The 461,373-nt window shown below is 70.1% G+C and carries 380 protein-coding genes and 22 pseudogenes (2 of these 402 running past the window's edge); 191 read left to right on the plus strand and 211 right to left on the minus strand.

Features of this window, described 5'->3' with window-relative positions; translation table 11 throughout:
* The 11 genes from RMN56_RS27740 to RMN56_RS27790 all read right to left on the minus strand — a co-directional run.
* Positions 1 to 752 carry the 5' portion of a sulfatase family protein gene (locus RMN56_RS27740; protein WP_313720604.1) on the minus strand. It extends 745 nt beyond the left edge of the window, so the window shows 752 of its 1,497 coding nt (coding positions 1-752); the start codon lies at positions 750 to 752; the stop codon falls past the left edge of the window.
* Positions 749 to 2,392, minus strand: coding sequence for a glycoside hydrolase family protein (locus RMN56_RS27745; protein ID WP_313720605.1), 1,644 nt, complete (start codon positions 2,390 to 2,392; stop codon positions 749 to 751). Before RMN56_RS27745 ends, RMN56_RS27740 begins: the two co-directional genes overlap by 4 nt.
* A gap of 31 nt (positions 2,393 to 2,423) precedes the next feature.
* Positions 2,424 to 3,821, minus strand: a complete 1,398-nt coding sequence (locus tag RMN56_RS27750; RefSeq protein ID WP_313720606.1) for a sulfatase family protein — start codon at positions 3,819 to 3,821, stop codon at positions 2,424 to 2,426.
* Positions 3,818 to 4,708 carry a carbohydrate ABC transporter permease gene (locus tag RMN56_RS27755; protein WP_313720607.1) on the minus strand — a complete coding sequence of 297 codons (891 nt, stop codon included), beginning with the start codon at positions 4,706 to 4,708 and terminating at the stop codon, positions 3,818 to 3,820. The genes RMN56_RS27750 and RMN56_RS27755 overlap by 4 nt, the downstream gene beginning before the upstream one ends.
* Positions 4,705 to 5,604: a carbohydrate ABC transporter permease gene (locus tag RMN56_RS27760; protein WP_313720608.1), complete on the minus strand. Its 900-nt coding sequence runs from the start codon at positions 5,602 to 5,604 to the stop codon at positions 4,705 to 4,707. The genes RMN56_RS27755 and RMN56_RS27760 overlap by 4 nt, the downstream gene beginning before the upstream one ends.
* Positions 5,601 to 7,004, minus strand: coding sequence for an ABC transporter substrate-binding protein (locus tag RMN56_RS27765; RefSeq protein WP_313720609.1), 1,404 nt, complete (start codon positions 7,002 to 7,004; stop codon positions 5,601 to 5,603). Before RMN56_RS27765 ends, RMN56_RS27760 begins: the two co-directional genes overlap by 4 nt.
* Positions 7,001 to 9,064 carry an ADP-ribosylglycohydrolase family protein gene (locus RMN56_RS27770; protein WP_313720610.1) on the minus strand — a complete coding sequence of 688 codons (2,064 nt, stop codon included), beginning with the start codon at positions 9,062 to 9,064 and terminating at the stop codon, positions 7,001 to 7,003. Before RMN56_RS27770 ends, RMN56_RS27765 begins: the two co-directional genes overlap by 4 nt.
* Positions 9,064 to 9,453: a D-ribose pyranase gene (gene rbsD / locus RMN56_RS27775; protein ID WP_313720611.1), complete on the minus strand. Its 390-nt coding sequence runs from the start codon at positions 9,451 to 9,453 to the stop codon at positions 9,064 to 9,066. The genes RMN56_RS27770 and rbsD overlap by 1 nt, the downstream gene beginning before the upstream one ends.
* Positions 9,446 to 10,384 carry a ribokinase gene (locus tag RMN56_RS27780; RefSeq protein WP_313720613.1) on the minus strand — a complete coding sequence of 313 codons (939 nt, stop codon included), beginning with the start codon at positions 10,382 to 10,384 and terminating at the stop codon, positions 9,446 to 9,448. The genes rbsD and RMN56_RS27780 overlap by 8 nt, the downstream gene beginning before the upstream one ends.
* A complete protein-coding gene (locus tag RMN56_RS27785; protein WP_313720615.1) occupies positions 10,381 to 11,421 on the minus strand; it encodes a LacI family DNA-binding transcriptional regulator in 1,041 nt (346 codons plus the stop codon). The genes RMN56_RS27780 and RMN56_RS27785 overlap by 4 nt, the downstream gene beginning before the upstream one ends.
* A 145-nt stretch (positions 11,422 to 11,566) precedes the next feature.
* Entirely contained in the window at positions 11,567 to 12,562 is a 996-nt protein-coding gene (locus RMN56_RS27790) for a helix-turn-helix transcriptional regulator (RefSeq protein WP_313720616.1), read from the minus strand.
* Between the two features lie 90 nt (positions 12,563 to 12,652).
* On the opposite strand from RMN56_RS27790, the gene RMN56_RS27795 reads away from it, so the two are divergent.
* Both RMN56_RS27795 and RMN56_RS27800 read left to right on the plus strand, forming a co-directional pair.
* Positions 12,653 to 13,171 (plus strand): VOC family protein, encoded by a 519-nt coding sequence (locus RMN56_RS27795; protein ID WP_313720617.1) that lies wholly within the window; start codon positions 12,653 to 12,655, stop codon positions 13,169 to 13,171.
* A gap of 107 nt (positions 13,172 to 13,278) precedes the next feature.
* Positions 13,279 to 13,749, plus strand: coding sequence for a nitroreductase family deazaflavin-dependent oxidoreductase (locus RMN56_RS27800; RefSeq protein WP_313720618.1), 471 nt, complete (start codon positions 13,279 to 13,281; stop codon positions 13,747 to 13,749).
* A gap of 162 nt (positions 13,750 to 13,911) precedes the next feature.
* Here RMN56_RS27800 and RMN56_RS27805 read toward each other — a convergent pair whose 3' ends face one another.
* On the minus strand, positions 13,912 to 17,142 hold the full coding sequence (locus RMN56_RS27805; RefSeq protein WP_313720619.1) for a S8 family peptidase: 3,231 nt from the start codon (positions 17,140 to 17,142) through the stop codon (positions 13,912 to 13,914).
* Between the two features lie 178 nt (positions 17,143 to 17,320).
* Between RMN56_RS27805 and RMN56_RS27810 the strand changes: the two genes are divergently transcribed.
* Complete coding sequence (locus tag RMN56_RS27810) at positions 17,321 to 17,821, plus strand: SigE family RNA polymerase sigma factor (RefSeq protein ID WP_313720620.1); 501 nt, start codon at positions 17,321 to 17,323, stop codon at positions 17,819 to 17,821.
* Positions 17,814 to 18,500 carry a hypothetical protein gene (locus RMN56_RS27815; RefSeq protein ID WP_313720621.1) on the plus strand — a complete coding sequence of 229 codons (687 nt, stop codon included), beginning with the start codon at positions 17,814 to 17,816 and terminating at the stop codon, positions 18,498 to 18,500. The genes RMN56_RS27810 and RMN56_RS27815 overlap by 8 nt, the downstream gene beginning before the upstream one ends.
* A 10-nt stretch (positions 18,501 to 18,510) precedes the next feature.
* Here the strand turns inward: RMN56_RS27815 and RMN56_RS27820 are convergent, their stop codons facing one another.
* Positions 18,511 to 19,200 carry a response regulator gene (locus RMN56_RS27820; RefSeq protein ID WP_313720622.1) on the minus strand — a complete coding sequence of 230 codons (690 nt, stop codon included), beginning with the start codon at positions 19,198 to 19,200 and terminating at the stop codon, positions 18,511 to 18,513.
* A complete protein-coding gene (locus tag RMN56_RS27825; protein WP_313720623.1) occupies positions 19,197 to 20,432 on the minus strand; it encodes a sensor histidine kinase in 1,236 nt (411 codons plus the stop codon). Before RMN56_RS27825 ends, RMN56_RS27820 begins: the two co-directional genes overlap by 4 nt.
* A 316-nt stretch (positions 20,433 to 20,748) precedes the next feature.
* Between RMN56_RS27825 and RMN56_RS27830 the strand changes: the two genes are divergently transcribed.
* From RMN56_RS27830 to RMN56_RS27875, 10 genes are all read left to right on the plus strand, one after another.
* Positions 20,749 to 21,222: a hypothetical protein gene (locus RMN56_RS27830; RefSeq protein WP_313720624.1), complete on the plus strand. Its 474-nt coding sequence runs from the start codon at positions 20,749 to 20,751 to the stop codon at positions 21,220 to 21,222.
* Between the two features lie 77 nt (positions 21,223 to 21,299).
* On the plus strand, positions 21,300 to 21,914 hold the full coding sequence (locus RMN56_RS27835) for a hypothetical protein (RefSeq protein ID WP_313720625.1): 615 nt from the start codon (positions 21,300 to 21,302) through the stop codon (positions 21,912 to 21,914).
* Positions 21,915 to 22,049: 135 nt separating this feature from the next.
* Positions 22,050 to 22,379 carry a YciI family protein gene (locus tag RMN56_RS27840; RefSeq protein ID WP_313720626.1) on the plus strand — a complete coding sequence of 110 codons (330 nt, stop codon included), beginning with the start codon at positions 22,050 to 22,052 and terminating at the stop codon, positions 22,377 to 22,379.
* The gene (locus RMN56_RS27845; protein WP_313720627.1) at positions 22,379 to 23,599 is read left to right on the plus strand and encodes an RNA polymerase sigma factor; all 1,221 of its coding nucleotides are present in this window, start codon (positions 22,379 to 22,381) and stop codon (positions 23,597 to 23,599) included. Before RMN56_RS27840 ends, RMN56_RS27845 begins: the two co-directional genes overlap by 1 nt.
* 68 nt (positions 23,600 to 23,667) lie before the next feature.
* On the plus strand, positions 23,668 to 24,513 hold the full coding sequence (locus tag RMN56_RS27850) for an MOSC domain-containing protein (protein WP_313720628.1): 846 nt from the start codon (positions 23,668 to 23,670) through the stop codon (positions 24,511 to 24,513).
* Positions 24,514 to 24,641: 128 nt separating this feature from the next.
* Positions 24,642 to 25,586 (plus strand): sugar phosphate isomerase/epimerase family protein, encoded by a 945-nt coding sequence (locus tag RMN56_RS27855; protein ID WP_313720629.1) that lies wholly within the window; start codon positions 24,642 to 24,644, stop codon positions 25,584 to 25,586.
* Between the two features lie 156 nt (positions 25,587 to 25,742).
* Positions 25,743 to 26,210, plus strand: a complete 468-nt coding sequence (locus RMN56_RS27860; protein WP_313720630.1) for an MmcQ/YjbR family DNA-binding protein — start codon at positions 25,743 to 25,745, stop codon at positions 26,208 to 26,210.
* 5 nt (positions 26,211 to 26,215) lie between these two features.
* Positions 26,216 to 27,304 carry an FAD-dependent oxidoreductase gene (locus RMN56_RS27865; RefSeq protein ID WP_313720631.1) on the plus strand — a complete coding sequence of 363 codons (1,089 nt, stop codon included), beginning with the start codon at positions 26,216 to 26,218 and terminating at the stop codon, positions 27,302 to 27,304.
* Complete coding sequence (locus RMN56_RS27870) at positions 27,229 to 27,618, plus strand: oxidoreductase dimerization domain-containing protein (protein ID WP_313720632.1); 390 nt, start codon at positions 27,229 to 27,231, stop codon at positions 27,616 to 27,618. The genes RMN56_RS27865 and RMN56_RS27870 overlap by 76 nt, the downstream gene beginning before the upstream one ends.
* A gap of 112 nt (positions 27,619 to 27,730) precedes the next feature.
* Positions 27,731 to 28,603 carry a class I SAM-dependent methyltransferase gene (locus RMN56_RS27875; protein WP_313720633.1) on the plus strand — a complete coding sequence of 291 codons (873 nt, stop codon included), beginning with the start codon at positions 27,731 to 27,733 and terminating at the stop codon, positions 28,601 to 28,603.
* Between the two features lie 39 nt (positions 28,604 to 28,642).
* Here the strand turns inward: RMN56_RS27875 and RMN56_RS27880 are convergent, their stop codons facing one another.
* Entirely contained in the window at positions 28,643 to 29,743 is a 1,101-nt protein-coding gene (locus RMN56_RS27880) for a DNA glycosylase AlkZ-like family protein (RefSeq protein ID WP_313720634.1), read from the minus strand.
* Between the two features lie 71 nt (positions 29,744 to 29,814).
* Between RMN56_RS27880 and RMN56_RS27885 the strand changes: the two genes are divergently transcribed.
* On the plus strand, positions 29,815 to 30,153 hold the full coding sequence (locus RMN56_RS27885; protein ID WP_313720635.1) for an ArsR/SmtB family transcription factor: 339 nt from the start codon (positions 29,815 to 29,817) through the stop codon (positions 30,151 to 30,153).
* Positions 30,150 to 30,629 (plus strand): SRPBCC family protein, encoded by a 480-nt coding sequence (locus RMN56_RS27890; RefSeq protein WP_313720636.1) that lies wholly within the window; start codon positions 30,150 to 30,152, stop codon positions 30,627 to 30,629. Before RMN56_RS27885 ends, RMN56_RS27890 begins: the two co-directional genes overlap by 4 nt.
* 64 nt (positions 30,630 to 30,693) lie before the next feature.
* On the opposite strand, the gene RMN56_RS27895 is transcribed toward RMN56_RS27890, so the two are convergent.
* The 7 genes from RMN56_RS27895 to sigJ all read right to left on the minus strand — a co-directional run bounded on the left by RMN56_RS27895 (position 30,694) and on the right by sigJ (position 37,239).
* On the minus strand, positions 30,694 to 31,488 hold the full coding sequence (locus RMN56_RS27895) for a S1 family peptidase (RefSeq protein ID WP_313720637.1): 795 nt from the start codon (positions 31,486 to 31,488) through the stop codon (positions 30,694 to 30,696).
* A 128-nt stretch (positions 31,489 to 31,616) separates the two neighbouring features.
* The gene (locus tag RMN56_RS27900) at positions 31,617 to 32,519 is read right to left on the minus strand and encodes a GNAT family N-acetyltransferase (RefSeq protein WP_313720638.1); all 903 of its coding nucleotides are present in this window, start codon (positions 32,517 to 32,519) and stop codon (positions 31,617 to 31,619) included.
* A gap of 14 nt (positions 32,520 to 32,533) precedes the next feature.
* Positions 32,534 to 33,328 (minus strand): class I SAM-dependent methyltransferase, encoded by a 795-nt coding sequence (locus tag RMN56_RS27905; RefSeq protein WP_313720639.1) that lies wholly within the window; start codon positions 33,326 to 33,328, stop codon positions 32,534 to 32,536.
* 64 nt (positions 33,329 to 33,392) lie between these two features.
* A complete protein-coding gene (locus tag RMN56_RS27910; RefSeq protein WP_313720641.1) occupies positions 33,393 to 33,740 on the minus strand; it encodes a hypothetical protein in 348 nt (115 codons plus the stop codon).
* 191 nt (positions 33,741 to 33,931) lie between these two features.
* A complete protein-coding gene (locus RMN56_RS27915; RefSeq protein ID WP_313720642.1) occupies positions 33,932 to 35,392 on the minus strand; it encodes a multicopper oxidase family protein in 1,461 nt (486 codons plus the stop codon).
* Positions 35,393 to 35,477: 85 nt separating this feature from the next.
* Positions 35,478 to 36,242: a hypothetical protein gene (locus tag RMN56_RS27920; protein WP_313720644.1), complete on the minus strand. Its 765-nt coding sequence runs from the start codon at positions 36,240 to 36,242 to the stop codon at positions 35,478 to 35,480.
* A gap of 61 nt (positions 36,243 to 36,303) precedes the next feature.
* Complete coding sequence (gene sigJ / locus RMN56_RS27925; protein WP_313720646.1) at positions 36,304 to 37,239, minus strand: RNA polymerase sigma factor SigJ; 936 nt, start codon at positions 37,237 to 37,239, stop codon at positions 36,304 to 36,306.
* Between the two features lie 142 nt (positions 37,240 to 37,381).
* Between sigJ and wrbA the strand changes: the two genes are divergently transcribed.
* Entirely contained in the window at positions 37,382 to 37,993 is a 612-nt protein-coding gene (gene wrbA / locus RMN56_RS27930; RefSeq protein ID WP_376787339.1) for an NAD(P)H:quinone oxidoreductase, read from the plus strand.
* 79 nt (positions 37,994 to 38,072) lie between these two features.
* On the opposite strand, the gene RMN56_RS27935 is transcribed toward wrbA, so the two are convergent.
* The 4 genes from RMN56_RS27935 to RMN56_RS27950 all read right to left on the minus strand — a co-directional run bounded on the left by RMN56_RS27935 (position 38,073) and on the right by RMN56_RS27950 (position 41,323).
* Positions 38,073 to 39,545 carry a M1 family metallopeptidase gene (locus RMN56_RS27935; protein ID WP_313720650.1) on the minus strand — a complete coding sequence of 491 codons (1,473 nt, stop codon included), beginning with the start codon at positions 39,543 to 39,545 and terminating at the stop codon, positions 38,073 to 38,075.
* Between the two features lie 104 nt (positions 39,546 to 39,649).
* On the minus strand, positions 39,650 to 40,084 hold the full coding sequence (locus RMN56_RS27940; RefSeq protein ID WP_313720651.1) for a ChaB family protein: 435 nt from the start codon (positions 40,082 to 40,084) through the stop codon (positions 39,650 to 39,652).
* A gap of 24 nt (positions 40,085 to 40,108) precedes the next feature.
* A complete protein-coding gene (locus RMN56_RS27945) occupies positions 40,109 to 40,552 on the minus strand; it encodes a phage holin family protein (RefSeq protein WP_313720652.1) in 444 nt (147 codons plus the stop codon).
* A 111-nt stretch (positions 40,553 to 40,663) separates the two neighbouring features.
* Positions 40,664 to 41,323: a helix-turn-helix transcriptional regulator gene (locus RMN56_RS27950; protein ID WP_313720653.1), complete on the minus strand. Its 660-nt coding sequence runs from the start codon at positions 41,321 to 41,323 to the stop codon at positions 40,664 to 40,666.
* Positions 41,324 to 41,438: 115 nt separating this feature from the next.
* Between RMN56_RS27950 and RMN56_RS27955 the strand changes: the two genes are divergently transcribed.
* The 4 genes from RMN56_RS27955 to RMN56_RS27970 are packed head-to-tail and all read left to right on the plus strand — an operon-like array spanning position 41,439 to position 44,205.
* Positions 41,439 to 41,948, plus strand: a complete 510-nt coding sequence (locus RMN56_RS27955) for a DUF2231 domain-containing protein (protein ID WP_313720654.1) — start codon at positions 41,439 to 41,441, stop codon at positions 41,946 to 41,948.
* On the plus strand, positions 41,948 to 42,343 hold the full coding sequence (locus RMN56_RS27960) for a hypothetical protein (RefSeq protein ID WP_313720656.1): 396 nt from the start codon (positions 41,948 to 41,950) through the stop codon (positions 42,341 to 42,343). The genes RMN56_RS27955 and RMN56_RS27960 overlap by 1 nt, the downstream gene beginning before the upstream one ends.
* A gap of 1 nt (position 42,344) precedes the next feature.
* Positions 42,345 to 42,941, plus strand: coding sequence for a GTP cyclohydrolase I FolE (gene folE / locus RMN56_RS27965; RefSeq protein WP_313720657.1), 597 nt, complete (start codon positions 42,345 to 42,347; stop codon positions 42,939 to 42,941).
* Between the two features lie 28 nt (positions 42,942 to 42,969).
* Positions 42,970 to 44,205 (plus strand): NAD(P)/FAD-dependent oxidoreductase, encoded by a 1,236-nt coding sequence (locus tag RMN56_RS27970; protein WP_313720659.1) that lies wholly within the window; start codon positions 42,970 to 42,972, stop codon positions 44,203 to 44,205.
* Between the two features lie 60 nt (positions 44,206 to 44,265).
* Here RMN56_RS27970 and RMN56_RS27975 read toward each other — a convergent pair whose 3' ends face one another.
* Positions 44,266 to 45,621: a glycoside hydrolase family protein gene (locus RMN56_RS27975; protein WP_313720660.1), complete on the minus strand. Its 1,356-nt coding sequence runs from the start codon at positions 45,619 to 45,621 to the stop codon at positions 44,266 to 44,268.
* A 375-nt stretch (positions 45,622 to 45,996) separates the two neighbouring features.
* Between RMN56_RS27975 and RMN56_RS27980 the strand changes: the two genes are divergently transcribed.
* From RMN56_RS27980 to RMN56_RS28015, 8 genes are read left to right on the plus strand one after another with little or no spacing between them, the layout of a single operon-like run.
* On the plus strand, positions 45,997 to 47,043 hold the full coding sequence (locus tag RMN56_RS27980; RefSeq protein ID WP_313720662.1) for a LacI family DNA-binding transcriptional regulator: 1,047 nt from the start codon (positions 45,997 to 45,999) through the stop codon (positions 47,041 to 47,043).
* 39 nt (positions 47,044 to 47,082) lie between these two features.
* Positions 47,083 to 48,678, plus strand: coding sequence for an FAD-dependent oxidoreductase (locus tag RMN56_RS27985; protein ID WP_313720663.1), 1,596 nt, complete (start codon positions 47,083 to 47,085; stop codon positions 48,676 to 48,678).
* A 27-nt stretch (positions 48,679 to 48,705) separates the two neighbouring features.
* Positions 48,706 to 49,989 carry an ABC transporter substrate-binding protein gene (locus RMN56_RS27990; protein WP_313720664.1) on the plus strand — a complete coding sequence of 428 codons (1,284 nt, stop codon included), beginning with the start codon at positions 48,706 to 48,708 and terminating at the stop codon, positions 49,987 to 49,989.
* Positions 49,990 to 50,000: 11 nt separating this feature from the next.
* Positions 50,001 to 50,948, plus strand: a complete 948-nt coding sequence (locus RMN56_RS27995; RefSeq protein WP_313720665.1) for a carbohydrate ABC transporter permease — start codon at positions 50,001 to 50,003, stop codon at positions 50,946 to 50,948.
* On the plus strand, positions 50,938 to 51,780 hold the full coding sequence (locus RMN56_RS28000; protein ID WP_151462263.1) for a carbohydrate ABC transporter permease: 843 nt from the start codon (positions 50,938 to 50,940) through the stop codon (positions 51,778 to 51,780). Before RMN56_RS27995 ends, RMN56_RS28000 begins: the two co-directional genes overlap by 11 nt.
* Positions 51,777 to 52,691: an ROK family protein gene (locus tag RMN56_RS28005; protein ID WP_313720667.1), complete on the plus strand. Its 915-nt coding sequence runs from the start codon at positions 51,777 to 51,779 to the stop codon at positions 52,689 to 52,691. Before RMN56_RS28000 ends, RMN56_RS28005 begins: the two co-directional genes overlap by 4 nt.
* Positions 52,688 to 53,395 (plus strand): N-acetylmannosamine-6-phosphate 2-epimerase, encoded by a 708-nt coding sequence (locus RMN56_RS28010; protein WP_313720668.1) that lies wholly within the window; start codon positions 52,688 to 52,690, stop codon positions 53,393 to 53,395. Before RMN56_RS28005 ends, RMN56_RS28010 begins: the two co-directional genes overlap by 4 nt.
* A 2-nt stretch (positions 53,396 to 53,397) precedes the next feature.
* Positions 53,398 to 55,038: a DUF4127 family protein gene (locus RMN56_RS28015; protein ID WP_313720669.1), complete on the plus strand. Its 1,641-nt coding sequence runs from the start codon at positions 53,398 to 53,400 to the stop codon at positions 55,036 to 55,038.
* Positions 55,039 to 55,113: 75 nt separating this feature from the next.
* Here RMN56_RS28015 and RMN56_RS28020 read toward each other — a convergent pair whose 3' ends face one another.
* Together RMN56_RS28020 and RMN56_RS28025 are read right to left on the minus strand one after the other, a co-directional pair.
* The gene (locus RMN56_RS28020) at positions 55,114 to 56,034 is read right to left on the minus strand and encodes an ion transporter (RefSeq protein WP_313720670.1); all 921 of its coding nucleotides are present in this window, start codon (positions 56,032 to 56,034) and stop codon (positions 55,114 to 55,116) included.
* A gap of 206 nt (positions 56,035 to 56,240) precedes the next feature.
* Positions 56,241 to 56,534, minus strand: coding sequence for a DUF1330 domain-containing protein (locus RMN56_RS28025; RefSeq protein ID WP_313720671.1), 294 nt, complete (start codon positions 56,532 to 56,534; stop codon positions 56,241 to 56,243).
* 222 nt (positions 56,535 to 56,756) lie between these two features.
* On the opposite strand from RMN56_RS28025, the gene RMN56_RS28030 reads away from it, so the two are divergent.
* Complete coding sequence (locus RMN56_RS28030) at positions 56,757 to 58,334, plus strand: GH25 family lysozyme (protein WP_313720672.1); 1,578 nt, start codon at positions 56,757 to 56,759, stop codon at positions 58,332 to 58,334.
* Positions 58,335 to 58,498: 164 nt separating this feature from the next.
* On the opposite strand, the gene RMN56_RS28035 is transcribed toward RMN56_RS28030, so the two are convergent.
* Positions 58,499 to 59,989: a CoA-acylating methylmalonate-semialdehyde dehydrogenase gene (locus RMN56_RS28035; RefSeq protein WP_313720673.1), complete on the minus strand. Its 1,491-nt coding sequence runs from the start codon at positions 59,987 to 59,989 to the stop codon at positions 58,499 to 58,501.
* A complete protein-coding gene (locus RMN56_RS28040) occupies positions 59,986 to 61,290 on the minus strand; it encodes an aspartate aminotransferase family protein (protein WP_313720675.1) in 1,305 nt (434 codons plus the stop codon). Before RMN56_RS28040 ends, RMN56_RS28035 begins: the two co-directional genes overlap by 4 nt.
* Before the next feature lie 130 nt (positions 61,291 to 61,420).
* Between RMN56_RS28040 and RMN56_RS28045 the strand changes: the two genes are divergently transcribed.
* The 5 genes from RMN56_RS28045 to RMN56_RS28065 all read left to right on the plus strand — a co-directional run bounded on the left by RMN56_RS28045 (position 61,421) and on the right by RMN56_RS28065 (position 68,053).
* On the plus strand, positions 61,421 to 63,022 hold the full coding sequence (locus tag RMN56_RS28045) for a PucR family transcriptional regulator (protein ID WP_262283994.1): 1,602 nt from the start codon (positions 61,421 to 61,423) through the stop codon (positions 63,020 to 63,022).
* Positions 63,023 to 63,248: 226 nt separating this feature from the next.
* Positions 63,249 to 64,808 carry an NCS1 family nucleobase:cation symporter-1 gene (locus tag RMN56_RS28050; RefSeq protein WP_313720677.1) on the plus strand — a complete coding sequence of 520 codons (1,560 nt, stop codon included), beginning with the start codon at positions 63,249 to 63,251 and terminating at the stop codon, positions 64,806 to 64,808.
* Positions 64,805 to 65,647, plus strand: coding sequence for a nitrilase-related carbon-nitrogen hydrolase (locus tag RMN56_RS28055; RefSeq protein ID WP_151460647.1), 843 nt, complete (start codon positions 64,805 to 64,807; stop codon positions 65,645 to 65,647). The genes RMN56_RS28050 and RMN56_RS28055 overlap by 4 nt, the downstream gene beginning before the upstream one ends.
* On the plus strand, positions 65,644 to 67,047 hold the full coding sequence (gene hydA / locus RMN56_RS28060; RefSeq protein ID WP_313720679.1) for a dihydropyrimidinase: 1,404 nt from the start codon (positions 65,644 to 65,646) through the stop codon (positions 67,045 to 67,047). Before RMN56_RS28055 ends, hydA begins: the two co-directional genes overlap by 4 nt.
* 13 nt (positions 67,048 to 67,060) lie before the next feature.
* Positions 67,061 to 68,053 carry a TIGR03842 family LLM class F420-dependent oxidoreductase gene (locus RMN56_RS28065; protein WP_313720680.1) on the plus strand — a complete coding sequence of 331 codons (993 nt, stop codon included), beginning with the start codon at positions 67,061 to 67,063 and terminating at the stop codon, positions 68,051 to 68,053.
* 183 nt (positions 68,054 to 68,236) lie between these two features.
* On the opposite strand, the gene RMN56_RS28070 is transcribed toward RMN56_RS28065, so the two are convergent.
* Positions 68,237 to 72,424, minus strand: coding sequence for a carboxypeptidase regulatory-like domain-containing protein (locus RMN56_RS28070; protein ID WP_313720682.1), 4,188 nt, complete (start codon positions 72,422 to 72,424; stop codon positions 68,237 to 68,239).
* 263 nt (positions 72,425 to 72,687) lie between these two features.
* On the opposite strand from RMN56_RS28070, the gene RMN56_RS28075 reads away from it, so the two are divergent.
* Complete coding sequence (locus tag RMN56_RS28075; RefSeq protein WP_313720684.1) at positions 72,688 to 73,686, plus strand: helix-turn-helix domain-containing protein; 999 nt, start codon at positions 72,688 to 72,690, stop codon at positions 73,684 to 73,686.
* Positions 73,687 to 73,762: 76 nt separating this feature from the next.
* On the opposite strand, the gene RMN56_RS28080 is transcribed toward RMN56_RS28075, so the two are convergent.
* The 5 genes from RMN56_RS28080 to RMN56_RS28100 all read right to left on the minus strand — a co-directional run bounded on the left by RMN56_RS28080 (position 73,763) and on the right by RMN56_RS28100 (position 80,414).
* Positions 73,763 to 74,500, minus strand: coding sequence for a copper homeostasis protein CutC (locus tag RMN56_RS28080; RefSeq protein ID WP_313720686.1), 738 nt, complete (start codon positions 74,498 to 74,500; stop codon positions 73,763 to 73,765).
* Positions 74,497 to 76,641, minus strand: a complete 2,145-nt coding sequence (locus RMN56_RS28085) for an ABC transporter ATP-binding protein (RefSeq protein WP_313720688.1) — start codon at positions 76,639 to 76,641, stop codon at positions 74,497 to 74,499. The genes RMN56_RS28080 and RMN56_RS28085 overlap by 4 nt, the downstream gene beginning before the upstream one ends.
* A gap of 13 nt (positions 76,642 to 76,654) precedes the next feature.
* Positions 76,655 to 77,575, minus strand: coding sequence for an ABC transporter permease (locus RMN56_RS28090; RefSeq protein WP_313720690.1), 921 nt, complete (start codon positions 77,573 to 77,575; stop codon positions 76,655 to 76,657).
* Complete coding sequence (locus tag RMN56_RS28095; RefSeq protein ID WP_151460687.1) at positions 77,572 to 78,531, minus strand: ABC transporter permease; 960 nt, start codon at positions 78,529 to 78,531, stop codon at positions 77,572 to 77,574. The genes RMN56_RS28090 and RMN56_RS28095 overlap by 4 nt, the downstream gene beginning before the upstream one ends.
* Before the next feature lie 77 nt (positions 78,532 to 78,608).
* A complete protein-coding gene (locus RMN56_RS28100) occupies positions 78,609 to 80,414 on the minus strand; it encodes a peptide ABC transporter substrate-binding protein (RefSeq protein WP_313720692.1) in 1,806 nt (601 codons plus the stop codon).
* A gap of 288 nt (positions 80,415 to 80,702) precedes the next feature.
* Between RMN56_RS28100 and RMN56_RS28105 the strand changes: the two genes are divergently transcribed.
* The 5 genes from RMN56_RS28105 to RMN56_RS32780 all read left to right on the plus strand — a co-directional run bounded on the left by RMN56_RS28105 (position 80,703) and on the right by RMN56_RS32780 (position 85,634).
* On the plus strand, positions 80,703 to 81,848 hold the full coding sequence (locus RMN56_RS28105; RefSeq protein ID WP_313720694.1) for an ROK family transcriptional regulator: 1,146 nt from the start codon (positions 80,703 to 80,705) through the stop codon (positions 81,846 to 81,848).
* A 12-nt stretch (positions 81,849 to 81,860) separates the two neighbouring features.
* Entirely contained in the window at positions 81,861 to 83,330 is a 1,470-nt protein-coding gene (locus tag RMN56_RS28110; protein WP_313720696.1) for a M81 family metallopeptidase, read from the plus strand.
* Positions 83,331 to 83,334: 4 nt separating this feature from the next.
* Positions 83,335 to 84,306: an ROK family protein gene (locus RMN56_RS28115; RefSeq protein ID WP_313720698.1), complete on the plus strand. Its 972-nt coding sequence runs from the start codon at positions 83,335 to 83,337 to the stop codon at positions 84,304 to 84,306.
* Positions 84,303 to 85,355, plus strand: coding sequence for a P1 family peptidase (locus tag RMN56_RS28120; protein WP_313720699.1), 1,053 nt, complete (start codon positions 84,303 to 84,305; stop codon positions 85,353 to 85,355). The genes RMN56_RS28115 and RMN56_RS28120 overlap by 4 nt, the downstream gene beginning before the upstream one ends.
* 114 nt (positions 85,356 to 85,469) lie before the next feature.
* Entirely contained in the window at positions 85,470 to 85,634 is a 165-nt protein-coding gene (locus tag RMN56_RS32780; protein ID WP_376787241.1) for a DUF6924 domain-containing protein, read from the plus strand.
* Between the two features lie 87 nt (positions 85,635 to 85,721).
* Here the strand turns inward: RMN56_RS32780 and RMN56_RS28125 are convergent, their stop codons facing one another.
* Entirely contained in the window at positions 85,722 to 86,396 is a 675-nt protein-coding gene (locus RMN56_RS28125; protein ID WP_313720701.1) for a cytidylate kinase family protein, read from the minus strand.
* Between the two features lie 144 nt (positions 86,397 to 86,540).
* Between RMN56_RS28125 and RMN56_RS28130 the strand changes: the two genes are divergently transcribed.
* The 3 genes from RMN56_RS28130 to RMN56_RS28140 all read left to right on the plus strand — a co-directional run bounded on the left by RMN56_RS28130 (position 86,541) and on the right by RMN56_RS28140 (position 88,982).
* Positions 86,541 to 87,086 (plus strand): GNAT family N-acetyltransferase, encoded by a 546-nt coding sequence (locus RMN56_RS28130; protein ID WP_313720703.1) that lies wholly within the window; start codon positions 86,541 to 86,543, stop codon positions 87,084 to 87,086.
* A gap of 91 nt (positions 87,087 to 87,177) precedes the next feature.
* Positions 87,178 to 88,158, plus strand: a complete 981-nt coding sequence (locus RMN56_RS28135) for an ATP-binding cassette domain-containing protein (protein WP_313720705.1) — start codon at positions 87,178 to 87,180, stop codon at positions 88,156 to 88,158.
* Positions 88,155 to 88,982: an ABC transporter permease gene (locus RMN56_RS28140; RefSeq protein WP_313720707.1), complete on the plus strand. Its 828-nt coding sequence runs from the start codon at positions 88,155 to 88,157 to the stop codon at positions 88,980 to 88,982. Before RMN56_RS28135 ends, RMN56_RS28140 begins: the two co-directional genes overlap by 4 nt.
* 2 nt (positions 88,983 to 88,984) lie before the next feature.
* On the opposite strand, the gene RMN56_RS28145 is transcribed toward RMN56_RS28140, so the two are convergent.
* Positions 88,985 to 92,164: an ATP-binding protein gene (locus RMN56_RS28145; protein WP_313720709.1), complete on the minus strand. Its 3,180-nt coding sequence runs from the start codon at positions 92,162 to 92,164 to the stop codon at positions 88,985 to 88,987.
* A gap of 49 nt (positions 92,165 to 92,213) precedes the next feature.
* On the opposite strand from RMN56_RS28145, the gene RMN56_RS28150 reads away from it, so the two are divergent.
* From RMN56_RS28150 to RMN56_RS28160, 3 genes are all read left to right on the plus strand, one after another.
* Entirely contained in the window at positions 92,214 to 92,705 is a 492-nt protein-coding gene (locus RMN56_RS28150) for a DUF6817 domain-containing protein (protein ID WP_313720711.1), read from the plus strand.
* Positions 92,706 to 92,760: 55 nt separating this feature from the next.
* Positions 92,761 to 93,165: a pantetheine-phosphate adenylyltransferase gene (gene coaD / locus RMN56_RS28155; protein ID WP_313720712.1), complete on the plus strand. Its 405-nt coding sequence runs from the start codon at positions 92,761 to 92,763 to the stop codon at positions 93,163 to 93,165.
* Between the two features lie 215 nt (positions 93,166 to 93,380).
* Positions 93,381 to 93,803, plus strand: coding sequence for a DUF1062 domain-containing protein (locus RMN56_RS28160; RefSeq protein WP_313720714.1), 423 nt, complete (start codon positions 93,381 to 93,383; stop codon positions 93,801 to 93,803).
* Positions 93,804 to 93,930: 127 nt separating this feature from the next.
* Here RMN56_RS28160 and RMN56_RS28165 read toward each other — a convergent pair whose 3' ends face one another.
* Positions 93,931 to 94,779: a DUF4253 domain-containing protein gene (locus RMN56_RS28165; RefSeq protein ID WP_313720716.1), complete on the minus strand. Its 849-nt coding sequence runs from the start codon at positions 94,777 to 94,779 to the stop codon at positions 93,931 to 93,933.
* Positions 94,780 to 95,091: 312 nt separating this feature from the next.
* Between RMN56_RS28165 and RMN56_RS28170 the strand changes: the two genes are divergently transcribed.
* The gene (locus tag RMN56_RS28170; RefSeq protein WP_313720718.1) at positions 95,092 to 96,096 is read left to right on the plus strand and encodes a helix-turn-helix transcriptional regulator; all 1,005 of its coding nucleotides are present in this window, start codon (positions 95,092 to 95,094) and stop codon (positions 96,094 to 96,096) included.
* Positions 96,097 to 96,227: 131 nt separating this feature from the next.
* Here the strand turns inward: RMN56_RS28170 and RMN56_RS28175 are convergent, their stop codons facing one another.
* A complete protein-coding gene (locus RMN56_RS28175; RefSeq protein WP_313720720.1) occupies positions 96,228 to 99,176 on the minus strand; it encodes a M4 family metallopeptidase in 2,949 nt (982 codons plus the stop codon).
* Positions 99,177 to 99,438: 262 nt separating this feature from the next.
* Positions 99,439 to 100,023, minus strand: coding sequence for a methyltransferase family protein (locus RMN56_RS28180; RefSeq protein ID WP_313720722.1), 585 nt, complete (start codon positions 100,021 to 100,023; stop codon positions 99,439 to 99,441).
* 152 nt (positions 100,024 to 100,175) lie between these two features.
* On the opposite strand from RMN56_RS28180, the gene RMN56_RS28185 reads away from it, so the two are divergent.
* Together RMN56_RS28185 and RMN56_RS28190 are read left to right on the plus strand one after the other, a co-directional pair.
* Positions 100,176 to 100,409 (plus strand): DUF1737 domain-containing protein, encoded by a 234-nt coding sequence (locus RMN56_RS28185; RefSeq protein ID WP_313720724.1) that lies wholly within the window; start codon positions 100,176 to 100,178, stop codon positions 100,407 to 100,409.
* A 36-nt stretch (positions 100,410 to 100,445) separates the two neighbouring features.
* On the plus strand, positions 100,446 to 100,628 hold the full coding sequence (locus RMN56_RS28190) for a hypothetical protein (RefSeq protein WP_313720726.1): 183 nt from the start codon (positions 100,446 to 100,448) through the stop codon (positions 100,626 to 100,628).
* Positions 100,629 to 100,631: 3 nt separating this feature from the next.
* Here RMN56_RS28190 and RMN56_RS28195 read toward each other — a convergent pair whose 3' ends face one another.
* The 4 genes from RMN56_RS28195 to RMN56_RS28210 form a co-directional block, all read right to left on the minus strand.
* Complete coding sequence (locus RMN56_RS28195; RefSeq protein ID WP_313720728.1) at positions 100,632 to 103,064, minus strand: ATP-binding protein; 2,433 nt, start codon at positions 103,062 to 103,064, stop codon at positions 100,632 to 100,634.
* An 88-nt stretch (positions 103,065 to 103,152) separates the two neighbouring features.
* Positions 103,153 to 106,179, minus strand: coding sequence for a S8 family serine peptidase (locus RMN56_RS28200; RefSeq protein ID WP_313720730.1), 3,027 nt, complete (start codon positions 106,177 to 106,179; stop codon positions 103,153 to 103,155).
* Between the two features lie 320 nt (positions 106,180 to 106,499).
* The gene (locus RMN56_RS28205; protein ID WP_313720732.1) at positions 106,500 to 107,123 is read right to left on the minus strand and encodes an RraA family protein; all 624 of its coding nucleotides are present in this window, start codon (positions 107,121 to 107,123) and stop codon (positions 106,500 to 106,502) included.
* A gap of 81 nt (positions 107,124 to 107,204) precedes the next feature.
* Positions 107,205 to 108,419: an MFS transporter gene (locus tag RMN56_RS28210; RefSeq protein ID WP_313720734.1), complete on the minus strand. Its 1,215-nt coding sequence runs from the start codon at positions 108,417 to 108,419 to the stop codon at positions 107,205 to 107,207.
* Positions 108,420 to 108,597: 178 nt separating this feature from the next.
* Between RMN56_RS28210 and RMN56_RS28215 the strand changes: the two genes are divergently transcribed.
* A complete protein-coding gene (locus RMN56_RS28215; protein ID WP_313720736.1) occupies positions 108,598 to 109,188 on the plus strand; it encodes a DinB family protein in 591 nt (196 codons plus the stop codon).
* A gap of 23 nt (positions 109,189 to 109,211) precedes the next feature.
* Here the strand turns inward: RMN56_RS28215 and RMN56_RS28220 are convergent, their stop codons facing one another.
* The 5 genes from RMN56_RS28220 to RMN56_RS28240 form a co-directional block, all read right to left on the minus strand.
* Entirely contained in the window at positions 109,212 to 110,105 is an 894-nt protein-coding gene (locus RMN56_RS28220) for a hypothetical protein (protein ID WP_313720737.1), read from the minus strand.
* The gene (locus tag RMN56_RS28225) at positions 110,105 to 110,419 is read right to left on the minus strand and encodes a PadR family transcriptional regulator (RefSeq protein WP_313720739.1); all 315 of its coding nucleotides are present in this window, start codon (positions 110,417 to 110,419) and stop codon (positions 110,105 to 110,107) included. The genes RMN56_RS28220 and RMN56_RS28225 overlap by 1 nt, the downstream gene beginning before the upstream one ends.
* 65 nt (positions 110,420 to 110,484) lie before the next feature.
* Positions 110,485 to 110,763 (minus strand): DUF2277 domain-containing protein, encoded by a 279-nt coding sequence (locus RMN56_RS28230; RefSeq protein WP_313720741.1) that lies wholly within the window; start codon positions 110,761 to 110,763, stop codon positions 110,485 to 110,487.
* Positions 110,764 to 110,915: 152 nt separating this feature from the next.
* On the minus strand, positions 110,916 to 112,055 hold the full coding sequence (locus RMN56_RS28235) for a low temperature requirement protein A (protein WP_313720743.1): 1,140 nt from the start codon (positions 112,053 to 112,055) through the stop codon (positions 110,916 to 110,918).
* A gap of 244 nt (positions 112,056 to 112,299) precedes the next feature.
* A complete protein-coding gene (locus RMN56_RS28240; protein ID WP_313720745.1) occupies positions 112,300 to 112,425 on the minus strand; it encodes a hypothetical protein in 126 nt (41 codons plus the stop codon).
* Positions 112,426 to 112,670: 245 nt separating this feature from the next.
* Here RMN56_RS28240 and RMN56_RS28245 point away from each other — a divergent pair, with 245 nt between their 5' ends.
* The 5 genes and pseudogenes from RMN56_RS28245 to coaD (RMN56_RS28265) all read left to right on the plus strand — a co-directional run bounded on the left by RMN56_RS28245 (position 112,671) and on the right by coaD (RMN56_RS28265) (position 116,423).
* Positions 112,671 to 113,405 carry an AraC family transcriptional regulator gene (locus RMN56_RS28245; protein ID WP_313720747.1) on the plus strand — a complete coding sequence of 245 codons (735 nt, stop codon included), beginning with the start codon at positions 112,671 to 112,673 and terminating at the stop codon, positions 113,403 to 113,405.
* 66 nt (positions 113,406 to 113,471) lie between these two features.
* Positions 113,472 to 114,055, plus strand: a pseudogene (locus RMN56_RS28250) (dihydrofolate reductase family protein).
* Positions 114,056 to 114,302: 247 nt separating this feature from the next.
* A complete protein-coding gene (locus RMN56_RS28255; protein ID WP_313720749.1) occupies positions 114,303 to 115,166 on the plus strand; it encodes a hypothetical protein in 864 nt (287 codons plus the stop codon).
* A gap of 163 nt (positions 115,167 to 115,329) precedes the next feature.
* Positions 115,330 to 115,809: an NUDIX domain-containing protein gene (locus RMN56_RS28260; protein ID WP_313720751.1), complete on the plus strand. Its 480-nt coding sequence runs from the start codon at positions 115,330 to 115,332 to the stop codon at positions 115,807 to 115,809.
* A gap of 89 nt (positions 115,810 to 115,898) precedes the next feature.
* Complete coding sequence (gene coaD / locus RMN56_RS28265) at positions 115,899 to 116,423, plus strand: pantetheine-phosphate adenylyltransferase (RefSeq protein WP_313720753.1); 525 nt, start codon at positions 115,899 to 115,901, stop codon at positions 116,421 to 116,423.
* A 157-nt stretch (positions 116,424 to 116,580) separates the two neighbouring features.
* Here coaD (RMN56_RS28265) and RMN56_RS28270 read toward each other — a convergent pair whose 3' ends face one another.
* The 10 genes from RMN56_RS28270 to RMN56_RS28315 form a co-directional block, all read right to left on the minus strand.
* Complete coding sequence (locus tag RMN56_RS28270; protein ID WP_313720755.1) at positions 116,581 to 117,348, minus strand: SDR family NAD(P)-dependent oxidoreductase; 768 nt, start codon at positions 117,346 to 117,348, stop codon at positions 116,581 to 116,583.
* Positions 117,349 to 117,424: 76 nt separating this feature from the next.
* On the minus strand, positions 117,425 to 118,873 hold the full coding sequence (locus RMN56_RS28275; RefSeq protein WP_313720757.1) for an aldehyde dehydrogenase family protein: 1,449 nt from the start codon (positions 118,871 to 118,873) through the stop codon (positions 117,425 to 117,427).
* Entirely contained in the window at positions 118,870 to 119,928 is a 1,059-nt protein-coding gene (locus tag RMN56_RS28280; RefSeq protein WP_313720759.1) for a P1 family peptidase, read from the minus strand. The genes RMN56_RS28275 and RMN56_RS28280 overlap by 4 nt, the downstream gene beginning before the upstream one ends.
* Positions 119,925 to 121,154, minus strand: a complete 1,230-nt coding sequence (locus tag RMN56_RS28285; protein WP_313720760.1) for a M20 family metallopeptidase — start codon at positions 121,152 to 121,154, stop codon at positions 119,925 to 119,927. Before RMN56_RS28285 ends, RMN56_RS28280 begins: the two co-directional genes overlap by 4 nt.
* The gene (locus RMN56_RS28290) at positions 121,151 to 122,065 is read right to left on the minus strand and encodes an ATP-binding cassette domain-containing protein (protein ID WP_313720762.1); all 915 of its coding nucleotides are present in this window, start codon (positions 122,063 to 122,065) and stop codon (positions 121,151 to 121,153) included. The genes RMN56_RS28285 and RMN56_RS28290 overlap by 4 nt, the downstream gene beginning before the upstream one ends.
* Positions 122,062 to 123,066, minus strand: coding sequence for an ABC transporter ATP-binding protein (locus tag RMN56_RS28295; protein WP_313720764.1), 1,005 nt, complete (start codon positions 123,064 to 123,066; stop codon positions 122,062 to 122,064). Before RMN56_RS28295 ends, RMN56_RS28290 begins: the two co-directional genes overlap by 4 nt.
* Positions 123,063 to 123,932 carry an ABC transporter permease gene (locus tag RMN56_RS28300; RefSeq protein WP_313720766.1) on the minus strand — a complete coding sequence of 290 codons (870 nt, stop codon included), beginning with the start codon at positions 123,930 to 123,932 and terminating at the stop codon, positions 123,063 to 123,065. The genes RMN56_RS28295 and RMN56_RS28300 overlap by 4 nt, the downstream gene beginning before the upstream one ends.
* Complete coding sequence (locus RMN56_RS28305) at positions 123,929 to 124,876, minus strand: ABC transporter permease (protein ID WP_313720768.1); 948 nt, start codon at positions 124,874 to 124,876, stop codon at positions 123,929 to 123,931. Before RMN56_RS28305 ends, RMN56_RS28300 begins: the two co-directional genes overlap by 4 nt.
* Before the next feature lie 4 nt (positions 124,877 to 124,880).
* Positions 124,881 to 126,392: an ABC transporter substrate-binding protein gene (locus tag RMN56_RS28310; RefSeq protein ID WP_313720770.1), complete on the minus strand. Its 1,512-nt coding sequence runs from the start codon at positions 126,390 to 126,392 to the stop codon at positions 124,881 to 124,883.
* A 68-nt stretch (positions 126,393 to 126,460) separates the two neighbouring features.
* The gene (locus RMN56_RS28315) at positions 126,461 to 127,513 is read right to left on the minus strand and encodes an isocitrate/isopropylmalate dehydrogenase family protein (RefSeq protein ID WP_313720772.1); all 1,053 of its coding nucleotides are present in this window, start codon (positions 127,511 to 127,513) and stop codon (positions 126,461 to 126,463) included.
* 205 nt (positions 127,514 to 127,718) lie between these two features.
* Here RMN56_RS28315 and RMN56_RS28320 point away from each other — a divergent pair, with 205 nt between their 5' ends.
* From RMN56_RS28320 to RMN56_RS28330, 3 genes are all read left to right on the plus strand, one after another.
* A complete protein-coding gene (locus RMN56_RS28320) occupies positions 127,719 to 129,155 on the plus strand; it encodes a P1 family peptidase (protein ID WP_313720774.1) in 1,437 nt (478 codons plus the stop codon).
* 244 nt (positions 129,156 to 129,399) lie between these two features.
* The gene (locus RMN56_RS28325; RefSeq protein ID WP_313720776.1) at positions 129,400 to 130,098 is read left to right on the plus strand and encodes a FadR/GntR family transcriptional regulator; all 699 of its coding nucleotides are present in this window, start codon (positions 129,400 to 129,402) and stop codon (positions 130,096 to 130,098) included.
* Positions 130,099 to 130,246: 148 nt separating this feature from the next.
* Positions 130,247 to 131,671 (plus strand): M1 family metallopeptidase, encoded by a 1,425-nt coding sequence (locus RMN56_RS28330; protein WP_313720778.1) that lies wholly within the window; start codon positions 130,247 to 130,249, stop codon positions 131,669 to 131,671.
* 375 nt (positions 131,672 to 132,046) lie between these two features.
* On the opposite strand, the gene RMN56_RS28335 is transcribed toward RMN56_RS28330, so the two are convergent.
* From RMN56_RS28335 to RMN56_RS28345, 3 genes are all read right to left on the minus strand, one after another.
* Positions 132,047 to 133,564: a HEAT repeat domain-containing protein gene (locus RMN56_RS28335; RefSeq protein WP_313720780.1), complete on the minus strand. Its 1,518-nt coding sequence runs from the start codon at positions 133,562 to 133,564 to the stop codon at positions 132,047 to 132,049.
* A 222-nt stretch (positions 133,565 to 133,786) separates the two neighbouring features.
* Positions 133,787 to 134,308 carry a hypothetical protein gene (locus RMN56_RS28340; RefSeq protein WP_313720781.1) on the minus strand — a complete coding sequence of 174 codons (522 nt, stop codon included), beginning with the start codon at positions 134,306 to 134,308 and terminating at the stop codon, positions 133,787 to 133,789.
* Between the two features lie 376 nt (positions 134,309 to 134,684).
* On the minus strand, positions 134,685 to 135,599 hold the full coding sequence (locus RMN56_RS28345; protein WP_313720783.1) for an alpha/beta hydrolase: 915 nt from the start codon (positions 135,597 to 135,599) through the stop codon (positions 134,685 to 134,687).
* 85 nt (positions 135,600 to 135,684) lie between these two features.
* On the opposite strand from RMN56_RS28345, the gene RMN56_RS28350 reads away from it, so the two are divergent.
* Positions 135,685 to 136,440 carry a PIG-L deacetylase family protein gene (locus RMN56_RS28350; protein ID WP_313720785.1) on the plus strand — a complete coding sequence of 252 codons (756 nt, stop codon included), beginning with the start codon at positions 135,685 to 135,687 and terminating at the stop codon, positions 136,438 to 136,440.
* Between the two features lie 43 nt (positions 136,441 to 136,483).
* Here the strand turns inward: RMN56_RS28350 and RMN56_RS28355 are convergent, their stop codons facing one another.
* The 6 genes from RMN56_RS28355 to msrA all read right to left on the minus strand — a co-directional run bounded on the left by RMN56_RS28355 (position 136,484) and on the right by msrA (position 143,070).
* On the minus strand, positions 136,484 to 136,870 hold the full coding sequence (locus tag RMN56_RS28355) for an MmcQ/YjbR family DNA-binding protein (RefSeq protein WP_313720787.1): 387 nt from the start codon (positions 136,868 to 136,870) through the stop codon (positions 136,484 to 136,486).
* 286 nt (positions 136,871 to 137,156) lie between these two features.
* Entirely contained in the window at positions 137,157 to 138,095 is a 939-nt protein-coding gene (locus RMN56_RS28360; protein ID WP_313720789.1) for a hypothetical protein, read from the minus strand.
* Between the two features lie 158 nt (positions 138,096 to 138,253).
* Positions 138,254 to 140,410: a Na+/H+ antiporter NhaA gene (gene nhaA, locus RMN56_RS28365; RefSeq protein ID WP_376787340.1), complete on the minus strand. Its 2,157-nt coding sequence runs from the start codon at positions 140,408 to 140,410 to the stop codon at positions 138,254 to 138,256.
* Between the two features lie 288 nt (positions 140,411 to 140,698).
* Positions 140,699 to 141,127, minus strand: coding sequence for an OsmC family protein (locus RMN56_RS28370; RefSeq protein ID WP_313720793.1), 429 nt, complete (start codon positions 141,125 to 141,127; stop codon positions 140,699 to 140,701).
* 490 nt (positions 141,128 to 141,617) lie between these two features.
* Entirely contained in the window at positions 141,618 to 142,274 is a 657-nt protein-coding gene (locus RMN56_RS28375) for a TetR/AcrR family transcriptional regulator (protein WP_313720795.1), read from the minus strand.
* A gap of 289 nt (positions 142,275 to 142,563) precedes the next feature.
* Positions 142,564 to 143,070 carry a peptide-methionine (S)-S-oxide reductase MsrA gene (gene msrA / locus RMN56_RS28380; protein ID WP_091261996.1) on the minus strand — a complete coding sequence of 169 codons (507 nt, stop codon included), beginning with the start codon at positions 143,068 to 143,070 and terminating at the stop codon, positions 142,564 to 142,566.
* A gap of 528 nt (positions 143,071 to 143,598) precedes the next feature.
* Here msrA and RMN56_RS28385 point away from each other — a divergent pair.
* The 4 genes from RMN56_RS28385 (at position 143,599) to RMN56_RS28400 (ending at position 147,655) form a co-directional block, all read left to right on the plus strand.
* Entirely contained in the window at positions 143,599 to 144,516 is a 918-nt protein-coding gene (locus RMN56_RS28385; protein WP_313720802.1) for an NADP-dependent oxidoreductase, read from the plus strand.
* A gap of 97 nt (positions 144,517 to 144,613) precedes the next feature.
* Positions 144,614 to 145,093, plus strand: a complete 480-nt coding sequence (locus RMN56_RS28390; RefSeq protein WP_313720804.1) for a GNAT family N-acetyltransferase — start codon at positions 144,614 to 144,616, stop codon at positions 145,091 to 145,093.
* 470 nt (positions 145,094 to 145,563) lie between these two features.
* Positions 145,564 to 146,802, plus strand: a complete 1,239-nt coding sequence (locus tag RMN56_RS28395) for an MFS transporter (protein ID WP_313720806.1) — start codon at positions 145,564 to 145,566, stop codon at positions 146,800 to 146,802.
* Positions 146,803 to 147,250: 448 nt separating this feature from the next.
* Entirely contained in the window at positions 147,251 to 147,655 is a 405-nt protein-coding gene (locus RMN56_RS28400) for a GNAT family N-acetyltransferase (protein WP_313720808.1), read from the plus strand.
* 264 nt (positions 147,656 to 147,919) lie between these two features.
* Here RMN56_RS28400 and RMN56_RS28405 read toward each other — a convergent pair whose 3' ends face one another.
* From RMN56_RS28405 to RMN56_RS28415, 3 genes are all read right to left on the minus strand, one after another.
* Positions 147,920 to 148,195 (minus strand): DUF417 family protein, encoded by a 276-nt coding sequence (locus RMN56_RS28405; RefSeq protein ID WP_313720810.1) that lies wholly within the window; start codon positions 148,193 to 148,195, stop codon positions 147,920 to 147,922.
* 84 nt (positions 148,196 to 148,279) lie between these two features.
* On the minus strand, positions 148,280 to 148,984 hold the full coding sequence (locus RMN56_RS28410) for a DUF4396 domain-containing protein (protein ID WP_313720812.1): 705 nt from the start codon (positions 148,982 to 148,984) through the stop codon (positions 148,280 to 148,282).
* A 271-nt stretch (positions 148,985 to 149,255) separates the two neighbouring features.
* Positions 149,256 to 149,501, minus strand: coding sequence for a hypothetical protein (locus tag RMN56_RS28415; RefSeq protein ID WP_313720814.1), 246 nt, complete (start codon positions 149,499 to 149,501; stop codon positions 149,256 to 149,258).
* 461 nt (positions 149,502 to 149,962) lie between these two features.
* On the opposite strand from RMN56_RS28415, the gene RMN56_RS28420 reads away from it, so the two are divergent.
* A complete protein-coding gene (locus RMN56_RS28420) occupies positions 149,963 to 150,409 on the plus strand; it encodes a CBS domain-containing protein (RefSeq protein ID WP_313720816.1) in 447 nt (148 codons plus the stop codon).
* Complete coding sequence (locus RMN56_RS28425) at positions 150,406 to 151,704, plus strand: ArsB/NhaD family transporter (protein ID WP_313720818.1); 1,299 nt, start codon at positions 150,406 to 150,408, stop codon at positions 151,702 to 151,704. Before RMN56_RS28420 ends, RMN56_RS28425 begins: the two co-directional genes overlap by 4 nt.
* Here the strand turns inward: RMN56_RS28425 and RMN56_RS28430 are convergent.
* Entirely contained in the window at positions 151,686 to 152,987 is a 1,302-nt protein-coding gene (locus RMN56_RS28430) for a cation:proton antiporter (protein WP_313724880.1), read from the minus strand. The two genes, RMN56_RS28425 and RMN56_RS28430, sit on opposite strands and share 19 nt — an antisense overlap.
* Positions 152,988 to 153,544: 557 nt before the next feature.
* Between RMN56_RS28430 and RMN56_RS28435 the strand changes: the two genes are divergently transcribed.
* Together RMN56_RS28435 and RMN56_RS28440 are read left to right on the plus strand one after the other, a co-directional pair.
* Entirely contained in the window at positions 153,545 to 154,363 is an 819-nt protein-coding gene (locus RMN56_RS28435) for an ABC transporter ATP-binding protein (RefSeq protein WP_313720820.1), read from the plus strand.
* Positions 154,364 to 154,461: 98 nt separating this feature from the next.
* Positions 154,462 to 155,964 (plus strand): efflux permease Rv1217c-related protein, encoded by a 1,503-nt coding sequence (locus RMN56_RS28440; RefSeq protein ID WP_313720822.1) that lies wholly within the window; start codon positions 154,462 to 154,464, stop codon positions 155,962 to 155,964.
* Between the two features lie 229 nt (positions 155,965 to 156,193).
* Here the strand turns inward: RMN56_RS28440 and RMN56_RS28445 are convergent, their stop codons facing one another.
* On the minus strand, positions 156,194 to 156,868 hold the full coding sequence (locus tag RMN56_RS28445) for a hypothetical protein (RefSeq protein WP_313720824.1): 675 nt from the start codon (positions 156,866 to 156,868) through the stop codon (positions 156,194 to 156,196).
* Between the two features lie 279 nt (positions 156,869 to 157,147).
* Positions 157,148 to 157,615 (minus strand): DUF417 family protein, encoded by a 468-nt coding sequence (locus RMN56_RS28450; RefSeq protein ID WP_313720826.1) that lies wholly within the window; start codon positions 157,613 to 157,615, stop codon positions 157,148 to 157,150.
* Positions 157,616 to 158,353: 738 nt separating this feature from the next.
* Here RMN56_RS28450 and RMN56_RS28455 point away from each other — a divergent pair.
* Positions 158,354 to 159,271 (plus strand): NADP-dependent oxidoreductase, encoded by a 918-nt coding sequence (locus tag RMN56_RS28455; protein WP_313724881.1) that lies wholly within the window; start codon positions 158,354 to 158,356, stop codon positions 159,269 to 159,271.
* Positions 159,272 to 159,695: 424 nt separating this feature from the next.
* Here RMN56_RS28455 and RMN56_RS28460 read toward each other — a convergent pair whose 3' ends face one another.
* From RMN56_RS28460 to RMN56_RS28470, 3 genes are read right to left on the minus strand one after another with little or no spacing between them, the layout of a single operon-like run.
* Positions 159,696 to 159,986: a DUF6510 family protein gene (locus tag RMN56_RS28460; RefSeq protein WP_313720828.1), complete on the minus strand. Its 291-nt coding sequence runs from the start codon at positions 159,984 to 159,986 to the stop codon at positions 159,696 to 159,698.
* A gap of 2 nt (positions 159,987 to 159,988) precedes the next feature.
* Complete coding sequence (locus RMN56_RS28465) at positions 159,989 to 160,729, minus strand: FAD-binding oxidoreductase (protein ID WP_313720830.1); 741 nt, start codon at positions 160,727 to 160,729, stop codon at positions 159,989 to 159,991.
* Complete coding sequence (locus RMN56_RS28470) at positions 160,699 to 161,295, minus strand: sulfite oxidase-like oxidoreductase (protein ID WP_313720832.1); 597 nt, start codon at positions 161,293 to 161,295, stop codon at positions 160,699 to 160,701. Before RMN56_RS28470 ends, RMN56_RS28465 begins: the two co-directional genes overlap by 31 nt.
* Positions 161,296 to 162,035: 740 nt before the next feature.
* On the opposite strand from RMN56_RS28470, the pseudogene RMN56_RS28475 reads away from it, so the two are divergent.
* Positions 162,036 to 162,198, plus strand: a pseudogene (locus RMN56_RS28475) (DDE-type integrase/transposase/recombinase); the annotation flags it as partial.
* A gap of 113 nt (positions 162,199 to 162,311) precedes the next feature.
* A complete protein-coding gene (locus tag RMN56_RS28480; RefSeq protein ID WP_313720834.1) occupies positions 162,312 to 163,244 on the plus strand; it encodes a ferritin-like domain-containing protein in 933 nt (310 codons plus the stop codon).
* Positions 163,245 to 163,848: 604 nt separating this feature from the next.
* Here RMN56_RS28480 and RMN56_RS28485 read toward each other — a convergent pair.
* Together RMN56_RS28485 and RMN56_RS28490 are read right to left on the minus strand one after the other, a co-directional pair.
* The gene (locus RMN56_RS28485) at positions 163,849 to 169,122 is read right to left on the minus strand and encodes a PxKF domain-containing protein (protein WP_313720836.1); all 5,274 of its coding nucleotides are present in this window, start codon (positions 169,120 to 169,122) and stop codon (positions 163,849 to 163,851) included.
* Between the two features lie 288 nt (positions 169,123 to 169,410).
* The gene (locus RMN56_RS28490; RefSeq protein ID WP_313720838.1) at positions 169,411 to 170,442 is read right to left on the minus strand and encodes a LacI family DNA-binding transcriptional regulator; all 1,032 of its coding nucleotides are present in this window, start codon (positions 170,440 to 170,442) and stop codon (positions 169,411 to 169,413) included.
* Between the two features lie 497 nt (positions 170,443 to 170,939).
* On the opposite strand from RMN56_RS28490, the gene RMN56_RS28495 reads away from it, so the two are divergent.
* From RMN56_RS28495 to RMN56_RS28515, 5 genes are all read left to right on the plus strand, one after another.
* Positions 170,940 to 172,058 (plus strand): ABC transporter substrate-binding protein, encoded by a 1,119-nt coding sequence (locus RMN56_RS28495; protein ID WP_313720840.1) that lies wholly within the window; start codon positions 170,940 to 170,942, stop codon positions 172,056 to 172,058.
* A gap of 218 nt (positions 172,059 to 172,276) precedes the next feature.
* A complete protein-coding gene (locus RMN56_RS28500) occupies positions 172,277 to 173,089 on the plus strand; it encodes a carbohydrate ABC transporter permease (protein WP_313720842.1) in 813 nt (270 codons plus the stop codon).
* 136 nt (positions 173,090 to 173,225) lie between these two features.
* On the plus strand, positions 173,226 to 174,068 hold the full coding sequence (locus tag RMN56_RS28505; RefSeq protein WP_313720844.1) for a carbohydrate ABC transporter permease: 843 nt from the start codon (positions 173,226 to 173,228) through the stop codon (positions 174,066 to 174,068).
* Between the two features lie 8 nt (positions 174,069 to 174,076).
* On the plus strand, positions 174,077 to 176,074 hold the full coding sequence (locus RMN56_RS28510; protein ID WP_313720846.1) for a glycoside hydrolase family 127 protein: 1,998 nt from the start codon (positions 174,077 to 174,079) through the stop codon (positions 176,072 to 176,074).
* A 17-nt stretch (positions 176,075 to 176,091) separates the two neighbouring features.
* Positions 176,092 to 179,811 (plus strand): OmpL47-type beta-barrel domain-containing protein, encoded by a 3,720-nt coding sequence (locus tag RMN56_RS28515; protein WP_313720848.1) that lies wholly within the window; start codon positions 176,092 to 176,094, stop codon positions 179,809 to 179,811.
* Between the two features lie 71 nt (positions 179,812 to 179,882).
* On the opposite strand, the gene RMN56_RS28520 is transcribed toward RMN56_RS28515, so the two are convergent.
* Positions 179,883 to 182,792: a beta-L-arabinofuranosidase domain-containing protein gene (locus RMN56_RS28520; RefSeq protein WP_313720850.1), complete on the minus strand. Its 2,910-nt coding sequence runs from the start codon at positions 182,790 to 182,792 to the stop codon at positions 179,883 to 179,885.
* A gap of 110 nt (positions 182,793 to 182,902) precedes the next feature.
* On the minus strand, positions 182,903 to 186,001 hold the full coding sequence (locus RMN56_RS28525) for a beta-L-arabinofuranosidase domain-containing protein (protein WP_313720852.1): 3,099 nt from the start codon (positions 185,999 to 186,001) through the stop codon (positions 182,903 to 182,905).
* A 447-nt stretch (positions 186,002 to 186,448) separates the two neighbouring features.
* Here RMN56_RS28525 and RMN56_RS28530 point away from each other — a divergent pair, with 447 nt between their 5' ends.
* Positions 186,449 to 187,597 carry a cytochrome P450 family protein gene (locus tag RMN56_RS28530; RefSeq protein WP_313720854.1) on the plus strand — a complete coding sequence of 383 codons (1,149 nt, stop codon included), beginning with the start codon at positions 186,449 to 186,451 and terminating at the stop codon, positions 187,595 to 187,597.
* A 174-nt stretch (positions 187,598 to 187,771) separates the two neighbouring features.
* Here RMN56_RS28530 and RMN56_RS28535 read toward each other — a convergent pair whose 3' ends face one another.
* The 7 genes from RMN56_RS28535 to RMN56_RS28565 form a co-directional block, all read right to left on the minus strand.
* The gene (locus RMN56_RS28535) at positions 187,772 to 188,491 is read right to left on the minus strand and encodes a GntR family transcriptional regulator (RefSeq protein ID WP_313720856.1); all 720 of its coding nucleotides are present in this window, start codon (positions 188,489 to 188,491) and stop codon (positions 187,772 to 187,774) included.
* Positions 188,488 to 189,498 carry a proline racemase family protein gene (locus tag RMN56_RS28540; RefSeq protein WP_313720858.1) on the minus strand — a complete coding sequence of 337 codons (1,011 nt, stop codon included), beginning with the start codon at positions 189,496 to 189,498 and terminating at the stop codon, positions 188,488 to 188,490. The genes RMN56_RS28535 and RMN56_RS28540 overlap by 4 nt, the downstream gene beginning before the upstream one ends.
* Positions 189,499 to 189,502: 4 nt before the next feature.
* A complete protein-coding gene (locus RMN56_RS28545) occupies positions 189,503 to 190,231 on the minus strand; it encodes an ABC transporter ATP-binding protein (RefSeq protein WP_313720860.1) in 729 nt (242 codons plus the stop codon).
* Positions 190,224 to 191,042, minus strand: coding sequence for an ABC transporter ATP-binding protein (locus RMN56_RS28550; protein ID WP_313720862.1), 819 nt, complete (start codon positions 191,040 to 191,042; stop codon positions 190,224 to 190,226). The genes RMN56_RS28545 and RMN56_RS28550 overlap by 8 nt, the downstream gene beginning before the upstream one ends.
* Positions 191,039 to 192,076 carry a branched-chain amino acid ABC transporter permease gene (locus tag RMN56_RS28555; protein WP_313720864.1) on the minus strand — a complete coding sequence of 346 codons (1,038 nt, stop codon included), beginning with the start codon at positions 192,074 to 192,076 and terminating at the stop codon, positions 191,039 to 191,041. The genes RMN56_RS28550 and RMN56_RS28555 overlap by 4 nt, the downstream gene beginning before the upstream one ends.
* Positions 192,076 to 192,969 (minus strand): branched-chain amino acid ABC transporter permease, encoded by an 894-nt coding sequence (locus tag RMN56_RS28560; RefSeq protein ID WP_313720866.1) that lies wholly within the window; start codon positions 192,967 to 192,969, stop codon positions 192,076 to 192,078. The genes RMN56_RS28555 and RMN56_RS28560 overlap by 1 nt, the downstream gene beginning before the upstream one ends.
* Positions 192,970 to 193,032: 63 nt before the next feature.
* A complete protein-coding gene (locus tag RMN56_RS28565) occupies positions 193,033 to 194,208 on the minus strand; it encodes a branched-chain amino acid ABC transporter substrate-binding protein (RefSeq protein WP_313720868.1) in 1,176 nt (391 codons plus the stop codon).
* A gap of 204 nt (positions 194,209 to 194,412) precedes the next feature.
* Here RMN56_RS28565 and RMN56_RS28570 point away from each other — a divergent pair, with 204 nt between their 5' ends.
* Genes RMN56_RS28570 through RMN56_RS28610 form a run of 9 tightly spaced genes read left to right on the plus strand, consistent with a single transcriptional unit; the run spans position 194,413 to position 203,224 of the window.
* Positions 194,413 to 195,321 (plus strand): dihydrodipicolinate synthase family protein, encoded by a 909-nt coding sequence (locus RMN56_RS28570; RefSeq protein WP_313720870.1) that lies wholly within the window; start codon positions 194,413 to 194,415, stop codon positions 195,319 to 195,321.
* Positions 195,322 to 195,324: 3 nt separating this feature from the next.
* Entirely contained in the window at positions 195,325 to 196,329 is a 1,005-nt protein-coding gene (locus RMN56_RS28575; RefSeq protein WP_313720872.1) for a proline racemase family protein, read from the plus strand.
* A 46-nt stretch (positions 196,330 to 196,375) separates the two neighbouring features.
* Positions 196,376 to 197,749 (plus strand): aldehyde dehydrogenase family protein, encoded by a 1,374-nt coding sequence (locus RMN56_RS28580; RefSeq protein WP_313720874.1) that lies wholly within the window; start codon positions 196,376 to 196,378, stop codon positions 197,747 to 197,749.
* A complete protein-coding gene (locus RMN56_RS28585; RefSeq protein WP_313720876.1) occupies positions 197,749 to 199,035 on the plus strand; it encodes an aconitase X in 1,287 nt (428 codons plus the stop codon). The genes RMN56_RS28580 and RMN56_RS28585 overlap by 1 nt, the downstream gene beginning before the upstream one ends.
* Positions 199,036 to 199,039: 4 nt before the next feature.
* On the plus strand, positions 199,040 to 199,468 hold the full coding sequence (locus RMN56_RS28590; protein WP_313720878.1) for an aconitase X swivel domain-containing protein: 429 nt from the start codon (positions 199,040 to 199,042) through the stop codon (positions 199,466 to 199,468).
* On the plus strand, positions 199,465 to 200,400 hold the full coding sequence (locus RMN56_RS28595; protein WP_313720880.1) for an ornithine cyclodeaminase family protein: 936 nt from the start codon (positions 199,465 to 199,467) through the stop codon (positions 200,398 to 200,400). Before RMN56_RS28590 ends, RMN56_RS28595 begins: the two co-directional genes overlap by 4 nt.
* The gene (locus tag RMN56_RS28600) at positions 200,393 to 201,544 is read left to right on the plus strand and encodes an NAD(P)/FAD-dependent oxidoreductase (RefSeq protein ID WP_313720882.1); all 1,152 of its coding nucleotides are present in this window, start codon (positions 200,393 to 200,395) and stop codon (positions 201,542 to 201,544) included. The genes RMN56_RS28595 and RMN56_RS28600 overlap by 8 nt, the downstream gene beginning before the upstream one ends.
* Complete coding sequence (locus tag RMN56_RS28605; protein ID WP_313720884.1) at positions 201,541 to 201,816, plus strand: (2Fe-2S)-binding protein; 276 nt, start codon at positions 201,541 to 201,543, stop codon at positions 201,814 to 201,816. Before RMN56_RS28600 ends, RMN56_RS28605 begins: the two co-directional genes overlap by 4 nt.
* Entirely contained in the window at positions 201,800 to 203,224 is a 1,425-nt protein-coding gene (locus RMN56_RS28610) for an FAD-dependent oxidoreductase (protein ID WP_313720886.1), read from the plus strand. Before RMN56_RS28605 ends, RMN56_RS28610 begins: the two co-directional genes overlap by 17 nt.
* 155 nt (positions 203,225 to 203,379) lie before the next feature.
* Here the strand turns inward: RMN56_RS28610 and RMN56_RS28615 are convergent, their stop codons facing one another.
* A complete protein-coding gene (locus RMN56_RS28615; protein ID WP_313720888.1) occupies positions 203,380 to 204,096 on the minus strand; it encodes a YoaK family protein in 717 nt (238 codons plus the stop codon).
* 70 nt (positions 204,097 to 204,166) lie between these two features.
* On the opposite strand from RMN56_RS28615, the gene RMN56_RS28620 reads away from it, so the two are divergent.
* Positions 204,167 to 204,847 (plus strand): GntR family transcriptional regulator, encoded by a 681-nt coding sequence (locus tag RMN56_RS28620; RefSeq protein WP_313720890.1) that lies wholly within the window; start codon positions 204,167 to 204,169, stop codon positions 204,845 to 204,847.
* Between the two features lie 4 nt (positions 204,848 to 204,851).
* Here the strand turns inward: RMN56_RS28620 and RMN56_RS28625 are convergent, their stop codons facing one another.
* From RMN56_RS28625 to RMN56_RS28660, 8 genes are all read right to left on the minus strand, one after another.
* Entirely contained in the window at positions 204,852 to 206,639 is a 1,788-nt protein-coding gene (locus tag RMN56_RS28625; RefSeq protein ID WP_313720892.1) for a gamma-glutamyltransferase family protein, read from the minus strand.
* Positions 206,636 to 207,640, minus strand: coding sequence for an ABC transporter ATP-binding protein (locus RMN56_RS28630; protein WP_313720894.1), 1,005 nt, complete (start codon positions 207,638 to 207,640; stop codon positions 206,636 to 206,638). Before RMN56_RS28630 ends, RMN56_RS28625 begins: the two co-directional genes overlap by 4 nt.
* Entirely contained in the window at positions 207,637 to 208,689 is a 1,053-nt protein-coding gene (locus RMN56_RS28635) for an ABC transporter ATP-binding protein (protein WP_313720896.1), read from the minus strand. The genes RMN56_RS28630 and RMN56_RS28635 overlap by 4 nt, the downstream gene beginning before the upstream one ends.
* Positions 208,686 to 209,573, minus strand: coding sequence for an ABC transporter permease (locus tag RMN56_RS28640; protein WP_313720898.1), 888 nt, complete (start codon positions 209,571 to 209,573; stop codon positions 208,686 to 208,688). The genes RMN56_RS28635 and RMN56_RS28640 overlap by 4 nt, the downstream gene beginning before the upstream one ends.
* Positions 209,570 to 210,526, minus strand: coding sequence for an ABC transporter permease (locus RMN56_RS28645; protein ID WP_313720900.1), 957 nt, complete (start codon positions 210,524 to 210,526; stop codon positions 209,570 to 209,572). The genes RMN56_RS28640 and RMN56_RS28645 overlap by 4 nt, the downstream gene beginning before the upstream one ends.
* A gap of 8 nt (positions 210,527 to 210,534) precedes the next feature.
* On the minus strand, positions 210,535 to 212,106 hold the full coding sequence (locus RMN56_RS28650; RefSeq protein WP_313720902.1) for an ABC transporter substrate-binding protein: 1,572 nt from the start codon (positions 212,104 to 212,106) through the stop codon (positions 210,535 to 210,537).
* 445 nt (positions 212,107 to 212,551) lie between these two features.
* Positions 212,552 to 213,331, minus strand: a complete 780-nt coding sequence (locus RMN56_RS28655) for an endonuclease/exonuclease/phosphatase family protein (protein WP_313720904.1) — start codon at positions 213,329 to 213,331, stop codon at positions 212,552 to 212,554.
* A 106-nt stretch (positions 213,332 to 213,437) separates the two neighbouring features.
* Positions 213,438 to 215,276: a glycoside hydrolase family 3 protein gene (locus RMN56_RS28660; protein WP_313720906.1), complete on the minus strand. Its 1,839-nt coding sequence runs from the start codon at positions 215,274 to 215,276 to the stop codon at positions 213,438 to 213,440.
* Between the two features lie 444 nt (positions 215,277 to 215,720).
* Here RMN56_RS28660 and RMN56_RS28665 point away from each other — a divergent pair, with 444 nt between their 5' ends.
* The gene (locus RMN56_RS28665; RefSeq protein ID WP_313720908.1) at positions 215,721 to 216,206 is read left to right on the plus strand and encodes a hypothetical protein; all 486 of its coding nucleotides are present in this window, start codon (positions 215,721 to 215,723) and stop codon (positions 216,204 to 216,206) included.
* A 63-nt stretch (positions 216,207 to 216,269) separates the two neighbouring features.
* On the opposite strand, the gene RMN56_RS28670 is transcribed toward RMN56_RS28665, so the two are convergent.
* The 3 genes from RMN56_RS28670 to RMN56_RS28680 form a co-directional block, all read right to left on the minus strand.
* On the minus strand, positions 216,270 to 217,100 hold the full coding sequence (locus tag RMN56_RS28670; RefSeq protein ID WP_313720909.1) for a hypothetical protein: 831 nt from the start codon (positions 217,098 to 217,100) through the stop codon (positions 216,270 to 216,272).
* Positions 217,101 to 217,720: 620 nt separating this feature from the next.
* Positions 217,721 to 218,134, minus strand: coding sequence for a DUF2267 domain-containing protein (locus RMN56_RS28675; RefSeq protein ID WP_313720911.1), 414 nt, complete (start codon positions 218,132 to 218,134; stop codon positions 217,721 to 217,723).
* 265 nt (positions 218,135 to 218,399) lie between these two features.
* Positions 218,400 to 218,567 (minus strand): SDR family NAD(P)-dependent oxidoreductase, encoded by a 168-nt coding sequence (locus RMN56_RS28680; RefSeq protein ID WP_313720913.1) that lies wholly within the window; start codon positions 218,565 to 218,567, stop codon positions 218,400 to 218,402.
* A gap of 241 nt (positions 218,568 to 218,808) precedes the next feature.
* Between RMN56_RS28680 and RMN56_RS28685 the strand changes: the two genes are divergently transcribed.
* Positions 218,809 to 222,540, plus strand: a complete 3,732-nt coding sequence (locus RMN56_RS28685; RefSeq protein ID WP_313720914.1) for a S8 family serine peptidase — start codon at positions 218,809 to 218,811, stop codon at positions 222,538 to 222,540.
* A 144-nt stretch (positions 222,541 to 222,684) separates the two neighbouring features.
* Here the strand turns inward: RMN56_RS28685 and RMN56_RS28690 are convergent, their stop codons facing one another.
* Both RMN56_RS28690 and RMN56_RS28695 read right to left on the minus strand, forming a co-directional pair.
* Positions 222,685 to 222,813, minus strand: a complete 129-nt coding sequence (locus tag RMN56_RS28690) for a hypothetical protein (RefSeq protein WP_313720915.1) — start codon at positions 222,811 to 222,813, stop codon at positions 222,685 to 222,687.
* A 424-nt stretch (positions 222,814 to 223,237) separates the two neighbouring features.
* Positions 223,238 to 223,972: a hypothetical protein gene (locus RMN56_RS28695; protein WP_313720916.1), complete on the minus strand. Its 735-nt coding sequence runs from the start codon at positions 223,970 to 223,972 to the stop codon at positions 223,238 to 223,240.
* Positions 223,973 to 224,113: 141 nt separating this feature from the next.
* On the opposite strand from RMN56_RS28695, the gene RMN56_RS28700 reads away from it, so the two are divergent.
* Both RMN56_RS28700 and RMN56_RS28705 read left to right on the plus strand, forming a co-directional pair.
* Positions 224,114 to 225,268, plus strand: a complete 1,155-nt coding sequence (locus tag RMN56_RS28700; RefSeq protein WP_313720917.1) for a sensor histidine kinase — start codon at positions 224,114 to 224,116, stop codon at positions 225,266 to 225,268.
* Positions 225,265 to 225,921: a response regulator transcription factor gene (locus tag RMN56_RS28705; RefSeq protein WP_313720919.1), complete on the plus strand. Its 657-nt coding sequence runs from the start codon at positions 225,265 to 225,267 to the stop codon at positions 225,919 to 225,921. The genes RMN56_RS28700 and RMN56_RS28705 overlap by 4 nt, the downstream gene beginning before the upstream one ends.
* Before the next feature lie 767 nt (positions 225,922 to 226,688).
* On the opposite strand, the gene RMN56_RS28710 is transcribed toward RMN56_RS28705, so the two are convergent.
* On the minus strand, positions 226,689 to 227,618 hold the full coding sequence (locus RMN56_RS28710; RefSeq protein WP_313720921.1) for an SDR family NAD(P)-dependent oxidoreductase: 930 nt from the start codon (positions 227,616 to 227,618) through the stop codon (positions 226,689 to 226,691).
* 86 nt (positions 227,619 to 227,704) lie between these two features.
* Here RMN56_RS28710 and RMN56_RS28715 point away from each other — a divergent pair.
* Positions 227,705 to 227,834: pseudogene (locus RMN56_RS28715) on the plus strand (transposase); the annotation flags it as partial.
* Positions 227,835 to 228,000: 166 nt separating this feature from the next.
* Here the strand turns inward: RMN56_RS28715 and RMN56_RS28720 are convergent.
* Positions 228,001 to 228,864, minus strand: coding sequence for an aminoglycoside phosphotransferase family protein (locus RMN56_RS28720; RefSeq protein ID WP_313720923.1), 864 nt, complete (start codon positions 228,862 to 228,864; stop codon positions 228,001 to 228,003).
* 225 nt (positions 228,865 to 229,089) lie between these two features.
* Between RMN56_RS28720 and RMN56_RS28725 the strand changes: the two are divergent.
* Positions 229,090 to 229,260 (plus strand): annotated as a pseudogene (locus RMN56_RS28725) (IS701 family transposase); the annotation flags it as partial.
* Between the two features lie 419 nt (positions 229,261 to 229,679).
* Positions 229,680 to 230,840, plus strand: a complete 1,161-nt coding sequence (locus RMN56_RS28730; protein WP_313720925.1) for an endo-1,4-beta-xylanase — start codon at positions 229,680 to 229,682, stop codon at positions 230,838 to 230,840.
* 122 nt (positions 230,841 to 230,962) lie between these two features.
* Here RMN56_RS28730 and RMN56_RS28735 read toward each other — a convergent pair whose 3' ends face one another.
* Positions 230,963 to 232,111: an amidohydrolase family protein gene (locus RMN56_RS28735; RefSeq protein WP_313720927.1), complete on the minus strand. Its 1,149-nt coding sequence runs from the start codon at positions 232,109 to 232,111 to the stop codon at positions 230,963 to 230,965.
* A gap of 105 nt (positions 232,112 to 232,216) precedes the next feature.
* On the opposite strand from RMN56_RS28735, the gene RMN56_RS28740 reads away from it, so the two are divergent.
* Positions 232,217 to 232,567, plus strand: a complete 351-nt coding sequence (locus RMN56_RS28740; RefSeq protein WP_313720928.1) for a Rieske (2Fe-2S) protein — start codon at positions 232,217 to 232,219, stop codon at positions 232,565 to 232,567.
* An 18-nt stretch (positions 232,568 to 232,585) separates the two neighbouring features.
* Here the strand turns inward: RMN56_RS28740 and RMN56_RS28745 are convergent, their stop codons facing one another.
* The 7 genes from RMN56_RS28745 to RMN56_RS28775 all read right to left on the minus strand — a co-directional run bounded on the left by RMN56_RS28745 (position 232,586) and on the right by RMN56_RS28775 (position 240,187).
* Positions 232,586 to 233,614 (minus strand): Gfo/Idh/MocA family protein, encoded by a 1,029-nt coding sequence (locus RMN56_RS28745; protein ID WP_313720930.1) that lies wholly within the window; start codon positions 233,612 to 233,614, stop codon positions 232,586 to 232,588.
* Entirely contained in the window at positions 233,614 to 234,612 is a 999-nt protein-coding gene (locus RMN56_RS28750) for a Gfo/Idh/MocA family protein (protein WP_313720931.1), read from the minus strand. The genes RMN56_RS28745 and RMN56_RS28750 overlap by 1 nt, the downstream gene beginning before the upstream one ends.
* A complete protein-coding gene (locus RMN56_RS28755; protein WP_313720933.1) occupies positions 234,609 to 235,820 on the minus strand; it encodes a hypothetical protein in 1,212 nt (403 codons plus the stop codon). The genes RMN56_RS28750 and RMN56_RS28755 overlap by 4 nt, the downstream gene beginning before the upstream one ends.
* Before the next feature lie 2 nt (positions 235,821 to 235,822).
* Positions 235,823 to 236,809, minus strand: a complete 987-nt coding sequence (locus tag RMN56_RS28760; protein WP_313720935.1) for a carbohydrate ABC transporter permease — start codon at positions 236,807 to 236,809, stop codon at positions 235,823 to 235,825.
* A complete protein-coding gene (locus tag RMN56_RS28765) occupies positions 236,806 to 237,804 on the minus strand; it encodes a carbohydrate ABC transporter permease (RefSeq protein ID WP_313720937.1) in 999 nt (332 codons plus the stop codon). Before RMN56_RS28765 ends, RMN56_RS28760 begins: the two co-directional genes overlap by 4 nt.
* Positions 237,805 to 237,879: 75 nt before the next feature.
* Positions 237,880 to 239,199 carry an ABC transporter substrate-binding protein gene (locus tag RMN56_RS28770; protein WP_313720939.1) on the minus strand — a complete coding sequence of 440 codons (1,320 nt, stop codon included), beginning with the start codon at positions 239,197 to 239,199 and terminating at the stop codon, positions 237,880 to 237,882.
* Entirely contained in the window at positions 239,183 to 240,187 is a 1,005-nt protein-coding gene (locus RMN56_RS28775) for a helix-turn-helix transcriptional regulator (RefSeq protein WP_313720941.1), read from the minus strand. Before RMN56_RS28775 ends, RMN56_RS28770 begins: the two co-directional genes overlap by 17 nt.
* A 50-nt stretch (positions 240,188 to 240,237) precedes the next feature.
* Here RMN56_RS28775 and RMN56_RS28780 point away from each other — a divergent pair, with 50 nt between their 5' ends.
* A complete protein-coding gene (locus tag RMN56_RS28780; protein ID WP_313720944.1) occupies positions 240,238 to 241,260 on the plus strand; it encodes a LacI family DNA-binding transcriptional regulator in 1,023 nt (340 codons plus the stop codon).
* 17 nt (positions 241,261 to 241,277) lie between these two features.
* Here RMN56_RS28780 and RMN56_RS28785 read toward each other — a convergent pair whose 3' ends face one another.
* The 10 genes and pseudogenes from RMN56_RS28785 to RMN56_RS28830 form a co-directional block, all read right to left on the minus strand.
* Positions 241,278 to 242,231 (minus strand): zinc-binding dehydrogenase, encoded by a 954-nt coding sequence (locus tag RMN56_RS28785; protein ID WP_313720946.1) that lies wholly within the window; start codon positions 242,229 to 242,231, stop codon positions 241,278 to 241,280.
* Entirely contained in the window at positions 242,228 to 244,303 is a 2,076-nt protein-coding gene (locus tag RMN56_RS28790) for a type 1 glutamine amidotransferase family protein (protein WP_313720948.1), read from the minus strand. The genes RMN56_RS28785 and RMN56_RS28790 overlap by 4 nt, the downstream gene beginning before the upstream one ends.
* A 25-nt stretch (positions 244,304 to 244,328) precedes the next feature.
* Entirely contained in the window at positions 244,329 to 245,246 is a 918-nt protein-coding gene (locus RMN56_RS28795) for a sugar phosphate isomerase/epimerase family protein (protein WP_313720950.1), read from the minus strand.
* A gap of 10 nt (positions 245,247 to 245,256) precedes the next feature.
* A complete protein-coding gene (locus tag RMN56_RS28800; RefSeq protein ID WP_313720952.1) occupies positions 245,257 to 246,015 on the minus strand; it encodes a phytanoyl-CoA dioxygenase family protein in 759 nt (252 codons plus the stop codon).
* 145 nt (positions 246,016 to 246,160) lie between these two features.
* Positions 246,161 to 247,234 (minus strand): Gfo/Idh/MocA family protein, encoded by a 1,074-nt coding sequence (locus RMN56_RS28805; protein ID WP_313720954.1) that lies wholly within the window; start codon positions 247,232 to 247,234, stop codon positions 246,161 to 246,163.
* A gap of 138 nt (positions 247,235 to 247,372) precedes the next feature.
* Complete coding sequence (locus RMN56_RS28810; protein WP_313720956.1) at positions 247,373 to 248,560, minus strand: Gfo/Idh/MocA family protein; 1,188 nt, start codon at positions 248,558 to 248,560, stop codon at positions 247,373 to 247,375.
* Positions 248,561 to 248,645: 85 nt separating this feature from the next.
* A pseudogene (locus RMN56_RS28815) lies at positions 248,646 to 248,965 on the minus strand (ABC transporter ATP-binding protein); the annotation flags it as partial.
* 218 nt (positions 248,966 to 249,183) lie between these two features.
* Positions 249,184 to 250,086, minus strand: coding sequence for a nucleoside hydrolase (locus RMN56_RS28820; protein WP_313720958.1), 903 nt, complete (start codon positions 250,084 to 250,086; stop codon positions 249,184 to 249,186).
* Positions 250,071 to 250,739 (minus strand): ThuA domain-containing protein, encoded by a 669-nt coding sequence (locus RMN56_RS28825; RefSeq protein WP_313720960.1) that lies wholly within the window; start codon positions 250,737 to 250,739, stop codon positions 250,071 to 250,073. Before RMN56_RS28825 ends, RMN56_RS28820 begins: the two co-directional genes overlap by 16 nt.
* Before the next feature lie 564 nt (positions 250,740 to 251,303).
* Positions 251,304 to 251,603: pseudogene (locus RMN56_RS28830) on the minus strand (cation transporter); the annotation flags it as partial.
* Positions 251,604 to 251,696: 93 nt separating this feature from the next.
* On the opposite strand from RMN56_RS28830, the gene RMN56_RS28835 reads away from it, so the two are divergent.
* The 3 genes and pseudogenes from RMN56_RS28835 to RMN56_RS32885 all read left to right on the plus strand — a co-directional run.
* Complete coding sequence (locus RMN56_RS28835) at positions 251,697 to 252,272, plus strand: hypothetical protein (protein WP_313720962.1); 576 nt, start codon at positions 251,697 to 251,699, stop codon at positions 252,270 to 252,272.
* A 259-nt stretch (positions 252,273 to 252,531) separates the two neighbouring features.
* Entirely contained in the window at positions 252,532 to 252,978 is a 447-nt protein-coding gene (locus tag RMN56_RS28840; protein ID WP_313720964.1) for an Rv0361 family membrane protein, read from the plus strand.
* Positions 252,979 to 253,089: 111 nt separating this feature from the next.
* Positions 253,090 to 253,369, plus strand: a pseudogene (locus RMN56_RS32885) (ATP-binding protein); the annotation flags it as partial.
* A 34-nt stretch (positions 253,370 to 253,403) separates the two neighbouring features.
* Here RMN56_RS32885 and RMN56_RS28845 read toward each other — a convergent pair.
* Together RMN56_RS28845 and RMN56_RS28850 are read right to left on the minus strand one after the other, a co-directional pair.
* Positions 253,404 to 253,652, minus strand: coding sequence for a carbohydrate kinase family protein (locus tag RMN56_RS28845; protein ID WP_313720966.1), 249 nt, complete (start codon positions 253,650 to 253,652; stop codon positions 253,404 to 253,406).
* A gap of 202 nt (positions 253,653 to 253,854) precedes the next feature.
* Positions 253,855 to 254,442: a TetR/AcrR family transcriptional regulator gene (locus tag RMN56_RS28850; protein ID WP_313724882.1), complete on the minus strand. Its 588-nt coding sequence runs from the start codon at positions 254,440 to 254,442 to the stop codon at positions 253,855 to 253,857.
* Positions 254,443 to 254,606: 164 nt separating this feature from the next.
* Between RMN56_RS28850 and RMN56_RS28855 the strand changes: the two genes are divergently transcribed.
* From RMN56_RS28855 to RMN56_RS28870, 4 genes are all read left to right on the plus strand, one after another.
* Complete coding sequence (locus tag RMN56_RS28855; RefSeq protein ID WP_313720968.1) at positions 254,607 to 255,518, plus strand: alpha/beta hydrolase family protein; 912 nt, start codon at positions 254,607 to 254,609, stop codon at positions 255,516 to 255,518.
* Positions 255,519 to 256,197: 679 nt separating this feature from the next.
* Complete coding sequence (locus RMN56_RS28860) at positions 256,198 to 258,675, plus strand: M14 family metallopeptidase (protein ID WP_313720970.1); 2,478 nt, start codon at positions 256,198 to 256,200, stop codon at positions 258,673 to 258,675.
* A 578-nt stretch (positions 258,676 to 259,253) separates the two neighbouring features.
* Complete coding sequence (locus RMN56_RS28865; protein WP_313720972.1) at positions 259,254 to 259,625, plus strand: ArsR/SmtB family transcription factor; 372 nt, start codon at positions 259,254 to 259,256, stop codon at positions 259,623 to 259,625.
* A gap of 250 nt (positions 259,626 to 259,875) precedes the next feature.
* Positions 259,876 to 260,646 carry a DUF4253 domain-containing protein gene (locus tag RMN56_RS28870; protein ID WP_313720974.1) on the plus strand — a complete coding sequence of 257 codons (771 nt, stop codon included), beginning with the start codon at positions 259,876 to 259,878 and terminating at the stop codon, positions 260,644 to 260,646.
* A 254-nt stretch (positions 260,647 to 260,900) separates the two neighbouring features.
* On the opposite strand, the gene RMN56_RS28875 is transcribed toward RMN56_RS28870, so the two are convergent.
* The 6 genes and pseudogenes from RMN56_RS28875 to RMN56_RS32785 form a co-directional block, all read right to left on the minus strand.
* Entirely contained in the window at positions 260,901 to 261,032 is a 132-nt protein-coding gene (locus RMN56_RS28875; RefSeq protein WP_279627475.1) for a hypothetical protein, read from the minus strand.
* A gap of 359 nt (positions 261,033 to 261,391) precedes the next feature.
* The gene (locus RMN56_RS28880) at positions 261,392 to 261,652 is read right to left on the minus strand and encodes a hypothetical protein (RefSeq protein WP_313720979.1); all 261 of its coding nucleotides are present in this window, start codon (positions 261,650 to 261,652) and stop codon (positions 261,392 to 261,394) included.
* Positions 261,653 to 262,022: 370 nt separating this feature from the next.
* Positions 262,023 to 262,634, minus strand: a pseudogene (locus tag RMN56_RS28885) (DUF8817 family protein); the annotation flags it as partial.
* An 18-nt stretch (positions 262,635 to 262,652) separates the two neighbouring features.
* The gene (locus RMN56_RS32920) at positions 262,653 to 262,763 is read right to left on the minus strand and encodes a DUF8817 family protein (RefSeq protein WP_512699740.1); all 111 of its coding nucleotides are present in this window, start codon (positions 262,761 to 262,763) and stop codon (positions 262,653 to 262,655) included.
* 318 nt (positions 262,764 to 263,081) lie between these two features.
* Positions 263,082 to 263,888 (minus strand): DUF4396 domain-containing protein, encoded by an 807-nt coding sequence (locus RMN56_RS28890; protein ID WP_313724883.1) that lies wholly within the window; start codon positions 263,886 to 263,888, stop codon positions 263,082 to 263,084.
* 58 nt (positions 263,889 to 263,946) lie between these two features.
* Positions 263,947 to 264,147 (minus strand): annotated as a pseudogene (locus tag RMN56_RS32785) (Scr1 family TA system antitoxin-like transcriptional regulator); the annotation flags it as partial.
* A gap of 633 nt (positions 264,148 to 264,780) precedes the next feature.
* Between RMN56_RS32785 and RMN56_RS28895 the strand changes: the two are divergent.
* A pseudogene (locus RMN56_RS28895) lies at positions 264,781 to 265,065 on the plus strand (helix-turn-helix domain-containing protein); the annotation flags it as partial.
* A 186-nt stretch (positions 265,066 to 265,251) separates the two neighbouring features.
* On the opposite strand, the gene RMN56_RS28900 reads toward RMN56_RS28895, so the two are convergent.
* The 6 genes and pseudogenes from RMN56_RS28900 to RMN56_RS32790 form a co-directional block, all read right to left on the minus strand.
* Entirely contained in the window at positions 265,252 to 266,793 is a 1,542-nt protein-coding gene (locus tag RMN56_RS28900; protein WP_313720983.1) for a glucoamylase family protein, read from the minus strand.
* Between the two features lie 29 nt (positions 266,794 to 266,822).
* On the minus strand, positions 266,823 to 267,671 hold the full coding sequence (locus RMN56_RS28905) for a carbohydrate ABC transporter permease (RefSeq protein WP_313720985.1): 849 nt from the start codon (positions 267,669 to 267,671) through the stop codon (positions 266,823 to 266,825).
* A 2-nt stretch (positions 267,672 to 267,673) separates the two neighbouring features.
* Entirely contained in the window at positions 267,674 to 268,636 is a 963-nt protein-coding gene (locus RMN56_RS28910; RefSeq protein ID WP_313720987.1) for a carbohydrate ABC transporter permease, read from the minus strand.
* Between the two features lies 1 nt (position 268,637).
* Positions 268,638 to 269,876, minus strand: coding sequence for a sugar ABC transporter substrate-binding protein (locus RMN56_RS28915; protein WP_313720989.1), 1,239 nt, complete (start codon positions 269,874 to 269,876; stop codon positions 268,638 to 268,640).
* Between the two features lie 73 nt (positions 269,877 to 269,949).
* Positions 269,950 to 270,261 (minus strand): annotated as a pseudogene (locus RMN56_RS28920) (substrate-binding domain-containing protein); the annotation flags it as partial.
* Positions 270,262 to 270,337: 76 nt separating this feature from the next.
* Positions 270,338 to 270,478 (minus strand): annotated as a pseudogene (locus RMN56_RS32790) (LacI family DNA-binding transcriptional regulator); the annotation flags it as partial.
* Between the two features lie 659 nt (positions 270,479 to 271,137).
* Here RMN56_RS32790 and RMN56_RS28925 point away from each other — a divergent pair.
* Positions 271,138 to 272,598: an SDR family NAD(P)-dependent oxidoreductase gene (locus RMN56_RS28925; protein WP_313724884.1), complete on the plus strand. Its 1,461-nt coding sequence runs from the start codon at positions 271,138 to 271,140 to the stop codon at positions 272,596 to 272,598.
* A 94-nt stretch (positions 272,599 to 272,692) separates the two neighbouring features.
* Positions 272,693 to 272,935, plus strand: a pseudogene (locus RMN56_RS28930) (hypothetical protein); the annotation flags it as partial.
* A 184-nt stretch (positions 272,936 to 273,119) separates the two neighbouring features.
* Here the strand turns inward: RMN56_RS28930 and RMN56_RS28935 are convergent.
* Positions 273,120 to 273,581, minus strand: a complete 462-nt coding sequence (locus RMN56_RS28935) for a DoxX family protein (RefSeq protein WP_313720991.1) — start codon at positions 273,579 to 273,581, stop codon at positions 273,120 to 273,122.
* A 237-nt stretch (positions 273,582 to 273,818) separates the two neighbouring features.
* On the opposite strand from RMN56_RS28935, the gene RMN56_RS28940 reads away from it, so the two are divergent.
* Positions 273,819 to 274,469: a TetR/AcrR family transcriptional regulator gene (locus RMN56_RS28940; RefSeq protein ID WP_313720993.1), complete on the plus strand. Its 651-nt coding sequence runs from the start codon at positions 273,819 to 273,821 to the stop codon at positions 274,467 to 274,469.
* Positions 274,470 to 274,513: 44 nt separating this feature from the next.
* Here RMN56_RS28940 and RMN56_RS28945 read toward each other — a convergent pair whose 3' ends face one another.
* Positions 274,514 to 275,536, minus strand: a complete 1,023-nt coding sequence (locus tag RMN56_RS28945; protein WP_313720995.1) for an IS110 family RNA-guided transposase — start codon at positions 275,534 to 275,536, stop codon at positions 274,514 to 274,516.
* Positions 275,537 to 276,143: 607 nt separating this feature from the next.
* Between RMN56_RS28945 and RMN56_RS28950 the strand changes: the two genes are divergently transcribed.
* A complete protein-coding gene (locus RMN56_RS28950; RefSeq protein ID WP_313720997.1) occupies positions 276,144 to 276,626 on the plus strand; it encodes a carboxymuconolactone decarboxylase family protein in 483 nt (160 codons plus the stop codon).
* A 557-nt stretch (positions 276,627 to 277,183) separates the two neighbouring features.
* On the opposite strand, the gene RMN56_RS28955 is transcribed toward RMN56_RS28950, so the two are convergent.
* Entirely contained in the window at positions 277,184 to 278,113 is a 930-nt protein-coding gene (locus RMN56_RS28955; protein ID WP_313720999.1) for a hypothetical protein, read from the minus strand.
* 236 nt (positions 278,114 to 278,349) lie between these two features.
* On the opposite strand from RMN56_RS28955, the gene RMN56_RS28960 reads away from it, so the two are divergent.
* Positions 278,350 to 278,640, plus strand: a complete 291-nt coding sequence (locus RMN56_RS28960) for a CGNR zinc finger domain-containing protein (RefSeq protein ID WP_313721001.1) — start codon at positions 278,350 to 278,352, stop codon at positions 278,638 to 278,640.
* 143 nt (positions 278,641 to 278,783) lie between these two features.
* Positions 278,784 to 279,050, plus strand: a pseudogene (locus RMN56_RS28965) (ISAzo13 family transposase); the annotation flags it as partial.
* Between the two features lie 13 nt (positions 279,051 to 279,063).
* On the opposite strand, the pseudogene RMN56_RS28970 reads toward RMN56_RS28965, so the two are convergent.
* Positions 279,064 to 279,342: pseudogene (locus tag RMN56_RS28970) on the minus strand (leucine zipper domain-containing protein); the annotation flags it as partial.
* A 183-nt stretch (positions 279,343 to 279,525) separates the two neighbouring features.
* A complete protein-coding gene (locus tag RMN56_RS28975) occupies positions 279,526 to 280,098 on the minus strand; it encodes a hypothetical protein (RefSeq protein ID WP_313721003.1) in 573 nt (190 codons plus the stop codon).
* Positions 280,099 to 280,622: 524 nt separating this feature from the next.
* On the opposite strand from RMN56_RS28975, the gene RMN56_RS28980 reads away from it, so the two are divergent.
* The 9 genes and pseudogenes from RMN56_RS28980 (at position 280,623) to RMN56_RS29020 (ending at position 292,284) form a co-directional block, all read left to right on the plus strand.
* A complete protein-coding gene (locus RMN56_RS28980; RefSeq protein WP_313721005.1) occupies positions 280,623 to 280,964 on the plus strand; it encodes an ArsR/SmtB family transcription factor in 342 nt (113 codons plus the stop codon).
* Positions 280,965 to 281,551: 587 nt separating this feature from the next.
* Positions 281,552 to 282,745, plus strand: a complete 1,194-nt coding sequence (locus RMN56_RS28985) for a PP2C family protein-serine/threonine phosphatase (protein ID WP_313721007.1) — start codon at positions 281,552 to 281,554, stop codon at positions 282,743 to 282,745.
* Between the two features lie 737 nt (positions 282,746 to 283,482).
* A complete protein-coding gene (locus RMN56_RS28990; protein ID WP_313721009.1) occupies positions 283,483 to 285,459 on the plus strand; it encodes a SpoIIE family protein phosphatase in 1,977 nt (658 codons plus the stop codon).
* 1,407 nt (positions 285,460 to 286,866) lie between these two features.
* Positions 286,867 to 287,070, plus strand: a complete 204-nt coding sequence (locus RMN56_RS28995; protein WP_107078210.1) for a cold-shock protein — start codon at positions 286,867 to 286,869, stop codon at positions 287,068 to 287,070.
* Positions 287,071 to 287,219: 149 nt separating this feature from the next.
* A pseudogene (locus tag RMN56_RS29000) lies at positions 287,220 to 287,904 on the plus strand (class I SAM-dependent methyltransferase).
* 278 nt (positions 287,905 to 288,182) lie between these two features.
* Positions 288,183 to 288,353, plus strand: a complete 171-nt coding sequence (locus RMN56_RS29005) for a hypothetical protein (RefSeq protein WP_313721015.1) — start codon at positions 288,183 to 288,185, stop codon at positions 288,351 to 288,353.
* 944 nt (positions 288,354 to 289,297) lie between these two features.
* Positions 289,298 to 290,329, plus strand: coding sequence for a glycoside hydrolase family 3 N-terminal domain-containing protein (locus RMN56_RS29010; RefSeq protein ID WP_313721016.1), 1,032 nt, complete (start codon positions 289,298 to 289,300; stop codon positions 290,327 to 290,329).
* Positions 290,330 to 290,643: 314 nt separating this feature from the next.
* Positions 290,644 to 291,786, plus strand: a complete 1,143-nt coding sequence (locus RMN56_RS29015) for a peptidoglycan recognition protein family protein (protein WP_313721018.1) — start codon at positions 290,644 to 290,646, stop codon at positions 291,784 to 291,786.
* A gap of 339 nt (positions 291,787 to 292,125) precedes the next feature.
* Positions 292,126 to 292,284, plus strand: coding sequence for a hypothetical protein (locus RMN56_RS29020; protein ID WP_313721020.1), 159 nt, complete (start codon positions 292,126 to 292,128; stop codon positions 292,282 to 292,284).
* A gap of 91 nt (positions 292,285 to 292,375) precedes the next feature.
* Here the strand turns inward: RMN56_RS29020 and RMN56_RS29025 are convergent, their stop codons facing one another.
* The 5 genes from RMN56_RS29025 to RMN56_RS29045 all read right to left on the minus strand — a co-directional run bounded on the left by RMN56_RS29025 (position 292,376) and on the right by RMN56_RS29045 (position 297,379).
* On the minus strand, positions 292,376 to 292,849 hold the full coding sequence (locus RMN56_RS29025) for a GNAT family N-acetyltransferase (RefSeq protein ID WP_313721022.1): 474 nt from the start codon (positions 292,847 to 292,849) through the stop codon (positions 292,376 to 292,378).
* Between the two features lie 256 nt (positions 292,850 to 293,105).
* Positions 293,106 to 293,747: a hypothetical protein gene (locus tag RMN56_RS29030; protein WP_313721023.1), complete on the minus strand. Its 642-nt coding sequence runs from the start codon at positions 293,745 to 293,747 to the stop codon at positions 293,106 to 293,108.
* 540 nt (positions 293,748 to 294,287) lie between these two features.
* On the minus strand, positions 294,288 to 296,051 hold the full coding sequence (locus tag RMN56_RS29035) for an ABC transporter permease (RefSeq protein WP_313721024.1): 1,764 nt from the start codon (positions 296,049 to 296,051) through the stop codon (positions 294,288 to 294,290).
* A 1-nt stretch (position 296,052) separates the two neighbouring features.
* On the minus strand, positions 296,053 to 296,763 hold the full coding sequence (locus RMN56_RS29040; protein WP_313721025.1) for an ABC transporter ATP-binding protein: 711 nt from the start codon (positions 296,761 to 296,763) through the stop codon (positions 296,053 to 296,055).
* 76 nt (positions 296,764 to 296,839) lie between these two features.
* Positions 296,840 to 297,379 (minus strand): PadR family transcriptional regulator, encoded by a 540-nt coding sequence (locus RMN56_RS29045; protein ID WP_313721027.1) that lies wholly within the window; start codon positions 297,377 to 297,379, stop codon positions 296,840 to 296,842.
* Between the two features lie 993 nt (positions 297,380 to 298,372).
* On the opposite strand from RMN56_RS29045, the gene RMN56_RS29050 reads away from it, so the two are divergent.
* The 3 genes from RMN56_RS29050 (at position 298,373) to RMN56_RS29060 (ending at position 300,682) form a co-directional block, all read left to right on the plus strand.
* A complete protein-coding gene (locus RMN56_RS29050; protein WP_313721029.1) occupies positions 298,373 to 299,080 on the plus strand; it encodes a DUF4389 domain-containing protein in 708 nt (235 codons plus the stop codon).
* 109 nt (positions 299,081 to 299,189) lie between these two features.
* On the plus strand, positions 299,190 to 299,936 hold the full coding sequence (locus RMN56_RS29055) for an NAD(P)-dependent oxidoreductase (protein WP_313721030.1): 747 nt from the start codon (positions 299,190 to 299,192) through the stop codon (positions 299,934 to 299,936).
* A gap of 26 nt (positions 299,937 to 299,962) precedes the next feature.
* A complete protein-coding gene (locus tag RMN56_RS29060; RefSeq protein ID WP_313721031.1) occupies positions 299,963 to 300,682 on the plus strand; it encodes a DUF4386 domain-containing protein in 720 nt (239 codons plus the stop codon).
* Positions 300,683 to 300,828: 146 nt separating this feature from the next.
* Here the strand turns inward: RMN56_RS29060 and RMN56_RS29065 are convergent, their stop codons facing one another.
* Positions 300,829 to 301,248 carry a barstar family protein gene (locus tag RMN56_RS29065; protein WP_313721032.1) on the minus strand — a complete coding sequence of 140 codons (420 nt, stop codon included), beginning with the start codon at positions 301,246 to 301,248 and terminating at the stop codon, positions 300,829 to 300,831.
* Between the two features lie 689 nt (positions 301,249 to 301,937).
* Here RMN56_RS29065 and RMN56_RS29070 point away from each other — a divergent pair.
* Positions 301,938 to 303,152 (plus strand): low temperature requirement protein A, encoded by a 1,215-nt coding sequence (locus RMN56_RS29070; protein ID WP_313721033.1) that lies wholly within the window; start codon positions 301,938 to 301,940, stop codon positions 303,150 to 303,152.
* Positions 303,153 to 303,444: 292 nt separating this feature from the next.
* Here RMN56_RS29070 and RMN56_RS29075 read toward each other — a convergent pair whose 3' ends face one another.
* The 3 genes from RMN56_RS29075 to RMN56_RS29085 all read right to left on the minus strand — a co-directional run bounded on the left by RMN56_RS29075 (position 303,445) and on the right by RMN56_RS29085 (position 306,898).
* Positions 303,445 to 304,488 carry a hypothetical protein gene (locus RMN56_RS29075; RefSeq protein WP_313721034.1) on the minus strand — a complete coding sequence of 348 codons (1,044 nt, stop codon included), beginning with the start codon at positions 304,486 to 304,488 and terminating at the stop codon, positions 303,445 to 303,447.
* 231 nt (positions 304,489 to 304,719) lie between these two features.
* A complete protein-coding gene (locus RMN56_RS29080) occupies positions 304,720 to 305,679 on the minus strand; it encodes a sigma-70 family RNA polymerase sigma factor (protein ID WP_313721035.1) in 960 nt (319 codons plus the stop codon).
* Between the two features lie 10 nt (positions 305,680 to 305,689).
* Positions 305,690 to 306,898: an NAD(P)/FAD-dependent oxidoreductase gene (locus RMN56_RS29085; RefSeq protein WP_313724885.1), complete on the minus strand. Its 1,209-nt coding sequence runs from the start codon at positions 306,896 to 306,898 to the stop codon at positions 305,690 to 305,692.
* 168 nt (positions 306,899 to 307,066) lie between these two features.
* On the opposite strand from RMN56_RS29085, the gene RMN56_RS32890 reads away from it, so the two are divergent.
* Positions 307,067 to 307,309, plus strand: coding sequence for a helix-turn-helix domain-containing protein (locus RMN56_RS32890; protein ID WP_446685809.1), 243 nt, complete (start codon positions 307,067 to 307,069; stop codon positions 307,307 to 307,309).
* 221 nt (positions 307,310 to 307,530) lie between these two features.
* Complete coding sequence (locus RMN56_RS29095) at positions 307,531 to 308,691, plus strand: IS110 family RNA-guided transposase (protein WP_313721036.1); 1,161 nt, start codon at positions 307,531 to 307,533, stop codon at positions 308,689 to 308,691.
* A gap of 950 nt (positions 308,692 to 309,641) precedes the next feature.
* Here RMN56_RS29095 and RMN56_RS29100 read toward each other — a convergent pair.
* From RMN56_RS29100 to RMN56_RS29110, 3 genes are all read right to left on the minus strand, one after another.
* Positions 309,642 to 309,992 carry an STAS domain-containing protein gene (locus RMN56_RS29100; RefSeq protein WP_313721037.1) on the minus strand — a complete coding sequence of 117 codons (351 nt, stop codon included), beginning with the start codon at positions 309,990 to 309,992 and terminating at the stop codon, positions 309,642 to 309,644.
* Entirely contained in the window at positions 309,992 to 310,444 is a 453-nt protein-coding gene (locus RMN56_RS29105; RefSeq protein ID WP_313721039.1) for an ATP-binding protein, read from the minus strand. The genes RMN56_RS29100 and RMN56_RS29105 overlap by 1 nt, the downstream gene beginning before the upstream one ends.
* A gap of 527 nt (positions 310,445 to 310,971) precedes the next feature.
* Positions 310,972 to 311,250 (minus strand): hypothetical protein, encoded by a 279-nt coding sequence (locus RMN56_RS29110; RefSeq protein WP_313721040.1) that lies wholly within the window; start codon positions 311,248 to 311,250, stop codon positions 310,972 to 310,974.
* Between the two features lie 624 nt (positions 311,251 to 311,874).
* Between RMN56_RS29110 and RMN56_RS29115 the strand changes: the two genes are divergently transcribed.
* From RMN56_RS29115 to RMN56_RS29125, 4 genes and pseudogenes are all read left to right on the plus strand, one after another.
* Positions 311,875 to 312,543, plus strand: a complete 669-nt coding sequence (locus RMN56_RS29115; RefSeq protein WP_313721041.1) for an MmpS family transport accessory protein — start codon at positions 311,875 to 311,877, stop codon at positions 312,541 to 312,543.
* A gap of 108 nt (positions 312,544 to 312,651) precedes the next feature.
* A complete protein-coding gene (locus RMN56_RS32925) occupies positions 312,652 to 312,930 on the plus strand; it encodes a hypothetical protein (protein ID WP_512699746.1) in 279 nt (92 codons plus the stop codon).
* A gap of 250 nt (positions 312,931 to 313,180) precedes the next feature.
* Positions 313,181 to 313,627, plus strand: a pseudogene (locus RMN56_RS32800) (hypothetical protein); the annotation flags it as partial.
* A 67-nt stretch (positions 313,628 to 313,694) separates the two neighbouring features.
* A complete protein-coding gene (locus RMN56_RS29125) occupies positions 313,695 to 314,687 on the plus strand; it encodes a DUF1152 domain-containing protein (RefSeq protein WP_313724886.1) in 993 nt (330 codons plus the stop codon).
* Between the two features lie 121 nt (positions 314,688 to 314,808).
* On the opposite strand, the gene RMN56_RS29130 is transcribed toward RMN56_RS29125, so the two are convergent.
* From RMN56_RS29130 to RMN56_RS29150, 5 genes are all read right to left on the minus strand, one after another.
* The gene (locus RMN56_RS29130) at positions 314,809 to 315,513 is read right to left on the minus strand and encodes a VanZ family protein (RefSeq protein ID WP_313721043.1); all 705 of its coding nucleotides are present in this window, start codon (positions 315,511 to 315,513) and stop codon (positions 314,809 to 314,811) included.
* A 149-nt stretch (positions 315,514 to 315,662) separates the two neighbouring features.
* Positions 315,663 to 315,998 carry a YnfA family protein gene (locus RMN56_RS29135; RefSeq protein WP_313721044.1) on the minus strand — a complete coding sequence of 112 codons (336 nt, stop codon included), beginning with the start codon at positions 315,996 to 315,998 and terminating at the stop codon, positions 315,663 to 315,665.
* Between the two features lie 19 nt (positions 315,999 to 316,017).
* Positions 316,018 to 316,257 carry a hypothetical protein gene (locus RMN56_RS29140; RefSeq protein WP_313721045.1) on the minus strand — a complete coding sequence of 80 codons (240 nt, stop codon included), beginning with the start codon at positions 316,255 to 316,257 and terminating at the stop codon, positions 316,018 to 316,020.
* A gap of 28 nt (positions 316,258 to 316,285) precedes the next feature.
* Positions 316,286 to 316,735, minus strand: coding sequence for a MerR family transcriptional regulator (locus RMN56_RS29145; protein WP_313721046.1), 450 nt, complete (start codon positions 316,733 to 316,735; stop codon positions 316,286 to 316,288).
* Positions 316,732 to 317,088: a hypothetical protein gene (locus tag RMN56_RS29150; RefSeq protein WP_313721047.1), complete on the minus strand. Its 357-nt coding sequence runs from the start codon at positions 317,086 to 317,088 to the stop codon at positions 316,732 to 316,734. The genes RMN56_RS29145 and RMN56_RS29150 overlap by 4 nt, the downstream gene beginning before the upstream one ends.
* Before the next feature lie 659 nt (positions 317,089 to 317,747).
* Here RMN56_RS29150 and RMN56_RS29155 point away from each other — a divergent pair.
* Positions 317,748 to 318,677 carry a gamma-glutamylcyclotransferase family protein gene (locus tag RMN56_RS29155; RefSeq protein WP_313721048.1) on the plus strand — a complete coding sequence of 310 codons (930 nt, stop codon included), beginning with the start codon at positions 317,748 to 317,750 and terminating at the stop codon, positions 318,675 to 318,677.
* 450 nt (positions 318,678 to 319,127) lie between these two features.
* Here the strand turns inward: RMN56_RS29155 and RMN56_RS29160 are convergent, their stop codons facing one another.
* The 12 genes and pseudogenes from RMN56_RS29160 to RMN56_RS29210 form a co-directional block, all read right to left on the minus strand.
* The gene (locus tag RMN56_RS29160; protein ID WP_313721049.1) at positions 319,128 to 320,570 is read right to left on the minus strand and encodes a hypothetical protein; all 1,443 of its coding nucleotides are present in this window, start codon (positions 320,568 to 320,570) and stop codon (positions 319,128 to 319,130) included.
* Positions 320,560 to 322,185 carry a TerB family tellurite resistance protein gene (locus RMN56_RS29165; protein ID WP_313721050.1) on the minus strand — a complete coding sequence of 542 codons (1,626 nt, stop codon included), beginning with the start codon at positions 322,183 to 322,185 and terminating at the stop codon, positions 320,560 to 320,562. Before RMN56_RS29165 ends, RMN56_RS29160 begins: the two co-directional genes overlap by 11 nt.
* A gap of 144 nt (positions 322,186 to 322,329) precedes the next feature.
* Positions 322,330 to 323,616: a hypothetical protein gene (locus RMN56_RS29170; protein WP_313721051.1), complete on the minus strand. Its 1,287-nt coding sequence runs from the start codon at positions 323,614 to 323,616 to the stop codon at positions 322,330 to 322,332.
* 109 nt (positions 323,617 to 323,725) lie between these two features.
* Positions 323,726 to 324,137 (minus strand): annotated as a pseudogene (locus tag RMN56_RS32805) (transposase); the annotation flags it as partial.
* Positions 324,095 to 324,553: a transposase gene (locus tag RMN56_RS32810; protein WP_376787242.1), complete on the minus strand. Its 459-nt coding sequence runs from the start codon at positions 324,551 to 324,553 to the stop codon at positions 324,095 to 324,097. The gene RMN56_RS32810 and the pseudogene RMN56_RS32805, both read right to left, overlap by 43 nt.
* 73 nt (positions 324,554 to 324,626) lie before the next feature.
* On the minus strand, positions 324,627 to 326,144 hold the full coding sequence (locus RMN56_RS29180) for a CBS domain-containing anti-phage protein (protein ID WP_512699747.1): 1,518 nt from the start codon (positions 326,142 to 326,144) through the stop codon (positions 324,627 to 324,629).
* A 307-nt stretch (positions 326,145 to 326,451) separates the two neighbouring features.
* On the minus strand, positions 326,452 to 328,062 hold the full coding sequence (locus tag RMN56_RS29185) for a serine/threonine-protein kinase (protein ID WP_313721053.1): 1,611 nt from the start codon (positions 328,060 to 328,062) through the stop codon (positions 326,452 to 326,454).
* A 45-nt stretch (positions 328,063 to 328,107) separates the two neighbouring features.
* Positions 328,108 to 328,857: a hypothetical protein gene (locus RMN56_RS29190; protein WP_313721054.1), complete on the minus strand. Its 750-nt coding sequence runs from the start codon at positions 328,855 to 328,857 to the stop codon at positions 328,108 to 328,110.
* Positions 328,858 to 328,925: 68 nt separating this feature from the next.
* Entirely contained in the window at positions 328,926 to 331,982 is a 3,057-nt protein-coding gene (locus tag RMN56_RS29195) for a type I restriction endonuclease subunit R (RefSeq protein ID WP_313721055.1), read from the minus strand.
* Positions 331,979 to 333,211: a restriction endonuclease subunit S gene (locus RMN56_RS29200; protein WP_313721056.1), complete on the minus strand. Its 1,233-nt coding sequence runs from the start codon at positions 333,209 to 333,211 to the stop codon at positions 331,979 to 331,981. Before RMN56_RS29200 ends, RMN56_RS29195 begins: the two co-directional genes overlap by 4 nt.
* The gene (locus tag RMN56_RS29205; protein ID WP_313721058.1) at positions 333,208 to 335,169 is read right to left on the minus strand and encodes a type I restriction-modification system subunit M; all 1,962 of its coding nucleotides are present in this window, start codon (positions 335,167 to 335,169) and stop codon (positions 333,208 to 333,210) included. Before RMN56_RS29205 ends, RMN56_RS29200 begins: the two co-directional genes overlap by 4 nt.
* Positions 335,170 to 335,262: 93 nt before the next feature.
* Positions 335,263 to 337,224: an N-6 DNA methylase gene (locus RMN56_RS29210; RefSeq protein ID WP_313721059.1), complete on the minus strand. Its 1,962-nt coding sequence runs from the start codon at positions 337,222 to 337,224 to the stop codon at positions 335,263 to 335,265.
* 99 nt (positions 337,225 to 337,323) lie between these two features.
* Between RMN56_RS29210 and RMN56_RS29215 the strand changes: the two genes are divergently transcribed.
* The 12 genes from RMN56_RS29215 to RMN56_RS29270 all read left to right on the plus strand — a co-directional run bounded on the left by RMN56_RS29215 (position 337,324) and on the right by RMN56_RS29270 (position 346,058).
* Positions 337,324 to 337,857: a DUF4352 domain-containing protein gene (locus RMN56_RS29215; protein WP_313721060.1), complete on the plus strand. Its 534-nt coding sequence runs from the start codon at positions 337,324 to 337,326 to the stop codon at positions 337,855 to 337,857.
* 82 nt (positions 337,858 to 337,939) lie between these two features.
* Positions 337,940 to 338,836, plus strand: coding sequence for a hypothetical protein (locus RMN56_RS29220; RefSeq protein ID WP_313721061.1), 897 nt, complete (start codon positions 337,940 to 337,942; stop codon positions 338,834 to 338,836).
* 108 nt (positions 338,837 to 338,944) lie between these two features.
* Positions 338,945 to 339,763: a ribonuclease HI gene (locus RMN56_RS29225; RefSeq protein ID WP_313721062.1), complete on the plus strand. Its 819-nt coding sequence runs from the start codon at positions 338,945 to 338,947 to the stop codon at positions 339,761 to 339,763.
* A gap of 406 nt (positions 339,764 to 340,169) precedes the next feature.
* A complete protein-coding gene (locus RMN56_RS29230; RefSeq protein ID WP_313721064.1) occupies positions 340,170 to 342,656 on the plus strand; it encodes an AAA family ATPase in 2,487 nt (828 codons plus the stop codon).
* Entirely contained in the window at positions 342,653 to 343,057 is a 405-nt protein-coding gene (locus RMN56_RS29235) for a hypothetical protein (protein ID WP_313721065.1), read from the plus strand. Before RMN56_RS29230 ends, RMN56_RS29235 begins: the two co-directional genes overlap by 4 nt.
* Positions 343,054 to 343,491 carry a DUF4190 domain-containing protein gene (locus RMN56_RS29240; protein WP_313721066.1) on the plus strand — a complete coding sequence of 146 codons (438 nt, stop codon included), beginning with the start codon at positions 343,054 to 343,056 and terminating at the stop codon, positions 343,489 to 343,491. Before RMN56_RS29235 ends, RMN56_RS29240 begins: the two co-directional genes overlap by 4 nt.
* Positions 343,492 to 343,604: 113 nt before the next feature.
* Positions 343,605 to 344,096, plus strand: a complete 492-nt coding sequence (locus RMN56_RS29245; RefSeq protein ID WP_313721067.1) for a hypothetical protein — start codon at positions 343,605 to 343,607, stop codon at positions 344,094 to 344,096.
* 73 nt (positions 344,097 to 344,169) lie between these two features.
* The gene (locus tag RMN56_RS29250; protein WP_313721068.1) at positions 344,170 to 344,418 is read left to right on the plus strand and encodes a hypothetical protein; all 249 of its coding nucleotides are present in this window, start codon (positions 344,170 to 344,172) and stop codon (positions 344,416 to 344,418) included.
* 14 nt (positions 344,419 to 344,432) lie between these two features.
* Complete coding sequence (locus RMN56_RS29255; protein WP_313721069.1) at positions 344,433 to 344,612, plus strand: hypothetical protein; 180 nt, start codon at positions 344,433 to 344,435, stop codon at positions 344,610 to 344,612.
* 124 nt (positions 344,613 to 344,736) lie between these two features.
* Positions 344,737 to 344,925, plus strand: coding sequence for a hypothetical protein (locus RMN56_RS29260; RefSeq protein WP_313721070.1), 189 nt, complete (start codon positions 344,737 to 344,739; stop codon positions 344,923 to 344,925).
* Between the two features lie 348 nt (positions 344,926 to 345,273).
* Positions 345,274 to 345,489, plus strand: a complete 216-nt coding sequence (locus RMN56_RS29265) for a hypothetical protein (RefSeq protein WP_313721071.1) — start codon at positions 345,274 to 345,276, stop codon at positions 345,487 to 345,489.
* Positions 345,486 to 346,058 (plus strand): DUF4352 domain-containing protein, encoded by a 573-nt coding sequence (locus tag RMN56_RS29270; RefSeq protein ID WP_313721072.1) that lies wholly within the window; start codon positions 345,486 to 345,488, stop codon positions 346,056 to 346,058. Before RMN56_RS29265 ends, RMN56_RS29270 begins: the two co-directional genes overlap by 4 nt.
* 319 nt (positions 346,059 to 346,377) lie before the next feature.
* Here RMN56_RS29270 and RMN56_RS29275 read toward each other — a convergent pair whose 3' ends face one another.
* Complete coding sequence (locus tag RMN56_RS29275) at positions 346,378 to 346,515, minus strand: hypothetical protein (protein ID WP_313724918.1); 138 nt, start codon at positions 346,513 to 346,515, stop codon at positions 346,378 to 346,380.
* Positions 346,516 to 346,522: 7 nt separating this feature from the next.
* On the opposite strand from RMN56_RS29275, the pseudogene RMN56_RS29280 reads away from it, so the two are divergent.
* Together RMN56_RS29280 and RMN56_RS29285 are read left to right on the plus strand one after the other, a co-directional pair.
* Positions 346,523 to 346,694, plus strand: a pseudogene (locus RMN56_RS29280) (TetR/AcrR family transcriptional regulator); the annotation flags it as partial.
* Positions 346,695 to 346,900: 206 nt separating this feature from the next.
* Positions 346,901 to 347,464: a histidine phosphatase family protein gene (locus tag RMN56_RS29285; RefSeq protein WP_313721073.1), complete on the plus strand. Its 564-nt coding sequence runs from the start codon at positions 346,901 to 346,903 to the stop codon at positions 347,462 to 347,464.
* Here RMN56_RS29285 and RMN56_RS29290 read toward each other — a convergent pair.
* Genes RMN56_RS29290 through RMN56_RS29300 form a run of 3 tightly spaced genes read right to left on the minus strand, consistent with a single transcriptional unit; the run spans position 347,461 to position 350,511 of the window.
* Positions 347,461 to 347,805, minus strand: coding sequence for a hypothetical protein (locus tag RMN56_RS29290; RefSeq protein WP_313721074.1), 345 nt, complete (start codon positions 347,803 to 347,805; stop codon positions 347,461 to 347,463). The genes RMN56_RS29285 and RMN56_RS29290 overlap by 4 nt on opposite strands.
* Positions 347,777 to 348,472: a response regulator transcription factor gene (locus RMN56_RS29295; protein ID WP_313721075.1), complete on the minus strand. Its 696-nt coding sequence runs from the start codon at positions 348,470 to 348,472 to the stop codon at positions 347,777 to 347,779. The genes RMN56_RS29290 and RMN56_RS29295 overlap by 29 nt, the downstream gene beginning before the upstream one ends.
* On the minus strand, positions 348,469 to 350,511 hold the full coding sequence (locus tag RMN56_RS29300; RefSeq protein ID WP_313721076.1) for a histidine kinase: 2,043 nt from the start codon (positions 350,509 to 350,511) through the stop codon (positions 348,469 to 348,471). Before RMN56_RS29300 ends, RMN56_RS29295 begins: the two co-directional genes overlap by 4 nt.
* 171 nt (positions 350,512 to 350,682) lie before the next feature.
* On the opposite strand from RMN56_RS29300, the gene RMN56_RS29305 reads away from it, so the two are divergent.
* Positions 350,683 to 351,183, plus strand: a complete 501-nt coding sequence (locus tag RMN56_RS29305) for a hypothetical protein (RefSeq protein WP_313721077.1) — start codon at positions 350,683 to 350,685, stop codon at positions 351,181 to 351,183.
* 38 nt (positions 351,184 to 351,221) lie between these two features.
* Here the strand turns inward: RMN56_RS29305 and RMN56_RS29310 are convergent, their stop codons facing one another.
* A complete protein-coding gene (locus RMN56_RS29310) occupies positions 351,222 to 351,476 on the minus strand; it encodes a hypothetical protein (RefSeq protein WP_313721078.1) in 255 nt (84 codons plus the stop codon).
* A gap of 1,064 nt (positions 351,477 to 352,540) precedes the next feature.
* Between RMN56_RS29310 and RMN56_RS29315 the strand changes: the two genes are divergently transcribed.
* The gene (locus tag RMN56_RS29315; protein WP_313721079.1) at positions 352,541 to 353,377 is read left to right on the plus strand and encodes a DUF4352 domain-containing protein; all 837 of its coding nucleotides are present in this window, start codon (positions 352,541 to 352,543) and stop codon (positions 353,375 to 353,377) included.
* Positions 353,378 to 353,448: 71 nt separating this feature from the next.
* Here the strand turns inward: RMN56_RS29315 and RMN56_RS29320 are convergent, their stop codons facing one another.
* From RMN56_RS29320 to RMN56_RS29335, 4 genes are all read right to left on the minus strand, one after another.
* Positions 353,449 to 354,954 carry a serine/threonine-protein kinase gene (locus RMN56_RS29320; protein ID WP_313721080.1) on the minus strand — a complete coding sequence of 502 codons (1,506 nt, stop codon included), beginning with the start codon at positions 354,952 to 354,954 and terminating at the stop codon, positions 353,449 to 353,451.
* Positions 354,955 to 355,374: 420 nt separating this feature from the next.
* The gene (locus RMN56_RS29325; protein ID WP_313721082.1) at positions 355,375 to 356,001 is read right to left on the minus strand and encodes a response regulator; all 627 of its coding nucleotides are present in this window, start codon (positions 355,999 to 356,001) and stop codon (positions 355,375 to 355,377) included.
* A complete protein-coding gene (locus tag RMN56_RS29330) occupies positions 355,998 to 358,013 on the minus strand; it encodes a sensor histidine kinase (protein WP_313721084.1) in 2,016 nt (671 codons plus the stop codon). Before RMN56_RS29330 ends, RMN56_RS29325 begins: the two co-directional genes overlap by 4 nt.
* 145 nt (positions 358,014 to 358,158) lie before the next feature.
* Complete coding sequence (locus tag RMN56_RS29335; RefSeq protein ID WP_313721086.1) at positions 358,159 to 358,683, minus strand: hypothetical protein; 525 nt, start codon at positions 358,681 to 358,683, stop codon at positions 358,159 to 358,161.
* A 148-nt stretch (positions 358,684 to 358,831) separates the two neighbouring features.
* Between RMN56_RS29335 and RMN56_RS29340 the strand changes: the two genes are divergently transcribed.
* Both RMN56_RS29340 and RMN56_RS29345 read left to right on the plus strand, forming a co-directional pair.
* The gene (locus RMN56_RS29340; protein WP_313721087.1) at positions 358,832 to 359,005 is read left to right on the plus strand and encodes a hypothetical protein; all 174 of its coding nucleotides are present in this window, start codon (positions 358,832 to 358,834) and stop codon (positions 359,003 to 359,005) included.
* Positions 359,006 to 359,890: 885 nt separating this feature from the next.
* The gene (locus RMN56_RS29345) at positions 359,891 to 360,157 is read left to right on the plus strand and encodes a hypothetical protein (protein WP_313721088.1); all 267 of its coding nucleotides are present in this window, start codon (positions 359,891 to 359,893) and stop codon (positions 360,155 to 360,157) included.
* A gap of 88 nt (positions 360,158 to 360,245) precedes the next feature.
* Here the strand turns inward: RMN56_RS29345 and RMN56_RS29350 are convergent, their stop codons facing one another.
* Positions 360,246 to 361,274, minus strand: a complete 1,029-nt coding sequence (locus RMN56_RS29350; protein WP_313721089.1) for a sigma-70 family RNA polymerase sigma factor — start codon at positions 361,272 to 361,274, stop codon at positions 360,246 to 360,248.
* A gap of 341 nt (positions 361,275 to 361,615) precedes the next feature.
* Between RMN56_RS29350 and RMN56_RS29355 the strand changes: the two genes are divergently transcribed.
* The 3 genes from RMN56_RS29355 to RMN56_RS29365 all read left to right on the plus strand — a co-directional run bounded on the left by RMN56_RS29355 (position 361,616) and on the right by RMN56_RS29365 (position 364,312).
* Entirely contained in the window at positions 361,616 to 362,020 is a 405-nt protein-coding gene (locus RMN56_RS29355; protein WP_313721090.1) for an SgcJ/EcaC family oxidoreductase, read from the plus strand.
* Between the two features lie 35 nt (positions 362,021 to 362,055).
* Positions 362,056 to 362,796, plus strand: a complete 741-nt coding sequence (locus tag RMN56_RS29360; protein WP_313721091.1) for an SDR family oxidoreductase — start codon at positions 362,056 to 362,058, stop codon at positions 362,794 to 362,796.
* Between the two features lie 73 nt (positions 362,797 to 362,869).
* Positions 362,870 to 364,312, plus strand: a complete 1,443-nt coding sequence (locus RMN56_RS29365; protein ID WP_313721092.1) for an MFS transporter — start codon at positions 362,870 to 362,872, stop codon at positions 364,310 to 364,312.
* Between the two features lie 355 nt (positions 364,313 to 364,667).
* Here the strand turns inward: RMN56_RS29365 and RMN56_RS29370 are convergent, their stop codons facing one another.
* Positions 364,668 to 367,004, minus strand: a complete 2,337-nt coding sequence (locus tag RMN56_RS29370) for an SGNH/GDSL hydrolase family protein (RefSeq protein ID WP_313721093.1) — start codon at positions 367,002 to 367,004, stop codon at positions 364,668 to 364,670.
* A gap of 413 nt (positions 367,005 to 367,417) precedes the next feature.
* Between RMN56_RS29370 and RMN56_RS29375 the strand changes: the two genes are divergently transcribed.
* A complete protein-coding gene (locus tag RMN56_RS29375) occupies positions 367,418 to 369,280 on the plus strand; it encodes an exo-alpha-sialidase (RefSeq protein ID WP_313721094.1) in 1,863 nt (620 codons plus the stop codon).
* A 588-nt stretch (positions 369,281 to 369,868) separates the two neighbouring features.
* Positions 369,869 to 370,570, plus strand: coding sequence for a FadR/GntR family transcriptional regulator (locus tag RMN56_RS29380; protein ID WP_313721095.1), 702 nt, complete (start codon positions 369,869 to 369,871; stop codon positions 370,568 to 370,570).
* Positions 370,571 to 370,641: 71 nt separating this feature from the next.
* On the opposite strand, the gene RMN56_RS29385 is transcribed toward RMN56_RS29380, so the two are convergent.
* Positions 370,642 to 371,436 (minus strand): FadR/GntR family transcriptional regulator, encoded by a 795-nt coding sequence (locus RMN56_RS29385; RefSeq protein ID WP_313721096.1) that lies wholly within the window; start codon positions 371,434 to 371,436, stop codon positions 370,642 to 370,644.
* A 136-nt stretch (positions 371,437 to 371,572) separates the two neighbouring features.
* Here RMN56_RS29385 and RMN56_RS29390 point away from each other — a divergent pair, with 136 nt between their 5' ends.
* From RMN56_RS29390 to RMN56_RS29415, 6 genes are all read left to right on the plus strand, one after another.
* Entirely contained in the window at positions 371,573 to 373,192 is a 1,620-nt protein-coding gene (locus RMN56_RS29390; protein WP_313721097.1) for an ABC transporter substrate-binding protein, read from the plus strand.
* A gap of 72 nt (positions 373,193 to 373,264) precedes the next feature.
* Complete coding sequence (locus RMN56_RS29395) at positions 373,265 to 374,224, plus strand: ABC transporter permease (protein WP_313721098.1); 960 nt, start codon at positions 373,265 to 373,267, stop codon at positions 374,222 to 374,224.
* Positions 374,224 to 376,215 carry a dipeptide/oligopeptide/nickel ABC transporter permease/ATP-binding protein gene (locus RMN56_RS29400; protein ID WP_313721099.1) on the plus strand — a complete coding sequence of 664 codons (1,992 nt, stop codon included), beginning with the start codon at positions 374,224 to 374,226 and terminating at the stop codon, positions 376,213 to 376,215. The genes RMN56_RS29395 and RMN56_RS29400 overlap by 1 nt, the downstream gene beginning before the upstream one ends.
* A complete protein-coding gene (locus RMN56_RS29405) occupies positions 376,212 to 377,255 on the plus strand; it encodes an oligopeptide/dipeptide ABC transporter ATP-binding protein (protein WP_313721100.1) in 1,044 nt (347 codons plus the stop codon). Before RMN56_RS29400 ends, RMN56_RS29405 begins: the two co-directional genes overlap by 4 nt.
* Entirely contained in the window at positions 377,246 to 378,166 is a 921-nt protein-coding gene (locus RMN56_RS29410) for a dihydrodipicolinate synthase family protein (RefSeq protein WP_313721101.1), read from the plus strand. The genes RMN56_RS29405 and RMN56_RS29410 overlap by 10 nt, the downstream gene beginning before the upstream one ends.
* A 125-nt stretch (positions 378,167 to 378,291) precedes the next feature.
* The gene (locus RMN56_RS29415; protein ID WP_313721102.1) at positions 378,292 to 379,167 is read left to right on the plus strand and encodes a dihydrodipicolinate synthase family protein; all 876 of its coding nucleotides are present in this window, start codon (positions 378,292 to 378,294) and stop codon (positions 379,165 to 379,167) included.
* On the opposite strand, the gene RMN56_RS29420 is transcribed toward RMN56_RS29415, so the two are convergent.
* From RMN56_RS29420 to RMN56_RS29435, 4 genes are all read right to left on the minus strand, one after another.
* Complete coding sequence (locus RMN56_RS29420; protein ID WP_313721103.1) at positions 379,083 to 380,156, minus strand: acetylxylan esterase; 1,074 nt, start codon at positions 380,154 to 380,156, stop codon at positions 379,083 to 379,085. The genes RMN56_RS29415 and RMN56_RS29420 overlap by 85 nt on opposite strands.
* A 135-nt stretch (positions 380,157 to 380,291) precedes the next feature.
* Positions 380,292 to 381,710, minus strand: a complete 1,419-nt coding sequence (locus RMN56_RS29425; RefSeq protein ID WP_313721104.1) for an RNA-guided endonuclease TnpB family protein — start codon at positions 381,708 to 381,710, stop codon at positions 380,292 to 380,294.
* Positions 381,707 to 382,324, minus strand: a complete 618-nt coding sequence (locus RMN56_RS29430; protein WP_313721105.1) for an IS607 family transposase — start codon at positions 382,322 to 382,324, stop codon at positions 381,707 to 381,709. Before RMN56_RS29430 ends, RMN56_RS29425 begins: the two co-directional genes overlap by 4 nt.
* Positions 382,325 to 382,394: 70 nt before the next feature.
* Complete coding sequence (locus RMN56_RS29435; protein ID WP_313721106.1) at positions 382,395 to 384,326, minus strand: exo-alpha-sialidase; 1,932 nt, start codon at positions 384,324 to 384,326, stop codon at positions 382,395 to 382,397.
* A 261-nt stretch (positions 384,327 to 384,587) separates the two neighbouring features.
* On the opposite strand from RMN56_RS29435, the gene RMN56_RS29440 reads away from it, so the two are divergent.
* Together RMN56_RS29440 and RMN56_RS29445 are read left to right on the plus strand one after the other, a co-directional pair.
* Positions 384,588 to 386,579, plus strand: a complete 1,992-nt coding sequence (locus RMN56_RS29440; protein WP_313721107.1) for a beta-galactosidase — start codon at positions 384,588 to 384,590, stop codon at positions 386,577 to 386,579.
* A complete protein-coding gene (locus RMN56_RS29445) occupies positions 386,576 to 387,343 on the plus strand; it encodes an SDR family NAD(P)-dependent oxidoreductase (protein ID WP_313721108.1) in 768 nt (255 codons plus the stop codon). The genes RMN56_RS29440 and RMN56_RS29445 overlap by 4 nt, the downstream gene beginning before the upstream one ends.
* Positions 387,344 to 387,435: 92 nt before the next feature.
* Here the strand turns inward: RMN56_RS29445 and RMN56_RS29450 are convergent, their stop codons facing one another.
* Complete coding sequence (locus RMN56_RS29450) at positions 387,436 to 388,671, minus strand: sialidase family protein (RefSeq protein ID WP_313721109.1); 1,236 nt, start codon at positions 388,669 to 388,671, stop codon at positions 387,436 to 387,438.
* Positions 388,672 to 390,007: 1,336 nt separating this feature from the next.
* On the opposite strand from RMN56_RS29450, the gene RMN56_RS29455 reads away from it, so the two are divergent.
* From RMN56_RS29455 to RMN56_RS29465, 3 genes are read left to right on the plus strand one after another with little or no spacing between them, the layout of a single operon-like run.
* Entirely contained in the window at positions 390,008 to 390,883 is an 876-nt protein-coding gene (locus tag RMN56_RS29455) for an RNA polymerase sigma-70 factor (protein WP_313721110.1), read from the plus strand.
* Between the two features lie 47 nt (positions 390,884 to 390,930).
* The gene (locus tag RMN56_RS29460) at positions 390,931 to 392,307 is read left to right on the plus strand and encodes an NAD(P)/FAD-dependent oxidoreductase (protein WP_313721111.1); all 1,377 of its coding nucleotides are present in this window, start codon (positions 390,931 to 390,933) and stop codon (positions 392,305 to 392,307) included.
* A complete protein-coding gene (locus tag RMN56_RS29465; protein ID WP_313721112.1) occupies positions 392,291 to 392,647 on the plus strand; it encodes a sigma-70 family RNA polymerase sigma factor family protein in 357 nt (118 codons plus the stop codon). The genes RMN56_RS29460 and RMN56_RS29465 overlap by 17 nt, the downstream gene beginning before the upstream one ends.
* A 298-nt stretch (positions 392,648 to 392,945) precedes the next feature.
* Here RMN56_RS29465 and RMN56_RS29470 read toward each other — a convergent pair whose 3' ends face one another.
* The 3 genes from RMN56_RS29470 to RMN56_RS29480 form a co-directional block, all read right to left on the minus strand.
* The gene (locus RMN56_RS29470; protein ID WP_313721113.1) at positions 392,946 to 393,923 is read right to left on the minus strand and encodes a VOC family protein; all 978 of its coding nucleotides are present in this window, start codon (positions 393,921 to 393,923) and stop codon (positions 392,946 to 392,948) included.
* A gap of 97 nt (positions 393,924 to 394,020) precedes the next feature.
* Positions 394,021 to 394,779: an SDR family oxidoreductase gene (locus tag RMN56_RS29475; protein ID WP_313721114.1), complete on the minus strand. Its 759-nt coding sequence runs from the start codon at positions 394,777 to 394,779 to the stop codon at positions 394,021 to 394,023.
* A gap of 239 nt (positions 394,780 to 395,018) precedes the next feature.
* Positions 395,019 to 396,107: a ferritin-like domain-containing protein gene (locus RMN56_RS29480; RefSeq protein WP_313721115.1), complete on the minus strand. Its 1,089-nt coding sequence runs from the start codon at positions 396,105 to 396,107 to the stop codon at positions 395,019 to 395,021.
* Positions 396,108 to 396,427: 320 nt separating this feature from the next.
* On the opposite strand from RMN56_RS29480, the gene RMN56_RS29485 reads away from it, so the two are divergent.
* A complete protein-coding gene (locus RMN56_RS29485; protein WP_313721116.1) occupies positions 396,428 to 396,589 on the plus strand; it encodes a hypothetical protein in 162 nt (53 codons plus the stop codon).
* Here RMN56_RS29485 and RMN56_RS29490 read toward each other — a convergent pair.
* A complete protein-coding gene (locus RMN56_RS29490; protein ID WP_376787341.1) occupies positions 396,586 to 397,320 on the minus strand; it encodes an SDR family oxidoreductase in 735 nt (244 codons plus the stop codon). The genes RMN56_RS29485 and RMN56_RS29490 overlap by 4 nt on opposite strands.
* 96 nt (positions 397,321 to 397,416) lie before the next feature.
* A complete protein-coding gene (locus tag RMN56_RS29495; protein ID WP_313721118.1) occupies positions 397,417 to 398,790 on the minus strand; it encodes a peroxidase family protein in 1,374 nt (457 codons plus the stop codon).
* A 597-nt stretch (positions 398,791 to 399,387) separates the two neighbouring features.
* On the opposite strand from RMN56_RS29495, the gene RMN56_RS29500 reads away from it, so the two are divergent.
* Positions 399,388 to 399,999 carry a TMEM175 family protein gene (locus RMN56_RS29500; protein WP_313721119.1) on the plus strand — a complete coding sequence of 204 codons (612 nt, stop codon included), beginning with the start codon at positions 399,388 to 399,390 and terminating at the stop codon, positions 399,997 to 399,999.
* A 364-nt stretch (positions 400,000 to 400,363) separates the two neighbouring features.
* On the opposite strand, the gene RMN56_RS29505 is transcribed toward RMN56_RS29500, so the two are convergent.
* Complete coding sequence (locus RMN56_RS29505; protein WP_313721120.1) at positions 400,364 to 401,293, minus strand: NADP-dependent oxidoreductase; 930 nt, start codon at positions 401,291 to 401,293, stop codon at positions 400,364 to 400,366.
* A 50-nt stretch (positions 401,294 to 401,343) separates the two neighbouring features.
* On the opposite strand from RMN56_RS29505, the gene RMN56_RS29510 reads away from it, so the two are divergent.
* A complete protein-coding gene (locus tag RMN56_RS29510) occupies positions 401,344 to 401,988 on the plus strand; it encodes a TetR/AcrR family transcriptional regulator (protein WP_313721121.1) in 645 nt (214 codons plus the stop codon).
* A gap of 149 nt (positions 401,989 to 402,137) precedes the next feature.
* Positions 402,138 to 402,275 (plus strand): annotated as a pseudogene (locus tag RMN56_RS32895) (IS701 family transposase); the annotation flags it as partial.
* A 140-nt stretch (positions 402,276 to 402,415) separates the two neighbouring features.
* On the opposite strand, the pseudogene RMN56_RS29520 reads toward RMN56_RS32895, so the two are convergent.
* Positions 402,416 to 402,620, minus strand: a pseudogene (locus RMN56_RS29520) (ATP-binding protein); the annotation flags it as partial.
* Between the two features lie 89 nt (positions 402,621 to 402,709).
* Between RMN56_RS29520 and RMN56_RS29525 the strand changes: the two are divergent.
* Together RMN56_RS29525 and RMN56_RS29530 are read left to right on the plus strand one after the other, a co-directional pair.
* A complete protein-coding gene (locus RMN56_RS29525; protein ID WP_313721122.1) occupies positions 402,710 to 404,503 on the plus strand; it encodes a thiamine pyrophosphate-requiring protein in 1,794 nt (597 codons plus the stop codon).
* Between the two features lie 87 nt (positions 404,504 to 404,590).
* Positions 404,591 to 405,100, plus strand: a complete 510-nt coding sequence (locus RMN56_RS29530; protein ID WP_313721123.1) for an HPP family protein — start codon at positions 404,591 to 404,593, stop codon at positions 405,098 to 405,100.
* Positions 405,101 to 405,189: 89 nt separating this feature from the next.
* On the opposite strand, the gene RMN56_RS29535 is transcribed toward RMN56_RS29530, so the two are convergent.
* Complete coding sequence (locus RMN56_RS29535) at positions 405,190 to 405,636, minus strand: hypothetical protein (RefSeq protein ID WP_313721124.1); 447 nt, start codon at positions 405,634 to 405,636, stop codon at positions 405,190 to 405,192.
* A gap of 329 nt (positions 405,637 to 405,965) precedes the next feature.
* Here RMN56_RS29535 and RMN56_RS29540 point away from each other — a divergent pair, with 329 nt between their 5' ends.
* From RMN56_RS29540 to RMN56_RS29550, 3 genes are all read left to right on the plus strand, one after another.
* Complete coding sequence (locus RMN56_RS29540) at positions 405,966 to 406,682, plus strand: GAF and ANTAR domain-containing protein (RefSeq protein ID WP_313721125.1); 717 nt, start codon at positions 405,966 to 405,968, stop codon at positions 406,680 to 406,682.
* A 120-nt stretch (positions 406,683 to 406,802) separates the two neighbouring features.
* Entirely contained in the window at positions 406,803 to 407,036 is a 234-nt protein-coding gene (locus RMN56_RS29545) for an LLM class oxidoreductase (protein WP_313721126.1), read from the plus strand.
* A gap of 203 nt (positions 407,037 to 407,239) precedes the next feature.
* Positions 407,240 to 407,647: a four-helix bundle copper-binding protein gene (locus RMN56_RS29550; RefSeq protein WP_313721127.1), complete on the plus strand. Its 408-nt coding sequence runs from the start codon at positions 407,240 to 407,242 to the stop codon at positions 407,645 to 407,647.
* A 335-nt stretch (positions 407,648 to 407,982) separates the two neighbouring features.
* Here the strand turns inward: RMN56_RS29550 and RMN56_RS29555 are convergent, their stop codons facing one another.
* A complete protein-coding gene (locus RMN56_RS29555) occupies positions 407,983 to 408,756 on the minus strand; it encodes a matrixin family metalloprotease (protein WP_313721128.1) in 774 nt (257 codons plus the stop codon).
* A 569-nt stretch (positions 408,757 to 409,325) separates the two neighbouring features.
* Positions 409,326 to 410,072 carry an MBL fold metallo-hydrolase gene (locus RMN56_RS29560; RefSeq protein WP_313721129.1) on the minus strand — a complete coding sequence of 249 codons (747 nt, stop codon included), beginning with the start codon at positions 410,070 to 410,072 and terminating at the stop codon, positions 409,326 to 409,328.
* Positions 410,073 to 410,314: 242 nt separating this feature from the next.
* Here RMN56_RS29560 and RMN56_RS29565 point away from each other — a divergent pair, with 242 nt between their 5' ends.
* The 3 genes from RMN56_RS29565 to RMN56_RS29575 all read left to right on the plus strand — a co-directional run bounded on the left by RMN56_RS29565 (position 410,315) and on the right by RMN56_RS29575 (position 413,435).
* A complete protein-coding gene (locus RMN56_RS29565) occupies positions 410,315 to 410,590 on the plus strand; it encodes a hypothetical protein (RefSeq protein WP_313721130.1) in 276 nt (91 codons plus the stop codon).
* Between the two features lie 182 nt (positions 410,591 to 410,772).
* On the plus strand, positions 410,773 to 411,717 hold the full coding sequence (locus RMN56_RS29570) for a hypothetical protein (RefSeq protein WP_313721131.1): 945 nt from the start codon (positions 410,773 to 410,775) through the stop codon (positions 411,715 to 411,717).
* A gap of 533 nt (positions 411,718 to 412,250) precedes the next feature.
* A complete protein-coding gene (locus RMN56_RS29575; protein ID WP_313721132.1) occupies positions 412,251 to 413,435 on the plus strand; it encodes a low temperature requirement protein A in 1,185 nt (394 codons plus the stop codon).
* A gap of 2 nt (positions 413,436 to 413,437) precedes the next feature.
* Here the strand turns inward: RMN56_RS29575 and RMN56_RS29580 are convergent, their stop codons facing one another.
* Entirely contained in the window at positions 413,438 to 414,622 is a 1,185-nt protein-coding gene (locus RMN56_RS29580) for a low temperature requirement protein A (RefSeq protein WP_313721133.1), read from the minus strand.
* A gap of 893 nt (positions 414,623 to 415,515) precedes the next feature.
* On the opposite strand from RMN56_RS29580, the gene RMN56_RS29585 reads away from it, so the two are divergent.
* Together RMN56_RS29585 and RMN56_RS29590 are read left to right on the plus strand one after the other, a co-directional pair.
* Positions 415,516 to 416,991 (plus strand): tetratricopeptide repeat protein, encoded by a 1,476-nt coding sequence (locus RMN56_RS29585; RefSeq protein WP_313721134.1) that lies wholly within the window; start codon positions 415,516 to 415,518, stop codon positions 416,989 to 416,991.
* Between the two features lie 260 nt (positions 416,992 to 417,251).
* The gene (locus RMN56_RS29590; protein WP_313721135.1) at positions 417,252 to 417,506 is read left to right on the plus strand and encodes a hypothetical protein; all 255 of its coding nucleotides are present in this window, start codon (positions 417,252 to 417,254) and stop codon (positions 417,504 to 417,506) included.
* A gap of 348 nt (positions 417,507 to 417,854) precedes the next feature.
* Here the strand turns inward: RMN56_RS29590 and RMN56_RS29595 are convergent, their stop codons facing one another.
* Together RMN56_RS29595 and RMN56_RS29600 are read right to left on the minus strand one after the other, a co-directional pair.
* Positions 417,855 to 418,688 carry an alpha/beta fold hydrolase gene (locus RMN56_RS29595; protein WP_313721137.1) on the minus strand — a complete coding sequence of 278 codons (834 nt, stop codon included), beginning with the start codon at positions 418,686 to 418,688 and terminating at the stop codon, positions 417,855 to 417,857.
* Between the two features lie 171 nt (positions 418,689 to 418,859).
* On the minus strand, positions 418,860 to 419,864 hold the full coding sequence (locus RMN56_RS29600) for an NADP-dependent oxidoreductase (RefSeq protein ID WP_313721139.1): 1,005 nt from the start codon (positions 419,862 to 419,864) through the stop codon (positions 418,860 to 418,862).
* A 141-nt stretch (positions 419,865 to 420,005) separates the two neighbouring features.
* Here RMN56_RS29600 and RMN56_RS29605 point away from each other — a divergent pair, with 141 nt between their 5' ends.
* On the plus strand, positions 420,006 to 420,491 hold the full coding sequence (locus RMN56_RS29605) for a winged helix-turn-helix transcriptional regulator (RefSeq protein WP_313721141.1): 486 nt from the start codon (positions 420,006 to 420,008) through the stop codon (positions 420,489 to 420,491).
* Between the two features lie 335 nt (positions 420,492 to 420,826).
* A complete protein-coding gene (locus RMN56_RS29610) occupies positions 420,827 to 421,393 on the plus strand; it encodes a TMEM175 family protein (protein ID WP_313721142.1) in 567 nt (188 codons plus the stop codon).
* 95 nt (positions 421,394 to 421,488) lie between these two features.
* On the opposite strand, the gene RMN56_RS29615 is transcribed toward RMN56_RS29610, so the two are convergent.
* Positions 421,489 to 421,980 (minus strand): hypothetical protein, encoded by a 492-nt coding sequence (locus RMN56_RS29615; protein ID WP_313721143.1) that lies wholly within the window; start codon positions 421,978 to 421,980, stop codon positions 421,489 to 421,491.
* 398 nt (positions 421,981 to 422,378) lie between these two features.
* On the opposite strand from RMN56_RS29615, the gene RMN56_RS29620 reads away from it, so the two are divergent.
* From RMN56_RS29620 to RMN56_RS29630, 3 genes are read left to right on the plus strand one after another with little or no spacing between them, the layout of a single operon-like run.
* Positions 422,379 to 424,235, plus strand: coding sequence for a GH39 family glycosyl hydrolase (locus RMN56_RS29620; protein ID WP_313721144.1), 1,857 nt, complete (start codon positions 422,379 to 422,381; stop codon positions 424,233 to 424,235).
* Positions 424,236 to 424,237: 2 nt separating this feature from the next.
* A complete protein-coding gene (locus tag RMN56_RS29625) occupies positions 424,238 to 426,028 on the plus strand; it encodes a GH39 family glycosyl hydrolase (protein ID WP_313721145.1) in 1,791 nt (596 codons plus the stop codon).
* Positions 426,025 to 427,566 (plus strand): alpha-amylase family glycosyl hydrolase, encoded by a 1,542-nt coding sequence (locus RMN56_RS29630; protein WP_446685810.1) that lies wholly within the window; start codon positions 426,025 to 426,027, stop codon positions 427,564 to 427,566. The genes RMN56_RS29625 and RMN56_RS29630 overlap by 4 nt, the downstream gene beginning before the upstream one ends.
* 114 nt (positions 427,567 to 427,680) lie before the next feature.
* On the opposite strand, the gene RMN56_RS29635 is transcribed toward RMN56_RS29630, so the two are convergent.
* The 5 genes from RMN56_RS29635 to RMN56_RS29655 all read right to left on the minus strand — a co-directional run bounded on the left by RMN56_RS29635 (position 427,681) and on the right by RMN56_RS29655 (position 434,276).
* The gene (locus RMN56_RS29635; protein WP_313721146.1) at positions 427,681 to 429,561 is read right to left on the minus strand and encodes an ABC transporter ATP-binding protein; all 1,881 of its coding nucleotides are present in this window, start codon (positions 429,559 to 429,561) and stop codon (positions 427,681 to 427,683) included.
* Position 429,562: 1 nt separating this feature from the next.
* Entirely contained in the window at positions 429,563 to 430,492 is a 930-nt protein-coding gene (locus RMN56_RS29640; RefSeq protein WP_204940936.1) for an ABC transporter permease, read from the minus strand.
* A 22-nt stretch (positions 430,493 to 430,514) separates the two neighbouring features.
* Positions 430,515 to 431,510: an ABC transporter permease gene (locus tag RMN56_RS29645; RefSeq protein ID WP_204940937.1), complete on the minus strand. Its 996-nt coding sequence runs from the start codon at positions 431,508 to 431,510 to the stop codon at positions 430,515 to 430,517.
* A gap of 64 nt (positions 431,511 to 431,574) precedes the next feature.
* Positions 431,575 to 433,248: an ABC transporter substrate-binding protein gene (locus RMN56_RS29650; protein WP_313721147.1), complete on the minus strand. Its 1,674-nt coding sequence runs from the start codon at positions 433,246 to 433,248 to the stop codon at positions 431,575 to 431,577.
* On the minus strand, positions 433,245 to 434,276 hold the full coding sequence (locus RMN56_RS29655; RefSeq protein WP_313721148.1) for a LacI family DNA-binding transcriptional regulator: 1,032 nt from the start codon (positions 434,274 to 434,276) through the stop codon (positions 433,245 to 433,247). Before RMN56_RS29655 ends, RMN56_RS29650 begins: the two co-directional genes overlap by 4 nt.
* 118 nt (positions 434,277 to 434,394) lie before the next feature.
* Between RMN56_RS29655 and RMN56_RS29660 the strand changes: the two genes are divergently transcribed.
* The 8 genes from RMN56_RS29660 to RMN56_RS29695 all read left to right on the plus strand — a co-directional run bounded on the left by RMN56_RS29660 (position 434,395) and on the right by RMN56_RS29695 (position 458,580).
* Positions 434,395 to 436,803 (plus strand): beta-galactosidase, encoded by a 2,409-nt coding sequence (locus tag RMN56_RS29660; protein WP_313721149.1) that lies wholly within the window; start codon positions 434,395 to 434,397, stop codon positions 436,801 to 436,803.
* A 145-nt stretch (positions 436,804 to 436,948) separates the two neighbouring features.
* Complete coding sequence (locus RMN56_RS29665; protein WP_313721150.1) at positions 436,949 to 439,432, plus strand: ATP-binding protein; 2,484 nt, start codon at positions 436,949 to 436,951, stop codon at positions 439,430 to 439,432.
* Between the two features lie 110 nt (positions 439,433 to 439,542).
* On the plus strand, positions 439,543 to 447,564 hold the full coding sequence (locus RMN56_RS29670; RefSeq protein ID WP_313721152.1) for a non-ribosomal peptide synthetase: 8,022 nt from the start codon (positions 439,543 to 439,545) through the stop codon (positions 447,562 to 447,564).
* Positions 447,561 to 454,595 (plus strand): non-ribosomal peptide synthetase/MFS transporter, encoded by a 7,035-nt coding sequence (locus tag RMN56_RS29675; protein ID WP_313721154.1) that lies wholly within the window; start codon positions 447,561 to 447,563, stop codon positions 454,593 to 454,595. The genes RMN56_RS29670 and RMN56_RS29675 overlap by 4 nt, the downstream gene beginning before the upstream one ends.
* 5 nt (positions 454,596 to 454,600) lie before the next feature.
* Positions 454,601 to 455,569 carry a threonine ammonia-lyase gene (locus RMN56_RS29680; protein ID WP_313724888.1) on the plus strand — a complete coding sequence of 323 codons (969 nt, stop codon included), beginning with the start codon at positions 454,601 to 454,603 and terminating at the stop codon, positions 455,567 to 455,569.
* On the plus strand, positions 455,566 to 456,567 hold the full coding sequence (gene sbnA / locus RMN56_RS29685) for a 2,3-diaminopropionate biosynthesis protein SbnA (RefSeq protein ID WP_313721155.1): 1,002 nt from the start codon (positions 455,566 to 455,568) through the stop codon (positions 456,565 to 456,567). Before RMN56_RS29680 ends, sbnA begins: the two co-directional genes overlap by 4 nt.
* A 10-nt stretch (positions 456,568 to 456,577) precedes the next feature.
* Complete coding sequence (locus tag RMN56_RS29690; protein WP_313721156.1) at positions 456,578 to 457,516, plus strand: ornithine carbamoyltransferase; 939 nt, start codon at positions 456,578 to 456,580, stop codon at positions 457,514 to 457,516.
* Positions 457,513 to 458,580 carry an ornithine cyclodeaminase gene (locus RMN56_RS29695; RefSeq protein ID WP_313721157.1) on the plus strand — a complete coding sequence of 356 codons (1,068 nt, stop codon included), beginning with the start codon at positions 457,513 to 457,515 and terminating at the stop codon, positions 458,578 to 458,580. Before RMN56_RS29690 ends, RMN56_RS29695 begins: the two co-directional genes overlap by 4 nt.
* 312 nt (positions 458,581 to 458,892) lie before the next feature.
* On the opposite strand, the pseudogene RMN56_RS29700 reads toward RMN56_RS29695, so the two are convergent.
* From RMN56_RS29700 to RMN56_RS29710, 3 genes and pseudogenes are all read right to left on the minus strand, one after another.
* A pseudogene (locus tag RMN56_RS29700) lies at positions 458,893 to 459,171 on the minus strand (transposase family protein); the annotation flags it as partial.
* Positions 459,172 to 460,196: 1,025 nt separating this feature from the next.
* A complete protein-coding gene (locus tag RMN56_RS29705) occupies positions 460,197 to 460,649 on the minus strand; it encodes a hypothetical protein (protein WP_313721159.1) in 453 nt (150 codons plus the stop codon).
* Positions 460,650 to 461,150: 501 nt separating this feature from the next.
* Positions 461,151 to 461,373, minus strand: partial view of a polyketide cyclase gene (locus RMN56_RS29710; protein WP_313721161.1) — the final stretch only. The gene runs 275 nt beyond the window's last position; only the last 223 of its 498 coding nucleotides appear in the window; the start codon falls outside the window, past its right edge; the stop codon is at positions 461,151 to 461,153.

A 461,373-nucleotide genomic window follows, 5' to 3' on the forward strand; every position in this document is an offset into this window, starting at 1 on the left:
GACCGCCCGCGCACCTCCTCGGGCGGGACGACCGGACGGTGCGGCGCCGAGGGCGTCACGAAGCAGAGGAACGGTTGGTCGGTCGGCACCGAGCGGATCCACCGCACCGCCTCCGCGGCGAAGCGGACGTCGACCTCGTCCTCGCGGAAATCGGGCACCTGAAGGCCGGGGCGCTGCTCGGTGAGGTACTCACCCTTCTCCCGGTCCGGGACGCCGAGGGTGCGGTCCTGATCGATGAACGCGTACGGCGGCATGTCCAGCGACCCGGCGATGCCGAAGAAGCGGTCGAAGCCCAGGGCGGTCGGGCCACCGGTGACCGGGGCGGTGTAGTCGATGTCCCGGCCGAAGTCCGTCTCGACGTCGTCGTGCAGCCGCGCTCCGGGGGCGAACGCGTCCCGGACCGTGCCGTCGGTGTGTCGCCAGCCGAGCCCGAGGTGCCACTTCCCGAACGCGCCGGTGGCGTAGCCGGCGTCGCGCAGCACCGACGCGAGGGTGGGCCGGGTCGGCTCGATCAGCGCGGGTCCGTGACCCATCAGCACGAAGTTCTTCAGCGGTCCACGCCAGGCGTAGCGGCCGGTCATCAGTGCGTAACGGCTCGGCGTGCACACCGCCGAGGCGGAGTGGGCGTCGGTCGCGCGCACGCCGCGGGCGGCCAGGGCGTCGATGTGCGGGGTGGGGATCTTCGAGCCGTAGCAGCCCAGGTCACCCCAGCCCATGTCGTCGGCGAGGACGACGACGATGTTGGGTCTCATGTGCGGCAGCTCCCGTCGGTGCTGCGGTAGATCCGTACCGCGTTGGTGGTCGCCGGGTCGACGGTGAAGTTGCCGGCCTGGACGTTGTTGAAGCAGACGCCGTTGGCGTACACGTTCTGGAAGTTGATGTTGCGCATCTTGTGCGTGCTGTCGAAGCCCTGCACGACGTTCGGTTTCTGGTACGTCGTGTACGCGTGGATGTTGCGGAAGATGACCTGGTCGATCTCCCCGTGACCGCGGGCCGGGTCGTACCATTTGTTGTTCTCGATGGTCAGGTAGAACAGCCGCCAGGTGGCGTTCTCGATCCGGATGTCGTCGAAGAGGTACCGGGAGAGGGTGCCGCTGCCGGCGTGCAGCGACCGGAAGATCCCGGACTTCTCGATCTGGTAGTGCTCGGCGTGGATGACGTCGTTGTCGTAGACGTGGAACGTCTGGCTGTTCTCGTGGATGTTCCAGCTGATCATGAACGGCGCGCCGTTCTCCAGCTGCCAGATCGTGTTGCCGCGGGCGGTCGTGTCCCCCCAGAACAGCTTGATCGAATCGTCGTTCGACTTGACGAAGTTGTTCTCCAGCAGGCTCTTGTTGCCGCCGACCATGCCGTCGGTGCTGTACCACCAGGACATCGTCTTGACGTTGTGGATGGTGGTGTACCGCGCCAGCGCGCGCACGTTGAACCGGGGCGCGTCGACAAAGGTCACACCCTCGACGAGCACGTTCGACGAGGCCTGGTCGGCGATGTCGATCATGCCGGGTTGGTTCTTGTTGAGCTCCTGGCTGCCGGTGTCCATGAACAGCCCGGAGATGATGCCGCGGCCCTTGATGGTGACGTTCGAGACCGGCCCGGTGGCGATGAACCCGCCGGAGACGAACGCGCCGCCGGCGACGTAGATGGTCTGCCCGGAGGTGATCGGCTGCCCGGCACCGATCGTGTGCACGCCGGGCCCGAAGTAGCGCACGTTCGGGTCACCGGGGGACGGGACGTCGACCTCGGGCGGGTTGGCGAAGACCAGCATCGGGTGCGGCACCGGGTTGTGGATCTCCGGCTCGAACTCGACCGAGAGGTTGCCCGGCCGGGCGAGGGTGAACGTGCAGGTGCTGCCGCTGAAGCCGGTCACGACGGCCGCCGAGTAGGGGCGGACCAGACAGCCGGTCGCGCCCGGCCTCGCCCGGGTCACCCGCACGGTCACCGCGCCGGAGAACGAGAAGGACGTCCATGACGTGTCCAGCTCCCGGTTGGTGTCGGTCTTGCGCGCGAGGGACTTGTAGACGAACGACGGCACCGGGCCGCCCGCCTGCTCCACGGTGACCGAGTACTGGTCGGAGGCCGGGATCCCGGCCGGCCCCGGATAGGTGGTCAGCTGGTCGGGCGTGCCCGGCGCCGGGTAGATGTCGCCGTAGGGCAGGGTCGCCCGGTGCGCCGCGATCTCGTCGACGGTGGCCGCCGTCGAGGCGGTGATGCTGTTGGCGATGTCGTCGACGACCGGCACGTCACCGCTGATCTGGGTGATCGTGCCGCCGAAGTCGTACTGCTTGCCGGTGTAGGGGGCGCCGTCGGCGTGCGCCGCACCCGCCGGAACGAGCGCGAGCGCGACGGCGGCGGCGGCGGCGGCGGCGGCGAGGATGGGGAGGCCGCGTGGCATTGGGGGTACCCGCTTCCTGGTCGTCGGGGCGTCAGCCGAAGCGCCGCTGGAACTTGGCTTCCGGGTCCCACTCGTTGAGGCCGGGCGCGCCGAACGCGGGGGCGAGCACGTAGTGGTCGTAGGCTTCGACCAGGCGGTCGCGGAGCAGGGCGTGGTGGCGGGTCACCTCGGCCGCGTGCGTCGGGTCGTCGACCAGGTTGGTCATCTCGTAGGGATCGTTCTCCAGGTCGAAGAACTGCCACGGCCGCCCGCCGTGCGCGTCCCCGAGGACCGTGTACTTGTACCGCCGGGTCCGGATCCCGCGCCAGGTCTCGTCGTGGAAGGGCAGGCCGGGCCGCATCTCCGCGACGAACTCGAGCAGCACGCCCTCCCGCTGCACGCCATCGGACTCCCCCCGCACGACGGGACTCAGGTCGAGCCCGGGTTTGGGCCCGGCGGGCGTCACGCCGGCGAGCCCGAGCAGAGTGGGAAACAGGTCCTCGGTGCAGACCGGATCGGCCACCGTGGCGGCGACGGCGGGACCGCCCGAGACGATCAGCGGGACCCCCAGGGACTCCTCCCACGGCCGCTGCTTGGCCAGAAGACCGTGCGACCCGAGCAGCTCGCCGTGGTCGGCGGTGAGCGCGATGACGGTGTTGTCGAGCTGACCGTTCTCCCGCAGCGCCGCGACCAGCCGGCCGATGTTGTCGTCGAGGTTCTCGATCATCGCGTAGTAGACGCGGAGGTCGTCGATCAGGTCGCGGCCGTGCGGTCCGCGCTTGTTGTACTGCTTGCCCAGCTCGACGTTGTCCCGCAGCACGATCTCCCGGTCCCGCCAGCGCTCCAGATACGACTCGGGCGCGGTGAAGATCGGGTGCGGCGGCTCGACCGAGAGCACCGTCGCGAACGGCCCGTCGACCTGGCCGTGGTGCGCGATGGCCAGGTCGAAGAGGCCGTCGGTCTGGAAGCCGTCGATCTTGTGCGGGTTCGGGTCGTCCTCGTTCCAGTAGTACGTGTCCCACGGGTCGTTGCAGATGTCGAACCCGGCGAACCGCTGGAACCGTCCCTGGAACGGCCGCGGCACCGGCGTGCGGGACGCCTTCACCACGTTGTGCCCCGGGTAGTGCCCGAAGTTGCCGTAGAGATGCCACTTCCCGAACAGCGCCGTCGCGTACCCGGCCTCGTTCAGTTCGTCGGCCAGCGTCCGCTCCGCCGGCGACATCCGCCACTCGATGGACGGGATGAAGCGCGTGTGGGCGTACTCGCCCGTCATCAGCGAGAACCGGTAGGGAACGCAGACCGGATAGGTCGACGAGGCGGCGTCGAACCGGGTGCCGGCGGCGGCGAGCGCGTCGATGTGCGGCGTGTTCACGTTCGGGTCCCCGTAACAGCCCAACGCCTGGCGCCGCAGCTGGTCGGCGATGATCAGGATGATGTTGGGACGGCTCACTTGATACCTCCGGAGGTCAGGCCGCTCACGAACTTGCGCTGCAGCACCAGGAACAGGAGCACCACGGGCCCGAGCATGAAGATCGCCGCGGCGCTGGTCAGGCCCCAGTCGGTGGAGTACTGGTCCTGGAAGGCGAGGAAGCTCGTCGAGACGGGCCGCAGCTCGGGCGTGTGGATGAAGGTGATCGCCCAGAAGAACTCGTTCCACGACCAGAGCGCGACGATCAGCGCCACGGTGAGGAAGCCCGGCCAGGCCAGCGGCAGCACCACCCGCCAGGCGATCTGCAGGCTCGACGCGCCGTCGAGCCGGGCCGCCTCGGTGAAGTCCTTCGGGATCTTCAGAAGGAACGACCGCAACAGCAGCGTCGCGAACGGCGCGTCGGTCGCCCAGTAGATGACGATCAACCCGAACAGGTTGTCGGTCAGGTGCAACTGCGTCCAGAGGAAGAACAACGGCACCAGGAACAGCTGTACGGGCAGCGCGCTGCCCAGGAACAGGTAGGCGACGACCGCCCCGCCACCGGGCACCCGCAGCTGGCTCAGGGCGAAGGAGGCCAGCCCGGCGACGAGGCAGGTGCCCAGCACCGAGCCCAGACAGATGATCAGGCTGTTGCGCATCGTCGTGGCGAAGTCGCCGCGGGTCCAGGCGTCGACGAAGTTGTCGAGGCTGAACGAGGTCGGCGGCGCGAGCGGGTTGGAGCCGATCTCCGCGTTGTTCTTGAACGCGTTGAACAGCACGGCGACGAGCGGCCCGATCGCGAACAGCGCGAGGACGATCAGCACCAGGTAGTGCGTACCCCCGCTGAGCCGCACGCGACGGCGGCCGCGCCCCGACCCGGTCGGGGCGACTCCGGCGGGCGCCGGTCGGTCGACGGTGGTGGCGGTCATTCGTCCTCCCATCCCTTCTTCCGCATCCACTGGTAGACGGCGAGGATCACCGCGGTCACCAGCGTCATCGACAGGCCCAGCGCGGCCGCGTAGCCGGCGGAGTACTCGTTGAACGCCTGCTTGTACATGAGCGTCGAGACGACCTCGCTGGACCCGGCCGGCCCGCCCTGGGTCATGATGAAGATGTAGTCGAACGCCTTCAGCGACCAGATCACCGTCATCAGCACGATGAACACCATCGTCGGCCGGATGCCGGGCAGCGTGACGTTCCGGTACTGCTGCCAGCGGCTGGCGCCGTCCACCTTGGCCGCGTCGTAGAGCGCCGGATCGACGCCCTGCATCGCGGACAGGAAGATGACCGCGAGGAAGCCCCACCAGTGCCAGTCCACGACGAAGTTGACGGACAGCAGCGAGGTGCTGGTGTCACCCAGCCACGACTGGTCGACGCCGAACTGGTGGGCGATGCCGCTGGTCGGCGACAGCAGCATCTTCCACACCGCCGCGTTGACCACGCTGGCCACCACGTACGGGATGAAGTAGAGCGCCCGGAACAGCATCTGGAACCGTCTGACCTGGCTGAGCAGGTAGGCGCCGAGCAGGCCCATCGCCATCGGCACGGTCAGGAACAGCACGAACCAGACGAGGTTGTGCAGCAGCGCCTGGTGGACCTTTGCGTCGCCGAAGGCCGTGACGTAGTTGTCGAGGCCGATGAAGGTGGCCGGTCCGAGCCCGGACCAGTCCGTGAACGAGTAGTAGACGGTGGCCACGGACGGTCCGAGCACGACGAGCAGGTTGAGCACCAGCAGCGGCGCGAGGAAGGCCCAGCCGACCACCGCCGCGCGCCACCGCGCGCGGCGGGCGCCGGACGCGGTCGGCGGCGCGGCGGTGGCGGTCACTTTCCGGACCCCTTGGCGGGCAACTGCGGGAGGTTGCCGTTGGCCTTCTCCTCCGTGAACATCTGGTCGAGCTGCTTGCAGTAGGCGGCCGGCGTCAGCTTGCCGGTCAGCACCTGCTCCAGGCCCTCGTAGACGAACACGTCGGTCTTCGGCGGCCACCAGGTCCAGGTGACGAAGCCGTACTGGCCGCTGGCGACCGCCTTGTTGAGCGAGGTGAGCACCCGACCGGCGCGCGGATCGATGCTCGACGGGATGTCGCCGTCGGCGAAGTCGATCGGGATGTTGTACGTCGACGGGACCTCGGCCATCCGCTTGAGCGCGGCGGTCCGGTCACCGTAGTACCAGTTGAGGTACTCGGCGGCGGCGTCCTTGTTCTTGCTCGCCTCGTTGATCGCCAGCGAGCCGCCGATACCCATCTCGAACAGCGGATACTTCACCTCGGGCCGCAGCGCGGGCACCGGCATCCAGTCCCAGTCGTTCTCGTTCTTTGCCTTCGCCCCGAAGTACTGGCCGACCTGGCTCATGAACCAGTTGCCCTGCGGGACCATCGCCACCTTGCCCTTGCCGAAGTTGGCGCCGATCTCCTGGGACGGGACGGAGAAGTACTTCTCCACGCTGCCGCCGATCCAGCCCTTGTCGAAGTAGCTCTTGATCAGCGCGACCGCGTCGACGAACACCGGATCGGTGAACTTGATCTCGCCGGAGAGCGCCTGTCGTAGCGCGTCCGGGCCGGAGTAGTGGTTCCAGAAGACCGTCATCAGCCACTCGCCGGCGGCCTTCCAGTCGACGTTCGACGAGCCGAACGGGACGATGCCCTGGCCTGCGGCCTCGGTGGCGAGCGCCTCCAGCGACGCCCGGTCGGTCGGCTGCTGCCAGCCCTTCTGCGCGAACAGCGTCTTGTTGAAGTAGAGCAGCATGGTGTCGACGCGCATCGGCAGCGCGTAGAGCTTGCCGTCGGTGGTGAACGCCTCGACCGCCCAGCTGGACAGCTTGTCCTTCCAGGCGAACTTCTCGGCGTACGGGGTCAGGTCGGCCAGCACGTGAGCCTTGCTCCACGCGATGGTCTGCGTGGCGCTCGGCCCTCGCACGATGTCCGGGCCGGAGCGCGACTGCAACGCGGTCTGCACCAGGCGGCGCAGGTCCTCGCCCTTGTAGAAGGTGGTGTTCAGGTCGATCTTCGGCTTGGCCTTCTCGAAGACCGCGGCCACGTTGTCGGTGAAGTACTTCTGGTTGGCGTCGCCCTGGATGTCCAGCCACAGGTCGACCTTGCCGGTGCCGTTGCCGGCGCCGCCGCCACTGTCACCGCTGCAGCCGGAGAGCAGCAGGCTGGGGGTGGTGATACCGAGGGCGGTCAGGCCCGCACCGGCGAGGAACCGCCGGCGACTCAGCGAAGCGGTCACGATGTCTCCTCAACGGGAATGGGGGTGATGCGGACGGACTGCGTGGCGGTGCGCCCCTGTGTGACGAGGAGCGCGACGCCGCCGCAGGTGAGCTCGTCGTCGTCGAGGTCGAACAGCACCTCGTCGTCGACGCTGGCGGTGAGGCGGGTGCCGGCCGCGCGGATGGCGAGCCGGTAGGTGGCCCCGTACTCCCAGGGGAAGTCGCGGCTGGCGAGAACGGTGTCGTGGCGGACCAGCTCGGCCCGGTCGCGGCCGGCGAGCCGCAGCGCGTAGTAACGGGTCTGGCCCTGGACCCGCACGGCGAGGCCGACGGCCTCGGCCAGGTGGGGCGTGACATCGGCGTGGACCTGGTAGTCGCGCCAGCCGCGTTCGCCCTGGACGAGCAGGCCGGTGCCCCGGTTCTGCACGATCCGGAACGGCTCCGGCCAGTGCGGATCCCAGCGGTCGACGGTCTTCACCCAGGCTCGCCGCCACATCGCGTCGGCCGGGGTGCCGTGCCCGGTCCCGGCGGTGGCGGGGCGGGTCAGCGTGAGCGTCGGCGTACCGTCCCAGGTCAGCGACTCCACCTCCACCGCGCCGGTGGCGCGGAGGCCGACGTAGGTGATCGGCTGGCCGCCGAGATCCGGCACCGTCCAGCGGATTTCATCGCCGGCCGCGGCCGGCCCCTCGACCCACTTCAGCGTGTCACCGTCGTCGGCGTAGTGCGCGACGACCGGGCGGACCTCGACGCCCGTGGCGGCGCGCAGCCGAGCGTGGATGGTCTGTCCGCTGTAGAGGGTGGGGCTGGCGATCAGGCCGTAGATCGGCATGGCGCGCGCTTCCGGCGGGATGAACGTCGGCGTCGCGACGGTGGTGGCGGGGGTGGTCGGTTCGACGGCCAGCCGCCCGCCCGGGTTGTGCACCCGAGCCGCGCCGGACAGGACGGTGAATCCCTGCACGCTGCCCGGGAGCGAGAAGTGGAACCGGGCCCCGTTCTTCGTCAGGTCGCGCTCCGGCTGCCCGGCCCAGGCCCGGCCGTGGCGGGCGAGCGTGAGCGCCTCCCGGGCCACGTCGGTGACCGTCGACCCGCCGTCGGTGCTGGGCAGGTACATCCGGTCGGCGACCGGCCCGCGGTAGTCCGGCCCGGCGCCGTCGATACCGGCGAGGCCGCCGAACACGCCACAGATCGCCCCGACGTCGCCCGCGTTGGAGTCGGTGTCCCAGCCGGAGGTGTTGACCACCGTCATGGCGGGCAGGAACGCGCCGCCGCTGCGGGCCACCGCGTGGATCACGGTGGCGTGGTTGGGCACCACGTGACAGTTGCCGCCGTAGCTCTCGTAGCCGTAGCGGGCGTCGATCCGGGCCCGCGTGGTCTTCCAGTCGGCGTCGGCGGCGGTCCACTCCCGCACGTCGGCGATGACCCGGTGGATCAGGCTGTCCTTCGGGATCAGCGCGACCGCGGTGTCGAGGAGACGCTCCATGTCGGTCTCGGTGAACGCGCCGGCGACCAGGGCGGCCACCACCCGGGCGGCGTGGATCGACTCACCGTCGTGGCTCACCCGGGCGGCCCGCTCGGCCAGGTCGGCGGCCGCCTCCGGGTCGCCGGGACGGGTCATCGCGAAGCCCTCGACGAAGATCTGCGCGCCGACCTGCTCGGCCACGACCACGCCGTTGCGGGCGATCGACCCGCTGTCCGGCGCGCGGACCCCGTCCTTGAGATGCAGGTACGCCGTGTGCTCGGTGGAGTTGCCCACCCCGCCCCACCACAGCACCGACTGCCCCTCGGCGATTTCGTTGAGCCACGTCTCCCCGATCTGGGCCGATGTCGGCTCGGTGCCGTGGTCGCGCAGCGCCCGGGGAAACATGAAGGTGCCGCTGATGTCGTCGTCGGTGACCACCAGGAGGTGGTTCTTCAGGGCGAGGTCGATGCGGTGGTTCACGTAGCCGGTGATGTCGCCCAGCTCGGCCTGGATCCGCTCGAAACGCCAGCCCTCGAAGGGCCGGCCGAGGTAGACCGCGATCACCTTGCCGAGCACGCCGGCGTAGACGCGCTCCTCGTAGTCGCTCGGGAAGTGGGTCATCAGAAGGGAACCCCCGCTCGCAGGATGACGTTGGCGAACGGCGTCGCCTCGCCGGTACGGATGACGGCGCACGCGCTGCGGCAGGCCGCCTTGAGGACGTCGTGGCTCGTGGTCTTCAGCGGGATGCCGGCGAGACCGGTGTGCAGCCCGGCGAGGATGTGGGCGTCGGTCAGCTCCTCGGCGATGGTCGCCTCCTCGACGACCAGTTCGGCGGTGACGGCGGCGAGCACCGGCAGGAAGGTCGGGACGCCGCGGGTGACGCCGAGGTGGACGATCTCGACGCCGGGCGGGACCGGCAGACCGGCGTCGGCGATGACGATGGTGTCGGTGTGGCCCATCCCGACGACCAGAGCGGCGATCCGGGGGTGCCAGAGGCCGGTGTCACGCATGGCTGGCCTCCGGGTGCGTGGCGCGGAATCGGTCCAGGTCGGCTCTCGTGGGCAGCGCGGACTGGGCACCCATCCGGGTGGTCGCCAGCGCTCCTGCCGCACAGCCGCGGTGTACCGCCTCGGCGAGGCTCTGACCGTCGGCCAGTGACGCGGCGAGCGCGCCGACGAAGCTGTCGCCCGCGCCGGTCGTGTCGACCGCGTCGACCGGGAAGGCCGGGTGGGCGGTGACGCCCGCCGCGTCGGCGTGCACCGCGCCGCGCTCCCCCAGCGTGATGACGCAGGCGGCCGGGCCGTGCGTGCGCAGACCGGCGGCGAGGGCGGCCCAGTCCGTGGCCGGGACACCGGCCAGCCGCAGCGCCTCGCCCTCGTTGACCACCAGGACGTCGACGTGGCGTAGCAGGGTGGCCATCGTGGGCGGAACCAGGTCGGGCAGCGGCGCGGCGTTGAGCACCACCCGGGCGCCCGCGTCACGGGCGTGCCGGGCGGCGGCAAGGCAGGTCGCGAGCGGGATCTCGAGCTGCAGCACGAGCACCGCGTCGGGGCCGAGCGTGGCCGGCAGGGCGGCCAGCGCGTCGCCGGTCAGCCGGGCGTTCGCCCCAGGGGCGACGACGATGCTGTTCTCACCGGCCGTGTCGACGACGATGAGCGCCACGCCGGTCGCGACGCCGGCCACCGTGGTCAGATGGTCGGGCGGCAACCCCTCGGCGGTGAGCGCGGCGCGGACGTCGGCGCCGAACCGGTCGTCGCCGACCGCGGCGAAGAACAGTGTGTCGGCGCCCAGCCGGCGGGCCGCGACGGCCTGGTTGGAGCCCTTGCCGCCGGGGCGGGCGGCGACGTCGTCGCCGAGCACCGTCTCGCCCGGCGCGGGCAGGTGCGGCACGGCGACCCCGAGGTCGAGGTTGGCGCTGCCGACGACCACGACGCGGCTCATGACCCTTCTCCCTCGCTCGGCGCGTCACCGCCGGGCGGATCCGGGCACCCGCACGAGCCGCGCCGGATCAGCGCGACCGGCAGGACGTCGGTCGGGCTGGTCGTGCCCGCGTGCTGGGCGAGCAGATGGGACAGCGCGGCCCGGCCGATCGCGGCGAACGGCTGCGCCATGGTGGTCAGCGCGGGGGTCGAGTAGGCGGCACCGGGGATACCGTCGAACGAGGCGACCGCGATGTCGTCCGGGCAGCGCCGGCCGGTCTCGCTGATCGCACGGAGCACCCCGACGGCCTGCTCGTCGCTGGCCACGAAGATGGCGTCCGGCGGCTCGGGCCGGGACAGCAGGTCGCGGGCGGCCCGGTAGCCGGCGCGCCGGCCGAACTCGGACTGCACCACCGACATCGCACGGCGGGTGACGCCCTCATCGGAGAGGGCGTCGCGCCAGCCGCTGACCCGGTCGTGGGCCGGCATGACGTCTTCCGGCCCGCCGATGCAGGCGATGCGGCGGCGGCCGTGCTCGATCAGGTGCCGGGTGGCCAGGTAGGCCCCGCCCCGGTTGTCGACCAGCACGCCGGGGGCGCTGGCGCCGGGCACCTGGCGGTCGAGCGAGACCCAGGGGGTGCGCGCGCGCTGCAAATCGGGGAGGAACCCGGCCGACCCGTGCGCCGGGACGATGAACAGCCCGTCGACCTGCCGGGCGAGGAAGGTGCGTACGTAGGTCGTCTGCCGCTCGTCGTTCTCCGCGGCGTTGCCGATCAGGAGCGTGTAGCCCTTCGCGAACGACTCCTCCTCGATCGCGCGAGCCAGCGCGGCGAAGTAGGGGTTGGCGTTGTCGGGGATGACCAGGCCGAGGGTCATCGTGCGGCTCATCCGCAGCGACCGGGCGATGCCGTTGGGACGGTAGCCGAGCTGCTCGACCGCGGCGAGCACCTTTGCCCGGGTCTGTGCCGACACGGGGCGCGGCCCGCCATTGAGGACGTAGCTCACCACCGCCGGCGAGGTGCCCGCGAGGCGGGCCACGTCCGTCCGTCGAACCGTCACGCCGACCTCCGGTCAACACGAGTTGCGCTCGATGTGTCGCAAATCATGTGACGAGCGTGTTCAGGTAGGCAACACGTGTTGAACAGCCGTGATCCGACCGAGACCTGTGACGGCCCGGCTCCCCTGCGTTCCCCACACGGCGCCCTTACCGCGGCGAGCCCCGGGATCCCCGCGTGGCCGAACGAGGTGTCGAACCCGCCGTGGCGGCCTGGAACAGCGCGGCCGTCGACCGGAGGTGGTCGACCAGCTCCGGCGGGCCGTCGACGTCGAACGGCTGCCCGATCGACGCCAACCGGAGCGCGTGCCATTCGAGGGTGTCCGGCGGCGCGAGCCACCGGCAGGTGCCGTCCGGCTGGTCGGTCAGGGTGCCCGGCGGCGGCCCACCCAGGCGGTCCACCACCTGGGCGGCCGGCGCGTGGATCACGACGTCGGCCGGGTACGTCGGGGCCATCCGCATGGTCCGCTCGGCCACGAAGGCGGCGACGTCTCCCCCGGGTACGTCCCTCGTGGCCGCCCGGGCACCGGTCGCGGCCACCGCCGTGACCCGGTCCAGCCGGAAGGTCCGCCAGTCGTCGCGGTCGAGGTCGAAGGCGAGCAGGTACCAGCGCCGCCCCGCCGTCACCAGGGCGCGCGGCTCGACATGCCGGCCCTCGTCGCGGTACCGGAACCGCAGCCGTTCGTGGTTGGCGATCGTCGCGGCGGCGACGACCAGCACGTCGGGGTCCACCGCCTCCCCGGCGAGTGAGAACGGGTGGGCCACGGTGGAGGCGGTCAGCGTGTCGACCCGGCGCCGCAGCCGGGCCGGCAGGACCTGGAGCAGCTTGCCCATCGCCCGCACCGCCGCCTCGTCCACCCCGGTCACCGGCTGCGCCGCCGCCGTGCGCAGCCCGATGGCCACGGCGACCGCCTCGTCGTCCTCGAGCAGCAGCGGCGGCATCGCCGCGCCGGCGGTCAACCGGTACCCGCCCATCCCGCCCTGCTCGGCGTGCACCGGATAGCCCAGCTCGCGTAGCCGGTCGATGTCGCGCCGCACGGTGCGGCCGGACACCCCGAGCCGCCCGGCCAGTTCGCTCCCCGACCACAGCCGAGGGGTCTGCAACAGCGACAGCAGGGAGAGCAGGCGGGCACGCGCGTCGGACATGCCTGCCATTGTGCCGCTCGACTAGGACGGAAACTGACCTATACGCGATCTACGGTGGGCGCAGTTCGCTTCGACACGAGGAGATTCGCCATGAGCAGCACCGCACCCGCCGGCTATACGACCGCCGCGCCGTGGATCGTCACCCCGGACACCGGGCAGTTGCTGGACTTCGTCACCGCCGTCTTCGGCGGGGTCGAGCTCGGCCGGGTACGGCTGGAGGACGGGACCATCGGCCACGCCGAGATCCGCGTCGGCGACACGGTCCTGCTCGCCTTCGACCAGCAACCGGACTGGCCGGCCATGCCGTCGCTGCTGCGGGTCTTCGTCGCCGACGCCGACGCCGCCACCGAGCGCGCGGTCGCCGCCGGAGCCCGTGTGGTCACCGCACCGGCCACCCACGCCTTCGGCCAGCGGGGCGGCCGGGTGCGCGACCCGTTCGGCAACATCTGGTGGATCAGCGCCGTGGTCGAGGACGTCGCACCCGAGGTGGGGATGCGGCGGCTCGCCGAACCCCGGTACGCCGAGGCGATGCGCGACGCGCAGGAGACCCTGGACCGGGAGCTGAGCGGCCGCACGGACAGCGTCGTCAGCCGCCCGCTGATCGGCTGACGCCACACGGGCGCGGTGGACGACCGGCCACCCGGCGCCACCGGTCCGCCCGGTACCGCGGGCGGCGTCCTGTTCGTACCATCGCCGTGTCGGCGTTGGAGGTCGTCATGTCGGTCGAGGATCGGGCCGGGAAGCCGAAGCTTCCGCCGCGGTGGTTCATCCGGCTGGCCTGGTCGGTGCACCGGGGTCTGTACCGGGCCTTCCGGGGGCGGGTCCTCTGGCGGCCCCGCGCCGACCGCTGGGGCACCCTGCGGCTGTCCACGACCGGGCGCCGCACCGGTCAGCAGCGCAGCGTCATCGTCGCGTACCTGGAGGACGGGCCGAACCTGTTCACGCTGGCGATGAACGGCTGGGGTGCGGGCGAGCCCGCCTGGTGGCTCAACCTGCAGGCGCATCCGGACGCGGCTGTCGACCTGGTCGGCGGGCGGCGGCTCGTCCGTGGGCGCGCCGCGACGGGCGACGAGCGGTCGCGGCTGTGGGCCCGCTGGCGCGAGATCGAGGCCAACCTCGACGCGCAGGCGGCGCTGCGGTCGTCCGAGACCGCCGTGGTGGTCCTGGAACCCCGCCCCGCCGGGTAGGGGTCGCCGAGCTCGACAACGCCCCGGGGCCGGCGGGGTCAGTCGAACTGGACGATCAGCTCGGCGACCCGGCCGCCGCTGTAGCGGAGCGATGCGGCTGATCGGCGGAGGCACGGTCCGGGGCGGCGCCTTCACGGCCGCCGCCCCGGACCCGGACGGGAGTCAGGCGATCCGGTAGGCCCGCTGGATCGTCTGGGTCACCGTGTTGCCGGCGGTGTCGGTGGCCGTCAGGCGCAGCGAGACGAAGCCGGGCCGCCGCGGGTGCCGGACGAGGGCGACACCCCGGTGCACCGGCAACGCGACCCACGTCCGCCCGTCGTCGAACGAGGCCGAGACGCCGAGCGTCCGGTTGGCCGCGGCCGTGGAGCCGGCCAGCCGGTCCAGCGCCACGGGCAGGGCCATGGTCGTGCCGGCCCGGGCCGTGTTCGTGTCGTCGAGGGCGGGCATCGGCCGGGCTGTCGTGAGGGGCAGCCGCTCCGGCTTGACGGTGTGGGCCGAGGTGAAGGTCCACGCCACGGAGACCGACGTCGACAGGGTGTCCGGCGCGCCGCGGGTGACCGTCGCCTCCAGGCGGTAGGTGGCCTTGCCGGGGGGCACCGGGAAGTCCGCGTACAGGCCGTCCGCGGTGGCGATCTCCGTCCCGTCGCGGGACAGCCGGAGGTGGACCGCCAGGTCGTCGCGGCTGGCGGGGCGGCCGGTCGCGTCGCCGAACAGGGGCGGCGACGCGACCGAGATGGTGTCGCCGTCGCGGCCGGCGTACGCCAGCGGCGCCAAGGCCGGGGCGCGGCCCACCGTGGGCCCGAAGGGGGCGGCGTTCCAGGTCTGGGTGTACGTCCTGCCCGCCGCGAAGGTGGACTCCTGCGTGGTGAGGTTGTCGCCCTCGACGAACGTGGACGTCCAGACGATGCCGCCGTCGGTGTTGTAGTACTCGGTGGCGTGGAAGGGCAGGTCGAACGACGTGTTCGAACCGATTGGCCCGGCGCCGCCGGGGGACGCCGCGCGGTGGAACCGGACGGCGGTCGCCGTGCTGGACTGGCTCCGGTAGGTCGCCTGCACGGTGGCGAGGTCCTTCGGCGACAGCTTCCGGGCGAGGCCGGTGAACATGTCGCCCTGGCGGACGTACGCGAGGTCGTACGTGTAGGGGCTGTTCCGGAAGCTGCGGTCGGGGCCGGGGCGGGCGAGCCCGACGCCCAGCGTCGCGGTGAACTCGGGGGCCGCGACGGCGGGGCCGATCCGGCCGAAGAAGACCTCCCCGAACGACACCCCGCTGAGCTGGACCCCCGGGTAGCGCAAGCCGTCGTCCCAGTTCGCGCTCACGTTGATCGAGAGCGGTGCGGCGTCCGGCTGCGGCACGGTCAGCGAGACCGGCCGCGCCGTGCGGGCGTCGAGCGCCTCGGTGACCGGGCCGCGCACGTCGAGGACCGGCTGGACGAGCAGGGTCGACGCATCGCCCTCGTGGATGGTGCTGTACAGCGCGTACCGGCCCTTGGGCAGCCGCAGGACACCGCCGCCCGGTTGCCCGTCCAGGCTGCTGAACTCGCCCGTGGCCAGGTTGGCCGCCACGGTGGTGTACTCGGTGGCCGGTCGGCCGTCGCGCCCGGTCTGGTCGAGCCGGACGTCGTAGCTCTCGATCTCCCGGTTGAGCGCGAACGGCGTGCGTACCCGCAGGTCCCCGGCGCCGGTGGCGAGCAGCGCGCCCTGGTAGACGCCGTCCGCGGCGTCCACCCGGGTGTCCACGGCGATCGTCGCCTCGGCGCGGCCGCCGGCCGGCACCACCAGGGTTGCCGGGCTGACGGTGACCATCCCGGCCGGCGCCGAGGCGATGCTCAGCGCCAGGGTGACCGGCGCGGTGCCCGTGTTGCGGTAGCCGACGACCTGCGTGAACGGGGTGTCGTCGGCGTGGGGCCAGCGCTGGACCGGGAAGTCGATGGCGCCGACCTCCGCGGCGACGGGCTGGGCGACCGCACGGCCGATGTCCACCCGGCCGACGCCCACCTCGTAGAGGGTGTTCTCGGCGGCCGGCTGGGCCGAGTCCATGAGGGCGGCCTTGAGCTGCGGTCCGGACCAGTCGGGATGCTGTCCGGCGAGGATCGCGGCGGAACCGGCCACGTGCGGAGTCGCCATCGAGGTGCCCGACATGGAGGCGTAGTCACCGCCGGGGGCTGCCGCCACGATGTCCACGCCCGGCGCGCTGATCTCCGGCTTGATGTGGTTGTCGCCGATGCGGGGACCCTTGCTGGAGAAGTACGCCCGCTGGTCGTCGGCGTCGACGGCGGCGACCGCGAGGGCGTCGTCCGCGGTGGCCGGCGAGGAGACCGACTTCGGCTTCCCCTCATTGCCGGCGGCGACCACGAAGAGCGTGCCGTACCGGGTACTCAGGTCCTGGACCGCGGTCTCCAGCGGGTCGAGACCGGGTGTGTCGGTGCCGCCCACGCTCAGGTTGACGACCCGGGCCTTGGGCGCGGCCCACTGCATGGCCGTGATGATGTCCGAATCCTGGCAGTCGTAGGTGGCGCAGACCTTGCCGACGAGCAGCTTCGCGCCCGGGGCCACGCCGCGGGACCTGCCGCCGGAGGCGGCTCCGCTGCCGACGATGGTCGAGGCCACGTGGGTGCCGTGACCCACGTTGTCGGCGGGATCGTTGCCGCCGGTGAAGTCCCGGACCTCCGCGAGGTGTCCGGCGAAGTCGGGGTGGCTGGCGTCGATTCCGGTGTCCAGGACCCCGACGGTGACGCCGGTGCCGTCGAAGCCGGCCTGCCAGGCCGCGGGCGCACCGATGTGCGGCACGCTGTGCTCCAGGGACACCCGGCGCTTGCCGTCCAGCCAGACGTGGGTCACCCCGGCGGCGAGCGTCCGTTCCGACGGCGTGCCGCGGGTGAGTGACGACCAGAGCGTGACCCGGTCGTCGATGTCCGCACGCACGGCGAGCGCGTGGGCGGCGGGCAGGTCGGCCCGCACCCGCCCGGCACCCGCGACGGCGGCGGACCGCGCCTGCGCCGCGGCGTTCTCCGGGTACGCGACCAGCAGCGGCAGTTCCGGCGTCCGGTCGTCGTAGCCGAACTCGCCGAGCGTGGTGAGGTCGAACAGCCGCCGGTCGAGTCGACCGTCGTGCAGCAGCGGCACCGCGTCCACCGGGATGACGTACTGGTGGCCCCCTTCCCGGGTGCTCACGAACCGCATGCCCGTCCGCCCCGGCGCCCGCTGGATGTCGGGGCGGCCGTCCGCGCCCAGCGACACCCGGTCCCCGGTGATCAGGGTGAAGGAGCCGGCCGTGCCCGAGGCCGTGGGCGCGGGCCGCTCCTGCGCGTCCGCGGAGGGGGCCGTCAGGCCCGCCACCGCCAGCGCGGTCGCGAGCACCCCGGCTGTCAGGGCCCGTCGTTGCCGTCGTCGCACATCGTCCTCTCCGCCACGGGCCTCTCCCGGGACGGCACGATGACGCCTGGTCGGGCCGACGGGTTGATCAGCTGGGCTGTGACTGTGGTCACAATCTCGGCCCGTGCGGCGCAACCCGGCAACGCTCCCCTGTTGCATGCCGCGGGTGACCACGGTACGAGGCTCGGGCGCAGGCCAGATGGGTGATGCCGAAGAGTTCGACGCCCTCTACGCGGCCTGCGCGGGACGGATCGTCGGTCACGTCTACATGCTGACCGGCAACCGCGGGGAGGCGGAGGACGCCGTCGCCGAGGCCTTCATGCGGGCCTGGCAGCGCTGGCGGACCGTGCGGGAGGCGGACAGCCCGGAGGCCTGGGTCCGCCGGGTCGCCTCCCGGATCGCGGTGAGCAGCTGGCGCAAGACCTTCAACCGCGTCCGCGCGCACCGCCGGGCCGCGGTCGAGCAGATCGTGCCCGGACTGAACGAGGACCACGTCGCCCTGCTGCAGGCGCTGCGGCGGCTGAGCGCCAACCAGCGCCGCGCCCTGGTGCTCTACCACCTGAACGATCTCAGCGTCGCCGAGGTGGCCGCCGAGATGCGGGCGCCCGTCGGAACCGTCAAGACATACCTCGCCCGAGGCCGGAGAGCGATGGCGGAATTGCTGACCGAGACGCACCCCGAGGAGACCCACCATGGCTGATCCTCGCGACGACCTCAAGGCGATCGCCGACGGGATCCGGCGCGTCACGACGCTACCGCCGGCAGAGACCCTGCGCCGTCGCAGCGACCGGCGGCGGCGCCGCGCCGCGGTCGCCGGGGCGGCGATGACCGTACTGGTGGTGGCCGCCGGCACCGCCCTGCTGCAGGCCCGGGACCACGTCGAGACACCGGACGAGGCTGCCGGCCCGGTGGGCCGGGCACCGGCGTCGGTCGTGCCGTCCGGGAGCGCCTCGACGGAACAGGAGATCCTCGCCGGCCAGCGGCAGACCCTGATCGTGGTGCCCGGCATGGGCGGGGCCGCACTCGCCGTCGACCGGGACGGCGACCGGGTCCGGGCCACCACCCAGCAGGGCATCGACGCCCGGGCCGTGTGGGTGCTGCGCCCCGCGGGCGACAAGTTCCAGATCATGCTGGCCACACCGGGTGCCGCCGGCCGGGTCTGCATGACCGTCGTGCACGACGCCGCGCCGGGTAGCGTCCGCTCCCGGGAGTGCGACCCCGCAGAGCAGGCGCAGCTCTTCAGGATCGAGAAGGTTCCCGACGGGACCTACTCGCTCTTCCAGGGCCGGCGCTACGTCCAGACCGTCGACGGCACCAACGCCCTGGTCCCCGACCTGCCCGAGGGCCTGACCACCACCTACGAGTTCGTCGCGCGCTGACCGGCACGCCTCATCCGGGGAGCGGGACCGGGCCGGCGCCGGGGTTGACGAGGCCGGACTCGTACGCGAGGACGACCAGCTGAACGCGGTCGCGGGCGTCCAGCTTCGACAGCAGGTTGCTGACGTGGGTCTTCGCCGTTGCCCGGCTGATGTGGAGGACGTGCGCCAGCTCGGCGTTGGACCGGCCGGCCGCGACCTGCACGAGCACCTCGCGTTCCCGCTGCGTGAGCCCGGCCAGCGCGGCCGGCGCCGGCCGCCGGGGCGGGACGGCGCTCCGGACGAATTCGGTGATCAACCGGCGGGTGAGGGTGGGCGTCAGCAGCGCCTCCCCGGTGGCCACCACCTTGATCGCCTCGAGGAGATGCTCGGGCGGGGTGTCCTTGAGGACGAAGCCGCTGGCTCCCGCGCGCAGCGCCTCGAACACGTACTCGTCGCGGTCGAAGGTGGTCACGACGAGCACCCGCGTGGTGGGCGCCGCATCGTCGTGCGCGATGCGCCGGGTGGCTTCCAGGCCGTCCATGGTGGGCATGCGGATGTCGATGAGCACCACGTCGGGCCGCAGGGCGTGCACCATCCGGATGGCCTGCGCACCGTCGGCGGCCTCGCCCACCACGGCCAGGTCGGGGTCGGAGTCGACCAGGGCCCGGAAACCGGCCCGGATGAGAGCCTCGTCGTCCACCACCAGCACCCGGACGCTCATCGGTCCGCTCCACGCTCGGGCTCCCCGGACACCGGGAACCGCACGGACACGTGGAAACCACCCTCGCGGCGCGGCCCCGTCTCGGCCGTGCCGCCGAACAGCGCCGCGCGCTCCCGGATGCCGACCAGGCCCCATCCCGGTTCCCCGGCCTGCCGGCCCCGGCCGTCCCGGGATCCGTCGTCGGTGACCTCGGCCAGCAGCACCTCGTCGGCGTACGAGACGACCACCCGGGCGCGGGTGCGGCCCGCGTGTTTGACGACGTTGGTCAGGGCCTCCTGGACGATCCGGTAGACGGTCAGCTCCAGCGCCGCCGGCAGGCCGGGTGGCAGCTCGCTCCGCTCCAGCGTCACCTCGACCCCCGAGGAGGTCACCTCGGCCACCAGCGCGGGGAGGTCGGCCAGCGTGGGCGCCGGGGCGGTGTGGCCTTCACCGCGGACCGCGCCGAGCAGCCGGCGCACCTCGCCGAGAGCCGTGCGGCTGACCGTCTCGATCTCGGCCAGGGCCGTGCGGGCCTCGTCCGGGCGGGTGTCGAACAGCAGGCGCCCGACGCCCGAGCGTACGGCGATGACGCTGAGATTGTGCGAGATCACGTCGTGGACCTCCCGGGAGACCCGGACCCGCTCCTCGGCGATGGCGAGCCGGGTGCGCTCGGCCAGCTCCCGGCGTTGCCAGACGGCCATCTCGGTGCGGAAGGCGCGGCGGGTCCGAACCGTGTCGCCCACCAGCCAACCGACCGCCGCCGCGACCACGTGGACGGCGTTCTCCTGACCGCCGTGCAGCCAGGTCGCCACCCACGCCGAGCAGAAGGTCGTGGCGACCACGACCGCCAGGGCTCCGACCGAGACCCGTCGGCTCATCCGGTCCGCCACGGTGTACATGGCCAGGCCCACGGCGGGCCCGGCGTTGCTGCCGAACGGGGTGTACCCGATGCCGAGGAGGCTGGCGGCCACCGCGCACGCCACCGTGATCGCGAGGACCGGCACCGGCCGCTGTCGCCGGAAGGCCAGCGGAAGGGAGGCGCCCGCTCCCAGGGCCAGGATCGCCAGCGGTGGATCGTCGCTGAGGCGGGAGCCGAGCAGCTCCGGCCCGGTCAGGCCCACCAGGAGCGCCACCGCGACGACGGTGTCGACACGTTGCCAGGCCCCCGGCCCGACTCCGCGAAGCAGCAGCGCGACCCTCCCGCTCGGCGGCAGCGCCACCGTCGGCGCGTCCCTGAGGTCGCTGTGGCTCATGCCGCGACGGTACCTGCGCGGGGCGCGCCGGCCATCGATCGTCGGGCCGGGTCACGCCTCCGCCTCCAGGCGTAGGCGGGCCATCCCGTCGGGCGCTCGACCGATCCCGTTTTCCGGGCTCGCCGCCGATGATCCGCGACCGGCACCGCCACGAGCATGGTGGTTGTCCGGTGGAGGCGTCAGCGCCGCCCTCGCAACGTGACCTGTCGAGTCGGGAGATCCCATGTGGCCAGCCAGCACCACCACGTTGCCGCACCACCCACCCTCGGACGAGGGCGGTCGGACGGGGAGGGACCGGCGCGGCAGGACCGCCGCCGTGCTGGGCTACCAGGCGTACGCCGTCGCGGCGTTGCCCGTGACCGTCCTCGGCCTCGTCTGCGGGCCGTTCGGCGCCGCCGCGGTCACGGGCCGGATCCCGCGCGAGCTGGCGAGGCGGCTGCTCCGCGTCCAGGTCGGCGCAGCGCGCGGGGCGGACGCCCGGGTGCCCCTGCGGTACCGCCTGGCCGCGCTGCCCTTCGAGATCGTGTCCTTCGCGCTGCTGGCCCCGGCGTGGGCCGTCTTCATCGCCCGCGGAGTGCTCTATCCGATCTTCGGCGCGGATCATCTCGCGCAGTCGTGGGGCGGGCCGAGTCTGCCCGGCGCGTGGCTCGCCCATTTCCTCCAGGGGCCACCGCTGCTGCTGGTCATCACCGTCGTCCTGTGGCCGGTCCGGAAACGACAGGTCCGCGCCGCCGCCAGACACCTCTCCGGAGAGGCGTCTCACGACCGCCGCCGCTCGGCACGGGACTGAGACCGTCGCCGATGCCTGCCAGACTCCACACCGAAGCGGTGTGCCGGGTGGCACCGGGTCGCGGAGGAGGCAGCGTGATGTTTCGCCGATCGGAGCGACCGGACGTCGCCGCGCTCAGGGCGAGATTCCTCGCCAACCGGGAGAAGGTCAGGTCGTGGATCGGCGCTTGGGACTGCCCCGAGGTCGAGTGGCCGGAATTCGCCGAGATCCCGCTCCCCTGGGTGGTGCGGCGGGCGGATGAGCGGATGTGGCTGGAGCGGCACGCCCCGTTCCTGGACGAGTACGGGTGGATACTGGAGGCCCGGCCGGTGGCGCAGGGCATCAGCCAGGTCGCCGCGCACTGGCAGTTCGGCGAGGGACACCGGTTCGACCGCCTGGACATCGAATTCCGGAGCGTCGCCGACCCGCCGTACCTGGCGGAGAAGCTCGCCCTGGCAGCGCACGCGGCCGACCTGTCGGGCTGGCGGGAGGAAGACCTGCCGGGTGTGTACGCCTGGCTCTTCGAGGGGATCGACAGCCGCCCGATGGGTGAGATGGTGCGCGGGCAGCAGCGGAGCGGGTTCATCCTGTTCCAGCTCACCCGTTGGCCGCACAGCAGGACCGAGATCAACGTGCGTCTGCGGATGACCCTGACCGACACGGCCATGGATGGCACTCCGTTGACCAGCACGGGCGAGACGCCTCCGGCGTGACACCGGAGACCACCCGTGCGCAGCCGGGGTCCGGCAGGATTCTCGGCGAAGAGTGTCGGATCGAGGCGGCGGCGTTCGTAGCAGGGGTGTGAGGCGCCCCGACGGGCGGACGCAGGACGACAGGAGATGACCCCGATGGCGCAGTACCTGATTTCCGTGCTCCACGACACGACCGACCTCGCCACCGCGGAGGAGATGGCCGCGATCGACGCCTTCAACACGCAGCTCCAGGCCGACGGCCACTGGGTCTTCGCCGGCGGGCTCGCGGCGCCCGGCACGGCCACCGTCGTCGACGGCCGGCACGCGGAGCCGGTCTTCACCGACGGGCCCTATGTGGAGTCGAAGGAACACGTCATCGGTTTCTGGATCATCGACGCCCCCCACCTCGACCTGGCGCTCCGGCTCGCCGCCCTGGGATCCAGGCACTGCAACCGGCGGGTCGAGCTCCGGCCGTTCCTGGGTTGATGAGCGACGTCGGCGAGCTGATCACCCGGGTCCATCGCGCGGAGTGGGCCCGGCTGGTCGCGTCCCTGGCCGGACGCTTCGGTGACCTCGACATCGCCGAGGAGATGGCCGCCGAGGCGTTCGCGACCGCCGTCGAGCGCTGGCCGGTCGACGGGGTCCCGCCGGTTCCGGGCGCGTGGCTCACCACCACCGCGCATCGCAAGGCCATCGACCGGCTCCGGCGCGAGGTCAGGCGCGAGGAGAAGCACAGGGAGGCGCTGATGCTGTCCGCCGCCGCCGAGCCGCTCGGCGCCATCGACGACGATCGGCTCCGCCTCGTCTTCACCTGCTGCCATCCCGCTCTCGCCATGGAGGTACGGATCGCGCTGACCCTGCGGATGGTCGGCGGGCTCACCGTGCCCGAGATTGCCCGCGCGTTCCTGGTCCAGGAGACCGCCATGAGCCGGCGGATCACCCGCGCGAAGGCGAAGATCAAGGCGGCGAGGATCCCCTACGGCGTGCCGTTGCGTGAGGACCTCCCGGCCCGGGTCACCGGGGTGCTCGCCGTCCTCTACCTGATCTTCAACGAGGGCTACCTGGCCTCGGACCCCGGGAAGGAGGCGGTCCGCGCCGACCTGACCGCCGAGGCGATCCGGCTGACCCGACTCGTCCGTGCCCTCATGCCGGCGGACGGCGAGGTCGCCGGCCTCCTGGCGCTGATGCTCCTCACGGAGGCCCGGCGGGCCGCTCGGGTGTCGGCGAGCGGTGAGCTCGTCACCCTCGCCGAACAGGACCGCGGCGCCTGGGACCGCGAGCTGATCGCCGAGGGCCACGCCCTGGTCCGCGCGCGCCTCGCCTCCGGCCAGGCGCCGGGGCGCTACCAGATCCTCGCCGCGATCAACGCCGTCCACACCGACGCCCGCGACGTCCGCGACACCGACTGGTCGCAGGTCGTCGCGCTCTACAACCGGTTGGTCCGCCTCGACCCCTCGCCGATCGTGCGGCTCAACCGGGCGATCGCGGTCGCGGAGCTCGACGGCCCGGAGGTCGCCCTGGCGGAGGTGGACGGTCTGCCGCTGGAGGGCTACCACGCCTTCCACGCCACCCGGGCGGACCTCCTGCGCCGGCTGGGCCGCAGCGAGGAGTCGCGGGCCGCGTACGACCGGGCCATCGGGCTGGCCGGCAACACCGCCGAGACGGCGTACCTCGTCCGTCGCCGCGACCAGCTGGCCGGGGCCTGAATCGCCGATCCGATGAGCGGGACGGTTGGCCGTAGCGGCCTGACGCCGCGTCGTGCCATCCTGGCCGGATGCGGGTCGCCTCGCTTCACACGTACCCCGTGAAGGGGTGCCGCCGGATGGACCGCGACACGGCGCGGGTCGAGCCGTGGGGCCTGGACGGCGACCGGCGCTGGCTGATCGTGGACGAGCACGGGGTCGGCCTGACCCAGCGCGAGCACCGGGAACTGGTGACGGTGCGGGCGGTGTCCCGGCCGGGTGGGCTGATCCTGGACGCGCCGGGGCTGTCCCCGCTCGAGCTGGCCGAACCGGTCGGCGGCGAGGCGATCCGGGTCCGGGTGTTCCGGGGGCGGCCACCCGCGCCGGCGCGCGCCGCCGGCCCCGCGGCGGACGACTGGCTCCACCGGCTGCTGGGGCGCGCCGCCCGGCTGGTCTGGCTCGGCGACCCCACCGGCAACCGCGTTCCCTGGCCGGTTCCGGCCGGGTCCGGCGCCGAGCTGAGCTTCGCCGACGGCACCCCGCTGCTGCTGGCCAACGCCGCGTCGCTGGACGCGTTCAACGGCTGGCTGCTGGAGTCGGGCAGCCCCGAGGGTCCGCTGCCGATGAGCCGGTTCCGTCCCAACCTGGTGGTCAGCGGCGCCGCGCCGTGGGCCGAGGCCGGGTGGGTGGGCCGGCGGATCAGGATCGGCGGGGCGGTGTTCCACGGCGTCAACGAGTGTGACCGCTGTCTGGTGGCGACGATCGACCAGGAGACCGGGGAGCGGGGGCGGGAGCCGCTCCCGATGCTCGCCGCCCGGCGGAACGTCGGCCAGAAGCTTCTCTTCGGGCTGCAGATGGTGGTGCGGGCCGAACCGGGCGGGTCCTCCCGCGACGGTCGTACGGTCAGCGTCGGTGACGCCGTCGAGGTGCTGGACTGACCCGAACCACTTTCGTCGCGCCGGGACGAAAGTATCGCCGCCGTCAATGAAAGCTATGGACATTCCCATGTCCCTTTTGTAGCGTCGGCCACGTACACGATGCGCGTAACCCTCGAGAAGGAGACGCCATGTGTTACGGACACGATGGGATGGCCGCACTGCGGCGCTCCGTCGACCGGCGCAGCCTGCTGCGCGGCTCGCTGGCCGCCCTCGCCGGCATCGGGCTCGCGTCGTCCGGCGTCGGCGCGACGGCCGCGACGGCCACCGGTCACCAGACCGGGCGGCGCCACGTGCCGCCGGGCCTGATCAGCATCCAGCTGTGGACGGTGCGCGACGCCCTGTCGGGCCCGCCCGGCTACGACGCCACCCTCGCCCACCTCGCCCGGATCGGGTACCCGCGCGTGGAGCTGGCGCTCGGCTACTTCGGCCACACCGCCGCCCAGCTGCGCCGGTTCCTCGACGGCATCGGCATCCGGGCCAGCTCGAGCCACGACGGGCTCAGCGCCAGTCCCGCCGAGCTGGAGCAGAAGATCGAGAACGCGGTCACCCTGGGGCAGCAGTTCCTGGTGGTGCCGTACCTGTACTCCGAGAACGCGGACGACTGGAAGCGTTGGGCCGAGCAGATGAACGTGGAGGCCGCCGCGGCGCGGGCGGCCGGCCTGCGCTACGGCTACCACAACCACGCCCACGAGTTCACCATCGACCTGGGCAACGGCCGGCGCCCCTGGGACGTGCTGACCGGGGAACTCGACCCCCGGCTCGTCCATCTGGAGGTCGACCTCTACTGGGCGGTCACCGGCGGCATCACCTCCGGCGACGGGGTCGCCGACCCCGAGGGCTTCACGCTCGACGTCATCCGCTCGGCGCCGCAGCGCGTCCTGCAGTTCCACGTCAAGGACCGCGACGGGTCCACCGGCGACATGGCCGACCTGGGCGCCGGGACCATCGACTTCGCCCGGGTCTTCCGGGAGCACTCGGTGCTGGAGTACATCGTCGAGAACGACACGCCGGACGTGACGCCGCAGCAGACCGCCGAGGTCGGTTACCGCTACCTGCGCAGGCTGCGGTTCTGACCCACCAGGTGCCGCCGGACACCGGGGCCGACGTCCGGTTCGACAGGAGCCCGCCGATCGTCGGCCCCGGTGTCCGGCACCCACCGTCCGCGCCGGCGACCCGTCGGGCACGGCGATCGCGCGGAACTGTCGGAGGGGCGGCGTAGCGTCCCGCACGTGACCGATCGCGGCGACGTCCCACCCGAGATCCTCGATCGGCTCCGGCCCGTCTGTCTCGGCCTGCCCGAGACCTACGAGGAACCGGCGTGGGTGGGCACCCGGTGGCGGATCCGCAAGCGGACCTTCGCCCACGTGCTCACCGTCGACTCCGACCACCAGGCCGCCCGCGCCGGCGCCGGCGACGAGCCCGTCTGCGTGCTCACGTTCCGCTCCCCCGGCGACGAGATCGCCGGGCTGCTCGCCGGCGGGCTCCCGTTCTACAAGCCCGACTGGGGCGCCGACGTCGTCGGCATGGTGCTCGACGACGGGACCGACTGGGACGAGGTCGGCGACCTGCTCACCGAGAGCTACTGCGTCCTGGCCCCGAAGAAGCTGGCCGCGCTGGTCGACCGGCCGGCCGAGCCGTCGGGCCCGGGACAGCCGTCGAGCAGCCCTGGCGCGGGCCGGCACATGCTGCCAGGCTGACGACTGTGTACGACTACGACCTGCTGGTGCTGGGCTCCGGACCGAGCGGTCAGAAGGCCGCGATCGCCGCGGCCAAGCTGGGCCGGCGGGTCGGCATCGTGGACCGCCGCGACATGATCGGCGGAGTGTGCATCAACACCGGCACCGTCCCGTCGAAGACGCTGCGCGAGGCCGTCCTCTACCTCACGGGCCTGAGCCAGCGCGACCTCTACGGCAGCAGCTACCGGGTCAAGGACGAGATCACGGTCAGCGACCTGGCCGCCCAGACCCAGCACGTGATCAGCCGGCAGACGGATGTCATCCGCAACCAGTTGGCCCGCAACCGGGTCGCGATGATCACCGGCACGGGCCGGTTCGCCGACGCGCACGCGGTCTGGGTCGACGGCGGCTCCGGCCGGGAGTCCCGGGTCACCTTCGACAAGATCGTCATCGCCGCCGGCACCCGGCCGGCCCGCCCGGACAGCGTCGACTTCGACGACCGGACCATCGTGGACTCCGACGGGGTCATCAACCTCCAGGCCGTACCCCGCAGCATGGTCGTGGTCGGCGCCGGCGTGATCGGCATGGAGTACGCGTCCCTGTTCGCCGCGCTCGGCACCAAGGTGACCGTCGTGGAGCGCCGCGACCGGATGCTCGACTTCTGCGACGAGGAGATCGTCGAGTCGCTCAAGTACCACCTGCGGGACCTGTCCGTGACGTTCCGCTTCGGCGAGGAGGTCGCCGCGGTGGAGAAGCACCGGACCGCTGCGCTGTGCGTCCTGAAGAGCGGCAAGAAGATCGTCGCCGACACGGTCATGTACTCGGCCGGCCGCCAGGGCCAGACCGACGACCTGGCGCTGGGGGCGGCCGGGCTGGCGGCGGACCACCGGGGCCGGATCCAGGTCGACGCGACCTACCGCACGGCGGTCGACAACATCTACGCGGTCGGCGACGTCAGGGTTTCCCGGCGCTGGCGTCCACCTCGATGGAGCAGGGTCGGCTGGCCGCGCAGCACGCCTGCGGCGAGCCGGTGCGCGCCATGCCCGAGCTGCAACCGATCGGCATCTACACGATCCCGGAGATCAGCTTCGTTGGGCGGACCGAGGAGGAGCTGACCGACAGCTCGACCCCGTTCGAGGTGGGCATCGCCCGCTACCGCGAGCTGGCCCGCGGCCAGATCGTGGGCGACTCGTACGGCATGTTGAAGCTGCTCGTCTCGCCCGAGGACGGGCGGCTGCTCGGCGTGCACGTGTTCGGCACCGGGGCCACCGAGATCGTCCACGTCGGGCAGGCGGTGATGGGCTGCGGGGGCACCGTCGACTACCTGGTGGACGCGGTGTTCAACTACCCGACGCTGGCCGAGGCGTACAAGGTGGCGGCCCTGGACGCCGCCAACAAGATCCGCAACATCACCCGGATCGACGGCTGACGGTGCCGCAGGGACGGACGGCCGCGCCCGTGACAAATGTCAGCGGCGGCGGGCCGTGCCGGACGTTACCGTCGGCCGCGGAGCCGACCTCTTCGCGCGAGAGAAGGACCCGATGTCGAGAACGCCCCGGGCGAGCCGCACGGCGGTGCTGGTGTGCCAGGGTCGCGCCGCGGCGGACGGGCTCGTCGCTCCCGGCCGCTTCGCGGATCCGACCGCCCTGCCCCTGCTGCGTCCCGACGAGCGGGAGACGGTCCAGTGGGTCCGCGCCGGTGCCCCACCCCAGGCGTGGCAGCAGCGGCTCGACTACGAGACGGTACGCGCCACCGCCGAGCTGATGGCGCCCCGCACGATCGCCATCGACGACGCGATCCGCGCTCACCGGTCTCCGCAGCTGGTGGTCCTCGGCGCCGGACTGGACGGCCGCGCCTGGCGGATGCCGGAACTCGCCGGGGTGACGGTCTTCGAGGTCGACCAGCCGGCCACCCAGCAGGACAAGCGCGAACGCGCCGCGGGCCTGCCCGGCCCGCCGCCCACGTTCGTCCCGGTGGACTTTGGCCGCGACCGGCTGGCCGGGACCCTGGCGGCGCACGGGCACCGGGCCGACGTCGCCACGACGTGGCTCTGGGAGGGCGTCGTGCCGTACCTGACGACAGCAGAGGTGGCCGCCACGGTCGCCGAACTCGCCGCCTGTTCCGCCCCGGGCAGTCGCCTGGTCGTCAACTATCAGAGCCCCGCCGTCTCGGCCGTCCTGGGCCGGGTGGTCGCTCGGCTGCTGACGGCCTCCACCGGCCGGTCGAGCGTCTGGGCGAACGAGCCGTGGCGCTCCACCTGGACGCCCGCCGCCATGTCCGCCCTGCTCACCCGGCACGGCTACCGCGTCACCCGAGAGGAGAGCCTGCTCGACACGGCGCGGACGCTCGCCCTGCCGGTGTCCCGTGCCAGGTCGCTCCGCCACAGCCGGGTGCTGGTCGCCGACCGGGTCTGACCGCCGGCGCGTCGACCCGGACGTCCCGGGGAGCAGGGGTCAGGACGCCAGGGCCAGGGTCAGGCCGAGCCAGTCCGCCAGGTCCTCGATCTCGTGCCGCACCGCGGTCGTCATGGCCCTGGTGAACGGGACGTCCTCGTGGATCGCGTCCACCCGGAGCACGCCGGCCCGGCGGTCGGCGGTGGCGTCGAGCTTGCCGACCAGCCGGTCCCCGTACAGGATCGGCAGCGCCCAGTAGCCCCAGCGGCGCTTGGCGGCCGGCTTGTACATCTCCAGCTGGTAGTCGTACTCGAACAGCTCGGTCAGCCGCCGGCGGTCGTAGACGAGCCGGTCCAGCGGGGACAGCAACGCGGCGCGGCCGGTGAACGTCTGGTCCAACAGCTCGGGGTCGACCCGCCACTGGCCCTTCACGCCCTCGACCACCGCGGGCTCGCCGGCCGCCCCCACGTCGTTGGGCTCCCCCGGGCTCTCCGGAGCCCGGGCGCGCGCGATGCCGAGCGCGCGCAGCCGCCGCTCGCCCCGGATCCGCCGCGCCTCCTCGTAGGGCACCACCTCGTCGGGGTAGACCCGTTCGGCGAGGTCCCACAGCCGGTCGGCGCCGCGCCGGCCGGCGGCCGCGACCTCGCCCCGCTGGACCAGAAAGTCGATCATCTTGCGGACGTTGCGGTCGTTGGTCCAGCCGCTGGAACGCCAGGGGACGTCGCAGGTGTCCGGCAGCTCGCGCGCCGGCAGCGGGCCGTCGGCGCGGAGCCTCGCGAGGATGTCCAGCCGGCAGCCCCGGTTGGCGTCCACCCAGTCCCGCAGGCCCTCCTGCCAGTCGCGCAGCGGCGGACGGCCGGGCCACTCGGCCATCTCCGCCCGGTAGAGCGCGAGGTCCTCCGGTGGGCGGATCATGCCGTGCAGCTCCAGCAGGGTCTGCTCGTCGAGGGCGTCACGCAGCTGCGCCGGAGCGTACGAGGAGCCGAGGCGGCTCCACAGGACCAGGTCGGCGCTGGGCGCCACGGCGGACGTCGGGTCGTTCTGCAGCAGCGTCAGCCGGCGGACCACGTCGACCATCCCGCTGGGGCGGTCCGCGGTCAGCAGCTGGGCGCGCACCGCGAGGCGGCGCGCGTCGCCGCGGGACAACTCGTGCACGGTCACCAGCCGAGCCTAGAAGGCCGGTACGACCGTCACCGTTGACATGTGACCATCTGGTCACCTATTCTCGTCTCGTGAGCGACGACGACGATCTGGTGTTCAAGGCGCTCGCCGACCCGACCCGACGCGCCCTGCTCGACCGCCTCTTCGTCCGCGACGGCCAGACGTTGACGGAGCTGGAGTCGGAGCTGGCGATGACCCGCTTCGGTGTCATGAAGCACCTGCGCCTGCTGGAGGACGCCGGTCTCGTGGTCACCCGACGGCAGGGCCGGGAGAAGTTGCACTTCCTCAACCCGGTGCCGATCCGGCTGATCCACGACCGGTGGATCGACAAGTACACCGCGCACCACACCGCGACACTGCTCGAACTCAAGGCGGAACTCGAACGCGACAACCCGAAGGAGAAGCCATGACCACCACGACGGCCGGGACGACCAAGGTCTACCGGGTCTACATCAAGGCCACCCCGCAGGCGATCTGGGACGCGATCACCAAGCCGGAGTGGACCCGGCAGTACGGCTACCAGGGCCTCGCCGAATACGACCTGCGGCCGGGCGGCCGGTACCGGGCCCTGGCCATCCCTGAGCACCGGGAGGCCGGCATGCCCGAGGTGCCCGTGGAGGGCGAGGTGATCGAGGTGGACCCGCCGGTCCGGCTGGTGCAGACCTGGCGGCCGACCTGGCTGGACGAGCCGGCCACCAGGTTGACCTACGAGATCGCGGAGCGCGGCAACGGCGTCACCTCGCTGACCGTGACGCACGAGCTGGGCGACGCGCCGCAGACCATGGCGCAGGTCAACGGCGAGGTCGAGAGCGCCGGTGGCGGCTGGGCCGAGATCCTCAGCGACCTGAAGACGCTGCTGGAGACGGGCAAGCCGCTCTACGCCTGACCCGAGCCCGCACGCGAGGGCGGCCCGGCGCACGACCAGCCGGGCCGCCCGTCAGGTCGTGCGGTCAGCCGCCGAGGCTCGCCGCGGCCGAGGCGATGGCCGAGGAGAAGTAGCTCACCTGGGTGTAGACGCCCGGGTAGTTGGGACGGGCGCAGCCGTTGCCCCAGCTGACGATGCCCACCTGGATCCAGGCATTCGAGGCGTCGCGACGGAACATCGGCCCGCCCGAGTCACCCTGGCAGGTGTCCACGCCGCCGCTGGCGTACCCGGCGCAGATCTCCTCGGCGGGGATGAGGTCGCCGCCGTAGTTGGCGTTGCAGGTGGCGTCGCTGACGAACGGCACGGTGGCCTTGAGCAGGTACCGCTGCTGCCCACCGCCCTCGGTCGCCGCGCCCCAGCCGGCGACGGTGAACGTGCCGTTGTCGTAGGCCGTGGTGTTGGCGATCTTCAGGGTGCTCAGCCCGCTGACCGGGGTGGCCAGGCGGATCAGCGCCCAGTCCTTGCCGCTGCCGTTGTAGCCGGGGGCCCGGTAGACGTAGTTCGAGCGCACGGTGATCCGGCTGGACGACTGGAGGTCGACCACGCCCAGGGTCGCCGTGATGCTGGTGTTGGTGCCCGTACGCCCGACGCAGTGCGCGGCGGTGAGCACCAGGCGGGGGCTGTACAGCGCGCCGCCGCAGCCCATCGAGAGCCGCACCATGAACGGAAATTCGCCCTGTGCCGCGCGGGTGCCGCCGACGACGTTCGGCGTGATCGGCGTGGGATCGGCGACGGCGGGTGCGGCGAGCGTGAGGCTGCCCGCGGTCACCGCGGCCAACGCGGCGGCCAACAGGCCGGTGAGGGTGCGCCAGCGAACCATGAATTCCTCCGCATCAGGACCGGCGCGCCTCGTGGGCACACCTGATTCGAGAATGCGGACATCATATTGAAATCAATGGATTTATTGGCCATACTCTTCGGGTCGTACCGCGCCGGTATGAGCGCCCGTCACGTCACGGGCGCCAGGGCCTTCTCGAACCAGTGGTGCGCGTAGGGCTCGTCGTTGTACGGCGCGACCTCCCGGTAGCCGGCCGAGCGGTACAGGGCGATCGCCTCGGTCAGGTTGCGGTTGGTGTCCAGCCGGACGGCGGTCCAGCCGCGCTCGGCGGCGTACCGCTCCAACTGCTCCAGCAGGCGCCGCCCGACGCCGAGCCCCCGGACGCCGTCGGCCACCCAGACGCGCTTGATCTCCGCGGGCGCGTCCGCGTGGAGCTTCACCGCGCCGCAGCCGACGGGCTCGCCGTTGAGCGTGGCGAGCAGGAACACGCCGGCGGGTGGGATGAGCTCCTCGTCGCGGACCGGCTTGCTCCGGGCCGGGTCGAATCCGTCGTCGAAGCGCTGCGCGACCTCGTGGGCGTAGGCCCGCACGCAGGCGCGGGCCTGGGGATCTCCCGGTGGGCACGGCTCGACGACCACCATGGAGCCGACGAGCAGCCGCTCCACCTCGGCCATCGCCGCGACCAGGCGCTCGCGGCGCTGGTCGCTGAGCGGTTCGAGGATGGACCGGGCCAGCTCGTCGGACCGCTCGTCCAGCTCGACCCACTCCGACCGCCCGGCCTCGGTGAGGACGGCGACACGCACCCGAGCGTCGCCGCCGGCCCGGCCCGCCGGGCCGACGCGCACGAGCCCGTCACCCTCCAGGGTGCGCAGGAGCCGGCTGAGGTACCCGGAGTCCAGACCGAGCCGGGCCCGCAACGCCGCGACCTCGGCGCCGTCGGGGCCGATCTCCCACAGCAGCCGCGCCTGCGCGAGGGGCCGGTCGCGGGACATGTACTGATCGTCGAGCGCGCCCACCCGTTGGGTGACCGTCCGGTTGAACCGCCGCACGGTGGCGATGAGCTCCGAGTTCATATTCCTGACTTTAGTCAGGCTTTATCGCCGCCCGCCAGCGCCCGCGCCCGGCCGGTCAGGTGGAACACACGGCTGAGCTGCCGGTACGGGTCCCGGACGCTCGCTTCGAACTCGACGGCGGCCACGGCCGCCACATCCGTACCGTCGGCCGGCAGGTCCAGCCAGTCCGAGAACAGCCAGACGCCGTACCAGTCCTCCGGGTCCACCCCGCCCTGCCGCAGGAGGTCGGACAGGCCCTCGACGGTGTCGGCACGGGTGTCGACGCCGAGCACCCCGACCTCGCCCGCGGCGTCGAACGCGGCCAGGGCGTCGGCCCAGCGGTGGTCGAGGGCCGGACGGACGGCCAGCGTGCGGGCGTTGAGCGCCATGACCGAGACGACACCTCCGGGTGCCGTGCAGCGGCACAGCGCGGAGACCAGCGGCTCGGGTCGTTCGAGGTACATCAGCACGCCGTGGCAGAGCACCGCGCTGAACCGCTGCCCACCGGTCGCCGCCTCGGCCTGCTCGCCGGGCGCCTCGACCAGCCGGACCCGCCGCCGGACGTCGTCCGGCTCGTCCCTGAGCCGCTGCTCGGCCTTGGCGAGCATGGCCGGCGACGGGTCCAGGACGGTCACGTCGTACCCGAGTCGGGCCAGCGGCAACGACTGGTGGGCCGCGCCCCCGCCGACGTCGAGGACGCTCGCCGGCGGTTCGGGAAGGTGCCGCAGCAGCTGGGCGTGGAGGACGTACGTCCGCACCCGCCCCTTGACCGAGGCGTACGCACCTTCCACGAACGGGTTCGCCAACGCGGCCCAGGCGTCCGACGGCATACCGGGATTGTGGCACCCGGGCGTGGGTGTCGCGGGAACGACGGCCGAGGCGGTGTCCCGTCGCCTACATCCAGATGTACTCCTCAGCGATGGCGCCGTCGCGCCATTTTGCTACCGTCACCATCCGGCTGCCGTCTTCCAGTTCACCCACCACGCAGGTCCAGTCTCCCGACCCGAACCCGATGGGGTGCGACTTGATCTGGACCGGACTGCCGCCGGTGCTCTGGGCGAACGCTTTCATGGCATCGATGTGTTCCTGAACGCCATGAGTCTTCGGCTGCCCCTTCAGGTCCACGAGTACGTCGTCGGTGTGGTGGTGGGCGAACACGCCGTTCCAGTCCGCCGGGTTCCACCCCTTGAAGTCGAGTTCGTCCATGCTCTTCAGGTTGCGGGTGACCTGGTCGTCGGTCATGACACGATCCCCTTTCCAAGATCTGTCGGCGGCGCCCTCCCCAGGCAAGCCTAGGGAGACTTGCCTGGTTCATCAGGCAAACAAGGACCGGCACGTCGGCCGTGGGCTGACTGTGCGGCTGGCCCGTTGCCGCCAACCGGCGGGGTGAGTCGCCGACGCCGTAGCGTTGTCCCCTGGCGGCCGACGACGGCTCAGCCATGATGATGGTGGCGCGGCAGTATGCGGCGCACCGACGCTTCGGTCCCGGGCTCCACGATCACAAACTGGCCCATCATGCCCTCGTCCTCGTGCCGGAGAATGTGGCAGTGGTACATGTAGGGCGTTCTCGGGTCGGTGTGGTGCCCGAACTGCACGGCGAGCCGCACCGTCGACTTGGCGGGAATGAAGACCGTGTCCTTCGGGCCCTGCAGGTATGCCGGCGGCGGCCTCCCGTCGACGTCCAGGATGCGGAATGCCACCTCGTGGATGTGAAAGTTGTGGGCGTAGACGGTGTTCTGGACCTGCCAGATCTCGGTCGCTCCCGCCGGAACCACCTCGTCGATCCGGGTCATCTCCATCTCACGCCCGTTGATCTCGTCGCTGCCGCTCAGCCGGAACCTACGCTCGCGAGCGCCGGCCGGTGCCTCGACGCGCGGGCTCGCGGACAGCCGCCGCGGCACCGACGGCCCTGGCCTGAGCTGGTCCGCCGCGACGAACTTCACCAGGTCGTAGTCCCCTCCGTCGATGCCGTTGTCGCCGGCGACGCTGCGCAGCACGACCTGGTCGCGCGGGGCGAACTCGACCAGAACCTCCAGCCGCTCCCCCGGGCTCAACTGCACGCGGTCAACCGTGGCCGGCACCGCCAACAGGCCGGCGTCGGTGCCGATGACGTGGAACCGTCGCCGGTCGACGAACTCGACGTTGTACATCCGCGCGTTGGAGCCATTCAGGATGCGCAGCCGCACCAGCGTCGTGGTCACCTCGAAGAACGGGTCGTAGACCCCGTTGACCAGGATCTGGTCGCCGATGAGGCCCCATGTCGGCTTGGGATCCTCCTGCAGCGCGCCGTTCGCGTCGAGGATCTTGTCCTGGAGGATGAGCGGGATGTCGTCCACCCCGTAGGTCGAGGGCAGGTCCGGCGCGGCCGGCGCCGGGTCATCGACGAGGAAGAGACCCGCCAGTCCGCGGTACACGTGCTTTGCGGTGCTGCCGTGCAGATGTGGGTGGTACCAGGATGTGGCCGCCGGCTGGTCGACCGTCCAGTGCGGAAGCCAGGTGGTGCCCGGCTGGACTGTCTGGTGCGGGCCGCCGTCCATCACCGCGGGCAATCGCATGCCATGCCAGTGGACCGTGCTCGGCTCACCGAGTTGGTTGTGCACCCGCATCGCGACACGGTCGCCACGCGTCGCGCGGATCGTCGGGCCGAGGAACGCGCCGTTGAAACCCCACGTCGGCGTCGGCCTGCCCCGGAGCACCTCCGTCCGCCCGGCCCGCATCGTCAGCGAAAACTGTTTGGTGCCGTCCGCGGCAACGGCCGGATCCAGCACCGGCGGCACCCTCAGCCGGTTGGTAAAGGTCAGCTCGCCGGAGTTTCCCTTCGAACCCGCGCCCTGGCTGCCGCATCCGGCGAGGGCGGCCAGTCCGGCGAACACAAGAAGATCACGACGCTTCACCAAGTGATCATGCTCGGCGCCGTGCGGGCGCCGCATCGGGGTCCGACCCGGACAACACCCCGACGATCCGACCTGCCAACCGGTCTCAGCCGCCCAGTCCGAGCTGGGGATAGAGGGCGTCGGGGGCGGCGAGGGCTCCGGGCGGCCGCGTGACGTCGAAGTCCGCGCCGAAGTCGCTGTAGCGCAGGGACGCGCTCGGCATGCCGTTGGCGCCGGGGATCGAGAAACTGACCAGCCGGCCATCGGCATCGAGCGAGGCCTGGAACGGGTTGCTGCGCGCACCGTCGGGAAAGCCGTCCGGACCGGGGCGGAAGTTGATCCCGTTGCCGCTGCCGATCCTGGTCAGGTCGATCGTCCCAGCGATGTGCGGGCCGTCTGCTCGGGCCGTGACGATCGCGTCGATGAGGCGCGCCGAGCCGCCGGGGTCGTTCCTGCCCGGGGCGAAGCTGAGGGCGAAGTCCGACGGCACCCGGGCTGGGTCGAGGGTCAGCCATTCGTGGCCGACACCGGGCAGGTCCAGCTCGGTCCTCAGGTAGACCTCGTCGCCGGTCATCCGGATCTCGATGACCCGACCGAGCGCCGAGATCGTGGCGACGGCGCGCTTGTGGACGTTGTCGTAGCGCGACAGCGTCGTGATCTGGCTCGCGATGTCGACGTCGGCGCGGAAGCTCGTCTGATCGATGAACTTCGTGCCCGACCTCAGCAGCTCGATCGCCGTGGCGGTGGCGGTGGCGTGCGCGCTGGCGGTCGGCGCCGGGGCGGGTCCGTTCTCCGTCCGCGCGCCGGCCGAGCACCCCAGGAGAAGCAGGGCTCCCGCGGCGACGGCGGCCGCCGCTGCTCGACGTGTCATGGCCGCAGGGTAGGCGGCTTTCGCAAGCTCACCCGGACTCAGCTCCCGCTCCGCCCTCGGGTCAGCCCGTCGTCCATGGGCGGAGCTTCGCGGGGTTGCGGACCGCCCAGATCCGCGTGATCCGGTCGCCGGCCATGTCGAACGCCATCACGGTCACCGTGACGCCGGCCAGCTGCGCCACCAGGCCGGGCCGACCGTTGACCGTCCGCTCCACGATCCTCAGGTCAGGTGCCCCGCCGGTGACGTCGACGAGCACGCGGGCGACCTGCTCGCCGCCCCGGATCGGGTGGAGTTCGGCACTGACCAGGCCGCCACCGTCGCCGATCGCCGTGACGTCGGGGTCGAGCAGGCCGATGAGGGCCGCGATGTCCCTGGCCTCCCACGCCTGTTTGAAGTCCCTGACCACCTCGGCCTGCCGCGCCACCGGCGTCGCGGGAGCCCGCGACGCGCGGATGCGCCGGCGGGCCGACGAGGCCAGTTGCCGACATGCCGCCGGGGTACGGCCGACGATCTCGGCCACCTCCCCGAAGGAGTAGCGGAAGACGTCGTGCAGGACGAACGCGACGCGCTCGGCCGGGGTCATCGACTCGAGCACGACGAGGAACGCCATGTTGACCGACTCGTCGAGGGTGACCCGGTCGGCCGGGTCGGCAGTGTCGCCGTCCGACCGCCCGCCGGTCCACTCCGCGCGATCGGGCAGCGGCTCCGGAATCCACTCGCCCACGTAGCGCTCCCGCCGGACCCGAGCCGAACGCAGCAGGTCGAGGCAGATGCGACTGGCGACCGTCGTGAGCCAGGCTCCCGGGGACTCGATGGCTTCCCGCTCGCGCGGGGACAGGACGTACCAGCGGGCGTACGTCTCCTGGACGACATCCTCGGCATCGGCCAGCGAGCCGAGAAGCCGGTACGCCACGTTGGTCAGCCGCCGCCGCTCGCTCACGACCGCGCCGAAGCCCGGATCGGGTCCGCCGTGGCCTGGCTCGGATGGGGTGGTCATGGTGTCGCCGGCTCCCTCGGTCGCAACTGCCCTCGCCAGTGTGACGAGACGGCACACCGATCTGTGAGGCCGGCGGGTCACCTCACATTTCACGGGGCCGGTCCGTCGTACCGCTGAGACCATCCCGCGAGGCAAGGAAACGATCATGGAACCCGTGAAGGTCGCCGTCATCTACTACAGCGCCACCGGCACCGTGCACGCGCTGGCGCGAGCCGCCGCCGACGGCGCGGAGAAGACCGGCGCACAGGTGCGACTGCGCAAGGTCGCCGAGACGGCGCCGCCCGAGGCGGTCGACGCCCGGCCGGAGTGGGCGCAGCACATCCGCGACACCGCCGACGTCACCGAGGCCAGCCCGGACGACCTGGCCTGGGCCGACGCGGTGCTGTTCGGCACCCCCACCCGCTTCGGCAACGTGGCCAGCCAGCTCAAGGCGTTCATCGACACCACCGGCGGCCTGTGGTTCCAGGGCAGGCTCGCCGACAAGGTCTACTCGGCCTTCACGGCCTCCAACACCGCCCACGGCGGGCAGGAGTCGACCATCCTGGCGCTGGGGAACGTGTTCTACCACTGGGGCGGCATCATCGTGCCCCCCGGCTACACCGACCCCGTCCAGTTCCAGAGCGGCAATCCCTACGGCACCTCCCACGTGGCCGGCGACGGCCCACCCGGGGACGTGGTCCTGGCAGCCGCGCGTCACCAGGCCCGCCGGGTCGTCGACACCGCGGCGGCGCTCAAGGCCGGCCGCGCCGCCTGACGCGGGCCGGCCGCGGACGGACACCGCCTCGGCGGCGCCCCGGCACCTGTCGGCCGGGGCGCCGCCGCGGCGGCCCGCTTCACGCGACGGCGACGGTCTTCGGTGTGGTCTTCGAGTCCAGCCAGGTGTTGATGAGCTTGGTGAAGTCGCGCCCGGTCTGCTTGTTGACGAAGGCGATGAACGAGGCCCGGTCCTGCTGGGTGTTGCGCTGCTCCTGCACCCAGGCGCGGGCCAGCGCGAAGAACACCTTGTCGCCCAGCTTCCGGTGGATCTCGTGGAGCATGGCCTCCGGGCAGAGGTAGACGTTGCCCTCGGCGAAGTTCTTCGGGTTGGGCTTGCCGGGCGGGCCGAGCTTCTTGCGCATGGCGGTGTCGGCGTCCCGCAGGTACCGGTCCAGGCTGGCGTCGCTGAGGTGCAGGGTGTCCTTGGTGTACAGGTCCTGGGCGTACTGGGCCCAGCCCTCGTTGAGCCACAGGTCGGTCCAGGTGGTCGGCGTGACGGAGTTGCCGAACCACTGGTGGGCGTACTCGTGCAGCAGGTCGCTTCCCCAGCGGTCCCGGCGGGCCTTGGTGTTCTCGATCTTCCGGCCCATGGTGATCATCTGCTGGCTCTCCATGCCGGACGCCGAGTCCACCACCACGACGCCACCGGACGGGAACGGGTAGGGACCGAACTTCTTCTCCAGCCAGGTGAGATACTGCGGGGACTTCTTGAGGTACGGCAGCAGCTTGTCGTCGGCGCCCTTGCGGTACCAGAAGGTCAGCGGAATGCCCCGCGGCCCCTTGGCGGTCAGCTTCTGGTACTTCCCGACCGCGAGGGTGGTCAGGTACGTCGCGACCGGGTCGGCGCTGCGGTAGGTGAACGTGGTCCCGGACTGCCCGGCCGGGGTGCCGCTGGCGATCGCGGACCAGCCCGCCGGGACGGTCACCCGGATGTCGTAGAGGGCCTCGTCGGACGGCTGGTCGTTGGCCGGGTACCAGGTGAACGCCCCGAACGGCTCCTGCATCGTCCAGAGGCCGCCCTCCTTCGTGACGGTGAGGCCCAGGTCCTCCACGTCCTTGCGGTGCGACGGCATCGGCGTCGTCTTCGGCTTGCCGTGGTACTTGACCACCAGCGTCACCGGCTTGTCGGCGACGACCGGCGCGGTCACGGTCAGCTTCTCCTTGGCGACGGTGCCGGTGACCGTCGTGTCGTCCAGCGTCACCCCGTCGACCTGGTAGGGCATGAAGTCGAGGACGAGGGCGGGAGCGTCCTTGGTGGGCCGGATCCGCAGGGTGGCCGTGCCCGTGAGGGTCCTGGTCGCCGGCGCCCAGTCCAGCGCCAGGTCGTAGTGCAGGACGTCCAGGGCGTCGGTGCCCCGGGCCGGGTAGACCTTGTCGGCGACCGGGGTCGAGCGCCCGGCCTGCCAGGCGGTGTAGTCCACGGCGGGGGCGGTGGGGCTCGGCGTGGTCGTGGGGGCGGCGGAGCCGGCGGCCGGGGCGGCCGGATCGGTGGTGCACGCGGCGACGAGCAGCGGTGCGAGAAGCAGGGTCAGTGGTACGTGGCGACGCATCAGCGCACCCTACGGCAGAGATCCACTTCTGTGGGGGCCTCGATGTTTCTCGCAGACGTACGCGGTCACTCCGCCGCCGGCAGGCTGCGCCCGCGGGCCGTCGGTCACCTCCGCCGGGCGCGGGCGGTGGCCCGGGCGTTGGCCTTCTCGATGGCCTGGACCAGCTCGTCTCTGTCCAGGCGCTCCGGATCGTCGATGCCCACCCGGCGGGCCACCTCTTCGAGGTGCCCCGTGCTGGCGTTGGCGTCGACCCCCTGGGCGGTCGGGCGGGCCCGGTCGCGGGAGGCCGGGGTGCCCAGCGCCGCCTGCGGGTCTGACGGCCCCTTGTGTTCCTTGGGCTCCCAGTGGTCGCCGACCTTCTCGTGGGTGTGCTTCAGCGACGCGAACGCCGTGCGGTGCGCCCGCTCCCCGTCGCCGTAGGTCTCCTCGGCCGACTCCAGCGTCTTCTTGTACGTGCGGACCGCCTTGTCGTCCGAACGCGCGACGGTCGACGGCACGTCGTCGCGCATCTCCTCGGCCTGCTCGTGCTTGTCCGGCATGACATCGCTCCCTTCCCGTCCGGGTTACCGGCCCCATTCGTCACGGGCGGCATCGGTGCCGGCCGGGACCACCCGGGAGGCGGTCGCGGACACCATGTCCCGCACCTCGTCCGCGAGCCGGGCCGAACTGCCACCGGCCGCGCGCAGTTGCTCCAGCCCCATCGCGCCGAGGACCACCGCGGTGGCCAGGTAGCCGGCGGTGAGGCCCGCGGATGCCAGCCGGCGAGGCAGGAAGGACTCCAGCAGGCGCAGGACCGTGGTGGAGGCCGCACCGGCGCCGAGGACCAGGCAACCGCCCGCGGTAGCCAGCAGCGCGATGCCCAGCCCGGCCGGGCGGGCGGCCTCGGTCAACTGCCCGCGGACGGCGCGGATCTCCTCGCGGACGACGTCCGCCACATCCTGCGCCAGACGGTCGGTCGGGCTGCCGCTTCGCCCATCGCGGCCCGAATGCCCGGTCGCGTCGCTCATGCGCGCCTCCCCCTGAGCTGGTTCACGGGTTCTGCGGGTACCCGGCTGGCCGGGCCACACACCGGAGGGGCCGCCCTTCCTCGGTCGTGCGGCAGGCGTTTCGCGCAGGAGCTACCGCTCGGGGACGGCGTCCAACCGGACGCAGCAGGCGCCGGGGCGTGGTGCGAGCCGGGGCAGCAGGTCGGCCCGGCCGGCAGCGTCGACCATGCCGGTGAGGAACGCGTGGTTGAGCCCGCAGACCAGGGCGGTCTGCCGGCTGGCCAGGGCGTGGAACGGGCAGTTGCGCAGCAGCACCTGGTCGCCGAGCGTCTCGGGTTCGAAGCCGAGGCCGGCCAGTACGGCGACGAGGTCCTCGCCGGCGTCGCGTACCCGGGCGCCGATGTCCCGGCCGCGTTGCCGGGCATGCCGCCGCGCCGCCTCGGGGGCGTCGTGGGGGTCGTCGGCGACCGCGTCGGCGAGGATCTCGGCGATGAGCTCGTAACGCCGCTCCGGAACGGTGATCGCCACGCCGTCGCCGGCCGCCTCGTAGACCTTCGGCGTCCGGCCCCGGCCCCGGGGCTGGTCGGCCGGTGTCTCGTAGCGGGTCCGCAGCAGCCCGGATTCGACGAGCTTGTCGAGGTGGAACGCGGTGAGGTTGCGGGACATGCCGTGCGCCTCGGCCGCCTCCTCGCGGGTGACGGGGTGATCGGCCCGGCACACGTAGTCGTAGAGCGCCCGTCGGGACCGGTCGACGAGCGCGGCCATCGCGTTCCAGCGCTCCCCCGTGCTCACAGCCCCGAGGTTATCACCAACGATGGCTATTGAAATTCCGGACGCGCTGGGGCAGCATGACCGCTATCACCAATGAGCGTTGGTGAAAATAGACCTGGGGGTTCCCGTGCGACCCATGGATCAGGCCAAGCACCCGGTGACCAACCTGGCCGGTCGCTACGGCCACCCGCTTCATCCCGCGCTGGTGGCGGTGCCGATCGGCGCCTGGGTGGCCAGCTTCGCGTTCGACCTGGCCACCCGTTACGTACCCGGGTCACCGGACCTGGCCGACGGCGCACGGTGGCTCATCGGCCTCGGCGTCCTCGGCGCGCTCGCCGCCGCGCTCGCCGGCTTCCTGGACCTGTTCGCCATCCCCACCGGCACCCGCGCGCACCGCACCGCGCTCGCGCACATGGCGATCAACCTGGCGGTCACCGGCGCGTACGCGGTGAACTTCGCCCTCCGGGCCGACGACCCGCCGGGTCCGGTGGCCGCGGGGCCGCTCGTGCTCTCGGCGGTCAGCCTCGCCGGGCTGGCCGTCGCCGGTTACCTCGGCGGCGAACTGGCCTACCGGTACGGCGTGCGCGTCGCCGACGAGACCACCCAGGCGCACGGCTACCACCGCACAGACAAGGAGAACTCCTGATGGGCATCGCCGCACTCGTCACCTGGCTGATCACGGCCGCCGGTGGCTTCGTCATGCTCGGCACCTGGATCAGCCGGGGCGGCCACCGACCGGGAAGCGGCAGCCGCCTGGCGCCGGGCCTGGTGTTCGGCCACGCCGCGCTGGCCGCGATCGGGCTGATCCTGTGGATCGCCTACCTGGCCGTCGACAACGACGTGCTCGCCTGGGTCGCGTTCGGGGCGCTCCTGCCGGTGGCGCTGCTCGGGTTCACCATGCTGGCCCGCTGGATCCCCGCCCGCCGCTCCGGGACCGCCGAGTCCCGGTTCCCCGTACCCGTGGTGGTCGGTCACGGCCTGTTCGCCGTCGCCACGCTGGTCCTGGCCGCGCTCGCGGCCCTCGGCGTCGGAGGTCGCTGAGGTGAGTGTCACCGCCCTGCGGGTGCAGCACCAGCGTCCCCGCCGCGACCCGGCCGCCGCCGAACGGGCGGCCGCGGAGTTCCTGACCGCGCTCGGCGTCGACCTCTCCGCCGACGGGCTCGCCGACACCCCGGGCCGGATGGCCCGCGCCTACGCCGAACTGCTCACCCCGCGCGAGTTCCAGCTGACCACCTTCGACAACGACGAGGGCTACGACGAGCTGGTGCTGGCCCGGGCCATCCCGATCCGGTCGGTCTGCGAACACCACCTGCTGCCGTTCGTCGGCGTGGCGCACGTCGGCTACCTGCCCGGCGAGCGCATCCTGGGACTGTCCAAACTGGCCCGGGTGGTCGAGCTGTTCGCCCACGGCCCCCAGGTCCAGGAGCGCCTCACCAAGCAGATCGCCGACTGGCTGACCAGCCACCTGCGCCCGCGCGGGGTCGGCGTCGTCATCGAAGCCGAGCACCTCTGCATGACGCTGCGCGGCGTCCGGGCCGTCGGCAGCAGCACCATCACCTCCACCCTGCTCGGCACGCTGCGCGAGGACCACCGCTCACGCGCCGAGTTCTTCACCCTGACCGGGGTCGGCCCCCGCTGAATCGCGTACCCCGAGAGGAGCTGGACCGATGTCGACAACCGACACGTTCGTGATCGTGGGCGCCGGGCTCGCCGGCGCGCGGGCCGCGCAGACGCTGCGGGAGGAGGGCTTCGACGGCGGCGTCGTCGTGATCGGCGACGAGCCCGAGCGACCGTACGAGCGGCCACCACTGTCCAAGGGACTGCTGACCGGTGGCGCCGAACCCGACAGCGTGTACGTGCACGAGGCCGGGTGGTACGCCGAGCACGACGTCGACCTGCGCACGGCCGCCCGGGCCGTCGCCGTCGACCGCTCCGCCCGGGAGGTCCGGCTCGCCGACGGCCAGCGCATCCGGTACGACAAGCTGCTGCTGGCCACCGGCGCCACGCCCCGCGACCTCGCGGCGCCCGGCGTCGACCTCGACGGGGTGCTGCGGCTGCGTACCCTCGCCGACAGCCGGCGGATCGGCGCGGCGCTGGTCGACGGCGCGCACCTCGTGATCGTCGGGGCGGGCTGGATCGGCCTGGAGGTCGCCGCGGCCGCCCGGCAGCGCGGCGCCACCGTGGACGTGGTCGAGACCGCGGCGCTGCCGTTGCACCGGGTGCTCGGCGACGAGATCGCCCGGGTGTTCGCCAACCTGCACCGGGACCACGGCGTCACCTTCCACTTCGAGGCCGAGGTCCGCGAGATCCGCGGCGCCGGTCGCGTCTCGGCGGTCCTCTTGGCCGACGGCACCGAACTGCCCGCCGACGCCGTGGTGGTGGCCGTGGGCGTGCGGCCCAACACCGAGTTGGCGACGACGGCCGGCCTCACCGTCGAAAACGGAATCCACGTCGACGCGTCCCTGCGCACCGCCGACCCGGACGTCCACGCCGCCGGTGACGTCGCAAACGCCTACCATCCCCTGCTGCGCCGGCGCCTGCGCGTCGAGCACTGGGCCAACGCACTGCACAGCGGGCCGGCGGCGGCCCGCGGCATGCTCGGGCGGCCGGTCAGCTACGACAACCTGCCCTACTTCTACACCGACCAGTACGACCTCGGCATGGAGTACGTCGGACACGCCCCGTCCGGCGCGTCCGACCGGGTCGTCGTCCGGGGCGACGTCGCCAAGCGCGAGTTCATCGCCTTCTGGACCGCCGGCGGGCGGGTGCTCGCCGGCATGAACGTCAACGTGTGGGACGTCGTCCCGTCGATCCGGCGGCTGGTCGCCGCGGCGCACCCGGTCGACCTCGACCGGCTGGCCGACCCCGACGTGCCGCTCGACGAGCTGCTGCCGCCCGGCTAGTCGCCGTCGCGCCTCGCCGGGCCGGCCGGCACCGATGGATGCCGACCGGCCCGGGCGCGACTAGTTGCCCTGGTCGTGCGGGACGGTGACGGTGACCGTGCAGCCGACCGGCCGCCCGATCTCGTCGTGGCCGGCGTACGTGAGCTGGTACACCCGGTCCCCGCCGTCGCCGGCCCGCTCGGCCCGCAGCTGTCCGCTCGTGTCCGGCGTGCCGACGGCGAAGCCGCTGGCGTCCGCGGCGTCGCCCCCGGTCACGCCGGTGAGGGTGAACGCGTTCGGGCCGAGCACACCGTCGTGCAGGTCCACGGTCACGTCGACGTCGACCAGCTCGTGGTTCGGCGGCCACAGGACCGGTCGGTCCGCGGCACAGTCGAGCTGCCGCACCGGCAACGGGTTCGCCAGGGTGGCGGTGGCGTGCCCGATGGTCGCGGTGAGCCGACCGCCGGCCTCGTAGTACATGTGCGCGGTGCGGCCGTCGAAGTAGAACGTCGGCGCGGCCGAGCGGCCGAGGTCGGGCGCGGCGGCCATCGAGTCGTGCACGATGCCGAGGTGGACCTCCTGGTCGAAGTCCTCGCCGACGTCCACGGCGTGCATGTTGCCGTCGGCGGCGTGGTAGATCACCAGGTTGCGGTCGTTCCAGCGCAGGAAGAACGGGCCCGAGGCGTTCGGGCCCTCGATGCCCTGCGGGGTCACGATCGGTTCGGGCTGCATCGACCAGGTCCGCGCGTCGGTGGAGACCGCCCACCGGATCCGCCGGGACACCGGCCCGGTCGGTCCGGGCGCCCCCGCCGTGGGATTGTCCATGAAGAGCATCAGGTACCGGGTGCCCAGGCGGGGCACGGACTGCTCGAACACCCGGGCGTAGGAGGTCTCGCCGCCGGTCGTCTCGTTCCGGCTGACCGCGGTGCCTCCGTAGTCGAAGTGGATGCCGTCGTCGGAGGTCGCGTACCGGGTGATGGAGTTCTCGCCGTGGAAGTAGAGGAAGAGCTTGCGCTCCCCCTCGATCCACACGGCGTGCGGCGAGGAGATGTGGCTGACCGTGGCGTAGTGCGGCAGCCAGGTGTTGCTGATCAGGGGGTTGGCCTGGTACTCGGTCCACGGGCCGTCGATCGAGTCGGCGTAGGCGAGGGCGATCCCGCCGGGCCGCTCGTGCGGGGCGTAGTACAGGTAGTAGGTCCCCAGCGGGTGGGCGAAGTAGTCGGCGGCCCGGATGACGCTCGGGAAGATGAACTCGTTCGTCGGGTTGTAGGTGAGGGCGCTCTTGTCGAACGCGGTGCCCTGGTAGGTGAAGTGCGGGAAGTCGAGGCCGGGATCCGCGGCGGCCGGTGCGGCGCCGGCCAGGGCGGCGACGAGCAGGCCGGCGCTGGCCGTGGCCAGGGCGGCGCGTCGAGACGACGGAACGGATGGCTTGGTCATGCGGCTTCCTCTTCGGTCGGTGCGATCGGACGCGGTGACGGTTCGCGAGCAGCGCAAGGTGACTCTCAGTGAGAACACAGGGGACATCGACCGGCTGACGCGTCGTGGCGTCGCCGCGCTAATACGTATTAGCATCTATGTTTCTCGAATGTTGCTCGCTCGGCGGCGCTCCTGTCAAGAGGTGGCCGGCGCCGCGCCGATCCGCCCGGCCCACCGACCAACCGGCCCGGCGGCCGGTCCGCTAATGCGCATTACTCCTGCGGGTTCATCGCCACGAAATCTTTGCGCTCACCTCTTGACACACGCCGGCCCAGCCGCCAGGCTCCTTCCCAACGCCGAGGCTAATACGCATTAGCCGCACCGGAAGGACACGACGTGACCGCTCCCCCCCGACGTGTCACCCAACGTGACATCGCGCGGATGGCCGGTGTCAGTCAGGCGACCGTGTCGCTGGTGCTCAACAACCGGACCGACGCCGAGGTGCGCATCGCCCCGGAGACCCGGGACCGGGTGTTGCGCGTCATCGCCGAGACCGGGTACGCCGCCGACCCCGTAGCCCGCCGCCTCGCCTCGCGGTTCAACCGGATCATCGGCGTCTTCACGTACGAGCCCGCGTTCCCCAGCGGCAGCCGGGACTTCTTCCACCCCTTCCTGCTCGGCATCGAGGAGTACGCCGAGCGGGTCGGCTGCGACCTGCTCCTGTTCACCAGCGCACCGGTCGTGGACGGCCGGCGGCGCATCTTCCACCAGGACAACCGGCTGCGGCTGGCCGACGGGTGCATCCTGCTCGGGCGCGAGATCGACGGCGCGGAGCTGCAGCGGCTCAACGCTGACGGATACCCGTACGTCGCCGTCGGGCGCCGCGACGACGCCGGCGGCCCGGTCCCCTACGTCGGCGCCGACTACGCCAAGGCGGTGGCCCGGCTCGTCGAGGCCGCGCTGCGGCACGGACACCGGCGCCTGACCTACGTGAGCATGGGCACCACCGCGGAATCCTCCGAGGACCGGTTCCGCGGGTTCCGCTCCGCCGCGACCACCGCGGAGAGCGCCGGGCAGCTGTCGGCGCCGGCCGGGGATGCCGACACGACCGTCGACACCCTGATGGCCGGCGGGACCAGCGCCGTCTTCGTCGAGGACTTCGCCACGGCGGTGGCACTGGAGGCCGCTGCCCGCCGCCGCGGCCTCACCGTGCCCGGCGACCTGTCGATCGTGACCCTCGGCGACCCGACCGTCCCCGTCCCCACCGACATCGTGTTCACCGGGTTCCGCATCCCCCGCGAGGAGATGGGCCGGCAGTCGGTCGAGGTGCTCACCGGCGTCATCGACGGCAGCGCCGGCGGCCTCCAGCAGCGACTTCTCCCCTGCCAACTCGTCGAGGGCAGCACCCTCGGCACCCCTGATCCGGCGGTCGACCGCCGCTGAGCGGCCGGCCGCGCAACTGGAAGGAAGCAAGTGGTCATCATGCGTGCGGACGTCCTCGTCGTCGGGGGCGGACTGGGCGGTGTCGCCGCGGCGCTCGCCGCGGCCCGGACCGGCCGGTCCGTCATCCTGACCGAGGAGTTCGACTGGCTCGGCGGGCAGCTCACCAGCCAGGCCGTCCCGCCGGACGAGCACTCCTGGATCGAGCAGTTCGGCGCCACCGCCAGCTACCGGGCGCTGCGCGACGGCATCCGTGACTACTACCGTCGTCACTTCCCGCTGACCGAACGGTCCCGGGCCTGGGCCGACCTCAACCCCGGTGCGGGCTGGGTGAGCCGGCTCTGCCACGAGCCGCGCGTGGCCGTCGCCGTCATCGAACAGATGCTCGCCCCGTACCGGGGCTCGGGCCGGCTGCGGGTGCTGCAGCCGTACCGGCCGGTCGCCGCGGAGACCGACGGCGACCGGGTGACCGGCGTGACGCTGGCCCACCGCGACCGGGACGAGCGCATCGACGTGGTCGCGCCGTACGTCCTGGACGCCACCGAGACCGGCGAGCTGCTGCCGCTGACCGGCACCGAGTACGTCACCGGGTTCGAGTCGCGGGAGGAGACCGGTGAGCCGAGCGCCCCGGCCGAGGCCCAGCCGATGAACATGCAGGCGGTGTCCGTCTGCTTCGCCATCGACCACGTCGACGGCGACCACACCATCGACCGGCCCGCCGGCTACGACTTCTGGCGCGACTACAAGCCCGACTTCTGGGGCGACCGGCTGCTGTCCTGGAAGTCGCCGCACCCGCGCACCCTGGAGATTGTCGAGCGCAGCTTCACCCCCAACCCGGACGACGACCCGTTGAGCGTCAACGCCGACCAGCGCGTCAACCCCGGTGACGGCAACCTGTGGACGTTCCGGCGGATCGCCGCGCGGCGCAACTTCACCGACGGCGCTTACGGCAGCGACATCACGCTGGTGAACTGGCCGATGATCGACTACTTCGAGGGCCCGGTCATCGACGTGCCGAACGCGTCGTGGCACCTGGCCAAGGCCCGCGAGCTGTCGTACTCGGTGCTCTACTGGCTGCAGACCGAGGCGCCCCGCCCCGACGGCGGCACCGGCTTCCCCGGCCTGCGGCTGCGCGGCGACGTGACCGGCAGCGCCGACGGCCTGGCCCAGGCCCCGTACATCCGCGAGTCCCGCCGGATCCGGGCCGAGTACACCGTCGTCGAGCAGGACCTGTCCCTGGCGGTCCGGGGCGAGCACGGCGCGGTCGACTACCCGGACGCGGTGGGCGTGGGCATGTACCGGATCGACCTGCACCCGTCGACCGGCGGCGACAACTACATCGACGTCGGCTCCTGCCCGTTCGAGATCCCGCTCGGCGCGCTGATCCCGCAGCGGATGGAGAACCTGCTGCCGGCCGGCAAGAACATCGGCACCACCCACGTCACCAACGGCAGCTACCGGCTGCACCCGGTCGAGTGGAACGTCGGCGAGGTCGCCGGCCTGCTCGCCGACTTCTGTCTGGCGCGGGGCGAGTCCCTGCGTGCGGTCCGCAACACCCCCGGTCTGCTGGCCGACTTCCAGGACCGCCTCACCGCGGCCGGCGTGGAACAGCGCTGGCCGCGGATCGCGGGCTACTGAACACACACCCCCGGTGAGGAGAAGATTGTGAGAGCAGGAAAGGCCCTGCGCGGCGTCGCCGTGGCGCTGGCCGGCGCGCTCGCCCTGACCGCCTGCGGCGGCGGTGGCGAGTCGGCCGACAGCGGCCCGGCGAAGCTGCGGATGACCGTCTGGTCGGCCAACGAGGCGCACCTCAAGCTGTTCAACGAGATCGCCGACGAGTACCGCAAGAGCCACCCGGACGTCGCCGAGATCAAGTTCGACCCGCTGCCGTTCGACAACTACACCACCACCCTGACCACCCAGATCGCCGGCGGGAACGCGCCCGACCTCGCGTGGGTGTTCGAGAACTCGGCCCCCGACTTCGTCGCCTCGGGCGCGCTCGCGCCGCTGGACGACACCCTGAAGAAGGCCGAGGGCTACCAGTACGAGGACCTCTCCCCCGCCACGCTCAAGCTCTGGCAGAACGACGGGAAGCTGTTCGCGTACCCCTTCTCCACCTCGCCGTTCGGGGTGTTCGTCAACACCGACATGATCAAGAAGGCCGGGCAGAAGACCCCGGCCGAGCTGATCGCGGCCGGGCAGTGGACCTGGGACAACGCCCTGACCACCGCGGCCGCGGCGGCGGCGAAGTCCGGCAAGGCCGGCCTGGTCATCCGGGACTTCGACTACAAGGGCTGGGACAACCTGTCCACCTTCTGGACCGGGTGGGGCGCCCGGGCGTGGAGCGAGGACGGGAAGACCTGCGGCTTCAACAGCCCGGAGATGGTCGACGCGATGACCGCCCTGCACAAGGCCACCTTCACCCAGAAGGCGCTGCCCGGTCCGGGCACGACGGCCGACTTCTTCGCCGGTGACTCGGCCATGACGGTCACCCAGATCTCCCGCGCGTCGCTGCTGAAGGACGGCGGCTTCGGGTGGGACCTGGTGCCGCTGCCGGCCGGGCCGAAGGGGAACTACGCGGTGGTCGGCCAGGCCGGCATCGGGGTGATGAAGAAGAGCCCGCACGCCAAGCAGGCCGCTGACTTCCTGGCGTTCTTCACCAACCCCACGAACTCGGCGAAGCTCGCTCAGTTCTTCCCGCCGCCCCGGCAGTCCCAGCTGACCGCCGAGACGCTCGCCAAGACGAACCCGAAGCTCAAGCCGGAGCAGCTGCAGAAGGTCGTCATCGACGGCATCACCAACGGCGTGGTCAAGCCCAGCCACGCCGGCCAGGCCGAGCTGAGCCAGCAGGTCCGCGCCGGCCTGGACCCGCTGTGGCAGCCGAACGCGGACGTCAAGGCCGTCCTCGACGGCGTCTGCACCAAGATCCAGCCGCTGCTGGCGAAGTAGGGCTGACGATCATGACCCAGACGGACACCAGGGTGGGCCCGGCGGCTGCCGGGCCCGCCCCGGGCCCGGCCCGGCCGTTCTGGACCACCCGCCGCCGGGACCACCTTGCCGGTTACCTGTTCATCGCCCCGCAGCTGCTCGGCAGCGCCGTCTTCGTGATCCTGCCGCTGATCCTCGTCGTCTGGTACAGCCTGCACGAGTGGAACGTGCTCGCCGGGACGTTCGAGTTCGTCGGCACCGACAACTACCAGGCGCTCGTCGACGACCCCAACCTCGGCGCGGTGCTGCGCGCCACCGGGCTGTTCTCGGTCGGCCTCGTGGTGTTCAACCTCGGCCTGGCGTTGCTGCTGGCCGTCCTGCTCAACCAGAGGCTGCGCGGCACCATCCTGTTCCGCACGCTGTTCTTCTCCCCCGTCGTGGTCTCGCTGGTGGCCTGGACCATCGTGTGGGGCTTCCTGCTGCAGGACAACGGCGGGCTGAACAGCCTGCTCGACACCGTCGGGATCGACGGGCCGAACTGGCTGCGCGGCGAGGGCACCGCGATGGTGTCGGTCATCGTCGTGCAGGTGTTCAAGAACGTCGGCCTGAACATGGTGCTGTTCCTGGCCGCCCTGCAGGGTGTGCCGGCCGAGCTGTACGAGGCCGCGCAGGTGGACGGGGCGAGCCGGATGCGCCAGTTCTGGCGGATCACGGTGCCGCTCATCAGCCCGACGATCCTGCTCACCTCGATCATCACCGTGGTCGGGTCGCTGCAGGTCTTCGCACAGATCGCGGTGCTCACCCAGGGCGGGCCGGGCGCGTCGACGACCGTGCTCGTCTACTACCTGTACCAGCAGGCCTTCCAGTTCCATCACTTCGGCTACGGCGCCACGCTGTCGATCGTCCTGTTCGCCATCGTGCTCGCGCTCACCGTGCTGCAGTGGCAGATGCGCAAGAGGTGGGTCTTCCATGAGTCGTGACCTGTCGCGGCGGACCAAGCTGGTGCTCTACGGGGTGCTGCTGGTCCTGGCGATCCCGTTCGTCTTCCCGACCTGGTGGATGGTCACCTCGTCGTTGAAGCCGGTGGCGGACATCTTCGCCTTCCCGCCGGACCTGCTGCCCACCAACCCGAGGCTCGACGCGTACCGGCGGGTGTTCGAGTTGCAGCCGTTCGGGCAGCAGTACCTGAACAGCCTCTACATCGCGCTGCTCGTCACGGTCGGCACCCTGGCCGTGTCGGCGCTGGCCGGGTACGCCTTCGCCCGCATCCGGTTCCGCGGCCAGAACGTGCTGTTCCTCGTCGTCCTCGCGGGCCTGCTCATTCCCAGCGAGGTGACGATCGTTCCGCTGTTCCAGATGTTCTTCAAGCTCGGCCTGGTCAACACCCACTGGCCGCTGATCCTGGTGCCGATCTTCGGCGCGCCCAGCGTGCTGGCGACGTTCATCATGCGGCAGTTCTTCATCAGCCTCCCCGGCGAGCTGGAGGAGGCGGCCCGCGTCGACGGCCTGGGCCGTTTCGCCACCTTCTGGCGGATCGCCCTGCCGCTGTCGCGGCCCGCGCTGGGCGCGGTGGCCATCTTCACCTTCCTGCACAGCTGGAACCTCTACCTGGAGCCGATCGTGTTCCTCTCCTCGCCGGAGAAGTTCACCCTGCCCCAGGCGCTCACCCAGTTCGTCGACGCCTACGGCGGCCCCATGTGGGACGTCCAGCTGGCCGCGGCGTCGATGACCGCGCTGCCCGTCCTGGTGGTCTTCGTCATCGCGCAGAAGCAGTTCGTCGAGGGCCTCGCGCACACCGGCCTCAAGGGATGACGACACCGGTCGTCGGCATCGACATCGGCGGCACCAAGACGGCCGCCGCGCTGGTCGACCGGGGCGGGCAGGTGCGGGAGCGCCGGGAGGTCCCCACGCCCGCCCGGTCCGGCCCGGAGGCCGTGCTGGACGCCGCCGCCCGGCTGGCCGCCGACCTGCTCGGCGCGACCACCGGGCCGGTGGGCGTGGGCACCGCCGGCGCGGTCGATCCCACGACCGGCGGCATCCGGTACGCCACCGACAGCCTGCCCGGCTGGACCGGCACCCCGGTCGCCGACGCGCTGGCCGCCCGGCTGGGCCGACCCGTACGCGTCACCAACGACGTGAACGCCGCCGCGCTCGGCGAATGCTGGGCCGGCGCCGGACGGGACCGCGCCCATGTGCTGCTGGTGGCCGTCGGCACCGGGCTGGGCGGGGCAATCGTCCGGCACGGCCGCGTCGAGGCCGGTGCCCGCGGCGCCGCCGGCGAGGTCGGGCACCTGCCGGCCCCGGGCGCCGACCGGCTGCGGTGCGGATGCGGCCGGTACGGGCACCTGGAGGCGATCGCCTCGGGCAGCGGGCTGGCCGCCGCGTACGCCATCGAGACCGGAACCCGAGTCACCGGCCGGACCGTCGCCGAGCGGGCGGCGGCCGGCGACGCTGCCGCCCGGCGGGTCGTGGACCGCGCCGGCGCCGCCCTCGGCGCGGCCCTGGCGGGGTTGGTGACGCTGCTCGACCCGGACGCCGTCCTCGTGGCGGGCGGGGCGGGCGGCGCGCTGCTGCCCGCCGCGTCGGCCGCCTACGCCGCCGAGCTGCCCGCGGGCTGGGCCGGCGTCCCGCTGCTGCCCGCCACGCTGGGCGCCGACGCCGTCGTGGTCGGCGCGGCCCGCCTGGCCCTGGACCGACCCGACATCGAGAGGACCACCGCGTGAACGTGCTCGACGACCTGGCCGGCGGCCTGGTGGTGTCCTGCCAACCGCTGCCCGACGACCCCGAGGACCCGATGCGCGACCCGTACGTGCAGGCCCGGGTGGCGGCCGCCGTGGTGCGCGGCGGCGCGGTGGCGGTCCGGGTCAACGGACCGGACGACATCACCGCGGTACGCCCCGTCGTCGACGTCCCGGTGATCGGGCTCTACAAGCACGGCACCGAGGGCGTCGTCATCACCCCGACCGCGGCGCACGCCCTCGACGTGGCGCTGGCCGGGGCGGACATCGTCGCGGTCGACGCCACCGACCGCCCCCGGCCGGACGGGCGCACCTTCGCCGACACGGTCCGCCTGATCCGCGAACGGACCGACGTGCTGATCCTCGCCGACGTCGCCACCGCGACCGAGGGCGTCGCCGCCGTCGAGGCCGGCGCGGACGCCGTCGCCACCACACTGTCCGGCTACACCCCGGCCAGCCCACCGACTGACGGGCCCGACCTCGGGCTCGTGGCGCGACTCGCCGCACAGCTGTCCGTGCCGGTGATCGCCGAAGGGCGGTACCGCACCACGGAACAGATCGGCCGGGCCTTCGACGCGGGTGCGCACGCGGTGGTGATGGGCAACGCCGTCACCTCACCGCTGTGGATCACCCGCCGGCTCGTGCCGGCCACCCCCCGCGCGGCGAGCGCACCGGAGAAGAGGGAGTGAGCATGAGAAGACGTACCCTCCTGGCCACCGGCGTGGCCGGGCTGGCCACCGTGGCCATCGGCCGGCCCGCCGTCGCCGGGCCCGCCGGCCGGCAGCCGACCGTGGCACTGGTGCCGCTGGACGACCGGCCGGTCAACACCTACGCGCCGCAGATGACCGCGGCGAGCGCCGGCGCCCGCGTGCAGCTGCCGCCACGGGAGCTGCTGGGCCGCTTCTTCACCCCCGGCGACGGGGCCGCCATCGCCCGCTGGCTCGGCACCACCGACGGCGCCGACGGGTACGTGATCTCGGTCAGCATGCTCGCCTACGGCGGCCTGATCGCCTCCCGCACCGCCGCGCCGACCCTGGCCGCCGCCCTGGACAACCTGGCCGCCATCCGGAGCCTGCGCGCAACCCGGCCGGACGCGGTGATCGAGGTGCACGACACCATCCAGCGGCTGGCCGTCACCAGCACCGGCACCGAGCTGGACAAGTATCGCGACGCGCTGGTCAGCTGGGCGAAGCTCTACGACCAGGTGGTGAACCTCGGGCAGGAGGAGCTGCGCGCCCAGCTCGACGCCGTCCGGGCGCAGATCCCCGACCAGGTCGTCGAGGACTACCTCGCCGCGCGGGCCCGCAACCACCAGGTCAACCGGCTCATGGTCGAGTGGGTCGCCGACGGCACCATCAGCCACCTCGTGCTCTCCGAGGACGACACCGCGCCGGTCGGCCTGGCCCGGGCCGAGCGGGTGGAACTGGAGGCGCTGGTCGCCGACCTCGGCGTCGGCGACCGGGTGGAGATCTTCCCCGGCGCCGACGAGGTCGACGCGCTGCTGGTCGCCCGCGTCATCGCGGCCGGCACGACGCCCACCTACCGCATCGAGTACGCCGGCGTCTCCGGCGAGAGCTGGACCGCCCAACTGGAGGGCATCCCGTTCGCCGAGAACATCCGCCGGCACGTGGCCGCCGTGGGCGGGCGGGTCGTCACCGGCGACGCGGACATCGTGCTCGCCGTGAACACCCCCTCGGCGGCGCCCGCCCAGCGGGCCGCCGACCTGGACGCCTTCGTCGGGCGGACCGGTGAGCTGCTGGCCGCCGGCACCCCGGTCATCGTCGTGGACCCGCTCATCGTCAACAAGGCCGACCACGACCTGGTGGCGCGGATGGAGAGCCGCCTCGATCTCGCGGCGCTGCTGTCGTACTCGGGGTGGAACACCGGCGGCAACGCCCTCGGCCTGGCGCTCGGGCACGGCACCGCGCGGTGGGCGTACCTGCGCTCCTCCGGCGGCGGGTCCGGTGTGCCGGAGCTGCGCGGGCCCGGCCAGGCGCACGCCGAGTACCTGCTCTACCGGTTCGTCAAGGACGACCCGTGGAAGAACATCGTGCAGGTCGAGGCGTACGCACACGCGCGGGCGCAGGGCTGGGACCCGCTCGCGCTCACGCCGGAGCAGAAGACCTACTTCGACGGCTGGGTGCGGGAGCGGCTGGTGCCGCTGACCGAGCGGTACTTCGCCGACCACTTCGCGGGGCACCGCATCGTGCTGGGCCGGCGGGGCGCGAAGACGTTCACGGCGACGCTGGCGCGGTTCGAGTCGGCGCGGGTCGAGCTGCCCTGGGACCGGCTCTTCGAGGTGATCCTGGAACCCCGGCTGCAGCTGTCCTGACCGGACGGCGGTCGCGCCGGGAACTGACTTCCCGGCGCGACCGGTCCGGTGCCCGGCTCCTGGTGTCGCGAGGGCTCAGCCCGCCCGCTCGCGGTGCGGGCGCGGTCGGTGCTGCCCGTCCTCGCGGTCGATCCGCAGCTCCCGTTCGAGCTCGCCGATGACGGCGCGCAGGTCGTCCAGCCGTTGGGTGAGCGCGATCCGGTCGAGCTCGTCGGGGATCCCGTCGCCGTCCTCGTCGTAGTCCGGCGCCAGCCGTTCGGTCATCTCCAGCCGGCGGGCCTCCTCCATGGAGTTGACGATGACCGCGATCAGGATGTTGAGCAGCAGGTTCACCGTGATCAGGACGTAGCTGACGTAGTAGACGAGGGTCCACGGCGACACCGCCATGCCCTGCTGGAGCAGATCCGGCAGCGTCTCCAGCGACAGCAGCACGAACAGGGTCAGCAGCGAGCGGCCGATGTCGCCGTACTGCTCCGGGTACCGCTCCCCGAAGATCAGCCAGCCGGCCATGCCGTACACGTAGAGGGTGACCGCGGCCAGGGCGAGGAAGCCCGCGACACCGGGGAGGCTCCGCCACAGCGCCGCCACGATGGTGCGCAGCCCGGGCGAGAACCGCACCAGCCGCAGCACCCTTGCGACCCGCAGGAACCGCAGCACCGCCGAGTCGCCGTGCAGGCCGGGAATGAAGATGCTGGCGATGACCAGGAAGTCGAAGACGTTCCAGCCGTGCCGGAAGAAGTCCTGCGGCCGGCGACCGAAGGCCAGCACCCGGATCGCGATCTCGACGACGAAGACGAGCCGGAAGCACCACTCGAGCCACCGCACCGCCGGATGCGCCGACCCGAGGTCGCGGTAGGTCTCGAAGCCCAGCACGACCCCGTTGAGCATGATGACCACGACGATCACGACGTCGAAGGCACGCGAGTCGGCGATCAGGCGGCAGCGTTCCGCCAGACCGGATCCTTCCGCCGGGGGTGCGTCTCGTTGCTCCGGCACGGTTGGCGCCCTCACCGCACCGACCCGCCCGCTCCCCCGCCGGGACCGTCGGAGTGACCAGGTGCGGGGTGCCGGGCGACCATGCCGCCAAGCCTAGAGGTGCGGCCGGCTCACGTCCGTCGCCGTCCCCCCGTCCCGCCCGGCGCGGGGCGCATCCCGGCCTGCGGCGGCCGCCCCGGCCATGCGGGCACGCCGGCCGGCCGGCGTCAGGGTGTCGCTTCGACGATGCGCAGGTCGCGGTCGGCGCCGTCACCGAGCGCCCGCAGCGCCTCCTGGTAGGCGGAGGTCTCGTGGGCGGCGACCGCGGCGTCGACGCTGTCGAACTCGATGAGCGTCGTCCGCTCCAGCACGCCGGACTCGAACGCGTACGCCGGCAGGCCGCGCGCCAGGAAGGTGCCGCCGGCGGCCCGCAGTGCCGGCCCCGCCAGCTCCGCGTATGCGGCGACCTTCTTGTCGTCGCTGATGGACCGGTAGGTGGTGATCCAGTATGCCTTGGGCACCGTCGCTGTCTCCCGCTCATCTGGATGGGCGCTCCCCTGCTGGACTGCCCATACGCAGCGTAGCCGCAGTTCAGCACCGTCACGCGCACTCCGCTGCGCTCGACCTGCTCCCCCACGCCCGATCGGTAGCAGCCCGGCCCGACGACCGGCAACTGTGAACGAGCAGCCCATGCCTGTGCGTCCGCGACGCGCTTACGCTTTGTACGGACGCGGCGGAGAGCCTTGGCTGGTGTCTGGAGGCGAGCCATGGTACGCAGAGTTCTGGCTGTTCTGCTCGGTGCGGCGTTGACGTTCGCGGGCCTGGCCGAGGGTGCCTCGCCGGCCCAGGCGCTGCCGACCCCGAGCGGATACCCGATCACCGGCGTCGACGTGTCCTACTTCCAGGGACCATCGCTCGACTGGGCCGCGCTAGCCCGGGGCGGCGCGAAGTTCGCCTATATCCGGGTCAGCGAGCAGGATGGCCGAGCGGTAGCGCACAACAATCCTGATCCCTTCTACGCCACCAACCGTGCCGGCGCCCGGGCCAACGACCTGTACACCGGGGCGTACCACCGAGCCCGCCCTGACCTGAGCAGCGGCAAGCAGCAGGCGGATGTCCTGCTCGGCTTCGCCCCGTACATCGCCGATGGACGCAGCCTCCCGCCGATGCTGGACATCGAGTGGCCCCGGACCGAATGGGGCCTGAACGACTGCTACAACATGACACCCGCCCAACTGGTGGCCTGGGTCCGGGACTTCGTCACCGAGATCGCGGTGAGCACCGGTCGGCAGGCCATGATCTACACCAACACGAACTGGTGGAATCCCTGTACGGCCAGCAGCCAGAGCTTCGCGGCGAACCCGCTCTTCATCGCCAACTATGCACAGAATCCACCGCCGTTACCGGCAGGCTGGGCGTCTTTCACCGTATGGCAGCACGCCGCGGGCGCCCCCATCCCCGGCTCCGACTTCTCCACACCCGATCTGGACGTCTTCAAGGGCGACTACGCATCGCTGGCCCGACTGCTCGGCGGCCCCGCGACCAGCCTGCTGGCGACCGTCAACATCCGTTACGTGACTGCGGACAAGTCCGGAGCCTCAGCCTTGATCGCCAACCGGACCGTGATCGGACCCTGGGAGCAGTTCGACCAGATCGACGTGGGGGGTGGGTTCGTGGCGTTCCGCGCCCGGGTCAACGGCCGGTACGTCACGGCGGAGAACGCCGGCGCCTCACCGCTGATCGCCAACCGCACAGCTGTGGGGCCCTGGGAGAAGTTCCGCATCACCACCAACCCCGACGGCACGGTCAGCCTGCTGGCCAACGCGAACAACCGGTACGTGACCGCGGAACAAGCCGGTGCCCGGCCACTGATCGCCAACCGGACCGCCATCGGCCCCTGGGAGAAGTTCCGCGTCGTCACGCCGCCGGCCCCTGTCCACCTGCTCGCCAACGCGAACCTCCGGTACGTCACGGCGGACAACGGCGGCACCTCAGCCTTGATCGCCAACGGAGCCATGACCGGTCCGTCGCAGCAGTTCGACCAGATCGACGTGGGGGGTGGGTTCGTGGCGTTCCGCGCCCGGGTCAACGGCCGGTACGTCACGGCGGAGAACGCCGGCGCCTCACCGCTGATCGCCAACCGCACAGCTGTGGGGCCCTGGGAGAAGTTCCGCATCACCACCAACCCCGACGGCACGGTCAGCCTGCTGGCCAACGCGAACAACCGGTACGTGACCGCGGAACAAGCCGGTGCCCGGCCACTGATCGCCAACCGAACCGCCATCGACCCCTGGGAGAAGTTCGTCCGAATGACCAGTTGACCGCCGAGACTCTCGCCACGGCGCGGTGGGCGGCGCGGTGACACAGGGCGACGTAACGACGGGCGACCGTTCTCGACAGCCCGTGATCCGCAATGTGTCACGAACCGGTAGTGGTCTTCGCCGAGACGCCTGCCACCTGTGTCGTGCGGTTCAGGTTCGGGTGTTCAGCTGTTCTGTGGGAAGCCAAGGTTCACGCCACCGTGGGAGGGGTCGAGCCACCGGCTGGTGACCACCTTGGATCTGACGAAGAAGTTCACTCCTTCCGGCCCGTACGCGTGCGCGTCACCGAACAGGGAGTCCTTCCACCCGCCGAAGGAGTAGTACGAAACCGGGACCGGGATCGGAACGTTCACTCCGACCATGCCGATCTCGATCTCGTTCTGGTAGCGCCGGGCTGCGCCGCCGTCGTTGGTGAAGATGGCAGTGCCGTTGCCGTAGCGGTTGGTGTTGACCACCTCGACGGCGGCGTCGTAGCTGGGCACCCGCAGCACCGAGAGCACCGGCCCAAAGATTTCGTCGGTGTAGATGGACATGTCGGTGTCGACGTGATCGAAGAGGCTCGGCCCGAGCCAGAAGCCGGCTCGCTCACCGTCGATCGGGTGGCTTCGCCCGTCGACCACCAGCTCTGCCCCCGCGGCCCGTCCAGCGTCCAGGTACGACACCACCCGGTCGCGGTGAGCGCCGGTGACCAGCGGTCCCATTTCGCAGCCCGGCCGACGGCCGTCGCCGACTTGGAGCGCGGCGATCCGCTCGCTGATCTTGCCGACCAGCGCGTCGCCGACTGGGTCGACGGCCACGACGACGGAGATGGCCATGCAGCGTTCGCCGGCCGAGCCGAAGCCGGCCGAGACGGCGGCGTCGGCGGCGAGGTCGAGGTCGGCGTCGGGCAGTACGACCATGTGGTTCTTCGCGCCGCCGAGCGCCTGCACACGCTTGCCGTTGCGGGTGCCGGTCTCGTAGACGTAGCGGGCGATCGGGGTGGAGCCGACGAAGGAGATCGCCTTCACCGCCGGGTGTTCGAGAATACGGTCGACTGCCTCCTTGTCGCCGTGCACGACGTTGAACACTCCGTCCGGTAGCCCGGCTTCGGCGAACAGTTCGGCGAGGAAATTCGCCGCGGACGGGTCCTTCTCGCTCGGCTTGAGGACCACGCTGTTACCGCATGCGATCGCGTTCGGCGCGAACCACAGCGGCACCATGGCGGGGAAGTTGAACGGGGTGATCACGCCGACCACGCCGAGCGGCTGCCGGATGGAGTACACGTCGACCTGGGTGGAGGCGTTTTCGCTGAACCCGCCCTTGAGCATCTGCGGGATGCCGCAGGCGAACTCCACGTTCTCCAGCCCGCGTTGGATCTCCCCCGCGGCGTCGGACAGCACCTTGCCGTGCTCGGCGGTGATGATCTTGGCCAGTTCGGGCCGGCGGGCGCTCAGCAGTTCCCGGAAGGCGAACATCACGTTTGACCGCTGGGCGAGGGAAGCCGTACGCCAGCGGGTGAATGCCTCGCCGGCGGTGGCGACGGCCTGGTCGACGACTGCGGCGGTCGCGAAGTCGACGTGCCCTGCGACCTGTCCGGTGGCGGGGTCGTAGATGTCGCCGGCGCGTTCGGCGACGCCGTTCCACGGCTTGCCGCCGATCCAATGGGTGGTCCTCATCGCTGCTGCACCTCCTTAGCCACGGCCTCGATCGACTGGGTCAGGATCTCAAGCGCCTCGTCCGCCTCGGCGCGGGCAAGCGTCATCGGTGGTGCCAGGCGGATCACGTTGCCGTACAGGCCGCCCTTGCCGACGAGCAGTCCACGTTCCCGGGATTCCTCCAGCAGTGCGGCGGCGGCCGCCGGGTGGGGCGCGCCGTCGGGTCCGACGAGTTCCAGCGCGATCATCAGGCCCTTGCCGCGGACGTCGCCGACCACGGGATGCGCCTGCGCGGCCGCACGGAGGCCGTCGAGCAGCCGGGCACCCAGGTCTGCGGCGTTGGCCTGGAGGTCGTGCTCCAGGAGATAGTTGAGCGAGGCCAGAGCGCCGGCCGTGGCGAGCGGGTTGCCCCCGAAGGTGGAGATCGAGTTGGCGCCGAGGCAGTCCATGAGGTCTGCCCGGGCGATGACTCCGCCGATCGCCAGGCCGTTGCCCAGGCCTTTGGCGAAGGTGATCGCGTCGGGTACGACGCCGTGCGCCTGGATGCCCCAGAAGTGCTCGCCGGTGCGGCCCCAGCCGGTCTGCACCTCGTCGGAGACGAGGAGGATTCCGTACTCGTCGAGCACCTTCTTGAACTCGCCGAACAGCCCGTCTGGTGGGGTGGCGAAGCCGCCGACGCCCTGGATCGGTTCAACGATCATGCACGCGACGTCACCCGCGGTCGTCGTCTCGATGATCTCGCGCAGGTCGGCGACGCAGGCGCGGACGTAGTCCGCGTCGGACAGGTCCCGGAAGGGGCTGCGGTAGCGGTAGCCGCCGTGCACCCAGCTCACCTTGACGGGGCTGAGCGCGCTGGCCGACCAGCCGCGGATGCCGGTGATGCCGACGGTGGCGAACGCGCGGCCGTGGTAGGAGTTGCGCAGGGCGAGCACCTGCTCGCTGCGCCGGTACTGGGTGGCGAGCATCAGCGCGGTCTCGTTCGCCTCGGTGCCCGAGTTGGTGAAGAACACCTTGGCGTCCGGAATCCCGGAGAGCTCCGCGATCTTCTCCGCGAGCTCGACCTGCGACTGGATCAGGTAGAGCGTGGAGGAGTGCAGCACGCCGGTGTCGATCTGCGACCGGACCGCGTCGCTGATCTCGGCCACGTCGTAGCCGATCGCGTTGGTGAGGATGCCGGCGAAGAAGTCGAGGTAGGTGCGTCCCTCCCGGTCGGTCACCCGGCGACCGGACGCACTGGCGAACTCGATCGGCTGTTCGTAGTACAGCGCCAGCCACTTCGGCATCACGGACCGGTGTCTGGTCAGCAGCTCGCGGTGCGCCATCGCGTCCTCCGTATCTCCGCCGGTAGGCCGAGTGTGGCGGCATTCGTTGTCCAACCGCTATGTGCAACCTGTACCGCTCTGCGGCCGCTGCCATTACGTTGTGTGCAATCCCGGCAGTAGGGAGGTCGCGATGTATCCCTCCGTCGCAGAAGCCGTCGCGCTGCCGGTGTTCCGGCGCGCGAGGCCGCAGGTGGTGGCCGGGTCGGCCGGGATGCAGGGCCGGGTCCGCTGGGTCCACGTGGCGGAGGTCGCCGACATCGCGCACCTGCTCCGCGGTGGGGAACTGGTACTGACCACCGGCATCGCCCTGCCCGAGGAGCCGGCGGCGCTCACGGGCTACGTGGACGACCTGGCCGCGGTCCACGCGGCGGGACTGGTCATCGAGTTGGTCCGCCGGTGGAACGATCACGTACCCGAGGCGCTCGTGACGGCGGCCGACCGGCACCGACTCCCCCTGATCACGCTCGCGGAAGAGACGCGGTTCGTGTCCGTCACCGAGGCGGTGGTGGCGCTGATCGTCGACGCTCAGCTCGCCGAGCTGCGGGCCGCCGAGCAGGTGCACGAGACGTTCACCTCCCTCACCGTGGCCGGGGCCGAGCCGGCCGAGGTGCTGCGCGAGGTGGCCAGGATCTCCGGGCTGCCCGTCGTGCTGGAGACGCTGGGGCACGAGGTGCTCGCGTACGACGCGGCTGGGCAGGACCCCACCGAGCTGCTCGCGGACTGGAGTCAGCGGTCCCGGTCCGTGGCCGTGCCCGAGCGAACGGCCTACGACGAGGAGGCCGGCTGGCTGGTCACGGTGGTCGGCGCGCAGGGCGCCGACTGGGGACGCCTGGTGCTGCTCTCGCCGGACCCTCCGCCGCACCGGCACATGGTGGTCGCGGAGCGGGCCGCGTCGGCGCTGGCGGTGCATCGGCTCGTGGCACGTGATCGGGAGAGCCTGGAACGGCAGACGCATCGGATGTTGCTCGCGCAACTGCTCGGTCAGGCGGTACCGCCGCCGGATCTGGCCGCCCGGGCGGCCGCGCTGGGCGTCGGCCTCGAACGGCGGCAGCTCGTCGGGGTGGCGATCCGGCCCGGGCACGTGACGCCACGCGCGCCTGCGCTGGCCACTCAGGAGGTTCTGCGCGACCTTGCCGAGGTGACCGCGTCGGCCGCACGGCGGGTGTCGGTGCCCGCCCTGGTGGGCGTCGTGGACGACACGAGCGTACGGGCGCTGTTGTCGCTGCCCGCCCACGCCCGGGTCGACGCGGTCCTGCGTCGGCTGGCCGAGGAGGTACACCGCTCGACGGCCGGCCCGGTGCTGGTAGCGGTCGGCACCACCGTGTCACACGCCGCCGAGGTGCGCCGCAGCCTCGGCGAGGCCGCCCACGTCGCGGGGGCGGCCCTCCGCACCCCCGGTGCGCAGCTCTACCACAAGCTGGACAACGTGCGCCTGCGCGGCCTGTTGCACCTGTTGCGAGAGGACGAGCGGGTCCAGGCGTTCGCAGACCGGGAGTTGGGCCCGCTGCTGGCGCGGGACGCCCACCAGCGCAGCCGGCTGGTGGAGCTGCTGCGCTGCTACTGCGAGCAGGGCGGGAACAAGTCGGCGGCGGCCGCCGCGGCGCACCTGTCGCGTACGGCCTACTACCAGCAGCTGTCGCGGATCGCGCAGGTGCTCGGGGTGTCGCTGGAGGACCCGGAGTCGGTGCTGTCGCTGTACGTCGCGCTCCTGGTGCACGAACTCGACGCGTAGGACCCTCGCAGCGCTAATCCACCCACCGTACTGATTGACAGGTGGGTGCGGGCATGCCGTGGACAGAGTGTGCCCCGATCACGGCAAGCGTGGACACTTTGCCGCTGCCCGTGGCGGGCTCGCGACACCCACCATTCCCAGATAAAGATCGCGCTGAACCGCCCACCAGGAGCGCGTGAGCCGGGTTGGTCGGCCAGTGTTGCGGCACCGTAACAGGAGGTGACCGATGACCGTCGAACCCCTGCCCCCGGCCGAAACCACCGCGGTCGAACCCGGAACGCAGATCACCCATCCGGATGGCCGAGTCGAGTTGCGTGACTTCTCCACGATCGCCGACAGCCGCTACTTCAACGAAGAGCTCGCCCCGGTGCCCATCGAGAGGCGCACCTGGACCACGTACAACTTCGCGGCGCTGTGGATCGGCATGGCGCACAACATCCCCACCTACCTGCTCGCCGCCGGGCTCATCCAGCTCGGTATGAACTGGGTGCAGGCGTTCCTCACGATCACGCTGGGCAACCTGCTCGTCCTGATCCCGATGCTGTTGAACAGCCACGCGGGCACCAAGTACGGAATTCCGTTCCCGGTCTTCGCCCGGGCGTTCTACGGAGTCCGCGGCGCGAACCTTCCGGCCCTGCTCCGCGCCTTCATCGCGTGCGGCTGGTTCGGCATCCAGACCTGGATCGGCGGCGAGGCGATCTACGCGATCGCCGGGAAACTGCTGGGCTCCTGGTGGGTCGACGCGGCGCGGATCATGGACTACCCGTGGACGCTGTGGGCCTCCTTCTTCCTGTTCTGGGCGATCGAGATGGCGATCATCTGGCGGGGCATGGACACCCTGCGGCGCTTCGAGAACTGGGCCGCGCCGTTCGTCATCGTGGTGGCCGTCGCCCTGCTGATCTGGGTCATGGTCGAGGCGGGCGGGCTCGGCCCGATCCTGTCCGAGCCGTCGAAGCTGGGCTGGGGCGCCGACTTCTGGAAGCTGTTCGCGCCGTCACTGATGGGGATGATCGCCTTCTGGGCGACCCTGTCGCTGAACATCCCCGACTTCACCCGGTTCGGCGGCAGCCAGCGGCAGCAGGCGTACGGCCAGGTCCTCGGCCTACCCACCACGATGTCGTTCTTCGCCATCCTGTCGATCATGATCACCTCGGGCACGGCCGTGATCTACGGCGAGGCGATCTGGGACCCCATCCAGCTCGCCGCCAAGTTCGAGAACCCGCTGGTCGTCGCGCTGGGCCTGTTCACGGTCGTGGTCGCGACGCTGTCGGTGAACGTCGCCGCGAACACGGTCAGCCCGGCGTACGACTTCTCCAACGCCGCACCCCGACTGGTCAACTTCCGAACCGGGGGCCTGATCACCGGCGTGCTCGGCATCCTGATCCAGCCGTGGCGTCTGGTGCAGGACCCCAACATCTACATCTTCGTGTGGCTCGGGTTCTACGGCGGCCTGCTCGGCGCCGTCGCCGGGGTGCTCATCGCCGGATACTGGGTCCGCAGCCGCACGCGCCTCCAGTTGCCCGCCCTCTACCGTCCCGAGGGCCGCTACTGGTTCTCCGGCGGCTGGAACTGGGCGGCCATCGTCGCCACCGTCGTCGGCGCGGTCCTCGCGGTGGGCGGCGCCTACTCCGCACCAGGCAAAGGGCCGTTCCCCGAGGACGGGCTCATCCCGTTCCTCAAGCCGCTCTACGACTACAGCTGGGTGGTCGGTCTGATCGCCGGGTTCCTCGTCTACCTGGCGTTGTCGATGCCGCGCACCGCCCACGTCAAGGAGGAGAACCGATGAGCACCATCATCCGAGCCGGGCTGGTGCAGCAGAAGTGGACCGGCGACAAGGAGTCGATGATCGCGAACGCGGTGGAGGCGATCCGCAGCGCCGCGTCGCAGGGCGCGCAGGTCGTCTGCCTGCAGGAGTTGTTCTACGGTCCGTACTTCTGCCAGGTGCAGGACGCCGACTACTACTCGTACACCGAGGCGATCCCCGACGGGCCGACGACCGCGCTGATGCGTGAGCTCGCCGAGCAGCACGGTGTGGTGCTGATCGTGCCGATGTACGAGCAGGAACAACCAGGCGTCTACTACAACACGGCGGCGGTGATCGACGCCGACGGCACCTACCTCGGCAAGCACCGCAAGAACCACATCCCGCAGGTGAAGGGGTTCTGGGAGAAGTTCTACTTCCGGCCGGGAAACCTCGGCTATCCGGTGTTCGACACCGCGGTGGGCCGCATCGGCGTCTACATCTGCTACGAACGGCACTTCCCCGAAGGCTGGCGGGCGCTGGGGCTGGCCGGCGCAAAGATCGTCTTCAACCCCTCCGCCACGAGCCGCGGCCTGTCCGAGTACCTCTGGCGCCTCGAGCAGCCGGCCGCCGCGGTCGCCAACGAGTACTACGTCGGCACGATCAACCGCGTTGGCGTGGAACCGTTGGGTGACAACGACTTCTACGGCCAGTCCTACTTCGTGGACCCGCGGGGGCAACTGGTCGGCGACGCCGCGTCGGACACGGAAGAAGAAGTCGTCATCCGCGATCTCGACATGGACAGGCTGGCCGAGGTGCGCGACCTGTGGGCGTTCTACCGCGACCGCCGGCCGGAGACCTACGAATCGCTGGTGACCCCGTGAGCATCGTCATCCGCAACGGAACAGTCGTCAACGCCACCGGGGAGTACCCGGCGGACGTGCTGGTGGAGGGCGAGCGGATCGCCGCGCTCGCCGCGCCGGACTCGGGTCTGGCCCAGCAGTGGGCGTCCGGCGCCGAACGAGTGATCGACGCCGCCGGGAAGTACGTGGTGCCCGGCGGCATCGACGGCCACACCCACATGGAAATGCCGTTCGGGGGCACCTTCTCGGCCGACACCTTCGAAAGCGGAACGACCGCGGCGGCCTGGGGCGGCACGACCACGATCATCGACTTCGCCGTGCAGGGCAAGGGAACGTCGCTGCTGTCCGCGCTGGACAAGTGGCACAGCAAGGCCGACGGCAACTGCGCGATCGACTACGGGTTCCACATGATCGTCTCGGACGTCAACGACACGTCGCTCAAGGAGATGGAGGCCTGCATCGACGCGGGCGTGAACACCTTCAAGATGTTCATGGCCTACCCGGGTGTCTTCTACGCCACGGACGGGGAGATCCTGCGGGCGATGCAGAAGGCCCGGGACACTGGGTCGATGATCATGATGCACGCGGAGAACGGCATCGCCATCGATCAACTCGTCGCGCAGGCACTGGCGAGTGGACGGACCGACCCGGTACAGCACGGGCTGACCCGGCCACCCGAGCTGGAAGGAGAGGCAACCTCCCGGGCGATCACCCTGGCGAAGGTCACCGGCGCACCGCTGTACATCGTGCACCTGTCCGCCGCGCACGCCCTCGACGCGGTCACCCAGGCCCGCGACACCGGGCAGAACGTGTTCGCCGAGACCTGCCCGCAGTACCTGTTCCTGTCGCTGGACGACCTGGCCAAGCCTGACTTCGAGGGCGCGAAGTACGTCGCCTCTCCCCCGCTGCGGCCCAAGGAGCACCAGGCGGAACTGTGGCGGGGCCTGCGCACCAACGATCTGTCGCTGGTGTCCACCGACCACTGCCCCTTCTGCTTCAAGGACCAGAAGGGGCTGGGCCGGGGAGACTTCTCGAAGATCCCCAACGGGATGCCGGGCGTCGAGCACCGGATGGACCTGCTCTACCAGGGCGTCGTGAAGGGCGAGATCACCCTGTCGCGCTGGGTCGAGGTCAGCTCGACCACGCCCGCCCGGATGTTCGGCCTCTACCCCCGCAAGGGCGTCATCGCCCCGGGCGCGGACGCGGACATCACCGTGTACGACCCGACGGCCGAGCAGACGATCTCCGCCGGCAGCCACCACATGAACGTGGACTACTCCGCGTACGAGGGCATGCGGCTGACCGGGAAGGTCTCCACCGTGTTGTCCCGCGGCCGGATCGTCGTCGACGACAACGCCTTTCACGGCGCCGCCGGGCACGGCACGTTCCTGAAGCGCGACCTCAGCCAGTACCTGGTCTGACGAGGAGTTGACCGTGGAGTTCGGTGTCGTACTGCAGACCGACCCGCCCGCTCGCGACGTCGTGGCGGGCCTCGTCGCCGCCGAGGACAGCGGATTCCGCCACGGGTGGACGTTCGACTCCTGCGTGCTGTGGCAGGAGCCGTTCGTCATCTACTCGCAGGTCCTCGCCGCGACCAAGCACCTGATCGTCGGGCCGATGGTGACCAACCCGAGCACCCGCGACTGGTCGGTCACCGCGTCCCTTTTCGCCACCCTCAACGACATGTTCGGCAACCGAACCGTCTGCGGGATCGGCCGCGGCGACTCGGCCCGCCGAGTCATCGGCCAACCGCCGGCGAGCCTGGCCACCCTCGGAAGCGCCATGCGCGTGATCAAGGACCTGGCCGAGGGACGCGAGGTCGAACACCACGGCACGCCGGTGCGCATCCCGTGGGTGCGTGACGGCAAGCTGGAAATCTGGATGGCCGCCTACGGCCCGAAGGCGCTGCGGCTGGTCGGGGAGCAGGCCGACGGCTTCATCCTGCAGACCGCCGACCCGGACATCGCCCGCTGGACGATCGGCACGGTACGCGAGGCGGCCAACGCCGCCGGCCGGGATCCGGACTCGATCACGATGTGCGTGGCCGCCCCCGCCTACGTGGGTACGAACCTCGCACACCAACGGGATCAGCTGCGCTGGTTCGGCGGCATGGTCGGCAACCACGTGGCCGACCTCGTCGCCCGCTACGGCGACTCCGGGGTGGTGCCGAAGGCGCTGACCGACTACATCACAGGCCGCCTGGGCTACGACTACTCACACCACGGCCGCGCCGGCAATCCGTCCACCGACTTCGTCCCCGACGCCATCGTCGACCGATTCTGCCTGCTCGGCCCCGAGTCGGCCCATGTCGACCGGCTGCAGGAGCTCAAGGAGATCGGGGTCCACAACTTCGCCCTCTACCTGATGCATGACGACAAGGAAAAGACCCTCACCGCGTACGGCAAGAACGTGATCACGCACGTCTAGTGCCTCGCGCACGGCGGTGACCTGCATCCGGCGGGAGCGGCACGCCTCGATCCTGCCAACCGGACGCTCGCCACCAGGTCCCGGGCCGGCGGGGGTGATGTGGCTGACGTCCGCGGGCTCCCCAGGCGCCCGACGGGCACGGGCCGACCTCCGCCGATGCGTTGGTCGGCCCGCGCCCTCGGGTCAGCAGCGGGCTGGCTGCAGGACGATGTCGGTGTTGACCGTGCTACCGGACCGCACCTTGATCGTCCTTGTCAAACTGCTGAATCCGTCCTCGGAGTAGACCAGCGTGACCGGGCTGTCCCGCTTGTCGACCCAGACCGACCAGTGGCCGGCCTCGTCCGTCCACAGCGTGGTGGTGGAGTGTTTCGTCCGGAGCGTGACCGTGACGCGCGACAGCGGCGCGACGGTTCCGCTGCATCCGGCTCCGCTGACCGTGCCGCTCAGCCGACCCCACCGCTTCGGCGGATCGACGTGCATCGTGACCTGTACGGGCGCGGGCTGCACGGGACCGTCGACCCGGACCGCCACCGCGGCGTGGTAGTCGCCCGGCTGGTCCACCGTCGACGCGTCGCCGGCGTCGAGCTTGAGCGTCACGGTCCGGCTCTCCCCGGGCCGCAGCGTGAAGGCATCCCGGCTCGCGGAGAGCCACGGCACGTCGCCGGACGGCCCGCAGATGTCGTACCCCGGCAGCTCCTGGCCGCTCGCCGTGGCCTCGAAGTGTTGCAGCGCCCCGCCGACCCGGTAGACGCCGCACGCGGCGGCGCCGCGGTAGAACGGCGCCGGTGCGTTCGGCAGGGCGTGCCAGGCGCCGGTCATCGGATCGTAGGCGTGCCCCTCGTTGGTCACGGACGACGTCGGGCCCGTGCCACCGGCGACGCCGCCGCTCAGCAACAGCTGCCCGTTGGCGACCGTCGACGCCGCGCCCCACCAGCCGGTCGGCAGGCCGGCCACGCGGGTCCACGCGTCCGTGCGCGGGTCGTACGAGTGGGCGGCGGCCGACCCGTCACCGGTCGTGATGTCCACACCGCCGGCGCAGATCACCCGGCCGGCCAGTCCGCCGCAGGACATGAACGCCTCGCTCGCCGGGTAGTCCGCTCTGCTGCTCCACCGGTCGTGTGCCGCGTCGTACACAAACACAGTGGTGGTGGCCGGGGCGCAGTCGCCGGTGGCGCAACCGGACACCACGTACAGCAGGCTGTCGAGGACGGCGCTGCCGGCGGCGGCCCGGGGTGCGGGCATCGACGCGCCGCGCGTCCACACCTTGGTCACCGGGTCGTAGACCTGCACGTCAGTGACGGCGTCCAACGGTCCCCAGCCGCCGGCGACGACGAGCCGGCCGGAGACGAACGCCGCCACCGGCTTCTGCACGGGCACCGGCAGGTCGGGCAGTGCCGACCACAGCAGTCGGACCGGGTCGTAGACGTACCCCTTCGCCGTGGGGCCGTAGCCGTCGTGCGTGCCACCGACGACGTAGACCTTGCCGTCGTCGCCGCGGGCCATCGCGTTGTCCATGATCGGGCCGCCCGGGTAGTCGGCCATCGGCGCCCATGCCGGACCGTCGGACGATGCCGAGGCGGTGGTTGGCTGCGAGGTGACGGTCGGTGAGGCAACGGCGCGCTGCCCGGCGGGGGCGTGCCGGACGCCCGAGGCCACGCCCGGGACCCGTCGCACCGGAACCGCCGCGGCGGCGACCCGCCCGCCGACCGGGGTGAAGCCGCCGGGCTGCTCCACGAGGGAGACGTGCGCCGGCGCCGACCCCGAGTTGGTGACGGTGAACGCCGCCTGCTCGCTGTCGCCGAGCCGGACGCTACGCGTCACCGTCGCGGGGCGGATGGTGAGCGCCGCGGCGGCCAGCGAGAAGTCGGCCCTGTTGACGGTGTCGGCCGAGACGTGCACCGACCGCGTGCTGCTGACCCGGTTGCGCGCCGACGCGGTGAACCGCTGGTCGCCGCCGCCCGGGGCGAACAGGGCGAAGTATCCGTCGCCGATGGTGTCGTCGTCGGGGGTGGCCACCGACGTGGCCTGCGCGTTCGGGTGGGCGACCGCCGTCACGGTGGCCCCGTCGACGCCGTCGCCGGTGGTCGCGTCGAGGACCCGGCCGGCGACGATCCCGCCGGTCACCGGGTTGCAGGTACGCGTGCCGACGTACACGTCGTCGAGTTCCCAATAGCGGGCGAACTGCCCGGCGTAGTGGAACCGCACCAGCACCCCGCGGTGGTGGGCCGCCTGCGGGATCGGCACTGCCAGCGGCCCGTTGATGATGGCCAGCCCATCCTGCTTCCAGACGGTCGACCAGGTGGCTCCGCCGTCGGTGGAGACGCCCACGTCGGCCGACTGCGTCGGCAGGTACCCGACGAAGCGGGTGCGCAGCCCGATCACGGGGTGGTCGACGTCGGTGAGGTCGACCGGCGGTGTGGTGAGGGTGGTGTCCTTGCGGTCCTGGAACTGGGTGTCGATGAGGGCGAAGTTCCCGCTGCCCGTCGTCTCGTTGGTACGCGGGATCACGGTACCCCGGTTGAACTCCCACCCGTTCTGGGTCGCGTTGTCGACCCGCCAGCCCGCCGGCACGTCGGTGGAGTCGAACGGTTCGGCGGGCAGGCCGGCGTAGTTGTGGTGGTAGCCGGCGGCCGTACAGGTCTCGTCGTCCACGGGCACCGCGAGGTCCCGGCCGACGTCGGTGGCGTCGATGGTCACCTGCGCGTCGGCGGTGCGGTATCCGGCCGCGTCGGCCTTCACGCGCAGGGTCACGGCGGACTGTACGGGCACCCGCATGCGGTAGCGGCCGGTGAACGGGTCGGTGCGCACGGGCTGCAGTGGTGTGCCGGGTGCGGACACCGTGGCGTACAGCGGCCAGCCGTGCCCGGAACCGTCGGTCACCGTGCCGGACAGCGTGACCAGTGGCTGCGCGCGCAGCGCGACGTCCACGGTGGCCGTCTGGCCGTCGGTGACCTCGGCGGTCCGGGTCGCATCGGCGTAGCCGAACGCGGTAACCGCGACGGTGAACGTGCCGGTGGGCCGGGTGACGGCGAACCGCCCGGCGGCGTCGGTGGTGGCGGTGACGGCCTGGCCACCGCCGCTCACCGTGACGGTGGCGTTCGCGACCGGCGCGTGGCTGGTCGCGTCGGTCACGGTGCCGGCGAGATGGCCGTGGGGACCGGGTGCCCGGAACGCGGCGACCCCGTTCGGGGTCCCGAGACCCGTCGGGCCGTCGAACCCCTCACCGGCGGTGCACAGGTACGCTGGCGCCGGGTCGCAAATGCCGTTCCGCCCCTCGGTGATGTCGTTGAGGCTGCCGGCGGACGCGGCGTAGGGGTACCAGTTCGGCGTGTCGCCCGGCGGCGTCCGGCCGGCGAGCGCGTACACGCCGGCGATGATGGGGGCGGCGAGGCTCGTGCCGCCGTACGGCGCCCAGCCGTAGCCGCCGAAGGTCTGGTAGACCGCCAGACCGTTGAGCGGGTCGGCGAGGGCTGACACGTCGGCGACGCTGCGGCCGTGGCAGCCGGGGTCGGCCTGGAAGTACGGCTTCGGTTCCACTGTGGAACAGCCGCTGCCCGGCGCGCCGGCGTAGTTGTTCCACACCTGTTCCGTCCAGCCGCGGCCGATGGTGTCGTCGCGGGCGAGTGTGGTGCCGCCGACGGCCGTCACGTACGGCGACGAGGCGGGGAAGGACATGCCGTACCCGTAGTCGCCGGAGGACGCGACGATCGCCACCCCGGGGTGCTGGTAGTACTTCCCGTAGTTGGAGTTCACGTCGGCGTGTTCGGGACCGCCGTAGGAGTTCGACACCACCTGCGCGCCGCTGGCGACGGCCTGGTCGACGGCCTGCCCCAGGTCTCCGGCCGAGTTGCTGTCGGCCTCGACCAGCAGGAGGTGGCAGCGGGGGCACACCGCCGACACGGCGTCGAGGTCGAGCGAGATCTCCCCGGCCCAAGTCCCGTCCGCTATGGGGTAGGTCTGGCCGCCCCGCTGGTCGATCTTCTTGAAGCAGCCGTTTTCGGTGGTGCACGGGGGCAGGCCCCAGTGCGCCCGGTAGACCGCGAGGTCGGCCTCGGCCGTCGGGTTGTCGAAGGCGGCCACGACCGCGACGGTGACGCCGTCACCCCCCGCGGCGGGCAGGTTGTATGCGGAGGTGAGGTCGGCCGGCCCGTACCCGTAGATCGGCTCGGTGGCGCTGGCCTTCGGGGACGGCGGGGACGGCTGCGCGGGAGCCGTCGGCGGGATGCGGCGGATCGAATGGCACTGCGCGTACCCCGGCTGTACGGGCCCGGAGCACACCCGCTCGAGCCGCCACTGGCCGGACCCGCCGGCGGCCGTGGGGGCGGAACCCGTGGACACCGTGGCCGCCGGAGCCGCGTGGGCCAGGCCCATGGCGCCGGGAGTAGCCTGGGCGACCAGTGTGCTGACACCTATGGCGGCTAACGCGAACGCGCGTAACAGACGACGCGACATAGTGATCCTCCCCATTCGTGCCGGCAACGAGCGGCACTGCGTCACGCGTCGTCACGAGGGATCTCACCTGCTCTCCGCGCGCCAGGCACACCGGCTGCGAGACGATAACAGCGGGACGGCACGCAAGGATGCCCGATCCGGCCAGGTGCCGGTTTCGGCCGCGCGGGCCTATGCTCGCGGCTGTGACGGGCAACGGTGAGCCGGGTGCGTGGGATCTGATCGGGCTGTCCGACCTGGACCAACAGGTGTACCGGCGGCTCCTGCTCGACCCCGGGGCCGACGCCGGGTCGCACGCCGAGGCACTGGCGTGCTCGGCCGCGCAGGTGCGCGCCGCGCTGGACCGCCTGGTGTCGCTGGGCCTGGTACGTCACGACAGCGCCGACGACGGCCGCTACCAGGCCGTGGACCCGCTCGCCGGCCTGGCCGCGCTGGTGCGGGACCGCCGGCATGCCCTGGACCGGCTCGAGGCCGCGTCGTACGAGCTGTCACGGGTGTTCGCCGCCGGGCTCATGCGTACCGAACCGCGACGACTGTTCGAGGTGGTCGAGGGGCGCACGGCGACTGCGAGCCGCATCTACGACCTGCTCGGCTCGGCGAGGACGGAGGTGGTCGGGATCGACAGCCCGCCGTACGTCGCGCCGAGCAGCACGCACGTCAGTGACGCCGAACTCGGTCTGCTGCGCCGAGGCGTCCGGTTCCGCTCGCTGTACGCCAGCCAGGTCCTCGACGAACCGGCGCTGGTCGCCCGAATCCAGTGGATGGTCGACAACGGCGAGGAGGCCCGGACTCTGCCGCAGGTACCCATGAAGCTGCTGGTGGTCGACCGGGAGACCGCCGTGGTGCTCCTCGCCGGCGAAGAGACCGCGCCGGAGACCCTTTCGGTCGTGGCGGCGCGTTCGGCGCTGACCGACGGTCTCCAGGCCATCTTCGAGCAACTGTGGTCGCACGCCAGCCCCATCCGGTTCGGGTCGGGCCGCGACGGCGGCACGGTGGCGCGCGACCCCGGCACGAACGAACTCGTCGACCTGCTCACCGCGGGGATGAAGGACGAGTCGATCGCCCGCCATTTCGGGGTGAGCCCACGGACGGTCCGCCGCCGGATCGCCGCGCTGCTCGACGAACTCGACGCCACCGGCCGGTTCCAGGCCGGTGTCCGCGCGGTCCAGCGCGGCCTGCTCTGAGGTTGTCGGGCCACGTCCACCGGGAGGACATCGGTGCGACGTTCCCCAGCGCAGCGTCGACGGGGTCCGCCGGCAGCTACTCACTGAGAAGAGAGCTGTTCCTCTGGGCCGGATCCGTCTGGACACGCGTGGCGTCGACAACCCGCCGTACCTCGTTGCCGTCCGTGGCCTCGCGTCCGTCACGCCGCACCGGCGCCCTCAGGTGCACCTCCCGCGCTCCGGTGGCCGCGAGCACCTGCCGGACGTTGTGCGACCGGATGCCGCCGCCGGCGATGACCCGCAGCCGGTCGCCGGCCCGCTGTCGCAGGGCGGCGATGCGCGTGGCACCGGCCAGCGCGGTCGGTGCCCCGCCGGAGGTGAGCACCGCGTCGGCCCCGAGGTCGACGAGTTCCTCGATCGCCCGCAGCTGGTCGCCGACCTCGTCGAACGCCTTGTGCACCGTCACCGGCAGCGGTCCCGCCGCCTCGATGAGGCGCCGCAGCACGGGCAGATCGAGGCCGCCGTCGGCGGTGACGGCACCGACCACCACCCCGACCGCGAGACCGTGCGGATTGGCCAGGCTGCGGATGGCCTCGATGTCGGCGAGCATGACCTGCTCCTCGATCCCGCTCACCCGGAAGTCACCGCCACGGGGCCGGACCATGACCCGTACGCCCACCCGGCGCAACGTCCGCAGCGCGACCTCGACCGTCCCCGGGCTCGGCGTGGTGCCGCCCTGGCCGAGGTCGGCGCACAGCTCCAGCCGGTCGGCTCCGGCGGCCTCGGCCACCAGCGCGGTCGGCACGTCACTCACGCAGATCTCGACCGTGGTCATGCGGCCGCCCCGGCCCGGGCGGACGCCGCGGTCGACTCCGGACGCAGCGGGAAGTGGCAGGCCACCTGGTGCGCGTCGCCGGCCAGCGGCGGCTCGGTCTCGCAGACGTCCTGGGCCAGGGGGCACCTTGTCCGGAACCGGCACCCGGCGGGCGGGTTCAGCGCGCTGGGCAGCTCGCCCCGGATGGTCATCCCGTCGCCCGCCGTCGCGGCGTTCGGCGTGACGGAGGGGACGGCGTCGATGAGTGCCTGCGTGTACGGATGCCGGGCGGCCCGGACCACGTCCCGCGCGGGCCCGACCTCGACGAGCTTGCCGAGGTACATGACGCCGATCCGGTCCGCCATGTAGTCGACGACGGACAGGTCGTGGCTGATGAAGACGTACGCCAGGCCGAGCTCCCGCTGCAGGTCCCGCATGAGGTTGAGGACCTGCGCCTGGATGGACACGTCCAGCGCGCTCACCGGCTCGTCGCCGACGATCAGCCGCGGTTGCAGGGCCAGCGAACGGGCCAGCCCGATGCGCTGCAGCTGACCGCCGGAGAACTCGTGGGGGTAGCGTTCCAGGACCCGCCGCGACAGCCCCACCTGGTCGAGCAGCGTCGCGATCCGCGCCCGCCGCTCCGCCGTCCCGCCCACCTTCTGGATCTCGAGGGGTTCGGCGAGGATGGCGTCGACGCGCATCCGCGGGTTCATCGCGGCGTAGCTGTCCTGGAACATCAGTTGGACGTGCCGGTGCATCCGGCGACGCTCCCGCCCGGCCAGGCCGGCGATGTCCGTGCCGTCGAGCATGATCTGCCCGGCGGTCGGCTGCTCCAGCCCCACGGCCAGCCGGCCCACCGTGGACTTGCCGCAGCCGGACTCGCCCACCAGCCCGAACGTCTCGCCCGGGCCGACGTCGAACGACACACCCGCCACGGCGCTCACCTGCCCGGCGGTCCGGCGCAGCAGCCCGCGGCCGTGCGCGGCGTAGTTCTTGACCAGGTCCCGCACCGACAGGACGGGCGTCGTGGCCGGATCCCCCGCGCCAACCGTCGGGGCGGCCGGCTCCGGCGCCGGCGCGACCCGCGCCGGAGCGGCCGTGGAACCGGTCGTCTCCGGCTCGCCCCAAACCGGGGTCGGCAGGGTGACCGGTGCGGCGGGCACCGGGTGCAGGCAGGCGTGCTGGTGCCGGCCGGTCGACAGGGTGGGGTCGGTGGCCCGGCAGTCGTCGCCGGCGTGCCGGCAGCGTGGCGCGAAGCGGCAGCCGGTCAGGGGCCGGGACAGGTCCGGCGGCAGGCCCGGAATGCTGTAGAGCCGGGCGTGTTCGCCGGACTCCCGGATCGCCGACTCGGGGAGCGCCTCCATCAGCGCCTCGGTGTATCGGTGCCTCGGCGAGCGGAACAGCTCCCCGGTCGCGGCGGTCTCGACCACCCGTCCGGCGTACATGACGGCGACCCGGTCGGCGCGGCCGGCGATCACCCCGAGGTCGTGGGTGACCAGGACGACGGCCATCCCGAACTCTTCCCGCAGGTCGTCGATGAGTTCGAGGATCTGCCGTTGGGTGGTGACGTCGAGCGCCGTGGTCGGCTCGTCGGCGATGAGCAGGCGGGGCGAGCAGATCAGCGCCATCGCGATGGCGACCCGTTGCCGCATCCCGCCGGACAGCTCGTGCGGGTAGTTGTCGACGATCCGCTCCGGGCGCGGCATCCCGACCCGGCGCAGGATCTCGATGGTCCGCTCCCGGGCCTCCGCCCGGCCGACCCGCTCGTGCACCCGCAGCGGTTCGCCGACCTGGACGCCGATCCGCATGGTCGGGTTGAGCGAGGTGAGCGGGTCCTGGAAGACCATGCCCATGCGGACGCCACGGATCCGGCGTACCTCGTCCGCCGGCAGCGAGCGCAGGTCCCGGCCCTCGAAGAGGATCTGCCCCCCGGACACCCGGCCGCCGGGCGGCAGCAGGCCCATGACGGAGAGCGCGGTCATCGTCTTGCCGCTGCCCGACTCCCCCACGACGCCGAGGGTCTCCCCCGGCATGACCTGGAGACTGACCCCGTCCAGGGCGTGCACCGTGCCGCGGCGCAGCGCGATGTCGGTGTCGAGATCGCGCAGTTCCAGCAGGGGCTCGCCGGCTGCCGGCGCGGGTCGGACGGTCGATTCGCTCATTTTCTGCTCCTGCTCAGCGTCGCCGGAGGCGGACCTCGAAGGCGTCCCTCAACCCGTCGCCGATGAAGTTGAAGGCGAGGACGATGAGGATGATGGCGATGCCGGGCGGGTACAGCAGCCACCAGTGGCCGCTGTAGGTGTCCGCCAGGCCGTCGGAGAGCATCCCGCCCCAGTTCGCCGCCGGCGGGGGGACGCCCAGGCCGAGGAAGGACAGGTACGCGACGTAGAGGATCGCGTCGGCGACCTGGAAGGTCGCGTTGACGATCACCGTGCCGATGGCGTTCGGCACGATGTGCCGGCGCACCGCCCGGCCGCCGGTGCCACCCATGCCCCGCATGGCCTGGACGTACTCGCGGGAGCGCAGGGTCAGTGCGTCACCCCGGACCAGCCGGGCCGGTCCCAGCCAGGCGAACGCGCCGATGATGAGGATGAGCATGGACACGCTCGGTGTGACGATGGCGGCGAGCAGCATGAAGAGGAACAGCGACGGGATCGACATCATGGCGTCGACGACCCGCATCATCGCCGAGTCCACCCAGCCACCGGCGAACCCGGCGACGGCGCCCCAGATCGTGCCCAGGACGGTGGCGAGGATCCCGGCGGCGAGCCCCACGATGATCGAGGTCTGCCCGCCGAGCATGAGCCGCCCCAACTGGTCGTAGCCGACCCCGTCGGTGCCGAGCGGATGCCCCTGCTGGCCGGGCGCCAGGTGGACCGCGGTGAGGTCCGTGTGCACCTGGTCGGTGTGGTAGAAGAGCGGACCGAGGAAGCAGACCCCGGCCAGCAGGACGAACAGGCCCAGGCCCACCAGGGCGAGCCGGTTCTCGCAGAAGACGACGAGTCCCTGCCGCCAGAGGCCGCGCACCGGCGCCTCGGCGTCGGCCGGCTGGTCGGGGACGGCGCCTGGACGGACCGCCTCGGAGAGTGTGGTCATGACGCGCTCCGCTGGAGTCGGACCCGGGGATCGACGGCGGCGTAGAGCAGGTCGGCGACGAGCGCGCCGACCACCGTCGCGATCGAGATGATGACGGTGACCCCGAGCAGGATCGGGAAGTCACGCTTGAGCGCCGCCTGCCAGAACAGCTGCCCCATGCCGGGGAAGTTGAACAGCGACTCGACGACCAGCGCCCCGCTGAACAGCGCGGGCAGGTACATCCCGAGCAGCGCGATGACCGGGAACAACCCGTTGCGCAGCGTGTGCCGCAGCACCACCCGCCGCTCGGAGAGGCCCTTGCTGCGGGCGGTGCGCACGTAGTTCTCGTTGAGGTTGTCGACCATGGCGGAGCGGACGTACCGCGAGTAGACCGCGATGGTGACGATGGCCAGGGTGATCGTGGGCAGGACCAGCCCGGCCGGATCGGCGAGCACCTCCGCCACCGTGAAGCCCTGCGGCGCCTCGGGCGGCAGGATCGGCCAGACCTGCGAGAACAGGATGATCAGCATGAGGCCCATGAAGAAGATGGGCGTGGCGTACGCCAGCAGCGACAGCGAGGTGATGGCGTAGTCGGGCCAGCGGTTGCGGCGTACCGCCTGGATCACCCCGAGCGGGATCGCCAGCACGATGGCGAGCACGGTCGACAGCAGCGACAGCACCATCGTCTTCGGCAGCCGCTGGCTGATCGCCTCGACGACCGACTGGTTGAGCTGGTACGAGTAGCCCAGGTCGCCCTGCAGCAGGCGTTGCACGTACATGCCGTACTGCTGGATCCAGGGCCGGTCGTAGCCCATGTCGTGGTTGAACGCCGCCAACTGCTCCAGCGTCGCCTCCTTGCCGAGGGTGGCGCGGGCCGCGCCCCCGGGCAGCAGGTGCAGGATGAGGAACGCGATCACCGTGACGAGCACGACGACGACGAGGGCCTGGCCCAAGCGCGTGATGAGGTACCGGACCACCTGGGCCCCGCCTCCTCCCCGGTCGGGGCCCCGGCGGCGCGGTGGGCGCCGCCGGGGCCGGGACGATCAGTGATCGGTCACTTCCAGGACCAGTCCTGGAAGTACATGAAGTTCATCGGGTCCTGCGGCTCGACCCCCTGCAGACCGGACCGGTACGCCGAGACCTGGAACACCGGGTTCGGCATCCAGAGCACCGGCAGGTCCTTGGCGAGGAAGTCGTTGTAGGCCTTGAGCGCGCTCTCGTCGCCGGAGAACTGGGTGGCCTCGATGAGCTTGTCGGCCTCGGGGTTGCTGTAGCTGCCCAGGTTCACCGGGGCGCCGGTGGCGAAGAGCCGCTCGCCGCTGGCGAACGCCGGGTAGTACCAGCTCCCCTGCGAGCCGAAGAAGGACATGTCCCACGAGCAGGTGGCATCCGTCGGCTTGCAGGCCGGGGTGACCGCGACCGAGTCGGGCACCTCCTTGATGGTCAGCTTGATGCCGAGCTTGGCCATCTGCGACTTGATCTCGGCGAACATCTTCGTCGTGGCGGCGAAACCGGTCTGGCTGGTCACGGTGAGGTTCAGCGGCGTGCCGGCGGCGATGCCGTCGCCGCACTGGTTCGGCCCGGCACCCGGCGTCTGGCAGGTGGTCTGCCCGTCCGGGGTCACCTTCCAGCCGTGGCTCTCCAGCAGTTCCTTCGCCTTGCCCGGGTCGAACGAGTACACACAGCCGGCGGCGTCGGCGCCGTTGGTGCCCGGCTTGGCCGGCACCGGGCCGCAGGTCGGCGCGGCCGTGCCGGACCAGATCACCTTGCTGATCGTCGGCTGGTCGATGAGCATCTGCAGCGACTGCCGCAGGTACGGCTGCTTGAACAGCACCCCGGTCTTCGGGTTGTTGAAGTTCAGCTGGAGGTAGGTGACGGACCAGCCGTACCACGGCGAGACCGTGTAGCCCTTGGACTTGAGGTAGCCCTCCTGGGAGAGGTTGGCCGCCGGCACGTACCCGTAGTCGATGTCACCGGCGCGCAGCACGTTGAACTCGGCGTCGTCGCCGGTGAACGGCCGCAGCACGATCTTGGCGAGCTTCGGCTTGTCCACACCCGAGTAGGTCGGCTGCGCGGCGAGGGTGACCTCGCCGTTCGGCACGTACTTCGCCAGCTTCCAGGGGCCGCTGGTGACCTTCCACAGCTCGTTCGAGTCGTACGTCTTGGGGTCCTTGGCGGCCGCGGTGAGGAAGTCGAAAACCTTCTTCGCGCCGTCCGGCGTGCTGGCCAGGTTGCTCACCGTCGCGGTGGCGGAGTCCTTGTCCCAGGCGTGCTGCGGCATCGGGGTGATCTTGTTGAGCTGGTTGTCGACGAACCACGCGGTGTTGAAGACCTTCGTGGTGGTGATCGAGAAGGTCTTGTCGTCCTTGACCGACCACTGCGCGATGTTGTCCGGGAGGCCGCCGGCCCGGTAGGACGCCCACTTGTCCTTGTTCGCCCTGACCAGGTCGTACCAGAACTGGATGTCCCTGGTCGTGACGGGCTTGCCGTCGGACCAGGTGTTGTCCTTCAGCGTGATGGTCAGGGTCTTGCCGCCGTCGCTCACCACCGGCGGCTCGGCCATCGAGCGCTGCGGGTCGATGTTGTACTGCGCCGAGCCGTCCAGCTTGTACTGGTAGAGGGACCGGTACAGCGCCTGGCCGAAGATGGCGTTCTCGCCCTGGGTGAAGCCGGGTGCCGAGATCGGCAGGATCCAGTTGGGCGTGCGGAAGGCGACGGTCGCGGTGTCCTTGCCCTGGCTCCCGCCGTCCTTCGACGACCCGCTGCCGCCGCCGCAGGCGACCAGGCCCGCCCCGAGGGCGACCGCGCTGGCCACCGCGACCGCGCCGCGGAGGGCTCGCCGGGGAAATCTGCTCCTCATGAATCTCCTCGATTGATGTGCACTGCCCCGCGTCTCCGGGCGCTACCGGCGGTGCCACGCGTTCGGCCGCCTGGTGCTGCTCCTCGACGTTCGACGCGGAGAATGTATCCGGGCCGAAGTGATGAGTCAACGAAACTTACCCTCTTTATTCGGCTACTTCGGCCGGGGTACGATCGAAGTCGGCGAAGCATCGACCGATACTCTTCGCGTGGGCTCCGGCGCGTACCCCGCCGGGCACTGCGACACTGAGGCGGCGCCGGAGGACCGCCCGAACAAGGAGAGGCACCGTTGGAACCATCGATCTCCGCCACGCTGCGCGACCAGACCCTGAGCCTGCTGGCCAGCGGCGCGGTCACCTCGCGCGCCGACCTCATCGAGGCGTTGCAGGTCGCCCCCTCCACCGTGACGAGCGTGGTACGCCGGCTGCTGGAGGAGGGCGTCATCCTCGAGGAGGGGGTGGGCCGGTCCACCGGGGGACGGCGCCCCCGGATCCTGCGACTGCGGGAGACCAAGGGGATCCTCGCTGTGGCCGAACTGGGCGGACGGCACGCCCGGGTGGGGTTGTGCGCGCCCGACGGGGGGCTGCGCACCACCGAGGAGGTGGCCATCGACATCGCGGCCGGCCCGGCGGAGGTGTTCGAGGTCGTCGCGGCGACGGTCGACCGGCTGCAGGCGGCGACCGCGGCCGGCCAGGAGCTGCTCGGGGTCGGGGTGGCCCTGCCGGGTCCGGTCGATTTCCCCGGTGGGCGGCTGATCGGCCCGGCCCGGATGCCCGGCTGGAGCGGCGTCGACGCAAGGGCCCGCCTCGCCGAGCGCTTCTCCGTGCCGGTGGTCGTCGACAACGACGCCAAGGCGGCGGCGATCGGCGAGTACGTCACCCGCCGGGACGAGTTCGGCGACATGATCTACGTCAAGGCCGGCACCGGCATCGGCGGCTGCCTGGTCAGCGGCGGTCAGATCTACCGGGGTGGGCGCAGCCTCAGCGGCGACGTCACCCACGTCCGCGTGGCCGACAGCGGCGAGCGGGAATGCTCCTGTGGCAGCCGGGGCTGCCTGGAGACCGTTGCCAGCGGCGCCGCCCTGGCCCGCCAGCTCGCCGAGCAGGGCTCCCCGGCGACCAGCATCCGGGAGATCGTGGCGGCGGTCAGCGACGCCGACCCGACCGTGGTGACCATGGTGCGCCACGCCGGCCGGCTGCTCGGCGTCGCCCTCTCCGGCCTGGTCAACTTCCTCAACCCCGACGCCGTCGTCATCGGCGGCGCACTGTCCAGTCTCGACGTCTACGTGGCCGCGACCCGCGGGATGCTCTACGAGCGCTGCCTACCGTCCGTGACCCAGTCCCTGACCATCGAAGCCAGCGTCGCGGGCCCGGATGCGGCCCTGGTCGGCCTCGGGCACCTGCTGCGCACGACGACCGACGTACGACCCTCCTGAGGAGCAACACCCGTGCCCCGTCCCCTCCGCGTCGCCATCGGCGGCATCCACATCGAGTCCAGCACGTTCTCGCCGCACCTGAGCACCGCCGACGACTTCGAGGTCACCCGGGGCGACGACCTGCTGGCGCGCTACGACTGGCTCTCCCCCGCCCAGCCCTGGGCCGCCGACGTCGAGTGGATCCCGCTCGTGCACGCCCGGGCCCTGCCCGGCGGCGCGGTGGACGCCGCGACGTACGAGGCCTGGGCCACCGAGCTGGTGGAAAAGCTGGGTGCGGCCGGCCCCCTGGACGGCATGCTGCTGGACATCCACGGCGCGATGACCGTCGTCGGACGCGACGACGCGGAGGGCGACCTCGTCACCGCCATCCGGGCGGTGCTCGGGCCGGAGCCGTTCGTCTCCGCCGCCATGGACCTGCACGGCAACGTCTCACAGGTGCTCTTCGACGCCTGCGACCTGCTCACCTGCTACCGCACCGCCCCGCACGTCGACGTGTGGGAGACCCGTGAGCGCGCCGCCCGGAACCTGGTCGAGGCGCTGCGCCGGCAGCAGCGCCCGCACAAGGCGCTGGTCCACGTGCCGATCCTGCTGCCGGGCGAGATGACCAGCACCCGCGAGGAGCCGGCCCGCGGCCTCTACGCGCGGATCGGTGCGGTCGAAGCCCGCGACGGCGTCATCGACGCGGCGATCTGGATCGGGTTCGCCTGGGCCGACCAGCCCCGCTGCCGGGGCGCGGTCGTCGTCACCGGCACCGACGCCACCGCCACCACCGATGCGGCCCGCGAGCTCGGCGGGCACTTCTGGGCAGCCCGCGACGAGTTCGCCTTCGTCGCACCCACCGGTTCGATGGACGAGTGCCTCGACACCGCCCTGGCCGCGGTCGCCGATCCGGCCCGGCGACCGTTCTTCATCAGCGACTCCGGCGACAACCCGGGCGCCGGCGGCGCCGACGACGTCACCTTCGCCGCGGCACGGATGCTCGCCCGCCCCGAGATCCGTGACGGCTCCCGGCGTGCCGTGTTCGCCTCGCTGGTCGACCCGCAGGCCGTGGCGCAGATCGCCGACCGGCCGCTCGGCTCACCGGTCCGGGTGACCGTCGGCGGGCGGATCGACTCCCGGGACCCGGGGCCGCTTCCGCTGGACGGGATCCTGGAGGCGGTCGCCGACGATCCCGACGGCGGGCGGTGCGTCAGCGTACGGGTCGGCGGGCTCAGCATCCTCGTCACGTCCCGCCGGATGCAGTACCGCCTGCTGGAGTCCTACGCCCGGCTGGGCATCAAGGTCGACGAGATGGATCTCGTCGTGGTGAAGATCGGCTATCTCGAACCCGAACTGTTCGACGCGGCCGGGGACTGGCTGCTCGCCCTGACACCGGGCGGCGTCGACCAGGATCTCGCGCGGCTGCCGTACCGGAACGTGGTGCGACCGGTGTTCCCCCTGGACCGCGACTTCACCGCGGACCTCTCCGTGGTGACCGGGTGATCGCGTGACCCAGCCCGAAGGCCAGAGCGTCCTCGCCGTCGACGTCGGCGGAACGACCATCAAGGGGGCCGTGGTCGGCGAGGACGGCCGGCGCCGGCACACGCTGACCGCGCCCTCGCGCGCGGACGACGACCCGGTCAAGGCCGTCCGGTCCCTGTGCCTCCAGCTGCGCGACGACGCGCTCGATCTCGGCGCCGCACCCGCCGCGATCGGCGTGGTGACGCCCGGCCTCGTCGACGAGACGAACGGCGTGGTGCGGTACGCCGCCAACCTCCGCTTCCGCGACGTGCCGCTCCGCGCGCTCGTCGGGGACGACCTCGGGCTCCCGGTGGCGGTCGGGCACGACGCGCGGGCGGCCGGCGTCGCCGAGGCGGTGGCCGGGGCGGCCCGTGGCCTCGACAACTTCCTGCTGCTGCCGCTGGGCACCGGCATCGCCGCGGCGGTGGTCGTGCACGGCGAGCCGGTGCCCGGCGCGACCGGCTCGGCCGGCGAGGTCGGCCACATGCCGGTGCACCCCGGCGGAGAGCCGTGCAGTTGCGGGCAGCGGGGTTGCCTGGAGGTCTACGCCTCCGCCGGCGGACTGGCCCGCCGCTACGCCCGACTCGGCGGCACCCCGGACTCGGACAGCCGGGCCATCGCCGACGCAGTGGCCACCGACCCGGTCGCCGCCACCGTCTGGAACGACGCCACCCAGGCACTGGGAATCGCCCTGGCCACCCTCACCCTGACCCTCGACCCGGCCCGCATCGTGCTCGGCGGTGGACTGGCCGACGCGGGCGCGCTGTTCTTCGACCCGGTACGCGACGCCCTGCGCGCGGCCCTCGCCTGGCGGACCCCGCCCCCGGTGCTGCGCTCGGCCTTCGGTGCCCAGGCCGCACAGGTCGGCGCCGCCGTCCTGGCCCGGCGGCTCGCCGGCCTGCCCGTTCCCGACGGCTGGGGCGCGCCGGAGCCGGGAGATGAGACCGTCCCCAGGTGAGGAGCACCATGGACCAGCTTCCCCGCCGGGCCCGCGACCTCGGGGTCGTCGTAGGACCGCTGCCCACCGGTCGGCACAACGCGATCACGGATGTCGCGGGGATCCTGGTCGGACACACCACCGTCGACGACGGCGCCGACCTGCACACCGGGGTCACCGCGGTCGTACCGAGCCAGCTCGGCCCCGGACGGTGGACCCTTCCGGCCGCCGTCTACTCCGGCAACGGCTACGGGAAGCTCGTGGGCTCGACCCAGGTAGACGAACTCGGCGTGCTGGAGTCACCGATCGTCCTGACCGGCACGTTGTCGGTGTTCCGGGCTGCGGACGCGCTGCTGGGCTACCTGATGGACCGCCGGCCGGGCGAGCTGTCGTTCAACCCCCTGGTGGGCGAGACCAACGACGGCCACCTCTCGGACATCCGGCGTCGCCCGATCACCGACGAACACGTCCTCGCCGCTCTCACGGGTGCGACCGGCGAACCGCCGGCGGAAGGCTGCGTCGGCGCCGGCACCGGCACCACGGCTCTGGGCTTCAAGGCCGGCATCGGCACCTCGTCCAGGACGGTACCGGTGGCCGGCCGTCCGGCCACGGTCGGCGCCCTGGTCCAGTCCAACTTCGGCGGAGTCCTCACGGCAATCGGGGTCCCGCTGCCGGTCGACGAGCTGATCTCCGACGCCGACCGAACCGAACCACCCGGCAACTCCTGCATGATCGTGGTGGCCACCGACGTGCCCCTGGACGCCCGGCAGCTCGGACGGGTGGCCCGACGGGCGGTCTTCGCGATGGGCCGGGTCGGTGCGTCCTACAGCAACTCCAGCGGCGACTACGCGATCGCGTTCAGCACCGCACCGGACCGGTCGCCCATCCCGGACGGGGAGATCAACCCGGTCTTCGCCGCCGTCCTGGACGCGGTCGAGGAGGCGCTGCTCAACTCGCTCTTCGCCGCCGTCACCACCACCGGGGTGGGTGGTCACACCAGTCACGCCGTTCCGCACCGAGCCGTGATCCGGCGGTTGTCGGCGGCCGGCCGGCTGCCGGCGCCAGGCTGACCCGGGGCGCGCTGGAACGCCGGCCCGGACGCCGCCGTGGTTACGCTGAGGCCATGGCCGACCTGCCGGAGACGTGGTGCGTTCCGGTCGTCCGGGCGGACTTCCGCGACGACGGTGTGTGGGCTCGTCGTCAATCTGAACGATGGGGACGAGACAGCTCCGTTCCGGGCACTGCCACGGCAGGTCCAGGCGATCGAGAACAACCTGTCGATCGCGAACATGGACTTCTTCGAGTTCGCGCGGGCGGCGGGCCCGGACGGCGTCTTTCGAGGCTTCTAGGCTCGGTTGCCGGCCGGCCCGGCGCCGACGCCCGGACGAACTGACCGTGCGCCCGGTCAGCGTCCGCTCGTGTCGCATGGAGTGCGGTCAGTGCGCTCGGGTCTGCCAGACCGGCTGCTGTGGCTCGTCGTTGTGCACGATGATGTCGACGTGATCGGCCGGGCGGACCGTAGCGAAGTAGAGCTGCTGGGAGGGGATGTACCGCTCGCGCCAGCGCCGTTCGATGTCGGCCCGGGATGACACCCGGCGCTCGCGGATCACGGCACGATCCACGGTCTTCTCGAGCGCGGTCGACACGAAGACGCGCAGGTCCCACCGATCAATCAGTTCCGGGCGCATGAGGAAGACGCCGTCGAAGACCAGCACGGCGTCGGCGGGGGCGGTCATGACGGGCGGGGACAGCACGGCATCCGCCGTGCTGTCGTAGACCGCGTGTTGGAACCGTCGATCTCCACCCGGGCCGAGCGGATCGAGCAGAACCCGGTTCAGCGCGTCGTGGTCGTGGGTGTCGAAGTAGCAGCCTTCGGCCGAGTACTCGCCGCGCGGGTAGCGCTGCGCCCGGGGGAAGAGGAAATCGTCGATGGTCGCGCGGATGACGTCGCGGCCCTGTGCGCGCAGGGCGACGGCCAGTTCGTCGGCGAGGGTGGTCTTGCCCGCGGCGGGCGGTCCGTCGATGGCAACCCGCGTCGGATGTGCGAGCGTGACGGACCCGACTGCCTCGGCCAGGCGGCCGACCAACTCGTCGCGGGTGCCGCGGTCCATGTCCTACCCGTCCTGGAAGCGCGCCATGTCGAGCCGACCCTATGCGCGCCCGGCTCCTCGCGCGCGCCGCTGCCCGTGTGAGCGAGCTTGCCGCTCATCGCCCCGTGGTCGCCGTGGGCGCCGAAGAAATGCTACGAAGGGGACGTGCCTGACCTGACAAGCTCCCTTGATGCCACGTCCCTGGAGACTCCGCGGCTGCTGTTGCGCCGCTGGCAGAGCGATGATCTGGACGGGTTCGCGGCGGTGAACGCGCAGCCCGAGGTGATGCGCTACATCCATGACGGCCGCACCCTGGACCGGGCCGCGACCGCGGAGCGCCTGGCCAACTACCAGCGGCACTGGAACGAGCACGGCTTCGGCCTGTACGCGGTGGAGATCAAGGAGACCGGCGAGCTGGCCGGTTTCACCGGACTGGCGGTGCCGACCTTCCTGCCCGAGATCATGCCGGCCGTGGAGATCGGTTGGCGGCTCGGCCGCGCGTACTGGGGCCGGGGCCTGGCCACCGAGGCGGCCCAGGCCGTGGTCGCCCACGCTCGTGCCGAGCTCGGCCTGCGGCGGCTGGTCAGCATCCACGTCGTCGGCAACGAGGCGTCCGCGCGGGTGATGGTCAAGCTGGGCATGTCGCTGGAGCGCGAGACCGTGCAGCCGGACACCGGCCGCCGGGTGCGGGTCTACGCGATGGACCTGTAGAACACCATCGAGGCCCGGCCGATCCGGCCCTCGGTGGTCGTGTCGGTGCCGTGTCAGGGCCGTGTCAGGCGGCCGGCGCACGCTGTCTGGCATGACAGCTGACCTGATGATCGAGGCAGAGGGCCTCGTCAAGAGCTTCGGGAAGACGAGGGCGCTGCAGGGCGTGGACCTCGCGGTGCCCCGGGGGACGGTGCTCGGGGTGCTCGGCCCCAACGGCGCCGGCAAGACCACTGCCGTACGTATCCTCTCCACGCTCCTGACCCCGGACGGCGGCACGGCCCGGATCAGCGGCTTCGACGTCGTCCGCGATGCCGAGCGGGTCCGGCAGAGCATTGGACTCACCGGCCAGTACGCCTCGGTCGACGAGGACCTGACCGGGCGGCAGAACCTGGAGCTGTTCGGCACCCTGCTGGAGCTGGGGCGCGCCGGCTCGCGGCGGCGGGCCGCCGAACTGCTCGACTGGTTCGACCTGACCGCCGCCGCCGACCGGCAGGCCAAGACCTACTCCGGCGGCATGCGGCGGCGGCTGGATCTGGCCGCCAGCCTCGTCGGCTCGCCCGACGTGATCTTCCTGGACGAGCCGACGACCGGGCTCGACCCGGCCAAACGTGAGGACATGTGGGAGGTGGTGCGGTCGCTGGTCACCAACGGCTCGACCGTGCTGCTCACCACGCAGTACCTGGAGGAGGCCGACGCGCTCGCGGACGCCATCACGGTGATCGACCACGGGCGGGTCATCGCGTACGACACACCCGAAGGGCTCAAGCGGGTGGTCGGCGGCCAGACCCTCGAGGTCCGGCCGTCCGATCCCGCACAGCTGTCCCGGACCGCGGCGATCCTGACCGAGGTCGGCTCCGGCGCGCAGGCCGACGAGATCCGCAAGGGCGTGCTCGCGGTGCCGGTCGCCGACGACGCGGCCCTGACCGAGAGCGTCGCGCGGTTCGCCGCCGCCGGCATCGCGGTCACCGAGCTGTCCCTGCACCTGCCGAGCCTCGACGAGGTGTTCTTCACGCTCACCGGGCGTACGGCATCCGACGACGAGACCACCCGCCCCCTGGAGGTCGTGGCATGAGCACCCTGACCGACGCGCCGTCCAGGGCGAGTTCCCCGCTGTCGGCGGTCGCGCCGAAACCACGACCCTTCCGGCTCGCCCGGCACTCGTTGGCGCTCGCCAAGCGCAGCCTCATCAAGACCTGGCGTACGCCCGAGGCGCTCATCGACGTCACGCTGCAGCCGGTGCTGTTCCTCGTCATCTTCGTCTACATCTTCGGCGGTGCGGTCGCCGGATCCACTCACGACTACCTGCAGTTCCTGTTGCCCGGGATCCTGGCGCAGACCATCGCCACCGGCGCCATCGCGATCGGTGTCAACCTCAACACCGACATCGCCAAGGGCATCTTCGACCGGTTCCGCTCGCTGCCGGTCCCCCGCTCCGCGCCGCTGGTCGGCGCGGTCCTGGGCGATGTCGTACGGTATGTGATCGTCACGATCTCGACGCTCGCGATCGGCTACGTGCTCGGTTTCCGGATCGACTCCGACCCGCTCCGGGCGATCGCCGGCTGCCTGCTCGCGGTGCTGTTCGCCCTCTGCCTCAGTTGGCTGCCGGTCCTCGTCGGGATGAAGGTGCGTACCCCGGGCGCCGTGCAGGGCCTGATGTTCGCGCTGATCATGCCGATGAGCTTCGCGTCCAACGTGTTCGTCAGCGCCGACACCCTGCCGGGCTGGATGCAGGCCTTTGTGGACGTCAACCCGATGACCCACCTGGTGGCAGCGGTGCGCGGGCTGTTCCTGGGCACCCCGGTCGGCTCGCACGTGTGGTGGACGCTCGCCTGGTGTGCCGGCTTCGTGGCGGTGTTCATGCCGCTGGCGTTGCGTGCGTACCGCCGGAAGATCTGAGGTCAGCCGAGCAGGTCGTCCATCAGCTCGCGGATCCGGGCGGTGGTCGGGGCGACCGGCCGCTCACGCCACGCGGCCAGCAACGGCTCACGCTGCCCCTCGTCACCGAGGGCGGCGTTGAGCCGTTCGCCGTCGCCGGGTGGGAAGAAGGTCATGTCGTGGGCGCCGATCCGGATCCCGAGCGCGGACAGTTCGCGGGCGGCTCCGACGTCACCCCGGTACGCCGCCAGTTCGGCGCCGCCCACCGCCAACGCCCCGATCACCGGCAGGTCCCTGGAGGACAGCGCCTCGTCGCGGGCGAGCCGCAGCAACGCGGCCGCGTGGGCGTCGGCGGCGTCGCCCGACGCCCGCCGCGCCTCGGCCACCCGCAGATGCAGGACCGCCGCCGCGACCCGGAGGACGACCCGCGGCTGCGGCGGTGGCCCGGCCCACCCGGCCAGGGTCCGGGTCACCCCGTCGACGTGGGCGAGTACGTCGTCGTAGCGCTGGCGCTGCCAGGCGAGGTGAGCCAGCCCGAGGCGCGCCTGCGCGACGTCCACCTGCTCGGCCTGGCCCGCGGTCGCCGTCTCGTCCAGCCGCCGCTCCGCTTCCGGGTCGCCGGCCAGGGCACGTTGCACGTCCAGCCGCACCCGGATCGAGCGGGCGTCCTGCGTCGCGCCGACCAGCTCCATGTGGTGCACGCTGCGCGCCAGCCAGTCGGCCGAGCGAGGGTCCCCGCCCGGGATGAAGAACTGACCGACGGCGCCCGCGGCCATCGCCATGCCCCAGTGGTCACCGGCGATCTCGAACCGGCGGTACGCCTGCTCGGCGTCGGCGATCGACGCCTCCGGCATGCCGCCGTTCTCCCGGATGGCGGCGCGGGCGAACAGGCCGAGCCCCTGCACGTACGGGTCCGGGTGCGCGATCATCTCGGCCGCGCCCTTCATGCTCCCGTGCAGGTCGGACGCGTCGAACACGGGGATCGCCGACGCGAGCACGGTCTGCCGGGCCGACACCTCGGCGGGCCGCTCGGCGAGGAGCGTCCGCAGCGCCCGTCGGGCCAGCACGGCGAGCCGGAGCTCACTGCCGATGCCGGCGTTGACGCCGATCAGCAGGCAGGTCCAGGCGAGCCGGTCGGCGTCGGGCAGCGGCCGGCCGGCGGCCCGGCCGCGCAGGATCGCCGATGCTCGCCGTCGGTCCGGGTCCTCGACGTGCAGCAGACCCCGCGCCCAGCCGGTGACCTCGAGGTGCCGGCCGCGCACGGACCAGAGGTGGAACAACGCGGTGGCGATGTCGATCGTGGCCGGTTCGTCGTCGAGCCCGACCGCCCAGCGCAGGCCCGCGACCAGGTTGTCCTGCTCGGCGGCGCAGCGGGCGAGCGCCTCGATCTGGCCGGGCCCGATGAACCGGTCGGCGAGCACGACGGCCTGCTCCCGGGCCCAACCGACCAGGCCCGCCATGGCCCGATCGCGGTCGCCGGCCGCGCCGAGGCGGGCTTCGCCGTACTCGCGGACGGTCTCGAGCATCCGGTAGCGGGGCGGGCCGTCTCCCTCGACAAGGGCCAGCAGGGACTGTTCGACGAGCGTCGCGAGGCCGCGCCGAACGTCGGGGGTCTGCGCGACCGCGGCGGCGAGGTCCGCGGTGAACGGCGCGGGGATGACCGCGACCCGCTGGAGCAGCGCGCGGTCGTCGGGTGCGAGCAGTTCCCGACTCCAGTCGACCATCGCCCACAGGCTCGCGTGCCGATCCGGCAGGCCCCGCAGCGCGTCATCGAGGAGTGCGAACCGGTCGGTCAGCCCGGCCAGTACATCGCCGATCGGCATGTGGCGCAGTCGAGCGGCGGCGAGTTCGAGCGCCAGCGGCAGGTTGTCGAGCCGGTGACACAGCGCGAGCGCTCGTGCGGTGTCCCAGGTCGCCACCGCGCCGCCGGCCCGCGCCCGGGATTCGAGCAGCCCGAGCGCGTCGGCGTCCGGCAACGCCGTCAACCGGTGGACCCGCTCACCGGCCAGGCCCAACGGGGCCCGGCTCGTCGCGAGCACCGTGACCTCCGGCGAGGTCACCGCGACCAGGTCCGCGACGACGGTGGCCACCGCGTCGAGAACGTGCTCGCAGTTGTCCAGCACCACGAGGCCGTCGAGGTCCGGCGCTGCGGCGCGTAGCCGCTCCTCGGGGGTGAGGACCCTCCGTTCGAGGCCCAGGTTGCCTCCGGTCGTCGAGGTGTCCCCTCCGCCGAGCGCCGCGAGCACCGTGGGCAGCACCTCGTCGGGTGCGCGCAGACCGGCGAGTTCGATCACGCGGACCGTCTGCCCGGCCGCCGCTGCGCGGCGCGCCACCTCGGCGGCCAGCCGGGTCTTGCCGGCGCCGCCGGTGGCCACGATCGTCACGAGTGCCGCCTCGGTGAGCGCTTCGCTCACCGTCTCGACGTCCCGCTCCCGACCGACGAGGGCGGTGACCGGGCGGCGCCAGGCGGCGGGCAGGGCGATCCGCGCCTGCTGCCGGGGCGGCGCCGCGACAGCCGGGGTGGCGAGTTCGCCGCGCAGCAGCGCCAGGTGGACCTGTGTGATGACGGATGACGGGTCGGTGCCGTACCGGTCGGCCAGTTCGGCACGGAGCCCGTCGATCACCTCCAGCGCCTCGGCGTCCCGGCCCTGGGCGGCGAGCACGCGCACGAGCAGGGCGGCCGACGGCTCGTCCGGGGGCGTCCGTGCGACGAGCCGGCGCAGGTCGGCCTCGTCGAACGGCCCCGCGCCGGCGAGTGCCGCCTCCGCGCGGAGCGCGGTGACGTCCGCGAACAGGCGCGTCTCCTCGGCGGTGACGAGCTCGGGGACCTCGGGGAACAGGGCCCGGGCCTGGTCGGCCGAGCCGCGGGTGGCCGGGAGGTCACCGGTCCGGAGTGCGGCACGTCCCCGCTCGACGAGCGCCCGCGCCTCGACGGCGTCAACGGTGATCCCCTCCAGGGGCAGGCGGTATCCCCCTGGACCCGCGACCACCGGCAGCCCGAGCCGGCGTACCCGGGACACGAGCGCCTGGACGGCGCCGGTCGCGTCGTCGGGCGGCGTGCCGTCCCACACGGCGTCCACCAGCAGCGCGGTGGAGACCGCCCGCCCACGCGCGCAGACGAGCACGCGGATCACCGTCGCGAGCCGGTCACCCCGGACCGGCCGGCCGTCGACGGCGAGCGGGCCGAGGATCGTGATCTGCACGGACCCAGCATCCCCCACCGCTGCGGCGGGCCGCGGATGACCCGGTCCGATGATCGGGGCCGGCGGCAGAGAGCCCGCTCCCTGTGACATGTTGCTCTGTCGAGTCAGCGAACGACTCGCCGCGCTCGGCTGCGGCAGTGACGTGCAAGCCGCCGGCCTCACCCACGCCGTCTACGGCACCGACGGGTTCGACCTCGCCCTGCTCGATCGGGCCGATCGTGCGGTGCTCCGGGATCTCGTTGGCGCCGACGCCGAGGAGCTCGTCTATCTGTGTGGCGCCTGCGACCGTGAACGCAGCTGGCGGAAGCTGGCACAGACCGGCCAGGTGTTCGACCGCTTCGTCGGTCAGGTGAGAACGCTGGACGCGGCTCAACTCCGGTCGCTCACGGACCTGAGCATCGTCAACGAACTGGACGTCATCGAGCACGATCCTGCGGTAGCGGACCGGCACAGCATCTACCTCCGGGAACTGTTCGCCTCCTGGGCCCCACTGGCCTCCGAGCAGGTCATCCGCGATGCGCAGCGGGTCTTGCGGCCGTGACACCCGAACCGTCGGCAGGGCCACGGTCGACAGCACGCACCCCGGTCGCGTACGTGTGCGAGCCGTCTACCCCGGCACCTTCGATCCCTTCACCCCCGGGCATCTGAATGTGGTGGAACGGGCACCCGACCTCTTCGACGAAGTGGTCGTGCTCGTCGCGGTCAACAGCAGCAAGCGTCCGGGCACCGACGAAGAGGCGCGGGCGGCCGCCGTTCGGGCGATCCTGCCGGTCGAGTGGACCTCCGTCACCGTTGCGGCCTGGAATGGGTTGACCTCCGCCTACTGCCGTCAGCATGACGTGGGGGTGATCGTCCGCGGGGTGCGTAACACCACGGACCTTCAGGCCGAGTACCAGCTCGCCGCGATGAACCAGTCGCTGGGTGTTCCCACGGTATTTCTGCCTGCGCAGCCCGAACTGGCCGCGGTGTCGTCGACAGCGGTGCGCACGCCGCGGTACTGACCTTCGTCCCCGCCCGGCACCAAGACAAATGGATGGCCTCGCCAACCCATCCCGCCCTACCGTGTCACTGGGTCTTCTTCTCCGACCCACTCACGAGAGGACTTCACCCCGCGTGACACCGCCTGCTCTGTAGACCTGACACCTTCCCCTGCATCGGTCGCCGACGTCGCCGTCGGCTCTTTTCCCATGCCCTCCGTCAGGTCTTCAGAGAGATCATGTCTACGCGTCCTCATATCCTGCTGTCCTGGACCCTTCGGCGCGCGCGCCGTCCCCTGCTCCCGTTCCCCTGCGTCCACTGCCACTCCGGCCTCGCCGGCGCCGGCGGCGGCCAGTTCCGCGTCAATGCCAACGGCACATTCCTCGACACCTGGTTCCTGGTCGCCTGCGCTTCCTGCGATCGCATCAGCACACTCACCGTTCACGATCGCTCGCCGCGTCACGATCGGCATTCGGCTGAACCGCGGAACTCGCATGGATTTCTCGTGCGCCCGGCCATGAGCCGCCGCCACGGACCTGAGCCCGGGCGAGAGGCACGCTGGCCCAGCCCCGGACCGCACCATGCGGCGATCCGGGCGCGGTCGCTCATGACCGGGCGCGAACTCTGGTCGAGGCCGGCCCGGTCCCGGCGGCGAGGGTGAACGCCTGATACGCACATCGGGACGTGCCCACGAGGAGGCGGCTCGGCGGAGCCAGGGCCGCCCCCTCACGGCGCGGCCCAGCCGCAGGCGACAGCGCGCCCAGCGAGTCACGGCGTGGTCGGGTTCGTCAGGGCCGGTTGTGCACGAACCACGCGTCGCCGGCGGGCAAGGCAACGGCGACCTCCCACCGACTCAGGTCGAGGTTCGGGGCGAGCGCCTTGAGCTGGCCGGCCGCCGTCCACGCCTCGTCCCCCGGTGCCGGGCGGCGGCCCACCTGGAACTGCAGCATGGTGCCCCACGACGCGACCAGGCGGGCGTCCCACCGGTGATGCCACTGCGCCAACACCTCGGCGAGGGCCTGCCGGTACTCCCGGGTGAGCGCACCGAAGAAGTCCACCCAGTACCCCGAGCGGCGGACGTCACCGGTGGGCAGCAACATGAGCAGGACGCTGTCCGGCGTGTACCAGTAGTCGGTCTGTGTTACGAACCGCACGCTGCCGAGCACCTGGGCGTACCGGTCGGCGTCGGCGAGCAGCCGGTCGTACAGCGCCCGCTCCAGCGTCTGGCGCGGAGCCGGCAGCGCCACGTCCGACACCAGGTCCGTCAGGTCCAGGCCGGCCATGGACCGCGCGTAGTACTCGACCTCGCCCTCGTCGACCTCCTCGCTGTAGTGGCGGTAGGCCAGCCAGGGTTCCGAAGACGCGGCCGCCTCGGCGAAGGCACGCAGCTCCGACTCGGACGGTCCCGGCTCGGGCTCGGGCCGGATCCGCAGCGTGCCGTCGAAGTCGTCGGTGACCATGAGGGGCCGGCGTCCGATGACCGGCGCCAGCGCGTCGGCGGCCTGCCACGCCTCGTGCAGGCGATCGGGGTCGATGCCGGCGACCAGTACGGTGCCCGACGGGCCGTGCCCGATCGGCAGGCCGGCCAGTGGCGTGCCGACGAACGCCGCTTCGATCTGGTCCAGGTCGTTTCGCACGGGGCCAGTGTCTCCGATCATCGACGGCGACGCGGCCTGGAGGTGGTCCGGGGCCGCCACCGCGAGGGCTCTCCAGGCGTCAACAGCGGTCATGATCTCCGACGAGGCGCCGAGCTCGACTCCCGGCCCCACGTCCATCGGCTGGTACGGGCGTCCTCGGGGCCATTACGGCTGGTAGAACTTGCACCGGCCGCACAGCGGTCCGGGCCAGCGCCGTCCCGCCGACAACGATGCCGCCCCGGCGGCCCGACCACCACACCGATGGTGTCCGCCCAGGCGGAACACGCGCAGACCACAGGAGTGCCAGAACGTATGGACGGAACCGCAGGCAGCCCGTGGGTGGTAACCGGTCTGGATCCCCTGGCCGGGCGGGTGTTGGAGCACCTGGTGGGCGTGCCGTCGGCGGACGCCACCGACGTGGCGGCGGCGGTCGGGGTGTCGCCGGCGGAGGCGGAACGAGTACTGCGGCACCTTGCGGACTCCGCACTGGTGCTGCGGATCGACGGCACGGCGCCGCGCTGGGCGGCCGGTCCCCCACGGTCGTCGCTCAGCGCCCTGCTGGCCCGGCGGCGGGCCGAACTGGCCCACGTCGAGGGCATCGTGGAGCGGCTCCACGAGGTGTACGAGGCGGTGTCCGGGCCGCGCGCCGCGCACCTGGTGGAGGTGCTGGAGCGCGAGGACGAGGTGCCGGCACGCTACGGCCAGCTGCTCAAGGGGAGCTCGGTCGAGGTACTGCATCTGGCCAAGCCGCCGTATGTGACGGCCGCGCAGGGGTCCGTCGCGGAGCCGGGGGTGGCGCCCGGGGTGCGGATGCGGTCGGTGTACGAGACGGACGGCTTCACCGACGCCGTGTCGCTGGAGACGGCGCTGCGCGGGACGGGTCAGGGTGGGGAACTGCGGCTGGCGTCCGGGCTTCCGGTGAAGCTGGTGGTGTTCGACCGGGCGGCGGCTCTGCTGCCGGTGCGCGGGGACCGCCCGGCGGCCGGTTCGATGGTGGTGCACTCGCCCGCGCTGGTGGTGGCGCTGGTGGCGCTGTTCGAGAGCGTGTGGGAGCGCGCCGACCCGGTGTCGCTGACGAGCCGACACGACGGGCCGGCCCCGAAGCGCGATGTGACCGGCGAGGGGCCGGACCGGCGGACACGGGAGATCCTGCACATGATGGCGACCGGGATGAAGGACGAGGCGATCGCCCGCGTGCTCAAGGTGAGCCGCCGTACCGTGCAGAAACATGTCAGCGATGCGGGTTCCCTGCTCGGCGCCCGGACCCGGTTCCAGATCGCGCTGCTGGCGGCGGAACGGGGGTGGCTGAAGCAGTAGGTGCGGACCGGATGCCGCAGGTCCCTACGGCCGAACCTCCTTGCCAGGACATATCCCGAACACGACGGCGCGCCGGGACCGCCTGTAGGGGTCCCGGCGCGTCGTCGTGCAGCGTGCCTCCTAGCCGGGGCTCACGCGCAGGACTTGGCTCCCTTCGCGTACGCCAGGCCGAAACCGCCCGCCGACGAGTCCATGAAGATCACCTCGCGCCCCGCGCCCGCCGTCGCGAACATCTGCGCGCCCGGGCTGCACGACGCCGGGCCGACGTACGTCCCGTTGAACGCGTACTGCTTGAGCTTCGGGTTGAGCGAGTTGTCCGGGTAGCCGCCGTTCGCGAGCCAGAGGTCCACGGGGGCCTCCTCGGTGATCGTGAGCGTGGTGTCGGACAGCGTGAGGACGTCCGCCCGCTTCGCCTGCGGCGAGTTCTCCTCGAAGAGCAGGTGGCTCGTGCCGGTGGCGAAGTCGAAGAGCCGCACGGAGTCGTTGTACGTCCCCTGGTTCCACTTGCCGTCCACGTAGCTGCCGTAGTCGCGGTTGATCACCCAGGCGACGCCGGTGCCGGACACCTGCGGGTAGCTCATCGTCTCGGCGCCGGGGTCACCGCCGGCGAAGGTCGTCGTCCCCGTCGCGACGTCGTACACCTCGACGCCCAGCGACCACCGGTTGCCGTTGGCGTCGGGCTGCGCGAAGTCCTCGTACCGGACGTAGGAGATCTTCCCGTTCTTGACGCTCGGGGCGGTCGCGTTCCCGGGCCAGTCGGGGTGCGCGAGGGTGTGGACCGTCCGCGAGCTGCCCTTCAGGTAGCGCACGACGTCGCGGTACCCCTGCGCCGGCTCGTACTGGCTCCACGCGATGACGCTGCCGTCGAAGCCCAGGCCGTCGATCCGGTACGGGGAGCTGTAGAGCTCCTCGACGTCGCCGCCGCCGATGGGCGCCGACAGGATGCGGTCGGTCTCCCACGTGGGCGAATCCGGGTTGTCCTCGATCGACAGCCACACGACCCGCTTGCCGTCGGTGTACGGGAAGCTGTGCGTGTTCCCGTCGTCCGGGGAGATCCGGTACGGCGCGACCTTGCCATCGGTGCGGCCCACCCAGATCGACGGCGGCTGGGTGTGGTTCGCGTCCGACCGCGGCACGGTGAACCAGCCGCCGGCCATGCTCGCCTTCATGTCGATGTACAGCCCGGTGTTGAGCCGGTCGACCAGGAGGTCGGTGTTCTTGCCGTACAGGTTCGCCTTCCACTTCGCGGTGATCCCGCGCGAGTCGAACGCCGCCCGCACCACCTTGAGGTCCCTCTGGCTGAGGCCCGAGGACTTGGCGGAGGCGAGCACCGCGTCACGGGCGTCGACGAAGTCGGACATGGGCGTGAGGTAGTCGGTGAGCGCCCGGTAGACGATCTTGTCGGCCACCGGACCACCGAACGTCTGGCGCAGGTCCCACAGCGCCCCGGACACGATCGTCGAGTTGAGGTGCACGCCGCCGTCGTCCATCTGCGGCGTGTCCATGAGGTGCTGGAAGTCCGCCGTGGTGGCGCCGTCGTCGAGGTTGCGCAGGGCGCACCTGGTGGGCGCCAGGGTGCGGCAGAGGTCGCCGCCGATGAGGCTCGCCTCGGGGTCGGACATCGACGTGCCCGACGCGTCGAGGTCGATGGCGTTGCCGAAGTAGTCGGCGATCGCCTCGTTGAGCGCGCCCGGCTGGCCGGCGTAGACGAGGCTGGCGGAGTTCTCCACCACACCGTGCGTCATCTCGTGCCCCACGACGTCCGGGTCGGCGGCCAGCGGCAGGTACTCGTCGTCGCCGCTGCCGTACACCATGCGGGTGCCGTCCCAGTACGCGTTGACGAACGGGTAGCCGCCGTAGGTGATGCCGACGATCGAGTTGATCGGCATGCCGTCGTCGTCCAGGCTGTTGCGCCCGAGCTTCGCCTGGAACCACTCGAACACCTTCGCGGCGTCCCAGGCGGCGTCCACGGCGCCGGCGTCGGTCAGGTCCGCGCCGAGCGTGCTCGACGGCGACGCGAACGGGCCCACGCCCTCGGGCAGCTGGCCGTCGAGCAGTTCGTAGTAGTCCCGGCCCCGAGCGTCCCAGGTGGTGATCGGCACCGTCCGGCCGTCCGCGAGGGTGTGGGTCTGGTCGATCATGAGGTAGGAGCCACCGTCGTCGGTCCGGACGAGCGGGACCGGCACCGTGGCACCGTGCAGGCTCGTGCCCTCGCCGACGACCGGTGTCGTGCCGTCGCCCGACCGGGACGGCTCCGTCACGGCCCGCGGTGCGACGGCCGTCCCGCCCGCGGCCAGGGCGGCGGCCTGCTGCGCGGTCGCGAACGACTTGATCCGGCTGACGCTGAGCAGCGTCAGCCCGTTCGTCGCGCCCACGTACACGTCGCGGAGCACGGGCTGGCCCGTGACGATGTCCTTGCCCCTGACGAGGACGCGCCGCGCGAATACGCCGGTGCCGGTCGGCATGACCACGAGCCCCTGGTCGGTGCCGGTGAGGTCGGCGTGGGCCGCGTCGGGCGTCGTGCCGGGCCGCGGGGCGCCCGCCACAACGGCCGCACCGGGGTGCAGGCTCTTGCGGACGTCCTCGACCGCTCGGGAGATCGCGACGTCCGCGGGCATCGGGGTGCCCGTCGTGTCGACGTCGAGGTCCGTGAAGTAGGTGCCCGACGTGCCGGTCACCGTGCGCTTGCCGGCCTTCTTCTCCATCCGCACCACGTACTGGGCGCCGAACACGGGCAGGCCCTTGTACTTCTGGTTCAGCCGGACCGTCTCCCGCGCGCCCTGCGTGTCGACGCTCGCCGTGGTGAGCGTGCCGGCCGGGTCGGCCATCTTGTAGCGGTCCTTGTGGCCCGCGAGGTGGGCCTTGGCGGCCTTGTCCGGTGCGATGGTGGCGTCGGCCGGGTCGGCCAGGTCGTCCACGAGCGCGGGGGTGTCCGTAGCGGGCGCCACGGTGGCCGGGACGGACACCTCCGCGGCCGCCGTCGTGCCCGTCGGCGCCGCGTTCGCGGCCTGGGCGGTGGTTCCGAGGAGGGCAGCTGCCGCCAGAATGGCGAGAGCCGGTGGTGCCTTGAGTCTGCGCATCTACTGCTCCTGCAAGGTGGTCCAGCGCCCGGCCGACTCCTTGCGGCACGGGGTTCGCTCACCCTCACCGTGATGTCATCGTTGACACAAGGACGACTTTGCGCATCTGCACAAGTCGGAAGCTCACCGAGGAACCGCTGATCGCAGTGGCATACCTGGTCGGAGGCGGTGGTGGGTGCAGTGTCATCCGCAAGGCGGCAGGCATCGACTTCGTCGCGGCGGAGCGGTACAGGACGTCCGCGAACTCCGGCCACGGCAGAAGTCACCAGACGTGGGGAACCAGGCGAGCACGGCTTGCGGCAAAGTCTCGGTAGCGGTTGCCGAGCTCAGCAGTCAGGGCTCGCTCCTCGATCCGAAGTCGATAGATGAGAGCGATCGAGATTACGACCGCCCCACCGGCAACGCCGACCCAGTTACCCAGCATCAGGCCACACCCGAGGAAGGCGAGCAGCAGGCCCGTGTAACTCGGGTGCCGCAGCACCCGGTACGGACCGCTATCCACGACGGGCTGGTCTCCACTGGTCATCACTACTACCGTGAAGTACCTACCTAAGCTCGCGAAGGCCCACCAACGCAGCAGCAGGCCGAGCCACCCGATCACCGCCCCGAGCGCGAACAGCCACGGGCCGCCGATCGTGGCGCCGGGTGTGACCGCTCGTCCGGCAGGTAGCAGCAGGATGCCACCGAAGAACATCGCCCGGAAAAGTATCTCCGCGCGCAGATTGACACGGGTCGCGCCGTGCCGTACGCGGAGCGCCTGCGAAACCTCGCCCACCACGAAGGCGCCGACGCTCGCGGCTAGGACGATCCGAGCCCAGGCGGAGTGTTCTCCATACGGCGCGAGCACACGGGGATTGTCGCCTGGTCCCGAGGTGGTGGCTATACACCCCGCGACAGCGGGCGTACGCGAACCCGTTCGCCGGGTGCGGGAGGACCGCACTCTCATACCGGTGGTCACGCGCGAGCACGACGGATGGTGGCCACCACTGTTGCTCAGGCATGACCGGGCGGCACAATGCGACGGTGTCAGATCATTCTGAGCCGCTCGGCTACCGGCTTGTCACCGGACCCGATGACGCTGACTTCTGCGCCCGCGTCAGCGGCCTCCTCCACCAGGGCTACCGGCTGTACGGCTCACCGGCGCTGGCCTTCAACGGGGAACGCGTCATCGCCGCTCAAGCGTTGGTACTTCCGAACGTCGCCGGGCCCGAGCCGGCCGAGGGCCCCAAGTAGGGGGACCTCATGGCCGCCGACCGAGCATCACGGTACGTGACGGGCGAACGGCAGCGCCCGACGCGCGCGGACCTGTCGATGAGCGGACGTTCGAGACGGTTGCGTGTTTCCCGGCGGCGGTCGGGGAATCTCGTCGCCCACCACGGCACCGAGCGGGATGTCGAGGCGTGGGAGGTCGTGCTGGCCGACGAGCCGGAATCCGAGCCGGCGACCCCGTAGTGGTCAGGCGGGCACCAGTTCGCGGCAGCGGCGCAGGGTGGCCAGGGCGACCGGCGCGTCGCGGCCCTCGATGCCGGCGGCGAGTTCGGCGACCACCGGCGCGGCCCGTCCCGGCTCGCCCGCGGTCACCGCGGCCTCGGCCAGCACGAGGACCGCCTCCGCCGCCCAGGCCCAGATGCCCTTGTCCCGGACGAGGGAGACCGCGTCGAGCGCGTGCGGCACCGCGTCGTCGGGCCGGTCGGGCAGCAGCAGTCGGGCCAGCCCCGACGCGGCCTGCACCAGCGGCAGGATCGCGCCGACCCGCCGGGCCTCGGCGATCACGTCCCGGAACTGGCGCTCCGCCTCGGCCGGGGATCCTGAGCGGGCGAGGACGGTGGCGAGTTCGGCGCGGACGTCGAGCCCGGCGAACGGGATCCGTTCCGGGGTGGCGGCCAGCCGGGCGAGGCGGTCCGCCAGCCCGTCGAGCCGCCCGGCGGCCCGGTCGAGCGCCAGTTCGGTCACCTCCACGAGGCCGAGCAGCCGCTCGTACTCGTTCGTCTCCATCAGCCGCCGGGCGGCCGAGGCCAGGGCCGACGCCCGGTCCAGGTGCCCGGCGTGCAGGGCGCCCTGGGCCCAGTTCAGGCAGGCGCGGACGTGTTCGCGGGGCTGGTCGGCGAGGACCGGCGATGCGCGCATCTCGTCGATGACCAGCCAGGCCGTCGGGTCACCCAGCTCCAGCAGCAGCGAGGCGCGGGCGATCCGTACCTCCAGGTGGGCGACCGGGTCGCCGCTGGCCGCCGCGGCCTCCTCGGCCGCCGCGCAGCGGGCCAGGTGGTCGCGCACGTGCCGGCCGACCACCGTGTCCGGCGCGGCCAGCACCGCGAGCGCCTGGGCCCGGCGTCGCGGGGCGCGCAGGTACGGCACGGCCCGTTCGATCTCGGTGTACCCGCGCAACTCCTCGCCCTGCTGCCGCAGCATCCGCCCGAACACGAGGCCCAGTTCGCCGCGGGCCCCCGGCGGCAGGCGCCGGTCGGCGAGCAGCCGCTCCAGCACTGGAATCACGGGCGCCTGGCTGAGGCCGTCGATGGCCGAGCGGCCCAGCTTCGCGGCGAGCCGGACCCGCACCGGACGAGGCAGCTCGGCGAGGTCCATGGTCTGCAACAGGAACCGGGCGGCGGTGGCGTCGTCGCCGCGTTCGGTGGCCAGGTCGGCGGCGGCTTCGGCGTTGCGGACGAAGTCGGCGCCGCTGCCGGCGAGCCGGTAGTGGTGGGCGAGCTGCGCCACCGGCCGGGGCAGCGACTGCTCCAGCACCCGGGCGGCACGCAGGTGCAGCCACTGCCGGGTGCCGGGCGAGAGCAGGTCGTACACCACCTGGCGGGCCAGGTCGTGGCGGAACCGCAGCCCGTCGGTGGCCTCGTGCAGCAGGCCGGCGTGCTGCGCCGCGTCCAACTCCGCGCGGACCGCGTCGCCGGGGAGGCGCAGCACGGCGGCGAGGGTACGGCGGTTCGGCACGAGGCCGAGGACCGCGGCGGCGCCGAGCACCTCGCGGGTGGATTCGTCGAGCGAGCGCAGCCGCCAGAGCAGCACGTCCCGGAGTACGAAGGGGACGGTGTCGTCGGCGAGCGGATCGCCGCCTCGTTCGGCGAGGGAGCGCAGCACCTCCTCCAGCACGAACGGGATGCCCGCGGTGCGGTCCAGCAGCGCGGTGGTGAGCCCGTGCGGCGGGTCGCTGAGCCGCAACGTGCGGGCGGCCAGCTCGCGTACGTCGCCGGCGCTGAGTGGTGGCAGCGCGATCCGGCGCACCGCCCCCGGTGGGGTGCGGGCCAGCGCGTCGTGGATGGGGGTGCCGCCGGTGGGGGCCGGGGGGCGGGCGGTGAGCACGACGGCCAGGTCGGCGACCGGGTGGGCGCCGAGGTAGGCGAGGAATTCGCAGGTCGCCGGGTCGGCCCAGTGCAGGTCTTCGAGGACCAGCACGGCGGGCGTGAGCGCGGTGAGCACCGCGGCCACCGCACGGAGCAGCCGGTGCCGCTCGGCCGGTTGGTCGTTCAGCGGGGGCGGTGCGGGAGGCAGCCGGTCGGCCAGTTCGGGCAGCAGCGGGGCGAGCGCGCCGGCTACCGGGTTGAGCGGGCCCAGTTCGTCGGCGCCGGTCCGGATGGCGTCGAGCAGGGCACCGAGCGGGAACGGCTCCGGCACGTCGTCGCACTCGCCGACCAACCGACGCCGGGTGGAGCCGGTGAGCAGCTCCGCGACGAGCCGGCTCTTGCCGATGCCGGGCTCGCCCTCCACCAGGACCAGGCAGGGTGGCGTCTCGATCAGGTGGCGCAACGTCGCCAGCTCGGCCGCCCGGCCGACGAATTCGATGGGTCCGCGCAGGCGTCCAGGGCGGACCAGGGACTCGAACCCGCCCCGCGTGTCGTGACCGTCAAACCGCCCGTCGCCGCTCGCGCGGGCAGCCAATCATCCGGACCTGTTCCGGTGGACGGCCGGGCGGGCCGGCGGTGACCTGTGGCACACCGCCGGCCCACCCGGCCGCGGGGATCAGCAGTTACGACCGCACCGTGATCGGCACCGTCTTCAACGGATCCTTGCCGTTGCTCAGCACCACCACGCCGATGTACCGACGACCGGGGGCGAGCCCGGACCAGCGCAGCGTCAGGTTCACCGTCGCGCCGGCCATCACGCTGACCTGCTTGGGGTCGATGGTCAGCTTTCCGGCCGACGTGCCAGGCACGCCGGGCAGCAGGGTGGTGATGGTGTACGTGTTGGCGCCCTGACCGGCTGGCGTGTTGAGGGTGTACAACTGCTCGATGATCAGGGTGTAGTCGCCGGCGCCGGGCAGCACCACGTTGGCGCCGTCGGCGGTGCCGTACTTGTACTCGACGAGTTTGCCGGTGCTGTCGTAGACGTAGAACATGAACTCGGCGCACGGGGGCAGCGGGTCGGCGCCCCAGTCGATGTCGACGCAGAGCGGCTTCTGCCCGGTGACGACGATCTGCGGGTTGACCGTGCCGGCCGGTACGTGCACAGTGCCCCGGTAGAGCGATGCCGGCAGGGGGTCGGGCAGTGTGTCCGGCGCGTTCCAGTCCCAGATCGGCGCGTCACCGTGCAGGGTGGCCGTGGTGCTGGTGCCGGCGGTCAGGCCGATCGGCTGCGCGGCCAGGGTGCCCCGGTAGCCGACCTGCGCGGTCATCGAGAAGCTGCCGGAGGTGCCGGTGCCGGCGATACTGTCCGGCGCGATCAGCCCGCTGTTCTTCACGACCAGCGGGATCGTGACCTGGTGCTGGGAGTTGTCCCGCCACGTCAACGAGCCGTCGGTCCAGGCGTCGACGGCGCCGGCCTTGTTGGTGATCTCCACCTTGAAGGTGGCGGTCCGGTCCGGGAGCACGGTCAGGCTGGCCGGGGTGACCTTGACGGCGTAACCGGCGGGTGCGCGCACCGAGGACGTGTAGGTGCCCTTCCGGTCGCTGACGTTGGTGACGGTGCGGGTGATGGTCTGGGTGCCGACCATGTTGCCCATCGCGATCGACGGGTAGTTGAGCTGGCTCGTCTCGATCGCACCGGTCGTGGCGCAGTCGTCGGCGGGTACCTGGTTGCCCTTCGCGGCCAGGCCGCACAGGTACCTCTGCCAGTCCTGCTGGCCGGAGTCGTAGACCAGGCCCGGGTCGAAGGCTCCGCCCGGGCGGACCTGGCCGGCGCCGTAATTGAACGGGGTGGCGTCCGTATCCCCCAGCTTGATCGCGTTGCCCTTGTCCGTGGTGTCGATGGCGGTCGTCATGAGCGCCGACCGGATCGCCGACGGTGACCAGCCCGGGTGCCGGGCCCGCAGCAGCGCGGCGATGCCGGCGATGTGGGGGGCCGCCATCGACGTACCCGATTCGAGCGCGAAGTTCTGCCCGCCGATCGCCGGGGAGAACGCCGCGGCGACGCCCACGCCGGGCGCGCTGATGTCCGGCTTGAGCAGGTCGCCGCCGTTGAAGTACGACGGCCCCGCCGAGGAGAACCCGGCGACCTGCGGCGCCTCGACCCTGGTCAGGGTGCCCGCCGAGATCGTCGCCGTCGCGCTGCCCGCGGCGAGGTAACTTGCGACGGCCGGGGCGTCGGTGTCGGAGATGTGCACGGTGGGCACCGCGTGCAGGTCCGGGTCCAGGGAGTTGACCGTGTCGTTGTAGAGGACCATGCCGACGCCACCGGCCTTCGCCACGGCGGCACTCTTCGCGACCCGGTCGACGACGCCGCGCCGGCAGAACACGATCGCCCCCTTGACCTTGGCCGGGTCGAGGGCGCCGTCGGCGCAGAGTTCGGCGTTCAGCGTGTCGTCGGGGTGCAGCGTGCTGGCCTTCGCCGAGACCAGCGGTGCCGGCCCGGCGGCGGTGCCTCCCACGCCCACCCCGGTGATGGTCGTGCCGTTGCCGAGGGTGAGCGTGCGGCTGTACTGCTGGTCGGTGGTGCTCGCGGCCACCGTGGTCACCCAGGGGGTCGAGTTGTCGACGGTGCCGGCCTCGGGGCCGGCGTTGCCGGCCGCGGCCGAGACGAACACCCCGGCGGCGGCGGCGTTGAGGAACGCCTGCTCGATCGCGCTGAAGTTCTCCATGTCGTCGCCGACCGAGTAGTTGATCACGTCGACGCCGTCGGCGACCGCGTCGTCGATGGCGTGCACGATGTCGATGCTGCTACCCGCTGCCGAGCCCGCGCCGGTGTCGTAGAGCGCCTTGTAGATCGCCAGCCGGGCGGCCGGCGCCATCCCGGAGATCGCCCCCAGGGGCTGGTCGCCGATCGAGGCCGGTACCCCGTGGTCGCCTGCGGCGGTGCTCGCCGTGTGGGTGCCGTGACCGTTGCGGTCGCGGGGCGAGTGGTACTCGTCGGCGAAGGCGTCGGCCAACCCGCTGTCGTTGTACCAGCGCGCCCCGATCACCTTGTTGTTGCAGGTGACCGGCGCCTCGGTACCGACGTCGCAGGTGCCCTTCCACTTCGCGTCGATGCTCGCCTGATCCGGACGCGGGGTCGGCAGCGCGGCGAAACTCGCGCTCTCCGGCCAGAAGCCGCTGTCGATGACCCCGACGATGACGCCCTCGCCGGCATGGGCCACGTCGCCGAACTGCTGCTGCCACACGCCACCCTGCCCGGTCAGACCGAGGTAGTCGGGAGTGTGCGAGGTGCTCGCATGCACCTTCTGGTCCTCGTACACCGCGGTCACGCCCCGGGTGGCACGCAACCGGGCCACCTGCGAGCGGTTCAGCTCCACGGCGAAGCCGTTGAAGGCGGTGTCGAAGGTGGCCTGGGCCTGGCTGGTGGGAATGTTCGCACCGGCCAGCACCGCGCCGCGCTGCCGGCGCAGGTGCTCCCGGTACGCCGTGGCGGCGCCGGAACTCCGGTCGAGCCGGCCGGCGCCGGTCGGCTTGGTGGCGGCAAGCCCCGGCACGCCGCCGGTGTAGCTGGCCAACGGCTGCTCGGCGAGTTGTACGAGGTAGCGGGCGGTCGGTCCGCTGCTGGTCGGCGGTGCCGCCACGGCGGCGCCGGCCGGCGCGGTCGCCAGCCCCGCGGCGATCAGCGCGGCGGTGGCCAGCACGCTCACCGGGGCGCGCCTGATCCGTCCGGGCGAGGATGTCTTCGGTCGTGGCACGTCGTCCTCCACATTCGGTGCCGGCCGCCACGACGGGGTGGCGGTGGCCGAAATGTAGGAGCGGCCGTGATCTTGCAGGACGACGTTTTACCTGCCGGCAATCTTGGAAACAGTCTCGTAACATCACGGGTACTTTTCGCGTCATTTACCGGCGCTCGGCACCACCGGGTCCGGGCCGAAAGCTCGGTGCCGGCCTGGTGAACCTGCTTCTGCCCTTCGGTGCTCACCGCCGACGTTGCGGAACACGGGTCGCCGCGGGCGCGGCCCGTCGATCAGACTTCGAAGCCCTTCTCGCTCAGGATCTTGTTGATCCGGGCGCGGTGGGCCTCCTCCCAGGCATCCAGGGATTCGTCGGCCTCCTTGGCCACCTTCGTCCGAGCGTCGAGGAGCACCTGTTCCTGACGGGCGGAGGGAATGACCACAATGCCCTCTTCGTCGGCCACCACGATATCGCCGGCACTCACCTTCACACCGCCGCACCGCACCTGGCCATTGAGCGGCTCAACAGCTGCTTTGGTCCCTGGGACGGGGATGACTCCCCTGGCAAAGACGGGAAAGCCCATCTCGCGCACCTCGGCGAGGTCACGAATCACCCCGTCCACCACGAAGGCGGAGATCCCGCGGCGCTGGGCGACGGCACACACGTTCCCTCCGCTGACCGCGTAGTCCACGTCACCCGCTTCGACGACGATGATCGAGCCAGGTTCCGCGCGATGGATCGCCGCATGGAGCATGAGGTTGTCGCTCGGCGGGCACCGCACGGTGAACGCCGCGCCGGCAACTCGCTGGATCGGGGACCAGAGGGGGCGAATGCCGATGTTCATGACCTGCTCGCGTCCGAGAATGTCGGCGAGGGTGGTCGGGGAGATGTCCTTGAATCCGGCGGTGTTGTTCATGGTCTGTCTCCATTCGAACGTGCCCTGGGTAGGACCGGGCCGGTCACCGTCGCGTCGCATCGCTTCGCTTGTCAGAGAGGATCAACCCCCAGCGGGTACGGCGACGGCGCGCGTGCGGATGCCCCAGCCGACGAGCCTCGGGTACGCCAGCCCGGCGACCACGAAGATCGCGGCGACGGCAAGCCACCCCGGCCCGCCTCGGCTGATGACGAGCGCGGTCAGCAGCGGGGGCGTCACCATGTTGCCGATCTGACGGCCGGTGAGATAGACGCCCTGGTACTGCCCCTGCGCCCATTCCGGGGCGAGACCGAAGATGACCGCCCAGGTGCCGGTCGACAGGAAGAGTTCGCCGAGGACGTGCACGGCCGCCGCAGTCAGCACCACCACGCAGTTGAGCCAGACCGGCAGTGCGGCGGTGAGCCCGAGCAGGACACAGGAGCCGGCGACGACGAGTGCACCGCGGCGGCCGACTCGGGCCCCATCTGCCGGCCCGTCGGCGCCTCTGGTGGCGCGCACCTGGAAGAGCACGCAACCCACGGTGTTGATCACCAGGGCCGCCGAACCGAGCCACAGCAGCGTGTGGGCGCGCAGCGCGAGCCAGAGTGGCAAGGCGAAGCTGAGCATCTCGTTGTAGAGGCTCGCGACCGGCCCGTCCACCAAGGCAAAGCTGAAGAACGACCGGTCGCGCAGGGCGATCAGGCGCGGCTGGTCGTCCGGGCGTGCCGGAACCGGCGCCGCCGGGCGGACTCGGGTGATCACCATCGCGGCTGCCAGGAAGGTGGCTGTGTTTGCCAGCAACATGGCCACGTATGCGGCGCGGGTGTCCAGCAGCAAGGGCAGGCTGCCGGCCAGTGCGCCCAGCCCGATACCCGCGTTGTTGGCCGACCGCAGGTACGCCCGCAACCGCAACCGTTGTTCGGACGGGACAGCGGCGGCCACCATCGCGCCATTGGCACTCTTCGCGCACGCCTCGCCCACCGCGATGACACTGGCCAGCAGGGTGAACGACCAGACGCCGCGAACGGCGATCAGCCCGGCGTAGGTGATCGCGAGCAGCAGCAGCGTGCCGATCAACACCCGCTTGGCGCCGTAGTGATCGGCGGCATACCCCATCGGGGTGCTGAGGGCCATGCCGACCGCGGCGGCGACTGCCAGTCCCAGCGCCACCTGCGCGGGGCTGAGCCCGACCGACCTCGTGAGGAACAGGGCGCTGGTCGTGAGGTAGGCGCCGTTGCCGAAGGTGTTCACGAAGTGCGCGAAGATCAGGATCCGGGCGTTGCCGGGGGGCGGAAGCACCTGGCCAGCTTAATAATACGTACGTACGGTTTGCAATACTGAGTCGTGCGGCCGGTCGCATGTCCGTACCGTGTCGCCCGGTCGGTGGCAGGTCGGGATGCCGACCGCTTCAGCCGGAGGCTGATCTTGCGGACGACACAGGGCACGATGCCCGGGCGGATGAGGAAGACTGGCGACCATGGCTGACTTGGGCGATGCGAAAGCTGCGCTGCACCACTACCTGCAGGCGACGCGCGAAGACCTGATCTGGAAGCTCGACGGGCTGAGCGAACGCGAAGCGAGACTCCCCCGCACGGCGACCGGCAACAACCTGCTGGGAGTCCTCAAGCATTGCCTCAATGTCGAAGCCGGCTACTTCGGGCCTACCTTCGGGCGCGAATTCCCCACTCCTGAGGAACTGGTCCCTGAGCAGGCGTTCGAGGAGGACCCGCAGGCAGACTGGTACGCGCGGGAGGAGGAGACGAAGGATGGGCTGGTCGATCTGTATCGCCGTGTCGGGGTGTTCGCGGATCAGACGATCGAACAGCTACCGCTCGACGCGCCGGGGCGGGTGTCGTGGTGGCGGCCAGGTGAACAGGCCGTGACGTTGCAAAGGATCATCGTCCACGTGACCTGCGACCTCGCTCGTCACGCGGGTCATGCCGACATCATGCGGGAGCAGCACGACGCGGCGATCGGCCTGCGGCGGGAGAGCAGCAACATCCCTGACGGCTATGACTGGCCGGCGTACGTCACCAAGCTGACGAAGCTGGCTGATCGCTTCGGATAGCCGCCCGGTTCCCGTCGGTGAGTTCAGCATCCGCTCTTCGGCAAGCACAGCGTTGACGTGGCCGGCCGTGGCCTGCTCGCGGTGACGCCGACCACGGCGAGCAGGAACACCGTGCACATGGTGAGCATCGGCGGCAGCATCTTGATCGAGTCCTCGAGCTGCCGGTACGCGCCGTCGACCAGGCCCGGATCCCACCAGCTCATCGTGGACAGGTACCACAGCGGCGCGTTGTGCCGCGGGGCGCGCTCAGGCGGCAGCGCCGTGAACACATACACGGCGGTGACCGCGTCGAGCAGCAGCAGCGCCCCCATCGCGCTGCTGAGCCAGGCAGCGGCGCGGCGGCCGCGGCGTAGCAGGACGTTCACCGCCCAGCCGAGACCGATGGCGCCGACCGCCCAGCAGGCCACGGCCGTCAGCGATCCGGCACGAACCTCGCCGAGCACATCACCGATGGGCGGTACGGCGCTGATGCCCGCGACGCCCAGCGCGAGCGCCACCGGAACCACGACGGCTGCCGCGACGATCCGCTCAGAGCGTGCCATCCACCGGCCGAACCACCACATCGAGGCCGCGGCGAGCGCCACGGCCAGCGCGTACCCGTAGGGCGCGGCGTCGTGCGCACCGGTCACGTCGGCCAGCAGAGCCGCCGTGGTCAGAAGAAGCAGTAGCAGCACGCCGAACGCGAACGGCGCGACGACCAGCTTGATCACAGTGAAGCCAGCGGTGCGCGCCTGAGCCACGGTGATCGTCTCCGCCCTCCGGGTGAGCCGGTCGTGCAGCGCGCATCGGGCGGTGTCGGCCAGGTCCCGGGCGGGGGTGTCACTGGCGGCGAGCAGTTCGGCGACCTCGTCGCCGTAGCGTTCGCGGATCGCGGCCGGGTAGAGCGCCAGCACGGCGCGGATGATCCGGGCGCGCATCAGGCAACCGCCAGCCGGCGCAGCCCGGTCGCGGCGAGGGACCGCATGCGCTGCAGCTCGGCGCCCAGGGCCGCGCGGCCGGCGTCGGTCAGCCGGTACGGCTTGCGCCGGTCCTGCTCGGGCAGGGCCTCGATGTAGGCGTGCTCCTCCAGGCGCCGGATCGCGCCGTAGAGCGTGCCGGGCCCGGGGCGGGCGCCGGTGAGCTCGCCGATGTCGTCCTGCATGGCGTACCCGTGCTTGGGCCCCGCGGCGAGGCTGATCAGGATGTGCAGGGCCGGTTCGGAGAACCGGCCGAGGTCGGCGAGCCCGGCCATGGGACCTCCCTTACTACGTCCCGCGTAGCATCGCAGTGCGTAGCAAGCCGGTCAAGCCTGACCGCTCATGCCCCTCGAAGACCGTACCGTTCGGCGGCGCGCGCCTTGGCCTTTGCCGCCTCCACCTCGCGGTCGCGGGGAGGCGCCTTCGTCACGAGGCTGTCCAGCAGGGTTCGGGTGGCTGCCGTGACAGCGCGAACGGCCTCGCCGAACGCCTCCTCGTTGGCCGCGGACGGCCGCGTCGTGCCGCTGACCTTGCGCACGTACTGGATGGCGGCGGCTTCGATCTCATCGTCGGTTACCGGCGGTTCGAAGTTGTGGAGCACGCGAATGTTCCTGCACATCCTCCTAGAATGCCAGGTCGAGCGGACATCGGTAGGTGGGTCACCCGTGACGCCCACCGTGACGATGCATGTCCCAGGGCCACGGCAAAGTCGTGCCGGCGGCCGGCCGGGATTCTGTGTGGATCGGCCCGGGGGTAGCTGCCTGCGACCTGTCACGATGGTGCGCCTGGTGGCGACGGTGGTTCGGCTGGATGGGCTCGAGCGCGAGTGGCGTCGGAGATGGCGACCCCGGCGAGGACTGCGGTGGCGGCGAGGGCGACCAGCAGTGGCGGCAGGAGGAGCATCACCGGTGTCAGGGCGGCCAGCACGACCACGCCGATCGGTCGATCCCGGGATACGCGGGCGAAGACCGCGTACTCGAAGCCGGCACGCCCGGCGAGGAAGAGTGCGGGTCCGCCGAGGATGACGGCGATCCAGGCCGGTTGCGTATGTCCGAACGGATGGGTGATGACGAGTTCGTCGCCGACGGCGGTGACGACGATGCCGGCCACCATGACCAGGTGGGCGTATGACGTCGATGCGGCGAGGCGGGCCGGGTCGGGGGCCGCTTTGATGGCTGCGGCCGCCAGTTCCCCGGCGCGGTAGATGTAGATCCGCCACAGCAGCACGGTGGTGGCGGTCGCCACGAGGAACGCAGCGGTCCGGTCGGGCGTGAAGGCGGTGCCGCGAAGCGTCAGTCCGGTGACCAGGATCAACTCGCCGAGCGCGATGATGTAGAACTGCCGGTAGCGCTCGGACAGGTGTTCGGCCACGGTCGGCAGTTCCGACGGGGGCGTGCGGCCGATCCTCGGCGTGGGGTAGGAGAGCGCGTATGCGGCGTAGTCGAGCGCCACCGCGAGTGTCCACAGCGCCACACGCGCCGTCCCGTGCGAGAGCGCCCCGGCGATCCACGGCGGCGCGGACACGCCGTACCAGAACAGTATCCGTCCGGAGGTGCGCCGTGGTGCGTGGCCCCGCAGGGTGATCACAAGGAAGACGTTGGTGCCGATGAACAGGGCCACGAATACCCCTGCGAAGAGCAGGCCTTGCCCGCCGAACGCGTCGGGCAGCGCTATCGCGATCACCAGGGTGCCCACCAGAGTCGCGATGACCAGCAGCTGCATCGCCGGTTGTTGGGGGTTGAACCTGTCGGTTATCCACGCCGTGTTGAACCAGATCCGCCACACTGTCAGCAGCAGCAACAGCGCCTGGAAGGCGCCGCTCCAGGTGAGATCCTGGATCAGCGCGTTCGAGAGTTGGGCGAGCGCGAAGACGAACGCCAGGTCGAAGAACAGTTCCAGGTACGTTGCCATCTGGGGATCCCCAGGCATGCGCAGCAGCTCGCCCGCCCGGCTCGTCGTCATCGGCCCGCCCGTTCTGTCGGTTTCGCGGCAGCGTTCAAGCAGTCGTACCACGCCGCCATGCCTCCCGGTGCCGACAAGACGATGCCCAGGGCTTCTCGCAACGAGTGACGAGCTGACGCGGCGTGGCGGGTGGGCCACGCAGTTTGGGTGAGTCCGAATCGAAAGTCATGCCCGCTCGGCCCCGGTGCAGTCGTCAGGTGATGCCGACTAGTGCCAGGGGCCGGGTGCTGTCGCAGGCGTGATGCCGGTTGGCGGCGGCGGTGTTGGCGATTCCGGCGGCGCGGAGGGCGCCGATGGCGGCGTTGCGTAGGGCGGCCATGACCTCGGCCCGGTTCCGGTGCGAATCTGAGCGCGTCTTCGTCGTAGGTGACGTCGGATACCTGGCGTGGGCCTGGTGCATCTCGTCACGACCCGACCGGCAACCCGCGCCAGAACAAGCCCACCAAGTGCGGATCCTGGCCGACGCCTGCGCCCCGCCGACCGGGACCGCCTCCCCGCCGCCATTCGCGAGCGACTCCATCGCAACGAGGGGCGTCGCCGTACGCCCGGCTGACGCTGCCGCCGATGCCGTCGGCGTTGCTCATCGTCAACCTCGGGGCGCCGTTCCGCATCCGCGCCGGCACCGACATCGAGACGGCCGAGTACGCCGACGGCTGCGTGGTCACCATGCCCACCCGCGCGTTGGAGTTCGGCTGCCCACTCCGGACCCGGTCCGTCGGCGTGCACGTCAAGCCGTGGGGGCTGGCGCCGTTCCTGCCGATGCCGGCGGCCGAGCTGTGTGACCGGCCGGTGACGGTAGAGCAGGTTTGGGGCCGGCCCGCCATTGCTGAGCTGCGAGACCGGCTGGCCACGGCGGACGGACCGCACGAGATGCTGAGGCTGCTCGAGGAGGAGCTGATGCGACGGCTGTGCGAAACCGCCGGCCTGGGGCTGGTCCGCCATGCGAGCAGCGTCATCGCGGCGACCGGCGGGGCGGTGGCGATCGGCGACCTGAGGGTGGCAGCCGGTGTCAGCAGCACTCATCTGGCACAGCGGTTCAAGGAGCTCATCGGCGTCACGCCGAAGCGGCTGGCCCGCACCTACCGCTTCGCCGCCACCCTGTTCGCGATCAACCCCGCCGGACCGATCGACTGGGGCGACCTCGCCAGTGGCGCAGGCTACTTCGACCAGGCCCACTTCGGCCACGAGTTCCGGGCGTTCACCGGGCTCACGCCGACCCGGTACGTCGAAGTCCGGCGGCGGTTCCTGCGCGAACATCCCGGCCACGTGCTGGACGGCTCGCCGCTGCCGGCCGATTGATTTCGTACAAGAGGGACAGCTCACGACACGCTAATTTGGGGGCACCCCAGAGCAGAGGAGAGCCCCGTGGGCAAGGTGGTCATGTACAGCTCGGTGTCGGTGGACGGCTTCGTCGCGGACGAGAATGACCAGCCCGGACCGCTGTTCGACTGGTTGTCCAGCGGTGACGTCCCGTTGGACGAGAGCGGCGAGGTGAAGGTGTCGCAGACGTCCTACGACTACACCAGGCCGTACTGGGACCAGATCGGGGTGACACTCGTCGGCCGCCACGTCTTCGACCTGACCGACGGCTGGGACGGGAAGCCTCCGAGCGGGATCGACCACGTGGTCGTCGTGACGCACCGGCCGCAGCCCGAGGGCTGGGACCCCGAGGCGCCGTTTCACTTCGTCGACGGCGTCGAGGCAGCGGTGGCCAAGGCGCAGGAGCTTGTGCGGGTGACCGCATGGTCGAGGTCGCCGCTGGAGAGGTCGGTGGCCAGGTGCTTGCCGCGGGCCTGGTCGATGAGGTGCGCATGGACGTCGTACCCGTGGTGTTCGGGTCCGGCAAGCGCTACTTCGGGTCGGTCGACGCGCAGCACCTGTTGGAGGATCCTGACGTGGTGATTCAGGGCAACCGGGTGCTTCACCTGCGCTATCGGGTGCGCAGTTGACCGATGTGAGCGGGTACGCGAGGAAGTCCACCGCGAACGGTGACACAAGATCGGACCTCCGGCTGCATTTGCGCATCGCGGTCCCTGGTCAGGCAGCCGACGCCGATCGAGGCTAGCAGTATGCGCAGCGCGCCTCCGCCACCACAACAATGAGCATAGACAGGTTGACATCAACTGATACGCTGCCCTCTCCTTACCCCCAAGCAGGAGAGACACCGTAGTGAAGAAACTATCAAGCGTCGCGTCCGTGCTCGCACTCTCAATGGGAATCGCTATTGCCCCGGCAGCGTCTGCCTACGCTGCTACGGACAGGAGTGGGGCGGAACGGCTGAACATCCCGAACAGCAGTGCGTGCAAGGCGGGCCGCACGGTCATGCAAGGCATGGTGGCAGGGCCAGGCGGCCAGCTTTACATCGTTTTCACCAAGGCGGCCGGCGCGGAGCCGGTCCTGTCCAGGTGGTTGCGCGACGGCTCAACCTGGGACGGCGCTAGCTGGATCTGCGCCGGGGCGCCGACCTCCATACCCACACTCGGCCACGGTAACGACCTCGCCTACAACCCGAACTATCTGGGCCAGGGCCCGGCCTTGATTGCCACCCAAGGCAGCCAATCCGCGTTTCTGAGCGATAAGGTGACAATCGTGCGCCTGAACGGCGATGGAACTTTTGGCGCAACCGGGGAAGTGCGTCTACCGATAGGCAACATCAGCGGCCTCTGCTACAGCGCGACGGCCGCCGGTGGAGCCGGCAAATATGCTGCCCGACGGTTGGGCAGCCTGTGGACCCATCCGGGCGCCGGTGCGCTTACGAGTGGATGGACGCTGGCGAAGAGCAACCTGACGAGTCACGATAATCGTTCCGACCAGGGGATTGACTGCTCTGAGAACTATATCTGGAACACCAAGTCAATCAACACGTCAACGCCCGCTACCGGGTGGAACTGGGTGTACCAGTACAACTGGTCTGGAGGCGATGTGGAGAGCGACATCGGAATTTCGGGGAACAACTTGACCGACGAGATCGAAGATGTCACCCATGTGGGGAGCGAATTCTTCGTCGGCATCAACCGAAACGACGGGCTAGCCGACTCCGTAAAGGTGTTCACCGAATAAATTCGAGCAACTGTGATGCTGTTGACGCATGCGTTCCACGTACGCAAGAAGGTGGGACGACGTCAAACCCGCCGTGCCCCTCCAGCCAGTGACCCGACACGGAGGTCCGGGGCCACCCGTTGGCTGGAGCGAACTTGTCCTATCCCTCTGCTCTAATCCCGTCATGCATGTCGTCGTCACAGGCGCACTCGTTGAAAACGGCGCGGTCCTTCTGGTACACCGCAGCCCGACCCGCCGGGCATACCCAGATCTCTGGGATCTGCCCGGGGGGCATGTCGAAGGGGGTGAGTCGGAACTACAAGCCCTCGCGCGTGAGATGCACGAGGAACTCGGTGTTCACATCGTGGCGGAGTCCGCTTCACGGTTGGGCGACTGGCATGCCGGCAGCGGTGAGGACGGCGTTCACGTAGGTGTCTGGCACGTTGGAGACTGGGTTGGCTCTCCGACCAACCGCGCACCTGACGAGCATGACGACATGGCATGGGTCGGGATCAACGAGCTGGGCGGTCTTCCCCTCGTGCACGGCGGCTTGACGGCATTGCTTCGTTCTCTGCCTGAGCCTGACCGGCTGCTTCGCCGCGACGAAGCACGGACAGCCGCATCGGGGAGCCGTCCGGAGGTCCATCGCTACCCGTCAGCATGAGCGGACGCTCACCGGGCGCGCGGCCTGCGGCAGATCAGGATGTCGGCGGTGGTCGGCGGTGACGACAGGGGCCAAAGTCCGGTCGGCAGATGTACGGCTGGGATGATCGTGGCCATGTGGTTGGAGGCGCGGTGACGGCTACGTCGGATCGCGGAGTGGCGTCGGTACACGGCTCGTTGGCGGTCTATCCCGGTACGTTCGATCCGTTCACCCCCGGACACCGGGATCTGGTGGCCCGTGCCCGGGTGGTGTTCGACCGGATCATCGTGTTGCTGGCGGTCAACGCCGACAAACGACCGACCGCCGAGGCCACGACCAGGGCAGCACGCGTACGTGACGCCATGCCGGCAGCCTGGGGCAATGTCGAGGTGGACACCTGGACCGGCCTGACCGCCTCCTACTGCCTGGGCCGCGGCGCCACGGTCATCGTCCGCGGCCTACGTACGGCCGCAGACCTCAGCCACGAGTACCAGCTCGCTGCCATGAACGAGCAACTCGGCATGCAGACCGTCTGGTTGCCGTCCCGTCCGCAGCTGACGGCCACTTCCTCCACGGTCGCACGCGCCTACCGCTCGGCACAGTCGGCCCGTCCGTCCCTGACGGCTGAAGCTTGACCGCCAGGGGTGGGTGGCACCGGCGCGACCTGATTCGCGGTCATGCGGACGTTGCCAGGGTTGGGGTCGCCGCGGGCAAGACCACGCTCGCCGACGCACTGGCCGTCGTTCTGCCCACACCGGGCCGCGACGTCATCCGTTCTGCTCGTCAGCAGGTTCAGTTGGGCGGCTCGAAACGGCCGTCGACCGCAGTCCACCCGCCGTCCACGATCAGGCAGCTGCCGGTGACGAAACTCGCGGCGTCGCCGGCGAGATAGACCACCGCGCCCGCCATCTCCTCCGGTCGCGCCCAGCGCCCGAGCGCGCTCTTGGCGGCGTACGCGTCGTACCACTCCGGATTGGCCTTGATCTGCGCCGTGAGGGGCGTCTCCACGACACCGGGTGCGACCGCGTTGACCCGGACACCGCGCGGCCCGAGTTCGGCGGCGGCGGTCCGCAGCAGCTGCACCAGACCGGATTTTGTCGCCGCGTAGACGCCCTGACCCGGTTCCACCGTGTAGGCGCGGATGGAGGAGAAACCGATGATGCTGCCCCTACCTCGCTCCGCCATCCCGGCGCCGAAGGCCCGAACCATCGCGAAGGAGGCTGCAAGGTTGAGCCCGACGACCCGGTCGAACTCCTCCTGCGTGTAGTCCAGCAGACGCTTACGGACGTTCGTGGCGGCGGTGAAGACCAAGATATCCACATCGCCCAGTTCAGCTGCGGCCAGGGACACCGCCGAAGGATCCAGAACATCCAGAACGTACGGGGAGCCGTCGGCCATCTGGGCGGTCAGGGCGGCGGATTCAGCGTCGCGGTCGGCGCAGATGACCTCGGCACCGTGCGCCGTCAGCGCCCGGGCGCACTCGCGGCCGATGCCGCTGCCGGCGCCAACCACCACAGCCCTTCGGCCGTCGAGTCGAAACAACTTTTCGTACGCGGGCATGGCTCACTCCTCATCCTCTTCGGCAGTTGCTCACGGGCAGGCCTCGTGGTGCGCGCCCATGATGTCGACAGGGGGTTCAGGCCGGCCGGATGATCGCCATCCGGGTCACGGTAAGTTCCTCCACCGCGAAGCGGGGGCCTTCCCGGCCGATGCCGGAGTCCTTGATCCCGCCGTAGGGCATGTTGTCGGCGCGGAATCCCGGCACCTCGTTCACCACGACCCCGCCCACCTGCAGCCGCTCGACCGCGGCGAAGGCGGTCGCCAGCGACCGGGTGTAGACGCTCGCGTGCAGGCCGTACCTCGATCGGTTGACCACGTCGAACGCGCTGTCGACGTCGGGGACCGTGCGTACGCACACCACCGGGCCGAAGATCTCCTCGTCCCACGCGGCCAAGCCGTCCGGCACGTCGGCGAGGACCGTCGGCCGGAGCATCCGCCCGTCGCCGTCACCGCCCGCCACGATCTTCGCGCCCGCCGCGACGGCCTCGCCGATCCAGTCGTGGACCCGCCGGGTCGACCGGCCGTCGATGAGTGCCGCGACCCGGGTCGCCGCGTCACGGGGGTCGCCCACGGTCACGGCGGAGACCCGATCGGTCACCAGTCCGAGGAACTCCGCGGCGACCGGGGCCTCCACCAGCACCCGCTGCACGGAGATGCACGCCTGGCCGGAGGCGTAGTAGCCACCGCGTACCACGGCGTCGGCGGCGGCCGCCAGGTCCGCGTCGGCGGCCACCACCAGGGCGGCGTTGGACCCGAGTTCGAGCAGGACCTTGGTCGGTGCGGCCGCCCGGGCGATGGTGTGTCCCACGGCGGCCGACCCGGTGAACGACACCGCGCCCACCCGCCGGTCGGTCACCAGCGTCTCCCCCACCTCCACGCCACCGGTGACGAGCTGCACCGCCTCCGGCGGCAGTCCCACCGCCTCGCCCGCCTCGCGCAGCAGGTGCACCAGCCAGAGCGTGGCCAGCGGCGTCTGCGGCGCGGGTTTGCACACCACCGGGCAGCCGGCCGCGAGGGCCGGCGCGATCTTGTGGGTGGCGAGCAGCAGGGGGTAGTTGAACCCGGCGATGCCGACCACGACGCCGATCGGCCGGCGCGTCCAGAACCCGATCAGTCCCTCGCCGGACGGCAGCAGGTCCAGCGGCACCGTCTCACCGTGCAGGCGGGCCACCTCCTCGGCCGCGGTTTCCAGCGTGATGAGGGTACGGGCCACCTCCGTCCGGCAGTCGACCAGCGGCTTTCCGGTCTCCAGCACGAGCAGCCGCTCGAACTCCTCGCGCCGGGCGGCGAGCGCGTCGCGGGTGCGCAGCAACACCGCTCTGCGGACGTGCGACGGAAGACGTGCCACCGTGTCGGCGCTGGTCACCGCGGCGTCCAGCGCGGTGCGCGCCAGCTCGACGTCGCCAAGAGGTGCCTCAGCGACCACCGACCCGTCGTAGGGGAACCGCACGGGGGCGGTCGGCGCCGGGACCCAACCACCGCCGACGGGCATGCCGGTCGGGAAGGGTGCCTCGAACAGACTCATCGTCGCCTCCATTTCTGAACGGCGCTGGGAAAGATGTCGGCGTATGCGCGGTACCCTCCCGCGCTCCGTGCGGCGAGGATTCCGTGGGCCACCGCCCGGGTGAACGCATCCGCGCCGGCGGCGAGCACCGCGTTGAACGCCACCGGGTCGAGGGCGGGACCGGCGCAGGTTGCCAGGGCGAAGACGGTGTCGCCGTCGAACATCGAGTGGACCGGCCTGATGGCGCGGGCCATTCCGTCGTGCCCGATGCCGGCCAGCTTCTGGCACTGGGCTTTGGTGAGCGTCGCATCGGTCGCGAGGACACCGATGGTGGTGTGGAACGACGCGGCGACGCCACGGCCGGCGGCCGCGGCGGGGGCTTCGGCGGCCTCCAGGGCGGCGGCCCGCTCCCCCTGGCTGGGCGGGCACGCGCCGTCGAACTCGCCGGCCAGGCGGAACCGGGTGCCATACAGCTCGCCGGTGGCGGGGTCCACGGTCGAGCCGACCGCGTTCACCACGGCCAGCGCGCCGACGGTCACACCCGCCACGACTGCGCTGGCCGAGCCGACCCCGCCCTTGATGCCGCCGGCCACCGCGCCGGTGCCCGCCCCGACGGTGCCGAGTGCGACCGGCTCGTCGGTTGCGGCGTCGTAGGCGGCCGCGCCGAAGTCCGGGCCGGGAGTGGCGCGGAAGTCGCCGCCGCGACCGAGGTCGAACAGGACCGCGGCGGGGACGATCGGTACCACCTGCCCTGGCTCGGTGCCCACGGGGAAACCGATCCCGGCATCAGCCAGGCGCTCCATGACACCGGCGACCGCGGCCAGCCCGTACGCGCTGCCACCGCCGAGCACGACGGCGTTCACCCGGTCGACCAGGTTTCGCGGGTCGAGCACGTCGGTCTCGTGAGTGCCGGGGCCGCCGCCCCGGACGTCGACGCCGGCCACGGCCCCGCCGGGTGGGATCACCACGGTCGTACCGGTGAGCCACCCGTCGCCGGTCCGCTGGTGATGCCCGACCCGGATGCCCGCGACGTCGGTCAGGGTGTTGCTCGGCCCGGGCCGAACCGGTGTGCTCACCGGGTGCCGACCGGACGGGGTGCGTGCAGGAACCGGCGGGCCGCCTCGGCGTAGACCCTGGTGGAGCGGACGATGTCGGCGAGCTCGACGTACTCGTCGGCCTGATGGGCGATCCACTTGCCGCCGGGGCCGTAGACGACACTCGGCACGCCGCCGCGGGCGGTGAGGATCGTGCCGTCGGTGGTGCCCGGCACTCCCCCGTACGTCGGCTCCTCGCCCGTCACGACGGTGTGCGCCTCGGCGAGTGCGGCGACCACCGGGGCGTCGACGGGCGTGTCGACCGGCGGCCGGTCGACCAGGACCGCGATGTCGGCGCGCACCTCCTCGGCCGCCCCCAGCGCCGTGGCGATGCCGCGGACCCGCTCGACCAGGGACGGGTGGTCCACTCCGGGCACGGTGCGGACGTCGATTGCGACGGTCGCGTACGCGGGGATCACGTTGATCTGGTCGAGGTCGCCCGCGGTGGCCACCGTCGGGGTGACGTACGGCAGGCCGAGGTGGGGATGTGCGCCGTGCCGGGACTGGAGTTCCTGCTCCAGCTCGGTCAGTTTCAGCACGAAGGCTCCGGCCGTACGGATGGGGTTGCGGGCGTGCTGCGGCATGGCGCCGTGGGCCATCCGGCCGTGGAAGTCCACCCGGAACCGGATCGCCCCCTTGGACACTGGGCAGATCTCGCCGGCCTCGGGTTCGCACACGATCGCCGCGTCGACGTCCGCGGCGAGCCCGGAGTCCACGAAGTGGTGGACGCCGAGCATCAGCCCCTCCTCGTCGGCCAGGGCGCACACCTTGATCCGGCCGGGGAACGGCCCGGCAAGCTGCAGGGCGCGCACCGCGTACAGCATGGCCGCCACCCCCGACTTCATGTCGGCGGAGCCGCGGCCGTAGAGCCGCCCCTCGCGGATCTCCGCCCCGTACGGGTCGACGGTCCAGGTGTCGAGGGCACCCTCGGTGACGACGTCGGTGTGCCCTTCGAACATGAGGGTCGGCCCGTCGCCACCGCCGCCGTCCACGACGGCCATCACGTTGGGCCGGCCCGGTGCGGCCTCGGAGACCACGGGAATCCAGCCGAACTCGCGCATCTTGGCGGCGACGAGGTCGGCCGCCGGCTGTTCGGACCGGCCGTTGCCGGGGTCGTTGACGCTGGGGATGCGTACCAGCGCCTGGGTGAAGGCGACCACGCCCTCCTCGTCGACGGGGATGGTGTCAAGCTGGGCCGAGACACTCATCGTTGCTGCGGCTCCTTCCGGTCTCGGTTCGCCGCGTGGACCGCGAGGGCCTGCCGCAGCGTGGGCGCGGCGGCGAGCAACGCCCGGGTGTACGGGTGGGTCGGACGCTCGTAAATGGCGGTGGTGGGGCCGCGCTCGACGATCTCGCCGTCGTGCATCACCACCACGGTGTCGCACAGGTGCCGGACGACCGAGAGGTCGTGGGAGACGAAGATCAGGGTCAGTGAGAAGTCGTCGACGAGGTCCATGAGCAGGTTGAGGACCTGTGCCCGGACTGAGACGTCCAGGGCGCTGACCGGCTCGTCGGCTACGAGGACCTTCGGATGTGGCGAGAGGGCCCGGGCGATGGAGATCCGCTGTCGCTGTCCGCCGGAGAACTGGTGCGGGTAGCGGTGCGCCGCCGCCGCGGGAAGCCCGACGGCGTCGAGCAGTTCCGCGACGCGAGCCCTGGGGTTGGGGTGGCCCAGCGCCACGAGGGGCTCTCTGATGATGTCGCTGACCGTCATTCGGGGGTCGAGTGAGCTCATCGGGTCCTGAAAGACCATCTGCAGGTCTCGGCGGAGGAACTTGAGCGACCGGTCCGGCAGCCGGGTGATCTCCCGTCCGGCAAAGGTGATGGAGCCGGAGGTCGGGCGATCCAGGCCGGCGAGGAGCCGGATGAGGGTCGATTTGCCCGACCCCGACTCGCCGACGATGCCGAGCCGCTGCCCGTAGGCGATGTCGAGATCGATCCCGCGGAGCGCCTCGACGACCGGCCCGGGCCGGGTCAGGGAGCGACGGGGACGCCGGTAGCGGCGGACCACCTGCTGGGCGCTGATCACCGGGTCCGGCCCCGTGCTCGCGGTGGCCGCCACCGCGTCCCCGCGGGCGCGGGCCGGCACGGGCGTACCGATCTGCGGAGTTTCGGTCATCGGTCCTCCCCCACCGGGTGCCAGCAGGCGAATCCTCGGGCGGTGGTGCCGGACCACTCGGGTGTCCGCTCGCACCGGGCGGTCGCCTGGGGGCACCGGGTGCGGAAGACGCACCCGTCCGGGAACGCACCGCCGTTGGGCACCGCCCCAGGAATCGTCCGGAGGCGACTTCGTTCGTCGACCACGGTCAGGTCGGACGCGGCGATCAATCCCTGTGTGTAGCGGTGCCGGGGCGTCGTGAAGACGTCGTACACCTCGCCGGTCTCGACCACCCGGCCCCCGTACATGACCAGGACGCGCTGGCACACCGTGGCCACCACGGCCAGGTCGTGGGTGATGAAGAGCAGCGCGGTGTTCCGTTCCGCGGCCAGCTCGAGTATCAGGTCGAGCATCTGTGCCTGCACCGTGACGTCGAGGGCCGTGGTGGGCTCGTCGCAGATCAGTAGGGCGGGGTCGTTGGCGAGCGCGATGGCGAGCATGACCCGCTGGCGCTGACCGCCGGAGAGCTGATGCGGGAAGGCCCGGGCGGTCGCCCTCGGGTCCGGCAGGCGCACCCGGTCGAGCAGCTCGACCGTCGCCGCGGCCGCCTCGGCCCGGCTGGCCCGGGTGCGATGCAACAGCATCACCTCCGCGACCTGGTCGCCGATGCGCATCACCGGGTTCAACGCGGTCATCGGCTCCTGGAACACCATGGACACCGCCTTGCCGCGGACCTTCGCCAGCCGCCGCTCACCGGTACGCAGCAGGTCGTCGGGCATCCCCCGCAGGCGGATCGACCCGCTGGCCCGCAGGCCCTCGGGCAGCAGACCCATCAGCGCCAGCGCGGTGAGGGACTTGCCGGACCCCGACTCACCGATCAGCCCCACCCGTTCGCCGCTGCCGATGGTGACGGAGACGTCCTCCACCAGGGAGACCGGACCCACCTGGATGCCCAGGTTGTCGACCGTCAGTACCGCGTCCGTCGCGGTCGCGGTGCCGGGTGCCTGTGCCGCGGCCGTCATCGGTGCTCCCGAAGCTTGGGGTCGAGCCAGTCGCGCAGCCCGTCGCCGAGCAGGTTGAAGCCGAGTACGGCGAGGGCGATGGCGAGGCCGGGCAGGAACGCCAGGCGGGGCGTCGAGAACAGGAGTTCCTGCGACTCCTGGAGCATTCGGCCCCAGGAGGGGGTGGGTGGTCGGGTACCGAAGCCCAGGAACGACAGCGCGGCCTCGGCCAGGATCGCGATGGCGAACGACACCGACGCCTGGACGATGAGGATGCTGGCGATGTTCGGCAGCACGTGGCGCAGCGCGATGGCGAGCCGGGACCGTCCGGCGGCGCGGGCGGCGAGGATGTACTCGGTGTGCATGACGCCGAGGGTCTGGCCTCGGGCGACGCGGGCGAACGCCGGGATCGTCGCGACGCCGATCGCGACCATCGCGGTGAGGGTGCTCGCGCCGAAGACCGCACCGAGCATGATCGCAAGCAGCAGCGCGGGGAACGCGAAGAGCAGGTCGTTGGCCCGCATGACGACCTCGCTGAGCCAGCCGCCGGCCATGCCGGCGAGGACGCCGAGCGGGGTTCCGAGCACTGCGGCGACGCCCACCGCCACGATCCCGACGAAGAGCGTCGTGCGGGCACCCACCATCAGCTGGCTCGCCACGTCCCGGCCGAACTTGTCGGTGCCGAGGAGGAAGCCGTCGCTGAACGCGGGTGCCAGCCGGTGCGCCGCGTCGACGTGCACGGCGTCGTGCGGCGTCCAGACGAACGAGGTGATGGCGGCGAGCACCACCAGCGCGACCAGGGCGCCGCCGACCATCATGCTGGCGTTGACACGGCGCCACCGGCGGTAGCCGAGGTCCGTGGCCGGAAGGTTGTCCAGTGCCGTCATCGGACCCCCCGTAGTCTCGGGTCGAGCAGGGCGTACAGAACGTCGACCAGGAAGTTGATGCCGAGGACGGCGACGACGAGCACCATGACGGTGCCCTGCACGAGCAGCAGGTCGCGATTGGCGACACCGTCGAGCAGGAGACTGCCCAGGCCGGGGAGGGTGAAGACCCGCTCCACCACGACGGCCCCGATGAGCAGCGTTGCCAGTTGCAGACCGAGCACGGTGACCACGGGGATCGCGGCGTTACGCGCGCCGTGCTTCCACAGCGCCCGATAGAGCCCGAGTCCCTTGGCACGGGCGGTGCGGATGTAGTCCTCGCGCATCACGTCGAGCACGGCGGATCGGACGTACCGGCTGAGCACCGCGCCCTGCACCAGGCCGAGGGACAGGGATGGCAACAGCAGTTGCTGGAACCAGGCGGTGGGGTCCTCCCGGATCGGGGTGTAGCCGCCGGAGGGAAGGGCCTGCCAGGTGACGGCGAACAGGAACACGAGCAGGATGCCGGCGAGGAACGCCGGCACGGCTACGCCGACCTGGCTTATCCCGGACAGGAGCAGCCCGCCGATGCTGCGATGGCGTACCGCGGCGGCGGTGCCGAGCGGCACCGCCACGATGATGGCCATCAGCATTCCGAACAGCACCAGCCAGAGCGTCACGCCGAGCCGGTCGACGATCTGTGGACCGATCCGGTCCGAGGTGACGTAGGAAACGCCGAAGTCGCCGGTCGACAGGCCCGCCACCCAGTCCAGGAACTGGGTGACCAGGGGCCGGTCCGTGCCGAACTCGGCGCGTTTGGCCGCCACCGCCTCCGCCGTGGCGTTGACCCCCAGCGCTACCTCGGCCGGGTCGCCGGGAAGCACCGCCATGACCGCGAAGACGACGACCGAGGCGACGGCGGTGCTCACGACGAGCACCGCCGCACGGACCAGCAGGTACAGGCCCATGGTGCTAGGCCTCGGACGGGGACAGCACGCTCAGGTCGAAGGACTCCGACACGAGATTCTTCGGCAGACCGGTCGTGCCCTTCTTCGCCACGATGAGGTTGGGGAACAGGAAGAGGAAGTCGCCGGCGGCGTCCTCGGAGATGATCCGCGCGGCCTCCTTCATCCCGGCGACCTGCTCGTCCTCGGTGCCGGAGTCGGCCTTGGCGAACAGCTCCTGCACCTTCGGGTTGTTGTAGCGCAGGTAGTAGTTCTTGTTGCCGAAGATTGCGGTGATGTCGCGGGGCTCGACGTGGTTGATGATCGACATGTCGTAGTCGGCCTGCTTGAACACGACGTCCAGCCAGCGGGCGGGGAACTCCAGCGGTTCGATGTCCACGGTGATCCCCACCGCGGCGAGCTGCGACTTGACCACCTGGGCCGATGCCACGGCGTAGGGCAGGTTGGGGATGCGCAACCGCAGTTTGAGGTTGCTCTGTCCGGCCTGGGCCAGCAACTCCTTGGCCTTCGCGGGGTCGTGCGGGTACAGGTTGGTCAGGTCCTCGTACCAGGGGTCGGTCGGCGGCACCATGCTGCCGATCAGCTGGCCCCGCCCGGCCCAGGCGGTGTCCAGCAGCGCCTTGTGGTCGATGGCGTACCGGATCGCCTGCCGGACCAGCTTGTTGTCGAGCGGAGCCTTCGAGTTGTTGAACGAGAGCAGCACCTCGCCGGTCGTCGTGCCCTCGATGACCTCGTACTTCGAGGTGTCGGAGAACTGCTGGATCGACTCGGGGGCCTGGACGGTGGAGATGACATCGATGCCGCCGGTCAGCAGGGCGTTGTTCAGGGCTGTGGCGTCCTTGAAGTACTTGAGCACGACCTTGCCCACCTTCGGCTTCGTGCCCCAGTAGTTCTCGTTCGCCGAGTAGGTGATTGCGTCGCCGCGTCGCCAGGAATCCAGTTTGTAGGGGCCGGTGCCGATCGGCTTGTTGGCCAGGTCGGCGACCCCGTCCCGGCTGAAGATGGCGCCGATCCGGGTGGTCATCTTGTACAGCCAGGAGTTGCTCGGCTTGGTCAGGGTGACGACCGCGGTGGTGTCGTCCTTCTTCGCCGCGTTGGCCACGACATCCATGGCCGACTTCAGCGAGACCTTCCAGTCGGTCTTGACCCGGTTGATGCTGAACACCACGTCATCGGCGGTGAACTTCTTGCCGTTGGTGAAGGTGACATTGTCGCGCAGGTGGAAGGTGTAGGTCTTGCGGTCGGGACTGATGTCCCATGATTCGGCGAGCAGCGGCACGACTTTGCCGTCCTGGTCGAGCTTGACCAGGCCCTCGTAGACGTTGACGAGCAACGCCTGCGGAATCGCGGCGCCGTCGGTGCTGGTGAAGTCGAGGTTGGCCGGTTCGGCGACGAAGCCGACCGACAGACTCGAGGTGGAGGCGGAGCCTCCCGAACTTTCCGATGAGCAACCCGCGGCGGTGATCGCGAGCGTGACGGTCGCGGTCACCGCCACGAGCCGAACGAACGGTCGTGTCACGGCTTTTCTCCTGAGGCAAGGGCCGGGCGAGGCCGGTCCGGACTGGCGAACGGACGGGTGGGATGTGATCACGGTGCGGTGGTGGTCTCGACGGCGGCCAGGATCTTCGCCGCGAGTTCCTTCGTGGTGGCAGTGCCACCGAGATCGGCGGTGTGCAGGCAAGGATCGCGCAGCGCGGTCGCGACCGCGTCCCGCACGATTCGCCCGGCCATCGGCAGGCCGACGTGGTCGAGGAGCATGGCTCCGGACAGCATGCACGCGACCGGGTTGGCCACGTCACGGCCGGCGATGTCCGGAGCCGAGCCGTGCACTGGCTCGAAGAGCGCCGGCACGTCGCCGCCGGGTAGGAGATTCGCGCTGGGCGCCATGCCCATCCCGCCGACGAGCACGGCCGCGAGGTCGGAGAGGATGTCGCCGAACAGGTTGCTGCACAGCAGTACGTCGAGTTCACGGGGTTGTTGCACGAGCCGGACTGCCATCGCGTCAACCAGCACGTGCTCGCACTGCACGTCGGGATTTTCCGCCGCCACCTCGGCGACGATGGAGTCCCAGAGCGTGTAGCCGTGGCGGAGCGCGTTCGACTTCGTCACCAGGCTCACCCTGCCCCTGCGGGTCCGCGCGAGGTCGAAGGCGTACCGGGTCGCTCGCGTGATGGCCGGCCGGGAATGGACGGCCACCTCGATGCCGAGCTCGTGAGGGGTAGCGGCGTGCGCGCGGCCGCCGATGCCCACGTACTCGCCCTCGGTGTTCTCCCGAACGATGACCAGGTCGATCCCGTCCGGCTCGCGCAGCACGGTGGTCACACCGGCCCAGGACTGGACGGGCCGGACGTTGACCGCGAGGTCCAGGGCCTGCCGGACGCCGATGATCAGGCCCCAGATGAGTTCGTGGTCGGGCACGTCCGGTCGGCCGACGGCCCCGAACAGCACTGCGGAAAAGCCGCGGAGCACGTCGACGCCGTCCGGCGGCATCGCCCGACCCGTACGCAGATACCGATCACCGCCCCAGTCGAACTCGACCGTGTCCAGCCGGCTGCCGGCACGCTCGGCGGCGGCACGGAGCACGGGGAGGCTGGCCGAGACCACCTCGGGGCCCACGCCGTCGCCGGGAATCACTGCCACGCGGAGGTCCTGCACGCCGAGCTCTCCGTTCATTGCGGACGCTCTTTACCTTGTCTGGTCTGACCAGTAGCCTCAGTGCACCTCACGCTCTCACTCGTCCGCAGAGAAGGTCAAGAGCTCAACCCCCACGGTCTTCGCCGGAACCGGGGCCACCGATCCAGGCCCCGCCATGGATCCGGCACGTACTCCACAGAGAGGGGAACTCATGGCATCCATGGCCTCGCGGTCCGCCGCACTGCTCGCCGGGGCGCTGATGTTCTCGGTCGCCACCGTCGGCGTTTCCGGTCCCGCCGTGGCGGCGGGTACCCCCGGCCTGCCCGGCAGGTACAACGCGATCAGCGACGTTCCGGGCATCCAGGTCGGCCAGGTCCAGTCCACCCGGGCCCCGTACCTCACCGGCAGCACCGTCGTCTACACCCCACGCATGTCGGTGACCGGCGTCGATCAGGAAGGTGGCGCACCGGCCACCAAGGAGACCGACCTGCTCGATCCGCTCAACTCCAACCCCGGCGTCAACGCGGTGATGCTCGGCGGGAGCAGCATGTACGGCCTGTCCGCCGCCGACGGCGTCATCCGTTGGCTCGAGGAACGCGGCGAGGGCGTCCGCGTCGGCAACGGAGTCGCTCCGATCGTGCCGGCCGCGGACATCTTCGATCTCGGCCGAGGAGGCAACTTCCGCGCTCGCACCACCCCCGCCTGGGGCTGGCTCGCTGCCGAGAACGCCAACCCGGGCGCCGTCGCGCAGGGTGTGGTCGGCGGCGGCACCGGGGCGCGCTCGGGTGGCCTGAAGGGCGGCGTCGGCACGGCCAGCATGGTGCTCGACAACGGCATCGTCGTCGGCGCCATCGTGGTGGTGAACTCGGTCGGGTCCCCGGTGGACCCGCGAGACTGCTCGCTGCTCGCCGCGCGCTACGAGGTGGCCGGCGAGTTCCGCGGCCTGGAGACGCCGAAGAAGCAGGAGTGCAACCCGCCCGGCGCCAAGGCCGACGAGCCGTCGATGAACACGACCATTGCGGTGGTCGCGACCAACGCGCCGCTGGAGAAGGCCGCCGCCGCCCGTATGGCCACCAACGCGCACGACGGGCTGGCCCGGGCGATCAACCCGATCCACACCCTCAGCGACGGTGACACCGTCTTCGCAGTCTCGACCGGCGACGGCACCCCGCTGCGGGTCAACGCCGACGGTGGCCAGCTCAACGGCATCTTCAACGCGGCCGCCGACACGCTGACCCGGGCGGTCGGACACGCGATTCTCAACGCCACCACCGTCGGCACGGCGAAGAGCTACTGCGACCGGTACCCTTCGGCGTGCAAGAAGCTGGCCCCGCTGCCGGCGGACAAGCGGGGCACGGCCCCGGAGGTGACCGCCGAGTCGCTTTCCGCGGCCACCGGGAAGGTCTCCGGCGGCACCCCGCCGGTCGGCGGCTCGTCGGCCACCGGGCAGGCCGCCCAGTCCGGCGCCCCGGCGGCGGAGGAGAACAAGACCGACGAATCGCGCCAGCCCGCTTCGTTCACCAGCGCCGCCCCTCCCGGCGGCGACGATCCCTCCCCCCTGCTTCTCAACGGAGGACTGGCCCTGGTCGGGCTCGGTGGGCTGGCCGGCGCCACGTTGATCCGACGCCGAGCAGCCACCAGGAGCTGACCTCGACCCGGAGAACCACACGTCGCGGAAGCGGCCGGCGCGACCTGACCGTCGCGCCGGCCGAGCGCGATGGGGCGTTACGATTTTCCGGGCAGACGGTCGCATTTGGTCTGATCGCTTCGCCTCACCACGGCGATTCCGCCGCGTCGCGAACGCTTCTGCACACTTTGAAGACGAGGGGTAGCCAGTGGCCCAACGGCCGCGATTTCAGCCGGTCCAGCCCGTGCGGGCGTACGAACGGATCGTGCAGCAAATCGAGGAGGCGATCCTCCGCGGTGACCTGCGCCCGGGCGAACGACTGCCGTCCGAGCGAGACCTGGTCCAGCAATTCTCGGTCAGCCGCGCGACCGTGCGCGAAGCGCTGCGGGTCCTGCAGAGCAACGGCATGGTCCGCTCCCGGGCGGGCGACCCGGCGGGTGCGGAGATCATGCCTTTCTCCCCGGTCACCTTGCAGAAGTCGATGACCACCCTGGCCCGACTCTCCGAGCTGACCCTCACCGAGCTCATCCAATTCCGGATGTTGCTGGATTCCTCCGCCAACCTGCTCGCCGCACAGTTGCGCACCGAGGAACAGCTCGTCGAGATGGACGCGGCGTTGAAGGTGATGCGCGACAGCGTGTCCCTTGGATACGAGGAGTTCAGCCGGGCCGATGTGGCGTTTCACGACGCGGTTGCGCGAGCCAGCGGCAATCGACTGCTCCAGGTCTGCAATCAGGTGGTGCGGTCGGTGGCGCTCACCCTCATCGCGGAGAAGATCGCGCACGCGCTCGACCGCACCGCGCAGATGGAGGAGAGCATCAGCCACCACGCCGAGGTGTTCGAGGCGGTACGAGCTGGCGACGGCACTGCGGCGGCACGCATCGCCCGCCAGAGTCTCTACGACTACTACGCCTCATACGTCCCGGAGTCCGAACGCATGTTCCTGCGGGCACTGCTCGATTGACAGCGCACTGAGCCACCTTGAGGCCACCAAGCAGGAAGCCCAGATCAGGGTCTGTAGATCTTGACGACTTCGCGTCGGTGCGGGTGGATAGACGTACTCAGCTGAAGGCTGGCGCTGCCCCGGCCTTCCAAGAGAGAGGATTCGCACCATGACAATCCCACGCCTGCGCGGTGCCGCGCTGGCCACGGTCGCCCTCGTGGCCGCCGGGTCGGCTGTGGCACCGGACGCGGCCGGTGCGGCACCGGGCAACCCTGGCGCCCCGCGCTACTCCGCTGGTGCGGCGAGTGTCCATGATCCGTACTTCCCTGAGCAGGGCAACGGCGGATACGACGTCCAGCACTACGACCTCACCTTCTCCTACGACCCGGCGACCCGGCTCATGGACGCCACCGCCACGATCACCGCTGTCGCGACTCAGGATCTCGACCGGTTCAACCTCGACTTCCGTGGTCCGGAGGTCTCCTCGGTGACGGTCAACGGGCACGCGCACGACTTCACCCGCGAGGGTCAAGAACTGATCGTCACCCCGCGCCCCAAGCTCAAGACCGGCCAGACGTTCACCGTCGTGGTGAAGTACGCCGGCGTACCCGGCCCGATCACCGACCCGGACGGGTCGATCGAGGGCTGGGTGCCGACCGACGACGGCGTCTTCGTCGCCGGGGAGCCGCAGGGCGCGCCGGCCTGGCTGCCCACCAACGACCACCCGACCGACAAGGCCACCTTCCGGTTCACCGCCAAGGTGCCGGAGCGGCTCACCGCGGTCGGCAACGGCCAGCTCCTCTCCCGGGAGACCCGGGACGGCTGGACCACCTTCGTCTGGGACTCGACCGAGCCGATGGCCACCTACCTGGCGACGATCACCATCGGCAACTTCGAGGTAACCGAGTCGACCACGCCGAGCGGGATCCCGGTGTACGTCGCGGTCGACCCGCGGCTGGTCGCCGGGTCGGCCGCCGCGGTGGCGCAGATCCCGAAGATGATCGACTTCTTCTCCACAAAGTTCGGCCCGTACCCGTTCGCCTCCACCGGGGCGATCATCGATCGGGCCCCCAACGTGGGCTACGCCCTGGAGACCCAGACCAAGCCGATCTTCTCCAGCACGGCGAGCGTCGGCACGATGGCCCACGAGCTCGCCCACCAGTGGTACGGCGACAGCGTCTCGCCGGAGCGCTGGTCGGACATCTGGCTCAACGAGGGTTTCGCCACCTACGCCCAGTGGATGTACACCGAGTACAACGGCGGCGCGTCGGTCAGCCAGACCTTCAACAGCAGCAGCAACTACGGACGGGCCGCGTCGTCGTCGTTCTGGCAGACCGTCCTCGCCGACCCGGGCCCCGTGGAGATGTTCAGCAGCATCCCGTACAACCGCGGTGCGATGACGCTGCACGCGCTGCGCGGCAAGGTCGGCGACGACACCTTCTTCCGCATCCTGCGTGAGTGGGCGGCGAGCAACCGCTACCGCCACGCCAGCACGGCCGACTTCATCGCCATGGCTGAGCGAGAGTCCGGGCAGGACCTCGACGCCTTCTTCGACGTGTGGCTCTACCAGAAGGGCAAGCCGACGACCTGGTGACACCAGCGGGGCCCCGCGACCCGTCGTCGGTCGCGGGGCCCGGAGCGCCCGAGATCGACGACCCCGTGGATTGACCGTCTGCGCCGGTCGGTCGACTACGACGTCGCCGGGGGACCGGGTCGAGATCCCGCAGCATGTCAGATCGGTAGTTCAATCGCCTGCCCGAGACCCTCGATTCGGCCGGCGCGCGATTGCCCACCGACGGACTACGAGGGCTGCCAACCTCCGCAGGATGGGCAAATCTCGACACCTGACGTGTCCGTACGCAGGCACACGGGCAGATCCGTCGGCCCGGGATCGGTCACGGACCATTGTGCGGCGGGGCGCTTGTGCCGGTACTCGAAGGCCAACCCGCGGGCGACGCCAGGAGCGCACTCATGCGCTGGGGCGGGTACGCGCCAGCCAGGTAGTGAGCATCCGGCTGGTGTCCTCGCCGAGTGCCGCCGCCGCTCGTGCCGTCAACGCGGCGAGCTCGCCGTGCTGCGCGGCGGTGACCGGCAGCTCGGGTGGTGGAGTGCGGCGCCAGGTGGTTCGTGCGCCGTCCCGGGCGAGGCGGGTTACGTCGGCCTTGCCACGTTCGGCCAGGCGAGGGTCCGGGTCGAGGGTGAGCATCAGGGCAGCGCGCAACTGGACGTCGGCGCTGTGGCCACGCAGGAGGCGGTAACCGGCTCGACGCAGCTCCACCCGGGCGTCCCCGAGCAACTGCCACGGAAGGCCTGGCGGCAGGGCACCGATCAAGGGCCGCAGCGCGGTGGTCGCCCCTCGGACCACCGCCGGGGACGGATCCTGTAGCAGCGGAAGCACCTCGTGCGCGACAACCGCCTCGAGCAGGTGCAGGCCTCGTACCGCCTGGGCGCGGACCCTGGCTTGCGAGTGGGTCAGCAGCGGCCGCAGCAGCGGAGCGTCCGCTGCCGAGCCGGTCTCGGCAAGCCCAGCGATCGCACCCAGTGCCGGTTCACCGGCGCCGGTCGCGGTCCGGTAATGCTCTCGGGCGTCGATGCCGAGCCGGCGGGCCGCGTCCCGGGCCACCGCGCGGACCAGCGGCGCGTCATCGTCCAGGTATGCGGCAACGTCGCTGTCCTGACCGACCCGGACCAGTCCGGTCAACGCCACCACCCGCACCTCGGCACGAACCGACCGGGCCAGGCGACGCAGAACGTCATGCCGGCGGGTCCAGACCGCCTCACGGCAGGCCGCGTCCGCCGCCCGGACCCGAATCCCCACATCCGAGTCAGTCTCGGCGCAGGTCACGTAGTCGGGCAGACGCAGCCAGCCCTGGGCCAGGACGATGTCGAACACGAACCGCCGCTGCCGGCGGGCACCCGAGCCGAGCAGCCCGCGCCACACCCCCGCTGGCGCCGACAGCAACGCCGCCCGTATCTGGCTGACGGCGAAGCCACCTCGCAGGCGCGCGTCGAGGCGCAACGCCATCGGCAGCACCGCCGGCAGATAGCCACCCGGATCGTCGGCGAGCAACAACGCCAGCCCGGCCCGCGCCCGATCCCGTACCGGCTTGACCCAATCACCGGTACGCAGCACCAGGAACGGCATCACCTCCGGGCACGGCCGATCGACCATCGCCGCGACCGCGCGTTCCCGGATCCGCCCATCACCGTGCATGCTCGCCAGCGCCATCGCGACAGGCCCCGACGTCGCGACCGAGAAACCCGCCCCGAATCGCCGCAACGCGGGCTCCTGATACGGGCCATACCACGGTGCCTGCCGCGCGTGCCGGTCCAGCCGGGCCACCAAACCCGCAACGCCGGCCACCAGCGTCAACGCCGATCGCGCCGCCACCTCGTCACCGACAGCATCGGCCTCGATCAGCACCTCGACCAGATGGTTCAACGCCTCCCACCGCCCCGCGGCGGCACCGTCGACCGCGACGTGCACCGCCCCGAGCGGCCCGGCCTCCCCCGCCGCCGACCCCTGAACCCCGCTGCCCCGTCTCCCCCAGATCACCCCGCCATCCTGCCCGAGCCAACAAACCCGATCGAACTCGATTCGGCCCGGTCATCGACCCCGCAGCGCAGCGCGGGCTGGACATGTACCAGAGTCACCCGAGGGCTCCGCTGCTCTCACCCGCTGCGCCCAGCACGCGTTGAGGCACTGTTTCTATAAGTCGCCGGCTGCGCCCGTGGCGGCGAACACCTCGACCGCGTCGTGTAGCCGGTCGAGAAAGCCGGTCAGATCCTCTGCCACCACGTCGAATCGTGGGTCATCGCTGCGGTAGACACCGGCAACGATCTCGCCAGCAGGAAGCCGGTACACCGGCGAGCCGGTCACCGCGCTCACCGCGAACAGGGTGCCGCCGCCATCACTGGCGAACACGACCACATCCGCGGTGAAGCGCCCCCGGACAGACGCCACCTCCCGACGCACGACGAGGCCGGGGTCGTGAACGAAGTAACCGCTGCCGATGTCCGGCAGGCTCACTTCGCGCACCTGCCGGTACCACTCGAGCAGATCACCGGACGGGCGCGTGCTCGCGAGCGAGGCGAACCTTTCCTCCCCCGCCATGCCGCCGACCATGTGCCGGCCCGGCGGGTAACCAAGCCGCACTTCGAATCCCGGCAGCAGCCGATCCAGGCACGCGGTGACGTCCTCGCGCCAGCGCCGGATGTACGCCCCGTCCATCGACAACTGAACCGCCCATCACCAGCCGGCGCGCCAGCATCTGCTGACCTGACCCTGCTGCCGCTGGTCATCCTGTGCCGGTGCTCGGGTCGGGCTGGTCCGCGGTGCGGTGGGTCAGCACGACGATCGTGCCTCCGAACGAATTCCGGCCGCCCCAGGCCCCGGCGCTGTCGTACATGCCCCGGCCGCAGAGACCGGCGCTCGTCCCCTCGAGCAGCGCTCGAAGTATGCACGGTCAGCGTCAGTCATGCCGGCGCCGGGTTCGCGTTCCGTCTCGTAGGTCCACGGCCCGCCCATCACCAGTAGTGGAGCCGCTCAGCGCCGTCCAACGACACGGTGATGCCGGCCTTCACCGGGCCTCGCCGTTCGATGGTGCTCACGCTTCCTCCTCTGACCAGCGGTGCAGCACAGCGGCCAACTGGGCCAGGACGGCATGGGCGGCGTCGAACAGGGCCAGCTTCCGCGGGAAGTTGTGGATGAGCCCCTGGTACCGGGCTGCGATGACAGGAACGCCCGCCGCCAGCAGCCCGGCCGCATACCGTTCCCCCTCGGCGGACAACAGGTCGAGCTCGGCGGTGACGACCACGGCGGGCGGCAGGCCGGTGAGGTCGGCCCGCAGCAGGTCCAGGTCCGGCTGCGTACGGTCCACGTCGGGTGGGGCGAACGCGTCCCAGAAGAACCGCATCTCCTCCCGGTCCAGGCCGTACTCGTCCAGCGCCGGATAGTCGACAGCGGGGTCGATGACCGGGCAGACGAGGATCTGTCCCGCAAGCCGGATCCCGGCGTCCCGGGCACGCCGGGCGGTCACCGCCGCCAGGTGCCCTCCCGAGGAGTCACCGGCCACCGCTGTCCGGTCCGGATCGAGGCCGTGCCGAGGCGCCTCGGGCCCGCGCAGCCAGGTGAGCGCGCGCACCATGTCGTCCACCGGAGCCGGGTACGGATGCTCGGGGGCGAGCCGGTAGTCCACGGAGAGAACGGCCCAGCCGGACGTGGCCGCCAGGTGCCGGCACAGCCCGTCGTGGGTGTCCACGCTGCCCATCACCCAGCCTCCGCCGTGCGCGTAGAGGACCACCGGCTTCGCGTCGTCGTCGCCGTCGCGGTAGAGGCGGGCGGGCACGCCGCCGGCGTCGACGGTCACCACGGACCGGATCGCCGGTCCGCTGCCCACCTCGGTGGGAGTCGCCTGGGCCATGCTGAGCCGTGCCGCCGGCAGGTTGGCCCGGGTGAGCGGGACACGCTGCTGGACTTGCATCGCCGCCCGCGCCTGCGGGTGGAGCCGCCTGAAGTCCACCTGGTCAGTATCGCTGGCCCGGCGGATGTCAGTGTTGCCGACACGGCGGTGCCGGACGGACGAAGGGGCGGCTACGGTCGGGATCGTGGACGAGCTTCTGCCGGCACTGCCGGAGGACTGGGACCGCTGTCTCGCGGTGGCCGCGCACCCCGACGACCTTGAGTACGGTGCGGCCTCGGCGATCGCCCGCTGGACCGCTCAGGGCAAGCAGGTCACCTATCTGTTGGCGACCCGGGGCGAGGCGGGGATCGACGCGATGCACCCGGATCAGGCCGGGCCCTTGCGCGAGGAGGAGGAGCGCGCCGGGGCCCGCGAGGTCGGCGTACACGTCGTGGAGTTCCTCGACCACCGCGACGGTGTCGTCGAGTACGGTCCGGACCTGCGCCGCGACATCGTGCGGGCGATCCGCCGCCACCGGCCCGACGTGATCGTCTCGGGGGCATTCACCGTCCGCATGGTGGGCGGTATGACCAACCAGGCCGACCACCGGGCGGTGGGACTGGCGACGCTGGACGCCGCCCGCGACGCGGGCAACCGGTGGATCTTCCCGGAACTGGTGGACGACGGGCTGCCACCCTGGGGCGGTGTGCGTTACGTCTGCTTCGGCGGGGCCGAGCGCCCCACGCATGGCGTGGAGGTCACCGGGGAACCGTTGCAGCGCGGCATCGCCTCGCTGGCCGCACACGCTGAATACACCAGGGGCCTGGGTGTGGCCGGACCGGAACCCGGGCCGTTCCTGACCTGGGCGGCCCGCCAGGGCGGGCCGGCGCTGGGCGTGGAAGCGGCGGTCCTGTTCGACGTGCACACCCTCAGTTTCGAGGGTCCACCACCCTGGCTCTGAGCCCTCCCGATCTCCGGCGAGCGTGTCGCGCGCTCGTGAGCGCTCACGTGGACGGGTCGCCACCGCCGTCATCGAGGTCACCGACGAGCGAGCCTGGGGCACGCATGCGCCACGCGTCCGTGACGAGCTCCTTCAGCCGATCGACGCTCACCTGCCCCAGCCGCAGCATGACCAGGGGCAAGCCGTCGTACGCGGGCGTGGTGAAGAAGACCTCGGGCTCGCCGAGGAGTAACGCCTGCTTCTCCGCTTCGTCGCCCACGTACAGCACCGCGATGTCGGTCCGGATGCGGCGCGGCGTACCGGGTCTGCGCTCCGGGTAGGACCAGACGAAACCCCTGTCGGCGACCCGGAAGTCGAAGCCCTCACTGTCGATCTCGACCACGTGAGGCAGCGCCAGCGCCAGGTGACGGATGTCGTCCGCGTCAGCCATCGAGGTCGCCCCAGGACACCGCCTCCTGCATCCGAGAAGCCTAACCGCCGCGCTGCCGCCGGTCGCACAGGGCCCGACAGCAAGGCGAGCCGCCGGGAGCGGGAGAGCCACCTGCGGACGAGGCAGCGCGGCCTTGGGCACCGTAGCGCCACAGCAGCAGGTTCGCGTTCACGCCGTTGCTGCGGCCGGCCGCCTCGGTCAGCAGGATCTCCTCCTCCACAGACCCTCGCATACCGGCCCACCTGCCTTGCCGAACAGCGCGGGTACGCCGTCGACTCACGGCGGATCATCGCGCACCGGCCCCACGAAGCTTCCGCCGGACGGTCCTGAGTTCCCGGGGGCTGCCCCAGGGGTAAATGGTGATGCGGTTGCCGAGCGCCGCCAGCCGGGCGGCGGCGCCGGACAGGTCACCAGCGAGCCAGAGGACGTACGAGAAGCTGCACTCGGCCTGGACCCAACCGTGCACGGGCCGGTAATCCGGGTGCCCGACCGAGCTGGCCACGGCGTCCCGGATCTCGTCGAGCACAGCCGGCGAACGCAGGTGGGCGATGCCCGACTCGTACGCGAACTCCAGGTGGGCGTCGGCCACGGCCGCCGCGTTGAGCGATCCGGGCGGCGACGTCTCGGCGCAGCGCCGCGCGAAGCTGAGCAGCTTGTCCAGCGAACCGCCCCACTTCGGGCACAGCTGCTGGACGTGGGTCAGCTGGGCGTAGAACGGATCGGACCGTGCCTTCGCGGCGCGCTCGTACCGCCGGTTCGCCTCCGCCTGCCCCAGCCCGAGGCCCCGGGCGGTACGCAGCCGCGCCGTCCACGCGGCGATGTTGCCCGGCTCCTCCGCGGTCACGTCGCCGAGCACCCGCTCGGCCTCGCGGAGAATCTCGTGGAAGGACGCGAACTGGCGGTTGCTGGTGTACCGGGCGCGCGCCGTTCCCCGGGCCTGCCACGCCATCCACACCAACCGGGCGCCGAGCAACGTACCGGCCAGGGTGGACTCGGCCGGTCCGCCTCCTGCCGTGCGCAGGAACGTCTCCACGCCCTTCGTCTCGGCGACCATCGCGGTGGCGACTGTCGGGTCGTCGTGCTCCGGCAGCTGGTCGAAGAAGGCGACGACGGCCGGCCAGTCCTCGGCGTGCAGCGCGCGTCGCAACGGCGCGAGATCGGGGTGGTGGTCGACGAGGTCGTAGCTCGGCAGTCCGAGAAGCGAAGAGATCTTGAGGCGGGGCACGCCGGAGAGCTTAGGAGCAGGCGGCCGACCGCGAGTGCACCGATTGGCCTGATTACGGGATCAGGCCGAATCTCTGATCCGTCACCATACGTTCGGCCACGAGCGCGCCCAGCCGTGGCCGATATCGCCCGGCGTACCGTTCCGATCGTCACAACGCTCTAAGCAGAGCAGGAACCGGCGCATCCGCTTGTGCCGCTTTCCGCGGCGTCCAGAGCCGCTCCGGCGTCGCCGGCTCGGGCGACGGCACGTTCCGCGCCAGTATCGGCGCTTGCGTCGGAGGCGGTGGCGTGCACGTCCTCAAGCGTTCGGGGTCCGAACCAGCGGCGCATGGAGGCACGTGGGCCGGTCAGGTCAGTGCCGCCTGCGCGGTAACCGACGTACCCGTCCGGCCGCACCAGATAGGCAGCGTGCCTGCCGGGAGCAACGCCCGGCCGGCGCAGCGCCTGGTCATCAGCGTTGGGCGCCGTGAGGCGGGCCCGGGTTCGGGCCATACGAACGGCGGCGGTCAGGGTCGCGATGTCGTAGGCGCCGTAGTGGCGGCGGCCGTTGATGAAGAACGTCGGGGTCCCGGACACTCCGCTGTTGTCGGCCGAGTCGATGTCGCTGTCGATGCGGCCGGCGTGGGCGTGACTTGTCAGATCCTCGTGGAAGCGTTCCTGATCCAGGCCGAGGTCGCCGGCGTATGTGATCAGATCAGTGATGTTCAGCTTGTCCTGGTGGTCGAGCAACAGGTCGTGCATCTGCCAGAACTTGCCCTGAGCGGCCGCTGCTTCGGCGCCCTCGGCTGCCAGCCGGGCTTGCGGGTGCACGTCTGGCAGAGGCAGGTGACGCCACACGAAACGCAGGTCGGCGTGGCCCAACAACTCCCGGACGACTGGCTCGGCCTTCCCGCAGTACGGGCACTGGAAGTCGCCGTACTGCACCAGCGTTACCGACGCATCGGCTGGGCCGCGGACGTGGTCCTGCGTCTCGTCGACGTCTGGGATGAGGTCGAGCAGCTCCGTCATGTCACCGAAGAGCGCCCGGGTGCGCTTGTCCTTGGGCAACATGTTGGTGAGGCGGAACGCGGTCCAGGTCAGCGCCGAGGAGACGATCGCGGCGCTGAGCACCCCGACTTTGGCCTCGGCCAGCTGGTCGCCGGTGAAGGCCAGGCTGGCGATCAGCAGCGACACCGTGAAGCTGACACCGGCGATCGTGCCGCTGCCGAGCACGCCCGCCCAGCCCACGGCCGGACGGATGCGGCCGTGTGAGATCCAGGTGAGCCCGGCCGAGGTGCCGATCACGGCGAGCGGCTTGCCGACGACATACCCGAGCAGTACGCCCCAGGTGACCGGCGACGCGAACGCCTGGGCCAGGAATGAACCGTCGATGCTGACGCCCGCGTTGGCCAGGCCGAACAGCGGCACGATCAGGTAGCTGGACCAAGGGTGGTAGATGCGCCGAAGGCGGTCGTTGGGCGAAAGCGTGTTCGCGAGGCCGATCGAAGCCGTACGCGCGAGCTTGGGCGTCGGCTGCTCACGGAACGACCGGAACAGCCCGCTGAGCTGCTCGAGCTCAGCTCGACCGGGAGAGTAGGCGAACGCGGTCAACCCGATGGCCAGTCCGGCCACCACCGGGTCGACTCCGCTGACCAGCAGCGCGCCCCACATCACGATGGCGACCGGCGCGTACGCCGAGCCACGTCGGACGCCGGCTGCGCGGACGGCCAGCATGACCGCGAACGCCGCTACGGCCACCACGATGGGCATCATCTTGATGTCGTCGCTGTAGACCAGGGCGATGACGATGAGTGCGATCAAGTCGTCGACCACGAACACGGTGAGCAGGAAAATCCGGACCTGGTCAGGCACGCCGCGGCCGAGCAGTGCCAGCAGGCCCAACGCGAGGGCGGTGTCAGTCGACATAGCCACGCCCCAGCCGTGCGCGCCCAGCCCGCCGTGGTTGATCAGCAGGAAGATCAGCACCGGGATCAGCATGCCGATCAGACCGGCCACGGCGGGCAGCACGAAACGTCGCCGGTCGCGTAGGTCGCCGAGGTCGAACTCGCGCCGCGTCTCGAGGCCGACGACCAGGAAGAACAGCGTCATCAAGCCACTGTTGATCCAGGTGTGCAGGTCGCGGGAGAGCTCGAGGTGCCCGAGGCGTAGGGACAGTTGGGTGCGCCAGAGGGCTTCGTAGGAGCCGAGGTCGATGTTGGCCCAGAGCAGTGCGGCGACGATGGCGGCCACGAGCACGCCGGCGCTGCCGGACTCGGTCCGCAGAAAGGCTTGCAGCGGTGCCGCTGGATTCCGCTTCCAGATCGTCCGGCCGCTCATCTTGGTTTCGGTCACACGTCACCTTCCGGCGCGCTGGCCGGGCCAGCATGGACAGCTGGATCACGTGCCGCAATGCGGGCACGCGACCGCTCGGTTCAGTACTGATCGGGCTGCCGCAGCTGTGGCCGGCTGCGCAGCGGGCGACGCGGCCCGCCGATGCCCTTCGGGATGCGGCGGCTATCAGTCAGCTCATGGTCGGGACGTCGCGCCGATCCTGGCCGAAGTGACAGACAACGCCGAGCAGCTTGCTGCTCGGCGTTGATCGCCGAGCAGCAAGCGGGCCTGATTTCAGCGCGGCCCGACGAACTCGGTCCTCACGCTCCAGGCGAACTGAATCAGCATGGTCACCGGGGACTTCTCGGCAATGTCATGCATCACCTTCAAGTCGTCGGGGTCCGGTTCTTCGCTTAGCGTGATCGTGCGCTGGAGGTAACGCTCTTCGCCTTCCTGCTCGGGTTCGTGGTAGGCGATTTCGACGGTGATGTCACCGGCGGTGTCGTACTTGTAGTCGACGTACTGCCGCAGCGTCTGGGCAGTGCACGACGCGAGCGCCATCAACAGGTACTCGGTCGGCGTCGGGCCGTCGCCGAGCGCGCCGTTGTGCGGTTCATCGGCGACGAACGTGAAGCTGCCGGTGGTCATGTCCGTGCGCCGGCGCTCGTTGGCCGGAAGGACAGCTCGGGCGGATGCGACGACACGATCGTGATTGGTTTCCATCAGCCGCGCCTTCCTGTAGATCCTGCTGGTGACGGCCCAGGTATGCGGACCCAGCAGCAGCCGAGCCGCAGTCTGAGCGAGGGCTGCGGCCGGGCGTATCACCCCGCGACCGAGTACGTCCGAAGGCTAGCTCCCGCCGGACTGAAGAGTCCAATTGATGGCTCGCCGTCAGAGCCGCTCAGCCCTTTCCCCAGCTCTCCAACTGGGGGTGTAAGCTGCGCTGAGAGGCGGATAGGACCAAGGAGCTCCCAGCTGAACTCGGAAACGCCATACCTCAGGATGGACTCGCCAGTCCGTTACGAGCCGGTAAGCGTCGCTCCCCCGTCGCGGCGCCCCCGGTCCGGCCGGCACCTGACCAGTCGACGCTCGTCGGGCGTGCTGGAGCGCTCATCACAGACGGCGCAGCGGGACACCCGCAGCCTGGCCGTCATCGATCTCCGGGCTGCTCCGCACCCGCCGTGCCAGTCTGATCGCGATGAAGAGGGCTCGATCAGCGGGTCGGCTCGCCGGACGGCTCCGAGAGGTACGACTTGATGTGCCCCAGCGCCATGTCAAGCGCAACTTCCATGGGTGCGACGTTGTGCGCGGCGTTCGCCAGCAGGTAGCCGCCCTGCAAAGCTGCCATCAACCCCGTGGCCAACTTCTCCGGGTCGGCGTCCTGGCGCAGAGCACCGCTGTCCCGCATCCGGTGCAGACCATCACTGATCAGCTTTTCCCACGCCGCGAACGTCTCCAACAGCATCGATCGAGCCTGCTCATCTTGGTCGGACAGCTCGACCGCCATCGACCCGAGGCCACACCCGTATCTGCCGTTGTTCAGCGAGTTGGCCTGGACCAACGCGTTGCGCCACCGGACCAGGCCCGAGAACGATCTCAGTCGTTCGAGCCCTGCGCGCTCGCGCTGAAGCACAAGGGCGCCCCGATATTTGACCAACGCTCGCACGAGCTCCTGCTTGTCGGCGAAGTGGTGGTAAAGCTGCGACTTGCTGGTCTGGCTTGCCTGGCGGACGTCGTCAAGGGTCGTCGCGTTCACTCCGCGCACGAACATCAGCCGGTTCGCCGCCTCGAGGATCCGCTCTCGGGTCGCGATGCCCCGTTGACTGATCCTCCGCCGATTCGTCGGCGCAGCCGCCTGCTGGTCGCTCATCGGTCAAGTGTATCCAGCGCACCAGATCATCCCCGGAAAATGGGACCTTGAAGTCCGTTCGGCGTCATGTCGCATTCGCGTCCTGGTGAATGACGGCTGCGTCCGCCGACAGTTCGGCCCGAACGCGCCCCATGTCCGCGAGATCATCGACGGGGCGAGCCTTTCCGGACTATCCGGTCCTCGCCGTGCCGGCGCCACCGCTCAGTCGACCCGGCCACGGTACCCGCTCATTCTGCCAATGACACCTCGGCCGGGTCGGCGCGCGGACCTCAGGTCCGCGCGCCGGAGGTCAGGCCGTCGCCCGCTTCGGGAGCTTCCACCCCGGGCGGGGGAAGTGGCAGGTGTAACCGTCGGGGTAGGTCTGCAGGTAGTTCTGGTGCTCGGGCTCAGCCTCCCAGAAGTCGCCTGCCGGGGTGACCTCGGTGACGACCTTGCCGGGCCACAGGCCCGAGGCGTCGACGTCGGCGATCGTGTCCTCGGCGACCCGCTTCTGCTCGTCGCTGGTGTAGAAGATCGCCGAGCGGTAGCTGGTGCCGATGTCGTTGCCCTGGCGGTTCTTCGTCGAGGGGTCGTGGATCTGGAAGAAGAACTCCAGCAGCGCGCGGAAGTCGGTCTTCTCGGTGTCGTAGACGACCTCAATGGACTCCGCGTGGGTTCCGTGGTTGCGGTAGGTGGCGTTCGGGACGTCGCCGCCGCTGTAGCCGACGCGCGTGGAAACGACGCCGGGCTGGCGGCGGAACAGCTCCTCCATCCCCCAGAAGCAGCCGCCGGCGAGGATCGCCTTTTCGGTGGTCACGTCGTCTCCCTACTTGTCCTCGGTGTCAGCGTTGGTGTCACTCGTGAACAGGGTGCGGTATTCGCCGTACCCGGCACTCTCCAAGGCCTGCTGGTGCACAGCTCGCCCTTCCCGGCCTTCTGGCGCGAAGCTGAGGAATCAGGTGAAACGCACCCTATGTGCTGGTTGCGATCTCCTGGGCCCTCTCTACCTGGACTTCATGGTCCGCACATCTGGTTCAGGAACGGCCGACCATATGCCATTGCCGTAGCGGATGGCCTGGATTGAATCGGTCCCAATGTAGCATCCGCTTGGACTCGTAACTGGACTTGACAGACCAGTTTAAGCGCGACTAGGTTCGGGGCGTCCGACTGGGATGATGATTCTTCGCGTCCGTCGTGGGCGACACGCGTCCATCTACGCGCGTGGCGAGCCGGCGCTGTCAGATCGGCCGGCTGCGTCCTACAGCCCTGGCATCAGATGCCGAAACCGGCTTTCCCTGCCTGCAGCATTCCACCAGAGACAAATGACCGAGGAGAGACAGCTCCCATGAAAGCGATCGTGGTGACGGACCAGGCAGCGGGAATGGCCGGGATGACGCTGGTGGAGCGGCCCGAGCCCGAAGCGGCGCTGAACGACGTCGTTGTTCAGGTTCATGCGTCGGGATTCACTCCGGGTGAGCTGGCGTGGCCCTCGACCTGGACCGATCGCCTCGGCCGGGACCGGACGCCGTCGATCCCCGGCCACGAGCTGGCCGGAGTGGTCAGCGCTCTCGGGTATGGCACGACGGGACTGTCTGTGGGACAGCGGGTGTTCGGCCTCACGGACTGGAACCGCGACGGCACCCTGGCGGAGTATGTGGCCGTCGAGGCACGCAACCTCGCGCCGCTGCCCGGAGACGTCGACTTCACGGTGGGCGCGAGCCTGCCGATTTCAGGCCTGACCGCGTGGCAGGGCCTGTTCATGCACGGCCGCTTCCAGGCGGGGCAGAGCGTTCTCGTACATGGTGCGGCCGGTGGAGTCGGCTCGATGGTGACCCAGCTCGCCAAGGAGGCCGGCGCCTACGTCATCGGCACCGGACGTGCCGCCGACCGCCAGACCGCGCTCGACTTCGGCGCGCAGGAGTTCGCCGACCTCGACAACGACACCCTGGAAGACGTCGGCGGCGTCGATCTGGTTTTTGACGTGATCGGCGGCGACATCCAGAAGCGTTCCGCGGGTCTGGTCCGAGCCGGAGGAACCCTGGTGACCATCGCTGGCCCGCCCGAAGCACAGCCGGCGGACGGCCTGGCGGTTGACTTCGTTGTCGAGGCCGATCGCGCGCAACTGGGTGAGGTCGTCCAGCGGATCAGGGATGGCCGGCTGCGGACGAACATCGGCACCGTCGCGGCCCTCGACGACGCCGTCGCCGCCTTCAACCCGACCGAGCGGGCCAAGGGAAAGACGATCATCCGCGTTCGCTCGTAAGGATTCACGAGCGAGAAGTGCGTCGATGGCCTTCGCCTCCCGTCGACGACGTACGGCTGGGCGAGTACGACTACCGCCACGATCCGGGAGTGACTTGATGACCATCAACGAAGGCGCACCCGCCATGACCGACGCTGCCGAGCCGACCCGCTCCGCCTTCGCGCACTCCGCCGGGGCCGGATACCCCGACGGCCTCACCCAGGACCAGACTGTCCTCATCGACGAGGTGATCGGCGAACCCCACGCCCCCGCGCTTGACGTCCGAGTCGTCAACGACGAGAAACTCGGCATCTACGACGCCATCGTCGGGGACCGAGAGGTGGCCGGGCTGACCTACAACGTCGCCGGAGACGACCGGCTCGTGCTGCTGGCCACCTCGGTGATCCCCGAGTTCCGCAAACAGGGCATCGCCACCGAGCTGATCCGACGCGTCCTGGACGACGTGCGTGCGCAAGGCAGGACGGTCACCATCATGTGCCCGATCGTGCGCACCTTCATCGACCACAACCCCGAGTACGCCGGCCTCATCGACCCCGAGCACCCGGGAGCAGCCCAGGGTCGCACCCGCATGCCCTGAACCCACCTGCCAACGACCTGGGCGGACCCCGCCCAACGGCGTGATCGGGTGGCCAGGGAACTCGTCGCTCGCCTGCTGAGCGAGATCTGCGAGCAGGAAAAGATCACCGTCATCTGCCCGGTCGTGTGAGTTCATACCGTCCGGCGTTGAGACACGGCTCGGGCCGCCCAGCAGGTCCGGGCTCGTTCGGCTGCGGACGGAGAGCGGCAAACGTCGCGGCCCTCGACGATGTCGTTGCCGCCCTCAACCCGACCGAGCGGACAAGGGGAAGACGTTCATCCGCGTTCGTCCGTGAGGATTCGGGGCCAGCAATCGAGCCCGCCTGGATCAGCGGCAGCTATGTGGGCGGGGTCGGACGACTCGTAGGGCACCCCTCAGCGGACCGGCCGGGTGTCTGCGCACCCACTCGGAGCCTCCAGAGATTCTGGGGGCGGTTCACGTCAAGGAGAAGGCACATATCGATGCAACGCATGGCACCGGTGATCAACCAGGCTCGCCGGGGCGGAACGCTCCGGCTGGCATTCTTATCTGCGGTGGTCTCCCTGGTGGCCACGTTTGCCGCGTCGGCCGCGCCGATCCCCCTGTTCAACGTCTACCGGGCTGAGGAAGGGTTCACCAACGCCGGCATCTCGATGGCCGTCGTCACCACCGCCGTCGGTACGATTGCCGCACTGTTGGTGCTGGGGCGACTGTCCAGTCATCTGGGCCGGCGGCGCACCGCGCTCGCCAGTCTCGGCCTGCTCCTGCTGGGCTGTCTGCTGCTGCTGAACGTGCACGACATCGGCACCCTGCTGGCCGGTCGGCTACTGATGGGGGTCGGTGCCGGCTTGGCCAGCACCAGCCTCACCTCTTACATCGTCGACGCCGCACCCCCCAGGCCCGAGTGGTTGGCCGCCGTCGCCTCCAGCCAGGGACCCATGCTCGGCCTCACCCTCGGTGCCATCACCTCCGGCGCCCTGGTCCAGTTCGGTCCCTGGCCACGCGACCTCATCTACCTGGTGTGCGCCGGTCTCCTCGTACTGTCCGCCGCACTCATCGTCATCAGCCCGGAAACCGCACAGCCGACGCCGGGCGCTTGGCGATCTCTGCTACCGCGGGTCCGCGTACCGGCCGGGGTCAGGCATCTGCTCCCTGTCGCGGCTGCGGTGTTCCTGGCCACCTGGGCGACCGGGGCCTTCTACCAGGCCTTCGTGCCCGCGCTGGTCGACGACCAGCTCCACACTCACAGCCCGCTCATCCTCGGACTGGTGTTCGCCGCCTACATGGCCCCCAGCGTTCTCGGCGCCCCCCTCGGCGGCCGTTTCACATCGGCGGCGGCCCAAGGCGTCGGCATGATCATCTTTCTGGCCGGGTGGATCGGCATCATCACCGCGATCGCCTTCGGCACGCTGGCCTTGTTCATCGCCACAACCATCGTCGCCGGCGCCGGTCAGGGCATCGCCATCAGCGCCGCCACCCGCGGACTGCTGCACGGCAGCACTCTGGCCGATCGGGCATCGATCTTCAGCGTGGTCTACGTCCTCTGCTACAGCGGCGCCGCCTTCCCCAGCCTCATCTCCGGGGAACTCTCGAACACCTTCGCGCTACCGCAGATCGTCCTCGGATACGGCGCACTTGCCCTCGTCGCCACCCTGATCACTGTCCTCGCTGCACGCACCTCGCACATCGGCACCGCCAGGAACAGCCAGCATGGCGAGTTGGTCAAGTGATCGACAGGGACACCCGATGACCAACTGGACAACCGACGAACTCGGCTGGATCGGACGCTCGCCTGTCTGGGCGCCATCGAGCCGACGCCGTCCGTTGCCTCAGCGCTCGCTGGTCGCGTCCGGCATGGCGCGAGTGGCGATGCGGGTGGAGCGGTTGAGGTCAACGCGCCCCTCTGCCCTGGGTGGTCCTGGACGTAGCCGGCGGCAAGCCCGCGGCCGACCTTGGTCCGGCGCTGGCTCAGCTCCACCAGGGCGTAACAGGTCATGACCGGGTTGGTCTTCGTGTGGCCCCGGGCGGTTCTCACGACGCGCTTTAACAGGACCGTCTAGTTCACAGCGCGGCGCTCGACGCGACACATGCGGAGCAATCAAGCGCAGCACTTGGACTTCAAGGTCCAGGTTAGATAGTTTGGTCACGTGGCGTAACTACACTTGGACGGGTGAGCCGATGAGCAGTGAAGGACAGGCACAGGTAACCGAGGAACTGATCGACAGCCTCGCTCATGGCCGCTTTGAGTTCTTCCGCGACGGCGAACTGGTCGGCTGGCTCTACTACACCCACCTGAAGCCCAACCGGTACGCCCTCCGGCACACCGAAGTCGAGTCGAGTCATCAACACCAGGGCGTGGCGGGCGCGATGGTGCGCCGAGTACTCGACGAGATCCGCGCCCGCGAGGGCACGGTCACTGCAATCTGCCCCTTCGTGGTCGACTACCTCAGGCGAACGACCGCCTATGCCGATCTGGTCGACGCCCGACACCCCGGCTACTCCGATCGTGCTGCTGCCGAGTCGGCGCTGAGAAAGGCCGTGGCCGAGACTACGGGCCGCGCGCCGGAGGCCCGCGAGTCATAGGAGACAAGCAACAGCAGCGGGCGACCGGGGCGCTGTGCGCGTTCGTCACCGGGGCGTTTCCTCACCGTCGAGGCCCGCACGTGCGCTGACGCCCGCCTGGAGGTCTGGTTTCGCCGTCCCTTAACGGCGACATCGCGCTGAGCGGCGGAGCCGGGAGCTGATCACCTGGCCATCGCCTCACCTGGGTCGTCGCCGCGTCCCGGGGCGCGCACTGCGGTGCGCGTTCGCAGGCCCGTGCCGGACTGCTGTGCGTCCGACCATCTCTCATATGCCCCGATCATCAAAGGGCGTCGTGGCGAGAAAGCTGAGCATGGTGAGGATCATCCCGACCGCCCCGAAACTACCGATCGCCGATGCCCTGGGCGCAACCGGCTTCGCGGCGATCCGACAGCCCACGGTGAACTCCGTGACCCCGATGAGCCGGTTGAGCCTTTGGGTGCCCAGCTTCCCACGAAACCCCGAGAACAGCGGACTCGAGGTGACGGGCGGCTCGTCATTCTCGACCTCGTACTGCTGGAACTTGAGCGCACCAATCCACAAGATGTTCGCCGCCCAGCACGAGCGCAGGACCGAGAAATCAAGCTACATCCCTCCGCCCGAGGGCAATCGGCGCGTCACCACCACCTACTGCGGCGTGCCCAGCAATTCCGTTTTGACGCCGCGCCGGATCAGCAACAAGGTTGGCGGCCAAGCGGCGAAGAAGCCGATGATCAACCCGACCTGGACAATGAGCCAAAAGACAGGGCTACTAGGCCGCAGGGTCTCGTGGAAAACAAGAAAATGCATCAGCGCCAGCCAACCTAATAGGGCGAGCTCGAAGACGGACACGGTCAGCAGGTCGCTCCTGAGAAATTTCCGCATTGCGGCCAACGCTCTTTGACCACCCGTGTGAGCCTCGGTAGAGTAGCGAAATGCAACGCCGAGGGCCACTGCGCCTACATAGTCGCCGACGACTTCGGGCCACAGTGTGCTGCCAAAAATTTCGAGGCCGACGCCGTAGGTGATAGGCGTGGCAATGATGACACCCAGAGTGCAGTGCGTCGCACAATGATAAGTTTGGATTGTCGTAGGAGCATGTCGCGACGCCCTGGGCGGGTTGCCGTGCCGGTCCAGCCACCGGGGAGACTGGGGTCTACCCCACTTTCTGTAGCTCAGGACGGCTACTGGGCCGAGGTAGAGGGCGGTTGCCGGCCAGACCATCTCCATGATCTTGGCCGGCTGACGATATCCAAGAACAAATTGGTCAACAACGACAACGGCGGTGCTGGCCAACACCACAAAGAGCGAAGCCCACGCCAGCACCAGGAGCCACGTCGGTTGCACAGCCATCTCCGTTCGCCCCAGGCACTCGATGCAATGTCGGTGGCGGCGGATGTCACGGACTCCGCCACCAGGTGCGGAAGGCGAGCCAAGATGCCGCCTCAAACATGAGAGCACATCGGGCGGTGAGGCATGCCGCATCGCCCACCTGCACAACATCCCGCCTTCCGGGCTGAACAATGAGCCCAAATGCCGAGCCGATGCTTCACCGGGTTACGCGCCCCTTACCGTGAGGCGGCTGCACGGCACGGCCTGCTACGCCCCCAAAAAGTTGCCACGATCATGACCACGCAGGAAGTTCGCGGAGCATGTACGTATAGAAGTCCCGCATCTCGGTGGGCCGGCGGACCACCCGGCTGTTCTCGCCGGAGGCGTTGATGCCGTCGTCGGCCGCCTGGAACATGGCCTGGATCATGCTGTTCTGCGCCGACATCAGCGTCGCCCAGGCGTCGTCGCGAAGCCGGTAGTGCTCGCGGCGGCTGCCCGGCAGAGGCACCCGCTCGATGAGCCTGACGGTGGACAGCATCTTGATCGCCCCGGACACCGCTCCCGAACTGATGCCGAGCTACTCGGACAGGTCGGGCGCGGTGACGCTGTCAGCCTCCGCGAACAGGGCGCCGCCACCGACCGCCCCCGCGCAACCATGTTCGGCGCCGCACTGGCCGCCGTTGCCGTCGGGCTCATCGCCGGCGGCACATGGCGAATGCGCAGCCGCGACGTCGGCCCGCTGAACCACCAGCCACCCGGGCCGGTCGCGGTGGCGCGCGGCCCGGGTGTGTCGACCGCCGCGCAGCCGGGCACCGCTCCCCCAAGCCATCTCCGTCGAGCAGGTCTCGCCTTCGAGGCTCCCGGTGCCGGGACATCCGTCGCTGCCGGCACCCCGCGACCTCAGTGAAATTCCCCGCCGTGGCGGGCTAGGGTGATCAACGGTGTGCCGGGAAGTCTGGTCGGCGTGTGATCCGTGGCGTCCCGACCCGAGGAGTCATCGTGCGAGCCCGAGACCTGGCCGTGCCCTTCCCGACCATCACCACAGCGACGTCGGCGCTGGAGGCGGCCCGGCTGCTGGCCGGTCACAATCTGCCGGGGTTGATCGTGGTCGACGATCGTGGTTGTCCGGTGACCGTGCTACCCGGCACCGAGGTGCTGCGGCTGGTTATCCCCGGCTACTGCCGGGAGGATCCGACCCTGGCGCGAATGATCGACGAGCCGTCGGCGGACCTGTTCCTGCGCGGCACGGAGGGCCGCACGGTGGCTGACGTGCTACCGCGGGAACGCCCGGAGCCGCCGGTGGTCGACCCCCAGGCAACGGTGCTGGAGGTCGCCGCCGTGATGGCCCAGAGGCGCAGCCCTCTCGTGGCCGTGGCCGCGCCCCGTCACCCGATGGTGGGGGGCATCACCCTCGACGCCCTGCTCGACCGGATGCTGGTCCAGTGACGGCGGTCGCCTGGGCGGCGGTGGCCGTCTTCACCGTCGCGTACATCCTGATCGCCACCGAAAAGATCCACCGGGTCGCCGCGGCGCTCGGCGGCGCGGCGGTCATGTTCCTGATCGGCGCCACCGACACGGCGCACGCGTTCTTCTCCGAAGAGGCCGGCATCGACTGGAACGTGATCTTCCTGCTGGTCGGCATGATGCTCATCGTGGCCGTGCTGAAACGAACCGGCGGGTTCGAGTACGTGGCGGTGTGGGCGTCGAAGCGGGCCCGGGGACGGCCGTACCGGGTGATGGTGATTCTCGTGGTCATCACCGCCGTGGCGTCGGCGGCGCTGGACAACGTCACCACCGTCCTGCTCATCGCCCCGGTGACCTTCCTGGTGTGCGAACGCCTCGGCGTGCCGGCGGCGCCGTTCCTCATCGCCGAGGCGATGGCCTCGAACATCGGCGGCACCTCCACCCTGGTGGGCGACCCGCCGAACATCATCATCGGCAGCCGGGGCGGGCTGTCGTACAACGACTTCCTGATCCACCTCGCACCGTTCGTCGTGTTGCTGCTGGTGGTCTTCCTCGGGCTGTGCCGAGTGCTGTTCCGCGGCGCGTTCCGCTACGACCCGGACCGTGCCGCGCAGATCGCCGCCCTGCGTGAGGGCGAGGTGATCCGTGACCGGCGGCTGCTGACACTCGGGCTGGCCGTGCTCGGCGCGGTGACCGCCGCGTTCGTCCTGCACACCACGCTGCATCTGGAACCGGCGGTGGTGGCCCTGCTCGGCGGCCTGCTGCTGCTCGCCCTGTCCCGGCTCGACGCCGGCGAGATCAGCCGCGACGTCGAGTGGCCCACCCTGGTCTTCTTCGCCGGCCTGTTCATCATGGTCGGCGCTCTGGTGAACACCGGCGTCGTCGAGCAGATCTCCCGAGCCGCGATCGACACCACCGATGGGCGGCTGCTGCCCGCGACGATGGTGCTGCTCTGGGGCTCCGCGGCCCTGTCCGCGATCGTGGACAACATCCCGTACGTGGCCACCATGAGCCCGGTCGTCGCCGACCTGGTACATGCCCAGGGCGGCGGCGGGCAGTCACGGGTGCTCTGGTGGGCCCTCGCGCTCGGCGCCGACCTCGGCGGCAACGCCACCGCGGTCGGCGCCTCCGCCAACGTCGTCGTGCTCGGCCTGGCCGAACGCGCCGGCCAACGGATCTCGTTCTGGCAGTTCACCCGGTACGGAATCCTGGTCACCCTGGTCACCGTCGGGCTCGCCGTGCCGTACCTGTGGCTGCGCTACTTCGCCCTGGGCTGAGCGTCTTCGGTTCCGTCGCCGGCCGCCGACCCGTCGCGGACGACCTCCGCCGGGCGGCGGCCGGCGCGTGGTCGCCGCACCACCGTGCGACGCACCCGGCGCAGGGTGCCGTGCCAGTGCGGCGTTTCCCGGTTGTCGTCGAACGCCCGAGCGACCACCACGTCGGTCGAGGAGTGCGCCAGGATCGAGATGACGATCGTCAACGCGACGAGATGGAACACCTCGTCCGCAGCGCCGATGCCGGACTCCAGCACCAGGAGTCCGTAGACCACCGAGGCGAAGCCCTTCGGACCGAACCACATCGCCGCGGCTTGCTCACGCAGGCTCAACCCGGAGCGCAGGAACGACACCGACAGCGCCAGCGGGCGAGCCACCACGATCGCCAGCACCGCGAACGCCCAACCGGCCCATGAGATCTCGCCCAGGAACGCCGGTGAGATCAGCGCCCCGAACACCAGCAGCGCGGCCAGCTTCAGCAGCTCGGCCACATTCTCGCCGAAGTGCTCGAACGCCGAGCGCTCCCGCGGCCCGAAGGTCGCCACCGTGATGCCGGCGGCGAACGCGGCCAGGAACAGATTGCCGTGCGTGGCCTTGCCCAGCGCCAGCACCAGCAGCCCGATGGCCACCCCGTTCAACGGCGCGTACGCCGCCGACGCGGCGAAGAACCGGGTCCGCTCCAACGCGATCGCGAACAGCGGCACCAGCACCCCGATCGCCAGTCCGACGGCCAGTTCGGTCGCCAGCTCACCCAGATGCAGGTCATCGGAACCGGCCGCGACGGCGAGGAGCACCACCACGAACGGCAGCGCCAGGCCGTCGTTCACGCCGGACTCAACGTTGAGCAGGTGCCGCAGCCGGGCCGGCACCTTGTCGTTGCCCACCAGCGCGGCCGCGAACACCGGATCGGTCGGGGCCAGGATCGCCCCGATCAGCAGCGCCTCGGGCCACCCGAGCCCGGCCACGTAGTGCGCCAACACCGCGGTGACCAGGAGCGTCAACGGCAAACCCCAGCCCAACGCCCGACCCGGCAACCGCCACGCGCTTCGCAGGTCCGCCCAACCCACCCGCATCCCATCGGTGAACAGCACCGCGAACAGCGCCAGCTCCGCCAGCTGCGCCACGATCGGCGAGTCGGCCCGCAGGTGCAGAACCCCGGTGGTGCCCTCGCCCAGGACGAAACCGGCGACCAGGAACAACGCCGCCGTCGAGAGGATCGTACGGTTCGCCAGCGCCGACACCAGCACGGCGGCGAGCAGGACGACGGCGAAGCAGAGCAGCAGCATGGGTGACCTTCCGAAGCGCACGACGGGGTACGGTGCCGACCAGACTTCCCGGCGCTCCACGACCTCCTCGATCATATCGACCGTGCCCTCGGGCCCTGCTGAGCGTTACCGGTTGACATCGCCGCTGATCGCCGTCGGTGGGTCATGGCAGAGTCCAGGTGTGAAGCGGGCGAGTCAGGCGCGGCAGACCACGCCAGCAGCAGCACCGGAGCGGACCGGTATGTCGTGGCACTGAGAACTCGATGGCCGGTGTGGCAACGCCGCGGCACCGGGTTCCGGCACCCGGCTCAGGTGATCCCCATTGGAGGGCGGCAGTGGCGGTCAGAGACGGCGTCGGCCGGCGACGTCTGCCGGAGCCGGCAAACCTGAATCGGTCGTCCCGGGCGGGTCGGTGGCTTCCGGACGGGCGGAACCGTGAGTACGGTGACAGGTGGTGCGCCGGGAAGCCTGGTCGGCAGTCCTGATCCGCATACGTCGGAAGGCCCGCCGTGCCCACACCCGCCATCCGCACAGACCAGCTGAGCAAACACTACGGATCGGTCCGCGCCCTTGAGGGGTTGAACCTCACCGTCAACGCCGGGGAGGTGTTCGGGTTCCTCGGCCCCAACGGCGCCGGCAAGTCCACCACGATCCGTCTGCTGCTCGGGCTGGCCCGTCCCTCCGCAGGCCGCGCCCGGATCTTCGACGTGGACGCCGGCGACGTCGCCGCCGCGCACCGGCTGCTGGCCTACGTGCCGGCCGACGTGGCGCTGTGGCCCCAGCTGACCGGCGGGGAGCTACTGGAGCTCCTCGCCGCCACCGGCCCGGGTATCGACTCCGGCTATCGCGCCGACCTCGTCGACCGGTTCGACCTCGACCTTTCCCGGCCGGCCCGCACCTACTCCACCGGCAACCGGCAGAAGGTGGCGCTCGTCGCCGCGTTCGCCACCCGCGCTCCCCTGCTCGTGCTGGACGAACCGACCAGCGGCCTGGACCCGTTGATGGAATTGCAGTTCCGCCGGGCCGTCGCCGAGGCACGCGACAACGGGCAGACGGTGTTCCTCTGCTCCCACCAACTGTCCGAGGTGCAGGCCGTCTGCGACCGGGTGGCGATCCTGCACGCCGGTCGGCTCGTCGACGTCGCGACGGTGCCCGAGCTGCGGCGGCTGCACCGCGCGGAGGTCACCGCACAGTTCACCGGCCACCCCCCGGACCTGGCCGACCTACCCGGCATCGAACTGCTCGACCAAGCGGATGGGATGCTGCGTTTCTTCCTGGCCGGACCGCCCGCTGCGGCGCTGCGGGCCCTTGCCGCCGCCGACATCACCGCCCTCAGCGTGCGGGAACCGAGCCTCGAGGAGATCTTCCTCGACTACTACGGCCAAGCCGACCGGTGAGCCTCACCCAGCCGCACGCGGCCCGCCGTGCGCTCACTCGCCTCGCGACACGCCAACTGCGCCGCCCGGTGCTCATCGTCGCGGCGATTACCGCTGGCATGTCCACCCTCGTCGTCACCACCTACGCCCGCACCGTCGGCGATGCCAAGGCTGCGCAGGCGCTCGCCGCGCTCGCCGGCAACCCAGCGATCCGCACGCTGTTCGGTGAACCCGTCGCCCTGGATACCGCCGGTGGTTTCACCGTGTGGCGCACCGGCACCGTCCTCGCCGTCCTGCTCACCGCCTGGGGTGCGCTGGCGACCACCCGGCTGACCCGGGGCGAGGAGGAGACCGGCCGATGGGACCTGCTGCTCGCCGGCCGGCTGACCCCGGCGATCGTCCTGGGCCGGCACCTCGCCGTGTTCACCGCGGCGATGGCGCTGACCGGGGTCCTGCTCGCCGGCGCGCTCGCGGCTGCCGGCACTCCCCCGGTCGGGGCACTGCTGCACGCCACCGGCCTGACCCTGGCCGGCACGTTCGCCGTCGCGGCGGCAGCCTGCGCCGCGCAGGTCTTCCCTACCCGCGCCGGCGCCAGCGGCGCCACGCTGGCCTTCCTCGGCGTCGGACTGCTGGCCCGCATGGTCGGCGACGGCGTGCCGGCGCTGGCCTGGCTGCGGTGGCTGCCCCCGTACGGGCCGCTCGCCCTGTCCCGCCCCTACCGCGACGACCGCTGGGCTCCCCTGCTGGCGCTCGCCCTCACCGCAACCGTGTTGGCGTACACCGCGCTGGCGCTGGCCGGGAAAAGGGACATCCGGGCCGGGCTGCTGCGTCCGCCCGCCGGCCGGGCGTCCCGCCGGTGGCTGCTCGGCTCGGTCGGCGCCTTCGCCGTCCGGCGCATGGTGCGGCCCCTCGCCGGCTGGTCGGCGGGCATCGGCGCGTACTTCCTGCTGATCGGCCTGCTCGCCAGCTCCCTCACCGGCTTCCTCACCGACAATCCCGGCTTCGCCGACCTCGCCGCCCAGGCCGGCTTCGCCGGACTCGGCACCGTCGAGGGTTACAGCGCCACCCTGTTCGCCCTGCTCACCATCCCGATCGGTGCGTTCGCCACCGCCCGACTGGCCGCCTTCGCCGCCGCGGAAACCGCCGGACGGCTGACCTTGCTGCACGCCGGACCGGTCACCCGCGCCCGGCTGCTGACCGCCGAGGTGTCCACGACCGTGGCCGGCAGCGCCGCCCTCGCCGCCGTGGCCGCCATCGCCACGTGGGTCGGTACGACGACGGTCAGCGCTGACCTGCCGCTTGCCGCCGCGCTCGCCGGCGCCGCGAACGTGCTGCCGGTCGCGCTGCTCGGCGCCGCGGCGGCCACCCTCGCGCTCGGCCTGACCCCGCGCACGGTGGCCACGGTCGGCATGCTGCCCACCGCGGGCGGGTTCCTGCTCAAGGTCACCGCCGACAGCGTGGAGGCACCCGCCTGGGTCGGGTGGTTGTCGCCCTACCGGCACCTCGCCGCCGTACCGGAGACAACACCGAACTGGGCAGGGACCCCGGTCATGCTCGGCGCCGCCCTCGCCGCCGCGGCCGCGGGCGTTTGGTCATTCGCCCGGCGCGACATGCGGTCCTGACGCACTTCTGTCCCGTCTTCGCGGCGCCACACCGCCACTGCGGGCACGCCGCCCGCCAGTCGCCAACGCTGGACCGCGACTCTTGAGTCCGCCAGCGAGGCCTGCCTTTCGGCGCCGCGGTCACCGGCACCGCTCGTGAAGGACTGATCTCGAACCCGAGCGGCTGGAACGGTTCAGGTGCCGCGACGACGCGGAGCGGGCGAGGTTCCATGCCGGTCGAGTTCGGTCCTTACTCTTCCGGGTGTTCGTCGGCTGCGCGTTCTTGGCTGAGGAAGAAGGCACCGAGGGCCCCGGCCAGGGTGCCGAAGACGACCACGGAGTACGCCGCCAGGCCGAGTTCCAAGAGCTGCGCGAACGTGTCCGTGGCGGTCAGCGGCTCACCGGTGATGGTGGTCAGCGCGGCGTCGTGGAGGGACGCACCGTAGCTGGAGTAGGAACCGGTCAGGACCATGAGCTGCCCGGCAGCGATGATGATCGTGACCGTTACCACCGCGAGCAACGCCAGCCGGTCGGTGAGCAGTCGGCCGGCTGAACGCGACCCGCGGACTGCGGCAGCCACGACACCGCCGCCCCGGGCTGCGCGCAACACGGCCGCTGCGCGGGCGAACCGCAGGAAGGGCACGGCAAGGAAGATCAGTTGCCACCAGTGGTGCTTCCAGAACTGGCCCGCGTCGTGCCGGGCGAGCCAGGCGCGCAGGGCGAACTCGGCGACAAAGACCGCCCACAGGACCCAGCTGCTCACGGTCAGGATGGTGCTGAGCGGCTCGTCGTGGACGAATGCCTGGGCCAGCACGAGGATGAGGAAGAGCAGACCCAGGACGCCCATCGGCTTGTCGAGCCGCTGTGCCAGGCCGTGGAGCCGAGCGTCCTCCGCGCGTCCACGCTGCTCGGAACCATCGCTCACCCTGCAGCACGGTAGTCCCCTTGGGTCCGCGGCTCGGGCAGAAGTGCGGGGAAGGGTTGGTGACGCGGGGTCCTCGTACCGCTGCCCGTTGATCGGGTCGTGTCGCATGAAGCCCGGCCGGCGCCACCCGGACGGTCACGTCGTACGGACCCTCGCCAGACACCTGAGCGTTGGTGCCGTAGTGGTGCAGAAACGGGTGCCACAGGAAACGGCAGCTCGGTGTCAAGCACCGGACGGCCGTCCCGGCTCAGTTGCAGGGACACGGACAGGCGCCGGCGATTATCGGTGGCTGGCGGCGCGCAGCGACTCCGCAGCTGTCAGGAGAGCGGCACCGAGGAGCACCGTGTCCTTCAACACGAATTGCCCCAGCAGAGAAAGGCTCAAAATCCCCTGCCCTTCCTGCCGAGCCCCGGGCGTCGTGGCCAGGAAACTGAGCGTGGTGAGGAACATTCCCACCGCCCCGAAACTACCGAACGCCGACGCTTTGGGCGCAAGCGACTTCGCGGCGATGAGAGAGCCCACGCTGATCTCCGTGACCCCGATGAGTCGGTTGAGCTTTTGTGCACCCAGCTTCTCGCGGAGCCGCGAGAACAACGGACTCGAGGTAACCAGGGGCTCGTCGTTCTCCACCTCGTACTGCTTGAACTTGAGCACACCGATCCACAAGATGTTCGTCGCCAGTGCGCAGCGCAGGACCGAGAAGCCTACGGAGGCGAGGTCGTCGGCCGAGGCGCGTCGTGTGCCCATCGCTCGCTCCTAGTCGCGGTTCCGACGGTCGGTGTGCTGGCGGACCAATACCCGCTGGGACCAGCCACACGCCGCCTGGGCGCACGCGGATCAGGTTGACCGAGAGCCGCCAGCTCGGCATGAGGTGGATGAGCCTCAACGATGCGGAGTTGATGCAGGGGTCGTCCTCCGACTGGTGCCTCCGCTAGCGGCGGACTGTGCGACTTGTACCAACCGGCCCCGAATTCCACGAACGTCGCGCCACTCTCAGGTACCGGGTTCTGTCAACACCGATCACGATTCGGTGAGGAAGGAGAAACTGTCATGCGTGAGAGCTCCGCGGGCTGAAGGGGCCGCGGTCGAAGCCTGTCGCAAAACGGGAAGGCGTCAGGCATCACGCTTCGGGGCCGTCGGCGGCGGCAGGCCGGCGAGCCCGCCGAGGTCGTAGCGGCGTGTGCACCCGCACAGCCGGCCGGCTCGTCGGGTACGGACGAGGTGGCCGCCGCGGCACCGCGAGAAGGGCCTGGTGATTGACCCGCCGCGTGCGCCCCGCCCAGGTATCTGACCCGCTCGAGCCGACCGGGCGATACATCGCCGGTTCGCGGAGGACTCCGGAGCTTCCCATGGAAGGACTCTGAGACGCCGACGTCTGGTGCCGCTAATACTGGGTGAAGCGGAGACGCCGTGCAGGCCGTCGAACAGGCTTTCCATCCCCACAACATTTCCACCGAAAGACAAATGACCAAGGAGACAATGCCCATGAAAGCGATCGTGGTGACGGACCGGGCTGCGGGAACGGCCGGTATGAGGCTGGTGGAGCGGCCCGAGCCGGAACCGGCGCTGAACGACGTCGTCGTTCAGGTTCATGCGTCGGGATTCGTCCCGACTGAGCTGGCGTGGCCCTCGACCTGGACCGATCGCCTCGGCCGGGACCGGACGCCGTCGATCCCCGGCCACGAGCTGGCCGGAGTGGTCAGCGCTCTCGGGTATGGCACGACGGGACTGTCTGTGGGACAGCGGGTGTTCGGCCTCACGGACTGGACTCGCGACGGCACCCTGGCGGAGTATGTGGCTGTCGAGGCGCGTAACCTCGCGCCGCTGCCCGGCGAGGTCGACTTCACGGTGGGCGCGAGCCTGCCGATTTCGGGCCTGACCGCGTGGCAGGGCCTGTTCGAGCACGGCCGCCTTCGGGCGGGGCAGAGCGTCCTCGTGCACGGCGCGGCCGGCGCAGTCGGATCGATGGTGGCGCAGCTGGCACGCGAGGCCGGCGCCTACGTCATCGGCACCGGGCGCGCTGCCGACCGCCAGGCCGCGCTCGACTTCGGCGCGCAGGAGTTCGTCGACCTTGAGAACGACACCCTGGAAGACGTCGGCGGAGTCGATCTGGTGTTCGATGTGATCGGCGGCGACATCGGGAAGCGGTCCGCAGGTCTGATTCGAGCCGGAGGAACGCTGGTGTCGGTCGTCGGGCCGCCGGCGGCGCGGCCCGCCGACGGCCTGGCGGTCGACTTCGTTGTCGAAGCCGATCGCGCGCAACTGGGTGAGGTCATCCGGCGGGTGCGGGACGGACGACTACGGACGAACATCGGCACCGTCGCGACCTTCGACGACGCCGTCGCCGCTTTGAATCCGACCGAGCGGATCACCGGGAAGACAGTCATCCGCGTTCGGCCGTAGGGACGCGGGGCCGGCGACGTTCCTGCCCTCCTTGTGGATCAGCGTCAACCGCGTGGCCACTTCGGGCGACTCGTACCGGAAGACGTCATCGGATCGGTCCGCTACCTGGGTGGGCAGCCGCCGTGACCAGTTCCCGGCAGCCCGGAGGACATCACGAACGCGGTGTGGGTCCTGCTGTCGGACAAGTCGAGCTGGACGACCGGCGCCATCGCCGAGGTCGACATCATGGCCGACCGCAATTGACCCTCGAAACGTCATGCCGGGATCACGCCGCGGGGCTGTGGACCTGCCCGTACGCGTCCGCCGCCCGCGCCTGCGGGGAGACCACCAGCAATCTCGGCGAGACCGTGGCTCTCGCGTCTGGGCAGCGACCTGGGAGTGCCCAACCAGATCGGATGAAGTGGAAGGCGTATCCCGCCTCGGACTACTGCGGCACTGGGAGGCTGAGGACGAGCGACCCACGCAGGTCGACCAGGAAACGGCCGGTCGTGCGCACCACGCGCATGACGACGTGCTCGCAGTGGGGACATCGGGCGACGAGGCCGGGCGCTCGGTCGAACACGCGCATCGCGGCCAGCGGACGGGTCGTTCGGCACCCGGCGCAGGTGAGCTCGGCAACGGTGAAGTCGGCCCCCATGATCTCGCCGAGCGGTCCGGCGAGGGCGTTACCGTCCACCCAGGGTGCGTCCTCGGCTCCGGCGTTGGTGGTCGACATGGTCATCCTCCGGTGGGTCCAAAACGTTCAGTGCGGATGTTCGCGGGGTCGTGGCCGATGTCGACGAGGAGGTCGGCAACGGTCTCGACGAATCCGGTGGGCCCGCAGACGAACGCCACCGCGTCGGCATCACGGGGCCAGGCGACGCGGGAGAGGGCGTCCGCGTCCAGTCGTCGGGGCGGGGCTGGCCAGCCGGGCGGCGCGACCCTGGTATAGACATGTGTGACGGCGACGAGCCCATCGCCTGCGGCTCGTGCAGTTGCAAGATCCGAGGTGAACAGCGCATCGGACGGGGATCGGGTCGAGTAGAGCAGCCTCGTGGGATTCATCGCCGCACGCACCATCGACATCAGCGGCGCCACGCCGGACCCGCCGCCGATCAGCAACGCCGGCCGCGGATCGGCGGGTCGGCGTACGAACCAGCCGCCGAGCGGTCCACGGATCTCGAGTTGGTCGCCCGGCTCTGCAACGTCGACGAGGTACGGCGAGACCTCACCGTCAGTCACCGCCTGGACGGTCACCTCGAGCCAGTCGGGACCCGGGGCGGACGAGATCGAGTAGCTGCGGTACGCCGTGTAGCCGTCGGGCGCCGTCAACCGGACGTCGACGTGCTGCCCCGGCACGTGACCCGTCCAGCCGTCGACGTCGAGGACCAGGGTCCGGGCCGTCGCAGTCTCCGCCCGGGTGGCGGCTACGGTCGCCGCCTGCCAGGTCAGTCTGCCCGGTACCGCTGCTCGCGCCATGGGTCTCCGTAGTTGTGGTAGCCGGCCGTCTCCCAGAACCCGGGCTCGTCGTCGAGACGCAGCTCCAGTGCGCGCAGCCATTTCGCGCTCTTCCAGAAGTACAGGTGAGGAATGAGGAGACGAGCTGGCCCGCCATGCACCGGCACCAGCGGCTCGCCGTCGAACTCGTACGCCACCCAGGCCTGGCCGTCGAGAAGGTCCTCGAGGGGGATGTTCGTGGTGTAGCCGCCGTAGGAGTGGGCGACGACGTACTCGGCCGCGGTCTCGACGTCGGCCAGCAACGTGTCCACCGAGACGCCTCGCCATCTCGTGCCGAACTTCGACCAGTGCGTGACGCAATGGATGTCCACGGTCGGCTCGTCGGCAGGAAGGGCGGTGAACTCCGCCCATGACCATGTGCTCCGCTCGCCGGTCTCGGTGACGACGGCGAGTTCCCACTTGTCGAGGCCGATGCGCGGTGTCGGTCCCGCCGACAGCACCGGGAAGTCGTCTGTGCGGTACTGGCCGGGCGGGAGATCGGTGTCGTCGCGTCTGCGGCCGCCGAAGCCGCGTGTGATCACTGCCATGCGCCCCTCCCAATGTGGCCGGGCGGCCGCGATCCCGCTGCCAACCGTGCTTCCACGCGGCCGGTGGATGTCGATGTGGTACCCACCCATGACGTCAGCGTCAGCGAGTGCCCCGGTGATGAGATTCTCTGCGGTGAGGACGTGGCCGCCCCCGATCCGAGATATATTAGCTGGACCATCGCGTCCAGAATAGGCTGGCGTGGCATCGCTCGGCAAACCGCGCCGGCCACCAGCGGTCTGGAGTGACAGCAGCGTGTCTGATAGCCGTAGCGGCGCGTCCACTGCTTGGTGGACGCTTCCCAGCAGGAGTGCGACGGACCATGGCGTCCATAAGTGCGACTGGACTTTTGTTCCGAGTTGTTCGTTCGACATGTGGTAGCCGCTGCGAGATGGCGGCGGCCAGTGCGCTGCCCGATGTCAGGAGAGTTCGATCGATAGGCCCTGCCCCCGAAGTGGGAACGCTGTCGATGGACAGCCGGTCGATGCGGTCGACATGACCGCCTACCCCGACCGGGTGAACCGCCCCGGGCTTCCTGGCGGCCCGACCTCTGGTGAGGATCGAGTCATGTCACACCCTTCCCTATCCGGGTGAGTTGCGCGGGCGAAACGTTCGCCGAGGTGCGGCCGAACTACGAGTCCGAGTACGCGCCATCGGTGCGGTGGCCCACCAGGTCGGCATCGGCACGGCGGCGACGTTGCGGAAGTGGGTGCGCCAGGCCTAGGTCGAAGGGCGCCGGTGGCCCGGTGCGTTGTGGGTTGCCGCCTTCACTAGGTGCCTACCTTGTCCGGCATGGTCTACGTCGCGTTCGTCATCGACGCCTACTCGCCCGCAACGCCGGCTGGCAGGCCGCCACCAGCATGAAGACCAGCCTCGTCCTCGACGCCCTCGAGATGGCGATCTGGATTTCCCGACCTGTCGACCTGCGCCGTGGTGCGGCCATCCCCCGCCGTGCACATCCCGCAGATGTGATGAAGGTTCACGAAAGGGGCACGGCCCGACACAGCCACCTACTAGCGTGAGCGCCGACCGCAGTAACGTGCGGCACACCGGCGACATATCGATGGAGTACCCGGCGTGTCGTGGATGGGAACGGGGGCCGAATTCCATGGTAAAGAAGTTCATCAAAGAGGCGGTGTCGGGCAGCGCAGAGCCGGGTGCCGGACCGAGTGACGAGACGATCCTGAACTTCGCCCTCAACCTCGAATACCTCGAAGCCGAGTTCTATCTTCGCGCCACCACAGGGCAGGGACTACCTGACGAGATGACCACCGGTACCGGCACCCGGGGTGAGGTGACCGGTGGCGGCATGGTCAACTTCAGCAACTCGCACGTGCGCAAGTTCGCACGGGAGATTGCCTCGGACGAGCGGCAGCATGTGGCCTTCCTGCGGTCCGCCCTCGGGGAGCACGCCGTTTCCCGTCCGGCGATCTCTCTTGACACGAGCTTCACCGCGGCGGCCACCGCGGCCGGGCTCATCAAGTCGGGCGAGACGTTCGACCCGTACGCCAACGATCTCAACTTCCTCTTCGCCGCGTTCCTGTTCGAGGACGTCGGGGTCTCCGCTTTCAAAGGAGCGGCACCGCTGCTGTCCAACAAGACGTACCTGGACGCTGCCGCGGGTCTGCTCGCCACGGAGGCGTACCACGCTGGGATCGTCCGCTCCGCGCTCTACAACGAAGGCATGATCGACGATGCCGTCTTCGCAGGCGTGCAGAAGCTCTCCGACGCCCGCAACAGTCTCGACGGACCAGTCGACGACGACCAGGGTATCGGCACCAGCGCCGAGGCGAACCTCGTTCCCACGGACGACAACGGCATCGCCTACGGCCGCTCGGCCCAGTCGGTCCTCAATATCGTGTACCTCAACGCGAGCCCGGCGAACTCCGGCGGCTTCTATCCCTCCGGCCTCAACGGCGACATCGCGATGAGCGGCGGGACCGCCCGCTAATCACCCGGCCATCCGCGCCCCGACGCGCACTAGGGTGCGGATTCCCGGACCCGTACCGGACGGACCGTGCGCCCTCAAGGTCAGCGCCGGACTCCACCCCAGCGAGACCGGATCGCCGCCTTCACCTGCGACGTCATCGTCACCAGGGGCCGCGGCGACGCTCGCCAGTCCTGCGGACCGGCAGATGCAGCGCGCCATCGCGCCGATGCGCCCGCCCGTCGATGGACAGTTACCTGAGCCGCCACGGCGAGACGGCATCAGGCGGCAGCGTACCGGCTCGGTGGTTTGCGGCCAGCTCCGCAAGTTGGCTCCGATGCAGGCGGACCTGGCTGTCGACGTACGTGCGTTCCCACTTCGTGGCCTCAACGACCAGCCCGCGACCGGCGACCCAGTGGACCGTTGAGTCGCCGGGCCAGATGGACGAGGCCTGCCCGCTGAGGCAGTCCATCTCCCAGGTGCAGCAGCACCGACTGCAGCGTCAGGTGATGCGGCCGCCCAACGCGGTGGCGGGTAACTGGGCGACGGCTGATCGGCCATCGCGGGGCGCTGAGCCAGGCAGCGGAGGGGCTGCGGGTCGCAGCCCCTCCGGTGCATTCGTTGGCGGTTACTGGAGCTTGAACAGTGTGGTGAGGCTCGACCCGTCACGTGTCGTGGCGGTGACCGTGTAGCAGGCGCCGGGTGTGGCTGGGGCCTTCCAGTTGTAGACGAACTGGCCAGCGGTGGAGTCGTACCTCAGCGAGGTAGCACCAGTGGCGAGCACCTCGATTTCGTCGCTCTGTGCGCCGGTGCCGCACGTGACCTGCTTGGCGTTCATCGTGACGAGCGCCGGGTTGGTCAGCTCGGTGGTGCCCGAGAAGGCCTCGAACTTCATGGGCACGGTGCTGCCGGCCTTGACCGTGTTGTACACCTCGTCCATGTCGACCGGGCTGTAGAAGCCCTTCAGCGTCCACGGCAGCACGGTGTACGACTGGACGGCGGTGCCCACATTGCCCGCGGCGTCGGTCGCCGTGGCAAGGAGGATGTGCGTGCCGACGTCGGTGCTGTAGCCGCTGACGACGCAACCCGCCGGACCGGAGAGGGCGTCGCTCGCCGTGCACGTGGGGGCGGGCGGAACCGAGCCGAAGTACACCTCGCCGATCGCCGAGGAGAACGTCGCCGTCGGCGCGAGGGTGTCGACCTTGGCCGTGGACTCCTTGGGCTCCTCGACGTTGCCGCTGGTGTCGGTCGAGCGGAACTCCACCCGGGTGGTGCCGTCCCGGTCGACCATGACGGGCGTACCCGGGTAGGCCGTCCACTGACCGCCGTCGAGCCGGTACTGGGTGCTGGCCACGGCGAACGCGTCCTGCGCGTGGAGGGTGAAGGACGGGGCCGTCGTGTACCACCCGTGGTCGCCGTCAGGCTCCGCCGGTGACCAGGTCAGGGTCGTCGTCGGGGCCACGGTGTCCTTGCCCACGGTGAGGGTCAACGTGGTCCGCGTGGTGCCGGCCTCGCTGACGTAGTCGGGCAGGATAAGGTCGCCGACGACGGTGTGGCGACCGGGGGTCTTGACGATGTTCTCGTCGAAGTTCCAGTCGACACCGATCGCCTGGTTGTCCCGGGAGCCGTCGTTGTACGAGACCGCCACCTTGTCGGGAAGGTAGGGCAGCTCGCCCACCTCCAGGGTCTGTTCGAATGTCTCGGCACCCTGGATCGAGATGCCGCCCTGGGACATCTCGGGCCTCACGTAGATGCGGGCCTCGGCGACCAGGCCGTAGGCGTCGTTCGTGCCGTAGACCACGAACGGATCGACGTTGGGCTCCGCGACCATCTCGGGCGTGATCTCCTGCCACTTGAACCCGACCCTCCCGCGGGCGCCGCTGGCGTAGACCGCGTCGAGCTCATTCGGCAGAGCGGGCACCTGACCCACGCCGGTCCGCATCAGCACCGGCGAACGCACCGAGTCGACCGTCTCACCGTTGGCGCGCCAGCGCAGCACGCCGGTGCCCGCGCCGCTACCCATGACGCCCCAGATGCGGATGCGCAACCGGCTCGTCGTGATCGGTTCGAAGTCGAAGTGGTTGTAGGCGTTGATGGCCACCCCGTTGGCGTACGTCGATCCCTTGGTGAGGGTGAGGGGCGTCCAGGTGGTGCCGTCCGAGGAGGTCTCGACGGCGTAGGTCGTTCCGGTCGGTCGACGGGTGCCGCCGTTGTCGTCGTACCAGTAGATGTCGGTGGACGACAGCCGCACCGGCGAGGTCCAGCTGTACTGGATCCACGCCTCCCGAGCGACGCTGGTTCCGTTCTGCGTCTGGCCCCAGTTGCCCCAGCCGTTGCCGGCGCCCGGGTTCGAGCTGCTCGGGTTGCTGGCTTCGTTGACGCGCTGGTGGTTCTCCCACGATGCGGTACCGCTGGTGGTGACCGTTGCCGAGGAGCCGAATTCCGCGGCGACCGCCCGCTTGATGAGGGTCACCGCCACGGTTGCCTCCGACCGCTTGTCGCCGTCGTTGGCGACGAATCGGAACACGTAGTCACCGGCGACCGTGCCGGTCACCCGGGTCGCCAGCGCCTTCGGGTCGGCGAAGATCACCCCCGCTCCCTGAGGCGCCGAGACGGTCTCCCAGCCGAAGGTGAGCTCGCTGTCGTAGGGGATGCCGTCGTCGGAGGCCGTGCCGACCAGTCGGGTGGACAGGTTGCCATCCGAGGAGCCGTCGCGCGTGGCGGTGACCACGGGTGCCTGGTTGGAGACGGGGGGCACCTCACGGCCGGAGTTGAACAGCTGGATCTCGGCGATCGCGGTGTAGAAGGTCGGGCTGTTCGTGAAGGCGATGCGCACCTTGTTCGACGTCACGGTCTTGAAGAGCGCCTCGTTGAACTTGGCTGCCGGAACCGTCGGGTTCTTGAACTGGTTCGGCACCTCCTTCCATCCCCCGCTGCCGTCAGGCATTTGGACCCACCAGCGCGAGGGCTCGTGGTAGCCCCCGGCCTGACGGTCGCTGACGAAGGTCACCTTCACGTTGTCGAACGCCTTGGCCGATCCCAGATCGAGCTCGACGTAGCCGTTCTTCTCGGTGGTTCCGTAGTTGCCCCAGTACGGCTCGTTGGCGGTGACACCGTCGGTCACGGCGGCCAGCGACACCGGCCGTTCGGTCTCCGCTATGGCGCCGGGGGTGTAGTTCATCGTGGTGGTGCTCCAGCCGGGCGTGTGGAACTGGCGCCACGGCGTCGGTCGTGCGCCCTGCTGGGTGTACGACGAGTGCAGGGTGGCGCTCGTCGCGAGGTTCGGCGCGTCCTCGGTGAGGTCGATGTCGGCCGTCTTGAGGTACTCGGCGACGCGGTCGTCCTTGATGGCGGTGTTCACCGCGCTCGGGAAGTTGGTCCCGACCGTCGCGGTGAAGGTGACGGTCAGGCCGTTCTCGGCCTGGACCTTGTTGGTGTTCGGGTCGTAGGTGAGCTTGCCGAGCTTGTCGGTGCTGACCTTCTTCTCGCCGTCCAGGAACAGGCTGTAGCCGGCGCCCAGACCGTACCTGCTGCCGTCGGGGTCCCAGACGATCGTGACGTCGTGCCCGTGGTAGCGCAGGTTGTTGGCCATGAAGTGGTCGTAGCCGAACTTGATCGGCCACAGCTCGATCTTGTCGTCGGATCGGGGTTGGAGGCCCGCCATGTCCTCGACGAAGATGTAGTTCATGTTCCCGAGCATCACGTGGTTCGGGTTGTTGCGGTTGTAAGTCTTCGTGGTCGGGTTCCAGTTGGAGTAGTACTCGGCCTGGTTCGGGGCACGCAGGTCCGCGTTCGGGTAGATGCTCCAGGCCATCCAGTCCAGCAGCCGCTTGGCGTACGCCGGGGTGATGTACTTCTGCTCCGGGTCGTAGTGGCGCAGCGCCGAGCGAACGCCGCGGTACTGCACGGTGAAGTTGATGTTGGAGAAGTTGTTGGAGCCGCCGATGCCGTACGCGGCGCGGTCGTACTGGTTGGCGGTGTAGAACGGGAAGATCGGGAAGTTGTCGCCGTAGGTCAGGAACCGGAACCCGTCGACGTACTTCTGCCACTGGTCGAACGGGATGAGGTCCTCGGCGTAGACGTCGTAGAGGTTCGACTCCTTGGCCGGGATCAGGGCACGGGCTGACGCGGGCAGTGGGTTGGCCTTGCCGTTGGAGCTGGCCGCGCTGGTCGCGCCGTAGGACGTGCGGGCCAGGAACATCCGCATGTCGGGGCTCCACAGTTGGCTGAGGATCGCGTCCTGGGTGCCGTTGGCGGCGGTGGCCATCTCGTCGATCTTGGCTTGGTCAGCGCCGGCGATCTGGTAGAGCTGCCGGGCGGCGTCGAGCGCGCCCCACACGTACGCCGACTCGGGGCGATCGATCGTGCGTGCGCCGGGGGCGCCGGCATTGGCTTTCGGGAACCCGAACGAGATGGCGTCGGCGTCGTTGCCCGGCATGAAGTTGGTGTCGTAGGCGATCAGCTTGTTCTTGTTGCCGTCGTAGTGCTCGAGCTGGCCGACGCCGTCGCCCTCGAAGTAGTGGGCGAACTTGCTCGCGATCTCTTTGCCCCCGCCGTGCACGTTGTAGGCCTCGAGCCCGGCGGTGCCGATGTATTGCGAGTAGTGGTTGTTCCAGCTGGTGTGACCGGGGCTGTCGAGGAACGCCGATGAACCGGACAGTTCGCCGATATTGAGGATCTGGCCGTAGGGCAGGTAGGGCGTACGCTGCCACTTGGTGTCCTGCAGGTGCATCGGCTGGGTCAGCGCGATCGCGTTCTGGTAGAGGTTCGACCCCTCGACCGTGGTGGGGTACTGGTAGGCGTAGCCGGGTGCGTTGGCGTCGAGGGTGTTGTAGCGCTCGCCCCACCAGCGGTAGACGATGGCCTTCTCGAGGGCGGGGTCGGGGACGTCGATGTAGGGGATGTCCTCGGCCCAACGGCGGTTGAACGCGGTGATGCCGGTGCGCACGGCCTGGGCCGACGGCATCGCGGCGTACTCCTGGTAGCTCTCGACCGTCTTGGGCAGGGTGGCCGAGGAGACGGCGCCGACGACCGAGAGCGACAGCGAGCCGCCGGCGGGCACGGTGATCTGGCGGTCGAGGTTGGCGCCGCTACGGGTGAAGCCGGCGCCGGTGAGGTCGATCGTGACGGTGTTCCACGGCGTGTCGATGAGGCCGTTGTTGGCGCCACTGGTGATGGTGCGGGTGCCGGTCAGTTCGGCTGCACCGTCTCCGGCCTGGGTGGCCAGTGGCGAGGCGGCCCGGACGGTGAACGTCGCCGCCGAGCCACCGGGGTTGGTGAAGTCGATGGCCGTGACTGCGACGTTGTCGTAGGTGATGAACTTCGTCAGATCGGCGGTGACTCCCGTGGCGCCGATCGTGTAGCGGCCCTTGGCATGGCTCGGCGCGTTGAACCGGTTCGCGCTGACCTCGGTGACGGTCTGCCCGGGCACGGTGACGGTGTACAGGTTGCCGAGGTTGTTGGGGCCGCCGACGTAGGTGCTGCCGGCGAAGCCCATGGTGGTGAAGTTGTTGTTGCTCGCGCCGCGCATGTACAGGGAGCGGCCTCTGGTCATCAGCACCGCCGACCCGAGAGTGCCCCGCACGCCCAGCACGCGGTCGAGGTAGTAGTCGGTGCCGCCGGCCGCGAGATCCTTGTCGAAGATCGACTGGTGCATGCTCTTCGCGGTGTACGGCACGCCGGGCGCGAGTTGCGCAGCAACGTCGCCGAGGTTGGTGTAGGCCGGGTCCCCGATCTCCATGACGTGGTTCTGCCCGTTGGTGTAGACCCCGACGTCGCCCTCGTTGCCGGGCAGGATCGGGGTGTCGGCGTGCGCCGCGGACGGCAGGCTGACCACCCCTCCCATCACCAGCGCGGCCACGGCCGACCAGACGGGCACTCTCCTTCTGCGTCTACTGATCATGCTCTATCTCCTTGGTGGCGGTGCGGTCCCGCGGGAGATGTCACCGGCCAGCCGCCGGTGGGGTCGGAAGCTGACATTCGTCATCTCCGGCTGGTTGGCGTGACCCCGGTCACTAGCGCCCACCCTTGCCTACGAAAACCTTTTCGGCAAGATGTCAGCCCAGGTCAATTCACGGCCGCCGCCGGACTGCCAACGAACGACAGCCGAAATGGTTTGAGATGGACCGGCGGGCACACCGACGACACCCGAGCCGGTCGCGCGACCCCACGGAACTGGTGAAGCCTCAGCTCACCGGCGGGCCACCGTAGAGCCACGGATGACCAGTCGAGGCGCCTGGGTGTGCACGCCCCTGCCCATCTCCTCGCCGTCGAGGGCGGCGAACACCCGCTGAGCCGCGGACCGGCCGAGCAACTGCAGATTCGGGTCGATGCTCGTCAGCTCCGGCCGGGAGTTGGTGACCATCTCGTCCCAGTTGTCGAACCCGATGACGGCGATGTCGCCCGGCACCTTTCGCCCCTGGTCACGTGCCGTGTCCAACGCTCCCCTGGCGATCTGGTCGGAGCCGCACAGGACGGCGTCGATGTCCGGGTACCGCTCGAGCAGCACCGCGGTCGCGTCACGACCCCAGCGCTCCGACCACTCCGAGTACATCACCTCGCCGACCAGTTCCAGCCCGGCGGCGTCGAGCGCCGCCAGGGCGCCGGTGACCCGGTCCTGCGCGGCCGCGTAGGAGGGGTCACCCGTCACGTGCGCGATGCGGCTCCGCCCGCAGCTGATCAGATGCTCGACGGCGAGCCTCCCCGCCGCCACGTTGTCGGGGACGAGTGACAGGTCCTCCGGGTCGTCGGACGGCGCGTAGACGTACACGACGGGGACGGGGAGATCGTGACCGACGGAGGGACGCGAATCGGTTCGGCTCCCCACCACGATCAGACCGTCGACCCGCCGGCTCAGCAGCGCCTTGAGCTGGTGCTGCTCGCGGATCGTGTCCCCGCGCGCGTCACACAGGAAGACGTTCACGCGGCCCGCACCGAACGCGTCCTCGGCGCCCATGAGGATCGGGATGACGAACCGGCCCTGGAGGTCGCTGGTGAGCAGACCGACGGTTCCGGTGCGGCCCACCAGCAACCCCTGCGCAAGCGTGTTGGGCACGAAGGACAGCTGCTCGGCCGCCTGGAGCACGCGCGCCCGGGTGCGTGCGGCAACCTGACTGCGCCCGTTGAGGGCCTTCGACGCCGTGGCCACCGAGACGCCGGCCAGCCGGGCCACCTCCGTCAGGGTCACCGCCTTGCTGCCGCCGACATGGTCCTTGCCAGCCATGCGCTCTCCTCCATCGATCCGGCCCCACGGTCCGCCGCAGGGCCGAGCCTGGGTCACGCCGCGCCACGTGCTTGACGAGGGTGACGTCGGCCACTACTTTACACGCAACGAAAAGGGTTTCGGTCATTTCAGAATGCAAGCGCCAGTCACCGCCTGTCACGCGATCTTCCGACATCGACGGGGACCTGGACGCACTCCCGGGCCGCGACCCGCACGGCGTCGACCTGTCACCGACAAAACAACACGGCAAGGCTCTCACCACACCACCACCGGGGCCGTGCAGCGGCTCCCGCTCAACGATGGGCAGAGGAGTAGCGATGAAGATATTTCACCGGCGAGGCGGTCTGCGTACCGTCATAACAGTCGGCCTCAGTGCGGCGGTCCTCGCGCTGGCCGCGTGTGGCGGCGGGAGCGACGGGGCGCCGGGAGCCGCGGTCAGCGTCGGCCCGGACGGAACCGACGACGGCAGCCAGCTCACGCTGTGGACGCGAGCCCCTTTGGAGAAGCAGGCGAAGCTTCTGGTCGAGGCCTACAACAAGAGCCACAAGAACCAGGTCACCCTCACCGTCGTCCCCAACGACGACTACGTCGCCAAGGTGGGCGCCGCAGCAGGGTCGAAGGGCTTGCCGGACCTGTTCGCCGCCGACATCGTCTACGTGCCGAACTGGGTGAAGCAGGGTCTGTTCCGGGACATCAGCGCCAACGTCGACGGGCTGAGCTTCAAGGACTCGATCAACAAGGGTCACCTCGGTGCCGGCACCGTCGACGGCAAGGAACACGTCCTGCCGTTCGTACTGGACCTGTCGATGCTCTTCTGGAACAAGGCGCTGTTCAAGGAAGCGGGCCTCGACCCGGAGAAGGCGCCCGCCACCCTCGAGGAGTACGCCGCCGCCGCCAAGAAGATCCAGGCCCTGGGCAAGAAGGACGTCTACGGGACCGCTAGCGGGCTCAACTGCGGGGGATGCCTTGTCTTCACCTGGTTCCCCAGCATCTGGGCTGCGGGCGGCCAGGTGATGAACGGCGACGGCACGCAGGCCAACTTCACGAGCGACCAGAGCAAGAAGGTCTTCGACACCTGGCGCGACCTCTGGAAGTCCGGCGCTGTTCTGCCCTCGTCGAAGGACGAGACCGGCGCCACCTGGACCGCGGGATTCACCGAGGGCAAGGTGGGCCTGATGTTCTACCCGGCCACGCTGTTGTCGTCGACCAAGTTCGACGTCGGCGTCGCCGGCATCCCGGGACCCGGCGGCGGGGCGTCCACGTTCGTCGGCGGCGACGGCATCGGCGTCTCCAAGGACTCCAAGAAGGCCGCACAGGCCTGGAACTTCCTCAACTGGATGATGTCGGAGGAGGCCCAGGTCGAGGTCCTGGCCAAGGACAACGACGTGGTCTCCCGCGGCGACCTGGCCAGCAACAAGTACGCCGCCAAGGACCCGCGGCTGGTGACCATCAACGAGGTGGCCGGCAAGGGTCAGACGCCGGTCGCGCTGAACTTCCAGCAGGGCTACAACGCCCCGAACAGCCCGTGGCTCAGCCTGGTCCGCGACGCCGTCCTCGGCGAGGGCAGCAAGCTGCAGTCGAACAACGAGCAGGTCACCTCGGTGCTGTCCCAGTAGTCCACCCGCCCCGGTGCCGGACCCGGTCCGTCGAGCGGCCGGGTCCGGCAGCGGGGTGACCCACTCCCCCGCGCTGCGCACGTCCATTGGAGGGCCGCGTCGTGAGTATGTCCCTGATGTCCGGCCGAGCCCGACGCTCTCGGCGACGCTCGAGTCCAGCATCACCCACACGACGCGGTGAGGCGGTCAAGGGATGGCTCTACGTCTCGCCGACAGCGGTGTTCGTAGCGGTCCTGTTCATCCTGCCGCTGCTGCTGGTGGTCAGGATGTCGCTCTCGCGCTGGCCGCTGCTCACCGGCGACCAGGGCGTCAACGCCCCGGACAACTACACCAAGGTTCTCGACAACCGCTTCTTCGCCGACTCGGTGGTCTTCACCCTGAAGTACACCGTCCTGGCCACCGTCCTGCTCATCGCGCTCGGCCTGGGCCTGGCCCTGCTGGTGCAGGAGTCCAGCCGTTGGAAGGGCCTGCTGCGGGCGTCGTTCCTCATCCCCAGCGCCCTCGGGCTCGCCTCCGCGTCCCTGCTGTTCTACGTGCTCTACTCACCGATCGCCGGGCCGGCCGCGGACCTCATGGAGAAGCTCGGCTGGACGTTTCTCGGCAGCCCCAACGCCGCCCTGTTCTCCACGGTGTTTCTCATCGTCTGGCGTTTCGCCGGCTTCTACATGCTCCTGATGCTGGTGGGCCTGCAAGGCATCCCCGCGGAGCTCTATGAGGCGGCGCGGATCGACGGCGCGTCCCGGTGGCAGACCTTTCGCCGGATCACCCTTCCGCTGCTGAGGCCGACGCTGGCGCTGACCACCATCATGTGCGTCACCGGCTCCCTGCTGGCCTTCGAGCAGTTCTACATCCTCACCAAGGGCGGCCCGGACAACAGCACCATCACCGTCGTCCAACTCATCTACACGATGGCCTTCCAGGGACAGAACGACCTGGGGGTGGCCGCCGCGCTGTCGGTCATGGCCCTCATCGCCCTGGTCGTCATCAATGCCGTGCAGCTACGGACCTTCCACAACCCGGACGAGAAGTGAGAGGGACATGAGCACGCACGCACCAACGCCCGCCAGTGCCCACACCGCGGAAGGCCCGGGTACCGGCCGGTCCGACCGTTCCTCGGCAGGCGACGGAGCCGCCACCGGGAAGGCGACACCGGCACGTCCTCGTCCCGTGCGCCGTCCCCCCACGACAACCATCGGTGGCCTGGTCCTGCGTACGCCGTACTGGATCTTCACCGGGAGCCTGGCCGTCATCTTCCTGTTCCCGCTGGCCTGGACGGCGGTCGCGTCCGTCTCGCCGCACGCCGGCACCAACCAGACCGACGGGTGGGGCTTCGGCAACTACCGCACCCTGGCCCACTATCAGGCCGGCATCTGGCAGTACCTCGTCAACTCGGCCTTCGTCTCCCTGACCACGGTCGCCCTCACGCTGGCGATCTCCCTGCTGGGCGGGTACGCGTTCGCACGGTTCAACTTTCCTGGCAAGAACGTCCTGTTCCTGACCACGCTGGCGATCCTCATGGTCCCCTACGCGACCATGCTGATCCCGCTCTACGTCCTGCTGAACCAGCTGAATCTGCAGGATTCGCTGATCGGCGTGGCCCTGGTCCTGACAATGTTCCAGCTGCCGTTCTCCACCTTCATGATGCGGATCTCGTTCGAGGCCATCCCCCGCGAGCTGGACGAGGCAGCCCTCGTCGACGGCTGCTCCTCCTGGGCCGCGCTGTGGCGGGTGCTGCTGCCGGCGGTCAAGCCCGGTCTGATCACCGTCGGTCTCTTCGCCTTCCTGACGGCCTGGAACGACTTCATGGCACCGCTGATCCTGATCAATGACTCGAGCAGGTTCACCCTCCCGCTGGCCGTCTCCAATCTGCGCGTCCAGGTGCAGGGAGTCATCGACTACGGAGCCACGGAAGCCGGAGTGGTGGTGCTGGCCCTGCCCTGCATCGTCCTGTTCCTGCTTCTGCAACGTCACTACGTCCGCGGCTTCATGTCCGGCGCCTTCAAAGGATGAACCCCACGATGACGATCACAGATCCCAGGGCCGCCCACCGTCGGACCGGGTTCGTCCCCGCTGCCCCCAGGACCGGCCGACTGCGTCCGCTCGGCTTGGACGAGGTCCGCATCACCGGAGGTTTCTGGGCCAAGCGCCAATCGGTCAACGGCGAGCGGACACTGGCGCACATCGGTCACTGGCTCGAGCGTGAAGGGTGGATCAGGAACTTCGAGCTCGCCGCCGCCGGCTCCCTGCCGGAGGGGCGGCGCGGACGCGAGTTCTCCGACTCGGAGATCTACAAGTATCTTGAGGCGCTGGCCTGGGAGATCGGCCGCACCGGCGACAACGACCTGGAAGCCGCCTTCCGGGACGTGGTCGACCGGGTCGCCCGGGCCCAGGAGCCCGACGGGTACCTCAACACCAACTTCGGGCGGCCCGGGCAGGCACCGCGGTGGTCCGACCTGGAGTGGGGCCACGAGCTGTACTGCCTCGGCCACCTGTTCCAGGCCGCGGTGGCGCGAGCCCGCACGCGGCCGGACGCCGACGACGGCCTGTTGGCCATCGCATGCCGCGCCGCCGACCTGCTCTGTGAGGTCTTCGGCGACGACGGCATCCAGAGCGTGTGCGGGCACGCCGAGGTCGAGGCCGGCCTTGCGGAACTGGCGCGCGTGACCGGCGAGCGGCGGTACCTGCGGCAGGCCGAGCTGTTCGTCACCCGCCGCGGCACCGGCACGCTGCGCCCCATCGAGTGGGGCCAGCAGTACTTCCAGGACGACATCCCGGTGCGGCGGGCCGCGGTGTTGCGGGGCCACGCCGTCCGGGCCAACTACCTGGCGGCCGGCGCGGTCGACGTCGCGGTCGACACCGGCGACGACGAGCTTCTCTCCGCCCTGGTCACCCAGTGGGAGAACGCGGTGGCCCGGCGCACGTACATCACCGGCGGCCAGGGCTCCCACCACCAGGACGAAGCCTTCGGCGAGGACTGGGTGCTCCCACCGGACCGGGCCTACTCCGAGACCTGCGCCAGCATCGCCTCGATCATGTTCAGCTGGCGGCTGCTGCTGGCCTGCGGCGAAACCCAGTACGGCGACCTCATCGAGCGGACGCTCTACAACGTGGTCGCCACGTCCCCCTCGGCCTCCGGGACCGCGTTCTACTACGCCAACACCCTGCACCAGCGCAGTCCGGGGGCCGTCCCGGACCCGGACACCGTCTCCATGCGCGCCGAATCCTCCCTCCGGGCCCCCTGGTTCTCGGTCTCCTGCTGCCCGCCGAACGTGGCACGCACCTTCGCCAGCCTCGACGCGCTGGTCGCCACCGCGGACGCGCACGGGCTTCAGATCCACCAGTTCGTCAGCTGCAGCATCCGGACCCGGCTGGACAACGGGGAGCTCGTCGCCCTCGACGTGCAGACCGACTACCCGCGCTCGGGATCCGTTCGCCTCACCGCTGCACGGGACGTCGCCGGCCCGTGGACCCTCTCGATCCGAGTGCCGCAGTGGGCCGACGGGGCCCAGCTGGTGACGACCACGGCATCCGGTGAGGTCAGCACCACGGACGCCGACCCAGGGTGGGTCACCGTGCGTCGCTCCTTCCACGCCGGGGACGTGGTCGAGCTGGTCCTGCCGATGCGGCCGCGCCTGACCCACCCCGATCCCCGCATCGACGGGGTGCGCGGCTGTGTCGCCGTCGAACGGGGGCCCGAGGTCTACTGCCTCGAATCCGTCGATCTGGAGCTCGTGAGCAACGGAACCGTCACTGACGTCGCGGACATCCGGGTCGACGCCACGGCCCCCCTCGGAGACCGCGATGGTCGGCCAGTGGTGCGTCTCGTGACGGCGGCAGCGGAACCTGGGCGGGACCTCACCTGGCCCTACGCCGAGCGCTCGCTGGAGCCGGCGCCCTCGGCGTCGATCGATGTGCCGCTGATCCCCTATCACGACTGGGCGGAACGAGGCCCTTCGACCATGCGCGTGTGGTTGCCAGTGGCCACACAGCCGAGCCAGGCGGTCACCACCCAATAGCAGGACTCGGAGGCATCATGGACGAGGAGATCGGAACCGTGAACAGCATCAGGTGCGGCGTCGCGCCACGAACCCGCGGACCGTTGCGTCGGCTCCGCGGCGCGATCGCCGCGGCGGCGGTGGCCGGGCTCGTCGCCGGCGGCATGGTCGGCGTCGCCACACCGGCCTACGCCGCCGACTCGTACACCTTCACCAACACCCGCAATCCGATCCTCGGAGACGGCAGCTACTACTCCGCCGACCCGGCGCCCGTGGTCGTGCCGGCCGGCTCCCCCGGCAACGACAGCGGCAAGGACCAGCTCTACATCTACACGGGCCACGACCAGGCCGGACCGTCCACCAATGACTTCGTCATGAACGAGTGGGGCGCCTTCCGGACCACCGACGTCGCCTCCGGGCAGTGGACCCACTTTCCCTCGTTGGCGCGTCCGGAGACGGTCTTTGCCTGGGCGAGCCCGGGACGCGCCTACGCGGGGCAGATGATCCAGGGCGTGGACGGTCGCTACTACTGGTACCTGCCCGTCTTTGAGCGCAACAGCCCGGCGGCCGACAAGTTCGCCATCGGGTTGGCCGTCGCCGACAGCCCGACCGGACCGTGGAGCGACTACGTGGGCGGACCGCTGATCTCCCAGCGGGCGCCCACGACGAACAACATCCAGAACATCGACCCGACGGTCCTCATCGACGGTGTGGCTCCCAACCAGCGGGTGTACGTCTACTGGGGCACGTTCGGCCAGTTGCGGATGCTCGAGTTCGGGCAGGACATGAAAACGCCGGTCGGCACCCAGCGCTCCGTCACCGGCCTGACCGGCTTCTTCGAGGCACCCTGGATCTTCAAGCGGAACGGCACCTACTACCTGGCGTACGCCGGGAACAACGCCGGCCCGACCTCGGCGTGCACCCCGGCGAACTACCACGCCTGCATCGCCTACGCGACGGCGTCGTCGCCCACAGGGCCGTGGACCTACCGGGGGACCATGCTCCGGCCGGTCTCCTCGACGACGAGCCACCCGGGAATCCTCGAGTTCAACGGCCAGTGGTACCTGACGTACCACACCGCCGACGCCGTGGGCGGCGGCCACTTCCGCCGGTCGGTCGCCATCGACCGGGTCGAGTGGGACGACACGCAGACCCCGCCGCGGATCAAGCTGGTCACGCCGACGCCGGTCAAGGGACGGGACCTCTCGCCCCGGGCGAACATCGCCCAGGAGGCGAAGGTGACCGTCTCCAACGAGCCCGTCCCGACCCAGTACTGGGCGAAGGCGCTCAACGACGAGATCGTCCGGTCGAACCCGCTTCCGCCGGACATGTGGGGGACGTGGACCGGCAACAACCCACCGCAGCAGTGGGTGCAGTACACGTGGGACCAGCCGATGCGAATCTCCGGATCGCAGATCGACTTCTGGAACGACCAGGCGCAGGGCACCGGCGTCGGCGTCGCGGCACCCGCCCGCTGGCGCATCCAGTACTGGAACCTCGCCACCGGGCAGTGGGCCGACGTACCGAACCCGACCGGCTACCCGACCAGCACGCAGGGCTTCCAGAACACGACGTTCGACCCGGTGACCACCACGCAGGTTCGCGCCATCTTCGACGGGTCGACCAACGGCAGCACCTACTCGGCGGTCGCGGTCGAGGAGTGGAAGATCCTCGCGGGCCAGCCGCAGTCCGTCACACCACCGCCGATGACGGTCGAGGTGGGCGAGGTGGACCTGCCCGGCGCTGTCCCGGTCGCGTTCGGCAGCGAAACGCTGCAGGTGCCGGTCTTCTGGGACCCGGTGACGCCGGAGCAGGTCGCCAGCCCCGGCAACTTCACCATCCACGGCACGGTGCTCGGCTATGCCGCCGAACGCGTCTCCGCGCCGGTCACCGTCATCTCACCCGGCGACACCGAGGGCGACGTGACCGCCCCGACCCTGACGCTCACGCCGACCGGCAGCACCGGCACCGCCGGCTGGTTCCGCTCCACCGTGCGGGTGCGGGTCTCCGGCATCGACGATCGTGGCGGGCGGATGAGCATCGGATCGCGGGTGGACGGCGGCGAGCCGGCCGTCGCCACCGACGTGCGGTACACCGACGTCACCGTCGCCGGAGACGGACATCACACGGTCACGGCAACGGCCACCGACCGCGCGGGCAACGTCTCGGCGGCCAAGAGCCTCGCCATACGGATCGACGCCACCGCGCCGGTCAGCACGGGCACCGTGGACAGCGCCACCCGCACGGTCCGGGTGACCGTGAGCGACGCGACCTCCGGCGTCGCCCGCGTCGAGTACTCCGTCGACACCGGGGAGTGGAAAACCTACACCGGCCCGATCGAGGCACCGGACTGGAACAAGCACACCGTGTCGTTCCGCGCGACCGACGTGGCGGGCAACCTGGAGACCGCCAAGACGGTCACCATCCCGGCGGACCTGTCCGGGCCGCTCAGCGGCAACATCGCGCCGGTCGCGACGCCGTCGGCCTCCTACACCGCCGGTTGGAACAGTGTCACCGCGCTCAACGACGGCGCCGACCCGACGAACCCGGGCCAGGCGCAGCTCTGGGGTACCTGGTCCGGCGATCGTCCGGCGACCCAGTGGGTCCAGTACGACTGGTCTCGTCCCGTGCGGATCACCGGAACGGAGCTGAAGTTCTGGCGGGACTCCAACCGCGGCAGCGGCGAGGGCGTCGCCGAGCCCGACGGGTGGGTGCTGCAGTACTGGGACGAGGTCGCCTCCGCTTGGCTCGACGTGACCGGCCCAGCCAGGTATGGCACGAGCACCACGGCGTTCAACACGGTCACCTTCGACGCCGTCACCACGCCGCGGGTGCGGGCCACGATCCGGGCCAACGGCAACGGCACCACCTGGTCCGCGGTCGCGATCACGGACTGGCGGGTCTTCGCCGACGATCCGGGGGACACGGTTCCCCCGACGACGACGGTGGCCTGGTCGCCGGCGGAGCCGGACGGCGGTCAGGGGTGGTACCGGACGGTCCCGTCCTTCACGCTCGCCGCGAAGGACACGTTCGGCGTGGCCGGCAGCCAGTACCGCCTGGACGGCGGTGAGTGGACAACCTACCCAGGTACGTCCGTCCGTGTCGAGCAGCAAGGCACCCACCAGGTGGAGTTCCGCTCGACCGACCGCCGCGGCAACGTCGAGGAGCCGAAGTCGGCAACGGTCAAGGTCGACACCGTCGCTCCGACCGCAACCTTCGACTCCACCGTCGGGCTCGTCTACTTCGGCGCGAGCCCACCGGCCCTCACGTGCACCGCGGGCGACGCCACCTCCGGTGCGGCGGGCTGCGTCGTGAGCGGCTACAGCACCGCGGTCGGGACGCACACCGTAACGGCGACGGCTACCGATGTCGCGGGCAACACAGGCACGGCTAGCCAGACGTACACGGTTCTGCCGTGGACCGCCAAGGGGTTCTACCAGCCGGTCGACATGGACGGGGTGGTCAACACGGTCAAGGCCGGCAGCACCGTACCCATGAAGTTCGAGCTGTTCGCGGCCAACGAGATCACCGACACCAGCGCCGTGACGATGAGCGCGAAGGCGGTCAGCTGCTCCACCTCGGCCGGCACCGACGACATCGAGGTCGTCGCCTCCGGCTCCACCGCCCTGCGCTACGACACCACCGGCGGGCAGTTCGTCTACAACTGGAAGACGCCCGCCACACCCGGCGCCTGCTACGCGGTCACCGCGGCGACAGCCGACGGGACCAGCTTCACCGCACTGTTCGAACTCCGATGACGGCGAGCTGACGGCCAGCGGAGGGGCTGCCCCCGGCAGCCCCTCCGCTGGTTTCTGTGCCAGGTAGCCGGTCAGCCTTCCAGTTCTCGCTGCGCCTGGGCGGCGCCGACAAGGATCGCCTGCCGTTGCTGCCGGGTGTGGCGGCCGGCCGCGAGCCACTCGCTCGAGATCTCCTCCACCCGGCGGACGAACTGACCGTGGTTGGCGAACGGCGCCGCCTCCCAGACCCGATCCAGGAAGGTCTCACCGTCTGCGTCGCGAATGCGGTCGTTCGGCACGCCCGTGTTGATCGACCCGAACACGACCTCCGGTTCCACTCGCTTCACATACGGGTGGTAGGAGTTGAATTCACCGGGAACCGGGTCGGAGATGTAGTACGGGGCGAGGGTGTAACCGTGCGTCGTGAAATGCATCGGCACGTTGGTCGGCGCAATGGCGGCGGCGAGATCCCCGTCGAGCTTGAGATCCTTGTAGAAGCTGAACTCCCGGTAGCTCGGGGTGCTGTCGCGAACGATCATGAGGGTCGGCCCGTAGAGGATGGACTGGACAGCCTTGTCATCGAGCGCCATTTCCGCTCGGAAGTTCAGGGGCATCGAGACGTCGATGGTGTCCCCCGCCGCCCATTGCCGGTCCAGGGTGACGTACGTGCCAGGTGCGGCGTCGACGGCCTGGCGGTCCCCGTTGACCGTCACCGTGTAGCCCTGCCGGGCCCAGGACGGCACCCGGAGTTTGATCTTCAGTCGACCGCCGCCCTGGTCGAACCTCAACCGGGTGGCGCCCTGAGTCGGATAGGCCGTCTCCTGGGTGATGACGAATCCTCGGCCCGGCCAGGTGAGCGTGGACGCGATGAAGAGGTTGACGTAGAGCGTGGACTCGTCGGCCGACTGGAAGTAGATCGACTCCTGGTACTTGGTGTGGCTTTCCAGGCCGGTCCCGTTGCAGCAGCTGCCGTTTCCGCCGTACCTGCTGTATTCGATGACGCTGCCGATCCTCCGCGACCTGCCCGGCCACATGTTCTGGTGATAGGTCACCTCGGTGCTGGTGACGCTGTCGATGTCCCGCCGCGAGCTCAGGATCTGGTTGTGGAGGGCCTTCTCGTAGTAGTCCATGTACGCCGGATTCTGGTCGTGGAAGAACAGGTTTCTCGTCAGCCGGAGCATGTTGTACGCGCAGCACGTTTCGGCGTGCCGCGGATCGGACGATGAGGTGAATCCGGAGGTGATCGAACCGCGCTGGCGGAAGTGCTCGCTTCGGCCCGCGCCGCCGTTGCTGAAGATGCGGTGCGGAACGACCATGGACCAGAAGTTCTTGGCCGCCGTGTGGTAATCGGCGTCGTCGGTCTGCTCGAAGATCCGCAGGTATCCGATGTTCGGAGCCATGTACTGGTTGGCGTGACGTCCGTTCAGTTCGTCCCGTTCCGCGATCGAGGCGTCGAACAGCGTGGCGAAGGTGAACGCCTTCGCCGTGGCGAGGTAGCGGGCCTTTTGATCCTGGTTGGGCGCGAGCGCCGAGAGCTCCGCCATCACCTCGTTCATCGACCCGGCCTCGCCCGCGCTGTAGATGTCCCACATGCGGTTCAGGTCGTCCCGGCTGATGCGACTCAGTCGCTCGTGGGCCCAGTCACCCATCCTGAACGCGATCTCGAGAGCCTCCTCGTTGCCGGTCAGGTCGTGGGCGTTCAGCAGGCCTCTCATGATCTTGTGACAGGTGTACCAGGGGGCCCAGACGGCGTTCGGGCCGCTGTTCGGTTGGAAGGTGGGCGGTTCGAGCCGGACGAACTGGCCCTCCGGGAACGCCGCCAGGAAGCCGGGGTAGCCGGTGCCGATGATGCGCGCGTCGAGATGGTTCGCCGAGTAGTCGACGGCCGTTTCGCCCTCGTCCTCGAAGCGGTACCACGCCACCAGGTCCGACGGGGCCGGCGACGGCGTGCCGTCCGAGTTGAGTTCCTGGACCTCCGCCGGGTCGAGCGCCCGTCGGTAGATCCGGAAGTCGTCGACAGTAGCGTTGAGGAAGGGATCGTTGTTGTTCTGGGATCGTCCGATCCAGTTGTTGACCGTCCGCACCAGCGTGGCGGGGGTCAGGGCGAGAACGTTGGTAGCAGCCTCGACCCCGTTGATGTAGAGCCGGCCGACGCCCGTTGCGGCAAGCGATACCGCCAGATGTGTCCACTCGCCGACGGGCACCGTTGTACCGCTGGTGATCTGCTGCTCGTTGGCGCTGCCGGCGTTGGTGATGGCGAACCGCGGGCCTCCGCTGTCGTTCGCTGTCAGGGACAGGTAGGAGTTGGAGCTGGCGCCAAGGTGGCAGATCCTGGCCCCGTTCTGTGCCAATGCGAGGTTCACCCAGACGGCGATGGTGAGCTCGGTGACGCCGTCGAGAATCCCCGGCGGTAGCAGCACGTACTGGTTGGGGTGCGGGTCACCGAGCCGGACTGCCTTGCCGGACCTGCCCGGCACCCGGCCGAGTTCCCGCTTGTCCAGTTCCCGCTGGGCCTTGCCGAGTTCCTCGACGAGGTAGTCGAGCTTGTCGAGGAAAATGTCCTCGCCGGTGGCGGCGTAGGCCTGGGCGAGCATCGTCAGGTAGTGACCGGTGAAGTGGCCGCGCAGCAGGTGCCGCGGGGTGTCCCAACCGCCGGGGTAGGTGCCGGGAGCGGGAAGACCCGCGTTGGCGCGGAACAGGTTCAGCATCCGGTCGGGCCCGTCGAAGATGCCTCCCGTGCCCGGGTAGTTTCGGGCGTAGTTGAGCATTCGGTCGCGCTTCTGCTGGAAGATGCCCTCACGCAGCGCCACCTGGTTGAGCGCGAACGGCTTGACCGACCAGTTCGGGCCAACCCAGCCGGGTCGGGGGACGGCCGCGGCCGGGCTTGCGGCGGAACCTGCCCCTTGCGCGGCCGTAACCGGGAGCACCGACGCTACCGCTGGGGCCGTGGCGGCCACCGCGCCGAGGCGCAGGGCCGTCCGGCGGGAGAACTGCTTGCTCATCTCACACTCCTAACGGGTGCACAGCCCCGCGACGACTGCCAGGGAGACAGCCTGCCCGGCGGCCTGACCGATCCGGTCGGTCAGGCCGCCGTCAGGCTCAGGGGCATCGGCTACGGGGCGAGTTCCTTGCCTGCCCGGGCCGCGTTCGAGACCACGAGGTCCTTCTCCGCGTCGGTGAAGACCCCGGCACCGACGAACGCCTCGGCGGTGCGGGCGACGGCCGAGACGAACTCGCCGTGGCTGGCGAAGGGCGCCTGGTCCCAGACCAGGTCGAGGAAGGCCGGACCGTCGTTACCGGGCGACGGAATGCCCGCCACGGGGACGTCGTAGTTCGGCAGCCTGTCGTTCCGCTTGCGGTTCGGCACGCCCGTGTCGATGGACCCGAACACGATCGTCGGCTCGACCCGGCGGAAGTACGACGAGACGGCCTGCGAATCGCTGATGTAGTACGGCCGCAGGGTGAGATCGTGCGTGGTGAAGATCATGTCACCAGCGGCGGTGGTGCTCGCGTGCGTGATCGCCGAGCGGGCGTAGTCGCCGTCCCGCTTCAGGTAACGGTAGAGGGACAGCTCGCGGTAGCTGCCGCCCCCCGGGTTGCCCACGATCTGCAGCACGACGGGACCCCAGAAGACCCCCTGGGTGTCAGGGCGGTCCAGGGCCCGCTCGATCCGGATGCTGAACGGCATCCGGATCTCGACGGTGTCGCCGGGCGACCACGTCCGGCTCAACGTCAGGTAGCTGCCCGGCTTGGCGTCGACCTCGACGGAAGCGCCGTTGATCGAGACGAAGAAGCCCTTCTCCACCCAGCCCGGTACGCGCACCTTGAGGTCGAGCCGGCCGCTGCCGTTCACGACCAGCTTCGTGCGGTCGCTTCTGGGGTAGCTCGTCTCCTGGGTGACGGTGAAGCCCTTCTCGGCCCAGGTCAGCGTCGACGGCACGAACAGGTTGACCCACAGGGCGCTGCCGTCGGCGGACTTGAAGTAGATCGTGTCCTGGTACTTCGTGTGGTTTTCCAGACCGGTCCCGCCGCAGCAGGTACCGGTGTTGCCGTAGCTGCGGGTGGCACCCGGGGTCAACGGCTGGAAGTAGGTGACCTGCGGGTTGCTGACGCTGGATGAGTCGGCCCGCGAGCCGGCGATCTGGTTGATCAGGCCGCGCTCGTAGTAGTCCATGTACGCTGGGTCGTGCTCGTGCAGGAAGAGGTTACGCGCCAGCTTGCCCAAGTTGTACGCGCTGCAGGTTTCCGCACCGCCCTGGGCGATCGAGTTCGCGATGTTGTCCCGGTTCTGGAACATCTCGATGTTGTTGTTGGAGCCGGGGAAGTTGCCGCCCGTGCCGCCGCTCACGTACATGCGGTGCGGGACGATCATCTTGAAGAAGTTCTTGGCGGCCTGGAAGTACTCAGGGTCCGCGCTGTGCTCGTAGACGCGCATGTATCCGACGAACTGCGGGACGTGCTGGTTGACGTGCAGCCGATCCGGGCGGCGCCGGCCAGGACGCGTCTGCGGCGTCGTGACCAGGATGTCGCGGTTCTCCACGCAGGCCTGGAACAGCGACTCCCGGTTGTCGAAGCACTTGGCGGTCTCCAGGTGCTTCGCGTCGCCGGTGAGCTGGTAGATCTCCGGGAACACCTCGTTCGCGCCGCCGGACTCGCCGGCGATGTAGAGATCCCACATGTAGTTCAGGTTGTCCCGGGTGATCGGACCCGTGTAGTTCGGGTGGTTCTTGTCCCCGACGGTCAGCGCGAGGTGAGCCCAGTTGGCCATCTTGACGACCACATCGAGCGCCTTCTGGTTGCCCGTGTGGTAGTAGGCGTCGAGCAGCCCGCGCATGATCTTGTGCTGGGTGTACCAGGGGGCCCAGGTGTTGGTGTCCTTGTTGCCGCCGTAGACCGCCCACCTGGGCGGGCCGAGGCGGAGCACCGTGTCCTCCGGCAGAGCCCCCAGGTAACCGGGGTGGGTCGGGATCCACAGCTTGCCCGTGTCCTGGTTCACCACGACGCCGGCGTCGCGGCCGTTGGGCGACGCGTCCTTGAGGACGGTGCCACCGTCCTCGTCGCACCGGTACCACGCAATCGTCCCGCCGCTCGTGCTGCCGGCCGGCGAGTCGAGCAGCGACCGGACCTCCTGCTGGCTCAGGGCCCGGTCGAAGACGTGGAACTCGTCGATGGTCGCGTCCAGCAACGGGTCGCCGTACTGCGACCGCCCGATCCACCGGTTGCCCGGATTTCCCAGGTTGGACGGGTTGAGGGTCATGTTCGAGTTCGTGCCGGCCTCTTCGCCGTTCACGTACAGCGTGCCGGTGTTCCGCGAGAGGGTGACGGCCAGGTGGACCCACTGGTTCGTCGGCAGCGCCGCGTTGCCGTTGATCTGCTGCTCCCCTCCGGAGCCGCCGACCGTGATGGCGAACCGCGGCACGTTGCCGGTGACGCCGGCGCGCGGGGTCAGGAACATGTTGACCGTCGAGTTCTGGCCGAAGTCGAACAGCCGGCTCCAGCTCTGGGTGGACCCGAGGTTCACCCAGGTGGCGAAGGTGAAGTCGGTGAGCTGGCTGATCGCTTCCTGAGGCAGGGTCACGTACTGCGCGGCGCTCCCGCCGTTCAGCCGGAGCGCGTTGCCGAACTTGCCCGGCACCCGGCCGACCTGCGGCTGCTGCGGCTCCTGCGGGTCCTCGCCCGAGCCATCGCCCATCCGGGCGGTAATCGCGTCCTGGCAGGTGGCGAGCTCGTCGACCATCCAGTCGAGCTTGGTCTTGAAGATCGGCTCGCGCTGATCGGCGTAGGCCTGCGCCAGAGCCGTCATGAAGTGGCCGGCCCAGTGGCCGCTGAGCAGCCCGCCGTCCTCCCAGCCGCCGGGGACAGCGACACCGGCAGGGTTCGGCCGGCTGGCCTGGTTGTTGAACAGCACGAGGAAGCGGCGCTGGTCGTACTGCCGGAGGAAGTTCTTCATCCGGTCCCGCTTCTCCTGGAACAGGCCGTCGCCCAGCCGCACATCGCCGAGCTGGAACGGCCGGACCGGGGCGGTACCGCCGGGACCGGGGTCGGGTGAGGTCAGGTTGAGCGCGGCCGGTCCGGTCGCTGTTTCGGCTTCGGGCGCTGCGTACGCAACCGTCGCCGGCAGAGCGGCGGAGGAGGCGACCGCAGCCACACCGGCCGCCGACGCCTGCAGAAGTTGGCGCCGATTGACGGAGAGCTTGTCGGATTGGGCCACTTTTGAATCAGTCCTTCCACGTGGGTGTCTGGGCCAGGTCGCCTGTCCAGACGGCCGATGGCGGCATCTCCATGGGCAGGGTGAGTCGGTTGCGTGCGGCGCACGTTCACGTGCGGCGTGCTGGTCCGGTTAGGACCGTCGATAAGCGACTGGCGGCAGGCGTCCAGGATCGGTCGATGTTTGAAGTGTGAGCGTTAACAAACCCGGCCGTCAATCCCCTACGCGTGAGTAGATCCGTGGATTGACACGTCTCCGAAACATACATATGTTAGCGCTCACCTTCGTGGGCGAAGCGGCGCTCGAGGTTGCCCTGCCCTGCTCGGCCACCGGGTTCGGCCGGGCCGGAAGGTCCGAAGTGCACCGGCCCGGCGGCTATGACCGCGTGGGTTTCCTGAGCAAGGAGGCGGTGTGGCCGCGTTTGGCATGTCCGAGTTGTGGGATCCGGTAGTGCGCCGTGATCCGCACCCGTTCTACGACCGGGTACGAGCCAGCGGGCGACCCGTCCTCCAGATCGATCCGGCGGGTAACGGGTTCTGGGTGGTGGTCGGGTATGCCGATGTCCTCACCGGACTGCGCCACCCGGCGATCGGGCACGAGATCCACCGCCATTGCCCCGGCTTGCCTGAGCCGGCTTCGCACCACCTGCCCGACGTGGCGAGAATCGAGTCCCGCCAGCTCATCAACCTCGATCCGCCCGACCACACCCGACTGCGGGGTCTGGTCAGCGGCGGCTTCACCTCGCGCGCAGTGGCGCGCCTCGAGCCGTGGATCGGCGACCTTGCCGACCGGTTGGTCACGGACGCGCGCCGGCGTGGGCGCATCGACGGGATAACGCACCTCGCCGACCCGGTGCCGGTCAACGTCATCGCGGAGCTGGTCGGCATTCCGGAGCCGGACCGACCGCGCTTCCGGGCCTGGTCCGCCGCGATCGTGTCGGCCAGCCCGGAGGGCCCGGCGGCCACCCTCGAATTCGGGGCGTACCTCGATGAGCTGGCCGCCCGGCGCCGGGTGGCGCCGGAAGACGACCTGATATCCGACCTGGTGACACGGGCGGACCAGGACGACCAGCTCGACCGCGACGAGTTGGTGGCCCTGGTGCAGCTGCTGCTCATCGCCGGTCAGGAAACGACCGTCGACCTGATCGTCAACGGGATCCGCCTCCTGCTCACGCACCCCGAACAGTGGCAGGCGTTGCGGGAGGATCCGTCGCTGGCGGCCGCGGTGGTCGAGGAGACACTGCGGTTCCGGGGACCGGTGGAGATCGTTCCACCCCGGTTCACGTTTCAGGACGTCGAGCTGGCCGGCGGGCTGATCCCGGCGTACGACCGGGTGGGGTTGTCGTTGTGGGGAGCCAACCGGGACCCCGCGGTGTTCGACCGACCGCACGTTTTCGACATCCACCGGCCCGACGTTCGCCGGCACATCGCCTTCGGCTACGGGATCCACTTCTGCCTCGGGGCACACCTGGCTCGGATGGAGAGCCGGATCATGTTCGAGCGGATCGCGCGGCACCTTCCGGGTCTTCGGCTCGCGGTCGACCCGGTCGACCTCGACGCCTTCCGGCTGCACCACAGCGGGCTACCGCTGCACGTCTGAGGTCGACAGGGCGACTCCGTCACTCTGCCGGAGCAGCCTGTCGTCACGTCCGATCAGCGTGCCGTCGAGGCGGCTACCGGTGTAGACCTGCAGCGACGACTGGTCGGTACCGACCTCCAGCCGGTCCCACTCCGCCGCTCGCCCGGCGGACCGGGCTTCGCGTGGGGCTGGCGGTCAGGGCTCGTGGTAGCCGGCCCAGGAGCCGCGAACGTGGCCGATGTGGCGTCGCATCAGCTCGGCCACCTTCGGCGCGTCGCCGGCCACCACCAGATCGACGATCTGCTCGTGCTCGGCGGCCGAACGCCCCAGCTCGCCACGCTCGGCGAGCCCTTGCAGGCCGTACAGGCGGCTGCGGGCCCGTAGGTTCCCCACCACGTCGATGAGATGGCGGTTTCCGGCGAGGGCGAGCAATGAGAGATGGAAACGCCGGTCGACCTCGACGTAGCCGATCAGGTCGCCGGTCTCGGCGAGCCGCTCCACCTCCCTCGCCAGCGGACGCAGCTCCTCGACCGCCGCCCGGGTGGGCTCGTTGATGGCCCGGGCGATCTCGGCCACGGTGGGCACCTCAATCAGTGTGCGCAGCGAAGTGATCTCGTCCAGGTCCCGGTCACTGAGCTCCTTGACCCGGAAGCCCTTGTTTCGAACGATCGTGACCAGTTCCTCGTTGGCGAGGTCGAGCATCGCTTCGCGCACCGGCGTGGCGGAGACACCGAACTGCTCCGCGAGGGTCGGCGCGGAGTACAACACGCCGGGTCGCATCTGTCCCGTGATGACCGCGCCCCGCAGGATGTGGGCGATCTCCTGCCGAAGGTTGGGCCGGCCGCCGAACTGCGGCAGAGAGAGGGCGTCCGGGGCCAGGGGCCCGGTCGCGGTGTCACCCCTTGTCTCCTTCATCGCAGCGCAAATCCCAGTCCGACGGGGTCGTTGGCCTCAAGAACGAAATGGTGTTCACCAGTTCGGTAGGCCATCCCCCGCACCTCCGAAACGTAGGCCGGGCGGCCTTCTGCTTCCAACTCTTGCACGACGCGGCCCAGGAACCGTGTTCCGACCACCGAGTCGTGCGTTAGCACCTGGTCAGGGGCGAGTTGCCCCGATGATGCTAGCAGCGCGACCCGCGCGGAGGTGCCTGACCCACACGGCGACCGGTCGACCTCACCGTCGGCGAACACGGTGATGTTGCGCTGGTGTGGGCCGTCGGACCGTCGGCCGAGATCCTCGAACAGAATTGTGCCGTAGATACCGTCAAGCCGCGGTTCGCTCGGATGCCGGGCCCATTCGGTCCCGTTGAGTTTCCATTTGATTTCGCGGCCGAGCGCCAGCAGATCACCGTAATGCTCGGGGTCGACCGACAGCCCGAGGACCGAGGCGTCGACGGAGGCGTAAATCGCCCCACCGTAGCTGATGTCCGCGCGCACCGGGCCCCGGCTGGTGTTCACGGCGATGCCTTGACCCAGAACGTACGCGGGCACGTTGCGGAAGCTGACGCCCCTGACCTCCCCGGCCACGCAGGAGACGGTGGCCGTGACGCGACCTGACGGTACGTCGATCACCACGTCGGTCTCCCCGTCCGGGGCGGCGTCCACGAGCCTGCTCCGGACCGCCCACGCACCCAGCGCGATGGTGCCGTGTCCGCACGCCGTCGAGTAGCCGTCCTTGTGCCAGAACAGCACCCCGAAGTGGGCGCCCTCGTCGTCCGGTGGCACGACGAAGCAGCCGTACATGTCGGCGTGGCCACGAGGTTCGTTGACCAGGAGCCGGCGCACCGCGTCGACGTGTTCATCGCGCTGGGCGTGTTCGCGCCGTTCCAGCACGGTGCTGCCGGGAATCTCCGGGACGCCTTCGGTGACGATGCGGAACGGCTCTCCCGCCGTGTGGTAGTCGGTGGCACGAATGTCTTGCATCGCCTCAGGCCCCCAGGTACGCCTCGACCACGCGGGAGTCGCGCGCGAGTTCGCGGGCCGCTCCCTGCAGGGTGATCACACCGTTCTCCACCACGTACGCGCGGTGCGCGATCTTGAGCGCGGCCCGGGCGTTCTGCTCGACGAGCAGCACCGAGGTGCCGTCGGCGTTGATCTGGCGGATCAGCTTCATGATCTGGGCCACCACGAGTGGCGCGAGCCCCATCGAGGGCTCGTCCAGCATCAGCAGCTTGGGCCCGGAGACCAGCGCGCGACCGACGGCGAGCATCTGCTGCTCGCCGCCGGACAGGTTCCCGCCCTGCTGGTTGCGCCGCTCGGCGAGCCGCGGCAGCAGGGAGTAGACCTCGTCGATCCGGCGGCTGACCACGGCCTTGTCGTTGACCAGGTAGCCGCCGAGTTGCAGGTTCTCGTGGACGGTCAGCCGGGAGAAGATGCGGCGTCCCTCCGGCACGTGCACCACCCCGGCGCCGACGATCTCCCACGGCTTGGCCTTGGTGATGTCCCTGCCGAACGCGCGCACGGTGCCGCCGGTGGACCGCACCACCCCGGAAACGGTGGCGAGCGTGCTGGTCTTGCCCGCGCCGTTGTTGCCGAGCAGCGTGATGATCTCGCCCTCACCGACGGTCAGGGTCAGCCCCCGGAGGGCGTGGACGCGGCCGTAGTGGACGTCGAGACCGTCGATTTCGAGGGCACAGCGGCCGGCGGCGTCACTCATGGCTCATCATCTCCTCGCTGGTGTCCTCCTCGTCGTCGTCCTTGCCGAGGTACGCCTCGATCACGGCCGGGTCGCGGCGTACCTCCTCGGGAGTGCCGTCGGCGATCTCCCGGCCGAAGTTCAGCACGACGACCCGGCGCGACACCTGCATGACGAGGTCCATGTCGTGCTCGATGAGCACGATGGCGATGCCGAGCGCACTGATGCGCTGCAGCAGATCGAGTAGCTCGCCCTTCTCGCCGTAGTTGAGGCCTGCGGCGGGCTCGTCCAGCAGAAGCACCTTGGGCCCGCGGGCGAGGGCGCGGGCGATCTCGACGCGCCGCTGCTCGCCGTACGGAAGGTTCCGCGCCAGGCCACCGCGGTCGCCGCGCAGGCCCACGAAGTCGAGCCACCGATTGGCCTCGTCGGTCGCCTCCCGTTCCGAGCGCCGGAACCGCGGCGTGTGCAGGAGCGCGTCGAGGGCGTTCTGCCGCAGCCGCAGGTGCATCCCGGCGCGGACGTTGTCGAGCACCGTCAGCTCACCGAACAGGCGCAGGTTCTGGAAGGTGCGCGACGCCCCCCGGGCCGCGATCGCGGATGGCCGCAGGCCGGTGATGTCCGCACCGTGCAGCGTGATCGAGCCGCCGGTGGGCTTGTAGAAGCCCGTGATGCAGTTGAACGCGCTGGTCTTGCCGGCACCGTTGGGACCGACGAGCGAGAGGACGTCGCCTTCGTAGACCTGGAAGGTCAGCCCGTCGACGGCCTTCACCCCGCCGAAGTCCAGGTGCAGGTCCTGCACCCGCAGGAGCGGTACGGACTCTCGCGTGCTCACGGCACTACCTCCTTGGCCTCGCGCACGTCATGCTCCTCGGCCTTGCGCTGGTCGCGCCGGGACTGCCGTTCCACGGCCCGCGCCGGCCACAGCCCCTGCCGACGGAAGATCATCACGATGATGAGCAGGATCCCGAACACGAAGTACCGGTAGTCCGCGACCTCCCGGAGAAGCTCGGGCAGCACGCTGATGAAGATGGCGCCGAGCACGACGCCGGGCGTCGAGCCCATGCCACCGAGCACGACGGCCATCAGGATGAGGGCCGACCACAGGAAGGTGAAGCTCGGTGGGGAGATGGCGGACAGCTGGGCGCCGAAGAGGATGCCGGCGAGGCCACCCCAGATGGCACCGCCGATGTAGGCGGCGAGCTTCACCCGGTACGTGTTGATGCCCATGGCCTCGGCGGCGTCCTCGTCCTCGCGGATGAACCGCCAGGCGCGGCCGAGCCGGCTGCGGCCGAGCCGCGCCGCGCCGAGGACGGCCAGGGCGACGACCACCACACAGGTGTAGTAGAGGCCGACGGGGCCGCTCAGGTCGACCCCGAGCAGCATGATGCCGGGGATCCCGTAGATGCCGGACGGCCCACCGGTGATGGTGAGGTTGTTCGCCGTGATGCGGATGATCTCCCCGAAGCCGAGGGTCACGATCGCCAGGTAGTCGCTGCGCAGCCGCAGGGTGGGTCCACCGATCACGATGCCCGCGACCACCGCCGCGACGATGACGACGGGCACCGTGGCCAGCAGCGGCCAGCCGTACCTGGTGGCGAGGACGCCGCTGACGTAGGCGCCGATGGCGAAGAACGCGGCGTACCCGAGGTCGAGCAGGCCGCAGTAGCCGACGACGATGTTGAGGCCGACCGCGAGCATCACGAACAGCAGCGCGGAGGTCATCACCGACAGGGCGTAGTTGGTGGCGGTGATGAACGGCACCAGCAACGCGACGGCCAGTCCGACCAGGCCGAGGTAGCGGTTCTGCTGGATGCGGTCGAAGAGTGCACGGGCGCGGGCAGGTGACGTGGCGAGGTTGGTGGTCATCAGACACGCTCCGTAACGCGCTCGCCGAGGATGCCGGTCGGGCGGAGCGTGAGGAAGATGATGAGGAAGGTGAAGGCGAAGACATCGCGCCACTGCCCGCCGATCCAGGCGGTGCCGATCGACTCGAGCAGGCCGAGCGCCAGGCCGCCGAGCATCGCGCCCTTGATGTTGCCGATGCCGCCGATGACGGCCGCGGTGAACGCCTTGAGCCCGATGATGAACCCCATCAGGAAGTCGATCTTCCCGTAGTAGCCGCCGGCCATCACGCCGGCGGCGCCGGCGAGGGCGGAGCCGATGAAGAAGGTGCGGGCGATGACGGCGTCGACGTTGATGCCCATGTACAGGGCCGCCGTCGGGTCCTGGGAGATGGCGCGCATGGCCCGCCCGGTCTCGGTCCCCATGACGAGCCACTGGAGGCCGGCCATCAGCAGGATCGCGATCAGGATGAGACTGGCCTGCTGGATGGTGATGCGGGCGCCGAGCAGATTGACCGAGTCGCCCGCCAGCCGGACCGGGTAGACCTCGGGGTTGGGCCCGGCCAGCAGGCGCATCCCGTACTCGAGCGCGAACGAGGCGCCCACCGCGGTGATCAGTACGGAGAGCCGGGGCGCGCCGCGCAGGGGACGGTAGGCGACCCGCTCGAGCAGCAGGCCGGCCGTTCCGGTCACCAGCATCGCGATGATCAGGACGATGAGCAGCGCCACGAAGCCGAGGCCGGTCGCCAGGCCGCCGGCGACGCTCAGGACGCCGAAACCGACGAACGCACCGAGCATGTACAGGTCGCCGTGGGCGAAGTTGAGGAGCCTGATGATGCCGTACACCATCGTGTAGCCCAGGGCGACCAGGGCGTAGAACGATCCGACGAAGAGACCGTTCCAGAGAAGTTGGGTCATGGGAGCCCTCCGGGGAACGCCCGGCGGCGCGCTCCTGGGAGGGCGCCGCCGGGAGCAGGCGATCTACTGCAGGGTGTCCTTGAGGACGATCTTGCCCTTCTCCACCGTGAGGATCTGGAAGCCACCGCTGGAGAGCGTGTGGTCGGGCGTGAACTTCAGCGGCCCGGAGAACAGCTGAAGACCGTCGATCCCCTCGAGTGCCTTGATGACGGCGTCGCCGTCGGTCGAGCCGGCCTGCTTGACCGCCTCGGCGGCCACCCGCACCGCGTCGTAGGCCTGGGTGGAGTACGGACCGGGGGCGGCGCCGAACTTGCTCTTGTAGTCCGCGATCCACTTGTCGGCGCCCTGGATCGTCTCCGGGGTCTGCGTCATGGTGGCGAAGACGCCTTCGGCGGCCTCGGAGCCGGCGATGTCCACCAGCTTCTGGTCGACCGACCCGTCGGCGACCATGACCTTGCCGGTGTAGCCCGCCTGCCGCAGCTGACGGATGATGAGGCCGCCCTCCTGGTAGTAGCCGGTCCAGTAGATGAAGTCCGGCTGGCCCTTCAGGATGGCGTTGACGTTGGCGCTGTAGTCGCTCTCACCCGCGGTGACCGACTCCCGTCCGGCGAGCGCCGGCGAGCCGGTCAGCAGCTTGGCGGTGGTGTCGGCGATGTCCTTGGAGTAGCTGGTGTTGTCGTCCATGAGGGCGACCTTGGTGGCGCCCACCTTCTTCATGAACTTGAACGCCGCATCGGACTGCTGCGCGCCGGTGCCGTTGATCAGGAAGACGTTCTTCTTGTGCTGCTTGACCAGCTCGTTGGAGTTGGCGGCCGGGATGAGCATGGGCACGTCGGCCTTCTCGAAGATCGGCAACGTCGGGAGCGTCGCACCCGAGCAGTAGCCGCCGACCGAGATCTTCACACCCGCGGTGACCAGCTTGTTGGCGCCCGCCGTGGCGCTCTTGGCGTCGCACGCCTCGTCCTCGACCTTGAGCTCGAGCTTGCGCCCGTCGACGCCGCCCTTGCCGTTGATCTCGTCGACGGCGAGTTGCGCCCCGTTCTTCATGTACGGGCCGATGGCCGAGCTGCTGCCGGACAGCGGCGTCAGCATGCCGAGGACGATCGGCCCCTTGTCCGACGACTGCTCGCCCCCTCCCGAGGCGAGCCCGTTGCCACAGGCGGAGAGCATCATGGCCGCAACCGCCGCGCCGCCCACGAGGGCGACTCGCGACAGCCGGCGGGTCAGGTATGCCGTCATTGCCAAACCCACTTCCCTCAAGGGCCGACGCGCGGACGGCCCAAGTAGCGACTGGTAGCACTACTGTGTGACGTAGCACTGAACTATGGCACAGGACACATCGTCGCTCTAGAGGTGCTCGTTGGGGTGTTACTGACGCGTGACTTGAGCACGGCGGGCTGTCGTGTAATATTTTACTGACCGTCACGAAAGGGGCTTTCCGAGATGACTGCTTCCCCCGCTGCCCGTACCCGCCCCTGGCGCGGCGTGCTCGTCGCGACCGCCCTGCCCTACCGCGACGACCTGTCCGTGGACTTCGACGCCTACGCCGACCACGTCCGATGGCTGGCCGAGAACGGCGTCCACGGCGTGACCCCGAACGGATCCCTGGGCGAGTACCAGGTGCTGACCGATGAGGAGCGTGCGAAGGTCGTCGAGGTGGCGGTCCAGGCCGCACCCGAGGGCTTCATCGTCATGCCCGGCGTGGGCGCCTACGGCGCCCTGGAGTCGCGGCGCTGGGCCGAGCAGGCAGCCGAGGCCGGTGCGCAGGCCGTCATGGCGCTCCCCCCGAACGCGTACCGCACGGACGAGCGGGCCGTCCTGGAGCACTACCGCGAGATCGCCAAGGCCGGCCTTCCGGTGACCGCGTACAACAACCCGATCGACACCAAGACCGACCTGACGCCCCGGATCCTCGCCACGCTGTACAACGAGGGCCTCATCGTGGGCGTCAAGGAGTTCAGCGGGGACGTGCGCCGGGCGTACGAGATCTCGGAGCTCGCGCCCGGGCTGGACCTGATGATCGGCACCGACGACGTCGTGCTCGAGGTCGGCATCGCGGGTGCCAAGGGGTGGGTCGCCGGCTACACGAACGCCTTCCCCCGCTCGACCGTGGCGCTGTACGAGGCCTCCGTGGCCGGGGACCTGGAGACCGCGCTGCCGCTGTACCGGCTGCTGCACCCCCTGCTGCGCTGGGACTCGAAGACCGAGTTCGTGCAGGCGATCAAGCTCTCCATGGACATCGTGGGCCGTAAAGGCGGCGTCTGCCGACCGCCGCGGCAGCCGCTGACCGCCGAGCAGGAGCAGGCGGTCCGCGCCGCGACCGAGGCGGCCCTCGAAGCCGGACTGGCCTGAGACATGCGCGCCCGCCGACTACTGCACGCCGTCGACTCGCACACCGAGGGCATGCCGACCAGGGTCATCACGGGCGGCGTGGCACCGCTGCCCGGCGCCACCATGATGGAGCGCCGCCGCTGGTTCCTCGACAACAGCGATGACCTGCGCACCTTGCTGATGTACGAGCCGCGCGGGCACTCCGCCATGTCCGGAGCGATCCTGCAGCCGCCGACGCGGCCCGACGCCGACTGGGGCGTGCTCTACATCGAGGTGTCCGGGTGCCTGCCGATGTGCGGGCACGGCACCATCGGGGTCGCCACCGTGCTGGTGGAGACCGGCATGGTGGAGGTGACCGAGCCGGTCACGACGATCCGCCTGGACACGCCCGCCGGCCTCGTGGTCGCGGAGGTCGCCGTCTCCGACGGCGCGGCCAAGGCGGTCACGATCCGCAACGTGCCGTCCTACTCCCAGCAGTTGGACGCGACGGTCGAGGTGCCTGGCTTCGGGACGGTCCGCTACGACCTCGCGTACGGCGGCAACTTCTACGCGATGGTCCACCTCGACGACCTCGGCCTGCCGTTCGACCGGGGACACAAGCAGGCGCTGCTGGACGCGGGGCTGGCGATCATGGAAGCGATCAACGAACAGGACCGCCCGATCCACGTCGACGACCCCGACATCAGCGGATGTCACCACGTACAGCTCATCGCTCCCGGCTCGGATGCCCGGCATTCGCGCCACGCGATGGCCATCCACCCGGGCTGGTTCGACCGGAGCCCGTGCGGTACCGGCACGAGCGCCCGCATGGCGCAGCTGCACGCGCGTGGCGAGCTGGCGTTGGGCGTCGACTTCGTCAACGAGTCCTTCATCGGGACGCGCTTCATCGGCCGGCTCGTCGAGGAGACCCGGCTCGCCGGCGACGTCACCGCCGTCGTACCGACCATCACCGGGCGCGCCTGGCTGACCGGCACGGCACAGTATTTCCTCGATCCGGACGACCCGTTCCCCGCGGGTTTCCTGCTCTGACCTGACAACACCCCCCGGCCGCACGTTCCAACGCTGAGGAGCCTTCGTGATCAAGAGCTACTCGCCCCACGCACCCGAAGACCTCGTTGCCGAGGCACCCGCGACCGGTGCCGACGAGGTGGCGAAGGCGTTCGCCCGCGCCCGTGCGGCCCAGGCCCAGTGGGGGCGCGGCCCCGCGGCCGCCCGGGCCCAGGCACTGTCCGACGCTGCCGACGCCTTGGCGGCGGCATCCGACGAGCTGACCCGGCTGGTGGTCCGCGAGGTCGGCAAACCCCTCGGCGAAGCGCGCGGTGAGGTTGCTCGCGCGGTGGCGATCCTCCGCTACTACGCCCAGCAGGTGTACGACCCGGTGGGCGCGATGCACGAGCCGTCGAGTCTCGGTCTGCTCTTCACCCGGCGCCGACCGCTCGGCGTCGCCGGGCTCGTCACCCCGTGGAACTTCCCCGTCGCCATCCCGCTGTGGAAGGCCGCACCGGCGTTGGCGTTCGGCAACGCCGTGGTGCTCAAGCCGTCGCCGGACGCGACGGCGACGGCGCTGCGGCTGGCCGGCCTGCTCGACGAGGTGCTGCCCGAGGGGCTGCTCACGGTCCTTCCCGGTGACGGCGACACCGGCCGGGCGATCGTGGCCGAGGCCGACGTGGTGTCGTTCACCGGATCCACGGCCGTCGGCGGCGACGTGGTGCGCTCGGCCGCGGCACGCGGGGTGCGGGTACAGGCGGAGATGGGCGGTCAGAACCCGGCGATCGTCCTGCCCGACGCCGACGTGGAGTCCACCGCCAGGCAGATCGCCGCGGCCGCGATGGGGTTCGCCGGTCAGAAGTGCACGGCGACCAAGCGGGTGATCGTCGTCGGGGACGTCACGCCGATGCGTGACGCGCTCGTCGCGGCGATCGAGGCACTGGGCTTCGGCGACCCGGCGCAGGCGACGACCGCGGTGGGGCCGGTCATCAGCGAAGCCGCCCGGGACCGCGTGCTGGCCGCCGCCGGCAGCGCGACCGCGGCCGGGGCCCGGCTCCTGACCGGCGGCGCGGCGACCGGCGACCCCGGCTGGTTCGTCCGGCCGACCCTGCTCGAGGACGTCCCCGCCGACCACCCGCTCTCGTGCGACGAGGTGTTCGGGCCGATCGCCACGCTGCGCGCGGTGCCCACGCTCGAGGAGGCGGTGGCGGTGGCCAACAATGTTCCGCAGGGCCTGGCCGCCGGCGTGTACACGCGCGACCTCACCGCCGCGCTCGCGACGGCGGACGCGTTGGAGGCCGGTTTGGTGAAGGTCAACGCACCGACCACCGGGGTCGACTTCTACCTGCCGTTCGGCGGCGAGAAGGCGTCCAGCGTGGGCGGCCGCGAGCAGGGCAAGGCCGCGCAGGACTTCTTCACCTCGCTGCACACCGTGACGCTGGCCCCCGCCGAAGGAGCCTGATGCCCGGCGACGACGGCCTGGTCCTCACAGCCGAGGAACAGTCGATGCTGGCCGGGGAGCAGGGCCCGGCCACCGCGATGTGCATGCGGCTCATCGTCGGGGTCGCACGCGCGAACGGGGCCGGACGACTGGTGCCGATCGAGTCGGCGCACGCCGACGGCTGCCTTTACCACGGCGTGGCGGGGCTGGAGTTCACCGAGCGGCTGGTCTCCCTCGGCGCCCGGGTGCGGGTGCGCACGACGCTCAACGTCGGCTCGCTCGATCTGCTGCATCCCGGGCTGGTACGCGCCGACCCCGAGGTGGCCGAGAACGGCCGGCGCCTGATGGACGCGCACGTGGCCCTCGGCTGCGAGGCGATCTGGTCGTGCGCGCCGTACCAGTCCGGCCACCGCCCGAAACAAGGCAGCCACGTGGCGTGGGCCGAGTCGAACGCCATCGCCTTCGTCAACTCGGTGCTCGGGGCGCGCACGGACCGGTACGGCGACTTCATCGACATCGCCGCCGGCGTCGCCGGCCGGGTCCCCTACTCGGGCCTGCACCTGCAGCGGAATCGCGCCGCCGCGCTGGTGCTCGACTTCTCCGCGGTCCCCGCTGCGCTGCTCGACGACGACGTCGCCTGGCCCGCGATCGGGGCGCTGCTCGGGGAACTCGCCGGAACCCGGGTCGCGGCTCTCACCGGCCTGCCGGCCGACCTGAACGACGGCGGGGTCACCGAGGACCGGCTCAAGGCGCTCGGCGCCACCGCAGCGTCTGCCGGCGGCGTCGCGCTGTTCCACGTCGTGGGGGTGACCCCGGAGGCGCCGACGCTGGACGCGGTGCTCGGGCCCGGGGCCACCACCGTGCCGGTGACGGCACACGACCTCAGGCGGGCGCGCGAGCGGCTGAGCACCGCCGCTACGACGTCACTCGACGCCGTCAGCCTCGGCACCCCGCACTTCTCGCTGTCCGAGTTCGCGGCGCTGGCGCACGAGTTGCGGGCCGGCCCGTCGTTCAGCCCGTCGGTCGACGTGTTCGTGTCGACCAGCCGGGCCGTGCTGGCCGAGGCGGAGGCACGCGGGTACGCCGACGCCGTGCGCGACGCGGGCGGCCGCATCCTGACCGACACCTGCACGTACGTGACGCCCGTGCTGCGCGACGGGATCCGCACCGTGATGACGAACTCGGGCAAGTGGGCCTGGTACGCGCCGGCCAACCTCGGGATCGACACCGTACTGGGAAGCCTGGCCGAGTGCGTCGCCTCGGCGAGAGCCGGGAGGGTGGTACGCGATGAGCGGCTGTGGGGATGAGCCGGTGACGCTGTCCGGCCGCTCCCTTCATCCGGGGCAGGCGGACGGCGTCGTCCTCGCGCTCGACGAACCGCTCTCGTTCTGGGGCGGGGTCGACGCTCGCGGGGTGATCGTCGACGCCCACCATCCGCAACGCGGCGCCACGGTCGCCGGGCAGGTCCTCGCGATGCAGGCCGGGCGCGGGTCCAGCTCCTCCACGGCGGTGCTCGCGGAGCTGATCCGGTCGGGGCACGCGCCGGCGGCCCTCCTCTTGGCCGAGTGCGACGCGATCCTGGTGATCGGGGCCCTCGTCGCCGCCGAGATCTACGACACGAGCTTGCCCATCGTGCAGCTCACCCACGACGATTTGGCACGACTGCACACCGGCAGCCAGGCCGCCGTCCTCGCCCACACCGCACCCCGCCCGGCGACCGTGATTGCGAAGATCCGATGACCGCGACACTGCCGTACCTCGACGAGGCCGACGTCTTCGGCCTGGTGCCGTTCGTCGACGCCGTCGCCGCGCTGGCGAAGGCCCTGTCCGGCGGGCTCGACCCGCAGGCGTCCCTGCAGCGCTCCATCCACGACGTGGAGCACGGGCAGCTGCTGCTGATGCCCGCCGAGACCGCCGCCGCCGTGGGCGTGAAGCTGAGCACCGTGGCTCCGGGCAACTCCGACCGGGCGCTCCCCCGCATCCAGGCGCTGTACGTGCTCTACGACCGGGTCACGCTGACGCCGGTGGCGCTGCTGGACGGCACGGCCCTGACGACGTTGCGGACCCCCGCTGTCTCGGCGGTCGCGGTGGACCACCTCGCCGCGCCCGAGGCGCGACACCTGGTCGTGCTCGGCTCCGGCCCACAGGCGTGGGGGCATGTGGAGGCGCTGCGAGCCGTTCGCCCGCTCAGCGACGTCACGGTGGTCGGCCGGGACCCCGACCGCGCGGCGGCCCTGGTGGCCAGGGTCCGGGACAGCGGTCTGGACGCGCGCGTGGGCAGCCACGACGACATCGCGGATGCGGACGTGGTGGTCTGCGCGACCACGGCCCGCCAGCCGCTTTTCGACGGCAGCCAGCTGCGCCCGGGGACCTGTGCCGTCGCGGTCGGCTCCCACGAGCCGGAAGCCCGCGAACTCGACGACGTGACGATCGGCGCCGCCGAACGGGTGGTCGTCGAGTCCCGCGACGTCGCCCTGCGCGAGGCGGGTGACATCATCCAGGCCGTACGCGCCGGCGTCGTCGGCGAGGACAACCTCATCGAGCTTCGCGATGCGGTTCACCTGACACCCACCACCGGTTCATCGGTCTTCAAGAGCGTCGGCATGGGCTGGCAGGACCTCGTGGTGGCCGATCTGGCCCATCAGCGCTGGGCGGAGCGAGGCCATGCCTGACGTGGTCGTCGTCGGCGCGGGCATCGTGGGGGCCGCCTGCGCCTACTACGCCGCCCGCGAGGGGCTGTCGGTGACGGTCCTCGAGCGGGGAACGGTGGCCGGCGGCACGACCAGCCGCGGCGAGGGCAACATCCTCGTCTCCGACAAGGAACCCGGCCCCGAACTGAACCTGGCCCTGGCGTCCCGTACGCGCTGGCGGGAACTGGCCGCCGAGTTCGGCCCCGACCCGTTCGAACTCGAAGAGAAGGGTGGCCTGGTCGTGGCCACCTCGGGTCCGGGTGCCGCAGCCCTGACCCGGTTCGCCGAGGGGCAACGGGCCACCGGCGTGGAGACGGTCGCGGTGAGCGCGGACCAGCTCCACGACCACGAGCCGAACCTCGCCCCGGACCTGCCCGCAGGCGTCCTCTACCCCCAGGACATGCAGGTGCAGCCGGTGGTGGCGGCGGTGTCACTGCTCGCGGCGGCCCGGTCCCTCGGCGCCACCGTGGTTCGCGGCGAGGAGGTCGTGGCGGCCGAACGGGGCCGGGACGGACGCGTCACGGCGGTGCGGACGCGCACCGGCAGCTATCCCACCAGCGCGGTCGTCAACGCCGCCGGGACCTGGGGTGCTCAGGTCGGCGAGCGGCTCGGCGCCCCGATTCCGATCCTCCCCCGCCGTGGGTTCATCCTGGTGACCGAGCCGCTGCCCCGGGTGGTCCGGCACAAGGTGTACTCCGCCGACTACGTCGAGAACGTCGCGTCCGACGTCGCCGGGCTTGAGACGTCCACCGTCGTCGAAGGCACGCAGGGCGGAACGGTCCTCATCGGCGCGAGCCGGGAGCGGGTGGGGTTCGACGACACCATCTCCGTGGAGGTGCTGCGGCGGCTGGCCGCGCTGGCGGTACGTCTCTTCCCCTTCCTCGCCGACGTGAAGCTGATGCGTACCTATCACGGGTTTCGCCCCTACTGCCCGGACCACCTGCCGGTCATCGGTCCAGACCCCCGGGTCCCCGGGGTTTTCCACGCCTGCGGGCACGAGGGCGCCGGCATAGGTCTCGCCCCGGCGACCGGCAGGCTGATCAGCCAGATGCTGACCAACGGTCAGCCGGACATCGACCCCTCGGCGTTCGCGCCATCGAGGTTCGCGCAGGTGACCGCAGGATGAGCCAGCCACACTTCTCCTTCGACGGCAGCCAGATCCCCTTCCGGCCCGGGCAGAGCGTCGGAGCCGCGTTGACCGCGGCCGGGGTGCGGTCGTGGCGCAGCACCCGACGCGCCGGCCGGCCGCGGGGGCTGTTCTGCGGTATCGGCGTCTGCTTCGACTGTCTCCTCGTCGTCGACGGGCGCCCGAACGAACGCGCCTGCCTCCGGCTCGCCGAGCAGGGCATGGAGGTCAGCACGCAGGAAGGAACCGGTCACGGTGACCTCGAAGTCTGAGCGGACGTTCGACGTACTCGTGGTCGGCGCCGGACCGGCCGGGCTGGCCGCCGCGACCAGCGCCACCCGCGCCGGCGCGCGCACGGCCATCGTGGACGCCGGCGTGGGGCCCGGCGGCCAGTACTGGCGCCACCCGGCACCCAGCGAGCACGGCGTGTCCGCCGCCGAGGTGGCCCACCTCCATCACGACCTGGCGACATATCGCCGTCTCGTGGCCGGGCTCCCGGCCGCTGCCCGGTTCTTCCAGCACCATGTGTGGACGATCACCCGCGACGGGGACGGCTTCGTCGTGCACGTGGTCGACCGGACCGGTGGAGGCGAACAGGCCGCCGAGCTCCGCGGTCGTCGGCTCATCCTCGCCCCGGGAGCGTACGACCGTCAGATCCCGTTCCCCGGGTGGGATCTTCCGGGCGTGATGACGGCGGGAGGCGTGCAGGCCCTGCTCAAGGGTCACGGCGTGGTTGCCGGACAGCGGGTGCTGGTGGCCGGGACCGGCCCCTTCCTGCTTCCGGTCGCGGCCGGCCTGGCCGAGTCGGGCGCGAGCGTCGTGGGCGTCCACGAGGCCGCCTCCCCGTTGGCGTGGCTGGGTGAGCTCGGCGCCGTGATCCGCAATGTGAGCAAGCTCGGTGAGGGCGCCGGCTATGCCCGGGTGCTGGCGCGGCACCGCATTCCGGTCCGTACCGGGTCCGTCGTGGTCTCCGCCCACGGTGCCGAAGCCGTGGAACGGGTCACCACCATGCGCGTGGACCACACGGGCCGGGTGGTACCCGGAAGTGAGCGCACGATCGCGGTGGACGTGCTGGCCGTGGGGTGGGGTTTCACCCCGCAACTGGAGCTGCCGCTGGCGCTCGGCTGCGAGACGCGCGTGGATGTCGACGGGTCGCTGGTGTGCGAGGTCGACGACGAGCAGCGCTCGTCGGTCGAGGGTGTCTTCGTCGCCGGCGAGGCCTGCGGCGTGGGCGGCGCCGCCCTCGCGACGGTGGAAGGCGAGATCGCCGGCACCGTCGCGGCAGGCGACTCGCCGGTCGCACCTCGGCTGCGCCGCTCGCGGGCGGCGCTCCGCCGCTTCGCGCAGGCGATGCACCGGTCCCATCCGGTGCCCCCTGGATGGGTGGACCGGTTGTCCGACGACACGACCGTCTGCCGCTGCGAGGAGGTTCCTTTCGGGGCACTGCGCTCCATGCAGCAGGACCTCGTCGGGCACGACGGCCGGTCGGCGAAGATGCTCACCCGAGCTGGCATGGGTTACTGCCAGGCACGCACCTGCGGCTACGCCGTCGGCTGCATCCTCGGTCAAGAGGTCTCCGGCACCTCCGGCTTCGCCCAACGCCCCGTCTCGTCTCCACTCACCCTCGGCGCGCTGGCAACGTCCTGCCCGACGGAGAACGATTCACCGCCAGCTGAGTGAGAAGGATGAGGCACCACACGATGACCTGCGGATAGTGAAGACGGCGGAATCATCGACAGGACCATGATGATCAGGCACCCGCTCCTGCCTCGACTGTGCGTACTACGGGCCGGGGCGCTGCCCGCCACCGGCGCCCCCTGCCGGAAGCGCCGATGCTATTCCGCCATGCGTGCCGACGCGGCGATGACGAGCACGAGTGGCGCGATCAACAGCACGGGCGACCATGCGGGCAGGTGCCTGGCCATCAGCGCACCGACGACGGCACCGCTGATCAGGGCCAGCAGGACGTGGGCCTTGGGCCGCAGGCTGTGCCATGGGCTTCGGGCAGCGACCCCCGCGATCAGGCTCGTGAGCGTGCCGGTCAGGTACGTGGAGGACAGGCCCGGTACGCCGAAGCGCTGAATGGCACTGCTCTGGACACCCAGCGCCGCTGCCGACAGCATCAGGAGCCCAAGATCGACGTGCTCCGAACGACGGGGCAGGGTGACCACCCAGACGACGAGAAAGACGACGAACACCAGGAGTTCCAGGACGAGCGTGTGGGTGACCCGGCGGGGCCAGACCGGGTCGTCCGGCTGCGCCGAGCCGGCGAGGCGGGCGCCGGCGAGGACGCCGGTGATGAAACTGAGAATGGCGCAGCCGGAGGTCAGGGCAAGGTCGCCAGCGCCGCTGCCGGCCGAGAGCCCGAGCAGGACCATGTTGCCCGTCATGACGCTCGAAAAGGCTCCGCCGAGGGCCAGGAAGCCGATGGCGTCGGCGCTACCGGTCAGGAAGGTGAGCACGACAACGAGGGCCTGCCGGCGCCGCGCGAGGTTCCGGTTTCCCGTCACCGCGGCGCGCAAGCGCATGACGGATGGCACTGTTTTCAGCACGGTCGGCTATCCTCCCCAAATTGTTCTTCGTATACGCTCTGCCTGGACGATTCACGGAGAGGCGGTCAGGTTGGCTGATGACCTGCGAGGCAAGCTCGGCGCTCAACACCTGCCGCTACGCGACCAGGTCCTCGCCGCACTGCGGACCGCCATCATCAACGGCGACTACCTTCCCGGCGAGCGGCTGACCGAGGATCGGCTGGCCGAGGACTTCGCCGTTTCCCGCAACCCGGTCCGGGAGGCACTGCGCGTCGCGGAGGCGGAGGGTTTCGTCGTGATCCTGCCCCGCCGCGGGGCGGTGGTCGCCTCCCCGAGCAGTGCGACCATCGGGGACATGTTCGCCGTCCGCCAGCGCCTGGAGTCGCTGGCCGCCCGGCTGGCGGCCGAGCGGGCGACGGCGGCGGACGTGGCCGCCCTGCGGGGCCTGCTGGAGCAGGGCCGCGAGGCGACGCAGCAGCGGGACCTCGCCCGGGTCGCCGAGCTGAACAGCGCCCTGCACCTGCGGATCCTCGAGATCAGCGGCAACCCGTGGCTGTTGTCGATCGCCAAGGCGCTCTACCTCCATGTGCAGTGGGTCTTCCGGCTGGGCGCCGCGGAACGGGCACCACACTCGTGGGCCGAGCACATCCAACTGGTCGACGCCATCGAGTCGGGTGACGGTGACCGGGCCGAGCGGGCCGCACTGGCCCATCTCGATGCCGCTTCCGCTGCCGCATACGAGAACGCCGAGGCCGGATACGGAGCCCGCTGAGGCGTCAGCGGCCGCAGGCGTAGCCCTGCATGCCACGCGGGTTCGCTCCGGCCGCCAGCACGCCGGTGTCCGGATCGCGGGTCACCGCACAGAGGCGACCCAGGCTCCACGCGCCGGACAGGCGCACCTCGTGCCCCTGCGCGCGCAACGCCGCCAGGACATCCTCGTCCAGCCGGTCCTCCACCACGAGAACACCGGGCTCGTTGTCGCGCGGGTAGAACGAGGCCGGCAGGCTGATGGTGTGCCACATCGGCGCGTCGATGGCTCCCTGCAGGGACCGACCTCCGACGAGATGGCGCAACAGGAACAGCAGCTGCCACTGGTCCTGCTGGTCGCCACCAGGAGTGCCGAACGCCAGGATGGGTTTCCCGTCGCGGTGCACCATGGTCGGGCTCAGCGTGGTGCGCGGCCGGCGTCCCGGTGCCAGCGACGAGGCGAGACCTTCCTCCAGCCAGAACATCTGGAGCCGGCTGCCCAGGGGAAAGCCGAGGTCCGGAATGGTGGGAGAGCTCTGCAGCCAGCCGCCGCTCGGCGTGGCGGAGATCATGTTGCCCCAGCGGTCGACCACGTCGACGTGGCAGGTGTCGCCCCGGGTCACCCCGTCCGACTGCACCGTCGGCTCGCCCGTCGTGGGGTCCGCGAGGTCGACCCGGCGTCCGGCACCGCGTCGCACGTGAGCCGGGAGGCGTGGCTCGGCGCCTTCGGGGCGGCCCGGTCGCAGCTCCGCTGACGCGCGGTCCCCGATGAGGCCGACCCGCTCCCGCGCGTACTCGCGGGAGAGCAGCGCCTTTGCGGGCGCGGGACCGTCTCCGTACCAGGCCTCACGGTCGGCGAAGGCGAGTTTGAGGGCCTCGGCCTGGGCGTGGATGCCGGCCGCGGTCGACGGGTCGTACGCCCCGGGCTCGTCGAGCGCGTCGAGGACCGCCAGGGTCTGCAACAGCACCGGCCCCTGGCCCCAGAAACCGGTCTTCGCCACCGTGTAGCCGCGCCAGTCGAGGGTGGTCGGTTCCTCCCAGGTGGCCCGGTAGGCGGCCATGTCCGCGCCGGTGACGAGACCGGCGTGCGCGCGTCCGCTGGAGTCCTGGAAGGGTTCCCGGCTGAACCGGTCGACCGCCTCGGCAACGAAGCCTTCGCCCCAGGCGCGACGTGCGGCCTCGATCTGCGCCTCCCGGATCGAGCCCGCTGCCCGGCCGGCGTCGACCAGTCGTTGCAGGGTCTGCGCGTACGCCCGGTTGGTGAACAGCTCCCCCGCCGCCGGTGGCCTGCCGTCGCGGAGCCAGAGCTGGGCGGAGGTGGGCCAGTGCTCCTCGAACAGCGACCGCACGGCGGCCACGGTGTCGCCGACCCGGCCGATCAGCGGGTGACCCGCGCCGGCGTAGCCGACCGCCGGCTCCAGCACCTCCTCGAGGGAGAGCGTGCCGTGATCGCGCAGCAGCAGGAGCCAGGCGTCCACGGCGCCGGGGACGGCCGCGGCGAGCGGGCCGGACCCGGGGATGAGGTCCATCCCGAGGGAGCGGAAGTGCGCGATGGTGGCGCCGGCCGGCGCCGGCCCCTGCCCGCAGAGCACCCTCGGGGTCGGGTCGTGCGCGGTGGCGACGATTGCCGGCACCTCACCGCCGGGCCCGTTCAGGTGTGGTTCGACGACGTGCAGCACGAATCCGGCGCAGACCGCGGCGTCGAAGGCGTTTCCACCGCGCTCAAGGATCCCCATGGCGGACTGGCTCGCGAGCCAGTGCGTCGAGGACACCATCCCGAAGGTTCCCTGCAGGGTCGGCCTGGTGGTGAACGTCATGACAACACCTCACTCGAGTCGGCGGCGGCCCGGACGTCGGGCCGGGTGCCGTCGGGCTGGACCAGGTGGCAGGCGGCCATGCCGCCGCCGAACGCCACCTGTGCGGGTACCTCCGTGGCGCACCGGTCGAACGCGAGCGGGCACCGGGTGCGAAAGCGGCAGCCGGACGGCGGATCCAGCGCGGACGGCAGGTCGTCGCCGAGCAGCACCGGTTGACGCTGCCGTTGACGGACCGGGTCGGCCACCGGCGCGGCCGCCAGCAGCGCCTGGGTGTAGGGGTGGGCCGGGCGCGCGAAGATCCGCTCGCGCGGGCCCTGCTCCACGAGTTGACCGAGGTACATGACGGCGATGTCGTCGGCCAGGTACTCGACCGCGGACAGGTCGTGGGTGATGAAGAGGCAGGCGAACCCGATGTCGCGTTGCAGGTCGGCGAGGAGGTTGAGCACCGACGCCTGCACCGACACGTCGAGGGCGCTGGTGGGTTCGTCGGCGATGAGCAGCTTGGGCTCGGAGATCAGCGCCCGGGCGATGCTGACCCGCTGACGTTGGCCCCCGGAGAGCTCGTGCGGGTACCGGCGCGCAACTTCCGCCCGCAGGCCCACCCTGCCGAGTTCCTCGGCGACGCGGGCCTCCCGGTCGCGTCGGGTGATCCGCTTACCGGACAGCCGCAACGGCTCGGCCACGATCTCGCCGACCAGCATGCGCGGGTCCAGCGAGCCGGCGGGGTCCTGGAAGACGATCGACACGTCATTGCGGTGCTGGCGTAGCTGTCGCCGGGTCAGCTGGGTGACATCGGTCCCGGCGATCCGAACCGCGCCCGCGGTGGGCTTCTCGAGCCGCACCACGCACCGGCCCACGGTCGACTTTCCCGAGCCGCTCTCCCCCACCAGCGCCGTGACCCGGCCCTTGGGAATGGTGAGGGTGATCCCGTCCACGGCCCGTACCGGCCCGAAGTGCATGACCAGGTCCTCAAGTTCGAGGGCATTCGGTTGTGGCGTCATGCGGTTGTCTCCTGGGGCTGCGTCCGCGGCGCCGGGCAGGGATGCCAACAGGCCGCGAGGTGGTCCGTCACCGCGGTTCCGACCGCTTCGAGAGGCGGCGCGGCCTCCCGGCACCGCGAGTCGGCGGCGGGGCAGCGATCCGCGAAGGTGCAGGCGTCGGGCTGGGTGGACAGGACGGGCACGAGACCGGGAATCTCCTGCAGCCGCTCGGTACCGGCGTGCTTGCCCGGCGTCGGCGAAGCCGCCAGGAGTCCGGCCGTGTACCGGTGGTAGGGATGCGCGAACAGGTCGGTGACCGGTGCCCGCTCCACCACCCGCCCGGCGTACATGACGACGACGCGGTCGGCGATGTCGGCGATCACGCCGAGGTCGTGGGTGATGACGAGGATGGTGGTGCCGAGCCGGTCCCGCAGGTCCCGGAGCACCTGCAGGATGCCGGCCTGGACCGTGACGTCCAGGGCGGTGGTGGGTTCGTCGGCCACCAGCACCTTCGGACCGCAGGCCACCGCCATGGCGATCATCACGCGCTGGCGCATGCCGCCGGAGAGCTGGTGCGGGTAGTTGTCGACGCGCTTCGCGGCGGACGGGATTCCGACGAGCGAGAGCAGCTCGACGGCGCGGGCCCGGGCGGCCCGCTTGGACATCCGCTCGTGTACCTGCAGGACCTCCCCGATCTGCCGCCCGACGGTGAGCACCGGGTTCAGCGAGGTCATCGGCTCCTGGAAGATGTAGGCGATCTCCTTGCCGCGCACGCGGCGCAGCACCGATTCCCGAACGCCGACCAGCTCGGTGCCCTCCAGCCGGACGGAGCCGGAGATCCGGGCGCTGTCGGGCAGCAGGCCGGCGATGCTCATCGCCGTGACGCTCTTGCCGCAGCCCGACTCGCCCACCATCCCGACGATCTCCCCGGACGCGAGCTCCAAATTCACCCGGTCCACCGCCGAAACGGTCCCGCCCTCGGTGGTGAACGAGACCGACAGATCGCGTATCTCCAGGACGGGCGTCCCGACCGCGGCGGAGGATGCGGCCGCCCGTTCGACCGTGGTCATCGCCGGTCTCCCTTCGGATCGAGGGCGTCACGAAGGGCGTCGCCGAAGACGTTGAACGCCAGCGCCAGGCCCATGATGACGACGCCGGGCAGGACCGCTGCCCAGGGCGCGCGGGCGGCGAACTGCTGGGCGGTCGCCAGCATGGTGCCCAGGCTGGGGGCCGGGGGCTGGATGCCCAGGCCCAGGAACGACAGCACCGCCTCGCCCAGGATCGCGGCCGGGATCGCGACGGTGGCCTGCACCAGGATCACCGACGTCGCGTTCGGCAGGACGTGCCGGGCGAGCACCCACAGGTCACTCGCCCCGTCCACCACGGCGGCGGCGACAAAGTCCAGCGACTTGAGCCGCAGGGTGTCCGAGCGCACGACCCGGATCACGCCCGGGATCTGCGCGATCCCGATGGCCACGGCCGCGTTGGTGAGGCTGGCGCCCCGGATGGCGGCGAGTCCCACTGCCATGATCAGGAACGGGAACGCGAGCAGCAGGTCGGTGAAGCGCGAGATCACCGCGTCCCAAGACCGGAAATAGCCGGCGGCCAGTCCGAGCGGCACTCCGATGATCAAGGAGGTGGCCACCGCCAGGAGTGCCACCTGCAGGGAGGCTCGCGCCCCCAGCATGATGCGGGACAGGACGTCCCGGCCCAGGTCGTCGGTCCCCAGGAGGTGACCGGGGGTGCCCGGCGGCGAGAAGGTGTGGGCGAAATCGGTCTGCTGGACCTCGTGGGGAGCGATCCAGGGCGCGAGCAGGGCGACGACGGCCGCGAGCGCGAGCACGACGAAGCTCACGACGGCGAGTGGGTTGCGGCGCAGTCGTCGGAGGACCCGGGTGCGCCGGCTGATGCCGGCGGGGCCGGCGTCCGCCATCGGTACGGTGAGGACGGTCATGCCGGCTCCCCCGTCACCCGGATGCGTGGGTCGATGACCGAGTAGAGCAGGTCCACCAGGAAATTGATCACGATGTACGCCGTGGCGGTGAGCAGGACCACCGCCTGGATCACCGGATAGTCCCGCTGGAACACCGCGTCGATGGTCATCTTGCCGAAGCCCGGCAGCCCGAAGATCTGCTCGGTGACGACCGCTCCGGAGATCAGGCCGCCGAGCTGCAGGCCCACGATCGTCACCACCACGATGAGGCTGTTCCGGAGGGCATGCCGGGTGATGACGGCCCGTGGCCGCAGACCCTTCGCCTTCGCCGTACGGACGTGGTCCGAGGAGAGCGCCTCCAGCATCGCCGAACGGGTCTGCCGCATGATGATGGCGGCGAGGCCGGTGCCGAGAATGACGGCCGGCAGGACGATGTGGTGCAGGTTGCCCACCGGGTCCTGCAGCAGTGGCACGAACCCGGAGGCCGGAAAGAGCCCCGCCGCCACGGAGAGGTAGAGGATCGCCAGCAGTCCGAGCCAGAAGTGCGGCACCGACAATCCCACCAGGGCCAGTCCGTTGGCCAGCCACTCGGCGGGACGCCCGCGGCGGACAGCCGCGAGCACCCCGGCCCCGACACCCAGCGCGGCGGCGAGGAGGATCGCCAGGAGGGACAGCTCGACCGTGACGGGCAGGGCGGTCGTGAGCATCGACGAGACCGGTATCCCGGTTCGGATCGACACCCCGAAGTCGCCCTGCGCGACGCGCCCCACGTACTGCGCGAACTGGATGGGAAGCGGCTGGTCGAGCCCGTAGTGGTGCCGGATGGCCTCCAGTGCCTCCGGGGACCGGTCCTCGCCCGCGAGGGCGAGGGCCGGGTCCCCGGGCAGTGCCCGCACTCCGAAGAACACCACGACCGTCGACATCAGCAGCGTCAACGCTGAATGCCAGGCGCGTGTGAGTAGATACCGAGCCACGGGGCGACCTACTTGGTGAATCCGGCGAAGGCCGCGCGGATCACGCCGTCGGGGAAGACCTGCAGGCCCTGGATCTTCTTGGAGACGGCGGTCAGGTTCCGCTGCCGGTAGAGGTAGATGAGCGCGTCGTCCTGCTGGAGGATCGTCACCGCCTGCCCGTAGAGCTTCTTGCGCTCTTCGAGGTCGTTCGACTGCCGGGCCTGGGTCAGCGCGGCGTCGAGCTGCGGGTTGCTGTAGCCGGAGACGTTCTGGCTGCCGCCGGTGCCGACGAAGTTGGTGATGTTGGCATCCGGGTCGATCCGCCCGCTCCAGCCCAGCTGCAGCAGCTCGAAGTTGCCGCGGTCCTGCTCGTCGAGGAGAGAGGAGTACTCCACCGGGTTGATCTTGAGGTCGAATCCGCCGTCCTTGACCATGGCCTGCAGCGCCTGCGCGAGGCGCAGCGAGTCGGGCGTGTTCGAGATGAGCATCGCCACCGGGTAGGGCGTCTGCACACCGGCTTCGGACAGCAACTGCTTGGCCTTGGCGGGGTCGTGCTGGGGGCACGCCTGCGCTTCCTCGGACGAGAACGGGCTCGCGGGCGAGATCGGCGAGCAGGCGGGGGCGTTGAGTCCGTTGAAGACGGCCTGGACCAGTGCCTTCCGGTCGAGGGCGTACTCGAAGGCCTGCCGGACCTTGGCGTTCTGCGCGATCGGGCGGTTGATCGGCTTCGGCGTGGTGCCGACGCCGTCGACATTGCCGATGTTGAAGGTGAGACCCTGGTACCCGAGCGACTGGGACTGCAGGACGCTGAGCGAGGAGTCTCCGCGCAACGCACCGTAGTCCTGCGTGGAGATGCTGTCGGCGACCTGAGCGTCGCCGGAGCGCAGGTTGGCGGCCCGGATGCTCGCGTCGCTGAGGATGTGCCACGAGATGGCGTCGAGGTTGACCTTGGTGGCGTCGTAGAAGTTCGGGTCTCGCACCACGTCGATGGAGTTCTGCGGCACCCGCTTCGCGAACTTGAACGGCCCGACGCAGACCGGCGCGCTGGCGAAGTTGTCGCCCAGCGTCTGCAGCGCCTTCGGGCTCATGATCATGCCGGCCCGGTCCGCCAACGCCCCGACCAGGGGTGCGAACGGCTGCTTCAGGTGGATCACGACGCTGTTGGCATCGGGCGTGTCGACCGTGTCGATCGGACCGAGTTCGCTCTTTCGCGCGGATCGGGCGTTGGTCAGGTGCCGTTGCAGGGTGGCCTTCACCGCGGCGGAATCGAACGGCGTTCCGTCTGCGAAGCGCGCGCCCTGGCGCAGCGGGATGGTCACCGTCTTACCGTCGCCACTGACGGTCGGTAGTGCGGTGGCCAGCTGCGGCACGACCTGCGCCTGCTCGTTCACGTCGTAGAGCTTCTGGCAGATCGCCTGGAAGACGTAGCGCGAGTAGAGGCTGCGCGACAACGTCGGGTCCAGCGCGTCGGGCTCCGCGGAGAGGGCGATGACCAGCTTGCCGCCCTTCTTCACCGCGGCCGGGTCCGCCGGCGTACCGAAGTTGTCCTGTCCTGCCGCCTGGTTGTCGCCGGAAGTGGCGCCGCCCTCGTCCTTGGACACCGGCGAGCACGCTACGACGGTGCAGGCGACGGCGACCGCCGCCACAGCTGCCCGGAATGGATGGAGCCTTCGCAGGCTCGGTTCACTGAGGTTCGTCATTGGGGAGCTCCTCGAGTGGGCGATTCGGGGAGCGTATGTTGTATACGAACTGCTCCGCAAGACCTCCGGTCTGCGGCAGGACGAGCAGCCAGCGGCCGACCACCCGGGCCAGGCGCTGGGCAGCGGGCAGGTTCGCGGCGACCCGGTCGAGGAAGGCATGGACCTCGCCGGGCCGAGGGCCCGGCGTCCGAGCCCGACCGGTTGGAAGCGGCGCTCGCACACCTGCCAGGGCAGCAGACCGGTGTACGCGCCGGAGCGCGGCTGCCAGGGTCTTCACCGGGTTGTCCGCTCCGGTGAACACCCTGGCCCGTCGGAAGGTAACGGAACCTCGCTGAGGATCGCCGACTCAGCGACCGCGTTCGTGCAGCAGTAGGTCGGTGACGACCGGACGGTGGTCCGATGCCGCCGTGGCGACGGTGTATCCCTCAACCACGGTGACGTCGGGAGAGACGGTCACCACGTCGATGCGCTTGACCGGGTTGACGGCGGGGTAGGTATTGCCCCCGGTGGGGTTGGCGTCCCGCAGGTGCTGCCACAGGTCGGCCAACTCGGGAGCAGCCGGTTCCGCATTGAAGTCGCCGACCAGAACCTTCGGCCCGGAGTCAGCGGCCAGCACGTCGAGCGTGTCCGCGACCTGGGCGCGTCGCATCGACGGGTCCGCGCGGTAGTCCAGGTGGGTCGTGTAGAAGTGGACGTGTGTGCCGCGGACGTTGACGGTCACCTCGGGGAAGCCGGGCGCGGGTGCCGGCACCGGGTTCGGCGTCTGGGTGGACAGCCGGGTGATCTCGTGGTTTTCCGCTTCGAGTAACGGATAGCGGCTCAGCACCGCAACGCCGTACTGCTGGCGCTCAGCCCCGTCGGTGGCGGGCTCGAAGTCGTAGATCGGCGCGAAGAACGCCGACATGTTGAGCCGTTCGGCCAGCTCACGAGCCTCGTCGACGAAGTTGCTCCGGGCACCCCAGTGCACGTCGACCTCTTGCAGGCCGATCACGTCGGCATCCAACGAGCGGAGCGCCTCCGCGGTCCGGGTGAGGTCGAAGACGTTGTCCTCGCCGGCACCCGCGTGAATGTTGTAGGTGGCTACCCGTAGCGGCACCGGCGGTGCCGCCGAGCCGGGTGCGGCCATCGCCGCGGAGGTCGCGCCGAACGCGACGGTGACGGCGAGGGCGGCCGTGGCCGCAAGCGTGCCGGACAGGAAAGGCCGAACGGTGTTGCTCACGCGATCCTCCAGATCAGGTCGTGGTCAGGCCAGCGCCGAAGGGGAACAGGGCCGTTCCCGGGTGGGCGGGATCCGGAATGGTCACCGGGAGGCGCCCGCCGGGCTGGATCGCCCCGGTCAGCACGGCGGCGAGGGAGCTCATCGCCACGTCGTTGAAGACGTAGGTGGCGAGGTAAGTCGGGACGCCGGGGAAACTGCTCACGTCGTACGGGTCGCGCACGGCGACGACGACCAGCCGCGTGCCGGTCGCCAGCAGCGCCCGTACCAGTCGTTGTTGCCCGGTGTCGGTGGTGGCCCGGTTGGTGACCACCACCGTGACGGGATGCGCTCGCGCGGCGGCTCGGGCCGCGTCGATCCGCTTCTGCGTCGGCTTCTCGCCGGTGCTCAGCACGTCCACCGCCAGCCCCCGGTCGTTCAGCGCCCGGCCCAGGGCCGCCGTGGTGGTCGGGGTGGCCGGGTCGTCCCACCCGGTGACCAGGACCCGCTCCTGCGGCACCAACGGCAGCGTGTCGGCGTCGTCGCGCAGCAAGGTCGTGGTGCGATCGGTGATTTCCTGCGCTGCGGCGAGGTGATCCGGAGTGCCGACCGTGCCCGCGACGGCCGCGGTGTCAACGTACGGCGAGTGGACGATCCCCCGGTGCCACTTCAGCCGCAGCACCCGGGCTACCGACTCGTCGATGCGGCGTTCGGTGAGCTCGCCGTTGCGTACGGCGGCGAGGACGGCGTCGTAGGCGACCTGCATCACCGGTGGGTTGAGCAGCATGTCGACGCCCGCCTTGAGCGCGAGCACCGGTACCCGGTCGTCGCCGTACTTCTGCCGTACCCCGGCCATGCCGAGCGAGTCGGTGATCACGACACCGTCGTAGCCGAGCTCGTCGCGGAGCAGGCCGGTCAGGATCGGCCGGGACAGCGTCGCGGGGTCGCCGGACGGGTCGAGGGCCGGTACGACGATGTGGGCGGTCATCACCGCGTCGACACCACGGGCGATCGCGGCCTTGAACGGCGGCAGGTCGATCCGCTCCCACTCCTCGCGGGAATGGCTGATGACCGGCAATCCAGAGTGGCTGTCGACGGCCGTGTCGCCGTGGCCGGGGAAATGCTTGAGGGTGGCCGCGACACCGGCCTCCTGGTAGTTGGTCACCTGCGCGGCAACCATCTCGGCGGCCAGCGCGGGATCCTCGCCGAAGGATCGCACCCCGATCACCGGATTGGCCGGGTTGATGTTGACGTCGGACACCGGCGCCAGGTCCTGGTTGATGCCGACCGCTCGCAGTTCCTGCCCGGTGATGCGGGCCGCGGTGCCCGCGTCGGCGACGCTGCGCCCGGCGGCCAGAGCCATGTTGCCGGGGAACTGGGTGGCCGGCGGCCCCAGCCGTACCACCGCGCCCTGCTCCTGGTCGGTGCTCACCAGCACCGGCACCCCGAGATGCTCGTCGCCGGCCGCCCGCTGAATGCCGTTGGACAGCTCCGCAACCTGCTGGGGAGAGCGGGTGTTGCCCGCGTAGGCGAAGTAGATGATGCCGCCCAGGTGGTATCGGGCAACCGCCTGTGCGGCGTTGTCCACCCCGAGGAAGGACCGGTTGATGCTGACCATCGCCGGGTCGGTGGTGTCGGCCGTCTCGCCGTACACCCGGGTGGCGAAGAGCTGGCCGACCTTCTCCTCGAGCGTCATCCGGTGCAGGGTGCTCATCACCCAGCCGGTTTCCGCGCTGGAGGTCGGCGGGACGGCGGGACCGCTGTCGGCGGCCATCGACGGGGCGGCGCCCGCCGTGGCGACGCCGGCCAGCAGCGCGGCCGACAGGGCGGATACTCCGAGTCTCGTTCGGGACCTCGAGGATGGGTGCACGATCATCTCCCCTCCGGGCTGTGACGCGCTCATGGCGGCCAATGTGGTGGGATGGAAGGATCTGCCGACCATTAGCCCACAACTGAAGGTAAGTTTCAACAGCCGTCGAAGGTTCACCGCCGCTTCACGCGGGTCGCGGCCGAGCAGGTCGATGTCGGTCTGGTCACCGAGCGACGCCGGCACGTACGGCACGAACACGGATGCGGTGACGCCGGCGACCACGGCGACCGCATCCGTCGGTAGCGGAACGGGTTGAGGCGGCTCCAGTCGCGTGACCGGCGCGGGCGCCGACACCGCCGGCGCGGCTCGCCGTCAGAGCGGGCGTCGGGCATGGGCGTTCCCCGGGTGGCAAGGCCAGGAAGGGCCAGCCTGACGGTCAGCCGACCGGTGGATCCTCCCCCGGCCGTATGCCGATCTTGGAAGTCGTACCCCTGGGGCAGGATGTGCGCCATGACGACGCACCACCCGAACACCCGGCGCCTGGTCTACGGCCAGGCCACCAATTACGACTGCCTGGCCTTCGTCGACGCCGAGACCGCCGCCGGGGAAGCCGCGGAGATCAGGGCGCTCGCCGCCGCCCGGACCTGGGGCGAGGCCCGGCAGGTGCAGATGACCCACCTGGAGAACCCCGCTGGCCCCGAATGCTACGAAGAGGACGACTACGCCGACGACAAGCCCTTCGACATCACCGAGCTGGGTGCGATCGTGGACGGGAACTGGCCCAGGATGGTTACGACGCGGGCGCTCGACGTGCTGCCGCAGGACCTGCAGGACCGGTACGGCGAACTCGTCCTCACGGTTCACGACGGTGAGTACCTGAAAATTCCGCTCGGCGGCGAGGCGGAACTGGTCGCGGAGCTGCGCAAGCGTGGCTACGAGGTGACCCGCGACGACGAAACCATCAACCTGATCGACGGCGTAGGCGTCGGCTGGTGACCGACTGAGGAACGACGGAGACGCCGACATCGCCTCCGGGCCGGCGTCTCCCGTGGCTCATGCTCACCGGCGGCGCTTGTTCAAGCTCGGAAGGCCGCCGGACACGGTCCGCACGCCGCCGTCGGGGTTGCTTCGGCCCGGCTTCTGTAATGCCTCTGTGACCCGCCGATCGGCGAGGTCGGAGGCACTCAGGTTGACGACGACCAGGTCCGACCGCCGCCAGCTCCGCAGGCGAGCCAGAGCCTCTCGGCTGTCGGCAGTGCCGGTCAACGCACGGATCGCCGGCATCGCCCGGGACGGGTCGGCGAGCAGGAGATGAGCGACATCGGCGGAGCTCAACCGGCGCGTCGAGGCGTTGCCCACCGCAACGAGGGAGGCGTGAATCTCCCCGTTCTCGAGCCACAGCCACACCGGCCGCTTGCCGTCGCCGGCCCGCATCGCCGGGGTTGTCGACGTGACACTTCGCGGGGTGGAGGCATGCTTGGCCGGAAGGCGGGCTTGCAGAGCGGCCTTCGGCTGCGCTCGTCGCCGCGATTGCTGCGGGACGTCCGCAACCGACCGGAACGAGGCGGGACCGTCCGACGGTGCCACGTCGCCGGGCTGCGGCGACGCGGGAGCTGTCCCATGCGCTTCCCGCATGAAACCGCCGGCGACCTCCCACTGCTCCGCGGTTAACCGGACAGGGATGAGCTCGGTGAGGTGCGGCGCCGACGGGTCCTGGACGGTGAGTTGCGCCCGCCGCTTGGCGTGGTCGGCTGCGGTGAGCGAGCCGATGTCGAGGACCGTGGCCAGTGGGACGCGCCGGACGTAGGCCTTCGGCCACGGCAGCAACCGCCTGCACCGGAGGACAAGATGCTCCTTGTCGAACCAGGCGTCCCAACGCCGACCGGCCAACCCGACCACCTCCCGTGCAGCGCAGGTTAGCGGCCTGATGATCAATGCTGCTTCGGCGCAACGGCCAGTCAACGCGACGGATCGTCTGATGTGTCAGTGCGCAGGCGGCGCGAGGACCGGACGACCTGCGGTATCGCCCCTGCCCGACCCGGACCAGCGCCTGGACCTGGTCCCGGTCGACCATCAGTGGCGGGCCGTCGTCAAGAGGCCTGTCACGCGAGCCATTCTCGGCTTCCGGCTCGTCGCAAAGCGACTCCTCGTAGTCGAGGATCTCAGGGCCGTGGTCAGGGTCCCCAGTCGGAGAACCTGCTTGGTTCCTGCCGGGCTGGCGTGGCCTGCTCCGTCACCGGCTTGTCGTCCGTACTCGGTCATTCAACGGTCGCCAGCGAACGCTAACGGAGTCGCATGGTGTGCGGCGTCGCGGCCCGACCGCCGTAGGAGCGTTCGTGGCTGATCGCGTTCCGCAGCGCGGCGAACGCCAGAATTCTGGCGAGTGGGCAGGCGCGTCTTGTCGGGCATATTCCCGGCCAGGCGGCCGGACGTGCCGATGCGCCGGTCGGCCGGCTGCCTCACCAGGCAACCGGTCGGCCGGCACCCTGCTCCTGCCTCGACTGTGCGTGCTACGAGCCGGGGCGCCGCGCGCCACCGGCAGCCACCGGTTCGATCGCCTGCCGGAACTCCTTCGGGAGCTGCGCCAGCGCGTTCTCGAACTCGTCGCGGGTGACAGCCTCACGGAGCGTGGTGAGCACCGGGCCGACCCCGGCATCGGCGAGCGCGCGGTCGACGTCCTGGCGATCCGCCACCCGCTGCACGAAATCGTCGAACCCGAGCGACGCCTTGACCTGGTCCTGTCTAAGCGGTTTGCGCAGGCAGTCGTCAAGCCCGCCGGGAAGCTGATAAGCAAGGTCCTCAGCCTGGCCGGCGCTGATCCGGTCTGCCAACGCCTGCAACGTCGCGCGGGTGACTGTCGCCGCCTGATCGGTGGACACCTTTGCCCGCGTGGCCACTGCATTGATGAAGTCCTGGTATTCCACCTGATTCCTCCCCGTCGAATCGCCGTCGAATCACCAGTTGCGAGCCGCTTCGGTGCGCCTTGCCCACATCCTCCTGCAGCGGTGGGTGACCCTGCCTCATCCCGATCGGGCGACCACCAGGACGCCCCTACGCCGAGCGCCGCCGAGCATCAGCCCATCGCAGAAGGCTCAATCGTGCACATTCTGGTCATCCTCGGCGAGGAGGTCATCTCCCGCGGATCGGTCTTCCGGCAACGCACGCAGCCGGCGGCCGACCATCCAGGCGTCAAGGCGTGGCTTGGATCTTCCCAAGCGTCCGCAGCGCCTTCCGGTAGGCGGGGCTGTGGTAGGCGGAAACGACGGCCATGCCGTCGGTGGCGAGCCGGCGTGCGGTGGCCGCGCCGATACCACGCGCGGCTCCGGTGACGATGGCGACGCGGAGCTCCCCCGACATGCTTACCTCCCGGTAACTTGGGCTCGATCGAAGGAGCCTGACCCCCGCCCATGGCGGAGCGTCAGGGGCTGTTTGCTGTTGTGCATGCGTCTCTATACGAAATGATCATTGCGGCGTAGCGTCTCGTTTCGCCCTCCGACACATGCGCGTTGCCCGGCCCGGAGCCGGGGCTCGCGTTTGGAGAGGTCGCTGCCATCCCCGTCAGCGACCGGTGCAGAAGACGAGACAAGGACGACATCACGTGAAGCTCTCGCGTCACCGTGGAGCATGGCTCGCCGCCGTGGTCTCCGCGGCCCTCGCGGCGACCAGTGGTTCACCCGCCCTGGCCGCCCCGGGCTCTCCGGCTGATCCCGGCCCGACCGCCGCGCCCCCGACCGAGCTGCCCACCCCTCCCGGCGCCCACTCGGTCACCCTGATCACCGGTGACGTGGTCACCACCCGCCAGACCCCGAACGGCGGCACCGTGGAGGTACGGCGACCCGACGGCGCCCCCAGCGCGGTCAGGATGGTGGAGGACGGCGAAGAGCTGTACGTCTACCCGCAGTCCGTACTTCCATACGTGGCCGCGGACGCCCTCGACAAGCGACTGTTCAACGTCACCCGGCTGGTCGCCGACGAGTACGACGACGCGCACTCCGACCACCTGCCGCTGATCGTGTCGTACGCCGGCTCGCCAGCCGGGCTGCGTGCCACCGCGCCCACCGGCGCGACCCGCACCCGCACGTTGAGCAGCATCTCCGGAGCCGCGCTGAACGAGGACCGCGACCAGGCCGACGAGTTTTGGTCCGCGATCACCGCCGCCCCCGCAGCGAAGTCGGCCGCCGCGGCCAGCGGCACGGGACGCTTCGGCGGCGGGATCGCCAAGATCTGGCTGGACGGGCGGGTGCGCGCCGACCTCGCCGACAGCACCGCGCAGATCGGCGCTCCCGAGGTCTGGGCCGGCGGCGACACCGGGACCGGGGTACGGGTCGCCGTGCTGGACACCGGCATCGACGCGACCCACCCGGACCTGGTCGACCGGGTGGCCGAGTCCGCCGTGTTCGTGCCCGGTGAGGAGCTGGCCGATCGGGTGGGGCACGGCACCCACGTCGCCTCGACCATCGCCGGCACCGGCGCGGCGTCCGGTGGCCGGGAGAAGGGTGTCGCCCCCGATGCCCGCCTCGTCGTCGGCAAGGTGCTCAGCGACGCCGGCTCCGGGCAGGACTCCTGGATTCTCGCCGGCATGGAGTGGGCGGCCCGGGACGCCGACGCGAAGATCATCAACATGAGCCTCGGGTCGACCCAGCCGAGCGACGGCACCGATCCGCTCAGCCAGTCGGTCAACTCGCTCAGCGCCGAGACCGGCGCACTCTTCGTCATCTCCGCCGGCAACAACGGCGCGCCGGGGAGCGTCTCCACCCCCGGTGCGGCGGACGCGGCGCTGACCGTCGGCGCGGTCGACGCCGACGACAAGCTCGCCTACTTCTCCAGCCAGGGGCCGCGAATCGGCGACGAGGCCGTCAAGCCGGAACTCACCGCACCGGGCGTGGGCGTGCTCGCCGCCAGGTCGCAGTACACGGCCGGCGAAGGCGCCTACCGGAGCATGGACGGCACCTCGATGGCCGCGCCGCACGTGGCCGGCGCCGCCGCGCTGCTCGCCGCTAAGCACCCGGACTGGACCGGCCAGCAGCTCAAGAACGCGCTGGTCAGCACCACCGAGAGCACGCCGCAGTACGACGCGTACCAGGCCGGCACCGGCCGGGTCGATGTCGCCGCAGCGGTGAAGGCCCCGGTCTTCGCCACCGGCACCGTGCACACCGTCATGGGAGACGACACGGCCAAGGCCGGTGGCAGCACGCGACCGGTGACGTACACCAACACCACCGGGCAGCCGATCACGCTGGACCTGGCGGTCGACGCGCCGAACGCACCGGCCGGGCTGTTCGGCCTCTCCGCGGCACGGGTGACCGTGCCCGCCAACGGCACCGCCACGGTCACCCTCACCACGGACACCACCCGGGCGGCCGTCGGCAGCCGGTACACCGGGCAGATCATCGCCAGCGGGCCGGACCGGACCACACTGACCCGCACGGCGATCTCCGTCGGCACGTACACCCCTTACCACTGGCTGCGGCTGGAGCTGACCGACCGGTCCGGCAAGCCGACCGCTGGCCTTATCGAGCTGGGCCAGCCGGGCGCGTACGGGCCGGACTTCCTCAACACCGACGAGAACGGCGTCGCGCAGCTCTACCTGCCCGAGGGGGTCTACTCGGCGATGAGCTTCCTGAACGTCACGGGGGCGCACGGGCCGAACTCGCTCGGTGTGGCGCTGGTCGGTGACCCGGACATCGACCTGCGAGAGGACACCGTGGTCCGTCTGGACGCCAGCGCGGCGCGCCGGCTCGAGTCGCGGGTGCCGCAGCAGACCGCCGACACGTACACCCGACTGGACTACTACCGGTCGCAGGGTGAGGGCCGGTGGCGCTCGTTCGTCGAGGGCGGCGTCTTCTACGACAGCTTCTGGGCCCAGCCGACCGGCCGCGACGTGAAGCACGGCGACTTCTACATGGGCGCCCGGTGGCGCAAGGAGCAGCCGGTGCTCAGCGCCGGCACCGGGACGGTCGACTTCGACGACCTGGTCCGTCAGCAGGGCACCACCCAACTGCCGAAGGGCCGCTGGACGCTGCCCGCCGTCTACGCGGGCAACGGCGCCGCGAGCGATTACGCCGGGCTGGACGCCCGGGGCAAGGTGGTCGTGGTCCGGCGCAACCAGGAGCTCTTCGACGCCGATCAGGCCGCCGCGGCGACCGCCGCCGGGGCGAAGCTGATGCTCGTGGTGAGCGACCAGCCCTGGCGCGACGTGCGCGACTACTCGATCGACTTCTTCACCCCCACCCCCGTCGAGGTGGCGCTGGTCAGCCACGACGAGGGCGAGGCGCTGATCAAGCAGATCCAGCACGGGGCGACGGCGGTCCAGGTGACCTCGCAGCCCGTCGCCGACTACGTCTACGACCTGGCGCAGGCGTACCACAACCGGATCCCGCGTGAACTCAGCCGGACCGAGACGAAGAAGACACTCGCCCGGATCGACGTGGGCTTCGCCCTCCCGCCCGGCCAGACCCGGGGCGGTGAGTTCCGGTTCGACTGGCCGTCGTACTCCGACTGGGGCATCGGCCAGACCAGCAACCGGCCGCTCGCCCCGGTACGCACCGACTGGGTCTCCACCGGCGAGCTCTACCAGTGGGGCCAGGAGGCATACGTCCAGGGCGGCACCTACCAGATCGACCAGCGGACCGGCTACCCGGCGGGCAGCAGCGGGACGGAGCAGTTCTTCGAGCCGATCGAACGGCCGCACCTCAACGACAACTTCAAGCTGCCCACCCGCGCCGGCGACACGCTCAACCTGGACGTGCCCGGTTGGGGCGGGGCCGACCACGTCGGCATGACGCTGAACGGCGCCACCCAGACCAATCAGCTCTACCAGGGTGACGAACTGCTCGCCGAGGGCACCAGCACCTGGATCAGCGGCACCGCGCCGGGTACGGGTGACCTGCCGTACCAGCTGGTGGTGCGGACCGCCCAGGACCCGACCGCCGGCGCGTACTCGACGCGTACGGAGTCGAAGTGGAAGTTCCGGTCGAAGGCGCCGGCCGCCGGCGTGGAGTCGAGCGTGCTGCCGCTGCTGCAACTCGACTACGCCGTCGACACCGACACCGCCGGTACCGCGAAGCGGAACACCGCCCTTTCCGTCTCCGCCGCGCACCTGCCCGGCGTCACGGGCGGCGGCGACGTCGGGGCGGTCCGGTTGGAGGTCTCGTACGACGACGGCGCGCACTGGCAGAAGCAGTCGTTGACCCGGACGAAGGACGGTTCCTGGACGGCGAAGCTGAAGGCGCCGAAGGGCGCGTCGTACGTGTCGCTGCGGGCCAGTGCCGCGGACGGCTCGGGCAACGCGGTCGACCAGACCGTCATCCGCGCCTTCGGAGTGCGGTGACCGCCTGACGGCACGAACTCGGGGGCCACGGTGTATGCCGTGGCCCCCGCGGCTTTCCGCCGGTCGTCCCGGCCCGCCGCCCGCTGAATCCCGCCGGGCGGGCGACGGTCGGGGGCCGCCCCTTCCGGTCTGGACGGGCCGCGGTCAGTGGCCGCGACGCAGCCGGATCCAGCGGTAGCCGTGACCGGCCAGTTGGTCGGCCGGGTCGAGCATGACCGCCGCGGAGAACAGCCCGATCCTGTGCGGCGTTGTCGCCGGGGCGTCCACGTACACCAGGGGCTGCGCGACCCGTCATCCCCTCCTGGGCCGCCTGCTCGATCTGCCGCTGCTGGGTGCACCAAGTGGACAAGCGTGGCCAGCTCGCACAGCCGGGCAAGTCCGTCAGCGTCCAGGGCCGAATCGTCGGCCAGGGTGTCGAACGCCGCCACAGCCTAGGAGTGCAACTGGGCGAGGGCGTCGAGGTCGAGACCTTCCAGGGTCCAGAGATCTCAAGTTCACCGTCAGATCCTCAGCACGGTAGGGATCTCATCGCCAACCGGCCCGCAGCCAGCATCGGCGGTACAGCCCACGGCGTAGCGCAGCGAGAGGCGATTCCGATCAGAGCAGTGACGGCTTCGCGGTGCCCCGCGGAGGCCGGCAGCCTGCCCGGCAGGGCCCGCCCCGATCCGGTGGCGGGCCCTGTTTCCCCACCCCCGGCTCAGGTGGTGGCGGGAATCGGAGCTGGCGCGGCTGACTCGGCCGGCGTGGTCCTCCCGGCCCGCAGCACTCCCATCGCGAGGATCCCGAAGACCGCCGTCGCCGCGACTGCCGACAAGATCCCGTTCCAGTTGCCCGGCGAGAAGTCGCCGACGAGGCAGAGGAATCCGAGCGGAGCCGCCCACACCGGCACCAGGCGGGCGCGCCAGGCCGCGATGGTGAGCAGGGTCAGCCCGAGGTCGAAGCCGAACAGGCGCAGAAACAGAATGACCATCGCGCCGGTCCCGTTGGAGATGACCCCGTCCGCCGCCGCCATCTCGGCGTGGCGCGGGTCGAGCGCCAGGTCCAGGGTCGAGAGCAGCAGTACGGCGTGCGCCGCGAGGCCCATCGTCCCGAGGAACGTCATCGTCCCGGCCACCCGGACGAAGATCCGCCCGCGACCGCGGACCAGCCGGACAACGGCGGGGACCGCGGCGGCGAGCAGCACCATAGCGGCGAAGTAGCTTAGATCGGCGGCGCGGAACGCAGCGCTGTGCTCGGCGAACAGGGCGAGTTCCGCGGCCGGGTTTTCGGTGTTATCGCGCGGCACGATCAGTTCGGAGACGAGGAAGAGCAGCGGTGCGGCGCACAGGGCGGCAGCGAGCGGCCGGGCCGGGCGGCTCGATGGATCGGTCATGATGATCTCCTGTTGGAGGTGGCTGAGCCGGCGCTGCCGGCGGGTGCCGTCGATCGGCACCGGCACCGACGCTAGGGAAGCGGACCCCAGCACACCCCCGCCCGGAGTCGCGATCGGCTCCCTCCACAGGCGGAACCGGCCCGGCGTGACCGGTACGACAGGCGGAGGCGGGCCCAGGACGAAACCACCTAGGCTGCCGCCATGACACCCACCCCCGCCTGGCGCCGTTGGTTGCTCGATGTCGCCCCGGCGGTCGTGCTCTGCGTGCTCGGCGTGGTCGAGGTCCTGGTTGGCGGGCTGATCGGTGCGGCACGGACGCAGCACTTGGTCGGCACCGTGCTCCTCACCCTGATCCTGGTCCTGCGCCGTCGGTACCCGGTGCTGGTGGCGGTCGCGACGAGCGCGGTGGTCGTCGCCGTTTCGCTCGGCGGCGAGCCACCCGATGAGGTGGCCGGTCTGGTCGCGGTCGTGGTCGCGGCGTTCGCCGCCGGGGCCTACGCGGCGCCGACCGCCGGTGCGCTGGCCGCGACGGCCCAGTCGGTGGCGATGGTGGTGGCGATCGCGCTGGATCCCTCCGACAACCTTGCCAACGTGGTGCCGTCGATCGTGCTCTTCATCGCGGTGCCCGTGGTGGTCGGTGCGGCCTACCGGCGGCGCTGGTTGCACGGGCTCGCCCTGTCGGAGCGGGCCCGGCAGGCGGAGGAGACCCGCGAGGAACAGGCCCGCCTCGCGGTCGCCGCGGAACGCCGGCGGATCGCCCGCGAGCTGCACGACCTGGTCTCGCACACGGTCAGCGTGATCGCCGTGCAAGCCGAGGCCGGCCACCAACTTCTCGACCGGGAACCGGCCAGCGCGCGGGCCGCTTTCGTGGCCATCGCCGACGCGTCCCGCTCGGCGCTCGTCGAGTTGGCCCGGCTGTTGCGGCTGCTCGGTGACGACGAGCCGGGGAGCGTGACCCGCGTCGACCTGGCCCCGCAACCCGACCTCGCGCAGCTCGACGCGCTCGTCGGGCGATTCCGGGCGGCCGGACTGGCGGCCCGGCTCGAGATCGAGGGCGCCAGCCGCCCGATCGACAAGGGGATCGGGCTCTCCGCCCACCAGCTGATCCAGGAGTCGCTGACCAACTCGCTCAAGCACTCCGAGGGCGGCGAGGTGGTGGTGCGTCTGCGGTACCACGCCGACTCGCTCGACCTGGACGTCCGCGACAGCGGCACACCACGCGGCGGTTCCGGCGGCACCGGACGGGGGCTGATCGGCATGTGGGAGCGGGTGGCGCTCTGTGGCGGCAGCCTGGAACTCGACGTGTCGGCCGGCTTCCGGATCCGTGCCCGCCTGCCGCTGGCCCCGGCCGCATGATCCGGGTGCTGATCGCCGACGACGAGACCCTTATCCGGCATGGGCTCGCCGCGATTCTCAGTGGGGTGCCGGACATCGAGGTGGTCGGCGAGGCCGCCGACGGGCTCGCCGTGATCGACCAGACCCGCCGCGTCGAACCGGACGTCGTCCTGATGGATGTCCGGATGCCGCTGCTCGACGGCATCGAGGCGACCCGTCGGGTGGTGCGGCTGCCGCGCCCGCCCCGAGTGCTCGTGCTCACCACCTTCGACCTCGACGAGTACGTCTACGAGGCGATGCGGGCGGGCGCCGCCGGCTTCCTGCTCAAGAGCGTGCCGGGCGAGCAGTTGGCCTTTGGTATCCGTACTGTAGCCACCGGCGACGCCCTGCTCGCCCCGGCGATCACCCGGCGGTTGGTGGAGGAGTTCCTGCGCCGGCCGGCGCCGGGCACCCGTACCCCGCCGAGTCTCGCCGACCTGACCGGGCGGGAGACGGACGTGCTGCGGCTGGTCGGCCGGGGACTGTCCAACGCCGAGGTGGCCGCTGAACTCTTCCTCGCCGAGAGCACCGTGAAGACGCACGTGGCCAACCTCCTGGCCAAGCGCGCCCTGCGCGACCGGGCCCAACTGGTGGTCCTCGCGTACGAGTCCGGCCTGCTGCGCCCGGGTGGCTGACCGCGCCGGAGTGCCCCGATGGCCGGCTGCACGCTGCTGGGCATGACCGTTCTCCTCGGCACGCCGGAGATCCGGGAGTTGGCCGCCCGGTAAGACACATCGAATCCGCCGTCGAGCGCATCCGGCCGACGACAGGCGGTGCCGTGCCGACCCGTACCGCCTGTCTACTCAGTGCACCGGGTTGCTCCTAAGCCGCTCCGCTCACTTGGGAACGGCGGCTCAGCGCCGGCGGTCGCCGGCACCAAGGTGGTCGAGTTCGGGCCCAGCCCTCGCTGGTCAACTACCTTCGGAGGGGTCGAGGTGCTGCTGCAGGGCGGACCGGGTGACGGCCAGGTGCTGGTCGGCGGCGGGGAGACCGTCGTGTGGCGGGCCTGCTTGTACGGGATCACCGATGGTGCCCACGGCCCGGGCGTCAAGGCCAAGCCCTACTGGTGGGCCTCCGGCCCAGCCCTGACCCCGGCACCGCGCGGACGCCTGCCCAGAAGCCGTCCGGGAAGACGGGCAAACAAGTGCCGCCGGGTCAAAACCTCCGCCCTGACCGGCCCCCACTCCTTGATCGATGACACAGAGGTGAGCCAAAGGTCGCGCGGTCAGCGGCAGACAGCGCACATGACCTTGGGGCAGGCGGTCGGTGTCCGGCGCCGGTGGGACGAAAAGAGCGTTCCTGTAGTGGGTGCCGGCGGAGCCTGGTGGTCGTTTGGCAGGAAGGAATTGCATGGCGTCTGGCGACATCAGCGGGCCCGTCCTGCGGGGCGTCATACTGCCGGTCAGCTTGTGGTCGGACGGTGCCTGCGTGCTTGCGCGACGCCCAGCCACTCGCCGAGCCGACGGCGGATGCGGCTGCGGCGGTATCCGCCGTGCACCGCCCCGGTTGGTGGTGGATCGAACAGCGATCCCAACCGGGGTACGGCTGCGGCGGGCTTGGTCAACAACGTCGCGCTCCACCGGGCGACCAACCACTCGGTGGCACGCGGTGCCATTCGGTGGGCGGACAGCGCCAGGTGTGAGACCACACCAGTTGTTACCTGCCTGCGCGGGCGGCGGGCGCACGTGAGGATGGTGGCAGCGAGACGCTCGGGTGCGTACGCGGGCGGGATAGCTCGTAGTTGGCGACCGGAGTGGTTGGCTGCCCGCTCGAAGAACGGCGTGTCGACCGGCCCGGGCATCACGAGGCAGACCCTTATCCGAGGATGCCGGGCGACCTCCTGCTGAAGGTTCAGGGCCAGTCCTCTGATGGCGAACTTGGTCATGGAGTAGAGCGGGACCAGCGGGTTCGGGAACACTGACAGCAACGACCCTAGGAGCACGAGGATGCCGTGGCCCTGCGCCTGAAATGTAGCTAGGGCAGCGCGGGCGCACAGCGCGGTGCCGAATACGTTGGTGTCCACCAGCCGTCGAATCTCGTCTACCGATTCAGAGCCCAGCGGCCCGGCAATGCCGACGGCCACCGCCTCGACCCAGACGTCTATCTGCCCGAACCGCTGCACCGCCAGCTGGGCCAGCCGCTCGACGGCCGCTGGATCTGCGATGTCGGTGGGCACAACCAGCACCTGCCCGCCCCGTGCCCGGCAGTCGTGTTCCACCTCCGCGAGCGCTCCTTGGCTGCGCGAGGCGAGTACCAGCCTGGCCCCTTCGGCAGCGAACGCCAATGCGGTCGCGCGGCCAATTCCACTCGACGCCCCCGTGATCAACACCACGGCGTCACGGAACGTTCTGCGCCTGACCATCACACCTCCCGCAACGAACCATCTACCCACGGGTGTGACAATCACTCCCAGGGCACGTACGGTCGCTGACCGTCCGTGGCCTGACAGGGGTTCGCCTGGTCATCTCCGATGCCCACCCCGGGCCTCGTGGCCGCGATCGGCGCCGCGCTGCCCGGGGCGTCGTGGCAGCGGCGCAGGACCCATTACCTGCCAACCTCCTGGAAGGTGCCGGAGTCCGCGCAGGCACGGATCGTCACCTCGTCCGCACGATCGTCAATCAGCCCGCCGTCCAGCCCCCTGGCCGCTACTGCAAGTCAAGCGCTCTGGAGCCTACGACGTCATGTTCTGCCATGTAGTACCTGGAGGTCGGCTGCTAATTCAGCACCGCACGGAAGGCGCGCTCGCCGATGCCGCGCATCAGCGGGTTGTCCGCCGAGTGCGTCAGGAAGACCAGGGACAGGACAAGCGCCCACCCACGCGACCGCTCCCAGGTCGCGTCGTCTGCGCGGCCATACGTCTGTCGAAGAGCAGCACGCTGCTCCGCCGTGAACAGCATCCAGGCCACGGACAGGTCGGTGGCGGGATCGCCCGAGGTGATGTCACCGAAGTCGATCACGGCGCTGATTCGGCCGCGGTCGACCAGGATGTTGGCCGGGTGCAGGTCCCCGTGCAGCCACAGCGGCGGACCGTCCCAAGCAGGTGTAGCGGCGGCCGCCTCCCAGATCCGCAGTGCGGCGACACGGTCAGCCGGATCGACGTGCGCCAGCCCGGCCAGGACTCCCTCGGCGCGCCCGGCCAGTGGAATCCCGCGAAACGGGTTGACGGGCGCCTCCGAAGGAGCCGGGGCATGCAGCGCGCCCAAGAAACCGCCGAGCGTCGCCGCGGCCGACCAGAGGTCGTCGGGCTTCGACCGCGCCGCGATCCGGCCCGGGAAAAACGGCACGACACTCCATGACCACGGGTACTGAGTCGTCGGCTGCCCGACACGCACCGGCGCTGGCACCGGCAACGGCAGGCGGCCGGCCAATTCCGGCAACCACCGCTGCTCGTGCGCAACGAGTTCGGCGGCCATGGCGCGCCGCGGCAACCGGACCAGGAACTCCTCACCAAGCCGACACACAAGGTTGTCCCAGCCGTTGGCCAGGACCTCGACCGGCAAGTCCGCTAGATCGGGGTGCTGCTGATCGAGCAGACGACGCACCAGTTCGACAGAGACTGGGACCTCCGCAGCGGGCATTCGGTGAACTGTCACAGCGAGAACCCTACGACCGCACCCCGGCGCGCTTGGAAGCCAGTCAAGGAAATGGCTCGGCCGTGCAAGGCCATCACATGATCCGCCGGACACCCCCTATAGCCCACGCCCAGATCCTTAAACGAGCGGGCCGAGCTGGGCGTCACCGACCCTTGCCATTCGTTGTCGCGGATCTTCGCCCGGCCGGGTGTCCCCTCCCCCACGATAATTTGGGTGATCGGCGACGAGGTCTACGGCGCCGACCCCAGCCTGCGCGGCGACCTCGAGCAGCGTGGGATCGGCTACGTCCTGGCGGTCGGATGCGACCGACGCGCGGCCGTCAACGACGGCCGCACACTGATCCGCGTCGACGAGCACACCGACCCGATCCCCCGACGCGAGTGACAGCAGCACTCTGCACAAGTCTTGACAATTGCTCGGCGCTCTACGGCGCATCTCCCTGTTGCCGGTCCGTGCCCCCAGAAGAAGCCGAGGGCATGTCTGTGGCCGTCATGCGGCGACCACTCCAGGCCGTCACCTCGACTCCCGCCGAGTCACCACCAAGCACGTTTCTGTGCCTGGCCCAGCCATAGTGCCGCCCTGGTGACCACTCTGCTCGACTCCACTGCCGGCGACTCGCAGTCGGCTCACTCTTGAGCCTTCCCACGAGGTGGTCGACGGGTGTATACGTGTGTAAATCGATTTGCGCAGTGGCAATGGATCGGCTCGCCACGGGCGGCCAGCGCTGTGACAGTGGTCGCCTGACCCTGTCACAGCACCTCAGGCCCGGTTCTTCGAACAACTCGGTGAAGGAGAATGCGATGGCAGGTCAGGGAGGTCTCCGTCGGAGGTCGTTCCTCTTCGGCGGCATGGGAGCCGCGGTGCTGCTGGGTGGTGGTGCGTCGCAGTTCATGAACATGAGAGCGGCTTGGGCGGCACCGACAGGCAACCTGTATCAGGCGGCGCTGGCCAAGGGGATCCGGTACGGCTCCTCGACCGCGACGTGGCAGGTGCAGCCGGACCCCGACTACGCGGCGCTGTATGCGCGCGAGAGTGGGATGCTGCTCACCGAGGACGACCTGCTGTGGTATCGACTCAAGCCAACGCAGACCGCGCCCCTGGACTTCAGCTACGGCGACCAGATCGTGTCGTTCGCCGCCGGCAACGCTCAGCCGGTGCTCGCGGCGCACCTGGCCTGGGACGAGGGACTGGGTGACGGGTGGGAACCGGACGCCCTCTACAACCTCAGCACCCAGGACGCGCGCGACCTTCTGTTCGGGACGATCCAGCAGGAGGTCACGCACTATGCCGGCCGGGTGAAGGCCTGGGTGGTGGCCAATGAGGTAACCGACGGGCGGCGCAAGGACGCCAACGGGTTCTGGACGGTCGAGCCCTGGTACCAGACGATCGGGCCGACCTTCGTCGAGGAGGCGTTCAACCTCGCCCACCAGTGTGACCCGAACGCTCTGCTTCTCATCAACGACTTCGGATTCGAGACCGGGTCGGACGCGGTGGCTCGGCGGACGTCGATGCTCAAGGCCATCGACTATCTGAAGAGCAAGAACGTCCCGGTGCACGCGCTGGGGATCCAGGCACACCTGAATGCGAACGGGTTCAGCCGGCAATTCGATATAGCGGCCTACCGGACCTTCCTGTCGGACGTCGCGGCGCGGGGGCTGTCCATCTTCATCACCGAGATGGATGTTCAGGACGACGGCCTGAAGGCGGACATCCCCAGCCGTGACGCGGGTGTGGCGAACGTGTACGCGCAATATCTGTCCGTGGCCCTTCAGGAGCCCGCGGTTAAGGTCGTGCTCAACTTCGGGCTGAGCGACCGCTACACGTGGTTGCAGGAGGACTTCCCGCGCAAGGATGGAGCCGCGCGCCGGCCGCTGCCCTTCGACGAGAACCTCCAGCCGAAGCCGGCCTACACCGCGATCCTGCAGGCCTTCCAGAACGCTCCGGCACGCACACCACTGTGATCAGATTCGGCAAAGTGCACTCTCAGGCTCTGACCGGCGCAAACGCGCCGGTCAGAGCCTGGGACCCAGATAGCGGTGGCCACCCGAGGGCTCCTCACGCGCCACCGGATCGGCACGGATCATCAGAGTCGGTCGCCGTAGGTCTCCACGGCGTTGTCGCTGCTCACCCGCTGCCTGATCGCTGGCGGCAACGACGCCAGGGCGTGCCGCGGGTCGTCGAAGTCCCAGTGCGGGTAGTCGGAGCTGAACATCAGGGTACGGTCCGCGCGAGCGATCTCGCAGAGCACGTGCAGGTGGTGGCGGCGCTTCGGCTCCGGGAGTGGCTGCGTGGTGAACCGGACGTGATCCACGACGTACTCGCTGGGCAGTCGTCTCACCCACGGCACCTCGTCGCGCAGGCCCTTGACGTTCTTGTCGAGCCGCCACATCACGTCGGGGATCCAGCCCAGCCCGCCCTCGGTGATGATCACCTTGAGGTTCGGGAAGCGCTCGAAGACCCCGTGGCAGACTAGGCTGATCACGTTCGCCTGGAACACCTGGCTGAGCCCGCTGTGCCACTCGACGTAGTACGTCGGTGTCCCGCCTGCCATCGGCGGCGAGGTACGGAAGACGCCTTCGCCCGAGTTGGGGTGGACGGCGACCGGAAGGCCCACCTCGTTCGCGGCCTCGTAGATCGGGTAATAGTGCCGCAGCCCCATCAGGATGCCGGTGAGCGGCAGCAGCACGCCGACGAAGCGTTCGTCCTCGGCCGCGCGCCGGATCTCCTGGGCCGCCAGCACCGGGTCCTGGGCACCGACCACGATGTAGCCGCGGTACCGGTCGTCGGCATCGAGCCAGGTCGTGGCCAGCCACTGGTTGTACGCCGAGGCGATCATCGCTGCGGCATCCGGGTCGGGCATGGCCCCGAGCCCGAGCACCTCGCCGCCGATGAGCACCGCACGGTCGATACCGTTGCCGTCGAGCAGCTGTTGCGCCGTGAAGGCCGGGTCGGCGCCCGGCGCGGACCCGTCCGGCGCACGGGCGTCGTCGCGGAGCACCCCGGCCGGGTTGAGGTAGAGCATGTTCCGCGGGATCGACACCGCCTCGCGGTGCCCGATCGTGGTGAGGCTACGGCGCTCGTCGAGGCCCAGGCGACGCTGCGCGGCCTGGGAAAGGAACGGCCGGAGCTCCCCGAGGCCGCTCTTGGTGATCGGGTGGACGTCGCAGTCGACGAGTCGGTAGCGGCTCGGTGCGGCCGCCTCGGCGATGGGCTGGTCGAGCAGGTCGGCCATGGGAACTCCTGTCCGGACAGTCGTTGCGGAGATGGCTCGAAGCCGCCAAAGTTATGCATAGCAAATCGATTGGCAGGTCGGTAGACGGATCAGTGGGTGGGCCGCATGGAAGTTCGGGTCGGCAGCGTCGAGGAGGTGCGCCGGGACGGGTGCAGGATCGTCGAGGTGAACGGGCGGTCGGTCGGCGTCATCAGCATCGGCGAGGAGTTCTTCGCGATCATCGACAGGTGCCCGCACATGGGTGCGTCGATGTGCGCGGGCTCGCTGAGCGGTACCTTCGTCGCCTCCGAGCCGCACGAGTACGTCTACGGCAAGGCCGGCCGGGTGATCCGCTGCCCCTGGCACGGCTGGGAGTTCGACCTCGAGAGCGGCCGGTCGCTCCTGGAGCCGAAACGCTTCGGACTCAAGACCTACCGGGTCACCCAGCTGGACGGCGAGGTCGTGCTGCACGCCTGAGCATCACTGGGCACCGCGCTATCGGAGCTTGACGACCTGCCCCAGATTCGAGGAACGGTAGCCCGCCAGCGCGACCTCCAGGGCGCGCACGCCGTCCTGCCCCGTCGCACACGGGTCCTCAATCACGCCTGCGCGCACCGACGCGAGGAACGCCTCGATCATCGCCCGATCGGCGTCCTCGGCGAACGACGCCTGACGCAGGCCCCGCGGACCGCCCTCACCGGCGCTGATGACGTTCAGCGCCTCGGCCCCGTCGGTGATCTCCAGCGAGCCCTCGGTGCCGACCAGGCGGAGGTAGAAGTCGTAGTCGTGCGGGTGATTCGCCGGCACCGACCAGCTCGGGTCGATGCTGCCGACCGCACCGTTCTCCAGGCGCAACGAGACCACCGCGACGTCCTCGACGTCGAGGTTCCAGAGCAGCGACCCGGCCTCGGCCGACACCTCGGTCACTTCGAGCCCGCTGACGTGCCGCATCACGTCGGTGACGTGGACGGAGTGGTCGATGAGCGCCCCTCCGCCGGCGGCCACCGGGTCGGTGATCCAGCCGGGGTACGCCGGGGGCAGCGGCGGGCGGCCGCGGTTGCCACCGACCAGGCCGATCAGATCGCCCAACCGGCCGTCGCGGACCGCCGTACGCGCCCGCTCGACCATGGGCAGGAAGCGGGACACGAACGGCTGGTGCAGCTGCACGCCCGCGGCCGCGCAGGCGGCGACCATCGCCTCGCCGTCCTCGACCGTCGTGGCGATCGGTTTCTCGCACAAGACGTGCTTGCCGTGGGCGGCGGCGAGCTCGACGTGGACGCGGTGCTCGTCGTTGGCGCTGCACACCAGCACGGCGTCCACCGCGGGCGAGGCCAGCAGCGCCTCGGCGTCGCCGGTGAGTGGTACGCCGAAATCCTGGCGGATCCAGCGGGTGTGCTCGGGCTCGGGATCGTACAGGCCCACGACGCAGGCGTTCGGCGACGCGGTCAGCGCCCGCGAGTAGGCCCACACGTGGCCCATGTGCGCGGCGCCGAGGATCGCGACGCCGACCGGCTTGCGGCTCATCAAAGCTCCCACCTGATCAGGTCGATCGTCTGGCCGGTGCGGGCCGATTCGAGGGCGGCGAGTGCCGTGCGCAGCGACTCGACCGCCTCGACGGCGGGCACCGGCGGGGGTCCGCCGTCGCGGCAGGCCTGGAAGAACGCGCTCAGCTCGTGGGTGAACTCGCGGTCGCCGAGCACGTCCCACCACTCCGAGTCACCGTCGTGGGCGTGCAGTACGCCGCCGATCATGTGGTCGTAGTCCCACGACAGCTGGCCATCGGTGCCGGTGATCTCGGCCCGGAGCTTGAAGCCGCGCGAGGCCGGGTGGGCCCAGCTGCACTCGATGTGGGCGATGGCGCCGTTCTCGTAGCGGACCGTCGTCAGGGTGTAGGTCAGCGCGCCCGCGTCGCTGTCGGCCGCCATGCAGTGCACGCGTACGGCGGGACTGCCGATCACCCACCGGGCGTAGTCGAAACTGTGCACGGCCTGGTCGAGCAGCGGACCACCGGATGTCGCGGGGTCGGCGAGCCATCCCCCCTCGCTCCACCCAGGTAGCGAGGTCGTCGTCGAGTGGCTGAGCATACGTACGAGCCCGATTTCGCCCGACGCCGCCAGGTCGCGGGCGAGCCGGTGGTCCGGGCCGTAGCGGGCCACCTGCCCGATCGAGAGCAGGCCGGGCGCGGCGTCGGCGGCCGCGAGGACGCGGCGCGCCTCGTCCATGGTGCGCGTGATCGGCTTCTCGCACAGCACGTGCCGGCCCGCCCGAAGGGCGGCGATCGTGGCGTCGGCGTGGGCGGTCGGCGGCGTGCAGATGTCGACGACGTCGACGCCGAGGTCGAGCAGCGCGTAGAGGTCCGGCACGACTTTCGCGCCGTGCCGGTCGGCGATCCGCTCGGCCTTGCCCCGGACCGTGTCGGCAACGGCGGCCAGCCGGACGCCCGGGGAGTCGCGGTAGGCGTGCGCGTGGACGCCGGCGATCATGCCGGCCCCGAGCAGGCCGACCGTCAGCTCGCCGGTCATCGCGCACGGCCCGCGATGGACGGCGCCTCCGTGTGGAGGTCGGGCCCGAAGAACAGGAATACCACGAGGTCCTCGCTTCCGGTGTTGGCGACCTCGTGCTCGCGGGTCGCCGCGTCGTGGGTGACCACCAGTTCGTCCCGGCCCGGCTCGCCGCCGCGCACCTCATGCCCGGCGAGCCTGCCGTCACCGGTCCAGGCGAAGACGCTGTAGACGCCGGGCTCGCGCAGCCGGTGGACGCCGCCCGGCGGGACGACGAGACGCTTCCCGGCGTACTTGCTGGTGTTGTAGAAGACCCAGGTCTCCTCGCCATCGCCGTCCGCGCCGACGACGGGCTGCGGGCTCAGGTGGCGGTTCTCGTAGAACCACGGGTCGCCGTTGACCTCCCAGTCCACGAAGCCGAGCGGGAACCGCTCGCCGTGCTTGTCGCGGTCCCGCGGCCGGACGTCCTTGAACAGCAGGTCCTTGGAGATGATCCGGCCGGCGTTCAATGCCTGGAACATCGACAGGACGTCGGAGTCCTCCTGCAACTCGAGGGTGAGAGCCGTGCCGGGGGCGTGCAGCACGCCGGACGGCACATGGAATCCCTCGCCGGCTACCTGCAGCTCCGCGCGGGCATGCCGAAGGATCAGGTCGCTGTCCCAGTCGACGAGGTAGGGCAACAGCACCTCGTGCGCCGACTGCTCCGCGATCCACGGGTGCACGCCGAAGAACGTCTCCGGGTGCGCGCCCGGGTCGACACCCGGCAGGAAATGGTAGGACTCGTCCTTGGCGTTGCGGCCGACCAGCGACGCGAACTCCTGGGGCGGATGGATGTGGTAGGGCAACCGGTGGGCGTAGTCGAAGATCTTCGCCAGCCGCCCCAGTCCCGCGGGATGCGAGGCGGCGTACGCCGCGCCCAGGATCGCCGCCGGATCGGCGGCAACGGCGTCGCGCAGCAGGAGCCGCTCACCGTGCTCCCCCACGACGTGGCTGAGCCCCTCGTCCTGCGGACCGACGCGGTTGTCCGCCTTCGTCGTCGAGGCGAGCCACCGCTCGCAGATCGCGCCACGCTCCCCGACGTCGTAGGCGTTCTCGGGTAAACCCAGCCGCCGGCCCGGCGGCAGGAAGTCGCGCGCGACCCACGCCGGCTCACACCTCAGCACGCCGTCCCCGGCTTCGAGTAGCCGGGCGAGCACGTCGCGGGCTCCACCCGGATTCGCCGTCGCCACGGTCAGCCCTTCACACCGGTGAGGGCGATGCCCTGCACGAACTTCCGCTGGAAGACGAGGAACACGATGATCATCGGCAGGGTCGCGATCACCGACCCGGCGAAGAGCAAGGTCCAGGACGTGCGGTTCTGCACCACGAACAGGGCGAGCCCCACGGGCGCGGTGATCTTTTCGGGGCTGGACAGGATGATCAGGGGCCAGAAGAAGTCCTCCCACGCCCCCTGGAAGGTGAAGATCGCGTTTGCCGCGAGCGCCGGCGCGCACAGCGGCAGCACGACCGACCGGAAGATCCGGAACTCGCTCGCACCGTCGATGCGGGCGGCCTCCAGCAGTTGATCCGGGATCGAGAGCATGTACTGACGGATGAGGAAGATGCCGAACGCCGACACGATCCCCGGCATGATCAGACCCCAGTAGGAGTCCAGCCAGCCGTGCCCGCCGTTGCCCATCCAGTCGTTGCCACCGAAGAACGGGATGTGCTTGATGATCAGGTAGTTCGGGATGAGCGTGACCTGGCCGGGAACCATCATCGTCGCCAGGAAGAGCATGAAGATCACGTTACGGCCGGGGAACCGGCGCTTGGCGAAACAGTAGGCGCACAGGGCGTTGAAGAATGTCTGCAGCACGGTGATCGCGATCGCGACGAAGGCGCTGTTCACGAACCACCGCCAGTCACCGTGTCCCTGGCCCTGCTGGGCCTTGGTGAGGTGACCGACATTCAAGAAGCCCTTGTAGCCCTCCAGGGTCGGGTCCTTCGGAACCCAGTGCGGCGAGGTGGAGAAGATCTCCCCCATCGGCTGGAACGACGCGCTGATCAGCCATGCGAACGGGGCCACGAACAAGATCGCGAGCGGGGCGAGAACCAGGTACGTGACCACCTTCTGCTGCCACGTGAACCGGTTGACCCCGTTCCGCGGCGACCTTCGGTCCGGCGCAGCGGGCTCCGGCGCCGCCTGACGCAGGTCGACTCCTGCGACGACGCCGCTCATGCGTCGAACCCCTGCCGCATGAGGCGCAGCTGGAGCGCCGTGAACGCGAGCAGCATGAGGAAGAGCGCGAACGCCAGGGTGCTGGCATAGCCCATGTCGAAGTACTTGAACGCCCAGAGATACATGTAGTAGACCATCGTCGTCGTCTTGTTGACCGGTCCGCCGCTGGTCATCACGAAGATCTGGGTGAAGACCTGCAGCGAGCTGATGATCCCCATGACGGCCAAGAACAGGGTGGTGGGCCGGAGCATGGGGATCGTGATGTACCGCAGGCGTTGCCATACGCCGGCACCGTCGATGCGGGCCGACTCGTAGAGCTCGTCGGGGATCGCCTGCAGCCCGGCGAGGTAGACCACCATCGAAAAGCCGGTGCCCGCCCACACGCTCATCAAAATGACCGCCGGCATCGCGAGGTTCTTGTCCGACAGCCACAGCAAGGGTGCATCGATGAGGTGCGCCTGCAGCAGGTAGTGGTTGAACAGCCCGTAGTCACCGTTGTAGAGCCACTTCCAGAGGATGGCGGAGACCACGAACGGCGTGACGACCGGAAGGTAGAACGCGGCCCGGAACAGGCCGCGCAACCGCAGCGGCAGGTTGAGCAGAAGCGCCAGCAGCAGCCCGATCGCCATCGAGAGCGGAACCGAGGCGCCGCTGAAGTAGATGGTGTTCAGCACCGACCCGGTGAACCGCTCATCCTGGATCATGTCGCGATAGTTGTCCAACCCGACGAACGGCCGGTCCGGCTCGATGATGCTCCACCGGTGGAAGGTCAGGTAAACGGCGAAGATCAGGGCGGCCAGTGTGAAGACCGAGAAGATCAGCATGCCGGGCAGCAGGAAGACGTACGCCGACCGTTGCGTCCAGACCCGGGCCGCAACGCCGCGCCGGTTCCCGTGCGGGATCTCGCGTCTGAGGCGTGGCCGGGTCCATCGCCCGCCGGCCTTCACAGGGACCGCGTCCGTCTCGGTCCGCCCCAGCGGCCGTGCCGTCGCCATCACCGTCTCCTTTCCTCCGTGCGTCACCGGGCCGGTCCGGCCCGGTGACGCATCGCCGGTGCTGTGGCCGCTCGGTCAGCGGGCCAGGATCGCCCGGCCCTGCTCGGCGGCGTTGTCCAGCGCCTCCGCAGCGGTCTGGTCGCCATAGATGGCCTTGCCGAGTTGCTCGTTGAGGATGGTCTCGATCCGCGGGTACTTCGGATTGGAGACCGTGCTCGCGACGCCGCACGACATCAGGTCGGCGAAGGGCTTGAGCACCGGCTTCTCCGTGGCGAGGTCGGGGCTGCCGAGCAGCGACTTCGTCGGAGGCAGCAGCGTGCCCTCGGTCTTGTACGTCCAGTTGGCCAGGTTGTCGGGTTGCGAGAGGAACTCCATCCACAGCCACGCGGCGTCGGAGACCTTCGTCTTGCTGAACATCACCAGCGAGTCTCCGGCGATGGTGGTCTTGCACCCGGCGGCCCCGTCGGGGAGCGGCGCCGCCGCCCACTTGCCCGTGAGCTTGGGGTACTCGTCTGCGAGGGTGCCGGCGAACCAGGCGCCCGCCACGTACATCGCCACGTCGCCCTTCGCGAACGCCACCCGGCCGTCGTAGGAGTTGGAGTTGAGGTAGTCCCGCGGCGAGTACTTGGCGAGGTTCACATAGAACTCGGCCGCCGTCTTGCCCTGCGCGCTGTCGAAGGCGATGTCCTTGCCGTCCTTGGTCAGCGCGTCGCCACCGGCCTGGTAGAGCCAGGGGTACCAGTAGTACGCCGACTCGGAGGCGAACATCTCGAAGCCGTACTTGCCGTTCGCGGTGTCGGTGAGCTTCTCTGCGGCGGCCTTGAACTCGTCCCAGGTCTTCGGCGGGCCGTCGATCCCGGCTTCTTTGAAGCGATCGGTCCGGTAGAACAGACCGGTCGTCTCGCCGTCGAACGGCAGTCCCCACATCTTGTCGTTCCAGGTGACGAACGTCTTGAAGCCATCGACGTAGTTGTCCGGCTTCACGATCTCGCCGCGCTCCATGTAGCCGCCGAGGTCGACGAGCGCCCCTCGGGCGGCGTAGTCGCTGGTGTCGCTTGCGTTGATGTAGGCGACGTCTGGGGGGGTGTTGCCGGCGATGCGGGTGCTGAGGACCTGCTGCGCCTGTTCCGCGGGGGCGTTCTCGAATTTGATCGTGATGTTCGGATGCTGCTTGTGGAACTCGGCGGCCATCTTCTTCATCTGCGGTTCGTTGCCGACCCAGGAGAAGAACGTCACGGTCTGCGGCGTGGTCGGGTCCTTCACCGGACCCGGACCCTTGCCGATGTTGGTGTCCGGCTTCTTCCCATCGCTTCCGCACGCCGCGACGCTCAGCGATGTCGCGAGGGCCAACGCAACGATTGCCGCAGTCTTCCAGGACTTATGGAACCTCACCACGCCTGCTCCCTACTACTCGCTGTGTGGAAGTTACGGAGCCTTGAACGGATGCAAATCGATTGGCTAGTTGGCGGGCAGTCTCGCCAAGGAACCGGGCATTTGTCAATGGATCCGGGTGTGCTGCATCACATTGTGACGACCCCGAGATCCCTGGGAGCGCTGCCGCGTGTCCGCCTGAACGCTCCGATGGAGCGGTGCCGTACCGGCGCCGGTACGCACGACCGAAGTGCGAGAGGCTGTTGAAGCCTGCGGCGTGACACACCTCGGTCACGGACAACGAGGTCGACGCGAGCAGGGAACGGGCGAACCGCAGACGGCGCTCCTGCAGGTAGAGCTGGAAGGACGAGCCGGTGTACTCCCGGAACCGCTCGCTGAAGTAGTTCGGCGACAAGTGCGCCCGCCGGGCGGCGTCGGCGAGCGAGATCGGCTCGCGAAAATGCCGATCGACGTAGCGGACCGCGACCCGCAGCTCATCGGTCACGCCGAGGCGGTGGTCGGCGACCGCCGCCTCGACCGGTTGGTGCCGCGCGAGCTCGACCACCAGGCATCCCACGAGCGCCTCGACCAGTCGTGCGCTGCCCAGCCGTGGCTGCTCGAACTCGGCTTGGAGCCGGCGCAGGTCGACTTCCGCATCGAGAAAGTCGTCGCTCTGCCACGGGAGGTCACCGACCGAGGGCGGCCCCAGCCCGGCGAGCTGTCGCTCCATGAGCCCCGGGTCGATGACCGTGTTGTAGCAGCCGAGCGGCTCGTGACCGATAGACCGGATGGCGTGGAAGTCCGCGGGCGACAGCAGGAAGGCACTCCCCCGGCCGATGGCTCGCGGAGCACCGTTCACCACGTGCTCAGCCGCCCCTGAGACCACCAGGCACAGTTCGTAGTAGTCGTGCCAGTGCACGTCGACGGTGCGCAGCCGTGGGCGCATCACCCGCGCACCGCTGTCGGGAAGGAGCAGCGACTCGCTGCTGAACCGCTCGACCAGGTCGCTCATGGGACGACCCCAAATCGTTTTGGCACCAGATCTCCCAGTAGGATACGGCCATGTCGAGGAGCGAGGCAGCGTCCGACCAACGCTCGCGCGTGACGATCGCGCAGGTCGCCAGCCGCGCCGGGGTGAGCCCCACCACCGTCTCCCACGTGTTGTCCGGCAAGCGCACGGTCGCAGTCGCCACCCGAGGCACCGTGATAGAGGCGATCCGCGAACTCGGGTACCGGCCGAACATCGTGGCCCGCAACCTGCGGACCCGGCAGTCGCACATGATCGCGGTCGTCGTCCCCGACATCACCAACCCGTTCTACGCCGTGCTCACCCGAGGTCTGGCGGACGCCGTCGACGCCGCCGGGCACGGGACATACGTCTGCAACACCGACGGCCAGCACGACCGAGAGCGCAGGTTCTTCCAGGACGCCATGGACCGCGGAGTGGACGGCATCGTCTTCGCGTCCGGCGAGACCGCCTCGCAGGTCACGTTCGGGGAGGCCGACAAGCAGACTCCCATCGTCTGCATCGGTGACCAGCTCGACCATCCCCTCTGCGACGCGGTCATCCCTGACGATGAGACCGGCTCTCGCGCTGCCGCCTCCTTCTTGGCCTCGCGCGGCTACCAGCGGATCGCAATGATCCAAGGCCCGCCTCACTACGGCGCGGCGCGCACGGCGGGCTTCCGTTCGGCCATGCAGGCCGCGAAGCGGAAGGTCCCCGTCGAACGAATGGTGCGCGGCGACTGGACCCGCAAGGGAGGCTACGAGGCCATGAAGACGCTCATGGCGCTCGAGGTCCGACCCGACGCCGTCTTCTGCGCCAACGACCTGATGGCGATCGGCGCGCTCGACGTGGCCCACGAGCTCGGACTCTCCGTCCCGCAGGACGTGGCCATCGTGGGCTTCGACGACGTCGACGCCGCCACTATCGTGACACCGGGGCTGACCACGGTCCGCAACCCGGCCTACGAGGCCGGCGGCACAGCCGGCGACCTGCTGATGAGCCGGATGTCGGGCCGCTACACCGGTGCCGGACGGACCGTTGTGCTGCCCTGCCCGCTGATCGAGCGCGGCACCGCCTGAGCGGCGACCGACCACCGTCACGGCTCGGGGAACGTCAGGACCGCCTTCACGAACCCATCAGGCTTCTCGCGCAGCGTGGCGAAGGCGGTGTTGATCTCCTCGAGCGGGAAGCGGTGGCTGACGAGGCCGTCCATCGACAGCACGCCGCCGGCGAGGAGGCGCATGCCGACCGACATGCCCCGCATGATCACCGCGACGTCACGGAAGTGGGCGTTGACGACTTTGAACGCCATCCAGTTCCAGTAGGCCAGCGGGATGGTGCGGTCGGCGCCCTGATGGAAGCCGACGATCGCGACCGTGCCGCTCATCCGGGTGGTGTCACCGCACACCGTGAGGGCGCGTTGAGTGCCCGTGCACTCGAAGGTGATATCGGCGCCGCGCCCGTCGGTGAGAGACCGTACGACGTCGGGCAGTGACTCCTTCGTCACGTCGACGGTCCGCGTGGCGCCGAGCCGTTCGGCGCGCTCCAGGGCGTCGGCGCGCGCGTCGGCCACGATCAGGTGCCGCGGGCCGCGCAAGGCGGCGAGCTTCTGCACCAGGTTCCCCATGAATCCGGCCCCGATGATGACCACGTCGTCGCCCAGGCGGACGTCGGCGGCCTCGACGGCGTTGACGGAGCAGGCGATCGGCTCCGCGAGCGCCTCGTCGAGCGGGCCGTCGCCGGCCGGGAAGCAGTACGCCGCGCGCACCGCGACGTACTCCGCGAAGCCGCGCTCGGTGACCCAGACGCCGACCCGGTCCCCGACCGCCGGCGCGGTCACCTCGGCGCCGATCTCGACGACCACGCCGCTGACCTCGTGGCCCGGGTACCGGACCTCCCCCGCCGGCGGACCGGTCAGCCACGGCTCGAGCTCCGACGCGCACACGCCCGAGGCCACGACCCGGACCAGCACCTCATCCGGCTCGATCGACGGAACCCGGGCCTCCTCGACCTCGAACGTCTCACGTCCACGCAGCGCCGCGATCCTCACGCCAGCTCCCCATCGTGAAAGACCACGATCGCGTAGACGCCCAGCGAGTCGAGGCGTACGACGTGCGCACCCTCCTCGCGGACCACCTCCAGCGGCGTTCGCGTCCCGTCGCTCGCCACCACGGTCGCGTGCTTCCGGTCTTTCGGCAGCCGCACGCGGAGCGGGACATCGGTGAGCATGCGCACCGCGTCGGCATCGCGGTCGTAGTCGTAGTTGACCAGGTGCAGCGCGTAGGAGCCGTCGGCCAGGTGCTGGAGGTTCGCGGCGGCCGACACCGTGGTCTCGACCTGCCGCCCGTGCGGGAGCAGCTCGTCGAGCACGGCACGGCGTGCGGTGCGGACACCTGCGTGCTGCGGGAGGGAGCTTGCCACCCGGTCGGTGACGACGACCGTCCCGCCGGCCGCGAGGTATCCCTCGACGGCGGCGACCTGACCCTCGGTCAGTGCGAAGACGTCCGGCAGGATCACGGTCGAGTACCGCAGCAGCGCCTCAGTGCTCGAGCGGTCCGGAGCGGTGACGCCGTCGGGCCAGATCACCACGTCGTAGGGCACCGCGGCGTCCGACAGCGTCTTCGTCACGACGCGATACGGCACCACCACCGACTCGTCGCGCGCGTTGGTGGTGTTGTCGCCGGCGTCCGCCTTGCCGATCAGCTCGCGCGTGCTCTCGACGCTGAAGACGACCGCGACGTCGTTGGCGGTCCGGCGCGCGAACAGCTGCTCGTGGTCGGCCAGGAACGCCTGGATCCCGCTGGCGAGTTCGTGGGGGGCGTAGAACGAGTCCTCGATGACGCTGCCCATCCAGGAACCGTAGGGCACCGACATGTTCGAGCCCATCGCCGCCGCCTCGAACAGCGAGAGCCGGAACAGGTCGTAGCCCTTGCCCTTTCCGAGCAGGTCGATCAGCTCCGGAACAACACCGCCGTACGGGTTCTCGACGACTACGACATCCTTGTCACCGGCGAACGCCGCGACGTACCGGTACCAGTCCGGCTGGCGGTACGTCGTGTTCCGCATCTCCGTGATGACCAGGTCGACGTCGTCGGCGAGGGCGAGGTACATCGGCTCGAGGTTGAAGAAGTTGCCGGAGACGATGATCTCGCGGCCGCGCGACCGGGCGTACTCGCGGGCGTAGTCGGCGAGCTCGGCGAAATACCTCTTGATCGACAGGCACTGGAAGGCGTAGTAGTCGCCGAACAGCGGCGTCGACTCGCGGTCCGACTTGAAGTCGTAGCCCTGCGCGAGCAGCCAGTCGCCGTAGTGGAAGGTCTCGAGGTCGACTCCGTCGAGCACGACGTCCACCGCCGAGGGCTTCAGCCCCTGGATGTGGGCGCGGAAACCCTTCATGCAGTCCTTGCAGAAGCAAGCGCCGTACTGGAATGCACCCATCGGCAGCTCGGCCTCGTCGAGCTGGATCCCGTCGACACCGGCATCGACCTGGATCCTGATCACTGCCTTGAGGTACTCGCGCCAGACCGGGTTGTTGCGGTCCATGTAGAAGCACTGGTGCTCGCGATCCGGGCACTCGACCCAGTGCGCATGGCAGGGCCGGCCGTGAATGTCGCGGGCCACGCACTCCTCGATCAGGTCGGTGACCGGATCACCGTCGGAGTTCACCAGGCCGCCGGGAAAGTAGTGTTCGACCGGCTTCCAGAGCTTGGGGTAGCGGTTGGACGAGAACTCACGCAGCCCCATCCAGTCGCGCTTCCCCACGCCGCGCAGCTCGTTGAGGGCGAGGACGGCGTCCTCCTGGTCGGTCAACTCGACCGGGAACTCCCAGCCCTGGGCCTCGAAGATGATGCCTAGCACCTTGATGCCCCGCTCGTGGCAAGCGGCGATGAACTCGCTGTCGTTGACGAAGCCGTAGAAGCGCGAGCGGGCGTCGACCGGGCCGGACGCCTCCTGCTCGAGGTACGGCAGGGCCAGTGAGCCACCGCCCATGGCAGACCACACCAGCACGGTGGCGCGGTAGTCGACGAGCTCGTCGACCATTCGCAGGCGGCGGGGCGGGAGACTCGGGTGGTAGCAGTGCTGGCGGGGGAACCAGGCATCGAAGTAGACGCCGCGGTGCATGGGCGGGGCCTTCCCGGGCGGTCGATCAGACGTGGACGTGCGGGGCGAGGGTGCGGTGTGCGATGGTCAGGCCCTGGCGGACGCGGCCGGGATCACCGCTCCAGACCGGGTCCTCGTGCTCGACGGAGACGACACCTTCGTATCCGTGCTGGTGGAGCGCGTCGATCAGGCGCCGCCAGTCGACCTCACCGAGGCCGGGGATGCGGTAGCGCCACCACCCGCTCTTCCAGGGCTGCTTGTTGAGCACCTGCCCGAACACCCCGTAGCGGTTGCGGGCGGCGGCGTGCACCTCGACGTCCTTGGCCTGAACATGCAGGATCCGTTCGGCGTGCGCCTCGAGCGCCGCCAGTGGGTCGATGCCGAGCCAGACCAGGTGCGAGGGATCGTAGTTGAGCCACAGCCCGAGGTCGGCCATCCAGCCCCAGAGCTCGGGCGAGTACGCGAGGTTCGCCGGATAGCCGTCGGGATGCCAGCCCTCCATCGGGCAGTTCTCGATCACGAGGCGTACGTCGCGGGCCGCGGCGTACTCGACCAGCGGCGGCAGCACCTGCTCGGCCAGCCGGAGGTTCTCGGCCACCGTGAGCGTCACGTCGCGGCCGACGAAGGTGCCGACCAGGCGCACGCCGAGCAGGTGGGCGGCGTCGATGCACCGGCGCAGGTGCGCGTGCGTCGCCTCGCGAACCTCCCGGTCCTCATGCAGGTTGTTCTCGTAGTACGCGACCGCCGACAGGGTCAGGCCGTGCCGGTCGAGCATCGCGGCGACGCTGTCGGCGTCGGCCTGCCCGAATGCCTCGACGTTCAGGTGGCTGGCCTCCCAGTCGCGGCCGGGCCGGTCGGGCCAGGCGGCGACCTCGAGGGCGGCGTACCCGTGGCCGCCGGCCCACCGGGCGATGTCCTCGAGCGACTCGCCGGGCAGGCAGGCGGTCAGAAGTCCCAGTCTCATGAGCCGAACCTCAGGCGCGGGCGGGTGCGTTCGCGTAGTCATTACCGGCGAGGTCGACCCCTCGGGCCAGCCAGATCTTCCATCCTTCGTTCTGTGGGACGTCCTGCATCTTCACCGAGCTTGGGAAGTACCGCATGGTGTAGCCGGTGCGCCGGGTGGCGCTGGTGTTGGCTCGGGCGCCGTGGACGATCCGGCCGTCATGCATCGAGAACTCGCCGCGCTGCAACTCGAAGTAGACGGCCTTCCCCTCGTCCACACCGGCGATTTCGGCGTGGAAGGTCTGCTCGGTCATGTCGGTGGGCCGGTAGTTGTCCGAGAACCCGCCGTCCAGGTGCGAGCCCGGAATGACCCGCATGCAGCCGTTCTCCTTGAACGAGCCGCCCTCGAGGGCGAGCCAGATCGTGACGATGTTGTCGTAGTCGTCGAAGCGGCCCTCCCAGTACGCGCTGTCCTCGTGCCAGGGGGTCGCCCGGCCGGTGAAGGGGTCCTTCGAGATGAAGTGGCTCGACCAGAGAGCGATGTTGGGGCCGACCAGTGGCTCGACCCAGTCGAGAACCTCGTCGGAGAGCAGGTGATCCAGCAGCCGCTCGTCGTGGTAGTGCGGGGTGTCGAGCTCGTCGGAGAGCTTGTCGCCCCTGGCTTCGAGGTGCTCGTTGAAGATCAGCTCGAGCTGCGAGAGGCGATCCTCCGACAGCAGTTGCCGGCCGGGCAACAGATAGCCGTTCTCGCGGAAGAACGCCACATCGGCGTCGGTCAGGGTCTCAGTCATCGCGGTGGCGCCTTTCCAGGTAAAGGTGTTCGGGGGGACAGGGGCGAGGACGACGCTACGGCGCGGCGACCGGGGCCACGACACCTATCTTCGGCTGGGCTCGACTTATCTTCCGAATGTCGCCCCGCTCGACGTCGTCCCGGGATCAGCCCTTCTCCAGGGCTCGGATGATCTCGACGAAGAGCTCCATGTCGTGCACGAAATCTTCCGGGGTCGTCTTGGGTGTCGCACCTGTGGTGACCGCCTCGTGGAAGTGCTCGAGCTCGTAGGTGTAGGGGTCCTTGAGGTGTGGTCGCCGCACGGAACGCTCGTAGGAGTCGCCGTCGGTGAGCTCCAGATGCAGCGTCGTCGGGAAGTGCCGGACGTAGGGCGTGTCGTACTCCACCTTCATCGTGCCGCTCGCGCCGTAGACCTCGATGTAGGTGTCGTAGCGCAGTTGGTCGTCCACCCCTGTCTCGTACGTGACGACGAAGTCGCCGTAGTCGAGGAGTGCGACGAGGTAGCCGCCGTTGCGCCACATCTTCGCGGCCGAGACCTCCTTCGGGCGGCCGAGCAGCTCCCGCATCGCGGAGAGGTCGTGGCTGCCGAGGCCGCAGAGCAACCCGTAGGTCCACTCCAGCTCCTGGGGAACGTCGCCCAGCGCCTCCTTCACGAGCGCCGAGCGGCGCGCCCACTTCTCGTCGACCGCCTCCTCCGGGACGTCGTCCGGCCGGTCGACGTACGACGTCTGGTCGACGATCAGCCGATTTTCGCCGATCACGTCGTGGACCCGCACGTAGCGGATCGGGCCGAGCTGGGGCAGCTTTTCGACCGCCTCGGTGAACGCCGGTGCGAAACGCCGCATGTAGGCGACCATCACGGTCTTCCCCGACCGGTCGCGCGCCGCGATGATCTCCTGTGCCTCGCGGGGGCTGAGGCACATCGGCTTCTCGACCAGTACGTCGAGACCCGCGTCGAGCGCCGCGACCGTGCAGTCCGCGTGGTACTCGTCGCTGTTGAGCACCACCACGCAGTCCAGGCCGCCGGCGGCGAGCATCTCGCGGAAGTCGGTGTAGCGGTGCTCGACCCGATAGCGAGCGCCCAGACGCTCCAGCAGACCCGGCGAGATGTCGCAGATCGCCGCGAGCTCGTAGCGGTCGGGCAACGACTCGATGACGGGCAGGTGGATGACCTGGGCGACCTCGCCCAGTCCGATCACGCCGACGCGCAGCTTGCTCAACTGTGTACCTCTCGGTAGTGGGTTGGCCGGTAAGGGCGACCGGTCAGGGCCTGGGGAGAACGCGGCGTCGAACGACGCCGCAGACGGCCCGATGCGCTGCCGGGGGGCGCACGCACCGGTGCTCCCGTCGGGCATTGGTCAGACCGCGGTCCAGCCGGCGCCCGCTGCCGAGGATCGCTCAACGGCGTCCAGCACCCGCTGGACCTGGAGGCCGTCGGCGAACGACGGCGCCGGCGGCGTGCCGGCTGCGACATCGCGCACGAAGTCGGCGATCTCGTGCACGAACGTGTGCTCGTAGCCCAGTCCGTGGCCGGGAGGCCACCAGACGCCGGTGTAGGGATGGTCGGGTTCGGTGACCAGGATCCGGCGGAACCCGGCGTCACGGGAAGGCGCGGTGCCGTCGTGCACGTGCAGCTCGTTCATCGACTCGAAGTCGAAGGCGATGCTGCCGGCCGAACCGTTCAGCTCGATCCGCATGGCGTTCTTGCGCCCGGTGGCGAACCGGGTCGCCTCGTAGGTCGCGAGCGCGCCGCCGTCGGTGCGCCCGAAGAACACCGCGGCGTCGTCGACGGTGACCTCGCCGGTCTCGACGCCGCCGCTCGCACTCAGCCCGGACGTCGCCTGGGCGACGGGACGGCGCTCGACGAAGCGGGTGTGGTGGCCCGAGACCTTGGTCAGGCGCTGGCCGGTGAGGAACTGGGAGAGGTCGACGATATGTGCGCCGATGTCGCCGAGCGCGCCGGATCCAGCCTTGTCCTTCTGCAGTCGCCAGACCAACGGGAACTCCGGGTCCACAATCCAGTCCTGCAGGTAGTGAGCACGAATGTGGCGAACCGCGCCCACGGCGCCTTCCTCGACGAGCCGCCTCATGTAGGCGAGCGCCGGTGTACGGCGGTAGTTGAATCCGACGGAGGACAGGACGCCTCGCGCTTGTGCCGCCTGGGCCGTGGCGGTCATCTGCTCGGCCTCGGCGACGGTGTTCGCCAGCGGCTTCTCGCACAGCACGTGCTTCCCGGCCTCCAAGGCCGCGATGGCGATGTCGGCGTGCGTGTCGCCTGGCGTGCAGATGTCGACGACCTGGACATCATCCCGGTTGAGTACCTGCCGCCAGTCCGTCGTCCAGTCCGCCCACCCCATCTTGTCGGCGGCCGCCTTGGTGGCGGACTCGGTGCGGCCGCAGATGACGCTCATCGCCGGGCGGACCGGCAGGTCGAAGAACCGGTGCGCGGTGCGCCACCCCTGGGAGTGAGCGGCACCCATGAACGCGTAGCCGATCATCGCTACCCCGAGCTCGGACCGCGGGCCGCCAGGCTGATGCGCGCTCATGATCTCTCCTTCGGACCGGCGCAAATCGGTTTGCTAGAGGAACACGCTAAGTGCTGCGCACCTTCCGGTCAACGCAGTCAACCGGTCAGACGGGCGGGTCGGGTCCGTGCCATGAACGCCACAGCGCGGCGTACGCTCCATCGGCGGCGACCAGCTCGCCGTGCGTGCCGAGCTCGGTGATGCGCCCGCCTTCGACCACTGCGACCCGATCGGCGGCGCGCGCGGTGTGCAGGCGGTGGGCGATGGCGATCACCGTACGGCCCTGGAGCATGGCCATCGCCAGGTTCTCTCGCAGCGAGCCGATGAACAGGTGGTGTTCCTGCGTCACCAGGACAATGCGTCGGCCCAATCCTCGGGGGAAGTCTCGCCAACCGCGACGCCGCCGACCCGTACGCTACCGGCTCGGCCTCCGCTCCGACGAGGGCGCCGGGCAGCGGCTCGACGGCACCGGAGGTACTGAGGTACGGCAGCCCGGCGGTGTCGTACGGCGCATCCTCCGGTGCGTCGCGCGGTACGCCTCGGTCACATGATCCGCACCGCGCTGACCAGGCTCAACTCGCTCGCGGGTACCTGGTGACAGCTTCCCCCCTGACGACAGGCCGGCCACGACGTCGACCGACAGCTCACGGCAGAGCCGCCATCCGCTCGAGAAACAACTCTCGGAAGGCAGGCGCGTCCACCGCTGTCGCGATCCGGCAGTTGGGCTCGGGCGGGTTCTCCCACATCAGGAGGTCGGCCACCGCCACCCCGCGGGTGACCCGGCCGGCCGTTTCCACGGCGACGTGCGCCTCGGTCCAGGTGACCAGATCCGGACGGGTGACCACCGCGACGGCGAGCGGGTCGTGCAGCGCGCAGCTGCCCTGCTCGATCGCCTCTCGCGGCTTGACCCGCTCCTGGAAGTCGATCCAGGCCTCGCTGTGGCGGGCGGCGATCCGGCCGAACTTCCCTTCGGACTCCAGGGCTCGGGCGTCCTCGCGGCTCAGCCGCACCTGACGGGTCACGTCGAGTCCGACGAACCGCAGGCGCGCGCCGCTCTCGCAGACCGACTGGGCCGCCTCGGGGTCGCACCAGAAGTTGTATTCACCCGGCATCGCCGCGACGTTCGTCTGCTCGAGGAACACCCCACCCATGACGACGACCTCGCGCACCGCGCCCGCGACCCCCGGTGCGAGCGCGAGCGCGCGTGCGACATTGGTCAGCGGTCCAATCGCGACGATGGTCAACTGCCCTGGCTCGGCGAGCACCCGACGCGCGATCTCCTCGGCCGCGACGACATCGGCCGGGGCACCCTGCACCACGGGCACGTCGCCGCGGCCGAGCACCTCGAGCAGCTCACGAGTCAGCCGGGTCGAGGTCACGACGTCGCTGTTGCCACCGACCGTCGTGACCAGCTCGACGCGGAGACCGGGGTCGGCCAGGGCCAGCGCAAGCGCGAAGCCGTCGTCGATGTCCGACCCCGGCGCCCCCATGGCCAGGTCCGTGTCGAGGATGATCCGCATCGGTTCCCGGGTCAGCGGCTCGCCCACAGCAGACCTCTCTCGGTCAGCGTCCGCACATCTGGGTGGTCGAGGTCCTCCAGCTTGTGGCCGATCGTCGAGACGAAGACCCTGCCCTTCCCCCACTGGCGGGTCCACACCGCGGGGCAGGTCAGCTCCTCCCGCCACGGCGTGTCGTCACGCACGCCGAACGTGGTCGTAGCGAGCACGTCGTTCAGCTCATCGGTGAGCACCCAGTACTGCTCGGTGTTCAGCGCCCAGCGGTCCAGGCCCTCGACGATCTGATGCCCGCGCCGCTCCGGCACGACGGTCACCTCGTACTCGACGAAGCCACCGGGATGCGCGGCCCACTGCCCGCCCGTGAGGTGTAGGTAGTCGGGCGAGCCGCGAAAGGAGTCACAGACGCCACCGTGCCAGCCGGCGAGACCGGTGCCGCCCGCGACCGCGGCGGACAGCCCGAGTACCTGTTCGTCGGTGGCGACGCCCTGGGTGTAGCACTGCACGACGAGATCGATCGCGGCGAGCTTCTCGCCGTCGGCGTACACCTCGGGGCTCTCGTGCACCTCGACGGCGTAGCCGTGCTCCTCGAGGAACGGGATGAACCTCTCGGTCGCCGCGACCGGGCTGTGCCCCTCCCAGCCACCCCGGACGACCAGAGCCTGACGGGTGCGCCCACTGTCCATGCTTCTCCTTGGTGTGAGGGTTCGATCGGCACGGTAGCCAATCGATTTGCGAAACGCCAGAGGCCGGCAGTCAGTTGGTCGGCGCTCGCCCTCAGCGCGATGTTGCAGCACCCACATCAACGGCTGGGACCCCTTCGCTGAACCCGACTCGCGTCCGGCGTTGGCATGCCGGATCTACCGCAGCAACGGCGCACTGTCAGGAGTACCGCCCATCGAGGCGCTGCGGCAGGCACTCAAGCGGGCTGCGGACGCAGCCCGGCGGTGACTTGCCAGCGTCAACCAAGCCGTCCGGCAGCCCCGCACTCGATGAGACCAGGGCGCTCACCCCCGAACGCCCGCCGAGGACCCGTCCGATGCGCGCCAGACCAGCGGCCCCTGTTGGCATCTCGACGACGTCCGCGAGCCCGGACCTCCCCGACTACGGCTACTCCCGCCGTCTTATCCCGGCTGCGCACGCGTTCCTGTGCGCGCATCCCAAGGACCGGTTGGTCAGGGTGACTTGGGCAGCAGGTCGGGCAGGCCCGCCTGCTCGGACAGGCAGCCTGGATCTGGCAGAGCGAATCATCAGCAGCCGTCGCTGCAGCCGGCGGCGTCGCCGCCCGCTCCGGTCGCGGGCCGAAGCGCGGCGGCCGGGGAGCAGCAGGCGACGCCGAGCCAGGCTTCGCGGCCTTCCTTGATGGCAACGGCGGCGATCACCAGTGCTGCGGCGCGGTCGGCCCACCACCAGCCGAACAGGGAGTTGACCGCCAACCGGACGAGCAGCACGGCCGACAGGTAAGTGCACAGCAGAGTCCGCTTGGAGTCCGCGACTGCGGACACGGAGCCCAGCTCTCGGCCCGCGCGACGCTGCGCAGCCGACAGCACCGACCGCCGGTCCGGCTGAGATCGGGAACCGGGAGGAGGCAACGCCCGTCTTAGCGGTGACGGCCAATCAAAGACGGCACAGGAGGACTCTTGATGCGGCGTGTGCTGGTCCTCGCGATTGTTGTAGGAGCGTTCGCCGGTACGGCGGGCTGCGCCCGCAGCACCACTGCGGTGCCCACGCCGGCCCTGGCGCCAGCCGGAGATGCACCGGCCGATCTCCGCGAGGCCGAGATCTACATTCCGGTCCTGCAGCGATATCTCACCACGCCCACGGAAAACTCCTTTCCCGCGCGGACCTTCACGAAGATTTACGTGCTCGACCAGGCCCATCCGGACGCCGGAGATCCGCTGGGAAAGCATGAGCGAGGCACTGCCATAGCGCTGAATGCCCAACACCAGATCACGGCCGCCCTGGCGCAGGTGGCGCCGGTCGAGTTCATCGCCGACCGGAAAGCAGTAATCGAGACGAGGGACGGCTGCCCGCAGGTCAGGGACGGCGGCATCCTGATCACTCTCGGCACCGTCGACGGCGACGACAGCAAGGCGAAGGTCGCGATCAACGGGTTCGTCGCCTGCCTCGGCGCCACATGGCTGACCTATGCCCTACAGAGGGACGCAGGCAGCGGGTGGCGGGTGACCGGCACGACCGGCTCAACGGGGATCGCCTGACCGAAGGATCAAGTCGTCCACCGTGCACCGCCGGTGGCAGCACGCACGCCGCCCGCACAACTCGATCGCTGCAGGCAATGGGAAGGGCGCCCCTCTCCGCGATCGCGGCGGTGCTCCCCCTTCTGCTGTTGAGTAGCCGACCTGGGCGTGAGCACGACCGGAGCGTTCTTCCCTCCAACGCCCGCTGCCTCAACGGCAGGGCCTCCTCGGACCGCCCCATACCCCCGCACAGTTGCGCGATTCTCCTATCGTGCGCGGTATGGCGTACGAGCCGGTCATGGTGCCACCGAAGGACCCGCGTACAAGACGAACAGTGCTCATCGTCGTCGGTGTCATGGTCTCCCTCTGCTGCCTCGGTGGCGTCATCGGCGGCTCCGTACTGTGGAACCTGTCCCGGGAGGCCAGAGGGCCCGCGCATGAGAGTGTGGACACCTTCGCCGGGGCGATGGTCGCGCGGGACTTCCCGGCGGCCTACGGACAACTCTGCAGCCAACTGCGGAACCGGCAGAGCCAGGCCGACTTCGTCCGCCAGCAATCCGAGCTGTTCACGTCCACCGGCTACGAGATCGTCGGCGTGAACATCACCAACAGCAACGGCCGGGTCCGCGGGCAGGCCGACGTGCGCTGGCTCTTGCCCAACGGTGCCAGCGGGACCCAGGTGCTCACCTTGGTCAAGGAAGACGGCGACTGGCGGGTCTGCGAGTGACGGCGAGCCACCGACCCGCAGGCGAGAGCTGCTGAGCGGGCCTGCCGGCAATGTGCCGGCTAGCCACCTACGCCCCCGGTGGTCTGAGATGGCCCCTTGAGACCGGACACCTCGCCGTCCCTGGCCGCGTCGGTCAAGCACCTAGCGGAGCGGCCTGGGCCGAGTCGTGGACGATGAGGAGCTCCTCGCCGCCTCCCTGCATCGCGAGGTCGCCGCCCGGGATGCCTGGCGGTGACGGGCGCATCCGGGCAGAGACGTTCCCGCCCGCAAATGGCCTGCAGCGTTCGACGTTGACCACCAACGCTCCCTGAAGCGGGAGACGATCGCCCACCTCGGCACCCTCGACTTGGTGGCCGCGAAAAAGTACGCCGGCTGGTCCGGTCGAGGAGAGTTCCGGTGGGCCCTTTGGCGCACCCGTGCCACGATCAGGTCGCCCTTCCGGTCCCCCTCGAGCAGGCGCCCACCTCGTTGTCGGCGAAGGCGGTGACCACCGCGGTGCGGAGCCCGAAGCAGCGGGGCAGTCCCCGGGCGACGTTGTATTCGCCGCCGCCCTCCCAGACCTGGAAGCTGCGGGTGGTGCGCACCCGCCCCTCAGCGGGGTCGAGGCGCAGCATGATCTCGCCGAGGGAGACGAGGTCGTACCGACAGTCGTCGGCGGGCCGGATCCGCAGCATCTCACGCCTCCGACGCGGAACGGGCGGCCGCCACCGCGGCCGACGTACGGCGGGTGACCTCGTCCCAGCGGCCGGCGGCGCGTCGCGCGTCCGCGACGGCCAGGCCACCGGACGGCCTGACGCATCCTGCGGGGTGCGGGACATCGCCACGGGCGTCCGGCTGACCGCGAGGCGCGCCCGCGCCGTCACCCCGAACGCACAATCATTCCTCCCTGGTGGGACGTAACCCTTCGATGAGGAGTCCGACCAGGCGGCGCGCGTCGTAGCGCGGGTCGCGGCCCGCGCCGATGCAGAGATTGCCGACGCCGCGCATCAGTTCGTAGGCGTGCACCTCGGGGCGGACCTCGCCCGCCGCGGCGGCGGTCTCGAGCAGCCGGGCGCACACCGGGACGAGGCGGTTGAGGAAGTAGGCGTGCAGGGACTGGAAGGCGGCATCGTCGGACTGCAACGCCTCCGCCAGCCCGTGTTTGGTGACCAGGAAGTCGACGAACAGGTCGATCCATCGAGCCAGGGCGGCGTGCGGACTGCCGCCGCTCGCCAGCAGGGCCGGGCCGGCCTCGGCGCAGGCCTCGACCTGGTGCCGGTAGACCGCGACGACAAGATCAGCCCGCGTCGGGAAGTGGCGGTAGATCGTGCCGACACCGACACCCGCCTGGGCGGCGATGTCGCGCACGGGCACATCGACGCCGGAGGCGAGGAAGGCCGCGGCGGCCGCGTCGAGCAGGGTCTGCTCGTTACGTCGGGCGTCGGCGCGCTTGCGCGGGGCGGCCTTTCCCGCCGCGCTGTCTATGTCGGCCACGGTGCTGTCGCCTCCGTCACACGTGTTGGTAAACGGAACGGTGTTCCGTATCGTCTTAACGGAACGCTGTTCCGCTTGTTCATGATGTCAGGGCTGCAGCCCCATGTCCAAGCCGCGCGTCACCAACTCGGTTCACCCGTCAAGGAGAAACAGCCATGTCCCACTCCGTTGAAGGCTCCGCCGCGTCCGCTCCGGTCGTCTCGGTCACGCCGGTCGTGCTGCCCGACCGAGGCCGCGGCCAGGACCTGCAGGTCAGGGTGTCCGCCCCGGCGACCGGATCGGACCTGCCCATCATCGTCTTCTCGCACGGCTTCGGCTGGTCGATGGACGGCTACGCCCCGCTTGTCGACTTCTGGGCCGCCCACGGCTTCGTGGTGGTCCAGCCCACACACCTCGACTCCAGGACCTTGGGCGTCACGCCCGACGATTCCCGCTACCCCGAGATCTGGCGCCTCCGCGTGGCGGACCTCCGGCACGTCCTCGACGAACTCGATCTCATCGAGGCCGCCGTACCCGGTCTGCGGGGGCGCCTCGATCGAAGCCGCGTCGCCGCGGCCGGACACTCCTGGGGTGGCCAGACGGCGAGCATGCTGCTGGGTGCCCGGGTCCTCGACGCCGACGGCGTCCCCGGCGAAGACATGTCCGACCCGCGGGTCAAGGCCGGTGTGCTGCTGGCCACGACCGGCACCGGCGGAGCCGACCTGAGTCCGTTCGCCGCCGAGCATTTCCCCTTCATGAGCCCGAGCTTCTCGGACATGACCACGCCGGCCCTGGTGATCGCGGGCGACCGGGACGACTCGCCGCTGTCGGTCCGGGGACCGGACTGGTTCACCGACCCGTACCACCTGAGCCCCGGTCCCAAGAGCCTGCTCACTCTGTTCGGGGCGGAACATTCCCTCGGCGGAATCGCCGGCTACACCGTCACGGAGACGACCGACGAGAGCCCCGAACGCGTCGCCCTGATCCGGCGGCTCACCTGGGCCTACCTGCGCAGCACGCTCTACCCCACCGACACCGGTTGGGCCACGGCGAGCGCCGAAGGCCTGGGCCGCATCGAATCGAAGTAGAACGAGCCCGCCGCGCCCCTCATCGGACCAGACGGCGGTGAGGGGCGCGGACCCCTCGTTGATCGACATTCGCCGTTGCGCTGAGCGCCGGTCGTGGCTGTCGGCGTCCTCTCGGGAGAGACTGCGGTCTCATTGTCGAACGCGGCACGACGACTGATTCCGGCATTCCTCACACCCGCAGCACCTCCACGTACGACTCCGGGGGGAATTACGACGGCCGTCCCGCCCCGGCGTCGGGCGGGCAGAACCCATCGCTGAACCGATAGCCGGTGACCGCCAACCGCCTCCGCTATCGGGTTTCAGTCGAGCAGGCCCGCGCGGGCTGCTTGCGGTTCCGCTCCGCCCGCATGCCGTGCGTGCGGAGCACCGGAAAGACGTCGTCCAGCATCCGTTCCAGGTCCGCCTGGTAGCGGGCCTGCTGCCGACCTGACAGCCGATCACCCGCAGCTCCTCAAGTAATGCTCAAATCCAGTTCGGCCGATCCTTCGATGCGACGGACCTGCATACGCTCAACGCGCCCGGCTCTCTCATGGTCCTCCCCGACCCGTCATGGCGGCGTCCACCGTCGTACACGGGTAGACCTGCGCGAGCTCGGCGTGACCGTCGCGGATGGATCGGCCTACCCGCAGCAGGCCGGCCCACCGCGTCAACCGCACGTCGCAAGCAGAAGGAGGGGAGAATGAGACCCGTACAGCGACGCATCGCGCTTCTCGCGCTACCCGCCCTGGTGGGAAGCGTCCTCATGGCGACCGGGCCCGCGGGTGCGGACCCCGCCGGGTCGGCGGCCACGGCAGGCTCGGAACGATCCCGCCTCGAGGTTCCGGAGGCCGCACGCCTCGTACGCATCAAGCTGACCGGCGCCGACATGCTGGACAAGGTGGCCGCCGCCGGCTTCGACCTCGAACACGGTCTGAAGCGCGTGCCGACGGGCATCGAAGGCGAGGCGGTGGCGACCGCCGAGCAGGTCGCCGAACTCGAGGCGCTGGGCGTCGAGATCCTCGGCGACGGCGAGGGCTTCGTCTGGAGCGAGGAGGCCGACGGTGGCCTCCAGACCCTCCGCACGAAGGCCGTCCAGCCGCTCACCCACGAGGAGACGGTACGGATCGCCCGTGCCGACTGGTTCACGACGAAGGGCCAGGGCTTCCTGTACGTCGAGGCGCGGACCACCGAAGGGGCGCAGACGAACCCGGTCGTCTCGATGCAGCTCGAGAACGACTCGGGCCCGGACACCTCGTTCGGCTCCGCCCGGACGATGAGCCGGTTCGTCGATTCCGGGCAGTACATGTTCCACCGGAACCTGTTCAAGCTCGACGCGCGCCCGAGCCAGATCCGGGTCACGAGCTCGACGGGAGGCGTCGCCACCGGCTACGTCTCCAACTGGCTCGAGGACGGCGCGCCGCCGCTGACGGCGAACCCCGCCTACAAGTGGGACTTCGTCGACGGCTACCGGCACCCGCAGCAGCTGTTCAGCCGCGCTGAGGAGATCGCCCGCCAGTACCCGGACATCGCCGAGATCGTCTACCTGCCGAACAAGACGAACGGCTATCAGCGGAAGGCGCAGGCCACGATCGGCGGTACCGGGCAGAGTGCTGTCGTTGTCAGCTCGGCTGCCTGGGGCCACGAGGGCGGCAACGACATCACGGTCGAGTTCGTGGACCGGCCGGGGGCGAACCTCCCGCTCGGTGTCGAGGTTGCGGGCAAGGCGATCCGCGTCCTCCTTGCCAAGGACGCCTCCGGTGCGGCGGCGAGCACAGCCGCACAGGTGGCTGCGGCTCTGGAGAGCCAATCCCAGAGCCTGATCGACCGGGCGCACCCGTACCGCACCAACGCGGGCACCGGCATCGTCGCGGCGACCTCCGGCCCGGTCGCGCTGACCGACTTCCTCGACCAGAAGCGCGTCGGCGCGCCGGAGGGCGAGGTGCCGCGCGGCCCGGCCACGATCCCCGTCCTGCGGATCGGCAAGCACCGCGACGGCAGGAACCCAGGTGTGCTGATCCAGGCGCAGGACCACGCCCGCGAATGGGTGCCCGCGACGACCAGCCTGGAGTCGGCCGAGCGTCTGGTGCACAACTACAGGTCCGACCGGGAGACCAAGAAGATCGTCGACAACACCGACATCTTCTTCATCCTGTCCAACAACCCGGACGGGGCGAACTACAGCTTCTACAACTTCGCCTCACAGCGCCGGAACATGACGAACCACTGCCCGGATGACAACGCCGATCCGGCCCGGCGCAACTCCTGGGGCGTCGACCTGAACCGGAACTACCGGGTCGGGTCGGCTCACGACGGCTACTCGGGCGGGTCGAACAGCTGCGTCAGCGACACCTACCAGGGCCCGGAGAAGCTGTCCGAGCCCGAGTCGAAGAACATCATCTGGCTGGTCGAGAAGTACTCGAACATCAAGTTCATGATGTCGGTGCACTCCAACGGCGGCCAACTGTTCTGGCAGCCGGGCGCCTACATCGCGGACGGGCGCATCACCACGCCGCGTCCGCCCCTGGGCGACGAGGCGTTCTACTGGCAGTCGGCCGCCCGGATCCTGTCGCAGGTCAAGGCGCACCGGCAGACCGTCGTCACGCCGGAGAACGTCGGCGGCTCGTCGGACGTCCTCTACTCCTCCGCGGGCAACGTGCGCGAGGATCTCTACTACACCTACGGGATCTACGCCTTCGGCTGGGAGGTCGGCGGCTCGGTCTACAACCCGGCCACGGGCAACTGGCAGGGCGGTTCGTTCCAACCGGCGTGGGTGGGTAACCCGGACCTCGTCAGCGGCCACTCCGAGACAATGGAGTACGCCAACGGCATCATGGAGATGTTCCGGATCGCGGCGGACTGGGGCAAGGACCACCAGAATCCGACGTCCCAGCTCGTTCCCGGCGGCGGGAAGTACACCGGGCCCGTCGACATGCGCTTCGAGACGAGCGAGCCAGCCACCATCTACTACACGACGGACGGCAGCCGGCCCACCCTCGAGTCGCCGCGCTACGCGGCGACCGAGTTCCGTGAGCCGGGGCAGGTGTTCCACGTGACCGAGACCACGACGTTCCACTGGTTCTCGGTCGACAGCGCCGGCAACATCGAGCAGAACTACGACCCGTCGAAGAACGACAAGCGCAACAACTACCGCACGGCGACGATCACGATCGCGCCGTAGTCGGGCGCCACGCCGCCCTCCGGTGATCATTGCCTCGTCAGTGGGGGTTCCCTTCGCTGACGAGGCAATGGTCGGGGCCTGTGCTGATTCCGGAAACCCTCAGGCGGTCGAAGGACGACAGTCGACCCAGTCGGTGATGAGCCGGCGCTCGGCGAGGAACCACCGGCCGCCCTGGCGGACGAAGGTGTCCTGGTAGCGGATCGACATGACCATGAGGTGCGCTGTCCCTCCTCGACCCAGAGGTCGTGCGCCAGACAGTAGGTTCTCCGGTGGCGCGCTCACCGTCGAGGATCACCGTGCCGTCCTCGTGCGTCCCCCAGCACGACCGCGGTCGTCCACCGGTCGGGCCACCGGCCTGCGGCCGTCGGCTGCCTGTCGGTCTCGAGTTCCGGGGTGAGTGCGGGCCGTCGAGCCAGCGGCGCGGCCGAGAGCAGCTAGCTCACCGCCCAAGCTCCCGGAACGCTGGGTCGATGCACCCACTCGCCGTCGGGCCGAAGACACTGCCGGGCACGCTCCCTACCCGCGGACTGACGGTGACCGCGCCCTCATCCCCGGCCTCTCGACAGTGGTGTGCAACGATGGAAGGCGTGGGAACTGCGAAAACTGCGACGCCAGCCATCTCGCCCCTCGCTGGCGAGCCGATCGAGCGTGCCGATGCCGAACGGCTCGCGGGAGTACTCAAGGCGTTCGCCGATCCGGCCCGGCTGCGACTGCTCAGTCTGATCCAGTCGGCTCCGCAGGGGGAGGCGTCCGTCAGTGACCTCACCGCGCCCCTCGGACTCTCCCAGCCGACCGTCAGTCACCACCTGCGGATCCTCACCGAGGCCGGCCTGATCGAGCGTGACAAGCGCGGCGTCTGGGCGTACTACCGGCTCGTGCCGTCCGCCATCGCGGCGGTCGCCGACCTGTTGACCCCACCCCGCAAGCGAGCAACGAAGAAGACCCGCTGACCAGCGCCATCGAAGAGCGTCGCCGGCGCCGCCCTGCTTCAACCGACGCACTGTCTGGGGTCACCGCATCCCCAAGCTCCCAATCCGCTCCCCCGGCCTCCGTCAACCGGCTCACCGAGCCGAGCCAGCGACGCCTCGACGGCCATGACCGGCCCGCGTTCCTGGGAGGCAGCTGTCATGGTGGCCCGTGATGCTCGCGACGTCAGACGCGCCGGACAACGTGTCGTTGGCGGCGCCTATGGTGTCGGCCATGACGTGGTACGAAGGGCTACCGCCGGGCATCCCTGAGGGCCGGTTGATGAAGCCATACAACGGCGCCACGCCGGTGTACTGGCTCTCCTCACGTCCCGCCGCAGCGGGTGATTGGTCCCGGTGGCGGGCCCAGCATCACCGAACCGGACTTTGGCCGCTGCTCGCGCTGCACGTCGAGGGCGAGGACGAACCGTTCGGCATCGACGCCGAATACGACCGCATCACCACGATTGAGCACCACGACAGCGGTGTGGTCCTCGGCGAATGGTGGCAGTGGATTACCAAGGACGACCTCGACCAAGAAGCCGCCACCAACCTCGGCTACCTCAATCCGGTCGGTGCACGATGGCCCGGCCTCACACCTGACCCGGATCGGCAAGGCCCGGTGGAGCGCTTCGCCGACCAGTACGCCGACGTACCCTGCACCAGCCCGGCGCGCCTCGCGCTGGTCCCCGCGACCGACGGCGCACATGCATTGACAGAGATCGGCTGGACCGGGCCGCTCAACCACGACAACGACACCGCCCGCTTCGCCGCCGTTGCCCGCGACTGGCAGCGCCGGTTCGGGGCCACGGTCGTCGGGCTGAGCTTCGACACCCTTCACTTGAGCATCGCCGCGCCACCGGTCACCCTCGACCTGGCCCTGCAGGTGACCGCCGAACACTTCGCGTTCTGCCCGGACAACATCTGGCAGAGCCACACCGACACCTTCCCGAAGTATGCCGAAGCGATCATGGGCTTGAACTGCTGGAGCTTCTGGTGGGACTGACCCCGCGATCGAGGCAGCGCGCTCGGAAGGGCCGCGACGGCGATCACCGCGCTGGCAGCAGCAACCACCCGGACCCCCGCAAATGTGCTCCGATCGACGGATGAGCCGCCAAGTCCGTGACCAGCCTTGGTAGCCGTACCCCCAAGCCGTACGCCCATGCAGCATGGCGCTTCAAGCCGTGTTAGCCGTCACCGAAGGTGACGGCTAACAAACCTGCTGCGGCACCGGCGCCGGAGTGCCGACGATCTGGCAGGTCAGGTGACCCCGACGTTCAGGTAGAAGTGGCCGAGCTTGAGCGAGAGAGAGGCGCCTCCGAAGTGGTGAATGAGCAGGGCCAACAGGATGACGATCAAGATGCAGACGACGAGCCAGATCAGGAACCACACGAACCCTGGGATCCCGTAGCGACCGACGCGAGCCATTAGGCTCGCCCCCTCGCGGTTGGCACTGCAAAAGGCACCGCCACGCATGGACGTGTCGGCTGTCGGTAACTGCGCCCGACGCTAGCGGACGTCTCCATACAGCCTCCTTCATTGACGTGTCCGCGAAATTCCCTACCGAGACGCTCGTCAAACTGGGACGGAGGAGCCCTGATCTTGTCTGGCGGGTCAGGCGTGCCAGACCCGGCACCCATGATCTAAGACATGGCTGGTCGGAACGTGTGACTCCTATCCATGATCGGCCGCCTGACGTCGGCCGCTTACTCGACTCTCTTTGCCGCCGGTCAAGACTCTCCAGAGGCCCGCTACGAAGTGACGGTCCAGCGGGACACGACCGCCGGCCGCTCCGGCGCGTACTCGACGTCGACCGGCCGCTTGTTCCCGGGCGCCGGGTAGGTGATCCAGCCCCGGATGCACCGGCCCCAGGCGACGTTCTTCTCCCCAGACGGGTACTGCGGCTCAGGGAACTGGTTGTAGCCGGCCTCAGGGAACTGGTTGTAGCCGGCGGAGGACGCCTCGATCTGGCTGCCGTCGGCGTACACCAGCCTCCACAGGGAGTTGGACACGGCGATTGCCCTGGTGCTCCTGCTCGCCGGCCGGCTTGTGGGCGCACACCTTGACGTCGATCGCGGCCCACACGTACCCCGGCTGCTCGTCGGGGCGGGGTGCGGTCCGGGCGACGACGTGCCGGTAGGAGTAGATGGTGGCGGTGGCGACACCGTCAGCGGTGGCGAACGTCTTGCCCATCGCCAGGGGGCGGTGGGGTCGAACGTCGGCAATGGCGCGCACCTCAACGCCACCGAGCACCGGGCCGTGCTGCACACCGCGCTGCGGCTGCCCCGCGCCGCAGGCCGGACTGCCAGGCAGTGTCTTCAAAGGTTTACAGCCGTTGGCTCTGGAGGCGCTCCTCATCGGCGTCACACGGTGGCCGGTGCGTCAGGCCGTGGCGGGCATCCACGGCTCGAGCAGCGTGGGGTCGGCTACCACGGACTCGACCTGACGACGCTCCTCCACGGTCAGGCTGAGTTGCCGGAGCCTGGCGCCCCACTCCGGTACCCGTTCCGACTCCTCCAGCGCCGTCGACAGCTCGATGAGCACGGCCAGCGCCACTGCCTGTTGCACGGTCGGTGCGCCGTCGCCGTGGCGGCGCAGTCCCGAGTTCACGGCTCGGAAGGCCTGCCGGTCGTCATTCTTGAACTCGCGCAGGATCCGCGCGTTGTCCAGAACCCGGGCAAGCCCTTGCAGCTGCTTGGAGCCGCCGTACTCCAACTCCGTCGGCTCGTTCCGCTGGATGAAGATGATCGAGTTTCCCGACGGGTCCGCGACGGTGAACCGTGAGGCACCGGGCCGGTACCGCGTTATCCGAGGTAGACCCGTGGCAAGCACCTTTCCGTACGCGCGGCGCATCGCGTCGGTGAACTCTGCGTGGTACGGCGCGACCCTGTCCACCATTACCAGGCATCCGCCGGTGTTCTCCGACGGGTCCAGGTTGCTGGGCGCGCGCCCGTAGTGCAGGTCGAACCCTCGCCACCGGAACGCCAGGTAGAGGTAGGGCTTCCTCCGTTCTTAGGTCACGGCGAAGCCCAGGGCGCGCCAGAAGGCCAGGGTTTCCTCCGGTGCCACACAGGGCAGCATCGGCACGGTGGTCTCGTTGGGCTGGACACTTTCGTCAAGCATCGTCAGCACCTCATTTGGTCGACAGGGCAGGCGACGCAGCAGTCTGCCAAACCCGCGACCATCACGCACATGCGAGAACTCGACGGCCGATGAGCTGGCCGCGGTGGGCATAATGTCGCTGCCGCACCCGCCCGGGCTCGTGAACGGGCTGCTGCGGCCAGGCTGCGCTAGGCACCGCCGGGCGTGGGTCGTCGCTGGCGAGCGGCTGCACCCGGGCAAGTACGCCGGTGGCCCGCCGTCGCGCTGGCGTTCGCCGTGCCGCGCGACGCCAAGCTCAACGTGCACCCCGCCGCCCCAGGGGCGTCAGCACAGCACCACCTACTGCGTTGTGCCCAGCGATTCCATTTTGACGCCGCGGCGGATCAGCAACGAGGTCGGCGGCCAAGCGGCGAAGAAGCCGATGATCAGCCCGACCTGGATAATGAGCCAAAACACCGGACTACTGGGCCGAAGGGTCTCGTGGAAAACAAGAAAATGCATTAGCGCCAGCCAACCAAATAGGCCAAACTCGAAGACGGACACGGTCAGCAGGTCGCTCCTGAAAAATTTCCGCATTGCGGCCCACGCTCTTCGACCACCCGTCCGAGCCTCAGCAGAGTAGCGAAATGCAATGCCTATGACCACTGCGCCTACATAGTCGCCGACGACTTCGGGCCACACTGTGCTACCGAATATTTCGAGGCCAACGCCGTAGGTTATAGGCGTAGCAATGATGACACCCAGAGTGCAGTGCGTGCCACAATGATAAATTTGGATTATCGTAGGAGCATGTCGCGACCTTCTGGGCGGGTCGCCGTGCCGGTCCAGCCACCGGGGAGACAGCGGTCTACCCCACTTTCTGTAGGCCAGGGCAGCTGCTGGGCCAAGGTAGAGGGCGGTCGCTGGCCAGACCAACTCCATGACCTTGACCGGCTGACGATATCCAAAAACAAACTGGTCAACAACGACAACGACGGTGCTGACCAACCCCACAAAGAGCAAAGCCCACGAAAGCATCAGGAGCCACGTCGGTTGCAAAGTCATCTCCGTTCGCTCCAGGGCACTCGATGCAAATGTCGGTGGCGACGGAAGTGACGAACTCCGCCACCAGGTGAGGAAGGCGACCCAAGATGCCGCCTCAAACATAAGAGCACATCGGGCGGCGAGGCGTCCGGCATCGCCCACCTGCACAAGATCGTGGCGACTATGTCGCGTTCGGGTGAGCAAATCGGACGCGGGACAGGAGCGCTTCTCGCTGAGGGGCGGTGGCGAGTGGGACGCCGAGGGGTAGGAGGCCGAGCCGGATGTTCGGCACGCCGACCACGGTTTGCAGCCGGCCGAGCTGGCCGCGCATGACCTCGGGTGAGGTGAGCAGCCAGCGCAGCACGGGCTCGGCGAGCAGGAACTCGAACCGCTTGGTTCAAGCGAGGGCGAAGACCGCTTGGCTGTATGGATGGCTGTACTCGGGAGATCAACCAAGGAAGTGCAGGTGGAGCCCAGGGTGACTTGAACCCCTAACCCCTGCCTTGCAAAGATCAAGACTCCTGTCGGCCGGCGCTGGCTACTGCGGGTCTGACATGATCACAACGTGCCCGACCCCGCGCCCCCCGACGGCAGTCCGCCTACGGAGCCGTCTGCGCCGACGGCGCGGAGCGAACTGCCCCCACTACTCGTTCTGCTGCTCGCATCGGCCGTTCTGCTGGCGCTGTCTTTCGGCTGCGCCGCCTTGTGGCTGTACAACTAACTGGCCGTCCGATGCGCTGGAGAGCGCCAGTTTGGAAGTGCCTGATTCGCCGCCCGTGATGCCTGGAACGCCTGCTCGCGACGGTCGTGGTGCTGGCCGCTCGTGCCCGCCCGTGACCGCTTAGCCTTTCAACTACTGGCCCGTGGACGGCCCGGCGCGTGCCTTCTCTGGTCCACAGCCTCGGCCTGCCTACTGAAGCCTTCGGGGCTGCTATTTTGCCGCCGGTGTCGGCGACGCGTGAAGACTGACCCTCAGGGGGCGGGCGAATCTGGACCCCCTTCCAGTATCGGGAGGGTGTTGAGCGTGGAGGACTGGGCGGAGATCCCCCGTCTGCATCGGTCTGAGGGGATGCCGATCAAGGCGCTCGCTCGCAAGTTGGGTGTCGGCCGGAACACAGTTCGGCGGGCGTTGGCGCCGGAGGGGCCGCCGCGGTATTCGCGGCCGGCGAAGCCGTCGATCGTGGATGCGGTGGAGCCGCAGATCCGGGCGTTGTTGCAGCAGTGGCCGGAGATGCCCGCGACGGTGATCGCCGAGCGGATCGGGTGGACGCGGTCGTTGACGGTGCTCAAGGACCGAGTGCGAGTGGGGGCCACGCCCACCCACGTCAGCGACGGCACCTCGGCTCGGCTTCCGCGCTGCCGGCCACTCGCAAGATCATGCTCGATCGCGGAAGTAGGGCCCTACGGCGCGTGGCACTGGGCCCTACTTCGCTGCACCGGTGCGATCGACGGGTTGGGCAGGTCGACCTATACCCTTGCGGCGCCGTCAGGCGGCCCCACGCAGCTGTGGAAGGTTCTGGTCGGCCGGCACGTTGAAGGTCTCCTGGGCGATCAGTGGACGGATCCGGCGTTCGAACTGGGGCGAGACGAACGCGCGGCGCAGGAGGTCGTTGGCGAGCTCGTTGCCGAGCGCACCCATGATCATGGCCTGGTCGAGCGAGAGGTAGCGCTTGGCCACGGTGCCGCTGCCGAGCGCGATCGCGTCGTAGAAGCCGCCGGGGCCGTACGAGTCGAAGTTGGCCTTGAGTCTGGCGAGGTTGTCGACGACCGCCGGCTTGGCGTACGGGAGGGCGAGGAACGCCGCGTGCGGAGTCACCACGCCGTTGCCGTAGTCGGGGTCCGGTCCGGCCGGGCGGCAGTCGCCGAATCCGGCGTCATACTTCGAGTGCTCCATATCGGACGGGTAGCCGTCGGTGTCCATGCCCATCGCGTCGACACCCCAGGCCTGGTAACCGCCGGCCGGATCGCTGGCCGGGGAGAAGCCCCAGTAGCCGTACCCGGCGTCATTCATCCCGTGCTCGATCTGGCCGGCGACCGTCGCGGGATGATTGCGGCCCCAGCTGTTGGGCGCCCACCGCGCTTCGGGCACGAACAGGTCGGGCATCAGCGCCTCGAACATGTCGCCACCCCAACTGGGTACGAACTGGATGCCGCGGTACCGGTACGCGCCTTCGTACACCGCAACGCCCTCGTAGGTGGTGTTGAAGCCGACCGGCTGCATCTCGTGCCAGCTCCAGTCGCAGGTGGCCGGAAGGGTGCGCATGGTGTTGTAGTAGGCCTTCGGCGGGATCTGGCCCATCGCGATGCCGAGGTACGTCGCGATGCGCGGCTCGGTGACGGTGATGTCGTAGTGGTTGCAGGTGAACCAGACGCCGTCGCGCTGCCGTGCGCACCCCGGCGGCGGCGCGTCCCAGAAGCCGCCGGCGATCAGGCCGCTGGCCCCGAACGGGGTCGACGCCGCCGGGTTGTAATAGAAGCCGAAGTTCATCTTGCGCAGGATCGCGTCGGCCTGGCCGCGCAGCTCAGGCACGGCGCCCTTGACCACATTGAGCGCGGCCGCGAGCCATCCGTTGTCGACGCTGGACAGGAACGGGTAGACGGTGTCACCGTTGTCGGGCCAGACCGTGACGACTGAGCCGTTCCGCGGGTCGTACCAGTTGTAGTACATGCCCGACGGGGTGTGGTGCTTGAGCCGGGCGAGCGTGTCGAGGGTCTTGGCGATCCGTTGGCGGGCTTCCAGACGCGAGATGATGCCGAGCTTGCTGGCGACCACCGCGGACCACATGTAGCCGCCGATGTTGGTGGGGGACGTGTAGGTGGCGCGGCCGCCGGCGGCGAGGTCGCCGGTGATGTTGTCGGCGATGAGGCCGGTGCCGGGGTCGGTCATGGCGGCCATCGACCGCCATGTGTCTGTGGCGTAGCGGAGCAGGGCCCGGTCGGGGCCGCGCTCGTCGGATGCCGCGCCGGCGGCCGAGCCGCCCGTCAGCACGAGCGCCAGCGCGAGGAGCGGTGCGAGTAGGCGTCGCATGGCTCTCCTTGTCTGGTTGGGGGGATGGATCACTTGATTCCGGTGGTCGCGATGCCGCGCAGGAAGTGCCGCTGCAGGAGCAGGAACACGAGAAGCACCGGGAGCACGACGACGACCGCGCCGGCGAGGAGCAGGCCGTAGTTGCGTTCGTTCTCGCCGACGCTGTAGAGCGCGAGGGCGACCGGCAACGTGTACTTGTCCTCCGTCGTGGCGACCACGAGGGGCCACAGGAAGTTGTTCCAGGACGCGAGGAACGTGAGGATCCCGAGGGTGGCAAGTGCCGGCCGGCACAGTGGCAGCACCACCCGCCAGAAGATCCGGAACTCGCCGGCGCCGTCGACCCGGGCCGCCTCGATGAGCTCGTCGGGGATCGACTGGAGAAACTGCCGCATGAGGAACACGCCGAACGGTCCGACGAGGAACGGCAGGATCAGGCCGGCGTACGTGTTGGTCAGGCCCATGTTGCTGACCAGCACGAACTGCGGGACGAAGGTCACCATGCCGGGCACCATGAGCATGCCGAGCACGGCCAAGAAGAGCGCCCGCTTGCCGGGGTATCGCAGCTTGGCCAACGCGTACCCGACGAGCGAGCAGAACAGCAGGTTGCCGACCATGACCAGGGTCGCGACCAGTGCCGAGTTGAAGAAGTAGAGCGGGAAGTCGAGCCGGGAGAACAGCCCACGGAAGTTGTCGAGCGTGACCGTCTCGGGCCACCAGGTCGGCGGCACATCGCGGATCTCCCGCTCCGGTTTGAGCGACGAGAGGGCCATCCAGACGAATGGTCCGGCCACGGCGAGCAGCCCGAGGACCAGGACGACGTAAAGCACGGTCTTCGCGACCCGATCACGGGTACGCAGGGCGGTGTCCTTCGTGGCCATCGTCAGTTCCTCTCCCCCAGCAGGCGGAACTGCACGACCGACAGCGCCACGATCGCCAGGAAAAGCACGTAGCTGCCGGCGGCCGCGTAGCCGTAGTTGCCGAAGCCGAACTGGTTGTAGATGTGGAACGACACCGACAGCGTTGAGGAGAGCGGGCCGCCCTGCGTCATGACAAGCGGTTCCTCGAAGAACTGGAGATAGCCGATGCCGGTGACCACCCCGCCGAAGAGCAGCGTCGGCCGCAGCATCGGCAGGGTGACGTTGCGGAACTGCTGCCACCGCGTCGCGCCGTCGAGCGTCGCCGCCTCGTAGAGGTCGGCCGGCACCGACTGGAGTCCGGCCAGGAAGATCACCATCAGGAAGCCGAAGTTGCGCCACGCCGCCATGACGATCAGCGACGGCAGCGCGAGCCTGCTGTCGTACAGCCAGTTCGGCCCGTCGATCCCGACCACTCGCAACAGGTTGTTGACCAGCCCGACCTCCGGGTCGAGCAGGAAGCGCCAGACCACTGAGAGCGCCACGATGCTGGCCACGACCGGCAGGTAGAAACCGACCCGGAACAGCGCGCGGAAGCGTACGAGCCCAGAGTTGAGCGCCGTCGCGGCGGCCAGGGCCAGCACCATCGTCAGCGGCACCCCGACGACGACGAACACGAGCGTGTTGACCGACGACCGCAGGAACAGCTGATCGGAGAACAGGCGCGTGTAGTTGTCGATGCCGACGACGTTGACGGCCAGCGGGTTACGCAGGTCGGTGGAGCGCAGGTCGGTGAAGCTCATGGCAAGCGAGACCACCACCGGCAGCGCCATGAACACGGTGAACAGCACGGTGAACGGCGCGGAGAAGGCCCAGCCGGTCAGCGCCCGCCGCAGGCGCTGCCGCCGCCGGACCGACCCGGCGGGCCGGTCGGGGCTGGTCGCCCCGACCGGTCGCGCCGGTGCCGTCGCCGCGGAGGCGTCGGCCATGTCAGCTCCCGGTCCCGATGGCGCTCGCCTTGTCCTGGATCGCCTTGGCGGTCGCGGCCGGGTCCGCATTCTGCTTGCACAGCTTCTCGACCTCGAGGTCGAACGCGGCCGCGATCTGCTCCCAGGTCGTGATCGCCGGCGGCGCCTTGGCGCTCTTGAGCTGCTGGCCGAACGTGGCCAGGAAGGTGTCGCCGGACAGCGTCGAGTCGTTCCAGGCCGACTGCACCGCGGGCAGGTCCTTGACCGCCTGGTACCACTTGACCTGCACCTCGGGCTTGCTCAGCCACTGCACGAACTTCCAGGCGCCGTCACGGTTCTTGGCGTCCTTGAAGACCGCGAGATTGCTGCCGCCGATAAACGAGGTAGACGACTTCTTCATCGGCATCTGCGCGACCGCGTACTTGTCCGTGAAGCCGGCGCCGCCCTGCTCCTCGACGATGCCCATGTGCCACGGTCCGGAGATGAAGGCGCCGATCTCACCCTTGACGAAGCCAGGCTCGAGCGAGCCTTCCGGCAGCGCGGTCGGGGACAGGCCCTCCTTGAAGAAGGACTGGTAGTAGCCGAGCGCCTCGGTCATCTCCTGGGTGTCGAAACTCAGTTTGTCGGCGCTGGCCACGTCCGCGCCGTTGGACCAGGCGAACGGCAGAACAGACTGCCAGCTGCCGGTCTTTCCGGGCTGGAGGTTGAGGCCCCACTTGGCGCCGGCCTTCTCCTTCATGCCCTTGGCCATGGCCTTGAGGTCGTCCCACGACTTCGGGCCGTCCGGGAACCCGGCCTTGGCGGCCAGGTCCTTGCGGTAGTAGATCAGCCGAGTCTCGACGTACCACGGGACGCCGTACGAGGTGTTGTCGACGATCGTGGTGTCCCAGGCGCCGGGGAAGAAGTCGTCTTTCTTGATCAGGTCCGGCGGGGTCGGGTCGAGCGCACCGGACTTGGCGAACTCGCCCTGCCAGGTGGTACCGATCATCGACACGTCCGGCGTCTGCTTCGCGGCGATCGCGCTTGCAATCTTTTGGTGCGCCGCGTCCCAGGGCACCGCCGTCACGGAGACCTTGGCGTCGGGGTTCTCGGTGGAGAACTCCTTCGCGAACTCGGCGAGCTTCTCGCCTTCGGTGCCCATCGCCCAGACGGTGATGTCCCCGCTCGCCTTTCCCGCGCCGACGGACTTCGCCTCGTCCCGGCCGCCGCCCGAGTCACGGCCACAACCGGCCAGCGCGACCGACGCGGCCAAGACCACCACGGCCGCGGCGGTTAACCGCCTACTTCTCATCTCGTACCTCCGGAGGTTGGTGGTTTCGATGGGTGTGAGCTACTCACCTGCCGGTACCTCCGGTCGGAGGCGCCGAGCAGCCGCAACTGCGGGGCAGGACGAGTTCGCTGGGCAGCACGAGACTGCCCGCGGGAGTGTCGCCGGGCTGGTCGGTGGCAAGCAGGATCAGGCGGGCCACCTGGGCGGTGAGCTCGCGTACGGGTTGCCGGACGGTGGTCAGGGACGGGGTGACGAGGGCGGCGGCCGGCACGTCGTCGAAGCCGGCGATGACCAGGTCCTGCGGCACGCGCAGTCCCCGGCCGAGCGCGCCGAGGGCGATTTCGTCGTTGGCGCAGACCACCCCAGTGGCTGGGTGCGTCGCTAACCAGCAACTGGTCGGCGGCGAGCAACCCGGCGGCCAGGGCCCGGCCGAGGTGGTCGCGGCGGTATCCGTGCTTCTCGATCGCCTCCAGCACCCGTCGCCGCATCTCGTCCGAGACCTGGCCGGTGCCGTTGGAGACGGGCGAGACGATGGCCACGGAGACCCCGGCGAGTCTGGCGATCTCGCGAACCGTCATACGGCTGTTGCCCATCGCGCCTCATTCCGTAACGCCCCTCACGGAAACCGGTTTCAGGCGACCATAGGCAGCTGAGACGAAGTTCACAACCCTCGGGTCCACATTCCCCCGTGCGAGAAGGCCTGACCACATGCCAGAGGTACTGCTCCGGAATCGCCGGATCCTCGTCGACAGCCGGCCCGAGCTGCTGCTCGCCGGTGAGGTGCACTACTTCCGCCTCCCCCGGCCGGCTGGCCGGACCGACTCGACCAACTCCGCGACTGCGACGGTGACACCATCGCCACCTGCGTGCCGTGGCTGGGCACGAACTGCCGGACGGCTCGGTCGACCTGACCGGGCGTACCCACGAGCAGCGCAACCTGGCCGGCGTCCCATTGGGACGGCGGGGTGGCGGCGCTGGTCGGCAAGTAGCCGGCACAGGAGCAGGCCGTCGTGCCGTCCTATGGGAATCGACTCCGGTGGCGTGGTGGCTGGCCTGCCCGTGGTCGCCCCGAGCTCGGTGTGGCTGGAGATGCATAGTTTCGGTAGACCCGGGCGAGGTTGGCCTCGACGGTCTTTGGGTTGATGAGCCGACGCGGGATGCGTCGAAGGCCGTCCGGTGCGTACAGTTCCGGGTCGGACTTGGGGTGGGCCGGGTAGATCCGGCGCAGGGAACGGGACGAGACAGCGACGGCATGACGGCGGACAACATTACGGAAACCGGTCAATACGGCATTGACCGCGGCCGGCTGGAGACCTGTCTCAGCGTCTTTGAGGCGTTGGAGGACCTGCCTCCCGATCACCCCGACGTGGTGCGGGTGCAACGGGCTACCGCGAAGCTCTACAAGGTGATCAAGCAGCGGCGACGCGAGGAACGGCGGGATGCCATTGCGGCGGCCGACCGCGCGGTGACGGAGGCCACCGCCACCGGCGCCCCGGGCCGGATCGACGACGAGACCCAGGGCATCCCGCTCGCCTCCCCCACCGTGGGTGCCACGGCCGGTTTCCTGCACAATCCGCGCGGCTGCTACGTCTGCAAGCAGCGTTACCGCGAGGTGGACGCCTTCTACCATCAGCTCTGTCCGCCCTGCGCCGCGCTCAACCGGGAGCGCCGGAACGCCCGCACCGACCTGACCGGCCGGCGCGCGCTGCTCACCGGCGGCCGGGCGAAGATCGGCATGTACATCGCGCTGCGGCTACTGCGCGACGGCGCGCACACCACGGTGACCACGCGGTTTCCCCACGACGCGGTCCGCCGATTCGCCGCGATGCCGGACAGCGGGGACTGGCTGCACCGCCTGCGGATCGTCGGGATCGACCTGCGCGACCCCGCCCAGGTGATCGCCCTCGCTGACTCGGTCAGCGCCCAGGGACCACTCGACATTCTGATCAACAACGCGGCGCAGACCGTCCGCCGCACGCCCGGGGCATACGCGCAGCTCGTCGCCGCGGAGGCGGCGGCGCTGCCGGACGGCCCGCTGCCAGAGATGATCACGTTCGCCAAACCAGCCGGCCGGGGCGACCCGGCGGGCAGTGTGACCGCCCCGCCGCAGTCGACCGCGATCCCCCCGCACGCGCTCACCGCGCTGGCGCTGACCAGCGGCTCCGCCTCCCCGGAACGGATCGCGGCAGCCACCGCCATCGACGCCGGCGGTCTGGTGCCGGACCTCGACCCGGTCAACAGCTGGGTGCAGCGGGTGCACGAGGTGAACCCGATCGAGCTGCTCGAAGTGCAGCTGTGCAACGTGACTGCGCCGTTCGTGCTGGTCAGCCGACTGCGACCGGCGATGGCCGCAGCGACCGCCCGCCGCAAGTACGTGGTGAACGTGTCGGCGATGGAAGGCCAGTTCGCCCGCGGCTACAAGGGGCCGGGGCACCCACACACCAACATGGCCAAGGCCGCGCTGAACATGCTGACCCGGACCAGCGCCCAGGAGATGCTGGCCGACGGCATCCTCATGACCAGCGTCGACACCGGCTGGATCACCGACGAGCGGCCCCACCCGACGAAGATGCGGCTGGCGGACGCCGGCTTCCACGCCCCGCTGGACTTGGTCGATGGCGCGGCCCGGGTCTACGACCCGATCGTCCGCGGCGAACAGGGCGAAGACCTGTACGGCTGCTTCCTGAAGGACTACGCGCCCTGCGCCTGGTGATCAGCGCGCCCACCCCGCCGTCGGCCGCCCGGGCTCAGGCCGACACGGTCAGCACCGTCGCCCCCGTCCACCGCAGGTCCAAGCTGCGGTGGCTGCCGCGATGGAGTCGTTCTTCGCCCTGCCGCAGAAGAATGTCCCCGATCGGCAACGCCGGGCAACCCGCCAGGAGCTGCGCCCGGCGATCGTGGCCTGCATCGAACGGACCTACCACCGCCGCCGACGGCAACGACGCCTCGGCAAGCTCACGCCCACCGAGTTCGAGACAATCAACAGCCCGCACACGCGGCCTGACCCACGAAAGGAGTCAACCGAACCGGGGGCGGTCCCGCATCGATGACCGGCATCGAATCGACCGAACCGGCAGGCTCATGCATCTTCCGTCGAGCCCGCTCGACCTCCTCCGGTAGGCGCAGCGCCAGCCCGCGCAGGATCTGGCCCATCAGGGTGACCGGCCCGGGACGGGACTCGCGCGCGGCGACAGCGCGGCAACGCTTCCGACCTGCCTTCACCGCCACCAGCACTCAGAGCCGACGTGCGGGTGGACGCCATGCCCAAGACAGGATCGCCAGCCCCGCGAACATGGCGGGGGCGATGAGGGTGCTCGGGGTTTGGTGCATGGCGACGTGTGAGGCGACCGCACCAACCATATTGATCACGATGCCGGCGTAGGCCCACTCCTTCAATCGTGGCAGCCCGGGCGCCAGCACCACGACGGCTGCGATGATCTTCGCGGTGCCCATGATGGTGGCCAGGTAACTCGGGTACCCCAGGTCAATCATCACCGGGTAGAACGGCGCCATTCGGAACAGGTCCATCGCGCCGCCCACCGCGCATTCACCGACGACGACCGCAGTGACCAGCCAGTAGGCGCCGGTGCGGTAACGGCGTCGAGTAGCGGCTGATGGGGCAGTTGGCGGGGCGTTGACCGCCGGCCCTGTGGCTCCACCATCCGGCCCGGACGCGGTAGCCGGCGTTCGTGCCATGGGACTCTCCTATCGATACGAATCCTTCCCATAATATGAGTACGGTATCGTTTCGATGGGGGTGAGACAATGGGCAGTGGTCCTCGACAAGGCGGCAAGCGCCCCACGCATTCGCCGGCGACTCCACCCGCGGCGTCGCCAGCCGCGGGACATCGCCGGGCTGCCTCGACGGCCGCGCCCCGCTCCCGGGCCAAGCCCCGGGAGCCGATCTCACGCGGAGCGGCCGCCCGTCAGCGGGTGCTGCAGGCCGCCCTCCAAGTGCTCGACGAGCATGGCTTGCCCGGCTTCACCATGGAGGCCGTGGCCCGGCGCGCCGGCGCGAGCAAGGCCACCTTGTACCGGCACTGGCCCACCGCCGGCGCGCTCATGGTCGACGCGATGGACGCCACGTTTCAGCCCCTCCCAGTGCCCGACACTGGCCGCGTGGAGACCGACGTCGCCCAACTGCTCACCGCCTTCGTCGCCCTGCTCGAGCACACCCCGTTCCCGCGACTGCTCGCCGCCTTCATCGACGCCGCCGAACGCGACCCCACCCTCGCGGCACTCCACGCCGACCTGACCCACCGCCGCCGCGAACCGCTCCTCGCCGCGCTGACCCGCGCCCGTGAACGTGGCCAACTGCCCAGCCATCTCGACCCAGAGCTAACCGTCGACCTGCTCACCAGCCCGTTCTTCTACCACCGCTTCATCGCCCACCGGCCCATCCCCCCAAGCCTGGTCAACGACGTCATCGCCCACGTACTCGGCACCACCAAGCCACAAGCCACAAGCCACAAGCCACCGATGATCGCGCGGCGGCCGCGTCCACTCCCGCCGCCGGGTCGGCCAGGCCGAACCACCGCACTCATCGCCGACCGTCTAGATAACGACCCTGGGCTAGAGGATTAGTCCCCGCTCTTCGGTCCTTGGAGGGACTGTAAATAGCTCCTCTGTCAAGCCTCGAGTACGTAGTCGGTGCGTAAGGCCTGGTAGACGACGTCGGATAGGCGTCGTTTCAGCACTCGGAGGGCTTCGAGGCCGCCGTCGCCGGAGTTCTTGCGACGTGCGATGAGGTCTTTGGCGGGCTGGTGACAGCGGGCCTGGGTCGTCGCGATGCGGTGTAGGGCGGCGTTGAGCTGGCGGTTTCCGGTACGGCTGAGTCGGTGGCGGGTCCGGTTGGATGACCAGACCGGTAGCGGTGCGGTGCCGTTGTGCCGGGCGTAGGTTGCCGCGGAACGGAATCGTGTGACGCCGGCCGTCTCGCCGAGGATCTTCGCGGCGGTCAAAGCGGCGCAGCCGGGAATGGCGATGAGGGCTGGTACCAGTTTCTCGGCCAGGTTGCGGATCTCGGCCTCTATTGTGTTGATCTCTTCGGTGAGGCTCCTGCATCGCTGGGTGATCGCGGCGGCGAGGCGGGCGACGGTTCCGGATGAATCAGTCAGTCGGTGCAGGATGCGGTCGAGATTGCTGGCCCGGTCGAGGGATCGCGCTGGTGGGTCCCATTCGGGGTCGAGTTCGTGCAGGTGCCAGCGGAGCCGGTTGACGGCACGCGTGCGTTCGGCGATCAGGTCCTCGCGGTGGTCGACCAGCCGGCGCAGGTCGCGGTCGGGGCCGTCCAGGTGCGCGGTGGGCAGGCCGTCCTCCCGGAGCGCGGCGCGGGCGACGGCCAGGGCTTCGATGGGATCTGACTTGCCGTAGGTGCGGGCGGCGTCGCGGGCGTGGGCCATGAGCTTGGGTGGCACGCGGACGATGCGCTCGCCGGCGGCGAGCAGGTCGTGTTCGAGGCGGCGGGTCATGTTGCGGCAGTCCTCGATGGCCCAGACGCGGTTCTCGCCGTGCCCGGCTGCCCAGCGCAGCAGCGATAGATGGTCCTTGCTGGTTGTCTCGCAGGTTTTCGTGACGAGTTTCCGGCCGTTGCCGTCGATGATGACGGCTGTGTGGGTGCGCTTGTGCGCGTCGATGCCGATGACCACCATGAGGGTTGTGTCTCCTTGACCGAGGGGGCGCGGACCGGTCGGTGGGCATATCCCAGTCGGGCGCTGGCACGCTCCTCTCAAGCCATGCCGGCCGGTCCTCGACGTCCGGCGGGCCGCAGTATTTACACCAGCCACGGAGGCAACTAACGGCAGAGCGAACCCGCCGGACTGATCAAGCGTGACACTGGGACGAAGGGCGTAGCTGCCGGTAGCCGTCTCGGTTGACCGCAACGCGGATGGAGGCCAGCGGCTGGAGCCGAGCGTCCACTGCGACAGCCGTTCAGGACGCCTTGCGCGGATCGATCGCGATGACAACCTGAGCAGGCGCCGGCTGCCCGAGAACCCCGGCCAGGTCAAGGCCAAGCCGCTACCCGGTCGCCTCCGGCGGGCCTACCCGGCCGCTACTTCGAGCGGTTCGTGGGCGAGCTGCAGCTCATCGCGGCCTGCGCACTACACCCGACGTCTACCCGGTCACCTACGGCGAGGCCGAGACAGCGGTTAGGCCCGCGCCCGCCTGTCAAGGCTGCCGAAAATCCCGGTACGGCTATCCACCGACGCGATGTCTCCACCACCGGTGTTGTCGTTGTGACATACAGGAGGTCATCCGTTGGATACCAGGATCCAGAACGTCCGGCTGAACGCCATGTCAAACGAGCAACTCATGGCGCTGGCAAACGCCGGGGCCGCGGCTTTCGGCCATACCGCCACGCTCCAGGTGGACCGGGCCCTGGCCCAGCTTCTGCGGTTACGCGTCGCACAGATCAACAATTGCAGCTATTGCCTTCTGGTGCACCACGCCGCCGCCCGCACCGCCGACATCCCGCCGTCCAAGATCGAGACCCTCACAGCGTGGTGGGAGACGCACCTGTTCACCGAGGAGGAGCGAGCCGCGCTGGCCTACGCCGAGGTGTTGACCCGAGCCGCCGACGCCACCGTCAACGATCGGGTCCAGGAGGCACACGACAGGGTGGCTACGCACTTCACGGAGGACGAGATCCTGGAGATCGTGGCCGTTGTGATCAACATGAACATCTGGACGCGCCTCAAGCTCGCCGAGGGTGCCATGCCCACGACGGCGCCTCCCGTGTGAGTCGATACCCGGCCCTGTCATCGGAGCAGGCGCAGCCGTCCGATCTGCCAGCTGGCGACCTCGAACGGGACCTGTCGGCGACCCCTCACGTGTTCGCGAGCAGTGCTCCGGCTACATCGTCGGGATGGGTCAGCATCGCTTCGTGGGTGCTGGGACCATGATCGGCTCGACGCCGAGGCGCGCGGCCGATTCGGTGCCGGGCGCGCCGCTGGATTCGCTGTCGTGGATGGCCTTCTCCGTTATCGTCGGCGGCCATCAACGCAGCATTGCCGCGCTACCCGACTGCGGAGGCGGCATCGGCCACACCAACGTGACCTCAGCCGCCAGGATCCTGACGGACTCCACGATCATCGCCGACAGCCCGGACTCCCCATCCCTGACATCGCTGCGGACCTGGCTCGGCCGATGGGAACATGCCGCAGCCGGGCGACGACGAACAGCACTTGGCCGAGCTGATGGGTCAGGCGTTCGCCGTCGTGGCGCCGGCCTTCGACGCGCCTACCGCGTCACACCGTGCCGAGTGTCCCCATCACCGTTGCGCTGACGGTGGTCCGCGGTCAGGTCGCGTCTCTGGCCCGGGTCATCGGAAAGGAGGGCTTGGGTAGGTCCGCGACGGCAAGCCGGTCGGCCCGCTCGCGCAGGTGCCGGGCGATCTGGTCGCTGGCCAGGGTGAAGCCGGCGGTGAAATCGGCGTCGAGGGAGATACCGGTCGCGGCGACGTGATGGTCGGCCTGCTGACGCAGCTCGCGGGCAAGCGCGTTACGCCAGCGGATCACCTCCTCGGTAAGGTGCGCCCGCTGAGCCGCCAACCGCCGCTGCGTCGCGGCCAACTGCTCCTCAATCCGTTCGAGACGGGCCAGCGTCTCATCGAGACGGTCAAGCTCCGGCAGGTCGGCCACGATCGCCCGCCCGAGGGCGGTCGGATCCACGCTCGGTCCGCCGCGATGCAACGGCTCGATTGCGTTGGTCACCCGCGCCGTCCACCGCTCGCGCCGAGCGTCCCGCTGGCGCGGGAGTGCCGCCACGGCGTCGCGTAGGGCCACCAGCACCGGAGTGGGCGAGTCGGTCGGGTCTGCGGACGGAGCAGGCGTGGCCAGGACGCCGCGGCGGGGGTTGCGCTCCGGCAACCCCTCGAGTTCCCTCGCCCGATGCGCCATCTGCTTGACGAACCCGGCGTACGCGGCCCGGTAGCCGACCTGGTGTTCACCCGCGCCGGCCATCGGTGCGTGACCGATCCGCTCCGCCTCGAGCCGGAGGGCATCGGCGATGGTGGTGTCCGGGTCGCCGATCTCGAAAGCCGGGTCCGGGCCGTGCAGCACCAGTTCGCGCAGCGTGCCGAGCTGGCTCTTGCCGTGCTTGCAGCGATCCCGGGCGCTCGCCATGAGGTCCAGCTCCGGCACGGCGTGCCAGAGCGCCCAGGCCGCGGCGGTCGCGTCGTCGTCCGGCAGCGGCGCGTGCCGGCGGATCATCTCGCCGATCTCGTACACCGGCTCGGGTATGTGCGTGTACCTCGCCGACTCAAATCGTCGCAGCAGGGCCAGCAGCTCGGCCCGGTACTCCGGCTGGGCCGACGAAAGGTCCCCGATCAGCTCCCGCAGGTCGGACGGCCAGGGGGCCGGTGGTACGCCCGGGCCTGGCCGGCGCAGAGGTTGAGGCGATCCACGTCGAAATCGGTTCCACCAACCCACCGATCCAGCCTTGCACCCGGCGAGGATCACACGCAATGTGTCCGTACGGCCTCTTCGGGCGAGTTCGGGGCCGAGCCAAGCGTGATGAGTGCGGCACCGCCGCGCCTGGCGCCCGGCATCGACCTCGCAACTGCCTCGCCACCCTGCTTGCCTGCCCGGCGCCACGCTGCGTGCGTTACTTCGTCAAGGAACATCCGCGCCAGGCGTGGTGCAAGCCGTCCTGCGGCAACCGCGCCCGCGTGTCCCGGCACTACCAACGCCACGCGGCGAACCCGTCAGACGACCCCAGCCGACCCACCTCTGCGAGAAGCGGCCCGACCTGGTGAGCAGGCCCGCCTTAAGTAACGGTGCGACGGTTTAGGCCAGCCGAGCTTCCCCTCTTACGACCTGGGGATCAGGAGCCATGAATTGATGCGACGCGGCGTGTCGGCTTGATCGTCAGAGTTGCGGGCCGCACGGTCTGCTGATTGTGTCGATCAAGAAGGCCCGTGCGGCCCTGTCCCATTCTGTCTTCACCGGCGTTGCCCGCAACCATCTGGACCGTCTGGTCGCCGAACTGGCCGATCCCTTCCACGCCGCCCGGGAAGGACGGCTGTATCGCCGCCGGGGCGGACGAGACCGCCGCCGCTGGCCCGGTGCCGGGCATCCCGAAACGCTGACCCTGCGGGACCGGGTGCTGGTCACCCTGGCCTGGCTACGGCTGGCCCTGCCGCACCAGGCCCTGGCCCTGTGGTTCGGCGTGGACCGCCGGCGATCCGGGCCGGACCCCACCGCCGCTTCGCCCGCAGGTGGAGCACTTTCCGTTCGATCGGCGCCGGGGTGCGTCGCGGACAGCGGTGCGGACGGCTGGACCGGTCGACCATCCCCGCGACCCCGTCGGACCGGTAGCGGTCGGCCCACCGCTTCGCCGTGTTCGCGCTGACCTGGAACCGCTCAGCCGCCCGACGTAGCGGCCAGCCATCTTCGACGACGCAGCGGGCCAGACGCAGCCTGCCGCGCTCAGTCAGGGGTGCGTTAGCGTGGGGCACGAGGACCTCCCGGGTGGTGCGGAACCTTCGACAAGCTCCACCTCACCCGGAGGTCCTCACCTTTTCAAGATCCCAGCCGCGTTACCAACGTCCATGGACAGAACACCTAGGTCATTGACTGAGACGTGGCCGGGGATCCATGCCCCTCAACCATGCTGGATCACCGCCGATCAACAAGTGGCATTACGAATGCGAGGGAGTCGGCGAGGGCGACGATGAGGCCACTACCTGCAGAACGCGTTGTCGGAGCTCGTCCTGCGCCGAGGGCCAGGGAGGGGAGAAGGCAGCGTCTTCCAGCGGTTTGGGAAAGATCCGCCGGACGCTGTCGGGGTGTCCTTCACCATCATCCGGGGCCTCGTACGTGACGGTTGGCCCCAGATGCAGGGCGATCGGCATCCTCAGCCCGGAGAGCTGGTTGATGTCGATTTCAGCCGGCCCCTTGGCGAGATCTGCCGGCCCCAACCAAGCGCAGTCCACCCAGGTGTAGATGGTGCTCACCTCGTCTACTGCGTCAGCCCCATCCGGCGCCACCCCGAACACCGACGCCACGCAAACCGGCTGCCCTGGGTCGCGAGTGAGCTCAGTCCGAAAGGCTGAGTCGTGTTCGAGCACCTCCACGGCCCGCGCGGAGAGCTGGTCCCGCAGCGGCCCAGCTGGCAGCTTCCGCCCGTCGGTCGCGGAAATCCGCCACACGACGAAGACGCCCAACGCCACGACGACCAGCAGCGCCAACGCCAGCACACGCCACCGGCGCATGGACGAGCCTCCCGGTTCAGATGACGCGAGCCCCAGTGCGGTTCACGGGCGTGACGTTAGCCCACCAGGCAAGGATCCGGTGGCCCTGACCGCGCGATCATGTCAAGCATCTGGTGGGACGCGAGTCAAGCATGTCCCGTGACGGGACAGGGCGTTGCGGCAGGACGTTGCCGAACTCCGCTCTATTATCAAGGCGGGCCGCGCCGGCCCGGCCACGGCCTGACCGGCGCCGCGGCCGCCCGACCCGGCAGTGCCGCCTGCCGAGTCGCACCGGAGCCGCGCTCCGACTGCCGCCCGTCGTCCGCCGCATGCTACCGGCTTGCCGGCCGATTGGGAGATCTCAGACACCACACCGGGGGACATCGTGGCTCCCTCCCGAGTCACGCCACCGCCAGTCACTGGCGCTGACCTGGCCCGTGGCATACCCCTCACCCAGCCCTCGCGGTCGACATCGGTTCCGGTTCCACCGGCCGATCGATGGTGTTCGTGGAACGATGAAAGACGTGGGAACCACGAAGACTGCTATGCCTGCTATCTCGCCGCTTGCCGGCAAGCCGATCAAGCGTGCCGATGCCGAGCGGCTCGCGGGAGCGCTGAAGGCCTTCGCCGACCCGGCCCGGCTGCGACTGCTCAGCCTGATCCAGTCCGCTCCGGAGGGCGAGGCGTCCGTGAGTGACCTCACCGCGCCGCTCGGGCTCTCCCAGCCGACCGTCAGCCATCACCTGCGGATCCTCACCGAGGCCGGCCTGCTCGAGCGCGAGCAGCGCGGCGTCTGGGCGTACTACAGGCTCGTGCCGTCCGCGATCGCAGCTATCGCCGAGCTGCTGACACCGCCCCGCAAGCGGGCGACGAAGAAGGCCCGCTAGAACGCAGACGACCAGCAGCTAGTGCGGTTAGGGGAGGGACATTCGTCGCCTTGGCCCTGGCCGGCGACGCATCCACTCAGCCTCGGCGGACCTGCTCGACAGACAACCACCGTCCGCTTGGCCGGGGCGCTGCCAAGAGAGTCGCTCGGCTCTTGCCACTCCTGTCGCGGCTCATTGACAGCAATCGCGCGGCTGCGCGTCCCCGGGCACCGGTCTGGTAGCCGCCCCACGTCAGCTGCAGAATTCCTCAGGCCGTCCCCGGTATCCCAGGTGACTCTCACCGGTCCACCCAATGCCCCCGGGCGGCTGCTTCCACTCGCTGGTGCGCCAGCAGCCGTAGCGGCCAGTCCCCGACCCGGATCATCCGGAGCGAGCGACACGTCGAATGGTAGGTAACCCGGTCGAACGGAGCGTGGCCGGTCTCGTGGTCGCGGCGTTCCTGCGGCCACCGCCCGGTCGCCGCAGGCGCGAGCGGGCGGTGGCGTGCGTCGGGCGCGCCGAAGCGCAGCGGTGCAGGGTTGGTGGCGTGCCCGCGTAACCTGAGCGGTCGGGCGGCCCTGGGTTGGGCAGCGGCGAAGGCGGTGGACGTGGGCAAGCGGGACGCACTGCAGTGTCTGCTGCGGCAGTCGCACCACGCCCAGCCTGAGGATCTGCCGGGGATGGCGCGGCGGGCCGCTCGGCAGCTCGGTGCCGATGACATGGCCCTCTACCTGGTAGATCACGAGCAGCGTGAGCTGCTTCCCCTGCCCGGTCCCGATGCACCGCACCGGGAACCGCTGACCATCGAGGGAACCCTGGCCGGCCGGGCGTTCAGCATGATGCGGCCCTTCGGCGGCCCTGTGGACGACGGGGCGCGGTTGTGGTTGCCGCTGCTCAACGGTCTGGAGCGCATGGGCGTCGCGGAGGTGGTCGCCGCGGCTGCCGTGCCCGACTCCTCGGTGGCCGCGTTCGAGGCGGTCGCCTCACTGCTCGCCGAGTTGGTGATCACGCGGTCGCACTACAGCGACAGGATCGAGCAGCTTCGCCGCCGGGCACCGATGCGCCTGGCCGCCGAGATGCTGCGGGCCCAACTTCCACCGCTCACCTTCTCCACCGGCAATATGATCATCAGTGGAATCCTGGAGCCCTGCTACGACGTGGGTGGCGACGCCTTCGACTACGCGGTCAACGGCGACATCGCCCACCTCGCTCTGTTCGACGCCGTCGGGCACGGTTCCGGTGGCGGGATGCGGGCCGTGATGCTCGCCAGCCTGGCCCTGGCCGCGTACCGCAACGCCCGCCGGGGCGGGTTCGACCTGGTCGAGACGTACCACCACATCGACAACGCGGTGCGTGACCACGACCGGCGCGGCCTCATCACCGGGGTGCTGGCCGAACTCAACCAGCGCAACGGTCGGCTGCGGGTCATCTCCGCCGGGCATCCGAGTGGGCTCGTGATCCGGCGAGGGAAGGTCGCGATGGTGCTGCCCACGCCCACCGCCCTGCCGGTCACCCTCGGCGACCGGCGCCCACCGGTGGTGGTCGAGGAAGCCCTTGAACCCGGCGACGACGTGCTGTTCTACACCGACGGCATCATCGAAGCCCGGTCCGCCGACGGGGAGCGGTTCGGCACCGAGCGGCTGGTCGACTTCACCGTCCGGGCCCTCGCCGACGGACTTCCGCTGCCCGAGACCGCCCGGCGTCTCGTCCACGCCATCCTCGCCTACCAGAACGACCGTCTTCAGGACGACGCCACCGTACTCATGGTCCGCTTCCTTCAGCCCGGAACAGACCGCGCCTGATCGCCCCAGCGTCGCGCGGGCAGATCGACACCGTGCTACTGGTCGACGACGCCTCGTCCACCGACGCGCTCTGGATCGGCCCCGACGACCCCACCCTCGTCCCCGCCGACCAACGGACAGATTTACATCAATGCCTGTCCGGCGCACCTGATGCGACGTTGTCCGCCACCTGCCGGGAAGCGCGGATGCGGCGCGGAAACCACCGACCCGACCCCCTGGACCATGGCGCGATACATCACGCAGATCGGGGTGCACGCCAGCGAGGGGTTCGGGCCGATACGACCGCCGCCGAACTCGGCGACGGCCTGTTCGCCACCGAGCCGAGGCCCAACCCTCCCGGCGGGTGTTGGTCGGTCGTCCCGCTCGGCTGCTCACGCGTGACCGGACGCGTCGATCGGCTCATGTGCAGCCCGTACCCGCTGGCTTCCCTACCACCACCGGTGTCACGGGATCCGGGGCCCTGTTCCAGGTGCGCGCCGCCGCCAGCGACGAGATCGTCCCGCTGCTTCTCGCCCACCCCGCACCGTGCGTCGCCTGCTTCCTCACCCTGACCGACTTCGAGCTTCTGCCAGTCACCTCTCAGGTGTGAACCGACATCCCGACTGACGGGCTCTTCAATCCGCCCGCGATCTGACGCCCCTCGGCGGCACGCGGGAGCAGGAGTTCGGGGGTTACGCCACGATGAGGATGGGCATAGGAAGTATTTCTGGATCCGAGAGATGTGAGGGGGGCCGTCAATGACAGACCCCCCGGCAAAGTGGACGTCCGGGAATCCGCAGGCAGCGTTGGAAGGCTTCGAGCAGCTGCCGGGGTTCATGTGGCTGTTCGAGGGGCCTGACCTGCGGGTGGTGGCGGCGAACCCCGCGGTGCGGGCGGCGGTGGGCGACCGCGCTGGGCTGCTGGGCAAGCCGTTCAGGCAGGCGGTGCCGGAGCTGGCGGGCCAACACATTTTCGAGTTGCTCGATCGAGCTCTGCGCGGGATCCGTTCACACGGCTACGAGCAGCGCGTACTGACCGACCGGGAGGGCGACGGGCAGCTGACGGAGGCGTTCTACACCTTCGACATCGCGCCTTGGCGCCACCCGGACGGATCGGTGCGTGGGGTGATCGTGCAGGCTGTCGACGCCACGCCCGTGGTGGCCGCCCGGCAGGCCGCCGAAGCCGCCGCTGCCACTGCGGAACGCCGCTACCGCCAGGCCGCCGGGCTGATCCTGGAGTTGCAGCGCAGCCTGCTGCCCGACATGCTGCCCGTGCTGCCTCGCGTGCAGGTAGCCGCTCACTACCTCGTCGCCGACAGCGAGCTCGCTGCCGGTGGGGACTGGTTCGATGCCGTCCCGCTTCCAGACGGCAGGCTCGCACTCACGGTGGGTGATGTCGTCGGGCACGGCGCCGCGGCGGCCGCAGCAATGGGACAGTTACGCACCGTCGCCCTGCATACACTGCGCGCGGGCGGGAGCCTGTCTCAGGTGTTGAGCGTGCTGGACGCTTTCGCGGCGCACACCGCCGCCACCCGGGCAGCCACCACCTGCCTGGCCGTGCTCGACCCCGCGACCGGTGCCCTCGAGTTCGCCAGCTACGGGCACCCGCCGCCCCTGCTGCTCGACACGAACGGCGAGAGCAGGTTCCTGCCCCTGACACCGACAGGACCACTCGGAACGAACTCTCGTCCCGCCTCGATTCACACCTGCCGACTCACCGGCGGCGAGGTGCTGTTGCTCTACACCGACGGACTGATTGAGCGACCTCGGCAGAGCGTCAGTGACAGCTACCGCGCGCTGGCCACGGTCGCGACGGCGGCCCGCCAAGAGTTGCTGGGCGAACCCACCACCGTTCCGCAACGGCTGCCCGATCGCATCTGCACCCTGGTCACGGAGCGACTGGCGCTGTTCGAAGGTGGCTACCAGGACGACGCCACGCTCCTGGCAGCCCATGTCCTGGCCGAACCCATCGCCGCGCTACACCTGACGCTGCCCGCCGACGTGACAGCGCTGCGCCTTCTCCGGCAGCATTTGCGCGGCTGGCTCGACGGGATCGGCGCCGACGACAGGGCCGCGTGTGACCTGCTCCACGCGGCAGGTGAGGCCGCCACCAACACCATCGAGCACGCCTACCCGCCCGGCGGGGAGGCATCCTTCACGGTGCACGCCGAACTCGACGGTCACGGCGCCGTCTCCGTGAGCTGCGTCGATCAAGGTAGGTGGCGCCCGCCCTCGCACGATCCGGGCAACCGCGGCCGTGGCCTGACGATGATCCGCGGCCTCATCGACGACGTCGAGGTCAGGCACTCCCACGACGGCACCACCGTGCGAATGCGGCACCGTATGGGCCACCCCGCCACCGTCACGACCACGAACGTTGCCCAGGCGACCGGTCCTCATAAACACTCCACGCCCACCGACCACTTCTCGACCGCCGTCGCCGACACACTCACCGGCCCCATGCTGAAAGTTGCCGGTCCGGTGGACCTCACCACCGGCCCACAACTGCGCACCGCGATCCTGCAGGCCAGCCGGGGCGGCAGCCTCCCGCTGGCCATCGACCTCACGGCCGTCACCCACCTGGGCAGCACCGGCGTCCACACCCTTCACCAGGCCGCCCAGACGATCAGCGACCTGACCGTCACCGCTCCGGTGTCAAGCCCCGCATACGGAGTGCTTCACCTGACCGGACTGCACCACCTCCTGTGTGAAGATGCGCCCTTTAGGAGGTCCTAACCTGGGCCCCGACAGGCCGGCGCACCCGCAGGTCGTACCGCTCCGTTAGGTAGTCCGCGACAGGCCCGGTGGTCGGGAATTCCTCGCCTCCTGTCGAGGCATTCCCCACCCGGGCAAGCGGCTGAAGATGCCGACCCGGGGCCGACGCCAACACCCCGTCCGGCCATGGCCACGCTCCCCCGACCTCACCGACGGCCTCTGCGGCGACCTGGCCCGCTGGGCGTCCAGCTGTACGGCAGGGACACCGCCGCGGCGCGGATCGGTGCCGATCCGGCCGATCCGTCGGCGCGTCTACCGCCCTGCGCACCCCGGCTGAGGAGCGGTCGCTGGCGCTGCACGACGACCTGGGTCGCTACATGCGCGACCACTACCGCCGGTTCGTGGCGGCGCTGCGGCACAGCGCTGAGCGGCAGGGGGTGACAGGGGTGCCGTGCAGTCCGCGGCAAGGCGGGCTCGTCGCCCCACTTCCCTGGCCAAGGGTCTGGCCGGTTGTCGTCAAGGCCGCCGATCGGGAGAAACACGCAGCCGGTCCAGTGGGTGCATCCGTGCCACTGCTGGCGCCCCGCGTAGGCGGCGAGATTCCGGCCGACCTTCGCGTACTGGCCGACTCGGGGAGGCGATCGCTGACCTGGCGGTGCCGCCGATGCCCGCGTGCTCCTCCAGACGAGTCACGGAAGGACGAGCAGGGCGAGCCTCAGATGGCCTAGCGAACGGCGAAGGGCGTGACCGTCCGCTGCCGGTCGGCGTCACCCTCGGCGTCGAACGGGGTGCGCAGCCGAGTCATCGCAGCCGAACTCACGTCGACAGCAGGCGCGTGGTCCAAAGGCGCATTTGCTTGCGGTGCATCCCGGAAGGGACTTGAGTCATGCGTGGTTACATCAGTCAACAGTTGCTCCAAGGTTTGCGCGTCAACGCGCGACTCACCCGCTCACACATGCAAGTCGGGGGCAGAAGATGAGCGGGGCGGATCAGGCCGCTCGCCGGGGCAGCGCCGGACCCATCTCGCTCGGCCCGCCCGCCCGATCCTATCCCAAAATGACCACGGTGTACGGCGTGGGTGACGCGTGCCGTAGCGCCGAACGACTGTCGTGGAAACGACGTCCGTTGCCACAGGACCGGCTGCCACATAGGAGGCTCTACGGCGCGCCCCGCCCGGCGCGGGGTGGCGGCATTCTTTTGCGGCACCGGGTGTGGTAGCCGGCGTGGTCAGTGCTGACAGCCAGGACACCGCGGGCGGCGCGCTGTGCTAGCGTGAGTGGATTGCAAGCTTTGGTTTGTCGCATACTTTGCCAGCGCCTGGTGGGTATCCAACCCGCGGGGCGCTTTTTGTTTTGCCGGCTCTTCCGGACGAGCGGCGGCGACAACCGGGGTCGAAAGTGACTATTTTAGTTACTCAGAGGAGAAGACATGGCATTCGGCACAGTCAAGTGGTTCAACGCGGACAAGGGTTTCGGCTTCATCACGCAGGATGACGGCGGCGCTGACGTCTTCGCCCACTTCTCCGCGATCTCGTCGAGCGGGTTCCGCAGCTTGGACGAGAATCAGCGGGTCGAGTTCGACGTCGAGCAGGGCCAGAAAGGGCTTCAGGCCGCTAACATCCGTCTGGTCTGACGTTGACTCCGCGGAGCCGTGGCGGCGAGGCCTCGCCCGTCGCCACGGCGGCGGCTGAGACCACGGACCGGCGAATAATCGTTCGTTCCGACGCCGCGGTGCCCAGCCTCGAACCGTTGGTGTTGTACGCGCTGTCCGCTCCCGAGCGCGTGACCGGGACAGCCAGCATCGATCGGCTCCGGCTGGCGCCGGTGCCGCTGGTGCCGGAGGTGCGACTGGTCATGGCCGAGGACGCGATCGTCCTCTGGGCCCGGCTCGAAGCCGAGGCGGGGCACGTCCTCCCGCCGCCGTTCTGGGCGTCGGCCTGGACCGGCGGACAGGCTCTCGCGCGTTACATCCTGGATCACCCGGACATGGTGGCCGGCCGCCATGTCCTCGACGTTCGCCTCCGGCTCCGGACTGGTCGCCATCGCCGCGGCGATGGCGGGCGCCGCCAGGGTCACCGCCAACGACATCGACCCGTACTCGATCGCGGCAATCAGTGCCAATGCCCAGGCCAACGGCGTCGACCTGACCCTGTCGTCGAGCGACCTGCTGGACGGCGACGGTGACGGCGCGGATGTGGTGTTGACCGGTGACGCGCTCTACCACCCGTCGGTGGCGGTCCGGATGCTGCCGTTCCTCGCCCGTGTCGCGGCGAAGGGCGGTCGGATCCTCGTCGGCGATCCGGACCGGGGTCACGTGCCCCATGACTGGCTGGAGCGGGTGGCGACCTACAAGGTGCCGGTGAGCAGCGCTCCCGAAGACGCGCAAATTCACCTGACGAGCGTGCTCAAGCCACGACGCCGATCAGGTCGGCGGCCGGCGGGCCCCGGCCACCCAACTGCGGCGTGATACGCCGGGACAATCTCCTGGCGGCGGTGTGCAAAAAGGTGCACGGACTGGCCCGCGGGCATGTTGTGGCTGGACCCCTAAGACCGATCGTGACGATCGGGTTTCGCGCGGCCGGCCCTCTGCAGCAGACGAAATAGACGCACCGTACTGACCGTGCAGCATGTCTTCAGCCGCTGCCGCTCAGCAGGGCGTCCGGCCGATGACTCGCCTCCGGGCGGCCGCTTGACGAGCCCGACAGCATCCAGATCCATTGTGCGCGAAGAAAGCCGATACTGACGATGAAGATCGATAAGGGTAAGGCCGTTGAGGCCCTGCGCCACCGCGGCCAACACAGCCGGGCCGACTGGGTCGACCGAGAGTTGCCGGCCCGCATCGACACCGCCCAGCACTCAGGCGTACTCGCGACGCTCAATCTCAATCCGGCCGATTTCGCCGACCCGCCCTCGTGATGCACGATGACCTCGAGCCGGTCGGCGTCTGGACTGCTGAAGCGGCTGCCGAGCCGAGTGATCCGAGAGCGCGGCACTCGGCGGGACCATCGGTCAAGAGGTGCTTTAGGGCATCTACGGCCATGATGACCTGGTGCAGCGGACCCATGCCATCGCCGCACGCCCCGTGACGATGCTGGCCGCACCTACGTGCCCCGCGGCGGCGGCCCTTATCCGGTCGCCGTCCCTGCACGAGGTGTAGCAGCTGCCTCAGCCGTTGGGGCTCGCACGCGCAGCGAACCAGCCCAAGGGCTTTCAGGAGGCCAACTCGGCTGCGGCACGGGTGATCGCAGCGCCAAGGCCCAACATCTCCGCTTAAGCCGGACCGCGACAAGTCAGGCGGGGAGCGCGGCGAGCTCGCTGACCGGGAGTCCCGGTGATTTGGGCAGGGAGCATTGGACAAAGGCATGGCCGAATGGCCGCGTAGGGCGACGACGTAGGCGACTGGTCACCGAGGAATTTCCCGCCCATACTGCTGATAGAGCCGCCGGGGTCCGGTGACAAGAGGCACCCATGCCGGCAGGCGTAGCGCTGGCGATTGCCGCCGGAGCTGATGCACCGTTCATCGTCGCCGGCGGATGAGATCGGAACACCGCAGACCGGTCACCGTCGACCGATCGCCGGGTCCCGTCAGGCGCACCGGGATCGGTGCGGGCTAGGCGGAGGTGGTCATGTATCCAACAGCAAAAGTTCGCAACGTTATGGCGGCCGGTGCGCTCGGCCTCGCCATGGTCGCCTGCCAGTCCTCGCACGTCCCCACGCCCGGGCCGTCCGCCCCTGATGCGGCACGCTCAATCTGGTCCGCGCCCGGTGGGTTGGGTGGCGGACGGGTGGCATCGCCGTCCACGTCGACCGCGCCGCCGCCCACGAGGGCCCCGGGCACGTCACCCGCGCCGCTACCGTCCGTGCCGGCGCCGACCAGGTCGGCCGGCCTGACCAGGCGGCAGTTGGCCGGGCAGCGGATCATCTACTCCTATCCCGGGTTGGCACCACCGGCGAGCCTGTTGAGGGTCATCCGCGCCGGTGAGGCAGCCGGGGTGATCTTCTTCGGGGAGAACATCGCCAGCACCGCCCAGATCAGCTCGGTGATCGCCGAGTTGCGACGGGCCCAGGCACAAAGCCGGGTCCAGGTGCCGCTGCTGCTGATGGTCGACCAGGAGGGGGGCCTGATCCAGCGGCTGCCGGGGGCGCCAGCGCTGTCGGAGAAGCGGATCGGCCAGTCCGCCGACTCGGTGGCCGCGGCGGCCGCGGCAGGCACCGCAGCCGGCCGCACCCTCGCCGCAGTCGGCATGAACGTCAACCTCGCCCCGGTTCTCGACGTCTACTCCACTGCGGGCAACTTCATCGACCAGTACCAGCGCTCCTACAGCGCGAACCCCGGCACGGTCGCGCCTCTGGGACGGGCGTTCATCACCGCCCAGCAGCGCACCGGCGTAGCCGCCACCGCCAAGCACTTCCCCGGGCTGGGACGGGCGGCAACGGACCAGAACACCGACACTCGGCCGGTCACCCTGTCCCAGTCGCTGGCCACGTTGCGCGGCACCGACGAGTTCCCGTACTCAGCCGCCGTCGCCATCGGCGTCGACCTCGTCATGCTGTCCTGGGCCATCTACCCGGCCCTGGACCCGAACCGCCCGGCCGGCCTGTCGCCGACCGTGGTCAGGCAGGAACTGCGTGGCCGCATCGGGTTCACCGGAGTGACCATCACCGACGCCCTGGAAGCCGGCGCGCTGGCTCACTACGGCAGCACCGGCCAGCGGGCGGTCGCCGCCGCGGCCGCCGGCATGGACCTCATTCTGTGCTCCGCCCGTGACGTCAGCCAGGGCGAAGCCGCCACCGCCGCCCTGCTCACCGCCCAGACCGCGGGCCAGCTCGACGCCGCTGGCTTCATCGCCGCGACGGATCGGATCGCCGACCTGCGAGCCCGTCTCCACTGACCGTCCGCGAGGTTCCCTCGGGATGTGAACACCGGGTTGTGCCGCGCACATCTGAGGCCGGACGCGTCTACCCGCAGCGGGAGAAGCACGTTCATCCTGTTGAAAATTGCCAAGCGTTGCGGTGGAATAGTCGAAAGGTTTCACCACCGATCCTCGCGGATGAAGGTGGCGCCGACGGCCAGCGAGACGGGCCCGTTCGGCGACGCACACGGACCCGACGGCCGAGCCGGGCAAGCGATACACGTACGTGACTGACATGCATCAATACCGTCAGCCGATCCACAACGGTTCCACACTCCTCAAGGAGGCAGCGCATGTCAGCTCATCGGCACGAGGTCGGTCGTCGCACCCTGTTCAAGGCAGGTCTGGGTACCGGGATCGCGGCGATCGTCGGCACTGAACTGTTCGCGGTAGCACCAGCGGGTGCCGCACCCAGCGACATGTTCCCCTGGATCATCGACTGCGACACCTGGGGTGCGCGCCCGCCAAAGGGAGCGATCCAGATCACCGGCAACGTCACCAACAAGATCATCCTGCACCACATGGCGTTCCCGAACGTCACGGACTACTCGCGCGACCACGCGATGCAACTGGCGCGGGACTGTCAGAACCTGCACATGGACGTCAACGGCTGGGTGGACACCGGACAGCACTTCACGGTCAGCCGTGGCGGCTACGTGCTGGAGGGCCGCCACCGCAGCCTGCAGACGCTCGACACGGGCGGGCACCAGGTCAGCGCCGCACACTGCCCGGGCGAGAACGGGAACGCGATCGGGATCGAGAACGAGGGCACGTACATCACCGAGACGCCGCCGGACGCACTGCTCGACGCGCTGGTGGGGTTGTGCACCGCGGTGTGCCAGCAGTTCCGGCTGCAGCCATGGGACATCTTCGGCCACTGGGACTTCTACACCACCCAGTGCCCGGGCATCGCCTTCTACCGGTTGTTCCCGATGGTGCGCTCGCGTGTCGCGGCAGCACTAGGAACCCAACAATCGGACATCCCCGCACGCCGGTGGCCCGACATCTGGCGCTTCGTCGACGGCCCGGTTGTGCAGGTCGCGCAGTACCTGCTCGCGGATCTCGGGTACCCGCTGACCCCGAACGGCGACTTCGGCTACGACATGAACGCCGCCGTAGCCGACTTCCAAGCCAGCCACGGGATTCGAGTCGACCCGGACGCGACCTTCGACACGGCCACCTGGGAAGCGCTTGTGCCGACACTCGACAAAGACGCCAACGGTCTACCCGTCAACGCGCTGCAGTACCTGCTCGGCCGCAAGGGGTACGACGACGTCACGATGAGCGGCGAATTCGACCACAGCACCATGAAGGCGGTCCAGGACATGCAGCGCCTCCACGGCCTCGTACCCAACGGGAAGGTCGACGTCGACACGTGGTGCGCGATTGTGGGTGGGGCAGTCCGTTCGGCCTTCCAGCAACCGCACGCCGCGTAGGCACCGATCCGGTCGCAGATGCGTGCCTCGTTGAGTCGGGCTCCAGGGACGCCGACACCACGTCACCGGGCCATGGGAGATCCCGCCTCAACGGGCATGGCCGTGCCGGTGACATCCCGGACGGCCTGCACCGTTTGAGGATCGCATGCTTGCCGTGGGGCCATCCTGGACCTCACCGACCGTGGCCGCACCCAGCGCTGGGGACGTCACGCATCGAGTCACCGCCGGGATCGCTCGTCGCGCAGCACCTGCCGATCACCGCCCACGCCCGTCCGCTAGCCGCTGGCCGCTGGCGACAGCTCTGCCTCCCCGCCGCACGCCACCAGGCCGGACCGGCGGGTGCAGGAGGTCCGCGAGTACGCGACGGTGACGCCGGCGTTGCTGGCGTTGGCGGACTGGCTGCGGGTTGAACGGGTTGAGCTGGTCCGCCGGGCGCTGCCGCCTGCCCACTCGCTCACCGATTCACGAGTCTGGAAGAGCGCGCTCAATCGGCCGTGATGCCGGAGATGCCTGCTCCCGACGGCCGGCTTGCTGGCCCCTCGTGCCCGCTACCCCCGGTTACTGGCCCGCGAAAGGCCCGGTCGACGGTTCAGCCACCCGAGCCGGAGGGCGAACGGAAGTCAATTTCGAACGTGGGGTACTCGGGCTGAGGACACGGGTCGCCCTTGTACCCGAGGCGTTCGTAGAAGGGCACGGCGCGGTCTTGGTGAGCCTGCCACTCCAGATACCGCACCCGCTGCCTCGCCCACTGCGATACCGCCGTCATCAGGGCGCGCCCCACCCCGCCCAAGCGAAGGTCGGGACGCACGTAGAGATCGTGCAGTCGGGCAATCCGGTGATCGTCGCCTGATCGAAGGTGCGGACCGTAATCCTGGACGGCCGCATATCCCGCCAGTTCCCCGTCTGCATGCGCGCCCAGCATGACCCATCGGGGGTCCGCGACCAGTTGGAGGTACCGCTCGCGTTGGGCGTCGGGGTGATCACCGTTCACGCCCATGTCCCTCAACATCGGCCGTAGTCCGGGCCAGTCCTCGGACACCGGGGAGCGAACCATGATCGGCATGTGGGCCATAGTTTCGTCGCTGGCGCCTGGGATGCAAGCTGTCTGACGGGACGCACCGCGTTGTGGGTCGCATCTCCTCGTCGGGCAGTCTCCGGCCGTCCAGCCTCCCCGGACGGGGACAAGGTGGAGCGCCCTACCGGACGAGTCACGCCGTGGGGCTTGGGGCTAGTTGTTTGCTCCTCGTCGTCGCTTCCGCCACGCGCATTATTGATGTTCGCATGTCTTGCCTGGTCAATCGATGGCCATCTGGTTAGCTTCAGGCATTGATGTGGGCGGTGTTGTCAGCACGCCGCCTGGTACGCCGGCGCTCTTCCGCGACCATCTGCAGTCCGATAGGAAGACCAGCGCTGGCTAGGCCCACCCCGACGCCGGAGAGGAACAGGAGTCGCTGGCCATTGGCCTCCTCGTCGAGGTCCACATAGCTCGCGTCGACCCGTAGCGACCCGGCCGTCTTGGACCACAGGAGTTGGCCCGGCTCTGAGGCTGCTGGATTTGCATAGTCGAGCCGCTTGTTGCGGGCCATGTCGCTCAGGCTGATCGTCTCTGTCTCGGTCTTGTCCGCGGATGCGCGGCAGTCGGGCGCGATCTTGTTGATCCATGCCTCCGGATCAATCACGGTTGCTGGCGAGCCAAGCGGCACGCACTTACCCGGAGTCATCACCGATGGCGTGTAGATCGACGTTCTCGCGTTGGCCGTCACGGCGACCGGCCGGGAGACCCGCCCGGTGACACCGGCAAAGAGCCTCCGTCCCTGCATCGGCTCGACTTTGGCGACGAACAGCTGCACCGGGGCATAGACGGGCCAAGACCCGACGAGCGCATCCGGTCCGCGGTATGTGGTTTCGATCTCTACGGGTGCTTTGGCGAAGTGACCTGACACGTCCGGGGTAGTGCTCATGTGTGCGCCGTATGCCAATTCCAGAACGACGAGATAGGGCTGCGATCTGGTCGACTCCGCCTCAAGTGAGATGTGTTGCAGCGAACCTGATACTCGTGGGCCTGACGGCTTCGCCGTGCCACGTTCATCTCTGTACTCGACGGTGGTCGAAACGGCGACATCCGGAGGGGCGTACGCCCGGATCGAGGATTGCCCCCAGTCGAGAGATACTTGCGGCGTGCCAGGGACGCCCTCCTGGTACCAGTGCCAGGACAGCCAGCCCAGTAGGAGTGCCGCGCAGCAGATCGCTACTCCCCCCACCAACCTCCCGGACCAGGCATCGGCGATAGGGCGAGATGGCGCGGACCTGGCAGGATCCGCGACGGGTGCTCCGGAGCTACTCACGGTGAGACATGGTATCGATCCGCATCAAGGGATCTCGGTGGAGTCCTGCCATACACACTCACGGATGCCACGCCTTATCTGCGGCTACTTATCCGCGCGTAATCTTCGGTGGTTCCGCTCGGTTCCCCGTGAGCGGCTGCATGCCGTTGGCGGCGGTCAGGTCGGTGCGGTCTGGAGGGTGTCCGCGACCGGGTGGCGTGCGGCGGCCAGCGCGGGGATGGCGGTGAGCGCGGCGATGGCGAGCAGGATTCCGAGTGCGGTGGCGAGCAGCCAGGAACCGGGTGGGTACGGGACCTCGTCGGTGCTGAGGGCCGCGACAAGCCCGATGCCGGTCAGGATCCCCATGGCGACGCCGGGTATGGCGGGAAGCAGTTGCGCTGCCGCCAGGCCCACGCCGGCCTGCGCGGGTGTGGCACCGAGCGTCCGCGCGACGGCCAGCGGCTGCCGGGCGTCGAGTACCGCGGTCCAGGTGCTCACGACGGCGTTGATGAGCGCAAGGATGCACAGCACGACGGTGAGCAGGAGCATGGCCTGCTCGCCGCGTTCCCACCGGGGATTGGCGAGTTGCGTGTAGCCGAGGTCGAAGTGCACTACTTGGGTGTTTTCCATGAGTATGGCGACGAGCGTGGTCGTGGTGATCAGGGTGTTCACCATGACGAGTCGGGCGCGGCGCGGCCGGCGCGCGTTGATGCGCACTCCGATCAGCAGGGCGGTGGGCAGCCGGCGCGACAGCCAGATGCGCCACTGCCGGCGCCGCGGCGGCGTTGCGGCGTCGGCCAGTGCGTGAACGGTGCTGGTGGTGGCGGCGCGCAGCACCGGTATCAGAGTCGCCGCCACAGCGATCGTGAGGGCGAGGGCCGTGACGGCGATCGCTATGCGCAGCGCGGGGGGCTGGGCGTTGACGGAGCCGATGAGTCCGGCGCTGGGGCGGATCAGCACGGGTGCGGCGAACCAGCCGGCGGCCAGGCCCGTGGCGGCGGCGGCGAGCCCGATGACGAGGTATTCGGCGAGGTGGACGGCGGCGATCATGGCTGGTCCGGCGCCGACGGCCTTGAGCAGCCCCACCCGGCGGCGCTGGCCGATGATCCGGCCCGCGACGATGCCGGCGACTCCGGCCAGCGCAAGGCCGGTGAGCAGCCAGCTGCCGACGAGCAGCACCGTCCGCGCATCGCTGTATAGCCGACCGTTGAGGTGGCCGATCTCCTGCCAGGTGGTGAGTTGGTCGCCGACGGTGTACGTGGTGCTGGCCGCCGGGTCGGCGAGTTTGAGGTTCAGGGTGTAGGACAGCGGCTGTTCGCCGGCGAGCGTGGCGATGTCGCTGTGGTCGACCCAGACCAGGCCGCCACGCTCGACCAAGATGCTGCCCGGGTAGTGCCACCCGGCGTACGGATACGTCGCTCTCGCGGCGGTGACCGCGGTCCCGGTCACATGCAGCGGATGGCCGTCGATGTTGACCGTGTCGCCGGTGCGGATGCCGAGGGCGTCGGCGAAGAAGCGCTCGACGACCACGCCGCCGGGGCGTACCCAGGTGCCGTCGGTCACGGCGGGCCGGTCGACCGATACGGGTGCCGTGTCCCGGCCCTCGACGACGGCGTGCGCGGACTTGCCGCGGGCCGTCATCGTCAGGTAGGCGATCGGGAACGGACCGCTGTGATCGCTGACGCCGGCCGCGGCGGTCAGCGATGCGAGCTCGTCCAACGCGGCCTGGCCGGTGGCCCGGGGTGTCACGATCACGTCCGGGCCGGCGGTGGCGGTCCGGGTCTGCTGGTACGGCCGGTCGGCGATTTCGTTGAGGGTGAGGCCGAGGGTCAGCGTCGCGGTGGCGGCGGTGATGGCGAGCAGGAGCAGTACGGTCTCGATGCGCCGCCGGCGCAGGTCCCGCACCATCAGCCGGCAGACGAGCAAAAGACGTCCGGCCATGTCAGCGCCACCCGCCGTAGACCCTGCCCGTGCCGACGGTGGTACCGGTGGTGCCGGCGAGCAGGCTGTCGTCGGCGAACGACCCGTCCCGCATGGAGATCACCCGGTCGGCGACCGCGGCGATGCGCGCGTCGTGGGTGACCACCACCAGCGTCTGCCCCGCCGTACGCAGCTCCTCGAACAACCGCAGCACCTCCAGGGTGGCGGCGCTGTCCAGGTTCCCGGTGGGCTCGTCGGCAAGCACGGCCAGCGGCTCGTTGCTCAACGCGCGGGCGATCGCGACCCGCTGGCGCTGGCCGCCGGACAATGCCGACGGCAGGTGCTTGGCGCGGTCGGCGAGCCCCACCCGGTCCAGCAGAGTCATGGCGCGCTGCCGGGCCCGGCGCGGCGACTGTCCGGCCAGCAACGCGGCCAGCTCGACGTTCTCCACTGCGGTCAACTCGTCCATGAGGTGGAACGACTGGAAGACGAAGCCGATGTGATGCCGCCGCAGCCGGGCCAGACCGCGCTCGCTCGTCCCGTCGATCCGGTGCTCGGCCAGCCAGATCTCGCCGTCGGTGGGGCGTTGCAGGCCGCCCAGCAGGTGCAACAGGGTCGACTTGCCGCAGCCGCTGGGACCCATGATCGCGACCGTCTGCAGGGCGGGCACCTCCAGGTCGACCTCGTCGACCGCGCGGACCAGGGCGCTTCCCCGGCCGTACCACCTGGTCACCCCGCGCGCTCGTAGCAGCGCCGACCCGGTCATGCGGCACCACCAGGCATGCCCTCGTTTCCCTCGCCCCGCTCGGTCATCCATTTCCCTTCTGTTCAGTCCGGTCGCGTTCGGTCCACATGCGCTCGCACGCTTCCAACCACTCCAGGTCGGCCCGCAGTCGCAGCACGACACCCTCCAGCAGCAACCCGGCAACCGGGTCCACCGACCGGTCCAGTGCGGCCCGCTGGGCGTCACGCAGCCGGCGCAACACCTCCCGCCGCTGGGCGTCGACCAGCGCCACGGGATCGGCCAACCGCGCCGTCGCGGCGGCCACCAGCTTGAGATGGAACTCGCTGAGGTCCGGCTTCGGCCAACTCACCTCGGCCAGCCACGCGGCGACTCGCTGCTGCCCCGCCGAAGTCAACGCGTACACCCGCCGGTCCGGCCGGTCCGGCAGCCCCTCGGCCCGCTCCGAGGTCACCAGCCCGGCCTTCGCAAGCCGGGCCAACGTCACGTAGATCTGCCCGGCGTTCATCGTCTCGCCGAGCGGGCCGAGCGCGCCACGCATCCGGCTACGCAGCTCGTACCCGTGCGCCGGCTCCTTCGCCAGCATGGCCAGCACCACGTCCTGCACCCAGCACACCTCCGTCGACCGACAATAGATAACCGCTAGCTATAGCGCTGTCAAATCTGAAGGGGCCGGGCGCAGCCGGACAGAGCCGGCCGCCTACCTCGACGGTGTTCTGCGCGGATGCGCTGGAGGCGGCACGGATCACAGCCCTCACTGTTCAACGACGCCACGTGCACGCTCATCCGCACGAGCGCGCACCCCGCCCACCGATCAGTCTGCCGAAGCGACGTAGGGAGCGTGGTGATCGCCGACGCACTGCAGTGCACGACCGACAGGCAGAAGAGGATGTCTGCATCGATTAGTAAGCCACCGGTCGAGCACGGCTGGTGCCGCTTCCCAAGCGGTGCCCATCTTCTTGGCAGCGCCGGCGTGAGCGGGCCTCGGCAAACATGGTCGGCGATCCACGACATCTGACCGTCAGGTGCTTCGGGAAGGGATGGGTCCGCAACCATCAGCTGCTACGCCCACGGCCGGACGCTGTGGTCCGGGGCGATCCGACCGGTGCGGGTGCCCCGACCAGCCCGTCATGAACCCCGACGGCCCGATGTGTGACTTTCCTCGTCGGCTTCGATATCGCGCCTCGCGACCAGCCGCGCCGTCGCCCGCTGAACCCGACCGCCACTATCGCCATATCGTTATCGGCATGGATGCGAGGTTGCGCGTGGAGATAGTTGACCGTCAGGGCGCAGAACCGCAGATAGCGCGTACAGTCAACTTTGGATCGGTTCGTCAGTGTCTTTGACTGCCGGCGCCCACCGGGCGCGCTGCCCCAGACCTCGGCAGCGAGAACGCGGCACCGCCGCGTTGAGGGCCGAGCGATGCAGAGGATCCCGACCGGCACGTCGCCATCGGCGATGACCGTTGCAGCGTGTCGCGGGACATGATGCCTGCCACTCGGACCTCCGGACGGGCCCGCGCAACCACCGCTTGATCCCGTCCGGCGCCTCCGCGCCTGCGGACCGGCGGAACAGCCGATCCGTCGGAGGTATGACACTCATGACCGTAACATCCGTCTATCCGGTGCGTGTGGATGCGCACCTGGACCCGCACCTGTCACGCTGGCTATGGCTGGTGAAATGGATCCTGGCCATTCCGCACTGCATCGTGCTGATCCCCCTGTGGATCGCGTTCTGCGTGGTGTCCGTGATCGCGTTCTTCGCGATCCTGTTTACCGGCCGGTACCCCCGCCCGCTCTTCGAATTCAACGTCGGTGTGATGCGCTGGACCTGGCGGGTCAACTACTACGCCTACAGCGCGCTCGGCACCGACCAGTACCCGCCATTCAGGCTGGCCGAAGTCCCCGACTACCCGGCGCACCTGCACGTGCCCTACCCGGAGCACCTATCCCGTGGACTGGTCCTGGTGAAGTGGTGGCTGCTCGCCCTGCCGCACCTGCTAATCGTCGGCATCCTCGCCGGCGGCGGAACCTGGCTCACCCTGAACTCCGACACCCAGAACTACAGCTGGACCGGCGGCGGCCTGATCGGTCTCCTGGTGCTCATCGCCGCGATCATCCTCGCCGTCACCGGCCGCTACCCCAACGGCCTCTACGACCTCATCCTCGGCCTGAACCGGTGGGTGCTCAGAGTCGCCGCCTACACCTCGCTGATGACCGACACCTATCCGCCGTTCCGGCTGGACTCCGGCGGCAGAGACCCCGCCACCACCGTCATCGCAACCACCGCTGAGGCCAACGGAGCGTGACGAGCCGGCCTCGACCGGTGCAAGGAACTGAGCACGACATCCATTCGACCCCGGCCCGGTTGGCGCTCCTGAGTCATCTGTCCGAAACCCAGACGCGAGAAGAGAAGTCATGGAAACAGCACAAGACCGAAATGACGCAAGTCGCCCTGCCAAGCTGAAGGTCTGCATCGTCGGGGCCTCCGGAAAACTCGGGCGATACATGGTGCGCCACGCGCTGGACCGCGGCTACGAGGTCGTCGGCGTGTGCCGGGAAGGCAGCGTGGGCAAGCTCGACGCGTTCAAGGGACGTATCACCGTCATTCCGGGAGCGACAGACGACCGTGACGCCATCAGACGCGCGGTCGACGGGTGCGACGGCGTGTTGACCGTGTTGGTTCCGCGAGGGGTCAACCACTACTCGGCGGGGACGGCCCAGGCGGTGCTCGACCACGCCCAGCCGGGGGCACGTCTGGTGTTCTCGTGCGGGTGGCACATCACGCGCGACGGCCAGGACGTGTACTCCTGGAAGCTCAAAGCGCTCGTGAAGATTGCGGGTCCACTGGCGAAACTCGCTCGTTTCGCTGACCTCGACGACCAGGTGGAAGCGTGCCGGCGGATTTTCGCCAGCGACACCCGGTGGACCGTTGTGCGGGGCAGCGACCTGGAGGAGGGCGACAGTCAGGGCCTACCAGTGTGGAGCAGACACGCGGGTGACCCCATTCTCAAGAGCAACATCACCCGCCGAGTGGACTTTGCCCTGTTCATGGTCGAAGCCCTCACCGACGACGAGCTCGTCCATCAGGCACCGGCAATCGTCGGCCGCCAAACACCCTCGGCACTCGCCCACGCCGTCGCAGCTCGGGGCGGGTCGACCTGAGCCCAGCAACACCGAAAGGAGTTCCGATGACCTCCTTGCGGAAGACTGCGCTTATCGCGGGCGTGCTCTACCTGGTCACCTTCGTCTCGATCCCGACGCTGTTCCTGTACGGCCCGGTGAAAGAAGCGAACTTTGTCGTCGGCCCTGGCCCGGACACTCCGGTGATGATCGGCGGCATCCTGGAGATGATCGTGGCTCTCGCCGGCATCGGCACCGCCGTCGCGCTGTACCCGGTGGTCAAGAGGCAGAACGAAGCACTGGCGTTGGGCTTCGTCGGCGTGCGGGTCCTGGAAGCCGCCACCATCTTCGGCTGCGTCGTGAGCCTCCTGTCGGTCGTGACCTTGCGGCAGGCCGGAGCCGGAGCAGATGCGTTGGTCACCGGCCAGGCGCTGGTCGCCTTCCATGACTGGGTCTTCCTCCTCGGACAGAGCTTCCTTCCGGCCGTGAACGCCCTGCTGTTGGGCACCCTGCTGTACCGGTCCCGCCTCGTGCCGCGGGGTCTTCCGCTGCTGGGCTTCGTCGGAGCGGCTCTGCTGGTGATTGCCTTCACCGCCACGTTGTTCTCCGGGGGACAGGTGTCCGCGCTGGCGGGGTTGTTCGCCATCCCGATCGCTGTGTGGGAGTTTTCGCTGGGCGTCTATCTGGTCGTCAAGGGCTTCAAGCCCTCCCCCATCTCCGCTGAAATGGAGGCTGCCGACACCCGGGCCGCCAGCCGCGTCCCCACCCTCTCTGGGCAGAGCATTTAACCGTCGACGACACGGCCGGGCCCATCAAGGGCCCGGCCGCTTCTAGCCGGAGCTGTCGCTCATCTGTGAGGCTCGCGGTGGTGGTCCTAGGTGGACTGCTGCCAGGATCGGGGCCGGTGACCGAGACTGACTCTTCACGCGACTGGCTACCGCAGCCGTCCGGCCGCCCAGGCAATGGCCGACGCGACGAATACCCTTCTCGGCCGCGCTGGATTGCAGCGGTTCCAGCCCGGCTGAACCTGCCGCGATCTTGACGTCAGGCAACGCACTCGACTCGGCACGACAGATTGCCTACCCCACATGGGCCGGCTACAGGCAGTTACGGTCACGCCGCCCGGCGGCGCGCACGATCGGCGGCATGACCGGATGCATTCCTCGTGGTAGCGCCACTCGAAGACGTAGTCATCGTCCTCGGGGGCACCCATCCCTCCGTGCAGACAGTCGTGGAGCGCGTCGAGGTTCCGGCCGAAGTACCCGCCCGGACCGTTCACAGCTTCGCCGACCACTCGCCAGAAGTCCTCCAGCGTCTGCACCCGCCTCCCGTCGATTGCATACACCGTCGTCACGCGGCAAGTGTGGGCGTCCCCCGACCGCGAGACAAGCTAACAGTCCCTCCTCACGCTCGGCGCATGGTCAAGCGATGCAGCGCGGTCAGCGGCAGATCCGGACGTAGTCGGCCCGAAGTCCGGGCGGCCGCCCGTCCGGGCACCTCAGAGGTCGCTGGTGGTCAGCTGGCCCAGACCCGGGTGCCACTCGCCGTCTGAGCGTGCCTCAGCGTGTGACCCAGCTGCGCACAGACACGGTGTCTGACCTGCGGCGACCACGCCCTGATCGCGGACGGTGCCGACTACTGGCAAGACGCCGACCCGGAGGAATGCGCCTGCCCATGCGGCGGCGAAGCCTTCCAGGTCGCCGTGGGGTTCGCCCTGCGCACCGACGGCGAGGTCCGGTGGGTCAGCGTCGGACTTCGCTGCACCCGGGATGCACCCTTGGCGTCTATACCGACTGGAAGATGGACTACTCCCCGACAGGCCACCTCCTGATCGGCGCGACATGATCTACGCCGCCCACCCGATCCCTTGACAGAAATAGGAGCGTCCACTTCGCCGGCAGCCGGCTGTCCTGCGCCGGTTGATGGTTGACACGGCGGCCTCGGTTGACGTGCGACACCCGGTCACACCGCCTGCGGCATTGTTCTGGCCCGGTTAATGTCGACTCCCGGCCTTTTTGGGCGGTGAACAATGAAAATGTAGCTATGAAAACGATCTTCCGGTCCCGGCCGATCATGACCGAGGAGACGCATCGGGCTACCTCGTTCGAGATCTTCTTCGACCTCGTGTTCGTCTTCGCCCTCACCCGGATCATCTCGTTCATGGGGCGGCCGCCCACGTTCCTCACCATGGCACAGGGGCTCGTCCTCCTGCTGCTGCTCTGGATAGCCTGGACGAACTACACCTGGTTGGGCAACCTGGTCCGCGCCGACGTCGGCTTGGTCCCCGCCGGCACGATCGTGGCGATGGCGGCCATCTTCGTCACTGCCCTAGTGATACCGAACGCCTGGCGGCACGGCAACGGAATCGTGGACGCACCTGTGATCCTGGCCTTGGCCTACATCGTGCAACGGGTACTGCACCTCGCCCTCGCCTTCCACGTAGCGGCTGGCGACCGGCAACTGCGCACCACGCTGCGCCTCTACATGACAACGGCGATCCTCGCCGGGATACCGCTCCTTCTCGGCGCCGCGTTCCACGGCACCGCGCAGACCCTGCTCTGGGCAGGTGCATTCGCCATCGAATTCAGCGGCGGCGTCATCGCCTCGGCCCTCAGCGGGTGGCGACTGCGCAGCCCCAGCCACTTCACCGAACGGCACGGCCTAGTATTGATCATCGCGCTCGGTGAGTCACTGATGTCGGTGGGAACCGGGGCCGAGTTGGCAGTGACGCGCGGGCCGGTCCTGCTCGCAGCGTTGTTCGCATTCACCAACGCGGTGTGCCTATGGCGGCTCTACTTCAAGAACACTGCGATCGTCGCCGGCCACGCACTGGAAACGGTGCCTAGCGGACAGCGCGGCCGATTAGCCACCAACGCGTACAGCCTGGCGCACTTTCCCCTGATCGCCGGTGTCATCTACACCGCGCTGGGCATCGAGCAAGTCCTCGACCACCTAGCCCACGGCCAACCCTGGCACACCACGCCGTCGTTGGACTGGGCCTCCACCGTCGCGCTGTACGGCGGGGTGATCCTCTACTGCGCCGGCCGAGTTCTGTTCCTCCGACCCACCGGCCAGGCCACCCCACGAAAGCAGATCGTCGCCACCTGCGTGGTGCTGCTGCTGCTACCCGCCGCCCGGAGCCTGCCCGCCCTGGCCGCGCTCGGACTCCTCACCGCATTTCTCGTCGCCCTGGTCTGCTACGAGCAGCTCAGTGGGAGCCCACGAAACCAGAGGGCCGGCGAGGTGACTCCCGCCTGACCCACGACCGGATGGTGAAGACCTCGGCCGGAGCCTGGCGTGACCTCACCAAAGCTGTACGCCGGGAGTCCGACCAGAGGTACGCCAAGTAGCCGCAGCATCACGGCCCGGCGGCACTGCCAAAGAGTGATGCCGGCTGAGACGACCCAGCCGGTCAAAACCCCAGCCTTGACCGACCCCGCTCCTCCATGGATGACACAGAGGGGAGCCAGATGAGTGCGTCTGATCTTGACAGTCGGCGGATGCTGGACAGCGGTGGCTCACTCGATGCGAATGACATTGCCGCTGCACCTCATACGGTCGCCTGTGCGGCCGGCTGCGCGGTTGTGGTCACGGGGTCGGCGGCTGGGCGTCGCCGGCGCAGGCTGCCGGCAAGACACAGCAGTACGCCGAGCGTTAGCCACATCGCGAGGACGATGACCGAATGGGTGGCCCCGTGGCCGTCGAAGAAGGCGGTGGATCGCAGCAGCCGGCCACCCGCACCGGGCGGCAGTAGTTGGCCGAGCGTGCCGGACCAGCCGGGCAGCATTTCGGGCGCGGTCGTGGTGCCCGACAAGGGATTGCCGATGAGCATCATGGTGGCCGCACCCAGGCCGAGCCCGGCGTATCCGAGCAGGGACTCCAGCCCGAGGATAGCCAGGGAGGTGGCCGCGACGGTCAGGGCGACCGCGCCGGTGTTCGCCCAGTAGGAGCCGGTCAGGGAGCCGAGCCAGAACTGCAGAATGGCCGCCACGGCCAGGCCGCCCGTGACGGCGAAGGCGAGCGCTCCGATGACCCGGCGGGTGGTGCCAAGGATAAGTCTCGTCAGCAGAAATGCGGCGAGCAGACCGCCCATGACCAAGGGCACGGCCCCGGCGGCCAACCCGGTGCCACGCGGGTCGTCGGTCGGCAGCGGGACAAGGTCGCGGACGGCGGCCGCCGTGCTGGCCCCGTGGGACTGCGCCTGGCTGAGCGCGGTGGCGATGCTGTTGAGAGTCTGAGCGACGGCTGGACTGCCGGCGGAGGCGAGGATGACCTGTGGTGCGCCGGAGCTTACGTCGATCGCCCCGTACACTTCGCGGTCGCGGATCAGCTGTCCGGCGGCGGCGGTATCGGCGACTTCGGTGATCTCGAAGGCGTCGGGAAGGCGCTCGTCGAGCGCGGCGCTGATCTGTCTGACCGCGGGTGCCGGCCCGGCGACGGCGACCGGCACGCCGTGCACCGACGAGCGTACCGAGGGCCAGGCGAAGGCGGTCAGGAGCACGCTGACGGCCACCGTCAGCAGGGCGACGGCCCGGGCCACCGCCGACCAGGGCGACGGCGACGCATTAGTTGCGGGTTGGGCCTGAACGACCATGTCGTCTCCTCCGAATAGGACGGCGCAGGGTGAGCGGGGTCGCCGACCCGAGGCGGGTCAGCTTTTCCGGGTTGCGGACGTAGTAGAGGCCGGTGATACGGGCGTCCTCCACGCCGACGGCGAGGGCGCCGTCGAGCCGCTGCACGCTGTCCGCATGCGGCTGGTGGCGTCCGAAGCCCGGACCGATTCATCGCAGCGCGGGTCCTGCGCCTTGCCGCGGTCGGCGTCGGGTCACCACTGGGCGATGAGCGGCTTGTCCGGTTCGTGCTGCCGCCAGGTTTCGGTGAGGCGGGCGAGGCGGGTGGGGGCGGCGATGCCGCGCACGGTTTCGATCTTGTCGTTGGTGATGTCGAACGTCACGGCGCCGACGACCTGGTCGCCGAGCACGAAGAGGATGGCGGGGGCGCCGTTGACGAGCGCGTAGTGGATGGCGGGCGTGCCGCCGGCAAGTCGCCGTTTCGCGGGTGTGGGTTTGAAGCCGGCCCGTGCGACGGCGGCGATGCGCTGCGGAGTGTCGTACTGCAGCAGCGTCTCGGTCAGGCCGCCACCGGCGCCGTCGGAGATCGCGGTCGCGTCGTCGGTGAGCAGCGCCACCAGCCGTTCGGTGCGGCCCGAGGAGGCAGCGGCGAGGAATTCCTCGACGATCCTGCGGGCGGATGCCGGGTCGACTTCGCCGCCGCGGCGGCGCGCGGCGGTGATGCGGCGCCGGCCCCGGTGGAGATGCTGCTGGCTCGCGTACTCGCTGATGACGAGGATCTCGGCGATCTCGGCGTGGCTGTAGGAGAACGCTTCGCGCAAGACGTAAACGGCCCGCTCGACGGGTGACAGGCGCTCCATGAGAGTCAGAACCGCCAGGGAGACCGATTCGCGCTGCTCGAAAGTGTCGGCCGGGCCGAGCATCGGGTCGCCGTCGAGGAGCGGCTCGGGCAGCCAGGCGCCGACGGTGCGTTCGCGGCGGGCTTGTGCCGAGCGGAGCCGGTCGAGGCACAGGTTGGTGACGACCTTGGTCAGCCATGCCTCCGGCACCTTGATCCGCTGCCGGTCGGCGGCCTGCCAGTGCAGGAACGCATCCTGCACGGCGTCTTCGGCGTCGGCGGCGGAGCCCAGCAGCCGGTACGCCAGCGAGGCCAGCCGGTTCCGGCTGGCCTCGAACCGACTGGTGCCGAAGCGATCAGTGGCGGTGCTATCCACGCGGATCAACCTAGGCGGCTACGCCGAGCGTCTTGTTGGCGGACGCATTCGGCGCGGTGGCCAGGCGGTGCTTGCGCTTGGGCAGGCCGAAGGTCGGGTGCGAGGTGGCCCACAGCGACATCTTGAGGATGCCCGACTTGATCCGCGCGGCCTTCCGGCCGCCCAGATACTTCGGCTTTGCTTGCGCTTCGTCGTCGACCGCCTGCAGGATCCCGTCCCGCCGCCCGAGGCTGATGTGGTTGCCCGGGTAGCCCAGCTTGGTGTTCGCGATCTTGCGGCCGGTCAGGCGTCCCACGATCGCCTCGATCGCCTGCCCGCCGGTGTAGCCGGCCGAAGCGCAGGACATCGGCAGCGGCCGCCCGTTGTCGCCGATGGCGTAGGCGCTGTCGCCGGCGGCGTAGACGTTCGGGTGCGAGACCGACCGCACGGTGCGATCGACGACGATCTGGCCGTTCTCGGTGACCTCCAGCCCGCTGGCGGCGGCGATGGGGCTGACCGCGAACCCGGCCGTCCACACGGTTGCGTCGGACGCCAGGGCGGTGCCGTCGGCGCAGAGCACCCGTGTCGCTTCGACGGCTTCGACGCTGGTGTGCTCCAGGACGGTGATGCCCAGCCGGTCGCAGGCCTGGCGCAGGTGGCTGCGGGCTCCGGCGGAGAGCCGGGCGCCCAGCTCGCTGCGGGCGACCAGTGTCACCGACAGGCCGGGTCGGGATTCGGCGATCTCTGTGGCGCTTTCGATGCCGGTCAACCCGTCGCCGACGACCAGCACTCTGCCGCCTTCGCCCCGCCTGCCCAGGCTGTTCAGGCGCTCGCGCAGGCGCAGCGCCGAGGACCGGGCGGCGATGTCGAAGGCATGCTCGGCCACGCCGGGGACGCCGCGGTCGTCGCCGCGGCTGCCGAGGGCGTAGACGAGCGTGTCGTAGCCGAGTTCGCCGCCGCCGCTGGCGTCGGCCACGGTGACGACCTGGCGCTCGGGGTCGACGGCGGTGACACGAGCCACGCGCAACCGAATCCCCGTGCCCGCGAAGACGGCGGCGAGCTTCGGAGCCTCGATCTCCTGGCCGGCCGCGAGCTGGTGCAGCCGCAGCCGCTGGACGAAGTCCGGCACGGCGTTGACCACGGTGACCTCGGTGTCCGCCGCGGACAGCCGGCGGGCCAGGTTCCCGGCCACGAAGGCCCCGGCATGGCCCGCGCCGAGGACGACGATGCGGTGCTTCATGTGTTGCTCCTGTCGGTTCGCTTGCTTCCGTGAGTTGAGCGGAACGGCGCCCTGATTGCTGACAGGAACTGCATGTGGCACGGGTCACCGAGCTGCAGGAGCGCCGCCCAACGATGCTCGCGACGCCGAGGCGGCGCAAATGCAGGCCGAGCTGAACGAGATGACCTGATGCCGATCACCGTCGACCTGCCCGTGCTGAAGAATGGCCGCGCCAAGGCCGTCCGCCTCACCACCCTCGCCGCACTCTGCCAGGCCCTCGACGGCCAGCCCGGCGACCTGCTGCGCTGGGAGATGAGACCGCGGACTCCGCGGGCGCGACGGCCAGGGCCACCGAGACCTGCGACGCGGGCGCCGGGCGCTGCGGCGAGCCGGTTCTCCACAAGATCAGACGTAGTACTTTCGGCTACTTAGAGACTTGGTCCAGGATCGGTGTCCGGCCAGACTCGGTCCAGGTGCCCGGCGAGACGCTCCCACATTGCGGCTGCCCACCGGTGTCATTGGTGTGGCTCTCTCATGGCCTGCGGTCTCGTCGGGCACCGCGCGAGGAGTGGCTGGAAAGGGGTTTGTTCTGCTCGAAGTAGCGGTGCCCTCCTTGCTGACAACTCCATCCAGTTCAGCCGAGGGAGGCGCCGATGAGCGTGGTCATCGGGATGGACCCGCACAAGCGTTCAGCCACCATCGAGGTCGTCGACGAACGCGGCCGGGTGGTCGCGATGGGCCGCTTTGGCACTGACAAGGCCGGCTACGCCGACATGCTCGCCGCCGGCCGCAAGCACGCCCGCCGGGTGTGGGCGGTGGAAGGCTGCAACGGCATCGGCAAACACATCGCCCACCGCCTGGTCCACGACGGTGAGAGAGTGCTCGACGTGCCCGCGAAACTGTCCGCGCAGGTGCGGGTATTCGCCACCGGCAACGGCCGCAAAACCGACCCGGTGGATGCGCACTCGGTGGCGATGGTGGCATTACGCAGCCCGAATCTGGTGCAGGTTCAGGTCGACGCGGACCTGCAGGTGATGGGCATGCTCGCCGACCGGCGTGACGAGCTGGGCCGCGCCCGCACCCAGACCATCAACCGGCTGCACCGGCTGCTGTTGGAGCTATTGCCCGGCGGGGCGAAGAAGTTCCTGTCCGCGCCACAGGCCCGCGCGTTGATCGCGACGGTCAAACCCCGTGACATCGTGGGCAAGACCAGACGCCGCCTCGCCGTCGAGCTGATCAGTGAACTTGAGGGCATCGACAAGAAGATCAAAGCCGCGGAGAAGGACCTCAAGGAGCTGGTGGCCGCCCGCGGCTCCACCCTGATGCAGCTGCACGGCATCGGCCCCTCGGGCGCAGCTCGGCTGCTGGCCGACGTCGGCGACATCAGCCGGTTCGCCGACCGGGACCGCTTCGCCTCCTGGAACGGCACCGCCCCGCTGGACGCCTCCTCCGGCGACCAGAAGCGTCACCGGCTCTCCCGCGCCGGCAACCGGCTCAACCGGACGCTGCACATCATGGCCGTGGTCCAGCTGCGCAACCGCACGCAAGGCCGCGCCTACTTCGACGCGAAGAAGGCCGCCGGAAAGACCTCCATGGAAGCCATGCGCGCCCTCAAACGGCGGCTGTCGAACGTTGTCTACGCCCGCATGGTCGAAGACCAGAAACGCGGGCAGGTGGCAGGCCCGGGAGGGCACTCGGGGACGACTCTGCAATCCAGCGTGACCGACCTGACCCCGGACATCGGCCCTTCGGACAAGCCACTTCCCGGACCCGCCACCAACCACCCTAAACCCCTGGTTCCCGCAGCGCCTTGACATAAAGGGGTGCCATGAGCGGACGTCGCCGGCCTGTGAAGCGAAGCTGCCGGTGCTGACGCTTTCGGGCGCGCCGAAGAGCTCACCGAGCGGATAGCCCTGGTCAAGGCTGTGGAACTGAGATTGATCTTCCAGGCAGCAGGACGACTCGGGACTGGCAGACAGACACACGAAGAGACGGGCACCGATCGCCGGGCCGCATCGCCGGGCCGCCCCAACCGTCGACCTGCCACCTGAGGCTGCTCAGCGCCGCCTGCGCGGGGAGGTGACCACTTCGGTGTTCTCTGGGAGGTCACGCCGGACCGCTCGCCTGTATCACCGCAGGTCAGGGACCTCCGCTCTGCCCAGCCTCGGTGAGCTCTTCGGGCACGGTGACCACTTCGCTAACCTGCGGATAGTTCCCGGCCTCCTTCGCACGAGGGATTCCTGACAAGCGCAGCCGGGTTCGGAAACCGGCGAGCGTGCGCGTCCGACTACGGATCTCGACAGCTCGCCCTTACGAGATCGGACGATGTAACAGCAAACCGGCGGTCAACGCCTCTCGATGGTGGAAGACCGGGTGCGCTGTCTCCACGACCGGGCGGGACTTGCCACCCGACCCCCCGCGGTCCCGCCCGGCCCCGGACCTGACTAGCACCATGACGCCGTCGAAGGGCATCCCATGATCGCCAAGTCGTCACCCCGGACTCCGCCACCACTGTGGCCGGCCCGCCACAATGTCGCGGCCGTGCCGCCTGCCTGGAACCAGCCAACCCAACCCCTACGGCAGCAATCGCAGCGCTCCCGCGATCGGGGGCCTCATGTCATGTTCGGCGGAATTATCCTCCTGGTCGGATGCATCGCCGTCATCGTGGCCCTCCTGGCCCGCTGACGAAGGACCACAGACCTCTACCGCCTCGCTGGCGGGCGCCAGCTGCGCCCCTGCCCGCGCCACGGGTCCGGTCGTGGGTCTACGGGACCTCGGCTCTGGCCGATCCTGGCTTGTCTGCCCCGAGCAGCGGTAGGACGCCGGTAACGATGAGGACCCGCCGGACATGGCCCGTCGGGTTGAGCAGTGTTAGGGAGCCACCCAAGCTGGCCGCGTCGCGGTGGGCCGCGATGAGCGCGCCGAGAATCGTCGAGTCGATGAACGTCAGCCCCGTCAGGTCAACATCGACCACTGGAGTCGCACGGACGGTGTCGGCCAGCAAGCCGCGTACCTCGTCCACGCTGCTGACGTCCAGCTCACCCGTCAGCGTCACCACCGTTCGGCCAGGCTGCGACTCGGCGCGCCACTGCTGCAGGTCGCCATGGCTGGACATTAGGCCACCTCCTTCGGAGTGATCGTGATGCTGACCGTGGCGGTCAGTCCCTGTGGGGTGCTGTCCAGGATTAGGTCGCCAGCTAGTAGGTGCTGGGCCAGCCAGAGGCCCCGGTTGCCGGGCCGGTTGCCACTGGGCAGCGCAGGCACAACTTCGTCCATACCTGGTCCAGGATCCGAAATCTGGCACGTCACCGAGTCGTTGCAGCGGCGCAACAGCAACTTCCCGCAGCCGCCGCCGTGACGGACGACGTTCGCCACCAGCTCGTGCACCGCCAGGACGAAGTCCTCCAAGCGCGCCCCGGTAAGCCCGGCTGCCTTGACCGCAGCAGTGACGGCGTGACGTAGCTCTGAGACCCGGTCAGCCGAGATCTGTGCGGCCAGCAAGATATCGGCGTCTACGCCCGCCGGCATGGCTTCCGGATCGTCGCCAGCGCGGGTACCGCCAGTCATCCGAGGAAGGTACACCGTCCGCTCCGCGGCACTAGCCGGGCGTCCGCAGCTTGGGGAGTTGAAGCGGAACATAGAGCCGCTCTCCCGCCACCAGCGTGAACGGCCAGCGACACCTGCTCACACGGCGTCTCGGGTTGCCATCGCTGGTCGCTCGTTGACGACGTTTGACAGTGTCTTGTGCCCCCTGTGTGCCCCACACTGTCAGGAGCGGGCGGCCCTTGGTCAGCTTGGTCCTGCGTTGGTCGGTGGGTCCGCTGACGTCCGGCATCATCCAGCCGAATCCGCCGCGTTGGCTACTTTCCGTGGCTACTCGTCAGGCTCCTCCGCTCCGATCGATGAACGATGGAGCCGCGCCGGGAGCGGCGATCCCGGCCAGCGTCGTATGGCGCCGCTCAATCAGTCCGCCAGGAGGTCCACCCTCGGGCTTGCATTTGGTACCTAGGTACAGGCTTAATCACGACCGCCCTCGTCGGCGTCCGGAATCCGTTCGTCCGATCGGCGGTCGGGCGCTGTCTGTGAGTCGACGGTCAGTTCCGGGGCGCGAACAGCATGCGCGCCAGCACGAGCATCATCGCCGTGAAGCCGCCGACCAGGGCGAGCCACGACCACGCCCAGCCGACGGTGAAGCCCAGCACCGCTAACGCCGCGATGGCGATCAGCCAGAGTGTGAGGGTGTAGAGGCCGAACCGGGCGGCGGCGGCCGCGTCATTCGTGAAACGGTCACCGACCTCGTGGTGGGATGCGTGTTGTTGGAGCACCCGCGGCTTGTGGCGGTTGGTCTGTGTGACACCGAGGTAGGTCAACACGACGGCAGAGGCCACGACGGCGAGCGCGCCGCCGATCAGCCAGGGCAGCTTAGCGAGGCGACCGGGAGTTGCTCGAAGGCCCGGACCTGATCCGCCCCATGGACAAGGAGACCACTTCTGCAGCGGACCCAGGCACCTCCAAGCAGGGCTGATATTCAAACGCATATCGGCTACGCGTCGGTTCGGTCTTGGACGACCGCCGCCTGACAGTGGTTGGGTTTCAGTGCTCGACTGCCCGACAGGCAAAGAATGGAGGCGCGTAGGCGTGCACACACCTCAGGTCGACCCGCCGGGGCCTCCTCTGGACGGCATCGGCGCCAGTCAGACCAGGGTGACCGGATGGCCCGCGCCGGCGGCCGCGACGGCGGGTCGGGTGAGGAGCACTACAGGGAGCGGCTCTGCGAGATCGGCTGGGCTGGGCCGTCCGGATGGCGAATCACGTTGGCGCGCAGACCATGCTCGTGGTTCCCCGTCTCACGGCTCGTCACACGGGGGATGTTCGAGGGTCAGTGCGACTTGGCGGCCGAACTCGCCGATGTTGCAGACAGGGTCGCGAGCACGTCGGCCCCCCGAGACGCGTTGGGGAGCAACTCCCATTGGCGCCACTTCAACGAGGAGACATGCATGAGCCAGATCGACCCGGACGCGCCCTGGGTACCCCCGGACCCGCCCCAGGCCACCGCGGATGGGTCGACGCCACCCGTTCCGGCCGGTGACCTGCCGGCCCTGCCGCCAGCCGAAGCGCCCACCCGGCCGCCACGCTTCGGGGACGACCGGCGCACCACCATGCTTCTCGCCGCCTTCGCGGCGGTCGCGCTGCTGGTCTGCGGCGGACTCGCCGTCACGAGCCTCGCGCTCAGCCTGCCCGACCAGCCGTATCGCCACGACGCGGTGAGCCAGCCGCAGACCCCGGACGGGCCGGCCGAGTCTGACACCGACGAGACCCCGGTGGAACCGACACCGGATCGCAGCCCGACCCGGAGGCCTGCGTCGACTCCCTCCAACGGGCCTGGCCGGTTCGCCATCGCCTATGCCGTGACCGGGCAAGGGCCGGCCGACATCCAGTACCGCGACGCCGACGGCTACCTGATCGAGCTCGAGGCAGTGCCTCTGCCCTGGCGCCGTACCATCCACACCGACCAGCCTGGTCTGATGTACATACAGGCCGCCAAGGCCTTCGATAAGGGCGAACGGACGATTACCTGCGCTGTGGTGGTCGACGGCCGGCGGGTGACCGAAACGGTCGGCCCCGGTGGCTGGCGGTGCAGCGTCGGCTCTCTCGCCGGTGAGTAAGCGAGCCCACCGCCGACCCCTGCAGAGTGCCGGTACTCGTCGGACCGGTCGAGGCCACCGCGCTCGGCCACCTGGACCGCCTACCGCAGCCACCTGCGGCTGCACATCCTGCCCGTCCTCGGCCCACTACCCCTGGTCGACATCCGCCGCCAGCACATCAAGGCCCTCGCCGTTGCCCGCGGCAAACGCCTGGCACCCCGATCCGTCACCGACGTGATCATGGTCGTATCGATGATCCTCCAAGAGGCGGTCGAAGACCGCCGGATCCCCTTCAAGCCCTGCCGAGGAATCCGCATCCCCAAAGGCATCCGCGCCGAACGACCCCACGCCACCGCCGACCAAGTCGCCGCCATCGTCACCCGCCAGCCCGCCCCACCGACGGCCTGATGATCCTCACCGCCGCCTACACCGGCATGCGATGAGGCGAACTCGCCGGCCTGCACCGAGACAACCTCGGCCTCACCGCCGGCAGCATCTATGTCCACCCTGACACCGGCGCACTCCACGAAGTCGAAGGCAAGCTCTACCTCGGCCCACCCATAACCAACGACTCCGTCCGCCACATCCGCCTACCCGCTTCCTCACCCACCTCCTCGCCACCCACCTCGCCGAACACTCCCATGACACCGTCTTCCCCGGCGCCCGCGGCTACCACCAACGCCGCTCCAACTTCAACCGCCGCCCCTGGACCCCCGCCGCAGGCAACGCGAAACAAGGAATCCCGCCGATCCTGCCCGGCATGCACTTCCACGACCTGCGCCACACCCACAAGACCTGGCCCATCGAAGACGGCATCCCCGAAATCGCCCAAGCCCGCCGCCTCAGACACCGCCTCGCCGGCGTAAGAGGCATCTACAGCCACGTCACCGAACCCATGATCACCAACCTGGTCGATGCGCTACAGCGACGATGGGCAACCACTGACACCACACACCCCGACACAGTCGTCCGCCAACTGCGCCCAGTCGCCAGACAAGTCAGACCACGGACTGCGGTCGCACACACGCTCACCGGCGCTGACCGTGCTGGCCGCGGCCGCTCCTCCGTCGCACGCCACGGCACCCGGCGAGTGACAAACGCGTAGTTCGATCGCTGTCGCCGGTGGCGGTGGGTCACCAGGGCTTCAGCGCGTGGCTGATCATTGAGTGGTGATGAGCCCCGCCGCGCTGCCCCTCGACTCCGGCGCCTTCTCGTTGGCCGTTCCGCCACTGTTCGCCGCACTGGCGCCGGCGCGGAACATCCTCATCGCCGGAGCCGGCGGAGGGCTCGACGTGTACGCCGGCCTGCCCCTAGCGTTCGCCCTGCAGCGCAGCGGCGCGCAGGTGCACCTGGCCAGCCTGTCCTTCTCCGAGCTCGAATTGATCGACCGGGACGCATGGCTGTCAGAGCACGTCGCGGTGGTACAGCCGGACACCGGCAGCCCGGACTGGTACTTCCCCGAACGGACGCTCGCCCGGTGGCTGGCCGCTCAGAAACTGCCCTCGACCGTCTACGCCTTCCCGCCGCTCGGCGTCCAGACCTTACGGGCGGCGTACCGGCGCCTGGTCGAGCACCTCGACATCGACGCGGTGGTGCTCGTCGACGGCGGCACCGATGTCCTGTTACGCGGCGACGAAAGCGACCTCGGCACCCCGGTCGAGGACATCACCAGCCTGGCCGCCGTGGCCACGCTGGACGTGCCGGTCAAGCTGGTGACCAGCCTCGGCTTCGGTATCGACGCCTACGACGGCGTCAACCACGTTCAAGTGCTGGAGAACCTGGCCGCGCTCGACCGCGACGGTGGCTACCTCGGGGCCCTCTCCATCCCCGGTACCAGCCGGGAGGCGGCGCTCTACCGCGATGCTGTCGCGGCCGCCCAGGCCGCCACTCCCGACCGGCCGAGCATCGTCCAAGGACAGATCGCCGCCGCCACCACCGGCGCGTTCGGCGACGTCCGGTTCACCCGGCGCAACAGCGGCGGCGACCTGTTCGTCAACCCGCTGATGGCGATCTACTTCACCGTCGACCTCGACAAACTAGCCGCCCGATGCCTCTACCTCGACCGCATCGAGAACACCATCGGCCGGCGACAGGTCATCACCCGCATCCAAGCCTTCCGCGACGAACTCATCAACGCCCGCATCCCCCGCGCCTTTCCCCACTGAAGGCCCGGACGGCGGCAGAAGAGTGCGGCTTACTAGGGCTCGTCCTCCACGATCAGTACCTGCATACCGGCTGTCTATGGTCAGGAAAGTGTCGTTGACATTCGCCTACTGGACGCGCCGCTCAGCCTGCCGTTGCCGACGCGGGGCGTGGCCGGTCCGACGGTAGCTCCGCCGCGGTGCGCCACCAGTGGCGCGACGCGAGCCCGGCCAGCACGGCGCCGGCGGTGTTGACCAGCACGTCGTCAACGGAGGACACCCGGTCCAGCCGCAGGACGTACTGTGCGGTTTCAACCAGGGCCGAGCAGCCTGCGCCGAGCGCCAGGATCCGCGGCACGGACGCCAGCACCGCGAACCTCATCGGGGCGAAAAACCCTAGCGCCGCGAAGATCAGCAGGTTGCCGCCGATCCCGACGGGCCCCATCGTGAGCAGGTCCCGCAGCGGGATCAGGCTCACCCGGCCTGGGACGATGCCGGCCCCCGGTCCCGGCATCATGGTGATCCACACGAGCGGTACCGTCCCGTAGACCAGGCCCACCTCGGCCAGCGACATCCGCCACGCCGATGTGCCATCGGTGGCACGCCGAAAGCGCGCCAGAGCCCACGCCACCAGAGCAGCCAACGGCAGCCCCACCAGCATCATGAGCAGCACACCGTTGTCCGTGTCGTAGCAGCCGTGCCACCGCCCGGCCATGCACCTCGGAGCGGACATCAGAAGCGGTCGCCGCACGGCGAACGCGACGCTCGCCACGCCGATGACCGCCAGGCTCAGGAGCACGGTCCTGCGCGTGCGGCGGGCCGGTGCTGACAGGGATGCGCTGTGGTTCATGGGCCCATCTAATCGGTAGGGCTGTTTGGGTGGCGTAAGGACTCTCGATACGCCCGAAACACACGCCCGCGACCAACCCGCCCGGTGTGGCGGCGCACTCAGTTCTGCATGTCAGAGCGCGGCCGCGGAACGCTCGGCCGCGCTGGGGATTAGCTGCTTCGCGGTGCGTACGCGATGACGGCGACGCCGACGAGGCAGATGGCTGCGCCGATGAGGTCGTAGCGGTCGGGGCGGAACTTGTCGACGAGCATGCCCCAGGCGAGGGAGCCGGCGACGAAGATTCCGCCGTAGGCGGCCAGGATGCGGCCGAGGTTCGGGTCGGGTTGGAAGGCGGCGACGAAGCCGTAGAGTCCGAGCGCGACGACTCCGGCCGCGATCCAGATCAGTCCTCGGCTTTCCCGCCAACCCTGCCAGACCAGCCAGGCGCCGCCGATCTCCGCGAGCGCGGCAAGCAGGAACAGCAGGATCGAGCGGGCAACGGTCATGCGTCGGACCGTAGCGGCATCACCTCGCGGTCGTGCTGGTCCGGTGACCGCAAGAGCAGTCGCCGCCGGTGCAGCCGCTGTTGGGCCGGCGTTTGGTGGCCCACCACCAGGACAGAGCGGCGAGCACGGCCAGCGCGATGGCGGCGCCGGGCAGGAAGCGGTTGACCGCGACCCAGCCGGCGCCGCCGAGGATCCCGGCGGCCAGCAGCGCCGGTAGCACGCAGCAGGCAGCGCAGGCGGCTCCAACGAGTCCCGTCATTCCGGAGGGCAGTAGGCGGCGCAGCCGGTTAGCAGGTGTCGGCACGATCGTTCCTCTCGACCAGCTCGGCGAAGGGCAGGGGGCAGCAGGAGCTGCCGGCGCAGGCGACCAGGTCGTCGCAACCGGCTGCGATGGCGGCGCGCAGGGTGTCACGGATGACGGTCAGGTCGGCCAACTTCTGCTCCACCTCGATGAGCTTTTCCCTGGCGCGTGCCTGTAGGCCGCTGTCCGGTCGACCGCCGTGGTGATGCTGGCCGGCGTCGAGCAGGTCGGCAACCTCGTTGAGGGTGAAGCCGAGGCGTTGCGCGGTCTTGATGACCCGCAGCAGGGTGACCGACTCGGCCGGGTAGAGCCGGTGCCCACCGGGCGACCGCTGCGGCGAGGCGAGCAGGCCTCGGCGCTCGTAGTAGCGCAGCGTCTGCTGGTTGACCCCGGCCGCGTCGGCCAGCTGGCCGCTACGCAGTCCCGAACCGCTCATCCCTGATCCCGAACAGACACCGCGCGCTGGGCGAGGGCGTCGAGCACGTCGACGTGTGCCGCCGGTACCCGGACGTCCAACGCCAACGAGTCAGGCTCGGACCGCGAGAGGTCAAAAGCGAAGAACGAGCAGCAGGACGACTCCCGCGCCGTCAGATCCCGGGCCGTCTCCTCGACCTGCGCCGCGCCGTCGAGCTGCAACCGCAGATGCTGTGCCGACAGCCGGTCGACGCCCCGCACGGCGTCCGCGAAGAACTGATCAAACTCGGCGAGCCGCAGCGGCCGCTCAGCCGTCGGCAGGGTGCAGGCATCCGGTACCCAGGCGTCGTCCGTCGTGACGTGGTGGTCGCTCATACCTCGACGGTAAGCCTGTACCTAGGTACCAGATGCAAGCCCGAGGGTGGACCTCCTGGCGGACTGGTTGAGCAGCGCCATACGACGCTGGCCGGGATCGCCGCTCCCGGCGCGGCTCCATCGTTCATCGATCGGAGCGGAGGAGCCTGACGAGTAGCCACGGAAAGTAGCCAACGCGGCGGATTCGGCTGGATGATGCCGGACGTCAGCGGACCCACCGACCAACGCAGGACCAAGCTGACCAAGGGCCGCCCGCTCCTGGCAGTGTGGGGCACACAGGGGGCACAAGACACTGTTATGGCACAGTGCACCACGACGCACCGGATGGGTTCGGCCAGACCTCATGGTTCTGGTCGCCCGGCTCATTCTGGCTGAACTCGCCGGTGTCAATGTGGTGCCGCCGGGGCGACCACGGTCGCCTGACCCTCGGTGAGGCCTTATGCCCGTCACCACACGGCGCCTATTCGGGGTGGTCCGCCTGTAACTGCCCGAGGTCATCGCCGACCGTGGCCTGAACTGCGTCACCCTGCTCGTGCAGCCGGAGCCACCGAGCGAGGCCATGAGTTGCCGGGCCGGGTAGGAGATCCCCATCCCGTATGTCGCGCGGCCCTGCGCGGTGACGCCGGGGCTTGTCCTTTGGTCGTGGCAGACTTCGGTCCATGTTCGACGCCCCCCGAGCAATCTTCGTCTATGGCAGCCTGTGCCGAAGTGAATTGGCTCATCGGCAGGTGGAGCCCTGTATATCGGGGGTCGAGCGTGCGGAGCTCGCAGGCTACGGCCTCTACGTGCGCGACGGGCTTCCATTCATCACCGAGGTCCCAGGTGGTTCCGTCCGAGGTGATCTCCTGATGCCAACGGCCGAGCGTGCCGACGCCCTCCGACGCCGGGTTCAGGAGTATGAGGGTAACGATCTGTACATCGAACGAAGGGTAAGAGCGAAGGCCGAGACCGGGGGTGAGGTCGACGCCTGGGTTTACATCGGGCGCAGTCCGAGACGCGGCAACCCGCAGCTGCAGGAGCAGCGCTGGTCATCTGCTGATGACCCCTTGTTCAATGGTGGGCTGGACGGCATCTTCGGTTTCGCCAAACGCCATTTCGAGACCGTCAGGCCCATGCCCGCCGACATGGAAGGATTTTGGGAAGCCTTTCTCCCGATCCAGGGTCTGTACCTCACACTGTGCACGGTGCTCGAGCGGTACACCGCCCTCGTGTTCGGCCCGAGGCTTGAACCAGGCAAACGGTTGAGCCGACTCCAAGCCGAATCGGCCACCATGGCGGCTGTGGCAGAGGTGAACCCGCCGTCGATCGAGGTCCGCGACAGCCGAGACCCTCGCGAGCGAGAATGCGCTCCCGGCAGGAGTTCGTTCGACGCCTGGTACCAGGTCCGCAGCAATCTCTCGCACCGCGGCAAGGCCGCGTTCACTGACTTTGTGCTCGTGGAACGAAGCATCGTCGGCCTCCATGACACCTTGCGCCATCTACTGGCCAGCCAGCTGCCCCTAACTCACACAGCCCGGCGGAGCTTCGCTGGCGACGACCGAATGCTTCGCCCGATCTACTGGCAAAGCCGCGGACCGGAACGTGTCTGAGGTCGTGAGTACGCCATCGCTTGCAGGTCCGTGTGGGCGAGTCGAGCCTGCCGGTTAGTCCTGAACGCTATCGACCTTGCGGTACTGGGCCATGCACGGACAGACGCCTCGATCGCCGGGCACGCTGACAGTGCGCAATACCAAGCCGGACTCCGCGCAGGGCCGTCCCGGGTTCAGTGCATCCGGTAGCTCCCAACCTGCTCCTCATCTCGGGCGGGAGGCCGCCGGCGGCTAATCGGCTGGCACGCTCGCTTTGTCGCGCAGCCCGCGCCCCTGCTTGGCGGGGATTCGAAGTGCCGGGCCCGCTGCTGCAACCGATCCGCTGCCTCGGGTCGCCGCATCCTCAAGCTCGGTCCGCTCCCCCGGCATCCGGCGCCGCCGCTGCCGAGCGAGCCGCGGCTGGCTCAGGAGTACGGGCTGAGCCGGACGAGCGAGGCCGATGTAAGACAGTCAGATTGACAGTCTGCCCAGGCTCGTGGCTTGGCTCGCTGATGACGATTGCCCCTCGGATTCGGTGAGGAGCAATTCCCATTCCTTCTCCAGGGCTTGATTGATTCGATGGTCGCGGGCGATGGCTTCTTTGAACCAGGCGATGGTGGCGGGCGCCATGGCGAGAATCTGGTTGTAGTTGAGGGCGGCCGGGTTCATGCCAAACAGCAGCCCGGTCTTGAGAAGTGTGCCTGAGGTGGCGATGGTGTGCCCGAGTAGCAGCATGGAGGTGAGTTTGGCGTGCTCCAGCTTCCGTTGCGCTGCGGTACCGCCGGTGGCGTAGCTCTTGAGAAGCCAGTACCCGCGGATGATTGCGGACACGACGCCAGGAGTGATGCCCATTGTGAAGAAGTGGCGCAGGTCGTAGCCGTTCGTATACATGTAGCGGGCGACGTCGGTCCAGGGCACCTTGACACCGGAGGGGCCTAGTGCGAACGGGGAAGTGATCTGTCCGAGTTGAAGCAGGCTGAAGAATGGGGGCTGCAGGCCGGCAGGTGTGTAGACGTCCGAGAGCAGATGGCGCACCTGGGTGATGAGGGCGGTGATCAGGTCGATCGGAGTGGCGCCGGTTGGGACCTGGATCAGTTGCCCTGCCTTGTCGATGTAGGTGCCGGTGCCGTGCATGAGATCTGCCACGCCGTAGAGGAATCCCAGGGCCGGATCGTGGCCGAGGCTCTGGAGCCGATGGGTAGCTGGCCGCATGCCGCTGACCAGGCCTCCGGTGGCCATCGTGGTGGGGGCGTCATAGGGCACTTTGGCCAGTTTTTCGAAGCCCTTGAAGAATCGGGCGTGGACGTCTCGAGCCCGATCCTTGTCCTTGAGCCATTTGGTGAGGGGCGATCCCATCCGCGTCTTGCCTAGGAAGGTGGAGTCCTGGGGGATGCGGACGAGGATGACGTCGAGGAGAGTCGCGAGGGCTCCGGCAACCAGGACGACCGTCCAGTCGGTCTTGTCCCAGCTGATGTCGCCATGTTCCTCGGTGTAGCTGCGCAGGCTGCGAGCTATCTGGCCGGAGGGAAGAACCTGCTGGAGCGGGTCCCGGGTCAGATCGATACCCAACAGATCCAACCGGGCTTCGGCAAGCCTGACGAGCTGATCGAAGTCGCTATCGGTCGGGACGATGGGCACGGCGTAACGGGGGTAGCTCGGTGTCTCGACACTCACAGTGGCCACTGCGCTCGACTGGGACTCTTGAGCTAGTACGAGGACGCCCATTGCCTGGAGACGGGCGCGCACCGCATCGAACTCGGACTCGACCGAGTCCAGGGTGTCGCTGACGCGAAGTTCGCGTTCGAGGACATCCTTGAGGTCGAATTCCACCTGGTCGAACAAGCCCCGCAGTTCGGTCAGCGTGACGGCCTGGTAAGCCACGACCGCGGCAGCCGAAAGCTGGTCACCCGACACTGAGCGGCTCCCGCCGTTCGAAGGCCTCCTGACTGGACTGCAGATTCACCAGGGCCAACTGGAAGGCGGCCAACTCATCCCTGAGAGTGGCGAGTCGCTCCTCGTTCCTCGTGGTCTGGGTGAGGTAGGCCTCCATCCGGTGACCGAGCCCCGCGATGTCGTCAGTGAGCTCGGCCATCGCCTGCTGGTGACTCTTGATGACCTGCTGAATCAGATGCTCGCGCCGATTTTCTCGTTCACGCTCGTTGGTGGCCAGGACCCAACGCGCGCCTTGGTGGACCGCGACCCCGAGAATCACCACGGTGCCGATCCCGGTGACCATCGCGCTCAGGCCCAGCAGACCGCCGAACCCCAGGGCCGCCAAACCCGAGGTGATTCCCGCCCCGCTGAGGCCGGAGACGCTGCCAGCAAGACTGATCGCGGCGATCGGGGCACCGAACGCAGCCGCCTTGGCAGCAATGTCCTTGGTGGTGGCCTCCAACTGGCTGGTCGTGATCTTGCCGGAAGCAAAGTCCTCTTCCGCAATCACGAACCGTTCGGTCGCCTCCACGACCTTGTCAGCTGACTCGGCGAACACGAGTCCTGCGACCAGCACGATTCGCTCACGCTCGACGTCTGCAGCATGTCTGTCAGCACGCGAGATTCGCACCAGATCGCGCACCAGCACCGTGAACACCGGCTCGCGCTGATCCTCCTCGAGGCAGTCGTGCAATTTTCTGGACAGCTCCACCGTGGCGTCGGGGACCCCTGCGTCGCTCGCCGTATCGCGTTGCGCCCCAGTGATCTCCCTGCGCAACTCCGATCGCGCTTCGCCGTCGAGACCAATCGTCGATGCGAACAAGTACAGATTCGCGATCTCGCGAGGATCGAGGAGGCCGTCGACCAGAGCCAAGCTCACCAACACCCGACAATAGAGCAACTTCCCGTCCGCGCTGAGCGCGGACAAGTCGCCGACATCGGCGGGGTTGCCGGACGACCAGGCCGACAGGCCCTCCTTGACTTCTCCGACCTTCGCCATCACCTGCTCGGCGGACTGCTTCACCCTCTCCTGGGCATCGCCAGCAGCATCAGCGACAAGCTGCCTCGCGACGCTCGTGCTGTCGGCAACCATCCGTCCAGCGGCGTCGGCAACGCCCTTCAGCCGTCCAAACCCAACATCACGAAGGCCCATCGCCATCCCTCTCACGTCCTTTGGCGAAAGGCTATCGGTAGCCACCGACGGGACGACGTCCTCCCAGCGGCCCAAGCGCATGTCCTCATCGGCCAAATTTCGATGCCCTACAGCTGTGGCGCCGCCAGCCTCGCCGAGCGCCTCTATGCCTGGCGAGCCACCCGGAGCCCGGCCGCCGCCGCGCGGCTCGTCTGCACCACGGCTTCTGACAGCGAGGGCATCCTCGGCGAACTCGTCGCGCTCAGTGAGCTGTCGCGCTTGGCCGGCGTCGTCACCTCGGCACATCCGCACCGTGGACAGCTTGTCGACCTTGCGGCTGACACCGCGAGGGCCCTCCAACCGCAGTGACGGCAGCGGCCGCAGCACGTCACGCTCCACGGCCAGGCGATCATCGGCGATCGCCTGGGTCTCGCCGTGCTTTTCACGCTGATCTCGGCGCACCATGCGACCGCGGCGGCACTGGCTACGCTCAGGTCGCCGCCGAAGTCGTCGGCGGGCACGACCAGGTCCGAATTCGCCAGGCGCACTGATCTCGGCTTTATCGTCGCCGCAGACGAGAACACCGGTCCGATTGGGGCCCCCTCTCCCCTACTGTGGAGCGAGCATCAACACAGCACCTTCTTTAGAAACCGCCGTGACGATCTCATCCGGCTCGCGCCCGGAGGACGTCCGATCGGGCGTACCCCGCTCGGCGACGCTCTGTTGGGCCTCAATCACCTGGTCCGCGTCGCTCTCACTGAGGGCGTCGTCGACCTCCGCAGCCAGACCAAACACCACTTCCAACTCGCCGCCGGGCAAGGTGATCAGATTTCGAACGCCCACGACCTCCAGACCGTCGGGCGTCTGGCGTCGGACCCGCTGTGGCCGTGCATCCGCGTCCCTGTCTAGCCTCGCGCGGTAAACCGGGGGCGCCCATGTCCGGAAGGCGTAGTCGTTGCCGGCAAAGTCGGCGAGGCTTGCCCAGGATGACTGAACACCGGCCCGCACCAGGTTTTCGGCGGATAGCGGCTCGCCCTCGTCGATGTCGACGTGTACGGTCCGCTCGAACGTCTCACGCTCGACGTGCACCTCTGCCGCGTCCTCGAACAACTCCGACACCTCGACGCGGTGCGTCGGCTCTAGGACGGTCCGACGCCGTCCAGGCGACAGTTCCAGCGCCCTGCAGTAGACCCAGTTGTCTGCTAGAACCGTGCCGACCGCGAGGCCTGGAGGTTGGCGACCGGCGACGGCCACCCCGCGCAGCTGCACGCACGCCGAGGCCATCTGCTTCAGCCCGTACCCCCAGTTCTTGGTGCCCTTGCACTCGACCACGGCGTAGCGGTAGCGGTCGTCGCTCCCCGGAATTTCCGCGATCAGCAAGTAGTCGGGGCGCCGGCTGCGGCGCTGCGTGACCGACGCTTTCACCGCGCCTGCCCTAATGAAGCCGCTGGCGAGGGCGACGTCGATGTCGACGACACGTGCGATCGCGCTGTCGGGCCATCGGTTCGCCATCCACTCCTCAGCTCGGTGCACCGCGAAACCGACGCCCAGTTCCTCCGAAGTGACCCGGCGCTGGTTTCCGCCGATCCGCTGCCCCGCAGACGACAAGCAGAGCTGCCCGTCCGGGTCGGCGTCGAACAGTCCCAGATACCGCAGCAGTGACCAGTGTTGGTGCACTTCGTACAGATCGGTCTGGTATTCCGGCTTCGTCGCGACAGCGAGCCGGAGTAGGACGTCCACCGGTCGCACCGTCGCCTCACCATGCAGTGCAGGGATGTGCCGCACGCCGAGGTCTTGGTCGGCGTATGCCTGCACGTCGAGGCAGAGCTGGCTGTCGCTCACACCAGCAAACGTCAAGGGCTGCGCGACGATGTCTAGGGCTTGACGGAGATCCATCTTCGATATTCTGCCCACCCACAGCAATCGCCGCTGCCCCCGCGCACGTCAGAGCCAGCGCAGCCGCGCCCGTTCAGGATACCGACGGCCGTGTCGTCAGTTAGAACTCCTAACTCTTTGAGCGTTGGAGTCGCCGCCAGCAGACGATGGAGCAGGCGAGGGTGAGGAAGGCTTGGTGGATGTCGTCGCGGATCTCCCAGCGGATGCGTAGCCGGCGGAACCAGTGCAGCAGGGCGATGGTCTGCTCGATGACCCAGCGTCGGGTGCCGAGGCCGGAGCCGTGGTCGACGCCGCGTCGGGCGATGACCGGGGTGATGCCCCCTGCCGCGGAGCTGGCGGCGGTAGATGTCGTAGTCGTAGCCCCGGTCGGCGTAGATCCGCTCGGGCCGCTGCCGGGGTCGACCGCGGATGCCCTTGATCCGGGGAACCTTGTCGACCAGGGGCATCAGTTGGATGACGTCGTGGCGGTTGCCGCCGGTCAGGCTGACGGCGAGGGGGATGCCGCCCGCGTCGGTGATGACGTGGTGTTTCGGGCCTGGCTTGCGGCGGTCGACCGGGCTCGGGCCGGTTTTGGGCCCCCTTTGAGCGCCCGGATGTGGGAGCCGTCGATCACCGCCCGGGACATGTCCAGTTGACCGGCGGCCCGGAGTTTGCCCAGTAGAAGCTCGTGCAGTCGTTGCCACACGCCGGCATCGTTCCAGTCTCGTAGCCGCCACCAGCAGGCCATGCCTGACCCAAACCCGAGCTCTTGGGGTAGGTACTCCCACGGGATCCCGGTGTAGAGCACGAACAAGACCCCGCACAACACCTTCCGGTCATCAAGCGGCTTGCGACCGGGATAGCGCCGCCGACGAGGCGGGCGAGGCGGCAGCAACGGCTCGACCTCGGCCCACAGGTCGTCCGAAACGATCCACGGCGGCTGCTCACCTCGCCTCACGGCCGATCACTGTAGTTGATCGTCCATCACGGACATACTCACGCGTCCGCCTAGATCATTCTGTTAGGAGTTTTTAGCTGACGTCAACCGCTCTGATCATGTTTGCGAACGCCAGAACGACCTCCAGTTGATCCGACGTCACAGGGTCGGGCGAGAAGTGCATGACCTCATTGCGAATCTTGGTCACTCGGTCCAACTGCTCTATGAAGATCCCGTAGTCGAGGCGCCATCCCAGAAGCTTGAAGGTGTCTTCGTCCTTGAGAATGTGCTTGTAGTTGCCGAGGCTAAGGTCGTCAACGGACTTGACCCGGTTCGGCTGACGCGTAGCGCCTCGGACATCCTCGAAGGGAAGCCGGCTCTGCACCCGTCGCCGCAGCCTCAGCTCAATCTCCTCGAGCAGCGCGAAGGGACGGGTCATGTTACCGAACTTCTCGGTCAGGTCGGAGGCGGTGATGATCCCCGAGATGCTTCGGCGATCTACGCCGCGCACGAAGACGAACCCGCGCGAGCAGATCTCTTCGATCTGATTCAGGAGGTGCTCATCGTGCTCGACAACCCGAGCGGACACTGTCACGTCGGCAAGATCTACTCGGCTCCGCGAGAGTTGGGCCTTGCTGATCGATTCCCAACTGACGGCGCCATACAGGTTCCCGTGGTCGTCGAAGACTGCCAGTTGTGAGTAGTTGAACTTAAGCATCAGCGTGGTGGCGAGTTGGAGAGAGTCACCGAGGCGGACGCCTACCACCCCCGAGTTGCCTGCTTGAAGTTGCCCCACTCGTAGCGCGTCAGCCGCCCGGATGACATCGGCTTCGTCCTCGGGTTCATCGGCTCCGACCGCTGCGTCGCTGGTCGGCTCTGTCTTCGCCGGCACGAGCGCCACTTCGGAGTCGAGTGAGACACTAGTAAAGGAGGGGCGGGTAGTGAGGCCACGATCCGCCAGATCGGCGCTGATCTGCTCAACGGTCTGGGCTGTTCGCCTCGTGAAATCCCACCGCTCGATTAGCTCGCGCACGGTAAGGCGCACCGAATCGCGTTCGGCAACTTCCACGGCGTGGTCCAGCAGCGCATCCACGGTGTCGAGGTCGTCCGTTTCCAGACCCGATGGAGGGCGCCCTGGATCGATCTGGCTCTCGGCGAGCTCCCTGATCCGTCGCGGGGCGTCGTAACGGGTGAGGGCACAGACCGTGAGCAGGGAACCCAGGCTGTGGAGCAGGTCGGACTTGATCAGGCTCTTCGACACACTGGTGTTCAGCCACTTGACCGGGCGCACATGCCGGAAGCCTTCAGGCGCGGCAGCGCGGTACCGGTAGGGTCCCGCAATCTGACCTATGGCAATCGTGCCGTTCCTGGTTTTGAGGGGCATAACGACAAGGTCGCCTTCCTCAGCTTGGCCGATGACCCGCCAAATCTGCCCGGTCCAGTTGGCGATGACCCGCTCGCTCTCGTCGGGATAGGCTTCTCTGACGAAGTCGCGGAGCTGCTCGCGAGATTGACATTCGGTGAGGGCACCGAGTTCGGTCCAGCCAAGGATGGCAAGTCCTTCAGCCATTGCTTCCTGCTCGCGCTCGCCGCTGCTCCCCGCTCGGATCATCCATGCCGCAGTCAAGTCAACCCCACCTCCCTAGCGCACCTATGACAGCCCCTCGACCGCTTCCGCTGGCGATCGAGACAGCAGTCAGACGGCCTCGCAGCCCATCTTCAGACGGTTTTCACGCTTCTGCATCCAAATCACCACGTCGAGCACTCGGAGAGACTTCCGGTCTCGGCCAGACCGGCGACGGTAGGAAGTTGGCGTAGCCGACCCAAGAGGATGGTGTTCTCTCGATGCGGCCTCTCGTGCATCCACCGCTCCACTCGCTCGACGCAGTGCTTGACCGTAGCTTCGAGTTCGAACACGCTCATCGCTCCTCTCGCCCTCCGCCTGTCTCGCCTGGGACGCTTTCGTCCAAACGATCGAGATGAACCAGCAAGGCTTGGATTTCCACCGCCGCCGGTGACTGTGGCCCCTGCCTGGCGCCGATGTCCCCGAGCAGCTCCATCAGTTTGTTCCGAGCAGCGGTCACGTCACCGACGCCAGCAGCGAGCATGGCAATCTGCTGACGCAACGCGAAGAGCCCGGGCGAGCCCGAAGGCATTGTCTGCTGTTCCTCGGCCAGCAGCGCTTCCAACTCACGGAGCGCCTCAGCCGCCTCTCCCAGCTCCGCCTGGCACATCGCCGCCTGCTGCCGGCACTGCCAGATCAGCTCCTGGTCGGGGACGGGACGTTGAGCCAGATCGGGTATGAGCCGCTGGAACTCAGCCAGCGCCTGCCGGAACGCGCCCGCGAGGACGTGGAGGTTGGCCAGGTAAAGCCGTAGTTCCAGGACCCTCGGCTGCTTGGCGCCGCGCCCCCTCCTGATCGGACGCAGCGCCGTTTCGAGCAGCTCGGCGGCCTGGGTGAACCGCTCCTCCTCAGCAAGTTCCCAGGCACGCTCCTCCACCTCCGCCAAGTGATCTAGCGACGGCGGCTCGACGAGCTCAGGGGCAACGCGAGGCCGAACGATGTCGACCCGCGACGGCGACAGCGGCGGCGTACGCGGGGGCAGCGGGCCGAAGGGGTACCGGTGCGGCATGGTGGGGTCGATCGACTGACCATCACCAATCTGCAGCGCCAGATCCTCGGCCACCCCGGGCTCGACCGTGCCGAACGGCGCCAGGATTCCGTACACCTCGGCGGCAGAGCCGGGACGGTCCTGCGGGTCCTTCGCGAGCATCCGCCCGACGATCGACACGAGGCCATCGGGCACACCGGCCCGATGCTCGGCCACCGAGGGGATCGGATCGTTCATGTGCCGGTGCAGCAAGCCGAGCGCGGTGTCCGCTCGGTACGGCGGGTTTCCCGTCAGCAGCTCGAACAGAACACAACCCAGCGCATAGAGGTCGGCCCTCGGCCCGACCGTGCTGTTAAGCGCCTGCTCTGGAGCCATGTACGTGGGCGTACCGAGGGTGTGGCTGGTGGCGGTCAGCCGGGGCACGTCAGGCCCGAGCAGTGCTGCCACGCCGAAGTCGAGGACCTTGACCGCACCGGTCGGGGTGACCATGAGGTTCTGCGGCTTCAGGTCCCGGTGTACCAGGGACGCGGCGTGGGCGGCCGCGAGCACGGAGCAGATCTGTGCGCCGATCGCGGCGGCCCACGGCATTGCGAGCCAGCCCCGTTCGGCGATCAGATCCGCCAGGACCACGCCCGGCACGAGCTGCATGACGATGTAGATGTCGTCACCGTGGTAACCCACGTCGTGGACGCTCGGCACACCGGGGTGGTCCAACCTGGCCGTAACCCTGGCTTCCCGCATGAAGCGTTCGACTGTGCTGTCCCGTTCGTGCTCGGGAATGGTGAGCTTGCGGAGGAACTTGATGGCGACCGGTCGGTCCAGCTTCTCGTCGAAGCCGGCCCACACCTCCCCCATGCCGCCATGACCGAGCGGGTACGTCAACTCGTACCGCTCGGCCACCCGCTCCTGCGCCTGCATCCGACTCCCCCTGCATCCGGCCGCAGATTCCGCTGGTTCGCTCAGCTAGAACCGCTCACCGTATAGATCCGCCAACTCCCGGTACGCCTCGCGAACCGCCTCAAGGGCATCGGGGTCGTGGGCGGCGTTCTCCCCAGCCAAGGCTGCGAGTTCGAGGGCGGTCTGAATCCGGGCCAGTTCCGCCTCGGTCTGCTCCCAGAGCGTTGTTGCCTTCTCCCGCTGCTTAACAAGAGCCTGAAAAGCATGATTGTTCGGCGTCCGAATCGGCAGCGGCTGGTGGTGACGGCGGACGACCCGCGGGCGAAGCTGCTGCCGACGGCTGAGAATCTCCGCGGCCTCCCACAACATCTGCGCGAGCAGCCGCCCTCCCTGGGCCGGTTCAATTGCTTCTTCCACGTCAGGGAGGGCGCGGCCAGCTCGCTCGGCCAACGCGACCAGCTGAGAGAATTCCTCTCGCTCCTCGTTCTCGTGTAACTCGCGGTGTAGTTCCGGGAACGCCGCCTGGTCTGGCGCCACCACCCGAGGAGGCGGTGCTTGCGATAACACCCCCGCCAAGGAGAGCCCAAGTACCAATACCGCCAGGACAAACACGGCCAGTGCAGGCACACCGCTGAAGAACAGCCCCAGAGCGCCGATCAACACCAGCGTGGCTAGGACGATGATGGCGGCGACATTGGGAGGTTTCTGAGGCGCCGGCGCGCCTCGCAGGTCCGTCATGCTGCCCCACTCGTGCTTGAGTGGTGCCTTGGACACCCTGAGCGGAGCCAGAGCAGCCACGGTCCGCGTGTCGTCCACGGCGATCCAGAGGTGGAAGGGTGGGTCGGACGGGGACACCCGTCCTCCTCTCGGCAGAGTTGGGAAAGTCAGGCGATGCCCTTGCGGCGCCGGATCATCTGGTACGCCTGTCGGCGCGCGAACTGGTTGAGCTGCGACCGCAGGTTCTCGTCGTCCAGGTAACGCTGCATCAGCTTGCCGTTGTCGTCGTGCCGGGACAGGATCACGTCCTCGATCCGCTTGTCGCAGACGACGCCGAAGTTGCTTTCGTCGTTGACCATTGCGGCGGCTTCGAGGGTGCCGTCCTCGGCCAGGGCGACGATCTGCTGTTCGACCCAGACCTTGTCGGCCTCGCCCAGCCCGATGCCGAACTTGTCGTTGAACACGTCGATCAACTCGGACAACGCCACCTTCTCCAGATCGTGCTGACGCCCCGCTCCCTCGCCGACGAAGCCGGGCAGCATCTGCTCCCCTTCCGGCGACAGCGACGCGTCGTGCTCACCGGTCTTGGCAACGCGCAGGTGGGTCAGCTGCACCTCGCCGATGTCCACCGACGGGTCCTGCCGGCGCGGCAGCCGGTTCAGCAGAGCCCGCCCGTACAGGTAGAGCCGTTCCAGGTCCGCGTCCTGGTAGGGGACGATCTGGCTGAGGAACGCGTACATCCGGGTGTAGTCGCGCAGCGCGGACCGAAAGCCGTCCGCGGCCTCATGGTCGTCGTCGGCCAGGGCCTTGAAGCGTTGCACCGCCGGCTCCGTGAAGCGGTAGAGGGAGGCGTGGGCCCGCTGGAGGGCGGTGTCGCTGGTCGCCTTCTGCTCCGCGGCGAGCAGCGCCTCGGCGTACGCCTGCATCTCCGAGTCGACCAGGACCGGGTAGCCGGTCACCGCGTTCTGCGCAGTGTAGAGCAGGTTGGGGTCGGTGGGGGTGGTGGCGGCGGTTTCGAAGTACGGCTTGAACTGCTCGGCGACGTCTCCGGCCTCGTTGACGAAGTCGAGGACGAAGACGTCTCCCTGTGCCTTGAGCGGGTGGGTGCGGTTGAGCCGGGACAGGGTCTGGACCGCGGCGACGCTCTTGAGCAGCTTGTCCACGTACATCGTGGTGAGCAGCGGCTGATCGAAGCCGGTCTGGTACTTCTCGGCGACGACCAGGATCTTGTACTCGACGTCCTGCTTGGCCTTCGGCGTGCCGGCGTACTTGTCGTCGGCGGCCGTGTAGGCGAACCGCTCGGGCAGCTCACCCTCGCTGAACCCGTTGCTCCGCGCCTCGGTGTGCTCGACCCCGTCGATCTCCAGGTCGCCGGAGAAGGCGACCAGGGAGTCGCAGCCCACGTACTGCTGCATCTCGACGTACTTCTTGATGGCGGTCTGCAGGCGGACGGCGGCCTCGCGGGAGCCGGTGGCCACCATCGCCTTGGCGCGCCCGCCGAGACGCAACGCGGTGTGCTTGCGGAAGTGCTCGATGATGATCTCAGCCTTCTGGGCCTGCATGGTGGGGTGCAGGCTGGCGAAGCGGGCGAGCTGGGCGCCGGCCTTCTTCGGGTCGACCTCCGGGTCGTCGGGGTTGGCGTTGGCCAGCTTCCAGTACGCCTTGTAGGTCAGGTAGTTGCGTAGCACGTCGAGGATGAAGCCCTCGTCGATGGCCTGGCGCATCGAGTACGTGTGGAACGGCTGCGGGTTGCCGGTGACCGGGTGCGGCGTGCCGAAGAGTTCGAGGGTCTTCGGCTTCGGTGTGGCGGTGAACGCGAAGTACGACAGCGTCTCGTGCCGGCCGCGGGCCAACGCCGAGGCGGTGAGCAGGTCGCCCGACTCGTCCACGTCGTCGCTGCCGAGCTTGAGCAGCACCTTCTTCAGCCCGGCAGCCGAGTCGCCGGACTGCGACGAGTGCGCCTCGTCGACGATGACCGCGAACCGCTTGCCCTTGAGCCCCTGCACCTTGTCGAGGATGAAGGGGAACTTCTGCATCGTGGTGATGATGATCTTCGCCGTCTCGCCCTGGAGGGCGGCAGCGAGCTGGGCGGAGTCCTTGTCGATCCGCTGCACCACGCCCGGCACGTGCTCGAACTGGAACACCGTGTCCTGCAACTGCCGGTCCAGCACCACCCGATCGGTGATGATGACGACCTTGTCGAAAACCGGCTCGTTGGGGCGCAGTCCCTTGGCCCGGGCGTCCTCGTCAAGTGTGGGCGCGGTATGCAGGCTGGAGAGCCGGTGCGCCAGCCAGGCGATGGTGTTCGACTTGCCAGACCCGGCCGAGTGCATGACCAGGTAGTTGCGGCCGGAGCCGTTGCGGGCGGCATGGTCGGTGAGCTGGGTGACCGCGTGCCACTGGTGGTAGCGTGGGAAGATCAGGGCCCGCGATTCCTTGTCGGTGTGCAGGAACCGCCGGACCAGGTCCATCCAGGTGTCCGGGTGCCAGATCTGCTCCCAGAGGTAGGAGCTGCGGTAGCCCGATGCGCCCGCAGGCGGGTTGCCGGCGCCGCCGGAGACGCCCGGCCCGTCGGAGCCGATGTTGAAGGGCAGGAACCGGGTCTTGTCGCCAGCAAGCTTCGTCGTGATGAAGACCAGGTCGGGATCCACGGCGAAGTGCACGAGGGTACGCCGCGAGAAGAGCAGTTCCTTCGGGTCGCGGGTCTCGCGGTACTGCTTCTTGGCGTCCTCGACGGTTTGGCCGGTCAGCGGGTTCTTCAGCTCAGCCGTGGCGAGCGGGATGCCGTTGACGAAGAGCACCAAATCGAGGGTGTTGTGGTTCTGGGTCGAGTAGGCGAGCTGGCGGGTGACGGTGAGGCGGTTGGCGCGGTAGAGCTTGAGCGCGTCGTCGGTGATGGCGTGGGCAGGCTTGAAGTAGGCGAGGCGGATCAGGACGCCCTTGTCCTTGACGCCACGACGGAGGACGTCGAGGGGACCGCGCTCGTCGATCTGCTTGGCGAGGTACCGCGCGAATTGCCGCTGTGCCTCGTCCGGGTTCTTGCCGTGGTACGCCAGCAGCTTCGTGCACTCGTCCGGCTGCGTCGCGCCGATGAACGCGAACAGCTCGGCGCTGTCCAGCCCGAACTGTCGGACATAGTTGCTGGTGGCCCCTTGCAGCCACCCAGAGCCGAGTAGGGCACCCTCGATCGCCGCCTCGAACGACTGCTCCTGATGGCAACTCATACGTCCGCTCCCTCAGCCGTCGAGGCATCCAGCTGGCCGCAAACAGCCGCCGTAACGACCGCGTGATACCGCTCTGTCAGAAGCGCGAGGCTCTGCCGCACCAATTCCTCCGAGCGCTCAAGTTGACCAAACGCGTCGTCAAGCTCGTGGGCGACCTGTCGCTGCAACTCCAATGGCAGCAGAGGCACCTCGCGCTTATGCAGATCATTCCGATTGAGACCAGGTATAGCGGATCTTGCTTGCTCCATCTCGAAGGGAAGAGATTTTAGTAGGTAGTAACAGAATCTAGGGTCGTTTCCTTTGAAGTCTCGAACATAGAGAGTTGTATTGTGCGGCCAGAAGTCTCGGCCAACCCAGTGGACAGCGCCAGCGGACCCATATCTTCCGACGACAACGCCAGGGCCTTTTACTATTGCCACATCATGTTCGCCGACTACACCTGCGGTTGTTACGACGACAACATTCCCGGGCCGGCGTTGCTCGGCAGTCAGATCGATGCCACGCTGCAGTTGGACCGCGCGCAATAACGGAACGATCTGGCCCTCGGAATGCAGGGCAGGATACCACGGCACGTTCGTCTCAACCGGTGTTGCAGAAAGGTGAGCTCCGGAGACCATCAAAGGCAGCATAGAGCGCCTGCGTTCGCTTAGTAGGATCAGTTGGCGCTGCCGCCGCTCGACTACACGCCGGAAGCGGATAGTCTGCCGGTCGAGGAAGTCGACGATCCGCCGCTGCTCAATCAACGGCGGCAGGGGGGTACGCAACTGCTCAATGTCCGGCATATAGATCGTTTTATGTGTTGATCCCGCAGCGACCCGCCGCAGGTCCGGTGCCATTGCCTTCAGAACATAAAGCAGGAACTTCGGATGCAGTCCGTGGCCGCATGTCCAGGTGGCAAAGTCCTGGCTAGTCGCCATATCCTTGCCCATGATTGCAGAAAATCCAACCGAGGCCGTCCTGGAAAGAATTACCGTACCTGCGGGGTGCTTTACGGCAGCAGAGTGAGCAAGGCCAAGAGCGCTGACTTTCTCCTTTGTATCTTGGATTAGGTCAGCGCTTTGGTCCCGCAGTTGCCACACATCAGCGAGCGTGATCCATGGAATGTCGCAGTTTTGCCAGTACTCCGGCTTTTGACGGCTCGGGGTGTGCCCTGTCCCCAGCTTCGCCACGTACCGAATAGGAACGGTTTCGTATCGCGAGTTGACGAGCCAGGGTGCTATCTCGCTCACCGCGTCACCTTGCCGAGCAGGGTCTGAATTTCGTTCTCCACGGCCTTGATTTCTGCATCGATATCCGCGAGCGACCGCGGGGGATGATAGACGTAGAAATGGCGGGTGAAGGGGACCTCGTACCCGATCTTGGTCTTGGCCTCGTCGATCCAGGCGTCGGGGACGTGTGGCAGCACCTCGCGCTTGAGGTAGTCGTGGATGTCCTCGTCGAGCGACACGTTCTCGTTGTCGCGCAGGTCAGCGTCCGGCAGCGGGTTGCCCTTGCGGTCGGTCTGCACCTCCCCCTCCGGGTCGCTGGCCGAGAACGCCACCCACACCGCCTTCTCCACGGCCGCCGGCAGCTTTCCCAACGCGTTCACCTCGATCGCGAACTCAGCCCGAGCCACAGACCGCAGACCGACCAATGACTTCGCCGCCGCCAGCAGCGACTCCCGCTCCGCGTACTTGAGGACCGCCTTCGCTTCCGCCAGCAGCGCGACGGTCTCCTCGGTGACCTCGAAGCGCAGCCGCAGCGGACGCTCGACGGTGATGCGCTGGTAGCCGAAGTCGGTGGTGTTGAAGACCTTCACCTTAGCGTGCTGCGCGTGCTCCGGGTCGTCCGCGATGGACAGGGCCTCCACATAGGCGCGAGTCAGCTCGGCGATGTGTTCGTCGGTGAGCATCTTGCGCTTGTCGCCGAGGCTCTTGCGCATCCTGGTCCAGTAGTCGCGGCCGTCGAGCAGCACGACCTTCCGCCGGCGCGCTGGCTCCTTCCGATTGGTGAGGATCCAGAAGTAGGTGGAGATGCCGGTGTTGTAGAACAACTGGTCGGGCAGCGCGACGACGCCCTCCAGCAAGTCGTTCTCCAGGATCCAGCGGCGGATCTCCGACTCCCCCGACCCGGCGGCGCCGGTGAAGAGCGGCGAGCCGTTGAAGACGATCGCCAGCCGGCTGCCGCCGTCCTCGGGGCGCTTCATCTTCGAGATCATGTGCTGGAGGAAGAGCAGCGAACCGTCGTTGATCCGGGGCAGTCCGGCGCCGAACCGGCCGGCGTGGCCCCGGGCCGCCTCGTCCTTGATGGACTTCTCGACCTTCTTCCACTCCACGCCGAAAGGCGGGTTGGCGAGCATGTAGTCGAACCGCTCGTCCTCGTGGCCGTCCTGGCTGAACGAGTTGCCGAAGGCAATCTTTGTCGGGTCGCCGCCCTTGAGCATCATGTCGGAGCGGCAGATGGCGTACGTCTCGCCGTTGAGTTCCTGCCCGTACACCTCGACGGTGGCGTGCGGGTTGTGCTCCTGGATGTGGTCCTGAGCCTCGCTGAGCATGCCGCCGGTGCCGCAGGCCGGGTCGTAGACCTTGCGCACGATGCCCGGGGTGATCAGGTCGTCCTCGTCGGGGGCGAGGAGCAGGTTGACCATCAGCTTGATGACCTCGCGCGGGGTGAAGTGCTCACCGGCGGTCTCGTTGCTGATTTCGGAGAAGCGGCGGATCAGTTCCTCGAAGACGTACCCCATCTGGTGGTTGGAGACCACGTCCGGGTGCAGGTCGATATCAGCGAACTTGGCGACCACCTGGTAGAGCAGCCCGGCTTCGGCGAGCCGGCTGATCTGCGTGTCGAAGCCGTACTTGTCAAGCACGTCGACGGCGCCGGGCGAGAAGCCACCGATGTAGGCGCGCAGGTTGAGCGCGACGTGGTCCTGGTCGCCGAGGAGCTTGCGGATGGACATCTCGCTGGTGTTGTAGAACGACAGCCCGGCGGTCTTGCGTAGCACCGGGTCCATGTTCTGCACGCCCATGTCCTTGAGCTGCTTGTGCCGGGCGAGCACCGCGTCCTTCGTCGGCTCGAGCACGCAGTCGAGACGCCGGAGCACGGTCAGCGGGAGGATCACCCGGCCGTACTCGGACTGCTTGTAGTCGCCGCGGAGCAGGTCGGCCACCGACCAGATGAAGTTCGCCAGCTCTTGGTGCTTAGTGCTCACCAGGTTCCTTTCGATTGCCTTAAGTCAGGCAGTATGCCCGTTGTCCTGCATCGTTGTAGTCCCCCGCCCGGGGGCGGATCGTCGTCCAATCCGTCAGCTCGGCGGCCTCCTGGGGTCCTTACCTCGCCGAGGGCCGCCGGGATGACGCTGATCAGGTCGGAGCGCCCCGCGCGCGAGGCCGTCGGCGGTGAGCTGGACCATTTCCGCGCCAAGGGTCGCCGCCTGTCGGATTGCCGACTCGAACGCATCGAGTCGCCGGAACGCCTCCCCGTGCGCGCGCTGCTCGTCCAGCGGCAGCCGCCGCACCTGGGCCCGCCGGATGTCGAACCGCAGCGTCCCGGACAGGCTCGACGCCTGCTTCTCGTTTGCCGACGTCCGCAGCTGACCGGCGAGAAACCACGAGTCCAGCGCCGCCGGATTGGGCCGCAGCAGGTAGAGGTTCCGCCCCAGCAGCGCCCCCTCGGTCGTCACCACGCGGGCGGTGAGCTGGCGCGCGATCATCGGCACCACCACGTCCCCGGCCGCGAGCCGGACCTCCTGGCCGAGCCGCCCGTCGTCCCGGCCGGAGGGACCTTCGCCGCCCAGAACGTCCTGGACGGTCAGCACCGACGGCCCGCCGGCTGAGGGCTCACCGCCCTCGGATGACGCGGCGCGGATCGGGCCGATCAGCTGCAGTGCACCGGCGCGGGCCAGCTCGCCCACCGACAGGAACTCCCCGTCCGTTCCCTCGGGCGACGGAGTCACCTGCGGCATCAGCCCCGGCAGGTCGCCGACGATGGCAGCGAGGCGCTCTCTGGTGCGTACCAGATGCTCCCCCGTCACCTCGCCCGCGACGGTGGGTTGGCGGCGCGCGGGGGTGAGGTCGACCTCCTCGTCGAGCAGCTCGATGACCGGGACCGCCCGGGCGAAGCCGGCCTCCTCGACGTCGGCGTCCGGCGCGGCGGTGAAGGCGCGCCAGACGGCGAGGATCCGCGCGTAGGTCTCGGCAGCGTCGCCGGCAGCGGCGTCCACCAGCAGCGTCCGCGCCGGAGGCGGCGCGTCGGGTGCCGGCCGCCGCAGCACCCACAGGTGCAGGGGTACGCCGTGCGGCGCGGCCACGCCGGGCGGAAGCGCGATGACGGCCCGCAAAGCGCCGCGGCGCAGCAGCTCGGCGCGGATGCGGCGGCCGGGGCGTCGGCTGGCGACGGTGGGTGGCATCAGCAGGACGGCATGGCCACCGGCGCGTAGGTGGGCCAGGGCGTGCTGCGCCCAGGCCAGCTCCGGCTCGGTACGTGGGGTGGTGCCGACGATCCAGCGGGGGTCGTGGCCGAGCTCCTCGTCGCCCCAGTTGGCGGCACCGAACGGCGGGTGGCAGACGACGGCGTCGAAGGTGCGGCCGGCGAAGGCATCGGCGCGCAGCGAGTCACCGGTGCAGACCTCCCCCGCCACGTCGCGCAGGGCCAGCCACAATCCGGCGAGCCGGGCGAGGTCCTCGTCGATTTCCTGCCCGTAGGCCGAGGTGCAGCCGGCGCGGACGGCGGCGCGCAACGTGGCGCCAGAGCCGGCGGCCGGGTCGAGGACAGAGCCGCCACCGACGCCGACGAGCCCGACCATCAGATCCGCCAGGTCGTCCGGGGTGGCGAACGGGCGGCCCGGTCCGGGAGCGGAGAACCGTTGCCACAGCGCGTCGAAGGCGCCCTGCGATCCGAGTTCGTCGGCGAGCGCCTCGACGTCGGGCAGTAGCGGCTTGAACTGCGGATCAGCTGAACGGCCGGGGCCTTGACCGCGTTGCCGGGCCAGGAGCAGGGCGCCGACGGCGGCCAGGCCGGCGGCGGGTGACTGGCTCGCGGCGGCGAGATGCCGCCACAGCCGGTCGGCGCTGGCCAGCTCGGGAAGTTTCCCCTGGGCGTGGAGCCACTGCTCGACCTGCCCCAGGTCGAACTCGGGACTGGCCGCGGTGCCGCCAACCGGGGCGGGGAAGTCGGCGTGTCGTTTGCGCCAGTTGCTGACTGCGGCCCGACCGACACCGGCGAGCCGGGCGATCTCCGCTGCGGTGATGGTCGGTGTCTCCTGCACGTTCGGAGTGTGTCACACCTGTCAAGCATCATGTGTGTTGACAGCGTTCACAGATGATGCTCTCATTGACGCCGCCACGTTCACAGCAGGAGGAAAACGATGCGCAAGGCCACCACTCTCGCTCTGCTCGCCACCGGTCTCGTCGCGCTGGGCTGCGGCGCCGGCTCCACGGACGACGCCACCAGCAGCAAGGCCGACGCCGGCGGCGCCAAGGGCGAGGACAAGCCCGCCAAGGTCGCGAAGATCGGTCAGCCGGCCAGGGACGGCAAGTTCGAGTTCACGGTCAAGTCGTCCAAGTGCGGCGTCACCAAGATCGGCACCGACCTGATCGGCGCCAAGGCCCAGGGCCAGTTCTGCCTGGTCACGCTCAACGTCAAGAACATCGGCAAGGAGGCGCAGATGTTCGATGGCAGCAGCCAGAAGGCGTACGCCGCCAACGGCACCGAGTACTCCGCCGACGGCGGGGCCGCCATCTACGCCAACAAGAACGCCGAGACGTTCCTCAACGACATCAACCCCGGCAACCAGGTCACCGGCGTGGTCGTCTTCGACATCCCGAAGAACGTGAAGATCGCCAAGCTCGAGCTGCACGACTCGCCGTTCTCCGGCGGCGTGACCGTCTCCCTCGCCTGATCCACCGCTGGCTTTGGGGCGGGCGCCACCGCCCGCCCCAGCCATGCCCCGTTCCTTGCCGCTGTTCACAGAGGAGACCGCCATGACGGATCCGACCCAGCCCATTCCGCACGATGAGCCGGCCAACCGGGATGCGGCACTGCCGCAGTCCGCGCCCACGCCGACGGGTGCCGCCGCTCCCCCGCTCGCCAGCCCGGCCACTCCCGCCAGGCCCTCCACCGCCCGCGCCCTGGTGATCGGTGGCGCCGCGCTCGCCATCGCCCTGTGCTGCGGCGGCACCGTGATCAACGCGCTCGGCAGCGACGACGATGCCAAGCCGACGTCCATCGCCGCCACCTCGGCCAGCCCGAGCAGCGCGGCACCGACCACCGCGGCGCCGACGACCGCGACACCGACGACTGCCGCCCCCACGTCAGCCGCCCCGGCCACGACGGAGCCGGCGCCCACCACCGCGCCGCCCACTCCGAAGCCGAAGGTAATCAAGGGACGCGGCGACGACGTGGTGAAGATCCGCGAACTGACGGAGCTGTCCGTCGTGAAGTTCACCTGCAAGTGCACCAGCAACACCGTCCTGAAGAGCGACGGCGACGGCCTGCTCGTCAACGAGATCGGTTCGTACAGCGGCAAGCGGTGGATCAACCTGGAGGACGGTTCGCTGACCACGCAGTTAGAGATCGAGGCGACGGGGTCGTGGACGCTGACGATCGGGACCGTCGACCAACTGGCCACCGCCTTCCCAAGCGGGAAGGCGTCCGGCAAGGGTGACGACGTGCTGGTGCTGGGGGGCACCGCCAGCGCCGTCAAGATCACCCATCGAAAGGGCAGCTCCAACTTCGCCGTCCACGCCTACTCGCTCGATACCGGCGAGGGTGGCCTGCTGGTCAACGAGATCGGTGCGTACTCCGGCACCCGCCCGCTGTCCGCGCCGGCCCTCGTCCAGATCACCGCCGACGGCTACTGGACGATCACGCCCGCCTGACCCGTCCACGACATCCGCTTCACCGAGGACCGCCGCGGCGACGTCTTGACAGCCGTCGCGGCCGGTACCGCCCACCCCTTCGCTGGCTACGAGACGTCAGGAGGCGTCGTGCGTCCCGATGAGTTCCTCCGTGCCCTGGACCTGCTCCCCGCTCCCCTGCACGCCCGCGCCCTCCCCCTGCGCCGCTACGTCCGCCACACCACCTGCGCGGAATGCCAGCGGATCGGCGACGCGGTCACGCTCGCGCTCACCGCGGCGAACTACGACGAATTCGACTCGGCCAGCGAGCTCCTGGACACCGCTGAGCGCCTCGCCGCCGCGCATGGCACGGCCTGCCGTCCGCATCAGGACGAGCAGCGCGGACGCGGCCGGGTCACGCGGTGGGCGGAGGTGTCCGCGCCGGTCGTCGCGGCGACCGACGCCAGCTGGAAGGGCCGCGCCGGCGGCATCGCATACGTGGTCAGTGACGGCCACTACGGCCTGCGTGGCCGGGGCACGGGCCGGCTCGACCCGACCGGGGCGTCGCGGGTGCTGATCAACGAGTTGCGGGCGGTGGACTTCCTGCTCTCGGCGTACGAGGAGGCGCCGGCGGGGATGACGGTGTTGCTGGACAGCACGGTGGCGCTGCGCTGGCTGTGCCGTTGGCAGGCCGGTGAGGTGTCGGCGATGCCGGCCGGCTACAGCCTGCGCCAGCGCCGCTGGGCTGACCGGCCGACGCTGGTGCGGCTCGCCGATCAGGTGAGCCTCCGGCCGGACCTGTCCTTCCAGCACGTGAAGGGGCACAGCGGGCATGCCCTCAACGAGGCTGCCGATGGCCTGTCGCACATGGCCCGCCGCCGGGTCGAGGAGAGCTTCGACGTTCGCCCGCGGGCGCACGACCTGGTCGGCGCCTTCCTGCGGGACTGGCACGCCGGCCTTCCCCACTGATCCGGCCCGCCGGGCACGTCGGCTGATCCGCTGCCGGCACTACGCACCAGCTTCCCCACCACCACCTCATCGGGCGGGTCGATGAGTCATCGCCCCGCGGACACCACGCGCCTGGAGGAGAAGACGATGACCTCGGTACAAGCACTCTGGGCCGGTCCGGGATTCCACCCGCACCCGCCAGTCGGACTCCCGCCGGCCGTCGGCCCGGCCGGTCATGGCGCTGCTCAACGGGCCACCGCCGCCGCGCCAACCTCGTCGGCCAGCCCCGACTGTCCTGTTGCGCTGCCGGCCTGAGTACCGATCACTTCACAGGCGGCAATTGCACACCGTTGTCGCATCAGCACGGCCAGCGAACCGGCCCGAGCCGGAACCGTCCACCTTCCCTGCCCTCCCCGGAGGTTGCCCGATGAATCCCACGGAACCCCTGGTCGAGCTGATCTTCGACCGGCTCGCCGCGGACCGCGTACCCGATGACACCGCCGAGGTGGTCCTCGCCGCGCTGAGCGGCGAGGCCGACCTGGCCGCCGCGCTCGCCGGCGCACCGACCACGCTGGAGCCGCAGCGCACCGCGGCGGACGAGCCGCGGGAGCGGATCTGGCTCTCGTCGGTCACCGTCGCCGGGTTCCGCGGCGTCGGCCCGGAGCGCACCCTCGCCATCGAGCCCGGCCCCGGGCTGACCGTGGTGGTCGGGCGCAACGGCTCCGGCAAGTCCAGCTTCGCCGAGGCCGTGGAGCTGGCCCTTACCGGGGACAGCGCGCGCTGGGCGGACCGCAACAGCGTGTGGCGTACCGGGTGGCGCAACCTGCACGCCGGCGACCCGTGCCGGATCGCCGTGGAGCTGCGGGTCGACGGGGTGGCCACGCCTACCCGGGTGGTCCGTTCCTGGCCGTCGGAGGCGGAGCTGGGCGATGCCGAGGTGGCGGTCACCAGCGCACGCGGCACCCACCGGGACCTCGCCGAGCTGGGGTTGGCTCGGCCGCTGGAGCTGTATCGGCCGTTCCTCACCGCCGCCGAGCTGGGACGGCTCACCGCCGGCACGCAGAGCCAGCTCTTCGACGCCATCTCCGCGATCCTCGGCCTGGAGGCGATCACCGACGCCGACCGCCGCCTGATGACCGCCGCGCGCCCCGTCGACGCCACCATCAGGGAGGTACGCGGACAGCGCGCCGCCCTCGCCGCCACCCTCGCCGGGATCGACGACGACCGGGCCCGCCGGGCGGCGGCGCTGCTCGCCGTAAACCGTCCGGACCTGGCGGCGCTGACCGCGATCCTCGACGAGCCGGACGAGCCGACCGCCGATGAGGCAGTGCTTCTCTGCCGGCGGCTGGCGGACATGCGGCTGCCCGACACCGACGAGGTGACCCGCCTTGCCGGGCAGCTGCGGGAGGCCGCCGCGCAGGCGCGCCGGCACGACGGTGGCCGGTCGCGGGCGTCGCTGCGCAGCGCCGAGCTGCTCCGGCTGGCCATCGAGCACCACGACGACCGGGGTGACGGGTCCTGCCCGGTCTGCGCGACCGGCCGCCTCGACGGCGACTGGCGGACCAGCGCGGCCGCGTCCCTGGCGGAGCTGCGCGACCGCACCCTGGCTGCCCAGGCCGCCGCTTCCCGGCTGACCGCGCTGCTGCAGCGGGCGCACTACCTGATTGACGACCTGGACGTGCCGAGCGGTGACGCCGACGGGGTGCCGGTCGACGACCTGCACGCGGCGGTGACGGCGCTGCGGCTCGCACCGGGCGGGCCGGAGGAGCTGGCCGACCATCTGACCGCGCGGTACCCGGCGGTGCTCGTGGCGGCGCAGGCCGCGCAGGCGTACGCGAAGGGTCTGCTCCGCCAGCGCGACACCGGCTGGCAGGCGGTGGCCGGCGACCTGCGGGCCTGGATCGCGTCGGCTGCGACGCTGCCGGGGCGTGAACGCGCCCTCGCCCGGTTGAAGGCGGCGCGGGCGTGGCTGAAGGAAACGGGGGCGGAGCTGCGCAACCAGCGGGTGGCGCCGTTCGCCGAGCACTCGCAGCGGATCTGGGCGCAGCTGCGGCAGGAGAGCAACGTCGAGCTCGGGGCGATGACCCTGGAAGGGGCGAACACCCGGCGGCGGGTGGTGATCCCGGTCAGCGTGGACGGCGCCGACAACGGCACCGCCCTGGGCGTGATGAGCCAGGGCGAGATGCACGCCCTCGGGTTGGCGACGTTCCTGCCGCGCGGCTGCGCGCCGGAGAGCCCGTTCCGGTTCATCGTGGTCGACGACCCGGTGCAGAGCATGGACCCGGCCAAGGTGGACGGGCTGGCCCGGGTGCTCGCCGAGCTGGCCGAGCAGCGGCAGGTGGTGGTCTTCACCCACGACACCCGGCTGCCCGACGCGCTCGCCCGCCTCGACCTCGGACGGTCCCGCATCGTGGAGGTGACCCGCGCGGAGAGTTCGGTGGTGACCCTGCGGCCCGGCTCCGACCCGGTGACCCGCTACCTCGACGACGCGTACGCGCTGGCCCGCACCGAGGAGATCGCGTCCGAGGTGCGCGGGCCGGTGGTGGCGGAGCTGTGCCGCTCGGCAATCGAGGCGGCCTGCCACCGGATCGTGTGGCGGCGGCGGGTGGCCCGCGGTGTGCCGCACGACGACATCGAACGGGCCGTCGTCGCCGCCTCCCGCAGGCTGACCACCACCGTCGCGCTGGCACTGTTCGACGACGCCGACCGGGGCGGTGACGTGCTCGGATACCTGAGCCGCCGGCACGGGACGCGGGCAGTGGGCGCGTACAAGGCGTGCAAGGAGGGCGTGCACGGGGCGTACCTGTTCGACCTGCCCGAACTGGTCTCCGACGCCCGCCACCTCGCAGAGGCGCTGCGGGCCCACGTCCCTGCGGTGCCCGCGCCCCGCGACGGCGCCGAGGTCCGGTCGTGACCGCGCCGACGCCCCGACACTGCCTGGCGGCGGCCGACCAGATGCTGCGCGGCGCCGGCCCGCTCGGCGCGGCCGCGGTGACCGCCGGATGGTGGCCGCGGGCGTGCGCCTGCCTGATCCGGCTCGCCCTCGAAGGCGGCATCGACGCCTACTGGCGACGGACCCGCCCCGTGGTGGCCGCGTGCCGGCAGGGCCGGGCGAAGCAGCTGATGCTGCGCGGCCGGTTCGGGCCCGGCCCCGCCGTCGCCCGGCGGGTCGCCTTCACCTGGGCGGCCCTGTCCGCCGCCACCCATCACCACTGCTACGAACTGGCGCCGACGGCCGCCGAGCTGCGTCGCCTACACACCGAGGTGAGCGCCCTGCTCACCCAACTCGACGGAAGAACGGAACCCCAGCGATGACCTACCCGCAGCCCGGCACCCACCCCACCCGACCGCAGCCGCCGCTGCCCGCCGTCCTGGGGCCGTATCCCCCGGTGTCCGCGCCCACCGGCGCGTACGCGCCGGTCCCGGCCATGCCCTACCAGGGCGGCTACCCGCTCGGCGGGCAGCGACTCACCGTCCAGCCCATCCTGACCTCGGGAATGGCGACGGCGTCGCTGGTGCTCGGGATCCTCGGCGTGCTCGGCGGCTGGTGCCTGTTCGGCCTGCCCTGCGTCCTGGCCGTCATCCTCGGCCACCTGGCCCTGCGGGAGACCCGCGACGGCATGCGGTCGGGGCACGGCATGGCGGTCGCCGGCCTCGTCCTGGGATACGTGTTCGTCGGCCCGATGATCCTCTTCACCGTCATGGTGTTCTTCGGCAGCGTCCTGAGCGCCGCCACCCCGACGCCCTAATCCGGGCGGAACAACAGGTGTGACACGACGCCGCCACCGCGGCCCGGAAACAGGCGCCCACGAGGCCGCCGGAAAGACAGGAACGCATGTCTCAGAAGAATAGCCTCCACGCCGTGCCCGACCCGTCCTTCGAACTGTCTCGGCGGGACGACGGCTTTGTCGTCACGGCCCGCTGGCACACCGACACCGGATCGGACGAGATCAACGGACCGGACGAGGTCGTCATCCGCATCGCCGACGAGGCAGCCCCCGAAGTACGCCGGCACGGCATCACGTCGGCGGTCCTGCACCGGATGGGCCGACAGGTCGACGACATGGTGGCGGAGTTCCACCACATGCCCAGCGTCGGCGCGTACCAGGTGATGGTGAGCCGCTACATCGAGGGCCGGCTCGCCGAGCTTGCCCAGGCCCGCGGTGCAACCGCGGACGGCTTCGAGGCCGACCTGCTCGCCGTCTACGAGGACCTGGCCGAACGCCGGCATACCGACCCGCTCGGTGCCCTCGCCACCGCAACCGGCCGGACCCGCGCCGCCCTCGGCCGCCTGCTCGACGTGGCTCGTCAGCGGAACAATCAGGAGGGACCCTCGCGTGAGCGCCTCGCATGATGCCCCGGTGACATCGTCAGATCCGGGCCGCGTGTGGTCGGAGGTCTTCCACCGCAGCCGTGTCTCACCCCACGTGTTCGTAGTCGCCGGAGCCGCGGCGGACCAGGTCAACCAGGTGGTGGCTGGCCTCGACCTGCCGCAGGCCACCTCGAACAGCCTGTTCGACAACGCCCACTGGGCGACCCCGCTGCTCGACGGCGCCGTGACGCGGCTGCTCACCTACGGGCTGCCCGCGCTGCCCAGCGGAACCCGGGTGTACGGGCACCGGCCGCTGCGACTGCTCTGCCACCTCATGGACCTGCGGCCACCGCCCGCGCACTGACCGGCGAGCGGCACGTGTCGGACATCGACCAGTTGCTGGCCGACCTCGACCGGCAGCGGCAGGCCGAACCCGAGGCGCTGCTCGCCCAGGCGCGTACAGCCATGGCGAACGACGCGCAGGAGGTACTGGCTGCGGTCCGGGTGTTCTTCGGAAACGAGGCGGCTGGCGTGACCGCCGTCGAGATACCCGGATAGCTGCGCCCATGGCCGTCCATCCGGTTGGTGGCGGACCGGTCGGCGGCAGGCGGTGAGGCACGACCGGGCCGCGTCGACGTCACCCCCGTCGTCGACGCGGCCGCCGCCACGACACACTGTCGACATGAACCACGGGCATTCCGACGACATCGCGACGGCGATCCGCACGCGACACCTGCAGACACCGATCGCTCGCGTTCTCTGCTGCGGCGCGGACACGCCCGCCTCGGACGCCTCGGACGCCGCCAACGCCCTGGCCGACGCCGGCGTCGACTTCGCGCCCGTCACCCGGAACGAGGACATCTGCGGCTAGCCGAGTCGACGTGGCGAGACCTGATCATCGCCATCCTGATCGCGGTGGGCATCGCCGTCTGGACCATGCTCTCAAATTCTGCCGGTGTTGTGCTGTATGAGCGTTACGGAACGCCGGAGACTATGCAGGGCACGATGAAGGATTAGGACGGCGGCCGCCCTGCGTGCGCGCACCCATCCGCTGACCGGCGCCCAGCAGGAGGAGGTCGCCGGGATGCTGTCGCCGCTGCACCCTCTGCAGCACCGCCTGGCCGCCGTGGTGCACCCGTGGCGGGAGCCGCTGCCGGCGTCCTGGTCGGGGTAGCTCGAGAGGCCGGAGCCGCTGCGGTCCGTGCAGGTGGAACCGACGGTGGCCGAGATCGGCGCCGACGTCGCCTTCAAGCACGCGCGGTGGCGGGTTCGGTACGCGCAGGCCCGGCGCGACATGTCGGTGTACGACGTGCCGCTGCTGCTCGGCGAGGAGGAGGGCTACTTCGGCGAGCCCCACCCGGGTCGGGTAAATGTACGGAATGAGCGAATCATGCGGATGTTGGGTGTGTTTCGTCTGCTACGGTCGCCGCCATGACTCGCGCCCACTACGCCGCTGCTTTCGCCCTGGTCACCGTGCTTGCCGGGTGCGGCGGTGGGCCCGAGAAGCCCGTTACGGTCGGCGCCACCCTCGCGCCCACGTCCGCGGCCCCGGCGACGTCGACGCCGGCGGCATCGCCGTCGGCGAGCCCGAGCCAGGACGGCATGCTCGCGATCGGCCAGACCTTCACCTTCGAGAACAACACCATGACCACCAGCGTCCTGGGGTACAAGCAGCCGATCGGCGAGGCCAGCCGTGACATGAAGAAGGAGGGTGAGGCGTTCGGTGGGCTCGAGGTGAATACCTGCAACCTGGCCAGCGCGAGCGAGCCACGGCAGGTGAACGTCTTGCCCTGGTCGCTGGAGTTGCCGGACGGCACGACCACCAGCCACCGCTGGTCCGGCGTCGTGTCTGCCGAGTACCCGTACAGCCCCAAGACCCTCAAGCCGGGCCGGTGCGTGAAGGGGTGGATCGTCTTCACGGTACCCGCGAAGGGCGAGCCGTCCGTGGCGGTTTACGAGGGGCAGGGCAACCAGGGTCAACCGGCTGAGTGGAAGCTGAGCTGACACGACACGACGAAGTCCCCCACCTCTCGGTAGGCGACAGCAACGGATGACATCCCATCTCAGCCAGCGCCTGATTCGGCCACCCGCCGCCCGTGGGCGCAGCGGAAGGCGGCGGGCGCTGTTGCGTGTCGGTGGCCAGGGCTCGGGGCGGGCTTTTGGCGAGTGAAGGTATCGAGCCGTCGTCGCCCTTGGTCGCCGCCGGGGCCGGCGTTCACCGGGTTCTCCCCACGCACGTCAGCGTGGTGCGCCGCAGCCACCACCGTGCTCAGAACGGCAGGCCGCACGAGGCCGGCCCGCCATGCGGAGCACCGGCGTCCTACTACTCGTTCGCGGATCCGGCCGCCTCCCACAGCGCGGCGACCGCCGTGCGCACCGCCGGGGTGTGCTCGACCGCGTCGTGCACGACCACGTGTATCGACCGGATCGGCGTCGGGCGGACCACCCGAACGCGGGTCACGCCGTCGGGTAGGTTTCCCCACATCGCCGAGATAGCAATGGCCGCCGCTCACGACGAGGGGTCGGTCGTCGGCCAAGGGTGTGACGACGAGTTCGAGCTCGAGTTCGCGCTCGACCTCATGGTCGACGGATTCGAAACTCCACCGGCAGGGGTGGACGTCTCGCGGCACCCGGTCCTGACCCGGCGCCAGGCATTCGCGCCTGGACGGCTGAAGCTCAGCCGGCCCCTGGTATGAGCCTGGGATGACGGCGTCAATGCGGTCGTTCCCAGCACGTGACCACCGCGGCTGGCAGTGCCGGCATCAGTGGAGCTAGAACCTCCCGTCAATCGGCGCCTCGCGGATCAGCTGCCCCCGGAGCTCTCACCGCACCGGTAGCCTCGCCGCATGCCGACCGAGATCGTTTTTGAAACTCACTCCTGGAGCGAGGACAACGACCGTGGCATCGCCACCGGGTGGCTGCCCGGCCGGTTGTCGCCGCGAGGACGAGTGCTGGCAGCGGAGCTTGGCAAGCGCAGGCGAGACGACGGCATCGCCGCGGTGTTCGTCTCGGATCTGCGCCGGGCAGTGGAGACGGCCGACATCGCCTTCTCGGGAACTCAGATCCCGGTCCTGCACGACTGGCGGCTGAGGGAGTGTGACTACGGCGACCGCAACGGCATGTCCGCCGCCGAGTTGCACGAGCATCGGGATCGGTATCTCGATGAGCCCTACCCTGGTGGCGAAAGCTGGCGGCAGGCCGTACACCGGGTTGGTCGATTCCTCGATGACCGGTATCTGCGGTGGGTTGGCCAGCGTGTCCTGGTGATCGGACATGTCGCCACCCGATGGGCCCTCGACCACCAGATCGACGGGGTCCCCCTAGAAGATCTGATCAACGCCGACTTCGCCTGGCGTGAGGGCTGGGAGTACCGGATAGCCGACCCGCACAATCGACAGGACAGGACCTAGCGGACCACCAGCGTCGCGGTGGTGTGATGGACCAGCGAGGCGCTGATGCCGGTGATGGCCATCGTGAATGTGCCGCGCGGGGTTCGGCCAGCGGCGCTCACCCGCAGCGTGGGGGCGCCGGAGGCGCTCACGGGGTTCGGCGTGAAGCTGGCCGATGAACCGGTCGGCAGCCCGGTGACCTTCAGTGCCACCGCCTCGGTGAACCCTCCGATCGCCGAAGTCGAGACCGTGTAGGTGACGGCCCGGCCCCGCAGCAACGTTGTTCGGGAATGCGGCACGCTCATCGCGCCAGATCGCATGATCTGAACGGGTTCAATGTCCTGAGCCGTGCTCGCGGCCAAGTCCCGCATCGCGGCCCTTGACTATCGCCGCCGCCCGGTCCGGCACCTGCAGCTTCGTCAGCACGGTCGAGATGTGGTTGCGCACCGTCTTCTCCGACAGCACGAGCCGTCTGGCGATCTCGTGGTTGCGGCAGCCGGCCGCCATCAGGTCGAGCACCTCCCGCTCCCGCGGCGTAAGGTCCGGGAATACCTGGGCGGAGAAGTCTTTCTGCGCTCCGGTGAAGAAGGCCATGATCCGGCGGGCGACGGCAGCGCCGTACACCGCGTCGCCGGTCGCGACGGCCAGCACGGCGCGGACGATTTCATCGCGCTCGGCGCCCTTCACCAGGTACCCGTGCGCGCCGGCGCGGAGCGCCCCAAACACCGCCTCGTCGTCCTCATGCATGGTCAGGACGAGCACCCGTACGCCGGGCCAGCGCGCCCTGATCCGTCGGGTCGCCGCGGCGCCGTCCACCCCGGGCATCGCGAGATCGGTGAGCACGACGTCGGGTTGGGTCCGCTCCACGAGGGCGATCAGGCGCTCGCCGTCCGGCGCCTCCCCCAGCACCTCGATGGAGTCCGCTCCGCTCAACGCCGAGCGGAGGCCGAATCGGAACATCGGGTGATCGTCAGCGAGGACCACCCGGACCGGCGGCCGGTCTCCGCCTCCGCCGACGTTCGGGCTCACGACGCGTCCTCGATCGGGAGGCGGGCGACGACTGTCGTGCCACCCCGACCAGAACGCACCTCGAGACTGCCGCCGACCGACTCTGCCCGCCGGCGCATGGACGGCAGGCCGACCCCGGTCCCCGCCCCGTGGCCGGTCATTCCGCTTCCGTCGTCGGCGATCGTCACGACGAGTTCGTGCCTGCCGGTCGGCAGTTGCGCTCTCGTCATCGCTACGCTGACGGTTCGGGCGTTCGCGTGCCGCACAACGTTGGTCAGCGCTTCCTGGGTGATCCGGTAGGTCGCGGCTTCGACGGGAAGCGTCAACGTCGGCAGGTCGTCGATGTCTACGGACACCTCGACGGCCCCGTTGACTGAGTCGGCGTGCCGACGTACGGCATTGACGAGGCCAAGTTCGTCCAGGGTGACGGGACGGAGGTCGTCGATGATCCGGCGGACGTCGTTCACCGTGGTGGCGACCTCCTCCCGCAGCCGACCGACGATGGCCTGTGCTGTCGTGGTGTCGGCGGCGGTGATCGCGTCGTCGATCGCCTGCAGTCCGAGTCCGATGCCAGCCAGGGCCGGACCGAGCCCGTCGTGCAGGTCCCGACCGAGACGCTGACGTTCCGACCGGGTCGCGGCAACCACCCGGTCGCGCTCCAGCTGCAGCGCCTCCATGAGGTCAACGGCGCGCAGTACCACCGCGACCTGCGGCGCCAGCAGCCCGAGCAGGCGGCGGTCGTCAGGCGTGAACGGCGATGCGTGGTGCCGGTGCCCGACCTGTAGCTCACCGATGCGCTGTCCCTCGAGGAGGAGGGGTATCGCCTCGTGGCCGCCGGCGACGACGTCCGCCTCGCCGGCGTCGTAGCCACGATCCGGGCGCGCCACGGCCACCGGCCGGCCGTCCACCGCGACCACCGCCGCCCACGGGGCCCGTACGGCATCGGCCACCCCGGTCAGGACCCCGGCGAGCGCGTCACCCTCGGCCGCGACGGTGCCGCCGACCCGGGTGACCGCCTCGAGCGGGTCCCGGCGGGCTCCGTACACGAAGCGGTCCACGCCGCGCTGCAGGCGGTCCCGCAGCGGGGTGATGCCCACCGCCACCAGGGCCGCGGCCACGACGCCGGGCAGCCGACCGTGGTCGAGCAGGCTTCCGGCGAAGGCCGACACGCAGAAGTACACCCCCACGACGGCAGCGGTGAGCGTGCCGTAGGTGAGGGCGGGGCGCAGTACGATGCCGAGCAGGCGGTAGCGGATGACGCCGACACCCACCGCGACCGGTACGAGGAGCGCGACAACGGCGAGCACGGGCCGCGGCAGCGGGACGAAGAACGCGCCCAGGGTCAGCGGGATCACCGCGGCAACGAGCCAGGCGAGTTGCACTCGCTGAGGACCGCGAGCCCGTACCAGCCGCACGGCTGTCGCCACCCAGATCGTGGCCGTGCCGCAGATGATCGTCGCGAAGCAGGCGACGACGCCGACCGTTGTCCACCACCCGGTGGGCAAGACCGCTGGGGCTTGGCCTGCGCCGACATCGTCGTAGGAGTCCTGGCTGAACGTCGCGCCGACGGTGAGTACGGCCATGGCGATGACAACGCCGAGCACCGGCCACCGCCACCATCGGGCCGGCAGGCGACCGGTGGGATAGAGGGCCAGCAGGACGTTCGCCTGCAGCAGCAACGACGGGAAATAGATCATGACGGTGAGGAGGCCCACCCAGTCGGCGTACGGCCAGGGCGGGTCGGCCCGCGTGCCGAACGCGCCGTAGGTGTTGCCGCTGTTCGAGACGGACTGCAGCGCCCCGACCAGCACGAGAAGCCAGCCGATCCGGTTGCGCGGGCGCAGCGTGACCAGCAGCGCGCCGGTGACGACCCAGGCCAGCCCGGCCACGGCGACGGCCGGGGTCGGATCGAGGCCCTCCCCGAGCGGCGGCTGCGTGCTCGCCCAGCCCACCAGCGCGGCCATGGCGACGGAGGCTGCCACGACGAGCCACGCGAGCAGAACGGTCACCCGCGCCCCAGGAACGCGGACCGAGCCAGCGACCTCCACCTCATGGTTCACGCGCTCATTGTCAGTCAGCGGTTGTCCCGCACAACACCACGGATGTCCCGGATCAGCCGGGCAGTCGTCCCGGGTGCGATCGCGACCGCGGTCCCATGCGCCCGACCGTCCGGGCGCCCGAGTCTCACTGCCATAGCCGTCGCCCGACGGCCCGCTGCGAGAGGAACTCCGATGACGACTCACCTTGACAACCCGACCGCCACTTCCACACAGCGCCGGCCCAACCTGGCGGTCGTCGGGGCCGTCGGCGGTTCGGTCGCCGCCCTGCTCGCGATGATCTCCACGGCCGTCGACTCCCCGTTCCGTCCGAAGGAGGGGCCGACCTCGGGCCAGTGGGGAATCTTCCCCGACGCCTCGGCGGGAGAGGTCGCGGCGCACGCCGGCATCGCCCTGCTCGCCGCGGTGGTCGTCTTCGCAGTGGCGGCGCGGGTGGCCCTGCGGCAAAAGCCCGGCTCGACCGCGGTGTGGTCGCTGGTGCTCGCGATCCTCGGCCTGCCCACCGGCATCGTCGTCTACTGGTCCGGGCTGCCGGCCGCACTGGGCATCGCGGCGATCGTGTTGGGGCTGGACGCGCGGCGCCGCCTGGGCCGGCTCCCGGCTAGCGCCGCCGTCGGGATCGGGCTCGGAGCGATCGTCCTCATCGCCAATTCGATGCTGGTCTTCGCGAGCTGACACACGTCACGCCATGATCGCCGCTCCGGGAGCGGCGATCATGGCATGCTCCGGTGCCGTCGCTCCCCGCCAAGCCGCCACATTCGAGCGCAGCGACGTGGACATCGCGCAAGCCCGGTCCTCGCCGCGGGACCGGGTGCTGCACGGCCGTCGAAGTGCACCGAGGCGCGGGTCACGCCGGGGAACTCCTCAGAGTGGTCGGCGCCCTCGGCGGGGTCGAGGAAGTCGGTGCGCCACCGGTTGACGACGTCGTAGGTGCCGGTGAAGAAGCCGAATCCGGTGCTGTTGTCCATGTCCCGCACGTTAGGCAACCGCCCCTGACATCTTCTGTCGGTAGACCGAGATGGCTCCTCCGGCACACACGCGAGGGCGGCGGTGGCCCGGCTCGGGGTGCGCCAGCCGCTCGCCGCGAACGCCGACGGGCCCGGTCTCGTGCTCACCGCCACCATGGACCCAGCTGGGCAGCGGCTGCTGCACCTGCTCAACGTGGCACCGTCCGCGGTGACCTTCGCGCTCGACTGGCAAGGCGTCCCGGTGCTCGCCGGCCGGCGGCTGCGCGTGCCCGCCCGCACCGGGCTGATCCTGCCGTACGGGGATCCGGGCCGGCGCCGCCACGCTGGTGGAGACAACATGCCAGAGGGTTTGCCCCGCGTGCCGAGCCGCCGACGTGCGCGGCGGCCGCCGCCACCTGTGAATACCGCAGCTCTGGAATACCACCCCTTCACCAGCAGGTGCGTGCGGCGACCGAGGCGATCGTCGGCGGGGTGACCGGCAGCTTCGCCAATCCGAGCACGCTGCTCCCGGCCGGTCCGATCGGCGGGTACACCTGCGCTACACGGGAAGGACGCACCCGTTGTCGACGTTCCAGCCTCGGGAGTTCGCGACGCTGCTGTCCCCGCCCCGACTGCAGCGTCGGGGCATCGTCGCGCACCCCTGGCCGCAGCCGCTGCCGGCGAGCTGGAGCGGGCAGCTGGGCCTGCCCGAGCCGCTGCGCTTCGCGCAGGTGGAGCCGACGGTGATGGCTGAGATCGAAGTGGACACGGCTTTCGAGCACCGGCGATGGGCGCCACCGGGTGTGGTACGTGCGTCCGCGGCTGGACCTGTCGGTGTACGCCGTACCGCTGCTGCTCGGCGACGGGGCTAACCAGTTCTGGGACGCAGCGGCCGGAGCGTGAACAAGTTGGTGGCTCAACGGGTGACGGCCGGGTCACCAAGGTCGGGCGTTTTTCGAGCTGACCGGGCGTGTGGGTCAGGCCAGCCGGAGGACCGTTGCCTGAGGCAAAATGTGTCAGGGTGGAAAGTATTGCGCTCAACTAACGGGGCAGCGCGAAATCAAGACCTGGGAGAACACCACTCAATGACCACCCCCTACGACCCTGCGCAGAACCAGCCGCCGGCCGGCCAGCAGCCGATGCCGCCCACCGCTCAGTTCCCGCAGGTGCCGGCCGGCCAGTTCCCGCCGCCGCCGCCCGGGCAGTTCCCTCAGCTGCCCGGCCAGTTTCCGCCGCCGCCCGGCGCGCCGGCGCCCGCCGCCCGCAAGCGGCCCTGGCTGATCCCCACCCTCATCGGCGTCGGCGCGTTCGTGGTGCTGTGCTGCGGCGGCTCGATGGTGATCGGCCTGGTCAGCGGCGACGACAAGAAGACCGATGTGTCCGCCAGCAGCGACATCCCCGCTGCCAGCCCCAGCGCCTCCACCCCCGCGGCCGTCGCCCCGAGCACGTCGGCCCCCGCACCGGCCAAGCCGGAGCCGGCGAAGACGACTGCGGCGCCGGCCCCGCCCAAGCCGAAGACCTTTGGCGTCGGCGACAAGGTGCGCGGCGGTGACTTCGAGTTCACCGTCAACGGCGTGAAGTGCGGGATCTCCCAGGTGGGCAGCCAGTTCCTGAACACCAAGGCGCAGGGCACCTTCTGCAAGATCAACGTGACCGTCAAGAACGTCACGAAGAGCGCGCACACCTTCCACGCCGACGGCACCCTCACCGCCCAGGACGCGACCGGCCGGGAGTACGAGGCCGACGGCGAGGCCGGGATCTACGGCAACACCGACGGGCAGGGTTTCCTCGACGAGATCAACCCGGGCAACTCGCTGAAGGCGAACGTCTACTTCGACGTGCCGAAGGGCACGAAGCTCAAGACGATCACCTTCGACGCCGGCCTGTTCACCCTCGCTGAGGACGCCGTCGTCACCCTGTGATCGCCCCCCAGCCGTGAAATGCGTGACTGGCGACAGCAGCGACAGCCCGGAAAACCCCGGGCTGTCGCTGTTTACCGTAGATCGGCGGCGATCCGGTCGGCGTCGGCGGTCAGGCCGTCGTAGCCGTCGGCGGTGAGTTTGCCGTCGCGTCGCAGGTCGCTGAGCTTGTCGCGCAGCTTCTTGAGCTGGTCCTCGGCATGGTCGGTGTCGCTCTCGGCGATCTCTTTCGCGATCGCGTCCACCTTGGTGTGCAGGTCCTTCGCGGCATCGGGGTTCAACCGGCCGGCTTCCACCTGCTCCCGGATCGACTGGCGCATGCCGGCGATCGGGTCAGCGCGTGGGGTGCGGCTCGGCCTTCGGGAGGTGGCCAGAGGGCTCGGTGCGGGGCTGCCCGGGGTGCGGGTGGCGGACGCGACGGCCCGCAGGGTCGGCGTGGCGGGCGCGACCGTGACCGGCACAGCCGGCACGCGGGGCGCCACGACGGTGGTGGCCGATGCCGGCGGCGTGGTCGGTCCCGCGATCGAGGTGTGGTCGTCCCGGTCGAGCAGCGTGAAGCCGGTCAGGGCGAGCAGCGCGACGCCGAGCAGGGCCGCCGCCAGCAGCGCTTCGCGGCGACGCCGTGCCGGGCGGTAGCCCGGCCTGGGGCGTGCTGGGCCGGCTGCGTCCGGCGTGGGCGGAAGAGCGATCACCGGCGTGGACCGTCCCGGCTGGCCCGGGTCTGCTGGCGTGACCGGCACGAGGGGAACCGGCGTGCCGGCCCGGGGCAGCAGAGCTGCGAGGCGGTCCCGGACGTCGGCCGCGTCGCGCGGCCGGTCGGCGGGATCTTTGGCCAGCAGTTCGGCGACCAGCGCTTCGAGCTCGGCGGGTACGTCGGGCCGGCGCTCCCGCAGCGGCTGGGGTGGCTCGTTGACGTGCTGATGCAGCACGCTGAGCTGCTCGCCGACGAACGGCGGACGGCCGGCGAGCATGGCGTAGAGGGTGCAGCCCAGCCCGTACAGGTCGGTGCGGTGGTCCACCGCCTGGCCGAGGGCCTGCTCCGGGGACATGTACGAGCTGGTGCCCAGCTTGGTCGCCGGCTCGGTGAGGGTTTTCTCCCCCTCTGCCCAAGGAAGTCGGGCGATGCCGAAGTCGCAGATCTTCACTGTGCCGGTGGCGGTGACGATCAGGTTGCCCGGCTTCACGTCCCGGTGCACCACCCCTGCCGCGTGCGCGGCGGCGATCCCGTCGCAGGTCTGTACGGCTATCGACAACGCCTGCAGGACGGGGAGCGGGCCGTCGGCGATCAGGGCGGACACGGTCCGCCCCTCCACCAGTTCCATGATCAGGTAGGAGTCGTTCGCCTCGGTGCCGAAGTCGTGGACAGCGACGATGTGCGGATGGGTCAGCCCGGCCGCTGCACGGGCCTCGCGGTCGAAGCGTTCCGCGGCCATCGGCTCCTTCAGTCCCGCCGCGGCGAGCACCTTGATCGCCACCGGGCGGTCCAGGCGCAGGTCGCGACCACGCCACACCTCACCCATGCCGCCGTTGCCCAGCAACTCCTCGGACTGGTAGCGGCCATCGAGCAGACGTCTCACCACGCGTCTCACTGCTCCAACCCTGCGCGCCGCTACACGGGGGGGCGGTGACGCGACGGCCGGCATCGGGGTCATCGGACGATCCATCAGGAGTTGCTCATGGTGGTGGGTCCCCCCAGTTGGTCAACGCGCCATCGGCACCGAGGAAACGACCGACCGGCGCCGGCTACGCCCTGCTCCGGCGGGCAGCCGAAGCTGCCGCCGTCCGCGTGCAGCTCAACAAGGTCGTGACCGCCTCCGCCGCCGACGGCGAACCCGGCGCGTACCCACCGTTCTCCGCCTGACCGCAGAATCCGCGCTGAGAAGTCGGTGCGCCGGATCTAACTGCCGGAGTCGGGCTCGACGAGCAAGGGCAGGATCCCGGTCATCGACAGCACCCGCCGGACATGGCCGGTGGGATTGGCCAGGGCGCGCGCGCGTGTCTCAGAGTCCGGCCTCACGGGCGCGCAGCGCTGCCTGGGCCCGGTCCGCCACCCGGAGTTTCGCGAGAATGTTCGACAGGTGGTTGCGGACCGTCTTGAGGCTGAGCGCCAGGGTCGCGGCGATGTCGGCGTTGGTGCGCCCGGCGGCTACCAGGCGCAGCACTTCCTCCTCCCGCTCGGTGAGCTCGGGGAAGGCACGCGCGGGGGGACGTGTCCCGGCTGAGGCGAGGAGCCGCGCCACCAGGCCGGGCGCCAGCACGCTCTGCCCCTGGGCGACCGCTTCCACGGCGATGCGCACTTCCTCCCGGCTCGCGTCCTTGCGCAGGTATCCCCGCGCCCCTGCTCGTACGGCGGCGAGCAGCGAGGCGTCGTCGTCGAGCATCGTCACGACCAGCACGGCCACTGTGGGTGCCAGGGCGCTGATCTCGGCGGTGGCGGCGATGCCGTTGACCCCGGGCATCGCGACGTCGATGAGCATGACGTCCGGTCGCAGCTGTTCGGCTAGTGCGATCGCGGTTGCTCCGTCCCCGGCTTCACCTATCACCTGCATGCCCGGCAGCGATTCCAGCAGCCCCCGCAGCCCGTCGCGGAACAGCGGATGGTCGTCGACCACCACCAGCCGGATCATCCCGCCACCGCCCATCCCCGGTCGACCGGCAGGCACGCCCGCACCGACGTGCCGCCCTCAGCGCCGGCCGTTACTGCGAAGGTGCCGCCCAGTTCCTCGGCCCGCTCGCGCATGCTGATCAGTCCGACACCCGCCGGCCGGTCCTCGGCCAGCCCCACCCCGTCGTCGTCGACCTGCACCACCAGTCCGGCCGGTTCGGTGGTCAGCCGGATGGCGCAGGTTCGGGCTGTGGCGTGCCGCGCGGCGTTGGTTACCGCCTCATCGGTGATCCGGTAAGCGGCGGCCTCCACCGCCGCGGGCAGCCGTCCGACGGGTGGGTCGCCGATCAGCTGGACGGTCAGCCCGTCGTGGCTGTGCCGTGCGGCCACCTCCCGGAGCGCGCCGACCAGTCCCAGCTCGTCCAGGCTGGGCGGGCGTAGCCCTCGCACAACTCGCCGCACGTCGCTGACCGCCTCCCGGGCCAGCGCGGCCAGGTCGGCCAGCGCGGCGACCACGGCCGGTTGACTGGCGAATCGGGCCTGGGCCGTCTCCAGTCGGAGCACCAGGGCGGCCAACCGCGGCCCCGTCCCGTCGTGCAGGTCGCGGCGGAGCCTGCGCCGCTCCTCCTCCCGGGAAAGCACCAGGCGCTCCCTCGAGGCGCGCACCTCCTCCGCCAACTGGGCGGCGTGGGCGGCGACCGCCACCTGCCGTCCGAGTTCGGCCAGCAACCGCCGCTCGGACTCGGTGAACGCCTCCCCTGGGCCGCGCGGGCCCAGCTCGAGCAGGCCCATCGGTCTGCCGCCGTGGATCAGCTCGATCGGGTACCGGCCGTGACGGGCCACACCGTGTTCTGCCTCGCGGGTCACCTCACCGTCGGGACCGGACAGGGCCAGTCGGGCGTACGGCAGGCGCAAACCGTCGGCGATTGCGGTGACCACGCTGTGCAGGTCGGCCTCCGGCTCGGCGGCCTTGCCCAGGCGGCGTCCGATCTGGGTCAGGGTGCCGTACGGGTCCCGGCGCCCGCCGTGCAGCAGCCGGTCGACGGCCGCCTCCAACCGGTCACGCAGCGGAGCGAAGGCGACCGCCACCCCGGCGGTCGCCACCAGGCCGCCGAGCCGACCCGCCTCGGCGCCGAGAATCGCCCCGACGTAGCTGACCACCGCCACATAGAGCGCGGTCAGCAGCGCCGTCAACGCCCCGTAGACCAGGGCGGCGCCGAGCACCGCCTCGATGTCGAAAAGCCGATGACGCAGGATCGCCACGCCCAGGGCGACCGGGAACGTCACGACGGCGACCAGGAACAGCACGTCCGCCAGCCAGCCGGGCAGCGGCACGCCCAGCGCCCCGGCCACCGGGTGGGCGGCAAGCACCCCGATGAAGACCAGGGCCGCCGCGACCACCCATGACAGCCGCCGCCGTTGCTCGGCGTCGCCCCGGCGATGCCGGACCAGCACGGACACCGCCGCGGCGAGCACCAGCGCCGCGGTCACCGGCGGCTCCACGGCGGCGACGACCGCTGCGGGTGCGGCCAGAGCGTCGATATCGAGCGGATTGTCCACACCCGAGCCGCCTGCGAGTTCGCCTGGCGCGAAGGCCGTGACGACTCCCTTCACGGCAAGCAGACCCGCGCCCCCGGCGAGCACCGGCCGCCAGCGCCGCGAAGGCAACCGCCCGTCCGGGATCAGGAGCATCGACAGGATCAGCAGGCCGACGCCGACCGGCGCCAGAACCGCGCCGGCCCAGGCCGCCGCGACCCCCACCGCGCCGTCGGCCACTGCCGCGTACGCCGACGCGGCGTCGGCCGCGACCATCGCCGCCGCGGAGGCCGTCAACAGCGGCCCGACTGGATGCCCCGGACGGCGGGCCAGCACGAGCGCGCCGACACTGGCCACGGCGAGCGGCACGCCCAGGGTGAAGCCGATGTCCGACCAGAACGGTCCGGCCGGTGCCTGCCGCCGAAGCGCCAGCGCCACCACCGCGAGGACGACGACACCGCTCCAGAGCGCGCCGACGCGGGCAGGTCGGTCGACCATTCCTCCCCCTTCCTCGGCCCACCGTTGCGGTGTCGCCGGCCTCAGCAGCACCGACGTCGGCCGTGCCGGCCCTCGGCCGGGTCGCCGAGCCGACGCCGGCACGGTCGACCCGGCCGCGTGGCGGACATTCTGCCCGCTCCACGGATCAGCTGACGGCCGGCACCACGGCAGGCGCGGCACGTCGGGACATGGCCCAGCCGATCGCGACGTAGAGCAGCCCGAAGGCGATCTCGCCGTAGACCGGGACCCCGCTGAGCACGACACCGAGCAGGACCCCCACCCCCGCCCAGACCGGCAGGGCCCGAGCCCGCAGGCAGGCGATGCCGAGCAGCAGCAGGCCAACGAGCAGGCCCAGCAGCGAGGCCGGCCCCGCCGGAGACTCGAAGAAGTCACCTACCCCAGTGAGGTTCAACAGCAGGATGGCTACCTGCACCAGGGACGAGAGCACCCCCAGAACGGCCCCGGTGGTGGCCAGGCTGGCCGAACGGGGGCGGCAGAGCACGGCGATCGCGATGATCGCGACTGGCAGGAGAAGGCCCCGGCCGAGGTACCCGACCGTCGACAGCGGCCCACCGTCCGGCTCCGCCAAGTGGTCCAGGCCGAGCAGTACGGAGCAGAGCCCACCACCGGCCGCGGCCGCGGCCCCCAGACGGGCGAGACTGACGTTCATGATGTACTCCCTTGCCGACTTCGACGGATCGTGACCCACTGATCCTCAAGCCCGCCGATATCCCGGCACATCGGCCCCGATCCCGCGCGACCCGGGATTTCCGTCCCGCCGGCCGGGACCGAGACCGGGCTGGACGGACGAGCCGGCGGTGGCGGCCACAGCAGCCGCACCCGCGGCACCGCCACCTCCACCGCCCCAGTTCTGCCTGATCTCCATCGGCGTCGGCCTGGTCACCATGCCGTTGACGTGGATCGCGTATCTGATCCTGGGTCCGATACTGGCCGCGCGAGCGGTGGAGGAGCACAACGCCCGCGGCTGGTGACGGTGTCGCTTGTGGCCTGAGTAGAAGATGCTGCTGCGGTCAGCAGCGGGCTCACCAGCCTCGAGGCGGCGGCCCGCATGCCTTGACTACGGCACGGTGGTCTCGGCGTTCTGTCGGACGGGCAGCACGAGGCGTGCGGCGCAGAGGTCTCACGTGTCGCTGTCACCGCAGCGTTCGGCGCCCGGTGGGTCGGCGAAGAGATCGCTTCACTTTGAGCTGTGCAGTTCTCATCGGCAGACGGCCGCCGCGCTGACCGGCCTGCCGGGATGGCCCCGCCTGTCCGAACCGGTGGGCTGACCGCCCGATCAGCCGGGCGGACCGCCGGCCGATGTTCCGCCCGAGGTTCAACCGATCCGCCCGGTTGAACCCGCCAATCGGCGAGCCGGCTTCTCGATCGGCGGCACTCGGCCGCCACCCGGGGGTCGCGACGCCGATAGCCGACTCACCCCTTGCCGCCCCGACCTGCGGTTTCGACAGTGAACGCAGGAACCCGGCCGCGTACCGCGGAAGGCGCGAGGACGCCGCACGCCGGCGCGCGGAAGCCGCCGCGGAGGGCCGGCCCGAGCAGAGACCGGAGGCGACGGTGATGGACATCGCCAGTTGACAGTGACTACCAGGTGACCGTCTTCGAGGAAGACGACGACCCGGAGGCCCTCATTGGGGAGGCGGTCGAGTACGACCTCTCCACGGACGAGGAGCACTGACGTGAGGGTGCATCTGGCACCCACCCTGAGAGTTCTCCGCGAGCGGAGATCAACATGCGGTCGTCCCATCCGGTCCGCTGGTACGGGCGGATGCGCGGCCTCACCGACGACGGCGTCGTCGGCCGCCTCACCTGGACCCAGATGGGTGTCCGGGTCACCTACTGACGTCGGGAGAGTTCTCATGCGGGTGTCCTTCCGTCCGGCTCGGGACGGCTACGCCTTCACCAACGGCTTCACCAACCACATCAAGATCGCCGGCCTGCCGATCACCGACACCAAGGGCCGGTGCGGCGGAATGGCGTTCGCCGCCATGGACCACTGGCACCAGCGCCTGCCGGTGCCGCCCGCCGGCGGTTCCTGCGGCGGCGGCAGGGCTGTGGCGTCGACTGGCAGGCGGGGCCATGGCGACTACGTGACCCAGCGCCGACGGTGTCCGGCGGATCCCTGAGCGGGAAGCGCCACACGGGCGAGCTCGAATCCACGCTCCTCAGGCAGCGGACTGCCTGCACCGGCGGCCTGGCGTGGCCGTGCCGGGCCTACCGTCCTCCGACCGGCCGGCCGGACCCGTCGATGCGTGCCGGGAGACTGCAGGGCTCGAAGAGGCTCGGGTCGTGGAAGGACACGATCCGGGAGACGCCTGTTCGGGTGAGGGTGAGCACCTGCAGGCCGTGCGGATGGTAGAGCCCGTCGGCGCCGCGGGTGTAGGTGGCGAGCGCCGGCTGGCCGTTGGCCGTCGCCGGAATCGTGCGGACCGCCCCGGCGCGGTCGAACACGGTGGTGGTGAGGAAGCGAATGACCGCGTCGCGTCCGGCGAACCATGTCAGGTGTGGCGGCATCTCCATCGTGACGTCCTCGCGCAGCACCCGTAGCAGTGCCGCGGTGTCCGCGTTCTGGAAGGCCTGTGCGTACCGGTCGAGCAGCATCCGGTCGGCCGGATCGGCCGGTTCGGTGAACATGTCCTCGGTGAGGCCGGTGCGAGCGAGGTGCGCGCGGGCCCGGGCGAGCGCGCTGTTGACCGCGTCGGTAGTGGTGTCGAGCAGGTCGGCGACCTCGGAGGCGTGCCAGGCGAGCACGTCGCGCAGGATCAGCACGGCCCGCTGTCTGGCCGGAAGGTATTGCAGAGCTGCCACCAGGGCGAGTCGGACGCTGCTACGTGTGGTGACGATCGTGGCAGGGTCCACGGCCGGCAGTGCGGCGTCGGGCAGCGGGTGGACCCAAGCGACGTCCGGACCGGCGACCGTCAGCGGCTGGTCCGGGTCACCGGAGGGCCCTAGCCCGGAGGGCAGGACCCGTCGACTGCGGTGGTTCAGGGTGGTGAGGCAGGCGCTGGTGGCGATGCGATACAGCCAGACCCGCAGCGACGATCGGCCCTCGAAACCGGCAAAGCCGCGCCAGGCCCGCAGGTAGGTTTCCTGGACGATGTCCTGGGCGTCGTGCAGCGAGCCCAGCATGCGGTAGCAGTGCGCCAGAAGTTCGCGGCGGAACGGCTCGGTGAGCCGGGAGAACTCCTCGTCGTCCGTCCCCGCGTAAGGCTCCCGGACCAGATCCTGCGCTGCTTGCGCCATGTCGTCGCTCCACCCGTCTGCGGCCTGACCTGTCTTGATGCAGACCTGCGGTCCGCCTGAAAGTGATCGGCCCGGAGCTTCGGTGTGGCCAAGCCCACGTCGCTGTAGGTGGCCGACCAGTGCGATCCATCCGCTGAGTCTTCATTCGTGACCGGCGAGCTGCCAGGTCCGCCGGGCGCTCGTACGGCCGCTACTCGTGCCCGATCCGCTTCATCTCAGGCTTCAAAAGGCCGCAGAGGTCGTCGCCGCTGGCGTCGCGCCCTCCAAGTGGCGGTGGCCCCCGACCGCGACACGGGTTCCCTGGCCCCAGGTCAGTCGACACATCGATGAGAGGACGACCAATGACTTCCACGAGGACCCAGGACACCGACGAGCATGCGGTACGAGCCCTGATCGACGCCGTCTCGGCCGCGTGGGCGGACAACGACGTGGCCGCGTTCGTCGCCCACTACGCCGACGACGCGACCGCGGTCCTGCCTGGGCTCGCACTGCTGAGCAAGGCAGTGATCCGCACCGCGATGGCGGCGGCGTTCGCCGACCAACTCAAGGGCACTCGGCGCATCCATCGCGTGCAGGACGTGCGGTTCCTCGACAACGCCACCGCGATCGTGATCAGCCGCAGCGTCACCGTCCACGCCAGCGAGAACGAGCCGCCCGCCGATCGATGGTCGATCGCGACGTGGGTCCTGTCCGACCGCTCCGGGCGTTGGCTCATCGAGGCCTACCACGACTGCCCCGCCGCCTGACCGCAAACACCAGACAACGGACGAGGAGGAGCACGATGACACAGCTGTCCGGACGGGTCGCACTGGTGACCGGCGGGAGCCGCGGGATCGGCGCGGCCATCGCCCAGCGACTCGCGCACGACGGCGCGACGGTGGCGCTCACCTACACCAGTGCCGCCATGAAGGCCCAGGCCGTCGCTGACAAGATCGAGGCCGAAGGCGGGCGCGCACTGGTCATCCGCGCCGACAACGGCGACCCGGACGAGGCCGTCGGTGCCGTCGAGCAGACCGTGCGAGTGCTCGGCGGCATCGACATCCTGGTCAACAACGCCGGCGTCTTCACCGGCGGCCCACTGGACCAGATCACGCTGACCGAGCTCGACCGGATCCTCGCCGTCGACGTGCGCGCGGTCTTCCTCGCGTCACAGGCCGCCGCGCGGCACATGACCGAAGGCGGTCGGATCATCACCATCGGCAGCGCTCTGACCGAGCGGGTCCCGGCGGATGGCATGACCGTGTATGCGATGTGCAAGGCCGCGCTAACCGGTCTGACCCGGGGCCTGGCGCGTGACCTGGGCCCGCGCGGGATCACCGCCACCGTGGTGCACGGCGGCCTGATCGACACCGACATGAACCCGGCCGACGGCCCCGCGGCGGGCCTGCTCACCGGTGTCACCGCGCTAGGCCGCTACGGCACCGCCGCGGACATCGCCGCGACGGTGTCCCACCTGGCCGGCGACGGCGGCCGGTACATCACCGGCACCGCGATCACCGTCGACGGCGGATTCGCCGCCTGACCGTTCCGCCTGACCTACCCCCTCAGGGCGAGGCGGAACCCGAGCACCGGACAGACAACCCTTGGAGAAAAACGTGGACAAGACCCGAACGCCGGTACGCTCCACCCCGGCGCAGCGGTGGGTTCTGGCCCTCAGCTCCCTCGCATCGTTCATCGTGGTGCTGGACATGCTGGTGGTGGCGACCGCGCTGCCCGCCATTCAGCGGGACCTCAACGCGTCGCTCGAGGATCTCGAGTGGACCGTCAACGCCTACACGCTCAGCTTCGCGGTCCTGCTGATGACCGGGTCGGCGCTGGGCGACCGCTACGGGCGACGCCGCCTGTTCGCGATCGGGCTGGGCCTGTTCGCCGCGGCCTCGGCCGCCTGCGCGCTGTCCACCCAGGCGAGCCCGCTGATCGCGGCGCGAGTCGTGCAGGGCGCCGGCGCCGCGATGATCATGCCGGTCGCGCTGGGCGTGCTCAACGGCGCGTTCCCGCCCGAGCGACGTGGCTGGGCGACGGGCATCTACGGCAGCATCACCGGGCTCGCCGCGATCACCGGCCCAGTCCTGGGTGGCGTCGTCACCCAGCACCTCGCCTGGCAGTGGATCTTCTGGCTGAACGTTCCGATCACGCTGATCGCGATTCCGCTGGTGCTCGGCCGGATTGTCGAGACCCGCGGGCCCGGCGGTGCGCTCGACCTTCCGGGCCTGGCCCTGGCCGCCGGCTCGGCGCTCGGCGTCACCTGGGCTCTGGTGCGCGGCAACGCGGCCGGATGGAGCAGCACCGAGACCCTGACGACGCTGGCCGGCGGGATCGTGCTCGGCGGCCTGTTCGTCATCAGGGAGCTGAGAACCCCTACCCCCATGCTGCCGATGCGGTTGTTCCGCTCGCCGGCCTTCTCCGCCGGCAACGCCGCGGTCTTCTTCACAAACGCGTCGCTGACCAGCGCGATCTTCTTCACCGCCCAATTCCAGCAGGTCGCACTCGGCCACGGTGCACTGCAAGCCGGCCTGCGGCTGCTGCCGTGGGGCATCGCGCCGTTCCTCATCGCGCCACGGGCGGGCGCGCTCACCGATCGAATCGGCGAACGGACGCTGGTCATCGCCGGCACGCTCCTGCTCGGCGTCGGCATGGGATGGATCGCGCTGATCTCCGAACCCGGCATCGGGTACGCCATGACCGCCGTCGCGATGACCGTCGGCGGCCTCGGGTTCTCGCTGGCCCTTCCCGCCGTCACCAAATCAGTCGTCAGCCGCGTCGCGCCGCAGGACATCGGCCGGGCATCGGGCACCTTCAGCACCCTCCGCCAGCTCGGCGGCGCGTTCGGGGTCGCCCTCACCGGCGCCGTCTTCGCCACGGCCGGCGGCTACGCCACCGCTCGCGCGTTCAGCGACGGCTACGTCCCGGCGATGAGCGTCTCCGCCGCGCTCGCCTTCGCGGCCACCGCCGCTGGCATCGTGCTACCGCGACATCGCGGCCTCGCGCCGGCCACGATCACCGGACATGCCGCACCTGTCGAATCCAAGGCGGGATGACCAGTCGAGCAGGACGATCTACATTCCTCGACTTGGCGACTGACGGTCGTCTACCTCGTTGTACCAGGGGCGGAGGAGGCACGACTGCGCCAACTGCACCAGTGGACAGCGCACGGGATCGGCACCAGAGGACGGCATCGTCGGTGGTGAAGACCTGCCCGTGGCCCCGCTCAGTGGCCAAGGCCCCGAGGTGATCTCGGTCGTCACCTGGCGTCTCTCCCTTGATCGGTCGATCAGCCGTTATTTGTACAGTCCCGCGCTGGGCCGGATAGATCCGGCGGATCGCCGCTCGCCGCGCGTCACCGCTCCGGCGGGTGGCTGCGTGCCGGCCTGTGGGGCAGCACGCAGCCACCGCTCAGCGGAGTGTGCCGAGGTCGATCGCCTCAGCCATCGCGCGGTAGCCCGCGTCCGACGGGTGCAGGTGGTCGCCCGAGTCGTACGACGGGTTGATCCGTTGCGGGTCGGCCGGGTCACGCACCACCGCGTCGAAGTCGACGACGGCATCGAAGTCGTCACTCGTGCGGATGAACTCGTTCACGGTCTGCCGCACGTTGTCCCGTTCCTCGGTGTAGGAGCGCCATCCTTTGATCGGCGTGATGGTTCCGACGACGATCCGCAGGCCCTGGGCGTGTGCCTGGGCGGCGATCTGCCGCAGGGCGAGTTTCAGGGTCTCCGCGTCGGGGTGTGCGAGGTTGAGGATGTCGTTGACCCCCTCGAGCACGATGACCGTGCGCGCCCCGGACGTGGTCAGCATGTCCCGGGGCAGGCGGGCGAACGCGTTCGGGCCACCGATCCCGGTTCCGGTGCTGCTGTCCAGGATCCGGTTGCCGCTGATGCCGCTGTTGACCACCCCGAACTTGGTCGGTCCCGGCTCGGCGGCGAGCCGGTCGGCGAGAACGTCGGGCCACCGCAGGTTCGCGTTGATGGTCGACCTGTCGCCGTCGGTGATCGAGTCGCCGAAGGTCACCACCGCGCCGCGCGAGGTGATGGACCGGACGTCCACGCCTGTCACGTAGTACCACGCCGTAGTCGGCCGGGTGAATGCGGCGCCCTGCTCGTCGGCCGCATGGTCGCCGTCCGCGGTGATGAACGACGTCTGGTACGAGCGCGGATGCTCGGTCACCGGGCCGGACGGCGTCGGGGTGTAGACGGTCACCAGCAGGTCCGCGTCTGCCGGCACGGCAAGGGAGATGGGGTCGCTGAGCACTTCACCGCCGGCCGGGATGGTCACCGACGGCGCGCCGCCGAAGGTCAGCTCGCGCATCGTGCCGGCGACCGCCTCCGGTGCGTCGGGCCTGGTCGCCACCGCCAGGGTCGCTCGTCCCATCAGGACCGGCGCCGTGCCGAGCGCGTTGGACAGGCGCACGCGGGCCGCGTCGCCCCCCACGCTGGTGTGCACCACGTTGCGGATCGTGTGGTTCGGCATGCCCTGGTCGGCGCCGGGCGTCGTGCGCGCCATGGCCGTCTGCCAGGTGCCCACCCAGTGGCCGGGCGGGCGGCGGTCGAGCTTTTCCAGGTCAACGGCCGCCGCCATCGCCTGGTAGCCGGCGTCCTTCGGGTGCAGGTGGTCGCCGGAGTCGTACTCCGCGCGTAGCCGGTTCGGCGTCGCGGGGTCCCGGAGAGCGGCGTCGAAGTCGGCCACCGCGTCGAACGCGCCGCCGTCACGGATGAAGTCGTTGACCGCCTGCCGTACGCCTTCCAGTTCCTCGGTGTAGTTGCTCGACCCGCCGAACGGCGTGAGCGTGCCACCGGTGATCCGTAGCCCCTTTGCCTTGGCCTGAGCCGCAATCTGCCCCAACGCCGCGATGATTTGCGACGGCTCGTGGTGCTGCGGCTGGCCGCCGATGTCGTTGATGCCCAACAGGACGACCACCGAGCGCACGCCGGTCGCGGTCAGGACATCGCGGTCAAGCCTGGACAGGGCATTGGGGTTCCAGGTGTTGTTGAGCAACCGATTCGAGCTGATGCCGGCGTTGAGCACGCCGAGCCGGGTCGACCCAGGCTCAGCGATCAGCCGGTCGGCCAGGTAGTCCGGCCAGCGGTGATTCGCGTTCCGGGTCGAGTTGTTGCCATCGGTGATCGAGTCGCCGAGTGTGACCACTGTGCCCGCGGCATCCCCCAGGACGTCCACGCCGCTCACGTACGGCCAGAAAGTGATCGTTTGGGTGAACGCGGCACCGGACTCGTCGGCCGCGTGATCGCCGGTTTGCGACAGGTACGAAGTCTGGTTGGCCACCTGGTGATAGGTCACCGGCCCGGACGGCACCGGGGTGTACACGCTGACCAGCAGGTCGCCGTCCTCCGGCAAGGCAAGGGCGATCGGGTCGCTGAGCACCTCGCCGCCGGCCGGGATGGTCACCGACGGCGCGCCACCGAAGGTCAGCTCGCGCATCGTGCCCGCGACCGCGTTCGGCGCGTCGGGCGCACCGGCGACCGCGACCGTCACCGCGTCCATCCGCACCGCCACTGTGCCGAGGACGTTGGTCAGTGAGACCCGCACACCCGCACCACCAACGCTGGTGTGCACGACGTTGCGGATGGTCCGGTCCGCATATCCGGTGGGGAGGTTGGGCACGGTGCCGGAAGCCGAGGCCGACCAGGTGCCAACCCAGCCATCCGGCGGTGCCGTCGACTGGGCGTTCTGCCCGGCTGCGGAGGCCGGGCTCGTCAGGCCGAGCACCAGCGCGAGCACGATGCTGGCAGTTTGCGTCATTCTCCGAATGTAGGACATGGGATCTCCTCCCGATCGCCAACGAGTTTGCTCCCCGCCCCCGTCGCGGTCAACAGGTCACCGGTGTTCCGTCCGATCGCGATTTACCTTGCTCGTAAGGTGCGGCACAGCGCGCAAATTGATCGACGTAGGCAGATCATCGCCGGACGGTGCGCACCAAGGGGCTTGCGGCAAGCGACATCGGACGTAGGATGTCCGGCAACATTTCGCACATGTGACGAGAAGTGGGAGGCACGGGCAGAGCCGCGGACGATCCACGAGCGCAACAGGTGCGACAACCGGCAACTCCGGCTCACCTGCCGCTCGACACGATCCGCCAAGTGGTGACCAGTGGAGGTATCGCATTCATGACGAGACAGAGACACCAACGATGGTTGTCCATCGCGGCAATCGCGGCGATGGTCGGCGCCTTGCTCACCCCCGGCACCGCGCACGCCGCCGAGCCGTACCACGAGGAGCAGGCGGTCTACACGGCAAGAACGGACGGGTATTTCTGCTTCCGGATCCCGGCGATCGTGAAGGCCACCAACGGAGACCTGCTGGCGTTCGCCGAAGGCCGGATCAACAACTGTGACGACAGGGGCGACATCGACCTGGTGCTCAAGCGGTCCCACGACGGCGGTCGCAGCTGGGGGCCGCTGCAGGTCGTGTCGCGCGGCAACGGCGACACGCACGGTAACCCGATGCCGATCGTGGACGAACGGACCGGTCGGGTCGTGCTGTTCACCACCCACAACCCGGGCACCGGGAGCGGTGGCCGCGTTCCGTTCCTGCAGATCAGCGACGACCACGGAGCGACCTGGAACGCGCCGCGGGAGATGATCGAGCTGATGCAGCCGGAGTGGACCGCCTGGTACGCCACTGGTCCCGTGCACGCGATCCAGCTCAAACGCGGCCCGCACGCCGGGCGGCTGGTGATGAGCGCCAACCATGAGTCCATCGCGCCCGACGGGCGGCGCATCGCCGGCATCCATCTCGGGTACAGCGACGACGGCGGCGAGACCTGGCACCTGGGTGCCAGCGCCGGTGGCGCCGCCAACGACATCTTCGTCAACGAGTCGACGCTGGTGGAGCTGACCGACGGGCGGGTCTACGTCAACGTGCGGGAAGCCGGCACGGCGGAGGGCACCCGGGCGTACGCGGTCTCCAGCGACGGCGCCGAAGGCTTCGACGCGCCGTTCCAGATGGTGCCCGAGCTGATGATGCCGGTCGTGCAGGCAGCGTTGCTGCGCCTCACCGCCACCGACGAAGGCGACGCGCGGGACCGCATCCTGTTCTCCGGGCCCGCCAACCCCGGCAAGCGCGAGGCCCTGACGATCCGGTCCTCGTACGACGAGGCCCAGACCTGGGAGACCTGGCAGGAAGGCAAGGTCATCAGCTGGGGTCCGGGCGGGTACTCCGACCTGGTCAAGATCGGGACCGACCCGGTCGCGGGCCCCATGGTCGGGGTGTTGTACGAAGGCGGCGTGGCCGCCCTGTACGAGGTGATCCAATTCGTCAGGTTCAACGAGGCGTACCTCGACACCCCGAACGGCTCGCCGCCGGACCTGCCGCCGCCTCCGGCGCCGGGACCGACGACCCCAGACGCGTCACCACGCTACGACAACACCGCCTACGTCCGCGGCGGCGCGACGCTGACCGAGGGACGGTACGGCACCGGAATCGCGCTCGACGGCGTCGACGACCACGTGGAGGTGCCGTACAACCCGGACGTCGACCTTGGGGACGAGCCGTTCACGATCATGACGTGGTTCCGGTACAGCGAGACCACCGGCAACATTGTGATCTGGTGGTTCCACCAGGTGGGCACGGGAGCTGCGCAGATCTGGCTGCGGGCCGAACCGGCGAGCAACCGCATCCGGGGTGTCGTCGGCACCGGCCAGGGCGACGCGAACATCACCATCGCGGGCGCGTACAACGACGGGCTCTGGCACCACGTCGCCATGCAACGCACGGCAACCCGCGTCATGGTCTTCATCGACGGCGCCACCGTCGCCGACCTGGCCGCCCCCCGCGGCTCGGTGACCACCGGCAAGGAGTTCGGCATCCACAGCATCTACCTCGGCCGGCGGGTCGACGGCCTCAACAACCCGTTCCACGGCACCCTCGACGAGTTCCGCATCTACGGCCGCGCTCTCACCCCGGAGGAGTTGCGGGATATCCGGGAACACAACGCCCCGATCGCCGGCCAGCTCCGGCTCCGCCTCCCGTTCGCGACTATCAACCCCCTGCGCTAGTCACAGCGCCGGTGCCCCCGCCAGCGGTCATCTGGCGGGGGCACCGCCACCTGCGCCGGATGCATTCACAGATCACGCAATGGCCGCTGTCTCTGTCGATGGCCGCCAGGTACTCGGACAGAGCCGCGGAACCGGAGGCCGCACCCACAACAGCCGGCGCCGGGTCAGCATGACCTGCTTCGAGCAGCTCTTTGCGCTCCTTACGGCGGCTACGCACCGCTTGCCGGGCCACGAGCCGTGGCTATAGGCCCGTCTCCCCGACCAGGTGGGGGGCAACGCAGCCTTCCCGCTTCCTCTGCTACCCCTCTCCCCCGGTCGCTGTCAAACGGCTGCGAGCGCTCACCGACGAGGGGTACACGTCGCTGGCCAAAGTCGAGTTCGACGCCACACCCTCAACCGGTCGCTGGCGGCAGCGCGGGCGAGGTTTGTCCACCTCCGTGAGCCGTGACATGGGATGTCCGCTTGGCGTCTGGTACAGGCGACGCCAGCAGGCCAGCGGGCGGAGCCGCGTGTACATTGCTCCTCAGCGGAGTGCGCTTGCCCAGACGTAGGATGTGCGCCAGCCGCAGTAGAGCCTGGAGGCACGGGATGGCCAGACGCAACGGCGAGACGGTTCAGGACCGCATCGTGGCCCTGATCCACGATCGTCAGCTCCAGCCCGGCGCTCCGATGCCGACCGAAACACAGCTCATGGATCTGATGGGCGCGAGTCGCAACAGCGTACGCGAGGCGGTCCGGGCGCTGCAGGCGCTGGGCATCGTCGAGATCCGCCACGGGTTCGGCACCTTCGTCGGCCGAGCTTCACTTGACGTGCTCGGTACGTCGCTGGAGTTCCGGATCCGCTCCGGCCCGCATGGCGTCCGCGCGCTCCATGACCTCGTGGAGGTGCGGGAGATGCTGGAGACCGCGCTCGTCGCGCGGGTCGCCGGCTCGACCAGCCCGAGCCGGCTGGCGGCGCTCGACGCCCTCGTGACCGCGATGCAGAACGATCTCGAAGCGGACCGCGCCTTCCACGCGCTGCTCTACGAATCCTGCGGCAACGAGCTCGTGCTGCAGCTGATCGACCTGTTCTGGCAGGTCTACCACCAGGTTGAGCCGCTGCTGGGAGCGCCGGAGGAGCGCATGGATGTGACGGTGGGCAACCATCGGCGGATCGTTGATGCGCTGCGCGCCCGGGACGCGTCCGCGGCCCAGGAGGCGATGCAACGGCACTTCCGCGACGTCAAGGAGCGCATCGCCCGTGCCGAATCGGCGCAGGCGGCGAAGCCGCTCGACAGCGAAGCGGCCTGAGCCGGCTCGGGTCAGCGCCGACTGTCCTCTCTTCCCCACAGCACCACTGCGGTCGAGGCAAGTGGACTCGGTCAGTGTTGCCCCAGGCGGGCCAGCCGGGCGCGTACGCCGTCGAAGTGCGCGCGCATCGCCGTCGCGGCCAACGCGCGGTCCCCCATGATGACGGCCGTGTAGATGTCGCGATGCTTGCGAGCCACGTCGGCGGGCGTCTCGTCGGGCGGGCCGAGGTCGTCGCTCAGCTGGTGATAGACCTCCCAGAAGGCGCCGAGCAGGCTGCCCACGAGCGGGTTACCCAGGGGGTGGTAGAGCACGTCGTGGAAGCGGCGGTCGGTCTCCGGGGAGACCGGGCCCACCAGCGCCTCGGCCTCCATCTGTGCTATGACGTCGCGGGCCGTGGCGAGGCGGGTCGTCAGGTCGTCCTCGCCCCGCAGGTCGATCAGGCGTTGCACTAGCCCGCTCTCCAGGATCTCGCGGATCTCGATGAGGTGCTCGAGGTGGTTGCGCTCGTCCTGCAGGGTGATGCGGCTGTGGAACGCCAGCTCGTCGACGAGGCCGTTGAGTGACATGCGCCCGACGAACATCCCGAAGCCATGGCGGATGTCGACGATCCCGACGGCCTCAAGGACCTTGAGCGCTTCCCGGACCGAGTTGCGGCCGATGCCCAGCTCCTCCATCAGCTCGGACTCCGTCGGCAGCGGGTCCCCTGTGCTCAACCCGCGCTGCAGAATGATGCCCTTGACCGCTTCCTGCACCTCGACGGCGCGGCTGAGCCGACGGCGCCCGTCCGCGGGACCGCGGCGTACGGTAACGGGCTGGTCGAAGGCGTCGCCAGTGCGTTGACGATCAGGATGAAACACCACGGACATCTCCCGGTCATTTGCTCTTGACTGGGGGCGAGCGCGACCCCTAGCCTCCACTTTAAGACGTGGGACGTAGGACGTCCAACGTGATGGCTCGAAGAGATCAATTCAAGGCGAAGCCAGATACCCCACAGGAGGCACCGTGAGCGCTCCGGTTTCTCGGCCAGTTTTCAGCCGCCGCGACTTTCTGCGCTACAGCGGAACGGTGAGTGCCGCGGCGGCCATCTCCGCCACCCTCTCCGCCTGCAGCGGTCCCGCGTCCACCAGCTCGGCGGGGGCCGGCGGCGACAAGGGCCTCGTCACCGCCGTCATCGGATACGGCAACAACCAGAGCTGGGACCCGACCATGACGGCGTCGGCCTTCTCCATGGCCGCCATCAACCACATCTACGAGGGACTGGTCGACACCGACCCGATCACCCGCGAGCCCTACCCGGCCCTGGCCACCGCCCTGCCGGCCGACACCTCGGCGACCACGTGGAAGTTCACCCTCCGGCAGGGGGCCAAGTGGCACGACGGGCAGCCGGTCACAGTCGACGACGTGCTCTTCACCTTCCAGCGCATCCTCGACCCGGCCGCCAAGACGCTCACCTACTCCTTCTTCGGGACCTGGCTGAAGGAGGCGCGCAAGGTCGACGACACGAGCGTCGAGCTGGTCTTCAACTTCCCGTTCCCCGATGCGTTGCAGCGCCTGACGATCGCCAAGATCATGCCGAAGCACGTCTTCGGCGCGCCCGGCGGCTGGGACGCGGCCAAGGGCGGCAAGGCGGTCGGCTCCGGCCCCTACAAGATGGTCGCGCACAACCCGAAGTCCAACACCGTGCTCGAGGCTTTCGCCGACTACAACGGCCCCCGCAAGCCCGTCATCAAGAAGATGAACTGGCTGTCCATCGTCGAGGCGCCAGCCCGGGTCGCGAAGATCTCCGGCGCCAGCGCCGAGGCCCAGATCGCCGACAACATCCCGTACGCCAACATCGACCAGCTGCGCAGCGGTGGGCTGACCGTCGAGGGCGGCAAGGGCATGAACCACATGTTCCTCATGTTCAACACAGCCCAGAAGCCCTTCGACGACGTGCGTGTGCGCCAGGCGCTCCTCTACGCCATCGACACCAAGAAGATGATCGACGTGGCGCTCAAGGGCCACGGCACACCAGCCACGAGCTTTCTCAACGAGCAGAATCCGTCGTACGCCAAGGCGAAGACCGCCTACAACTACGATCCCGCGAAGGCCAAGGCCTTGCTGGCCGCCGCGGGCGTGACGAACCTGTCCGTCACGCTGATGGCAGTGAACGTCAGCTGGATCGCCGACTGCCTGCCCACCATCGCCAACTCCTGGCAAGCGGTCGGCATCAAGACCACGCTCGAACCGCAGGACACCGCCGCGCTCTTCACCAAGATGGACCAGTCGCAGTCCTACCAGGTGGTCGCGGCGGCGTCGAACCCGAACCAGTTCGGCCTGGACGCGGACCTAATCCTCCGCTACAACTACACCTCCGGCGGCACCTGGATGAAATACACCAAGTGGGACACCAGCCCGGCGGCCAAGAACCTGTTCGCGCTGATGGACAAGGCCACCCAGGAGCCCGACCGGACAAAGAAGCTGGAGCTGCTGCACCAGTACCTCGACGTCATCGCGGAGCAGGCAGTGCTCTACCCCGTCGTGCACACGGAGCTGATGACCGCCTGGGATCCGAAAAAGCTCACCGGAGTCCGGCCGCAGGCATACCCGGGCATCAACCTGCTGCAGGCGCAGCGCGTCTGACCCCTCGTGCGGCGCCGGGCCGTGCCCGGCGCCGCACCCACCGCCCACCAGCCGCGTCAGGAGGATCAACCAGTGGCAGTCGTCGCCAGAATGCTGGCCCGCCGAATACTCATCCTGATCCCGCTGTTGCTGGGCGTCATCCTCTTCGTGTTCGTCATCATGCGGTTCTCCAACAACAAGCCGGAGTACGCCTACTTCCAGGGCGCCAACCCGACGACGGAACAGATCCACCAGTTCCAGGTGGAGAACGGCCTGCTCGATCCGCTGCCGGTGCGCTACGTGCGCTTCGTCGGCGACCTGCTCCACGGCGACATGGGCACCAGCGTCCTCACCAAGGCGCCGGTGCTCGACTCCGTCGTCACCGCGCTGCCGCTCACGCTGCAGCTGACCTTCCTCGGGCTGGCAGTCGCCGTGGCCCTGGCCGTGATCTTCGGCGTCACCGCGGCGATCTTCCGGGACCGCTGGCCCGACCAGCTCATCCGGCTGGTGTCGCTGATCGGCGTCGCCGCGCCAGGGTTCTGGCTGGCCCTGCTGATGATCCAGTGGCTGGCCGTGGACCGCGGCTGGTTCCCGACCAGCGGCTACATCAATCCCGGCGACTCGTTGACCGGCTGGTTACGGTCGATGACGCTGCCCGCGCTCTCCCTGTCGCTGCCCGTCGCCGCCCAGTTGACCCGGATCATCCGCACGTCGATGGTCGAGGAGTTGGACAAGGACTACGTCCGCACCGCGATCGGCAGCGGCCTGCCACCGATCGTCGTGATCGGACGCAACGTCCTGCGCAACGCGCTGATCAATCCGCTGACGGTGCTGGGCCTGCGCATCGGCTACCTACTCGGCGGCGCGGTGGTCATCGAGACCATCTACGCGCTGCCCGGCATGGGACAGCTCATGATCAACGGCGTGCGCGACGGGGACCCGGCCGTGGTGCAGGGCGTGGTGCTCACCATTGCCACCGGCTTCGTCGTGGTGAACCTCGTCGTCGACGTCCTCTACCTGCTGGTCAACCCGAGAATCAGGAGCGCCGCGTGATGCGCACCGGACTTGCGAGGAGACTCTCCCGGCCCGGAATCCGTTTCCGGCGGCTCAGCCTGCCCTCGTGGATCTCCATCGCCGTTCTCGCCGTGATCGCCCTCGCCGCGGTCCTGGCCTCCGTGCTCGCCCCGCACTCGCCGTACGTGCAGCAGGCGGCCGGCGGCGGGCCCAGCGCGGCGCACTGGATGGGCCTCGACAGCGCGAACCGCGACATCTTCACCCGGCTGCTCTACGGCGCACGGTGGTCATTGATCATCGGGCTCGGGGCGACCGCCATCTCGCTGGTCTTCGGCGCGGTGATCGGCGCGATCGCGGCCACGTCGCGCAAGGCGGTCGACGAAGCGATCATGCGCAGCCTCGACGTCGTCATGGCGTTTCCGGGCATCGCGCTCGCCGCCGTGCTGGTCGCCGTCTTCGGTGGCAGCATCCCGGTGCTGGTGCTGGCGATTGCATTCCTCTACATGCCGTCCATCGCCCGCGTGGTACGCGCGAACGTTCTCGCCCAGTACGGCGAGGACTACGTCGCGGCCGAACGCATCATCGGCGCCCGCACCCCACACATCCTGCTCAAGCACGTGGCGATCAACTGCGCCGCGCCCATCCTCGTCTTCTGCACGGTGATGGTGGCCGACGCGATCGTCTTCGAGGCGTCGCTGTCGTTCATCGGCGCCGGCGTACGCCCACCGGACCCTTCATGGGGCAGCGTCATCGCCGACGGTCGCAACATGGTCCTGCTCGGCGGCTGGTGGGCCACGGTCTTCCCCGGCCTGCTGATCCTGATCACGGTCCTCGCGCTCAACATCCTCGCCGAGGGCGTCTCCGACGCCTGGGCCGCACCGACCGCCCGTCGCGCCGACCCGGTCAAGAAAGCGTCGGAGGTCGACGCGCTCGAGCAGGCGACCCCCGGATCCGGTGAGATCACCGAGCTGCCGGGGCTGGCGAAGGCCGCGCAGCGGCTGGCCGAACGGGCCCGCCCGCTGCCGCAGGGCGAGCCGATCCTGCAGGTCAAGGAACTCGCCATCGGCTTCGAGGGCCGGCACGACGGCGTGGACGTCGTCGACGGCATCTCCTTCGACGTGCGCCCCGGCGAGGTGCTCGGCCTCGTCGGCGAGTCCGGCTGCGGCAAGTCGTTGACCGCGCTGACCATCATGGGCCTGCAACCACACGGCGCCCGCATCGGCGGCCGGATCCTCTTCGACGGCAGGAACCTGCTGACGCTTCCCCGCACCGCCCGCCGCCGGCTGCTCGGCCACGACATGGCGATGATCTACCAGGACGCGCTGTCATCGCTGAACCCCGCGATGACCGTCAGGGCGCAGCTGAAGCAGGTGGTCCGCCGGGGCGGCCGGCGCAGCCCGGCGGAACTGCTGGAGCTCGTGGGCCTCGATCCGGCGCGTACCCTCTCCGCCTACCCCCACGAACTGTCCGGCGGCCAACGGCAGCGGGTCCTGATCGCGATGGCCCTCTCCCGCGAGCCCAAGCTGATCATCGCGGACGAACCCACCACGGCGCTGGACGTGACCGTGCAGGCGCAGGTGATCCAGCTGCTGCTGCGACTGCGTGCCGAGCTGGGTTTCGCCCTGATCCTGGTCTCGCACGATCTCGCCCTCGTCGCCGACGTCACCGACCGCGTCGTCGTCATGTACGGCGGCCAGATCGTGGAGGCCGGCGTGACGGCGACCCTGGTCGGCGCGCCCGCGCACCACTACGCTCGCGGGCTGCTCGGCTCGGTGCTGTCGCTGGAGTCCGGCGCCGCGCGGCTGACCCAGATCCGCGGCGTCGTACCAGCCCCTGCCGACTTCCCCAGCGGCTGCCGCTTCGCCGACCGCTGCCCGATGGCCAGCGAGATCTGCCGTACGCAGACGCCGCGGCTGGCGGGGCAGCGCCACCACGAGGTGGCCTGCCACCACCCGGCGATCGACGTCACGGCGTCCGCCCTCGCCACCGGCGCGAGCGCCGCACCGGCCAGCCCTGCGGAGGCACGATGACTGCGACAAGCACCGAGACTCTCGTCGAGCTCGCCGATGTGCACGTGGTGTACACGGCGCGTTCCGGCGGGCTCTTCCGCCGCGATCGCGTCTACGCACTGACCGGCGCGGATTTCACCATCGAGGCCGGCGAGACGGTGGGTGTCGTGGGGGAATCCGGCTGCGGCAAGTCGACGCTGGCCAAGATCCTGGTCGGGCTGGAGAAGCCCACCACGGGCACGGTGCGATTTCGCGGCCAGGACCTCTGGTCCATGTCCCCTGCCAGGCGTCGGGCGGCGATCGGGTCGAGCACCGGCATGGTGTTCCAGGACCCCTCGACGGCGCTCAACCGGCGGCTGCCTATCCGGCAGGTGCTGCGCGACCCGCTGGACGTGCACCGGGTCGGCAACTCCCGGCAGCGCGAGGAGCGGGTACGCGAGCTGCTCGACCTGGTGGGCCTGCCGTCGAGCGTCGCCGACCTGCTGCCGAGCCAGGTGTCCGGCGGCCAGCGCCAGCGGGTCGCGGTCGCCCGCGCGTTGGCGCAACGGCCGCAGCTGCTGATCGCCGACGAACCCACCAGCGCGCTCGACGTCTCGGTACGCGCGCAGATCCTGAACCTGCTGCTCGACCTGAAGGAGCAGCTCAACCTGGCGATGGTCTTCGTCTCCCACGACATCCAGACGGTGCGGCGCATGAGCGACCGGGTCGTGACGATGTATCTCGGACGGATCGTCGAGCAAACCCCGGCCGGGGCGGTGCCCGGCGGCGCCCGCCACCCCTACACCCGCGCGCTCTTCTCGGCCACGCCCGGGCTGCTCTTCCCGATCGACCCGATCCCGCTGGCCGGACCGGTTCCCTCCGCTACCCGGCCGCCCAGCGGATGCCCCTTCCGTACGCGCTGCTGGAAGGCCGACGACCGGTGTGCCACGGAGATGCCGGGAGTGCAGATCGCCACCGTCGTCCGGCCCGGTGATCACCTGTTCCGCTGCCACCATCCGATCCGCGACGGCTCGACCGACCTCGACCTGATCAGCCAAGCCCAGGAGCCTTCATGTCACTGACCGGCGTCATCCCCCCGGTATCCACCCCGCTGACCCCGGATTTCGAGGTCGACACCGGATCGCTGACCCGGTTGGTGGACCATCTGCTGGACGGTGGGGTGGACGGGCTGTTCGTCCTCGGCTCCACCTCCGAGGTGGCCTTCCTCCCGGACGGTCACCGCAAGATCGTGCTGGACACGGTCCGGGGCCACGTCGCCGGCCAGGTTCCCGTGCTCGCCGGCGTGATCGACATGACCGCCCTGCGCGTACTGGACCACGTGCGGGTGGCCGCCGAGGCGGGCGTGGACGGGCTCGTGGCCACCGCACCCTTCTACGCCCGCACCCACCCCGCCGAGATCGAGCTGCACTTCCGCACCATCGCGGCGCGGGCCGGGTTGCCGTTGTACGCCTACGACCTGCCGGTTTCGGTGCACAGCAAGCTCGGCATCGACCTGCTGCTCGACCTCGCCCGCGACGGTGTGCTGGCCGGAGTCAAGGACTCCAGTGGCGACGAAGGCGGCCTGCGTGGGGTGATCCTCGGGCGACGGGACCGTCGGGACATCGGCTCGTTCAGCGTGCTGACCGGCTCCGAACTCACCGTCGACTCCGCGCTCTGGATGGGCGCGGACGGCGTGGTGCCGGGCCTGGGAAACGTCGACCCGCACGGCTATGCGCGGCTGTTCCGGGCCGCGTCGAACGGCGACTGGGAGGCCGCGCGAGCCGAACAGGAGCGACTGCTGCACCTCTTCGAACTCGTGACTGTCGGCGGACCCCGAATGGGTAGGGGTTCGTCCGCGCTGGGAGCGTTCAAGGCCGCACTGTACCTGCGCGGGATCATCGACTACCCGACGACGGCGGTGCCGCAGATCCCGCTGAACGAGGACGAGATCGCCCGGGTCGGGAAGTATCTGGGCGCAGCCGGCCTGCTGTGACACCCGGGGACGGCGGCCGCGGACAACGGGATACGCCACCAGGGACCAGCCACGAGACGGTGAACAGGCCGCGGGCATCGAGATCGGTGGACCTACGCGGTACGTGGGGGACGCTGCTCCTGCCGTTGCACGCCGACGACACGATCAACTGGGACCTAGCGGCGCACGCACTCGATGTCCTCGTCGCCGCCGGGCTCGATGGCGTCTACGCGCACGGCACCGCGGGCGAGTTCCACACGCTCAGTGAGGACGAGTACGACCGGATCAACGAGCTCGTCGCCGACAAGTGTGCGCGCCACCGGATTCCGTTTCAGCTCGGTGCCAGCCACATGAGCGCGCAAACCTGCCTGGGCCGGGTCCATCGGGCACGGGCGCTCGCGCCGAGCGCCCTGCAGGTGACGCTGCCAGACTGGCTGCCGCTGTCGCGTACCGAGGTGATCCGTTTTCTGGTCAGGATCGCCTCGGCCGCCGAACCGGTCCCGCTCGTCCTGTACAACCCGGCGCACGCGAAGACTCAGGTCGCCGCCGACAGCTACGCCGCGATTCGCCGGGAGGTGCCGAGCCTCATCGGTATCAAGGTCGCCGGCGGCGACGCCGCGTGGTACGCAGCGATGCGGGAGTACGCGGGCGACCTGGCCATCTTCGTCCCGGGGCATGCCCTGGCGACCGGCCTTCGGCATGGTGCCGCCGGCTCCTACTCGAACGTTGCCGCCCTCAATCCGGCCGGCGCCGTCGCGTGGCAGCGGATGATGATTGAGGACCTCGGGGGTGCGCTCGATGTGGAGCGCCGGATCCAGAGGTTCCTGGCCGACCACGTCGACCCGCTCGCCAGGCAGGGCTTCGGGAACCCGGCGCTGGACAAGTTTCTCGCTCATCTCGGCAACTGGGCCGAGATCGGCACCCGAGTTCGTTGGCCTTACGCCTCCGTCGACGAATCGGCTGCCGAGCGGCTACGTCCGACCGTGCGCGGCTGCCTGCCGGAGCTCTTTCCGGGTGAGTGAATTCGGTCGACGACGTTGCCGGTCAGCACGCTTCGCAACCACCGGATCTGCTTCGCACGCTGCATGCCCGCGCCGCCTTCGTGCCCGTTGTACGGCCACACCGTGATCTCCTTGCCGCCCGAGGCGTAGTGGTTGTAGGCCGCAAAGACGGTCGAGGGCGGACACACGCTGTCCATGAGGGCAACCGAGAAGAGAGCCGGCGCGCTCGCGCGGGCGGCGAAGTTCATGCCGTCGAAGTAGCTCAGCGTCGCGAAGACCTGATCGACCTCACCGTGGTAGGTCTTCAGGTACGACACCAACTCGCCGTACGGGAGGGCATCGGTGATCTCGGCGGCGCGCCGGTAGTGGGACAGGAATGGCACGTCGGGCATGGCGGCGGCGAGCCCGTCGACCAGGCCGGCGACGGCGACGGTGATCCCTCCGCCCTGGCTGCCGCCGGTGACCACCACCCGGTCGGGGTTGACCCTGGGGTGCGCGCGCGCCGCGTCGACCGCGCGGACGCCGTCGGCGAGGACCCGGCGGTAGTAGTAGTGGTGCGGGTCGCCGATGCCGCGGGTCAGGAAGCCGGGCGCCTGGGGCAGGCCGACCGGGTCGGGGTCTGGGGTCTCGCCCACGAGTTTGCCGTTGCTGCCCTGCCCCCGGGTGTCCATGACGAGGTGGGCGTAGCCGGCGGCACTCCAGGTGAGCCAGTCGTGCGGCAGGCCGCGCCCGCCGCCGTACCCGAGGTACTCGACCACGCAGGGCAGTCGGCCACTCGTGTGCCGGGGCAGCAGGAACCAGCCGCGCACGGGCTGGCCGGCGAATCCGGGGAATGTGACGTCGTACACCTCGACGGTGGACAGGCCAGCGTCGTAGGGGACGAAGCGGGCGGGCCAGTGCTCGGCTCGCGACTCCTTGAGAGTGGTGGCCCAGAAGTCGTCGAAGTCGGTGGGCTCGTCGCGGGCGGGCAGGTAGTCGCGGAGACGGTCCAGTGGCCAGTCGACGAGCATGATGTTCTTCCCTTCGAGATGCGGGCGTTACAGGCCAGTCACCGTGCCGTTCACGGGGTGCTCCTCGGTCACGGCCGTTGCCGGGCGTCGTCGGAGATGGCACCCACCGCAGGCCCGGTAGGCGCCATCTGCTTCCTACTTGTTGCTCATAGTTGAGCGGTTCGGATGATTCGCTCTCCGCCCGGCGGTGGCTGGGTTGGAGTCCTGGACCGGCAGTCTGGTCCGGTGGCGATCGGTCCTATCCTGCAGGATCTGCTTCACCTTGTGGTGTGGGGTGTGCAGGGCAATGTCGGGGTCGCCGGCTCGGTGCAGGATGTTGATCGCGGCGTTCACGTCGGCCTGCCACACCACCCCGCACGAGGTGCAGTGAAACCGGTCCCCACTGCGTCGGCCGAGCCGGCCGCAGCGGTGACAGGTTTGTGAGGTGTAGGCGGCGTTGACGTGTACGAGCGCAGAACCTCTGCGCTCCGACACGCTTTTCAGGGCCTCGGCGGTGACTCCTTTGGTCCACGCGGCGAGACGCCGGTTGATGTTCTTAGGAAGCTTCTTGCGGCCGGTGAAGCGTTTGGTGAGGTCTTCGGCGATCACGGTGGCGGCCTCGTTTACGACCTCGTGCACGGCGGTGAAGATTTCCGTACGTACCCGGGCACGGTGGCGGGCGGCCTGCCGATCCCGCTTGATCGTGCCGAGATTGTTGACCTTGATCCGGTGCGCTTTCGCGTCGTCGCCACGCAGGGCGGCGTTGTTGGCGATTGAGCGTAGCTTCGCCCGACGGCGGTTACGCTCCTTCAACCGGTCCGACTCGCGGGTGAGCAGGTCGCCGAGCCCGGCACCGTGGGGCTGGCCGTCGGAGTCGGTCAGGGCTTCGGTGTAACCCTTGTCCACACCAAGCCTCCGGTCGCCGCACGGCCGCTGCGACGACCGCATCTGCGCCGCGTCGATCTGGTAGTGCACCTCGACCCGGCCGCTGCGCAGGATCAGGCGCAGCGTCCCGGTCGGGGCGACGGTCGTGGACAGCGGAATTTTGACCATCTTGCGGGGCTCCAGACCGGGAATCGCCAGCCACAACCGTCCCCGCCCATCGACGGCGGTGTGGTACCTGTCGGCGCGCACCACGATCTGATCGTGCGTGCGGTTGTGGCCCCGCTTCCAGTGTTTGCGCATCTGCCGTGACAGGAACGGATCGTCAGCCCACTGGTCGGCCCTCAGCGCGGTGAACATCCGCCTACGCTCGGCCGGATCGTTGGTGTGTCGGCTGATCGCCCGCCGCACCTGTACCTTGGCCGCCTCCAGGTTCGCGGCGATATCGGCCATGGCATCGCGGACGGTTTCCTTCCACGCATTCGCCAACACGGCGAACTGCACATACGTGCCGTCAGCCAACCACCGGTCGCGCACCTGCCGGTCCCGCAGTCCGGCCCCGACACCGTTGATCGAGCCGTAGCGCTGCCACACCTCGCTGCGCACCCGACCCAACCGGCGGGCCTGCTCCGCCAGGGCGGCGTACTTGCCCGCATTCAGTCGGGCCGAGTAGGCAATCCGGGTGACCTTCACCGGTCATCCCCCACGGCTAGATCCGCCCCTTTGAGTTCCTTCTCGTAGCGGCGCAAACCGTCCAGCCGGCGGGAGAAGGTGTGCACGATCGCCAACAAGTCCTCCACCAGCTCCTGCTGCGGGGACAGGGACTCCTGGTTGGCCACAACGATCTCGCAGCCGCCGCGCGCCGCCAGATGCTCCAGCAACTCGAACCCGAACCGCGCCAACCGGTCCTGGTGCGCCACCACCAGCGTGCCAACCTCACCCCGGTCGACCGCATCCATCAACGCCAGGAACTTCTTACGCCGAAGGTCCATCCCGCCGCCGACCTCGCTGATCCACTCGTCCACGGCCAGACCACGAGCGAGGCAGAACTGTTGCATCGCCGCCACCTGCGAGGCCAGATCGGACTTCTGACCCGGCGACGAGACCCGGCAGTACACCACAACCTTCCGCCGGACGGCGTCGAAGCCCGGCCGCAACACCCGGCGCACATCCGAATCGTCGAAATACCGCTGCCCGGACGGCAGACGACGGGCCGCGATCCGACCCTCCGCCTCCCACCGGCGCACCGTGCTCACCGAGCGGCCCACCCGCTTGGCGAACTCACCGATCCGATAGACGCTGCCCACAGCGGTCAACTATGGATAGTTCTGAAGAGGAAAGCAACCACCAGTAGCTGCTCCTGACGAAGGCTGTCGGTCAGCCGACGGTGTCCAGCGGCAGCCTGAGCCCGAGTCGGCCGCCGATCGGGAGGTTCTGCTCCTGGATCAGGGCCAGTTCGGTGGCGGACAGGGCGCGGCGGTAGACGCGTACCTCGTCCAGCGTGCCGCGGAAGCGGTCCACGCCGTCCAGGCGCTGTCCGATGTGAAGCCCTTGGATGCCGAACTCCTGACCGAGGGTCACCGAGCCGGCCGGCGCCGCCGCCGACGAGACCTGAACGCCGTCCACCAGCAGCCTGAGCTGCCCGTCCGCCCGCTGGAGCACGACAAAGTGCCACTGCCCGTCGTTATACGCGCTCGGCGACTGCACCGTGACGTTGTACCGGCCGACCGAGAGGATCGCGCGGATGCGACTGCTCGCCGGCTCGGCCCGCAGCCATACTGCAGGCGGGTTGGTGCCCGAGTTCACCCGGTAGAACCACAGGATCGAGTGCGCGCCGGTCTTCTCCGAGTACCGGATCCACGTGCTCAGCGTGAAGTCGTCCCCGCCGAGGTCGATCGACCGGTCGAACGGCACCTCCACCCGATCGTCCACTCGGTCGAGTGCCAGCCCGTTGCCGAACCGGCCGTCGGTGACCTGGGCGCCACCGCGGACGTAGGCGTCGTTGCGGTGGGGCGACTCGTCAGGCGTCCGCGGTCCGGGTGCCGGCGGTGCGGGAATGCCGGGCGGAATGCCGTTCGGGGTGTCGAGGTACGCCTCGTTGAACCGGGCGAACCGGATCGTCTCGTACGGGCTGACTGCGCCGGCCTCGTACATCAGTGCCGCCTCGTCACCGTCGAGGCGCAGCATGTCCGAGTAGGCCGTGGGACCCCAGTAGAAGACCTTGCCCTCGTTCCAGGTCTCGAAGCTGCGCCCCTCGTCGTAGGACGAGCGGATGCCCAGCGCCTCACGGGCGCTGGGGTGCAGCGGGGAGGAGAAGAGAATGCGGTCATCGCTGAATCGCAGCAGGGAGCCCTGGACGTCGGTCGTGGCGAGGGCCGGCATGGTGCGGAAGGGAGCATCCCACGTCTCGCCGCCGTCGCTGCTGATCGCGTACGCCCGGTTGCCCGGGTCGGTGCCGCGCTCGCGGGCCGACGCGTAGATCCGTCCGTCGGTGAGCTCTACGACGGTGACCTCCTGCGCGATGACCCCACCGTCGTCGCGGAACGTCTCCGCACCAATGTTCCAGGTCACCCCGCTGTCATCGCTGTAGAGCAGATGCGTGCCGTAGACATGCTTGCCGACCCGGTCCCAGCTTTCGAAGCTCGCCCCGACCACCAGCCGGCCGGCGTGTGCCCCCCGCTGAAGCTGGATCCCGTGCATCGGCCCGGTGGCGTACCAGAAGTTCCACTCCGGGCGCTTGCCCTCGGTCATCTCGCGGGCGGCCGACCAGGTTGCCCCGTTGTCGTCGCTGAACTGCACCCACGGGTCGCGGTCACAGCCATTGGAGCACGGCTCGGGACCGTTGTGCGTGCTCACCACCACGACGCGCCCAGTGGTCCGGTCGACGATCGGCACTGGGTTGCCGTGGGTCTCGCCGTTGCCCTCGGAGACCACTTGCAGCGGCCCCCAGGTCCGGCCGCCGTCGGCGGAGCGGCGCAGCACGAGGTCGATGTCCTCGTCGTCGCCGCAGTCCTTCACCCGCCCCTCGGCGAAGGCCAGAATCATCCCGTTCTTCGCTCGCACCACTGCCGGAATGCGAAAACAGGCGTATCCGAAGTCTCCGCGCTGGTAGAGCACTTGCTCGTCGACGTGCGGTTCACTGGTCTGGCTCTCGCCGGCCGCCGTGCTCGTGCCCGTGGAAGCGGGTTCCGCGCGCGCGGGGCCGGCGAGCATGCTGAGGACGACGCCGGCCAGGGTCAGCACCGCCCCGAAGCCACGGTAGCGGCGGCGTGAGCTGGTCAGACCCTCCGGCGAATACCCATCGTTCATCTCCTCGCACCCTCCATCAGAGTCGTGCGCCCCGTTGTCCACTCGGGATGGCTCCGGGCGACCGGATGCGTCGCCGAGGTGGATACGTAGGACGTGGGATGTCATGTTGCCGAAACGATACGCGTATCGACGGGGGCGGACAAGCACCCTTGACGTAGCCGGCAGGTCACCCTACTGTCCCGGCAACGACGGACATCCCATGTCTTGGTCGTGCTCACGGTACGAGCGGCAGACCGAGCTTACCGAGAGGAAGTGGGTGGCATGACCATGCCGAAGATCGTGTTCGGCGGGGACTACAACCCCGAGCAGTGGTCCGAGGACGTCTGGGTCGAGGACATGAAGCTCATGGTCGATGCCGGGGTGTCGCTCGTATCCGTCGGCATCTTCTCCTGGGCAAGCGTGCAGCCACGTCCCGGCACCTACGAGTTCGGCTGGTTCGACCGGGTGATGGACAACCTCGCTGAGGCCGGTATCGGAGCCAGCCTCGCCACCATGACCGCTTCTCCCCCACCCTGGCTGTCCCGGCACCACCCGGAGGTGCTACCGGAACGCGTCGACGGGGTGCGGCTGTGGCCCGGCGGGCGGCAGCAGTACTGCCCGTCCAGCCCGGTGTACCGCGAGTACGCCGGGCGGTTGGTCGAGCACCTCGCCCGCCGCTACGCCGGGCACCCGGCGCTGAAGCTGTGGCACATCGGCAACGAATACGGCTGCCACGTGCGGGCCTGCTACTGCGACGTATCGGCCGAGGACTTCCGGCGCTGGCTGCGCGAGCGGTACGGCGACATCGACGCGCTCAACGAGGCGTGGTCGACGACGTTCTGGTCGCAGCGCTACGACGACTGGGCGGACATCCTGCCGCCGCGCAGCGCGCCGACCTTCGCCAACCCCGCCCAGAAGCTGGACTTCGCCCGGTTCAGCAACGACGCGATTCTCGCCTGCTATCTCGCCGAGCGTGACATCGTGCGCCGGTTCGCCCCGGGCGTACCGGTGACGACGAACTTCATCGGCCTGGTCCACAAGCCGATCGACTCCTACCGGTGGGCCGCCGAGCAGGATGTGGTCAGCCTCGACAGTTATCCCGACCCGCACGATCCGCGTGCTCACGTGGAGGCCGCGTTCGGCTATGACCTGATCCGCTCGGCGCGTCGCGGTCAGCCCTGGCTGCTGATGGAGCAGGCACCCAGCGCGGTCAACTGGCGCGAGCGCAACGCGCCGAAACCGCCGGGGCTCATGCGGCTGTGGAGTTGGCAAGCGGTGGCGCAGGGCGCGGACGGCGTGCTCTTCTTCCAGTGGCGCCAGGCCGTCGGAGGCGCCGAGAAGTTCCACTCGGCGATGGTGCCGCACGGTGGTACCGAGACCCGCGCCCATCGCGAGATCCGAGCGCTCGGGCAGGAGATCGCGGGTGTCGCCGAGCTGGCCGGCACGCGGGTGCACACCGACGTCGCGCTGCTGCACGACTGGGCCAACTGGTGGGCGCTGGAGTCGGACGCCCACCCGGCCGTGCTCGATCTGCTGGAAACCCACCGAGCGCACTACGCGCCGTTGTTCGATGCCCACGTCACCTGCGATGTCGTATCGCCGGCCACGGACCTGTCCGGCTACCGGCTCGTCGTCGTGCCGAACCTGTACCTCATGTCCACCGAGGTGGCCGACCGCCTACGTCGCTACGTCGAGGGCGGCGGGCACCTGGTGGTGTCGTTCTTCTCCGGCATCGTGGACGAGTCCGACCGCGCTTACCTCGGCGGATACCCGGCCCCGATGCGAGACCTGCTGGGGCTGCGCATCGACGAGTTCTGGCCGCTGCCGGCTGGCGGCACGATCGAACTGGACATCGCGGGAGAGCGGCGCACCGGCACCGTGTGGTCGGAATGGATCGAGACCGAGGGAGCGGAGGTGCTGGCCACCTTCGCCGACGGCGAGCTGGCCGGCCGGCCGGCGGTCACCCGCCACTCGTACGGCGCCGGTGTGGCCTGGTACCTGGCCACCCGGCCCGAGCCGACGGCGATGGGCGAGCTGTTCGACCGCATCCGTGGCGAAGCGGGCGTGGAGCCGGTGCTCCCCGATCTGCCCGCAGAGCTGCAGGCGGTGGTCCGGCACGGCCCGGACACCTCGTACCTCCTGCTGCTCAACCACGGCGCCGAGGCGGTCACGGTCGCGTTGCCCGCGCCGGCGGTCGATCTGCTCGGCGACCGGGAGCGTACGGTCGGCGCCGTGTCGCTCGCTCCCGGCGGCGTCGCGGTGCTACGGAGGTGAACGGGACGGTTCCCGGCCGTTTCGCGGGGCAGGTCGCCGCCGTCACCGGCGCCGCCCGCGGAATCGGCGCCGCGAGCGCGCGCCGGCTGGCGGCCGAGGGAGCGTCCGTACTGCTGCTCGACGTCGCTGACGAGCATGGCGCCCGCGTCGCCGCGCAGATCCGCGACGCGGGCGGCACCGCCCGCTACGTCCACTGCGACGTTGCCACCGAGTCGGACTGGCGGGCCGCCCGAGAGGTGGTCCGTACCGAGTTCGGCGGGCTGGACATCCTGCACAGCAACGCCTTCGTGCAGCACGCGGGCGCGGCGCACGAGCTCGACCCCGCGGCCTGGAACCGCGTGCTCGCGGTCAACCTCACCGCGCTCCATCTCGGCGTCCGAGCCTTCGTCGGCGACCTGCGCGACCGTCGTGGTTGCATCGTCGTGACGTCGAGCGTGCACGCCCTGTTCGGGCTTCCGGGCAGCCCCGCATACGCCGCCAGCAAGGGCGGGCTGGCGGCACTGACCCGGCAGCTCGCCGCAGAGTACGGACCTCAGGTGCGGGTGAACGCCGTGCTGCCCGGGCCGGTGGACACCGACGCCTGGCGCGGGCTGGGCGCGGAGGCGCGGAAGCGAGCTGCGGCGGCGACGGTCCTTGGCCGTCTCGGCGACCCGGCGGAGGTGGCCGCCGTGGTGGCCTTCCTGGCCAGCGCCGACGCGTCGTACGTGACGGGGGCGAGTCTTCTGGTGGACGGCGGCTGGAGCGTCACGAAGGATTCGCCCTGACGCGGGCGCACCGGTGCCGCCGCCCACGGCGGCGGCACCGGTGCCGGGATCACCGGCTCCCGCGACCCGGTGAGGAGGTTCGCGACCGGCCGTCACGGTCGAAGCTGAGCGACCGGGACCCGCCGGAAGGTGATCGTCTCGTTCGCCCCGAAGTTGCCCGTCTCGTAGAGCACGCCAACCGTGTCGGGGGCGAGCTGGACCAGGTCTGAGTAGGCGGCGGGGAGACCGGACAGCGCCAGGGCCGGCCGCCAGGTCGCGCCGTGGTCGGTACTCATCCGCAGGGTCAGCGCCGCGCGGCTGTTCGGGTCCGCGGGGCCGGAGAAGAGCAGTTGGTTACTTGCCCCGGTCAGCTGCAGGACGCTGCCCTGCACGACCGGCGCCACGAGCGTGGCCTGCGGGCGGTGCGGCAGTTCCAGGCTCTCGCCGCCGTCGCGGCTGTAGGCGTCGGCGCGGTTGCCCGGCGCGCTGCCGTTGTGCTCGCGCGTGTTGACGTATAGACGACCGTCGGGCAGCTCGGCCACCGTGGACTCATTCACGTTGATGTACCCGTTCGGATTGTCGTCGACCGAACCGATCCGCCAGCTCTCACCTGCGTCGTCGCTGTAGAGCAGATGCCCGCCGTAGTACTTCGCCTCCGTACCGAGGTCGGCGGAGCCGGCCGGCGGTGCGATCGAATGGTTGGCCGGGACCACGAGCCGGTTCCGGTGCGTGCCGCCGGTCAGCCGGATCGCGTGGCCCGGGCCCGTGGCGTACCAGCGCCAGTTTTCTGCCTTGGCCTGCGCGGTGATCTCGCGCGGCGCGGACCAACTCGCCCCGTCGTCGTCGCTGTGCTGGACGAAGACCCGGCGGCTCTGCTCGGCCGGCACCTCGCCGCGCATGATCGCCGCCTCGGACGCGGTCCCGCCGTTGTACGTCGACAGCAGCACGACCCGACCGGTCGCGGTCACCACCGGGGCGGGATTGCCCGCGGTGTTGGGGCCGCTGTCGTGTACCACCTGCAGCGGTCCCCAGGTGCATCCGCCGTCGGTCGACCGCTTGAGCACGAGATCGATGTTGCCGGCGTCGCTGAGTGAGGCGAGCCGCCCTTCGGCGAAGGCCAGCAGCGTGCCGGAACGGGTGGCAACGATCGCGGGGATGCGGAACGCGTTGTAGCCCTCGGTTTCGGCAGTGAAGGGCACCGATCCTTCGCAGCGTGAGCCCTGATCGGTCGCTGCCCGCGCCGCCGGGGCTGATGGAACGCTGGCGCCGGCCAGGCTTGCGACCAAGGCGGCGCAACCGACGACGATCGCCGTCCGGGACGCGGGGGTCTTGAGGGTGGTACTGGACACGATGCCACCTTCTTTCGGGGGATGGGACGTGCGGACGGTGAGGGCTCCGTCCCGGAGCGGGCAACCGAGCCATCGACAATTGGACATAGGACGTCCTATGTGACGCTAGGCTCGGCCCAGCGGCTAAAGCCAGGTGCCACGCGACGAGCGGTCGATCTGCTGCGGCGAACGGTCGACAGCAACGGACGGCATCCCATCTCTGACAGCGTCTGCCCGACGGGCTGCGCCGCCCCCTCCTGCCGAGATTCGGGTGCGGCGTATGGCGGGCGCAGGACGGTGGCACTCCCCCGCCGGCGGCCAGCGCGGACTGAGGCGCGGCGAGTCGCGGGATCATGATTATTGGTACCGGCTCGGCGCCTTCCCCGACCCCGAGGTTCAGCGGCTCGCCGAGATCGCGGCCGAGGAGGCGTCGTAGGCGTGTAAACGCAGACGGCCCCCGCAGCTGGTCGTGCTCCGGCGGCGGGACATTCGTGTATGAACCGGGAGTCAGGCGCGGCGCCGGCTCGTCGGCACGGGCCGACAAACCGGGCGGGCCGCCCGGTGGTCGGCGTACCCGGGGGAGGTCCGATCATCGACCGATGCGATTACGACACTCTCGTGGCCCCGGCCGTCGCCGCCGCGTTCGCCCACACCGGCTGCGGTGGCAGCGACGCGCCGACCGTCGCCGGGCCCGTATGCAATCGCCATCGGTGAGCGCCTGGCGGGTTCGAGGACTACCCGACTCCCCAAGCGTCACGTCTTCGTTCGCGCCCATCTAAATCACGTGAGATGGGTCGCCGACAGCACGGCAAGTAGGAAGGCTCGTGCTCACGCTGCCGCTGATGATCCGCTGACGCCCAACGACAACTGACGTGTTATCCGGCCAGCGGTAGGGAGGGCGAGACAGCACGGTGCTGATGGTCATCGACCGGCGGCTCAGGCGTTGCCGGCGGCGTCAACGACACCGGACCCTTCGGGAACGACGAGACGATCATCCTGGAGGAGAGCGTCGGGATCTGGGGCCACCTGACCGGGAATCCGTTCAGCCGGATCGCGGCCCGCCGGGCAGCCTGCCTCCGGCCTCGCAGCACAGCGTCTGCAATCGGTTTCGTGCGGTTGCCACAGCTAGAACCCAGTTCAAGGGGGCACCGCACCGACTTCTTGACGAAATCGATTGCATGTCGCCGGTGGGGCCGTCGCCACGGTGTTGCTGCTGGCCGGCATCGAGCCGGGCGGAGCCGTGGTGCACGGAGCCGGCGTGGGCGTCCTCGGGCTGTCCGTATCCGGGGTCGAGCGCGGCGAGGAGTCTGTGACAGGAGGCTAGCCTGGAACGGCGAACGATTTGGGGGAGACAGTGGTGGGGGATCTCGACGAGGCGGCGGCGATCTTCACGGGCGTGCGGCCACGTCTGTTCGGGATCGCGTACCGCATGTTGGGCAGCGCCAGCGAGGCCGAGGACCTGGTGCAGGACGTTTGGCTGCGCTGGCAGGCGACCGACCGGAGCGTGGTGAAGAATCCGGGCGCGTTTCTGGCGACGACCACGACGCGGCTCGCGATCAACGAGCTGCAGTCGGCGCGGGCGCGCCGCGAGACGTACGTCGGTCCGTGGCTGCCGGAGCCGGTCGACACTAGCGCGGACCCGTTCCTGGGCGCCGAGCGCGGGGAGGCGCTCGAGCTCGCGGTCCTGATGCTGATGGAGAAGCTCACCCCGCAGGAGCGGGCGGCGTACGTGTTGCGGGAGGCGTTCGACTACCCGTACCCGCAGATCGCCGCAATCCTGCAGTCCACCGAGCCGGCCGTGCGGCAGCTGGTCAGCCGGGCGCGTAAGCACGTCGCCGGCGAGCGGAAGATCCGGGTGCCCGAGTCCGCGCAGCGCCGGCTGCTGGCAACCTTCCTCGAGGCCGCCCGCACCGGTGATCTCGAAGCATTGGAGAAGTTGTTCGCGGCCGACGTGGCGAGCATCTCCGACGGCAACGGCGCGCGGCAGGTCTCCCGCAAGGTCATCGTGGGCGCGGCCCGGGTGGCGAAGTACATCGCCGCGTTCTCGACCGAGTACTGGAAGGGCATGGACCTGCGGTGGGTCACCACGAACGGGCAGACCAGCGCGATCATGCGCCGCGGTGACGCGGTCCTCGGGATCGTCACGGTCGTCGCCTCTTCGGAGGGTATCGACCAGGTGCTGTGGATGATGAACTCGGAGAAGATCGCCGCCATGGCCGACGTCACAAACTAGGGGGCAGCCCGGTCTCTATTGGCGAAGGCGAGAGACAGGGGACGAAGGTGCGGACCATCCTGGTGGTCGGCGGCGGGTACGCCGGCTTCTACACGGCCTGGAAACTGGAGAAGAAGCTGCGCCGGGGCGAGGCGCGGGTCATCGTCGTTGACCCCCGGCCGTACATGACCTATCAGCCGTTCCTGCCCGAGGTGGTGGCCGGCTCGGTCGAGGCGCGCCACGCCGCTGTCTCACTGCGCCGGCACCTGCGGAGGACGGAGATCATCGCGGGCCGGGTGACGGCGGTCGACCACGCGCGCAAGACGGTCACGGTACGTCCGGCGGTGGGTCGGGAATATCCGCTCGCGTACGACATCATCGTCGTGACCGCCGGTGCGGTGACCCGCACCCTGGCCATCCCCGGGGTGAGCGACCACGCGATCGGCATGAAGCACGTCGAGGAGGCCGTCGCGATCCGCGACCGGTTGCTGACCGCCTTCGACCAGGCCGCGACGCTGCCGCCCGGGCCGGAGCGCCGGCGGCTGCTCACCGTGACGTTCGTCGGCGGTGGCTTCTCCGGGGTCGAGGGCTTCGGTGAGCTGCTGTCGCTGGCGACGGCGCTGATCCGGCGCTATCCCGAGCTGAGCCTGGACGAGCTGAGCTTCCACCTGGTGGAGGCACGCGACCGGATCCTGCCCGAGGTGACCGACGGGCCCGGGCAGTGGGTCGTGCGCTCGCTGACGAAGCGCGGCGGGCGGGTTCACCTGAACGCGCAGCTGCTCTCCGTGCGCGACGGTCACGTGGTGCTGTCCACCGGTGAGGAGTTCGATTCTGAGCTGATCGTCTGGACGGTCGGCAACGCTGCGAACCCGATGGTGCACAACCACAGCGACCTGCCCGTCAACGGGCGCGGGATGCTGGTGGTCCGCGCCGACCTGCGGGTCGGCACCGAGGACGCGCCGGTGCCGGACGCGTGGGGCGCCGGCGACGACGCGGCCGTCCCCGACCTCGCGGCGGAGCGGACCGGCGTCTCGACGGTGCCCAATGCCCAGCACGCGGTGCGCCAGGGCAAGCTGCTGGCCCGCAACATCGTCGCCACGCTGCGCGGGCGGGAGCCGAAGCGGTACGTGCACCACAGTCTCGGCACGGTCGCCACGCTGGGCCTCGGCCGCGGCATCTTCCAGTTTCACCGCCTGGTCATCAAGGGCTTCCCGGCCTGGCTGATGCACCGCGGCTACCACGTGCTGGCGGTGCCGACGTGGGAGCGCAAGGTCCGGGTGCTCGCGGTCTGGGCGACCGCCGCGCTGTTCGGCCGGGACATCGTCTCGCTGACCTCGGTGCAGCACCCGCGGGAGGCGTTCCTGGCCGGCGCGCACGCACCGGCACCCGCGGAGGCGGGTGCGCCGCCGGCGGGTGTCATGACCGGCGATGCCGCGCGTTCATGACGACGTCGTACGCCGGCTTGCGGCCGCCTGCCACCTGGGCGACGTCACCGCGATCGAGGCCGTCCTCGGCGCGGACGCCGTTGCAGTGTGCGACAGCGGCGGCCGTGTGCCCGCTCCGAGACGTGCGGTGCACGGAGCGGCCGAGGTCGTCCGGCTCCTCCGTGCCCTGCTGCCCGGAACCGACCTCACCGTTGAGAGCGTCAACGGGCACGCCGGACTGGTGATCCGCCAGACCGGGCGTGCCGTGGCCGTGATCGCCGTGAGCTGCGACGAAAACCGGGCCGCAGCCCTTTGGATCGTGCTGAATCCCGCCAAACTGCGGGACTGGCACCGCAGCTGAACCGGACCATCGCCGCAGGACGCTATCGCCGAGCACTAGGGCCCCTTTTGGTCCCATCGGCTCCCCTTCGCGCAGATAGACGCAGGCATCGGCCCCTAGACCCGCTGGGCGATGCCTCGGCTGCCGTCGCCGGCTCCTGGGCCAGGTCTTTGGCTTCGCTGGCGGCCACGGTGACGTCCCTGCCGGCGTTGACAGCCCAGTCGCCTCGATAGTGGCGTCGAGCGCAGCAGATTGGCCCTCCGTCAGGGTCGCCCCATTCGCCGACCACCCTGCCGTGAAGGCTGTCACCGATGCCGAGTCAGCTGGTGGGATCGTGCGGATGTGTGATGGCACGCTTGCCCTGCAACAGTCCCGTGGACTGACCGATCTCGATGAGGTACCCGTCCGGGTCCCGCAGGTAGCAGCGGATCTCAGACGCGCGGTCGATCGGCGGCGTCAGGAACTGCGCGCCGTTCGCCTTCCACTGCTCGTAACAGGCGCGGATGTCGGCGACCCGCAAGTTCAGGAAGATCGATGTGGTGTCGCCGGGCTGGTAGTCGACCACCGAGATTCCCGGCTTGTCGGGGGTGGGCGGGCCACCCGGATTCATGATGATCCACGAATTGGACAGCCTGACGATGCAGGGATTCTCGTTCAGCACGACGGTGCCGCCCAGAACGCGGGCGTAGAAGTCGCGGGACCGCGCTACGTCGCGCACGGTGATGAACAGCGTCACCAGAATGCCCTCGGCGGGCGCCGGGACGTTGGCGAAGTCCGGCGCGGGCTCTGTCCTGGGATTGCGCCATTCCGGCGGGCGTTGGGACGCCGGCCCCGTCACGGGGGCAGCGCTCGGCACCGCAGCGGACTGGGCCCGGTGCACTAGCCGGCCGAGGTAGAGCAGGAGTATCGCCAGCACCACCTCGATGCCGAGTCCGGTGCCGACTCCGAGCGCTTCCCGAAGCGAGAAGTGGTCGACGTGCGTGACGTGGTAGGTGAAGTGCGTGGCAGCGTAGATCAAGTAGCCGAGCAGCGCCGACCGAACGACCTTGCTGTCGAGCACCACAGCGGCGACGTACAGCATGGCGGTCAACGCGAGCCCGAGGCCGCCGACGTCGGACACCAGATGCTCGTTGTACGCGGGGTCGAGTCGCACCGTCGGGAAGTCGTCGTAGAACGATCGGGGAAACACGTACTGCCAGACGGAGGCAACCGTCTGCAGCGCGGCCAGGGTGATCAGCCCGCCACGCAGCCACTTCTTCATCATCGGTACAGCGGTGTCGGTGGATTGAGGTGTCATGGCTGGAAGGCTCTCGGCTCGGCGGATTGGTGACAGGTCCCAGCCACGGAAAGCGGCAGCGAGCAGCAAGGACGACCCCCGTCCCGGGCTCGAGCCATCACTGTGCGGCGTCGGTCTTCGCCGTCTCAGTCAGCCATTGACCGAACCGCAAAGTGCCACGGGGACCCGGCCCGGCGGGAAGCAGGCCACCGTTGGCCATCGACCACCCCGCAGCTGACGGCCACGGCACGCTCACTACGAATTTGCGCGGGCCTCGTACCGTGGCTACCCGGCGTACGGCCGACGACATCATCAACACCTCAGGTCCGGCGATCTCCGGAACACGCCCCAACGCGGGTCCTTCGGCCAGGCGCACCAACTCGGCGGCCACCTCAGCCGCCGCCACTGGTTGGGTACGCATCCGCGGGACAACGGCCACGGGTCCTGGGAAGAGGGTGAGTGACTGTACGGCGAACTCGAAGAACTGGGTGGCCCGCAGGATGGTCGCCGGCACCGGGCCGGCGAGCACGAGTCCTTCCTGACGATGCTTACCGTGGTAGTAGCCCCAGTTCACCCGGTCGATACCGACAATCGAGAGCAGTACGTGGTGATTGACCCCGCACCGTTGTTCCGCCTTCAACAGGTTCCGCGTGGTCGTCTCGAAGAACCGAGTCGAGGCGCGCTTACTGATTGTCTGGATGTTCGACACGTCGACCACGGTCGCCACGTTCCTGGGTGCGTCGTCCAAACCCACTCCGTTGGTCAGATCGATTCCGTGAGACCGGGAGATCACCACGACGTCATGGCCCGCCGCGCGCGCCCGCTCGACGACCAACTTGCCGACCCAGCCCGTACCTCCAGCCACCGCGATCCGCATCGCGTCACCTTTCTCTCATAGTCGCCCGCCGAACAGCCGCGCGTTCACCGGCACGTGTTGAAATGAGGCCCATGTCGAGGGCGGTGCTGTGACACCCAACGCGTTCTTGTTCGGAATCATGTACGGCCAGTACAAAGCTCATCTGCGGTGCCAGTCCCGCACTTCGGCGGTATTCAGCGCGGTCCAAGGGCTACGGCCCGGTCCTCGTCGCAGCTCACGGCGATCACGGCGACCGGGCGTCACGGCCGCCTGAGTTCCGGGGGTACGTAGTCGAATGTCGGGCCCGCTGTTGTGCTTCCTCCATCGGACATCTCCATCAGTCCCTGCGCCTGGGCCTTGAGGGCGTACATGGTGCCGGTCGCGACGCCGAGCATCCCCGGGCTGCCGTTGAACGCCTGCTCCAACAGATTCAGCACGGCGCAGTAGGTGTGGTTGAAGTCTTCCTGGGCGGCGCGGATCGGACTACCTGGAGCGTGGTCGGCCAGACGTGGGTTGGGCCGCATCGGGTAGACGCCGCCGAGGTCGACCGAGAGGGCCTCGCCGGTGGGCCCGGATCGCGAGGTGTCACCGCGCCGGTATCGCCGGCCCAGCTTGAGTTCCAGGAACCGGTAGTAGTGCGCGACCTCGTCCCGGTCGGGGTGGAGGATGTCCTGGTCACCGTCCCAGACCTCGCCTCGTGCCGTGCCTTCGCCCTGCTCGACGATCTCCTCCAACGCTGCCATTGCCGAGTTGAGATCGCTGACCGCGATCAGCCGTCCGCCGCTGTGATGGAACGGGCCCGCGGTGACCTGGCGAGCCGGGTCGCCGCAGAAGACCGTTCGCTCGCCGAGTTCAGCGCACAGATCGCGCACTCCCTGTTCGATCGCGCTGTAGAACTGCCCGATCGTTTCGTAGCTGTCGCCCTCGGCCGGGGCACCAGGGGGTGCCGGCCGTTCGAGTCGGAGGAACATCTCAATTGCTTCCGCCCCGAACGGAACCAGCGACAGCTCCAGAGAGCGGTCGCCGTGGGGCAGAAGCCTGGGATAGCGCGGCAGCATCTTCGGCGTGTCCAGCCGAGGGTGCCCGCCGACGGCGTTGAGCAGGTTCGCGGCCAGCGCCAGGTGGATCATCTCTTCGACGAAGACGCTGCCCACCACCTGAACGGCTTCGGGGTTGCGCGACGGGTCGAGCGAGTAGAGCGCGCAGAGGTACGACGGCAGGGTGGCGTGTTCCAACTCGATCGCCCATTGCAGGTGCTTGCGAAGATCTTCGAGCGTCTCAATCCGCATCGTCGATGGGGCTGCCACTGTCCGTTGCGGTTCTGAGTGAGTCGTGGTCGGGTTGGTCATTTCTTCTCCGTGTGCTGCTTGTCCGGCACGGGGCTGGGCGGGCGACCGCAGGATCAACTGCATCGAGACCGCGGCCCGGCGAGGCATCGGGTATCAGTAGCCGATGGATCTCGCCGAGCACAGCGGCGTTGTCTCGATCGTGCAGAGCCCCAGGCAATAGGCGGCGTCACCGGCCCCGTCCGCAGTGGAATCCGAGCTCGGCCCGCCACCCGCGCGGGTCAGGCCGTCTCGCGCGCAGCCCGTTCGATGAACGACGCCGCCGCTGCTGAATGCGAGGTGAACACCGTGTGCGAGGCGCCCCTGACGCTGGGCTTGGTGCCGTGGGCGCGTTCGGCCATGAAGGGCTGGGCCTGGGCCGGAATGTTCCTGCGGGCAGCGGGTTCAGCACCATGAAGTCGTGGCAGAGGCCCTCGTACCGCATGGTGGTGGTCGCTACGCCGGCGGCGCGCCGCTTCGTCGCGTACGCCGATCTCGGCGACTAGCGGGTCAGCCAGTCGCGGTAGGTGGTCGTCGCGAGGACTGCGCCCTCCGGGGCGATCAGGACATCGCCGGGCACCGCGGCGAACATGCCGGCGGCCGGGTCGAGGACGACGATGCGCTTGTCGCCCTTGGCGGCCAGCGCGACCCGACCCCACTCGTCGAGCATGAAGACCTCGGGACCGGCCACGTTCCGGATGCCCCGCAGCGGCGCGCCCACGGCGACCTCGGCCACCGCCTTCGCGACGTCGGCCGACGCCATCGGCTGCACCGGCGTGCCGGGCAGCCGCACCGTGTCGCCGTCGGCGGTCCAGGACAGGATCGCGTCGGCGAACTCGAAGAACTGGGTGGCGCGGACGATCGAGTATGGCACCGGGCCAGCCTTCAGAATCTCCTCCTGCAGCACCTTGGCGCGGTAGTAAGCGAGGTCCGGCACCCGGTCCACGCCGACGATCGACAGGATCACGGCGTGGCCGACGCCCGCGCGCTGCGCGGCCGCCAGCAGATTTTCCATCGTCGAGCGGAAGAAGTCGGCCGACGCCTCGTCGAACGTCGGCGAGTTCGTCAGATTCAGCACGACGTCGGCGCCCTTGAGCCCGGCGTCGAGGCCTTCGCCGGTGAGCAGGTCCACGCCGTTCGACGGAGACAGCGGCACCGCCTCGTGCCCCTCGGCCTGAAGGATCTTGACGACCTGCGACCCGATGAGCCCGGTACCACCCAGTACGGCGATTTTCATTTCTCTGACACCTCTGTCTTGGTCGGGAGGCCGGGCGTTCACCCGGCTACGCCAGTTATGACCGGACAGCACCGCCGGTTGTGACTAGGGTGCATGTCACACACAGGACGCAGGCCGCTGAAGGGCGAGCAGGTCGGTCAGGCCGAAGCGTGCTCCCGCGGCGGGCAGGGTCGGCTCCCAGTCCGGTTCCAGGCTCAGGTAGCTTGCCGGGTCGGCGCGGAGCAGTCCGATCAGGACCTCCGCCACGATCCGGCCGCCGACTGGGCCGAGCCGGTCGCCGCCACCGCGGTGCTCGGCCTCCTTGAGGATGTAGAACCACAGCGGAGTGCCGTGCGGCCAGGCCTGCCCCAACTCGTCGAGGGTCAGCGGCGCCGCGCCAACCAGCCGGGCGACTGCCTCGCCGCTGGGCAGCCCGGTGGTTCCGCCGCGCAGCAGGTCGCGTACCGCTAGCGAGCGGTAGGCGGCAGTGTCGACCACGCCGGTGACTCGCTCGGGCAGGCCGATGAGGCTGGCGGCGAGGCGACCGTCGAGGCGTTTGGCGCGCTGCGCCGGTGGGTGGCCGGGAACATCGAAGATCTGCGCCAGATCCAGGCGCCGCCCGGCGGGCAGCGGGCCGAACCCGACCAGATCGGGGAAGAGCGGCACCGCGGGACCGCCGTCGACGAGCCGGTAGGTGTGCCGGATCTGGCCGTGGCCGTAGCGGAAGGCCGCGTCGGCGAACTCCAGCGGAATGTAGGCCTGCCCCGGCGGTGGCGCGAACGACCGGCCGCCCTCGGCGAGCACCTGCTCGACCAGGCTCTCCCCGACAAGCCTGGACAGGAAGTCATGGACCACGATCCACTGGTAGTGCCAGGTGAGTGTGACCCGCGCCCGGTCGAAGACGTCGGCCTCGGGCACCCCGCCCTCGCGCAGCAGGTCGACCACGTGGTTGTGCGCGTGCAGCAGCGCGACGTGCAGACTTAGCGCGAACAGATGCACGTCGTTGCGCGGATCGCCAATCAGGGCCACGCCCTGCCGGTTGCGCGGCACGTCGCCGCCGTCCTCGCCGAGCAGGAACTTCGCCGGGTCGCCCACGTCGAACAGGTACGGCGAACCGATCGGGCCGTCCGAGTACATGATCTCCAGGTTGAGCTTCGGGGAGCGCGCGTTGCGCAGCGCCCCGGGGTCGACGCCGCCGGTGATGGATGAGCGGTCAGCGGTGATGTCGTGGGCGATCAGCTGGCCGAAGAAGGGCCACCCGGCGGCCTCGGTGGCGTCGTCGCCGTCCCGGTTCAACTGGTCCAGGACCGGGGCGGCGTCGCAGATCCCGCCGTCGCCACCCGCACGCACCAGCAGCCCGGGGTCGGTGCCCAGCGGGCCGAGGCCCGGGAACATACGTCCGTAGCGGGCCGCCCCGGCGGGCCGGTCCACGGCGCGCACCAGGCTGAGGCAATGGTCGCGGGCGGCCACCCGGCTACCGCTTTCAGGCATCTCGATCTCCGTATCGTTCGGCCGGCCGTGAGCCGTCCGTCCTCCAGGGCCGCGCCAGCGCCGAGAAGGCCGCGGAGGTCCGCCTCCTCGCGCTAGGCATCCGCCGGATCGAACAACCCGTCGATCGACACAGCGAGGGCGACGTCCGTCAACTCTCCCCTGACAGTGCGCTCGAGCCTGGACAAGAAGGCGTCATCGCTGGCCGGGAATTTCCTCTTCTCCACCCGGTACGCGGGTGAACACCAGCAAAGACAAGGCAGCCCCGCGACCTGTGACACGCCGGCCGAGGTGTCTCAGGACACGTACGGGAGATGCGCTGTCACCACCCGCCCCGCTGTCCGGCCTCATGAAGTGAGCGGCTTCCGGCACACGACGCCCACGCATCGGTCCGAGCTCGTGTCGACGGGTTCGGGCACCCACAGCCCAATCTGGGTCCGGCAACGCTGCCGCCGCCTGTCACAGATTCCACGGCTGCCCGGTCCTGGACGGTGACGAAACAGAACCGCAGCCGCGATCCTCCGCCGGCCACCACCAACAAGGACAGAACATGACAGCATCGGATAAAGGGACCGCTAAAGAGGAAGGGACGACAGAGCGGTGAGGACCGGTCGACTCGAAGCCTTCAGCGATGGCGTGCTCGCCATCATCATCACGATCATGGTGCTCGAACTGAAGGTGCCGGAGGACCACAGCCTCAGCGGCCTTCTTCACACGACCGGCGTCGGGCTGCTGACCTATCTCCTCAGCTTCGTCTATGTGGGCATCTACTGGAACAACCACCATCACATGTTCCAGCTGGTGAGGCAGGTCAGCGGCGGGGTGCTGTGGGCGAACCTGGCACTGCTGTTCTGCCTGTCGCTGTTCCCGTTCACGACAGCCTGGATGGACGAGTCGAGGTTCGAGCCGACCCCGGTCGTCATTTACGGCTTGAATCTGCTCGCCGCGGCCATCGCATACTTCGTGCTCCAAGTCGTGATCATCCGGCGGCAGGGACCGGACTCGCCGCTGAGGCGGGCCGTCGGCAGTGACCTCAAGGGCAAGCTCTCCCCCGCGCTCTACCTCGTCGGGACACTCAGCGCCCTGGCGATCGACCGGGGCCGCATCGGCGTCTGGACTGCCCTGACGTGCTTCGTCGCCGCGGCGATCGTCTGGATCATTCCCGACCCCCGCATTGACCGGGTAGTCCGCCAGCACGAGACCGCAGACTGAGGCGAGAGATGACCGGGTCTGTCGCACTGCCCGGACTCGTGGTCCGGTTTCCAGGAGGCGTGATGGCTGCCGAACGGGCAGACGCCCCCGCTCGAAACCGCCAAGCGATCCTGCGGGCCACGGAGGAACTGCTCGCCGAGCACGCGACCCGCATCCACGTCGCGATCGACAACGGTCCGCCGCCCCTCGGCCCTGGCGCACCACCTCACGACCGGATGCTCGAGTTTGTCGACGAACTAGGACCGCCCGCCCAACGGCGGGCGGTCCCGTCCTCCGAACGACGACGATCATCGGGAGAGTGCAACCTTCGACTGCCCAATCGGAATTGGCTGTCAATCTGGGTCCACGGCACGGCTGGGGCACGCTACGGCTTCAGCACGATCTTTCCTCGCGCGTGGCGGGACTCACTCAACTCGTGGGCAACGGCCGCCTCTTCCAGGGAAAACACGGCAGCGACCGGCACCGTGAAGCACCCCCGCTCGGCGAGGTCGCCCGCGGCGGCGATTCCTTCGAGAGACGGTGAGTCCGCGCCGGGACCAGAGCCGCGCGACAGGTGCACGCCGTACGCCGCGGCGTTGATGTCTGCGATGCTCACCACCCTGTCCGGGTCTGCGACCAGGCGGACCAGGTCGGGTATAGAGCCAGAGCCGGCACAATCGAGTACGGCATCTACTCCGCCTGGCATCAGAGCGTCGACCCGCTCGACCAGCCCGGGGCCGTAGGTGGTCGGGATCGCCCCGAGCGAGGCGAGGAAGCCATGGTTGCGGTCGCTGGCCGTGCCGATCACGGCCGCGCCGCGAGCGACCGCGAGTTGGATCGCGGTCGTACCGACCCCGCCAGCCGCACCCTCGATCAACAGCGTGGTGCCCTCTTTCACGCCCAGTCGGTCGAGCACGCGCGTGGCCGTCTCGATGTTGGCGGCCGCACCGCCGGCCTGTTCCCAGCTCAAGGCGGCCGGCTTCGGTGCCCACGCGGCCAGGACGGCGTATTCGGCGTTCGCTCCGCCCATCTGGGCGTAGTCCGTGATCCCGAAAACCTCATCGCCTACCCGAACCGTGGTCACTCCGTCACCGACCTCATCCACCACGCCGGCTGCGTCGACGCCGGGCACGTGCGGCAGGCGGAGCGGAATCCATTCCTGGAATCGGCCGGCGCGGACGTACGTGTCGGCCGGATTGACACCCGAGGCCCGAACCGCCACCCGGATCTGTCCCGGTCCGGCGTGCGGTTCCGGTGCCTCCGAGACCTCAAGCACACTCGCGGGACCATACTTGGAAAATTGCAGAGCCCTCATGCGCAGGGACGCTAACGCACCCTGCTGTCCACCTCGCTGAAGTGAGAGCAGTGACCGATCCTTTGCCTCACACCCTTCGCTCCGACGCCCTAGACAACCGCGAGCGCATCCTCGATGCCGCCCGCGCGGCCTTCACGGTTGAAGGTCTTGACGTGCCGATGCGGGAGGTCGCACGGCGCGCCGGGGTTGCTCCGGCCACCCTGTACCGCCGATTTCCGACCAAGGAGATGTTGGTCACCGAAGCATTCGCAGAGCAGATGTACGCGTGTCGCGCCGTCGTCGACGAGGGTCTCGCCCATCCAGATCCGTGGCACGGCTTCTGTCTCGTCATAGAAAAAATGTGTGAACTGAACGCCCGCGATGGGGGCTTTACCGCCGCTCTCACCTCGACGTTTCCCAATGCCGTAGATTTCGACGCGCGCCGCGAATACGCTCTCAGGTCGATCGCCGAATTGGCCCGCCGCGCCAAGGAAGCCGGCCGTCTGCGCCCCGACTTCGCCCTGGACGACGTCATCCTCGTGCTCATGGCCAACAGCGGTATCCACGCGTCCTCGCCGACTGCCAAGGTCACCGCCTCCCGGCGCTTCGCCGCGCTCGCCATCCAGGCATTCCAGGCCAGCCCGGATGCCTCGCCGCTCCCGCCCGTGGCGCGGCTGGCGCCTCCGGCATCAGTATCCCGCGGCCAAGCGGGCTAGTACTCCAGCCGCACTTCCGTTCGCGGTGTTTGCGCAGCTAGGACCGCAGATGCGGATCAGGCGTCAGCGTACATGATCGTCCATCGTAGACTGCCGCATTTGTGGCGGTGGACGATCTTTCGGGGTGGGCGGTAGGTCTGGATGACCTGATGGCGCGGATCGCTGGCCGGTTTCGGCGGGTGGAGCCACGTCGGCGGGCCCGGGCGTATGTGCTGGGCCTGTTGTCGCCGCTGGCCGGTAAGAATGGCTGGACCCTGGCCGAGGCGGCCGGGGAGAACACACCATCACCACCGATGAGGCCTGGGTGCCGGATGCGTGCACCCTGCCGACCGCCGAACGGCCGCTACGGCTCGCCGAGTGTCAACGCCGCCTGAATCCTGACCATCGTGTTCCGGCTGAACTTTGACCACCCCGGTCTTGTTGATCTTTAGTCGTTGGTCTTGGTGGCTTGCGGGGACGCGGCCGAGGTCGCGGTCTTTGAGTCGGTAGCTGTCGCCCTTCATCGAGATGACCTCGGCGTAGTGGACGAGGCGGTCGATCATGGCTGCGGCGACGACGTCTTCGCCGAAGACTTCGCCCCAGCGGCCGAAGGGCTTGTTGCTGGTGACGATCAGCGAAGCTGCGGCAAGGCGAGGAACCGGAAGAGGTGCTGTCTGTGCGGTTCGGCGCGTCGGGTCGGGGTACGGCCCCATGCTGGAAGGGTCGAGGCAAGGAGGCGGCGGTGGCGGACGCGACGGTGGCGGACCTGGTGGTGGCCCGGCTGGCCGACTGGGGCGTCGACCGGGTCTTCGGCTATTCCGGGGACGGTATCGACGGGGTGATGGGGGCGCTGCGCCGCGCCGGTCGGCCGGAGTTCGTGCAGGCCCGGCACGAGGAGACGGCCGCGTTCATGGCCTGCGGCCACGCCAAGTACACCGGCGGGCTGGGGGTGTGCCTCTCCACCCAGGGGCCCGGCGCGGTCCACCTCCTCAACGGCCTCTACGACGCCCGGTTGGACTCCCAGCCGGTGCTCGCGCTCGTCGGGCAGCAGGTGACCTCGGTGCTGGGCAGCGGCTACCAGCAGGAGATCGACCTGGTGCGCCTCTACGGCGACGTGTGCGCCCAGTTCGTGCAGACCGCGTACGCGCCCGAGCAGCTGCCGATGCTGCTCGACCGGGCGATCCGCACGGCCCTGGCGACCCGCAGCCCGACCTGCGTGGTCCTGCCGCACGACGTGCAGACCGCCCCGGCGCCCGACCTCAGCGCCCACCAGCACGGGGTCATGGTGACCAACCCCGGATTGCCGGTGCCCGAGCTGCGCCCCCGCGCCGATGACCTTCGGGCTGCCGCCGAGCTGCTCGACGCCGGGCAGCGGGTGGCCATCCTGGTCGGGCAGGGCGCCCGCGCCGCCGCCGGTGAGGTGGTCGAGCTGGCCGAGGCGCTCGGTGCCGGGGTGACGGCGTCGCTGCTGGGCAAGCCGGTGCTGGACGAGTCGCTGCCGTTCCACACCGGTGTGATGGGACACCTGGGCAGCACCGCCAGCAGCGTCCTCATGAGCGAGTGCGACACCCTGCTCATCGTCGGCAGCAACGACCCCTGGTCGGAGTTCTACCCCGCTCCCGGACGGGCCCGGGCGGTGCAGATCGACATCGACGGCCGGCGCCTGGGCGTGCGCTACCCGGTGGAGGTCCCGCTGCTCGGCGACGCCGCCGAAACCATCCGCGCCCTGCTGCCGTTGCTCACGCCCCGGTCCGACCGGAGCTGGCGGCAGCGGATCGAGGGCGAGGTGGACCGGTGGCGGGACATCGCCCGGCAGCGGGCCACCGCCGAGGCCGAGCCGCTCAACCCGCAGTACGTCCTGCACGCCCTCACCGACCGGCTGCCCGGCGACGCGCAGGTGTCGGTGGACGTCGGGTCGGTGACCTACTGGTACGCGCGGCACCTGCGGCTGCCCGTGGGCGTCGACGCGCACCTGTCCAGCACCCTGGCCTCGATGGGCTCGGCCATGCCGTACGGGCTGGCCGCGAAACTCGCCGCCCCGCACCGCCCGGTGGTGGCCCTCGCCGGCGACGGGGCCATGCAGATGAACGGCCTGGCTGAGCTGCTCACCGTGGCCCAGCGGTGGCGGGGCTGGGCGGACCCGCGGTTCGTGGTGCTGGTGCTGCACAACCGCGATCTGGCCGAGGTCAGCTGGGAGCAGCGGGAGATGGAAGGCGACCCCCGCTTCGTCGACTCCCAGCGCCTGCCCGACGCCCCGTACGCCCGCTGGGCCGAGCTGCTGGGCCTGCACGGCGTCCGGGTCACCACGCCGGCCGATGTCGACGCCGCCTGGGACCGGGCCCTGTCGGCGGACCGGCCGACGCTGATCGAGGCGATGGTGGATCCGGCGATCCCGCTGCTGCCGCCGGCACAGCCGTACCAGAAGGTCGAGACGATGTACCAGGCGCTCGGCCGAGAGGACACCGACCTGGGCCGGCGGGCACTGGCACACCTGCGCCGCGAACGGGCCACCGAGGGCTTCGACGACCCGCAGTGATCGCGGGCAGGTGTGGCGATTCGAATCGGGAAGACGTATCGCCGAGTCGACCGGTACGGGCGGGGAACGAGAGGGAGGGAGAGCGTCATGGGGCAGGCCAGGCAGTCGGCGCACGCCTTCACCGGCAGCGCCGTGGCGGTGGTGGTCGCCGGGGTGGTCGCGCTGGTCACGCATCAGCCGTGGCTGTTCCCCAGCCTGGGGCCAGCGGTAATGCTGCACGTGGAGAAACCCGACTCGCCGGAGTCGTCACCGCGGAACACGCTCATCGGACACGGGGTGGCCCTGCTGGCCGGGTACGGGTTCCTGGTGGCCTGCGGGCTGACCGGGCACCCCTCGGTGCTGCAGGAGGGGGTGAGCGTACCGCGGATCATCGCGGCGGCCGGGTCACTGGCAGTGACCGCGCTGGTGCTGGTGCTGCTGAGGGCGTCGCATCCGCCGGCTGGCGCGACGACCCTGCTCGTGAGCCTGGGTCTGCTGCGTACCCCGACCCAGTTGCTCGTCGCGGCCGGCGCGGTGGTGCTGCTCACGATCGTCGACTGGCTGTACGGGCGGGCGTCAGGCCGACCGATGCCCCTGTGGGCGGCACCCGAGCAGTGATCGGCAGGAGGGCCTGACCCCGATCGGCATCGGCCCCGGTGAAGGGGTACAGGACCTTCAGCCGACCGGCTCGTCGCTCACCGGCGATGTCATCGCAGCGATTTCAGTGCGACGGCGGTGACCGTGCCGTAGGCCAGATGGGGGACGAGGTCGGTGACCCAGTCGCCAGCGGACCAGGATCGGGGGTCGGTGACCTTCAGGGCGGTCATCGGGGCGTTGGAGGCGATCATCGCCAGCCCGGTCAGCGCCAACGCCGACACCGCGGTGGGCAGCCGACGCCCTCCCGCTGCGGCGTACATGCCCGCGGCGGCCACGGAGGTGGCGTAGCCGAGCAGCGGTCCGAGCCCGGACTTCCGGTTACCGCTCGTCTGCTGGTCGCCGAGGTTGACGTGGGCCAGGTCGGCGAGGCGGGCGACGCTGTCCTCGCCGGCGCTGCTGGCCGGCCGGGCCCGGACCGCCATGTCCAGGTAGGTGACGGCGTTCAACGCGGACGCGCCGGCCGCGCCGGCGATCAAAGCTCTGCTGGTCGGCGTCATCCTCGGCTGCTACCCACCTTCCCGCCGACGACACCGAACCCCGCCCTGCACATCCTCCGGCCGCAGCCGCGCCGGACCGGCACAAGCCGCTCAGCCCGCCCCTTTCACTCTGTCGCCCCCAGCTTTCGACAGGAGCGGGGAGTATCCTGGCGGACCTGTAGTTCACATCCGCCGTTTCGGGTGTGGCGAATCGGCGTCGAGCATCCGGCGTTGGTCCCGGCTCTGCCCCGGTGGGTCCGTGCAGCGGTCCGCGACGCGCGGGCCGCCATCCGCGCCCCACCCCGGTTCTGGTTCTGCGACGGGCGCGCCAGCCGTGAGGACCGCGTGCCATGCCCCCTCCGCCCACGGATCCCGCTGATGCCTTCGCCGAACTCGGCCGCATCAAGCTCGGCGAGGTCGGCCTCGACGACGTCCTGCAACGCGTCGCCGAACTCGCCAAACGCGCTTCGCCCACGCCGGTGGAGGTGTCGGTCACGCTCGTCCGTAACAACATCGGACACACGGCGGCGTTCACCGACGACCTGGCCCGCGACATGGACGAACGGCAGTACGCCCAGGGACGCGGACCCTGCCTGGACGCCGCCGCCAGCGGCGACGTCCTGCCCGTGCCCGACCTGACCGCCGACGACCGCTGGCCGGACTGGGCCGAACGCGGCGCGAAGGCGGGAGTGGGCAGTTCCGTGTCCATCGGCCTGCCGATCCAGGACGCGGTCGTCGGCGCGCTCAACGTCTACGCCCGCACCCCGCACGCCTTCGACGACGACACAGTCGCAGTCCTGGAAACCTTCGCCGCGTACGCCGCCGTCGCCCTGGCCAACGCCCAGCTCTACGACAGCACCGCCACCCTCGCCCGGCAGATGCAGGAGGCGATGGCCAGCCGCGCGGTCATCGAACAGGCCAAAGGCATCATCATGGCCGAACGCCGCTGCACCCCCACCGAGGCGTTCAACGTCCTCGCGAAGGTGTCACAGGACTCCAACCGCAAGGTCCGCGACGTGGCACAGGCCCTCGTCGACCGGGCCGCCGGAAAACAGTCCACGTCCTGACCCTGTGTCGCTTTCCGGGCTCCGGTTGCGTGCCTACAAGTCACGGCCTTTGTCCCTGTTTCGGAGTCTGCGAACCCGACCTGGCAGGCCAGCCGGTGGGCCCGCACCGGGTGGAAGGTGATGAGCGATCTGGTCAACCCGGTCAACTTCGACGCCGCCTCCCGCGCCCTCACCGAGGACGACAGTCGGCAGCAGTTCACCATTGGCCCGAGCCCGACGTCCACGTCACGGCGGTGCAGAAGTACGCCGACCCGGCTTCGAACACTGGTGTTGCAGAACGCGGGGCCGGACGCCGACGGCTTCCTCGACTTCTACCGCGGCACCCTCGCCGACCGCCTCCGCACGCTCGGCTGATCAGAGTGCGAGCGTCCTCCCCGTCTCGCCGATCCGCATCAGTCATCGTCCCGCCCCCGGCAGTCACGCCTGCCCGATTGCTTCGGATCGGTTGGCCGTGGATGACTCCCGCTGGTCTTGCTGCTAGGCCACCCACGTCCCACCCGGTGTGTGTCGGCAGTCTTCGGGTAGCGCAGGGGGAACCGAGCGAGAGGACCTGCCCGATGCCGAGCACCACGATGCCGATGCTGGAGACGTACCCGAAGTCGATCAACCTCGACCGGGCGAAGCTGGCGGCGGCGATTGACGCCCTCAACGACTGCGCTCAGGCCTGCACCGCATGCGCCGATGCGTGCCTGAGCGAGGACATGGTCGCCGATTTGACCAAGTGTGTCCGGACGAACCTGGACTGCGCCGACATCTGCACGACCACCGCCCGGGTGGTGTCCCGGCACACCGGCTACGACGCGAACATCAGCCGCACCCTGCTGGAGGCGTGCGCCACGGCGTGCAAGGCGTGCGGGGACGAGTGCGCACGTCACGCCGACAAGCACGAGCACTGCCGAGTCTGCGCCGACGCGTGCCGCGCCTGCGAACGGGCCTGCCGGGACCTACTGGCAACCATCAGCTGAGCAGCCCCGCGTAAATTTGCCGCTTGCGTTCGGACCTGTTCGAGTGAACACCGGATCGGCGGCGGAGGGTGGGGTGCTGAGCGGCGCCACGAACACGCGGGGCAGAGTCAGGGCCGACCCGACCAGGAAGCGGCCATGACGCAGAGCGCCGCGTGGGACGGCCGACGAGCCAACTTCCTGGAGTTGTTCTTCGACCTCCACGATGATCGCCCGCCACCACCTCCACCGGTGCCACCCGAGCGGCGCTGAGGATTGGTCTTCAGGTGCATCAGGCAACGCTCCCCCAGCGCCGGCGAGGGGCCCGGCCGAATCTGGCCGGGCCCCTACGCGACAGCTCAGTAGTAACGTTCCAACAGGTTGAAGTCGTCGGCGTTCGGATACCGTTGCGAGCTGCGGTACGCGTACACGCAGCTACCGGTCGACGTGTTGTGGTCCAGGCCCAGCACGTGCCCGAGTTCGTGGCAGGCGGTGTTCCAGTGCTCGGCCTCGGTCCCGCTGTAGTAGGTGTTCAGCTTGACCGTCGCACCGGTGTAGTAGGTTTCCGCGGCGTTGAGAGTCCGGCTCGTCAGCCCCGTCCAGCCGGAGCCGTAGTTTCCGCTGTAGACATGGACACAGTGGATCCCGCCGCCCGGGCAGCCAGAGCTCGGAATGCGGTACACCGAGTCGATGCCGGAGGTCTCGTTCCACTTGGTCACCGCGCGGCCGACCGGCCACGCTGATCCCGAGTGGTCGATGAAGTAGATCTGCGGCCGCGCGTAGCCGTTGTACGCCCAGCGGACGAAGCACGTCGCCGACGATGGCCAGGTCCGGGCGGTCCCGGACGAGCAGGCCGCGGCGAGCGTCGTCATCGCGGGTTCGTCGGCGACTTTGACGTTCGGCACCCCCCGTGCCGTCAGCCGCGCAGCCAGATCCTTCGCGGTGACACCCGGCGCCGGCGTGTAGGCGGTTTCGGTGATCGTGCCGTCGCGGTTCTTCTGCACCGAGACCACCACCCCGTCCCGGCCAGGCGCCGGCGGGGCGGCCACGGCCTGCGCGGTGGAGGTGAGGGCGACAACGATGGTGCTTGCGGCAGCGAGGAGGACCGCGCCGATGGATCGACCTGTTCTCACATGAACTCCCCCATGTCGAGCTGTACGCACGGACGGGTGCGCCGTGAACCGACCCTGCCAGACGACATGAGGCAGATCAATATGCCGGTCGATATTTGCCCGCGACTGTAACTGCGGACCGTGTGCTGCCGCCATGTGATCCGTAGAGTCCCGAGACCACTCCGCAGCCGCCCGGCAAGGCCCGCGTCGCCTTGGTCGCCGCGCTCTCGGCCGCGTTGCTACATCGCTGACGTCGCGGGCCTCCAGCCGCTGGCCAGTGCAGACACCGAGCTGACTCAACGGGACCGTGTTCAGCGAATGGGAAGAACGGGTCAGGCGGGGCGGCAGGTCATGTGCGTGTGCCAGTTGGTGATCCAGGTCTGCTCCCCGTCCACGGAGAACGCCTGCTCCCAGTGGGCGCTGTTCTCCGTGATCTCCGACCAGATGAAGCGAGCCCGGATCTTGCGGCCGTCGTACTCGCCGTTTCTGCTGAGAGACGAGGTAGAGGACTTTCATCGCGGCCTGCTCGGTCGGGCAGTGACCGACGGCTTCCTCGCCCACGCCGGACTGACCCTCGAACCCGACTCAACCTAGGTTTTGCTGCGCAGGTAGGTCTCGGCCAACTGGCGAAGGCGTGTCCTGTCGAAGCTGTGCCCGTGGCCGGGATGGACGACGGACACGTCGAGGTCGGCGAGGAACTGCATGCTTCGCCGGTAGGCAGCCACGTCGGAGTTCGGCAGGTTGTCGATCAAGGCACCGTCGTAGATGACGTCGCCGGAATACAGGGTCCCAGTGCGCTCCTCGAGCAGGGCGATGCTTCCCGGTGTGTGGCCGGGGAGGTGCAGCACAGTCAGCACTCGCCCGCCCAGGTCGATTCGGTCGCCGTCGTCGAGCATGCGGTTCAGGGTCATGGGTTCGACTCGATAGGCAGCCGGGTCGTAACCGGGACCGGGCAAAGGGTCGATCATGAGCTCCGGGACAGGTTCTCCCGCCGCGTCGATCCCCAGTTTGTCGTAGAGCTCCGCGCCGTACAGGCTCGCCGGTACACCCGCCGCCAAAAGCCCCGCCTCGGCGGGGTGGGCAGCCCGGTCACCGAACTCAGACGCCCCACCGACATGATCCAGGTGCGCATGGGTGAGCAGGACCATCGGGTCCCGCTCGAACAGGCCCGGAATCGCCTCCCGCAAGGCGACGACACCGAGCCCGGCGTCGACCACGATGTCACGATCGTTGCCGCGCAACCACCAGAAGTTCGCCGACACCAATTCGTTGACGTGCGGTTCCGAGATCCGGATGACGTCGCTAGCCACTTCGGCCCGTGCATACCAGTCGACCATGGCCACAACCGATCTACTCGGCGATTCCTCGCTCACACTGGACTGCCCCTCCAACCCCATACAACTGGGCCATACAAGGTCTGCACTCCCCCGGTAGAGGGAGGCCGTCCCCCTCTACCGGGAGGACAGCCCCGCCAGTCGCCACAGAGCATTGCTCCATGACCATCAGGCCTTGTTCTGTCAGTCCCGGGGTGGCTGGTCGCCTTGTCGACCGATCCCGTGGGGAGCGGAAGACCCGGTTGGTGTTCGGCTACGAGGTGATCGTTGCGGTGCGCTATGCGGCGCTGAAGGAGCCCCCGGCCAAGGGGTCGATGGCCGTAGTTCCGGCGGGTTCTGCCGTACGCGGGGAGAAGCTCGTCGCGACGAACGCGGTCACGGCGGCGTCGGATGCCGCGGCGGTTCTGGTCGCATTGGCGCCCATGAGCCGGCGGGGACAGTGGGTCGCGGCGTGGTTGGCACCGCTCTCGGTCCGAACCCGGCCGCTGACCCCGGCCGTGGCCGAGATGGCCAAACGATGACGGCGAGGCAACGGCCCGGGCGTGTGCGGGTCCCTGATCGCACGGCCACGGGTCCGGCACCTCGTCGAGACGCTGCGCAGGGGGTTGGCATGTCCGGTCCTTCGGCACGTTCCCTTCGGTCAGCTGCCGCGCCTCGGGTCCGGCCGTGGGCGGTGGCCTGCGTCGTGTTCGTCGTCGCCGAAGTGACTTTGCGGGCGTACTGGATCTCGGGTGGCCGGTGGGGGTACACCGCCTGCGACCGCACCAATCTGGTCGACCCGACGGGCGGATGCGGCGCGAACCGGGTCGAGACACTGCCGTTCTGGGCGGGGTGGGGAGCGGTGGGAGTCGGCGCCGCCCTCGCGGTGCTGGTCGTGTGCGCGCTCCGGTTCCCCGGCCGCTACTCGGTCGCCGGCAGTTGGGCGGCGGCGGCGCTGCTCCTGGTCCTCGCGTTCCCGCTGCATCTGCTCTTCGAGATCCCTGCGGCGTTGGCGGGACGCCCCTCGGACTGGCGCGACCTGGGCGCACGGCTCGCCCTGGCGACCGGCGGTCTCCTGTTCGCCGGGCTCGCCAACGCCTGCGCTCCCCAGCGCGGAGCGCGGGAGGCCGGGTACCAGCCGGTGCCGCGGTGGACCCGCCGCTGGGCGTACGGGGCGGTCGCTCTGCCGGTGGTCGGTTGGGCCGTGCCGCACGGGCTGTGGGTGCTCGGCGTCCCGTTCGGAATTTCACAGCGGCAACTCGATGACATCCACCGGAACCTCTCGACCTGGACCGGCGTGGCGATCACCCTCGTCCCGCCACTCGCCGGCCTGCTCGTTCTCGGGTTGATACAGCGCTGGGGGCAGCAGTTCCCCCGCTGGGTGCCGGGACTGCGGGAGCGACAGGTTCCCCGGCCCCTGGCGCTGATCCCCGCCGGGGTGGTGGCGCTCACGCTGCTCACCTACGGCGTCTTGAGCGTCGCGGTGCTCGCGACGCAGGTGCTCACCGGCGACACGCACTGGTCGGAAGTGCGTGAGGGGTGGGCGGTGACCGCCACCCTGCTGGTGTTCCTCTGCTGGGGAGTGACACTTGGCGTCACCACCACCGGCTACGCCATCGCCACCCGGCCCCGCCAGGAGCGGACCACGAACACCGGTCTCTCGCTCTGAGCAGCCGGCCTAACCAATCACGCCGAAGACTCAGCGACGTCGGCCTTCCTCGGATCGGAGCACTCGTGAATCCCGTCGAGTCGGACCGTAGCTGGGCCGCTGCCCCGTCGCCTTGGGCCCGCTGGGCCGCCTACAGCTTCACGACGAACTGCAACTGGCACCCAGGTAAGAGGTCGCCCGGCGCCAGCGCGGTCAGGCGCCTGCCGAGCTTTCGGGCGATCAGCCCAGCCCGATAGGCGGTCCCGCAGCGGGGTGATGCCCACCGCCACCAGGCCGCGGCCACGGGGCCAGGCCTGCCGGAGGGCACGCGTGGGACCTACCGGGCGGACCTGGCTGGCCTGATCGCCCACAGCCGTCTCATGGCGGTCATCCATTGAACTGCATCGCCGGAGGTCGCGTGTGTCGGGCCGATGGCCGGTGTACAGCTTCCGCCCTGCTCCTCAGTTTCCGCTCTCCGGCGACCCCCGCTTTTGTAGGTTGGCGAAAGAAACGTGCCTCCGCTCCCCGAGGGGCGTGCCGAAGGAGGCAGAAGCGTGAGGCCCAGCCCGCTCCCCCGGATCCTTCGCCGGCGCGGCGAGCCGGACTATCCAACGTTCCTGGAGCTCTTCTTCGACCTGGTCTACATCTTCATGCTCTCCAGGCTCTCGGCGGGGCTGGCCGAGGACCTGACCGTCCGGGGCGCCGCCCAGACCGCCGTCCTGTTGATGGCCGCGTGGTGGGTCTGGGTGCTGACCGCGTGGCTCACCGACCTGTTCAACCCACGGCTGCCGGTCATCCAGGCCACCGTCCTGGCGGTCATGTTCGGCACCCTGTTGATGGCGATCGCGGTGCCGTACGCCTTCGCCGAATACGGCTGGCTGCTCGTCGCGGCGTACTTCGGCATCCATCTCGTCCGGGACGCCGTCCTCATCCCCGGTACCCGGGTGAACCGCCCGATCCAGGCCCGGAGCATCAGAGTGTTCTTCTGGTTCGGCGTCACGGCGCTGCCGTGGGTGGCCGGGGTGTTCGTGCACGGAACGGCCCGGCTGCTGCTCTGGTCGGTCGCGGTGGCGGTCGACCTCGGGTCGGCCCGGTTGGGCTGGCCGACGCCGAAACTTGGCCGCACCGAACTGGCCAGCCAGATCTTCACCGGCGCCCACCTGTCCGAGCGGCATCGAGAAATCTTCATCATCGCCCTCGGCGAGCTGATCCTGAGCGGCGGCATTGGGCTGGCCGGCAGCGGCTTCCAGGCCGGCCGGGTGGCCGCGAGCTTCGTCGGCTTCGCCAGCGCCGTCGTGCTCTTTCAGCTCTACTTCCTCCGGGTACGGCAGCTGCTGGCACCGCCCGCCGTCACGGTGGTGGAGCGGGTCCGGCCCGGCACCTCCACCTCATACAGCCACCTGGTGATGGTGGCCGGGGTGCTGGTGGTCTCGACCAGCGTCTCCCTGGTCATCGACCGGCCGTCCGGTGCGGCACCGGCCGCCTGGATCGCCGCCATCCTGGGCGGGCCGGCGCTGTTCCTGCTCGGGAGTTGCCTGTTCGACGCCGTGGTCACCGGACGGGTCCTCTGGTCCCGGGCGCTGGGGATCGTGGTGCTGTGCGCCATCGGACCGGCCATGACGCTCCTTCCGCCGCTGGCCATCCTGGTCGTGGGGAATTTGGTGCTGCTGCTCATCCTGGTCTGGGAGACGCTGCCCGCACACGCGCGGCCGGTCCGGGTCACCGTGCCGACCGCGTGAGGTCACCCGAGCGCCGGTGGCATCGGCGCGCGGGCGTGCCGGTGGGTGCTCACCAGGTTCGCCGCAGCGACCAGGGCCAGGATGCTCATGGCGAGCAGCGCGACCACGACCGGCGGCAGCAGGCCCGCGGCCGGCGCAGCGCCGGCCAGGAGGACCAGCCCGGCCAGCCGGGACCGCGAGATCCGGCCGAAGACCGTGTAGTCCAGCACCGCGCGACCGACCAGGAACAGCGCCGGTCCGCCGAGGATGACCGCGGTCCACGAGGGCGGCGTCTCCCCGAAGGGACGCAGCACGACGAGGTGACTCGTGACCGCTGTGCCGCCGATGCCCGCCACCATGATCAGATGAGTGACCGCGGCGGACTGCGTGAGCAGTGACGGGTTCGCCGATCGCGCGATGGCCTCGGTCAGCAGTTCGCCGGCCCGGTAGATGTAGATCCGCCAGGCCAGCACCACGGTCGTGAACACCACCAGGAGCGCCCACGCCCGGCCCATGGTGTAGTCGCTCACCGTGAAGGTCGTCCCGATGATGAAGATGGACGCGCCGAGCGCGATGATGACGAACTGCCGGTACCGCTCGGCCACCCGCTCGCCGACCAGCCGCCACTCCTGCGGCTGCGACCGACCGCGCTTCGGCAGCGGCCAACCGAGCGAGGCGGCGACGTACTCCAGGACGACGGTCGCCGCCCAGAGCAGGAGGCGGGTGGGGCCGGTGGCCAGCGCCCCGCCGATCCAGCCGACTGAGGCGATGGTGTACCAGAACAAGATCCGGCCGCTGCGGACGGGCTCGTTCGCATCCGGCCGGAGCAGGAGGTAGTAGATGCTCGAACCGAGGTGGATCGCCAGGTAGGTGATCGCGAAGAGCAGGCCGCGCCCGTCGTACGCGTCGGATGCCGCGGCCGCCAGCAGCAGGCTGCCGGCCGCCACCCCGATGAACTGCACCTGGACCGCGGGCCGCGTCAGGTCCAGGGTGTCGGCGGCCCAGGTGGTCACCGCCCATACCAGGGTGAACGCCAGCAGCAGGACCAGCGTCTCCCCGACGCCGGTCCAGCTCACGTCGGCGGCGAGCGTCCCGACCAGGGAGATCATCACAACGACGTACACCAGGTCGAAGAAGAGTTCCAGGAACGCCGGGCGGCCGGGGTCCCGTGGGGTCGGAGCCGCTGTGTAGGCACCGCCTTCGGTCACCATCGACGTCCCCCGGACCCCCGCACTGTCCTCGCCTGATGACACCTTACGGGCAGAGGCCCGGCCGCAGGCTCGCCATCAGCGTCATAACCCGCTACCGGATTGCGGGCCAATGCTTCGTCCTTCAGGGCGGGGGTGAAGGCCCGCGCTGGGAGGGCCGTCAGGCCCGAGCAGTGCCTTGAGCCGGAGGTTCTGCTGCTCGATGTACTGCTTCACGACACTCAGCGGTGCCGCCGCGGCGGAGCCCGCGACGTACGAGCCTGACCAGAATAGGGCGGAGAGGATGTCAACGCGCGATCTTTCGGTCGTACCGGCCCGGTGCGCGATGGCTGCCGCCCTCGGCGGCGCGCGGCGCCGGCGGTGATGACAGCGCCGAGATCAGCTGCCCGCTCCTGCGCCACGCAATGACCACCACGGTCCCGACCTGGCGCGCAGCCGGAAAGCGTCTCGAAGCCGTCGATGACGGCTGGCGAGCTCACGGTGGCGAAGGTTGCCCTGGTTGGTGTGGTGGACGCTGTCTGGCTCCGCGACGCCGTCGGCTCCGTAGGTGACACAGACCTGACCGCTGTCCGCTCGGGGCGAGGTGGCAGGCTGCTGTGCTGTTTGGCTAGCGAGGTCGGGAGTTCGGCCTCATCCCGCGCCACGTCTGCCGTCGATCCGTTCCTCCCTGGGAGCGGGCAGCCGCCCCGCCGGCCACGCCAACCTTCACGGCTGCCATGGGCGCTGCCCGGGCCGAGAGCAGCCTCTCGGCCCACCGTGGTCGATGGCAGGAAGGGCAGAATGGGCTGGCAGGATGGTGCGTGAGCGTCACCGCCGGCCCCGCCAATAGAGGAGACAGCCCTGCGCCCGGGGGCTGCGCGAACGTCAGTAGGCGGTCCCTAAACTTGCGGTTCGTGACAACATCCCTCACTCCGGTCGAGGTGGCCTTCGCGCTGTTGCGGGAGGGCCGCATGGGCGACGCCGAGAACCTGATGACGCGCGAACTGCAGGCGGCCGCGGACAGACACGGTCACGGCAGTCCGGAATGGGCCTCGGCCCAGTGCGACCTCGGCAACGTCCTGCTCAACGCAGATCAACTCGGCCGCGCGGTTGAGTGCTACCGCCGTGCTGTCTCCGCGACGCCACGCGATCACGAGTCCCGCAAGGACCAGTTGACCTACCGACTCAATCTGGGCTTGGCGCTGCGCATGGCCGGACGACTCGACGAGGCCGAGGCCGAGTTGCGCCAGGGCGTTCAGGAGCGGCTCGCCTTCTATGGTCGCGAGCATGCCGGGTACGCGTTCGGCCTCGAACCGCTGGCGGACCTGCTGCGGCAGCGCGGCGACGTGGCAGGTGCCCGGCAGGTTGTCGAGGAGGCGGTCGCCAACCTGTGGCGCAACGGGCACGAGCGGGTGGCCTCCGCGCTGGCGCTGCGAGCAGCGATTGTGCACGCCGGTGACACCCGCGAGCCGCTCTTCGTGGGCCTGCAGCAACTGCCCGACGAGGTCGTCGAGGAGGTCGGGCGAGTCGTCACCCAGATGCTGGACCACAACGACCCGACAGCCAAGCCCCTGCTCACCGCCCTGGTCGCCGCCTTGGAGGAGCGGCTCGGCATTGACCACCAGGCGACGCTCAACGCCTTGTCCGCGCTGGCGAACCTCGGCCGTGACCTCGGTGACCAGGCGGGGCGAATTGAGACGATCGAGCGTGTGCTCGCTTCCTACGACCGTCAGGGCCGGCAGGAGGAGGCGCTGATGGCAGCGCTCGGCTTGGCGATGGCTCAGGACGAGGCCGGCGATGCCGAGGCGGCGCTACGCACGTACGCGTCGGCGCACGCAAGGGCGGAGCGCATCGGCCGCCCGGAGCTGCGAAGTCAGGTGCTGCGCAACTGGGGTCTCGCGCTGAAGGAGGCCGGCCAGGTAGGCCTAGCGGAGCAACGGCTGACCGAGGCAGTGAACCAGGCGCGCAGCGGCACCGACCGTGACACGGTCGGGCGGGCCTGCATCGCCCTCGGTCTGTTCCTCCAGCATGAGGCCCGGCTGCCGGAGGCCCGCACGGTCCTGGAGGAGGGCCTGGCCGTCATGGATCCCGTACACCCGGACGCGATCATCGGCCGCAGCCACCTCGGCGCGGTCCTCGACGGCCGAACCTGCGGGTGCGGCGACATGGCGGGCACGATCGCCAACGCGTTCCGCGAGTTCGTCATCACCAGGCTCCCCGCGGACTTGCTCGACCGCCTCGACGTGGAGATCGTGGACGGCGACTTCAAGATCGAAGTCGGGCTGCGGCGAGAACCGACCCAGGGCGAGCTCGATCGGCTCAACGAAGTCTTCCAAACCGCTCACGCCGAATTCCGCCACCGGATCAGCGAGCCCCGCTACGCCGGCTGACCGCCCGACCGCCGTTCCAGTACCAGGTTACCGGCGCGCACGGCCAAGCCCCGACCTCGCCTGGATCACACGCACTGTTCTCGGCATGGTCGGATGCGCCCGACCTGCCCGAACAGCCAACGCCCGACCAGCGGCTATGACGGGGCTAGGCTCGTCACGTGGTGTATCCAGCAGCTGGCAGCCCAGTCGGCGCCGTGCGCATCGAGCGCGTGGATGACCAAGTTCCGCCGGGACCGCGGCTCGTCGGTGAAGGGTGAGGCATGATCGTCGATCACCTTGCCAGAGCCCTCGTCACGGCAACGGCGACCTTGGTCGAGTTCGTTGGGTCGGCCAGGGATGCGGAGCGCGCTGCACTGAACACCCTGGAGGAGATCGCATACGTGCTCGACCAGATGAACGCCGACGAACGCCAAGAGTTCCGTGACGTGCTGGAGCGTATTGCGGCAGCGGAGCCCGAACGCGCCGACTTCATCCGCAGCCTGCCGGGTTCCCTGGGTTTGGATGGCGAGTCGTAGAGCGGATCTCGTCGTCGGGCAGTGTGTGGACGTCCTGTCTCCCCGGCCGGGGCCCAGGTGGAGCGCCCCTGCGTCGCCGGATCCTTGCTCACACGAGGAGAGCCTGCGACACATCCGCAACAAGCACGCCCAGCTCGAATCGACGAGCGGTCCAACCCGATATCGGGCCGCTGGGCTTGGTGCCGCTGCCGAGCAAGTGGCTGATCGAATTCTGCCCGCCGATCCCCACCGCGCACCTGGCTGACTCGGCCGACGAGAGTGGTGCCGTTCGTCTTACAGTCCCACCGGCCGCCTTGACATGCAGGGGTGCCATGAGCGGATGTCGGCAGGGCCGAGGCCTTGAGTCGTCTAGGGCGTGAGGAACTCAAGCGCCTTCCGAACGAACTCTTCGTGGTACTGGAAAATCCCACCGTGTCCGGCGTCTGGGTACAGCGGTATGAATTCGCTGTTGGGTAGACGTTCGGCTAGGGCGACGGTGTTCCTGCTTGGCACCATCCTGTCGCTGTCCCCGTTCGCTACCAGCACCGGATGGGTGATGGTCGAGAGGTCTGCCGGCTCTTGGCGCCCCCACCGGCGGATAGCTTTGAGTTGGGCGCGGAAAGCCCGCAGGGACATGGCCTTGTCGCGGCCCTCCTCGCGTTCCTTCAAACGCTGCAGAAACTCGCGTCCTGCCTGACGCCCGTTGGCTGTCCTGGTGAAGAAGAGGGACTGCTTTGGATCCTGGAAGGTCAAGGCGCCCCTCACGATGCCCTGAAGCGTCACTGCTGTGACTTTGTCGATGCCTTCGCCTCCGGCAGGACCTGTGCCCGCGAGAATGATCTTGCGGACTAGCCGCGGTTCCTCTTGCGCGATCCTCTGCGAGATGAAGCCACCCATCGAGAATCCGAGCAGATCGACTTGCTCGAGTCCCAAAGCCTGGATGAACGCGATCGCGTCGTGCGTCATCGCCTCGATCGTTTCCGGCGTCGAGCCCCCTGACGCGCCAACACCTCGGTTGTCGAAGGTGATCACTCGATGCTTCGCGGCGAGACCGTCGACTACTCGCGGATCCCAGTTGTCTAAGACCGCGGCCAAATGGTTCAGGAGCAACACCGGCACGCCACCCTCCGGACCGAGTTGCCGATACACAAAGTCCACGCCGTCTACCGACACGGCCCGGGTTGGCGCATCCTTGTAGGCCACACGTGAGCTGCTCCCAGAGCGTCCCGATAGATCCATGTCGACCTCCTCCAGTGGACTGCGCTCGGCGGTTTCTGGTAGTTGCGGGGTCGCTCGTGGCCTCCCTGCAACGATGGCGCGCTCTGCGCGCCGCAGCCTGACGGTTCAAGGGCTATCCGAGAGCGGCAGGTGTGATCAATTCATCCGGACGACGACTTTGCCGGCCTTGGCGCGCCCTTCCTCGACGTACGCCAGGGCCTCCCGGATCGACTCGAATGGGAACACTCGGTCCACGACCGGCCGGATAGTCCCGGCCTCGATGAGGGAGGTGACTTCGCGCAGCTGGTCACCACTGGCCCTCATGAAGAGAAACGAGTACGTCACGCGGCGGCGTCGCGCACGCTGCCGGGTTCGGAAGCTTAAAGCGGTCATCACCAGCCTGACGAGGGGATTCGCTCCCAGTTCCTTGGCGAAGGTGGGATCGGGCGGTCCGGCGATGCTGATGACTTTCCCACCCGGTTTCAGCACCCGCAGAGACTTGTCGAGCGTCTCGCCACCGAGGGTGTCCAGCACAACGTCATAGTCGTGCAGGACCGTCTCGAAAGCCTGCTTCTTGTAGTCGACGACGACGTCCGCGCCCAGATCCTTCACCAAGCCAACCTTTGACGTGCTCGCGGTCGTGGCCACACTCGCCCCCAGATGCTTCGCCAATTGGATAGCGATGGTGCCCACGCCGCCGGAGCCTGCATGGATGAGGACCTTCTGGCCCGCCTGTACGTTCGCTCGCTCAACCAGGGCCTGCCAAGCGGTCAAGCCGACCAGGGGAATGGACGCGGCCTCCTCCATGGTCAGCGTGGTCGGCTTGGTCGCCACGTCGTCCTGGTGAATCGCGATGAGTTCCGCGAACGCGCCGATCCGGTTCTTGTCCGGACGTGCGTAGACCTCGTCGCCTACCGTGAATCGCGTTACGCCCGCACCCGCTGCGACAACCACGCCGGCCAGGTCGTTGCCCAGGACGAACGGCACCCGGTACGGCAGGATCACCTTGAAGTCGCCGTTGCGGGTCCTGAGGTCGAGCGGGTTGACGCTCGCCGCGTGGATCCGGACGAGGACGTCCTGATCGCCCACCTGCGGATCTCGCACATCGCCGGCGCGCACTGCGCTGGCATCCCCGTAGCGCTCGACAATTAGTGCCTTCATCTTTCTCTCCGTCCTCGCCGCGCCGCAGGCGGCAGCGCACGACTCCCCGCCCGTCAGCGCTCTGTAACCGCAAGCCTCGTCTCAGCTATGAACACTACGAGCTGAGTATACGAAAGTAAACTCAGCTGGTATGGTGCGTGCGTGGACGCTGGTGTTGACATGCTCTTTGATCGGGACACGACGAATTGCTCGATCGCCCGGACCCTGGAGGTGGTGGGCGAAAAGTGGACCCTGCTGATCCTTCGAGAGGTCTGGTACGGCGCAACCCGCTTCAGCGACTTCGAACGCATCCTGGGATGTCCCCGCAACCTGCTTGCTGAGCGGCTCCGCAAGCTCGTCGAGCACGGCATCCTGTCCACCGAGCCATACCAGGAGGCAGGCTCCCGCGCCCGGCTCCGGTACGTGATCACGCCCAAGGGGACCGATCTGGCGCCGGCAGTGCTAGGACTGATGCAGTGGGGCGACCGATACTGCGCCGACTCGGCGGGCCCGGCCATCATCACCCGCCACGACAGGTGCGGCGCCCAACTCTCCGTGCAGGTCCGATGCGAGCACGATCATCACGTCCAGGCGAACGACATCCAAGCCGCACCTGGCCCAGGCTTTCGAATGAAGGCGGACGAGTGACGCGACCAGCGCTCAACGCTCGCCTGTGCATCCACGATGGCGCCCCGCGACGCCGCCACCAAACCCGCGCCCGGACCAGCCGCTACCGGTAACAAGCCGCCCAACACCCTCAAGATCTACGGCCGGAGTAACAGGACGAGGCGCGCCGGATCTACTGCCATCCGGTCTGGACGTCGGCACCGAGCCCGACGGCTCGACGTCCAGGACCTGCCTCACTCGTTGAGCGAGGTGGCGAAATCCGGCCACAGCAGTCGACGGGTGGTTGGGATGGGAGATCGGGATTGGGTGCAGCAGAGGACCAGGCGCGTTCAGCCAGGAGTGTCGAGCGGACAGAGATGTTCAGCGACGCGGTGCTCGCCATCATCATCACCCTGCTCGTGCTCGACCTGAAGCCGCCCCAGATCGGACCCGGCCACCTGCTGCGGGGGCTGCTTGAAGAATGGCCGGCGTACCTGGCGTACGCCACGTCGTTTCTCAACCTGGCAGCGATCTGGCTGGCGCATCGCTACGTCTTCGAGCGCATCCGGGCGACCAGCCCGCCGCTGAACTGGGCCAACCTCGCCATACTGTTCAGCTCAGCGCTGGTCCCCTTTCCGACCGCCGTGGTCGCCCGATTCCTGAAGGCGGGCAATCAGGGCGACATCCAGACCGCAACCGCCCTCTATGCCCTCGTCGGCGCCCTGATGCTAATCAGCGCGTGGATCTTCTACCAATACGTCGTCCGGCACCCCGAGTTGATCCATGCCGGCGGCGGCAAGTACCTCCGGCAGGAGCGGGCCAAAGCACTGATCGGCACCGCGCTCTTTCTCGTTGGGGGCCTATTCGGGTACATCTCCCCTTGGATCGCGTTTGCGCTCTTTCTCGCCGTACCGCTGTACACCGGCATCACAGCCCCTCGCTAAGCGATGTCTCGTAACGCTATGGCGGTCCGGTACGGACTGTCGGTGATCATCAGGCGCGCGTGTCGGTGGTCGCCCAAACCCCGGGCAGCGCAGCCTCAAGCCGGATCTCCAGCTGTCAGGCGGTTCAGGATGGTCCGGGCCAGCGCGGCGAGCCGGGTTCGTAGGTCCTCGTCGGCCCGCCCACCGAGGTCGTCTTCGAGATGCGCGGCCAGGGCGGCGACCGCCGGGAGCAGGTCGTCCAGCCGGCTGCCCTCGTGTCCCACCACGTAGAGACGGTGGGTTCCCACCTCGGCGGGGATGCTGCGGTCGAGGATCCGCTCGCAGGTGTCGGCGGCGATCAGCGCCACCGCGGTTGGCAGGGCCGGCTCCGGGAGCCCGAGTTGGTCGGTGACCGCCGCCAGGCGCCGATTCGCGTCGTGCGCCGACAGTGTCCGAGCTGACTCGGCCGCGAGCGCCACCACCGCATCGCCGTTGACGCCGGCCACCAGCAGGTCGCAGGCCAGCATCACCGCGTGGTGGGGATCGGCGTCGTAGAGCAGCGCTCGGGCCTGTTCGGCCCGAAGCCGGCGAAGAAGTTCGTCATCCACGCGCCGAGGCTAAGGGGCGCCTCGTAGCCCTGCGTGTCTGTCTGGCGAGGATGGTCGGGCAGGATGCCTGGGTAGGTGATGACTGCGGCTCAGTCTGAGTGGATCTTCCCGCGGCGTGCTTCGAGTCGTCATCCACCACTTCCCCGAGTTGACGGGGATCGAACGGCCGGGCGAACGGTAGCGACGAACACGGCCAGGGCGATGGCCTGGCTTCGACCACGCTGATGATCATGGCGGTGATCGCGGTGCCGCCGACGCACCTGGGTCCGGCACCCGGAAGACCGGCCCACATGGACCGGTGCCGTTACGCGAAAAAGCCGTCACACCGCAGGCGCAACCGCCGCAGAAACCGGTTACAGTGCTCGGACCGGACCACACGAATCCCTGGAGGTGCCCCGGTGACGAGCATCAGCGACCACCAGCCGGCAGACGCCCGATCCGACTGGGAGGCCCGCATCGCGCTGCGCAGCGATGAGCAGGGCACGACGAGCGGGATCCCGCTGCTCGCGCCGCCCGGTGACCTGGCGGCGGCCGCCGGGGTCGGCCACGTCCGACTGTCCTGGTCGCCGGTCCCGGGTGCGGTCGGCTATCTGGTGCATCGCGCACCGCTGCGCGACGGCGTACCCACCGGTGAGCTCACCCCGATCGACCACCTCGGCGGCGACGTCCTCTCGGTGCCCGACACCTGGTACGTCGACACCACCGGCGAGCCCGGCACGCCGTACGCCTACGCGGTGGCCGCGGTTCCCGAGGTCACCGTGACCGGTCCGCTCAGCGCCCGGGTCCACGCCGCCGCGCTGCCGGCCGACGGCACCGTGCCGACCGTCGCCCTGCGGGTTGACGCTGCCGAGGAGGGCGTGCCGCTGCCCCGGCCGTGGCAACCGATGATCGGCAGCGAGCGGCTGTCGCAGCTGCTCTGCACGGACACCTCCGGCGGCCGGGAGATCGGCCGCGAGCTGCTCGCCGCGCTGCGCCGCATCCGGCAGGAGATCGGCGTGGAGACGGTGCGCGCGCACTCGATCCTGCACGACGACCTGGCCGTCTACCGCGAGGTGGACGGCGCGCCGGTGATCGACTTCACGGGCGTCGACCGGGTCTATGACCTGGTCCTCTCCATCGGCCTGCGGCCGGTGGTCGAGATCGGCTTCATGCCGCGCGACCTGGCCAGCGACCCAGAACGGACGGTCTTCGAGTATCGCGGCGTCATCTCCCCGCCCAAGGACTGGGACCGCTGGGCCGAGCTGGTCCGGGCACTCGTCGCGCACCTGCTGGAGCGGTACGGCGAGACGATGCTGACCTGGGACTTCGAGGTGTGGAACGAGGCCAACCTGGAGGTGTTCTGGTCCGGTACCCGGGAGGAGTGGATGCGGCTCTACGACGTCACGGCCAAGGCGGTCAAGGACGTCGACCCGCGGATCCCCGTCGGTGGCCCGTCGTCGGCCGCCGCCGGCTGGGTGGACGCGTTGCTGGAGCACGCCAACCGCTCGGGCGCGCCGGTCGACTTCGTCTCCACCCACACCTACGGCAGCCCGCCGCTGGACCTGCGCCCGACCCTGCGCCGGCTGGGCTTTCCGGACGCGCGGATCCTGTGGACCGAGTGGGGCGTCACGCCCACCCACTTCCATCCGGTCAACGACGGCACCTCGGCGGCGACCTTCCTGCTCAGCGGGATGCGCTCGGCCGCCGGTCGGGTCGAGGCGCTGTCCTACTGGGTGGCCAGCGACCACTTCGAGGAGTTGGGCCGCCCGCCGCGGCTGCTGCACGGCGGCTTCGGTCTCATCACCGTCGGCGGCATCGCCAAGCCCCGCTACCACGCCCTGCGGATGCTCGCCCAGTTGGGCGAGACCGAGCTGAGCGTCCAGGCTTCCGGGGACGGCGCCAACGGGCTGGTGCAGAGCTGGGCCAGCCGGCGCGCCGACGGCAGTCTCGCCATCCTGGTCTGGGCCTCCACCCTCGATCAGTCCAAGCGTGACGGTGACCCGGCGCTGGCCCGGCAGATCCGGCTGGCTGTCGAGGGTGCCGCCGGCCGGACGGTGACGGTGACCCGGCTCGACCGCGAGCACGGTGACGTGACCACGCTGGCCGAGCAGCTCGGCGTGGCCGACTGGCCCACCGGGGAGCAGTGGGACGCGTTGCGCGCCGCCGACTCCCTGCCGGTCGAGAAGGTCGACACCCGCGCTCGGGGCGGCGCCGCGGTCGTGGAGCTGCACCTGCCCCAGCCGGGGGCGGTGCTGATCGAGGTCGCCGGGAGCTGAACGTGACCTCCCCTTCCGAGGCATCGGCGGGCGACGGGGCGCCCGGAGCGCGGGCGTGGGCCGGGCGCGGTCAGGTGAGCGTCGACTGGGATCCGGTGCCCGGCGCCGTGGGCTACCTGGTGCACCGCGCCGACGGCGGCGGCCCGTACCGGGTGGTCGACCACCGCGGCGGTGACCTGTTGGCGGTGCCCGCTGCGCCGTACGCGGACACCACCGTCGAGCCCGGGCGGACCGTGCGGTACGCGGTGCGCCCGGTGTTCGACGCCGACCGGCCCGGCGACGCGCCCCTCGGGTCGCCGTCCGCGGCCGTCGCCGTGCTGGCCGACGGCGACGGCCTCGTCGAGGTGAGCGTCGACGCCGGTTGCCCGCTCGGGCCGGTGCACCGCCCGTGGCGGGACATGATCGGCTCCGAGCACCTGAGCCTGCTGCTCAGCGCCGACCGGGTCGGCGGCGAGGAGATGGGCGCGGGGCTCGCCGCCGCGCTCGGGCGGGTGCACCGCGAGCTGGGGGTCCAGCGGGTCCGGGCGCACGGCATCCTCGGCGACGACCTCGGCGTCTACCGCGAGGTCGACGGCCGCCCGGTGCACGACTTCACCGGCATCGACGCGGTGCTGGACGCGCTGGCCCCGACCGGGCTGCGGCCGGTGCTGGAGCTGTCGTTCACCCCGCGGGCGCTGGCCGGTGACCCGTCACGGGTGGTCACCGCCGCGGGCGTGTCCAGCCCACCGCGGGACTGGGACCGCTGGGCGGCGCTGGTCGGTGACCTGATCCGGCACCTGCGCGCCCGCGTCGGCGAGGCCGAGCTGCGCCGCTGGGCGGTCGAGGTGTGGAACGAACCCGACCTGGACTGCTTCTGGACCGGCAGCCGGGAGGACTACCTGCGGATGTACGACGTCACGGCCCGCGCCGTGCGGGAGGCCTGTCCCGGCCTGCCGGTCGGCGGGCCGGCGACCGCCGCGACGAAGTGGATCGAGCCGTTCCTGGATCACCTCGACGGCTCCGGCGCTGCGCTGGACTTCCTGTCCACCCACGTCTACGGCAGCCCGCCGCTGGACCTGCGCCCGGCGCTGGCCCGGCACGGCCGGGCGGGCACGCCGCTGCGCTGGACCGAGTGGGGCCCCTCCCCCACCCACTTCGCACCGGTCAACGATTCGGTTCTCTCGGCGGCCTTCGTGGCGACCGGGATGCAGGAGGCGGCCGGCCGGGTGGCGTCGCTCGCCTGCTGGGTGGCCAGCGACCACTTCGAGGAGCTGGGCCGGCCGCCCGCGCTGCTGCACGGCGGGTTCGGGCTGCTCTCGGTGGGCGGCCTGGCCAAGCCCCGGTTCTGGGCGCTGTGGATGCTGGAGCGGCTCGCCGCGGTGCAGCTCGCCGCCCGGCTCACCGGCGACGGCGCGGGCGCCCTGGTACGGGCGTGGCCGTCGATCGACCCGGACACCGGCCGGATCGCCGTCGTGCTCTGGAACGGCACCCTGGACCAGGGCGTACTCGACCGGCCCGACCAGCGCGCCCGGCTGGAGCGGACGGTGCGGTGGCGCATCGACGGGCTGCCGCACGGCGCGTACGAGGTGCGGCACCGGCGGCTGGACGAGCAGACGTCGAACCTCTCCGCCGCCGCGCGTCGGCTCGGCGTCGACGGGTGGCCGACCGACGAGCAGTGGGCCGCGCTGCGGGCCGCCGACCGCCTCGCCGACGCGACCCCACCGGTGACCCTCGCGCCGGATCGCGGCACCGTCGGGCTGTCGGTGACCCTGCCCATGCCGTCGATGTCCCTGCTGGAGCTGACCCCACGATGAGCATGACCGACACCGGGCCGTGGTGGCGCGAGGCCGTCACCTACGAGGTCTATCTGCGCTCGTTCGCCGACGCCGACGGCGACGGCCTCGGCGACCTGGCCGGCGCGCGGTCCCGGCTGCCCTACCTGGCCGGCCTCGGCGTCGACGCGGTCTGGCTGACCCCGTTCTACCCGAGCCCGGACCATGACGGCGGCTACGACGTGTCCGACCACCGCGCCGTCGACCCCCGCATGGGTACCCTCGCCGAGCTGGACGGGCTGATCGCCGACGCCCACCGGCTCGGCCTGCGGGTGGTGGTCGACCTGGTCCTCAACCATGTCTCCAGCGCCCATCCGTGGTTCACCGCGGCCCGCGCGGCCGGCCCCGGCGCACCGGAGCGGGACCGGTTCCACGTCCGGCCCGGCCGGGGTGTCGCCGGGGAGCTGCCGCCGAACGGCTGGCGGTCCATCTTCGGCGGTCCGGCGTGGGCGCCGTTCGGCGACGGCGAGTGGTACCTGCACCTGTTCGACATCGAGCAGCCCGACCTGCGTCACGAGCACCCCGAGGTGGCCGCGGACGCCGCGGCGACGCTGCGGTTCTGGCTGGACCGCGGCGTCGACGGGGTGCGCTTCGACGCCGCGGGCTCGCTGGTCAAGGACCCGGCCTATCCGGAGCTGCCCGCCGGCTGGCAGGCCGGTGACCCGTCGCCGTACAGCGATCGCGACGAGGTGCACGAGATCTACCGCCGGTGGGCGCGGCAGCTCGCCGCGTATCCCGGTGACCGGCTCGGCGTGGCCGAGACCTGGGGCGGGCCGGAGGTGGTCGGGCCGTACCTGCGCCCGGACGAGTTGGGGCAGGCCTTCGCGATGGACCCGCTCTACTGGCCGCTGCGGCCGGAGCCCTGGCGGGCGGGGGTGGACGCGCTGCTCGCGGCCACCACCCGGCACGGCCGGCTGCCGGCGTGGGTGCACGGCAGTCACGACGTGAGCCGCGCGGCGCAGCGGTGGGGCCGCGACGGCGCCCGGGCCATGCTGCTGGTGATGCTCGCGCTGCCCGGCGCGGTGTACCTGTACGCCGGCGACGAGCTGGGCCTGCCCGAGGTGGCGCTGGCCGACGACGAGATCCGCGATCCGGTGTTCCGCCGCTCCGGCGGCCAGGAGCGGGGCCGCGACGGCGCCCGGGTGCCGCTGCCGTGGACCGAGGGGCCCGCGCCGTACGGTTTCGGGCCGGTCGGGTCGACGCCGTGGCTGCCGCAGCCGGCCGGCTGGGGTGGCTTCTCGGTGGCTCGGCAGGCCGACGATCCGGCGTCGGCGCTGGCGCTGACCCGGGCGGCGCTGCGGCTGCGCGAGCGGTGCTGGCGGGGGCGGCCGGCGGAGGTGGCGTGGCGGGATGCGCCGCCGGGCTGTCTGGCGTTCCGTCGGGGCGCCGACGGCCCGACCTGCCTGGTCAACCTCGGTGACGTGGCGATCGACCCGCGACCGTACGGGTCGGTGCTGCTCGCCAGCGCGCCGGTGGACGGCCCGACGCTGCCCGCCCGGTCGGCCGCCTGGCTGGGTTGACCGGTCGCGCCGAAGCGCTCGACCGGCGGACCGGGACGCGGCCGCCTCACCCGGACGTCGGGTCCGCCGCCACCGGTGGCGGCGGACCCGACGTCGCCTCGTCCTCGGGCGTCGCTACGAGCGGGCGGCCTTGGCGGCGAAGGGGTTGGGGATCGAGTCGAGCAGCAGCCGGGTGTAGTCGTCCTGGGCCGCTCCGATGACCTCGCGGGTCGGGCCACGCTCCACCAGCACGCCCTGGTTGAGCACCAGCACCTCGTCGGCGAGCAGGCGGGCGCTGAGCAGGTCGTGGGTGATGTAGAGCATCGCGAGCCGCCGGTTGCGGACCAGCTCGCCGAGCAGTTCCAGGATCTCGGCGCGGATCGAGACGTCCAGCATCGAGATCGGCTCGTCGGCGATCAGCACCCGCGGGTCGGGGGCGAGAGCGCGGGCGGTCACCACCCGCTGGCGCTGCCCGCCGGAGAGCTGGTGCGGCAGCTTGTCGAGGAACTGTCCGGCCGGGGACAGTCCGACGCTCTCCAGCAGTTGCGCCGCGCGTTCCCGGATTGCGGCGCCGCGCAGCCCGGCGAAGTTGACCAGCGGGCGCGACAGGGCGTACGCCACCGTCCGGGTCGGGTTCAACGCGCTGAACGGGTCCTGGAAGACCATCTGCACGTGCCGGCGGTAGTCGGCCAGCCCCCGTCCGCGCAGCCGGTCGACCCGCACCTCTGCGCCCCGGACCCCGCTGAAGCGCACCTCGCCGGCGCTGGGACGTTCGATGCCGGTGATCAGGCGGGCGATCGTGGACTTGCCGCTGCCGCTCTGCCCGACCAGGGCGGTGACCCGGCCGGGGTGCAGGGTGAGCGACACGTCGCGCACTGCCTCGACGGTGCTGGTGCGCAGCCCACGCCGGCTGGTGTAGCGCTTGGTGACCCGGTCGACGGACAGGACGGCCTCGGCCGCCGCGTCGGTGGTGTCGCTCGGCTCGGTCAGGGCGCCGGTGGCCGGGAAGTGGCTGCCGATCGTGGCGGCGGCGTCCGCCGCGCCGAGCCGCACCACGGGCAGCCGGTTCTCCTGGGCGACCAGGCAGCGGACCAGCCCGCCGTGGTCGGGCAGCAACTCGGGATGGACCTGGCGGCAGGCGTCCTCGGCGTGCGGGCACCGGGGGGTGAACAGGCAGCCGGCCTGCGGCCGGGACAGGTCCGGTGGCCGGCCCGGGATGTAGGTGACCTGCACGTCGGGCAGGCGCGGGTCGGCGTACGAGCCGAGCAGGCCCCGGGTGTACGGGTGCCGCGGCTCGCGCAGCATGCCGGCCGCCGGGCGGTTCTCGACGATCTCGCCGCCGTACATGACCATCACCCGGTCGGCCATCTCCAGCACCGTGCCGAGGTCGTGGCTGATGAACAGCACGGCGAAGCCCAACTCGCGGCGCAGTTCGGCCAGCCGGGTGAGGATGCTGCGCTGCACGACCACGTCGAGCCCGGTGGTCGGCTCGTCGAGCAGCACCAGCTTGGGCCGCAGGGCGAGCGCCAGGGCCAGCGCCACCCGTTGCTTCATGCCGCCGGAGAGTTCGTGCGGGTACGCCTTGAGCACCCGGGAATCCAGCGAGACCAGGTCGAGCAGCTCGGTGGCCCGCGCGGTGACGTCACCGGGGATCTTGTGCGCGGCGAAGGTGTCGGCGAACTGCGCCTGCACCCGGATCACCGGGTTGAGCGAGTTCATGCTGCTCTGGAAGACCGTCGACAGGTTGGTCCAGCGCAGCTCGCGCAACTGGTCCTCGGTGGCGGTGGTCAGATCGACGCCGTCGAAGGTGACCTGGCCGCCGCTGATGCGGGCCGGTGGGGAGAGCAGCCGCAGGACGGCGTTGCCCAGCGTCGACTTGCCGCAGCCGGACTCCCCCAGCAACCCGACGAACTCGCCCTCGTCGATGCCGAAGGAGACGTCGTGCACGGCGCGGTTGGCCGGCTGGTCGCGCGGGGTGTAGGTGACGGAGAGGTTCTGCACCTCTAGCAGGGCCATGTCAATCCTCCCGGAGGTGCGGGTTGCTCAGCGCGTCGATGCCGAAGTTGATCAGCGTGAACGAGGTGATCAGCAGCGACAGCGCCAGGCCGGGGGCGATCAGCCAGGCCCACTGCCCGGTGAGCAGGGCGCCGCCGAGGCTGGCCTGGTTGAGCATGGTGCCCCAGCTGACCGTCTGCGGGTCGCCGAGCCCCAGGAAGGCCAGGCCCGCCTCGCCGCCGATCGCGCCGAGCGCCGCACCCATGAAGCCGACCACGATCAGCGAGGTCATGTTGGGCACGATCTCGCGGGCGATGATCCGGGCGGTGCCGTCGCCGGCGAACCGGGCTGCGGTGATGTAGTCGCGGGTGCGCAGGGTGATGATCTGCGAGCGCTTGATCCGGGCGCCGTACGCCCAGCCGGTCACGCTGATCACGAAGATGATCAGCCACAGACCCCGGACCGGTGCGTACGCGGCCAGCGTCACCATCAGCGGCAGCGCCGGCACCACCAGGCCGAGGTTGATCAGGAAGGAGAGCACCTCGTCGACCCAGCCCTGCAGGTAGCCGGCGGTCAACCCGATGACCAGCGCGATCAGGGTGGACAGCAGCCCGGCCGCGAGTCCGACGATCAGTGAGGTGCGCGCGCCGACGACGAGTTGGGAGAAGACGTCCTCGCCCTGTGCCGTGGTGCCGAGCCAGTGACCGCCGGTCGGGCCGAGCGACGTGGGGAAGTCGTCGTCGCGCGGGCCGTACGGTGCGATCAGCGGGGCGAAGAGCGCGACCAGGATGAACGCGCCGAGCAGCAGCAGGCCGATGCGGCATTTGCGGTTACGCCACAGGATGAGCAGCCAGCCGGGCAGTCGGCTGCGCCGGGCCAGCTCGGTGGCGGTGGTCTGGAGGCCCTCGGTGTCCGTGCCCGGGGCCGGTACGGCGGGAGCGGGTGTGCTCATGACAGCTCCCTGGTCCGCTCGGTCATGCCGTCTCCGCCTTTCGGACCCGGGGGTCGAGGAACCCGTAGAGAAGATCGGCGAGGAAGTTGGCCACCAGCACGCCGACGGTGGTGAACAGGAAGATCGCCTGCATCAACGGGTAGTCGCGGCTGGACACCGATTCCAGCAGCAGGCGGCCCATGCCCGGATAGTTGAAGACCGTCTCGACGAGGACGGTGCCGCCCAGGACGCTGCCCAGCGCGATGGCGAAGCCGGTGACGTTGGGCAGGATCGCGATCCGGGCGCCGTAGGTGAGGGCGATGCGCCGCCGGGGCAGGCCGCGGGCGACGGCGAGCCGGGCGTGGTCCTCGCCGAGGCTCTGCACCATGTTGTTGCGCATGCCGATGATCCAGCCGATCGGGCCGGTGATCAGCAGCGCGACGGCGGGCAGCACGCTGTGCTGGAAGGCGTCGGAGATGAAGATCCAGCTCCAGCCGGGACTGCTGCCGCCGCCGTAGCCGCCACGCTCGGGAAACCAGCGCAGGGTGATCGCGAAGACGTAGATGAGCAGCAGGGCGAGCCAGAAGAACGGCAGCGTGCCGAGGAACGTCGAGCCGAGGGTGATGACCGAGTCGACCCGGCTGTTGCGCCGGTACGCGGCCCAGGTGCCCAGCAGCGTGCCGACGATGAAGGAGATGATCTGCGTGACCCCGACCAGGATCACCGTCCACGGCAGGGCTTGGCCGATCATGTGGGTGACGCTGTACGGGAAGTAGGTGTACGAGACTCCGAAGTCACCGTGGAGCACCGCGCCGAGGTACTGCAGGTACTGCTCGAAGAGGTTGCCGTCGGGGGCGCCGAGCATGATCCGGACGGCCTGCACCTGGGCCGGGTCGACGCTCTCGCTCTGCCCCGCCAGCCGGGAGACGATGGCCTCGGCCGGGTCGCCGGGTTGCAGCCGCGGGATCAGGAAGTTCAGCGTGACGGCGGCCCACAGGGTGCCGAGGAAGAAGACGAAGCGTCGGGCGAAGTAGGCCACCGGGACCCTCCCTTCCGGGGGACGGGCCGGCCGGCGTGCGGGTGCGCGCCGGCCGGCCATCGGCTTACTTGGCGTTGGTTCCGGTGGGCCGCAGGTTGGTGATGATGAGCAGGTTGTCGCTGGGCGCGGCGTAGGGGTTCTCCTCGCTGGGCCAGCCGGTGGCCTTCGCGGTGCGGTACTGGAACCACTTGGCGCCGTACCAGAGCGGGATCATCGGCACCTGCTCGGTCATGACCCGGGTCAGATCCGCGACGGCGGCCTTCTGGCCCGCCTCGTCGGTGGCGGTGCGCAGGGTGTCGATCAACTGGTCCGTGCGGGGATCGTTCCAGCGGACGAAGTTGCTGACCGCCTTCTTGCCGATCGGTGCGGACTGGTCGCTGGCCAGCGGCTCCTGGAAGTTGCGGAACATGTTGCAGCTTCCACCGTGCACGCCGAGCAGCATGTCGTAGTTGCCGATCGCCCGGTCGTTCTCGTACGCCTCGGGGGTGGGCGTCTCGGCCCGCACGGTGAACCCGAGCGCGTTCAGGTTCGCCACGATGATGCGCTGCGCCTGTACCCAGTCGGTCCAGGAGCCGGGGACCCGGAAGCTGAAGGCGATGGGCTTGCCGTCCTTGCCGACCCGCTTGCCGGCGCCGTTCTTCGGGTAGCCGGCGGCGGTCAGGTCGGCGTCGGCCCGGGCCGCGTCGTAGCCGGCCACGCCCTGGTTGGGGATGTCCTTCGGCAGCCACTCGGCCTGCCCGGGGACCACCAGGCCAGTCTGGCTGGCCGGCTTGACGTAGCCGAGCTGCGCCTTGTCGACGATCTCCTGCCGGTTGAACGCGGGCACCAGGGCCTTGCGGAAGGCGGTGTCGTTGAACGGCGCCTTGGTCAGGTTCATGTAGACGCTGATCGAGCCGCCGGAGGGGAACCAGTACTTGTTGTGCTCGGGGTCCCGGTCGACGTACGCCTTCTTGATGTCCGGCACGAACATCGCGTTGGTGTCGTACTCGCCGCGGCTGAGCTTGAGCTGGTCGATCTGGCCGCCGCCGTCGGCCTTGTGGAACCGCAGCTCGTCGACCTTGACCTTGTCGGCCTGCCAGTAGTCGGCGTTGCGGCCCAGCGTGAGCTGCTGGGGGTTGAAGGCCTTGACGGTGAAGGGTCCCGTGCCGACCGGCTTCTCCGCGTTGGGGAAGGTCACCGGGTCACCCACGGTGGACCAGACGTGCTTGGGCACGATCTTGATCTCGCCGAACAGCGTGAACGCCGCCGCGCCGGGCTGGGCGAACCGCATCGTGACGGTCTGCGGGTCGGTCGCCTCGACCGCGCTCAGGTACCGCCAGATCCCCTTGGTGTCGAGCGCCTTGTGCTGCTTGAGCATGTCGTAGGTGAAGGCGACGTCGTCGGCCGAGAACGGCTTGCCGTCGTTCCACTTCACGCCCTGGCGCAGCTTCCAGACCAGCGTCTTCGGGTCGCTCCACGTCCATTCCGTGGCCAGCCAGGGCTTGGCCTGGCAGCCGTAGTTGTCGTAGGTGATCAACTGCTCGAAGACGTACTCGGTGGCGCCGAGCCGGCTGGCGTCCAGGTAGGGGTTGTAGTTGGCCTGCGGGTTGCTGCCGCCGCCGAAGTCGCCGTAGTCGAGGTAGGCGATCCGGCCGTCGGTGCCGGGGCCGGACTTCTGCTCCGTACCGGTGCACCCGGCGGTCGCCAGGGCGACGGCCGCGGCGACCGCGGCGATCCGGGCTAGTCTCGATCGTTTCACTTGCCGGTACCTCCAGTGGGGGGTTGCGCCGGGCAGCCGCAGCTGCGACGCACGACGAACTCGGTGGGGAGGACGATGCTCTCGGGCGCCGCGGCGTGGGGGTCGCCGGCGGCGTTGAGGATCTGCCGGGCGGCCTCGGCGGCCAGGTCCCGGATCGGTTGCCGCACAGTGGTCAGCGACGGGGAGACGAGGGCGGCCATGGGCGCGTCGTCGAAGCCGGTGATGACGAGGTCCTCGGGCACGCGCAGCCCCCGGCCGAGGGCCCCGACGAGGACGCCGATGGCGATCTCGTCGTTGGCGCACACCACCGCCTGCGGCGCGGCGCCGTTGACGAGCAGCCGCTCGGCGGCCAGGACGCCGTCCGGCTGCTGCATGGCGACCCGGACCGGCTCGGCGGGCGGGGTGAGGTCCGCCTCCCGGTACGCCGCCCGGAAGCCGGCCCACCGCTCGCTGACGTCGGGCGAGCCGTCCGGGTTGCCGACGAAGGCCAGCTCGCGCAGGCCGTGGTCGACCAGCAGGTGTCGGGTCAGCCGGGTCATGGCCGGGGCGTTGTCGACGCTGACCGAGGAGACCGTGTCCGGGCCCCGGCCGGCCAGGACGACGACCGGCACCGTCGCTGCGAGCCGGAGCAGCGCTGGTTCGGAGATGGTGCCGCCGATGACGGCTATGCCGTCGACGCGGCGGGCCATCTCCAGCACCTGGTCGTCGGAGTCCTCGCGCAGATGCGTGCAGAGGATGTGCACGCTGGCCCGCGCCGGGACGGCCTCCGACTCGAAGCCCTGGATCAGTTCGGTGAAGTACGGGCCGGACAGGCCGGGGAAGACCAGGCCGAGCGCGCCGTGCCGGCCCGCCGCGAGGGCTCGACCGAGGTGGTCCGGCCGGTAGCCATGCTCCTCGATGGCTTCCAGGACGCGTCGTCGCATCTCCTCCGACACCTGACCGGTGCCGTTGGAGACCCGGGACACCGTGGCGACCGAGACTCCGGCGAGCCGGGCGATCTCCCGAACCGTGACCCGACTGTTGCCCATGGCTTCCTCTATCCGTAACGTGCGTGACGGTAACCGGTTTCAGGGCACCATAAGCAGGCGTCCGCCAGATCACAAGAGGGACCGCCTGAAGATCCGCCGAGAGGAAGAGTCACCCCGCATGTCGAGCGTTCTTCTCCACGACCGCAGGATCGTCATCGACGGTCGTCCCCGGCTGCTGCTCGCCGGGGAGGTGCACTACTTCCGGCTGCCCCGCACGGAGTGGGCAGACCGCCTCGACCGGTTGCGGGAGTGCGGCGGCGACACCGTGGCGACCTACGTGCCCTGGCTGTGGCATGAGTTGCCCGACGGCAGCGTGGACCTGACCGGTCGTACCCACGAGCAGCGCGACCTCGCCGGCTTCCTGGACCTTGCCCACGAGCGCGGCCTGTACGCGCTGGTCCGGCCCGGCCCGTTCATCATGGCCGAGATCAAGAACGAAGGCATCCCCTACCGGTTGTACGACGAGCACCCGCACCTGCTGCCGACCACCTGGGACGGCCGAACCGTCGAAACCCGGACCATCGACTACCTGGCCCCGGAGTTCCTGGCCGCGGCCGACGGCTGGTACGCCCAGGTGATGCCGGTGATCGCCGAGCGCCTCGCCGACCGCGGCGGGCCGGTGATCGGCGTCCAGCTGGACAACGAGATCGGGATGCTGTCCTGGGTGACCAACTCCCCCGACCTCACCGACGTCGTCTGCGAGGACCTGCGGCGCTGGGCCGTCGACCGGTACGGCAAGGACGTCGCGGCCGAGCGCATCGGCGCCGACCCGGGTGACCCCGACGCCTGGGCGGCGGCGCTGCGCACCCCGGCCGAGGCGCGGTCGCTGACGGTCCACGACGATCTGGGCCGCTACATGCGCGACCGGTACCGGCGGTACGTGGTCGCGCTGCGCGAATCCGCCGAACGGCACGGGGTGACCGGCGTGCCGTTCCTGATCAACGTGCACGGCACCGGAGGCGGGCGGGGCCGGACCTTCCCGATCGGCATCAGCCAGCTCTTCGAGGCCTACCGAGGTCAGCCGCAGCTCACCTCCGGCTCGGACTACTACCTCGGCGACCTCACCGTCACGAACGTCGCCGACCTGTACGTCAGCAACGCCTTCCTGGCCGCCGTGCACGACGCCCACCAGCCGCCGATGTCGCTGGAGTTCGAGGCCGGCAACGGCGACTACGGCCAGGACCTGTCCACGCTCTACCCGCCGGAGGCGATCGAGCTGAAGACCCGGCTCTGCGTGGCGCAGGGCAACCGGCTGCTCAACCTCTACCTGTTCGCCGGCGGATACAACCCGCCGCTGGCCGAGCCGGTGGGCGACGGCAACGACCGGATCGCGTTCACCGGCGAGCGGCACGGATTCGCCGCGCCCGTCGACCCGGAGGGGCGGCTCAACCCGACCTACGCCGCGGCCCGACGCGCCCTGCACGCCGTACGTGGGGTCGCCGACCTGCTCGCCGACTCCGACGAGGAGAACGACGGCCTGGCGCTCGGCTTCGTGCCCGACCACTACCTGACCGAATACCACCACCCGACCTCGGCGTCGCGGGCCGCGCAGGTCGCCGACCTGGAACGGTTCCGCGGCATGGGTCCGCGCGACGTGCTCGCCCGGGCGCTGCTGCTCGCCGGCTACTCGTTCCCGGCCGTCGACCTCCAGTCGCCGCTGCCCGCGGACACGCCGCCGGTGATCGCGCTGGCCAGCGCCGCCACGCTCGGGCGGGAGGTGCAGCAGCGGCTGGTCGAGCACCTGCGCGGCGGCGGACGGCTGCTGCTGCACGGCGTGCTGCCGGAGCGGGACCACGACGGCAGCCGGTGCACGCTGCTCGCCGACGCGCTCGGGCTGAGCTTCACCGGCCGCGTCGACGACGGGCCGCAGTCCTTCCCGTCAGTGGTCGGGCAGGGCTGGGCGGCGGGCCCGGCCGAGGCCCGGGTCGGCTACGCACAGCGGTTGGCCGGCCCCGCCGCCGAGCCCGTGCTCGTCGAGATCGGCTCCGGCGAGCCGTGCGCGGTGGAGGTCGCCGTGGGCGCCGGGCGAGCTCTCGTGATCGCTGCCGACGTGCCCTGCGACCTGGACTTCTGGCGCGCTGCGGTAGCGCGGTTCGGGGTGGGCCAACGGCTCGCCGCCAACGCCGACGGGCCCGGTCTCGTCCTCACCTCCACCGTGGACCCGGCTGGGCAGCGGCTGCTGCACCTGGTCAACGTGGCACCGTCCGCGGTGACCCTCACGCTCAGCTGGCAGGGCGTCCCGGTGCTGGCCGGCCGGCCGCTGCGGGTGCCCGCCCGCACCGGGCTGATCCTGCCCTACGGAATCCGGGTCGGCGCCGCCACGCTGGTGGAGACGACCTGCGAACTGGTCTCCCGCGACGGGAACACGGTGCTGCTGCGCCCGACCCAGGGCGACGACGAGGTGGTGCTGGCCACCGACCGGCCGATCACCGCGAGCCGCGGCAGCGTGCACGGCGCGCAGGGGCGGGTGACCGTGCGGATTTCCGGCGGACCCGACGGCGACCCGGTGCGGATCACCGTGGCCTGAGGGCGGGTCCCGGAATGCGGTCGAACGATCGGTCTAACCACTTCGCCGGGGAAGCATGCCGGCTGGTCGGCAGCGAGAAAGTCACCATCGCCGCCGGTTGATCTCACGGACCGCCCGCCCTCGGTCACGGGTCTAGCATGGTGACGTGACCGGTCAGCAAGACAAGTCGTTGCTGGGCGAGTTGCGCCGAGTCGCTGGCCTGACCCAGGAGGAGTTGGCCGAACGCACTGGGCTGACCGTGCGGGGGATCAGCAACATCGAGCGAGGTCGGGTACCCCGACCCCGCCGGCGTTCGGTCGAGGCGCTCGCCGTCGGTCTCGGCCTTCGGGGCGACCAGGTGCACCAGTTCGTCCGGCACTACTGTCCGGAAGCGACCCGGCTGCCGGCCCCCGGCGCCGCGGTGGTACCCGCGCCGGCCCAGCTGCCAGCCGCCAGCAGTTCGTTCACCGGACGAGAGCCGGAACTGGACCGGCTCGACGCGCTGTGCGCACAACGCGGGCAGGGGGTCGTGGTCGCGGTCCTGGAGGGCATGGCCGGGGTGGGCAAGACCTCGTTGGCGCTGCACTGGGCACAGCTGCGCAGAGCCGACTTTCCTGACGGTCAGCTGTTCGCGAACCTGCGGGGATACGGTCCCGGCACAGCGGCCGAGCCGAGTGAGGTGCTGCGGTCCTTCCTGCGGGCGTTCGACGTACCGGCGGCGGAGGTGCCGGCGGACCTCGACGAGCGGTCCGCCCTGCTGCGCAGCGTGCTGGCCACCCGTTCAGTGCTCCTCGTGCTGGACAACGCGCGCTCCGCCGAGCAGGTACGGCCGCTGCTACCCGGGCACCCCGGCTGCGTGGTGGTGGTGACCAGCCGCACGATGCTGCACGGCCTGACCATCAGCAACGACGCGCACCGGGTGACGGTGCCGCTGTTCACCGACGTCGAGTCGCGGTCGCTGTTCGGCCGGCTGGCGGGTGCCGCCCGGCTGGGCACCGACCAGGCCGACGTCGCCGATGTCGTGTCGGGCTGCGGCGGGCTCCCGCTGGCCCTGCGGATCGTGGCCGAGCGGCTCGGCCACGAACGGGAACTGTCGGAACTGGCGGCGGCGATGCGCTCGGCCGGCGACCGCCTCGACGCGCTGACGACGGAGGAGGAGAGAACCTCCCTACCCGCCGTGCTCTCGTGGTCCTACCGCACCCTGCCCAGGGACGTCGCCGACGCGTTCCGGCTGCTCGGCCTCCATCCCGGCCCGCACTGGGAGCCGGCTGCGGCGGCGGCCCTGCTGGGTGTCCGGGTCCCCGAGGCCCGCCGGTTGCTTCACCTGCTGGTGGAGGGTCACCTGCTCGAGCGCCGGGCAGACGGCCGGTACGAATTCCACGACCTGGTGCGCGACTACGCCCGGGGCCTGGCGGGCGCCGCGCCGCGGAATCGTTGGTGCGAGCCGGTCCGCCGGCTGGCCGAGCATTGCCTGACGCGGGCGGTCGCCGCGGCGGAGCTGATCGCGCCGCCCGATCCCAACCGCCGGCCCCTGCTCACACCGGTCACCGCGGTCGACCGCTCGTTCGCCGGGCCCGAGGATGCCGCCGCCTGGCTAGCCACGGAACTGCCCACGCTGCTGGCGGTCGCGGAGCAGTCGGCGGGCATGCGCCAGGCCGAGGGCACCAGCTACGCGCGGGACCTGTCCACCGTGCTGTGGCAGGCGTTGCGGGTGCACGGCCACTACAGCGTCCTGCGCACTCTCCACGGTCTCGCGCTCGCCGAGGCGCGGGCCGCCGCGGACGCGGTCGGGGTGCAGCAGGCGCTGGTCGACCTGGCGACGGTATGCGCCCGGCTCGGCCACTACGACGAGGCGGTGGAACACCTCACCGAGTGCCTGGCGGTCGACGGGAGTCCGGCCGTCGCCGGGCGCGCGTACAACATCCTGGGGGTCGTGCAGGCTCAGCTGGGCCGGTACGAGCCCGCGGCACGCCACCTCCGGCAGGCGGTCGCCCTGGCCAGGGAGACGGCCGACAGCTTGAACGAGGGGCGGTCGCTGAGCAACCTGGGTTTCCTCCACGAGCGCCAGGGCGAGCTGGACGCCGCGCTCCGGTGCTACGCCGACTGCCTGACCATCGCGCAGGCCCACGGCGACCGGCCCAGCGAGGCGATCGCGCTGCACAACCTCGGCGACGTCTACCGCGCCCTCGGCCACTACCAGGCCGCCCGCAAGCACCTGGACCGGTCCCTGGCGGTCAGCAGGGCCGTCGGGCACCGGGAGGCGGAAGGATACGCGCTGGCCTACCTCGGGCTGGTGCACCTGCACCTCGGTGACCCGGGGACCGCGCGCCGGTACCAGGAGGCCGCGCTGGCCATCGCCGTCGAGACCGGCATCCGTCCGCTGGAGACGCTGGCGAACAACGGTCTCGGCGACATCGCCCGGGCCAGCGGCAACCGCCCCGCGGCTCTGGCGCACTACCTGCGCGCCTGCGACCTCGCCCGGCTCACCCAGGAGCCGCACGAGGAGGCCCGGGCGCTGGACGGGATCGCCGCGACCTACGACGACGCCGGCGACCAGGCCAAGGGTGCGCCGTACCGCCGGCACGCGCGGTCGCTCTACGAGGCGATGGGGGTCACGGCGGGCCAGGCCGGCTCGGGCGTCCGCCGCTGACCGGAACTTCCGGACCGAAAGTTCCGGTCCGTTGTTCATGGACCGGGCCGGGTCCAGGCCAGTTCAATCTGCCCGCGGGGCGATCCGAGAACGGGCTGGGGGGCGGCGGATTGCGGGCAGATCTTGACGCGGTCGACCGGGTACATCGGGCATTCGAGGAGCAGGCGGGCAGGACACCGCAGCGCTGCGCGCTGGTCGTCGGCGACCGGCGGATGAGCTACGCCGAACTCGACCGGGCCGCCAACGCGGTGGCGCACGCGATCCTCGACCGGGGGCTCACCCCCGGTGAGCTGGTGGGCGTGTGCCTGCGCCGCGGACCATGGCTCGTACCGGCGCTGCTCGGCGTGCTGAAGTCGGGCTGCGCGTACGTGCCGCTCGACCCGGCGTCTCCCCCGGCGCCGATCGCCTCGATCGCCGAGGACGCGCGCCTGTCCCTGGTGGTGACGGACGAGCCACGGCCACCCGCGCTCGCCGACACGACGGTCCCGGTGCTGACCACCACGGGCGTCGACCCGGCGCGGAGCGCGCCCACCGGCGTCCCGGGCGGCAGCGCCGACCTCGCCTACGTGATCTACACGTCCGGGTCCACCGGCCGCCCCAAGGGGGTCCAGGTCGAACACGGCAACGTGCTCGCGTTGCTGCGCTGGGCCGGCGGGACCTACTCGGACGAAGAATTGCGCGGAGTGCTCGGCGCGGCCTCCGTCTGCTTCGACGCCTCGGTGGCCGAGCTGTTCCCCCCGCTGGTGACCGGCGGAAGCCTCATCCTCGCCGGCAACCTGCTGGCCCTGCCGGCGCTGGACGCCCGCGACGAGGTCACCTTCGTGCAGGGCGTCCCCTCCGTGCTCTCGGTGCTCGCCAGAACGCCGCTGCCGGGCTCGGTGCGGACCGTCGCCATCGCGGGCGAGGCACTGCCGCGCGCATTGGTCGACCGCCTCTACCGCAACGAGGGCGTGCGCCGCGTGGTCAACTGCTACGGGCCGACAGAGGCGACGGTGAACTGCTCGTGCCACGAGGTCGGCCGCGACGAGCGCGGGGACCCGCCCATCGGCTCCCCGCTACCCGGCGCCTCCTTCTCCGTGCGCGACGAGCAGGGCCGGCCCCTCGCCGACGGCGAGACCGGCGAGCTGTGGGTCAGCGGCGCGCTGGTGACCCGGGGTTACCTCGGGCAGGCCGAGCTGACCGAACGCCGGTACGTGCGGGACGAGCACGGCGTGCGGCACTACCGCACCGGTGACCTGGTCCGCCGCCTCGACGGGGTGTACCACTTCGTCGGCCGCGCCGACGATCAGGTCAAGGTGCGCGGCTTCCGCGTCGAGCCCGGGCAGGTGCAGGCGGCGCTGCTCGCCCACCCGGGGGTCAGCAACGCGGTGGTCCTCGCGCCGACCGACGAGTCCGGCGAGCGCCGGCTCGTCGGCTTCGTCGAGCCGGCCGGCGACCGCGTACCCGAATCGGCGCTGCGCGAATGGCTGCGGGGACGGCTGCCCGGGCACCTGGTCCCGTCCCGGATCGCGGTGCTCGACGCGATCCCGCTGGGAACGACCGGCAAGGCCGACCGGGCGGCGCTGTCGGCCTGGGCGTTCGACCGGGACGAATCCGTCGGGTACGTCGACCCGTCCACCGAGACGGAACGCCTGGTGGCCGAGGTTATCGCGGAATCGCTCGGTCTGCCCCGGATCGGCGTGCACGACAGCTTCATCGACTCCGGCGGGCACTCGCTCGCCGCCGCGCGGGCGGTGGCCCGGCTGCGGGAGATCACGCAGCGGGCGGTGAGGCTGGAGGAGTTCCTGGCCGACGGCACGGTGGCGGCCGTCGCGCGACGGCTGGACGGGGCCGCCGCGACCCGGCCGACGGCGAAACTGGCACACCGGCCGGAGCGCACCCGCTATCCGCTGACCAACACCCAACGAGACCTGTGGACGCTCGCCCAGCTCGGCTCGACCGGCACCGCCACGACCGTCGCCTGGCGGTTGCGTTGCCACGGCGCGCTCTCCCGGGCGGCCCTGCAGGCGGCGGCGGACGCGCTGGTGGTCCGGCACCAGGCGTTGCGCAGCACGATCCGCGAGCACGACGGTGAGCCGGTGCTGCTCGTGGGGCCGGCGGCCGCGGTGCCGCTGGAGGTGCACGATCTGCGGGGGCTCGGCGAGACGGCCCGCCGCGAGCGGGCCGCCCAACTGGTGACCGCGGCGGCACGGCACGCGTTCGACCTGCGCGCCGACAGGCCGCTCCTGCGGATCACCGTGCTCCGGTGGTCCGACGACCTCGCCGATCTGGTGGTGGTCTCCGACCACATCGCGGCCGACGGCGCGTCCATCGGCGTGATCATGAAAGAACTCGCCGCGGCCGTCGGCGCGGCGCAGCACGGCGACCCGCTCCCGGAGGCGGCCGCGGCGGCGCAGATCGGTGACGTCGCACTGCGCGAACGCGCGCTCGCCGAGGTTGACGGCGAGCGGGACCGGTGGGTCCGGTACTGGACCGCGGAGCTGGCCGGGGCCGCGCCGCCGGACGCACTGTTCGATCGGGTCGCGCACGGCGCCCAGCGGTTCCTCGGCGACCGGATCACCGTTGCGCTTCCCGAGTCGCTGCGGTCGTCGGTGCGTACGCTCGCCGGGACCGCCGGGGTCACCCCGTTCGCGGTGTACCTGTCGGCCCTCGGTGTGCTGGTCGGTGAGCTGGTCGACGGGTCGGACGTGCTGCTGGGGATGGCCGCCGCGCAGCGTGACCTGGCGGAGCTCGAGCACACGGTCGGCCCCCTGGTCGACGTGCTCCCGGTCCGGCTGCGGCCGGCGGCGGACCGGTCGTTCCAGGAGTTCCTGCGCGAGGCCATGCACACCTCGGTCCGGGCCATCGACCACCGCGGACTGCCCGTCGGCGAGTTGACCGCCCTGTGGTCCGGTGAGCGCGCGGCCGGCGTACCGCTGACGCCGGTGTCGATCGCGGTGCAGCCCGCCGACCTGCCGGTGTCGGCCCACGGGCCGGGGGTACGCCTCGACCTGCTCGGCGAGTTGCCCACCGGCGGCAGCCACAACCCGCTGACCGTCTTCATCAACGAGCACGTCGACGGCGGTGAGCTGATCATCGAGCACGACCCGTCCTGGCTCTCCGCCGACCGGGCCCGGTGTTTCACCCGCTCGCTGCTGCACCTGCTGCACACGGTGGTCGCCGCGCCCGACGTGCCGCTCTCCGCACTCGAGCTGGTGTCACCGGAGGAGCGGGCGGAACTGCTCGCCTGGGGCACCGGCGCAGACCTGCCCGGGGCGGACGCGGCCGGTGTGCCCGAGGCGGTGCTCGGGCACGCGCAGCGGACCCCCGACGCGGTCGCGGTGTGCGCCACGGGCGGGACGCTGACGTACGCGGAGCTCGTCGGCCGGGCCGACCAGGTCGGCCGCGCGCTGGTCACGGCGGGAGTCCGGCCCGGTGACGCGGTCGGCGTGTGCCTGCCCCGCGACGAGCTGTTACCGGCCCTGCTGCTGGCTGTGTGGCGCGCCGGAGCCGGCTACCTGCCATTGGACCCGGACCAGCCGGTGGGCCGGCTGGCCCGAATCGGCGCCGAGGCGGGCGTCCGGGTCGTGCTCGCCCGGGGTGCGGCCCGGGAGGTCGGCGCGGCGGTCGTCGCCGCAGTGCCGGCGGCGGTCCTGGTCGACGCCGACGACCTGGGCGGCGCCGGCCCAGCCGTCGACCTGGTGCTGCCGGGCGGCGATGCGCTCGCCTACGTGCTGTACACGTCCGGTTCGACCGGGCAGCCGAAGGGCGTCGAGATAACCCACGCGAACCTGGCTGCCTTCGTCCGGTCCCGGGGACGATCTCCCGGGCTGACGCGGGACGACGCGATGCTGGCGATCGCACCGCTCGCCTTCGACGTGTCCGCCGAGGAGCTGTGGTGGCCGCTCGCCACCGGCGCCCGCTGCGTGGTCGCCGACCGCGACTGCGCGGTCGACGGTCACCAGCTCGCGCGGCAGATCGCCGACACCGGGGTCACCCTCGTCGACCTGACGCCGACGAGCCTGCGGATGCTCCTCGCGGCCGGCTGGAGCGGCGATCCCGGGCTGCGGCTGCTGCTCGGCGGCGAGGTGCTCGAACCGGTGCTCGCCCGCCGGGTGCTGCCGTTGGTCGGCGAGCTGTGGAACGGCTACGGGCCGACGGAGACCACGGTCGCGGCGACCGCGCACCGGGTGACCCGGTACGACACCACCGCGACCCGGGTGCCGATCGGCACTCCCACGCCCGGCGCGCGGCTCTACGTGATGGACGCCGCCGGCCGGCTCGCCCCTCCGGGCGCGGTCGGTGAGCTGTGGATCGGCGGCACCGGGGTCGCCCGCGGCTACCGTGGGCGACCCGAGTTGACCCATACGGCGTTCGTCGCCGACCCGGTCCGTCCCGACCGGCGCTGTTACCGCACCGGGGATCTCGTCCGGTGGCGTCCGGACGGGACCCTCGACTTCCTCGGCCGCACGGACGACCAGGTGAAGGTGCGGGGCAACCGGTTCGAGCTCGGCGAGATCGAATCCGTGCTGCGCGGCCTGCCCGAGGTGACCGGTGCCGCCGTCGCGGTCGTCACCGACGGGGTGGACGCCCACGTGGTCGGCTACCTCACTCCGGCGACGGTCGACCCGGCGGCGGTGGACCGACGCGCGCGGCAGCTGCTGCCCGGCTACATGGTGCCCAGCCGGTGGCACCCGCTGGACTCGCTCCCCAGGCTGCCCAACGGCAAGCTCGACCGGCGTGCGCTCGGGGCGGTCCCGGCGCCTGCCGCCGCCCCGGCCGCACCGCTGTCATCGGCCCAGACGGTCGTCGCCGAGGTGTGGCGCGCCTGCCTGGAGGTCGACGAGATCGGCCCGGACAGCGACTTCTTCGCGCTCGGTGGCCGGTCGCTGGCGGCCACCCGGGTGGTCGGCCTGCTGCACGCCGCACTGGGCCGCCGGATCACCGTGCGCACCCTGTTCGACCACCCGGTGCTCGCCGACTTCACCGCCCGGCTGGCCGTCGAGGCGGCAGCCGAGGAACCGCCACTGGTCCCCCGCACGGACCCCTCGGCGCCGGCCCCGCTCTCGTCGGCGCAACGGCGGCTCTGGTTCGCCGCCCGGCTGGACCCGGACAGCACCGCCTACCACGCACCGACGGTGCTGCGGATCCGCGGCGCCCTGGACGAGTCGCGGCTGCACCGGGCCGTACGAGGGCTCGCCGTGCGCCACCATGTGCTGCGGAGCCGGTTCACCGAACTCGACGGCGAACCGGTCGCCGTCGTTGGGCCGGCCGAACAGGTGGCCGTGTCCACCGTCGACGTGGCCGAGCACGCCCTGGACAGCGCCGTCGCGGCCGAGGTGCGGCGGCCCTTCGAGCTGCACACCGGGCCGCCCATGCGGGCGGTGCTGCTGCGGGTCACGCCGGCCGACCACGTGCTGGTGCTGACCTACCACCACATCGTCACCGACGCGGTGTCCCAGCAGCTGCTGCTGAGCGAACTCGACCTGCTCTACCGCACCGGGCCCGAGGACTGGCCGCCGCCACCCGCCCTCCAGTACGCCGACCACGCCGCCTGGGAGCACGGGCTCGATCCGGCGGACCGCGCGCGGCACCTGGACTGGTGGCAGCAGCAGCTCGCCGACCTACCCGCGGCGCTGCGGCTGCCGGCCGACCGGCCCGCCAGCACCGACTGGCCGGCCGACGAGGTCGACGTACGGCTGCCGGCGGAGCTGACCAGCCGGATCAGGGCACTGGCGGCCACCAGCGGCAGCACTCCGTTCACGGTGCTGCTCGCCGGCTGGCAGCTGCTGCTGGCCCGGCTGGCCGGCGTACGGGACCTGGCGGTGGCGGTGCCGCACAACGGCCGCCGCGGCGCCGAACTGGCCGAGATGATCGGCTTCTTCGTCAACACCGTGGCGATCCGGGCGGACCTGCGCGACGACGTCCGGTCCGGACACGAGTTGCTGTCCCGGACCCGGCGCACGTTGCTCGACGCGCTCGCCCACGCGGACACGCCGTTCGACGAGGTCGTGCAGCGGCTGGCACCGGACCGGGACCCGGCGAGCACCCCGGTGTGCCAGGTCATGGTGAACCTGCTGGAGCGGCCGGCAGAGGTGATGCTCGGTGGGCTCGACGTCGAACTGGTGCCACAGCCGGTCAGCACCGCGCTGTTCGACCTGAACCTCGATCTCGTCGATGCCGGCGCGGCGTACCAGGGTCGGCTGGTCTTCCGTACCGCCCTGTTCGACCGGCGGACGGTCACCCGCTGGGCGCGGTGGTACGTCACCCTCCTGGACCGGCTCACCGCCGACCCGGACGCGCCGCCGTCGGCGCTCACCGTGCTGGACGACGCCGAGCGGGCCGCGGTGCTCGCCTGGGGCACGGGCGACCCGCTGCCCAAGGCCGGGACCGTGGTGACCGAGGTGCTCGCGCGGGCGCAGGAGCACCCCGACTCGGTGGCCGTCAGCTCGCCGGACGGCCGGCTGACCTATCGCGACCTGGTCGACTGGTCGGCCCAGGCGGCCGGCGCGCTGCTGACCGCGAAGGTTGCCCGGGGCGACGTGGTCGGCGTGTGCCTGCCCCGCGACGAGTACCTGCCCGGAGCGCTGCTCGGCGTGTGGCGGGCCGGGGCGGCGTACCTGCCGCTGGACCCGGACCATCCCGCCGAGCGGCTCGCGGAGCTGGCCACCGACGCGGGGGTGCGCGTCGTCGCAGCACGCGGCGCCGCGGTCGATGTCGCGCGCGGCGCGTTGCCGCAGCTGACGGTCGTGGACCTGGACGCGCCCCACCCCGGTCCGGCCACCATGCCGCCGGCCCCCGACGGCGACGACCTGGCCTACGTCCTCTACACCTCCGGCTCGACCGGCCGGCCGAAGGGCGTCGAGGTCACCCACGCCAACCTCGACGCGCTGGTCAGCGCCTCCCGGCAGGTCATGGAGGTCCGGCCCACCGACACCTGGCTGGCCGTCGCGCCACTGGTGTTCGATGTGGCGACCGGCGAGATCTGGACCACGCTGACCGCGGGAGCGCACTGCGCGATCGCCGACCGGGACTGCGCCGTGGACGGCCACGCCTTGGTCAAGCGGCTGGTCACCACCGGTGCCACCCGGTTCAACCCGACGCCGACGACGTTGCGGATGTTGCTCGCCGCCGGCCTGCCCGTGCTGCCGGCGCTGCACGTACTCGCCGGTGGTGAGGCACTCGATCCGGCCCTGGCGCGGCAAGTCGTTCCCCTGGTCGCCAGCCTGCGCAACTGTTACGGCCCGACGGAGACGACCGTCACCGCGACCACCCACCGGGTGACCGGCGACGACCTGACGGGCGCCGGGCCGGTGCCGATCGGCCGGCCGATCCGCGGCGCGCTGCTCACCGTGGTCGATCCGTTCGGGCAGCCGGCGCTGCCCGGCGCGGTCGGCGAGCTGTACGTCGGTGGCGCCGGGGTGGCCCGGGGCTACCGCAACCGCGCTGACCTGACCCGCGACGCGTTCGTGACGGACCCGCTCCGCGGGGAGCGTTGCTACCGCACGGGCGACCTGGTCCGCTGGCGCGACGGCGGTGTGCTGGACTTCCACGGCCGCGCCGACCACCAGGTGAAGATCCGCGGCAACCGGGTGGAACTCGGCGAGGTGGAGAACGTGCTGCGCGGCACGGCGGGCGTCGCCGACGCCGTCGTCGTGGTGGTCCGCGAAGGAGAGGGCGAACCCCACCTCGTCGGCTACCTCACCCCGGCCACGGTGGACGTCGAGCGGGTCGCAAAGCGGCTGCGCCACCGGTTGCCCGACTACGCGGTACCGCACCGTTGGGTGTCGCTCGACGCGTTCCCGACCACGGCGACGGGCAAGGTCGACCGGGGCGGGCTGCCCGCGCCGGCGGTCGCGGCCCGGCCGGCGGTCGCGGCGGAGTCCGCCGTCGAAGAGCTGGTCGCGGTGACCTGGGCGGACGTGCTCGGCTGTGCACAGATCGGCGCGCTGGACGACTTCTTCGGCCTCGGCGGGCACTCGCTCGCCGCGACGAAGGTGGTGGGCCGCCTGCAGGAGGCCCTCGAGTTTCCGATCCCGGTGCGCTGCCTGTTCGACCGACCCGTGTTGCGGGACTTCGCGGCGGAACTGGAACGGATCGCGCTGGCGAGCATCGCCGACGACGACCTCACCCCGGGCGGGAGCACGCCATGACCGAGTCCGTGACCACCCCCGCCCAGCGGCGCGTACGCGAGCTGCTGGAACGCCGGGCCGCGGCGGCGCTGCGCAACGGCACGACCCAGCCGGCGCAGCGAATCCCGCCTCGCGCCGCCGACGCGGGTCCGACTCCGCTCTCCCCCGCGCAGGCCCGGCTCTGGTTCCTGGCCCGGTTCGAGCCCGCCGGGCACGCCTACAACCTGCCGGTGGTGTTGGCGCTGACCGGGCGCCTCGACGCGGCGGCGCTGGGGGACGCCGTCCGCGACGTCGCGGGCCGGCACGACATCCTGCGCAGCGTGTACCGGGAGGTCGACGGGGAGCCCCGGGCCTGGCCGCGACCGGTCACCGAGGTGCCGGTGGTCGAGGTGAACGTCGACGCCGGGCAGCTCGACGCGGCGGTCGCCGCCGAAGCCGCCCGCCCGTTCGCGCTCGCCGACGAGCCGCCGATGCGCGCCGCGCTGTTCCGGGTGGCCGACGAGCACCACGTGCTGGCGCTGACCTTTCACCACATCGCCATGGACGCGACGTCCACCGCCGTGGTGCTCGACGACCTCGCCGGGTGCTACGCGGCGCGGCTCGGCACCCGGCCGGCTCCGCCGCCGCCTGCCCTGCAGTACGCCGACGTGGTGGCCTGGGCCGGGAGCCGGCCGGACACCTCCGCCGCCGACCTCGACTGGTGGTGCCGGCAGCTGACCGGGCTGGCGCCGGTGCTGGAGCTGCCGACCGACCGGCCGCGTCCGGTGACCGCGGGGGACGACGGCGCCGAGGTGCCCGTCGAGGTGCCGCCCGAGCTGACGGCACGGCTGCGGGAGGTGGCCCGGGTCACCGGTTGCACCCCGTTCATGGTGTTCCTGGCCTGCTGGCAGGCCCTGCTGGCCAGACTGGCGGGCACGGCGGACGTCGCGGTGGGCGTGCCGGAGTCCGGGCGCCGTCACCCCGGCGTGGAACGGGTCGTCGGCTGCTTCGTCAACACCCTGGTGGCGCGCACCGACCTCACCGGGGTCGGCACGGGACGGGAACTGCTCGCCACGGTCCGGGACACGGTGCTGCAGGCGTTCGCCCACCCGGATGTGGCGTTCGAGCGGATCGTGGAGCGGGTCGCCCCGAGGCGCAGCCTGGACGCCTCGCCGGTGTTCCAGGTGATGCTCAACGTGCTGGACGACCTGCAACCGGCGCCGGACCTGCCCGGCCTCGCCGTACGGGTGACCGCGCCGCCGGTACGCAGCGTCAAGTTCGACCTGAACCTCGCCCTGTCCCGGGTCGCCGCCGGTTACCGGGGCGGATTGGCCTTCCGCACCGACCTGTTCGACCGCGGCACCGCCGAGCGGCTCGCCCGCTGGTTCGTGGCACTGCTGGACGGGGTCACGGCGGACCTCGACCGGCCCGTCGCCGAGGTACCACTTGAGTTGGTGGCGGGCCCGGTGCTGGCCGGACCGGCGGCTGGTCCGGTCACGCACCGGCCGGTGCACCGGCAGATCGAGGAGAACGTCGACCGGTGTCCCGACGCGGTCGCCGTGGTCGGGTCGACCGGCTTGTTGACCTACCGGCAGCTCGACGAGCGCGCGAACCGGCTCGCGCACCGGCTGCTGTCCCTCGGCGTACGCGCCGACGAGCCGGTCGGGATACTGCTCGAGCAGGGCACCGACGTCGCCTGCGCCGTGCTGGGGATCATGAAGGCCGGCGGGGCGTACCTGCCGATGGACACCACCTACCCGCCGGCGCGGACCGCCGGCATCCTCCGCGCGGCGGGTGCGCGGATCCTGCTCGCCGAACCCGGCCTCGGCCGGGACCTGCCCGGCGTCACCGTGCTGACCGTCGACGACGCCGTCGCCGGCCGGCCGTACGGCCGGCCGCAGGTCGCCGTCGACGGGCACGACCTGATCCACGTGATCTTCACGTCCGGGTCGACAGGCGCCCCGAAGGGCGTGGCGGTCGAGCACCGCAACGTGGCCCACTACCTGGCCGGCATGCTGCCGCGGCTGGGGGACGTGGCGGGCGCCTCGTTCGCGGTGGTCTCCACCCCGGCCGCCGACTTCGGCCTGACCTGCGTGTACGGCGCGCTGACCACCGGTGGCACGGTGCACCTGGTGGACCGGGACACGGCGATGTACCCGGAGGCGTTCGCCGCGTACCTCGCCGAGCATCCGGTCGACGTGCTCAAGTGCGTACCGAGCCACCTCGAGCTGCTGGCCCGGCACGGCGACCTGGCCGCGGTGCTGCCCCGACGGCTGCTGATCCTGGCGGGTGAGGCGTGTCCGTGGACGCTCGTCGAGCGGGTCGAACGCGCCCGCCCGGGGCTGCGGGTGCAGAGCCACTACGGGCACACCGAGAGCACGATGATCTCGATGACCTGCGACGTCGCCGGGATCCCGCTGGCGGAACGGGTCGGCTACGTCCCGCTCGGCACGCCGCTGCCCGGCGTCGTGGGCTACCTCGTCGACCGGGCAGGCGCCGTCGTACCGGCCGGCGTGGCCGGCGAGCTGATGATCGGCGGGCCGCAGATCGCCCGGGGCTACCTCGGCGACGACGAGTTGACGGCGAGCCGGTTCCGCCCCGACCCGCTGGGCACCGGCGTCCGGTGCTTCCGCAGCGGCGACCTGCTGCGAGTACGCCCCGACGGCACCGTGCAGTTCCGGGGCCGGGCCGATGACCAGGTGAAGGTCCGTGGCCATCGGGTGGAACTCGGCGAGGTGACCGCGGCCCTGCGTGATCTGGACGGGGTGGCCGAGGCGGTGGTGCTGCCGGTCGGTGCCGGCCTGGATCGCCGGCTCGCCGCCTGGCTGGTCGCGGAGCCGGGCACCGAACTGAACGTCGCCGTGGTGCGCCGGACGTTGCGGGACCGGCTACCCGACTACATGGTCCCCACCTCGCTGACGGTCCTGGATCGGCTACCGCTCAACGCCAACGGCAAGATCGACCGTGCCGCGCTGCCCGCCGCGGCCGCCCCGCCGCCACCGGTACGCCGGCCGGTGGCGAGCCCGGCCGAACGGCTCGTGGCACGGATCTGGAGCGAGGTGCTGGACCTCGCGGACGTGGCCGCCGACGACGACTTCTTCGCCGTCGGCGGGCACTCGTTCGCGGCCGTGCGGGCGGCTGGGCGGCTGGGCGAGGCGCTGCGCCGGGACGTACCCGTGCGGACCGTGTTCGAGCACCCCGTGCTCGCGGATCTCGCCGTCGTGCTGCAGTCCCGCGCCGGCGACGGGTTCGGCGGTGCGCCCATCCCCATGCGGCCCGATCCGGAGGCGCCCGCGCCGCTCTCCTCCGCCCAGGCCCGGCTCTGGTTCCTCGACCTGCTCGAGCCGGGTCCGGCGTACCACACCGATCTCGTGCTGCGGCTGCGCGGCCCGGTGGACGCGGACGCGCTGGCGCTCGCGGTCCACGACGTGGCGGCCCGCCACGTCGTGCTGCGCAGCCTGATCGAGGAACGGGACGGCATCCCGACGGCCGTGCCGGTGCCGGCCGAGCGGCTGCCCGTCCCGATTGTGGACATCCCGGCGGACCGGGTCGACGCGGCCTGCGCGGCCGAGTTGCAGCGGCCGTTCGCGCTCGACCGGGAGCCCCCGCTGCGGGCCACCCTGTTCCGGATCACCCCCGACCACCACGTGCTCGCCCTCACCGTGCACCACATCGCCACCGACAACTGGTCCCGGGGCATCATCGGCGCCGACCTGGCCGCCGCCTACGTCGACCGGGTGGCCGGCCGCGCGCCGGCCCTGCCACCTCCCGTGCAGTACGCGGACTACGCCGCCTGGCTGGTCGGCCGCCAGCGCACCGAGGACCTCGACTGGTGGTGCACACGGCTCGCCGACCTGCCCCCGGTGCTGGCCCTGCCGACCGACCGGCCCCGCCCGGCGGTGGCCGACTGGTCCGGCGACCACCTGCGGTTCGCCCTTCCCGCCGGGCTCGTCGAGCAGCTGCGCCGGGTCGCGGCCGAGGTGGGCGTCACGCCGTTCATGGTTTTGCTGACCTGCTGGCAGGAACTGCTCGGCCGGCTCGCCGGCACCGACGACGTCGCGGTCGGCGTGCCGGAGGCCGGTCGCCATCACCCGGACGTCGAATCGACCGTCGGCTGCTTCGTCAACACCCTCGTCCTGCGGACCGACCTCGGGGGCGAGCCGACGGTGCGGGAACTGCTCAACCGGGTCCGCGAGACGGTGCTCGGCGCGTTCGCCCACGCCGAGACGCCGCTGGAGCGGATCATCGAACGGCTCCAGCCGGACCGGTCCGTCGCCGCGACGCCGCTGTTCCAGGTGTTGCTCAACGTGCTCGACCAGCCGGCCGCGCCGCCGCGCATCCCCGGCCTGGACGTGACGGTGGCCCGCGCGACGACGGATCGGGTGAAGTTCGACCTCAGCATGGTTCTGGTCAGCGATGGCGATAGCTACCTCGGTGGCCTCGCCTACCGGACCGACCTGTTCGATCCGAGCACCGTCGACGGGATCGCGGCCGACTTCCAGCGGTTGCTGGCCGGGATGCTGGCCGACGTGGACGCGCCGGTCCGGCCGATCCCTGCGGGGCCCGACGGGCGCGGCACACGGCCGGCCCGCAATCACATCGGCCGCGCGGCACCGGAACTGTCCCCCGCCGCCACGGCGACCGCGGTGCGGGCCCCGGGCACGCCGAGCGAGCTGCGGGTGGCGGCGGTGTGGGCCGAGGTGCTCGACGTGGCCGACTTCGGGGTGGACGACGACTTCTTCGCCCTCGGCGGTCACTCGTTCACCGCGGTCCGCGCGGTCCGGCTGCTCGACGAGCGGCTGCGGGTCATCGACCTCTTCCTGCACCCGACCGTGCGACAGCTGGCCGCGTACCTCGACGCCGGGGCTGGTCAGCAGGCCGGCGAAGCCGGGTTGCTGCACCGGCTCTCCCCGGCGCGTACCGACGGCCCGCCGGACGTGACGCTGATCTGCGTGCCCTATGGGGGCGGTTCGGCCGCGGTCTTTCAGCCCTTGGCCAACGAGCTGGCCGCGGGGCCGGGGATCGCGATCGAGGTACGCGCCGTCGAGCTGCCCGGACACGACGCCGCCCGGCCGGACGAGGCGTTCTGCACCGTCGACGAGATCGTGGCCCGGCTCGCCGACGAGATCGCCAGGACCGTCTCCGGCCCGGTGGCGGTGTACGGGCACTGCGTCGGCTCGGCGGTTGCCACCGCGCTCGCCGCCCGGCTCGAGGCGGACGGCAGGAGCGTCATGGGCGTGGTGGTGGCCGGCAGCTTCCCAGCCGCCCGCCTGCCCGGCCGGCTGTCGGCCTGGCTGCAGCGCCGGTTCCCGCGGGAGCGCTGGGTGGCCGACCGGTTGTACCGGGACACCCTGCGGGCCACCGGTGGCCTGCTCGACGACATGGACGAGCAGGCCAGCGCGGCGGCGTTGCGCGCCCTGCGACACGACGCCGCGCAGGCGCAGGCGTGGTTCGGCACCAGGCTCCAGGCCGAGGCCGGGCAGTCGCCTCGGCCGTCCGCCCCGGTCCTGTGCATCGTCGGGTCGAGCGACCCGGCGACCGAGCTCTACCAGGAGCGGTACCGGGAGTGGGGCGCGTTCGGCGACCGCGTCGAACTCGCCGTGCTGCCGAAGGCGGGGCACTACTTCCTGCGCCACCAGGCGGCCGAGGCGGCCGAGCTGCTCCGGACCCGGCTCGCCCGCTGGGCCGCCGGGGACCTGCCGGCGCGAGTCGACGACGTCCCGGTCGGCGGCGAGCAGGCCCGGCGTGGTCTGCGCGCCTTCTACACGGTGGCCGGTGGCCAGGCCGTCTCGCAGATCGGCAACGAGCTGAGCGCCTTCGCTCTCGGCGTCTGGGCCTACCAGCGCAGCGGACGGGTCGTCGACCTCGCCCTGGTCGTGCTGCTCGCCCGGGTGCCGGCCATGCTGCTGACCCCGGTGGGCGGGGCGCTCGCCGACCGGGTCGACCGCAGGCGGATCATGCTCTGCTGCGAGCTGGTCAGCGGGGCGGCGATGGCACTGTTGGCCGTGCTGGTCGCGATGCAGCGGCTGGACCTGGTGGCGGTCTGCACGATCGTCGGGGTGACCTCGCTGGCGACGGCGTTCCACCAGCCCGCCTACCTGGCCGCGATCGCCCAGCTGGTGCCCAAGCCCTACCTCCCGCAGGCCAACGGGCTGGCCAACATCGGCGGCGGCGTCGGCACCGTGCTGGGGCCGATCCTCGGCGGCGTGCTGATGGGGCTGTCCGGGCTGACCTCCGTCGTCGTGGTCGACGTGGCCACCTTCGCCGTCGGGGTCGTCACGCTGCTGGTGGTGCGGTTCCCGAACCGGCTGTTCTTCACCCAGCAGGAGCCGTTCGCGAAGGCGGTCACCGGTGGTCTCCTGTTCGTCCTGCGCCGCCGGCCCCTGCTGGTGATGATCGGCTACTTCGCCGTCGTCAACTACTTCACGGCCCTCATGTGGGTCGCGCTCACCCCGCTGGTCCTGTCGATCGGTTCCCCCGCACACCTCGGCCTGGTCAGCGCGATCGGCGGCGTCGGCGCGGCGGTCGGCGCCCTCGTGGTGATCGGCTGGGGCGGTACGGCACGCCGGGCCACCGGCATGCTCGCCTTCGTGGTCGGCTCCGGCGCCGGGGTGCTGCTGATGGGGGCCTGGCCCTCGGTGGCGGTGATCGCCATCGGCCTGTTCATCCGGCTGGCCTGCATGAGTATCGGCAACGCCCACTGGCTGTCGATCATCCAGACCAAGGTCGGCCAGCAGTTGCAGGGCCGGGTCCTGGCCATCAACGTCATGCTGGCGACGGCCATGCAGCCGCTCGGCTTCCTGACCGCCGGCCCGCTCGCCGACGAGCTGTTCGGCCCGGCCGCCCGCAGGGTCGGCGCACTCGATCCGCTCACCGCGAACAACGCCCATGCCGGGGTAGCCGGACTGATGGTCGCCTCAGGCGTCGTGCTGGTGGTCTGGGGTGTGCTCGGGCTGCGGTACCGCCCGCTGCGACGCATCGAGGACCTGCTGCCGGACGCACCCCCACCCGCCGAGATCGACGACGACCTCGACCGGGTGCAGGCGCTCGCCGACCGGACGCTGGTCCGGTGACGCGGATGCCTCCCACCCGCCTCGTGACCGCGCGCGACGTCGCCGAAGCCGCCGAACTGATCGGGTCCGCCACCCGCCGCACTCCCCTGCTCGGGCCGGTCGCCGGCCCCGTCGGCCGGTTGTGGATCAAGCCGGAGAACCAGCAGCGGACCGGGTCGTTCAAGGTACGCGGCGCGCTCAACGCGGTCGCCCGCCTCGCCGGCGCCCGCCACGTCCTCGCCCAGTCGTCGGGCAACCACGGCCTCGGGGTGGCCTACGCCGCGTCCCGCCACGGCCGGAGCGCCACCGTCGTGCTGCCCGACACGGCACCGGCCCTCAAGCTGGAGGCCGTGCGGGCGCGGGGCGCGCAGGTAGTGGTCGTACCGCCCGAACTCCGCGAGTCGACCACGGCCGAGTTGCTGGCGAGCACGGGCGCGGCCATGGTCGGTTCCGCCGACTTCCACGTGATCGCCGGCCACGGCACCGTCGGCGCCGAGATCCTCGCCGATCTCGGGCAGGTCGACACCGTCCTGGTCCCGGTCTGCAACGGCGGCCTGCTCGCCGGGGTCGCGGTCGCGGTCAAGGCGCTCGCTCCGGGCATCCGGGTCATCGGTGTCGAGCCGGAACTCGCCGGCGACGCCGCCGAGTCGGTTCGCCGTGGCCGCCTGGTCCGCTGGCCGGTCGCGCGGACCTATCGCACGATCGCCGACGGGCTCCGCGCGCCGGTCCTCGGCGAGCTGGCCTGGCAGCACATCAGGGTCCTGGTGGACGACATCGTCACGGTCGACGAGGACAGCATCGTCGCAGCCCAGGAGTTCCTGTTCGACCGGTTCGGCGTGGTCGCCGAGCCGAGCGGCGCGGTGGCGACCGCGGCCCACCTGAGCCGCACCGTGCCACCGGGTGACGCGACGGTCGCAGTCGTCTCCGGCGGGAACGTCGCCGCGGCACCGGCCGGCCGCGCTCCGGACCGGATGAGGAGAGTAGGTGTCCAATGAGCGCGACTGAGCTCGGCGGGGTGCTCGCGACCATCGGCGGCACACCCCTGATCGCGCTGGAAAGGATCGGTCCCGCTGCGGGCATCCAAGTGTTCGCGAAGCTGGAGAAGTTCAACCCGGGCGGCAGCGTCAAGGACCGGACCGCCATGCACATGCTGCACGGCAAGATCCGGTCCGGTGAACTCGTGCCGGGGCGTTCGGTCGTGGTGGAGTCGACGTCGGGCAACCTCGGTATCGGCCTGGCGCAGATATGCGCGTACTTCGGGCTGGATCTGATCTGCGTGGTCGACGCTCGCACCACGGCACAGACGATCGCCCTGCTGCGGGCCTACGGCGCGGTGGTGGAGGTGATCACCGAGGCGGCCGACGGGGACCTGCTCGGCGCGCGGATCGCCCGGGTCCAGGAACTGGTCGCACGGCTGCCGGACGCCTTCTGGCCCAACCAGTACGCCAACCCGCTCAACGCGGCCGCCCACGAACAGACGATGCGCGAGATCGTCGACAGCCTCGACGGCCGAATCGACTACCTGTTCTGCTCGGTCAGCACCGGCGGGACCCTGCGCGGCTGCGCGCAGCAGATCCGGCAGAACGGGCTCACCACCAAACTCGTCGCGGTCGACGCGGTCGGCAGCGCCATCTTCCACACGCCGCGGGGCACGCGCCTGCTCCCCGGGCACGGCGCCGCCCGGCGACCGCCGCTGGTGGACACCGCCGGGGTCAGCGAGATCGTGCACGTGACCGACCTGGAGTGCGTACGCGCCTGCCGGGCGCTCGTGGCCCGGGAGGCGCTCCTGGTCGGCGGTTCCTCCGGGGCGACCGTGTCGGCGCTGGCGAAGCTCCGCCACCGGATCCCGGCCGGTTCCCGGTGCGTGCTCCTCTTCCCCGACGACGGCAATCGGTACCTCGACACCATCTATTCCGATTCCTGGGTGCGCGACCACTTCGGCGACCTGACCGATCCGGCACCCGAACCCCGCCCGTTGGCAACCACCAGGTGAGGAGCAACTCATGTCCGCAGCGATCCGCCACCTCATCTCCCTGGACGACCTGACCGACCAGGACCTGCGCGCCATCGTGGGCCGGGCGGGGCACCTGGCCGCGCAGCCGCGGTCGGCGGCGACGTCGCTGCGCGGCGACGTGGTCGGCATCTACTTCCGCCGGACCTCGACCCGGACCCGCACCGCGTTCTCCTCCGGAGCACTCCGACTGGGCGCGCAGATCGTCGCGTACGGCCCGGGCGACCTGCAGACCAACACCGGTGAGTCGATCGAGGACACCGGGCGGGTGCTGGCCACGATGCTCGACGTGCTGGTCGCACGGACCGCGGACGACCCGGCGCACCTGCGGGCGATGGCCGCCCAGCAGCGGATGGCGGTGATCAACGCGATGAGCGAGGACGAGCACCCCACCCAGGCGCTCGCCGACCTGACGACCGTGGTCCAGCGGTTCGGGCGGGTCGACGGGCTGCGCATGCTCTACGTCGGGGAGGGAAACAACTCGGCCGCCGCGCTGGCGCTGGCGCTCAGCCGCTTCCCCGGCGCCGAGTTGCACCTGCGCACTCCACCCGGGTACGGCCTGACGGCGGATGTGCTGGCCCGGGCCGAGGCGCACGCCGAGCGCTGCGGGGCGCTGGTCGTGGAGAGCCACGATCCGGACGACGTGCCGCCGTCCATCGACGTGGTTTACACGACCCGCTGGCAGACGACCGGCACCACCAAGCCGGACCCCGACTGGCGTACGATCTTCGCGCCGTTTCAGGTGACGGAGAAGCTCTGGGAGAGCAGCCCGGAAGCGGTGTTCATGCACGACCTGCCGGCGCACCGCGGCGAGGAGGTCACCGCCGAGGTGCTCGACGGCCCGCACAGCATCGCCTTCATCCAGGCGGAGAACAAGCTGTACAGCGCGATGGCGGCCCTGGAGTGGTGCCGCGGCAGGGAGCTTCTGTGATCGACGGGCAGCTGTGGTTCGACCAGGCGGACACCGGGCTGACCGGCGCCGGGACGGTCACCGTCCTGTCCCAGGACGACGTGCGGAGCTGCCTGCGGGAGGTCGATCCCGTCGATGTGGTCCGGGCCACGCTGGTCGACCACGACCGCGGGCGGTGCCTGTTGCCCGCCGAGGCGTACCTGCGCTGGGAGAACTCCCAGGGCGCGTACACCCGTTCGATCGGCATGCCCGGTGCGGTGCGGTCGACGCGGCCCAGCTACGGCATGAAGATCATCAACGCCAGCGTGTCCAACCCGGCCGTCGGGCTGGACCGCGCCGGCGGGATCGGTCTCTGCTTCGACGCCGAGACCGCGCGGATCACGACCATCATGGAGGCGGGCCTGCTCAGCGCGGTACGCACCGCCGCGGTCAGCGCCGTCGGGGTGGACGCCGCGGGCTACTCCAGCGCGGGTTCGCTGACCATCGTGGGCTGCGGCGCCCAGGGCCGGATGCATGCCGCCCTACTTACCCGTCGGCTGCCCGACCTGCGGGCGGTGTCGTTGTTCGACCGGTCCCCGGAAGCCGCGCACCGCCTAGCCGCCACGCTCGGCCGCGACGGCCTGCGGGTGACCGTGCACACCGACGCCCGCGACGCGGTGGCGGCGGGTGAGATCGCGATCTTCACCACCACCGTCGACGAGGGTTACGTCGAACCGGACTGGCTGCGTCCCGGGGCGCTGGTCGTCAACGTCTCCCTCGGCGACCTCACCGACGCGACGTTCCTCGACGCCGCGGCGCTGTACGTAGACGACCTCGACCTGGTGGCGGAGAACCCGCGCCGCCCGCTCGGCCGCCTGATGGCCGCCGGCCTGGTGGCCCGGCCCGACGACAGCGGCAGCACTGCCCGACGCATCGACGCCACGTTGGGCGGCCTGCTCACCGGCCGGTACGCCGCCCTCGGCGTCGCGGCCCCGCACGTCGTGCTCAACCCGTTCGGCATGGGCGTCCTCGACGTCGCCCTCTACGCCGCCGTTGCCGCACACGCCCGTCGTACCGGCGTCGGGTCCCCCGTCAGTCTCGGTTGAGGGAGCGCATCGGCCGCAGCGGCCCGGTGCCGGAGCTACCCGGCCCGGGGACCGATCCGGGTGGTGCCAACCGGTGCCCGGGTCACCTGCGCCAGGTCCGGATTCAGCCGGGGCGGATTCGAGTAGCCGTCGCAACGGTGGCGATCAATAGCATGCAAGAGCAGTGTGGAAGACTTCGGTCGGAGTGCGCCAGCCGAGGATCTTGCGGGGCTGGTTGTTGAGACGTCGCTCGACAGCGCGGAGATCGGCTGCGCCGATCGCCGCGGTCAGTAGCTGCGGAGCCATGGCCTGCAACAGCCGACGGATCATCGCCTCCGACGGGCGCCGGTCGGCAGTCATGCCCAGGGCGAGCGCCGTTGCCGCCGGCACGTCGGCGACCCATTCGGCGATCGCGGCGTACGAGCGGTAGCCGGCGACCACGGCACACACGGCTGCGGTGACCACGACCGTCAGCCGATGCCGTACACCTCGCCTGGCACGTGGATCAGGCAGACCGGCGAGCGCTGCGGGCAGCCCACCAGCGGTTTCGGCAACGGTCAGAGCCGGTGCGCAGGACAGGGACGAGATCAGCGATGATGGCTGCGCGGGCATGACTCACTTCGGGCGATCAGCATGGCGTAGAGAACCTTGATGATCTTCTGAGACCCTCGCCCTCCCCAACGGTCGTCACCTCCACGAGGACTCCGCCAGCCCCTCCAACGATCACATCATTCGGAGATCTCGAAGTCTCTGGCGATCTGCGCGATCGTCACGCCCGGCTCGCGATGGCGGGCCACGCGCACGACGCCCTCGCGGAACTCCTTGGGACGGGAGACATCCTCTCAGCAGCGCCACACAGCGCCACAAGTCAGGTGTCACCTATCCGTGCAGCAGACGCGGCCGGCGCCGGTGACCGTGCGTGGACAAGTCGGCTCAAAGGCACGAAGCCAGTCAGACCAAGGGTCACACGCACGGCCACCAGACCACAGCCCAACACAATCAGGCTGCGACAGCGATCCTCACAGTCAGCCCAGGATCGCTCGGATGACCGCGGTGTCCCCGTCCAGTTCCAGCAGGTGTACGACGTACCCTCCCGGTTCGGGCTCGCCTCCGGGTTGGTCGCATCCGACTCGCCCGCCGCCGTCGGCGTGTACCGCCACAGTGCACCCGGGCCCTGCCATGAACCCGCCACCGCCGCCCCTGCCATTGGCGTCGGTCAGTCGCACACTGACACCGCCATCCTCCATGTAGGCCGACACCGTCCACCTGGCGAGTGGGAATTTGACCGAACCGGAGAAGGACACTTTGCAGTCGCCGTCGGCACATTCCGTGTACTTGGTGCCGCCCCCGCTCGGCGCCTCCGTCTTCTGTGCCGCTTTGGGCTCCTGTGCCGCTTCGGCCTCCCGTGACTCGTCTGCGGTGGGGGAGGAAGATGCGGAAGGTTCGGCGTCACGTGGACTTGGGGGGGAAGCAGCGCGGGAGGCGGTCGCGGTAGCGGCGGTGTCAGGGCTCGACCACGTGGCATCGGAGGACGATTCCGCCTTGGAGCCGCAGCCGGCTACGGCCAAGACCAGCAGTAGCGCCCCGATCGCTGCGTGTTTGGTGGAGGAAAGTCGGCAATGCAGCATGCGCGGAGTCTAGTGGTCCGACTTTGCCGGAGCCCTGGGCACCAGCCCAAGCGGGTAGAGCGGGCTCCGATCGTCGGTGTAGGCCTCGGTATATGCCTCGTTACCGTAGGCGTACGCGGTTATCGATTCATCGGTCATCGAGGCGGTGCGCTCGGAGTCTCGTACTTCGCCAGGGCCGACGAGCAGCTTGCCGGGCACAGTTTCACCGTCGATGAACCAGGTCACACCATCGCAGGTTGCGTTGTATACCTTGGACCTGACATTCGAATTCTCCCAGCAGCTTTCGCCAAGGGTGACCGCAACCTCGGTGCCATAGTGCTGGGCGAGTTGGTAGGTGCCCCGGTTGGTGGCGCCGGCGATGGCCAGTCCAAATAGAACCACATTGACGCTGATGGCCGAGGTGGCGATGGTCGCGGTCCGGTTCGTCGGCCTGCCATCGCTGCAGAAGTCGGATACGACCACCAATGGGGGGCCACCGCTACCAGAGCCGCGCCGATAAGGGCGGCGACCAGCCGCGTAGATTCCACGAAGAGCATTCCGATGACGACGAGTGCCGCCAACACCGTGGCAACGACTACGATCCCACCTTGAGCGATTCCTTCAGAAGCGGTTGGTTCTCCGGATGTCCCGGTCTGTCGGGCGCCCGGATTTTTATCCTGCTGAGCCGACCTCGACACGTCGTGGTGCTCCGTCATCTCGTGCCTCGGAGATATGTCAGTCCGATGCGCCCGCAGCGACGCAAAATGAGGTTCTGTGGGAGCGGCCCGCACGAGTCAACTTGCTCATCTATTCGGGCACCTACCGACTCGTCTCCAGGTTCAAGCCCGGCGAAATGCATCTCGCGTTACCACCACTGCGTGGCGGATGCTGTCGGACTCGAACTGAAGCCAGCACAACGCTGGGCTCTGACTAGCTGGAAAGAGAGGAGACCGTGGGGCGGCCGTCAATCTGTTGACGTTGCCTTTAAGAGTGATGTTCAGCGAGTTGCTTTAGGTTCATTAACTGTCGTCGGGCCATGATTAAATCACCAACGGATAGCCCGAGGGCGACACAACGGGTGGACCGCATGACGACCTTGAGCAGCAACCGCGTGGTGTCGTCCTCCATAGGCACGAGGACGTAGGACATGAAGGCTCCCATGATGGTGCCCGTCAGTTGTTTCCCACGATCGACCGAGACGATCCGA

It is taken from the genome of Micromonospora halotolerans (assembly GCF_032108445.1).
Classification (GTDB): Bacteria; Actinomycetota; Actinomycetes; order Mycobacteriales; family Micromonosporaceae; genus Micromonospora; species Micromonospora halotolerans.

Bases quoted from the DNA above. Each gene is read 5' to 3' on its own strand.
- RMN56_RS27820 (WP_313720622.1), bottom strand. From the start codon at position 19,200: ATGAGCGTCCGGGTGCTGGTGGTGGACGACGAGGCTCTCATCCGGGCC.
- RMN56_RS29655 (WP_313721148.1), bottom strand. From the start codon at position 434,276: ATGGGCAACAGTCGGGTCACGGTTCGGGAGATCGCCCGGCTCGCCGGA.
- RMN56_RS28440 (WP_313720822.1), top strand. From the start codon at position 154,462: ATGTCCACCCTCGTCGTCACCACCTACGCCCGCACCGTCGGCGATGCC.
- RMN56_RS28355 (WP_313720787.1), bottom strand. From the start codon at position 136,870: ATGGCTGACGCGGACGACATCCGTCACCTGGCGCTGGCGCTGCCTCAC.
- RMN56_RS28980 (WP_313721005.1), top strand. From the start codon at position 280,623: ATGCCTGCTATCTCGCCGCTTGCCGGCAAGCCGATCAAGCGTGCCGAT.
- RMN56_RS28170 (WP_313720718.1), top strand. From the start codon at position 95,092: ATGGACGGAACCGCAGGCAGCCCGTGGGTGGTAACCGGTCTGGATCCC.
- RMN56_RS28285 (WP_313720760.1), bottom strand. From the start codon at position 121,154: ATGAGTGTCTCGGCCCAGCTTGACACCATCCCCGTCGACGAGGAGGGC.
- RMN56_RS29240 (WP_313721066.1), top strand. From the start codon at position 343,054: ATGACCTACCCGCAGCCCGGCACCCACCCCACCCGACCGCAGCCGCCG.
- RMN56_RS29105 (WP_313721039.1), bottom strand. From the start codon at position 310,444: ATGACTGGCGGTACCCGCGCTGGCGACGATCCGGAAGCCATGCCGGCG.
- RMN56_RS28410 (WP_313720812.1), bottom strand. From the start codon at position 148,984: ATGGCTGTGCAACCGACGTGGCTCCTGGTGCTGGCGTGGGCTTCGCTC.
- RMN56_RS28730 (WP_313720925.1), top strand. From the start codon at position 229,680: ATGGCAGGTCAGGGAGGTCTCCGTCGGAGGTCGTTCCTCTTCGGCGGC.
- RMN56_RS29055 (WP_313721030.1), top strand. From the start codon at position 299,190: ATGGAAACAGCACAAGACCGAAATGACGCAAGTCGCCCTGCCAAGCTG.
- RMN56_RS27960 (WP_313720656.1), top strand. From the start codon at position 41,948: ATGGGCATCGCCGCACTCGTCACCTGGCTGATCACGGCCGCCGGTGGC.
- RMN56_RS28275 (WP_313720757.1), bottom strand. From the start codon at position 118,873: ATGAGTCTGTTCGAGGCACCCTTCCCGACCGGCATGCCCGTCGGCGGT.
- RMN56_RS27905 (WP_313720639.1), bottom strand. From the start codon at position 33,328: ATGCCGTCGGACGCCTGGGCCGCGTTGGCGAACCCGTTCGTGGAAGGT.
- RMN56_RS29435 (WP_313721106.1), bottom strand. From the start codon at position 384,326: ATGAACGATGGGTATTCGCCGGAGGGTCTGACCAGCTCACGCCGCCGC.
- RMN56_RS29610 (WP_313721142.1), top strand. From the start codon at position 420,827: ATGTTCAGCGACGCGGTGCTCGCCATCATCATCACCCTGCTCGTGCTC.
- RMN56_RS27875 (WP_313720633.1), top strand. From the start codon at position 27,731: ATGTCGAGAACGCCCCGGGCGAGCCGCACGGCGGTGCTGGTGTGCCAG.
- RMN56_RS29310 (WP_313721078.1), bottom strand. From the start codon at position 351,476: ATGGACAACAGCACCGGATTCGGCTTCTTCACCGGCACCTACGACGTC.
- RMN56_RS28570 (WP_313720870.1), top strand. From the start codon at position 194,413: ATGACTGCTTCCCCCGCTGCCCGTACCCGCCCCTGGCGCGGCGTGCTC.
- RMN56_RS28870 (WP_313720974.1), top strand. From the start codon at position 259,876: ATGACGTGGTACGAAGGGCTACCGCCGGGCATCCCTGAGGGCCGGTTG.
- RMN56_RS28780 (WP_313720944.1), top strand. From the start codon at position 240,238: ATGTCGAGGAGCGAGGCAGCGTCCGACCAACGCTCGCGCGTGACGATC.
- RMN56_RS29060 (WP_313721031.1), top strand. From the start codon at position 299,963: ATGACCTCCTTGCGGAAGACTGCGCTTATCGCGGGCGTGCTCTACCTG.
- RMN56_RS28260 (WP_313720751.1), top strand. From the start codon at position 115,330: ATGCATGTCGTCGTCACAGGCGCACTCGTTGAAAACGGCGCGGTCCTT.
- RMN56_RS28090 (WP_313720690.1), bottom strand. From the start codon at position 77,575: ATGACCACACTCTCCGAGGCGGTCCGTCCAGGCGCCGTCCCCGACCAG.
- RMN56_RS29410 (WP_313721101.1), top strand. From the start codon at position 377,246: ATGTCACTGACCGGCGTCATCCCCCCGGTATCCACCCCGCTGACCCCG.
- RMN56_RS27850 (WP_313720628.1), top strand. From the start codon at position 23,668: ATGCGGGTCGCCTCGCTTCACACGTACCCCGTGAAGGGGTGCCGCCGG.
- RMN56_RS29135 (WP_313721044.1), bottom strand. From the start codon at position 315,998: ATGACCGTTGCCCGCTCGATCCTGCTGTTCCTGCTTGCCGCGCTCGCG.
- RMN56_RS27825 (WP_313720623.1), bottom strand. From the start codon at position 20,432: ATGAGCCACAGCGACCTCAGGGACGCGCCGACGGTGGCGCTGCCGCCG.
- RMN56_RS28235 (WP_313720743.1), bottom strand. From the start codon at position 112,055: ATGGCAACGTACCTGGAACTGTTCTTCGACCTGGCGTTCGTCTTCGCG.
- RMN56_RS29150 (WP_313721047.1), bottom strand. From the start codon at position 317,088: ATGAGCGACCACCACGTCACGACGGACGACGCCTGGGTACCGGATGCC.
- RMN56_RS27780 (WP_313720613.1), bottom strand. From the start codon at position 10,384: ATGAGCCGCGTCGTGGTCGTCGGCAGCGCCAACCTCGACCTCGGGGTC.
- RMN56_RS28890 (WP_313724883.1), bottom strand. From the start codon at position 263,888: ATGTTTGAGGCGGCATCTTGGGTCGCCTTCCTCACCTGGTGGCGGAGT.
- RMN56_RS28540 (WP_313720858.1), bottom strand. From the start codon at position 189,498: ATGCAAGACATTCGTGCCACCGACTACCACACGGCGGGAGAGCCGTTC.
- RMN56_RS29355 (WP_313721090.1), top strand. From the start codon at position 361,616: ATGACTTCCACGAGGACCCAGGACACCGACGAGCATGCGGTACGAGCC.
- RMN56_RS28975 (WP_313721003.1), bottom strand. From the start codon at position 280,098: ATGCGCCGGTGGCGTGTGCTGGCGTTGGCGCTGCTGGTCGTCGTGGCG.
- RMN56_RS28655 (WP_313720904.1), bottom strand. From the start codon at position 213,331: ATGGCCGCACCCGGCTCGGCGGCACCGCCGGTGCCGCTACGGGTAGCC.
- RMN56_RS27995 (WP_313720665.1), top strand. From the start codon at position 50,001: ATGACCCAGACGGACACCAGGGTGGGCCCGGCGGCTGCCGGGCCCGCC.
- RMN56_RS29630 (WP_446685810.1), top strand. From the start codon at position 426,025: ATGAGCATGACCGACACCGGGCCGTGGTGGCGCGAGGCCGTCACCTAC.
- RMN56_RS28430 (WP_313724880.1), bottom strand. From the start codon at position 152,987: ATGCTGCTGCTCTGCTTCGCCGTCGTCCTGCTCGCCGCCGTGCTGGTG.
- RMN56_RS28925 (WP_313724884.1), top strand. From the start codon at position 271,138: ATGACGGCGGACAACATTACGGAAACCGGTCAATACGGCATTGACCGC.
- RMN56_RS28635 (WP_313720896.1), bottom strand. From the start codon at position 208,689: ATGACCACGGTCGAACGGGCGGCCGCATCCTCCGCCGCGGTCGGGACG.
- RMN56_RS28840 (WP_313720964.1), top strand. From the start codon at position 252,532: ATGGCGTACGAGCCGGTCATGGTGCCACCGAAGGACCCGCGTACAAGA.
- RMN56_RS29165 (WP_313721050.1), bottom strand. From the start codon at position 322,185: ATGGTGCGCCGAGATCAGCGTGAAAAGCACGGCGAGACCCAGGCGATC.
- RMN56_RS28515 (WP_313720848.1), top strand. From the start codon at position 176,092: ATGGACGAGGAGATCGGAACCGTGAACAGCATCAGGTGCGGCGTCGCG.
- RMN56_RS32890 (WP_446685809.1), top strand. From the start codon at position 307,067: ATGCCGATCACCGTCGACCTGCCCGTGCTGAAGAATGGCCGCGCCAAG.
- RMN56_RS28835 (WP_313720962.1), top strand. From the start codon at position 251,697: ATGCGGCGTGTGCTGGTCCTCGCGATTGTTGTAGGAGCGTTCGCCGGT.
- RMN56_RS28760 (WP_313720935.1), bottom strand. From the start codon at position 236,809: ATGAGCGGCGTCGTCGCAGGAGTCGACCTGCGTCAGGCGGCGCCGGAG.
- RMN56_RS28630 (WP_313720894.1), bottom strand. From the start codon at position 207,640: ATGACGCCACAACCGAATGCCCTCGAACTTGAGGACCTGGTCATGCAC.
- RMN56_RS29690 (WP_313721156.1), top strand. From the start codon at position 456,578: ATGTCCGCAGCGATCCGCCACCTCATCTCCCTGGACGACCTGACCGAC.
- RMN56_RS29145 (WP_313721046.1), bottom strand. From the start codon at position 316,735: ATGAGCGGTTCGGGACTGCGTAGCGGCCAGCTGGCCGACGCGGCCGGG.
- RMN56_RS29505 (WP_313721120.1), bottom strand. From the start codon at position 401,293: ATGAGGGCTCTGCAATTTTCCAAGTATGGTCCCGCGAGTGTGCTTGAG.
- RMN56_RS28510 (WP_313720846.1), top strand. From the start codon at position 174,077: ATGACGATCACAGATCCCAGGGCCGCCCACCGTCGGACCGGGTTCGTC.
- RMN56_RS28845 (WP_313720966.1), bottom strand. From the start codon at position 253,652: ATGCTGCGGATCCGGCCCGCCGACGACTGTCGGTACGACCTCGTCTCC.
- RMN56_RS28665 (WP_313720908.1), top strand. From the start codon at position 215,721: ATGACGACGCACCACCCGAACACCCGGCGCCTGGTCTACGGCCAGGCC.
- RMN56_RS29070 (WP_313721033.1), top strand. From the start codon at position 301,938: ATGAAAACGATCTTCCGGTCCCGGCCGATCATGACCGAGGAGACGCAT.
- RMN56_RS29470 (WP_313721113.1), bottom strand. From the start codon at position 393,923: ATGACACCTCAATCCACCGACACCGCTGTACCGATGATGAAGAAGTGG.
- RMN56_RS29420 (WP_313721103.1), bottom strand. From the start codon at position 380,156: ATGCTCGTCGACTGGCCACTGGACCGTCTCCGCGACTACCTGCCCGCC.
- RMN56_RS29260 (WP_313721070.1), top strand. From the start codon at position 344,737: ATGAACCACGGGCATTCCGACGACATCGCGACGGCGATCCGCACGCGA.
- RMN56_RS28395 (WP_313720806.1), top strand. From the start codon at position 145,564: ATGGCACCGGTGATCAACCAGGCTCGCCGGGGCGGAACGCTCCGGCTG.
- RMN56_RS27745 (WP_313720605.1), bottom strand. From the start codon at position 2,392: ATGCCACGCGGCCTCCCCATCCTCGCCGCCGCCGCCGCCGCCGCCGCC.
- RMN56_RS28795 (WP_313720950.1), bottom strand. From the start codon at position 245,246: ATGAGACTGGGACTTCTGACCGCCTGCCTGCCCGGCGAGTCGCTCGAG.
- RMN56_RS29155 (WP_313721048.1), top strand. From the start codon at position 317,748: ATGTTCGACGCCCCCCGAGCAATCTTCGTCTATGGCAGCCTGTGCCGA.
- RMN56_RS29220 (WP_313721061.1), top strand. From the start codon at position 337,940: ATGACGGATCCGACCCAGCCCATTCCGCACGATGAGCCGGCCAACCGG.
- RMN56_RS29095 (WP_313721036.1), top strand. From the start codon at position 307,531: ATGAGCGTGGTCATCGGGATGGACCCGCACAAGCGTTCAGCCACCATC.
- RMN56_RS28605 (WP_313720884.1), top strand. From the start codon at position 201,541: ATGAGCCAGCCACACTTCTCCTTCGACGGCAGCCAGATCCCCTTCCGG.
- RMN56_RS28990 (WP_313721009.1), top strand. From the start codon at position 283,483: ATGACAGACCCCCCGGCAAAGTGGACGTCCGGGAATCCGCAGGCAGCG.
- RMN56_RS29085 (WP_313724885.1), bottom strand. From the start codon at position 306,898: ATGAAGCACCGCATCGTCGTCCTCGGCGCGGGCCATGCCGGGGCCTTC.
- RMN56_RS28305 (WP_313720768.1), bottom strand. From the start codon at position 124,876: ATGGGCCTGTACCTGCTGGTCCGTGCGGCGGTGCTCGTCGTGAGCACC.
- RMN56_RS29600 (WP_313721139.1), bottom strand. From the start codon at position 419,864: ATGAAGGCACTAATTGTCGAGCGCTACGGGGATGCCAGCGCAGTGCGC.
- RMN56_RS28390 (WP_313720804.1), top strand. From the start codon at position 144,614: ATGACCATCAACGAAGGCGCACCCGCCATGACCGACGCTGCCGAGCCG.
- rbsD (WP_313720611.1), bottom strand. From the start codon at position 9,453: ATGCGTGACACCGGCCTCTGGCACCCCCGGATCGCCGCTCTGGTCGTC.
- RMN56_RS29675 (WP_313721154.1), top strand. From the start codon at position 447,561: ATGACCGAGTCCGTGACCACCCCCGCCCAGCGGCGCGTACGCGAGCTG.
- RMN56_RS29635 (WP_313721146.1), bottom strand. From the start codon at position 429,561: ATGGCCCTGCTAGAGGTGCAGAACCTCTCCGTCACCTACACCCCGCGC.
- RMN56_RS28490 (WP_313720838.1), bottom strand. From the start codon at position 170,442: ATGGCTGGCAAGGACCATGTCGGCGGCAGCAAGGCGGTGACCCTGACG.
- RMN56_RS28000 (WP_151462263.1), top strand. From the start codon at position 50,938: ATGAGTCGTGACCTGTCGCGGCGGACCAAGCTGGTGCTCTACGGGGTG.
- RMN56_RS27770 (WP_313720610.1), bottom strand. From the start codon at position 9,064: ATGACCCACTTCCCGAGCGACTACGAGGAGCGCGTCTACGCCGGCGTG.
- RMN56_RS28215 (WP_313720736.1), top strand. From the start codon at position 108,598: ATGGCTGACTTGGGCGATGCGAAAGCTGCGCTGCACCACTACCTGCAG.
- RMN56_RS28555 (WP_313720864.1), bottom strand. From the start codon at position 192,076: ATGACCACCAACCTCGCCACGTCACCTGCCCGCGCCCGTGCACTCTTC.
- RMN56_RS29680 (WP_313724888.1), top strand. From the start codon at position 454,601: ATGCCTCCCACCCGCCTCGTGACCGCGCGCGACGTCGCCGAAGCCGCC.
- RMN56_RS27815 (WP_313720621.1), top strand. From the start codon at position 17,814: ATGGCTGATCCTCGCGACGACCTCAAGGCGATCGCCGACGGGATCCGG.
- RMN56_RS29350 (WP_313721089.1), bottom strand. From the start codon at position 361,274: ATGGCGCAAGCAGCGCAGGATCTGGTCCGGGAGCCTTACGCGGGGACG.
- RMN56_RS27985 (WP_313720663.1), top strand. From the start codon at position 47,083: ATGCGTGCGGACGTCCTCGTCGTCGGGGGCGGACTGGGCGGTGTCGCC.
- RMN56_RS28370 (WP_313720793.1), bottom strand. From the start codon at position 141,127: ATGGAAACCAATCACGATCGTGTCGTCGCATCCGCCCGAGCTGTCCTT.
- RMN56_RS27840 (WP_313720626.1), top strand. From the start codon at position 22,050: ATGGCGCAGTACCTGATTTCCGTGCTCCACGACACGACCGACCTCGCC.
- RMN56_RS29495 (WP_313721118.1), bottom strand. From the start codon at position 398,790: ATGCCTGAAAGCGGTAGCCGGGTGGCCGCCCGCGACCATTGCCTCAGC.
- RMN56_RS28040 (WP_313720675.1), bottom strand. From the start codon at position 61,290: ATGGCGCACCGCGAGCTGCTGACCAGACACCGGTCCGTGATGCCGAAG.
- RMN56_RS29335 (WP_313721086.1), bottom strand. From the start codon at position 358,683: ATGAACGTCAGTCTCGCCCGTCTGGGGGCCGCGGCCGCGGCCGGTGGT.
- RMN56_RS27955 (WP_313720654.1), top strand. From the start codon at position 41,439: ATGGATCAGGCCAAGCACCCGGTGACCAACCTGGCCGGTCGCTACGGC.
- sigJ (WP_313720646.1), bottom strand. From the start codon at position 37,239: ATGACCACCCCATCCGAGCCAGGCCACGGCGGACCCGATCCGGGCTTC.
- RMN56_RS29660 (WP_313721149.1), top strand. From the start codon at position 434,395: ATGTCGAGCGTTCTTCTCCACGACCGCAGGATCGTCATCGACGGTCGT.
- RMN56_RS29330 (WP_313721084.1), bottom strand. From the start codon at position 358,013: ATGGTCGACCGACCTGCCCGCGTCGGCGCGCTCTGGAGCGGTGTCGTC.
- RMN56_RS28765 (WP_313720937.1), bottom strand. From the start codon at position 237,804: ATGGCGACGGCACGGCCGCTGGGGCGGACCGAGACGGACGCGGTCCCT.
- RMN56_RS28705 (WP_313720919.1), top strand. From the start codon at position 225,265: ATGATCCGGGTGCTGATCGCCGACGACGAGACCCTTATCCGGCATGGG.
- nhaA (WP_376787340.1), bottom strand. From the start codon at position 140,410: ATGAGCGGCCGGACGATCTGGAAGCGGAATCCAGCGGCACCGCTGCAA.
- RMN56_RS29475 (WP_313721114.1), bottom strand. From the start codon at position 394,779: ATGCGGATCGCGGTGGCTGGAGGTACGGGCTGGGTCGGCAAGTTGGTC.
- RMN56_RS29490 (WP_376787341.1), bottom strand. From the start codon at position 397,320: ATGAAAATCGCCGTACTGGGTGGTACCGGGCTCATCGGGTCGCAGGTC.
- RMN56_RS28680 (WP_313720913.1), bottom strand. From the start codon at position 218,567: ATGTCGGGGGAGCTCCGCGTCGCCATCGTCACCGGAGCCGCGCGTGGT.
- RMN56_RS29195 (WP_313721055.1), bottom strand. From the start codon at position 331,982: ATGAGTTGCCATCAGGAGCAGTCGTTCGAGGCGGCGATCGAGGGTGCC.
- RMN56_RS28800 (WP_313720952.1), bottom strand. From the start codon at position 246,015: ATGACTGAGACCCTGACCGACGCCGATGTGGCGTTCTTCCGCGAGAAC.
- RMN56_RS28520 (WP_313720850.1), bottom strand. From the start codon at position 182,792: ATGAGCAAGCAGTTCTCCCGCCGGACGGCCCTGCGCCTCGGCGCGGTG.
- RMN56_RS29550 (WP_313721127.1), top strand. From the start codon at position 407,240: ATGCCGAGCACCACGATGCCGATGCTGGAGACGTACCCGAAGTCGATC.
- RMN56_RS27945 (WP_313720652.1), bottom strand. From the start codon at position 40,552: ATGAGCGACGCGACCGGGCATTCGGGCCGCGATGGGCGAAGCGGCAGC.
- RMN56_RS28460 (WP_313720828.1), bottom strand. From the start codon at position 159,986: ATGTCGACCACCAACGCCGGAGCCGAGGACGCACCCTGGGTGGACGGT.
- RMN56_RS28125 (WP_313720701.1), bottom strand. From the start codon at position 86,396: ATGGACCGCGGCACCCGCGACGAGTTGGTCGGCCGCCTGGCCGAGGCA.
- RMN56_RS27920 (WP_313720644.1), bottom strand. From the start codon at position 36,242: ATGACACGTCGAGCAGCGGCGGCCGCCGTCGCCGCGGGAGCCCTGCTT.
- RMN56_RS28855 (WP_313720968.1), top strand. From the start codon at position 254,607: ATGTCCCACTCCGTTGAAGGCTCCGCCGCGTCCGCTCCGGTCGTCTCG.
- RMN56_RS28375 (WP_313720795.1), bottom strand. From the start codon at position 142,274: ATGAGCGACCAGCAGGCGGCTGCGCCGACGAATCGGCGGAGGATCAGT.
- RMN56_RS28585 (WP_313720876.1), top strand. From the start codon at position 197,749: ATGCCCGGCGACGACGGCCTGGTCCTCACAGCCGAGGAACAGTCGATG.
- RMN56_RS29140 (WP_313721045.1), bottom strand. From the start codon at position 316,257: ATGACGGGACTCGTTGGAGCCGCCTGCGCTGCCTGCTGCGTGCTACCG.
- RMN56_RS28700 (WP_313720917.1), top strand. From the start codon at position 224,114: ATGACACCCACCCCCGCCTGGCGCCGTTGGTTGCTCGATGTCGCCCCG.
- RMN56_RS28660 (WP_313720906.1), bottom strand. From the start codon at position 215,276: ATGATCGTGCACCCATCCTCGAGGTCCCGAACGAGACTCGGAGTATCC.
- RMN56_RS29325 (WP_313721082.1), bottom strand. From the start codon at position 356,001: ATGATCCGGCTGGTGGTGGTCGACGACCATCCGCTGTTCCGCGACGGG.
- RMN56_RS27890 (WP_313720636.1), top strand. From the start codon at position 30,150: ATGACCACCACGACGGCCGGGACGACCAAGGTCTACCGGGTCTACATC.
- RMN56_RS29560 (WP_313721129.1), bottom strand. From the start codon at position 410,072: ATGGTCGACTGGTATGCACGGGCCGAAGTGGCTAGCGACGTCATCCGG.
- RMN56_RS29050 (WP_313721029.1), top strand. From the start codon at position 298,373: ATGACCGTAACATCCGTCTATCCGGTGCGTGTGGATGCGCACCTGGAC.
- RMN56_RS28900 (WP_313720983.1), bottom strand. From the start codon at position 266,793: ATGCGACGCCTACTCGCACCGCTCCTCGCGCTGGCGCTCGTGCTGACG.
- RMN56_RS28205 (WP_313720732.1), bottom strand. From the start codon at position 107,123: ATGAACAACACCGCCGGATTCAAGGACATCTCCCCGACCACCCTCGCC.
- RMN56_RS27755 (WP_313720607.1), bottom strand. From the start codon at position 4,708: ATGACCGCCACCACCGTCGACCGACCGGCGCCCGCCGGAGTCGCCCCG.
- RMN56_RS28400 (WP_313720808.1), top strand. From the start codon at position 147,251: ATGAGCAGTGAAGGACAGGCACAGGTAACCGAGGAACTGATCGACAGC.
- RMN56_RS28865 (WP_313720972.1), top strand. From the start codon at position 259,254: ATGGAAGGCGTGGGAACTGCGAAAACTGCGACGCCAGCCATCTCGCCC.
- RMN56_RS29030 (WP_313721023.1), bottom strand. From the start codon at position 293,747: ATGAGCACTACCCCGGACGTGTCAGGTCACTTCGCCAAAGCACCCGTA.
- RMN56_RS28450 (WP_313720826.1), bottom strand. From the start codon at position 157,615: ATGGGCACACGACGCGCCTCGGCCGACGACCTCGCCTCCGTAGGCTTC.
- RMN56_RS28640 (WP_313720898.1), bottom strand. From the start codon at position 209,573: ATGACCGTCCTCACCGTACCGATGGCGGACGCCGGCCCCGCCGGCATC.
- RMN56_RS28595 (WP_313720880.1), top strand. From the start codon at position 199,465: ATGACCGCGACACTGCCGTACCTCGACGAGGCCGACGTCTTCGGCCTG.
- RMN56_RS29315 (WP_313721079.1), top strand. From the start codon at position 352,541: ATGACCACCCCCTACGACCCTGCGCAGAACCAGCCGCCGGCCGGCCAG.
- RMN56_RS29465 (WP_313721112.1), top strand. From the start codon at position 392,291: ATGCCGCGCGTTCATGACGACGTCGTACGCCGGCTTGCGGCCGCCTGC.
- RMN56_RS29305 (WP_313721077.1), top strand. From the start codon at position 350,683: ATGACGACTCACCTTGACAACCCGACCGCCACTTCCACACAGCGCCGG.
- RMN56_RS28485 (WP_313720836.1), bottom strand. From the start codon at position 169,122: ATGATCAGTAGACGCAGAAGGAGAGTGCCCGTCTGGTCGGCCGTGGCC.
- RMN56_RS28790 (WP_313720948.1), bottom strand. From the start codon at position 244,303: ATGCACCGCGGCGTCTACTTCGATGCCTGGTTCCCCCGCCAGCACTGC.
- RMN56_RS28465 (WP_313720830.1), bottom strand. From the start codon at position 160,729: ATGGCGCGAGCAGCGGTACCGGGCAGACTGACCTGGCAGGCGGCGACC.
- RMN56_RS28565 (WP_313720868.1), bottom strand. From the start codon at position 194,208: ATGACGGCATACCTGACCCGCCGGCTGTCGCGAGTCGCCCTCGTGGGC.
- RMN56_RS28185 (WP_313720724.1), top strand. From the start codon at position 100,176: ATGACCGGGCGGCACAATGCGACGGTGTCAGATCATTCTGAGCCGCTC.
- RMN56_RS28240 (WP_313720745.1), bottom strand. From the start codon at position 112,425: ATGGCCGCCCTACGCAACGCCGCCATCGGCGCCCTCCGCGCCGCCGGA.
- RMN56_RS29075 (WP_313721034.1), bottom strand. From the start codon at position 304,488: ATGGTCGTTCAGGCCCAACCCGCAACTAATGCGTCGCCGTCGCCCTGG.
- RMN56_RS29130 (WP_313721043.1), bottom strand. From the start codon at position 315,513: ATGAACCACAGCGCATCCCTGTCAGCACCGGCCCGCCGCACGCGCAGG.
- RMN56_RS28175 (WP_313720720.1), bottom strand. From the start codon at position 99,176: ATGCGCAGACTCAAGGCACCACCGGCTCTCGCCATTCTGGCGGCAGCT.
- RMN56_RS28745 (WP_313720930.1), bottom strand. From the start codon at position 233,614: ATGAGCCGCAAGCCGGTCGGCGTCGCGATCCTCGGCGCCGCGCACATG.
- RMN56_RS28150 (WP_313720711.1), top strand. From the start codon at position 92,214: ATGATCGGGGCCGGCGGCAGAGAGCCCGCTCCCTGTGACATGTTGCTC.
- RMN56_RS28220 (WP_313720737.1), bottom strand. From the start codon at position 110,105: ATGCGCGCCCGGATCATCCGCGCCGTGCTGGCGCTCTACCCGGCCGCG.
- RMN56_RS29405 (WP_313721100.1), top strand. From the start codon at position 376,212: ATGACTGCGACAAGCACCGAGACTCTCGTCGAGCTCGCCGATGTGCAC.
- RMN56_RS28810 (WP_313720956.1), bottom strand. From the start codon at position 248,560: ATGAGCGCGCATCAGCCTGGCGGCCCGCGGTCCGAGCTCGGGGTAGCG.
- RMN56_RS27835 (WP_313720625.1), top strand. From the start codon at position 21,300: ATGTTTCGCCGATCGGAGCGACCGGACGTCGCCGCGCTCAGGGCGAGA.
- RMN56_RS29115 (WP_313721041.1), top strand. From the start codon at position 311,875: ATGAGCCAGATCGACCCGGACGCGCCCTGGGTACCCCCGGACCCGCCC.
- RMN56_RS28910 (WP_313720987.1), bottom strand. From the start codon at position 268,636: ATGGCCGACGCCTCCGCGGCGACGGCACCGGCGCGACCGGTCGGGGCG.
- RMN56_RS29125 (WP_313724886.1), top strand. From the start codon at position 313,695: ATGAGCCCCGCCGCGCTGCCCCTCGACTCCGGCGCCTTCTCGTTGGCC.
- RMN56_RS27975 (WP_313720660.1), bottom strand. From the start codon at position 45,621: ATGACCAAGCCATCCGTTCCGTCGTCTCGACGCGCCGCCCTGGCCACG.
- RMN56_RS28960 (WP_313721001.1), top strand. From the start codon at position 278,350: ATGTGTCCGTACGGCCTCTTCGGGCGAGTTCGGGGCCGAGCCAAGCGT.
- RMN56_RS28320 (WP_313720774.1), top strand. From the start codon at position 127,719: ATGGCATCCATGGCCTCGCGGTCCGCCGCACTGCTCGCCGGGGCGCTG.
- RMN56_RS29185 (WP_313721053.1), bottom strand. From the start codon at position 328,062: ATGCAGGCGCAGGAGCGGGTGGCCGAGCGGTACGAGTTGACGTACCCG.
- RMN56_RS28750 (WP_313720931.1), bottom strand. From the start codon at position 234,612: ATGACCGGCGAGCTGACGGTCGGCCTGCTCGGGGCCGGCATGATCGCC.
- RMN56_RS28905 (WP_313720985.1), bottom strand. From the start codon at position 267,671: ATGGCCACGAAGGACACCGCCCTGCGTACCCGTGATCGGGTCGCGAAG.
- RMN56_RS29100 (WP_313721037.1), bottom strand. From the start codon at position 309,992: ATGTCCAGCCATGGCGACCTGCAGCAGTGGCGCGCCGAGTCGCAGCCT.
- RMN56_RS28100 (WP_313720692.1), bottom strand. From the start codon at position 80,414: ATGAGGAGCAGATTTCCCCGGCGAGCCCTCCGCGGCGCGGTCGCGGTG.
- RMN56_RS28160 (WP_313720714.1), top strand. From the start codon at position 93,381: ATGTCTACGCGTCCTCATATCCTGCTGTCCTGGACCCTTCGGCGCGCG.
- RMN56_RS28005 (WP_313720667.1), top strand. From the start codon at position 51,777: ATGACGACACCGGTCGTCGGCATCGACATCGGCGGCACCAAGACGGCC.
- RMN56_RS27810 (WP_313720620.1), top strand. From the start codon at position 17,321: ATGGGTGATGCCGAAGAGTTCGACGCCCTCTACGCGGCCTGCGCGGGA.
- RMN56_RS27900 (WP_313720638.1), bottom strand. From the start codon at position 32,519: ATGAACTCGGAGCTCATCGCCACCGTGCGGCGGTTCAACCGGACGGTC.
- RMN56_RS28720 (WP_313720923.1), bottom strand. From the start codon at position 228,864: ATGCCCGCTGCGGAGGTCCCAGTCTCTGTCGAACTGGTGCGTCGTCTG.
- RMN56_RS28825 (WP_313720960.1), bottom strand. From the start codon at position 250,739: ATGGACAGTGGGCGCACCCGTCAGGCTCTGGTCGTCCGGGGTGGCTGG.
- sbnA (WP_313721155.1), top strand. From the start codon at position 455,566: ATGAGCGCGACTGAGCTCGGCGGGGTGCTCGCGACCATCGGCGGCACA.
- RMN56_RS29025 (WP_313721022.1), bottom strand. From the start codon at position 292,849: ATGCCGATCATGGTTCGCTCCCCGGTGTCCGAGGACTGGCCCGGACTA.
- RMN56_RS29285 (WP_313721073.1), top strand. From the start codon at position 346,901: ATGCCGACCGAGATCGTTTTTGAAACTCACTCCTGGAGCGAGGACAAC.
- RMN56_RS28050 (WP_313720677.1), top strand. From the start codon at position 63,249: ATGACCGTCGAACCCCTGCCCCCGGCCGAAACCACCGCGGTCGAACCC.
- RMN56_RS28535 (WP_313720856.1), bottom strand. From the start codon at position 188,491: ATGAAGGAGACAAGGGGTGACACCGCGACCGGGCCCCTGGCCCCGGAC.
- RMN56_RS29180 (WP_512699747.1), bottom strand. From the start codon at position 326,144: ATGATCCGAGCGGGGAGCAGCGGCGAGCGCGAGCAGGAAGCAATGGCT.
- RMN56_RS28775 (WP_313720941.1), bottom strand. From the start codon at position 240,187: ATGAGCGACCTGGTCGAGCGGTTCAGCAGCGAGTCGCTGCTCCTTCCC.
- RMN56_RS28575 (WP_313720872.1), top strand. From the start codon at position 195,325: ATGCGCGCCCGCCGACTACTGCACGCCGTCGACTCGCACACCGAGGGC.
- RMN56_RS29400 (WP_313721099.1), top strand. From the start codon at position 374,224: ATGCGCACCGGACTTGCGAGGAGACTCTCCCGGCCCGGAATCCGTTTC.
- RMN56_RS28600 (WP_313720882.1), top strand. From the start codon at position 200,393: ATGCCTGACGTGGTCGTCGTCGGCGCGGGCATCGTGGGGGCCGCCTGC.
- RMN56_RS28270 (WP_313720755.1), bottom strand. From the start codon at position 117,348: ATGCCCGCGTACGAAAAGTTGTTTCGACTCGACGGCCGAAGGGCTGTG.
- RMN56_RS28085 (WP_313720688.1), bottom strand. From the start codon at position 76,641: ATGAGCGAATCGACCGTCCGACCCGCGCCGGCAGCCGGCGAGCCCCTG.
- RMN56_RS28230 (WP_313720741.1), bottom strand. From the start codon at position 110,763: ATGTGCAGGAACATTCGCGTGCTCCACAACTTCGAACCGCCGGTAACC.
- RMN56_RS28945 (WP_313720995.1), bottom strand. From the start codon at position 275,536: ATGGTGGTCATCGGCATCGACGCGCACAAGCGCACCCACACAGCCGTC.
- RMN56_RS29540 (WP_313721125.1), top strand. From the start codon at position 405,966: ATGCCCCCTCCGCCCACGGATCCCGCTGATGCCTTCGCCGAACTCGGC.
- RMN56_RS28560 (WP_313720866.1), bottom strand. From the start codon at position 192,969: ATGACCCAACTTCTCTGGAACGGTCTCTTCGTCGGATCGTTCTACGCC.
- RMN56_RS29230 (WP_313721064.1), top strand. From the start codon at position 340,170: ATGAATCCCACGGAACCCCTGGTCGAGCTGATCTTCGACCGGCTCGCC.
- RMN56_RS28300 (WP_313720766.1), bottom strand. From the start codon at position 123,932: ATGACGGCACTGGACAACCTTCCGGCCACGGACCTCGGCTACCGCCGG.
- RMN56_RS29170 (WP_313721051.1), bottom strand. From the start codon at position 323,616: ATGGATCTCCGTCAAGCCCTAGACATCGTCGCGCAGCCCTTGACGTTT.
- RMN56_RS27895 (WP_313720637.1), bottom strand. From the start codon at position 31,488: ATGGTTCGCTGGCGCACCCTCACCGGCCTGTTGGCCGCCGCGTTGGCC.
- RMN56_RS27940 (WP_313720651.1), bottom strand. From the start codon at position 40,084: ATGCCGGACAAGCACGAGCAGGCCGAGGAGATGCGCGACGACGTGCCG.
- RMN56_RS29380 (WP_313721095.1), top strand. From the start codon at position 369,869: ATGGCCAGACGCAACGGCGAGACGGTTCAGGACCGCATCGTGGCCCTG.
- RMN56_RS29215 (WP_313721060.1), top strand. From the start codon at position 337,324: ATGCGCAAGGCCACCACTCTCGCTCTGCTCGCCACCGGTCTCGTCGCG.
- RMN56_RS29345 (WP_313721088.1), top strand. From the start codon at position 359,891: ATGCGGGTGTCCTTCCGTCCGGCTCGGGACGGCTACGCCTTCACCAAC.
- RMN56_RS29015 (WP_313721018.1), top strand. From the start codon at position 290,644: ATGTCAGCTCATCGGCACGAGGTCGGTCGTCGCACCCTGTTCAAGGCA.
- coaD (WP_313720753.1), top strand. From the start codon at position 115,899: ATGTACGGCTGGGATGATCGTGGCCATGTGGTTGGAGGCGCGGTGACG.
- RMN56_RS28995 (WP_107078210.1), top strand. From the start codon at position 286,867: ATGGCATTCGGCACAGTCAAGTGGTTCAACGCGGACAAGGGTTTCGGC.
- RMN56_RS28935 (WP_313720991.1), bottom strand. From the start codon at position 273,581: ATGGCACGAACGCCGGCTACCGCGTCCGGGCCGGATGGTGGAGCCACA.
- RMN56_RS29640 (WP_204940936.1), bottom strand. From the start codon at position 430,492: ATGAGCACACCCGCTCCCGCCGTACCGGCCCCGGGCACGGACACCGAG.
- RMN56_RS28385 (WP_313720802.1), top strand. From the start codon at position 143,599: ATGAAAGCGATCGTGGTGACGGACCAGGCAGCGGGAATGGCCGGGATG.
- RMN56_RS29385 (WP_313721096.1), bottom strand. From the start codon at position 371,436: ATGTCCGTGGTGTTTCATCCTGATCGTCAACGCACTGGCGACGCCTTC.
- RMN56_RS29530 (WP_313721123.1), top strand. From the start codon at position 404,591: ATGGGGCAGGCCAGGCAGTCGGCGCACGCCTTCACCGGCAGCGCCGTG.
- RMN56_RS28070 (WP_313720682.1), bottom strand. From the start codon at position 72,424: ATGGGCCTGGCCCACGCGGCTCCGGCGGCCACGGTGTCCACGGGTTCC.
- RMN56_RS28860 (WP_313720970.1), top strand. From the start codon at position 256,198: ATGAGACCCGTACAGCGACGCATCGCGCTTCTCGCGCTACCCGCCCTG.
- RMN56_RS29590 (WP_313721135.1), top strand. From the start codon at position 417,252: ATGATCGTCGATCACCTTGCCAGAGCCCTCGTCACGGCAACGGCGACC.
- RMN56_RS32920 (WP_512699740.1), bottom strand. From the start codon at position 262,763: ATGCTTGACGAAAGTGTCCAGCCCAACGAGACCACCGTGCCGATGCTG.
- RMN56_RS28140 (WP_313720707.1), top strand. From the start codon at position 88,155: ATGAGCACCCTGACCGACGCGCCGTCCAGGGCGAGTTCCCCGCTGTCG.
- RMN56_RS28080 (WP_313720686.1), bottom strand. From the start codon at position 74,500: ATGACCACGGTCGAGATCTGCGTGAGTGACGTGCCGACCGCGCTGGTG.
- RMN56_RS27870 (WP_313720632.1), top strand. From the start codon at position 27,229: ATGCCCGAGCTGCAACCGATCGGCATCTACACGATCCCGGAGATCAGC.
- RMN56_RS27970 (WP_313720659.1), top strand. From the start codon at position 42,970: ATGTCGACAACCGACACGTTCGTGATCGTGGGCGCCGGGCTCGCCGGC.
- RMN56_RS28290 (WP_313720762.1), bottom strand. From the start codon at position 122,065: ATGACCGAAACTCCGCAGATCGGTACGCCCGTGCCGGCCCGCGCCCGC.
- RMN56_RS27935 (WP_313720650.1), bottom strand. From the start codon at position 39,545: ATGCGTCGCCACGTACCACTGACCCTGCTTCTCGCACCGCTGCTCGTC.
- RMN56_RS27910 (WP_313720641.1), bottom strand. From the start codon at position 33,740: ATGACCGACGACCAGGTCACCCGCAACCTGAAGAGCATGGACGAACTC.
- RMN56_RS28045 (WP_262283994.1), top strand. From the start codon at position 61,421: ATGTATCCCTCCGTCGCAGAAGCCGTCGCGCTGCCGGTGTTCCGGCGC.
- RMN56_RS28470 (WP_313720832.1), bottom strand. From the start codon at position 161,295: ATGGCAGTGATCACACGCGGCTTCGGCGGCCGCAGACGCGACGACACC.
- RMN56_RS28415 (WP_313720814.1), bottom strand. From the start codon at position 149,501: ATGCTGTCCACCGTCAGGCTCATCGAGCGGGTGCCTCTGCCGGGCAGC.
- RMN56_RS28330 (WP_313720778.1), top strand. From the start codon at position 130,247: ATGACAATCCCACGCCTGCGCGGTGCCGCGCTGGCCACGGTCGCCCTC.
- RMN56_RS28295 (WP_313720764.1), bottom strand. From the start codon at position 123,066: ATGACGGCCGCGGCACAGGCACCCGGCACCGCGACCGCGACGGACGCG.
- RMN56_RS29535 (WP_313721124.1), bottom strand. From the start codon at position 405,636: ATGACGCCGACCAGCAGAGCTTTGATCGCCGGCGCGGCCGGCGCGTCC.
- RMN56_RS29360 (WP_313721091.1), top strand. From the start codon at position 362,056: ATGACACAGCTGTCCGGACGGGTCGCACTGGTGACCGGCGGGAGCCGC.
- RMN56_RS27855 (WP_313720629.1), top strand. From the start codon at position 24,642: ATGTGTTACGGACACGATGGGATGGCCGCACTGCGGCGCTCCGTCGAC.
- RMN56_RS28455 (WP_313724881.1), top strand. From the start codon at position 158,354: ATGAAAGCGATCGTGGTGACGGACCGGGCTGCGGGAACGGCCGGTATG.
- RMN56_RS28055 (WP_151460647.1), top strand. From the start codon at position 64,805: ATGAGCACCATCATCCGAGCCGGGCTGGTGCAGCAGAAGTGGACCGGC.
- RMN56_RS28625 (WP_313720892.1), bottom strand. From the start codon at position 206,639: ATGACGTTCACCACCAGGCCGACCCTGCAGGGAACCTTCGGGATGGTG.
- RMN56_RS28740 (WP_313720928.1), top strand. From the start codon at position 232,217: ATGGAAGTTCGGGTCGGCAGCGTCGAGGAGGTGCGCCGGGACGGGTGC.
- RMN56_RS28735 (WP_313720927.1), bottom strand. From the start codon at position 232,111: ATGGCCGACCTGCTCGACCAGCCCATCGCCGAGGCGGCCGCACCGAGC.
- RMN56_RS27795 (WP_313720617.1), top strand. From the start codon at position 12,653: ATGAGCAGCACCGCACCCGCCGGCTATACGACCGCCGCGCCGTGGATC.
- RMN56_RS28035 (WP_313720673.1), bottom strand. From the start codon at position 59,989: ATGAGGACCACCCATTGGATCGGCGGCAAGCCGTGGAACGGCGTCGCC.
- RMN56_RS28545 (WP_313720860.1), bottom strand. From the start codon at position 190,231: ATGAGTGACGCCGCCGGCCGCTGTGCCCTCGAAATCGACGGTCTCGAC.
- RMN56_RS27790 (WP_313720616.1), bottom strand. From the start codon at position 12,562: ATGTCCGACGCGCGTGCCCGCCTGCTCTCCCTGCTGTCGCTGTTGCAG.
- RMN56_RS29035 (WP_313721024.1), bottom strand. From the start codon at position 296,051: ATGGCCGGACGTCTTTTGCTCGTCTGCCGGCTGATGGTGCGGGACCTG.
- RMN56_RS29440 (WP_313721107.1), top strand. From the start codon at position 384,588: ATGACCATGCCGAAGATCGTGTTCGGCGGGGACTACAACCCCGAGCAG.
- RMN56_RS28135 (WP_313720705.1), top strand. From the start codon at position 87,178: ATGACAGCTGACCTGATGATCGAGGCAGAGGGCCTCGTCAAGAGCTTC.
- RMN56_RS29270 (WP_313721072.1), top strand. From the start codon at position 345,486: ATGACTCGCGCCCACTACGCCGCTGCTTTCGCCCTGGTCACCGTGCTT.
- RMN56_RS28225 (WP_313720739.1), bottom strand. From the start codon at position 110,419: ATGGCCGGGCTCGCCGACCTCGGCCGGTTCTCCGAACCGGCCCTGCAC.
- RMN56_RS28340 (WP_313720781.1), bottom strand. From the start codon at position 134,308: ATGGACGGGGCGTACATCCGGCGCTGGCGCGAGGACGTCACCGCGTGC.
- RMN56_RS29545 (WP_313721126.1), top strand. From the start codon at position 406,803: ATGAGCGATCTGGTCAACCCGGTCAACTTCGACGCCGCCTCCCGCGCC.
- RMN56_RS29005 (WP_313721015.1), top strand. From the start codon at position 288,183: ATGAAGATCGATAAGGGTAAGGCCGTTGAGGCCCTGCGCCACCGCGGC.
- RMN56_RS28245 (WP_313720747.1), top strand. From the start codon at position 112,671: ATGCCGTCGGCGTTGCTCATCGTCAACCTCGGGGCGCCGTTCCGCATC.
- RMN56_RS27800 (WP_313720618.1), top strand. From the start codon at position 13,279: ATGTCGGTCGAGGATCGGGCCGGGAAGCCGAAGCTTCCGCCGCGGTGG.
- RMN56_RS28015 (WP_313720669.1), top strand. From the start codon at position 53,398: ATGAGAAGACGTACCCTCCTGGCCACCGGCGTGGCCGGGCTGGCCACC.
- RMN56_RS29480 (WP_313721115.1), bottom strand. From the start codon at position 396,107: ATGACCAACCCGACCACGACTCACTCAGAACCGCAACGGACAGTGGCA.
- RMN56_RS27845 (WP_313720627.1), top strand. From the start codon at position 22,379: ATGAGCGACGTCGGCGAGCTGATCACCCGGGTCCATCGCGCGGAGTGG.